At 42.8% G+C, this 383,592-nt stretch carries 341 protein-coding genes, 16 tRNA genes, 2 rRNA genes, 4 pseudogenes and 4 riboswitches; of the genes and pseudogenes, 102 read left to right on the top strand and 261 right to left on the bottom strand.

All coding sequences use genetic code 11. From position 1 onward, the window contains the following. From C6Y07_RS16550 to C6Y07_RS16540, 3 genes are all read right to left on the bottom strand, one after another. Positions 1 to 130: ribosomal RNA gene (locus C6Y07_RS16550) — 16S ribosomal RNA — on the bottom strand; the annotation flags it as partial. A gap of 134 nt (positions 131 to 264) precedes the next feature. Next, positions 265 to 338, bottom strand: a tRNA-Gly gene (locus C6Y07_RS16545). Positions 339 to 349: 11 nt separating this feature from the next. Beyond that, positions 350 to 426, bottom strand: a tRNA-Arg gene (locus tag C6Y07_RS16540). Positions 427 to 795: 369 nt separating this feature from the next. Here C6Y07_RS16540 and gltP point away from each other — a divergent pair. Continuing rightward, positions 796 to 2,046, top strand: a complete 1,251-nt coding sequence (gltP, locus tag C6Y07_RS16535; protein ID WP_034666069.1) for a glutamate-aspartate/proton symporter GltP — start codon at positions 796 to 798, stop codon at positions 2,044 to 2,046. A gap of 192 nt (positions 2,047 to 2,238) precedes the next feature. Here gltP and C6Y07_RS16525 read toward each other — a convergent pair whose 3' ends face one another. After that, positions 2,239 to 3,258, bottom strand: a complete 1,020-nt coding sequence (locus tag C6Y07_RS16525; protein ID WP_106157066.1) for a S66 family peptidase — start codon at positions 3,256 to 3,258, stop codon at positions 2,239 to 2,241. A 79-nt stretch (positions 3,259 to 3,337) separates the two neighbouring features. Continuing rightward, positions 3,338 to 4,213, bottom strand: coding sequence for a DMT family transporter (locus tag C6Y07_RS16520; RefSeq protein ID WP_106157064.1), 876 nt, complete (start codon positions 4,211 to 4,213; stop codon positions 3,338 to 3,340). A 296-nt stretch (positions 4,214 to 4,509) separates the two neighbouring features. Here C6Y07_RS16520 and C6Y07_RS16515 point away from each other — a divergent pair, with 296 nt between their 5' ends. Continuing rightward, positions 4,510 to 5,235 carry an AzlC family ABC transporter permease gene (locus tag C6Y07_RS16515; protein ID WP_066031263.1) on the top strand — a complete coding sequence of 242 codons (726 nt, stop codon included), beginning with the start codon at positions 4,510 to 4,512 and terminating at the stop codon, positions 5,233 to 5,235. Then, positions 5,232 to 5,552 carry an AzlD domain-containing protein gene (locus tag C6Y07_RS16510; protein ID WP_034665961.1) on the top strand — a complete coding sequence of 107 codons (321 nt, stop codon included), beginning with the start codon at positions 5,232 to 5,234 and terminating at the stop codon, positions 5,550 to 5,552. The genes C6Y07_RS16515 and C6Y07_RS16510 overlap by 4 nt, the downstream gene beginning before the upstream one ends. 36 nt (positions 5,553 to 5,588) lie before the next feature. Here the strand turns inward: C6Y07_RS16510 and C6Y07_RS16505 are convergent, their stop codons facing one another. From C6Y07_RS16505 to C6Y07_RS16495, 3 genes are all read right to left on the bottom strand, one after another. Beyond that, complete coding sequence (locus C6Y07_RS16505; protein WP_106048626.1) at positions 5,589 to 6,251, bottom strand: O-methyltransferase; 663 nt, start codon at positions 6,249 to 6,251, stop codon at positions 5,589 to 5,591. A gap of 148 nt (positions 6,252 to 6,399) precedes the next feature. Beyond that, complete coding sequence (locus C6Y07_RS16500) at positions 6,400 to 6,585, bottom strand: CsbD family protein (protein ID WP_106048625.1); 186 nt, start codon at positions 6,583 to 6,585, stop codon at positions 6,400 to 6,402. 152 nt (positions 6,586 to 6,737) lie between these two features. Further along, complete coding sequence (locus C6Y07_RS16495) at positions 6,738 to 7,727, bottom strand: aldo/keto reductase family protein (protein ID WP_060595627.1); 990 nt, start codon at positions 7,725 to 7,727, stop codon at positions 6,738 to 6,740. 202 nt (positions 7,728 to 7,929) lie between these two features. Here C6Y07_RS16495 and C6Y07_RS16490 point away from each other — a divergent pair, with 202 nt between their 5' ends. Beyond that, on the top strand, positions 7,930 to 8,823 hold the full coding sequence (locus C6Y07_RS16490) for a LysR substrate-binding domain-containing protein (RefSeq protein ID WP_106157063.1): 894 nt from the start codon (positions 7,930 to 7,932) through the stop codon (positions 8,821 to 8,823). A gap of 127 nt (positions 8,824 to 8,950) precedes the next feature. After that, complete coding sequence (locus C6Y07_RS16485) at positions 8,951 to 9,502, top strand: GNAT family N-acetyltransferase (RefSeq protein ID WP_066031267.1); 552 nt, start codon at positions 8,951 to 8,953, stop codon at positions 9,500 to 9,502. A 4-nt stretch (positions 9,503 to 9,506) separates the two neighbouring features. Here C6Y07_RS16485 and C6Y07_RS16480 read toward each other — a convergent pair whose 3' ends face one another. Continuing rightward, positions 9,507 to 10,094, bottom strand: coding sequence for a LysE family transporter (locus C6Y07_RS16480; RefSeq protein WP_060595624.1), 588 nt, complete (start codon positions 10,092 to 10,094; stop codon positions 9,507 to 9,509). Positions 10,095 to 10,203: 109 nt separating this feature from the next. Here C6Y07_RS16480 and C6Y07_RS16475 point away from each other — a divergent pair, with 109 nt between their 5' ends. Continuing rightward, entirely contained in the window at positions 10,204 to 10,767 is a 564-nt protein-coding gene (locus tag C6Y07_RS16475; RefSeq protein ID WP_034665985.1) for a helix-turn-helix domain-containing protein, read from the top strand. A 33-nt stretch (positions 10,768 to 10,800) separates the two neighbouring features. Here C6Y07_RS16475 and C6Y07_RS16470 read toward each other — a convergent pair whose 3' ends face one another. The 5 genes from C6Y07_RS16470 to C6Y07_RS16450 all read right to left on the bottom strand — a co-directional run bounded on the left by C6Y07_RS16470 (position 10,801) and on the right by C6Y07_RS16450 (position 14,246). Next, positions 10,801 to 11,094 (bottom strand): hypothetical protein, encoded by a 294-nt coding sequence (locus C6Y07_RS16470; RefSeq protein WP_034665989.1) that lies wholly within the window; start codon positions 11,092 to 11,094, stop codon positions 10,801 to 10,803. A gap of 349 nt (positions 11,095 to 11,443) precedes the next feature. Then, complete coding sequence (locus tag C6Y07_RS16465; protein WP_034665991.1) at positions 11,444 to 12,496, bottom strand: LLM class flavin-dependent oxidoreductase; 1,053 nt, start codon at positions 12,494 to 12,496, stop codon at positions 11,444 to 11,446. A 17-nt stretch (positions 12,497 to 12,513) separates the two neighbouring features. Further along, positions 12,514 to 13,137, bottom strand: a complete 624-nt coding sequence (locus C6Y07_RS16460; protein ID WP_060595622.1) for a nitroreductase family protein — start codon at positions 13,135 to 13,137, stop codon at positions 12,514 to 12,516. Further along, complete coding sequence (locus C6Y07_RS16455; RefSeq protein ID WP_060595621.1) at positions 13,121 to 13,594, bottom strand: MarR family winged helix-turn-helix transcriptional regulator; 474 nt, start codon at positions 13,592 to 13,594, stop codon at positions 13,121 to 13,123. The genes C6Y07_RS16460 and C6Y07_RS16455 overlap by 17 nt, the downstream gene beginning before the upstream one ends. A gap of 109 nt (positions 13,595 to 13,703) precedes the next feature. Then, positions 13,704 to 14,246, bottom strand: coding sequence for a dihydrofolate reductase family protein (locus tag C6Y07_RS16450; protein ID WP_060595620.1), 543 nt, complete (start codon positions 14,244 to 14,246; stop codon positions 13,704 to 13,706). Positions 14,247 to 14,438: 192 nt separating this feature from the next. Between C6Y07_RS16450 and C6Y07_RS16445 the strand changes: the two genes are divergently transcribed. After that, positions 14,439 to 14,834, top strand: a complete 396-nt coding sequence (locus C6Y07_RS16445) for a VOC family protein (RefSeq protein WP_034666005.1) — start codon at positions 14,439 to 14,441, stop codon at positions 14,832 to 14,834. After that, positions 14,831 to 15,370, top strand: a complete 540-nt coding sequence (locus C6Y07_RS16440; RefSeq protein WP_034666010.1) for a GNAT family N-acetyltransferase — start codon at positions 14,831 to 14,833, stop codon at positions 15,368 to 15,370. Before C6Y07_RS16445 ends, C6Y07_RS16440 begins: the two co-directional genes overlap by 4 nt. On the opposite strand, the gene C6Y07_RS16435 is transcribed toward C6Y07_RS16440, so the two are convergent. Continuing rightward, positions 15,367 to 15,636 carry a YesK-like family protein gene (locus C6Y07_RS16435; protein ID WP_060595619.1) on the bottom strand — a complete coding sequence of 90 codons (270 nt, stop codon included), beginning with the start codon at positions 15,634 to 15,636 and terminating at the stop codon, positions 15,367 to 15,369. The two genes, C6Y07_RS16440 and C6Y07_RS16435, sit on opposite strands and share 4 nt — an antisense overlap. A 53-nt stretch (positions 15,637 to 15,689) precedes the next feature. Here C6Y07_RS16435 and C6Y07_RS16430 point away from each other — a divergent pair, with 53 nt between their 5' ends. Beyond that, positions 15,690 to 16,163 (top strand): GNAT family N-acetyltransferase, encoded by a 474-nt coding sequence (locus C6Y07_RS16430; RefSeq protein WP_034666017.1) that lies wholly within the window; start codon positions 15,690 to 15,692, stop codon positions 16,161 to 16,163. Here C6Y07_RS16430 and C6Y07_RS16425 read toward each other — a convergent pair. Further along, positions 16,158 to 16,943, bottom strand: coding sequence for a GNAT family N-acetyltransferase (locus C6Y07_RS16425; RefSeq protein ID WP_106157061.1), 786 nt, complete (start codon positions 16,941 to 16,943; stop codon positions 16,158 to 16,160). The two genes, C6Y07_RS16430 and C6Y07_RS16425, sit on opposite strands and share 6 nt — an antisense overlap. A 1-nt stretch (position 16,944) precedes the next feature. Here C6Y07_RS16425 and C6Y07_RS16420 point away from each other — a divergent pair, with 1 nt between their 5' ends. Beyond that, positions 16,945 to 17,271 carry a hypothetical protein gene (locus tag C6Y07_RS16420; RefSeq protein ID WP_223251108.1) on the top strand — a complete coding sequence of 109 codons (327 nt, stop codon included), beginning with the start codon at positions 16,945 to 16,947 and terminating at the stop codon, positions 17,269 to 17,271. Between the two features lie 32 nt (positions 17,272 to 17,303). Here the strand turns inward: C6Y07_RS16420 and C6Y07_RS16415 are convergent, their stop codons facing one another. Beyond that, on the bottom strand, positions 17,304 to 18,503 hold the full coding sequence (locus C6Y07_RS16415) for an MFS transporter (protein ID WP_060595617.1): 1,200 nt from the start codon (positions 18,501 to 18,503) through the stop codon (positions 17,304 to 17,306). Between the two features lie 31 nt (positions 18,504 to 18,534). Continuing rightward, positions 18,535 to 19,140, bottom strand: a complete 606-nt coding sequence (locus tag C6Y07_RS16410) for a TetR/AcrR family transcriptional regulator (protein ID WP_060595616.1) — start codon at positions 19,138 to 19,140, stop codon at positions 18,535 to 18,537. Positions 19,141 to 19,379: 239 nt separating this feature from the next. On the opposite strand from C6Y07_RS16410, the gene C6Y07_RS16405 reads away from it, so the two are divergent. Further along, positions 19,380 to 19,832 carry a MarR family winged helix-turn-helix transcriptional regulator gene (locus C6Y07_RS16405; protein WP_060595615.1) on the top strand — a complete coding sequence of 151 codons (453 nt, stop codon included), beginning with the start codon at positions 19,380 to 19,382 and terminating at the stop codon, positions 19,830 to 19,832. 56 nt (positions 19,833 to 19,888) lie between these two features. Further along, entirely contained in the window at positions 19,889 to 20,788 is a 900-nt protein-coding gene (locus C6Y07_RS16400; protein WP_066031269.1) for an alpha/beta fold hydrolase, read from the top strand. A 33-nt stretch (positions 20,789 to 20,821) separates the two neighbouring features. On the opposite strand, the gene C6Y07_RS16395 is transcribed toward C6Y07_RS16400, so the two are convergent. Next, positions 20,822 to 21,970 (bottom strand): type II asparaginase, encoded by a 1,149-nt coding sequence (locus tag C6Y07_RS16395; RefSeq protein WP_066031270.1) that lies wholly within the window; start codon positions 21,968 to 21,970, stop codon positions 20,822 to 20,824. A gap of 461 nt (positions 21,971 to 22,431) precedes the next feature. Between C6Y07_RS16395 and C6Y07_RS19375 the strand changes: the two genes are divergently transcribed. Beyond that, a complete protein-coding gene (locus tag C6Y07_RS19375; RefSeq protein WP_248065149.1) occupies positions 22,432 to 22,617 on the top strand; it encodes a hypothetical protein in 186 nt (61 codons plus the stop codon). Here C6Y07_RS19375 and C6Y07_RS16385 read toward each other — a convergent pair. The 7 genes from C6Y07_RS16385 to C6Y07_RS16355 all read right to left on the bottom strand — a co-directional run bounded on the left by C6Y07_RS16385 (position 22,614) and on the right by C6Y07_RS16355 (position 29,044). Next, complete coding sequence (locus C6Y07_RS16385) at positions 22,614 to 23,624, bottom strand: alpha/beta hydrolase family protein (protein ID WP_106039288.1); 1,011 nt, start codon at positions 23,622 to 23,624, stop codon at positions 22,614 to 22,616. The two genes, C6Y07_RS19375 and C6Y07_RS16385, sit on opposite strands and share 4 nt — an antisense overlap. Beyond that, a complete protein-coding gene (locus C6Y07_RS16380) occupies positions 23,621 to 24,385 on the bottom strand; it encodes a MerR family transcriptional regulator (protein WP_164847192.1) in 765 nt (254 codons plus the stop codon). Before C6Y07_RS16380 ends, C6Y07_RS16385 begins: the two co-directional genes overlap by 4 nt. A 105-nt stretch (positions 24,386 to 24,490) precedes the next feature. After that, entirely contained in the window at positions 24,491 to 25,252 is a 762-nt protein-coding gene (locus C6Y07_RS16375) for an SDR family NAD(P)-dependent oxidoreductase (RefSeq protein WP_060595609.1), read from the bottom strand. A gap of 104 nt (positions 25,253 to 25,356) precedes the next feature. Continuing rightward, a complete protein-coding gene (locus C6Y07_RS16370; protein ID WP_060595608.1) occupies positions 25,357 to 25,722 on the bottom strand; it encodes an MmcQ/YjbR family DNA-binding protein in 366 nt (121 codons plus the stop codon). Positions 25,723 to 25,865: 143 nt separating this feature from the next. After that, positions 25,866 to 26,759 (bottom strand): alpha/beta hydrolase, encoded by an 894-nt coding sequence (locus C6Y07_RS16365; protein ID WP_106037135.1) that lies wholly within the window; start codon positions 26,757 to 26,759, stop codon positions 25,866 to 25,868. Positions 26,760 to 26,953: 194 nt separating this feature from the next. Next, positions 26,954 to 28,393: a DHA2 family efflux MFS transporter permease subunit gene (locus C6Y07_RS16360; protein WP_034666046.1), complete on the bottom strand. Its 1,440-nt coding sequence runs from the start codon at positions 28,391 to 28,393 to the stop codon at positions 26,954 to 26,956. A 72-nt stretch (positions 28,394 to 28,465) separates the two neighbouring features. Continuing rightward, positions 28,466 to 29,044 (bottom strand): TetR/AcrR family transcriptional regulator, encoded by a 579-nt coding sequence (locus tag C6Y07_RS16355; protein WP_034666049.1) that lies wholly within the window; start codon positions 29,042 to 29,044, stop codon positions 28,466 to 28,468. Positions 29,045 to 29,401: 357 nt separating this feature from the next. Between C6Y07_RS16355 and bglS the strand changes: the two genes are divergently transcribed. After that, complete coding sequence (bglS, locus tag C6Y07_RS16350; RefSeq protein WP_060595606.1) at positions 29,402 to 30,133, top strand: beta-glucanase; 732 nt, start codon at positions 29,402 to 29,404, stop codon at positions 30,131 to 30,133. Between the two features lie 42 nt (positions 30,134 to 30,175). Here the strand turns inward: bglS and C6Y07_RS16345 are convergent, their stop codons facing one another. Further along, positions 30,176 to 30,577: a MerR family transcriptional regulator gene (locus C6Y07_RS16345; protein ID WP_060595605.1), complete on the bottom strand. Its 402-nt coding sequence runs from the start codon at positions 30,575 to 30,577 to the stop codon at positions 30,176 to 30,178. Positions 30,578 to 30,782: 205 nt separating this feature from the next. Between C6Y07_RS16345 and C6Y07_RS16340 the strand changes: the two genes are divergently transcribed. Then, positions 30,783 to 31,832 (top strand): NAD(P)-dependent alcohol dehydrogenase, encoded by a 1,050-nt coding sequence (locus C6Y07_RS16340; RefSeq protein WP_060595604.1) that lies wholly within the window; start codon positions 30,783 to 30,785, stop codon positions 31,830 to 31,832. A gap of 272 nt (positions 31,833 to 32,104) precedes the next feature. Further along, complete coding sequence (locus tag C6Y07_RS16335) at positions 32,105 to 32,566, top strand: CarD family transcriptional regulator (protein ID WP_106037132.1); 462 nt, start codon at positions 32,105 to 32,107, stop codon at positions 32,564 to 32,566. A gap of 287 nt (positions 32,567 to 32,853) precedes the next feature. On the opposite strand, the gene C6Y07_RS16330 is transcribed toward C6Y07_RS16335, so the two are convergent. The 9 genes from C6Y07_RS16330 to C6Y07_RS16310 all read right to left on the bottom strand — a co-directional run bounded on the left by C6Y07_RS16330 (position 32,854) and on the right by C6Y07_RS16310 (position 40,500). Then, complete coding sequence (locus C6Y07_RS16330; RefSeq protein ID WP_003214229.1) at positions 32,854 to 33,057, bottom strand: cold-shock protein; 204 nt, start codon at positions 33,055 to 33,057, stop codon at positions 32,854 to 32,856. 506 nt (positions 33,058 to 33,563) lie between these two features. Beyond that, the gene (locus tag C6Y07_RS16325; RefSeq protein WP_060595603.1) at positions 33,564 to 33,941 is read right to left on the bottom strand and encodes a hypothetical protein; all 378 of its coding nucleotides are present in this window, start codon (positions 33,939 to 33,941) and stop codon (positions 33,564 to 33,566) included. A 205-nt stretch (positions 33,942 to 34,146) separates the two neighbouring features. Beyond that, positions 34,147 to 35,880, bottom strand: a complete 1,734-nt coding sequence (locus C6Y07_RS16320; RefSeq protein ID WP_106157060.1) for an ABC transporter ATP-binding protein — start codon at positions 35,878 to 35,880, stop codon at positions 34,147 to 34,149. 716 nt (positions 35,881 to 36,596) lie between these two features. Next, on the bottom strand, positions 36,597 to 36,725 hold the full coding sequence (locus C6Y07_RS19370) for a class III lanthipeptide (protein WP_189318388.1): 129 nt from the start codon (positions 36,723 to 36,725) through the stop codon (positions 36,597 to 36,599). A gap of 23 nt (positions 36,726 to 36,748) precedes the next feature. Beyond that, entirely contained in the window at positions 36,749 to 36,877 is a 129-nt protein-coding gene (locus tag C6Y07_RS19365) for a class III lanthipeptide (RefSeq protein ID WP_189318389.1), read from the bottom strand. A 23-nt stretch (positions 36,878 to 36,900) separates the two neighbouring features. Further along, positions 36,901 to 37,029: a class III lanthipeptide gene (locus tag C6Y07_RS19025; RefSeq protein WP_189318388.1), complete on the bottom strand. Its 129-nt coding sequence runs from the start codon at positions 37,027 to 37,029 to the stop codon at positions 36,901 to 36,903. A 24-nt stretch (positions 37,030 to 37,053) separates the two neighbouring features. Then, positions 37,054 to 37,182: a class III lanthipeptide gene (locus tag C6Y07_RS19360; RefSeq protein ID WP_189318387.1), complete on the bottom strand. Its 129-nt coding sequence runs from the start codon at positions 37,180 to 37,182 to the stop codon at positions 37,054 to 37,056. Beyond that, complete coding sequence (gene lanKC, locus C6Y07_RS16315; RefSeq protein ID WP_106157058.1) at positions 37,145 to 39,832, bottom strand: class III lanthionine synthetase LanKC; 2,688 nt, start codon at positions 39,830 to 39,832, stop codon at positions 37,145 to 37,147. The genes C6Y07_RS19360 and lanKC overlap by 38 nt, the downstream gene beginning before the upstream one ends. 14 nt (positions 39,833 to 39,846) lie before the next feature. Beyond that, positions 39,847 to 40,500, bottom strand: a complete 654-nt coding sequence (locus C6Y07_RS16310; RefSeq protein WP_106157056.1) for a trypsin-like serine peptidase — start codon at positions 40,498 to 40,500, stop codon at positions 39,847 to 39,849. 135 nt (positions 40,501 to 40,635) lie between these two features. Here C6Y07_RS16310 and C6Y07_RS19015 point away from each other — a divergent pair, with 135 nt between their 5' ends. Continuing rightward, complete coding sequence (locus C6Y07_RS19015) at positions 40,636 to 40,785, top strand: class III lanthipeptide (RefSeq protein WP_189318386.1); 150 nt, start codon at positions 40,636 to 40,638, stop codon at positions 40,783 to 40,785. A 61-nt stretch (positions 40,786 to 40,846) separates the two neighbouring features. Continuing rightward, entirely contained in the window at positions 40,847 to 40,969 is a 123-nt protein-coding gene (locus tag C6Y07_RS19355) for a class III lanthipeptide (RefSeq protein WP_189318385.1), read from the top strand. A gap of 346 nt (positions 40,970 to 41,315) precedes the next feature. Here C6Y07_RS19355 and C6Y07_RS16305 read toward each other — a convergent pair. The 13 genes from C6Y07_RS16305 to C6Y07_RS16245 form a co-directional block, all read right to left on the bottom strand. Further along, a tRNA-Leu gene (locus C6Y07_RS16305) sits at positions 41,316 to 41,399 on the bottom strand. Positions 41,400 to 41,447: 48 nt separating this feature from the next. Further along, positions 41,448 to 41,530 (bottom strand) — tRNA-Leu (locus C6Y07_RS16300). Between the two features lie 7 nt (positions 41,531 to 41,537). Further along, positions 41,538 to 41,613, bottom strand: a tRNA-Lys gene (locus tag C6Y07_RS16295). A gap of 31 nt (positions 41,614 to 41,644) precedes the next feature. Continuing rightward, a tRNA-Gln gene (locus tag C6Y07_RS16290) sits at positions 41,645 to 41,719 on the bottom strand. 20 nt (positions 41,720 to 41,739) lie between these two features. Next, positions 41,740 to 41,811, bottom strand: a tRNA-Glu gene (locus tag C6Y07_RS16285). Positions 41,812 to 41,820: 9 nt separating this feature from the next. After that, positions 41,821 to 41,911, bottom strand: a tRNA-Ser gene (locus C6Y07_RS16280). A gap of 4 nt (positions 41,912 to 41,915) precedes the next feature. Beyond that, a tRNA-Asn gene (locus C6Y07_RS16275) sits at positions 41,916 to 41,990 on the bottom strand. Positions 41,991 to 42,201: 211 nt separating this feature from the next. After that, positions 42,202 to 44,049: a sigma-54-dependent Fis family transcriptional regulator gene (locus C6Y07_RS16270; RefSeq protein WP_106157055.1), complete on the bottom strand. Its 1,848-nt coding sequence runs from the start codon at positions 44,047 to 44,049 to the stop codon at positions 42,202 to 42,204. Between the two features lie 108 nt (positions 44,050 to 44,157). Beyond that, complete coding sequence (gene lpdA / locus C6Y07_RS16265; RefSeq protein ID WP_106048616.1) at positions 44,158 to 45,537, bottom strand: dihydrolipoyl dehydrogenase; 1,380 nt, start codon at positions 45,535 to 45,537, stop codon at positions 44,158 to 44,160. Between the two features lie 18 nt (positions 45,538 to 45,555). After that, positions 45,556 to 46,686, bottom strand: coding sequence for a dihydrolipoamide acetyltransferase family protein (locus C6Y07_RS16260; RefSeq protein WP_106157053.1), 1,131 nt, complete (start codon positions 46,684 to 46,686; stop codon positions 45,556 to 45,558). Between the two features lie 17 nt (positions 46,687 to 46,703). Continuing rightward, positions 46,704 to 47,741, bottom strand: a complete 1,038-nt coding sequence (locus C6Y07_RS16255) for an alpha-ketoacid dehydrogenase subunit beta (RefSeq protein WP_066031289.1) — start codon at positions 47,739 to 47,741, stop codon at positions 46,704 to 46,706. A gap of 20 nt (positions 47,742 to 47,761) precedes the next feature. Further along, positions 47,762 to 48,739 carry a thiamine pyrophosphate-dependent dehydrogenase E1 component subunit alpha gene (locus C6Y07_RS16250; RefSeq protein ID WP_060595598.1) on the bottom strand — a complete coding sequence of 326 codons (978 nt, stop codon included), beginning with the start codon at positions 48,737 to 48,739 and terminating at the stop codon, positions 47,762 to 47,764. Between the two features lie 226 nt (positions 48,740 to 48,965). Then, on the bottom strand, positions 48,966 to 49,439 hold the full coding sequence (locus tag C6Y07_RS16245) for a SprT family protein (protein WP_106157051.1): 474 nt from the start codon (positions 49,437 to 49,439) through the stop codon (positions 48,966 to 48,968). A 99-nt stretch (positions 49,440 to 49,538) separates the two neighbouring features. Here C6Y07_RS16245 and cmpA point away from each other — a divergent pair, with 99 nt between their 5' ends. Continuing rightward, complete coding sequence (cmpA, locus tag C6Y07_RS16240; protein ID WP_095286213.1) at positions 49,539 to 49,673, top strand: cortex morphogenetic protein CmpA; 135 nt, start codon at positions 49,539 to 49,541, stop codon at positions 49,671 to 49,673. A gap of 19 nt (positions 49,674 to 49,692) precedes the next feature. Here cmpA and C6Y07_RS16235 read toward each other — a convergent pair whose 3' ends face one another. From C6Y07_RS16235 to acpS, 14 genes are all read right to left on the bottom strand, one after another. Continuing rightward, a complete protein-coding gene (locus tag C6Y07_RS16235; protein WP_106157049.1) occupies positions 49,693 to 51,852 on the bottom strand; it encodes a Tex family protein in 2,160 nt (719 codons plus the stop codon). A gap of 76 nt (positions 51,853 to 51,928) precedes the next feature. Continuing rightward, complete coding sequence (locus tag C6Y07_RS16230) at positions 51,929 to 52,528, bottom strand: PP2C family serine/threonine-protein phosphatase (protein WP_034663944.1); 600 nt, start codon at positions 52,526 to 52,528, stop codon at positions 51,929 to 51,931. Beyond that, the gene (gene sigB, locus C6Y07_RS16225) at positions 52,528 to 53,316 is read right to left on the bottom strand and encodes an RNA polymerase sigma factor SigB (RefSeq protein WP_106157047.1); all 789 of its coding nucleotides are present in this window, start codon (positions 53,314 to 53,316) and stop codon (positions 52,528 to 52,530) included. Before sigB ends, C6Y07_RS16230 begins: the two co-directional genes overlap by 1 nt. Further along, complete coding sequence (gene rsbW / locus C6Y07_RS16220) at positions 53,282 to 53,770, bottom strand: anti-sigma B factor RsbW (protein ID WP_060595595.1); 489 nt, start codon at positions 53,768 to 53,770, stop codon at positions 53,282 to 53,284. The genes sigB and rsbW overlap by 35 nt, the downstream gene beginning before the upstream one ends. After that, the gene (locus tag C6Y07_RS16215; protein WP_060595594.1) at positions 53,767 to 54,096 is read right to left on the bottom strand and encodes an anti-sigma factor antagonist; all 330 of its coding nucleotides are present in this window, start codon (positions 54,094 to 54,096) and stop codon (positions 53,767 to 53,769) included. Before C6Y07_RS16215 ends, rsbW begins: the two co-directional genes overlap by 4 nt. Before the next feature lie 59 nt (positions 54,097 to 54,155). After that, positions 54,156 to 55,163 (bottom strand): PP2C family protein-serine/threonine phosphatase, encoded by a 1,008-nt coding sequence (locus C6Y07_RS16210; protein ID WP_060595593.1) that lies wholly within the window; start codon positions 55,161 to 55,163, stop codon positions 54,156 to 54,158. Positions 55,164 to 55,173: 10 nt separating this feature from the next. Beyond that, on the bottom strand, positions 55,174 to 55,575 hold the full coding sequence (locus C6Y07_RS16205) for an anti-sigma regulatory factor (RefSeq protein ID WP_060595592.1): 402 nt from the start codon (positions 55,573 to 55,575) through the stop codon (positions 55,174 to 55,176). A gap of 2 nt (positions 55,576 to 55,577) precedes the next feature. Beyond that, the gene (gene rsbS / locus C6Y07_RS16200; protein ID WP_003214235.1) at positions 55,578 to 55,946 is read right to left on the bottom strand and encodes an RsbT antagonist protein RsbS; all 369 of its coding nucleotides are present in this window, start codon (positions 55,944 to 55,946) and stop codon (positions 55,578 to 55,580) included. Continuing rightward, on the bottom strand, positions 55,906 to 56,781 hold the full coding sequence (locus C6Y07_RS16195; RefSeq protein WP_045210228.1) for an RsbT co-antagonist protein RsbRA: 876 nt from the start codon (positions 56,779 to 56,781) through the stop codon (positions 55,906 to 55,908). The genes rsbS and C6Y07_RS16195 overlap by 41 nt, the downstream gene beginning before the upstream one ends. 117 nt (positions 56,782 to 56,898) lie before the next feature. Next, the gene (gene ndoA, locus C6Y07_RS16190) at positions 56,899 to 57,249 is read right to left on the bottom strand and encodes a type II toxin-antitoxin system endoribonuclease NdoA (RefSeq protein WP_003214169.1); all 351 of its coding nucleotides are present in this window, start codon (positions 57,247 to 57,249) and stop codon (positions 56,899 to 56,901) included. Between the two features lie 4 nt (positions 57,250 to 57,253). Continuing rightward, positions 57,254 to 57,535 carry a hypothetical protein gene (locus tag C6Y07_RS16185; protein WP_012008995.1) on the bottom strand — a complete coding sequence of 94 codons (282 nt, stop codon included), beginning with the start codon at positions 57,533 to 57,535 and terminating at the stop codon, positions 57,254 to 57,256. Positions 57,536 to 57,828: 293 nt separating this feature from the next. Continuing rightward, positions 57,829 to 59,010 (bottom strand): alanine racemase, encoded by a 1,182-nt coding sequence (alr, locus tag C6Y07_RS16180; RefSeq protein WP_106157045.1) that lies wholly within the window; start codon positions 59,008 to 59,010, stop codon positions 57,829 to 57,831. 140 nt (positions 59,011 to 59,150) lie between these two features. After that, positions 59,151 to 60,167 (bottom strand): LolA family protein, encoded by a 1,017-nt coding sequence (locus C6Y07_RS16175; protein WP_106037124.1) that lies wholly within the window; start codon positions 60,165 to 60,167, stop codon positions 59,151 to 59,153. Between the two features lie 160 nt (positions 60,168 to 60,327). Continuing rightward, on the bottom strand, positions 60,328 to 60,693 hold the full coding sequence (acpS, locus tag C6Y07_RS16170) for a holo-ACP synthase (protein WP_034663960.1): 366 nt from the start codon (positions 60,691 to 60,693) through the stop codon (positions 60,328 to 60,330). Positions 60,694 to 60,787: 94 nt separating this feature from the next. Here acpS and C6Y07_RS16165 point away from each other — a divergent pair, with 94 nt between their 5' ends. Next, complete coding sequence (locus tag C6Y07_RS16165) at positions 60,788 to 61,393, top strand: rhomboid family intramembrane serine protease (protein ID WP_060595589.1); 606 nt, start codon at positions 60,788 to 60,790, stop codon at positions 61,391 to 61,393. A 56-nt stretch (positions 61,394 to 61,449) separates the two neighbouring features. Here C6Y07_RS16165 and C6Y07_RS16160 read toward each other — a convergent pair whose 3' ends face one another. The 7 genes from C6Y07_RS16160 to C6Y07_RS16130 form a co-directional block, all read right to left on the bottom strand. Next, positions 61,450 to 62,949: a PH domain-containing protein gene (locus C6Y07_RS16160; protein ID WP_066031292.1), complete on the bottom strand. Its 1,500-nt coding sequence runs from the start codon at positions 62,947 to 62,949 to the stop codon at positions 61,450 to 61,452. Further along, positions 62,939 to 63,418 (bottom strand): PH domain-containing protein, encoded by a 480-nt coding sequence (locus C6Y07_RS16155; protein WP_003214135.1) that lies wholly within the window; start codon positions 63,416 to 63,418, stop codon positions 62,939 to 62,941. The genes C6Y07_RS16160 and C6Y07_RS16155 overlap by 11 nt, the downstream gene beginning before the upstream one ends. Before the next feature lie 110 nt (positions 63,419 to 63,528). After that, positions 63,529 to 65,019, bottom strand: a complete 1,491-nt coding sequence (gene cshA, locus C6Y07_RS16150) for a degradosome RNA helicase CshA (protein ID WP_060595587.1) — start codon at positions 65,017 to 65,019, stop codon at positions 63,529 to 63,531. Positions 65,020 to 65,184: 165 nt separating this feature from the next. Continuing rightward, a complete protein-coding gene (locus C6Y07_RS16145) occupies positions 65,185 to 65,523 on the bottom strand; it encodes an avidin-fold protein (RefSeq protein WP_034663966.1) in 339 nt (112 codons plus the stop codon). Positions 65,524 to 65,650: 127 nt separating this feature from the next. After that, positions 65,651 to 66,343 (bottom strand): alpha/beta hydrolase, encoded by a 693-nt coding sequence (locus C6Y07_RS16140; protein WP_034663968.1) that lies wholly within the window; start codon positions 66,341 to 66,343, stop codon positions 65,651 to 65,653. Between the two features lie 27 nt (positions 66,344 to 66,370). Next, positions 66,371 to 67,735: a UDP-N-acetylmuramoyl-tripeptide--D-alanyl-D-alanine ligase gene (locus tag C6Y07_RS16135; RefSeq protein ID WP_106037122.1), complete on the bottom strand. Its 1,365-nt coding sequence runs from the start codon at positions 67,733 to 67,735 to the stop codon at positions 66,371 to 66,373. A gap of 81 nt (positions 67,736 to 67,816) precedes the next feature. After that, positions 67,817 to 68,899 carry a D-alanine--D-alanine ligase gene (locus C6Y07_RS16130; RefSeq protein ID WP_060595585.1) on the bottom strand — a complete coding sequence of 361 codons (1,083 nt, stop codon included), beginning with the start codon at positions 68,897 to 68,899 and terminating at the stop codon, positions 67,817 to 67,819. Between the two features lie 184 nt (positions 68,900 to 69,083). Between C6Y07_RS16130 and C6Y07_RS16125 the strand changes: the two genes are divergently transcribed. Then, on the top strand, positions 69,084 to 69,404 hold the full coding sequence (locus C6Y07_RS16125; protein ID WP_034663973.1) for a thioredoxin family protein: 321 nt from the start codon (positions 69,084 to 69,086) through the stop codon (positions 69,402 to 69,404). 350 nt (positions 69,405 to 69,754) lie between these two features. Beyond that, positions 69,755 to 69,904, top strand: a complete 150-nt coding sequence (fbpB, locus tag C6Y07_RS16120; RefSeq protein WP_106037120.1) for a Fur-regulated basic protein FbpB — start codon at positions 69,755 to 69,757, stop codon at positions 69,902 to 69,904. Between the two features lie 103 nt (positions 69,905 to 70,007). On the opposite strand, the gene C6Y07_RS16115 is transcribed toward fbpB, so the two are convergent. From C6Y07_RS16115 to C6Y07_RS16080, 8 genes are all read right to left on the bottom strand, one after another. Further along, positions 70,008 to 70,343, bottom strand: a complete 336-nt coding sequence (locus C6Y07_RS16115) for a hypothetical protein (protein ID WP_003214381.1) — start codon at positions 70,341 to 70,343, stop codon at positions 70,008 to 70,010. Positions 70,344 to 70,460: 117 nt separating this feature from the next. Continuing rightward, on the bottom strand, positions 70,461 to 71,228 hold the full coding sequence (locus C6Y07_RS16110; protein WP_060595583.1) for an ABC transporter permease: 768 nt from the start codon (positions 71,226 to 71,228) through the stop codon (positions 70,461 to 70,463). After that, positions 71,206 to 72,132, bottom strand: a complete 927-nt coding sequence (locus C6Y07_RS16105) for an ABC transporter ATP-binding protein (RefSeq protein ID WP_066031295.1) — start codon at positions 72,130 to 72,132, stop codon at positions 71,206 to 71,208. The genes C6Y07_RS16110 and C6Y07_RS16105 overlap by 23 nt, the downstream gene beginning before the upstream one ends. Positions 72,133 to 72,258: 126 nt before the next feature. After that, positions 72,259 to 73,500, bottom strand: coding sequence for a dicarboxylate/amino acid:cation symporter (locus C6Y07_RS16100; RefSeq protein WP_060595581.1), 1,242 nt, complete (start codon positions 73,498 to 73,500; stop codon positions 72,259 to 72,261). 77 nt (positions 73,501 to 73,577) lie between these two features. Then, a riboswitch (cyclic di-AMP (ydaO/yuaA leader) is annotated at positions 73,578 to 73,711 on the bottom strand. Positions 73,712 to 73,775: 64 nt separating this feature from the next. Next, a complete protein-coding gene (locus C6Y07_RS16095; RefSeq protein ID WP_034663979.1) occupies positions 73,776 to 74,798 on the bottom strand; it encodes an AI-2E family transporter in 1,023 nt (340 codons plus the stop codon). 211 nt (positions 74,799 to 75,009) lie between these two features. Next, on the bottom strand, positions 75,010 to 76,278 hold the full coding sequence (gene dctP, locus C6Y07_RS16090; protein ID WP_034666695.1) for a C4-dicarboxylate transporter DctP: 1,269 nt from the start codon (positions 76,276 to 76,278) through the stop codon (positions 75,010 to 75,012). 124 nt (positions 76,279 to 76,402) lie between these two features. Beyond that, positions 76,403 to 77,086, bottom strand: coding sequence for a response regulator (locus tag C6Y07_RS16085; protein ID WP_060595580.1), 684 nt, complete (start codon positions 77,084 to 77,086; stop codon positions 76,403 to 76,405). Next, positions 77,083 to 78,702, bottom strand: coding sequence for an ATP-binding protein (locus C6Y07_RS16080; protein ID WP_060595634.1), 1,620 nt, complete (start codon positions 78,700 to 78,702; stop codon positions 77,083 to 77,085). Before C6Y07_RS16080 ends, C6Y07_RS16085 begins: the two co-directional genes overlap by 4 nt. A 67-nt stretch (positions 78,703 to 78,769) precedes the next feature. Here C6Y07_RS16080 and C6Y07_RS16075 point away from each other — a divergent pair, with 67 nt between their 5' ends. Next, entirely contained in the window at positions 78,770 to 79,867 is a 1,098-nt protein-coding gene (locus C6Y07_RS16075) for a DctP family TRAP transporter solute-binding subunit (RefSeq protein WP_034663982.1), read from the top strand. 24 nt (positions 79,868 to 79,891) lie between these two features. On the opposite strand, the gene C6Y07_RS16070 is transcribed toward C6Y07_RS16075, so the two are convergent. Further along, on the bottom strand, positions 79,892 to 80,722 hold the full coding sequence (locus tag C6Y07_RS16070; RefSeq protein WP_106037118.1) for an EcsC family protein: 831 nt from the start codon (positions 80,720 to 80,722) through the stop codon (positions 79,892 to 79,894). A gap of 157 nt (positions 80,723 to 80,879) precedes the next feature. On the opposite strand from C6Y07_RS16070, the gene C6Y07_RS16065 reads away from it, so the two are divergent. From C6Y07_RS16065 to C6Y07_RS16050, 4 genes are all read left to right on the top strand, one after another. Further along, positions 80,880 to 81,140, top strand: coding sequence for a GlsB/YeaQ/YmgE family stress response membrane protein (locus C6Y07_RS16065; RefSeq protein WP_034663984.1), 261 nt, complete (start codon positions 80,880 to 80,882; stop codon positions 81,138 to 81,140). 224 nt (positions 81,141 to 81,364) lie between these two features. After that, positions 81,365 to 82,642 (top strand): Nramp family divalent metal transporter, encoded by a 1,278-nt coding sequence (locus tag C6Y07_RS16060; RefSeq protein WP_106037117.1) that lies wholly within the window; start codon positions 81,365 to 81,367, stop codon positions 82,640 to 82,642. Between the two features lie 70 nt (positions 82,643 to 82,712). Beyond that, positions 82,713 to 83,282: a GNAT family N-acetyltransferase gene (locus C6Y07_RS16055; protein WP_034663987.1), complete on the top strand. Its 570-nt coding sequence runs from the start codon at positions 82,713 to 82,715 to the stop codon at positions 83,280 to 83,282. Positions 83,283 to 83,380: 98 nt separating this feature from the next. Beyond that, positions 83,381 to 83,644: a hypothetical protein gene (locus tag C6Y07_RS16050; protein ID WP_034663988.1), complete on the top strand. Its 264-nt coding sequence runs from the start codon at positions 83,381 to 83,383 to the stop codon at positions 83,642 to 83,644. 39 nt (positions 83,645 to 83,683) lie between these two features. Here C6Y07_RS16050 and C6Y07_RS16045 read toward each other — a convergent pair whose 3' ends face one another. The 15 genes from C6Y07_RS16045 to C6Y07_RS15975 all read right to left on the bottom strand — a co-directional run bounded on the left by C6Y07_RS16045 (position 83,684) and on the right by C6Y07_RS15975 (position 103,381). Beyond that, on the bottom strand, positions 83,684 to 83,908 hold the full coding sequence (locus C6Y07_RS16045; protein ID WP_003214145.1) for a hypothetical protein: 225 nt from the start codon (positions 83,906 to 83,908) through the stop codon (positions 83,684 to 83,686). An 89-nt stretch (positions 83,909 to 83,997) separates the two neighbouring features. Further along, complete coding sequence (locus C6Y07_RS16040) at positions 83,998 to 84,444, bottom strand: toxin-antitoxin system YwqK family antitoxin (RefSeq protein WP_034663991.1); 447 nt, start codon at positions 84,442 to 84,444, stop codon at positions 83,998 to 84,000. Between the two features lie 343 nt (positions 84,445 to 84,787). Continuing rightward, entirely contained in the window at positions 84,788 to 85,297 is a 510-nt protein-coding gene (locus C6Y07_RS16035) for a hypothetical protein (protein WP_060595579.1), read from the bottom strand. Between the two features lie 14 nt (positions 85,298 to 85,311). After that, complete coding sequence (locus tag C6Y07_RS16030; RefSeq protein ID WP_106157044.1) at positions 85,312 to 86,907, bottom strand: ribonuclease YeeF family protein; 1,596 nt, start codon at positions 86,905 to 86,907, stop codon at positions 85,312 to 85,314. 195 nt (positions 86,908 to 87,102) lie between these two features. Further along, positions 87,103 to 88,824, bottom strand: a complete 1,722-nt coding sequence (locus C6Y07_RS16025) for a pyruvate oxidase (protein ID WP_060595578.1) — start codon at positions 88,822 to 88,824, stop codon at positions 87,103 to 87,105. Between the two features lie 70 nt (positions 88,825 to 88,894). Further along, positions 88,895 to 90,721: an APC family permease gene (locus C6Y07_RS16020; RefSeq protein ID WP_106072294.1), complete on the bottom strand. Its 1,827-nt coding sequence runs from the start codon at positions 90,719 to 90,721 to the stop codon at positions 88,895 to 88,897. A gap of 112 nt (positions 90,722 to 90,833) precedes the next feature. After that, positions 90,834 to 90,978: riboswitch (cyclic di-AMP (ydaO/yuaA leader) on the bottom strand. A 66-nt stretch (positions 90,979 to 91,044) separates the two neighbouring features. Beyond that, the gene (locus C6Y07_RS16015) at positions 91,045 to 93,135 is read right to left on the bottom strand and encodes a cellulose biosynthesis cyclic di-GMP-binding regulatory protein BcsB (protein WP_106157042.1); all 2,091 of its coding nucleotides are present in this window, start codon (positions 93,133 to 93,135) and stop codon (positions 91,045 to 91,047) included. A gap of 4 nt (positions 93,136 to 93,139) precedes the next feature. After that, a complete protein-coding gene (locus tag C6Y07_RS16010) occupies positions 93,140 to 94,363 on the bottom strand; it encodes a glycosyltransferase family 2 protein (protein WP_374955738.1) in 1,224 nt (407 codons plus the stop codon). A gap of 37 nt (positions 94,364 to 94,400) precedes the next feature. Next, a complete protein-coding gene (locus C6Y07_RS16005; protein WP_060595575.1) occupies positions 94,401 to 96,116 on the bottom strand; it encodes a DUF2334 domain-containing protein in 1,716 nt (571 codons plus the stop codon). After that, positions 96,106 to 96,957, bottom strand: coding sequence for a GGDEF domain-containing protein (locus C6Y07_RS16000; protein WP_066031302.1), 852 nt, complete (start codon positions 96,955 to 96,957; stop codon positions 96,106 to 96,108). The genes C6Y07_RS16005 and C6Y07_RS16000 overlap by 11 nt, the downstream gene beginning before the upstream one ends. Continuing rightward, complete coding sequence (locus C6Y07_RS15995) at positions 96,938 to 98,020, bottom strand: glycosyl hydrolase family 8 (protein ID WP_106157040.1); 1,083 nt, start codon at positions 98,018 to 98,020, stop codon at positions 96,938 to 96,940. The genes C6Y07_RS16000 and C6Y07_RS15995 overlap by 20 nt, the downstream gene beginning before the upstream one ends. A 197-nt stretch (positions 98,021 to 98,217) precedes the next feature. Then, on the bottom strand, positions 98,218 to 100,404 hold the full coding sequence (locus C6Y07_RS15990) for a DNA topoisomerase III (protein WP_106157038.1): 2,187 nt from the start codon (positions 100,402 to 100,404) through the stop codon (positions 98,218 to 98,220). A 72-nt stretch (positions 100,405 to 100,476) separates the two neighbouring features. Next, complete coding sequence (locus tag C6Y07_RS15985; RefSeq protein ID WP_066031305.1) at positions 100,477 to 101,532, bottom strand: tartrate dehydrogenase; 1,056 nt, start codon at positions 101,530 to 101,532, stop codon at positions 100,477 to 100,479. Between the two features lie 99 nt (positions 101,533 to 101,631). Beyond that, on the bottom strand, positions 101,632 to 102,564 hold the full coding sequence (locus tag C6Y07_RS15980) for a DMT family transporter (protein WP_060595572.1): 933 nt from the start codon (positions 102,562 to 102,564) through the stop codon (positions 101,632 to 101,634). Continuing rightward, entirely contained in the window at positions 102,554 to 103,381 is an 828-nt protein-coding gene (locus C6Y07_RS15975; RefSeq protein WP_106072364.1) for a helix-turn-helix domain-containing protein, read from the bottom strand. Before C6Y07_RS15975 ends, C6Y07_RS15980 begins: the two co-directional genes overlap by 11 nt. A gap of 154 nt (positions 103,382 to 103,535) precedes the next feature. On the opposite strand from C6Y07_RS15975, the gene C6Y07_RS15970 reads away from it, so the two are divergent. Then, positions 103,536 to 104,210 carry a GntR family transcriptional regulator gene (locus C6Y07_RS15970; RefSeq protein WP_106072300.1) on the top strand — a complete coding sequence of 225 codons (675 nt, stop codon included), beginning with the start codon at positions 103,536 to 103,538 and terminating at the stop codon, positions 104,208 to 104,210. Between the two features lie 136 nt (positions 104,211 to 104,346). Further along, the gene (locus tag C6Y07_RS15965) at positions 104,347 to 104,643 is read left to right on the top strand and encodes a DUF3817 domain-containing protein (RefSeq protein ID WP_034664017.1); all 297 of its coding nucleotides are present in this window, start codon (positions 104,347 to 104,349) and stop codon (positions 104,641 to 104,643) included. A gap of 76 nt (positions 104,644 to 104,719) precedes the next feature. On the opposite strand, the gene C6Y07_RS15960 is transcribed toward C6Y07_RS15965, so the two are convergent. Continuing rightward, entirely contained in the window at positions 104,720 to 106,969 is a 2,250-nt protein-coding gene (locus C6Y07_RS15960) for a hypothetical protein (protein ID WP_223250463.1), read from the bottom strand. A gap of 390 nt (positions 106,970 to 107,359) precedes the next feature. On the opposite strand from C6Y07_RS15960, the gene C6Y07_RS15950 reads away from it, so the two are divergent. Next, positions 107,360 to 107,542, top strand: a complete 183-nt coding sequence (locus C6Y07_RS15950; protein ID WP_066031787.1) for a hypothetical protein — start codon at positions 107,360 to 107,362, stop codon at positions 107,540 to 107,542. Positions 107,543 to 108,021: 479 nt separating this feature from the next. Here the strand turns inward: C6Y07_RS15950 and C6Y07_RS15945 are convergent, their stop codons facing one another. Together C6Y07_RS15945 and C6Y07_RS15940 are read right to left on the bottom strand one after the other, a co-directional pair. After that, positions 108,022 to 108,444, bottom strand: a complete 423-nt coding sequence (locus C6Y07_RS15945) for a pyridoxamine 5'-phosphate oxidase family protein (protein ID WP_034664024.1) — start codon at positions 108,442 to 108,444, stop codon at positions 108,022 to 108,024. A 293-nt stretch (positions 108,445 to 108,737) separates the two neighbouring features. Next, positions 108,738 to 109,607 (bottom strand): SDR family oxidoreductase, encoded by an 870-nt coding sequence (locus tag C6Y07_RS15940; protein WP_034664026.1) that lies wholly within the window; start codon positions 109,605 to 109,607, stop codon positions 108,738 to 108,740. 155 nt (positions 109,608 to 109,762) lie between these two features. Here C6Y07_RS15940 and C6Y07_RS15935 point away from each other — a divergent pair, with 155 nt between their 5' ends. Next, complete coding sequence (locus C6Y07_RS15935) at positions 109,763 to 110,374, top strand: class I SAM-dependent methyltransferase (RefSeq protein WP_060595568.1); 612 nt, start codon at positions 109,763 to 109,765, stop codon at positions 110,372 to 110,374. A 17-nt stretch (positions 110,375 to 110,391) separates the two neighbouring features. Here C6Y07_RS15935 and C6Y07_RS15930 read toward each other — a convergent pair whose 3' ends face one another. The 3 genes from C6Y07_RS15930 to C6Y07_RS15920 all read right to left on the bottom strand — a co-directional run bounded on the left by C6Y07_RS15930 (position 110,392) and on the right by C6Y07_RS15920 (position 114,414). Beyond that, positions 110,392 to 112,479, bottom strand: coding sequence for a BglG family transcription antiterminator (locus C6Y07_RS15930; protein ID WP_106048602.1), 2,088 nt, complete (start codon positions 112,477 to 112,479; stop codon positions 110,392 to 110,394). A 130-nt stretch (positions 112,480 to 112,609) separates the two neighbouring features. Beyond that, positions 112,610 to 113,692, bottom strand: a complete 1,083-nt coding sequence (locus C6Y07_RS15925) for a C45 family autoproteolytic acyltransferase/hydrolase (RefSeq protein ID WP_060595567.1) — start codon at positions 113,690 to 113,692, stop codon at positions 112,610 to 112,612. Between the two features lie 89 nt (positions 113,693 to 113,781). Then, positions 113,782 to 114,414: a GDSL-type esterase/lipase family protein gene (locus C6Y07_RS15920; RefSeq protein ID WP_060595566.1), complete on the bottom strand. Its 633-nt coding sequence runs from the start codon at positions 114,412 to 114,414 to the stop codon at positions 113,782 to 113,784. A gap of 404 nt (positions 114,415 to 114,818) precedes the next feature. On the opposite strand from C6Y07_RS15920, the gene C6Y07_RS15915 reads away from it, so the two are divergent. Beyond that, complete coding sequence (locus tag C6Y07_RS15915; protein WP_060595565.1) at positions 114,819 to 115,454, top strand: FMN-dependent NADH-azoreductase; 636 nt, start codon at positions 114,819 to 114,821, stop codon at positions 115,452 to 115,454. 45 nt (positions 115,455 to 115,499) lie between these two features. Here C6Y07_RS15915 and C6Y07_RS15910 read toward each other — a convergent pair whose 3' ends face one another. From C6Y07_RS15910 to C6Y07_RS15875, 8 genes are all read right to left on the bottom strand, one after another. Continuing rightward, complete coding sequence (locus C6Y07_RS15910) at positions 115,500 to 116,261, bottom strand: IclR family transcriptional regulator (protein WP_060595564.1); 762 nt, start codon at positions 116,259 to 116,261, stop codon at positions 115,500 to 115,502. Between the two features lie 14 nt (positions 116,262 to 116,275). Beyond that, positions 116,276 to 117,289: a 5-oxoprolinase subunit C family protein gene (locus tag C6Y07_RS15905; RefSeq protein ID WP_060595563.1), complete on the bottom strand. Its 1,014-nt coding sequence runs from the start codon at positions 117,287 to 117,289 to the stop codon at positions 116,276 to 116,278. Next, on the bottom strand, positions 117,286 to 118,032 hold the full coding sequence (gene pxpB, locus C6Y07_RS15900) for a 5-oxoprolinase subunit PxpB (protein ID WP_106157036.1): 747 nt from the start codon (positions 118,030 to 118,032) through the stop codon (positions 117,286 to 117,288). Before pxpB ends, C6Y07_RS15905 begins: the two co-directional genes overlap by 4 nt. An 18-nt stretch (positions 118,033 to 118,050) precedes the next feature. Next, positions 118,051 to 118,842, bottom strand: coding sequence for a putative hydro-lyase (locus C6Y07_RS15895; protein ID WP_106157034.1), 792 nt, complete (start codon positions 118,840 to 118,842; stop codon positions 118,051 to 118,053). Between the two features lie 5 nt (positions 118,843 to 118,847). Next, a complete protein-coding gene (locus C6Y07_RS15890; protein WP_060595560.1) occupies positions 118,848 to 120,065 on the bottom strand; it encodes an NRAMP family divalent metal transporter in 1,218 nt (405 codons plus the stop codon). A gap of 26 nt (positions 120,066 to 120,091) precedes the next feature. Next, on the bottom strand, positions 120,092 to 120,850 hold the full coding sequence (locus C6Y07_RS15885; protein ID WP_034664046.1) for a LamB/YcsF family protein: 759 nt from the start codon (positions 120,848 to 120,850) through the stop codon (positions 120,092 to 120,094). 175 nt (positions 120,851 to 121,025) lie between these two features. Beyond that, entirely contained in the window at positions 121,026 to 121,805 is a 780-nt protein-coding gene (locus C6Y07_RS15880) for a Cof-type HAD-IIB family hydrolase (protein WP_370876201.1), read from the bottom strand. Positions 121,806 to 121,908: 103 nt separating this feature from the next. Continuing rightward, complete coding sequence (locus tag C6Y07_RS15875) at positions 121,909 to 122,178, bottom strand: excalibur calcium-binding domain-containing protein (protein ID WP_080769491.1); 270 nt, start codon at positions 122,176 to 122,178, stop codon at positions 121,909 to 121,911. A gap of 184 nt (positions 122,179 to 122,362) precedes the next feature. Between C6Y07_RS15875 and C6Y07_RS15870 the strand changes: the two genes are divergently transcribed. From C6Y07_RS15870 to C6Y07_RS15860, 3 genes are read left to right on the top strand one after another with little or no spacing between them, the layout of a single operon-like run. Beyond that, the gene (locus C6Y07_RS15870; RefSeq protein WP_060595558.1) at positions 122,363 to 122,740 is read left to right on the top strand and encodes a VOC family protein; all 378 of its coding nucleotides are present in this window, start codon (positions 122,363 to 122,365) and stop codon (positions 122,738 to 122,740) included. A 25-nt stretch (positions 122,741 to 122,765) separates the two neighbouring features. After that, positions 122,766 to 123,059, top strand: a complete 294-nt coding sequence (locus C6Y07_RS15865; protein WP_060595557.1) for a DUF5316 domain-containing protein — start codon at positions 122,766 to 122,768, stop codon at positions 123,057 to 123,059. A gap of 24 nt (positions 123,060 to 123,083) precedes the next feature. Continuing rightward, complete coding sequence (locus C6Y07_RS15860; protein ID WP_060595556.1) at positions 123,084 to 123,323, top strand: DUF2651 family protein; 240 nt, start codon at positions 123,084 to 123,086, stop codon at positions 123,321 to 123,323. A 32-nt stretch (positions 123,324 to 123,355) separates the two neighbouring features. Here C6Y07_RS15860 and C6Y07_RS15855 read toward each other — a convergent pair whose 3' ends face one another. The 5 genes from C6Y07_RS15855 to C6Y07_RS15835 all read right to left on the bottom strand — a co-directional run bounded on the left by C6Y07_RS15855 (position 123,356) and on the right by C6Y07_RS15835 (position 128,921). After that, the gene (locus C6Y07_RS15855; RefSeq protein ID WP_060595555.1) at positions 123,356 to 123,748 is read right to left on the bottom strand and encodes a RidA family protein; all 393 of its coding nucleotides are present in this window, start codon (positions 123,746 to 123,748) and stop codon (positions 123,356 to 123,358) included. Between the two features lie 228 nt (positions 123,749 to 123,976). Then, complete coding sequence (locus C6Y07_RS15850) at positions 123,977 to 125,725, bottom strand: methyl-accepting chemotaxis protein (RefSeq protein WP_060595554.1); 1,749 nt, start codon at positions 125,723 to 125,725, stop codon at positions 123,977 to 123,979. A gap of 98 nt (positions 125,726 to 125,823) precedes the next feature. Further along, a complete protein-coding gene (locus C6Y07_RS15845; RefSeq protein ID WP_106048599.1) occupies positions 125,824 to 126,945 on the bottom strand; it encodes a mannitol-1-phosphate 5-dehydrogenase in 1,122 nt (373 codons plus the stop codon). A gap of 1 nt (position 126,946) precedes the next feature. Next, the gene (locus C6Y07_RS15840) at positions 126,947 to 127,381 is read right to left on the bottom strand and encodes a PTS mannitol transporter subunit IIA (protein WP_034664060.1); all 435 of its coding nucleotides are present in this window, start codon (positions 127,379 to 127,381) and stop codon (positions 126,947 to 126,949) included. A 97-nt stretch (positions 127,382 to 127,478) separates the two neighbouring features. Further along, the gene (locus tag C6Y07_RS15835; RefSeq protein WP_034664061.1) at positions 127,479 to 128,921 is read right to left on the bottom strand and encodes a PTS mannitol transporter subunit IIBC; all 1,443 of its coding nucleotides are present in this window, start codon (positions 128,919 to 128,921) and stop codon (positions 127,479 to 127,481) included. A gap of 507 nt (positions 128,922 to 129,428) precedes the next feature. Between C6Y07_RS15835 and C6Y07_RS15830 the strand changes: the two genes are divergently transcribed. The 3 genes from C6Y07_RS15830 (at position 129,429) to C6Y07_RS15820 (ending at position 132,489) form a co-directional block, all read left to right on the top strand. Further along, positions 129,429 to 131,063, top strand: coding sequence for a copper resistance CopC/CopD family protein (locus C6Y07_RS15830; protein ID WP_106048598.1), 1,635 nt, complete (start codon positions 129,429 to 129,431; stop codon positions 131,061 to 131,063). A 16-nt stretch (positions 131,064 to 131,079) separates the two neighbouring features. Next, complete coding sequence (locus C6Y07_RS15825) at positions 131,080 to 131,694, top strand: YcnI family copper-binding membrane protein (protein WP_034664065.1); 615 nt, start codon at positions 131,080 to 131,082, stop codon at positions 131,692 to 131,694. A gap of 198 nt (positions 131,695 to 131,892) precedes the next feature. Continuing rightward, on the top strand, positions 131,893 to 132,489 hold the full coding sequence (locus tag C6Y07_RS15820) for an NAD(P)H-dependent oxidoreductase (protein ID WP_060595549.1): 597 nt from the start codon (positions 131,893 to 131,895) through the stop codon (positions 132,487 to 132,489). A gap of 44 nt (positions 132,490 to 132,533) precedes the next feature. Here the strand turns inward: C6Y07_RS15820 and C6Y07_RS15815 are convergent, their stop codons facing one another. From C6Y07_RS15815 to gabT, 3 genes are read right to left on the bottom strand one after another with little or no spacing between them, the layout of a single operon-like run. Beyond that, entirely contained in the window at positions 132,534 to 133,928 is a 1,395-nt protein-coding gene (locus C6Y07_RS15815) for an NAD-dependent succinate-semialdehyde dehydrogenase (RefSeq protein WP_106157032.1), read from the bottom strand. Then, a complete protein-coding gene (locus C6Y07_RS15810; RefSeq protein WP_060595547.1) occupies positions 133,903 to 135,291 on the bottom strand; it encodes an APC family permease in 1,389 nt (462 codons plus the stop codon). The genes C6Y07_RS15815 and C6Y07_RS15810 overlap by 26 nt, the downstream gene beginning before the upstream one ends. A 21-nt stretch (positions 135,292 to 135,312) precedes the next feature. Continuing rightward, positions 135,313 to 136,629: a 4-aminobutyrate--2-oxoglutarate transaminase gene (gabT, locus tag C6Y07_RS15805; RefSeq protein WP_066031324.1), complete on the bottom strand. Its 1,317-nt coding sequence runs from the start codon at positions 136,627 to 136,629 to the stop codon at positions 135,313 to 135,315. 108 nt (positions 136,630 to 136,737) lie between these two features. Here gabT and gabR point away from each other — a divergent pair, with 108 nt between their 5' ends. Beyond that, positions 136,738 to 138,162 (top strand): MocR-like transcriptional regulator GabR, encoded by a 1,425-nt coding sequence (gene gabR, locus C6Y07_RS15800; RefSeq protein ID WP_066031325.1) that lies wholly within the window; start codon positions 136,738 to 136,740, stop codon positions 138,160 to 138,162. A 29-nt stretch (positions 138,163 to 138,191) separates the two neighbouring features. Here the strand turns inward: gabR and C6Y07_RS15795 are convergent, their stop codons facing one another. After that, on the bottom strand, positions 138,192 to 138,503 hold the full coding sequence (locus tag C6Y07_RS15795; RefSeq protein WP_034664461.1) for an ArsR/SmtB family transcription factor: 312 nt from the start codon (positions 138,501 to 138,503) through the stop codon (positions 138,192 to 138,194). A 142-nt stretch (positions 138,504 to 138,645) separates the two neighbouring features. Here C6Y07_RS15795 and C6Y07_RS15790 point away from each other — a divergent pair, with 142 nt between their 5' ends. The 5 genes from C6Y07_RS15790 to C6Y07_RS15770 all read left to right on the top strand — a co-directional run bounded on the left by C6Y07_RS15790 (position 138,646) and on the right by C6Y07_RS15770 (position 143,858). Beyond that, positions 138,646 to 138,843, top strand: coding sequence for a hypothetical protein (locus C6Y07_RS15790; protein ID WP_223250464.1), 198 nt, complete (start codon positions 138,646 to 138,648; stop codon positions 138,841 to 138,843). 137 nt (positions 138,844 to 138,980) lie between these two features. After that, complete coding sequence (locus C6Y07_RS15785; RefSeq protein ID WP_106072305.1) at positions 138,981 to 139,847, top strand: TetR/AcrR family transcriptional regulator; 867 nt, start codon at positions 138,981 to 138,983, stop codon at positions 139,845 to 139,847. A gap of 16 nt (positions 139,848 to 139,863) precedes the next feature. After that, positions 139,864 to 141,297: an MDR family MFS transporter gene (locus C6Y07_RS15780; RefSeq protein ID WP_060595544.1), complete on the top strand. Its 1,434-nt coding sequence runs from the start codon at positions 139,864 to 139,866 to the stop codon at positions 141,295 to 141,297. A gap of 174 nt (positions 141,298 to 141,471) precedes the next feature. Beyond that, positions 141,472 to 142,848, top strand: a complete 1,377-nt coding sequence (locus tag C6Y07_RS15775) for an aspartate kinase (protein WP_106157030.1) — start codon at positions 141,472 to 141,474, stop codon at positions 142,846 to 142,848. A 164-nt stretch (positions 142,849 to 143,012) separates the two neighbouring features. After that, entirely contained in the window at positions 143,013 to 143,858 is an 846-nt protein-coding gene (locus C6Y07_RS15770) for a GAF domain-containing protein (protein WP_106157028.1), read from the top strand. Between the two features lie 54 nt (positions 143,859 to 143,912). On the opposite strand, the gene C6Y07_RS15765 is transcribed toward C6Y07_RS15770, so the two are convergent. The 8 genes from C6Y07_RS15765 to C6Y07_RS15730 form a co-directional block, all read right to left on the bottom strand. Further along, positions 143,913 to 145,247: an MmgE/PrpD family protein gene (locus tag C6Y07_RS15765; RefSeq protein WP_106157026.1), complete on the bottom strand. Its 1,335-nt coding sequence runs from the start codon at positions 145,245 to 145,247 to the stop codon at positions 143,913 to 143,915. Continuing rightward, positions 145,238 to 146,386 (bottom strand): amidohydrolase, encoded by a 1,149-nt coding sequence (locus tag C6Y07_RS15760; RefSeq protein WP_189313040.1) that lies wholly within the window; start codon positions 146,384 to 146,386, stop codon positions 145,238 to 145,240. Before C6Y07_RS15760 ends, C6Y07_RS15765 begins: the two co-directional genes overlap by 10 nt. 42 nt (positions 146,387 to 146,428) lie before the next feature. Continuing rightward, on the bottom strand, positions 146,429 to 147,175 hold the full coding sequence (locus C6Y07_RS15755) for an amino acid ABC transporter ATP-binding protein (RefSeq protein WP_060595533.1): 747 nt from the start codon (positions 147,173 to 147,175) through the stop codon (positions 146,429 to 146,431). A gap of 12 nt (positions 147,176 to 147,187) precedes the next feature. Continuing rightward, the gene (locus tag C6Y07_RS15750) at positions 147,188 to 147,862 is read right to left on the bottom strand and encodes an amino acid ABC transporter permease (protein WP_066031330.1); all 675 of its coding nucleotides are present in this window, start codon (positions 147,860 to 147,862) and stop codon (positions 147,188 to 147,190) included. 24 nt (positions 147,863 to 147,886) lie between these two features. After that, positions 147,887 to 148,681, bottom strand: coding sequence for an amino acid ABC transporter substrate-binding protein (locus C6Y07_RS15745; RefSeq protein ID WP_060595531.1), 795 nt, complete (start codon positions 148,679 to 148,681; stop codon positions 147,887 to 147,889). 22 nt (positions 148,682 to 148,703) lie between these two features. Next, on the bottom strand, positions 148,704 to 149,207 hold the full coding sequence (locus C6Y07_RS15740) for a GNAT family N-acetyltransferase (protein ID WP_095285964.1): 504 nt from the start codon (positions 149,205 to 149,207) through the stop codon (positions 148,704 to 148,706). A gap of 17 nt (positions 149,208 to 149,224) precedes the next feature. Next, complete coding sequence (locus C6Y07_RS15735; protein ID WP_060595529.1) at positions 149,225 to 150,550, bottom strand: LLM class flavin-dependent oxidoreductase; 1,326 nt, start codon at positions 150,548 to 150,550, stop codon at positions 149,225 to 149,227. Between the two features lie 200 nt (positions 150,551 to 150,750). Beyond that, positions 150,751 to 152,535: a right-handed parallel beta-helix repeat-containing protein gene (locus C6Y07_RS15730; protein ID WP_066031332.1), complete on the bottom strand. Its 1,785-nt coding sequence runs from the start codon at positions 152,533 to 152,535 to the stop codon at positions 150,751 to 150,753. 263 nt (positions 152,536 to 152,798) lie between these two features. Here C6Y07_RS15730 and C6Y07_RS15725 point away from each other — a divergent pair, with 263 nt between their 5' ends. Next, positions 152,799 to 154,292, top strand: coding sequence for a peptide MFS transporter (locus tag C6Y07_RS15725; RefSeq protein WP_060595527.1), 1,494 nt, complete (start codon positions 152,799 to 152,801; stop codon positions 154,290 to 154,292). Positions 154,293 to 154,336: 44 nt separating this feature from the next. Here C6Y07_RS15725 and C6Y07_RS15720 read toward each other — a convergent pair whose 3' ends face one another. Further along, positions 154,337 to 155,770: an amino acid permease gene (locus C6Y07_RS15720; protein WP_081311447.1), complete on the bottom strand. Its 1,434-nt coding sequence runs from the start codon at positions 155,768 to 155,770 to the stop codon at positions 154,337 to 154,339. Positions 155,771 to 156,095: 325 nt separating this feature from the next. Between C6Y07_RS15720 and tcyA the strand changes: the two genes are divergently transcribed. From tcyA to C6Y07_RS15695, 5 genes are all read left to right on the top strand, one after another. After that, the gene (gene tcyA / locus C6Y07_RS15715; RefSeq protein ID WP_003213831.1) at positions 156,096 to 156,911 is read left to right on the top strand and encodes a cystine ABC transporter substrate-binding lipoprotein TcyA; all 816 of its coding nucleotides are present in this window, start codon (positions 156,096 to 156,098) and stop codon (positions 156,909 to 156,911) included. Next, positions 156,898 to 157,590: an amino acid ABC transporter permease gene (locus C6Y07_RS15710; protein WP_034325166.1), complete on the top strand. Its 693-nt coding sequence runs from the start codon at positions 156,898 to 156,900 to the stop codon at positions 157,588 to 157,590. The genes tcyA and C6Y07_RS15710 overlap by 14 nt, the downstream gene beginning before the upstream one ends. A 12-nt stretch (positions 157,591 to 157,602) precedes the next feature. After that, positions 157,603 to 158,346, top strand: a complete 744-nt coding sequence (locus C6Y07_RS15705; protein WP_003214030.1) for an amino acid ABC transporter ATP-binding protein — start codon at positions 157,603 to 157,605, stop codon at positions 158,344 to 158,346. 144 nt (positions 158,347 to 158,490) lie between these two features. After that, on the top strand, positions 158,491 to 159,135 hold the full coding sequence (locus C6Y07_RS15700) for a YczE/YyaS/YitT family protein (RefSeq protein ID WP_034664112.1): 645 nt from the start codon (positions 158,491 to 158,493) through the stop codon (positions 159,133 to 159,135). A gap of 185 nt (positions 159,136 to 159,320) precedes the next feature. Continuing rightward, positions 159,321 to 160,013 (top strand): 4'-phosphopantetheinyl transferase family protein, encoded by a 693-nt coding sequence (locus tag C6Y07_RS15695; protein WP_060595526.1) that lies wholly within the window; start codon positions 159,321 to 159,323, stop codon positions 160,011 to 160,013. Here the strand turns inward: C6Y07_RS15695 and C6Y07_RS15690 are convergent. Continuing rightward, positions 160,010 to 161,347 (bottom strand): aminotransferase-like domain-containing protein, encoded by a 1,338-nt coding sequence (locus C6Y07_RS15690; RefSeq protein WP_066031334.1) that lies wholly within the window; start codon positions 161,345 to 161,347, stop codon positions 160,010 to 160,012. The two genes, C6Y07_RS15695 and C6Y07_RS15690, sit on opposite strands and share 4 nt — an antisense overlap. Positions 161,348 to 161,477: 130 nt before the next feature. Here C6Y07_RS15690 and C6Y07_RS15685 point away from each other — a divergent pair, with 130 nt between their 5' ends. Then, a complete protein-coding gene (locus C6Y07_RS15685) occupies positions 161,478 to 162,392 on the top strand; it encodes a DMT family transporter (RefSeq protein ID WP_106157024.1) in 915 nt (304 codons plus the stop codon). Positions 162,393 to 162,426: 34 nt separating this feature from the next. Here the strand turns inward: C6Y07_RS15685 and C6Y07_RS15680 are convergent, their stop codons facing one another. From C6Y07_RS15680 to C6Y07_RS15625, 12 genes are all read right to left on the bottom strand, one after another. Further along, positions 162,427 to 163,167 (bottom strand): thioesterase II family protein, encoded by a 741-nt coding sequence (locus C6Y07_RS15680; RefSeq protein WP_106031584.1) that lies wholly within the window; start codon positions 163,165 to 163,167, stop codon positions 162,427 to 162,429. A 6-nt stretch (positions 163,168 to 163,173) separates the two neighbouring features. After that, entirely contained in the window at positions 163,174 to 171,369 is an 8,196-nt protein-coding gene (locus C6Y07_RS15675; protein WP_106157022.1) for a non-ribosomal peptide synthetase, read from the bottom strand. A gap of 13 nt (positions 171,370 to 171,382) precedes the next feature. After that, the gene (locus C6Y07_RS15670) at positions 171,383 to 181,513 is read right to left on the bottom strand and encodes a non-ribosomal peptide synthetase (protein WP_106157020.1); all 10,131 of its coding nucleotides are present in this window, start codon (positions 181,511 to 181,513) and stop codon (positions 171,383 to 171,385) included. 63 nt (positions 181,514 to 181,576) lie between these two features. Continuing rightward, a complete protein-coding gene (locus tag C6Y07_RS15665) occupies positions 181,577 to 185,410 on the bottom strand; it encodes a non-ribosomal peptide synthetase (protein WP_106031581.1) in 3,834 nt (1,277 codons plus the stop codon). Between the two features lie 44 nt (positions 185,411 to 185,454). Beyond that, entirely contained in the window at positions 185,455 to 196,149 is a 10,695-nt protein-coding gene (locus tag C6Y07_RS15660; RefSeq protein ID WP_106157018.1) for a non-ribosomal peptide synthetase, read from the bottom strand. Positions 196,150 to 196,169: 20 nt separating this feature from the next. Further along, on the bottom strand, positions 196,170 to 206,876 hold the full coding sequence (locus C6Y07_RS15655) for a non-ribosomal peptide synthetase (protein ID WP_189318384.1): 10,707 nt from the start codon (positions 206,874 to 206,876) through the stop codon (positions 196,170 to 196,172). A 144-nt stretch (positions 206,877 to 207,020) separates the two neighbouring features. Continuing rightward, positions 207,021 to 207,113: riboswitch (cyclic di-GMP riboswitch) on the bottom strand. A 369-nt stretch (positions 207,114 to 207,482) separates the two neighbouring features. Beyond that, complete coding sequence (locus tag C6Y07_RS15650) at positions 207,483 to 208,286, bottom strand: ABC transporter permease (protein WP_060595514.1); 804 nt, start codon at positions 208,284 to 208,286, stop codon at positions 207,483 to 207,485. Beyond that, positions 208,279 to 209,148 (bottom strand): ABC transporter permease, encoded by an 870-nt coding sequence (locus C6Y07_RS15645; RefSeq protein ID WP_060595513.1) that lies wholly within the window; start codon positions 209,146 to 209,148, stop codon positions 208,279 to 208,281. The genes C6Y07_RS15650 and C6Y07_RS15645 overlap by 8 nt, the downstream gene beginning before the upstream one ends. Beyond that, positions 209,148 to 210,239, bottom strand: a complete 1,092-nt coding sequence (locus tag C6Y07_RS15640) for an ABC transporter ATP-binding protein (RefSeq protein WP_106061726.1) — start codon at positions 210,237 to 210,239, stop codon at positions 209,148 to 209,150. The genes C6Y07_RS15645 and C6Y07_RS15640 overlap by 1 nt, the downstream gene beginning before the upstream one ends. A gap of 8 nt (positions 210,240 to 210,247) precedes the next feature. Beyond that, a complete protein-coding gene (locus tag C6Y07_RS15635; RefSeq protein WP_034664150.1) occupies positions 210,248 to 211,333 on the bottom strand; it encodes an ABC transporter substrate-binding protein in 1,086 nt (361 codons plus the stop codon). Further along, on the bottom strand, positions 211,330 to 213,315 hold the full coding sequence (locus C6Y07_RS15630) for a hydantoinase B/oxoprolinase family protein (protein ID WP_106157014.1): 1,986 nt from the start codon (positions 213,313 to 213,315) through the stop codon (positions 211,330 to 211,332). The genes C6Y07_RS15635 and C6Y07_RS15630 overlap by 4 nt, the downstream gene beginning before the upstream one ends. After that, positions 213,305 to 215,374, bottom strand: a complete 2,070-nt coding sequence (locus tag C6Y07_RS15625) for a hydantoinase/oxoprolinase family protein (protein WP_106157012.1) — start codon at positions 215,372 to 215,374, stop codon at positions 213,305 to 213,307. Before C6Y07_RS15625 ends, C6Y07_RS15630 begins: the two co-directional genes overlap by 11 nt. Before the next feature lie 367 nt (positions 215,375 to 215,741). Here C6Y07_RS15625 and C6Y07_RS15615 point away from each other — a divergent pair, with 367 nt between their 5' ends. From C6Y07_RS15615 to C6Y07_RS15605, 3 genes are all read left to right on the top strand, one after another. Beyond that, positions 215,742 to 216,170, top strand: a complete 429-nt coding sequence (locus C6Y07_RS15615; RefSeq protein ID WP_106157010.1) for a NucA/NucB deoxyribonuclease domain-containing protein — start codon at positions 215,742 to 215,744, stop codon at positions 216,168 to 216,170. Positions 216,171 to 216,296: 126 nt separating this feature from the next. Next, positions 216,297 to 217,994 carry a methyl-accepting chemotaxis protein gene (locus tag C6Y07_RS15610; RefSeq protein ID WP_106157009.1) on the top strand — a complete coding sequence of 566 codons (1,698 nt, stop codon included), beginning with the start codon at positions 216,297 to 216,299 and terminating at the stop codon, positions 217,992 to 217,994. A 120-nt stretch (positions 217,995 to 218,114) separates the two neighbouring features. After that, a complete protein-coding gene (locus C6Y07_RS15605; protein ID WP_066031345.1) occupies positions 218,115 to 218,501 on the top strand; it encodes a competence protein ComJ in 387 nt (128 codons plus the stop codon). 1 nt (position 218,502) lies between these two features. Here the strand turns inward: C6Y07_RS15605 and C6Y07_RS15600 are convergent, their stop codons facing one another. Together C6Y07_RS15600 and C6Y07_RS15595 are read right to left on the bottom strand one after the other, a co-directional pair. Then, on the bottom strand, positions 218,503 to 219,309 hold the full coding sequence (locus C6Y07_RS15600; protein ID WP_095285948.1) for an AAC(3) family N-acetyltransferase: 807 nt from the start codon (positions 219,307 to 219,309) through the stop codon (positions 218,503 to 218,505). A gap of 28 nt (positions 219,310 to 219,337) precedes the next feature. Further along, positions 219,338 to 219,754, bottom strand: a complete 417-nt coding sequence (locus tag C6Y07_RS15595) for an Lrp/AsnC family transcriptional regulator (RefSeq protein WP_034664465.1) — start codon at positions 219,752 to 219,754, stop codon at positions 219,338 to 219,340. A gap of 115 nt (positions 219,755 to 219,869) precedes the next feature. On the opposite strand from C6Y07_RS15595, the gene C6Y07_RS15590 reads away from it, so the two are divergent. Then, positions 219,870 to 220,634: an MBL fold metallo-hydrolase gene (locus C6Y07_RS15590; protein WP_060595506.1), complete on the top strand. Its 765-nt coding sequence runs from the start codon at positions 219,870 to 219,872 to the stop codon at positions 220,632 to 220,634. Between the two features lie 49 nt (positions 220,635 to 220,683). Here the strand turns inward: C6Y07_RS15590 and C6Y07_RS15585 are convergent, their stop codons facing one another. Continuing rightward, the gene (locus C6Y07_RS15585; protein WP_060595541.1) at positions 220,684 to 221,013 is read right to left on the bottom strand and encodes a YckD family protein; all 330 of its coding nucleotides are present in this window, start codon (positions 221,011 to 221,013) and stop codon (positions 220,684 to 220,686) included. A 181-nt stretch (positions 221,014 to 221,194) separates the two neighbouring features. Here C6Y07_RS15585 and C6Y07_RS15580 point away from each other — a divergent pair, with 181 nt between their 5' ends. Together C6Y07_RS15580 and C6Y07_RS15575 are read left to right on the top strand one after the other, a co-directional pair. Next, positions 221,195 to 222,067 carry a transporter substrate-binding domain-containing protein gene (locus tag C6Y07_RS15580; protein ID WP_106031572.1) on the top strand — a complete coding sequence of 291 codons (873 nt, stop codon included), beginning with the start codon at positions 221,195 to 221,197 and terminating at the stop codon, positions 222,065 to 222,067. A gap of 12 nt (positions 222,068 to 222,079) precedes the next feature. After that, positions 222,080 to 222,757 carry an amino acid ABC transporter permease gene (locus tag C6Y07_RS15575; protein WP_034664171.1) on the top strand — a complete coding sequence of 226 codons (678 nt, stop codon included), beginning with the start codon at positions 222,080 to 222,082 and terminating at the stop codon, positions 222,755 to 222,757. A gap of 46 nt (positions 222,758 to 222,803) precedes the next feature. Here the strand turns inward: C6Y07_RS15575 and C6Y07_RS15570 are convergent, their stop codons facing one another. The 5 genes from C6Y07_RS15570 to C6Y07_RS15550 all read right to left on the bottom strand — a co-directional run bounded on the left by C6Y07_RS15570 (position 222,804) and on the right by C6Y07_RS15550 (position 228,993). Next, positions 222,804 to 224,102 (bottom strand): arsenic transporter, encoded by a 1,299-nt coding sequence (locus C6Y07_RS15570; RefSeq protein ID WP_106157008.1) that lies wholly within the window; start codon positions 224,100 to 224,102, stop codon positions 222,804 to 222,806. Positions 224,103 to 224,215: 113 nt separating this feature from the next. Beyond that, positions 224,216 to 225,448: a PucR family transcriptional regulator gene (locus tag C6Y07_RS15565; RefSeq protein WP_106043387.1), complete on the bottom strand. Its 1,233-nt coding sequence runs from the start codon at positions 225,446 to 225,448 to the stop codon at positions 224,216 to 224,218. A 125-nt stretch (positions 225,449 to 225,573) separates the two neighbouring features. Beyond that, on the bottom strand, positions 225,574 to 227,121 hold the full coding sequence (gene pruA / locus C6Y07_RS15560) for an L-glutamate gamma-semialdehyde dehydrogenase (RefSeq protein ID WP_060595502.1): 1,548 nt from the start codon (positions 227,119 to 227,121) through the stop codon (positions 225,574 to 225,576). Between the two features lie 23 nt (positions 227,122 to 227,144). Further along, positions 227,145 to 228,062: a proline dehydrogenase family protein gene (locus C6Y07_RS15555; protein WP_034664177.1), complete on the bottom strand. Its 918-nt coding sequence runs from the start codon at positions 228,060 to 228,062 to the stop codon at positions 227,145 to 227,147. 160 nt (positions 228,063 to 228,222) lie between these two features. Next, positions 228,223 to 228,993, bottom strand: a complete 771-nt coding sequence (locus C6Y07_RS15550) for a nucleotidyltransferase domain-containing protein (protein ID WP_095285952.1) — start codon at positions 228,991 to 228,993, stop codon at positions 228,223 to 228,225. Between the two features lie 90 nt (positions 228,994 to 229,083). Between C6Y07_RS15550 and C6Y07_RS15545 the strand changes: the two genes are divergently transcribed. Next, positions 229,084 to 229,398: a hypothetical protein gene (locus C6Y07_RS15545; RefSeq protein ID WP_012008865.1), complete on the top strand. Its 315-nt coding sequence runs from the start codon at positions 229,084 to 229,086 to the stop codon at positions 229,396 to 229,398. Positions 229,399 to 229,431: 33 nt separating this feature from the next. Here the strand turns inward: C6Y07_RS15545 and C6Y07_RS15540 are convergent, their stop codons facing one another. After that, entirely contained in the window at positions 229,432 to 230,388 is a 957-nt protein-coding gene (locus tag C6Y07_RS15540) for an acetylxylan esterase (RefSeq protein ID WP_060595501.1), read from the bottom strand. Between the two features lie 234 nt (positions 230,389 to 230,622). Here C6Y07_RS15540 and C6Y07_RS15535 point away from each other — a divergent pair, with 234 nt between their 5' ends. Beyond that, positions 230,623 to 231,408: a carbon-nitrogen family hydrolase gene (locus tag C6Y07_RS15535; protein ID WP_060595500.1), complete on the top strand. Its 786-nt coding sequence runs from the start codon at positions 230,623 to 230,625 to the stop codon at positions 231,406 to 231,408. A 45-nt stretch (positions 231,409 to 231,453) separates the two neighbouring features. Here C6Y07_RS15535 and C6Y07_RS15530 read toward each other — a convergent pair whose 3' ends face one another. Next, entirely contained in the window at positions 231,454 to 232,353 is a 900-nt protein-coding gene (locus C6Y07_RS15530; RefSeq protein WP_106061720.1) for a LysR family transcriptional regulator, read from the bottom strand. 116 nt (positions 232,354 to 232,469) lie between these two features. Here C6Y07_RS15530 and C6Y07_RS15525 point away from each other — a divergent pair, with 116 nt between their 5' ends. Continuing rightward, a complete protein-coding gene (locus C6Y07_RS15525) occupies positions 232,470 to 233,243 on the top strand; it encodes a class I SAM-dependent methyltransferase (RefSeq protein ID WP_106061719.1) in 774 nt (257 codons plus the stop codon). 37 nt (positions 233,244 to 233,280) lie between these two features. Here C6Y07_RS15525 and C6Y07_RS15520 read toward each other — a convergent pair whose 3' ends face one another. From C6Y07_RS15520 to C6Y07_RS15495, 6 genes are all read right to left on the bottom strand, one after another. Then, on the bottom strand, positions 233,281 to 233,838 hold the full coding sequence (locus tag C6Y07_RS15520) for a shikimate kinase (RefSeq protein WP_106061718.1): 558 nt from the start codon (positions 233,836 to 233,838) through the stop codon (positions 233,281 to 233,283). A gap of 164 nt (positions 233,839 to 234,002) precedes the next feature. Beyond that, positions 234,003 to 235,379, bottom strand: a complete 1,377-nt coding sequence (locus tag C6Y07_RS15515; protein ID WP_066031353.1) for an MFS transporter — start codon at positions 235,377 to 235,379, stop codon at positions 234,003 to 234,005. A gap of 120 nt (positions 235,380 to 235,499) precedes the next feature. After that, positions 235,500 to 236,507: a LacI family DNA-binding transcriptional regulator gene (locus C6Y07_RS15510; protein WP_060595496.1), complete on the bottom strand. Its 1,008-nt coding sequence runs from the start codon at positions 236,505 to 236,507 to the stop codon at positions 235,500 to 235,502. A 77-nt stretch (positions 236,508 to 236,584) separates the two neighbouring features. Next, a complete protein-coding gene (locus C6Y07_RS15505) occupies positions 236,585 to 237,532 on the bottom strand; it encodes a dihydrodipicolinate synthase family protein (RefSeq protein WP_060595495.1) in 948 nt (315 codons plus the stop codon). A 329-nt stretch (positions 237,533 to 237,861) separates the two neighbouring features. Beyond that, positions 237,862 to 238,683, bottom strand: a complete 822-nt coding sequence (gene nadE, locus C6Y07_RS15500) for an ammonia-dependent NAD(+) synthetase (protein WP_034664190.1) — start codon at positions 238,681 to 238,683, stop codon at positions 237,862 to 237,864. Positions 238,684 to 238,881: 198 nt separating this feature from the next. After that, a complete protein-coding gene (locus C6Y07_RS15495) occupies positions 238,882 to 239,478 on the bottom strand; it encodes a DUF1989 domain-containing protein (RefSeq protein ID WP_060595493.1) in 597 nt (198 codons plus the stop codon). 79 nt (positions 239,479 to 239,557) lie between these two features. Between C6Y07_RS15495 and C6Y07_RS15490 the strand changes: the two genes are divergently transcribed. Then, positions 239,558 to 240,910, top strand: coding sequence for an amino acid permease (locus C6Y07_RS15490; protein ID WP_060595492.1), 1,353 nt, complete (start codon positions 239,558 to 239,560; stop codon positions 240,908 to 240,910). Here the strand turns inward: C6Y07_RS15490 and C6Y07_RS15485 are convergent. The 6 genes from C6Y07_RS15485 to C6Y07_RS15455 form a co-directional block, all read right to left on the bottom strand. Further along, positions 240,905 to 241,663, bottom strand: coding sequence for a YqcI/YcgG family protein (locus C6Y07_RS15485; protein WP_106037070.1), 759 nt, complete (start codon positions 241,661 to 241,663; stop codon positions 240,905 to 240,907). The two genes, C6Y07_RS15490 and C6Y07_RS15485, sit on opposite strands and share 6 nt — an antisense overlap. A gap of 442 nt (positions 241,664 to 242,105) precedes the next feature. Next, positions 242,106 to 242,735 (bottom strand): LysE family translocator, encoded by a 630-nt coding sequence (locus C6Y07_RS15475; RefSeq protein WP_034664197.1) that lies wholly within the window; start codon positions 242,733 to 242,735, stop codon positions 242,106 to 242,108. 111 nt (positions 242,736 to 242,846) lie between these two features. Beyond that, positions 242,847 to 244,040: an MFS transporter gene (locus C6Y07_RS15470; protein ID WP_106039350.1), complete on the bottom strand. Its 1,194-nt coding sequence runs from the start codon at positions 244,038 to 244,040 to the stop codon at positions 242,847 to 242,849. A gap of 54 nt (positions 244,041 to 244,094) precedes the next feature. Beyond that, complete coding sequence (locus tag C6Y07_RS15465) at positions 244,095 to 245,141, bottom strand: Gfo/Idh/MocA family protein (RefSeq protein ID WP_106072320.1); 1,047 nt, start codon at positions 245,139 to 245,141, stop codon at positions 244,095 to 244,097. Next, positions 245,138 to 246,004, bottom strand: coding sequence for an HAD-IIB family hydrolase (locus C6Y07_RS15460; RefSeq protein ID WP_106072321.1), 867 nt, complete (start codon positions 246,002 to 246,004; stop codon positions 245,138 to 245,140). The genes C6Y07_RS15465 and C6Y07_RS15460 overlap by 4 nt, the downstream gene beginning before the upstream one ends. Beyond that, positions 245,979 to 247,304 (bottom strand): DegT/DnrJ/EryC1/StrS family aminotransferase, encoded by a 1,326-nt coding sequence (locus C6Y07_RS15455; protein ID WP_106157007.1) that lies wholly within the window; start codon positions 247,302 to 247,304, stop codon positions 245,979 to 245,981. The genes C6Y07_RS15460 and C6Y07_RS15455 overlap by 26 nt, the downstream gene beginning before the upstream one ends. 109 nt (positions 247,305 to 247,413) lie before the next feature. Here C6Y07_RS15455 and C6Y07_RS15450 point away from each other — a divergent pair, with 109 nt between their 5' ends. Further along, entirely contained in the window at positions 247,414 to 248,403 is a 990-nt protein-coding gene (locus tag C6Y07_RS15450) for a LacI family DNA-binding transcriptional regulator (RefSeq protein ID WP_060595486.1), read from the top strand. Positions 248,404 to 248,641: 238 nt separating this feature from the next. Here C6Y07_RS15450 and C6Y07_RS15445 read toward each other — a convergent pair whose 3' ends face one another. The 3 genes from C6Y07_RS15445 to C6Y07_RS15435 form a co-directional block, all read right to left on the bottom strand. Beyond that, entirely contained in the window at positions 248,642 to 250,264 is a 1,623-nt protein-coding gene (locus C6Y07_RS15445) for an L-lactate permease (protein ID WP_106157006.1), read from the bottom strand. A gap of 39 nt (positions 250,265 to 250,303) precedes the next feature. Next, positions 250,304 to 251,251 (bottom strand): L-lactate dehydrogenase, encoded by a 948-nt coding sequence (locus C6Y07_RS15440; protein WP_060595484.1) that lies wholly within the window; start codon positions 251,249 to 251,251, stop codon positions 250,304 to 250,306. Positions 251,252 to 251,468: 217 nt separating this feature from the next. Next, positions 251,469 to 252,899: a YfcC family protein gene (locus tag C6Y07_RS15435; protein ID WP_060595483.1), complete on the bottom strand. Its 1,431-nt coding sequence runs from the start codon at positions 252,897 to 252,899 to the stop codon at positions 251,469 to 251,471. Positions 252,900 to 253,052: 153 nt separating this feature from the next. Here C6Y07_RS15435 and C6Y07_RS15430 point away from each other — a divergent pair, with 153 nt between their 5' ends. Continuing rightward, the gene (locus C6Y07_RS15430; protein ID WP_066031361.1) at positions 253,053 to 254,180 is read left to right on the top strand and encodes a M20 peptidase aminoacylase family protein; all 1,128 of its coding nucleotides are present in this window, start codon (positions 253,053 to 253,055) and stop codon (positions 254,178 to 254,180) included. A gap of 48 nt (positions 254,181 to 254,228) precedes the next feature. On the opposite strand, the gene C6Y07_RS15425 is transcribed toward C6Y07_RS15430, so the two are convergent. From C6Y07_RS15425 to C6Y07_RS15355, 15 genes are all read right to left on the bottom strand, one after another. Then, entirely contained in the window at positions 254,229 to 254,951 is a 723-nt protein-coding gene (locus tag C6Y07_RS15425) for an SDR family oxidoreductase (protein WP_106039352.1), read from the bottom strand. 123 nt (positions 254,952 to 255,074) lie between these two features. Further along, positions 255,075 to 255,830 carry an alpha/beta fold hydrolase gene (locus tag C6Y07_RS15420; RefSeq protein ID WP_223250466.1) on the bottom strand — a complete coding sequence of 252 codons (756 nt, stop codon included), beginning with the start codon at positions 255,828 to 255,830 and terminating at the stop codon, positions 255,075 to 255,077. Between the two features lie 106 nt (positions 255,831 to 255,936). Beyond that, complete coding sequence (locus C6Y07_RS15415) at positions 255,937 to 256,818, bottom strand: glycine betaine ABC transporter substrate-binding protein (protein WP_034664219.1); 882 nt, start codon at positions 256,816 to 256,818, stop codon at positions 255,937 to 255,939. Next, positions 256,818 to 257,663, bottom strand: coding sequence for a glycine/proline betaine ABC transporter permease subunit OpuAB (gene opuAB, locus C6Y07_RS15410; RefSeq protein WP_034664471.1), 846 nt, complete (start codon positions 257,661 to 257,663; stop codon positions 256,818 to 256,820). The genes C6Y07_RS15415 and opuAB overlap by 1 nt, the downstream gene beginning before the upstream one ends. A gap of 10 nt (positions 257,664 to 257,673) precedes the next feature. Continuing rightward, the gene (gene opuAA / locus C6Y07_RS15405) at positions 257,674 to 258,942 is read right to left on the bottom strand and encodes a glycine/proline betaine ABC transporter ATP-binding protein OpuAA (protein WP_034664221.1); all 1,269 of its coding nucleotides are present in this window, start codon (positions 258,940 to 258,942) and stop codon (positions 257,674 to 257,676) included. Between the two features lie 399 nt (positions 258,943 to 259,341). Then, on the bottom strand, positions 259,342 to 260,436 hold the full coding sequence (locus tag C6Y07_RS15400) for a toxic anion resistance protein (RefSeq protein WP_003217200.1): 1,095 nt from the start codon (positions 260,434 to 260,436) through the stop codon (positions 259,342 to 259,344). A gap of 14 nt (positions 260,437 to 260,450) precedes the next feature. Next, the gene (locus tag C6Y07_RS15395; RefSeq protein ID WP_106037067.1) at positions 260,451 to 262,067 is read right to left on the bottom strand and encodes a YceG family protein; all 1,617 of its coding nucleotides are present in this window, start codon (positions 262,065 to 262,067) and stop codon (positions 260,451 to 260,453) included. 70 nt (positions 262,068 to 262,137) lie between these two features. Then, a complete protein-coding gene (locus C6Y07_RS15390; RefSeq protein WP_106157004.1) occupies positions 262,138 to 262,953 on the bottom strand; it encodes an HAD family hydrolase in 816 nt (271 codons plus the stop codon). Continuing rightward, positions 262,950 to 264,059, bottom strand: coding sequence for a cysteine protease StiP family protein (locus tag C6Y07_RS15385; RefSeq protein ID WP_106157002.1), 1,110 nt, complete (start codon positions 264,057 to 264,059; stop codon positions 262,950 to 262,952). The genes C6Y07_RS15390 and C6Y07_RS15385 overlap by 4 nt, the downstream gene beginning before the upstream one ends. Continuing rightward, on the bottom strand, positions 264,052 to 265,383 hold the full coding sequence (locus C6Y07_RS15380) for a phosphoribosyltransferase family protein (RefSeq protein WP_106157000.1): 1,332 nt from the start codon (positions 265,381 to 265,383) through the stop codon (positions 264,052 to 264,054). The genes C6Y07_RS15385 and C6Y07_RS15380 overlap by 8 nt, the downstream gene beginning before the upstream one ends. Further along, positions 265,373 to 266,563: an HpcH/HpaI aldolase/citrate lyase family protein gene (locus C6Y07_RS15375; protein ID WP_106037066.1), complete on the bottom strand. Its 1,191-nt coding sequence runs from the start codon at positions 266,561 to 266,563 to the stop codon at positions 265,373 to 265,375. The genes C6Y07_RS15380 and C6Y07_RS15375 overlap by 11 nt, the downstream gene beginning before the upstream one ends. Positions 266,564 to 266,657: 94 nt before the next feature. Further along, a complete protein-coding gene (locus tag C6Y07_RS15370; protein WP_034664243.1) occupies positions 266,658 to 267,437 on the bottom strand; it encodes a TerC family protein in 780 nt (259 codons plus the stop codon). Positions 267,438 to 267,577: 140 nt separating this feature from the next. Then, positions 267,578 to 268,156: a TerD family protein gene (locus C6Y07_RS15365; RefSeq protein WP_034664245.1), complete on the bottom strand. Its 579-nt coding sequence runs from the start codon at positions 268,154 to 268,156 to the stop codon at positions 267,578 to 267,580. Between the two features lie 40 nt (positions 268,157 to 268,196). Next, entirely contained in the window at positions 268,197 to 268,778 is a 582-nt protein-coding gene (locus tag C6Y07_RS15360; protein WP_034664247.1) for a TerD family protein, read from the bottom strand. Between the two features lie 20 nt (positions 268,779 to 268,798). Next, entirely contained in the window at positions 268,799 to 269,401 is a 603-nt protein-coding gene (locus C6Y07_RS15355; protein WP_034664249.1) for a TerD family protein, read from the bottom strand. A 436-nt stretch (positions 269,402 to 269,837) separates the two neighbouring features. Here C6Y07_RS15355 and C6Y07_RS15350 point away from each other — a divergent pair, with 436 nt between their 5' ends. Together C6Y07_RS15350 and C6Y07_RS15345 are read left to right on the top strand one after the other, a co-directional pair. After that, complete coding sequence (locus C6Y07_RS15350; RefSeq protein WP_106037064.1) at positions 269,838 to 270,830, top strand: LLM class flavin-dependent oxidoreductase; 993 nt, start codon at positions 269,838 to 269,840, stop codon at positions 270,828 to 270,830. A 210-nt stretch (positions 270,831 to 271,040) separates the two neighbouring features. Next, entirely contained in the window at positions 271,041 to 272,081 is a 1,041-nt protein-coding gene (locus C6Y07_RS15345) for an acyltransferase family protein (RefSeq protein WP_106037063.1), read from the top strand. A 20-nt stretch (positions 272,082 to 272,101) separates the two neighbouring features. Here the strand turns inward: C6Y07_RS15345 and C6Y07_RS15340 are convergent, their stop codons facing one another. Next, positions 272,102 to 272,881 (bottom strand): glucose 1-dehydrogenase, encoded by a 780-nt coding sequence (locus C6Y07_RS15340; RefSeq protein ID WP_106037062.1) that lies wholly within the window; start codon positions 272,879 to 272,881, stop codon positions 272,102 to 272,104. Between the two features lie 119 nt (positions 272,882 to 273,000). Next, positions 273,001 to 273,429, bottom strand: coding sequence for a cell wall hydrolase (locus C6Y07_RS15335; protein ID WP_034664257.1), 429 nt, complete (start codon positions 273,427 to 273,429; stop codon positions 273,001 to 273,003). A 538-nt stretch (positions 273,430 to 273,967) separates the two neighbouring features. Here C6Y07_RS15335 and C6Y07_RS15330 point away from each other — a divergent pair. Then, the gene (locus tag C6Y07_RS15330; protein ID WP_060595473.1) at positions 273,968 to 275,026 is read left to right on the top strand and encodes a DUF4352 domain-containing protein; all 1,059 of its coding nucleotides are present in this window, start codon (positions 273,968 to 273,970) and stop codon (positions 275,024 to 275,026) included. A gap of 84 nt (positions 275,027 to 275,110) precedes the next feature. Here C6Y07_RS15330 and C6Y07_RS15325 read toward each other — a convergent pair whose 3' ends face one another. After that, positions 275,111 to 275,446, bottom strand: coding sequence for a hypothetical protein (locus tag C6Y07_RS15325; protein ID WP_060595472.1), 336 nt, complete (start codon positions 275,444 to 275,446; stop codon positions 275,111 to 275,113). A gap of 375 nt (positions 275,447 to 275,821) precedes the next feature. Between C6Y07_RS15325 and C6Y07_RS15320 the strand changes: the two genes are divergently transcribed. Continuing rightward, entirely contained in the window at positions 275,822 to 276,373 is a 552-nt protein-coding gene (locus tag C6Y07_RS15320) for a hypothetical protein (RefSeq protein ID WP_106037061.1), read from the top strand. Between the two features lie 56 nt (positions 276,374 to 276,429). Here C6Y07_RS15320 and C6Y07_RS15315 read toward each other — a convergent pair whose 3' ends face one another. After that, positions 276,430 to 277,605 carry an ABC transporter permease gene (locus tag C6Y07_RS15315; protein ID WP_060595471.1) on the bottom strand — a complete coding sequence of 392 codons (1,176 nt, stop codon included), beginning with the start codon at positions 277,603 to 277,605 and terminating at the stop codon, positions 276,430 to 276,432. Beyond that, positions 277,605 to 278,345 (bottom strand): ATP-binding cassette domain-containing protein, encoded by a 741-nt coding sequence (locus C6Y07_RS15310; protein ID WP_024427223.1) that lies wholly within the window; start codon positions 278,343 to 278,345, stop codon positions 277,605 to 277,607. The genes C6Y07_RS15315 and C6Y07_RS15310 overlap by 1 nt, the downstream gene beginning before the upstream one ends. Positions 278,346 to 278,506: 161 nt before the next feature. Here C6Y07_RS15310 and C6Y07_RS15305 point away from each other — a divergent pair, with 161 nt between their 5' ends. Continuing rightward, complete coding sequence (locus C6Y07_RS15305) at positions 278,507 to 279,208, top strand: LytR/AlgR family response regulator transcription factor (protein WP_060595470.1); 702 nt, start codon at positions 278,507 to 278,509, stop codon at positions 279,206 to 279,208. 11 nt (positions 279,209 to 279,219) lie between these two features. Continuing rightward, entirely contained in the window at positions 279,220 to 280,185 is a 966-nt protein-coding gene (locus tag C6Y07_RS15300) for a sensor histidine kinase (protein WP_066031373.1), read from the top strand. Between the two features lie 31 nt (positions 280,186 to 280,216). On the opposite strand, the gene C6Y07_RS15295 is transcribed toward C6Y07_RS15300, so the two are convergent. After that, the gene (locus C6Y07_RS15295; protein ID WP_060595468.1) at positions 280,217 to 281,146 is read right to left on the bottom strand and encodes an aldo/keto reductase; all 930 of its coding nucleotides are present in this window, start codon (positions 281,144 to 281,146) and stop codon (positions 280,217 to 280,219) included. Between the two features lie 455 nt (positions 281,147 to 281,601). Here C6Y07_RS15295 and C6Y07_RS15290 point away from each other — a divergent pair, with 455 nt between their 5' ends. After that, positions 281,602 to 282,642 carry a DUF4352 domain-containing protein gene (locus tag C6Y07_RS15290; RefSeq protein ID WP_066031374.1) on the top strand — a complete coding sequence of 347 codons (1,041 nt, stop codon included), beginning with the start codon at positions 281,602 to 281,604 and terminating at the stop codon, positions 282,640 to 282,642. 53 nt (positions 282,643 to 282,695) lie between these two features. Here the strand turns inward: C6Y07_RS15290 and C6Y07_RS15285 are convergent, their stop codons facing one another. From C6Y07_RS15285 to C6Y07_RS15275, 3 genes are all read right to left on the bottom strand, one after another. Continuing rightward, the gene (locus tag C6Y07_RS15285) at positions 282,696 to 283,781 is read right to left on the bottom strand and encodes an SEC-C metal-binding domain-containing protein (protein ID WP_106156998.1); all 1,086 of its coding nucleotides are present in this window, start codon (positions 283,779 to 283,781) and stop codon (positions 282,696 to 282,698) included. A 191-nt stretch (positions 283,782 to 283,972) separates the two neighbouring features. Beyond that, on the bottom strand, positions 283,973 to 284,914 hold the full coding sequence (locus C6Y07_RS15280) for a response regulator (RefSeq protein ID WP_060595465.1): 942 nt from the start codon (positions 284,912 to 284,914) through the stop codon (positions 283,973 to 283,975). A 4-nt stretch (positions 284,915 to 284,918) separates the two neighbouring features. Beyond that, on the bottom strand, positions 284,919 to 286,205 hold the full coding sequence (locus C6Y07_RS15275; protein ID WP_060595464.1) for an ATP-binding protein: 1,287 nt from the start codon (positions 286,203 to 286,205) through the stop codon (positions 284,919 to 284,921). A 517-nt stretch (positions 286,206 to 286,722) separates the two neighbouring features. Between C6Y07_RS15275 and C6Y07_RS15270 the strand changes: the two genes are divergently transcribed. Continuing rightward, a complete protein-coding gene (locus C6Y07_RS15270; RefSeq protein ID WP_106156997.1) occupies positions 286,723 to 287,703 on the top strand; it encodes a glutaminase in 981 nt (326 codons plus the stop codon). A 31-nt stretch (positions 287,704 to 287,734) separates the two neighbouring features. Further along, positions 287,735 to 289,150: an alanine/glycine:cation symporter family protein gene (locus tag C6Y07_RS15265; protein WP_060595463.1), complete on the top strand. Its 1,416-nt coding sequence runs from the start codon at positions 287,735 to 287,737 to the stop codon at positions 289,148 to 289,150. A 39-nt stretch (positions 289,151 to 289,189) separates the two neighbouring features. Here the strand turns inward: C6Y07_RS15265 and C6Y07_RS15260 are convergent, their stop codons facing one another. The 5 genes from C6Y07_RS15260 to C6Y07_RS15240 all read right to left on the bottom strand — a co-directional run bounded on the left by C6Y07_RS15260 (position 289,190) and on the right by C6Y07_RS15240 (position 294,187). Then, positions 289,190 to 290,050 carry an alpha/beta fold hydrolase gene (locus C6Y07_RS15260; RefSeq protein WP_060595462.1) on the bottom strand — a complete coding sequence of 287 codons (861 nt, stop codon included), beginning with the start codon at positions 290,048 to 290,050 and terminating at the stop codon, positions 289,190 to 289,192. 243 nt (positions 290,051 to 290,293) lie between these two features. Then, positions 290,294 to 290,632 (bottom strand): DUF4288 domain-containing protein, encoded by a 339-nt coding sequence (locus C6Y07_RS15255; protein WP_034664284.1) that lies wholly within the window; start codon positions 290,630 to 290,632, stop codon positions 290,294 to 290,296. A gap of 130 nt (positions 290,633 to 290,762) precedes the next feature. Next, complete coding sequence (locus C6Y07_RS15250; protein WP_058015219.1) at positions 290,763 to 291,128, bottom strand: VOC family protein; 366 nt, start codon at positions 291,126 to 291,128, stop codon at positions 290,763 to 290,765. Positions 291,129 to 291,229: 101 nt separating this feature from the next. Next, positions 291,230 to 292,612: an amino acid permease gene (locus C6Y07_RS15245; protein ID WP_060595461.1), complete on the bottom strand. Its 1,383-nt coding sequence runs from the start codon at positions 292,610 to 292,612 to the stop codon at positions 291,230 to 291,232. 66 nt (positions 292,613 to 292,678) lie between these two features. Continuing rightward, complete coding sequence (locus C6Y07_RS15240) at positions 292,679 to 294,187, bottom strand: class I adenylate-forming enzyme family protein (RefSeq protein ID WP_060595460.1); 1,509 nt, start codon at positions 294,185 to 294,187, stop codon at positions 292,679 to 292,681. Positions 294,188 to 294,449: 262 nt separating this feature from the next. Between C6Y07_RS15240 and C6Y07_RS15235 the strand changes: the two genes are divergently transcribed. Beyond that, positions 294,450 to 294,887: a MarR family winged helix-turn-helix transcriptional regulator gene (locus tag C6Y07_RS15235; RefSeq protein ID WP_060595459.1), complete on the top strand. Its 438-nt coding sequence runs from the start codon at positions 294,450 to 294,452 to the stop codon at positions 294,885 to 294,887. 192 nt (positions 294,888 to 295,079) lie between these two features. Here C6Y07_RS15235 and C6Y07_RS15230 read toward each other — a convergent pair whose 3' ends face one another. The 4 genes from C6Y07_RS15230 to C6Y07_RS15215 all read right to left on the bottom strand — a co-directional run bounded on the left by C6Y07_RS15230 (position 295,080) and on the right by C6Y07_RS15215 (position 299,549). After that, on the bottom strand, positions 295,080 to 296,213 hold the full coding sequence (locus tag C6Y07_RS15230) for a zinc-dependent alcohol dehydrogenase (protein WP_106037056.1): 1,134 nt from the start codon (positions 296,211 to 296,213) through the stop codon (positions 295,080 to 295,082). 150 nt (positions 296,214 to 296,363) lie between these two features. Continuing rightward, positions 296,364 to 297,386 (bottom strand): quercetin 2,3-dioxygenase, encoded by a 1,023-nt coding sequence (locus tag C6Y07_RS15225; RefSeq protein ID WP_106156995.1) that lies wholly within the window; start codon positions 297,384 to 297,386, stop codon positions 296,364 to 296,366. An 80-nt stretch (positions 297,387 to 297,466) separates the two neighbouring features. Beyond that, the gene (locus tag C6Y07_RS15220) at positions 297,467 to 298,030 is read right to left on the bottom strand and encodes a TetR/AcrR family transcriptional regulator (protein WP_034664477.1); all 564 of its coding nucleotides are present in this window, start codon (positions 298,028 to 298,030) and stop codon (positions 297,467 to 297,469) included. A 37-nt stretch (positions 298,031 to 298,067) separates the two neighbouring features. Next, positions 298,068 to 299,549, bottom strand: a complete 1,482-nt coding sequence (locus C6Y07_RS15215; RefSeq protein WP_060595539.1) for an amidase — start codon at positions 299,547 to 299,549, stop codon at positions 298,068 to 298,070. Positions 299,550 to 299,717: 168 nt separating this feature from the next. Here C6Y07_RS15215 and C6Y07_RS15210 point away from each other — a divergent pair, with 168 nt between their 5' ends. Next, the gene (locus tag C6Y07_RS15210; protein ID WP_060595456.1) at positions 299,718 to 301,349 is read left to right on the top strand and encodes a S8 family peptidase; all 1,632 of its coding nucleotides are present in this window, start codon (positions 299,718 to 299,720) and stop codon (positions 301,347 to 301,349) included. Between the two features lie 40 nt (positions 301,350 to 301,389). On the opposite strand, the gene C6Y07_RS15205 is transcribed toward C6Y07_RS15210, so the two are convergent. Then, positions 301,390 to 301,929, bottom strand: a complete 540-nt coding sequence (locus C6Y07_RS15205; protein ID WP_106156993.1) for a ribonuclease FAU-1 family protein — start codon at positions 301,927 to 301,929, stop codon at positions 301,390 to 301,392. A gap of 113 nt (positions 301,930 to 302,042) precedes the next feature. On the opposite strand from C6Y07_RS15205, the gene C6Y07_RS15200 reads away from it, so the two are divergent. Next, positions 302,043 to 302,246 carry a hypothetical protein gene (locus C6Y07_RS15200; protein WP_060595455.1) on the top strand — a complete coding sequence of 68 codons (204 nt, stop codon included), beginning with the start codon at positions 302,043 to 302,045 and terminating at the stop codon, positions 302,244 to 302,246. Positions 302,247 to 302,293: 47 nt separating this feature from the next. Here C6Y07_RS15200 and C6Y07_RS15195 read toward each other — a convergent pair whose 3' ends face one another. Further along, positions 302,294 to 302,842 (bottom strand): GNAT family N-acetyltransferase, encoded by a 549-nt coding sequence (locus C6Y07_RS15195; protein ID WP_066031383.1) that lies wholly within the window; start codon positions 302,840 to 302,842, stop codon positions 302,294 to 302,296. A 214-nt stretch (positions 302,843 to 303,056) separates the two neighbouring features. Between C6Y07_RS15195 and C6Y07_RS15190 the strand changes: the two genes are divergently transcribed. Next, on the top strand, positions 303,057 to 304,274 hold the full coding sequence (locus C6Y07_RS15190) for a multidrug effflux MFS transporter (protein ID WP_066031384.1): 1,218 nt from the start codon (positions 303,057 to 303,059) through the stop codon (positions 304,272 to 304,274). A 13-nt stretch (positions 304,275 to 304,287) separates the two neighbouring features. Here C6Y07_RS15190 and C6Y07_RS19000 read toward each other — a convergent pair whose 3' ends face one another. The 4 genes from C6Y07_RS19000 to C6Y07_RS15175 form a co-directional block, all read right to left on the bottom strand. Next, positions 304,288 to 304,458 (bottom strand): hypothetical protein, encoded by a 171-nt coding sequence (locus tag C6Y07_RS19000; protein WP_181185465.1) that lies wholly within the window; start codon positions 304,456 to 304,458, stop codon positions 304,288 to 304,290. Continuing rightward, complete coding sequence (locus tag C6Y07_RS15185; protein WP_106037051.1) at positions 304,455 to 305,042, bottom strand: DUF1700 domain-containing protein; 588 nt, start codon at positions 305,040 to 305,042, stop codon at positions 304,455 to 304,457. The genes C6Y07_RS19000 and C6Y07_RS15185 overlap by 4 nt, the downstream gene beginning before the upstream one ends. Continuing rightward, positions 305,035 to 305,352, bottom strand: coding sequence for a PadR family transcriptional regulator (locus tag C6Y07_RS15180; RefSeq protein ID WP_034664309.1), 318 nt, complete (start codon positions 305,350 to 305,352; stop codon positions 305,035 to 305,037). Before C6Y07_RS15180 ends, C6Y07_RS15185 begins: the two co-directional genes overlap by 8 nt. Positions 305,353 to 305,449: 97 nt before the next feature. Beyond that, entirely contained in the window at positions 305,450 to 306,280 is an 831-nt protein-coding gene (locus C6Y07_RS15175) for a YitT family protein (protein ID WP_034664484.1), read from the bottom strand. A gap of 335 nt (positions 306,281 to 306,615) precedes the next feature. On the opposite strand from C6Y07_RS15175, the gene mmuM reads away from it, so the two are divergent. From mmuM to C6Y07_RS15160, 3 genes are all read left to right on the top strand, one after another. After that, entirely contained in the window at positions 306,616 to 307,554 is a 939-nt protein-coding gene (mmuM, locus tag C6Y07_RS15170; protein ID WP_060595451.1) for a homocysteine S-methyltransferase, read from the top strand. A 46-nt stretch (positions 307,555 to 307,600) separates the two neighbouring features. Next, on the top strand, positions 307,601 to 309,004 hold the full coding sequence (mmuP, locus tag C6Y07_RS15165; protein ID WP_060595450.1) for an S-methylmethionine permease: 1,404 nt from the start codon (positions 307,601 to 307,603) through the stop codon (positions 309,002 to 309,004). 122 nt (positions 309,005 to 309,126) lie between these two features. After that, the gene (locus C6Y07_RS15160) at positions 309,127 to 309,747 is read left to right on the top strand and encodes a hypothetical protein (protein ID WP_034664315.1); all 621 of its coding nucleotides are present in this window, start codon (positions 309,127 to 309,129) and stop codon (positions 309,745 to 309,747) included. A gap of 345 nt (positions 309,748 to 310,092) precedes the next feature. Here the strand turns inward: C6Y07_RS15160 and C6Y07_RS15155 are convergent, their stop codons facing one another. After that, a complete protein-coding gene (locus C6Y07_RS15155; RefSeq protein ID WP_060595449.1) occupies positions 310,093 to 310,575 on the bottom strand; it encodes an Ig-like domain-containing protein in 483 nt (160 codons plus the stop codon). 106 nt (positions 310,576 to 310,681) lie between these two features. After that, positions 310,682 to 313,350: pseudogene (locus tag C6Y07_RS15150) on the bottom strand (S8 family peptidase). 179 nt (positions 313,351 to 313,529) lie between these two features. On the opposite strand from C6Y07_RS15150, the gene C6Y07_RS15145 reads away from it, so the two are divergent. Genes C6Y07_RS15145 through C6Y07_RS15120 form a run of 6 tightly spaced genes read left to right on the top strand, consistent with a single transcriptional unit; the run spans position 313,530 to position 321,082 of the window. After that, on the top strand, positions 313,530 to 314,051 hold the full coding sequence (locus tag C6Y07_RS15145; protein WP_223250468.1) for a PTS sugar transporter subunit IIA: 522 nt from the start codon (positions 313,530 to 313,532) through the stop codon (positions 314,049 to 314,051). Further along, complete coding sequence (locus C6Y07_RS15140) at positions 314,048 to 314,377, top strand: PTS fructose transporter subunit IIB (protein WP_007498438.1); 330 nt, start codon at positions 314,048 to 314,050, stop codon at positions 314,375 to 314,377. Before C6Y07_RS15145 ends, C6Y07_RS15140 begins: the two co-directional genes overlap by 4 nt. 36 nt (positions 314,378 to 314,413) lie before the next feature. Next, the gene (locus tag C6Y07_RS15135; RefSeq protein WP_034664325.1) at positions 314,414 to 315,532 is read left to right on the top strand and encodes a PTS fructose transporter subunit IIC; all 1,119 of its coding nucleotides are present in this window, start codon (positions 314,414 to 314,416) and stop codon (positions 315,530 to 315,532) included. A gap of 28 nt (positions 315,533 to 315,560) precedes the next feature. After that, complete coding sequence (mngB, locus tag C6Y07_RS15130; protein ID WP_066031387.1) at positions 315,561 to 318,224, top strand: mannosylglycerate hydrolase; 2,664 nt, start codon at positions 315,561 to 315,563, stop codon at positions 318,222 to 318,224. A 57-nt stretch (positions 318,225 to 318,281) separates the two neighbouring features. Next, entirely contained in the window at positions 318,282 to 319,166 is an 885-nt protein-coding gene (locus C6Y07_RS15125; RefSeq protein ID WP_060595445.1) for an ROK family protein, read from the top strand. Continuing rightward, positions 319,163 to 321,082, top strand: coding sequence for a BglG family transcription antiterminator (locus C6Y07_RS15120; protein WP_060595444.1), 1,920 nt, complete (start codon positions 319,163 to 319,165; stop codon positions 321,080 to 321,082). The genes C6Y07_RS15125 and C6Y07_RS15120 overlap by 4 nt, the downstream gene beginning before the upstream one ends. A gap of 63 nt (positions 321,083 to 321,145) precedes the next feature. Here the strand turns inward: C6Y07_RS15120 and arr are convergent, their stop codons facing one another. The 4 genes from arr to licT form a co-directional block, all read right to left on the bottom strand. Then, a complete protein-coding gene (gene arr / locus C6Y07_RS15115; RefSeq protein ID WP_034664337.1) occupies positions 321,146 to 321,562 on the bottom strand; it encodes an NAD(+)--rifampin ADP-ribosyltransferase in 417 nt (138 codons plus the stop codon). A gap of 471 nt (positions 321,563 to 322,033) precedes the next feature. Then, a complete protein-coding gene (locus tag C6Y07_RS15105; RefSeq protein WP_106031956.1) occupies positions 322,034 to 323,455 on the bottom strand; it encodes a glycoside hydrolase family 1 protein in 1,422 nt (473 codons plus the stop codon). Positions 323,456 to 323,474: 19 nt separating this feature from the next. Then, positions 323,475 to 325,334: a beta-glucoside-specific PTS transporter subunit IIABC gene (locus C6Y07_RS15100; protein ID WP_106031955.1), complete on the bottom strand. Its 1,860-nt coding sequence runs from the start codon at positions 325,332 to 325,334 to the stop codon at positions 323,475 to 323,477. Positions 325,335 to 325,569: 235 nt separating this feature from the next. Next, the gene (gene licT / locus C6Y07_RS15095; RefSeq protein WP_106156989.1) at positions 325,570 to 326,406 is read right to left on the bottom strand and encodes a BglG family transcription antiterminator LicT; all 837 of its coding nucleotides are present in this window, start codon (positions 326,404 to 326,406) and stop codon (positions 325,570 to 325,572) included. Between the two features lie 185 nt (positions 326,407 to 326,591). Between licT and C6Y07_RS15090 the strand changes: the two genes are divergently transcribed. Then, a complete protein-coding gene (locus C6Y07_RS15090) occupies positions 326,592 to 326,792 on the top strand; it encodes a hypothetical protein (RefSeq protein WP_060595439.1) in 201 nt (66 codons plus the stop codon). Between the two features lie 34 nt (positions 326,793 to 326,826). Here the strand turns inward: C6Y07_RS15090 and aimA are convergent, their stop codons facing one another. Both aimA and trhO read right to left on the bottom strand, forming a co-directional pair. Beyond that, a complete protein-coding gene (gene aimA / locus C6Y07_RS15085; protein ID WP_060595438.1) occupies positions 326,827 to 328,446 on the bottom strand; it encodes a glutamate/serine transporter AimA in 1,620 nt (539 codons plus the stop codon). Positions 328,447 to 328,788: 342 nt separating this feature from the next. Continuing rightward, positions 328,789 to 329,757, bottom strand: coding sequence for an oxygen-dependent tRNA uridine(34) hydroxylase TrhO (gene trhO, locus C6Y07_RS15080; protein WP_060595437.1), 969 nt, complete (start codon positions 329,755 to 329,757; stop codon positions 328,789 to 328,791). Between the two features lie 189 nt (positions 329,758 to 329,946). On the opposite strand from trhO, the gene C6Y07_RS15075 reads away from it, so the two are divergent. After that, positions 329,947 to 331,029, top strand: coding sequence for an iron-containing alcohol dehydrogenase family protein (locus tag C6Y07_RS15075; RefSeq protein WP_060595537.1), 1,083 nt, complete (start codon positions 329,947 to 329,949; stop codon positions 331,027 to 331,029). Positions 331,030 to 331,070: 41 nt separating this feature from the next. On the opposite strand, the gene C6Y07_RS15070 is transcribed toward C6Y07_RS15075, so the two are convergent. From C6Y07_RS15070 to C6Y07_RS15050, 5 genes are all read right to left on the bottom strand, one after another. Continuing rightward, on the bottom strand, positions 331,071 to 331,898 hold the full coding sequence (locus C6Y07_RS15070; protein WP_066031391.1) for an aldo/keto reductase: 828 nt from the start codon (positions 331,896 to 331,898) through the stop codon (positions 331,071 to 331,073). 81 nt (positions 331,899 to 331,979) lie between these two features. Continuing rightward, complete coding sequence (locus C6Y07_RS15065) at positions 331,980 to 332,396, bottom strand: hypothetical protein (RefSeq protein WP_060595435.1); 417 nt, start codon at positions 332,394 to 332,396, stop codon at positions 331,980 to 331,982. A 29-nt stretch (positions 332,397 to 332,425) separates the two neighbouring features. Further along, positions 332,426 to 332,887 carry a 2-thiouracil desulfurase family protein gene (locus C6Y07_RS15060; protein WP_060595434.1) on the bottom strand — a complete coding sequence of 154 codons (462 nt, stop codon included), beginning with the start codon at positions 332,885 to 332,887 and terminating at the stop codon, positions 332,426 to 332,428. Beyond that, positions 332,884 to 333,129, bottom strand: coding sequence for a hypothetical protein (locus C6Y07_RS15055; RefSeq protein WP_106156987.1), 246 nt, complete (start codon positions 333,127 to 333,129; stop codon positions 332,884 to 332,886). The genes C6Y07_RS15060 and C6Y07_RS15055 overlap by 4 nt, the downstream gene beginning before the upstream one ends. 109 nt (positions 333,130 to 333,238) lie before the next feature. Next, entirely contained in the window at positions 333,239 to 333,697 is a 459-nt protein-coding gene (locus C6Y07_RS15050; protein WP_034664352.1) for a MarR family transcriptional regulator, read from the bottom strand. A gap of 215 nt (positions 333,698 to 333,912) precedes the next feature. Here C6Y07_RS15050 and C6Y07_RS15045 point away from each other — a divergent pair, with 215 nt between their 5' ends. After that, entirely contained in the window at positions 333,913 to 334,680 is a 768-nt protein-coding gene (locus C6Y07_RS15045) for a GNAT family N-acetyltransferase (RefSeq protein WP_060595433.1), read from the top strand. Between the two features lie 31 nt (positions 334,681 to 334,711). On the opposite strand, the gene C6Y07_RS15040 is transcribed toward C6Y07_RS15045, so the two are convergent. After that, complete coding sequence (locus tag C6Y07_RS15040; protein WP_060595432.1) at positions 334,712 to 335,884, bottom strand: MFS transporter; 1,173 nt, start codon at positions 335,882 to 335,884, stop codon at positions 334,712 to 334,714. 77 nt (positions 335,885 to 335,961) lie between these two features. Then, a riboswitch (purine riboswitch) is annotated at positions 335,962 to 336,061 on the bottom strand. Positions 336,062 to 336,457: 396 nt separating this feature from the next. Here C6Y07_RS15040 and proS point away from each other — a divergent pair. Both proS and C6Y07_RS18995 read left to right on the top strand, forming a co-directional pair. Next, complete coding sequence (gene proS, locus C6Y07_RS15035; RefSeq protein ID WP_106156985.1) at positions 336,458 to 337,891, top strand: proline--tRNA ligase; 1,434 nt, start codon at positions 336,458 to 336,460, stop codon at positions 337,889 to 337,891. Between the two features lie 142 nt (positions 337,892 to 338,033). Continuing rightward, the gene (locus C6Y07_RS18995) at positions 338,034 to 338,210 is read left to right on the top strand and encodes a hypothetical protein (protein ID WP_003216908.1); all 177 of its coding nucleotides are present in this window, start codon (positions 338,034 to 338,036) and stop codon (positions 338,208 to 338,210) included. 35 nt (positions 338,211 to 338,245) lie between these two features. Here the strand turns inward: C6Y07_RS18995 and C6Y07_RS15030 are convergent, their stop codons facing one another. The 7 genes from C6Y07_RS15030 to C6Y07_RS15000 all read right to left on the bottom strand — a co-directional run bounded on the left by C6Y07_RS15030 (position 338,246) and on the right by C6Y07_RS15000 (position 342,329). Then, positions 338,246 to 339,022: a sulfite exporter TauE/SafE family protein gene (locus tag C6Y07_RS15030; RefSeq protein ID WP_066031393.1), complete on the bottom strand. Its 777-nt coding sequence runs from the start codon at positions 339,020 to 339,022 to the stop codon at positions 338,246 to 338,248. A 58-nt stretch (positions 339,023 to 339,080) separates the two neighbouring features. Beyond that, positions 339,081 to 339,311, bottom strand: a complete 231-nt coding sequence (locus C6Y07_RS15025; protein ID WP_034664361.1) for a sulfurtransferase TusA family protein — start codon at positions 339,309 to 339,311, stop codon at positions 339,081 to 339,083. Positions 339,312 to 339,344: 33 nt separating this feature from the next. Then, a complete protein-coding gene (locus tag C6Y07_RS15020; protein ID WP_106156983.1) occupies positions 339,345 to 340,472 on the bottom strand; it encodes an MBL fold metallo-hydrolase in 1,128 nt (375 codons plus the stop codon). 14 nt (positions 340,473 to 340,486) lie between these two features. Beyond that, positions 340,487 to 341,047 (bottom strand): sulfurtransferase TusA family protein, encoded by a 561-nt coding sequence (locus tag C6Y07_RS15015; RefSeq protein ID WP_106072336.1) that lies wholly within the window; start codon positions 341,045 to 341,047, stop codon positions 340,487 to 340,489. Positions 341,048 to 341,094: 47 nt separating this feature from the next. After that, complete coding sequence (locus C6Y07_RS15010; RefSeq protein WP_012008767.1) at positions 341,095 to 341,448, bottom strand: rhodanese-like domain-containing protein; 354 nt, start codon at positions 341,446 to 341,448, stop codon at positions 341,095 to 341,097. A gap of 14 nt (positions 341,449 to 341,462) precedes the next feature. Then, positions 341,463 to 341,945: a DsrE/DsrF/DrsH-like family protein gene (locus tag C6Y07_RS15005; RefSeq protein WP_106156982.1), complete on the bottom strand. Its 483-nt coding sequence runs from the start codon at positions 341,943 to 341,945 to the stop codon at positions 341,463 to 341,465. A gap of 123 nt (positions 341,946 to 342,068) precedes the next feature. After that, positions 342,069 to 342,329, bottom strand: a complete 261-nt coding sequence (locus C6Y07_RS15000; RefSeq protein ID WP_003217059.1) for a metal-sensitive transcriptional regulator — start codon at positions 342,327 to 342,329, stop codon at positions 342,069 to 342,071. A 193-nt stretch (positions 342,330 to 342,522) separates the two neighbouring features. Here C6Y07_RS15000 and C6Y07_RS14995 point away from each other — a divergent pair, with 193 nt between their 5' ends. Further along, a complete protein-coding gene (locus tag C6Y07_RS14995) occupies positions 342,523 to 343,029 on the top strand; it encodes a hypothetical protein (protein ID WP_106031882.1) in 507 nt (168 codons plus the stop codon). A gap of 47 nt (positions 343,030 to 343,076) precedes the next feature. Here the strand turns inward: C6Y07_RS14995 and C6Y07_RS19130 are convergent, their stop codons facing one another. Beyond that, entirely contained in the window at positions 343,077 to 343,286 is a 210-nt protein-coding gene (locus C6Y07_RS19130) for a hypothetical protein (RefSeq protein WP_106031881.1), read from the bottom strand. Positions 343,287 to 343,739: 453 nt separating this feature from the next. On the opposite strand from C6Y07_RS19130, the pseudogene C6Y07_RS19125 reads away from it, so the two are divergent. From C6Y07_RS19125 to C6Y07_RS14965, 5 genes and pseudogenes are all read left to right on the top strand, one after another. Beyond that, positions 343,740 to 344,231, top strand: a pseudogene (locus C6Y07_RS19125) (thioredoxin domain-containing protein); the annotation flags it as partial. A gap of 84 nt (positions 344,232 to 344,315) precedes the next feature. Beyond that, positions 344,316 to 345,803: a thioredoxin domain-containing protein gene (locus tag C6Y07_RS19255; protein WP_317615061.1), complete on the top strand. Its 1,488-nt coding sequence runs from the start codon at positions 344,316 to 344,318 to the stop codon at positions 345,801 to 345,803. A 152-nt stretch (positions 345,804 to 345,955) separates the two neighbouring features. Further along, on the top strand, positions 345,956 to 346,726 hold the full coding sequence (locus C6Y07_RS14975; RefSeq protein ID WP_106037030.1) for a SurA N-terminal domain-containing protein: 771 nt from the start codon (positions 345,956 to 345,958) through the stop codon (positions 346,724 to 346,726). A gap of 224 nt (positions 346,727 to 346,950) precedes the next feature. After that, on the top strand, positions 346,951 to 348,285 hold the full coding sequence (glpT, locus tag C6Y07_RS14970; protein ID WP_050943401.1) for a glycerol-3-phosphate transporter: 1,335 nt from the start codon (positions 346,951 to 346,953) through the stop codon (positions 348,283 to 348,285). Positions 348,286 to 348,377: 92 nt separating this feature from the next. Further along, positions 348,378 to 349,259: a glycerophosphodiester phosphodiesterase gene (locus tag C6Y07_RS14965; protein WP_106156978.1), complete on the top strand. Its 882-nt coding sequence runs from the start codon at positions 348,378 to 348,380 to the stop codon at positions 349,257 to 349,259. Between the two features lie 39 nt (positions 349,260 to 349,298). On the opposite strand, the gene C6Y07_RS14960 is transcribed toward C6Y07_RS14965, so the two are convergent. The 31 genes and pseudogenes from C6Y07_RS14960 to C6Y07_RS14810 all read right to left on the bottom strand — a co-directional run bounded on the left by C6Y07_RS14960 (position 349,299) and on the right by C6Y07_RS14810 (position 372,333). After that, positions 349,299 to 350,687 carry an amino acid permease gene (locus C6Y07_RS14960; protein WP_066031404.1) on the bottom strand — a complete coding sequence of 463 codons (1,389 nt, stop codon included), beginning with the start codon at positions 350,685 to 350,687 and terminating at the stop codon, positions 349,299 to 349,301. A gap of 219 nt (positions 350,688 to 350,906) precedes the next feature. Next, on the bottom strand, positions 350,907 to 351,665 hold the full coding sequence (locus tag C6Y07_RS14955; RefSeq protein ID WP_106156976.1) for a DUF4097 family beta strand repeat-containing protein: 759 nt from the start codon (positions 351,663 to 351,665) through the stop codon (positions 350,907 to 350,909). Positions 351,666 to 351,693: 28 nt separating this feature from the next. After that, positions 351,694 to 352,377: a bacitracin ABC transporter permease gene (locus C6Y07_RS14950; protein ID WP_106156974.1), complete on the bottom strand. Its 684-nt coding sequence runs from the start codon at positions 352,375 to 352,377 to the stop codon at positions 351,694 to 351,696. A 51-nt stretch (positions 352,378 to 352,428) separates the two neighbouring features. Continuing rightward, the gene (locus tag C6Y07_RS14945; RefSeq protein WP_106037150.1) at positions 352,429 to 353,061 is read right to left on the bottom strand and encodes a TetR/AcrR family transcriptional regulator; all 633 of its coding nucleotides are present in this window, start codon (positions 353,059 to 353,061) and stop codon (positions 352,429 to 352,431) included. 135 nt (positions 353,062 to 353,196) lie between these two features. Continuing rightward, positions 353,197 to 353,400 (bottom strand): annotated as a pseudogene (locus C6Y07_RS14940) (AraC family transcriptional regulator); the annotation flags it as partial. Between the two features lie 177 nt (positions 353,401 to 353,577). Continuing rightward, entirely contained in the window at positions 353,578 to 354,183 is a 606-nt protein-coding gene (locus tag C6Y07_RS14935; protein ID WP_106037024.1) for an ABC-2 transporter permease, read from the bottom strand. Next, positions 354,161 to 355,042 (bottom strand): ABC transporter ATP-binding protein, encoded by an 882-nt coding sequence (locus C6Y07_RS14930; protein WP_106156972.1) that lies wholly within the window; start codon positions 355,040 to 355,042, stop codon positions 354,161 to 354,163. The genes C6Y07_RS14935 and C6Y07_RS14930 overlap by 23 nt, the downstream gene beginning before the upstream one ends. 5 nt (positions 355,043 to 355,047) lie before the next feature. Continuing rightward, entirely contained in the window at positions 355,048 to 355,419 is a 372-nt protein-coding gene (locus C6Y07_RS14925) for a GntR family transcriptional regulator (RefSeq protein ID WP_106037022.1), read from the bottom strand. A gap of 162 nt (positions 355,420 to 355,581) precedes the next feature. Continuing rightward, on the bottom strand, positions 355,582 to 356,709 hold the full coding sequence (locus C6Y07_RS14920) for a DUF418 domain-containing protein (RefSeq protein WP_106156971.1): 1,128 nt from the start codon (positions 356,707 to 356,709) through the stop codon (positions 355,582 to 355,584). Between the two features lie 148 nt (positions 356,710 to 356,857). Then, positions 356,858 to 357,055, bottom strand: coding sequence for a hypothetical protein (locus tag C6Y07_RS14915; protein ID WP_223254153.1), 198 nt, complete (start codon positions 357,053 to 357,055; stop codon positions 356,858 to 356,860). A 111-nt stretch (positions 357,056 to 357,166) separates the two neighbouring features. Then, positions 357,167 to 357,682 (bottom strand): HEAT repeat domain-containing protein, encoded by a 516-nt coding sequence (locus tag C6Y07_RS14910; RefSeq protein ID WP_034664409.1) that lies wholly within the window; start codon positions 357,680 to 357,682, stop codon positions 357,167 to 357,169. Positions 357,683 to 357,701: 19 nt separating this feature from the next. Continuing rightward, a complete protein-coding gene (gene skfF, locus C6Y07_RS14905; RefSeq protein WP_106048555.1) occupies positions 357,702 to 359,123 on the bottom strand; it encodes a sporulation killing factor system integral membrane protein in 1,422 nt (473 codons plus the stop codon). After that, positions 359,116 to 359,838, bottom strand: a complete 723-nt coding sequence (locus tag C6Y07_RS14900) for an ABC transporter ATP-binding protein (protein WP_106072357.1) — start codon at positions 359,836 to 359,838, stop codon at positions 359,116 to 359,118. The genes skfF and C6Y07_RS14900 overlap by 8 nt, the downstream gene beginning before the upstream one ends. Positions 359,839 to 360,078: 240 nt before the next feature. Next, positions 360,079 to 360,348, bottom strand: a pseudogene (locus C6Y07_RS14895) (RidA family protein); the annotation flags it as partial. Positions 360,349 to 360,358: 10 nt separating this feature from the next. Next, complete coding sequence (locus tag C6Y07_RS14890; RefSeq protein WP_106156965.1) at positions 360,359 to 361,123, bottom strand: ABC transporter permease; 765 nt, start codon at positions 361,121 to 361,123, stop codon at positions 360,359 to 360,361. Further along, positions 361,120 to 362,037 (bottom strand): ABC transporter ATP-binding protein, encoded by a 918-nt coding sequence (locus C6Y07_RS14885; RefSeq protein ID WP_106061682.1) that lies wholly within the window; start codon positions 362,035 to 362,037, stop codon positions 361,120 to 361,122. The genes C6Y07_RS14890 and C6Y07_RS14885 overlap by 4 nt, the downstream gene beginning before the upstream one ends. Positions 362,038 to 362,051: 14 nt before the next feature. Beyond that, entirely contained in the window at positions 362,052 to 362,243 is a 192-nt protein-coding gene (locus C6Y07_RS14880; protein ID WP_106037019.1) for a PLD nuclease N-terminal domain-containing protein, read from the bottom strand. Positions 362,244 to 362,409: 166 nt separating this feature from the next. Continuing rightward, entirely contained in the window at positions 362,410 to 362,766 is a 357-nt protein-coding gene (locus C6Y07_RS14875; RefSeq protein WP_106048552.1) for a DUF2200 domain-containing protein, read from the bottom strand. Positions 362,767 to 362,929: 163 nt separating this feature from the next. Further along, entirely contained in the window at positions 362,930 to 363,229 is a 300-nt protein-coding gene (locus tag C6Y07_RS14870) for a hypothetical protein (RefSeq protein ID WP_106048551.1), read from the bottom strand. A 62-nt stretch (positions 363,230 to 363,291) separates the two neighbouring features. Further along, positions 363,292 to 365,094: a glutamine--fructose-6-phosphate transaminase (isomerizing) gene (gene glmS / locus C6Y07_RS14865; protein ID WP_003216893.1), complete on the bottom strand. Its 1,803-nt coding sequence runs from the start codon at positions 365,092 to 365,094 to the stop codon at positions 363,292 to 363,294. A gap of 568 nt (positions 365,095 to 365,662) precedes the next feature. After that, complete coding sequence (glmM, locus tag C6Y07_RS14860) at positions 365,663 to 367,009, bottom strand: phosphoglucosamine mutase (protein ID WP_034664420.1); 1,347 nt, start codon at positions 367,007 to 367,009, stop codon at positions 365,663 to 365,665. Positions 367,010 to 367,034: 25 nt separating this feature from the next. Then, on the bottom strand, positions 367,035 to 368,444 hold the full coding sequence (locus tag C6Y07_RS14855; RefSeq protein ID WP_060595398.1) for a CdaR family protein: 1,410 nt from the start codon (positions 368,442 to 368,444) through the stop codon (positions 367,035 to 367,037). Then, positions 368,437 to 369,258, bottom strand: coding sequence for a diadenylate cyclase CdaA (gene cdaA, locus C6Y07_RS14850; RefSeq protein WP_060595397.1), 822 nt, complete (start codon positions 369,256 to 369,258; stop codon positions 368,437 to 368,439). Before cdaA ends, C6Y07_RS14855 begins: the two co-directional genes overlap by 8 nt. Positions 369,259 to 369,475: 217 nt before the next feature. After that, a complete protein-coding gene (gene rsiW / locus C6Y07_RS14845; protein ID WP_060595396.1) occupies positions 369,476 to 370,102 on the bottom strand; it encodes an anti-sigma-W factor RsiW in 627 nt (208 codons plus the stop codon). Positions 370,103 to 370,116: 14 nt separating this feature from the next. Next, positions 370,117 to 370,680, bottom strand: a complete 564-nt coding sequence (gene sigW / locus C6Y07_RS14840; protein WP_003217112.1) for an RNA polymerase sigma factor SigW — start codon at positions 370,678 to 370,680, stop codon at positions 370,117 to 370,119. Between the two features lie 183 nt (positions 370,681 to 370,863). Next, a complete protein-coding gene (gene rocF / locus C6Y07_RS14835; RefSeq protein WP_060595395.1) occupies positions 370,864 to 371,775 on the bottom strand; it encodes an arginase in 912 nt (303 codons plus the stop codon). Between the two features lie 136 nt (positions 371,776 to 371,911). Then, positions 371,912 to 371,983, bottom strand: a tRNA-Gln gene (locus C6Y07_RS14830). Positions 371,984 to 371,987: 4 nt separating this feature from the next. After that, positions 371,988 to 372,072: transfer RNA gene (locus C6Y07_RS14825), tRNA-Tyr, on the bottom strand. A gap of 28 nt (positions 372,073 to 372,100) precedes the next feature. Then, positions 372,101 to 372,173: transfer RNA gene (locus C6Y07_RS14820), tRNA-Thr, on the bottom strand. A 3-nt stretch (positions 372,174 to 372,176) separates the two neighbouring features. Then, positions 372,177 to 372,252, bottom strand: a tRNA-Val gene (locus C6Y07_RS14815). A gap of 6 nt (positions 372,253 to 372,258) precedes the next feature. Then, positions 372,259 to 372,333 (bottom strand) — tRNA-Glu (locus C6Y07_RS14810). A 220-nt stretch (positions 372,334 to 372,553) separates the two neighbouring features. Between C6Y07_RS14810 and murQ the strand changes: the two genes are divergently transcribed. The 6 genes from murQ to C6Y07_RS14780 are packed head-to-tail and all read left to right on the top strand — an operon-like array spanning position 372,554 to position 380,286. Next, complete coding sequence (gene murQ / locus C6Y07_RS14805; RefSeq protein ID WP_106039406.1) at positions 372,554 to 373,465, top strand: N-acetylmuramic acid 6-phosphate etherase; 912 nt, start codon at positions 372,554 to 372,556, stop codon at positions 373,463 to 373,465. 14 nt (positions 373,466 to 373,479) lie between these two features. After that, positions 373,480 to 374,349: a MurR/RpiR family transcriptional regulator gene (locus C6Y07_RS14800; RefSeq protein ID WP_106048549.1), complete on the top strand. Its 870-nt coding sequence runs from the start codon at positions 373,480 to 373,482 to the stop codon at positions 374,347 to 374,349. Next, on the top strand, positions 374,346 to 375,719 hold the full coding sequence (locus tag C6Y07_RS14795) for a PTS transporter subunit EIIC (RefSeq protein WP_060595392.1): 1,374 nt from the start codon (positions 374,346 to 374,348) through the stop codon (positions 375,717 to 375,719). Before C6Y07_RS14800 ends, C6Y07_RS14795 begins: the two co-directional genes overlap by 4 nt. A 19-nt stretch (positions 375,720 to 375,738) precedes the next feature. Then, positions 375,739 to 377,094, top strand: a complete 1,356-nt coding sequence (gene pbp4b, locus C6Y07_RS14790; RefSeq protein ID WP_106071691.1) for a penicillin binding protein PBP4B — start codon at positions 375,739 to 375,741, stop codon at positions 377,092 to 377,094. A 13-nt stretch (positions 377,095 to 377,107) separates the two neighbouring features. After that, positions 377,108 to 379,027 carry a glycoside hydrolase family 3 protein gene (locus C6Y07_RS14785; protein WP_106071690.1) on the top strand — a complete coding sequence of 640 codons (1,920 nt, stop codon included), beginning with the start codon at positions 377,108 to 377,110 and terminating at the stop codon, positions 379,025 to 379,027. 11 nt (positions 379,028 to 379,038) lie between these two features. Beyond that, positions 379,039 to 380,286, top strand: coding sequence for an exo-beta-N-acetylmuramidase NamZ family protein (locus C6Y07_RS14780; RefSeq protein ID WP_106039410.1), 1,248 nt, complete (start codon positions 379,039 to 379,041; stop codon positions 380,284 to 380,286). Between the two features lie 39 nt (positions 380,287 to 380,325). Here the strand turns inward: C6Y07_RS14780 and C6Y07_RS14775 are convergent, their stop codons facing one another. From C6Y07_RS14775 to rrf, 5 genes are all read right to left on the bottom strand, one after another. Continuing rightward, on the bottom strand, positions 380,326 to 381,306 hold the full coding sequence (locus tag C6Y07_RS14775; protein WP_081311457.1) for a bile acid:sodium symporter family protein: 981 nt from the start codon (positions 381,304 to 381,306) through the stop codon (positions 380,326 to 380,328). A 46-nt stretch (positions 381,307 to 381,352) separates the two neighbouring features. Continuing rightward, a complete protein-coding gene (locus C6Y07_RS14770; RefSeq protein WP_106156963.1) occupies positions 381,353 to 382,792 on the bottom strand; it encodes a SulP family inorganic anion transporter in 1,440 nt (479 codons plus the stop codon). A 354-nt stretch (positions 382,793 to 383,146) separates the two neighbouring features. Continuing rightward, positions 383,147 to 383,219, bottom strand: a tRNA-Thr gene (locus C6Y07_RS14765). 1 nt (position 383,220) lies between these two features. Next, positions 383,221 to 383,295: transfer RNA gene (locus C6Y07_RS14760), tRNA-Asn, on the bottom strand. A 42-nt stretch (positions 383,296 to 383,337) separates the two neighbouring features. Next, positions 383,338 to 383,453, bottom strand: a 5S ribosomal RNA gene (rrf, locus tag C6Y07_RS14755). Positions 383,454 to 383,592: the final 139 nt, after the last annotated feature.

Genomic DNA, 383,592 nt, shown 5'->3' with positions numbered 1-383,592 from the left:
AGGTTACCCACGTGTTACTCACCCGTCCGCCGCTAACATCCGGGAGCAAGCTCCCTTCTGTCCGCTCGACTTGCATGTATTAGGCACGCCGCCAGCGTTCGTCCTGAGCCAGGATCAAACTCTCCGAAAAAGTACAAAACCGAAGTTTTGTTTTTCGTCAGCGTTTGACTGACTACCTATGATGTTTCATAGGATTTTTTTATAAAAACTCGAATTAACAGGTACGTTTTGTCTTGTTTAGTTTTCAAAGATCACGTTTCAAAATGGAGCGGGTGATGAGAATCGAACTCACGACATCAGCTTGGAAGGCTGAGGTTTTACCACTAAACTACACCCGCGTGATTTGTATTGGCGCGCCCGAGAGGAGTCGAACCCCTAACCTTTTGATCCGTAGTCAAACGCTCTATCCAATTGAGCTACGGGCGCTTAATCAGGCGACTTAATTATCTTAACATATCGTTTTTATCAAGTCAACATCTTTTTAAAATTTGTTTGTCGCATGTGTTTGAATGTCTTTGTTTCAAATACGTCATCAGCGACGAATAAAAATATACCATGGATCACATAAATGGGTCAATACATTTTTCTAAAAAAGTTTCATATTTTTTAAGAAGTGGTTTTTTCTTAGATAAATAGAGATGCAATAGCCCTATTTTCTTCTCTTTCTTCATAATTCTAATGATTCTTAAATAAAATCTTTCTAAATCCAAAGGAGGACAAAACATGGTCACATAGAATTTTTATTTATTGGAAAATTCTTAATATTTTCCAAGCATTTAAAGGAGGTAGGAGATGATGAAAAAGTTCGTCGCTTTTCAAATCATGATCGCTTTGGTGATAGGAGCTCTTATCGGCCATTTCTTTCCTGACTTCGGGATGGCACTGCGGCCAATTGGAGATGGATTCATCAGATTGATTAAAATGATCGTTGTTCCTATCGTTTTCTCTACCATTGTTATTGGTGCAGCTGGCAGTGGCGGTATGAAGAAAATGGGCAGCCTAGGATTAAAGACGATCATTTGGTTTGAGGTCATCACAACCATCGTTCTAGGAATTGGTCTATTGCTGGCTAATGTTCTAAAGCCTGGCGTTGGCCTTGATTTCTCTAAATTAGCTAAGAAAGATATTGGTGAATTAGATGGCTATACGCAGAAAGTCGTCGACTTTAAACAAATGGTACTCGATATCATTCCAACGAATATCGTCGATGTCATGGCTCAGAATGATTTACTTGCTGTCATTTTCTTCGCCATATTATTTGGTGTAGCCGCAAGCGGCATCGGTAAAGCATCCGCTCCTGTTCTCACCTTCTTTGAATCAGTGGCACAAATTATGTTTAAGCTAACGCAGATGGTCATGGTGACAGCACCTATTGGAGTTCTTGCATTAATGGCTGCTTCCGTTGGCCAATATGGCATTGTTTTATTAATCCCAATGATGAAGCTTGTCGGGACTGTATTTTTAGGATTATTCATTATTCTCTTTGCTTTGTTCCCTCTGGTCGCACTGATCTTCCGTTTTAACTACTTCGAAGTTTTAAAAATGATTTGGGATTTGTTCTTGGTTGCCTTCTCTACTACAAGTACAGAAACTGTCCTTCCTCAGCTTATGTCACGAATGGAGAAATACGGGTGTCCAAAAAGAATCGTCTCCTTTGTCATTCCATCTGGTCTCTCTCTCAATTGTGATGGATCAAGTTTATATTTATCGGTTTCCTGTGTGTTTCTTGCACAAGCGTTTGGTGTCGACATGAGTTTGTCACAGCAGCTTTTGATGATGCTTGTTCTTGTGTTAACGAGTAAAGGGATTGCAGCAGTGCCATCCGGTTCACTCGTCGTTCTTTTAGCAACCGCCCATGCAGTAGGTCTTCCAGCAGAAGGCGTCGCCATTATCGCCGGTGTTGATCGAATTATGGATATGGCACGAACAGGTGTGAATGTTCCAGGGCATGCCGTTGCATGTATTGTCGTATCGAAATGGGAAAAAGTATTCCGTGAGTCCGCATGGGAAGTTCCAAAAGCAGGTGAGGAAACAAAAGGGATGTAGTGTTATATGAAGGAAAGGGCTTCCCCTTTCCTTCAGCGTGTAGACAAACCCTCGCATTCGTTGTCAGTCCTGCGCTCCGGTGCTCACGAATGTCAAATTCGCTCCGCTCCGGTACTCGTCCTTCCTAGACTTCAAAGGTTTTCTATCACGCTGAAAAGAAGACAAAAGGAAAGGGCTTCCCCTTTCCTTTTCTTATGATAAAAATGCTTGCTTTAGGACCGCTTTGCCTTGAGGTTGCAGCTGCACTTCTGCATATGCGCCATTAATCAGCGTCATTTGTGGCGGGACATGCCCACAATCTATATCGTAGAAAATGGGGATTTGTAATTCCTTTTGTAATTCTTCATATACGTCCCGATATTGATACCCTTCCACTGGCACATCAACTGCACTTCGCCCAAACATGATACCTGAACAGTGGTCAAACCACCCGGCTAGTTTTAATTGAACAAGTGATCTCTTCATGCTGGTAGCATTTAATGCGCAGTTTTCGAAGTACCAGAGAATCGGTTCACCTTTTATGAATGTTTCCTGAAAAGCTTTAACGTCTCCAAAAGGTGTCCCCGCTAAGTGACGTATGATATCAATGCAGCCTCCCATCATTCTCCCCTTCACCGCCATCTCCTGTGGATGAACCGTGCGCCATCTTGTAGGCTCTGTTAAATGAAAGACATGTTGACTCGGGGTGTCATGCTGCCATTCCTTTTGATACTTATATGAAGAAAACTGAGTAATGTCCATCTCCTCTTCTGTGGAAAGCACTTTTTCCCACATAGCAGTCGTTTGATCAGACTCTTCCCCTCGTAAATCCACTAAGTTTGGGCCATGTGCTGTAGCAATGCCTGTTTTTAATGTAAATGCCAGCAAGAGTGCACTCGTATCTGAGTAACCAAGAATCCACTTTTTGTGCATCGTTGAGAAATCAAGGTGCTCTAGCACTTCCATCAAAAGCTGTCCTCCCCATGGCGGGATGATGTGGTCAATCTCATCGCACGTCATCATATACTGAAGCTCGTTTGCTCGTTCTATGGCAGGCGCTGATTTTGCCTTTTCCTGGTGCCATACCGTCTCTCCACATATGACATCATAGCCTCTGTTTTTCATTCGTTCACATGAGAGCTGAAACATGTCATGCAAAGATGGCTGTACACCTGAGGAAGGTGCTGTGACACCAATCGTTTGTCCTTTTTGTAAATGCGGAAATTGTATCATCCTGTTTCCCCCATTCTCTCCAATCTCTCAAACCTACCCATTTTAAAGAAGATGCCCCTTTTACAAGGGACATCTCCTCTTATTCCTTTTGACGCAGCACAGTATAGACACCTGCAAATATACATAGAATGCCAATGAATGAGCGTAATCCCATTTCTTCTCCCAAAAGCAGCCAGCCAAGAATGGCACCTACGATCGGTTGAAAGAAAAAGAATAGACCTCCGCTTGAGGCATCCATCAATTGAAGCCCTCTATTCCACAAAAAGAATGCTAAAGCTGTTGAAATGATGCCTAGATAAAGAATACCGCCCCAAATCTCTGGCCTTGCCATCTGCTCCACATCTAGGTGAGGTAAACGAAATAATACTGGCGGTGTTAAAACAATGAATGCAATGATGATCGCATATGTGGTTGTCACCACCTGAGGGTATTTTCCTGGAACTCGTTTTAGCAAAACAGACATAAGCGCCCATGTTAAAGCAGCGATGATCAATGAAAGACCGCCAACAAATTCATCTGTTTGCACTGCGACTGGTCCAATCATGAGCAATACACCTGCTGTAGCAAGCAGGATGGATGCGCACTTTCGAACAGTCATGGCTTCTTTTAATAGAAAGAACGCAAACAGCACCATAAACGCAGGTGTTGCAGATGTGATAACGGCCCCCATTTGTGCAGTCGTATACATCGTCCCGATTTCTTGGGTCACGATGGAAAGAAAATTTCCGATCAGCCCAATCACCACTATAAGTGGGATATCTTTTTTATCTAATCGAAAGGAATAGCCCAAGCGCCAAATGGTGAACACCAAAACGACTCCTGCTACAGCATATCTCATCCAAACGAGCTCAAGTGGCGGAACAACCGCTACTGTTACTTTGACAACAACGTACATGCCGCCCCAAATACTTGCAGCGATTGCTAGGTAAAGGGCGCCTATATATTTTTCATTCATCTTTTTCCCTCCGTTACTGGATATTTTGATGACCATATCCACAAACGGAGATCACTCTCCGTTATGGACGGAGGGCATTTGGAACATCATGTTCAAACAAAGGCTTCCATAGCATTGCCGTCACTCCAATTATTTTTATTTTCTGATACTTTATAACAAATTCTGGTTGACTTCAATCCTTTTTTGTCACCTTTTTTCTTCATATAATAGAAGATAAGCGGCTATTGACATGCTGAATTCGTTTTCATATAGTAAGTAAAACTATAGGTGGTCACGCAGAAAAGGAGTAGAGGTCGTTGGATATTGAAGCTAGAAAACACATTCCCAGCACGGAGCATGAACCATTTCTCGAGGGAATAAAAGATTGTGTGCCAACCCTGCTTGGTTATATGAGTATTGGGTTTGCCTTCGGAATTGTTGGAATTAGCGCACAGTTGAGCTTATGGGACATTGCGCTTCTATCAATCTTTATTTATGCAGGTGCTTCACAGTTTATTATCTGTGCACTGCTTGTCACTGGAAGTCCCCTTTCCGCTATTATTCTCACTACATTTATTGTGAATCTGCGTCATTTATTGCTCAGCCTGACGCTGGCTCCTCATTTTACACGCTACTCTGTGAAACAAAACATTGGATTCGGTCTATTGCTGACTGATGAATCCTTTGGCGTAGCCATGAATAAATTAGCCCAGCATGGCAAGCTGAATAATCGGTGGATGCATGGGCTGAACATAACGGCTTATTTGTGCTGGATTGCTGCCTGTATACTTGGCGGCATTTTTGGACACTGGATTTCAAATCCTGAAGCCCTTGGTCTTGATTTTGCCCTTTCCGCTATGTTTGCTGCGCTGTTGGTTCTTTCTTTGCAAACTGTGCCTAAAAGTAAGTTAACCCATCGCCTGTCACTTGTTTTGTATATGGTCGTTGCAATGTTTGTTCTGCTTCATTTTGTTCCCTCACACGTGGCTGTTCTGTTAGCCACCATGATTGTCGCAACCATTGGGGTGGTGACAGATAAATGATCAGCAGTTTTATGATATGGCTGATTCTCGGCTGTATGATTGTAACCGTCATTCCAAGGGTCGTTCCCTTTTTATTTGTACGAAGTATCGAGCTGCCTGAAGTGGTGCTTAAGTGGTTATCGTTTATTCCCATTTGTATCTTTACAGCTTTGATTGCAGAGCATCTGTTCATTCATACCACAACAGGCGTCACCATTCACTGGATGTACCTTGCTGTCTTAGTTCCGACCGTACTGATCGCTATTTGGACAAAAAGCTTGTCACTTACTGTTCTTGTAGGCGTCATGCTGATGGGAACTGCTAGATGGTTTTTCTAAAAGAAAAAGCTTAACCGCATGTGGTTAAGCTTTGTTTCATTTTACGATTCCGTATACAAATCCATCGTAACCCTTTTCACCAACAGTTTGAATGGCTGTAGCCTCTATTCTTGACTCTTGTTTGAGTAAATTGAAAAATTCACGAGTTCCCTGCACTCGTTCATCCCCATCAGATTCATGAAGGACTGCTCCATTTCTGACGACATTGTCTGCAATAATGACTGTTCCCTTTTTCGAGAAATGTAACGCCCACTTTAGATATTTCGGGTTGTTCGGTTTATCTGCATCAATGAAAATCAAATCGAATGGAAGCACATCCCTCTCTTTTAACTGAGATAGCGTATCCAATGCTTCTCCTTGCAAAATGCTCACCCGTTCCGATAAGCCCGCTCTGCTGATGTTTTGCTGCGCAATCTGTACATGGTGGCTGACAGCCTCTAATGTGATGAGTTCTCCATCCTTTTCAAGAGCACGCGCCAACCAAATGGTACTGTATCCACCGAGTGTCCCGATCTCTAAAATGCGCTTTGCATTCTTGGTTTTTGCTAATAAATAAAGCATTTTCCCTTGAGCTGGTGACACATCAATTTCTGGCAGGCCTGCTTGCTTATTATTAGTAAGAGCTTGCTCCAAAACATCATCTTTAGGAATCAACTTGTCTATGAGATACTCGTCAACTTTCTCCCACACTTGCTTCATCTCAACCATCTCCCTTAATCATGTCTTCTGTTTCAAGTCTACATGATGATAGCGAGCGCGTATAATCAATTCTTTTCACACATCTATTCATTTTATTGATGAAAGACATGTCATGATGGAGACATGAAGCAGTGCCATGTTTTCGGGTTTACTGGTTGAGGTGATTTTTCAAATCCCCTTTTTTATCTTGAAGCTTTCCTTTTGCCTGATCCTTTTTCCCTTCTGATTTCAGATTTTGATGATCTGTTGCTTCGCCAAGCTTTTCTTTCACTTGACCTTTGACTTGATTTGTTTTTCCTTTCGCTTTATCCATATGTCCTTTTTCTTCACGCATTTGTTCCACCTCCACGTTTGATACTATTCATTTAGCCTTTTTGAGAGATACAAAACATCTGAGTGTGCGATCCAAGAAACTACAGCAACATGAAAATCCAGCCAAGGTCGGCTGGATTAAAAATAATGATCTATAAGATAGACTTAAAAGCTTTAACCTGTTTTACTCTGATCGTATTCAACCAGATCACCTAGAATTTCGTCAATCTGATTCATCATCTCAGTTTCAATTTTCACCTCAGATGCTAAAGCATTCTCCCTCACCTGTTCTGGACTAGAAGCACCAATAATTGCTGCAGAAACGTTCTGGTTTTGCAGTACCCATGCTATCGCAAGCTGAGCGAGAGTAAGATCAACCTCTTGTGCGACGGGCTTAAGCTTTTGGATCGCCTCTAAGGTGTTATTATTCATCCAGCGTTGAGCAAGGTTTTTAAAAAAAGGTTTTCCAGCAGATGAGTTAGCACGCGAATTAGTCGGAAGTGATTTTCCTGGGAGATACTTTCCAGTAAGGATCCCCTGCGCCAAAGGCGACCATACTACCTGGCCAAGTCCTTCACGCTGGCAGGTCGGTATTACATCACTTTCAATGATTCTCCATAACATGGAGTATTGAGGTTGGCTGGCGATAAGGGGGACATTTAGCTCTCGTGCAAGCGCTGCCCCTCGAGTAATTTGTTCTGCTGTCCACTCACTTACACCAATATAGTTCACTTTACCCTGTCTTACTAGATCTGCGAAAGCTAACATCGTTTCTTCCAGAGGTGTAGTTGGATCAAACCTGTGTGCATAGTAAATATCAATATAATCCGTTTGTAAACGTCGCAAAGAGGCATTACAGTTTTCCAAAATATGCTTGCGTGATAATCCTCTATCGTTTTTCCCAGTACCAGTTGGATGACATACTTTTGTACAAAGTTCAATACTCTCCCGCCGGATCCCTTTTAAAGACCTGCCTAGTATCTCTTCAGCCTTGGTGTCTGAATAAACATCAGCAGTATCAAACGTCGTAATACCAACATCAAGAGCAGCTTTCACACAATCATGGGCAGTTTCTTCATTTATCTTACCACCATGATTAATCCAGTTTCCGTAAGCAAGTTTACTAATTGTTAATCCACTAGATCCAAGTTTACTATACTCCATAACAATGCCCTCCTTTTGAAAGAATACTTTCATTATAAAAAGAGGTCGTTAATATGTATAATATATATATTCAGATAAATATATATATATTTTATATAATTAAAAATATTTCCATTAAAAAAGCGCAAAACTGTTTAATAACAATCCTTTGTAATCATTTTACACAATAAGCAAGTATGAAATTTATAGGGGGGCATAAAAAATGGATCTGAGACAAATACGTTATTTTATAATGGTTGCTGAAGAACTAAATTTTAGCCGGGCAGCTGAACGTCTTAAAATGGCACAGCCTCCATTAAGTCAAGAAATTCGTAAATTAGAAGAAGAGTTAGGTGTTACGCTTTTTCATAGAACGAAAAGACAGGTTAAACTTTCAGATTCGGGGAGAGTATTTTTAGAAGAAGCCCGCCGTACGCTTCTTCAAGTAGATAGAACGATTAAAGCAACACAACTTGCAGATGACGGAAGGATAGGTCAGTTAACGATCGGTTTCGTAGATTCTACTGATATTGTGATCGATATTATTAAAAGGTTTCGAGAAAATTTTCCTAACATCCATCTTGTCTTATGTGAAATGGCTACAGAACAGCAGTTAAAAGCACTATATAAGAAAGAAATTCAAATAGGATTTATTCGTTCTAACCAAAATAATAAGATACTTACCTCAGAAATTTGTTGTGAGGAATCATTAAGCTTGGTTTTGCCAGAAAATCATCCTTTAGCTTCATTTCCCAAAGTTCCAATTCATTTATTAGCCAATGAACCATTTATCATGTTTCCACGTCATCTAGGTGCAGCATTTTATGATTTAATTATCAGCTACTTTTGGGAAAATAGCATAAGTTTAAACGTAGTTCAGGAAGCTATTCAAATGCATACGATTGTTAATTTAGTTGCTGCAGGAATGGGAATCTCTGTGGTTTCATCCTCAGTAGAAAGCGTAAAACGCGCAGGGGTTGTTTATAGAAAAATCCAAGAAACTACACCAAAAGTAAATTTATATGTTTCATGGAGACAAGATGATACATCAACCGTCGCTGACCACTTTTTAACAGTTGTGAGAGAAGCTTATTTAAGTTCTCAGTCTAAATCATGAAGATCCAGACAGGGTCAGCTGGATTAAAAAATACTTATCTATAAGACAGGCTTAAAAGCTTTAACCTGCAATGTACACGTTTCAGGTATGATAGACATAATGGAAAGAAAGGTTGGTGCTCTGTTCAATGATCATCTCTGAAAACATATTCACCGTTCGTGGTTTGACCTATCGTATTCGGTCTGCTGCAATTGGCGATGCCAAGCAGTTATCAGCTCTCAGACTGAAAATTGATGGTGAAACAGAATATTTAGACCGTGAGCCAGGCGAAGCCTTTCTTCATGAAAAAGATTTTGAGGTTTTGATTCAAGAGGATGCCAAACAAAGCAGGCATTTATTTTTGGTCGCTGATATTGAAGGAGAGATTGTCGGTTTCTCTAGATGTGAGGGACATTCACTCAAGCGCTCTGCTCACAAAGTGACATTTGGCATCGCCATACAAAAGGATGCCTGGGGCTATCACATTGGCAAAGAGCTTTTAGCCGCTTCTATTGACTGGGCTGATCAGCAAGGCATCCAGAAGATGTCACTTCACGTGCTGGAAACCAACCAAAAAGCCATTCGGTTATATGAGTGCCATGGCTTTCTGATTGAAGGGGTATTAAAAAATGATAAACGGCTGGCAGATGGACTTTATTACAATACTGTTGTGATGGGCAGGCAGAGGCCAAGCTTCTGACTACTTACATCACATAGCCCCATACCATTGAAATCGCACTGTATATCAGAAGCAGCCCCATGACAAACTGGAACGGTTTTTCGTAAGCAGTCAAAAAGCGCTTATATAAAGAGCCAAATAGGCTCCAGCTGAATGTACCGAGAAAGCCAATAAGTGCGAGAATCAATGTCCATATCACATACTGCATATTAGATTGTCCATATGGCAAAACAAAGGTTGAAATCACGGTCAACCCATACAAGATCGCTTTTGGGTTGATAAATTGCAGCATCATACCAGGAACAAAATGATTGTAGCGGTCAAGGGTTTCGTCATCCCCGCCTTTACTTTTCATGATTTTGACAGCTAAATAAATCATGTATGCGGCTCCGATGAACGCCATGACCCAGCCTATTTTCGGCATCACTTGATAAAGAATGATATTAAAGAAGCAACTCAAACACAAAATGACGAGAAATCCGATACCCACACCTAAACAAAATCGAAATGTTTGCTTGACCCCATACTTATTCGTAAAGACCATGGCCATGATGTTGTTTGGCCCCGGGGTAAAGCTGCTCACAAAAGCATAGATCAACATAGAAAGAATCAAGTTGCCGCCTCCCTCGTACGTTATTAAGACTTTAATTACTTCATTACGTATGTTACGTTTTATTGTAACGTTTGGTCTTTATAAAGTAAATAGAGAAAGGAGTTTTTTCATGGAAGATGTACAATCGATTATTTCTAAAAATGTGAGGCTTCTTAGAGATCAAAAAAAATTAAGCCTAGAAAAGATGGCAGAATTAACTGGTGTCAGTAAAACCATGATTGGACAAATTGAAAGAGGAGAATCAACCCCTACCATCACGACTTTGTGGAAAATCGCCAACGGATTAAAGGTGTCTTTTAGTGAGCTCATTTACGCACCACAGCCTGAAATCAAGGTGGTACGCAAGGAAGATGCACAGATTTTAACGGAAGATGACGGGAGATATCGCGTGTATACGACTTTTCCCTTTGATGACCGGGGAAAATTTGAAGTGTACCGAGTAGAAATTGATCCTGGCGGGTCGCTGCATGCGAATGAACATATTGGCGGAACAGAGGAATTGATCACTGTTTTTGAGGGAGCGCTTGATATATCCATTGGTGATGAGCAATACAGCTTAAAGGCCGGCGACTCCATTCGTTTTAAAGCGGACCGTTCGCATGCATATAAACAAACCGGAGAACAAATGGTACGGCTGCAAATGATTCTTTATTATCCTCATGAAAAAAGCTGACAGGCTTGTCCACCTGTCAGCTTTGCGTTTTATTTAATTAAATCCCGGATCACGTACAACCGTTCCAGTAAATGTGACTCTGTATTTTCCTAATCCTAATTCTTCAATAGAGGTTTGTTTTAAAATACCGACCCAGCCATCCTTTGCATAGACAATACTTTCTGGGATGTTCGAGGTCGTATACGTTCTTGTTTCTGAGACAGTTCGACTCGCCTGAACGGTTATTTCACTTTTTGTTTGCTCCTTTGCTTCCACTGGAGCAGCTGTGACCCCGGCACCTGTTAAGACAATTGCTCCAACCAAAACTGAAGACATGACCTTTTTCATAAAAAAAATCCCTCCCTTTTTTTGTTGAACATATTAACCATACCATAATTTAGTCCTTTTATAAGTTATTTTTTCATTTTTTTGAAAATTATGATATGATTGTCTTATGTTGGATAGAGAGTGTTCTATACTTCTATGCTTTTATCCTCATCTCATTCCGTCAAACAATTGTGAACGGAGGTGATTTCATGAAAAAATGGCTCATCTGTTTTCAACTTGTTTTCCTCTTCACCTTGACGACCACACCACTTGCTTCTGCTGCTTCATGTCCTACAGTGAAACCTTGTGTTATTGATCCTTAAGCATCAAAAAGGTCGATCAAGTGCATAGGCTTGATCGACCTTTTTCGTTATGCTTGCTCTGCTTCCCAGCGGGCAATCTCTTCTCTTACTTTAGGAGCGACTTCTTTTCCAAATAACTCAATGGCTTTTAATACTTGATCATGCGGCATGGAACCAACCGGTACATGAAGCATAAAACGCGTGATTCCTACATTTTTTCTAAGGTGAATCACTTTCTCTGCCACTGCATCTGGATCTCCTACATACAGGGCGCCTTCTAACGTTCTCGCTGCATCAAATGTAGAACGAGTATATGGACCCCAGCCTCGCTCTCTTGCTAATGTGTTCATCACATGCTGTGTGGAAGGGAAGAATTGGTCTGCTGCAAGATCTGTTTCTTCCGCAACAAATCCATGCGAATGTGACGCTACGGTTAATTTCTCTGGGTCATGTCCAGCGTGCACTGCCGCTTGCTTGTACAGCTGTACAAGCGGTGCGAACTGTCTAGGACTCCCGCCAATGATAGCAAGTACTAGCGGCAGCCCCAATAATCCAGCACGTACAACAGATTCACGGTTTCCCCCACTGCCGATCCAAATTGGAAGCGGATCTTGAACGGGTCTTGGATATACCCCAACATCTTGAATAGATGGGCGATGCTTTCCGCTCCATGTGACACGCTCGGACTGCTGTAATTTGAGCAGCAAATCAAGCTTTTCTTCAAATAATTCTTCATAATCATTCAGGTCATAGCCAAAGAGCGGGAATGATTCAATAAATGAACCACGGCCTGCCATGATCTCTGCACGCCCGTTGGATAGTCCATCTAATGTTGCAAAGTCCTGAAAGACACGAACAGGATCTGCTGATGAAAGGACTGTCACTGCACTTGTCAGACGGATATTCTTTGTCTGTGTTGCCGCAGCCGCTAAGACGACAGCAGGATTCGATGCAGCGAAATCTTGTCGATGATGCTCACCTACTCCAAATACATCAAGGCCGACTTGATCTGCTAAAATAATTTCTTCGACTACTTCTCGAATACGCTGTGCGTGACTGACTGTTTTTCCTGTTTGAAAATCAGGTGTTGTTTCTACAAATGTACTAATTCCTAGTTCCATGAATGGAACCCCCTATCTTATAAGTATGTTACGAATTCAGAGACTGGTTTTCTGTAGCCTCTCGCTTGTCTGCTCTCTACTTTTTCTTTTCCGAGTGTGATCATTAATACAGGAACCAAATCCGACTCGATGTTCAACACATTTTTCATTGCTTCAGGGTCAAAACCGATCATTGGGCACGTGTCCCATCCCTTGTTTTTGGCGGCGAGCATAAACAGCATCGCAGATAATGAAGCATTGCGGATCGCCTCTTCTTTCTGAAAATCCGCTCCTCTCTGTTCATAAAAGGTCATCGTCTCTCTGACCATTTCTTCGTATTGCTGCGTGTTTAAAATGCCAAGCATTTTCAGACCTTCATAGATGTTCCCCGCTTGCTGATAAGCTTTTGGGTCTCCCAGTACAATGATCGCTGCTGAGGCGGAATGCACCTTATATTGTCCAAATGCAGCTTCTCTTACTTGTTCTTTGAGACCTTCTGTTTGGACGACGACATATTGTGTGTGCTGTAAGTTAAAAGCAGATGGTGCCATTTTGACTTCTTCAAATATGCTGTTAAGCTCTTCTCTCGAAATCGAGATATTTGGCAAAAAATTTGATGCGGATCGTCTTTCACGTACCAATGTATCAAAGCTGAGTGTCATCGTGTTTCCCCTTTTCGTGAAGTTGTTTTGCACCTAAACCGATTTTTTTTAGTAATTCAATGAGCCGTTCTTTTTCTTCTTTTTCAATAAAGGATAGGTTTTGCGAAATGACATCTGTGTGTTTAGGAAAAATGTCATCAAACAATTGCTTTCCTTTTTCCGTCAGCAATACATGAAATACACGTTTATCAGAGGGTGCACATTGCCTTTTCACCAGCTCTTGTTTTTCTAGTTTGTTCACGACATATGTCATGCTTCCACTTGGGATTGACAGGATGTCGCTGATCTTTTGGACAGGATGCGGCCCCTTACTATAGAGCAATTCAAGGATCTGAAAGTTCTCAAATCCGATATCATAACGTTCAATGTCTGTTTGGATATTTGTAAAAAGAGCTTGATAGGCTTTCATCCACACGCGGAATAGCCTTAAGTCTAATTCATATTCATGCTGCACCATGGCAACTACTCCTTTTTTCAAGAAATCCTAAAACTAGGATAAATTTATCCTAACACTAGGATATTTTATTGTCAACGAGTTTGTTTCATAAAAAAAAGACCACCTCAGGTCAGTGATCCTCTTCTTTTAAGACAAAATGCATTTCAGCTATCTGCTTGTATTGTCGTACTTCTTTTAATGAAAACCTGGATTCCATATCCGCTGGGGAAAACAGAGGAATGCCTCTCCCAATCATGACAGGTGCGATTTGAAGGTAAAGCTCATCAACCAATCCTGCTTTTATGAAAGACTGAAGCAGTTCCCCGCCGCCGACAATCCAGATATGCTGACCTGGTACATCTTTTAATTTTTTCACAAATGATAAGATATCTTCTCGAATGATATGAGTTCCTTTCAGACTGTCTTGTAAAGTACGTGACATGATATAACAAGTCTTTCTTTCATAAGGAAACTCATCTGGTGACAGCTGAAGAACCTGTTCATATGTATTGCGCCCCATGATCAGCGTATCAACTGACGCATAAAAGTCATCATAGTTCGTATCTTCTTCACCCTCTGTCCCTATTAGCCAATCGAGCCGGTGATCCTCTCTCGCTAAATAGCCATCGATACTCATCGCCCCATAAAAAAGCAGCTTCCTTTTCTGACTCAATCCCATCACTCCTTACCCTAAATAAGAACATATATTCTATCCCCATTGTATCAGAAAGGAAAGACAAAGGATACAAGGGTTTGCCATCTTCCATTTTCATGTCTTCAACACCGTGATTCAATAAGGTATCCTCTTCAGGTAATGATATAATAAAGTCAGTTCAATCAATGATCATACTTGGAGGAGAGACTGATGATACGACGACTTGATCATATCGTGTTGACTGTACAACATATGGAGGACACCATTCGCTTTTATACAAACGTATTAGGAATGAAGGAAGAAACCTTTGGAGAAGGCCGTAAAGCGCTTCGTTTTGGTTTACAGAAGATCAACCTTCATGAAGCTGGTCATGAATTTGAGCGGGCAGCGGCTCACCCACTTCCTGGCTCTAGTGATTTGTGCTTTATCACCGATTTAGATATGGATAGTCTGCTGCTGCACCTTCGCAAGCAAGTGGTTCCTATTGAAGAAGGGCCAGTCAGGCGCACAGGTACATTAGGTCCGATTGAATCTGTTTATATCCGTGATCCTGATCTGAATTTAATTGAAATTTCTCGATATATAGAGGAGGGTGATCCGTCATGACCCGCTTATTTTTGAGACCGATCGAAGAGCAGGATTATCCTGGTATTCAAAGAGGATGCCAGCATGCAGAAACTCTTTATATGACTGGCACACGCAAAACGTTCACACTAGAAGAGATTCGTTCAGCCTATACCCGATTTTTACAAGATGACAGCAGACGAGATTTCGCCATTTGTCTGCTAGACACGAAAGAAATGATTGGGGATGCGGCGATTGTGGACATTGATCCAATTAATCATACGGCAAGCTTCCGCATTGCGCTTCATGGACCAGAACATTTCCAAAAGGGCTATGGTACAGAAGCTGTCCGGATGGTTCAAGCATTCGCCTTTGATACATTAGAACTCAATCGTCTTGAGCTCGAAGTCTTTTCCCATAATCCAAGAGCCTTCAGAAGCTATGAGAAAGCCGGATTTCAATATGAAGGGAAAAGACGCCAAGCACTCTATTTCAATGGAACCTACTCAGATGTGATCATCATGGGCATCCTTCGTGAAGAATACAATCAGATGAACAGTGGAGATGCCCCCGCTTAAGAAGGGTCATCTTTTTTAAAAAATTGAATCGCTGTGACGATGATCAAACAAATCATGGAAGAGAGAACGATAGAGATGCTTGATATACTAAGCGCCATGCCTTCCCATCTGCCAATGAAGAAACTGGATATCAATAAAACCAATCCAAATAGGATGAAGCATATAGGGAGGATTAGCCCCGCATGACGGTGTCTGCGTCTTTTCCCTGCCCACCATGAGAGACACAATACAACGATTGTAAAAATAGCGGTTTGCAGCCAAAACATGTTGTTTCAACTCCCATTCTCTTTTTTATCTTATAACAATGGAGGTACTTCCAATGAACATTAGACCCATTGAGCAAAAAGACAATCCGTATATCGCAGCGATTATCCGCCAGTCACTAGAATCGGCGAATTTGGCGATTGAAGGAACCGCCTACACTGATCCCCACCTTGACCAGCTTTTCGAATACTATCAATCATTGACTCATGCAGCCTATTGGATTGCTGAAGAGAATGGTGACATTGTAGGCGGCGTAGGCATTGCTCCATTTACAAACGACATCTGTGAATTACAAAAGCTTTATTTAAGTCCAAAGGCACAAGGAAAAGGTGCGGGCAAAAAACTGATGGATACGGCGCTGCAATATGCCTCTACATACTACGAAGCATGTTATTTAGAAACCCGCCAAGAATTAACTGCAGCCACCGGCCTTTATCAGCGATATGGCTTTTCTCTTCTCTCAGAACCGATTGATGGCTCTGAGCATTCTGCGATGGATGCTTGGTATCTCAAAACCTTCTCATCATGAGCCATAAAACACTCGATAGGTTTTTGTCTGCTGAAAGCCTAGCTTCTCTGCCAGTTTGATCGAAGCTAGGTGATGGACATCGCAATCCCAATGCGGTGTCCTCTTATTTTCAAGACAGCTCCTGATCATCTGCTGACCTGCCAGCTGCGCCAAACCTTTCCCCCGGCAGGCTTCTTCTGTCCAAATATCGATCTCCACACGATCTTCACTTGAAAAAATGGAGACACATTCACTCACCACGTTCTCTCCATCTAAGATGGCAACTCCGATTCCTTTTGATAGAAAACGCGCCGCTCTCCCCCAATAGGCTTCGTAATAGCTAGGAGGAAAAGCCCTGCTTGCATTGATCACCTGTTCATTTGTCCGCTCTACTCTATAGCCCGGATGAGGCACATGGACATAAGAATGTGCCTGCGGAAAAACGTACGCATGTCTTTCCATCTCATTTAGATGTGAACCAAGACATTTTTTCATCATCACATCTGTTGATTGATTCGCTGAAAATACGGTAAACCGGCCGTTTTGTCTTCTCTGTCTTTCGTAAACATCCACAATGAAGGCCAAGCAGCGTGACAGCTCCGCTTCTCTCTTGCCTGCAACATAATAAATGCCGCATGCAGCTTCAAGAAAAAAAACAAGAGGGTGCTCTACATCATCTACATAAAGATGCCCTTGTATGAAACCATCCATGACCGCATCTACAAACACTGGATATGCCGGGTCGATCTGGCGAATTCCTTCTTTCATCGATGGTGACCTTTGCTTCTCCAAGAGATGCACAGTGCTCCCTCCTTTCACGAACATGTTCTTTCCTTCCATTATAAATAAAAAGCTGCGCGCATGCAGTGACTCTTTTTACCCTTTACCGTGGAACTACTTTACCATCCCTGCACCTGTCAACATTCTCATCTCCACCGCCATCAATTTAGCCTTTCAATTAGGGGCGGCCGCGTTATATTCGACTGCTTTACTGCAATTGATTATGCCTTATTTCAACGGCATTGCCTTTCTGACACTGACTGGTCATATCATCGCCTTTCTGTTTTACAAAAAGCATCAAAATCAAAAAATGGCACAGGCATTGAATCGTCTGAAGCCACAGTCATAAAAAAAGAGACCTCAATAAAGGTCTCTTGTCTGTTATTCTGCCGCAGGCTCTTCTGCCTTCCCTTTCCAAATAAGGGTTAAGCCTAACCCAAGAAATAAGACAACACCTGCGAATAGAAATGGGAAATGTATATTTTGATCGAATAAAATGCCGCCAAGTGCTGGGCCGAAAATCGTACCTAGGCTTGTGTAGGTGGAGTTCATCCCTGCGACAAATCCTTGCTGGTTTCCAGCGATTTTGGATAAGAAGGTCGTTAATGCTGGTCGCAATAAATCAAACGCAAGGAAAATGACACATGTGACAATCAGTACAACCAAAAAGCCTGAAACGACTGTCGAAACGAAAGCAAGGACCGCACCGACAATCAGGCATAGCTGAATGACTCTTTTCTCCCCTAGGGCATTAACCAGTTTACCAAACACAAGTACTTGGATGATGACCGCCACAATCGAGCTGACGGTAATGATGACGGCAATATCTTTTGGTCCAAATCCAAACTTATGATTTGTAAACAAGCTAAAGACTGTTTCATACGCAGATAGTCCAAAAGCGAGGACAAACACAATGATAAAGGCGATGAGATAGCTTGGATGAATCGATTTTTTCAAATCTTTAAAGAAAGTAGATTCCTTCACTTGACCCATTTGTTTCGCTCGCTCTTCTTTTGTTAATGGCTCCTTCAGCATAAACATAGACGAAATGACGGCAATAAACGCAATCCCTGCTGCAAAGAAGAATGGCAGGCGTACGCCATATTCTGCGATAAATCCGCCAATGCCCGGGCCAATAATAAAACCGGTACTAATGGCCGCTGACACATAGCCCATTGCCTTTGATCTTTCTTGAACGGTCGTGATATCTGCGACATAAGCAGTGACAGCCGGCATGATAAATGCCGCACTAATGCCGCCTAGCAGCCTTGCAAAATACAGCACATACACGTGTGTCCCAAGACCGAAGACGAGTTCTGATAACGCAAATAGAAACAGTCCTGACACAATCATAATCTTTCTTCCGTAGCGGTCTACCCATCTCCCTGCAATAGGTGAAGCAATGAGCTGAGCCACGGCAAACGCCGCCACAAGGTATCCCATCGTACTCCCTGTTAGATGCATTACATTCATGAATAGCGGCATGACAGGAATGATGAGACCGATGCCTAAAAACGCAATAAATATATTACTTAATAAAATAACGAGTACAGCTTTTTGCTCACGAATCGGTTTTTGCATGATGTTTGTTTCTCCTTTACTGACTCACTTGTTACTCATGATGGTTGATTCCGTGAATAAACAATGAGATCGCCTCTTTTTGTAACTCTTTCTTCTGTTGGATGGTGTCACTTTTATATAACACGTCTAATCCGTAAAAAACGGAAAGTAATATTTTCACTTTTGACTCCACATGCTGAATTGACCAGCTGCCATCTTCGTTTCCTTCAAGTAAGATGTCTCTCATCACATCATCAAAATCGGCATCAATCTTGTTCAGCCGTTCCATGACCTCGTCTGATGTAAAGGCACTTGCACAGAATTCCTCACTCGCTCTCATTAATGGGTAGTTAATCCCCATTTGACTGAGCAGCTCTGCAAATCCGGCGAGCTTATCAATGGCCCGGTGCATCGTTTGTTTCTCCTGATGCCACGTCTCCATCATCAAACGGTGATCCTCTTCCATGATATGAAGGAACAAGAACTCTTTTCCTTTAAAATGGTGATAGAGATTGCCTTTACTAACCTCAGCAGCCTCTAGAATATCCCGCACGGATGTTTCTGAATATCCTTTTTTCGCAAATAAATCACGAGAAGCGGTGACGATTTTTTGCTTCGTCTTCTCGCTCTTTCCAGCCCCGCTTTGTGTACTTGTCATCTTTCACAATCCCTTCTACCTTGCTTTTCTTTGCAAGGACAAATCAAAACCGACCAGTTGGTTTATTTTTTTATTATAAATGGATCTTTTTCAAAATACAATGAAAAAGTCATCGAATTCATAAGGAGTGAATCATGTGAAAACAAACAATACGGTCATTTATGCCCTCTCATCATTTAATAATTCTTAATATTTAACTTCACTTAACAATAAGGATTGCCTATAATAGAATAGAGGTGATGTCATTGGATGAGGAAATCATTCATTACGGTAAAAAAATCATTGAATACTCAAATGCACTAGGCTCTATCTATGTAGAAGAGTATCAACGATTTTTAAAACATGAGTATGCAGATTTATCAGCCAAACAAGAGCTGACACTTGAATTATTACGGACAAAAACGAGAACAATCAACGAACTAGCTGATTACTTTTCAATTTCGGCAAGTGCCGCTAGCCAGCTTGTATCAAAGCTTGAGCAGCTTGGCTATGTCAAACGAGAAATTAATCCACATAACCGAAGAGAAATCATTGTTGATTTTGCTCAAAAGGGTCATGACTATCACAAGAATACGGAAGAAATTCAATTGCACCTTATTCAAAAATACTATGCAAGGCTTCCAAAAGAAGATTTAAAAACATTATTATCTCTATACGAAAAAATCTATCAGATTGCAAAAGAAGCGCCTTAATTCGGTGTTTCTCTCATCAACATTTAAGCTAGATAAACTATTAAGGGGATGAAAATATGGGTAGGATTCATTTACAAGATGGACGTCATATTGGTTTGTGTGAATACGGTGATCTTGAAGGGTTTCCAGTATTCTTTTTTCACGGAACACCTGGATCAAGAGTCATGTTTTTAGATGATGACCCAATCTCTAAAGAGCTCGGTGTTCGCCTCATCTGTTTAGACAGACCTGGATTTGGTTTATCTACCCCTCATCCTGACCGTACGATTTTAGACTGGGCAAAAGACGTGCTGGAAGTGGCAGATCATCTAGGCATTCACCATTTTTCAGTGATGGGTGTATCTGGAGGCGGCGCATTCGCTGCTGGCTGTGCTTATCAATTGCCGAATCGAGTCCTTTCAGCCGCTCTGATCTCAAGTACAACGCCATTTCAGGACGGAAAACCGCCTAAGAGTATGCTCAAAGAGAACAAATTGGCTTTTTTCCTCAGTAAGAAGTTCCCTTGGCTATTGAAAGCAAGCTATCGTTCCCAGAAAAAAATGATTGAGAAAAAACCAGAGAAATTTAAGAAGCTGGCCAAAAATGGGAACAAACATTTACATCCATGGGACCGTCAATTCCTTCAAACCGATGAGCAGTTAGAGATGATGATGATGCATTTACACGAAGCCACTCGTCAATCGGTGGATGAATGTATTCATGAACCATATTTGCTCTCGCAGCCATGGGCATTCGATATGAAAGATATACAAATCCCTGTTGATGTATGGCATGGAAAAGAGGATACGATGGCTCCATTTGTAGAAATAGAAAAAGTGGCTCCAACGATTCCAAACGTCAAAACCTATTATATAGATCAAGCGGGACATTTTCTTACAGATGTAGACGATATATGGCGAGATATTTTACTCTCTTTAAAAACACGTGCTGAAAAGTATCATCAGGAACATGCATAAAAAAAGACCCGAAACTTCGGGTCCCTTTCTTCATTAATATTTTTCATAATATGTCTGTACTTTATCTGTATCTTTTGTCTTCGTTAGAGCGAGCATAAGCAGAATGCGTGCTTTTTGTGGATTTAATGAATCCGATGACACAAAGTGATGTTCATCATCCATTTTTTCGTGGGTCACAATTCCATTTCCCGCACGGCTTGATCTCACGAGGACCACATCTTTCTTCACTGCATCTGTTGCCCCTTTGATGGCTTCTGTTGACATCGTTCCATTTCCTGCTGCGGCAACGACAATGCCTTTCGCTCCTGCTTTTACTGCTGCATCATACATGTATTTATGATCATTTTGATAGCCGTATAAAATATCAACTTGCGGTAATTCTTTTATTTTTGATACATCAAATTCACTTTCAGTCGTATGTTTTCTTGTTGATTCGTTATAGAAGGAAACCACTTCACCAGCAATTTCTCCAATGTAGCCATGCTCAAGAGACTTGAAGGAATCGGTTGTGGTCGTGTTTGTCTTTGAAATAAATCGAGCTGATGCAATTCGGTCATTTAACGTGACCATGACACCTTTGCCCTTTGCTTCTTTTATAGAGGCAATTTTGACAGCATGATACAAGTTCAGCGGACCATCCGCACTGATAGCAGACGCTGGTCTCATTGAGCCAACGACCACAACTGGCTTATCACTTTTGACAACCAGATGTAGAAAGTAAGCTGTTTCTTCAAGTGTGTCTGTTCCATGCGTGATGACTATGCCATCCACCTGATCATCATTTAAGAGTTGATTCACTCGTTTGGCTAATTTTAAAAGAAGGGCATTATCAACATTTTCACTGCCAACATTCGCTACCTGCTCACCGGTAACGTTTGCAATATCCTTTAGCTGAGGAACTGAAGCAATGACTTTATCGATGCCAAGTGAACCGGATTTATATCCTGTCGTATCTGTATCACTGTCCGAACTGCCAGCAATCGTCCCGCCTGTCGCTAATACCTTAATATTAGATAAGGACTTATTCCCTGTTTCTACGGCTGTCGTTTTGTCCTTTGATTGATTAGTTGCGCTTTCTTTTTCGCTTTGATTTTTCTCTTGGGTACTTGTATTGGCACAAGCTGCTGTCGACAGTAATAAAACAGAAAGAAGGACAGCACCTAACCATTTTGTTACGTTCATTCGATCATCTCTCTTCTTAAATGTGATGGATTCAAAGCTAGATCTCTTTCTATAGGGTTTACTTTATACCATTCCTTCATTCATCGGCATGAGGCGAAAGATACAGAACCAAATAAAGGAAAAATGGTCATTATCACAATCATTTATTTACATCTAAATACCTAACTTTACTTTTAAAAGAGGAGATATTGAGGTTGTTCAATCAATAAAAGTAAACAATACTAGATCATCAATTTATGATAAAATATAGTAAATTTTACAAAAAAGGAGTATACGTATTGCAAATGCTTCAATCATTTCACAAAATCCTAATAACACTATTCCTTAGTTCGATTTTACTCAGTCTGTTCGTATGCTTCTATCCACCGATTCAGGGAGAGCCTGCGTTCCTGGTATTTTACATTCCCATCTTTTTTGTTTATTATTTCGTTTTTGCGGTTCCTTTGCAGTTGTTTTTTTCTTTGCAGCCAAAGGCTTTCCATCCTCTTTATTTAGCCGCTTATTTACTGATTGCAATGGTTGTCATGCTTTTTGTCATTGATGGTATTGGGAGCTCGGCATCTGTGCCTATCGTCATCATGAGCAGTCTCATCTACTGGATCTTTGATTCTTTGTTTTATCAAAGAACGCATGAAAAAAACACCTAATGCAAAGGTGTTTTTAGCTGCTCTAGTATGTTTTCACAGTGATCCAAGTACGCTTGGCTAAGCAGGAAGTCTTTCGGTGCGGCGATCGCTGCTAATGTGACCAGGGTATTTGAATGATGAATGAGCGGATTCAGCATTGAATGCTCTACGCCTCTAATTGTTTGAACATGCAACCATTTAGGTGCTACTTCTTTTTCGTAGATCCTTTTTGTTTCAGCAGAATCTACATTTCGGTCATTCTGCGCCAAAACCAAATAGGTCGGTGATTGGATGCACTTGATATCTGAAGTGGCATCGGCTTTCATGTTCTTTTGAATGAATTCAAATCGATCTTTTGTCATCTCTTGATCGTCCGTTTTCTTTTGATATGTGCGAAATGCTGCGCCTTCTACTAATAATTTGTTTTGCTCATCTTCTTTTTTGAGTGTTTTTTGAATTTGTTCTTTAGATGCATCCGCTTCTTTTAATGTTTGAAGTGTATAGTACCTTCCCTGTCTCATCCAATTGACAGCAGGCCCGACAAGAATGGAGGCTGTGATATCTGTTCGATCAGCCATTACTTTTGGGATCACCCAGCCTGCTTGGCTTGCTCCCCATAAGATGATTTGTTTTGATTGAAGATCAGGCTCTTTTTTCGCCCATTTGATCACATTGTCTACTTCTTTTGCACGATCCTCCATGGATTGATGGAGCCAGTTTCCTTCTGATTGACCCACCCCGGGCTTATCCCATGATATAGATGCATAGCCTTGCTTTGCAAAGCGTTCCATTAAGGGTCTGTATCCTCCGTCATATGTGGCATTTTGAGGACCATCTCCGTGTATAAAAAGCACAACTCCTTTGATTGGCGCTTTCTTAGGCGTGGTCACGATACCTGATAATGTCCCATTTTCAGTCTCCATGACGACTTCCTTTTCATTCATAGCAAAGCTGTTTTCATAAACTACAAATGCTGCGATGAAAATGAGTACTGCTGCTGCGATGATCAGCCAAATCCTTTTTTTCATCTTCTATTCCCCGCTCCTTGTTCAACTGTGTACACCATTGAATTTTGGTACGTGACAGAGACTGGTACATTCTCATATAAGATGATAGAAGAAGGTTGTGCACTCTCTTGTGTAAAAGGTACTTCATGTAGAAAAGCCTCAATTTCTTCAATGACCTTCTCTTCATCTCCAGCTAAAAAGCTTTTGACCGCGTAAGAACCTGCATCCAGTCTCACATCATAATCACGTTCATTTGATACATAATAAGAAATTGTTGTGTCATCTTGCAGATTGATCACATAATATCTCTCCTCAAAAAGAGACAGATCCAGCTCCTTTTGATGAACGATTTGTTTAAAGTCCAGCTCTGTTTCACCCTTTAGAAGATGATGCGGGATCTGTTTTAAATACCGAATTGGCCGATCTTGGATGGTTGTTTTATTAAGCTGAAGGCTGTTTTGAATCGACAGCATATGCTCCAGACGCTGTTTCACTTCGCTTAGTTCCTGTATTTGCTTCTCGACCTGATCCAGCATTTCTTGGTAGGACAGAGTGATACTTTGTTCATTCGAAAAGGTCTCGCTTATATCTTTTAAAGAGAAGCCCGCCTTTTTTAAGAAGAGGATTTGATAAAGGGTGTAAATCTCTTTTTCATCAAATAATTGGTATCCATTTTGAGCAACCTTCGCAGGGCGTACGAGATCCTGTTCTATATAATGACGAAGCGTATACTTTGTGATGTTTAGTAGCTTACATACTTCTCCACTTGTTACATACGTCACTAGATTCCCTCCTTTTGTACACATTCTAAACCATGTGGTTACCACACAGTCAATCATGCCATAAAAAAATCACCGAGGAAATCTGCCCTCAGTGATGTGTCATTTCTATTTCATACTTGGACCAGCATGTGTAAAAATCGGGTCTTTCAATTCAAAGTCGAATGTCTTGCCGTCAACAATACCGACTGTTTTTTCATGATCATAAAGCTCGAGCAGACAAGCTGCCATTTCTTTTGATGTATGATATTTCTTGATATTGCCTTCATATTCAAATTGGTCTACATCTAATGAACGCTTTGCAAATTCTGATTCTGTCGCGGAAGGCGCTAATACTTTTGCCTGTAAGTTAGCTCCTTTTTCTTTCAACTCTAGTGCCAGTCCTTCTGTAAAGGCACTCACGTAAAACTTCGTGGCTGAATAGGTGACGGCATTGCCGACGACTGTATAGCCCGCTCTTGAAGAAATGTTGATCAGCTGAGCCCCTTCTACTTGCTCATAATCACGAACAAATAAAGTGGATAAAATCGTTAAGGCTTCGATATTCAGATGAAGCATATCCCCAATTTTACTTACATCCTGTTCTCCTATTGAACCGAAATGGCCAAACCCTGCATTATTAATGAAGGTGTCAAGCTCATATTCAGCCAACGATTCATAAAATGAATACACTTGCTCCATGTCGGTTAAATCGACAGACTGTATGTTTACTTTGATCTCGGGATATTGATCAAGAATCTCTTTCTTCAGTTCTTGGAGTTTCTCGAGCCGGCGTGCAGCTAAAATAAGGTTTTTGCCTCGTGCTGCAAAGGCTAGCGCCGCCTCATACCCAATACCTGAACTTGCTCCTGTAATGACTGTATAGCTCAATTATATCCCCCTATTAACGTCTTCTAACTGGTTAAATTATAACGACAGCACTTCGCTCTAGTCAATTTTGAAGAGAATCACACGGTTTATTAACTTGTCTCACTTCATTCATCATGTTGGAGGATGTCATGTTGAGATTTTTTTGTTAATTTGTGAAAAACCAATTGGTAGGAATGTTCGATTAACTCCTCTACAAATGAAGATGGAATGTCCGCATCAAGGTAAATCGAATTCCAATGAGTCTTATTCATATAATAGCCCGGAATAATCCCCTCATGCGCCTCTCTTAGTTCTTCAGCTCGTTGAGGGTCACATTTTAAAGTGATGACAGGTTTTCGATTCGCATCTCCGCCCATCATAGCAAACATCTTTCCACCAATATGATAACGATCTGCATGCCATTCTGGCTGATAATCATGGGTTACTCCTTTTAAAGAAAGACAAAATGCCTGTAGTTTCTCTTTTTCCATTAGATTCGCTCCTTTTTTAAGTCGTCTTCTATTCTTTCTATTATATCGACAATGAAGGCAGATATCTGATCTTTTTCATTCACTTAACAACAATAAAAGCACAGACCCGCTGTGTTCTGTGCTTTTACATCACTGTTCTTATCTTATTCAAATGCCTTCTTCAATTGATCACTCATCAGATGCCAAGCCTCTTCAGCTATTGCTAAATCTCCGGCATGCGTGAAGGCGTGAGGGACTCCTTTAAACTGTCTGTACGTGACATCTACCCCTGCTTCTTTTAACTTCTCCGCATATTGTTCGGCTTCTTGAGCTAGCGAATCTCTTTCAGCTGTGATAACGAGAGCTGGTGGCATTTGTGCCAAGGATGAACGATCGGCAAAGATCGGAGAAACGAGCGGATTGTGCGGATCTTGGCCTTGCAGATAGAAGGCATTAAAGAGTCTCGCCATTTCAACTGGGATCGCTTCTTCAAACGCTGGTTTTTGTGCTGGATCAGTGGCTAAATCAAGCGGCGGATAATCAAGCACTTGATAGACAATCGGGAGTTTGTTCCCTTTTTGAATATTTAAGAGACAAGCAGCCGTTGCCAAGTTTCCTCCTGCGCTATGTCCGCCAATGGCTATTGCTTTGGGATCTATTTGAAGCTCATCAGGGTGTTCATACAGCCACTTCAGCACATCGTAGCATTCATGAAGAGCGGCCGGGAAAGGGTGCTCTGGGGCAAGCTGATACTCCACATTGACGACGATACATTGCGCTCGGTCTGCAATGACCGGACACCAGTGGTTATCCATTTCAGCACTGCCTAGGATAAATCCTCCGCCATGTAAATTCACAAAAACAGGAAGCGGCTGCTTTGATGTGTTGACCGGCTTAAATACCCATACCTTTGTTTCGCCAGCACTTGTTGGAATGTCATATTCCATTTTGTTTACTTCAGGAGGATGGACTGGTTTTAGTTCCGATTGACTCGGTAATGAACCTTCAGCTGGTTGACGTAATGACGCAGCGATTTTGATTTGTTCTTCTAAGTTCATGATCTCAGTCTCCTATCTTATTCATTTCTTCTAACTCATTCGTTCCTTTTTCCTCTTTTCCTTCTACTGAATCAGCAGCACATTCTCATTGGTTCACTTTTTATCTATCTCCCCATTTTCGCTCTCTTTGAAACAAGCATTGGGCAAATCAAAAAAGCACTGCGGCGCTAGGTCCTCAGTGCTTTTCATCTATTTTATGAAACTTGCTGTTCTACTTTCACTCGTTTAATGAAGAAAGCGATGATCAAACCAATGACGGTCATGATCACAGCAAAGATAAATGCATGCTGGACGCCATTTGTAAAGGCGAGCAGCTGGTTCATCGGATTTGCGGGATCAGCCACATTTTCCATAAAGCTGCGGGTCCCTGATGAAAGGATCGAAATACCGACCGCAGTACCAATAGCTCCTGACACCTGCTGCAATGTATTCATAATCGCTGTACCATGCGGATATAGCTCTGGCGGCAGCTGATTTAATCCATTTGTTTGTGCAGGCATCATGATCATCGCGATTCCGACCATTAACGTAATATGAAGGGTCACAATGTATCCAATCGATGTATTCACACTTAAATTCGTGAAGCCAAACATCGTCGCTGCGACAATGACAAGCCCTGGAATCACAAGCCATTTTGGTCCAAACTTATCAAATAGCCCACCCATGATTGGAGATAGCAGACCGTTGATAATTCCACCAGGCAATAGCATTAAACCTGCTGTAAATGTCGTTAGTGCCAAGGATGTTTGCAGATACAATGGCAAAATCATCATAGCAGACAGCATCACCATCATACACACTAAGATCAGCAGTAACCCAATGACAAACATCGGATATTTAAACGGACTTAAGTTCAACATCGGTTCCTTCATATTCAACTGTCTGAGAGAGAATACAAGAATCCCAATGACACCTACTACAATTGCAACGATCACATGCATACTGCTCCAGCCACCGCCTTCACCGGCACTGCTAAAGCCATACACAATTCCTCCGAAACCAATGGTTGAAAGCACAATCGATAAAATGTCGATTTTTGGTCTTGTTGGCTCCGTAATATTTTGCATAAAGATAAAACCAAAGACGAGTGCAGCTATTAATAACGGAAGTGAAATCCAGAAAATCCAATGCCAAGTCAGCGATTTCAAAATAAGACCAGAGACTGTTGGACCAACAGCTGGTGCAAACATGATCACAAGACCTATAATCCCCATTGATCTGCCTCGTTTATGAGGCGGGATGATCACCAAAATCGTATTGAACATCAATGGAAGAAGCAATGCTGTACCGACTGCCTGTACGACACGTGCCACCATTAAAATACTAAAGACTGGCGCAACCGCCGCAATAAATGTTCCAATGATCGAAAAGATGAGCGACGTAATGAAAAGCTGTCTTGTTGTAAACCACTGAAGAATGAGTCCTGAAATTGGTACGAGAATACCAAGTGTTAATAAATATCCTGTTGTCAGCCACTGAGCTGTCGTTGCTTCAATACCAAAGTCTAACGTTAAGCTTCTCAGCGCCATATTTAGTGCTGTTTCACTGAACAAGCCAATAAAACCAGCTGTAATAAATGAGATAATAATGGGCAGCGTTCGAATATGAGAAGCTGCTGCTTGCTGTTTGTTCATAGTAGGTTGGCTCCTTTTCTTTTTCAATTTAGATCAATCATAGGAAGTCAGGCTGGTCAGAAATGAGCCACTTCAATGTCTATTGAAAACAGATAAAATCTGTTTCTCTGCAGCGAATTGAGCGATTTTTTCGATTGAATAACCAGATTCACAAATATAAAACATCAGTTCAGGCGTCATCGGAGAGGACATACATAATGTCGTCAGCTCAATATCCTGTATGTTCGCTTCCCCTTTTTCTTCTGCTTCCTCCAGCAAATCACGAATGATTTGTTTAAGCGATTGACTGTAATGACAATCATACACTTTACTTGTCTGCTCTAAATTTCCAGATATTGTAAGCATCCGAATCCAGTCTAAATGATGACCGACGATGAGATGAATTTCTTCGAGCACATAACGCAAACGTTCACGAACCGGCTGGTCACTGATTTTGCTCAAGTAAAGATGCAAAGCAGGGATCAGCTGTTCAAATCTTTCTCCAAGGATAGAAAGGCACAAATCACTTTTATTGGCATAGCGGCGGTAAAGAGTGCCCTGCCCAACACCAGCCGTTTTGGCAATTTTATGCATGCTGACATTTTCCACGCCAAATTCCTGAAACAAAGAAAAAGCGACCTCTTCAATTTCCTTTCCAATATCCTTTTCCATGATGCCTCACCTTCTTTACCTTCATCCATATTGCACTTATCTCTATGTGTTAAATCTCATCTCTTTTGATTCTCATTAGGACAATTGTCCCGATATTATCTTACGGACAACTGTCCGCTTTGTCAATCATTCTTTATTAAATGGCATGAAAAGATCAAAAACTCAATTTTAACGAATGAGTTTTTGATGATCTTTTGCTGTTTATACCATTTTCTTTAGTAACTTCCTATGAAATAAGAGAAGAATCTAGCAAAAAATCCTCTTTAATATCATATATTAGACCGATTTTCCATTTTGAGAGAATCATGTATGATCAATTAAGAAAACGCTTTCAAAAAAGGAGAGGGGAATGCCTACATGTCTTACCGTTTGAAACGAATGTTGATGCTGCTTGTCACTGGATTAGTCTTGAGTTTGTCCACATTTACTGCGGGTGCCTCGGCACAAACAGGCGGGTCGTTTTACGAGCCTTTTAACAACTATAATACGGGGTTATGGCAAAAAGCCGATGGGTACTCGAATGGAAACATGTTTAACTGTACGTGGCGTGCAAATAATGTCTCCATGACGTCATTAGGTGAAATGCGATTATCGCTCACAAGTCCCTCCTATAATAAGTTTGACTGCGGAGAAAACCGTTCCACTCAAACATATGGCTACGGGCTTTATGAAGTCAGCATGAAACCAGCCAAAAATGTTGGGATCGTGTCTTCGTTCTTTACTTATACGGGACCGACTGATGGTACGCCTTGGGATGAAATTGATATCGAATTTCTAGGAAAAGATACGACAAAGGTTCAGTTTAACTACTATACCAATGGTGTAGGAAATCATGAAAAGATCGTCAACCTTGGTTTTGATGCAGCAAACTCTTACCACACGTATGCATTTGACTGGCAGCCTAACTCGATTAAATGGTATGTAGATGGACAATTAAAACATACTGCCACTACTCAAATCCCTCAAACTCCAGGAAAGATTATGATGAACCTCTGGAATGGTGCAGGTGTCGATGAATGGCTCGGCTCCTATAACGGTGTTACACCGCTCCACGCACATTATAACTGGGTGCGTTACACAAAAAGATAACCACATCACAAAACCTGTGAAAAGTCACAGGTTTTTCTTCATTTAAATTGAACTGGTTTTTAGTTGATGAACCAGCTTTTGTTCATAGCTGTGGATAATATCTTCATAACTTTCTATCTTGTAATCTAACCGCTTAATCGTCTCTTCGATTTCCTTTTGTTTTTCTACAAGTCTTTCTCTCTCATTGACCAAAATACTTTTCCGCGAGGACAGGGTACGATCCTCGCCCTCGATAAATAAAGCCGTATATTCTCGAAGTGCATCAATTGAGAGACCGGCATTTCTCATACATTTGATAAATTCAATCCATTGAATATCCTCTTCAGCATAATCACGAACTCCGTTTTCATCACGCCGGATCGGTCGAATTAAACCAATATTCTCGTAGTATCTGAGCGTAGCAGTAGATAAATCGAGCTGCTTTGCAGCTTGTGCTATTTTCATTGTTTTCACCCTTCTCTTCTTCTCTCACCTTATGAAATTCCTTCTTCTCATCATCTCCAATTTGATAGAGAACGCAAGATGCTTTTGGCTCAATTCTTTATTTAAGGATGTTGAAAAGCTTGAAGAGGGTTCTCTATTGACTTAGAGTTCACTTTAAGACGTACAGTATAGAAGTAAAGAATCTTACTTGAAAGGATGATCAAGAATGTGTCAGACGCACCATTCAAACGTTTTAAGTGTTTCACATGCAAAAGCGAGCTTTGAACGGACAACCATTGAACGAAGAGCGCTTCGTCCACATGATATTTTAATCGATATTCAATTTAGCGGGATCTGTCATTCAGATATCCACAGTGCCTTTGATGAATGGGGCGGCGGTATTTTCCCAATGGTTCCGGGTCATGAGATTACTGGAGTCGTTGCCGCTGTTGGTGATGATGTGACGAAATTTCAGATCGGAGACCGTGTAGGTGTTGGCTGCTTTGTTGATTCCTGCGGCACCTGTGAATATTGCCAAAATGGAGACGAGCAATATTGCACGAAAGGGGTCGTCCAAACTTATAATAACCTCGATTATGACGGGGAACCGACTTACGGCGGCTATAGTCAGAAGATTGTCGTGACAGAGCGCTTTGTCGTCAGCATTCCAGATCAACTATCCCTTGATGCCGCAAGTCCTCTTCTCTGCGCTGGAATCACAACTTATTCACCGTTAAAGCACTGGAAGGCAGGGCCAGGTAAAAAAGTTGCCATCGTCGGAATGGGCGGACTCGGTCACGTGGCCATTCAATTCGCCCGTGCACTTGGCGCTGAAGTCACGGTATTGAGCCGCTCTTTGAATAAAAAAGAAGAGGCGCTGTCATTTGGTGCAAAAGATTATTTTGCTACAAGTGATCCTCATACCTTTCAGACACTAGCCGGTCAGTATGACCTCATTCTCAACACAGTCTCTGCCAATATCAATATAGACGCCTATTTGTCCCTACTTCGTGTGGATGGAACCTTGGTGAACGTCGGTGCACCACCTGAGCCAGATCAATTCCACGTCTTTTCATTGATTACTGGCCGTCGCAGCATTGCCGGTTCACTCGTTGGAGGCATACAAGAAACACAAGAAATGCTCGATTTTGCAGCTGCTCACAATATCGCACCACAAATTGAAGTGATCAACGCAAGTCAAGTTGATGAAGCGTATGAACGTGTGCTGAAAAGTGATGTGCGTTATCGGTTTGTCATTGATATTTCGACATTATGATCGGATTCTATTTTGAAAGACTAGCTCAATGGCTGGTCTTTTTTAATGGTGGATATCCTGTTTTTCTTATAGCGAGGATTCTAGAGGATATGTTCAAAAATCATGGATAATAAAAAAACAATCACACCCAAAATTTCTTCAAAATAATCTCTCTTTTTTAGAACTAAATTTATTGACAAAAAATAAATAAACATGTTATTATTAAAAATTTGATTATTTCGGATCGATTTGTGGTACCCTTATAGTAGGTACTTAATATGGAGGTGGATGATATGTTTCAAATTGGTGATAACATTGTGTATCCAATGCATGGAGCAGGTATAATTGAAGCCATAGAAGAAAAAGAATTTTCTGATGAAAAACAACAGTATTATGTGATTAATATGTCAATCAGTCATATGAAAGTGATGATACCAACACGGAAAATGTCGGGTTCACGTATTAGACCTGTTACAGATATACTGGCATTAAACAGTGTGATACACATTTTCCAGCATGGCAAATCAGATCAAATACTGACATGGAAAGAACGTCATACAATTAATACAAACAAAATAAAAACGGGTAACATCCAAGACGGTGCTGAAGTTGTACGTGACCTGATGCGTATGAAGAAAGAGAAAGCACTAAATGCAAGTGAAAAGAAAATGCTAGATGATGCCCATGAATTTTTGCTAAGTGAATTAGAAGTCATCAAAGGGATTACAGAAAAGCAAATAAAAAGTTTCTGTTAAGAACTCTGCCGCTCTTTTGGGCATCCCTCACCATTTTTGAATACATGTTCTCTAAGAACCTATCCACCCTTCAACTTATGAAAGAAAAAAGAATTTATTTAGGCAAATTCCGCATATTGTAAATCCAATATGCTATACTGTTGATAAACCTTTGAAGCATGAATTTTTTTACGATTACCTTGTAACATCTCCCTACTTGTACGCTGAGTAGGGTTTTTTATTGAAGAAATAATTGGAAACACAAAAAAACAGGCTCTCTACAGAGAACCTGTTTTTAAAAATGAAGATTAAGCAGTTTTTTGAACGTTAGCAGCTTGAGCTCCACGAGAACCTTGCTCTACGTCAAATGTTACTTTTTGACCTTCGTCTAAAGATTTGAATCCGTCACCTTGGATAGCTGAGAAATGTACGAATACATCGTCGCCTTCTTCACGTTCGATAAATCCAAAACCTTTTTCTGCGTTAAACCATTTTACTGTACCTTGTTCCATGTTTGTTGCCTCCTAGTGCGTTTACCACACAATGTATTATACTATCCTTGCCCAAAGTATCCTCAAGACGAAAAGTCTTTCTTCATGCTATCCTTTACGCCGAACAAAAATAATTATTCTTATTGTAACATGAATCGGAAATAATTGCAATTTTTAAATGTGTAAGGTCAAAAAATTGAGAATAGCTATTATAAAAAGTATTATAAAAAATTTGAGTTTAACATATCTTCTTTTTTAGATAACTATCCAACTTGTGCTAATGAAGATGTCCTTGATACTTGGAGCATTGATAGGAGGATGACTAACACATAGTTATTATATTAAGCGCTTCTTTACTACTTTGCAGCGTATTAATGGCTACGTTCTAAAACTTTGCTTTTCGAAAAACTACCCCTACAAGCACAATACGTTATCAAAGATTTAGTCATCCACAACAGAAAACTTAAAAAAGAAAGCCCTTTTCCTCGAATAAGGATAGAGCTTTCTAAAGTTTTTTATTTATTCAGTTAAGATTTAACTTCTTTATTTTTATCAATAGATAAGGTTACTATAACGCTAAATATGCTAATTAAAGTTCCTGCAATAGAAACAACAATAGTCAAAAAGCCGTTCGGAATAAAAAACCCTATTGGAATGAGCCCCAGAAAGGAAAGAACAATAAAACATTGGTATACACCAGATATAACCCTTACAACAAAATTACTAAAAAAAGACATAATTAACGGCGGAATGAATAAAAATGCAACTATTCCCATTGATATCATTAAGATACGAGGTTCATCAAATGAAATGACATTATCCCCAGGAGAATTTTTGGCAGCTACTAGCACTAATACTATGGACATAATTAATGTGAGCAAAATCAAAAAAAACCTTTTTAACATTATCATAACTCCTTTTTCGATAAATACTTGAAAAACCATAACCATTTTATGTTATTTAATTGAAGTATATGCAGTCAATTAGCAGAAATAATCTTATTACTTTATATCTTAAGGTTACACTAAACTTTTTATCTTCCTTAATACATTTAACATAAATGATCCAAATGTTAATTAAAATCAATCATAAAGAGATACAAAAATTTATTTAGTCAACCAATTTTTGGGCTGACACAAATCGCCTGTATTTATCATGGTTACGCATTAATTGGTCATGAGTTCCTTTACCAGTAATTACTCCTTGGTCTAAGAATATGATCTGATCTGCTTTTTTAATAGTTGCTAATCTGTGAGCTATTATTACTGTGGTTCTTTTTTTCATTAATTCTTCTAGTGAATCTTGTATTTTCCTCTCACTCTCACTATCCAAACTTGCTGTTGCTTCATCCAATAATAGGATATCAGGGTCTTTAATAAAGTTTCTTGCAATGTCAATTCGTTGACGTTGACCTCCTGACAACTTTAATCCTTTTTCTCCAATTATTGTATCATACCCTTTGTCTAACAAAGTAACAAATTCGTGGCAATTAGACAATTGAGAATATTTTATGATTTCTTCTTCACTAATTTCTTTTTTAATGCCGTACACTATATTATCTTTTATCGTGCCATTTATCATCGCGTTATTTTGCATTACGTAGCCAATTTTATTTCGCCAATCTGATAGATTAAATTCATTAATGGGTATTCCTCCAAGTGATATGCTCCCATTGCTCAAAGGCAATTCATATAATCGTGCAATTAAATTGAAAATAGTACTTTTACCAGAACCAGACGGACCTACAAAAGCAGTAACCTTTCTACTTGGGATATCAAAAGTTATTTTATTCAAAATCTGTTTATCATCAAACTTGAAACTAACGCTTGAAAATTTCAAATTTCTATTACTGAAATCAATATTTGAAACATGTCTATTAGAATCTAGTTCTTCTTTATGTTCGAGTAATATTTCGCTCAATCTCTGGCTAGCTCCTATCGCTCGTTGGTAATCCGTAAGTAGGGTTGAAAAATTAGTAAGAGGGCCAGATAATTGTATTACATAGAAAATCATAGCTACTAGAGTACCTGCAGATATTGCCCCCGTTGAAACCCTTATACCACCAAATCCCAGAATAATTCCTATAGTCAGTAAAAGAATAAAGCTAGTTAATGGTTGTATAATTGAAATGATTTTGGCTTCTTTTAACCCTAATTTATATATTTCAAAAAGATTACTATGAGCATTTTTTAATTCTAAACTTTCAGTATTCGATATCTTTACTAAACGTATTTCGGTTAAGACACGACCTAATAATCCGCTAAAGCTAGCTGCTTCTGATTGTGCTGCTTTTGAGATTTTTCTCACCATTCCCCCTAAAGGTATAATTATGGCTAAAAATATAGGCACTATAATAAGTGTTATTAGAGTCATTTGCCAATCCATTCTCAATAAGATAATAATAGAGCCTAAAACAGTTATTATAGAAGGGATTATATTCGGTAATTTTTGAGATACAAAAGCGTTGATAACATTAGTATCTTCTGTGATACGACTCATTATTGAACCACTCTCATTATTATCAAAGAAAGGGATTTTTAATTTTATTATATGCTCCCACAGCATATAACGAATTGCCATAATCATTTTTTCTCCAATTTTACTGAGCAAATATAAACCAATACCACTCAAGACCGCATTTATTAGAAACATACATAAAAAAAGCGCTATAAATCCCAAATTAAAAGTGTTCTCAGAAAATTTATCAACAACTTTACCAGTAAATAGAGGTATAAACAAACCACTAATACTCCCTACAGATGAAATAGTTATAGCAAATAAAATTAATAATAATGGCAGTTTTATTTTACGTAATAAAAAGAATAAGGGATTTTTAGGTTTCATAATAATATCCTTTCTGCTATAGACTATCCACATTCACCACAAAGTATCTATCTTACATTTCAATCAAAAGTCATAAATAAAAAATTAAGAGTTAGACTCATATATATTAATGTTCATCACAGGTAGCTCCATATAATTAGTATTTTTTATATTACGATTAACTATCCTAATGAACCAGAACCAGAAAATATATCATTTGATAAATGATACCTCAAACCCAGATGTGTATATTTCTTTTCAATAGAATATGTATATATTTCTAACGTCTTTATGTAATGGCCATTTGTACTATGACTATAATCTTGATCAATATATTATCACGTAGTTCCTCTAAACAAACCACAATTATAAAAATATATTGTCTAATGTTGCCTGGAAGAACTCATAAAATTGTTTGACGAGATACAATATTTAAAGTATCTTAAATCCATATTTACAATCGGTCAACAGGTTAATTATTGCGTAAATCTGCACTGATGATGCTTACAGGAAGGTTGATTAAACAGAAGTTATACTAGCTGAAGATATAAGAGATTGACCTTCAATAGTTACTGTTGTTCCTACAGTATATAACGAACGAATATCTGAATTTTGAAACTTTACGATATTTCCAATTTTCTCTTTTTTGATATTTATGCCAACTTCTTTTTTGAATAGTATAAAGAAAGAGAGGAGACTTACCTCTCTTTTGTTAAGATAATTTTTCCGAAAATTTATTAGTTACCACAGAAATACAAACTTATTGTGCTGATCTTATCGCAACCTAAACTTACCGATGACCTACCTTTTAATAGCGTAACCTCTTTATCAAGTGCTTTGTGCTGAAGTAATAGTAGCTTTTTCATTGTTTCATCCCCTTTAAGTGTAATTAGTTACCACAGAAATACAAACTTATTGTGCTGATCTTATCGCAACCTAAACTTACCGATGACTTACCTTTTAATAGCGTAACCTCTTTATCAAGTGCTTTGTGCTGAAGTAATAGTAGCTTTTTCATTGTTTCATCCCCTTTAAGTGTAATTAGTTACCACAGAAATACAAACTTATTGTGCTGATCTTATCGCAACCTAAACTTACCGATGACCTACCTTTTAATAGCGTAACCTCTTTATCAAGTGCTTTGTGCTGAAGTAATAGTAGCTTTTTCATTGTTTCACCTCCTTTAAGGGTAACTTAATTAGCGCAGAGAAATAGACTCACTGTACTGATTTTGCCGCAGCCTAAACTTATTGATGACCTACCTTTTAATAGCGTAACCTCTTTATCAAGTGCTTTGTGCTGAAGTGATAATAATTTTTTCATTTATTTCACCTCCTTTATTGGACTTCTCTACTTCAAAGAGATTTAATTTATTATCTTTAGGCAACGGCAACCAACTATTCCATTTGTCATTATCTATATCAGAAAGTGCGAGAAGTAAACCACTATTCCCAGTTTGTAAGTCTAAAGATAAACGATAACCATACTCTCCTGGGCTCAAAATCCCCTCGTCTCGCTTATAAAGGAGATAATTACCAAGTGCTCTTATACTGTATTCTAACGAGCCTGAATCTAGCTCCTCACATTTCATTGCGTTAGCAAGAATAATCATTCCTCCCACACCCCGAAAGATGCCGCTAGCAAATGTGCTGTATAAGTCTGTAACATTTGCTAGCTTTTTGAACAATTCCGCATTAGTTTCTGTCATAAAATTAGGAAGATTCTTGTTGAACTCTAGCATAATTAATGCTATACCAGCTGCACCTTCTCCAAGATACGGTATTAACCTTTTATAGCCCAATGAGTGTTCTTTTATTTGTGCTAATTCTAATTTAGAATCAATTTCAATGTTTTGGCTTATTTCTTTACTAAAAATTTCACCAGCCAGTTTTATTATTCTTCTATTATCTGTCACCTTTCCTAGCATTAGAAGATATAAGCTGACTCCAGACCACCCATTTAACAAACCATATGGCATTGCATAAGGATCACTTACTGTAATGGGAGAGCCTTTTTTATAGGCATCTATTATTCTGTTTCCTATTTTTATTGAGCGATCTAGAAAATCTTTTTTCTGTGTAATGTTATAAAAAGCTAGGTAGTTCAATCCAATTCCAGCCAATCCAGAAAACAGTGTTAAATCTGAATCTTCTTTATCTGGTAAGGGTATTGTATTTAATATTTTAATTGCTTCTTCTTTATAACCAATATCGTATAATACAGTTGTAATACCAGAGACACCGTTAAATAAACCTAATGGGAAATTCTTATATTCTTCCGTGTCTACTTTTAACATTGCCTCTAATACATGATCAACCCATTGATAAACTGAATCGGAAAGAGACCCTGTCCTATCTAAAGCCATTATTCCACCAAATCCTCCATTAGCAATTGATATACTTCCTATTTTTTCAATAAATTGCCTAATATCTCCGGATATTAAACTTTTAGATTCAGGTTTTAAATTACTTATAATTCCATTCCTTAAGCCTTCTGTTATCTCTTTAATATTCTTATAGTTTATTTCCATTGGTGGTATTAATAAATTAGAAGCTTCCCTTAATTTTTTAATGGTTGGCAAGGTATTTTCTTGGATCTCTTTAATTTTGTGTAAAACTGCATCACCAAAATTCTCTCCAATCCATTTATCCTGACTTTTTTCAATATCAATTGACATATCAGATAAATTTTCTATTGGTAAAAATAAAAACCGGCAAATTCTAAGTAATGCAAACCAATCTGCTTGTTCAAAGGTTTCTGCTTGATCCGTAACATAACCCGGAGTCATTAAAGCGGGGGTGTATTTACTGTCGGGAGTTACGGCAGTTTCTAAATCTATTAGTTTTATTGAGAAATCTTCTAATATCAATACATTATTTGGCTGTAAATCTCCGAGTGCAATATTACTCTTATGAAGATCTTTTAAAGCATCCATCAACTGATCTATCACATTCAACATGCGTTCCATATAGATATCTTTATCTTCTTTATATGAAAATGGAAAGTTTTGCGATACATATTCCATAAGAGAAATCCCTGAGACATGTTCCTCAATTAAATAGTTATTTTCCCAAATTTCAAAGTAATCATGAAAATCAACTATGTAAGGCTTCTCACTTAATTGCTTTATTGTTTCAGCCTCTTTATAAATTCGTTTAAAACCATCTAGTTTCAATCGATCCAAACCCGAACCAAGCCTTCCTTCCTTCATTACAAACGTTTCCCCATTTTTTTCAACCTTATATACTCCTCCACCGTTACTGAAATGCAGTGCAGAAATAACATTATATGAATCAAACTTTGAAGTATCTTCTTTATCAAGTTCTGCGTCAACTTTTTTAGTCATCATTTGTATTTCTATGGGTTCTTCAATAAAGTCCGGAACTTCATAATATGGAGCACGAACATCTGGAATAAATGTGCCATCAGGTCGTTGAATTGCTGGAACATTTTGTCCATCTTTATTTACAGTCATAGATACAAACGCTCCAAATCGGAAAAAGACATTTGAATATTTCCAGCGCTTATCATTTAATATATAAGGGCCTTTTTTTAAGGCTTTTGTCAAATTATCTAAATCTGAGAGTAACGTTAGAAAAATTTTTTTGTTATAAGGATAAATTGTAATGAATTTACCAGAAGATGCTCTATCTCCATTTTTGGAATTTTTAAATAATAATTGCCTCTCATTAGGAACAAATTTAAAGGACACTTTATTTCTTATGAGATATGGAATGACGATATCTAAAGTCTTTTGTGCCTCATCAATATCTGTTGTAATATGTATTTTCCAACCTTGTTTTGGCATTTTTTCCTTTGTATAAATACAATACCTCCAATTAATATCCATGTTTTGTTTCCACTCTTCTTTATTTAAGGTAGGTATACTATATTTGTTTACTAATTTATTCGGTGTTACCAGTTCATAAAATAAATTACCTGGACTCATAAACTCAATGTATCTTAAATCCATTAAAATCCCTCACTTTAGGCTAGAATAATTTTCTGCTCGCTTGTCAATAACGTATTAAGTATTCTTTCTGTATCTTTAGTCCAAACAGAAGCCCAAACCATATTTTTAAAACTATTAATTTTTGCAGATGTAACACCAAACTGAAATTTTTCATTATTACTTTCAAAAAACCAAGGACCTCCAGATATTCCATGTTTAAGTTTAGAACGTATTCCAACAAGCTGTTCATCTGTAAAAAGTGTTAAATCTAAATCACCTTTGGAATATTTCTTCTGAGATTTAAAAAGTGAGATGGGGTAACCAGCTAATGTAACCACCCTATTATGCACTTCGATATCCTCACTAAAATCAAACTTAGGGATAAAAGCAACCTTCTTCATTTCTTGAGTCAAATTAACTCTTCCAAAGGCATAATCATAAGTTAACCTATGAGTACTAATCCATTTTTCAGGTATTACTAAATTTTGCACTTCATAAGACTGTTTTTCCCCTTGTTTCTCTACTTCTATTGATATGTTATTAGCTAATTCATTACTCCCCAGGTCGTATAGACAGTGAGCTGCAGTAGCAATAAAGTATTCACCTTTGTATATGATAATAGATGCGCTAGCTAATGATTTCGCTTGTGATTCACCTAATTTATAACTAAGTTTACATATATTATCCATGACTTATTACCTTTCTATGACTTTTTATACAATTTAAGTTATTTATATTGTAATACTCTATGGTAAATATTACAATAGTTAAAAGTGAATTTTCACTTTTTTTATAAAATCATAATCTAAAAGGAGGTGTTATAAATGTCCGATAAGATTTTATCATTACAAAAATTATCTACAAAAAAAAGTGACAACCCTGACAGAAAATCGGTTCTTAGCATTTTTATTTGTGAAGGTGGTAAAGGTAGCTCAGTAAGTCTATACGCTTGTACTTCTATAGTTGGTTCTTAATATAGGTTTACATTTTGTTCACTTCTTCACAATTTTTCAAAGAAATAGGAGGTGAAACATTATGAGAAAAATTCTTTCACTACAGAAGCTTTATGAAACAGATATATCTAAGAGTAATAAAAACCAATCCAATGTAAGTATTGGATGTTTAGGCAGAAGTAACATAAGTTTGTTTATTTGTTAATTAATAGTTGAGGTTATTTCATCTTGCTGTCCTTAAAATTTTTTAAGGGCAGCTTCTTTATAACCCTTTCCATTTAGGATACAAATTAATTAGTTTGTTAGTTGAGTTTTAAAACATAATATTGATCTATCCAATGAATAGATGAAATTTCTATTTGCTCCTTTCATATTCTCTCATCAACAAACAAGTTGTCCTAGTTTTACACAAGGTTTTATAGTAGCAGTTCTTAAATAGAAAATAGAGTTTAAATCAATATGTTTTCACATTTTAGGAGTTATTTGTGATAGCTTTCTTAATAAAAAAGAGCACAAAAAAACCAAAGGTCTACAACCTTTGGTTTCTTAGATGCGGCCGAGAGGACTTGAACCTCCACGGGTTATTCACCCACTAGGCCCTCAACCTAGCGCGTCTGCCATTCCGCCACGACCGCGTGTATGATGTGCTCTTATATTCATAAGTGCACTGTTTGAAAAAACAATGCGGGTGAAGGGACTTGAACCCCCACGTCATAAAGACACTAGATCCTAAGTCTAGCGCGTCTGCCAATTCCGCCACACCCGCGTGACAATGGTGAGCCATGAAGGACTCGAACCTTCGACCCTCTGATTAAAAGTCAGATGCTCTACCAACTGAGCTAATGGCTCATCTGCTATGCAGAAAAACATATATAAAAAATGGCTGGGCTAGCTGGATTCGAACCAACGCATGACGGAGTCAAAGTCCGTTGCCTTACCGCTTGGCTATAGCCCAACGAATCAAAAAACAAAACATGACCCGTACGGGATTCGAACCCGTGTTACCGCCGTGAAAGGGCGGTGTCTTAACCGCTTGACCAACGGGCCATAAAATAATGGCGGAGAAGGAGGGATTTGAACCCTCGCGCCGCTTACGCGACCTACACCCTTAGCAGGGGCGCCTCTTCAGCCACTTGAGTACTTCTCCATTATGGCTCCGCAGGTAGGACTCGAACCTACGACCGATCGGTTAACAGCCGATAGCTCTACCACTGAGCTACTGCGGAATAATAAGACATGTTTCATTATATATATGCCAGAAAAATGTGTCAAGAATTTTTAAGCGTTTCATTCCTGGCCCATTTGCGACGGCTTTTATAATTTAACATATACTAATATAACAGTCAAGCCTTTTTCCATGCCATTTGTTTAACTTGGCAGAAAGCCCCCGACCTCTTCACGTAGACCAAGGGCCTTGATGCAGCCTTCCTCAGGAGACTAAGACAGCTTAAACTTTCGCATCCACTTATAAAAAGTACTTCTTGGCACCCCTGCTAACTTCGCTGCTTCTGACACATGACCTTTTGTTTTATGCAGTGCTTCTATCACTGTTTGCTTTTGAATGCGCTCCCTAAACGTGAGTTCTTTTGGAATCTCGGTACACTCTGCTGGATGCAGCTTCTGCTTTTTCTGATCAATCGTCTCTAATACTGAAGCATATTGCGATTCACCAATCCATCCGCCTTTCGGAAAGAGGACCCTTAGATGTTCAAACAGATTAAAAAGCTCTCGTATGTTTCCCGGCCAGTGGTATTCCTGCAATGTCTGAAAAAATGATTCAGGAAATACCGCATTCCAGTGGTACTTCTTTTGGTAATAACGATATAAATCACGAATGTCTTCTTTTCTTTCTCTAAGCGGCGGGATGTTGATCGGATAGACATGAAGACGGTAATACAAGTCTTCTCGTATTTTTCCTTCCTTCAGTAGTTCATTCATATTACGGTGAGTCGCTGTAATGATTCGAATATCCAAAGGGATTTCGTGTGTCCCGCCGAGCGGTACGACTTTTCTTTCTTCTATCACCCGAAGAAGTGCTACTTGCATCGCATATGGGATTTCGCCAATTTCGTCTAAAAAGAGTGTTCCTTTATGAGCTTGTTCAAACTTCCCTTTAGCTCCGTGACGTTTTGCTCCTGTAAAAGCCCCTTCAGCATAGCCAAATAATTCGCTTTCTAACAGGCTTTCAGGAATGGCTCCGCAATTAACAGCAATAAACGGTCCTCTATGCCTTTCACTGGCTGAGTGAATGGCCCTAGCGGCCAGTTCCTTCCCTGTACCTGTTTCGCCCCAAATATATACATTGGCATCTGTTTGTGCCGCTCTCTTCATCTCACTGAGCGTCTGTTGAAACACCTTACTTGTTCCAGATTCCCCGGGAAATTGAGCAAAAGAAACGGTGATGCTATTTTTCGCTGCTTCTTCAAGGGAAAGGGACATGCCCAGCATCTTTCCATCTTGCTCTGATTGAATGATCTGCGTTCCCCGGATAACAAATGGATGACCCTTAAGCCGCTCGACATCCATTCCGTACCAGTCAGAAAATCGTTCTCTAATTGACCTGCTTGCAGAAACAATTTGCTTTTTTTCATTACAGACCACATACGGTTCGTCTGCTTCCACCTGCTGGAGACAATGAGTGATCAGCTCCATCTCTCTCCTTTTTTGCTGGACTTGAATTTCTCTCTCTATGGCATAAGCAACTGTTGAAGCCATTCCAAGCATAAAAGGGTGCTTGTTATCCGCCATACAGGAGATATCAATCACCCCTATGATCGTACCGTCTGCATCACGAATAGGAGCGGCTGAACAACTCCAATGATGAGAGGCGACAGAAAAATGCTCAGTTCCGTTGATCGTCACAGCTTCCCCGATGACGAGTGCCGTTCCAATAGCGTTCGTGCCTACATCTGTTTCGGTCCAGCGCGACCCCTCCATAAAATTAATTTTTCTTGCTTCTACCATCGTTCTTTGGCTTCCTGTCAGACTTAGCACATAACCGTCTGCATCGATAAGTAAGGCCAGCATGTCAGATTCTTTTAATTGCTGACTGATTTTATTTAAGTAAGGAAGAGCAGCATTGAGGAATAATGAGTATTTCTTTTTTTGGGCACTGAATAATTCCTTTTCTAACAACGACTGTCCTTTATCTAAATACGGATTAACATTTGCCTGTTTACACCTGTGCCATGATTCCATCACTCTCTTATTCAGACGAGACTGATCAAGCAAACCTTCACGAACAAAACGTTTCCACGTATTTAAATAACAAGGCGTCGGATTCATTCCATCCTCTCCTCTGGGGGCTTTTTATTCATTATAGATAATTATAAAAGCGCTTTCAATTAACATTGGCTAACCCAAGAAGTCAATCGGATAGAAATAGAGTCTTTTTCAGCAGTGCACCGCTCGTCCCATTGTTTGCAGCAAGGCTTCGTGTATCGCCTCTGAAAGTGTCGGATGTGCCGCAATAAACTGCTCTAATGTATCAGCGGTCAGCTCTGTATGCATCATCACCGCCGCTTGTCCAATCAGTTCTGTTGCATTCGGTCCAATGATTGATACACCTAAAATTTCTTGATATTGCGGTTCTACAATGACCTTTACTTGACCGGCTGGTTGATTTAATATTAACGCTTTTCCATTTGCAGAAAATGCACATGTCCCTATCCGAATCTCCTCATATTGTTTTCTAGCACTCTCTTCATTTAAACCAACACTGGCGATTTCTGGAGAGGTGTAGAGGCATCTTGGAATCACTTGTTCATTGACTTTTACATGTTCACCTGATGCATGGGATGCCGCAACCGTTCCTTCATGAAAAGCAGTATGAGCAAGCTGGACCCCACCTGTCACATCACCGCACGCATAGATATGCGGGAGATTGGTTTGCATATGTTCATTGACGTAGATTCCGTTTCTGTCAAATTCAATGCCGACCTGATCAAGATTCAACTCTCCAAGCTGCGGAGTTCTGCCAATTGCCACTAAGCAACGATCAGACTGGATTTCACACTGCTCTCCTTGATTTTTCTCTACCACTACTTTTCTTGAAGAAGAATCAAGCTGTTTGACTGCGGCGGACGTCAAAATGTCTACCCCCGTTTCTTCAAGTTGCTCGTGAAGACATTGTGCTATATCACGATCTTCTTCAGGTAAGATGTGCACTGCTCGCTCAACCATGACAACTTTTGTCCCCATTCTGCTAAATATGCTTGCAAACTCACAGCCGATCACCCCTCCCCCAATAATACAAAGCGAATCTGGTATCGAAGAAAGTGACATGGCATCCTTGCTGTGAATGATCCATTCCCCATCAAAAGGTGCAAAAGGTAAAGCAGCAGGCGCTGCCCCTGATGCAATAATGATTTGTTTTGCTTGAATGATTTCAGACTTCCCTTCACTTTCTACCAATAGCTCGTGTGCCGATAGAAATGACGCCTTCCCATTCAACACGCTGATTTTGTTTTTATTCATCAAGTAGCGAACGCCATCAGTTAGTTGCTTGACGACAGACTGTTTCCGTTTTTGAACGGCATCCCATTGGATGACAGGCTCATGTTCTGGAAGCTCAATTCCAAAATGTACAGCCGATTTCACATGCTCAAACATATCGGCGCTTTGCAAAAGCGCTTTCGTCGGAATACAGCCTTCATTGAGGCAGGTACCCCCCAGCTGACCTTGATCAATTAACACAACCTCCCTGCCAAAACGGGCGGCTGTTATGGCCGCCACATAACCTGCTGGTCCGCCTCCTATAATGACCAGTGTCATGATACGTTCACCTTCTTCCTATAAAAGAATGGATATTGGTTCTTCTAAATATGCTTTGACCGTTGATAAAAATGCGGATGCCGGCGCTCCGTCCAGCACGCGGTGATCAAACGTAAGACTGAGTGGCAGGATGGTCCCTTTGCACAATTCATCCTCTCGATAAACAGGGGTTTCATACATTGTTCCGACGCCAAGGATACCGGCTTCCGGCGGATTCAAAATCGGAGTGAAATGCTCTACACCATATGCACCTAGGTTGGTGATCGTAAAGGTAGAGCCTTCGATTTCATCGTGAAGAAGTTTGCCTTCACGTGCTTTTTTGCCATACAATTTGATGGTCTTCGCTAGCTCAATGAGCGCTAGTCTCTCCGCATGTCGAATAACTGGCACAGCTAAGCCGTTTTCTAAAGCAGCAGCTATCCCAAGATGAACATACTCAAAAGTTTCCACTCTTTCATTTTGATATTGACTGTTCATCGCAGGGTGTTTGAGTAATGAAAGGATCGTTGCTTTGGCTACAAAATCGGTCATGGTCAATTTTGTCTCGTGACGGGCTATGGCTGTTTCATTCAGCTGTTGTTGTAAGTTTGTAAGTTTTGTCACGTCCGCTTTCATCGTAATGGTTAATTGTGCACTTGTTTGCAGGCTTTCCATCATTCTTGAGGCAATTGTTTTCCGCATCGTGTTAACAGGTTGATGCTCTGTCTCATTTTGTTTTTTCTCTGCCCGTTCTGGAAGCGCATGAAGCACATCCGCTTTCGTAATTCTTCCCCCCGGTCCTGTCCCCACCAGCGTATCAATGTCTAGGTTTACGCTATTCGCAATTTTACGAGCAACAGGGGAGATTTTCTTTCTCTCTTTCTTTGGTTTTGACTGGACATCTCTTTCTTTCTTTTCCTCCACCTGTTCATTTCCTTCACCGATATAGCAAATGACCGTGCCAGGCGGTACACCTTCTCCCTCAGACACTTTTATATCCAATATGGTTCCTTCAGCAGGTGATTCGATCTCCATTTCAATTTTTTCGGAGTTGATGCTTGCAATGCTTTCCCCTTTATTTACGGTCTCACCGACCTCCTTATTCCAGACAGATACCGTTCCTTCTTTCATCGACATACCCAATTTAGGCATCACAACTTCGACAGCCATCTCCCTCTCTCCTTTCTTTAGTTCAAGATCTTGTCATGACTCTTGCCAATCATCTCTAATACGGTGTTCACAATCTTATCAGGTGTCGGCAGATATATATCTTCAAGAGGTGGTGAAAATGGTACTGGTGTATGAGGAGCCGTCACTTTTTTGATTGGAGCGTCAAGTAAATCGAATCCTTTATCTGCAATCAAAGAAGAGATATCTGCGGCAATTCCGCACCTTGGATTTGCTTCATCCACAATGACAAGCCGATTTGTTTTTTCTACCGAAGTCAGAATGGCCTCTTCATCGAGCGGCGACAAGCTTCTTGGATCAATCACTTCCGCTTCAATACCTTGAGCAGCTAACTCTTCTGCCGCTTCGAGTGCTGTATGCACTTGTTTGCCTACTGCAAAGATGGTTACATCAGAACCCTCTCTCTTCACATCTGCTTTACCAAGCGGCAATGTGTAATACCTCTCCGGCACATCTCCTGTGATATTGTAAAGCGTCTTGTCTTCAAAAAAGATGACAGGGTCCTGATCCTCGATGGCTGCCAGCAGCAGCCCTTTGGCATCATAAGGTGAAGAAGGCACAACTACTTTCAATCCAGGGATGCTTGTAAATAGCGCATACAAACTTTGCGAATGCTGGGCAGCTGCTCTAAAACCCGCCCCATGTGTCGTTCTAATCGTGATCGGCACCTCTGCTTTTCCGCCAAACATGTATCGAAATTTTGCTCCTTGATTCAGCACTTGGTCCAGACAAGTACCGATAAAATCATTAAACATAAGTTCCGCAATTGGTCTTAGCCCTGTTGAAGCAGCTGCCATGGCCGCGCCTACATAGCCAGCTTCACTAATCGGTGTGTCTAGGACACGCTCACGTCCAAACTCCTGGACGATTCCTTTGGTTACTCCAAGAACTCCGCCCCATGCTTCATCATCCTGTAAGTGATCTACATGAGCGCCTCCCGCAACATCTTCCCCCATTAAAATGACATCTTCGTCTCTTCTCATTGCCAGTTTAATCGCTTCATTCAAAGCACTAGACATGCTGATTTCTCTTGTCATTTTCCTCTCCCCTTTCTGATTTATTGATACGAAACATACACATCGGTCAGTAATTCGGTATGATCTGGATATTCACTTTCTTCACTGAATCTAACGGCTTCATCTATCGCTTCTGCTACAGCCGCTTCAATACTTGATATCTCCTGATTCGTCAGCAGCTGCTTCTTTAATAATTCATTTTTAAAAAGAGCGATGGCATCTTTCTCTTCTTGGTGTTCTGCTTTTTCTTGATTTGTTTTGTAGCGCTGGGCATCTCCTTCAAAATGTCCATAATTCCGATATGTCATGCATTCAATCAATGTCGGACCTTCTCCATTTTTTGCTCGTTCTATCGCTTGTTCTGCTGCTTGATAAACGGCTGTCACATCTTTTCCATCTACTTGAATACCCGGAATGCCATAACTGGCGGCTCGATCCACGATCGATTTGCAGCTTGAAGCATAGGAAAATGGCGTCGCTTCCCCGTAACCATTGTTTTCTGCGATGAAAATGACAGGCAGTTTCCAGATGGCGGCGAGATTGATTCCTTCGTGAAAAGTCCCTTGATTGTTTGCACCATCCCCAAAAAAGCAAACGCTTACATTGTTTGTCTTTTTATATTTAGCCGTGAGGGCTGCCCCGCACGCAAGTGGAAAGCCGCCTCCAACAATTCCGTTGGCACCGAGCATTCCTTTATCAAAATCTGCAATGTGCATGGATCCACCTTTTCCTTTACAAAGACCTGTGGCTTTTCCATAGATTTCTGCCATCATTCCTTTTAGATCACAGCCCTTAGCGATACAATGGCCGTGGCCGCGGTGTGTACTTGTAATACTGTCTTGTTCATTCAGATGAGCGCAGACTCCTACAGCAACAGCTTCTTCGCCAGCATAAAGATGGACAAAACCTGGTAAGATCCCTTTTGTAAAAAGCGTGTGTACTTGATCTTCAAATTGGCGGATTTCCTGCATTTTTTGATACATCCAAACGGCTTTTTCTTTTGTGAGTGCCATTTCCATATGGTAAAACCTCCTATCTTTTTTTGCTTGCACTTATATACAAGCAAAAAACGTGCCAACATCATGGCACTTGAAAACTTAGGTTTTGAACGATTCACACCGATCAAAAAAGAGACAAAATGAGACTTGCGTCTCTTTTTGTCTCAATATGTCTACTTCATCTCCTACATATCACGATGATCAGTTCCATTGGCCACAAAAAAAGCATCCCATAAAGGAATGCTTTTCATTCTGTATCGATTGTACGCTGCCATTTTAATTTTCCTTTGCAGACGCCGCATACATAGCGAGAGGTATCAAATCGTCTTTTCCTGATAAAATACTGACCGCATCCTGTGCAGACATATTCATGACGTTTCTGTACACGCCGTTTATTTTGTACCGTCTTTAGCGGTGTACAAAAACGCGGGGCTCCTACTTGTTCTAATAACTCTTTAAAGGAACGGTCACGATGCTGATAGCCCTTCCCCTCAAGGTGCAGATGATAATGACACAGTTCATGCTTAATGATACCGATCAATTCGTCTCTTCCATGCTCCTCTAAATATCGGCGATTTAACTCAATATTGTGTGTACCAAGCAAATATCTTCCGCCTGACGTTTTGAGACGGTCATTAAAAACAGCTTGATGGCGGAATGCCTTACCAAAGAACTGCTCAGAAATATGCTCTGTTAACTGCTGTAACTCCCTCTCCTTCAATCAAGATCGTTCCTTTCTATAAAAACCTCGAACGGGACAATTTCCCCTTTGCATACATTGAAGGTACACCCACTGTTTCGATCAAAGGAGGAATGGGCGATGCCCAACTGGCTGAAAAATCAGATGCAGAAGGCATTTTTTGAAAAAAATCATTACCAAATCAAATTGCTGAATCAATGCTGGTACTTCTACAGAAAAAAACATTCAGTCACATCAAGGCACACCCCATCCTAAGGTGCGCCTCGTTTTTTGTTTACTCTGGTTTCAGCATGGAGAGGGCAACGCGGCCTTTTGCCTGATCAACGGAGTCCACCCATACAGTTACAATGTCACCAACTGATACAACGTCAAGCGGATGCTTCACAAAACGGTTGCTTAGCTTTGAAATATGTACAAGCCCGTCCTGCTTTACACCAATATCAACGAATGCGCCGAAGTCTACGACGTTTCTCACCGTTCCTTGCAGCTCCATTCCTTGCTTCAAGTCCTCCAATTTCAACACATCTGTTTTCAAAAGAGGTTTTGGGACTTCATCGCGCGGATCACGCTCAGGTCTTGTCAGCTGATCGATGATATCCTGAAGTGTAATGATACCAATATCAAGCTGCTCTGCTGCTTCGTCCAGTTTGACCTCTGCAATTTTCTCCTTTAACTGCTCTGTGCCAAGATCGTCTGGCGTCATCTTGATCATGCGTAAGAACTGTTTTGTTTCTTTATAGCTCTCTGGGTGAATGCCTGTCCGATCAAGTGGATCTTGTCCGTCTGCGATGCGCAGGAAGCCGATACACTGCTCATAAGTCTTAGCACCAAGTCTTGGAATATCCTTGAGCTCTTTTCTGCTTGTGAATCTCCCAATCTCTTCGCGGCGCTTGATGATATTTCCTGCGACAGCTTTTGAAAGACCTGACACATATTGCAGCAGCGCCTGTGAGGCCGTATTGACGTTCACACCGACTTGGTTGACGACAGTCTCCACCACGAAGGTTAACGAGCTGTTTAATTGCTTTTGGCTCACGTCATGCTGGTATTGGCCCACCCCGACAGACTTGGGATCAATTTTCACAAGCTCTGCTAAAGGATCTTGTAATCTTCTAGCAATTGATATGGCACTTCGTTCTTCGACTTGCAGGTCTGGAAACTCTTCTCGCGCCAGTGCAGACGCAGAGTATACACTTGCCCCTGCTTCATTCACGATTAAATAGGACACCGGCTGATCCAGCTCTTGAATCAGGTCTGCGATGAATTGTTCGGTCTCTCTTGAGGCTGTTCCATTTCCAATCGCAATGACTTCAATGTTTGATGATTGAATGATCTCTTTGACTTTTTGTTTGGCATCCGCTTTTTTCTGCACAGGCGGGTGCGGGTAAATGACGCCAATATGATAGACTTTGCCCGTATCATCCACGACGGCTAACTTACAGCCTGTACGAAATGCAGGGTCGACTCCTAGTACACGCTTCCCTTTCATCGGCGGCTGAAGAAGCAGTTTTCTTAAGTTTTCAGCAAAAATATGAATCGCTTGCTCTTCTGCCTTTTCTGTCAGCTCTTTGCGTATTTCTCGTTCGATTGAAGGCTGAATGAGGCGCTTATAGGCATCATCAATTGCCGCTTCAATAAACGGTCTCGCCGTCGTCTGCTTGCCTTTTATGACTTGCTTATCGAGATAGAAACGAATATTTTCAGCAGGTGGTTCGATGGCTGCCTTTAAGATGCCTTCTTTCTCTCCACGATTGACCGCTAGTACACGGTGGGGCACTATCTTTTTGATGGGCTCTTCATAATCGTAATACATTTCATAGACGTTTTTCTCATCGCTCTCGATGTCTTTTCCTGATGTGACCAGACTGCCCTTTTGGTACGTTTCACTGCGAATCCATTTCCGCATATCAGGATCATCAGCCAGCTGTTCAGCAATGATGTGCTGCGCGCCTTCAAGTGCCTCGTCTACACTTCTTACTTCCTTTTCTTCGTTGATAAAAGAAGCAGCCTTCTTCTCGATCTCATCGCTTGGCAGCGCGAGTACATATTCCGCCAGCGGCTCGAGCCCTTTTGCTTTGGCTACATTCGCCTTTGTTTTACGTTTTTGTTTGAATGGCCGGTATAAATCTTCGACCTCTTGCAGTTTATGAGCTTGTTCAATTTTTTGTTTTAATTCATCCGTCAGTTTGTCTTGTTCAGCGATTAAGCGAATGACTTCTTCTTTTCGGTTCATGACATTTTGGATATATGTATAGCGCTCTGAAATGGTTTGAATTTGCACCTCATCCAGTGAGCCTGTCTGCTCTTTCCGGTAACGGGCAATAAACGGGACGGTGTTGCCATCCTCTAAGAGCTTGATGACACTTTCAATTTGTTTTGTTAAAAGCTTTAATTCTGTTGCAATTTGTTTCAATAAAAAGTCAGATGTCTTCATACTTTGCATCCTCTCACTGTGTCTTCTCTTTTAGTGTATCAAAAAAACCGGCAAAACAGAAAAAAGGTCAGCTATTTTACATGAGCTGACCAAGTACATAGGTGAGATCGTCTTTCTTGTCTTGTGTGTATGTTTCAAGCTGTTTGGCAATGTCTGCAACTGAATGACTATGCTTTAAACACATTCTCATGTTTGGCACATTCAGTCCGTCTGAATACATAATGAATGTCGATCCTTTTTCGTAGGAATAGGTGTAAGTTTTATATTTTCTAGGTTTCCCTGATAAGTATCCTGATGTCGGAAGTGGATAAATATAGTCGCCAGAAGGGGCATTCAAGATAAACCGAATATTACCAACCGAACAATAGGTAAATTGCTGCTGGGAAAAATTCACCTTTAAGATCGCAACTGTGGCCCCGCGTTTATTTTTCATAGCCTGATTGCATCTGTCGATGAGGGTCGTCATATCCTCATGTCCATATTCTTCGACAATTTCGCTGACTAAAGAAGATGATTCATTGGCGAACTGACCGCTGCCTAATCCGTCTGCCACAGCACAAATTAGTTCTTCATCATCTGCTTTAATAAAAAAACTGTCCCCGCAGCATGATTTCCCTTCTTTATTCGATTGATAGATAATGGCATTCACATGCTCATGCTGTTCAATCTGCTTCATTACCCTAGCTCCATAGACGCATCTTCTGATAATGCATCTCGTAGCTTTTTAACTGCCTTCCGTTGCAGTCTCGATACATGCATTTGGGATATCCCGAGTAAATCGCCTGTTTCTTTCTGACTCTTATTTTGTAAATAAGTCAGATCGATAATCTCTTTTTCTCGATCTGTCAGAACATGAAGCACACTCTCAAGCATCATTTTTTGGTTTACACGTTCGTAGCCCTCTTCTTGTGAGCCGACAACGTCTAAAATGGTGACTGTACTTCCTTCAGAATCAGCCTCTACGCCTTGGTCAACAGACAGTGCTTGATAGCTTTTGCCCATCTCCATTGTTTCAAGTACTTCTTCTTCTGTCACATCTAGGTATTCTGCAATTTCTTGAACTTTAGGTGACTTTTGCGTCTCCGTTGTCAGATGATCAACTGCCATCTTGATTCTTGGTCCAAGCTCTTTTATCCGCCTTGGTACATGGACACTCCATGTTTTATCTCGTAAAAAGCGTTTGATTTCTCCGATGATGGTTGGAATGGCAAAGGCTTCAAATGATTTACCGACGAGCGGGTCATATCGCTTAATAGCGCCGAGTAAACCAATCATTCCAACTTGTCTGAGATCTTCATGAAAGCTTTTTCCTTTGGAATATTTTTTTGCCAGCATATCGACCAAGTTTGTATAGCATTCGACCAGCGTGAGCTGCGCCTGCTCATCTTGATTGGATTGATAGCTTTGGATGAGGCGATCCACTTCATCTTTAGTTAGTTTCATAGTTTTGGATGGTTGTGTCATGGTCAACTCGCTCCCTGTTTAAAAACTTTGTCATCGCAACGGTAACTCCGGAGTTTGCTTGCACCTCGACTTCATCCATCAATGTTTGCATTAAGTATAAACCAAGACCTCCTTCTGCCAATTGATCGACCGTATGAGCAGATGTGTACGGTCCTAGGTCTTCCTGCTTTTGCTTAAAGTCAAAGCTACCGCCTTTGTCCGCGACAATGATTTCTAGACGATCCTCGTAGACAAGAAAGCGAACAGCTACCTCTCCATCTTCGCCATGTTCACCTTTGTAGGCATGCTGAACTGCATTTGTACAAGCCTCACTGACGGCAATTTTTAAGTCTTCAATCTCTTCGTAAACATAGCCCATTCGACTTGCTACGCCTGAAAGAGTCAGGCGAATGATGCCTACGTATTCTGGTTTCGCTGGGATTTTCATCTCGATTAGATCTACTGATTCGTTCATTGTACCCCACCCTCTGTCTTTGCAGAAATGTCAATGATGTCCTTTAGTCCAGTAATTTCAAACAACCTTACAAGCCGATCTGACAAGTTCTCAAGCTTTAATGTTCCACCTGCTTTTTGAGCCGCTTTAAACAGCCCAACAAATACACCTAATCCTGTACTATCCATATACGTAACATCCTTCAAACAGATTTCAAGATGCTCTCCCGCCTCGGCTTTAGGCATGAGCGTTTCTCTTAGCTCAGGTGCGGAGTACACATCGATTTCTCCGCTGACACTAATTTTCGTTTTTTGATCTATTTGATGCTCTTTCACTGTCATATTCATTATGCATTCACCTCGAAATTCTTGTTTCCTAGAATTTTATATACCCGCATCTTCACTTTCTAAACCTTTCTTTTGAGCACAAGTAAAGTGAAGTCATCGTGAAGCTGAAAATCTTGCAGCTTGAGTAAGCTGGCATAGATGGCATCGACCATTTCCTGAGCTGAGTAGGATAGGTGCTCTGCTATAAGCGCTTTGATATCCTCCCGCTCTAAGAAACCGTCCTCTGACTTAGATTCTGTGACACCATCAGAGAATAAGATCACCATATCTCCTGCGTCCAAGTGCTTCTCATACTGCTTGTAGTCAAAGTCTGGTGCGATTCCAAGGACAAGTCCTCTAGCATCTAAATCGTAAAATTGATTCTCTTTTTTGCAATAGAAAAAGCCCGGCTCATGACCAGCCGATGCGTATTTAAATTCATGTGTTTCTGTATTATAGCTGCCATAGAACATGGTGATAAACATGCTTGGGTCTACGTTTTGTTCGACAACACGATTAAGGGTTTTTAGGACCTTTGTTGGGCCGCTCCCTGACTCCGGCAAGGAATCCATCGCATACTTAATCATCGACATACAGAGCGCAGCCGGGATGCCTTTCCCAATCACATCTGCGATCGCGATATTGATTGTATCGTGATCGGTGACAAAGTGAAAATAATCTCCACTCATCTGTTTTGCCGGCACACTAATGGCACCAATATCAAAGGTGTCACCTTCTGGTATTTTCGTTTCCAGAAGGGTTTGCTGAACATTTGCAGCAATTTCAATCTCTGATTTAATTTCTTGCTGGATGCCTCTGAGTGTTAAATGTTCCTGGTAGGCAAGTCCGTACCCAATCATGACTTCAATTAAGAAGTCTAGTGAATGAAAGACATCTTCCGGCAAATCAGGGTATAGCTCCTGAATCACTTTTCGGTGAACACTCACTATTTCTTCAGGAGGTATTTGATGCTCAATGGTTTTTCGGCTAAATTTTTGAGCTTGATAAAGCGATGTTTCAGTTAGATCACTGATATAACGACTGAGCAGCTGATGATACCGCTGCTCCATTACCTCCTTAAAATCCATGGTTTCCCTCCTAGCGAAGCCACTTGACAGCTTGTATCTCCGTTCCTTGTTCTTGTGTAGAATCTAATTTAAAATCATCCATCAGTCTTCTGACTCCCGGAAGACCTGCTCCGAGTCCGCCTGATGTAGAAAAACCGTCTTCCATCACTTTACGTATATCCATGATGCCAGGTCCTTCATCGGCTGCAATGATTTTGAGTCCACGCTTTCCGCGCTCCATCACTTCTTCTATACAAATCTGACCTTTACCAGCGTATAAATAGATGTTTCGTGCTAATTCAGAAATAGCCGTCGTAATTCTTGCTTGGTCAACTGTTCCAAAGCCTAATTCTTTAGCAACATTTCGTCCCAGTTGTCTTGCCGCAACTATGTCCCATTCCGTCAAAATTTTCACACAGGATTGGTCTTTCATATCTATTCCCCCAATTCCCGCTTCAATGTCTCAAGCCCTTGTTCAAGATCTAATGCTGTCTGAATTTCTTCCAGTGATATACCAAGTTCAATGAGTGTTACAGCGACTGCCGGCTGTATTCCTGTTAATACAACTTTTGCCCCCATGAGCTTTGACATCGTGATGACATCGCCTAATACTTTTGCGATAAATGAATCGATCATATCAACAGATGTTAGGTCAATGACAACGCCGTTCGCTCCTGTTTCATGAATTTTATTCAGCAAATCTTCTTGAAAGTGAAGGGCTGTTTGGTCATCAAGCTCCCACTGTATCGAAATTAGAAGACAATTATATAATTTTAAGATTGGAATCTTCGGGTGATTTCTCACTGGGTTTCCCCTCCAATGAAACAATTTTTCGATTTGTCATTTCTAAAGCAGTTTGAATTCCTTTTTGAAGGGTATTCTTTGTTGTAACTTGAGATAAATCAATTCCAAGGGTGACGATGGTTTGGGCGATTTCTGGACGAATACCGACTAATAAGCATTTTGCACCTACTAATCTCACAGCCTCTGACGCTTGAATGATATGGTGTGCCACCATTGTATCGACGACAGGTACACCGGTGATGTCGATTAAGACCACCTGTGACCGATGCTTCACAACGCCATTTAACAGATTCTCCATGATCTTCTTCGCACGGTCTGTATCAATTGTTCCGACAAGAGGCATGACAGTGATGTGCTCAAACACCGGAATCAGCGGAGCAGAAAGTTCTTGTAACGCAATTTTTTGAAGGTTGACGGTTTTCTCCCATGAGATGGAGTAGTGATTCAATATTTCGTTATGAACTGGTGAGATGAACCGATCAATTTCCCATATGAGCTCATTACTTCCTTGTTCAGTATTTTTGTCACTGTTCATTTTGTGATATAAGTGTGAACGGATTTCCGTTAGCCCTTTTGCCAGTAACTTAAGTGATATACCCATTTGTACAATTTTTAAAGCAAAAGATTGCACTTTTTCTTCAAAATCCTCAGCATTCGCCTCTGAAAGGGATGCTAGAATAAGCTGGACATATTCGGAACAAATCGTTTCATACATTTTATCGTTTAGCATCATGTCCGTTTCTTCTTCTCCGAGTCGTTTGAAGATGTCAGTCCATTCTTTTTCTAATTCCTTTTGGTGCGCTCTCGCAAAAGCTAACACGATATGATTCGACATATTTTACCCCCTACATACATAAAAAACAATAACTTTCATTCTCTCTCCATTATAGCCTTAATAAAAAATGAACACAAAAAAAAGTTGCTCACAGGAGAGCAACCAAATATCACCATATTAAAAATCAATAAGAGCCAAACTAACTTGTAAGGCTTCATCAACCTTCTCCATCATCTCATCATCAAGATGTGTGATTTTATCTGTCAATCTTTGTTTATCGATTGTACGAATCTGTTCCAAAAGAATGACAGAATCTCGTTCAAAGCCGTAGCGCTTTGCATTGATTTCGACGTGAGTCGGTAATTTCGCTTTTTGTATTTGGGCTGTTATGGCTGCAACGATAGCAGTCGGGCTGAAGCGATTTCCAATGTCATTTTGAATCACCAATACTGGGCGAACCCCGCCCTGCTCGGAGCCAACAACAGGAGATAAATCAGCAAAGTAAACATCACCGCGTTTAACAATCAAATGTTTAACCCCCGCTGACTAATCGCTCAACTGTATTCTCAGCCTCAAACTCTGCGTATTGTGCCTCTGAAGAGATATTCAGATTAATTTTCGCCATCTCCATGTAGCCGCGTCTCATCGATTCACGATTTTGTCGAATATTACGTTCACGAATATACGTTTTTGTCGCTCGGTAGATCAATTCATTTCTTGTTACCTTATCCTGCTCTGCTACTCGTTCGATCTCAGACATTAAAGTCTCCGGCAGTCGAATCTTCATTTCGTTTGTTGCGCTGGATTCAGACAAAAAACATACACCTCCACAAAACTTACGGATACCGTATCGATCCATTCCAAGACTAATCATACCATTATTCAATGCACAAGCAAAGCTGTTTTTTCATGATTTCTTATTAGAACATGAAGCGGCTCGCCACCCGTAAATCAAGATGATAATGGAGTTCCTCTTTCCCATTATACGCTTTTTTCCGAAAATCATACGGTATTTCCAAAATCTCTAAAAAAGGGAGAATGTTTACCCTACTTTTGTCGAATAAAAAAGAACGAAGTCAGTTTGACCATCGTTCTTTTGAACACTGTTTATAAAAAGCTTGGCCCGCTTTGAAGCAGCGGATTCCGTACATGCACTCTTTTGCCGTCCTCCATATATACTCTTGGGATGCGGTGGCCAATCGAGCAAGTGACTTCATAGTTAATGGTTTCAAGCCTTTTTGCGATTTCATCGACTGATACCATGTCTCCCCCTTGCTTACCAATTAAAACGACCGGCTCCCCTACTGGAAGATTGTCTTTCAGTTCAATCATGAATTGATCCATGCAAACCCTTCCTGCGATCTTCCGGCGCTTTCCGCCAACGAGCACTTCCGTTCCTGCCAGCTTCCTGATCCACCCATCTGCATAGCCGACTGGAACCGTGCCGATCCACGTATCTTGATTGGCTGTATACGTCGCCCCGTAGCTGACACTCTCACCCTTTTGAATGTGCTTCACATGGGCAAGCTTTGTATGAAGAGACATGGCTTCTTCCAGCTTGAAAGGCAATTCATCCTTGATTTCTTCTGACGGTGACAGCCCGTACATACTGATGCCGAAGCGAACCATATTAAACAAAACGTCTTTAAACCTTTGACCTGCTGCACTGTTGGCGCAATGAACGAGCAGCTTGTCCGTATGAAGCGGCTCGAGCAATGTTTGAAAGGTATCGACCTGCCGATCAAAGTAGGCCTCATCCTTTTCATCTGCTGTCGCAAAGTGAGTAAATACGCCTTCCAGCTGTAAATAAGAGTGTTCACTGACAAGCTTTTTCACTTCGTTCACTTGCTCTATCGTTTTCACACCTAATCGGTTCATTCCGCTGTCTATTTTCAAATGAAAACGTATAGGTTGTCCCATCTGCCCTTTCATCATTGTGGTGACTTCTCTCAGCCAATCGATGGAGTAAGCGGTCATGATGACATTGTATCGAACGGCGGCTTTGACATATTCCGGCGGTACGGCGCCGAGTACAAGAATCGGTGCTTTGATGCCTTTATTTCTTAAAGAAACGGCCTCATCTAAAAAGGCTACGGCTAATAAGTCTGCTCCTGCTTTGAGGGCAGCTCTTGCCACTTCTATATCTCCATGTCCATATGCATTGGCTTTCACCACAGCCATCAGTTGAACACTTTGACCAATATGATCTTTCATATGTGAAACATTATGCTTAATTGCTGTTAAATTAATTTCTGCCCATGTGTCTCTATAAAAGGCATTTGTGTCCATCCGTCACACTTCCCTATTGAATGATTCAATACCTTCATTATGATACTAAAAATCAAGAATAATGTGAAACAAATCAAAAAACATCAGCCCTTGCATAGGGCTGATGTTTCATTTCCAAGGCTCTCGCCTGAGATATTTATTTATTTAGCTGACTGGCCTTCTACACTCTTTGCAACCATCAAGAGCTCTTCCTTCGATAGATCACTTGAAGAAATCAAGTAGTCCACTCCGTCAGATGTCCATGAAAGGGATTGATCTGTGAGAACCCCAACTGTCATGCCAAGGTCGACTGGCTCGCCGTTCATCGTCACAGGCGTAGATGCTTCAGCTACTCTCGCTTTTTCCTGAATGAGTGTGAAGGATTTCTTACCGCCATACGTCATCACATAACGTTTCCCAGCATCTGTCATCATTTCTTTCTCTTCCATCTTCTTCACGCCCTCTGGCATATCAACTGGCGTTTTCACCGCAAAGCTGTCAGATGAGTCTGCACTTGTGGCTACATCCATTTGAGAGAGTGTCATGTTTTTCTTCTCATCAAATGCATCTTTGTCAAAGGATTTATTGAATTCAAAGTGAGAGAATTCCACTTTCACCATTGGCTTTTTGTCGCTATCCAGTACTTTCACACTGGCAGGCGCCATTGTTTTTTTATGAAAGGTAATCTCTTGGGTAGGCAGCATTTGGTTGTGCTGATAATTGGTTTTGGTTTCGAACACATACTTTGAATCTTTCGCTTTGAACTGAGCTGCACTGTCATTTTTAATGTCCTTCACGAGTGACTCAAATAAGTAGACCTGACTGCTATTATTTGGCCAATCACTGTGGAAACGGAAGCTCTTGTTCAATGAAGGTGTCAGCACAAACACACCATTGCCATTTCTTAAAATGACTTGACTCTGATCCTTTTTCGGATTTTCTAAATAGACACGGTAAAGTTCCGGCTTCTTGTACCAAATTTCTACTCGATACTCCTGCGGGTCATTTCCTGTCTCAATGGTCATTTTTGCTTTGGCTTTGTATGATGTCATTTCCTCTGCCTTTTTGTTTAAATCTCCAACGATATCCTGCTGAGATTTTTGACCGCATGCGGAGAGAATCAGTACAAAAAGGATTCCCGTTACAAGCAAAACAAAGCTTTTTCTCACCCTTTTCAACCCCTTCGTTAATTGTGTTAAAAGGAAGAAACCGCTTGTTTGACTTTAACAGTACGCCTCAAGAGTTAACTGCGTACCGCGAACCATCAAAGCCTGTTAGCAACTCGCCCTTCCTTATCGCACTACCCAATATATGAAGGGGGGACAAACAATATGCAGACTAGCTTGACAACCTTTCAATTAAAACTTGTGCAGCAGCATATTCTTTCGTGTGAGTGATGGACACATGAACCTGGTCGCCCATCGTTTTCTTGCTTTTGATGAAAGGTTTTCCATGTTCGTCTTTCTGGATTTCCAAGTCATGAAAGCTTAAATGCCGGCCGATTCCCGTTCCGTAAGCTTTAGCGAAAGCTTCCTTTGCTACAAACCGTCCCGCCAAAAATTCCAGCTGCCTCTTTTCACTGAGTTCGTTAAAGATGTCTTGTTCACTTAACGTTAAAATTCGTTCTGGTAAACGAGGCTGTCTGTTAAGCACTCGCGCGAGCCGGTTGATTTCTACAATATCAATGCCTATTCCTTTAATCATGAGGTACCTCCTATGATACTCGTACTAATTTGGATGTTCTCTTCATAAACGTGTTACTATAAACTTACCATTATCTAGTCAAAAGGGGTTTGTTATGTTTATTCGAACGGAGAGCTTTCAACAATTTATTAGATCGTATCCAATCGTAACAACGATCCTTGCTTTGCAAATTGGTCTGTGGCTTATATTTGCGATTCCTATCCCTCTTATACAGCTTGGTCACGACCATCTCGTCGGTTTCAATTATGGGGTAGCTGCCGGAGAATGGTGGCGGCTCGTCACACCTATTTTCCTTCACGGAAGTCTGACCCATATTTTGTTCAATTCTATGTCCTTGTTCTTATTCGCTCCAGCGCTTGAGTATTTGCTTGGGAAAGTTCGATTTCTGATCATCTATCTTGGTGCAGGGTTCATTGGCAATCTCGGAACCTATTGGGTAGAGCCTTTAGAGTATGTACATGTCGGCGCTTCTGGTGCCATCTTCGGTTTGTTTGGCGTTTATTTATACCTTGTTCTATTTAAACCGCACATGATGGACCGCGGCAATTCTCAGGTGATCATAACGATTCTTGCAGTCTCTGTCATCATGACTTTCGTTAACTCAAACATCAATATTATGGCTCACTTATTTGGATTGATCGGCGGCATGCTTTTAGCACCTCTTACGCTATTTTTCCATTCAAAAAAAAGACGCTACTAACCTCATAAAAAATGTCGATCACTCCTATGAACGGGAAGCTGATCGACATTTTTTGTTTAAGAAGATTTATTTTTTTCATACGAATACCAATCCATTACACGAGCAGCATCTTCTTCCTCAAGGTGATGCACACCAAAGGAATCAAGCAGTGCAGAGGATTTCACAAAGGTGTGAATACTCGCCAATCGGCCTTTCTTTTGGAAGAAAGATTGCGTCATCGTATAGTTTTGCATTCGTTTTCTCAAGACAATGCCAGTGGTTTTGCCAATGCCTCTTGATGTCAGTTGAATCAATGGATCTTTGATCGTATAGCCTGATTGTTTATAAGCTAAATAGCCAAAAACCAAAGCAATAGGAAGCGGAATAAGTGCCAAATACCCCCATGGCGGAAAACGTACAGATAGGATCACGCCGACAAGTAATGGCACAAAACCGAAAGAGATCAGGTAGCGTTTGAGTGAACGCTTTGGCACCTTTTTCAGTTCAGCTTCTGGCGCCAAGTGATAATGATCTGTGAATTGAGACAGCAGTTCGTTGATTTTTTTCTTCCGAATAAGCGGAAATAAGACGGAAGAGGTTTCTTTTTCTGTAATAGAACCTCCTGCGCTCACAAGCATCACCGTCGCAAAGCCAAAAGGCTCACGGAGAATATTTTCTTTGATTTTCACTGCTTGAATTCTCGCAAGTGGAATGGTCATTTGATGCCTCTCGATGAGCCCTCTTGTGATGATGATGTCTTTCCCTTTTCGTTTTGCGGTAAAATTCGCATATTGAAGGGCTGTTACCCCAACACTAAGAATCCACGCAATCAATACGGCAAGAAATATGAGAATCGCATAAATCTCAACACTCGCATGACTTAAAAAAGAGAACCGCTTAAAGAATCCGTCCAAAGGAAGAATTTCATCTATTTGTGTGTAAATGGCAAGACACCCGGAAATAATGACTCCGATTCCGCTTGAAGTGGTCGCAGCCAAAAGCAGCTCTGGTACACCCATCCGATAGGAAACATTCATTTCTTCTTCTACAGGTTGTTGCGCTGTCAGAGGATCATGCGGAACATCCCTATTTTCATCCAACACCTCTTCTTGCTGCAAGCTTTTCTTCCGGTTGAAAATTGATTGCTTTAATTGTTCCGCTTCTGCTTTTGTAATCGCCGTCAGGCTCACTTCCGGACCGTCCGTTCCGCCTGCTGTTTCGATTTGGACCCGCACCAAGCCGAAAATCCGCTGGAAGATACCTTCACTTGTATTCACCGTTTGAATTCGTTCTAACGAAATATATTTTTTCTTTTTTGTGATGACGCCGGATTCCACGCGAAATTCATCATCTTCCATCCGGTAGGTGAATCGCCTCCATGCTAAAACGGTTGAAACAGCTTTCCATAAAAGAAGCACACCAAGAATGATAAATGCATAAAAACGAATGCTCGAATTCGAGTTCACAAAAATAAGCACGAAAAAAGGGATAATGAAGTTTTTGATCATGGATACGGCATCTGATATAAAATCAATGAACATCGAGATTGGATGTACACGTTTTGGTTCAGACATCATCTTCCGTCACCCTTGCTAAACGAGATATGTAATCACGAAGCTCATCTGCTTCTTCTAATTCTAGCGCCGGTATATCATGAACTGTAGCAGCAGTCGATATTTGAACAGATGCCAAACGGTAGCGCCTTAAAAGCGGTCCTTGCGATGTATCGACATGCTGGACTCGCACCATCGGCACAATCACACGTGTGACACGAATGAGTCCATGCTGAATTTCAATTTCATTTTCGAATACTTCGTAGCGCCAGATGCGATGACGGATTTTCGGTATAAGCCAAATGCCAAAAATGACCTGTAAGACCCATAAACCGGCGAGGATGGCGCCAATCCAATATGGCCATTGAAGATAATAACTAGCAACAAATACCCCAATGATGATGAGTAAGAAAATCAATGAGATAATTCCATTTTGAAGACGCCATACCTTTAAACCATTTAAACTAATTTGACGTTGCGGCTGTTTTCTCACATTCTTCCCCCATTCTCTTACTTTTCTATCAATATATTACGAAACAAAGCCTAAAAAGTTTCAACAAACCTGTTAAAAAAAGCGAATCCTGCAAAGGATTCGCTCTTGAATTAGTTGTTATAAGATTTCTTTTGACGACGATCGTTAGAAGAACGATTGCGGTCATTTGAAGAACGCTTTTTATCACCGTAAGATGAACGGCTTTTCCCGCGATAGCCGCCTCCGCCGCCACCGTCTCTACGTTTAGAAGAGCTGCGGTTGTTACGATTGCGTTTTGAAATCATTGGTGCTTCATCTGTCAAACGAACAGGCGTTGCATCTGGCTCTTTTGTCATCATTTTGATGGCAGCCGCAACCACTGTGACAGAATCATTATCTTCTAGCAATTCAGCAGCAGCTGTCATGTAGAAGTTTAAGTTGTTTTCACTGATGATTGTGCGCAGACGATCAATGGTTACTTGCTGTTGACCTTCAATTGCTTCATCTAGAGTTGGTTCTTTCATACGTTCCATTTTACGTTTAGTCGTTTGCTCAATCGCACGAAGCATATCTTTTTCACGCGGTGTGATAAATGTCACCGCCATACCTGTACGTCCAGCACGTCCTGTACGTCCAATACGGTGTACGTAGCTCTCTGGATCTTGTGGCACGTCAAAGTTATACACGTGTGTTACGCCTGAGATATCAAGTCCACGTGCTGCAACGTCTGTTGCTACAAGCACATCGATTGAACCTTCTTTGAATTTACGAAGCGCAACCATACGTTTTGCTTGTGTCAGGTCACCATGAATTCCTTCAGCTGTATAACCTCTAAGGTTAAGCGCTTCTGTCAATTCGTCAACACGGCGTTTCGTACGGCCGAAGACAATTGAAAGCTCAGGTGATTGAATGTCAAGAAGACGAGTCAATGTGTCAAACTTCTTACGCTCGTGGATATCCAAGTAGAACTGTTGGATGTTAGAGACAGTCATTTCTTTTGCTTTTACTTTTACATGTTCTGGGTTTGTCATGAAACGCTCTGCAATGCGCTTAATTGGTGCAGGCATTGTCGCAGAGAATAAAAGTGTTTGGTGTTCACTTGGTACATTTGAAAGGATCGATTCAATGTCTTCGATGAAACCCATGTTTAGCATTTCGTCTGCTTCATCAAGCACAACTGTTTCAACATTTTGAAGACGCATTGTACGACGGTTAATGTGATCGAGTAAACGTCCTGGAGTCCCTACGATGATATGAGGATTTTTCTTGAGCGAACGGATTTGGCGGCCGATATCTTGTCCACCGTAAATCGGAAGTACGCGCGCACGCTTGTCTTGGCCAATTTTGTATAGCTCTTCAGATACTTGAATCGCTAATTCTCTTGTTGGCGCAATGATAATCGCTTGGATATTTGGAGACGCTGGGTCGATTTTTTCTACAAGAGGAATACCAAATGCTGCAGTTTTTCCTGTTCCTGTTTGTGCTTGTCCAATGACATCTTTATTCTGAAGACCGAGAGGAATTGTTTCCGCTTGAATCGGTGTTGCTTCTTCAAATCCCATGCGGTTAATAGCTTTCATGAGACTTTCGCTTAATTGAAAATCTTGAAACGTTATAGTCAAATTATTCAAACTCCTTCTAATTGCTGTTTCAGTAATCTCGTGAATGATCATTAAAAACTGCCCTTTTCCGAAAGGACAGGTCCATTATATACAAAGCCCGAATTACCCTACCTTATATCTTACCATTACACTATTTGTTTTTCAACAAGACAGAAATGGATATATCTACTGTTCCACAATGACAGATTCACCATCACTTTGATCTCCATCCATCCATTTCCACTTTTCGAACAGTTGAATTTTTCCGTTATCCAACTGCTTAGGTGTAGAATTGCAAGACCCGCTTCTCATGCTGCCGTCTTTGCTGACATGGTGGTACCTAAAATGAAGTGTTCCATCCTCATTCACAGTTCCTACAAGTACACCAGATACAATACTGCCGCCTTGATATGTGCCCGTTAATATATTCCCGTCCTGACGATATTGAAATATGGTTCCTGCCGATACTTCTCCGTTACTCGAATTAGACTGCGGGACAAAGGTTTTTCCGTCATAATGAAACAACCGAATCAACCACCTTTTCTTTCCTATTGTACCATAGGCTTGTCACTCATTCGACAAAAATGATGCAATTTTTAACAAGTGGGATTCAATTTATATTAGTTTAGCCACATTTTCGCTTTTCTATAGATTAAATTGTTTTTTTTAGAAATTGCTCTACTTTTTCAAACAATTGCTGTGCACATGGCTCGTGACAAACATGGTGTTTACAATCAGGTAAATAAAACATTTCTTTCTGACGAGACGGGATTTTATGATCAATAAATTCTGCACTTGAAGCGGGCACAATCCCATCACTTTCACCTTGAACAATTAACACAGGGAGGTGAAGCTTCTCAAGGGAGCTCTTCGTTTGCTTCACCAGCTTCATAAATTCTACAGCAGCTGACAGCGGCGTGCTCGTTAGCTTATGGCGGTATCTATCATACAAAGGATTCGTATCAATCAGCCCAGACAGTGATTCCTTCAACATCTGCCTTGTGTCTTGAATCATTTGTTTTGGATTCACATATTTAGCCGCAGCACTTAAAAGAACGAGACGAGCAACCGGATACTTCGCTGCTAGATAAGAAGCAATCATTCCCCCCATGGAAAAGCCGATCAAAAAAATGGTGTCGCATGTTCGGTAAAGAGATAGCAGTTCTAATTCAGCTGTTGCAATCCATTCTTGATAGAAAATGCCTTTGAGCTGAAGCTCATCTCCATGCCCCGGAAGCGTGACTGACTGAACGTTCCAATCTGTCTTCTGCTTTAAATATTGCGCCAGCGGTTCCACTTCATAGGGCGCGCCAGTGAATCCATGTATACATAGACAGCCAATCATTCTGTCACCTTCTTTGCCGCTCACTCTTTATAGTGCAGTAATGACTTCTTCTAATCTCATGCCGCGTGAGGCTTTGACTAGAACAACATCGTCAGGACCTGCTACGTCAGCAAGTTTTTTCTTCAGTTCCTCTTTGTCCATAAATGAGGACACGCGCGCGTCACTGAATGATTTCTTTGCTCCTTCAGCGATGAATGCACCTAGGCGGCCATACGTCATCACATGATCAATAAATTCAGGCTTGATGTAGCGGCCTAGTTCATAATGATACCTTTCTTCTTCGCTGCCCATCTCGAGCATGTCTCCAAGGACAAGAATGCGATTAGCGAAGCCGTCCATATCTCCTACAAGATCAATTGCAGCTTTCATGGAAGTAGGACTTGCATTATACGCATCATTGATAACAGTGATTCCTTTCTCTGTTTTAAACAGCTCAAGACGCATCCCTGTCAACTTTGTTTGCATGAGTCCTTGGGCGATTTGTCTTTCATTCAGTTCAAAGTGCTGGCCTATGGCAATTGCAGCAAGGGCATTTTTTACATTATGTTTCCCTAATACAGGAATGAGAAACCCCTGGGCATACCCTTCGACTTGAAATTCAGTTCCTTCTGCAAGCTGGTTGATATGCGTTACCTTGATATCGCAGTCTTCTGCTTCTCCAAAGGTTTTCACACGCTGCGAAAGTGCAGTCGCTCTCTCGCGCAGCAAGGGTTCATCTCCTAAGTAATAAAAGATGCCATCCTCTTTTAATCCTTTTGTGATTTCACATTTTGCATCAGCAATGGCTTCTCTTGATCCCAAATCTTGCATATGAGATTCTCCAATATTGGTGATGACTGCTGCATCAGGCTCAGCGAGTTTTGACAAAAACTCGATCTCACCTTTTGCACTCATCCCCATCTCCAACACAGCAATATCTGTTCCTTCCGGCATTGCAAGAATGGTGAGCGGTAGACCGATATGATTATTAAAGTTACCATCTGTTTTATGAACTTGATAAGCCGTTTGTAAGACGGAATGAATCATGTCTTTCGTTGTGGTTTTCCCATTACTTCCTGTAATACCGACAACACGAGGTTTTTCTTCTTTCAAGTATGATTTTGCCAGCTGTTGTAGTGCTGCCAGTGTATCCTCTACAAGAATGACAGGTACACCGAACGGTGGATTGGCTTCTTTTTGATTCCAAAGAACAGCTGCGGCTCCAAGCTCCACTGCTTTAGAAGCAAATGTGTGACCGTTAAAATGTTCTCCAATTAGGGGGATAAACAATGCACCTTTTGATACTTTTCGTGTATCTGTTGTCACTCCGTGAATTTGCTCTTCGCCAAAAGCTTGATTAGATAGTGTCCCACCAGCCATTTGGGCGATTTGTTTCACTGTACGTTTGATCATGATTTTTTCGCCTCTCTTTCTCATTTCACGTTTGAAGGAAAAGAGACACTACCTAAGGATAGTGTCTGCTTGTTGCTCACATTAAAAAGTCGTTTTAATGGTTTGTTTTTCTTGATGGCGTTCAATTGCAAGTGACACTAGCTTTTCAATCAGCTCTGGATACTCTACACCAGTGTGTTTCCAAAGCAGCGGGAACATACTAAATGGTGTGAATCCAGGCATTGTATTCACTTCATTGATCAACACTTCGCCTTTTTCTGTGAGGAAGAAGTCTGCACGTACAAGACCAGATCCATCGAGGGCTTTAAATGCCTTAATCGCCATATCATGAATCGTCTTGTATTCATCCTCTGACACGCTTGCAGGAATGATCAAATCTGTATCGCCATCTTCATATTTTGCTTTGTAGTCATAAAAATCTGTTTTAGGTGCAATTTCACCAACGACAGAGCATTTCGGCTCGTCATTTCCTAATACACCAATTTCGATTTCTCTTCCAACGACGCCTTCTTCGACGACCACACGACGATCATATTGGAAAGCCAAGTCGAATGCGGTTTGCAGCTCTTCTTTGCTGCGGCATTTGCTAATTCCAACACTTGACCCCATGTTGGCAGGTTTCACAAAGCATGGATAGCCAAGTATTTGTTCCACCTGTTCTAAGCTGTCTGGTGTGGCCTTTTCATAGTCTTTTTTATTGAAGGAAAGGTGCTTTGCTTGTGCAAGTCCTGCTTGAGCAAAAACATCTTTCATCATGACTTTATCCATACCCGCGGCAGAAGCAAGAACGCCGTTGCCGACATACGGGATATTTAGCAGTTCAAGTAATCCTTGCATCGTTCCATCTTCACCATTTGGCCCATGCAGCAATGGGAAGACAACATCAATCTTCTCATCAGCAGATGCAGGCTGCGGGAACATGCTCTCATTTAAAGAAGTTGGTAAAAACGTCTTTGCGTTCTGTTCAAATTGAAGCATTTTGACGTTTGAAACTGGTTCAGTGAGTTTTTCTCCTCTTAGCCATTCGCCCTCTTCTGTAATATAAATTGGATGTATATCGAACTTCTCAGTGTTAAGTGCTTTTGTAACTGCAAGGGCTGTTTGCAGTGATACATTATGTTCGGCTGACTTTCCGCCGTAAATCAATCCTAAACTTATTTTCAATGGATACTCCCCCCACTAAAATTCATCTTTACTATCTTATCACTTTCAAGCAAAAATGCTCTAATTAATTTTTGTTGTTACGGAATTGAAATGATTTGTAAAGGTTGTAAGCGCCTCCCGAGCATTTGTATGTCATTCGCCATTATTTTATATTAAAATGACATTGAAAAGGAGTTGTGACAAATTGAAAAAAATCACAAGTACTGAACAATTCAATGAAATCATTCAATCTGACAAAGAAGTCATCGTTAAATTCTTTGCAACATGGTGTCCTGACTGTACAAGAATGGACATGTTCATTCCAGACATCTTAGAGGCTTATGCTCACCATGAATGGTTTGAAATAAACAAAGATGATTTCCCTGAATTAGCAGAAACGTATCAGGTCATGGGTATTCCAAGCCTGTTGATTTTCAAAAATGGCGAAAAAACAGGTCATTTACACAGCGCAAACGCAAAATCACCTGAAGAAGTGACAGAGTTTCTTCAAGGGCACGTTTCTTAATTGGTTAAACGAAGGACATCAGCAAACGCTTGCTGGTGTCTTTTTTCTTCCCCATCTCTTACATCAAATCTCTCCATAAGACGAGTTGCACATCCAAAACGTTTCAATGAGCAAAAGAATGTTTTATATAGATGTTTCACTTACGACAAGAAATGACAGGAATTATTTCCTGGGAAAGAATGAGCGTCGACTAGGCTTCGAATTTGTCGGTTACGTGAATTTTCTGAATAGATTCTTTACTTCTGACATTTTGCTTTGTATAATAGAGTTGCTAATTGATAATGATTATCAATTTCATCTATATGAAATCCTATAGACATCTATACTTATATAAAGGAGCGATGAGTCACATGTCTAAGAAGAAAATCAAAACATATCAGCAATTGATTGAAGAGAACAAGAAGGCCATCATGCGCGACCCTAAAATGATGGAAAGTATATACGAAACAATCGACAAGAAGCATCAGGAGCAGCTTGCAGCTGCTGGACGTGAATCATAAACATAAGACGAGCAGTCACAGCTGGCTGCTCGTCTCTTTTGTCTTTTTCAACAAAAAGAAAAAAGCCGATAAAATCTATGATGTGATTTTATCGGCTTTTGTTTTAATGTGATTTCGCTACACGGTCCTGCTTCATTCCTAAATAAATGAGCATATATGTGAGATAACCCATTGTCATTGTTAAACCACCGAAGAAGAACTGAGAAAAGACAGGTTCCTCAAAGGTTGTGACGGCAGCAAGAATGATCCAGCTCGCATATAAATAAACCATGAACCATTTCATGTTTCTTTTAAGTGTATACAGAAAGAAAAGACCCGCTAACGAAAAGATCCCCAGCGCTAGTCTGAAATAAATAAGATGATCAAACTGGAAGGCAAAAGACACAAACGAAAACGACAGCAACAACAAAATGGGTAAAGCCGTAATGAAATTTTTCACGATAGTGCCACCTCCAAGACTCCCTCTTATTATAAGACAAAATCAGCCGGTTATCGTGAAATACAGACTCGTTTTCACAAAGATGTCACGAATTTTTCTTGTTATTTGACACAATTTTTACACATTTACATCACGCTTCCAAAAAAGAACCCAAGCCGTGCCAACAAAGAAAACAAAATGCGCCCCTACCATAAATAGAGAAAACAAAGGACTCATGCCATGAAAAGGCGGCGGTCCTTGAAAGCTGTACTGAGTAAAGTCCGTATTAGCAAAAAGCAGGATTTTCCCCCACTGATTTTCTAAAAGAGACATAATAGGCACAAGTGATTTCGCCGCATATAAAACAAAAAACGAGGTCACAAGCGCAACGAGGCTGTTCCTAAACAAGCTGGAACACATAAAAGCGAAGCTTGCCATCATCATCACTTCCACCCACTGAGATCCGATAACAGCAAACGTATGCTGAAATAATCGTCCCGTACTTTCATCAAATTCAGTACCAAAGAAAATAAAGCCAAATAAAAAAGCTAATACATAATAAAAAACAAACAAATATATGACCGTCAGCACAAGTGTGATGTATTTTGACAGAAAAATTTGCAGCCTTGTTTTGGGCCGGATCAATAAAAACTTGATTGTTCTTTTTTGAAATTCTGTTGAGATCAAGGTCGCGCCAATGACAACTGCGAGCACCTGTAAAATAAATACGACATTCGTGGAATAAGCAAAATAGTTGGCGACAGTGTCTTGTCCACCAAAGCTGGAAATGACTCGTTTCAACGCTAGAGCCATCGCCAATTGAAACACAACGATCAATCCAAGAGCAATGAATGTGATCTTTTTCCTCATCATTTTCTTATGCTCATTCTTGATGAGTTGAAGCATCTGCCGTCCCGCCTTCCGTCCATTTCATAAATGCCTCTTCAATTGATGGCTTTTGAGGCGTCATTTCAAGTACATCAAACCCAGCCATAACAAGCTGTTTGTTCAGCTCAGGCACTTGTTCTTTGTTCAAATGAAGTAATACACGCGCTCCATTTCGTTCATATGTATAGGCCTGCGTGTCGAGCCACGAAACCGCCTTTTCCACTGGCTGAATATTCATGAGTATCTGTTCTTTCCCCTCCATGTCCCGGAGCTTCGCACTGGCTTTGATCTGTCCTTTTTGAATGATGATCATGCGGTCACATAGCTCTTCTACCTCATGCAATAAATGTGTGGCAAATAACACGGACGTTCCTTCTTCTCGTACGAGCATTTGCAAGTGCTCCCTGAATTCCTTCATACCTGCAGGATCAAGTCCATTTGTCGGTTCGTCTAAAATCAGCAGGTTCGGCTGATGTAATATGGCTTGTGCAATCCCAAGCCTTTGTTTCATCCCCAGTGAATACGTCTTCACCTTCTGATGAATGGCGTGCTCCAGACGAACTCTTTTCACCACTTCCTGCATGCGTTCTTCCGTCACTCCATCGTGCATCGCCGCATATAGTTCAAGGTTTTCAAAGCCTGTTAAATAAGAATAAAATTCGGGATTTTCTATGATCGCACCAACAGATGACATTGCGTGTAGAAAATCCTCATCCTGTGAATATCCATTGATCATGATTCGGCCATTGTTTTTTTTCATCAAACCAACGATCAAGCGAATTAAGGTTGTTTTTCCAGACCCATTTGGTCCTAGTAAGCCGACGATTTCTCCTTTCCCTATTTCTATAGATATATCTTGTAAGATCAATTTCCGACCAATTCGTTTATCGACTTTCTCTACTTTTAGAACAGCAGACTGCAACGTGTTTCCTCCTTCTGATGTAAAGCCTATGGCGGCAAATAAGACCGCTCATTCTTTTAAAAGTATATCACGCAAGACAAGAGGCCCATGAAAAAAAGGGCTGATCGAGTCAGCCCTTCTTTTACATTACATGGATAGGTTCGGTGATGCTGCGTCTTTCTCGTGTTTTTTCTCAGTTTCTGTCACAATCACCGCACATGCGGCGTCACCTGTAATATTGACAACGGTTCTTGCCATATCTAATAAGCGGTCTATGCCAAGGATGAGCGCAATACCTTCAACAGGAAGCCCAACCGAGTTCAAGACCATTGCGAGCATGATCAAGCCTACTCCCGGTACGCCGGCTGTCCCGATACTGGCTAATACGGCGGTTAATACAACTGTGAGCATTTGCATCAGCGTTAACTCCACACCAAACACTTGTGCAATAAAGATGGTTGCAACCCCTTGCATAATGGCTGTCCCATCCATATTGATCGTAGCGCCTAACGGCTGCACGAAACTAGAAATCGGCTCAGGTACTTTCAGTTTCTTTTGAGCGGTTTCCATTGATACAGGGAGAACCGCACTACTGCTAGACGTACTAAAGGCTACGACCATCGCAGGCGAAAAGTCTTTAAAGAATGTAAATGGATTTCGTTTTGCAAATAAAGCCAAGGTTGAGCCATATGTGAGAAAGAAATGCACCAATAGTGCTACTAACACCACTGTAAAATACAGTCCCATGGCTTTAATGGCATCAAGACCTTGACTCCCAATAGCCGTCACAATTAAGCCAAATGTCCCGTATGGAGCAAATTTCATGACCACTCCTACAAGGTACATCATGAGTTCATTGCCTTGTTCTAATATTTTGAGTAATCCTTCTGTTTTTTTGCCTAGCACTGCAATTCCTAGTCCTAAGAATACACAGAAAACAATGATTTGCAGCATATTTCCTTCAACTAAAGATTGAACTGGATTTGATGGAATGATGTTTAATAAAGTGTCTGTCGTAGATGGTGCTTCTTGAGGTTCGTATTCTGCCCCTTTTGTATCGAATGAACCAAAGGAACCCGGTTTAATTAATAATGCTAAAGACATCGCAATGATAATAGCGAAGGTTGTGGTCAGTAGAAAATATAAGATGCTTTTTGCTCCAATACGGCCTAGTTTTTTTGGATCTCCGAGGCCTGCCACACCAAGTGTAATGGAAAAGAAGACGATTGGCACAACCAGCATTTTGATTAGATTTAAGAAGATTTGACCTAGAGGTGTGAATAGATAAGGATCTAACACTTTGAATACATTTGGAGCGAAAATGTTAAGCAAAAGTCCCGTGATTGCACCTGCAATAAGGGCAATAATAATTTTTGTAGCCAGCTTCAATAAAATCTCCCCTTCCTCGTCAAAAAGACCCACGAGAGAGTTTTCTCGTGGGTCTGCGTGTCCTTACATATACCACCGTTTACTCTCTTCACGCCGATGAGGTTAGCTGACGGGTTAGGACGAAGAGATGTCCTTTTTTCTCAACAGAGAAAAATTCACCCCAAAATAGTGGGTCCCCCATTCCTTTAGAAGGATTAAGCGTGTGGTTATTATGATATTTTCATACTATTTATACCTTATTTTTAGAAAATTGTAAACAGGTTCAAATGAACTTTTTAACTACTTTCCTCCTTGTTGGTGACCTCCAAAATATCTAGGATAAACACAAAGATTGGTATACCAATAATGAGTCCCCAAATCCCGATGTAGTGTTCAGAGAAGATCAGCACAATAAATGTGAAGAAAATAGGGAGTTCTGTTTTTGCTGACATGAGTTTCGGGTTTAAGAAGTAGGCTTCAATGGCATGGATGATGACGATCACCAGCACAATATAAAGGACATACATGCCGCCTCCAAGGGTATACGCAATGATGCTGAGTGGAATAAGTGAGATGACCACACCCGCTACTGGGATTAAGCCTAGCAAAAAGACCATGACCGCTAATCCAAATAATTGCGGGAATCCCATAATGCCTAGCGCAATGGTTGTTAAGACACAGTTAACGGTTGCAATAATAAACTGTGCTTCGAGTACCTTTCCAAACGTTCTGGAAAATTTACGTCCAAAGAAGGCTATTTCATGATAGAACACTGAGATTTTACTCGTTTTGAACTTGTTCATGAATTGAATGAGGCGTTCCTTTTCGAACAGGAAGAACATGCTTAATATTAAGGACATAATGACCTGGATACTGAACGTGCTGAAATCTGTTAAGTATGTATAGAGGAAATTAAACCCTTTCTCAAAGTAAGCTGATATTTTAAAATCTCCGAATACGTTGGTGATGACATCAAAGAAGGGTAAATCTTGTGGATGATCTGCAATTTTCTTTCCTAAATGAAATAGCTGCTCCACCTGTTTGGCGATAATTGGCACAAACACGAATCCGCCAAACGTCAATCCACCAGCCAAAAGAATATACAAAATGGTGATAACCGATTTCTGTCCTATTTTCAGGAAGTGACTTAAAAAACCTCTAATGACCTCTTCTAACCGATTCATCAAAAAGGTGAATATGAAGGTCAAGAGAATTAAATTCATCATTCCTCTTAATAGATATAAGGCTGTGGCTAATACTACAAATACAGAAAACCGCTTAACACCGGGTTTTTCGAACAATTTAAAAAATGCCGCCATTACGTTACACACCTGCCAGGACTAAAGTCTATTTTTCATCGGATCTGATATACATTATATCGGATCTTTCTGTAAATTATATAATAAAAGGTCAATAAGGTCTTACGATTCGTTTTAATTTTATCAAGCTTTAATGTTTTTTCTTTTCAGCACAAGAAAAAACCGAACCCCATGTAGAACATAAGGTTTCGGTTTTTAGGTTGTTTTTATACTATACAGCTTGCTTCATATTGCGCATTTCTTGAAGGGCTGTTTTACTCTTCGCTTCGTCAAATTCACCTTCACTTTTCGCAACAACAATTGTTGCAATTCCATTTCCAATAAGATTTGTAATGGCTCTTCCTTCGCTCATGAATCGATCTACCCCAAGCAGCAGTGCAAGCCCCTCTAGCGGAATGACCTGTAGTGCAGCGAGTGTAGAAGCCAGCACGATAAATCCGCTTCCTGTCACCCCAGCCGCTCCCTTTGAGGTGAGCATCAGGACAAGGATGATGGTGATCTGCTGACCGATGGACAAGTCTACACCAAACACTTGTGCCAAGAAGACCACAGCCATCGATAAGTAGATCGAGGTTCCATCTAAGTTAAAGGAATACCCTGTTGGGATGACAAGACCAACCACAGACTTAGAGCACCCGTAGCGTTCCATTTTATCCATCATTCTTGGCAGCACGGATTCTGATGAGCTTGTGCCAAGAACAATTAAAATTTCATCCTTGATGAACCGCAGGTAACCGAACAGGCTGAAGCCATACATTTTACAAATGATGTTCAGCACAACGAAGATGAACAGGAACATGGTCATATATACGGAGAGCATCAGACTCGCTAGCGGTTTAATCGATGCCAAACCAAAGTGTCCGATCGTATAAGCCATTGCCCCAAATGCACCGAGCGGCGCAGCACGCATGATATATCCAATGATTTTAAAGAAAACAAGTGACAGCTTATCAAGCCACTCAATGATTCCTTTCCCCTTCTCGCCAAGTGCAGCAAGCGCAACACCGAATAAAATAGAGAAGAATAAGACCTGTAAAATATCACCCTTTGCAAAAGCATCTACCATATTAGATGGTACGATGTGTGTGACAAATTCCATCCAGTCGATACCCTGTCCCCCATTTTGGGTATACTGTGAAACATCCCCTTTTTCAAGCTTGCTATAGTCCAGACCTGCACCCGGCTTCATGATATTTACCACAAAAAGACCGATGACCAAAGCAAGCGTCGTGACGACTTCAAAATAAATAAATGCTTTTCCCCCAACTTTTCCAACCTTTTTCATATCCCCCATCTTGGCAATACCAAGAACAATGGTTAAGAAAATGATTGGCGCGATGACCATTTTAACGGCATTGATAAAGGTGTCACCAAGCGGCTTCATTTCTTTTCCGACGTTTGGCCAAACCATCCCGACAATGATCCCGATAATGACAGCTGCAATCACCTGAAATGTCAGGTTCTTCAAAAGCCTCTTCATAAAAAATCAACTCCCTCACCCTTTGATGTAAACGCTTAACTGTTATCTGTAGCTAAATGATAGCGATTTCACCAAAGGCTGTGAAGCTTATGGACATATCGTACATTTTGGTCTTTTTGGTCTCTTAGTCAGAATGTACGATATATTTATTGACAGGCCGGCCAACCCCGCCATATTGCATATCTAATTTCAGCTCGCCTTCTTTCACTAAGAAGTCTAAATACCGGCGTGCCGTGACACGGGCAATGCCGAGTGCATTGGCAACTTCCTCTGCAGACTGCGGGCCTTCCTGCAAGCCCATATAGGCTTTAATTTCATTCATCGTATGCACATTCAGCCCCTTAGGGAGCCAAGTATCCTCCTGCTTAACAGCAGGCTTTCGTATGATATCATCCAGCATCTCCTGAGAAAATTCTGCTGCTGTGCGAATTTTAGATTTAAACGCTTTATAGTTTTCAAGTGATTCTTTCATACGTTCGAACTTAAACGGCTTGATGATATAATCTCGTGCGCCATTTTGAAGCATGATGCCAATGGTCTCTTTGTCCTTTGCCGCAGAAATAACGATCACATCTACCTGTATCTTTTGCTTTCTAATGTCTTGAAGCGTCTTCACGCCATCTTTTTTTGGCATATATACATCGAGGACAACAAGGTCTGGACGAATTTCTTTGATCAGCTGGATGCCCTGCTCCCCATTACCTGCGACTGCCGCAACTTGAAAGCCAGGAACACTCTTAATGAACTCTTTATTCACTTCTTGCACCATCGGGTCATCTTCAATTAATAGCACCTTAATCTGAGTCATCTGTCTCTCTCCTCTATTGTCATTGGGAATTCGATTGAGAAGGTGGTACCAATGCCGATGCTTGATGTGACTTCTACATTTCCCATTCCTTTGTCGATAATCGTTTTTACAATATACAGGCCATAGCCTGTTCCGCCTTCTTTGCCGTGTGTGAAACCTTTATCGAAAATATAAGGAATCATTTCCTCTTCAATCCCGGAGCCATTGTCTTCAATTAACATCGCGAGGACATCCTCGGTTTGATCAATACTAATAGAAATGCGTTTTGTGTTTCTTTCTACAGTATCATACGAGGCAAAGGCGTTCTCGATCAGATTGCCAAGCAGCTTCGTCATATCATGCTGATCTAGACGCTCAGGGAAATCACGCAGACAGCTATGTTCGTCTACTTCGACCTTTATGCCTAGCTCCTTGCCCCTTCTGATTTTGCTCATCAATAATCCCGCAACGGCATCATGCTGAATGACGCGGTGAAGAAAGTCCATCACAAGTTCCTGTTCTTCCGTCGTTTGAAAGGCTAGATCGAGCGCCTGATCGGGTTTACCAAGCTGAATCAGCCCGGCAATCGTATGAAGCTTGTTCATATGCTCATGGTTTTGCACCCGCAGACCGTCAACAAAGTTCTTGACTCCGGTTAACTCCTCTGCCAATTTTGCCGCTTCTGTCCGGTCCTGAAAAATGGCGACCGCTCCGATAATTTTCTTTTTCATGACAATCGGAATCCGGCTGCTCATAATCCGCTTTCCGCTCATATGAATTTCTTCATTGTAAACGGGTTCAGCGCGATCAATGATCTCAGGGAGTCTTGTGTCAGACAGCACATCCCAAATATTCCGGCCTACGACATCCCCTGTCACACCAAAAATTTGCTTCGCCTTTTCATTAAAAATGGTGATCATGTGCTGATTATCAATGGCGATGACCCCTTCATTAATAGAGTGGAAGGTTGCGGTGCGCTCCTCTAGCATTCTGACAATCTCATGCGGCTCCAGCTTAAACATTTGCTGTTTAATATGACGGGCGAGCAAAAATGAGCCTACAAGCCCAAAGCTGAGCGTCAGCAGAAGGATCATGAGGATATCCCGCTTCATTTCTCCTAATATATCGATCATACTTGGCAGCGTTCTCCCTACAAGGACAACCCCTGTTTGATTAAATTGATCATCCTTCACTGGATAAAAGGCTCTGATGGCTGTCCCAAGCTCTCCCTCTGCTTCTGAGAAATAAATATGCTCTGCAAAAGCAGGTTCTTCATCTGTCCCCTCCGAGCGCTGACCAATCCTTGTTTTTACTGGATGCGTTAATCTCACATGATCCATATCCATGACGACAATGTAGTCAGCATCTTGAATAATCCGAATCTCTTCGATGGCATGCTGTAATCGGTTACGTTCCTTTGTTTGATCAGCTAACGCCTGCTTCACCTCATTCATCTCAGCCACTGTTCTCGCCGTGTTCATGAGCCTTTTTCGAAGCTCTCGTTCCTCTGTTTGCTGGATTCCCCCAACAAGGACAATTCCTCCGATTAAAAGGGCGAAAATGACAACGAAATATGTGAGAATGGTGAGCTTCCATCTAATAGATAATTGTTGTAATTTCAATCGATTTCTCATCATTTTTTCACCTGTATCTTTACGAATTCTTCCTCGGTCAAGTATGCTTGACATAAGGGGGATCGGACGCATGAAGAATTTACTCGCCTATACACTATTGCTCATAATCGGTTTTGTAACCGCTTTATACTTTGGTTTTTATCATATGATGCCAAAATCAGCGACGACCTTTGATGATGAACAGACAGGGCTGAAGGATCAGCTTGTGTTCAAATTTAGCCATGTCGTGGCAGATAATACACCAAAAGGACTTGCCGCAAAGAAATTTGCTGAGCTTGTGCACGAAAAATCCGATGGGAAGATCAGCATTCAGATTTTCTCCAACGGGAGTCTTTATTCTGATATAGAAGAAATTAATGCACTTAAAGAGAATCAAGTTCAATTTATCGCCCCGTCTACCTCGAAGCTCGGCATGCTGTCCCCTGAGTGGCTGGCTCTTGACCTTCCCTTTGCTTTTTCTAATTATGATGCGGTTCAAGAAGGCTTGCACGGTGCAATTGGCCAAAGATTGTTTGGCACCCTGCAAAAAGACGGGCTAAAGGGAATGGCCTATTGGACAAATGGCTTTAAGCAAATCACCTCTAATAAAGGTCCTATCAAACAGCCTGGTGATTTAAAAAACCAATCTCTCCGCATTATGCAAAGCGACATGATTGAAAAACAATTCAAACTTCTTGGCGCAAAGCCCTATCAGGAATCGTTTAATTCAACGTTCCAGCTATTAGAGACAAAAAAAGTAGACGGTGAAGAAAATACCATTTCAAATATTTATTCAAAAAAATTCTATCATATACAAGACTATATGACGATCAGTAATCACGGGTATTTGGGCTATGTGGTCTTAACAGATCAATCCTTCTTTGAACGCCAGACACCTGAAACGAAACGAATTTTACTTGAAGCCATGGAAGAAACAACAGCTTGGAATGAAAAACATGCAGAACAGATGAACAAAGATCAGCTAGAGGACATTAAACGGGAATCGCCGATTGCCATTCATGAATTGACGCCAGCAGAAAGACAAAAATGGGTGAAAGCCCTCGATCCTTTGTATGAGGAAGCCGAAAAAACCATTGGTTCCACCCTAATCAAGCAGATTCGCGAGCTGCGTGCGCGTTATGAACATTCTCCTATCCATGCTTTTCAAGATGAGGATGAGACCAAATAAAAAATCCCTTTGAGAAAGGGATTTTTATGCACCAGATTCACTCTGTTCTTGCTGCGTGAGCTCTTCTAATCTTGTGACAATTCTTCGCTTTCGGTATTGCATCATGCCTGTTTCGGCAATACCTTTTAGTTGTGAGCGGTTGGAGACTGCGCCAAACAAAATGCCTGCTATGGGAACAAGCTGAAACAGTTTCTTCCAGCCAAACGAATCCCGGTAATTATACACCACTTCACGCCACCCTTGGATTTGGGAAATCATGTTTTCGTGCTTTCCTTCTGAAGCTTGATAGCTCCTCAGCTCTTTTAATATAGATTTCTTCCCCACCACATCAGCAGAGTTCAGCTGTAAGCATTTTATGATGAAGACCCGCTCTTCCTTGTTTTTAGGATCATAGCCATAGGTGACGGCAATATCCTGTAATGTTTTAAGGGAAAGACCCAGTACCGCAGGAATATCTGCTGCCAGCGTAAACATACCGCCGACACCAGTTGTCGCACCTTGTACCGTGGCGAGGTTCGTCCTGTTTTTCCCCATATGTTCACTAATGGCATCCATGATTTCAATAGGAGCTTTTTCAATATCTTCTATGCGCTGAATGGAATCATCAGCACATTTCTTTTGAAATTGATGGATGATGCCTTTTTCTGATGTCAAATAGGCACCGCCTGATTGAATGTAATGCCCCATTTCATCTAGCAGTACACCAATTTTTTTCTGAATAAAGGCAGGCGTCAGCTTGTCCAGCATTTGAAATGGAAGGCGGCTGAGTTTCTCCCAAAACCATACCTTTTGCTGGTCTTTCTCCCACTGTTCAATCTCCTTTAATTGTGCTTTTAGCCACTCTCTTTCCTCCATGCCATTTGCCTCCTTAGATGCCGCTCAAGTATTTGTTTGTTATTATACACAATCCTTGTTCATCATACGTATAGAACATTGAAGCGGTTTCGAAAGGTTTGAAACTTTTTCAAAACGGTTATTGCTTAATACACAAACAAAAAGAGGAGTGATCAACATGTTAGGATTTCTGATTTCATTAGTTGTGGCGATTGTCATCGGCCTTATTGGCAGTGCACTCGCTGGAGGTAGTGTACCAGGAGGATGGATCGGTTCAATGATTGCCGGGCTTGCAGGTGCTTGGATTGGTCATGGATTACTTGGAACGTGGGGTCCTAGTCTGGCAGGCTTTGCGATCTTTCCAGCAATCTTAGGAGCAGCGATCTTTGTCATTATCTTAAGCCTGATCTTCCGTAGTGTGGGATCAAGGGTATCTTAAAAAAAACGAATAACAGAGGAAGCAGTAGGGACACCGTCTAAGAGGCGGTGTTTTTTATGTGATGGATTGACAAGGTATCTATTTTTTTCACTTACATATGATAAACAAACCTATTAGTTCAGATAGTTGACTTTTCATGAAGATGGGCATATGATGATTAAAAATTGCATCAAGGAAACTTTTTGTGCCAAAGCAAAACTTTTGTAGAATCTAGGTGATGACATATGACAAACAAATACATCGAGGCACAGGCACACATGTCAGCGGCAGCTGAGCGTGCACTTGAAGGAAAGGTCAAAGGATTTAGAAGGCTCCTTCCTTTTCTCGGCCCTGCTTTTATCGCAGCCATTGCATATATTGATCCAGGAAATTTCGCCACCAACATTGCGGCTGGCTCCAAATACGGATATCTCCTTTTATGGGTCATTCTCATATCAAATCTCATGGCTTTGCTCATCCAGTCCTTATCCGCAAAGCTTGGAATCGCGACAGGTAAAAACTTACCTGAAATCGCACGTGAAGAGTTTCCAAAACCCGTTTCAATCGGTTTATGGATTCAGGGAGAGCTCGTCATTATTGCCACGGATTTAGCTGAGTTTATCGGGGCGGCACTTGGTTTATACTTGCTTTTTCGAATCCCTCTGCTTGAAGCATCTATTATCGCCGCTATCGGTTCATTTGCGATATTAGAGCTGCAAAGACGAGGCTATCGAGCATTAGAAGCAGGTATTACAGGCATGCTGTTCGTTGTCGTGATCGCTTTCGCTGTGCAAACCTTTGTCGCCAAACCAGATATCGCAAGTGTCGCTGGCGGACTGTTCATTCCAAAATTTGATGGCGCAGACAGCGTGCTGCTTGCAGCTGGAATTTTAGGCGCCACTGTGATGCCTCACGCAATCTACTTACATTCAGCTTTAACCCAAAGAAGAGTCGTCGGCAGAACGGAAAAGGAGAAAAAGCAGATTTTCCGCTTTGAGTTTTTAGATATCCTCATTGCGATGATAGTCGCCGGGGCCATCAATGCCAGCATGTTGATTGTGGCAGCCGCTTTATTTTATAAAAATGGTCTCTTTGTTGAAGATCTGGATGTTGCGTTTCAGCATTTTGATACACTCGCAGGGCCTGTATCAGCCATCTTATTTGGTGTAGGTCTGCTTGTAGCCGGACTATCCAGCTCTTCTGTTGGTACACTGTCAGGCGATATCATTATGCAGGGCTTTATTCAATACCGAATCCCGCTATATGTCCGCCGGCTGATTACCATCATTCCCCCTATTGCGATCATTGCATCTGGGGTGAACCCGACCTCCGCGCTTGTGATGAGTCAGGTCGTCTTATCCTTTGGTATTGCCTTTGCTTTAATTCCGCTCATTTTATTTACAAGTAAAAAGCGAATTATGGGCGAATTAACGAATGCCCGCTGGGTGACAGGAATATCTTGGGTGATAGCAGCTCTTGTTGTAGCACTTAATCTTTTCTTAATTGTAGATACGTTTATGTAAAAGACAGTGTTGAGCTGTCTTTTTCTTTCCATTTGGTTATGGTAGAATTCCCCTGAGAGGATGTGGGTTCATGTTTGTTTATCAGGATCAAGAGATATCCATGCGGCTGCTTGAGCCAAGAGACGCAAGAAGTCTGTATTTGCTCATTCAGCGGTCGAGAGAGCATTTACGTGAATGGATGCTTTGGGTGGATTCAACGCAGACAGAGGAAGACAGTATGGCGTTTATCCAAGGCGCCATGCAGCAAGCGATGCAGAACAACGGTTTTCAAGCGGGCATCTGGTCACATGGAGAACTCGTCGGCATCATTGGCACCCATCAAATTCATTGGATCAATAGGACCGTTTCAATCGGCTATTGGCTCGGAGAAGGCTATCAAGGAAAAGGCATCATGACAAAAGCCTGCCAAGCGGTCATTCGCTATTTATTTGAAGAGTGCGGACTGCACCGTATTGAGATTAGGGCTGCTGTCGACAATCAGAAAAGCAGACGCATTGCAGAGAGATTATCCTTTTCGCTTGAGGGAATATTAAGGCAATGTGAATGGCTGGGCAATCGCTTTACCGATCATTGTGTGTACGCCCTTTTACAGCCTGAATATATGAAACAAAAAACGTATTCGATGAATCAGCCTACTTAATTGTGTCGATTGCATGAATTATTTTACAAAGTGAAGCTTTGTAGTATCCGTTGTGATCGGCATCTGATAAAATAGAAGGAAAAATCGAGGTATGATGTATGTCTCTTATTATTTTATTTTACTTATGGATTGTCCCTTTGGTATTTGGTATTTTCTTCTCATTCCTAACAAAGAAAGCCACCTACAAACGCCGCTTTGTCCCATCCTATAGCATGGTAGGACTCAGCATCGTTTTTCTCATTCTGGCACTCGTCTTTTCAGCCAGCCATTTTCTATTTATTTGCGGTATGTTCCTATTTGCCACAACCCTTGTCGGCACAGGCATCCCTTTATTCTTAGCCTTTGGAAAAACACCATCCTAAACAAAAACCACCTTTTCGCGATGAAAGGTGGTTTCTTTTTTATTGAAGTGGCATTCGGTATGTCATCGTGGCATTTGGATGTTCTTCAATCGTCTTCATCATGTCTTGAAGAATCTCGGCTGCGCGATCATTTGAGTCATACTTGCCGAGCATCTTTGCCCAAGAAGTACTTCCCAAGATCATCCCTTCAATTTTTTTGCCGCTTACTGAGACTTCTTGGACATGAATCAGAGTTTGCTGGTTTTGTGTGAGGATCCATAGCATGGTTTTTTCTCCTTTTCAATTTGTAATGATTTCTACTTGATTTCTTCTCATTTTAAGCTTTTTTAACTGATATTTCATGTGACCATTGATCAATCATTGAATTTTTCAGCATATATTAAATCTGATTCACTAGGTTCTGCCTTATGCTCTTTCACATTACCCTCTTTATCATATTTTATGTAAGTCATCTCTCGGCCAGCAATACATTCACATTCATACTTTTTATTTCCATTCTCAAAAAACTCAACTTGATATCCCTCTGTAGCGTTCTTCCTCATATACCCTATTTTTTTCACACTGCCATTTGAGTAAAACTCCACATACTTCCCCTGTTTAATACCTTTCTCTACATAGAAATAACTTTCAATATGTCCGTTTTCGTACATATCATAGGCTAGTCCAGTAAATAGTTTTTCTTTCCCTCCTTGAGTATATTCTACAATCGCTAGTTCGTAGGGTCCCCCATACTCTAGAGACTTTTCAAACTCAATACCACTTTCTATAACTAACTTCTTTGTCAATATATCATTCAATATTAAAAACCCTTTCAGTTTCTAATTTTGAACAAAACGAAAACCAGCTGTAAATAATTATAATATCCGTTTTCACTTGCTCATGAGGTGGCTTCTAGCACTTTCTTTTGAAATTATAAAATTCTTTTAGTTTTGTATGTGGCGTTTATTTCAAAGAGTCTTTTAATAAATCAAAGTTCAATTCTTAATCGATCAATATAATTGATAAATTCTTCGTAAGAACTTTCTTGATAATTAAAAATTCCTTCACCATATTCATCACTATCGAATAATTACCTAAACTCCGATAAACACAAAAAACCTTTAAAGACATTTAGCCATTAAGGTTTTTGTATTTCATAACACTCTAATTCAATGCATCTTCTAATGTTTTCTTTTCATGTTCTAACATACCACTTATGAGAATACCACAAACTACTTCTTCTTTATCCAAAACAAATCCTACTGTATCATTTTGTAAAATAGACACTGCATCATTTTCTGAGAATGAAATTAATACCCTATCCTTCCCTATATATACGTCTAATTTACCTTTTTCGTCTATATAGGTATTATCATTAGATTCTTCTATCTGAAAACTCGGTACACCTTTAACCATATTTATATCTTCCATATCTAATTTCAAACTTTCCATTTTGTGTACATTTTCACTTAACGTTAGTGTAATTGAACGAATATTACCTGTATATTTCCCTAAACCTATTTCAATTAAAGATTTCTTGAAATCTCCAGTTCTCCAATATATCGTTGGCTCTTTTGATATATTCCAACTACCAAATTCTATATTAATCGGTGTATAAAGATCATATTCAATGTTTATAGGTTGACTGTCTTTATAATCTATTACTTTTAACATCATCATTTCTCCTTTTAAGGCATATACACAGCATGCTTTATTACTGGTAGTAATCCGTCTCCCCGGGGTTTACTAAATATTAATTCCCAATTACCTACCTTCATAATTTCTTCATATTTAATTCCTTGCTTAGCAGCATTGTTAACAGAGCTTTGGAAACTCGACAATAAAGTTTGACTATTTATCGGCATACCATGTGTAGTTGCTTCTCTAGTTATATACTCAACCATATGTTTTGTTCCATTAGGGTGCACCCAGAACTGTCCATCAACTGTTGCTAATTCAAAAGATTTTGGGATTTTTGTACCTTCATAAAGTGGTTGAGTAACTTTTATATTCCTCCACACTGTACCATTATCTACATTTTTAGCAGTACTTTTAACCCCCATCTTCCCATGAAACCCTTTCGCCCCAAACGGCAAAAGCATTCCAAGCGCTGCGTTCATGCTCGCTTCCTGCTGTTCTTTCGAGATCTTATTCCCAAACATATCACGCCCCGTAATCGCTTCGCTGAAGCCGTTGGTGGCGGTGAGACCATATAAGCCTTTTTGAGATGTTTTTAAGGCGTCAAAGGATTTTTGCGAGGTCTTGTAAATGTCGACTGCTCGTACTGCGGGTGACGTCGCTTGAGTCGTTTTATAAACGGCTTTTCCGCCTTTGAAAATGCGCCCTGCCCAGCCGACTATTGGAATGTAGCCTGCCGCTGCCATGCCGCCTGCGGCGACCCGCTGTCCTGCGGTGAATTCTTCCCCTGTGATTGGATCAACGCCAGTTGCGGCACGTTTTGCATCGTTCACACCTGTCAGCTCATTCACGATGTTCCCGCCATAATCGAGCGCTTTTTCATACCAAGGACGGTTGGCGAGGGCTTCTTGTTCCTTTGCGATCTCGCGGGCTTCTTCTTGTTCTTTTTTGATTTTGAGATATTCAGAAGTTTGCTTCTCAATATCGCTTTTTGCCTTGTAGATTTCGCTATTATGATACGCTTTCTTGTCAAAATTCATAGGCGAAATCGCTTTTCCGTCATTTGTGGCATTCATCATTTCTGCGTACAATGCCAATGTAGCCTGCTGCTCCGTTTCTGACAAAGCATATTCATCTTTTAAATTTTGATCAAGCTCTCTTAGGTCTTTTACTGTCTTTTTTCGCTCGTCTTCCGCATCTGCAATCTTTTCATCAAAGCTTTGACTATCAAATACTTCTAGAGAGATGAGGTCGTCGATGTCTTGAAAAATCGTTTTAAGCGCCTTTTTTTGATCCTTCACAATGCTTTTGGCATTTTTGATGCCCATATGTACAGCGTTGTCTAAAAAGTGTTCTTCTACAAAGGTATCGCCGCCAAAGCTTGTATCATCTAGTGTCCCAGAAACACCTTCATGGAACGCTTTTTGCTTATCAATGAAGCAGAGAAACATGTCTACATTTCCAGCCAGCTCTTTATAAAAGCTTTTAATGTTGTCGGCGCCTTTTCCAGTGAAATCATCACCGAGGTTTGCCATGCCTTGAAGTGTCTTTTTTAAATCTACCATTTGTTCGCGGAGTTCCTGGTAGTGTTTTGCCCTTGTGTCCGTGGCACTTGTTAGTGCTTTTGCATCAAGTATCTTGCCCAGAAGAAGTCACTCCCTCCATTATTGATCATAAAGTCTATTTTACCTTTCTCATCGAATTGGAAAAATAGGCTTTAAGTTACAAAATTAATTTCCAAATATTTTAATAGAGATGAAGGCAAGTGACAATTGAAATGATTTCCCTAATCATCACAAAAAAAAGTCAGCCTTCTTTTCAGAAGACCGACTACCTTGTGTTTAGAAAAAGCGTTTGAGGCTTTTCTTGAGTGGAGGGATATCCAGCTCACCTTTTTCAAAGAATTTTTTCAATAAATATTTACTGAAGCCTGCTGCTTGGGTGTACGTGATTTTTCCAGGTAACGGGGGTTCATTGGCGACAGTGACATCAATAATGACTGGTTTATCCGATTGAAGGGCTGTATCAAAGGCTGGAGCTAGTTCTTCATGTGATGACACGGAGATTCCTTTGCCGCCACATGCTTCTGCAAACTTAGCAAAATCAATATCCTCTAGCTCTATACCATAATTGATGTTTCCTTTTACCTGTTGCTCATATTCAATCATTCCTAAATTGTTGTTGTTTAAAATCACGACAACGATCGGCAGCTTATATTTTACAGCTGTCACAAAGTCTTGCATGACCATTGTGAAGCCTCCATCACCACAGACAGCAATGGCTTGTCGGTTCGGTTCATTTAACTTAGCCGAAATCGCACCAGGTAAACCACAGCCCATTGTGGCAAGCCAGCTGGAGATAATGAAATCCTGCTGTTTCATTTCGAAATGACGTGCCATCCAGACCGTCACATTACCAACATCAACTGAAAGAATGGCGTCGTCCTCGACTGCTTCTTCTAGTCTAGCAATGACTTGCTGTGGTTTAATCGGTGAAGTAGCAACGGATTTTTCCTTATCCATTTCTTCTCGCCACTTCATCATATGCTCTGTACAAGCTTCAAGAAAACCACGCTGCTCTTTATATTCAATGTAGGAAGTCAGTTCATGCAAACCACTCTTGCTGTCGCTCACGATTCCCACATCTACCGGATATCTTTTACCGATTTGATCTGGTTTAATATCCAGTTGAATGGCTGGCGTGTCCTCTGGTAAGTAGTCTCTATATGGAAAGGAGGTTCCAAGCATAATTAAGAGATCACATTCTTCCATCGCTTCATATGCCGGCTTCGTTCCAATTTGACCTAGGTTACCTAAAAAGTATGGATGCCTGTCTGGCACAACCCCTTTTGCAGGGAGTGTGATGACGATAGGAGCAGCTGCCTTTTCTGCAAATGAAAGAAGCTCTTCTTTTGCATGTCTTAATCCTTTACCTGCTAAGATGACTGGCTTCTTCGCATTGTTAATCAGCTGAGCTGCCTTTAGCAGTTGATCTTTCTTTGGCCGTACTTCTCCCTCCACATAAAGAGGAGATGTATAAACGGGTTTACGCTTAATTTTTTGAGAAAATAAGTCATCCGATACGGTGAGAACTGCCACACCTTTATGGGTATAAGCTGCTTTGATGGCTTGATTCAATAAGTCAGGCAGCGCTTCTGCCGTCTGTACCTGCTGATTAAAGACAGCGACATCATCAAACATCCGCTCTAATTTGATTTCTTGGAATGCGCCTCTGCCTACTTCGGCCGAAGCAACCTGTCCTGCAATTGCTAAAACTGGTGCACCATCTGCTTTTGCATCATATAGTCCATTTAATAAGTGGACAGCACCCGGCCCAGCGATTGATAAGCAGACACCGAGTTTACCTGTTAGTTTGGCATCAGCCGCCGCTGAAAGTGCTGCCACTTCTTCATGTCTCGTTTGTATAAATTGTATTTGGCTTGATTCATGCCTAAGTTCTTCAATCAATTCGTTTATGCTGTCGCCGGGCATTCCATAAATATGTTTCACGCCCCACTCTTCCAGTAGCGCTGTTACTTCTTTTCCTGCGGTTCTTTGCGGCATGTGAGAAAACTCCTTTTTTCTTACTCCATACCACCGCATCCTTTTAATCAAACGTTTCAACTTGCTTTTGCTACTTTTTAAAATGATATGGGAGGGTCGCCACCACAATATCACGCTTCCATAATAGGCGGAATCTTAATAAAAAGGCAGATTGATTATGCAAAATGGTGTGCCATCTTTTTTTCGGGATAAATTGAGGCACGAGCACCATCACTTTATATTGATGCGCATTTGCTTTTGCCTCAATGGTTTCAAGAAATTTATCAAGCGGGTGAATGAGGCTTCGATAGGAAGAATGCAGCATCACAAGCCGTACACCGCTGTTTAGTTTTTCCCAATCCTCTTCAATTTTCTTATCCTTTTCTTTATCAAAGGATACATGAACCGCTATGACTTGATCTGACAAAGACCTTGCATATTGGACAGATTGTTCGACGACACGTGTTACACCTGCTATCGGTACGATGACCACATTCCCTTTAATCTCAACAGGCTCTGTTTCATTCAATAAACGCAGTTGTTCTCCAACAGACAGGTAATGCTTTTTAATGGAATGAAAGATAAATAGAACAATAGGCATGAAAACAAATACTGGCCATACGAGATGGAACTTGGTCAAAATGAGCATCATGAAAACTGTAAAAGAAATCAGTGCTCCGACGATATTGATTGGCATTTTCGTTTTCCAACCCTGCGGTTTTTCACGAATCCACTTCACACACATGCCGGTCTGCGACAGAGTAAATGGAATGAAAACACCGACAGCATATAGCGGGATAAGGTGTTCTGTTTTTCCATCAAACAACCAGATGAGCAGCATAGAGGCTACGCCTAGAAAGATAATGCCATTAGAGTAACCAAGCCGGTCTCCTCTTACAGTAAACATACGCGGCATATACTTATCCTTTGCTAAATTGACAGCCAATAACGGAAAGGCTGAAAAGCCGGTATTTGCCGCTAATATTAGGATTAGCGCTGTGACTGCCTGTATCACGTAATAGAAAAACGTACGCCCAAAAGTGTCTGATGCAATTTGTGATACAACCGTTTCTTCTGGCTTTGGCGAGATGCCGAAACCAAACGCAAGTAATGTGACTCCCACAAATAAAACAGCTAATAATCCACCCATCATCAATAATGTTCTTGCTGCATTTTGAGCAGCCGGTTTTTTAAAGGATGGAATGGTATTTGAAATGGCTTCTACTCCAGTCAGAGCAGAACAGCCAGATGAAAAAGCTTTTAATAACAGAAATAATGTAATGCCTTGTACGTGCGTGCCTACCGCTGTATGCTCAGGTGCTGGTGGTACGCCTCCTGTTAATAATTTGAAGCCACCTACTCCAATTAAGATAAGGAGTGAAAATACAAACAAGTATACAGGATAAGCCAGGATAGATGCCGATTCTGTCAATCCACGAAGGTTGAGCACCATAATCACGATGACCAATACAATTGAGATCAAAACATGATATGGATATAGTGCTGGAAAAGCCGATGTGATGGCATCAGTACCCGCTGATATGCTCACTGCTACAGTCAAAATATAGTCTACAAGCAATGACCCACCAGCGATCAATCCTGGTTTTTCACCTAGGTTTCTGCTAGAGACGACATATGCCCCGCCGCCTTCTGGATAAGCATAAATGATCTGGCGGTAAGATAGAATTAACGCCATTAAAAGAATTAATACACAACCTGCAATCGGGAGTGAGTACCAAAATGCTGCTGCACTAACGACAGAAAGAACAATTAAGATTTGTTCTGTACCGTATGCCACTGATGACAATGCGTCCGATGACAATAATGCCAACGCTTTGATTTTTGATAGTTTTTGTTCTCCTGCTGCTTGTGATTTTAATGGTTTACCAATTAAAATACGCTTCATCAAACTGTACATGTGATGCCCGCTCCTTTAGTGTCAAACGATTTAAGTTGCAAAAGATGGATCGCCAAAAAGACACAGAGGCAATAGAATGCCCCTGTGCCTATTCTTTAGATCACAGGTTGGTCTTTGCTCTCTTTAACGCTTACGAGGTTAGCTGACGGATTCGAGCGCATGAGACTTTGCCCTACCTAAAAAGGATTCACCCCACGTGGTGCCTTGCACCACAATTGGTTCCCCCGCTCATCGAAATGATTCAGCGATTGGTCTTTTATAAAAGAGATCATACTCCCGTTTGACACCAAAGTAAAGAGATTTTTTCGAGGTCTTTTGACCGTTTATTCATCAGTCTTTTTGCGGTTTTTTCGTACGAAATAAACAATCATCAAAGCGACAAAAATGATCAGTACAGCGATACAGGCAAAGTAAATCCAAGACTCACCGCCGCCTTGCTTTTCACCTTTTTTAAGATCATTTTTTGCATTGCTGACTGTTTGATTGTTAGAAAACATATCTTTGTTCTTGCTTTCTATTGCAACTGTTGCGGTCTCCGTATTTGTTTGAAGGAAACGTATCACTTCATTTGATACATCAGCGTCAGCTGCCATCATTCCTGCAAAAACGGTCATGGTTTGTTCTTTATTCCATACAGATGGCTGCGTCCATACAATACGAGCTGTTGTTTCGTTGATCATGCCAAATGAGGATACATCATATTGAGCCTTTTTCGCCGGAACGATGAGATCGTCTGCTTTTTCTTTTAAAAGAGAGAATGTCTGGATGCCCCCGATAAAAATGAGAGAGTTATTTTTCAATTGTTCATTTGTCACATTCGATGCTTCGATCAAATGATATTGAGCAGCTTCCGGCTGACTAAATGATTCTGTCAGCATCGCCATTTGATTGATCGTTGCTTGATTGATTTGATCTGGCATAATGATCAATGTGTTTCCTTGCTGCGTTTTTGAAGTGTAAGGAAGCGGCCATGCGGCTAAATCCGGTGTATCACTATTTGTTCCTTCTGGTATTTGAAGAGAGCTGTTCTTGTCAATGTAAATCCAGCCTTCTTCATCCGTATGTCTGCACGATTCCATGCTTTTAAAACCCGTTGTGACAAATTGCAAGTCCACATACTCGTTCTTTTGAAGTACTTGCGAGTCTACTGGAATGGACACATGATAGAATCCATTCTCATCTTTGTTTCCTAGTTTTGTTAACGGTATGTCGTGCGGTTCGTTATTGATCATCACTGTTAGACGTTCCGCTTTGTTCGCTGGATCCGATTTTTTAAATGATAGATTTAGTTTTGCACCTGATTTTTGTTGAGCGATTAATGCTTTCGGATAATAGTAGTGATCAGATGCCGTCTTTTTGGTTCCAACTGTGACATCATCTCCGCCAAAATCTATTAAACGAATATGATGCGATGGCTTAGAAGCATTAGCTGTCACCTTTTGCAGCAGCAAGTCGGTACCAGTGAGCTGACCCGTCAGTTCTGGTTGAGTCAGGACATTGATTTTTTCAGCAATTGTCCTTGGCTGTTCAGCAGAGACAAATAAAATGGGCTGTTCTTTTTTCTTTGCTGTCAGGGTTCTCACCGCTAACGTAAGTTGATTGCTTTCTGTTTTAATGCCCGCAGCTTGCTCGATCGATTTCATACGTCCTTTCCAGCTTCCTTTTGCTCCCACAGCAATGGTTGGATGCGCAATTTGCTTGAGGTCCTTTTCTTGAACGAGTTTGAGGTCTGCTAGACGGTCTTTGTTTTTCAACGTACGATAGATTTTCATAGCCGCTTCTAATTCAGCCGCTTCCGGTGTATTTGGAATCACAATATCTGTTTGTTCTTTCTGCTCACCTGATGGAATAAAAGGTGAAGGGAAGCTGTCTAACGTCACGTCTTTCGTTTGAGCTCCTTTGAACGCCAGCTCACTTTCAGGATATACTTTCAGCCAATTGGCAGGTGTCTCTTGGTTGATACACACACCTTCTTTTAACACACCATAAAATGCGAGCTGAATTTGATGAGATCCTTTTTTCAATTGCGCTTTGTTCAATTTGATTTGAATCGATTTTTTTTGGTTTTTCCCTGATACAGGGATTGTCTTTTCAATCTCTCCATCGATCATCACTGTGAAAGACGATGGCGAAATGAGTAATGGTGAAGCCTCTATATTTAATGTAAGAGTGCTAGACTCTACTTTTTCTTTCTCCATTTGATAGGAAAATTCAGTGCGGTCTTCTTGTCCATACAAGGTCACCACATCTTCTGATAGATGCTGCGTTTCTGTTTGACTTCCTTTTGATGAGCGAACCCAATCGTCTTTCACTTGTACTCGATTGGATTGCGCCATTGCTTGACTTGCCATGAAAAAAGGCTGAATGGCAAGGGATAGCGCTAATATAAAAATCATCCATTTGACCGATTTCAATTTGTCACCCGCTTTTCTTTTGTTGTTGATCGTAACGCTCCGTTTTGTACCATTTCACTTCTTGTTTCAATAATCGGCTCTTCACCTCTACACATAAGGAGTACACGACAAGCGCAATCCATACTTGAGAATAGGTGAAGTACATGAGGACCACAATGAGAATGTTTTGTTTGGTGAGCTCTGTTTTCTCAATACTTAATGTAATCATCACTTCTGTTAGAAAGAGGAAGAAGGCTAATCCCCACAGGATCAGTGCGACAGCCCCTACAGATAAGTGAAGGTCAACAAATAGGTTCACAATAAAGATGCCATTTGAGAGCAGAACACCGAAGAAAAATAAGAAATACGTAAAGAAGAAATAAAACAAATCGAAAATCATTCGTTTTCGTTTCAGCTTCATAAACTGTCTTAAAAATTTGAGTACAACATATTGATTACCTCTAGCCCAGCGCGTTCTTTGCCGCCACCAGACCTTCCATGTCTCAGGCTCTTGTTCCCATGTGATCGCAGCTGGGAAAAATCGAATCACATATCCAAGGTTATACACACGGATCGTTAATTCGGTGTCCTCGGCCAAAGCTTGGACATCCCAGCCGCCGAGTTCTTCTAAAATGTGCCTGCGGATAGCGAAGTTGGTGCCTGGTATTGTCGCAATCCCAAACCACTTCCATCTCCCGCCCTGCGCCATCCATTGGAAGCAGATGGTCTCAATATTAATAAATTTGGTCAGCAAATTTTGGGCTGCATTGATCACTCTGAATTTCCCGACAACGGCGCCTGCTTTTGGATCATTCAATAACCCAAGAACCAAATGATAGACAGCCTTTTGTTCCGGCATGTTATCTGCATCGTATACGCAAATCACTTCTCCTGTCGAAGCCTTCAATCCTTCATTCAGTGCAGTAGATTTTCCCTTCCCTGCAAATGGCGGCTTCGTTTCAATCATATGGACATGATCATATTGCTCACTGAATGATTGCACAATATCTCCTGTGCGATCAGAGGAATTGTCATTAATCACAATGATTTCAAGGAGGTGTTTAGGATAAGATAGCTGGACCATCGCTTTTAACGTCTGCCGAATGACAATTTCTTCATTATGAGCAGGAATCAGGATACTGACGGTTGGCAGCTCTTTCCCTTGTTTTGACCATTTAGGCAGCACTTTTTCATAGGTGAGGTAATGCTGAAAGCCGCCCTGCATGAGAAACATGTGGTATAGGAGCATAGTCCAAATCAGTAGTAATGAAAGATAAAATAAGACATCAGCCACCTAATTTTCTCTCCTTAAAAATTCGTTTTTTCATTGTCAGTCTTAAATACAATGTGTATAAAGCAAATGCCGCAATAAATAGCATCACCACGACTGTAAGAATTCGCAGCATATTTTCCATGCCACTTCGTTTGATTGTTTTTGTTTCGGCGATGTTGGATTCCTCTACTTGAATATGTCCATTCCGTGATGTTTGGATTTTTACATGTGCAGTTTGGACCGTCTGTTTTGTTTTTTTTACATCCAGCCATTCGCTAGAAGGGATTGCCTCCATCTGTGTGATCAAATCCTGTAATCCTGCTAGCCCCAACTCCATGTCATAGGACAGGCCCATTGCGGCTGATTGCAGATGCTGCACGGATTGAATCGTCTGTTCAGTTAAAACATTTGAACCTTCTTTATTAGACGCTTGCTCAACTTGCTGCTGAGGATATAAAGTCATGCCATGTAACATGGCAGGAGACGTCACAAGCGGCGATGCGCTGACTGATTTCCAAGTGCGGTCTGACAGCTGCACCTGTCCAAATAGACTGGACACATGCTTTGAAATTACTTCATACCCTTGTTGTGATATCGCATCATGCGGCACCTCAAACGCAAGAGGATATAAGCCTTGCCTAGCAAGAAGCTCAATGCCCTTTGTCAGTTTTTCTTCTGTATAGGCGATTTCTTGCTGCTGATACGATTTGGTATACGTATGAAAGTCTTTTTCATTTGGGAATTGGCTTTTACTTTGTTTCTTCTCAGCTTTTTTGGGGTCATTTGACGCGATGGGCTGATCATATTTTGCATCCCAGAACTCAAATCCCTGACCAGATTCCTCCGTTCGATACGTACGGCTAAAGCCATGAAGAATGATACTCGCTCCATTTTCTTGCATTTGTTTTAACACATTCACGAGCTTCGGGCGGTCACTCAGTGTGACTTCATCACCTGTTGCTCGATCTATCCAAACAGGGGTCACTGCAATTTGATAAGGAATATGCTGTGCGGATACGTATTGTCCAAGTTCAAGCAGCTTTTTCTCATCACTTGCTGGGCTGATGTTCCCGAGCATTAAGTATTTTGTCGCCATTTGCGCAGAAGATGGCATGTATTTTTCTAGCACTTCTGCAAGAAGCTTGTTGTGTTGCATGACATCTAAGATACCGATATATGCTGCACCTTCTTTTGTTTGAGTCACAAATGGCAGATCAGATTGACGTTTCTTCACTAGAAATTCATTTTCCAAGTCCGCCCCTCGAACCGTTAACACATTGATACTTCTCTCTAGCTGACGGTATGTCTGATCATGTGTATGTTTCAATTGACTGATATGATCTTGTTTGTGAAAAGTAAGCTTGGAGAATGGGCGAAGCTGTTCCGCATTGTATCCAATGGCGATGAATTGCTGTGATTCGTTCATCGCACGAATGGTTTGTTTTGACAAGGTTCTCTTTATTTCACCAAGATAAATGACTTGCTGAAATTCATTGATCCTCTTTTCAGCCAAATGTTCATCGGATACAATCGTCGTCTGTTTTGAAAAATGACCGGCGAGTAGATCCAGCATATGAACGGCTGGAGTCACTTCCCCAGATGGTGTGGAATAAACGATCAGTGTATTTGGCTGCGTGACAAGAGCATCGGCTGAAGTAATGTGTTTAAACGAAAGAATCGTAAAAAGCGTGATCATCAAACAACATTTCATCAAAGAATTACAGTTCATTCATCATCATCTCTTTTTCTAGTTCTTTTAAAAACTGCTGTGGCGTACGATAATCCGAGCTGCTTGTTAAATGACAGACATGAAATGTCAAGGTCACTTCACGACCGTTTAATAGGACATGCGTTTGCAATTTACCCTTTAGCTTATCAAGGACAACTGACACATTTTCTTCTGGTGTATGAGTTAACAGCAAGCCTATTCGCTCTTCGGATAATCGAAATTTCTTATCGGTTTCTCTTACGCTTTCACGAATCTTGAGACTTAATTGCTGAAATAGGTGCTGCATTTCTTTTTCTCCATATAACGATTTGAATTCCGCTGCGTAATTCATATGAAGAAGGATAAAGACAAATGGCTGTTTGTACCGTTCTGCCCGTTTCATTTCCTCAGACAATTCGAGCTTCATCCGCTCAGCATTGTCAAATCCTGTTGTCGAGTCAATCGCCACAAATTGTTTGATGGCCTGCTTTTGTTGTTCAATGGTGTGACGCAGCGTATTAATCCGTTCATGCAAGCTTCCCGCTGAAATAGCGAAAAAAAGAAGTGCTACGCCCCAAATCACTACATCTTGCAATGTTTGATTTGAAAAAAGGGAATTTTCATGGCCAAGCTCTGTAAAGAACATGGCGCTTCCTATAAAGAACAAAATCAGTAAGGTGAAAATTAATGCTGGTAGGATACCAAATAAAATACCGCAGCCTAACACGACAAATGTCAGTGCGATGATCATAAAGCTCTCTGCATCTTGTACGTTAAGGTAGCCCATAAACAAAATAAGGCCTGCAAACGTGAGGAGCAGAGAATAGTACAAGCGATACGTGTTACTGAACAACCGATTCATTTAGGAGCTCCCTTTCTGCAATTAGAGGCAATAAGTTATCAAATGAGTGTGTCTCTTTTTCGTTCATGTATCCTCCGTAATAAGGCTTGAGAGGATCTTGGGTTTGTAATTCTTTCATGCGTTGATAGACAGTCTTTGCGAATTTCAGCTCATTTTGTTTAAGGGCATACAAAATGACGAGTGCATATACCGAAGGCGATTCATATGTGACAGATGGCTGCAATGTGCTCAGTTTGTATCTTCCGTACAGTTTTCCTTCTTGTTTAAACGACGTTTTAAGCCATTTCATGATCTCGGACGTATTTACCTTTGCATGGTGTGCATGTAAAGCTGTATAAAGTTGATCGATCATATTAATTTCTTGGTCGAATGAATATGTTTTTTTCTTTATGTCATAGGACTTAGGAAAGAATCCTTTTTTTCTCGGTGCTTGTTTTAGAATGGCTAATTGGTTACTGGTCATTTGTTTCGTGAATATTTGGAGGGATTCCAATTCTTTGATTGCTTTTGGATCTATATAAGAGAGTGTGATTGTGTGTGAAGTTCGATTTGTTGATGCATCATAGTAATCGGACAATATGCCTTTGAACATGTTTTTTTCTTTTAACGCTTGAGCGATTTCTTTTGCTGTCGTTTGATACGCTGACTTCTTCCACAAACGATTTGCCTTTTGAAGTGCCGCCACTACACGTAAATCATCAACTAAAGCATTGGCCTTACTTTTTTGTTCAGATTCAATTTGCCAGCTGAGAAGATGATGGTCAAGTAAAAATTGATCTTGTAAAACACTCAACTGTTGGTCAAATAAATTTTGATCTTTTTTTCGAACAAGATAATCCATCCAAAGTCCAAGTGATTCAGATAAGTAGATATGTTCCTCTGCAAAAGAGGTACGAATCAAGCCTTCATCTGTCATTAAGTGGTGAGTGATAAAATATTCTCCAGGCAAAACAGGCTGTGTTGATACTGGATCAGCTGATTCTTCCTGCTGTTTCCAGGTACATCCGCCTAGTAGAATGACAATGAGTAAAACAATTGCTGTACGATATATGCGTGTATGCATTCGTGTCCCCTTTCAACTCCCCGTTCTCTAAGCATCTAACGATTTATTATAGAGCGTTTTTGTATAAATTTAAATAAATATTTTATACCAAATTACGAGTCTTTTCGCACATTTATTCCCATTTTCAGAAAAACAATATATCGATATGCTCGGTAAAACTAAAAAACCCATGCGTTTCCGCACGGGCTTTTATAAAACTATTGATCTAATTTTAATTTCTTTAATTGTTCAGCTAGTGCATTATTAATTGGTTCTTCCACTTTCTTTTGTTTCTTCAAATATTTAGACACATCGTGCTTACTGGCTTTCTTTTGATTGGATTGAGATTTGCGTTTTTCGAAGACAGACAGTTTTTCTCTATGGCCGCACACACAAGCAAAGATTTTGCCATCGCCTTCTCCGCGCAGCTCGAGCTTTTTATGACAGTTCGGGCAGCGTGCGTTTGTTTTCTTCGCCACATTTTTACGATGGCCGCATTCCCGGTCCTGGCAAACAAGCATCGTTCCATGTTTTCCATTCACTTTCAGCATCAGTTTTCCGCAGTCTGGACAATGGGTGCCAGTGACATTGTCATGCTTAAAGGTCTGGTTCGTCTGTTTGATTTCAGATACGGCTTGTTTCGCATATAATTTCATTTCACTCATGAATTGAGAAGCTTTCAATTGCCCTTTTGCGATTTTAGAAAGCTTTTGTTCCCATTCCGCTGTTAACGCAGGAGACTTTAAGTCTTCAGGCACTAAAGAGAGCAGCTGCTTTCCTTTCGATGTGATGAAGATGTCTTTGCCCTTTTTCTCGATTAGGAAGCTATTGAACAGCTTTTCAATAATATCTGCTCTTGTTGCTACTGTCCCTAGACCACCTGTTTCACCAAGGGTTTTCACTAAGTCTTTTTCCTCTTTCTGCATAAATGCCGCTGGGTTTTCCATGGCAGATAATAGGGTCGCTTCATTAAAACGTGCAGGAGGTTTCGTTTCTCCTCTTGTTTCTTTCAGCTGTCGTACGTCTAGTGACTGTCCTTCTGAAAGCAGCGGCAAATGTTGATCCACCTCGGCTGATTCCTCTTCTTCATAGGAATCATCGTACACGGCTTTCCAGCCAGCTGATTGCACGATTTTCCCTTTTGCTGTGAACGTTTCACTGCCTATTTTGGCGATAACCGTTGTTTCTTCGTACTCAAAAGGATTCATGAGTACCGCAAGGAATCGTTTGGCAATAAGGTCATATAATTTACGCTCTTTATCACTTAATGCACCTGGATACAGCTCTTCCTCGGTTGGAATGATCGCATGGTGATCTGACACTTTTGCATCATTGACGAAGCCTTTGTGCGCTTTTACACCTGATTGTAAAATCCGGTTCACATGCTGCGCATATGGTCTGACGTTCATTCCTTTTAAACGATCTTTTAATGTAGGAACGATATCCGCTGAAATAAACCGTGAATCTGTACGTGGATATGTCACGAGCTTATGCTGCTCATACAATCGCTGAAGCGTAGATAATGTTTCTTTTGCTGAGAAGCCATAGCGTTTATGCGCATCACGCTGTAATTCAGTCAGATCGTACAGGCCCGGTGCAAAAGCTTTTTTCGCTGTTTTTTTCAACGCATCAACCACTGCTGGTTTTCCTTCGCATGCTGCCAAGCGCTCTTTGATCACATTCTCTTGGAATGTCCGGTTTTGCTTTGTTTTGGCATCCTGCCAGGTCAAAGTCAGTCCATCTACTTGTGCAATCAATCCATAGAACGGCTTCGGCTGAAATTGCTGAATGTCTTCTTCTCGTTTGGCGATCATGGCAATCGTTGGTGTTTGTACCCGTCCGCAGGAAAGCTGTGCATTGAACTTGGTTGTCAGCGCTCTTGTTGCGTTGATGCCGAAAATCCAGTCTGCTTCTGCACGTGCAACTGCTGAGCGATACAGGTTATCGTATTCTCTGCCGTCTTTTAATCGTTTGAAGCCTTCTTGAATGGCTTTGTCCGTGACAGATGAGATCCATAGTCGTTTCAAGGGCTTTTTCACATGTGCTTTTTCAAGAATCCACCTTGCGACAAGCTCCCCTTCACGTCCAGCATCTGTTGCAATGACAATGTCTTTGACATCTTTTCTCGCAAGCTGCGCTTTCACTGCTTGGAATTGTTTTCCTGTCTTTTTCATCACAACAAGCTTAAGCGGCTCTGGAATGATTGGTAAATCCTCTAAACGCCAGGATTGAAATTCTTTTCCGTAGCCTTCTGGATCAGCCAGTGTGACCAAATGGCCAAGCGCCCATGTCACAATGTATTGATCTCCTTCTAAAAAACCATTTCCTTTTTTATGACACTTCAGCACACGCGCAAGGTCACGTCCTACTGAAGGTTTCTCTGCTAATACAACTGTTTTTGACACTAGATTTCACATCTCTTTCTTCTATCCATCCTTTTATTATAGCAGACGTGGAGATGCGGTTCTAATGACGGATTATTTCTTCAATCGTTTGATGATTTCGTTTGTGACTTCTTGTGTTTGATAGGATCCGCCGATGTCCGCTGTTAAAAAGCCGTCTGCTGTGACTGATTCGATGGTGCTGAGAAGGTGCGTACCCAGCTCTTCTTCTCCGAAATGATCAAGCATCAGTTTAGCGGTCCAAATTTGACCGATTGGGTTGGCGATTCCTTTTCCCGCAATGTCTGGAGCTGATCCGTGTACAGGCTCAAACATGGATGGGTATTTGCCATTTACATTGATGTTGGCGGCAGGCGCCACGCCAATACTCCCCATAATGGCTGCCCCAAGATCCGTCAAAATATCACCAAACAAATTACTGGCCACAATCACATCGAATTTTTCTGGTCTTGTTACAAAGAAGGCTGAGAGCGCATCAATGTGCTGAGAGTCTGCTGCCACCTCTGGATAATCCTTTGCTACGTCTTGAAACACTTCATCCCAAAAAGGCATGGTATGGACGATCCCATTCGATTTGGTTGCACTCGTCACATGCTTTCGTCTTTTTTCTGCTAATTGAAAGGCAAAACGCATCGCACGCTCTGTCCCTTTTCTTGAGAACACTGCATTTTGAACAGCAAGCTGATCTTCTCCTTGATAAATACGGCCTCCAATTTCACTATATTCACCTTCACCGTTTTCTCTGACAACTAGAAGATCGAAATCCTTTGGCTGCGTAAGCGGTGAGCGAATGCCGCTCAGCTGTTTTGCAGGTCTGACGTTTATCACCTGTTCAAATTCCCGCCTAATCTTAATAAGCAGTCCCCAAAGCGATACGTGATCCGGCACTAAATTGGCATCTCCGACAGCCCCTAAGAAAATGCTGTCAAAGGTTTTCAGTTGATGTAATCCATCCTTTGGCATCATCTCGCCATGCTCTAAATAATATTCACAGCTCCACGGAAAATCCTGAAAGGTAAAAGACAAACCGCCATGTAATTCTGACACCGCTTTCAATACTCGTATGGCTTCAGGTACAACTTCCTTCCCAACCCCGTCACCTGGTATCGCCGCAATTGAAACATGCTTCATTCATTTCTCCCCCTTTATCGTCGGTCGACCGTCGACCGTTTAAATTTGAGTTTACTAGAGAGTTCATGTTCTTTCAATGGACAAAAGACGCTTTTTTGATCAAAGCGCCTGTTTATCCTGGAAAAGCATCGAGGGTTTCTGTTTCTTCCTCCCCGCATCTTTTTTATCTGAAAGCAGCAGTCCTCCTAAGGTCAGTGCCGTTCCGAGTACAGACATGAGGGTCAATCTCTCATGAAGAACGATCATTGAAATGACCATCGTAATAATAGGAACGCCATAAATATACACACTCGATTTCACCACACCGAGCGTTTTCACCGAAAAGCTCCATGTTAGAAAACAAATGGCAGATGCGAACAGGCCTAAAAACAGCAAGTGAAAGGCAAACGACGGGTTCGTCAATCGCTCCCAGTCTAAACGAATCTTAAAATGCCAGATCAGGGGAAGCATCCAAAGCAAGCCGTAAAAAAAGACACGCCTCGTCACTTGAATGATATGGTATCCATATTGGTTGATCATTTTCGATAAAATAGAATAGAAGGCCCAGACAATGGTCGCCGTTAATGCTAGCACATCACCGAGTGGATTCAATTGGAACGTCGTCATTCCATTAAAGCTAATCAGCACAATGCCTGTCATCGCGATAAAAAAGCCTATGAAAAATCGGCGATGCAGCGGCTCATCTTTCAATAAAAAATAAGCCAATAAAAATGAGAAGAATGGCACAACTGAACTGATGACACCTGCATTCGAAGCGAACGTATAGGTGAGTGCGACATTTTCTAAAAAATAGTATAAGACCACACCGCATAATCCTGCGAGCGCAAACATCGCTTCATGCTTTTTACGCTGCACCTTCATGGTGACCGGATAGATCATCATCAGAGCCAGATACCCAATAAAAAAGCGAAAAAATAATATCTCTGTGGGAGAAAAAGCAGTTAATAATATTTTGGTTGAGATAAAGGTCGAGCCCCATAGAAAAATAGTGAACATGGCCGCTAGATGACCAAGCAGCTGTTTATTTTTCATCTGCTGTTACCTGCTTTGCAAAAATTTGCTGATATTGCCCTGGGGTGAGCCCAATAAATTCTGAAAAGAAATGACTCAAGTGACTTTGATCAGAAAAACCAGCGGAGACTGCCGCATCTACAGGCTTCACTCCTTGGGCGAGAAGCTCCTTCGCATAGTTCACTCTCACTGTCTGTAAATAACGATACGGCGTGATCCCTCTGTACTTTGTAAAAGCACGAAGAAGGGAGTATTTGTTCATAGACACAAGCTCTCCTAAGTCGTCTAACGAAATATTTTCCGTGCGGTATGTTTCAATATATTGCTGTACATCTTGGACTTTCTGTTCGGCGGCATGCGCTGCTGACGCTTTTTCCTCTGATGTATCAGCATAGGCTTCAATCAGCTGCTTCATAAAGAAATAAAACGTTTCCTGTTTATTCAAAGCTGGAGCTTCTTCTGTGATCATTTGATGAAGATCATATAATAGCTTTGTCAGTTCACTTTGTGAAAACACAGGGGCTTTAAAATGTGGCTTGTGCTGAAACATTTTCTCTATGACATCTGCTTCTATATTTAAACAACGATAATCTAGTGTCCTGTGATCCATCTGCTCGCATGCGTGATTGTCATATGGATTGAAAAGAAGGATGTCTCCCTTTTCAATGATGTATTCTTCATTTTGGCAGATCAAACGTCTTTGACCGTCCTCAATAAATCCAATCACATAGTATGTATGAAAATGATTCGGGAACTTTTGCATGATGCCATGAAAGCGATACGCCTCTATTTGCAAGTCCTGATCAAAATGTACCGTTCGTTCTTCTTGTGTTTTCATGTCGATCCCCTCTTTCACTGAACTGATCATTAGTGTAGCACACCCTTTTTCTCTTGAATTGTACGATATTGACTTTTCCGATGCAGGCTTGCCTAGAGGGAAAAACTTGGATAACATGAGACAAAAGATGATGTGTAAATGAGGGAATGACGGGATGAATTCATTCGAGATGAAAAGACCAGCACCATACCATATGCAATTTTATGAACAGCTGAAGCAAATGATATTTGATGGGCAGTTTCAGCCAGGGGAACGCATCAATGAGACACAGCTTGCCAAACAATTTGGTGCAAGCCGATCACCGGTTAGAGAGGCGATGAGGCTTTTAGAAAAAGATGAACTCTTGATCGCTGATCATCGGTCAGGCTACTCTGTCTATACGTTAACGGAAAAAGATGTCGAGGAGCTTTATCAAGTTCGAATCGCCCTAGAAACGCTAGCTGTTGAGCTTGCATGCAAGGAAGCCGCGCAAAGAGAGCTGGATGATATTGAGCAGGTCCTCAAGCAGGCAGACGGAGCAATCAAGCAGCAGCTGCCATCTAAAGAGATCGTCCAGTTACATGAAGCCTTTCATCAAAAAATTATTCTAGCGAGTCACAATCACCGCTTATGTAAACAATTGAATCATGTGAATGCACTCATTCATTTTTGCCGTATCTTTCATTTTAGCGGCGGAGCGCGTGCTGAGACGATTCAAAAAGAGCATGCTGCCATTTATTCTGAAATGAAAGAGCGCCGCTCCACAGAAGCCGTTCAAGCGATGACGGATCATTTATTACATGATGTGATGCACTTAAAGCAAGTACTCTCTGAAACAAACAAGGATTAAGTGATTTTTCCTTTTTCCCATTTTTTAAGCATTACATGAACATATTTTGAATTTTTCGTAGATTTTAGCATGTCCAGACGATCTTTCGTTTATATTAGAAGATGAGAAACTAGCTTTTATACAGGAGGATTTGTATATGCATACAAGTATTAGCCGTCTTCGACAGGCGGGTTTTATTGAGGGTATGTCTCTTTTAACCCTTCTTTTAATTGCCATGCCTCTGAAATATTTTGCGGATATTCCGATGGCAGTCACCATTGTAGGCTCTCTTCATGGCGCATTGTTTGTCATCTATATGCTTGTTTTGGCATATGTGACTTTTAAAGTTCGCTGGCATTTGAAATGGTCCATCGCTGGTTTTTTTGCAGCGTTCATTCCTTTCGGCAACTTCGCCTATGATAAGGTGCTCCGCCAGTATGATACAAAGGCTTAATCAAAAAAGGGCTAAATCGAATGTCGTTTTAGCCCTTTGTCTACACGCTGAAGCGTTCTGTTAAAGGAACGCTTTTTTAAATTGATGCATATTTCACAATGGCTGCTTGACGCGTCATTTCGTCATACGCCACCCATAATTCATCACCTGGCAGTACACTAGTCATTGGATCGATTGGCTGTTTCACTTCATACAGCATGCCATCTCTCTCAATCTGAATGATTGCTAGCGGCTGGTTGCCGATGACGCCAGCAAATGCGACATGGGTCACTTTTGCACTTCCTTGTTTCTCTTGCATGAGACCGATTTCTCTATCCAGCTCTTCTTTCTTTGTCTGGATCGTGATTGGAGTTCCTGGTGCGACCTGCATATGATCAGGGATGAATTGGCTGACCGTTTTTGTAATAGACTGATCTCCGCTTGAAACCGTCACATCCAGCATGACAGGCTTTTGTCCATGAATCGTGACTGGATATTGCTTCACTCGCTGAATGGTTCCTGTTAACGTCACATCTTTCCCCGATCGATTCCGCACTTCATGGCCATAGGCTGCCATTTTCAACTGACCGCTGATGGCGACGAGATCGGCTTTTTCTCCTTTTCTAAATTCAAAACCAGCGGCTTGAATCATCGGAATGGTATACCTTTTCTGATCTGCTTCAAATGTAAGCGATAAGACAGTGCCTCGTCCTACGGTTTCATATGATTCTATATTTCTTAAAACAGCGCCTTTGATGAACTTTGGCTCACTTGTCTGTGAGAAGTCCCCCTCTTTTAAGAGCATCGCTTTTTTCTTCTTCGGATTGTAGAGAATGGCGATACGCTGACCCGGCTGCGGTATCTGGGTAAAGGATACAACTGTTTTAACCGTCTTCTCGATGTTTTCCCCATCATATTGAAATTGCAGCTGCATTTTGACAAGCGGCTGTTCGTTGATGTAGGTGCCCGTTTCTTTGACAGATACAATATTGGCTTCTAATGTGACACTGTCTTTAATCTTGTTGTTTCTCACCAGTCTCAAAATCGGCGGCAGGAAGATGGCTAGTACAAATAACAGTAGTGGAATAAACAGCCATATCGCCCAGTTGAGAATGAGTGGCCCGCCTTTCATGACATATTGCATAAAGGTGTCAACAGACGTTTGGTGAGCAGGACTCGCGTTTTCGATTGAGATGACTTTTTTCAAAGGAAATTCCTTTAGCTGGCTGCTCGTCGTCTCATATGCACCCGTTAATTGATTGTCGAATGAATAATAGATCCAATCGCTCTTCACATTTTTATTGAAAGTGAGCTCTTCTCTTTGTAAGGATTCATATGACAACGATTGAAAAAGCTTGCTGGCAGACGTCGCCTTATTCGTGCGATGGTTATAAATATATCCAGTCAGTTTGCCTTTTGCTTCGTCCTTTGCAGTAGAGCCTGCAATAAGAACTTCTTCTTCATTAAGCTGGTAGATATAGGTTTGATAAATTGGTTTTGGTGTTGGGACGACTTCCCCAAGCCTTCCCTCTGCATTCACTTTCCTTGCCCTTTTTGGATAATTCGATTCTACGGCGACAGCAAAGTTTTGTGATGATCCAATCTTTTTTTGCAGCCTCTGCTCAACTGTATCTTCAATGAGGCTAAACGGATCAGCGTTTTTGGAGACATAGACACCAAGCTGATGCTTCTCGTTTGAGATACCGCTAACATATGCCTTCTGGTCATTTTTCAAAGTCAATTCAAATATAGGAATAGGCGTCTGCCCTCTAAAGGAATTCATGACGACATCCATGGAGACTGGCCTTGCTGGCAGCTTTAGCTCGTTGAGATTGTGCACATGAAACTGACCATTCTTTAGCTCACCGAGGACTGCAGCGGCGCCTTCCATTTCTCCTGTAAACACGAGCTGTCCATTCCATTGATATGTATTCGTTTTTAAAAATGAGGGGATCAGTAGATTTTGCTTAACGAGCTCTTTCTTTTCTCCGCTTGGCGTTATTTTCTCGATCAACAGCTGCCCCTCTTTATTTTTTAAAGCAAGTAAGAGATTGTTACCTTGAATGGATGGAAACATTTCATTAAACGTATCGCTTTCCGTGGTCCATTCACTGATTCTTTTTCCTGATTGAGGATCATACATTCCAAAATGGAGCTGCTGGTCTTTTGATACAGCACTCACCACTCGTTTTCCTTCATCAAATGTAAAAATTCGTTTGACGTCATACTCTGTTACTTTCCCATCCGACAAATCATCTTGGTAATGGTTCCACACCATGAAACTGATAATGATCGCTGGAATAAAGAAGACAATATATCGTAGAAAAATCACTGGTATTCTTTTCACTTGATCGCTTCCTTTCATGAGGTTCCTTTACCTTATACGTTAGTGCAGCGAGAATGTTTCGTGCTAGAAGAATACCATTCCAGCCTTCGAATTCCATATTTTACAAACTTCGTTGTTTGCGATAAAATCCAATCAGATTCAAAAAAGGAGTTTTTCTCATTGGATAAGCTATCTTCTATCTTTCTAGCGGCTTGGCTACGTGTTCCTCGTTGGTTCAAGCAATGGGTGCTCGTATCCATTCCATTTTCTTTTTTTATATGTGTTTTGTAAAGGGGCTGACTAGCTGGCATACCTTGCCGCCCATCACTTTGCTTACGTGTGTCATTGCTTCCTTCTTCATTTGGATGTTGTGGCTAAAAGGTCAAAAAAATAAGTGAAATGGGGAAAATCATGAAAGCATTCATCAGTTATTTTGCTATCTCTTTTGTTCTGCAATGGGTTTGGTTTGGCATTGTGCACCCAAATAGTGGCGTGACACTCTTGGACATGTTCGTCTTTTCTATTTTGTTTGCAGTGATGTTCTTTTTTATCGGGCGGATTTGGCATTATCAGAAGAAAGGAAGAAGTGAGTGATCATGAAATGAACCCAATGAAAAAGGCTGCCAAATAGATGGCAGCCTTTTCCTTGCTCTTTTCATGCAAATAAATAATCAATGTGTGATCTCCGTTACGGAGTGTATGAATTAAGATTCGATCATATCAGTGTGTCATATGTGTTCCGAGTGAACCTACGTTTGAAAGTAAACGCCATGGAAGTTCTGGATAACAAGACAACGAAAGCCCTACCTCTCATTCGTCCTTACGGCTCCGAAGCCGTGCCAGTGTGAATTGTAAATCAAAACGTCTTTTTTCCACTCTTCCGCTTTTATAGGGGGCGGGTGCAGAAGGAAAAGAATAAGTTGTTCGCTTTGACAGCGTCTCGTTCTTATCAAGTAGAAGCTCTATTGCTTCTCATTATGTCATAGAAAAAAGAAAGTTTACTTTCTTTATTTATTTGCTTATTTCAACACTTAATATAAAACTATAACACATACCCCCAGCTTACGCAAGTGTTAAAGTGATAATTCTGCTGGCGTACGGCTTCCTTCATTCATGTAACGAATGGAGGTTGGATCAATCTTCAGAATCACTAGATTCGGATCATCTTTTCCTTTAAACCATTTCTCCATCTCCTCAGACCAAAGGCGGTCGATCAGTTCTGGATCATCGGTTAATGTTGCGGTACCTGCGATTTCTGCATACGTGTCACCGAATCCTTCACCTGAATAACCAATGAGAATATGGACATTCGGGTTTTTTTCAATTTCGTCTGCTTTATGTGTTTCTTTGCTCGTTGGTGTATATAATGTCAGCCCTTCATGGAAAAAAGTCATGTAGCGGGTATGCGGCTTATCCTGTTCAACGGTCGCCAGTGTTCCGACCTTTTGTTCATCTAATAGGTTGAGTACCTTTTGTTTTAATTCTTCTTGTGACATATCGTTTCACTCCTTCAAATTTCATCCGTACTCTTAGGTTTCCACGACAATCCATTCATTAAACAAAGAAATGTGTTTTTCATAAAAAGAGATCTTCTGGCTGATGCTATAGAAAACAGGCTCAATGAAGGGAGAAGTTGAACATGCATCATGAAACGATGTTCCATTTGAGTTCACTTGTCATTGCGGCAGTTGTTGTGGGCATTATCGTATGGTCTGTCTCATCTGTGCAGAAGAATCGCAAGAAATACTAAACACACCGCCCAATCAAAGCTGGGCGGTGGCGCTATTGATCATGTATTCATAAAGGAACCGCCGTTGACGTGAAGTGTTTGTCCTGTCATATAAGACGATTCGTCAGAAGCAAGCAGCACATAGCAGCCGACATGCTCTACAGGCTGTCCTGGTCTTCCCATTGGGGTTTCTGCCCCGAAGCTTTCCACACTATCCTCATCAAATGTAGATGGAATGAGCGGCGTCCAAATTGGACCTGGCGCTACACCATTCACCCGAATCCCATCTTTCACAAGCGACTGTGCCATAGAACGCGTAAAGCCGTTGATGGCCCCTTTTGTCGCCGTATAATCAATCAGCACTTTGTTGCCTCGATATGGGTTAATGGATGTTGTATTAATAATTGTACTTCCCGGTTTTAAGTAATCCAGTGCTTTCTTCGTAAAATAAAAATAAGAATAGAAGTTGGTTCTAAAGGTTTGGTGAAGCTGTTCACTAGAAATATCTTGAATCCGTTCTTTCGGATGCTGTTCAGCCGCATTATTCACTAAAATATCTAATTGCCCAAAGGCTTCAACTGTTTTTTCTACCGCTTTCTCGCAAAAGGCTTCGTCACCGACATCTCCTGCAATCGTTAAACATTTAACGCCTTCCTGTTCTACGCGCTTTTGCGTATCCTTTGCATCCTCATGTTCATTTAAGTACACAATGGCGACGTGTGCACCTTCTTTTGCATAGGCAACAGATACAGCACGTCCAATTCCACTATCTCCGCCTGTAATCAGTGCGACTTTCCCTTTGAGCTTGCCAGATCCTTGATATGATTCATCCTCAAAGATCGGCGCAGGATTCATTTCTCTTTCACTGCCTGGCTGCTGATCCTGTGTTTGGCGCGGAATGCCATTTGTTAAGTATTCACGTAAATCCATGTGTAAGCTCCTCCTTGATTTGTTGATGTATCCTTTCATTACCACCTCTTTTTTTTACTCAAACATCCCTAAACTGCACAGATGCGTTTTGTAAATTGGCATGTTTCAAGATGGGAAAAATCGGTTACATGATCATTAAAAAGGAGCGTTCTCAAATGCTGTCAACCATTTCGAAAACCTTTAGCAGACCAAAAGGCTGGCTCGGAAGCATCGCAGGCTTCATTATGGCAAATGAAAATAAAGCATTGAATCAGTGGGCCATCCAGCACTTAGATCTGACAGATAGTGAAAACATTTTGGAAATCGGCTATGGGCCCGGCTACAGCATCAAACATATGCTTAAGCATTATGAAGATCTTCACATTGATGGTCTAGATGCCTCCGCCACCATGCAGGAGCAAGCACAGTCCCGCGTCAGCAAACGGTCAAAAGACAAACAGGTCCGGCTGTATGTAGGGAAAATCGAGAAAACACGCTTGCCCGGAGAGCAGTATGACAAAGTACTGTCTGTCAACAACTTTACGATTTGGGATGATCCAAAGACTGGCCTACTCAACCTTTATCACACGTTGAAACCAGGCGGAAAACTCGTCATTGTGATGCAGCCAAGAGAAAAAGGTGCTGATGCGAGCCGGACAAAAGAGATGGGTGAAAACATATTGAATGACTTACAGTTTGCGGGGTTTGACCATTTTTCTGTTGAGTATGAGGAAATTCGTCCAACACTTGCTGTCTGTGTCACAGCCAAAAAGCCGAGAAGCGAATAAGCTCTCGGCTTTTTTTCTTACCATTTTGCTTCTTTTACAAATTGATAGAACAGCTGATGCAATTTCTGTTCAATCTCTTCCTTTGATCCCTGTCCATAAAGCACCATGCTTTCCTCACTTTCAATGATGGATGAACTGATCAGACTAAACATTTCAGACCCTTCCTTGCCAAGCTTTTGCGGCGCCAGCATCATAAGCATTCGTGACATCATTTGCTGCCCGCCGTCCATGCTTTTCACCTCGTATGCCTGATCAAGATCGTAAATATGAAAGATTGGTTCCTTGATGAATTCATGCTTTAAATGAAAAAGAGCAAACTCGGTACCAGGTATGCCTAAACCGCCTTGCTGTTCACGTTCCAGTAAGCCGCTCGCTACATCATCCGCATGTGTGATAGATCCTTCTTCTTCAAGCTGACGAAGCAGCTGTCTGATTGTTGCCTCATGCTGCGGCAGCGTCTCTCTATTTTCGATGGTAAAATGGGACAAGATGCTGCGAATCACAGACATATAATTCGTCACCTGCTCTGCAACCGCCATCATATCAACCGTTTCTTGCACAGATTCTTTAACAGCTTCTTTTGTTCTTTTTTTCTCGATCATATAAGGGATCTTCCGTTTAATATGAGCTTTCACACGCATGGCGTCATCCTCGTTTAGGAGCGGACTGACCATGATGTAATCGATATGGTCATATGGGATCGGAACAGTCGATACAATCATGTCATAGCTCGATGCATCAATTTCCTTTAGCTCCATTAAGGAGGATAAATCGAATTTGGCGATCTCCGGTAATTCTTTTTTTAGCCGCGAGGCGAGCATTTTGGAGGAACCAATCCCGCTTGAACAAACGACTAGTGCATGAATGTTTGTTTCTTCTTTTTTGATTTCAAGCACTGAGCCAAAGTGAAGCACTATAAAGGCAATTTCATCCTCTGGAAATTCAATCTCTGGAAAGAAACGCTCGACTCCTTCTTCAATCGCCATGAAAAGCAAAAAGTAGTCCTTTTTAATTTGTTGTGTAAGTGGATTATAGATTCTCATTTTTTCCTTTAAACGGTTCATGGCAGGTTCGAGATGAGACACGAGTCCCTCATACAATGAATCATTCTCATTTAAATGGTAGCCGGTTTTATTTGAAATAAAATCAATGAGCTTCTTCGTTCTGATCGCTATATCCAGCTCGATCTCATCAATACGGTATTCTGCCCCAAAGCTGCGATTTGCACTGCGCAGGTGGATGGTCATATAACCGACCTCTGCTTCAGGGATCTCCACATTAAACATGCGTTCAAGTGCTCTTGCGATTCGCTGAGATGATTCAAATTCTTTCGTCCGCTTTAGTTCAAGCAGCTCTTCCTCTTCCATTCGAATGGTTTCACCAAGCTGAATCCGTTCAATGGCATAGGTTAAGTGAACGACAAGGGCAATATAGGCACTATCAGATAAGGAGAGTGACAGTCTATTTTTCAAATGAAAGAGCAGTCTTTCTACCTTAAGCAGCTGCCCTCTGCTGACAACGCCAAACACCTTTTCCGTCGCTTTCGTTCGATGTTTGATATTCATTTCAATTGTTTCTAAAAATAATTGAATATCGAGCCGGTCAACAATAAGGTTCCCGACAATCTTTCGTTTTGCTTCTTCCGGTCCTTTTAATTCAATGCCATACCCGCGTTTTCGGATCAGCTGCAAACTGTAAGGAGCGATCCACTCCGTCAGTTCATCTAAGTCATAGCTGATGGTCGCATTTGTAACCTGCAAATCGGCGGCGAGTGTATATAATTTCACCGGTTCCTTTGCTTCAAGCAATGCACAAAGGATTAAGAGCTTCCGTTCGTCAGAGCTATATTCAATTTGATCCTCATTTGATATATGAGCAAGAAGCCGCTGTTTATCCTCCTGTTCACCGACTGCCTTCAAGCCTTTCCCCGGCTGTTTATCTAGTGAAAGATCATAATTCTTTAATATGGGCTTAATCGATTTTAGTTCTCTATGAATGGTTCTTGTGCTCACCTGAACAGAATCGGCTATCTCACGAATGGTGACATAACGATTTTGCTGAATGATGTATTTGATGATCTTCTGTTCTCGTGCCGTTATGTACATGAAATGCCTCCTTCTGCAAAAATAGGTCTATTGTCACACCTTAATATAAAACGCTTTCAACAAACGATGCAATCTTAAGTTGATCTGACTTTGGCAAATGGGCTGTGACAAAATTAAATACAACGTCCGATCATACGTTTCTCCAAAATGACGGTCCATGATCCTTTTGATGAAATTGAACCTTTTGTTCATGAAAAGGCAGTGAACCCCCAGCTTTTAAAGAATACGTCGGGTTGTATACTGGAGAGCCAAAGCAATAATCCATCGTTCCTTCCTCCGGGCGGAAGATGACGGTTCGCATTGTTCCGAACAGCTCCTCATAATTGTGCACAGCCAGACCATCAGGATATTCTGTCTTGAACAGCTTAGCAAGAGAATCACTTGGTCGTCGTTGTTCTAAAGCCTTCATTAACATGTCGTATCTGACAATAGAATGATGTTTTGTCATCCCTTTTGCTGTTTGATCAGCAATCGGATGATTTGTGGCTGCAATATAACCTGCCTCCGGTCTTCTGACCATTTTGCGACCATCAATGATTTCAATCACAGCCGCTTCTCCTTTTCGATCGGCAAGCATGAGGTGAACATTTGAGGCAACGGGCATTTCCTGAATAGAGTGAATGGCTTCCTCAACCGTTCTACAGTTTTCCAGAACAGATCGAATCACATGATACACTTGCAAACCGGCAACTGCTGGAACCTTTAAACCGGCTTCATTTCCAACCGGCGGACCACAAGCAGAGAATGTGACAGAAAGACCATGCTCATTCATCCCATCAGATCTGCCAAACAAGAGCAGCGACGAGCCTGTATGACATGCCAAGCCCTTCACATGTGTCGTCACAAGACGCATATCATCAAATATCGGGGAGAAATCATAGTTACGCAGCATGACCGTTTGTTGACCGGCCGCCATATTCCCCTGCCTCACGCAGTGGGAACAGCCTGGCTGAAGATGAGATGAATAGAAAAAGGTCAAATAACGCTCATCTAATTGCAGTTCATCACAAAATCCAGCTATCTCTTCTTCTAACTGAGGAAGATAAGGGCGCATCAGCTGCTTCGTTTCCTTCACAGCCTCTTTTTCTAGCGGTTCTGTTCGAATATATTGTGTCTGTAGCAACGGGTTCTCCTTAAGCCAGACAGCCTGCTGCTTTCCTACTTCATAAGCGGTTCCTGTCATTTCATGAAAATATGCACTGATCTCCTCCATGCCTGCACACCTCTTTCGCCTTCGTTTCTTTTATCATATCGAAACCGTCATTTATTGAAAAGGATGAAAAAAACTGCAACCCCAACGGATTACAGTTTTTTACAGGATTGTTGAAACAATGCTTTTGCCATCGCTTCATATCCTTTATGGTTTGGATGAAATTGATCAATCGATAAGTACTCTCTTTCATGTCCTTCAAACGCCCGGTACACATCCACAACTTCTACATGCGGATTTGTCGCAAGCGAGCAAAGCTGATGATTGTATTGCTGAAGCCACCGCCCGGCTATTGGTATTTGCGGAAAAGGATTATATAAATTCATGAGATACACGCAATAGGGCTGCTTCTGCCCTCTTTTGATCTGAGCGATTTCTTGAATCATTTTGCTGAAATTTGCTTGGCAATGCAGCGTCGCTTGCAGCAGTTTCTTTTCATCTTCACCCTTTTCATACTGCTGAATCGCTTGAACAAGGTCATTCCCGCAGCCTGTGATGGTGATGATGTCAGCTGGTGCAATAGCACGCCTCACATCAGATCGTTTGAACAGCTGTAAAATCTGATCCGTCGTTAACCCTGACTTTGCAAATACGGACAGCTCGACTGACGCCTGTGTCTTTTTTTCAAGCATCCATTGATACCGCTCAACGAAGCCTCCGCCAAATAAACGTGCCCCCACTCCCACTGTTAAGGAATCTCCAGTCGCAACATAGGATCGTCCCACTCTTATCCCTCACTCTCTCCTGCCTTCTCTTATATATACGAAATCGGAGAACAGATGCTTGTAGCAGATGGCTTAGGGGCATTCATCTTTTTTTTCGTGAGACGTCTTTACAAACTCTTTACTTGCGAGATCGACTGTTTTTTTGTTCAATAGGAGTAGGTTTTTATGATGAAATCCGTATCTCCAAGCGTTTCAAAAAAATTTACAAACTTTTTATCTTGATTTCGAGACTTTATACCTTGACTTCAAACTACATTGTGATTACAATGAAAATATCAGTTTTTATGTAACTGTTCTTGTTACATCTTTTTCATAGCATTCCAATATGATTAAAGATGCCACATATTCAGTGTATCTTTGGGATACACTAAAAAAAACACTGAAACAGAAAGGATTGAATGAACATGGCAAAAGTTTTATACATCACTGCACATCCGCATGATGAAACAGTTTCTTACAGTATGGCTACTGCTAAAGCATTTATCGAATCTTATAAGGAAGCAAACCCAAATGACGAGGTTGTACATATCGATTTGTACAAAGAAAACATCCCTCACATTGATGCAGATGTATTCGCTGGCTGGGGCAAGCTGCAATCAGGTGCTGGCTTCGATACACTTTCAGCTGAAGAGCAAGCGAAAGTTGCTCGCCTAAACGAATTAAGCGATCAATTCGTTTCTGCTGACAAATATGTATTTGTTTCACCACTTTGGAACTTCTCATTCCCACCAGTTCTTAAAGCATACATCGACTCTGTTGCTGTAGCTGGTAAAACATTCAAATACACTGAGCAAGGTCCTGTTGGATTATTAACAGACAAAAAAGCTCTACACATCCAAGCACGTGGCGGATACTATTCTGAAGGTCCTGCTGCTGAACTTGAAGCAGGCCACCGTTACCTTGGTACAATTGCGAGCTTCTTCGGAATTCCTTCCTTCGAAGGTCTTATCGTTGAAGGTCACAATGCTGAACCTGCGAAAGCAGAGCAAATTAAAGCAGATGCGATCGAACGTGCAAAAGCTTTAGGAAAAACTTTCTAATAAACTGAACGCGAAAAGCCAATGATCTTAACGGTCATTGGCTTTTTATTTGTTTAGATGAAAGCCTAACTCTCTAGAGATACCACTCGCGGCTTTTTTGACCTGCTCAATTAAATATGGAAGGCGTTCCTTTTGATAGCCTGCTTCAAACCCTGCAATGCTAATACCTGCTGCGACTTCTCCAAGGTGATTGAAAATAGGGGCTCCAACCGCAGCGGTATAGTTTTCAAGCTCCGAATAGCTTAACGTATAGCCCCTTTCATTTGATTCATCCAGTATGTTTCGAAGAACCTCTTTATCTGTAATGGTCCCGATTCCGATTTTCCCTAGCTCAATCGAATCAATATAAGCGAGTCTCTCGTGCTCTGGCAAAAAGGAGAGAATACTTCTTGCACAAGCACCCGCATATAGGGGAGAGCGCCTGCCGACGGCGGTGTAGAGACGAACAGGCTGCGTCCCTTCGATTTTATCCACGTAAATGGCTTCGTCTCCTTCACGAACGATGAGCTGTACAGCTTCTCCCACTTCATCCCGCAAGCCTTCCATAAATGGTCTTGCAATTCTCCGAATATCAAGGCGGTCCGCCACAAGCTGACCGTATTCAAGAAACATCAGGCCTAAACGATAAACACCTGAATCATGTTTTTCTAATAATCCCATATCGGATAACGAGCTCGCCATGCGGTGCACAGACGTTTTCGGCATGCCGGAGAGCTCGATCATTTCATTTAACGTTAATTGGTCACGAGCGATAAACAGCCGCAAAATCTCCATTGATTTCACCACGGTTTTATTTGTATTTTGCATGTCCATCCCCTTTTCTAAACGAATGCTTCCAGCTTGATTCTGGCAGCCAGCTCCTTCAATTCTGCTTCTTGCTTAAATAGCGCCTGCTCTGCGTCCTGATGATCGATTCGCTTAAAATACAGATTCGCCCCAGGCATCGCTTGTGCAATGAGCGGCAGATCGACCGTCGCTACTTCTCCAATACGCGGGTATCCTCCTGTTGTTTGCCGATCTGCCAGCAGAATAATCGGCTGGCCGTCAGGAGGAATTTGAATAGAACCAAAGGCAACCGCCTCTGAAATCAATTCAAGCTTTTCTTTTAAATGAACCGGCTCCCCCTTCAAGCGGCAGCCCATGCGATCTGATTGAGGCGTGACTTGGTAAGGCTGTTCGAAAAAGGTGTGTTGAGATATTTCTTGAAAAAAAGAAAGGTGTCTCCCTGGCAGCACCCGAATCACGGGCGATTTCCGCAGCGGCAAAAAATGCGTATGACTTACAGTCCAATCGGGTGCGCTGTACGCCGCCTGTTTCACTTCGCTTTTGAGCCTATCAGACAATCGATCCGCTACGATTGAAGGCTTTCCAATGGACAGGACGTCTCCTTTTTCAAGCGGACGTCCGTTCAGTCCACCTATTCCTGCTCTCACATAGGTGCTTTTGCTCTGCATGACCGGCTCCACATCGAAACCACCTGCCACAGCAAGGTAAGCGCGGCAGCCTCTCTTACAAGGACCAAAGGTGATCGTGCTTCCTGATCGAACAAAGAGCGGCTTCCATAAAGGGGCTGGCTCTCCATCGATGTCGATTTCCACATCAGCGCCAGTCACTGCAATAAGCTCATCCTTTTGACACGTCAACACAGGACCCGGCCCCATTAATGTCATTTCCAGCACGGCTTCGTTTACCTCGTTGCCTGTGAGAATGTTGGCAATTCTAAGTGAGAGCGGGTCCATGCCGCCGCTCGTTAAGACGCCATACTTTTGATAGCCTTTCCGCCCTTTATCTTGAATGGTTGTGAACATTCCTGACTTGATGACATGAATACTCAACGTTCTGCCTCCTTCATGCTGAAAAATTCCTTTTCAGACATTTGGACAAATCTGACCTCGTCCCCTGCTCTCAATAGACTTGGGACTTTCTCGTCTGGGCAAAAGAGTGGCAGCGGGGTTTGTCCAATGAGCTGCCAGCCGCCAGGTGTGGAAATGGGGTAAACGCCGGTCTGCTTTCCCGCAATGCCGACAGATCCTTTTGGAATGGACATTCTCGGTGTTTCCCTGCGCGGGGCTGCGATCTCTTCAGACAGCCCGCCTAAAAATGGAAACCCCGGGGCAAATCCAATCATATAAACAAGATACGTCCCTGCAGTGTGAATACGCACGACTTCCTCAGTCGTTAAACGATTGATCCGGGCGACTTCTTCTAAATCAGGTCCCAGCTCTCCCCCGTAGCAGACTGGAATATCGACGATGCGGCGCTTCGACTGAACCCCCTCCTGCCACTTCTCTTCAAGAAGTGTTTCAATATAGTTTTTCACCCATTCATACGGAGACAAGTCCATTTTTTGAAGGTGGGCAGATTGATAAACGGTATATGGCTCGTAAAAAACAGTCACGTTTGTAAAGGCTTGAACAGCTTCCACATATCCGGCAAATGGATGCTGTTCAATACACGAAAACAGCTGCACAACACGCTCATGAATTTCTTCACATATGTCTGCTCCTGCTTGGATAACGATCGCTGCATCTCCTAGCGGGTGGAAGGTGATAGACTCTTTTATCGTTGAAAATGCCACTTGAGGATCCCTCTCTTTCTAAAGCACACCGAGCTGTTGATCTCTTTGATCTGTGATGAACATATGCCCAGGTGCATGGGTAATCGCAATGTCTGGTTTTGTATGCATGACAATGGCTTGCGGCGTCACACCACATGCCCAAAACACCGGGACTTCTCCTTCTTTGATCAAAGATGGTTCTCCAAAGTCCGGCTGATCCACATTGGCAATTCCAATCATCGCTGGGTCGCCTATATGGATGGGGCCGCCATGAACTGACGGGAATCTAGACGTCACTTGTACACTTCTTGTAATCTGATGCGCCAGAATGGGCCTCATGCTGACAACCATCGGGCCATGAAACACCCCTGCTCTTTCACAAGAGATATTCGTTTGATACATCGGAACGTTATGACCGTTTTCAATATGGCGAACAGGGATATCATTCAGCATGAGCGCATGCTCAAACGTAAAACTGCAACCGATGAGAAAGGCAACCATATCATCCTTCCAATAAGCAGAGATATCTGAAACCTCTTCTTGAAGAATCCCTTTTCGGTAAATACGGTATTTAGGAAAGTCCGTACGAATATCCGCTTGGGGTGCCGACCGTCTCGGCACTGGATCACCCGGCTCCAGTACATCAAGCAAGGGGCATGCAGCCGGATTGCGCTGACAAAACAAAAGAAAGTCAAAGGCAAGTTCCTTTTTAACGATCATTAAATTGGCTTGAGCATATCCCTCTGCTAAACCCGCCGTTGGTCCTGTGATTTCTTTTTTACGAATCAACTCTCTGATCTGTGAAGGCTCATATGTTTGATCAATACTCATTCAAATCAACTCCATAGTTTCGGGATTTCATTCATAATGGTATATCCGCCCATCAAAGCCATGATGACGACAACCAATGCACCTGACGCTGTCAAAAAGAATGGATGACGGTAATCGCCGACAATTTCTTTCTTATAGGCCGCAACCAGCAAGGTGCCAAGTGCGAGAGGTAAAATCAATGCATTGATCGCCCCAACTAAAACTAATATGTTCACAGGTCGTCCGATCGTAATAAAACAAATAGTCGAGAGGGCAATAAAGCCGATGATAATGCCACGTTGATTTTGCTCAATTTTTGGCGAGAAGGTTTTAAAGAAAGAAACAGATGTGTAAGCCGCTCCAATAACCGATGTAATCGCCGCAGCCCACATAATAATCCCGAACATTTTATATCCAACATTTCCAGACGCTAACTGGAATACAGAAGCAGGCGGATTCGCTGGATCAATCTGTAAACCCTTTGAGACCACTCCTAGCACGGCTAAAAATAAAGCGACACGCATCACAGATGTAATCAGGATGCCGAAAACAGAGCTTTTTGTCACTTGAGGAAGTGCATCCTTCCCTTTAATTCCAGCATCCAATAGACGATGTCCGCCAGCAAAAACGATATAGCCGCCAACTGTCCCCCCGACAAGTGTCACAATCGATAGAATATCAATTTCTTCTGGGACAAATGTTCTGAGTGCTGCTTCCCCAACGGGCGGCGCTGTTGAAATCGCCACATACAGCATCAGGCCGATCATGACAAAGCCTGCTACCTGTGTGAAACGGTCCATCGCTTTTCCAGCCTCTTTGATCACAAAGATCAGAATGGCAATGACAGCACTGACCCCTGCTCCGATTCGCGGATCGACTCCGAAGATGACCTGAAAACCGAGACCAGCACCAGCGATATTTCCGATGTTAAAGGCAAGTCCCCCAATGACAATCAAAAAGGCCAGCACATAACCGAGCCCCGGCAGAACCATATTCGCAATATCCTGACCTCGCTTTTCTGACACGGCGATGATGCGCCATACATTCGTTTGTGCAAAAATATCCAACAAAATAGAGATGAGAATGACAAACCCAAAGCTAGCCGCAAGCTGCTGTGTGAAGACAGTCGTTTGTGTTAAAAATCCTGGTCCTATTGCGGACGTCGCCATTAAAAAGGCTGCGCCCATCAGCATAGAACGATTCCCCTTTGGTGCCTTCGTGTGCTTGACTTCCTCTTTTTTCATGCTGTTTCCCCCTTTGATGACGATTTTTATTGAAAGGCTTTGAGATGAATGCTCGCTTCTTTTAGTTTTGATGTAATGGTTTTGGCAAATTGAAGCGCATGACTGCCGTCTCCGTGAATACAGACCGTATCTGCTTTAAGCAAAATATCTTCCCCTTGAACGGTACGAACCTTCCCTTCTCGCACCATACGAACGACCTGCTGAACTGCCCGTTCATCATCTTCAATGAGTGCATGTGGTTCGCGGCGGGATGTCAGCGTCCCGTCTGCTTGATAGGTCCGATCAGAAAATACTTCATGAGCCACTTGAAGGCCAATTCTCTCACCTGCTAACGCAAGTTCACTGCCTGAGAGACCGAATAACACAAGACTTGGATCGACATGATACACAGCCTTTGCAATTGATTCAGATAATTCAGTATTTTTAGCCGCCATGTTGTAAAGGGCGCCGTGCGGCTTGACATGCTGCATCGTGCCGCCTTCTGCCTTGAGAAAGGCTGATAGAGCGCCAATTTGATAGACGACGAGATCATAGGCTTCCTCTGCCGAGATCGCCATTGGACGTCTGCCAAAGCCGACCAAATCTTGCAAACCTGGATGCGCACCAATTTGGACCCCTTTATCCAGCGCCATTCTGACCGTTTTTCTCATGACCGTTGGATCTCCTGCATGAAAACCGCAAGCAATGTTGGCTGACGTGACATATTCAAGAATTTGTTCGTCCGCACCGATTGTGTATTGACCAAAGCTTTCTCCCAAATCACAGTTGATATCCACTTGATACATAGGATCCCTCCTTGTTGTTCCGAATAACGGAATATAAAGTCCGAATATTCGAATTTATATTGATTATATCAATTTTGGATAGATTGCACATGACATTGTCAGAAAACATAACAATAGAACTAGGAGAAATTAAAAAAGCGAGAGGATATCGCCTCTCGCTTTTTCATCATGTTCTTTATTTAGATAGCACCCAATGTTGGATGGCTTTTGCTACACCATGTTCTGTGTTAGGAGCTGTAATCCAATCAGCGGCTTCTTTCACCACTTCTTGCGCATTTCCCATCGCAATTCCTAATCCGGCTTCTTGAATCATGGCCATATCATTTAGGCTGTCGCCAAGTGACATGACATTGTCCATCGTACAGCCAATGCGTTCTGCTACCTTTGCAAGAGCCGCAGCTTTGTTAATCCCTGCCGCATTGACTTCGATATTGGTCGGACTTGAATTTGTGATCTCTAGATGCTCATTTGCTTTCAATGTATTAAGTACTTCCTCACGAACGTCATCATCATGAATATCAAAGCCAAATTTCAACCATTCATGGTCATGAATTCGTTCTGGGAATTCACCTCTCCACACTTTCTCCACAGTGGAAGCCCAGTAATCGGTTTCGAACCTATTTTTTAGATCCCACATCATTTGGACGTGATCAGGATGCAGCAGATCTCGTTCGATCAGTTGGAAGTTTGAATCCCAGATTTCACTTCCATTTGCTGTCACAAGGTAAGAAGACAGCTTAAGCGGCTCAACCAGCTCTCGGCATGTCATCAGCGTCCGTCCTGTGCTAATCACCACATGGACCCCTTTTGCTTCAGCATCTTTAATGGCTTGTTTATTTTCCTCTGGAATGACGTGTTCACTGTTTAACAGCGTGCCATCCATATCAATGGCAATCAATCGGATGTCTTTCTTATCAGCTTGTATGGACAAATTGAGTACCCCACTTTGTATCATTTTTTGTAACTATCTTTATTTTAATATAAAGAGGAAGCTGGCACAAAGGGACGAGTTTGATCCCATAGAAAAAAGACCTTGTTACAGGTCTCTTTGCATTGGCTTAGCGTTCACACGCAATGCCGTCTTTATCACGGTCAAGTCGCATATTTTTTTGGTAAAGTGCTTTTGACACATACGGCTTGTACTTTGTTTTGCCGCCTTTGTTTTTCGTGTTTTTGCTTTTTGCCACGCCGCCTTTATAGACTTTGTTCAGTGCTTTGCAGTTTTTGTAGGACTTGACCGTTTTTGCATCTGCAGTGTGGGTGTCGACTTGTGTAAAGCTTAGTAAAAGACCTAATGACAAGACAGCCACCATGATTTTTTTCAACATGTATGATCCCCCTATTTTTTCTATTTTTACATTTTTATCATATGTCACCACTTTTTGTTTTTCAAGACTATCGCGCTAAAAAAATTCATTTTTTTGGCATAAAACATGCTTTATATCCTATATGGTACAATGAGTGGGAAACCTTTCCGTTTTTTACACGTATATGAAGAGAGGAGTTTTTCACATGAAAATGAAATATACCATTCTATATGTAAACGATGTTGAGGCAAGTATTCATTTCTATCAACATGTACTTGGCTTTCCTATGAAACTCAGGGTTGAATCCTATGTTGAGTTTGATACTGGAGATGTGACATTGTCAATTAACTCACGTCAGGATGTCAAAGATGCACTTGGATTGCCTGTCCCTGAAGCAAATCAATCCTCTCAAACGTTTGAGATAGGGTTTGTTGTGGATGACGTGGATCAAACCATTGCATCAATGAAGGAAAAAGGGGTTCCGATCATCAAAGAACCCGCAAAGAAACCATGGGGTCAAACCGTCGCTTATGTCGCTGATCCTGATGGGCATTTCATTGAAATATGTGATGCCACCTCCTAATCTTCTTTAAAGGAAGTGAATCAGTATGAGAAAAAAACATGCCTTTATCGCCGGAGTTTGCTCAATGATTGTGATTTGCAGTGCCGCTATTATTTTGCAGCACCATGAGTGGATAGGGTGGATCAGTGGTGGAATCTCTATTATTGGCGTCATGATGTCTGGACTTCTAATGGGGGCTTGGACAAGCGGGGAAGAAACGCGGGCAGCCTATCATTCTGAATCAAAAGAACACCGCATGTGGCGTCTTGATACGGCTTTTCTTTTGATGATCTTTGCAGTTCCGCACATGGCTGCATCGGTCTTATATGTTTTGATGTAATCACTTGTTAAAGGAGTTAGCAATATGGCTGTTTTTGTCTTATTCATTGTGTTCGGCTTTCCCATTATTTCCGTGCTGATTGGCATTTTTGGCACAATGCTTTTGAAGAATGTTTGGATGCCAACTTTGATTGTCCTGTTAGCCAGCGTCATTCTTATGTACACATACATTGGCGGGGATGAATCCTTTCTCATTTGGGTCGTCATCTACACCGTCTTTACGTTGATCGCTGCATGGATGACAAAGCGGTTTCGATTCAAGTAAAAAAGAACAGTTTGCACTGTTCTTTTTTTTGATCATATATCGGCGCACCATAGCTCAATTTCAATTTTCAGCTCGGGCCATCCTAAAGCTGATACATAAGCAACCGTCATTGATGGGTAAGCTGTTTTAAAGATCGTATCCCACTGAGGATATAGATGGTCCCAGTCGATTTCTTCCGTTGCCCATATATTGACCTTGATGACATGCTCTTCGTTCAATCCTTCTGATTCAAGGATTTTTTTGATATTTTCAAACGTATTGGTTACCTGGTCGTTTAAACTTGATGGTACCTGTCCATCCATATCTGTTCCGACTTGACCCGATGTAACAAATAATCCCGCGCCCTTTGGTACTCTTGTGATATGACTATAGCTGCCAACGGGCTTCGGCATACTTTCTGGGTTTTTTCTCGTGATTTTTTCCATGTTATATCCCTCACTCACTTTGATTTTTCTGCTAGATTCTTCCTCATGTAGACAGACTTCACCAATTTCTATCTATTCTAAAAGAAAACAGCAGTGGAGTATCCATAGCCACAAGGTAAGAACATCAATATTTTCTTTTTCATGACCGGTACACTCCTTTTGATTGCGTGAGCAAGGTTTTTAGATTAACTACATAGTACCTGACAAGTGACACACAGTCAAAATGATTTATAGACGATAACGTGCAATGTCCTGATTCAATCGTATGCTTAGTTCATTGAGTCTTTCTGCTGCTTTTGCCACATTGGAGATGGCTGTCACTTGTTCGTCTGTGGATGCGGTGATCTCTTCGGTCGCAGCGGCATTTTCTTGAGAAATATGGGCTGCGCCTTGCATGGCTTTTGTGATGAGGTCGTTTTGCTCCAGCAATGCATTCAGCTCTTTTGCCATTGCGTCTGTTTCAACGATGGTTTGTGAAATCGACGTAGAGATGGCATTGAATTCATGTTCTGTGGCATGTACCGCTTTATCTAACTCAGCAAAACGATCCATTGTCTTGGACATCATACCGGCTGTTGCCGTCGTTTCTTCTTTAATGCCTTGTACCATTTGCTGAATTTGAACGGCTGATTGCTTTGTCTGCTCAGCTAAATTCCGCACTTCACTCGCCACAACCGAGAAGCCTTTGCCGTGCTCTCCTGCACGTGCTGCTTCAATGCTTGCATTCAGCGCTAGTAAATTTGTCTCATTTGAAATGCTTTCAATCGTATCTGTAATTTTAGAGATATCCTGTACTTTTGTACTTAGCTGCTCAATGCCTGCTCTAATGCCTTGAGACGCTTGTATGGATTGTTCATTTGATTGTTTTAATTGCTGAACAATTTGCTGGCCCTGCTGCGATGATTGACTCGATTGGTCAGAGATTCGTTTAATTTGATCGCTTTGTTCTTTGACATTTTCGATGGATTGATTGAACTGGGTCATTTGTTGATTGGCTGCATCAAGGTCAGATGCCTGATGAAGCGTTCCGGTCGATATGTCGCCAATGGCTCGGCCAATTTCTTCACTGCTGGCTGAGGTTTCTTCAGATATCGCCGATAAATCTGTCGCTGATTCAACAAGCTGGCTGCTCGTTTCCTGTAGACCGCTCACAAGTGTCCTGAGTTCTCCTGACATATGATTAAAGCCTTTTGCCAGCTGTCCAATTTCATCTGTTGTTTCTTTTAAACTCGTGCGTTCAAGATTCCCCGCCGCAATTTCTTTTGAAGCAGCAGTGACTTGCTTGAGCAGCCTGACTTTTCCTCGAGCAGCTAAATAAAAGACGCCAAGACTGAGAAGAGCAACACCTGCTGTAATGAGCATGATATAGAGCTTCATCTGCTCTAATTCTTTATAAAATTCATCCTGAAAGACGGCGATACCGATACTCCAATTCCAGGGCGTGAACTGACTCATATAGGCAAGCTTTTGTTTTTCTTCCCCGGTGGCATCGTCCTTATCTAAATAGGTCACATAGTGTGCATCCTCGCCTTCTGATTTGGCTCCAGCGACCATTTTTTCACGATTGGTCGTATTATCTGGAATGACGCCAATGTCATTGACAGGATGGACTTGAGAGGAATAATCTGCTCCATATGCGACGAGATAGCCTTTATTTTTATAAATAAAATCTGATTTTTGAAATTGGTACCCTTTCCTGTTGTCATTTTTAGGCCCGCTCAAGTAAATACGGGCTTGTTCCTGTGCCTGTTCAAGCGTCAGTTCTTTTTTCTCTACACGATCATTCAACTGTGCAAGTGTAGCCATTGCTCCGCTGACGATGTGCTTTAAATCTGCTTTCCCGGCATCAATTAAGACATGTTTCGCTAACAAATACCCCGTTGTGCCTACAAGTCCGCCGGTTAAGATCGTGATCACGATAATGGCAGACATTAATTGAAAAAAGACACTTCTTGACGCAAACGTTTTCTTTTTCATATACAAATTCCCCCTTACATCATATATCGTCAAGCGGGGAAAACTATTAAAAAAGTCATAAAAAAATCCCTTTCACTCGTTGGAAAGGGATTTTCTGATTATCGAGCTGTTTCTTTCAGAATGGCTTGATAGAGATCGTCTGTTGGTGTGAGGCCACATACTTCTTCCAGCACACCTTCAATGCCTTTTTCTTTTCTTAATGCCTGCAAACGAACCGCTTCTTCGTCTTCGGCAAAGTCATAAGCGAGAGCTGCAGCGATGCCTTTGATTAAGTACACTGGCTGTTTGATCTTTTTCGCTGGACCGATTAAACGGTCGTCTGCTCCCAGCTTTCTAAGAGGAGATCGTGCGACACGAGTGACTTCGTCGGAGATAAAAGCATTTTCGAATCGTTTGATGATTTTTTGAATATACGCATCATGTTCTTCTTTTTGAAAGCCATATGTGTCGATTAAATAACTGCCTGTTTCATGAAGTGCTCCTTCAATAACTCGGCGAATCTCTGGTGTATCGACGGCTTCTTTAATCGTTTGAACGCCTTGCTGATACCCGACATAAGCAGCTAGTGCATGCCCTGTGTTGACAGTAAAGAGTTTGCGCTCAATATACGGCGTCAAATCTTTTACAAAGGTTGCTCCTTCAATCTGAGGAACGTCACCAATAAAGCCAGTCTCATCAATGACCCACTCGAAAAAAGGCTCGACTGATACTTTCAGAATGTCCTCATGGTGCTGAATCGGAACAATGCGGTCCACAGCAGCGTTTGGAAAACCAACTGTTTGTGACAACGCTTCTTGTTCCTCTTCTGTTAAATGAGAGAAAACGGCTTCTTTTAAATGAGAGCTGCCTCCAATCATATTTTCACATGCCACGATGTTGATGATATGGTCAGGCTTTTTCTGTTTTAATCCTTCAGCAATCGATGAAGCTATGATCTTCAAAACGGCTGGTCCAACAGCTGTTGTAATTAAATCGGCTGATGCGACGGCCTCTGTTAATGCCGCTGTGTCTTGTGCAGAATTGATCGCTGTCACAGGGCCGACCACTTCTTGTTTTTGACCTGGCGCTGCGAGTTCAACCGTGTATTCTCCTCTTTCATTCAGCTCGTTGATGACCGCTTCATTTACATCGGTAAAGACAAGCTCAAAGCCTGATGTTTTTAACAAAGATCCGATAAACCCTCTGCCGATATTTCCTGCTCCAAAATGAAGTGCCTTCATATTAGTTCACCTCGTTAAAAATGGCGATCAGTTCATCCTGATCCTTTGCATGGATGATGCGTTCTACATTTTCTTCTTCTGAACAGACAATCGCAATTTGAGAAAGAATATCAAGGTGTTCGTTGTTTTTACCAGCGATGCCAAAGACAACTTTGGCGATATTTCCTTCTCCGTATTCAACACCTTCTGGAATTTGAATGATGGAAATCCCAGAATGAAGGACAGCCGCTTTTGCATCCTCTGTTCCATGAGGAATCGCAATCCCGTTGCCCATAAATGTAGATGAGATATTTTCTCTTTCAAACATTTTGTCAACATAATCACTTGTGACATAGCCGTTTGCCACTAGGACCTCGCCCGCTTTTTTAATGGCTTCTTCTTTTGAGCCTGCTTGTTCGTTTAGAAAAATATTGTCTTTTGAAAGTACTTGTTTCATGAATGATCACACACCTTTTTTTAGAATGGAAAATCAGAAAAACAACCAAAACGGGGAGTTCAATAAAGAAAAATTGAACTCAACCCGTTTCGTCATGTTATTTTTTCAATTTCTCAATCAGCTCATCGTATTTCGGGCTGTTTAAGAAATTATCAACTGAGATATGCACAGCGCCCGGCAGTTTCGCCTTGGCTCTGTCTGTTAAATCTTTATGAGTAAAGACCACATCGGCGTCATCTGGGATGTTGCTGATGGATGTGTTTGTCACATCAATATCAAGCTCTGCCTTTTTGACTTTATTCTTTAAGATGGATGCGCCCATCGCACTTGAGCCCATTCCTGCATCGCAGGCAAAGATGATTTTGTTCACGTCATCTGGATTGACATCACTTGGAGATGCTGCTTGCTCATTTGCTTCAGCATCTTCTTTTTGAGCTGTAAGAGCGGCGGCTGCAGCGCTTTTCTTCCCTTTCATGTCCTGCATCTTTTCTGTTGCTGCTGTTAGATCCTCATCAACAGCTTTTGAAGCCTTCAAAATCACAGAAGCGACAAGGAATGATACGACGGCTGCCACGACAACACCTGCAAGAACGGCAAGGTGTCCGCCTTTTGGTGACATCAGCATGAGGGCGATAATACTTCCTGGTGACGGCACAGCCTTTAAGCCTGCATTTAACAGGGTAAAGGTCAGAACGCCGCTTGCTCCCCCTGCAATAACCGCCAAAATGAGCTTTGGTTTCATTAAGATGTACGGGAAGTAAATCTCATGAATTCCTCCTAAGAATTGAATGACAATCGCACCCGGTGCAGACTGTTTCGCATTTCCTCTACCAAAGAACATGTACGCAAGTAGAACACCTAACCCTGGTCCTGGGTTTGTTTCAAGCAAGAACAGAACGGACTGCCCTGTCTTTGCCGCTTGCTCCACCCCTAAAGGACCTAAAATTCCTTGGTTAATCGCATTGTTTAAGAACAAGACTTTCGCTGGTTCAATGAAAATACTTGCCAGCGGAAGCAAATGTGCATTCACAATGATATCTACACCTGCTGCAAGGGCTTTATTTAGACCAAGTACCACTGGGCCGATGGCGTAGAAGGCAATCGCGACAAGAATGGCACCTAGAATCCCTGCCGTAAAGTTATTCACAAGCATCTCAAAGCCCGATTTGATTCGATCTTTGAACAGCTGATCAATTTTCTTAATCAAGTAACCGCCAAGTGGTCCCATGATCATGGCACCTAAAAACATTGGAATGTCCGAACCGACAATGACCCCAATCGTCGCGGTTGCACCGAGTACCCCGCCTCGATGGTCGTATACGAGCTTACCGCCTGTGTAACCGATTAAGAGCGGCAGTAAGTAGTTGATCATTGGACCAACAAGTGAAGCTAATTGTTCATTTGGCAAATAGCCACTCGGAATGAACAATGCCGTAATGAGTCCCCAAGCGATAAATGCTCCAATATTCGGCATAATCATGCCGCTTAAATAGCTTCCAAAGCGCTGTACTTTTACGCGGAATCCGCTTTTTTCCTGCATCTATGAAATCTCCTTTCTTCTCTCCCTTTATTCAGGGCTTTATAGGTCAAAAGATATAAGAACAAGTGTCAGTGAAGCCCTTAACCTTATCGTAAAACGCTTTCACTTTCCCTTCAATTGAAACTAAATGTCACTTTGTCACTTAGTGTGTGACAAAATTGAAATATGATGTGAATTCTCTGTCAGAGCATAGGACAAATGGAGTAAAAAGGTTGATGTGCCGTGGTTTTGATGCAAAATTCATTGGAATTTCACAACTTTCAAATAGTCACTTCTTGTTTCCTCTTCTTAAATCGACTAGGCTTATACATGATCAAACCTATTCAATCAAGAAATGTCTGCGCAGACATGACACAGAAAAAGTGAACCATCTTGCTGTTTGTTTCGTTTACCTTTTAGAGTGAGCGGCACAATAGGAGGAGCGGTTTTTTCTGTGACTCACAGTTTCCTGCCGCTTTCTTTCTGATACATGAGACATTTTCATAGGTAGAAAGGCGGTTATTTATCTTGTTGAAACATAGTAAGTGGATTCTGCTCCTTATCGTCACGTTCGCTTTTTTCATTCCAAAGGAAGCAGTTGCTCATGCATACGTCGTCAGCTCAAATCCAGCGGCAAATGAAGAGCTGGAGAAGCAGCCTCCTTCAGTCTCTATCACATTTAGTGAAGGAATCGAAAGTGGATTTCATGCTATTAAGGTGCTAAATGCAAAAGGTGATCGTGTGGATAAAGGAGATACGGTCATTAAAGATCAAAAAATCATGGAAGCTGCTTTAAAAAAGGATTTACCAAAGGGGATTTATACCATTCAGTGGAATGCGGTATCAGCAGACGGACACTCTGTCTCTGGCATGATCCCGTTTAGTATTGGCAAAGCGGGTGGCGGTTTTGACCAATTAGATCAAGGTCAAACGAATGAATCCATCGATGTAGCCTCGACCATTGATAAAGCCTTACTTTATACGTCATTTAGCTTATTTCTCGGGACCATTTTGTTTGGACTGTTTTGGTTTAAAACAGCCATTTCTCCTGTATTAGTGAAACGAATGAAACGGCTTTTGACTTTGTCACTGATCATGATGGGCGGAGCACTCGTGTTCCAGCTGCCAATTCAAACAAAATCAGCGGCAGACGTGTCCTTTTTGGGGGCATTTCAACCATCGCTCTTACAAGAAACCATTGCGTCGACTTCTGGCGGTAGTTTGTGGATGATGCTCATGGTGTCATTTGTTCTTCTGACCATTTGGAGCATAGTCGCGATGAATAAAGGGGATTTCACATCTTTTCGGGTCTGGTTGTTTCCACTGCTCTTATTCGCAGTGCTTCTCTGGCTGAAGGCACAAATCGGACATCCAGCAGCAACCGATAATAAAATACTGACAACGTCACTTGATTTCATCCATCTCGTTTCTGCATCGATCTGGGTCGGTGGTTTAACAGCCATTGTGCTTTTATTGTTGAAGAAGCTGCCAAATGAAGATCAGCCGCTCATACGGAGTACGTTAACAGCGTTTCACCCTTGGGCGCTGCTCTCTGTTGGACTCATTGTGTTTTCAGGATTTGTGAATGCCATCTTCATTTTGCAATCGTTTGATGCTCTTTTCGAATCAGCGTATGGACGAACCTTTTTAATCAAGCTTGGTTTATTTATCTTGATGGGCCTTCTAGGACTTGTCCATTACTTGATGCTGAGATGGGAAAAGAAACAGAAACAAAACGTTTCGTTACGAGCTGAGTGGATTATCGGAATCGCCATTTTGTTATTAACGGCTGTGTTTACCAATATTCCGAGCCCTCCTCCGCCTGCACCTGAGCCGTTCTTCGGCGCAAACCAAGTGGAGCATCGTGACATTGTGTCCATGAGCATTACCCCGAATGCTCCGGGGAAAAACACATTCGAGGTCGCATTTACGAAGAAGGATGGACAAACGATTACAGATATTCAATCTGTGTCAGCCAAGATCCATAAAGTCGCCTTATTCGGGGAAGAGAAACCGAGTGAATTTCAGCTGAAACGATTAAAAAATGGTCATTTCTCTGCTGAAAACCTCTTGTTAAATGAAAAAGGTACTTGGAAAATTGAAATCCATGCATTAACTGGTTCTTTTGAAAATATCGATACCACATTTATTAGAAGAAACTAAAAGGAGTTCATACCATATGAAAAAATACGTTAAAGCTTTATTACCAATGCTTCTCGCTTCATTTTTATTGGCGATTCCTGTGAGTGCTCATGTCACAGTCAAGCCTGATACGTCTGCGACAAATGCGTGGGAAACCTATACGTTAAAAGTTCCTTCTGAGAGTGACAGTCCAACCACTAAGGTTGTCGTGACAATACCTAAAGGTGTAGAATTCCAGCAATATGAGCCAGTCCCTGGATGGAAAACGTCAACTGAAGAAAAAGATGGCAAGGTGACAAGAGTGACTTGGGAAGCAACGGGTAAAGGCGTGCTTGCCGGACAGTTCCAGCAATTCGTTTTTGTAGCGAAAAACCCTGAAAAAGCAGGTGAAGCTGCATGGGATGCATATCAATATTATAAAGATGGAACGGTCGTTGAATGGACAGGCGATAAAGATGCTGATAAGCCGCATTCCATCACAAACATTGTGGCATCTAATACGGTAACGGATTCACATGGACAAGAAAAACCAAAAGAAGAAAAGGCATCTGAAACAGCCTCCAACTCTTCCTCACCACTTGTGCTAGGGTTGTCCATTGCTGCTCTAGTCGTAGCACTGATTGCACTGGGACTTGCTTTTAGAAAGAAATAATTGATTCGTAAGCGATCGTTTTCACGGAAACGATCGCTTTCATTTCTATCCACCTTATTTGAACACGAGATGCAAGGCTTTGCCTGCAAACTAGGACGATCAACTTCCATTTTCCCAACCTATTATTACCAACATAGGATTGAATAGGGTAATGGTGCATGCCATAATGAGACACATGACCACCTAGGAGGCTATAAGATGAACCATCTAATTATATTTGCTCATCCCCAGCAAAGCTTAAATCAAACCTTATTAGATCTTGTTGTCAGCACTCTTTTGAACAATGGTCATGAAGTGACTGTTCGTGATGTCTATGCTCTTGGTTTTTCGCCAGAGCTAAGCATGTTGGAAAAGGCTGCGATCAAACGGGGTAATGTCCCAATTGCCATTCAAACAGAGCAGAAGCTGATTCAGCAAGCAGATGTCCTAACGTTTATTTTTCCCATTTGGTGGACAGGCTTACCCGCTATGCTAAAGGGCTATGTAGAACGCGTTTTTTCTGAGGGCTTCGCTTATCAAATCAATGAGCAGGGGGCTATTGAAAACCTGCTTCGGCACAAAAAAGGTGTCATTATCAACACGCACGATGCTCCAAGGACCTTTCTTGACTCTAAGCGGATCATTTCCGCCTCCCATCGCATGACAACAGATACAGAAGTCTTCAATTTTATTGGTGTTGAGCCTGTTGAACGACTTTTGTTCAGCAGCATGGAGCAGGCACCAGCAGATTACATCCACGAAATTCTGAAAGAAACGAAAGAAACGGTGGAGCAGCTTTTTCCGCCGGCTGTTTAACATAAAAAAGACTGCCAAGATTCCTCAGGCAGTCTTTTTCACGTTTATTCGTCTAAACCAATGGATACATATTTGGTTTCTAAATACGGTTCGATCCCTTCGATGCCGCCTTCACGGCCAATTCCGCTTTCTTTCATTCCTCCGAATGGTGCTTGAACAGCCGATGGGCCGCCATCATTCCAGCCAATGATCCCGTAATCAAGATTCTCTGAGATGTAGAGGCCGTTTCGATAATTTTCTGTAAAGAAATAAGCTGCAAGACCAAAAGGTGTATCGTTGGCTAATTCAATCGCTTCATCTAGCGTTTTGAACGTCGTAATCGGCGCCACTGGTCCAAAGGTTTCTTCATGCATGATGTTCATGGAAGGGTCTACATGTGTGAGAACCGTTGGCTGGACAAAATAATACGACTTTTCATCATCGAAATGCGTATCTCCGCCGACAAGGATTTTCGCCCCTTTATCGACTGCATCTTGAATTTGGCTGACAATTTTATCAAAGCCGCGCTTGTTGATAATTGGGCCGATGGATGTGCCTTCTTCAAAGCCATTTCCCACTTTTAGCTTTTCTACTTCTTTGCTGAAGCCTTGAGCAAATGCTTCATGAATGTCTTCATGCACAATTAAGCGGTTGGCACAGACACAGGTTTGTCCTGCATTACGGAACTTAGACGCCACTGCTTGTTTGACAGCTAGTTCAAGATTGGCATCTTTGTCTACGATGAGCGGAGCATGACCGCCAAGCTCCATTGATACGTGCTTGACTGTACTCGCACTGTTTTTGATCAGATGCTTTCCGACTGGCGTTGAGCCTGTGAACGTGATTTTGCGAATCAATGGACTATCTGTGAATATTTCACCGACTTCTTTTCCATCTCCAACCACCCATTGCAGGGCATCCTCTGGAATTCCAGCTTCGTGACCTAATTTCACAAGTTCAATAGCCGTCAGCGGCGTGTCTTCAGCAGGCTTCACAATAAACGTACAGCCCGCTGCAAGTGCTGGTGCAGCCTTTCTCGTGATCATGGCTGCAGGGAAATTCCAAGGAGTAATGGCTGCAACAGGACCAACTGGCTGCTTTGTGACGAAAAGGCGTTTGTTCGTCGTATGAGACGGAATGGTTCTGCCGTAGATCCGTTTGGCTTCCTCTGCGTACCATTCAATGTATCCAGCCGCATAGACGATTTCGCCTAATGCTTCTTGATACGGCTTCCCGTTTTCTTCCGTGATGATTTTCGCGAGCCTTTCTTTATGTTCAATCATGAGATCAAACCACTTGCGAATGATATTGGCACGTTCATGCGCAGACGTTTTTGCCCATGCTTTGAATGCTTTATGTGAGCGGGTAATGGCGTCTTCGATCTGTTCTTTTGTATGCTGAGCAACTGAAGCAATTTCTTCTCCTGTTGCAGGATTATACACTTTGAGTTCGTTTGTCATGCTCTACCGTCTCCTTCGTTCTTGGATTCATTACATATAGTATATACCCAATGAGTGCCCAACCTAAAAGCAATATCCATTCAGCTGGCCATGATAAGGAGGCCGGCATTCCTGGAAAATAAAATGAAAGAAAAAGGAGACTCAGCCCGATAGCTAAAACGCCTGTCGTCCGCCAATACTTAATGCGGTATGGACGCTCAAGCTCTGGTTCTGCTTTGCGAAGTCTCATAAAGGCAATGGACACTATTAAGTACCCTACGATAATTCCGACACCGCCCGCATTGACAATCCACACGAGGGCAGGACGCCCTAATAATGGAGCGAAAAAGGCCAATGCACCAAGAAATAAAATCGCATGTGTCGGTGTTTTATACTTTGGATGAATATACGCAAACCATTTGGAAATCATGCCTCTTTCCGCCATAGCGTATAAGATGCGGCTTGCACCGATGATAAAAGCATTCCAGCTCGTCACAATTCCTGCTACACCGCCAATGACAAGCACTGTTCCAAACGCCTGATGACCGAGCAGCTGCACCATCGCATCTGCTGTCGCCAATGAAGAGGCTTCAAGCTGTCCTTTTGACAGCCCAGCAGCTACCCCAAAGACAATGAGCAGATAAAACACAACGGCACTCACGATGGAGATAATCAAAATTCTCCCGATAATTCTCTTCGGCGCATTGATCTCCGCCGCCACTTGCGGGATGACATCAAAACCAACGAATAAAAAGGGAATCATCACTAAAACCGCCATGAGACCGCCAACTCCGCCTTGAAACATCGGCTCAAGGTTTGCTACATTTCCGTTAAATGTTGCGCCGCCTAAAAGAAGAAAACCTGTCAGGATAATGGCCACTGTAAAAACAGATTGAAAAATAGCAGCTGGCTTGGCGCCAATGTAGTTCAGCGCTGTTAAAAATAAAGCACCACCAGATCCAATCAACACCCATGTGAAATAAACGTCCCATCCCCCTATATTCCATAGGAAGCCAACATGCTGTGTTGGAATGACATAATCAATGACAGTTGGCAAGGCAACAGCTTCAAACGTAATGACGGACACATAACCAAACAATACGCCCCATGCTGAGACGAACGCTGATTTCATCCCAAATGCCCGCTGGACAAAGACGAGCCCTCCTCCCGTCTCTGGAATGGCAGACGAAAGCTCAGCATACGTGAGTCCAATAAAGATGACGAGAATACCGCCGATGACAAAGGCGATGACACTGCCTAAAAATCCTGCTGTTAAAATCCAATCTCCCGAAAGTACAACCCAGCCCCATCCAAGCATTGCACCAATGGATAAAAACAGTACGTCAGACTGCGACATGGTTTTTGCCATTTGTTGTTTTTGCATACAACCATCCCCCTTTGTTGTTTAGCGTGCTTTGAAGGCGTCCTCGATGATCCCCAGTCCTTCATTCAGCAGCTCATCTGTGATGACAAGTGGTGTTAAGAAGCGAATAATATTCCCATTAATCCCTGCCGTTAATAAGAGCAGCCCGTGCTCATTTGCATATGCTGCAATCGCTGCGGCTGTTTTCTTATCTGGTGTACGCGTTTTTTGATCTTCCACAATTTCAATCGCCGCCATTGCCCCTAATCGGCGGACTTCCCCAATGAATGGATACGTTGTTCTCCAATCATTTGCTTTGTCCTCAATGACTTGTCCAATGTGTTCAGATCGTTGATTCAATTGTTCCGTTTCAATAATATCAAGAACTGCTAGTGCTGCCACACAGCCTAATGGACTTCCTGCATATGTCCCCCCGAGCTCACCTGGATCTGCCGCATCAAGCAGTTCTTTTCTGCCAATAACACCGCTCAGTGGTAATCCAGCAGCAAGAGATTTTGACACCGTGATTAAGTCCGGCACCACATCAAAGTGCTCAATCGCAAAGTATTTCCCCGTTCTCGCAAAGCCTGTTTGGATCTCATCTGCAACAAAGACAATCCCGTGCTGCTGACAGAATGAAGCAACATGCTGAACAAAACGCTTCGATGGTACAATGAATCCGCCCTCCCCTTGGACTGGTTCCATGACCACACATGCAACGGTTTCTGGTGCAACGGCTGCGACAAAGAATTGATTGAATTGATCAATGATGTACTCATCGTAGGCTGCATCGCTTAATCCTTCTGGCTTTTGATAGTAATAAGGGTATGGTGCTTGATACACCTCTGACGCAAATGGTCCGAACCCAAATTTATATGGCTTGACCTTGCTCGTCATGCTCATCGTCATATTCGTTCTGCCGTGGAAGCCTCTTGTAAACGACACAACGGCCTGTCTTTTCGTATATTTACGTGCAATTTTCACCGCATTTTCAACAGCTTCTGCACCTGAATTGAGAAAAATGGCTTTCTTGTCATGGTCGCCTGGTGTGAGGCGGCATAGCTTTTCTGCCAATTCGATATACGATTCGTACATCATGACGTTGAATCCTGGGTGAATCAGACTGTCTGCCTGTGCTTTGACGGCCTCCACAACCTTTGGATGTGAATGACCTACATTTAAAGTACCGATAGCGCCAGCAAAATCGATAAAACGTTTCCCATCGATATCGAACAGCTCGGCACCCTTCCCCTTCGCTGCAAGATGACGGTTGCCATTACTCACGCCTCTTGCGACGTATTGATCTCTTTTCCCCTGCCATTCTTCTGTTGAAAAACGGTTTGTTGTCGTTTGACTCATTGTCATCCATCCCCTTTATGTCTTTTTTATTATTCTGAATATTTTTTGGTATGATAGAAAGTACCAATATCATTTTTTTCATGGTACCAGAGAGGATGGAATGACGAGATGCTGACAATTCAACTAGATCAAACAGGGGCAAACGGATTTATTTATCATCAAATTTATACGAAAATTAAAGGTGAAATTTTAAATCGAAACCTTCAGCCGCACGATCAATTACCCTCTAAACGAGAGTTAGCAGATACATTAAACGTCAGCGTGAATTCAGTGAATGGCGCGTATCAGCAGCTGCTTGCTGAGGGATATTTATATTCGGTCGAACGCAAAGGTTTTTTTGTGGAGTCATTAGAAACGTTTCATGAGTCAGGTCAGCTGAAACCCTCGTCCCTTCCAGCCGATTTAAAAGAGGAGTCGATTGCACGGGACGACTGGTATTCCTTTTCACATATCTCTGTTGATACAGCCAATTTTCCATTTAAAAGCTGGCTGAAAAGTGAACAAAAGGCGATCAGCCTCCATCAAGAAGCGTTTGGTGAGCTTCCGCATCCACAAGGTGTGTACGAGCTTCGGGAAACGATTGCCCGGTTGATCGGGCTTGCGCGAGGGGTCAAATGCTACCCAGAACAGCTCATTTTAAGCGCAGGCACGCAATCACTTATCCATTCTTTATCAAGCATTCTTCCAGCCGATCAAGTATACGGATTAGAAAACCCTGGCTATCGCCGGCTCTATCAAATGCTGAAAAACAATCATCACCGAATTGAAACGATTGGCATTGATCAAAAAGGGGTGCGGATGAGTGACATTCACAAAAAACAGCCGAATGTCTTAATCATTACCCCTTCACATCAATTCCCAACAGGGGTGATTATGCCGATTTCCCGGCGGATTCAACTCTTAAACTGGGCAGCCGATCAGCCCGGCCGTTATATTATCGAGGATGATTATGACAGTGAATTCAAGTATGGTACAGACAGCATTCCAGCGCTGCAAAGTTTGGATCGATATGACAAAGTCATTTATATGGGGACCTTTTCAAAGTCATTGTTGCCAGGCTTAAGACTAAGCTACATGGTGCTCCCGCAGCATTTATTGAGACGCTATAAGGAAGAACAGCACTTCTTCATTCAAACAGCCAGCCTTTTTACACAATACACCCTTCTTCATTTTATAAAAGATGGGGCGTATCAGCGGCATATTAAAAGAATGAATGGTTTATATGAGGAAAAGCGGAAGCAGCTCATTGAAGAGCTCGACACGGTTTTTACTGACAATGTACGGATTATTGGGGAAAATGCTGGACTTCATTTTATCGCAGAGTTCCGCTCAAACCGCACGCAGCATGAGATTTTACAGCGAGCCAAAGAAAGAAAGCTTAAAATGTACGGGATGGACCGTTTTACCCTTGATGAGCAATTGCCGGGGCATCAGGAAGGCTTTGTTCCACTCGTCCTCGGCTTCTCTCATATGCGGCCAGAGGATATTGAGCCGGCGGTGAAAAGACTGTATGAGTCGATTTATGGGAAATAAAACAGCCAGCTGCTTTACAGACAGCTGGCTTACCACCGCTCTTTATCTACGGCTAAAATGGATGACACGAGTCCAGGAAAAGCGGTCTCGATGTCTTCTTTTCTTAAAGAATAGTAGCGGTGTTTACCGTCAATTCTCACTTTCACGACGCCTGCCTCCCTCAGCACTTTGAAGTGATGAGAAAGCGTAGATTTGGCAATATTCATCTCATACGTACCGCATGTCCTCTCGCCCGCTTCTGCTAAGCAGCGGACAATTTCTAACCGGATTGGATCAGCCAATGCGTGCAGCACAGAAATCAGTCTTATGTCTTCTTGAGTTGGATGGATTGGATTATTCATACGATAAATGTATCGTATTTTGTGCAAACATACAATCTCATGACTCGCCTCATACAAAGTAACGATACATCCTTTGGAAACGACTATGACTATATAAAAGCTGTCTTGAAGGGAAGGAACTGTCTATCAAACAAATGTAGATTTGACCCATCAACTAACCGTCACAAAACATCAGCAAGTAGGTATCATTCAGAAAACAGCTGCCGAACATTTTGATCACGGCACAGCTTCCCAGTTGAAAAAAGGGACAGCGATTTACTCTGTAAAGGAGCGAAAAGACCTTTTGATCGTCGAACTTAACGGACAGATCATCATATATGCCGCACATGCGGAAGGATAAAATACCTGTCATAAGATAGGTGTTTTTTAAGTTTCTTTTCTTGTCATAGGTCATTGGTTTTGTTATCATTGCAAAAGTGACCACTCGGTTTCCATTGTGACCATATGGTTTTGCCGATTCGGAAAGGACTTATGTAGATGAACGAAAAGCAAGAAGAGATTTTGCGGGTTTCAAAGAAATTGTTTTCTCAAAAAGGCTATATGAGTGTCTCCATGCAGTCAATTGCCGATGCCTGTAAAATATCAAAAGCGTCCATTTATAAACTGTTTGATTCAAAGGAAGCTCTTCTATTAGAACTGATTAAATACAATCAGTGCAAAATGAGAGAGATTTCTCAGATCATTCATTCAGAAACGACGCTGTCCAAAAAGGAAAAATTCACAAAGAAGATCAAACTTGAGCTTGAAGAGTTTAAAGAGAATCATAAATTTTTGAATATGCTGTCCTTTGAAGCTTTTTCGCAGCATTCGCCCATTGTCATTAAACATTTACGCGAGACACGCTCCATTATCATGCAGCGGCACAGAGACATTATTTTAAGCACATATGGTGAATCTGTCGCTCCTTATGTCTGGGATCTTGTGATCGTCCTCAACGGATTAATGAGAGAATTCATCTTAATGCTGGCGATTGAGCATAAGAACATCCAATTAGAAAATGCCGCCGAAATGATTATTGGCGTGATGGACCGTGTGTCGAAAAAGCCTTGCTCTATTGAGCCTGTGCTAACAGATCAGCTGATGGACTCTTATTTACTTTCCACACAGGACGAATATGATGAAGAAAAGCTTGTCATCTCGTCCTTAACGAAGATCAAACAAGAGCTTCACGCACTGCCAAACGGAGAAGAAAAGGACGATCTCCTCTCTGCGTTTGAGCTGCTGAGCCAAGAATTATCAAAGGACCAACCGAGAACCTTTTTAATCAGCTCATTGCTCGATTATTTAGGTAAAAACAGCGTTTTATCACAAAACGTGTCACAGCTGAAAAGCATCATTCTATAGACAAAGAAGGGATAACATGAACCAATCAACAACATCGTATAATCGATCTGTGATTGTTGGGATTTTCCTCGTTGGGGCATTCGTCGCGATTTTAAACCAAACGCTGCTCATTCCAGCGATCCCACATATCATGGAGGAATTCAATATTGATGTCAGCAAAGGACAGTGGCTCACCACAGCCTTTATGCTGACAAACGGGATTCTCATCCCGATCACGGCTTTCTTAATCGAGAAATTTTCAAGCCGTTCTTTAGTTTTAACGGCGCTTAGCATCTTTACAGCCGGTACAATTCTTGCCGCGTTTGCAACGAATTTCCCTGTATTACTTGCAGCGCGTATTGTGCAGGCAGCCGGCGCAGGAATTTTAATGCCGCTGATGCAAACGATCTTTTTAACCATTTTCCCGAAAGAAAAACGCGGGCAGGCAATGGGTATGGTCGGACTTGTCATTTCGTTTGCACCAGCTCTTGGACCGACACTTGGCGGCTGGATTGTCGATTCCTTCAGCTGGAAGTTCTTGTTCTATATTGTACTGCCAATCGGTATCATTGATCTCATTCTTGCTTTCTTCTTAATGAAAAATGTAACGCAACAAAGAGAGACACGAATTGATGTTTTATCTGTCATCTTGTCGTCCTTCGGTTTCGGCGGACTGCTTTACGGATTTTCTAGTGTTGGCACATATGGCTGGACGAGTGCGACTGTCCTCATTTCGCTCATTGTCGGCGCCGTGAGCTTGTTCTTCTTTATTCTGCGCCAGTCGAATTTGACAAGACCGATGCTTGAATTTGGTGTCTTTAAGTTTGCGATCTTTAGCTTGACGACCTTCCTTGGGATGCTTGTCTTTGCCTTATTGATTGGGACAGAGACGATTCTGCCACTCTATACGCAAAATGTCAGAGGATTGTCTGCTCTTGATACAGGACTGATCTTATTGCCTGGTGCTCTCTTTATGGGGCTCCTCTCACCAATTATTGGACGAATTTTTGATAAAGTCGGCGGAAAAGGGCTGGCATTAGGCGGGTTTACGATACTTACCGTTACGACCTTGCCATTTATGCTGCTCACCCTTGATTCATCCATCGCCCTCATTACGGTCGCCTACACGCTTCGCTTAATCGGGGTTGGGATGATCATGATGCCGCTGACAACCGCAGGTATTAACTCTTTACCGCCTCATTTGATCCCGCATGGGACAGCGATGAATAACACGATGAGACAAATGGGCGGCTCCATTGGGACGGCTGTGCTTGTCTCCATCATGAGCAGCTCTGCTGCAAATGCAGAATTAGCCAGCCCATTAAAATCAGCCGTTCACGGCATGAACACGTCGTTTATCGTGTCTGGTTTGATTGCGGTCCTTGGACTCGTCCTCTCCTTTTTCTTAAAGGAAAAACGCGATAATAAAGTGATGAAGCAGGAGCTATCTTCCTCCTCATCTTCTTCATAAGAAAAAGAGCTCGGCATATGGCCGGCTCTTTTTTCATATATTCACATTATATCGTCCTCTCCAAAAGGACATTTGTATTTACAGCGAAGAAAAACCTTGATAATTTGAAGAAAAGAGTTGATAATAGGAACTATTCAATTTGTGAGAAAATTTTTACTATAGGAGATGTATGCATTGAAGGTCGTTAAATTTGGTGGCAGTTCACTTGCATCTGGCAAGCAGCTGCAAAAGGTATTTGACATTGTAACAGCAGATCCAGCTCGAAAAGCAGTCGTTGTTTCCGCACCAGGAAAACGGCATTCAACGGATACGAAGGTCACCGATCTATTAATTAGCTGTGGTGAGCAATATTTACGTTTAGGGGAAGCAGAGGATTTACAGAAAGCCGTCATCGAACGGTATGCCTCGATTGCGGATGAACTCGGGTTAAGTCATGACGTGATTGACACCATTCGGCAAGATCTAGATGCCCTCTTACAGGCAGATACGTCTCACCCTGAGCGATATCTTGATGCCATCAAAGCAAGCGGTGAAGACAATAACGCAAAACTCATTGCCGCCTATTTCCGCTATCAAGGTGTCGAAGCTCACTATGTGAACCCAAAGGAAGCTGGTTTATTTGTGAGCGATGAGCCTGGTCAAGCGCAAGTCCTTCCAGAGTCATATGATCATTTGTACAAATTAAGAGAGCGCTCTGGCATCATCATCTTCCCTGGCTTTTTTGGCTTTAGTCTATCGGGGGACATCGTCACCTTTTCTCGCAGCGGCTCCGATATTACCGGTTCCATTTTGGCAAACGGTTTGAAAGCAGATGTGTATGAAAACTTTACAGATGTGGATGCTGTCTACGCTGTCAATCCGACGATCGTTCATGAGCCGAAGGAAATTACAGAGCTGACTTATCGGGAAATGCGCGAGCTATCCTATGCTGGTTTTTCTGTGTTCCACGATGAAGCACTCATTCCAGCCTTCCGTGCAGGCATTCCTGTGCAAATTAAAAACACCAATAATCCCTCAGCAAAAGGCACAAAAATTGTGAACCAGCGAGATCATACAAATGGACCAGTTGTCGGAATCGCCTCAGACAGCGGTTTTTGCAGCATTTATATTAGCAAGTATTTGATGAACAGAGAAGTCGGTTTTGGACGTAAGGTGCTGCAAACGTTAGAGGAATATGGGCTTACGTATGAGCACGTTCCTTCTGGCATTGACGATATGAACATTATTTTAAGACAGGATCAGCTGGAGGAGCAGCATATTGAACAAGAGCTGCTCGACCGCTTGAAGCTTGTGCTTGATGCAGATGAGGTCGTTTTAGAGCCGAATCTCTCACTCATTATGGTTGTAGGAGAAGCGATGCGTCACAATGTTGGCACCACAGCAAGAGCAGCAGAGGCGCTGTCAAAAGCGAAGGTCAATATTGAAATGATCAATCAAGGCTCTTCAGAGGTCAGCATGATGTTTGGCGTCAAAGCGGCTCAAGAAAAAGAAGCCGTTCAAGCGTTGTATGAAGAATTTTTCTCTATGTCTACCGTCCCTGTCTCCCTTTAACCAGCAGACTGCCAGATCTCAGGATCGGCAGTCCTTTTTGTTCTCGCCAGATTCACATGGATTTGCGCATTAAAATATATCTATTTCTCGTTTGATTTTGTATGATAGAGACAAACCAACTATTGTTCCGGCCTATGATCGGAGCTACAAGGAGTCCTAAAACAATGCCTCGTCAACAACTATTAAAACAGTTTCGCAATTTTCATGATGCTTCTACGAGTATTTTAAATATGATGAGTCAATTCACTGATGTAAATACACTGTTTATTGCTAAAAACGATCAAACCACCAATCAGATTGTAAAGGTGCTGAATCATGATGAGCAGCTTCTTGAAGAAGGAGAAGAAATTCCTTACGAGAAGACATTTTGCAAACTGGCGGTCGATCATCAGGATACGCTTGTGATTCCTGATATATCATTGGATGATCGTTCTAAATACTTAGAAGTCACGAAACGTCTTCAAGGCGGATCATTCATCGGAGTGCCGATTAATTTTACAGATGGCACAAACTACGGAACGATTTGCGGGCTTGATCTAAGACCACAGCAATTCACAGAAGAGCATGTGCATATGTTTGAAACGATGGCTTCTCTATTAAGCTACGTCCTGGAACTAGACCGTGCCAACCGGCAGATTCAGCAATTATCTGTACCGATCGTCCCAGTTGTTGACGGTGTCGCCGTGCTTCCTCTCCTAGGTGATATCGAAGAGACACGTGCTCAGCATATTTTAGAAACCATTTTACAGGAAAGTTACAGACTGTCGCTCTCTCATTTGGTCATTGATGTATCGGGAACAAAACGCCTGAATGAACAGAGCATTCAATATTTGGTCAGCTATGCACAAACGCTGAAACTTTTAGGAATTTCGGCTGTTTTAACAGGGATTAAACAAGATCTTGCTCTAAGTGCGATTCAGTCGAATATTTCATTTAAAGACATCACCATCCGGAAAGACTTGCCGCAGGCACTTGCTCATATTGGCTTGACGTTTACTAAAATGGAATAAGAAATGAGACACAAAAAGGGCTAAATAAATTTTAGCCCTTTTCTTCTTTTTAAATCATGCAAGCAGCTGCAAATAAGAAGAATCGTTTCCGTCTTCAATAACTTGTAAAATCTGCTGTGCATGCGATGTGTCTGTGATACTGTTTAATTTTTGCATGATGTCTTCTTTCGATAGTGCATGGCCTGGTGCGCCCCGCGGAAGATCGACTCGTTTGCTAATGGTGGTGCCATCAGATAAGGTAAGCTTCACAATCGTAAAGCGACCTTTTGGGACAGCGTCTGGATGGGGTTCTGTCGTTTGATCATATTCTCTGCTCATCCGCTTCATCCATGTGCGCATGTCTGATGGAATCGTTTTTTTCGTAAAGGCATCCAGCGTAAGCGTCTGTCCAAATACGGCAAGTGCGATGACGTATTCGACACTGAATCGTCCTTCTTCGCCCGTCAAAGGTGTCCGCTCAATAAGCGCTGCATCTCCGCCAGGCGGGAATATGACCTCTACTTGTTTCACCTGATCCGAAAAGAAAGTATGCTCTTCCATTAAGGACAGAATCGCATCTGCTGCATGATGCGCTGCTGAGCAGAACGGGTATACTTTGAACCACAGCCCCGGCGAGACAATACGCCACGTTGTACCATATCCCTCTAGTAAACGACTTTCCGCGCGCTCCTGATCTCCATAGAGAGAAAAGAAACCAAGCGTACCATCAAGAACCGATTCATTCCCGCCAAAACCTGAACAAGCTAAGTCCATAGACCAGACGGCTGTTTTAGCCGCTAAGCCGGCTTGTAATGGTTTCATATCAGAGCCAAACTGCTTTCTCATTCCGGCTGATTGCGCTCCGGCAAAGCCGATTGCCTTCGCCAGCTCTTCCTGCGAGACTTGTTTTAAATACCCAATGGCACATACTGCTGCAATGGCTCCGAGGGTTCCGGTATTATGCCAGCCCCGCTCATAATGCGCCTTGCCGATGGATTTGCCAAGCCTTGCCATCACTTCAACACCTGTGATGTAGGCAGCTAAAAATCGATCGCCAAACCCTTTGCCGTCTGATAGCTGTGATAGCAATGCTGGAATGATAACCGCACTTGGGTGTCCTCTCACGTCTGAATGCACATCATCATAATCAAGGGCATGGATCAGGTAGCCGTTCAGCATCGCTGCTGATTGACGGCTGACCTTCTTCCCTTGTCCAATGACAGGAATTTGAGCGGCTCCGCCTTCTTGTTCCACAAGCGCCATGAGCTTTTGAATTCCTTCATCCTCTTTCGCAGCAAGCGCCGCCGCCGCAGCATCTAACAGACCATTTCGAGCCATTTCTACCGCCCGCTGATCTTGAAGTGGATTAGCAGACAGTACAGCCTCTGCCAATTGTTTTGTTAGTTCCATGATCGTGACTCCAATGCCCGAACGGCAAGCTCGGAAAAGAAGGCAGCGGCAACAGGGAGTGCTTTTTCATTTAATGTAAAGGCAGGGTGATGCCATTCCTCGGTACCGCTTGTCCCCATCCATACGAAAAAGCCTGGAATGCGTTCTTGATAAAGGGCAAAATCTTCTCCGCCCGGTGACTGCTCTGCCTGAACTACTGTGAGATCCAGCGCATCTGCCGTTTCTTCGACCACCTTTGTCAAACGCTCGTCATTCAACACAGAAGGCAAATACGGATGCCATTTCACTTCGCCTTTTGCCCCAAATCCTTCGGCAATCCCACTCACGATTTGTTTCATAAGCTCTGGAATCATCGCTCTCACTTCAGGCTCAAACGTCCGAACGGTTCCTTCCATCTCAACACGATCAGGAATCACATTCCATGATGTACCGCCTTGAATGCGTGTGATACTGACTACTGCATGATGTAAGGAGCTGATGCGGCGGCTGACGATTTGCTGAAGAGCACTTGTGATCTGCCCGCTGATGGCAATCGGGTCCACCGTGTGATTCGGAATACCTGCATGGCCACCCGTCCCTTTAATATCGATTTCAAACCGGTCAACACTTGCCATTAATGCTTTTTCTCTAATACCAATGGTGCCTACTGGCAGATCAGGTTTGTTGTGCATACCAAAAATCGCATCCACTCCATCTAATACGCCTGCCTCTATGACATGTTTCGCTCCTTGGGCGACTTCCTCAGCCGGCTGGAACAAAATGCGGACCGTTCCTTTCATCTCGTGTTTCCGCTCTTTTAATAAAAGAGCCGCTCCAAAGATAGAAGCTGTATGGAAATCATGACCGCAAGCATGCATTTTCCCCGGTATCTTTGAGGAAAATGGTTCGCCTGATGCTTCTTCAATTGGAAGTGCATCAATATCAGCCCTCAGGGCAATCGTTGGTCCCTCTTGTTCTCCTTTGATTTCACAGACAACACCTGTTTGAAGAGCTGGAAAATCGAGTACGGTGATCCCTTCTTCTTCTAACCAGCCGCGCAGTTTCTTTGTCGTTTCATATTCTTCAAACGCCAGCTCTGGATGCTCATGAAGCGCTCGGCGAATGTTAATTAAACGTTTGTTTAAAGCTTCTTTTCCTATTGTTTTCACTAATACTCACCCCTCTAAAGAGTAAAAAGCAGCTTATGCTTCTTCAGCCGCTGCTTCTTTTTGGATAAATCGTTTTGTCCGTTCATTCTTCGTTTCATCAAATAGCTCAGTTGGTGTGCCCTGTTCAATAATATGACCATCCGCCATGAAAATCACATGGTCTGCCACTTCTCTTGCAAACGCCATTTCATGTGTGACGATGATCATCGTTGTTTCTTGGATTGCAATGGATTTAATCACTTGAAGCACACCTGAGACAAGCTCTGGATCAAGAGCTGACGTTGGTTCATCCAGCAGAATCGCATGTGGATCAACCGCTAACGCGCGGGCAATTCCAATTCGCTGCTGCTGTCCGCCAGATAACGTGACTGGATAACTGTCAGCCTTTTGCTCTAATCCTACCTGCTTCAGCAGCTTCATCCCAATCTCATTTGCTTGCTGCTTCGTCATTTTTTTCGTCACAAGCAGTGATTCTGTGATGTTTTGCAGTGCTGTCTTGTTTTTAAATAGATTATAGTTTTGAAACACCATGGCCGTTTGTTGACGCAGATGATGGGCTTCTTTACGTGTATACTTGGACGCATCGAGCTTCGCATCGCCAATTTCAATCATGCCTTCATCTGGTATTTCTAATAAATTTAAGCAGCGCAGCAAGGTGGATTTACCGGAGCCAGAAGGTCCGATAATGGCCACAACCTGCCCTTTTTGCACATCGAGATTGATTCCGTCTAAGACGACAAGATCGCCGAATGATTTCTTCAAATTGGTGAGCTTGATCATGTCCACACCTCCTTAATTCCGGTAAGGTTTGCTGATTTTTCTTTCAAATAGGTCTTGAAGGAAGCTATAAATGATGGTCATAATCCAATACACAATCCCTACGGCTAAATAGGTTTCAAAGTATTTATAGTTCGCGGACGCAATCATCTTCCCTTGTGCAAACATTTCTGCCACCCCAATGGTAAAGGCAAGAGATGTTTCTTTTAAAAGACCGATAAAGGTATTCCCCGTCGCTGGAATCGCATTTCTGACTGCCTGCGGGAAAATAATTCTGACGTAAGACTGCCATCTTGTCATGCCGACAGATAGACATGCCTCTAGCTGCCCTTCATCTACAGAATTGAGGGCCGCTCTGAAAATTTCTGCTAAGTATGCTGAGTTTTTAATACTTAATCCGATAATGACCGCTGTTAGGGCATCCATTGAGGTCATCGCAGGGAATAGCTGCGGAAGACCAAAATAAATGAGAAAGAGCTGAACCAAGGTTGGAACCGCTCTGAAAAAAGAAATATACAGCTTGGCAAATTGGTATAAAACAGGTATCCGGTTTTTCGTAATGAGAGCGAATACCACACCAATGATAATGGCAAATACCATGGAGACAATCGCCATGAAGATCGTTATCGGCAAGTATTGAATCAATGTCGGAAAAACCGTCACCATATACTGCCAATCAATTTTGTTCATGTCTGCTCTTCACCGCCGCTGTCGTTATTTTTTAATTGGCACCGTGACATCGTCTTTGAAATACTTCTCAGACAATTTCTTCAGTGTCCCGTCTTCTCTTAATTCTTTAATCGCTTTGTTAAATTCTTCTCTTAGCTTGTCATGCTTTTTATCTTTGGCAAATGGGTAGCCTACTTCTTCATACACAATTGGGTTGCCAACGATTTTGAGAGGCAGACCTGTTTTTTCAATTTGAGCAAGTAATACACTGCGTCCGTTGACATAAGCATCTACTCGGCCATTTGCCACTTCATTTAATACACCGTCTTGCGTTTCATATGTTTTAATATTGATTTTTTTGTCCGGGTCTTTGCTCTCTAGGTTTTTGGCGTGGTTAGAGCCAAGAACCGCCGCCACTGTTTTTCCTTTTAAATCATCAAGACCTTTGATGTCGTTGTTGTCCTTTTTCACGATGATTTGTGTTCCTGCGTAAGCGTACGTATCTGTAAAGTTAAACGTTTGTTTACGCTCATTTGTGACTGCGACTTGGTTTGACACTGTATCCAGCTTACCAGATGTCAGCTGTCCCATCAGTCCGCTGAATTCACTCAGCTGCCAGTCTAGTTTGTAGCCGAGTTTTTTTGCGATGGCTTCAGTTACTTCGACATCGAAGCCAACAAGCTTGCCATTGTCTTTATAAGCAAACGGATAGCTTTGCCCTGTGGCGCCTACTTTTAACACTTTTTCGTCTTTGCCTTCACTCTGATTGTTGCCGCCGCAAGCTGCTAAAACTGCCAGCATTGCTGCAAATAGAACGACTAGCCACTTTTTGTTTTTCATGTTCGTAAACCCTTCTTTCTTCTTATAATTGTGTCATATCTGACCTTAGTTGTTTTTTAAAATAAACCGTGATGTGACCCTTGCCTAAATCCTTTTCTCCTGCTCTGACGTAGCCTTTGCGCTCATACATGTCCATGAGCCACGGATGCTTATCAGCTGTACCAAGAGATACGTATGGCACCTTCAGGGTATCCCTTAGCACTTCAGTTTCCACCCATTCTAGCAAGACAGAGCCTGTCCCTTTTTTGGCGGAAGGCTCTGAAGCAAACCACCAAATGTGAGGGACGCCGAACGGTCCTGGCTGCTCTCCCCAAGGCATACGGAGCGACAAGGTAGATAAAAGTTCTCCGTTTTCTTCCATCACATAGCAAAGATTCTTTTGTACATTTTTCTGAACGAGAGCGAAATCAGCATGTGCTGCTTGAAACTGGATGCCGAGCTCACGAATTGGCTCATAGGCTCTTGTTGTCAGTTCAAGCAGCGCCTCTATATCTGCTTCTGTTGCCAGACGAAACGTGTATCCCAACGTTAGTCACCTCACCCTTATGTCGTGTAGCGATTTTTTGGCTGCTTTAACCCAAGATTTTCTCGTAAGGTTTGTCCTGTGTAATCTGTTTTGAATAAGCCACGTTCCTGAAGAATCGGGACGACGCGGTCTACGAACACATCCAGCCCTTCTGGCAAGAGCGGCGGCATGACGTTAAAGCCGTCTGCTGCTTCTTCATTGATCCATGTTTCCATCACATCTGCTAGCTGCTCTGGTGTTCCAATGAAAATATTATGACCACGAGAGCCGGCAACCGATTGATAGAGCTGGCGAATGGTCAGGTTATCCTTTCTCGCCATATTCATCACAAGATCAAAGCGGCTTTTCACCGCATTTGACGTGCTTGGATCAATCTCTGGAAGCGGTCCGTCTAAAGGATACTGAGACAGATCAATCCCACCTAAGTAGTTTTGCAGAATGCTCAGCCCAATCTCAGGAACAATCAGCTCCTGTAATTCTTCATATTTTGCTTTGGCTTCTTCCTCTGTATCAGCAATGATCGGGAAGATACCCGGCATGATGCTGACGTCCTCTCTAGCACGACCAGCAGCCTCAACTTTCTCCTTCAAGCTTTGATAAAATTCCTTCGCTTTTTCGAGATCGTTTTGTGCAGTGAAAATGAGCTCAGCTGTTTTCGCTGCAAGCTTTTGACCATCTTCGGATGATCCTGCTTGAATGATCACTGGCTGCCCTTGAGGCGTGCGTGATACGTTGAGAGGACCCCGTACTGAGAAGAACTCACCTTTATGCTGGAGCTCATGAAGCTTACTAGATTCAAAGAATTCTCCCGTTGCCTTGTTTCTGACAAGGGCGTCTTCCTCCCAAGAATCCCAAAGACCTTTCACGACCTCGACAAATTCTTCTGCTCGCTCATACCGTTTATGGTGTGCTAAATGCTCTTCTCCGCTAAAATTTTTCGCTGTTTCTTCAATAGAAGATGTGACCACATTCCATGCCGCTCTTCCGCCTGATAAATGGTCAAGGGAGGCAAACTGTCTTGCAATATGGAAAGGCTCACTGTATGTAGTAGATGCTGTTGCTGCTAAACCAATTGATGAAGTAGACTCAGCAATGGACGAAAGCAGGGTGAGCGGTTCAAATCTCGTGAGTACATTCGGATGAGAGGTTTGGTTAATGGATAAGCTGTCGGCTAAAAAGAGCAAATCCAACTTTCCTTCCTCTGCTTTTTTCGCTAATTGTTTAAAATAATCCAGGTTCATGGCTGCATCTGATACGGCGTTCGGATGTCTCCAAGAGGCAACATGATGTCCAGTTCCTGCGATGAATACGCCTAGCTTGAGCTTCCTTTTCGGCTGTGACACTTGTTCTTCATCCTTTCTATATCCTGCTGTATCAAACTGAAGTCCTCAGAAGATACATTTTTCTGATTGAATTAATCGGTTTTATCAATAAAAAAAGGGCAAATGTTGCGAAAAATGAAAAATAATTATTACTATATGCCCTTTTTACAGGATTGTCAACCGCCTTCTGAACCTCCAAAATTAGGGATTTCACCCGTTCATCATGGTGTGTCGATTTCAATATTTCCGATGAGCCGGTCTGTGGTATGTGTCACCAATTGGCTGCGTTCCAGCATGTTATGGGCGATCACGGAATGAGTGGAAGATATAGTGCGGACGGCAATCGCTTTTTGAGGAGATAAATTAATGATGTTATTCCGCAGCACACGGGCTGAGGCGGCTTGATCGATAAAGATCGCCGTCGGCTGTCCGAACGAACGATTTAAATAAAAGCGGTTATCTCCAATTTGCGGTGAACCATTTTTAATATACATCACCACATATAAAGATGTTTCTTCAAAGGAATTATCTTTAATTTCTAATGGACCCGTCGTGCTGCTGTATAAGGCGTAATTTTGGTAGTGCTTAAAGCGATTCTGCCAGATGAAAGCCTTTGCACTCCCAGTGATACTGATCGTATACGAAGACGCAAGCTCTGGGTGTCCTTCTTGAATAAAGTGGTTGCCGTTGATTCCAGTTTCCCCTTCCTGCACCCATATCCCTCTGCTGAAATCTTTGAATTGATTGTGCTGGATCAGGATATTCGTTCCTCTCACCATCGCCCCATCGATCACCGAGTAGATTGTATTGTTTGAAAAGACGACGCTATCCGATTGATAGATACGCAGCGCTGCGCTTCTTTGCCCTGTATTCGTCCCCGATTCAATATGATTTCCTTCTATTAGAATACGATTCGCCATATAAACGGACACAGCCGCATCTTCAAATAGACTGATCTTATTTCCTGTAATGTGAACGCTGTCGCCCCTCACATCAATCCCTTTTTCAAATCCCTCAATCATATTGCCAATAATGATCACATTGTTTTCCGTTTGACCAAGAGAGACACCTAAGCTCGTAATTCCTGCTTTTGTAACGCCTCCTCCCACTGCACGGATCAAATTGTTGGCAATGATTGTTTCGGTGGCAAAGCCATAGGAGATACTGCTGTCTGTATGATTGCCTTCAATGATGACACCATAGCCGTTGAAATTATAAATGGAACTTGCAGCACCACCTCTTACAATGTTGTTTCGAATTTGAATATTCAGCGGTTCTTCCATATTAACTGCTTTTTCTCCGTAGCCTTCAATATCAATACCCATTCTCGGCTCGACTCCGTTTACTCCTGCTCTCTCCAGCAGACAGTCCTCCACAATGACCCCATCACAGCCTGTAATCGAGATATTGTTTCGTCTTGAATCTGTGATGTGGCAGCCAGAAATATGAATAGATGAAGCAGGCGAGTACGATTCAGCTTGTGATAATAAACCGTGGGGACTGACAATGATGCCGTCTCCCGTACAATTCTTGATTTGCACACGATTCACTTCCACATGGGAGGCCCCTTCAATACATATCCCAAAGCCCCACTCATGGGTTTTTCGTTCAGGGGGAAGCGACTTGTACACATGCTCATGACGATCCCCTTCGATTCGCCCGCCCCTGATGGTCACATGCTGAACCTTTCCTATATAAAAGGCCGCATACCCCCACGAATCATTTGGTTTTACCTTAATCACGGCATCCGGCGCCATCTCAATGTACATATGACTTGGCACCCGTATGCCTGCACCTCGGAAAGGAAAAAATCGATCACCTCTGTACACTGCATCGATTACATACGTGCCGCTCGGCAGCCAGACGTGGGAATACCCCTGTGCTTTCGTCCATTCTAAGCATTCATTGAGCCTCGCTGTACAGTCCGTTTCCCCATCCGCAATCACACCAAAATCTTGTACATTGACAACAGGTTTTTTTAGATCAGATTCATTCAATTCCCCCAACCTAAATCCCTCCTTTTCACACAAGTCCTCTTGTCATCCTATGCATGTGTAAAAGGTTTGCTTGTACAATTCTTCAAATTTTAAGTAAATTCTTCCGATATAACTTTCTGACCATTCTCACTTGAAAGAATGTTTCATTTTTTTGAGTCTTTACGCCTATTGAACTAACATTTTCCTGTTTTAGAATAGTTTTATATTGACACAAGAACTATACAAGAATATCATTTTTCTCATATCTCTTTTTTTAAGAAAGGATCTATGCCATGTCTACAATTGACCACGATAAAATTGTTAAAAGTGTTCCTCAAAAAGGGTTTTTTGGACATCCTAAAGGACTTTACACACTGTTTTTCACTGAATTTTGGGAGCGTTTCTCTTATTACGGCATGCGTGCACTGCTTATTTATTATATGTACACAGAGGTGACAAAAGGCGGTCTTGGTTTTGATCAGACGACAGCCAATTCGATCATGTCTGTCTACGGTGCGCTTGTCTATATGTCAGGCATTATTGGAGGATGGCTCGCCGATCGAGTATTCGGTTCGTCCAGTACGGTCTTTTATGGCGGGGTTTTCATTATGCTTGGACATGTCATTTTAGCTTTGCCAAGCGGAGCAACAGCGCTCTTTATTAGTATGGGACTGATTATTATTGGGACGGGCCTTTTGAAGCCGAACGTTTCAAACATTGTTGGCGACCTGTATACCAAAACGGACCCTCGCAGGGATTCTGGCTTTAGTATTTTCTACATGGGCATCAACATGGGTGGTTTTATTTCCCCATTAATTGTCGGAACACTCGGTCAAAAAGTGAACTTCCACCTCGGATTCTCACTTGCTGCCGTTGGGATGCTTGTTGGACTGATTACATTTGTGATCACGAAAAAACCGAACCTTGGTCTTGCCGGCACTTATGTGACAAATCCGTTATCAGCTGCTGAACGCAAGAACTTCAAAATTTTCGGAACATTGATCATCATTGTGCTCGCTGTTTTTGTTGTCATTGGCATTCAAACAGGCGCACTCACGATTAATCTATTCACTTGGTTTGTCAGTGTGCTTGGTGTGCTCATTCCGATTGTGTATTTCATCGTCATGTATTTCAGTAAAAAGACGAGCTCAGTGGAGCAATCCAGGGTTCTCGCTTATATTCCATTGTTCCTTGCTGCGGTGATGTTCTGGGCAATTCAAGAACAAGGCTCAAACATTTTAGCCACATATGCAGATCAACGAACAAACTTGAATTTCCTAGGGATGACCCTTGCCTCTTCGTGGTTCCAATCATTGAACCCAATCTTTATTGTGCTGCTGTCTCCTGTGTTTGCTTGGTTGTGGATTAGACTTGGAAAGAAACAGCCGTCTACCCCGATTAAGTTCTCACTTGGCCTTCTGTTTGCAGGATTATCCTTCATCATCATGATCATTCCTGCCTACATGTCTGGTCCGAATACACTTGTGAGCCCATTATGGCTCGTTCTGAGCTTCTTCCTTGTCGTGATCGGAGAGCTCTGCTTATCACCAGTTGGGCTGTCAGCAACAACAAAGCTTGCACCTGCTGCCTTCTCAGCGCAAACGATGAGCCTTTGGTTCCTTTCAAATGCGATGGCACAGGCGATCAATGCGCAAGTGGTCAAACTGTTTGATAAAGTGCCAGAAACCGTCTATTTCGGTATCATCGGAATGCTTGCCATCGTTTTATGCGGTGTGATGCTGCTCTTAACACCAGTGATCAAGAAAGCAATGAAAGGCATTCATTAAATGAAAAAAGAAGCCTCCCGATTGGGTTGGCTTCTTTTTCTGGTTTAAAACCGGATCTCATCATCTCCATGGATTTGCAGCTTAAGCGGTTCACTTTTCGCCTGATGCTTTTTCACATAGCGGTGATAGACGACATACCCAATGATCATGAGAGGGACGCCGACATATAACCCAATGCGCTGTTCCTTATCAAAGGCAAGGCTGATTAAAACGATTGTGTTGAGTGTAATCGCAATAATTGGCAGAACCGGATAGAGAGGGGTTTTAAATTTTAAGTTTTCCAGCTTTCCGCCTGCTTTAAGATATCTTCTGCGGAAAAGCATCTGTGATAATGTAATGGTGATCCAGCCAGTCTGGGCACTCATGCCGGCAATGGACACGATCCAGGCAAATACTGTTTTCTCTGCAAAGAACCCGGATAATAGCGAAATCCCTGTAAACAGGAACGTGAGCAGTAAGGCATTCATTGGAATACCGCGCTGATTCACGCGTCTAAATGCTTTTCCTGCCATTCCTTCCTTCGATAAGGAATACAGCATTCTCGTCGATGCATACAAGCCAGAGTTGGCAACAGATAATAAAGCGATGATAATGACAAAGTTCATGATGTCTGCCGCAAAAGGAATTCCCGTTCTCTCAAATACAGTAACAAATGGACTTTGCAGCACACTCGCTTCCTTCCAAGGCACCATACCCGCTAAGACAAAGATGGATAAGACGAAAAAGACGAGTGTACGCCAAACCGTCTGATGAATCGAACGAGGAACGGTTTTTTCAGGGTTTTCACTTTCCCCTGCCGCAATCCCGATCAGCTCTGTTCCTTGGAATGAAAAGTTCACGGTGATCATCGTGACCACAACGGCGAGCAATCCATTTGGAAACAAACCATCACTCACAAAATGACTGAAGTAAGGGGCAGGTTCACCGCTCGTTGTTTCAATAAAACCAAACATCGCCGCTCCGCCTACACCTATAAAGAGTAAAATCGCAATAATCTTAATGGTTGAAAAGAAAAACTCCGACTCCCCGAACGCTTTCGCCGACCGGGCATTTAATAAGAAAAGACACATTCCAAATATGAGACACCAAATCCACACATCCACTTGCGGGAGCCAGCGCCTCATCAGCTGTCCTGCTGATAAGAATTCTAGGGCGACCGTTGCCGCCCAGCCAAGCCAATAAATCCAGCCGACAGCAAAACCCGCTGCAGGGCTGACAAATTTCGTCGCATACGTATGAAACGACCCCGACACAGGAAGTGCGACCGACAACTCTCCAAGACACAGCATGGTTAAATACATAATCAATCCGCCCACAATATAAGAAAGAACGGCTCCAACTGGCCCTGCTTGTCCAATCGTATAGCCCGTTCCTAAGAAAAAGCCTGTCCCAATGACACCGCCAAGTGAAATCATAAATAAATGGCGGGAGGTCATCGCCCTTTTCAGTTGTTCGGGCTGATTTTGTCCAACATCCACAATGATGCCCTCCTTCTTCTAAGATGCTCAGTTATCAAAACATGTCTCCATGTGATTCATTCCATTTTCAAAACAACCTACTAATTATACATCTTTTATAATAAATATTCTTCCTTCTATGGTCACTGTCTCAAAGTCTTTATTTTAGTAATGTTCGCACAAATAAAAGATGATAGGCTTTATAGACGTTAGAGGTTTGAAAGAAATGGGTTGCGGGCATAAAGTTGGTGAGATTCGCTCAAGCTAGTTTCAAATGCTTTACTTTTAGGTTGCTTCTCTGTAAGATCATATGTTGTAAATACCAACAAGAAAAGTGGGGAATAAAATGAAAAAAATGTTCTTTGCCATTATGTTAGGCGCTTGTGTTGCATTGATCACGGCATGTGGATCTGGTGCAAGCGACAACGCGAATAAACAATCCGGGTCTAAGGAATCAGGTGACCTTTGGAAATCCATTCAGGATAAAGGTGTTCTGACGATCGGAACAGAGGGTACTTATGCTCCTTTCACATTCCATGACAAAAAGACAGATAAATTAACTGGCTACGATGTAGAAGTCATCACAGAAGTAGCAAAACGTCTTGACTTAAAACCTGAATTCAAAGAAACACAATGGGACAGCATGTTTGCTGGACTGAATTCAAAACGTTTTGACGTGGTAGCGAACCAAGTTGGTAAAACTGGACGTGAAAATCAATATGAGTTCTCTGATAAATACACAACGTCTCAAGCCATTGTTGTGACAAAATCAGATAACAACGACATCAAGAAACTATCTGATGTAAAAGGCAAAAAAGCAGCACAATCTTTAACAAGTAATTACAATAAACTAGCTACAGATGCTGGTGCTAAAATTGAAGGCGTTGAAGGCCTTGCACAATCGATTCAATTGATTCAGCAAGGACGTGCTGATCTGACGTTCAATGACAAGCTGGCTGTATTGAATTACTTGAAAACAAGCGGGAACAAAAACCTAAAAGTTGCATTTGAAACAGGAGATCCTCAAGAAACTTACTTTGCATTCAGAAAAGGCAGCGGCGAAGTCGTTGACAAAGTGAATGGCGCATTAAAAGAAATGAAAAAAGACGGTACACTTGCTAAGATTTCTAAGAAATGGTTTGGTGAAGATGTTACAAAGTAATACCCTGGGAGTCGTCATTCCTTGGGATCTTCTTCAGCAATCTTTTTGGCCAATGGTGATGCAGGGGATTTATTATACAATTCCCCTCGCCATCATTGCCTTTATCATTGGTATTTTTATCGCGCTTGTGACAGCTCTTGCTAGAATGTCTAAAATCAAAGCCCTCAGATGGATTTTCTCCATCTATGTGTCGGCCGTTCGCGGAACGCCGCTTTTTGTGCAATTGTTTATTATTTTCTATTTCTTTCCGACATTTAATATCACACTGGATCCATATCCAAGTGCCATTATTGCTTTTTCATTAAACGTAGGTGCGTATGCATCGGAAATTATTCGTGCATCCGTCCTGTCTGTTCCAAAAGGACAATGGGAAGCTGGTTATTCGATCGGGATGACGCATCGTAAAACACTCGTCCGCGTCATTTTACCGCAGGCTGTGCGTGTATCGATTCCGCCGCTATCTAATTCATTCATTAGTTTGGTGAAGGATACATCTCTTGCCTCTCAAATCCTCGTGGCAGAGCTTTTCCGTAAGTCTCAGGAAATTGCTGCAGCGAACTTGGATCAGATATTGTTCATTTATATGGAAGCAGCCCTGATCTATTGGGTATTCTGCTTCATTCTATCGCTCGTTCAGCATCAAATTGAAAAACGACTTGATCGATATGTCGCAAGGTAAGGAGGGAACGACATGCTAACAGTCAAAGGTCTTAAGAAATCCTTTGGTGAAAATGAGATTTTAAAGTCAATAGATTTTACGATCAACAAAGGGCAGGTTGTAGCCATTCTTGGCCCATCAGGTTCAGGAAAAACAACGATGCTTCGCTGTTTAAATGCACTTGAAACACCAAATGGCGGCTCCTTTACCTTCGATGATTTCTCGATAGATTTTTCGAAAAAAAATAAATCAGCTGACCTGCTGAAGCTTCGCCGAAAATCAGGAATGGTGTTTCAGGATTATCACCTGTTTCCACACCGCACAGTGCTTGAAAATGTGATGGAAGGTCCTGTTCAAGTACAGCGCCGTCCAAAGGAAACGGTTCGAAAAGAAGCCATCCAGCTCTTGCAAAAGGTCGGTCTTGAAGATAAAAAGGATCTGTATCCATTCCAGCTCTCAGGCGGTCAAAAGCAGCGTGTCGGGATCGCCCGTGCACTTGCCATTCAGCCAGAGCTCATGCTTTTTGATGAACCAACCTCTGCACTTGACCCTGAGCTTGTCGGGGAAGTCTTAAAGGTCATGAAGGATCTAGCGAAAGAAGGCTGGACCATGGCAGTTGTCACACATGAAATCAAGTTTGCCCAAGAAGTGGCAGACGAAGTGATTTTTATTGATGGCGGCGTCATCGTCGAACAAGGCCCTCCGGAAGAAATCTTCAAACGACCGAAGGAAGAACGAACAAAACAATTCTTAAACCGGATTTTGAATCCAGTATGATGAAAAAAGGCTGTTCTCACGTGATGAGAGCAGCCTTTTTTCATATTTTTAAAAGTAAGCGATTACAATTGAGCAAAGCCATTTAAAGGGGCGTGGGAGTATGTTACGATTGAATTCGAGTGTTTAAGAAAGAAGGGAATGCTTTTGAAGCGGGAACATCTTTTACGTTGGTTTTTTTATTTTGTTGGATTGATCGTACTAGCTTTTGGATTATCGCTGACAGTGAAAGGAAAGATTCTTGGGATTGGTCCTTGGGACGCTTTCCACTACGGACTGTTTCAGCACTTTGGACTCACGATTGGACAGTGGTCCATCATTATTGGTGCACTGATCGTGACACTGACTTCTGTTTTTACGAAATCATTTCCAAAGATCGGCGCATTATTGAACATGGTGCTGATTGGCGTGTTTATAGATTTCTTTAATGCGGTATTGCCTGCACCACATGGGTATTTACCCGCTTTATATGTGTTTATTACAGGCGTTGTGGTATCAGGGTATGGTGTTGGCATTTATGTCTCAGCCAATCTTGGCGCCGGGCCAAGAGATTCATTAATGCTGCTCATCTCAGCGAAAACAGGATTGAACGTGCAGTGGGTTCGAAATGGCATTGAGTTAACAGTGCTTTTATTTGCATGGATGCTCGGCGGACCGATTGGCATTGGCACGATTCTGACTGCTATTTTTACAGGTATCGTCCTTCGTTTCTCCTTGCCGCAGTCTACACGGCTCCTGCAGCTGCTTATTACTAAAACAGCAGAGAAACCTGTTCAAACGCTTATCAGATAAGAACAAGCCATTCTACAAAAAGAATGGCTTTTCTTGTGCTGAAATAAATAAACAGATTTTTCTTATATTCATAAAATGAAATAAGCCTACATCTGTCATTTTAGGCTTTCAGTGAAAAGGAGGCTGTTTCCCTTTTGTACGGCGCTCACCAATGTTACAATCAATGTAAAAAATTGAGGTTCGTTATGAAGATATTTGCTATCCAATTACTACACTTAGATGAAATAGGTGCACGACAACAAATCGATTGCCTGAAACCCTTTGTATCACCTGCAAAGCGTGCTGCGGCTGAGCGCTTTCGTTTTTTGGTCGATGCAAGAAGGACCCTGTTAGGTGAGGTGCTGGTTCGTCAAATGATCCATGATATGTACGATCTGCCTATTGATCAAATCGTTTTTGCAACAGAGGGCAATGGCAAGCCTGTCGTCCGGCACATTCCTTCTTTTCACTTTAATCTTTCTCACTCTGGTGATTGGGTCGTATGCGCAATAGATGATGCACCTGTAGGTATTGATATTGAGGAGATCAAACCGATTGATCTAGCGATTGCTAAACGATTTTTTTCAGCAGATGAGTATGAGGATTTACTTTCACAACCGGCAGAACGGCAGGAAGCCTACTTCTTTCATCTATGGTCAATGAAGGAGGCCTTTATCAAGCTGACTGGAAAGGGATTATCTTATGGTCTTTCGTCCTTTACAGCCCGTCTGTCAGAGGATGGACAGGCGACGTTGACATTACCTGATCATGAAGCGCCCTGCTTTGTTCAAACATACTCACTCGATCCTGCCTACCAAATGGCGGTGTGCACACGAAAACCTTCTGCGGCTGAACGTGTTGAGATACTCTCTTGCAAAGATGTACTGTCCCGTCTTTAATATCGCCCAATTTGCTGAAGTGCTGTCTTTAGCAATTCGACTCCACGTGTGATTTGGTCTTCTTTCACATGCCAGATGTTCAGCTGAAGAATGGGGTCTTTTTGATGGGTCGACAGGTAGTGGCGGCCGATTGACTGAATGGAAACAGATGCCTTTTTCAGCTGCTGAATGAGCTGATTCATCGGAATTGATCGATCGACACGAAGATGTGTATGGGTAGCTGGCTCCTCTTCTCCCAGTTGATAAGCGATTTGATCATTTTTCAGACAAGTCACCAGCTGTTTGGATCGGTTGCGATAGGTTGTCTGCATTCTGTCTCGATGCCGTTCAAACATCCCGCTTTTTAAATATATTTCTAAGGCTGCCTGTGACAGCATGGAGCTGTCGATGTCAATGAGCCGTTTGTGTTCACTAAAAGGTCCAATCAGTTCCTCAGGTAAAACGACTGCTCCTGTTCGAAGTCCTGGAAAGATGATTTTGGAGAAGCTTTTTAAATAAATGACCTTACCCGCCTGATCATACGAATAGATCGGGTCTCTTTTTGCGTCGAATTCTAAATCGGCTATATAATCATCTTCAACGATATAGACATCATATTTCTCAGCAAGGGCTGCAATCGCTCTTTTCTCCTGTTTTGACAAGCTCGTTCCAAGCGGGTTTTGAAACCTTGGCATCGTATAGAAAAAACGAATCTCCTCTTCTCGAAAGATACGCTCCAATTCCTGAAGATCAATTCCCTTTTCCGTCCGCTGAATCCCCCGCACAGGCAGTTGATTTTTCTCTAAATATTGGAGATATAGGTGATACCCAGGCTGTTCGACTAGTATGGTCTGTTTTCCATTCGGAAAAGGGATGGTGCTTAAAATGGATAACGCCAGCTGAATACCAGAGGTCATGACGATCTGTTCTGGATTTGCAAATACTTGATAATCCATTAATCGCTTAGAAATGACTGGCAGCAGCGATGGTAAGCCGTTGGCTGTGCCATAAATAAACAAGTCATTTTGATACAAATCAATCGCTTGGTTGATGCAGTGCTGAAAATCGACATATGGAAACACAACGGGATCAGGTGCAGATGAAGCAAAATCAATCCATGTGCTATCCTGTTTACCCGCTGACTGCTTCGTTTTCACGACATAATAGCCGCTTCTTTCTACAGAATACAGCAGATGTTCACGTTCTAATGTGTCCAGTGCTTTGATGACAGTGCTTTTACTCACTCCATATTGAGCCACTAAATGACGAATGGAAGGGATCTTCATGCCAGCACTGTATTCACCAGACGCCATTTTCTCTTTTAAGCTGAGAATAAGCTGATCATATTTCCTCACACCGCTTCCTCCTTGTACCGGTACAGATATCATGTTCTCTTATTGTACACCTTAGATGATCCGATTACGATAGAAGAACAGAACCGGTCAATTCAACTGAAGCATGCATGCTCGTGTAAGGAGTCAAGTTGTGAACATTTCAAAACAGAAAGCGTATGCTGCCGCGATAGGCTACGCCACGATTATTGGTTTTTCATTTTTGTTTGTCAAAATTGCATTAGAATCAGCAAACCCGATCGATTTATTGGCACACCGCTTTACGATTTCTTTTGCAGCCGCACTATTGCTGTATCCATTTTTACGAAAGAAGAACCGCTTCTCCATTCAATGGCGTGACCTTCTCTACATCGTACCGTTTTCCTTGCTTTACCCTGTGTTGTTTTTTGCTTTTCAAGTATGGGGGCTGATGTATACTTCTTCGTCAGAGGCTGGTATTATTCAGGCAACGATTCCCATTCTGACGATGGTGCTGGCCGCGTGGTTTTTAAAGGAACGCGCGACATGGATACAAGTACTGTTTACCCTTCTTTCTGTGTGCGGGGTGATGCTTCTCTTTGTCATGAAGGGAATTGATGTAAAGCATTCACACATGATCGGCTATGTGCTGATATTGCTTTCAGCCTTATCCTCCAGTGCATATAGTGTATTTGCCCGGGTGATTACACGGCGCTTCCATGTGATTGAACTCACCTTCGTGATGACATTCTTTGGGTTTGTCTTCTTCAATGCCGCTGCGCTCATTCGGCATTCGGTTAACGGGACAATGCCGCAATTTTTCAGCCCATTTACACAAGCATCCTTTGTATGGTCGATGCTCTTTTTAGGCATTCTTTCTTCACTTCTCACGGCATATTTATCAAACTATGCCCTCTCTCAGCTTGAAGCGGCAAAGGTCAGCATCTTTAACAATTTATCTGCGTTTATTACGATCGCCGCTGGGGTTCTCATTTTACATGAAACAATCGATTGGTATCATCTCATCGGAGGTGTGCTGGTTATTGGCGGAGTGATTGGCGGGAATGTAGTGAAGAAGCGGAATTCATAAGAAAAGCGGTCTCTCAAACGAGGACCGCTTTCTTTTAATGTCTGATGAAGTGTTGTTTGGCTGCAAGGTCAATCACATGTCTCATCTGTTCTGCGAAGTGCTCGAGGTGTGTGTTGATGTACATGTGGCCTCCATCGAAATTGGTGCGTTTGATGGTCTTTGCCCATGGCAGCCAGCCATTTGCATCTTGCATGCATTTTTCATCTTGTGTTCCATTGAATAAATAAACCGGTGTTTCGATGACGGATTGATCTTTGTGCTGGAAGGTTTCCAGCGCCTGATAGTCTGCACGTAAGGACGGCGTAAAGTAATCCATCATTGGTTTGTTCTCTAATAATTCCTTTGGAATCCCGCCCATTTCGGCAATATGCTGAACAAATGCTTCATTGGATAAATGGGTCAGGATCTGCCGTTTTGTTTGCGGCGGCTGAATGGCCGAGATCACAACTGCTGCCGGATAGACCCCTTCCTTTTCTAGCAGCTGCGTCAGTCTATACACGACAAGTCCTCCCATGGAATGTCCGAACAGGATAAATGGGCGGTTCAGGTTGCCTGTAAGCCCTTCTTTGTACAGCTCAGCCAATTGGTCAATGCTCGTTTCGAGCGGCATGAGATTGGTTCCATGTCCTGGGGGCTCTGCTGCTGTTACTTCGGCAGAGCCTTTTAGCTGTTCAAAAAGTGGACGGTACGAGGCGGAATAACCGCCTGCAAAAGGAAAACAAATAAGCTGAATAAGGTCTGATTTTTTTTCAAAGGTTTTAAATAACTGATTCATACGTCCTTACCCCTTTATAATCGTTTGAAGAATCCGTGCCAGTTCATCTGCCTGCGGCCTTTTCATCATGGTGACATGGTCTCCTTTGATGTGATAATACGAGCACGTTCCTTTCGTATAAGCCTCCCAGTCTGAGAACTTCTTCTGGAAATCGATGGCGTGATCACTGCTTTGTACAATATAAAACGGCACAGGGAATGGTTCTTTTTCTAATTCAATGGCTTGTGACATGATCGTATTATGCGTTTGCATTTGCAAATATTTATCTAAATATTGATCATTCATAAATTGATGAACCACTTCATCCTTTTCTGCCTCTTTGAGTATTGTCTGTTTCACTTCTTGGAAGCTCAGCCCTTGTAATGCTTCTGGCTGGATGCCGACGAGATTTCCCATTCCAAGGACAAGCGCAAGCATTTTCACTTCTTCTTCGTTCATATCGGCATGGAGCGCCTGATCTGCCTCATCTCTTAGCACGGGCACCGTATCTAAAATGATCAATCCTTTCGGCGCTTTTCCTGCATGGCAGAGCCGCTGATTCATTCCGTAGGCAAGATGCCCGCCCATTGAATGCCCTGCTAGATAGTCAATGCCTGGTCGATAGAAGGTCTCAATGGCTTCAATAAAAATGGTGACAAGCTCTGTGTAATGAAGGAATTGCGGTTCTTCATCCTCATATAAGCCAGGAGACTGCATGGCATAAACAGCGCCTTGATGTGTCATCAGCTTAGCAACATCGATATAGCCCATGACCGTTCCACCGGCAGGCGGTGCAAAGAATATTCTCGGTTCAGCTGGATCGCCTTTTTTCAGCTCAATCACATAGTCCTTCGGAGACCTTTCGACATGCTCCCCGGCCTCTGGCATTGCGTCTACATGTGCGGCTAGCTGAGCCGGTGCTGGATGCATGAAAATCCATTTTGGATCAACACGAATCCCCTTTTCTTTTAATTTGGCAACAGCCTGGATACTCATAATCGAATCGCCGCCTAAATCAAAGAAGGAGTCATGCATGCCTACTTGTTTGACACCAAGCACTTCCTTGAAAGCTGTGACAATCCGCTGCTGCGTTTCGGTGATTGGTTTGTCATCACCCTGGGAAAGAGAGATCGTTTCTGTCGGCTCTGGCAGTGCTTTTTGATCAACCTTTCCGTTCGTTGTGACTGGCATTTCGTCCATTACAATAAAGTAACTTGGAATCATGTAGCCTGGCAGGCTTTCCTGCAAAAATGCTTTCCAGCCCGGAACAGGATTCTCCCCGTCTGTGACAAGGTAGGCTGCCAGCCGTTTAGAGCTGCCATACGTTTTGGCGATGACTGTACATTCCTTTACTTGCGGATGCTTGAGGAGAGCTGTTTCAATTTCCCCACATTCAATCCGGTAGCCTCTAATTTTTACGAGGTTGTCTTTTCGGCCGAGATATTCAATGGTGCCATCTGAACGCCATGTACCAAGATCACCTGAACGATACAGCTTGTCTCCCTCTAGTTCAGGAAATGGATTGTCAATAAAACGCTCCTGCGTCCGCTCTGGATCATGAAGGTATCCTTTTGCCAGCCCTGTGCCGCCGATATAGATTTCTCCTTTGACGCCTGCTGGCACTGGGTTGAGCGCTTCATCTAGTATGACGACAGTTGAGTTCGATACCGGAACACCAATTGGAACTGATCTTGCACCCTCTGGCATGTGCGTGACTTGATGTGTTGTTGCTAAGGTCGTATTTTCTGTTGGACCGTAAGCATTGATGAGCACACCCTCCATATGTGGGAGTACCTTTCGTGCATGCTCACTAGACATCGCTTCTCCGCCAACAAGTAATGTGCGGTAGCCTGCTACACTTTTTGGATCGTGCTCCACCAGCCGATTGAATAATGCGGTTGGCAGACAGTTGGCTGTCACTTGATGCGTTTTGATCAACCGTGATAATTCATCCATATTCAGTGCGGCATATTTTGGGATCAGAATCAGCTGACCGCCATTCAGCAGCATTCCCCATAATTCAAATGTAAAGGCATCAAAAGCATAGTTTGAGAGCTGAAGCATCTTGTCATCTGGACCTAGTTCAATATAGTTTGTTTCTCTAACAAGGCGGACAACTCCTGCATGGGGGAGCATCACGCCTTTTGGTGTACCTGTAGAGCCTGATGTGTAGTTGACATAGGCCAGCTGGTCTTCCCCTATGATCGATTGTTCTCTTTGATACACTGCATCTGTTTCTGGTAACGGCTTGTCCATGTTAATCTTTGTACCTGTAAAGTCTACTAGACGATTCGCAAAATGAGACTGAGTGATGATCACATCACTTTGCGTATCGCGAACGATGAGGCGGATGCGTGCATCTGGATATTCAGGTGACATCGGAACATACGCAGCACCAGACTTGACGATACCTAGCACCGAGACAATCATGTCAAAGGAACGATCAAAAAGCATCGGTACCAGTGAACCTGGTCCAACTCCTTTAGACTGCAAGTAAGCAGCAAGCTGTGTCGCCTTCTCATCCAACTCTTGATACGTCATGTGCTCTTCCAAATAGGACAAGGCAATACGGTGCGGATCACGCTGCACCTGTTCTTCAAACAGCTCTTGAAGGGTCCGTTTTGGATATGATGTAGCCGTTTGGTTTTTTCCTATGATCATGGCGGCCTGTTCCGCTTTGTCCATTAAGCAATAGTCAGAAAATGTACGTTCAGGCTGAGCCGTCATACCATCTAGCAGATGAAGATAATAATTCATATAACGATGGATGGTCTCTTGATCAAATAAATCTGTATTGTATTCCACATGGATCGACAGCTGATCTCCCTGTTCAAATACATGCAGGGTGAGATCAAATTTCGACACTGTATGATGGACCATCACATGTTCACTTGTCAGCCCTTTGAGGTTGACATCGAGCGAATCTGTTACATACCCCATGGCCACTTGGAAAATAGGCGATCGACTTAAATCTCTATCCAACGAAAGATCATCGACAAGCTTGTCAAATGGATAACGCTGATGCTCAAATGCTTTTAACGTCAGCTCTTTCACGTTTTCCATGACATCAGCAAACGTATCTGCTGTGGAGATATCCTGCCTCAGCGCAAGTGTATTCACAAACATCCCAACGAGCTTCTCTGATTGTTTGGCATCTCGCCCTGCGATCGGCGAGCCAATGATGATATCTGTCTGTCCGGACAGCTTGTGAAGCAAGACGTAATAAGCTGACAGCATCGTCATGAACAGCGTTGTGCCCTGCTGCTTGGACAAAGCCTGCAAACGGCGGATAAGCGGTTCTTCCAAGACGATTTGCTCTGTAGCGCCGTTAAATGTTTGAACCGGCGGACGAGGGCGGTCAAACGGCAGCTCTAGCACTGGAAGTTCACCTTGTAAGGTATCGAGCCAATAGGTTTGGTCTGCTTGATGATGCGTTAGTTGCTCATTTTCCCAATGAACATAATCTGTCCATTCGATTTCCAACGCCGGGAGCTGCGGCGATTCATCTGAAAGAAGCCCGTCATATGCCACTTCTAACTCCTGAATGAGCAGGCTGAGCGACCATGCATCTGAAATGATGTGGTGCTGCGCGCAAAGAAGATAAAATTCCTCATTGCCCATATCCACAATCGTCCACTGTGCAAGAGGTCCTCTTTCTAAATCATAGACGCGGTTTGCCTCTTGCTGAATAAGCTGCTTGAGTCTTCTCGTTCTCGTTTTTTCATTAAATAATGAGAAATTCGCAACTGTGACGGATGGCGGAAGGTCTTCACGTATCAGTTGAACTGGCTTGCCGCCAAGCGATTTAAATGTTGCACGCAGTGCTTCATGACGTTTCGTTAAGAGACCAATCGCTTTTGTTAACGCTTGAATGTGCAGTTGTCCTGTCAGCTTCCAAGCACCTAATATATTGTAATGATGGCTCTTTTCTAATGTGGATAAGAACCAAATGCGCTTCTGAGCATGTGACAGCTCATAGCTTGTTCGCTTTTCAAGCTTTGGAATCTTGGCTTCCTGAACAGCCGGTGCCCCTTTGATGTCATCAACCATTTGCGCCAGATGGGCCAGATGCTTACTTTCAAATAATATTTTTAAAGGCGCCTTGATTGAACATTCATGATTGATCCGAGAAATAGTTTGAGTCGCCTTTAATGAATGCCCGCCAAGGTCAAAGAATTGATCCTCTTTGTACACACGATCTACGTCTAAAATGTCCTCCCATATGGCAGCAAGAATTTGCTCTGTTTTCGTTTCTGGCAATTGTTTTTCAAGGGGTTGTCCATTTTTGTGATGATTCAGCTTGAGGGCTTCATGATCAATAGAGCCATCTTGTTTTTTCGGTATTTCCTGTACTTGCTGAATATCCCAGTCACCTTTTGTTACGCCTGCGATATCTTCAAGATGCACTTCTTTGCCAGACTGAACCGTGTAAAAAAGCTTTTTCTCAAAAGTCGGTATTGGTGCTGGCTGAAGATACTCAGCGATTTCTGGATTGGCTCCGTCTAGGCCGATAAATAGATGCGCTTCATTCAGCCGGGCACCTAGACATAATGAATGGAGACCTTGCTTCTTTCCAATCAATTGAAATCCCTTGCGAACGGTTAGCGCTGCGCCGGTATGTCCCTTAGACAAACCAAGATTATCCCACATGCTGAAGTTCAAAGAGATCGCCCGTCTTCCTTCTTGAAAGGTGAGAGCGTGCGCAAGTCCATCTAAAAAGCTGTTGGCTGCAGAGTATGCCCCGAATGTTGTGCCGCCAAAAAAGCCATTCACCGATCCAAAAAAGACGAGTGGTACTGCCGGGTCATGCTTGAAGGCTTCCTGCAGGACAAACGCTCCGTCTGCTTTCCCTGACAGCTCCTTTGTGAAATCCTCTTCTGACGTATGAGCCAATGCATACTTATCCGCATGCTGAAAATGCTCTGACACATTGCCAGCCCCAGCTAAATGCAGCACGCCTCGGATCGATTGACCAAAATGTTTTTCTGCTTTGTAAATCGCCCGCTCGACATCAGCTAAATCGGTCACATCCGCTTGTACATAGATGACGTCACCGAAGTCTTTTAGCTGTGAGAGCGCCTCTTTCTTTTCCAAGCTGCCTTCCAGAGATGTCCTTCCAATCAATACGAGCTTTAGTCCAAATTGGAGCATCTGCTTAGACAGCTCAAATCCAATACCGCCAAGACCTCCAGTCAGCAAATAAAGACCTTCATATTCTAAAAACCCTTCTGTTTGAGGTGCTTTCATCATATTGACTTTTTCCAGCTTTGGTACGAACCTGTGCCCGTTTCGGTATGACACCTCTGCTTTTATATGAATCGCTGACAGCTCTTCAGCAATGTGCTTTGCATCCTGTTCCACATGCTCCGCTTCAATATCAATATGGGACACCTCTGCTCCTTCCCATTCTTGCGGGATGGTTTTTAATAAACCAACGAGCGACGTTTTCTCCACATGAAGATCGTCTTCAGGGCTTACAAATTGACCACCCTTTGTCACTACGACAAGCCGGATCGGCTCTTTGTTTTCTTGTCTCCATGCTTGATACAAGTACAAAATAGATTGATTGGAACTCGCATGCATTTCTTTGAACTGCGCAGGCTCAACGATGGCTTCTTTGTCTGTCACATTCCACAGGTGGAGCACCTGCCCGGTCTTTAATTCATCTGCTTCAAGTGCTGCAGCGAGCCTGACATAATCCCCCTTGATTCTCGGGTTCATTTGATACATTCCTTTGGACAGACGCAAAAATTCATGCCCTTTTTTCACAGAAACATAGGACTGATTTCTTTGTTCTAATTGTGCGTAAAGCGATTGGTACAGCCCTTTTTCATCCTCGAAAACGAGTACATGATCAGCAGAAGGCTGAGACGGACCAATATGCTCCTTTGCCCAAGTGCGTTTGAAAAACCAATCTGGGAGTGTTTGTTCATTTTCAGAAGCAAGATCCAGTGCCCTTTCAATGTCACGGAATACTCCCTCTTTTAGCGCTGCACCTAACTGGGCACGTTGGATTTTCCCACTCTCTGTTTTCGGAAATTGGTCTTTTTTCACCGGAATGATATGATCAGGCTCTATCCCGATTTTTCGGATGATGGCCTCTCTAATCTGCTGAATCATCGTGATTTGTTCCTCTATCGAATCTTTTTGCGAGACAAAAAAGACGGCAAGCGTGTCGTTGCTTGATTCGGGATTGTAAATGCCGTACGCAGCGGCAAAGGTGACTTCAACCCCGTCCACCTCTTCCACAACCGCTTCAATTTCGTAATTCAAATAGTTGGCTCCGTTGATGACGATGATGTCCTTTTCCCGGCCTGTCAGAACAAGACGCCCTTCATGAATAAACCCTAAATCCCCTGTGTGAAACCAGCCATTTTCCGCAAATACCTCTTGATTGGCTTCCTCATTTTGATCATAGCCCATCATAATCGTTGGACTCTTCACCTGTAAGCGTCCGACCTGATCTTCTGGCAGCACATGATGATGTTCATCTACAATCCGAATCCATACAGACGGAATAGGTACGCCGACTTCTGTAAACGTCATCTTGTGCGGATGATCTTGCGTCACGTATTGAATTTCACCTGTTAACGAGGTCTGATCAATCGTAAGCTGTCCATCCTGATCATCATGCCGCATGAATTTCTTTGATTGAACAATGGCTGAGGATGTTTCAGACATGCCGTACGCCGGCACCATCGCATGGCGGCTTAATCCGTGCTGACCCATGATATGCATGAAGCGCTGCGTCACTTTTGGCACAACCGCTTCGGCTGCATTCATAATATAAGTCAGTGTGGAGAGATCCCAGCTCCCCTTGCGAATGTCGTCCTCATATTCATTCATCATGGCAAAAGCAAAATTCGGTGCCCATGTCCTTGTGACGCCGTATGTTTCTACCCAATCCAGCCACACCATCGGCCGCTCGATAAATTGATCGATGGATGGACTAATCTGCTGGCAGCCAAGGTAGACGTCATGCACATGAAACATGACAATGCCTCCTACATGATCAAGCGGCATCCAGTTAAGCGACACATCCTCATGCGTAAAGCCATTTGTCTGCTCAAAGGAGATGATCCGAGATAAAATACTTTGATGGTTGTGACGGATACACTTAGGCACACCCGTACTTCCTGAAGAGAGCAGCTGAAGCACAGGCTCATCCGGCTCTGGCTCATAATGCTGTTCATCCGGTTCACACGTAAGCAATGTTTCTACTGTTAAAATAGGTATTTCTTTTGTCTCAAATGTCTCACGCAGCCCAGCAATGTCTTCAGCACTTGCTTCGTTTGTAATAATAAACGGTTCATTTTGCAGCTGAAACACGCCCTTGAGCTTGTTCACTCCTTGATTCATCTCATCATAAACAGGCGGCACAGAGACTGGAGTCGGAATGATGCCACCGAGAATACAGCCCCAAAACACAGTGATGAAATCGTGATGATCTTTTAATTGAAGTAACACTTGATCGCCGTTTGTCAGGCCTGCTTTCCTTAAACCAGACAGAACCCGTTCTGCGTTTGTGAGTAACTCAGGATAGGTTTGGGTCAACGTGCGCCCGCCTTCTTTGATATAGATCACCCCGCGGTCAGGTGACATAAAGGCTGATCGAATCAGCACCTCTGTCAGTGTGACAGGTGTGCCTGGTTTTTTGATGACATCCCCGCCATACACAAGTGCTGGCGGCTTTTCATGAGCGGATGCTTGCTTTGTTTCGCCCTCTTCATTCTTCGAGATCGATATGTTCCCTTGCGCACGCTGCCGATTAGGAAACAGATCATCTAGGTGATAAGGCATTTGTTTTTCTGTCTGACTTTCAATGAGAGCGGCCGCTTCCTCCACTCCATCTATGGCTTTCGTACGCTCTTCTATCTTTCTTAAACCCTCTTCATCAATGATGTCGATCGAAAGCAGTGCTTCTGTATCGATGGCTCCACTTTCTGCCCTTGGCAAGGAAGGCAATAAGACGAGAGCGGCTGGTACTTCATGAGGATGAAGCGGGCCTTTCATCAAGTCCTCTCTTGTCAGCGAAGGGTCCTTCGCCTGTGCAAATAGCACAAGCGAGAGGCTGCCTTCTTGATTTTTCTTAGGGATTAACACACATTCCTTTAGCGGAAAATGAAGCATCATGACTTGCTCTAATGCTTTCAGATCGATTCGTTTTCCGTTGATTCTGACGATATGATTTGCTGCATGTCCTTTTCGTCTACTAACTAACATCGTTCTTCTCCTCCTACATCCAATCCAAAATCTGAATCTTGTTTTTTTCAGTCCAAACGCCGACATCCCCTGTCGGATAAAGGTATTCGCCTGTTTGATGTTTGAATGGATGCGGAATTTTATGCGTCTCCATCCAATCGGCAAGCTCCCCGCAAAGTGCTTTGATATCCTTCGCGCCGATAAAAATATCTCCAGAAAATCCTACCGGTATGAGCTGATGCTCTTCGCTTAGCACAAATATTTCCGTCTCACAGGAAGGATCGTGCACACCTGAGTAGACCTCTTCTTGGTCTGGGTACAGCACGCTGACTTGTGCGTTTTTCGACCAATCGGTGATCATCCGCTCTTTTTCTTCATTTGTCACCATCGTGAAATCAGAGAGTGGTGTCTCCACTTGTTCTGTCATGGCTTCAAGTGTGTGGATCAGCTGCTGCATCAGCGATTGTATTTGTTTTTCTGTATATTGATTGAAGCGGTATGTGACTCGAAGCTCCAGCGTATCTCCTGGGACAGCCACAAGGGTCAGGTCATAGTTTGTTTCTTCATGACTTGCAATGTCTAATATCCGTACACCATACGGCTCTACAGATTCAATCGGATAGTTTTCAAACACGACAATGCTGTTAAACAATGATTCTCCATTCGGGATTTGGGTCATCTGCTGAATATCTGGCAGTACGGTATACTCAAATTCTCGCATGTGAAAAACCGTTTCCTGCGTCTGTGCCAGCAGCTCGGCAATGGTCCTGTCTGGTGTGATCGGCAAACGGAGCGGCAAGGTGTTAATAAAGAGCCCTGTCATGCTTTCAACCTCTGGTAAGTCCGCCGGCCGCCCAGATACTGTGACACCGAACACGACATCCTCTGAGCCTGAATGAAGGTGCAAGAGCAGCCCCCATGCCGCCTGAATCAGTGTGCTCATCGTGACCTTCTGTGTGCCTGTCATCCTCTCCAGCTTCTGCTGCATTTCAGGCGTCAGTTTGATACTAAATTGATCAATACCTGCTCCTTCATTCGAAGTCTGCTCTCCGTCCCCAGGAAGTGGTGTGGCTTCCTCCACTCCTGACATATAATGTTTCCAGAACTCTTGCGCCCTCTCTTGATCCTGCTTTTGCAGCCATTCGATAAAATCTTTATACGGACGTACAACAGGAAGGTTTATCTCTCGTTCATCCACAAGAGAGCGATACATTGAAAAGGATTCCTCAATCAAGCCGAACAGGCTCCAGCCATCGATTAAAATATGATGAAAGCTAAAAACAAACGTGCATGTTTTCTCGTCACGATGGAATAAAGCGATACGAATGAGCGGTTCAGCCGCATCCTCTAATTCGAAATCCTTTGAACGATCGGATTGTAAATAACGCTCAATGGTTTTCTTCTGATCCGTTTCACTCAGGTGGCGCACATCGTGCTGAGTGAGGTGAATGCTTCCTTCTGATTGAATCAATTGGACAGGCTCCTTTAGCCCCTCCCAAGCAAATCTTGTCCGCAAAATCGAATGACGTTCTACAAGCAGATTCCATGCTTTTTCATAGGCTTCGCCGTCCGTTAAGCCTTCGAGCGTCATATGCACCTGACCAAAATAAGCCTGTGACGCTTGATCTAACAGTGCATGAAACAGCATCCCTTGCTGCATCGGAGATAGTGGATATACATCCACTACATGATCTGGAAGCTCATCTATTTGCTTTTGCGTCAGCTGAACCATTGGAAAATCAGATGGCGTAAAGCCGCCTTTTGTCTCTATACAATGCGTCAGAATGTCCTCCATTTTTTCTTTGAACCGTTCAGGTAACTGGCGCACCTCTTCCTCCTGAAGCAGTTCACGATTGATCATAAAATTCATCTGAAGCTGACCACTGACAACGTATCCGTACACATCGATTAAATGCTGTCTTTCTGCTTTTGGATCATGTACATGTCCATTTCGTTCATCTGCTAAATACAGATTTGCTTCACCATCTATTTGATCTAACTGTCCAAGGTAATTAAAGCTCATCTGCGGCGCTGCCGTTTTGAGTAAGCGAGATGCTGTCATGTATTGAAGCAAGCCATAGCCGATCCCCTTTTGCGGCACAGCTCTTAAGGTTTCTTTGACATCTTTGATTTGTCTCTCCACATCGGTTTGAATAAAAGGAATAAAAATAGGATAAAAGCTTGTAAACCAGCCGACTGTCCGTGACAAATCCATCTGTTCAAATAAATCCTCGCGTCCGTGTCCTTCTAACGTGATCAATATTGGCTTTCCAACAGCTTGCGCAAGTCCTGATAAAAGTAAATCGTTAACCTCAGTTCGGTACGCTTGTGATGCGTGCCTTAGTAAAATGTCTGTTTGATCCTTCGTCAATTGAACAGTCAGGATCTCTGCATGTTCTTCTATATTGAAAAGCGCAGGTGTTTGAAAAGGAGAACCTTCTTCCTCTTGATCCATGATCTTTTGCCAAAAAGGAACCTGCTCTTGTAATTGATCGGTTTGTGCATATTCATAGAGTGCATCTGCCCACTGCTGATAGGAAGCGGTTTTCTTTGCAAGCGCGATCTCCTGCCGTGCCGCAAGCTGCTTCAATCCATTTAATAAATCTTCCTGTATGATGCGCCACGATATTCCATCCATTACAAGATGGTGGGCTGCGATAAAGAGTTCAGACGTACGATCACTTGTCTGAAAAAGAATGGCTTTGATCACTTCTCCCCGCTCTAATGACAATGTTCCTTGACAAGCGCTTGTCTCCAAACGAATTTGCTCTAGCGCTTCCTCGTGAGAAACATCCGTCAAATCAAAGAATGTGACACAAGGGGTAATGCCAGGCGCACGAATGGTTTGAATCCATGTGCCGTCTGCTGCTTTTGTATAAATGGCTCTCAGCATATCGTGATGATCGACAAGCTTCGAAAGAACCTGTGTCAACTGTTCGGGTTGTACAAATTGTTTAAATTCCATATGCGCTGATAGATTCCAATAATCTTGGTTTGTCATCGATTGCTCAAGGAACCAAGATTGGATTGGAAGCAGACGAACATCTCCTGTAACAGGCGATTGATCATAGGACACAGACACATCCGCTCTTTTCATAGCGCGTGCCAGCTGCGAAATGGTCTGTTTTTCAAATACATCTCTTGGCTGAATGATGTAGCCTTCCTGTGCTAGACGTGCCACCATTTGTATGACAATAATGGAATCTCCGCCTAGTTCAAAGTAGTTATCATGTACATCAATTGAAGGAGTGCCAAGAAGCTGAGTCCACACTTTTTCCAGCACTCGTTCTTCCTCACTGAGTGCCTTATCTGCTGGTTTGTCTGCTTCTTCCTGTCTCCACTCTGGCGGCGGGAGACGCTTTTGGTCTACCTTGCCGTTTGGTGTGAGCGGCAGTTCCTCTAGCTCTATGAATAGACTTGGTACCATATAATCTGGCAGCTTGTCTTTCAAGGCGCTGCGAAGGTCTTGCTGGGTCCATGCACCTTTTTGGACAAAGTAACCGATGAGGCGCTTATGACCACTCTCGTGCTGATGCGGAATGACCGAACATTCTATGATGTCTTCAACACTCAGCATAGCGGCTTCAATTTCGCCGCATTCGACGCGATGTCCGCGTATTTTCACTTGATGATCCATTCTTCCAATGCAGTCGATGATGCCATTTGGGAGCCAGCGGCCCATATCGCCTGTTTTATATAAACGCGCTCCTTTTTGGAAAGGATGCGGGATAAATGATTGCGATGTTTTTTCTTCATCTCCAAGGTAACCGAGTGCCAGCCCTGTTCCGCCAACGTAGATCTCTCCAATAACACCCTGCGGAACCGGCTGCAGCTGGTCGTCTAATACATAGGCTTGTGAATAAGCAATTGGCTGACCGATAGGAACTGTCGCCTGCCCTTCGTCTAATGAGCGAATGTGATGCACACAGGAGAACGTCGTATTCTCAGTTGGTCCATAGCCGTTTAAAAGCCCTTCAGGTAAATACGGCAGTGCCTTGCGGATATGAGCAGCTGAGAGCGCATCACCACCAACCAATAATGCATCGAATCCAGATAAGGCTTCAGGATGTTCCTCTGTTAACCGGTTGAACAGCGGCACCGTCAGAAATCCTGTTGTGATCTTGTATGATGTCAGCGTGTCAGCCAGCGTATCCATTGATAAAATCGTATCTCGATCGGTCAGGATCAGCCTTCCCCCATTTAGCAGGGCTCCCCATATTTCATACGTAAAGGCATCAAAGGAGAAGCTGGCGATTTGTAAAATACGCGTATGTTCATCAAGGGTGACATAATCTGTTTCACAAACAAGCCGGATGACTGCTTGATGCGGGATCAAAACCCCTTTCGGCTGTCCAGTTGATCCTGACGTGTAATTGATATAAGCGAGTCCATCAGGTTTTAGGGCAACAGGTATGAGTTCTGCTTCTGATAAAAACTCTTCATATCCCTCATCAAGACAAATGAGTTCGGTTTGACTGATTGACACCTTTTTGAGCCATTCATTTTTTGTTAGTAACAGCTTAATACCTGTATCCCTCAGCATATAATCAATCCGTGTATCTGGATATTCAGGATCAATTGGCACGTAGGCGCCTCCTGCTTTCACAATCGCCAGCACCCCAAGAATCATTTGAGGCGACCTGTCGATGAGCAGCCCTACTGGTTCATGCGGCGTCACACCTCGCTGCTGCAGAGAAGCAGCAAGCCGGTCGACTTTCTCTTGTAACACACGATACGTCCACTGCTCTTCCCCGAATTCGAGAGCAATCGCATCGGGTGACTTTCTCACCTGCGCTTCAAACCGTTCCGTGATGAGAAGCGGGCCTGCAGGCTGATTGGTTTTACCGCTCCATTCATAGAGCAGCTGATGCTTTTCTTTCTCTGGCAGGTAATTCATTTGTCTGATCGGCTGTGCTGGATTTTCACAAATACACGCAAGCAGATGCTCGTAGTACCGAAGGAACCGATCCATCGTGTCGTCAGAAAATAAGTCCACATCATACTCCAGTTTTAATTGAAGACCCTCCGCCCCTTCAAAAACAAACAGGGATAGATCAAATTTGGCGGTATCGTTATCTTCAATGGCTAAAACGGATGTCGCCTCCCCCATCGGAGAAGCTTCAAGCGGTAGGTTTTGCAGAACGAACATGACCTGAAACAGCGGCTGCTTGCCAGCCTCACGTACAATATTCAGCTCATCTACGACCATCTCAAACGGCACATTCTGATGCGCATAGGCGCCCATTGTTGTTTCTTTCACCCGCTCTAATAGTTCAGTGAAAGCAGGATTCCCGCTATGATCGATCCGAAGTGCCAGCGTATTTACGAAAAATCCGATGAGATGCTCCATCTCCGTCCGATTTCTCCCAGCAATGACTGATCCAATCACAAACTCATTCTGTGAAGACAATCGATGCAGCAAGGTAGAAAAGGCAGTCAGTAACGTCATATAAAGGGTGCTGTCTGTCTTTTTAGAAAGGGCAGCCAGCTGCTCAGATAGCGACTTCGACAAGTGGTATTTTTTCGTTTTTCCCTTGTAGGATTGAACGGCTGGCCGCGGGTAGTCATACGGCAAAACCAAATCTTCTACAGGAACCGCAAATTGCTCCTTCCAATAGGAAAGCTGCTTATGCAGCGTCTCTCCAGTCAAATACTCCTTCTGCCATAGTGCGTAATCCGCATATTGAATCGGCAGCGGCGAAAGATCAGGCGCTCTCTTGTCAATCATCGCTGTATACCACTCAGACAGCTCTCTTGCGGCAATCCCAACCGACCAGCCATCTGACACAATGTGATGAATGGACATCAGCAGCAAATGATCTGTTTCCGACAGCCGAATCAGTTTCACTCGAAAGAGCGGATCATGTTCTAAGCGGAAAGGTGTGCCCGCCTCTCTTTTTGCCCATTCAGCCGCTTTTTGTTCTTTTTCTTTCTGTGCTGTCAGATCTGATAGATCCACCACTTCAAGCTCTGGAAGAGTCATATGCTCATGTATGATCTGCACTGGTTCATCGCCGCTCATGGTAAAGGAAGTTCTGAGCGATTCATGCCTTTGCACCATTTGCTGCAGACTCCTCTGAAGCACCTTCACATCTAAAGGTCCATTCATCCGAAAGGAAATTGTATTATTATAAAATGGCAGATCGGGCTGTAATTGATAGAGAAACCACTGCCTTTGCTGGGCATAAGACATCGGAATCTCCTGACCCTTTTCCATTTTCCGCATCGGAACCGCTTCATCCACTTTTGCATGCGAATCGATCCATTCCGCTAATTCCCCAAGTCTCGTATGCTCAAAAAGAACAGCGAGCGGCACGTCAAATCCCATTCTTTGTCTCACCGCAGACAGCATTTGCGTTGCCTTGAGCGAATGACCCCCGAGTAGAAAGAAATGATCACCGCAGCTGACATTTGAGACATCAAGCAGCTCGGACCAAATGTTTGCCAAAAGTTTCTCCGTCTCCGTTTGAGGCGCTCTGTCCTCTGCCTCCTGTCCACTTTCCTCAATGAATGCTTTGAAATACGCTTCATCCGGCATGCCATCCTCTGATTCTTTCCAGTATTCCTCAGGAAATAGATGTACGGAATATTCACCAGATAGATGAGACTGCAAACACGTATAAATGGACTGATACAGCCGTTCTTCAATAGCCTTTGTTTTGTCGGTTTTAAAAAAGACATACATGGCTTGCTCTGTTTGCCTCTCCGCTTGGCTCATTTCTTGAATGTCCTGCTTTGACCGATCTAATCCCATATAAATGAGAGGTGCATCTGTCATCAAACATGCCAGCATTGTCTGGAAGCCCGCCCGCTTTGGAATCGGAAGATAGCCTCTTTCTTTTAACATGCCTTTGATCATCGAACCCTCGCTCATGCCGACCTCATCCCACATGCTAAAGCTAAAGCAATACGGCTTCACTGTAGATGTCAGCCTTTGATAATGAGCAAATTGTTCAACGAACTCATTGGCAGCGCAATAAGCGCCGACGGTCATCCCGCCCTTTAACGTTCGTGCTGACGAGCTAGATAGAAATAAGACGTTCTGCCGTTTAGAAGCCGCTTCATGAAGCGCAATCGTGCCATATACCTTCGCTTCGTACATCGCATGTAAGGACGCAGACGTCATGTCAGCAAGCAGCTCCTCTTGAATGATGCCAGCGAAATGAATCACGCCATGCAGCCTTTTTCCTTGAGCCGCCTCTTGTCTTGAGATGAGCGCTTCAATGTCTTTTGCGTCCGTCATGTCCACTTCTTCATAAAAAACTGTGCCGCCATGGTCTTTCGCTTGTTTCTCAAGTGAGGTCAAAACGTCTTGCTGCTCCGCAGATAAAGCCTTTCGTGCTTTTCTTCCAAGCAGCACAAGATGCGCTTGATAGGACGTCAGAAGGTGTTCACTCAGCATCCGCCCAATGCCGCCAAGCCCTCCTGTCATCACGTAAAGCCCAGATGATTCAAATGGCGGTTTCTTCCTCTTTTGATCTTTTTCCAGATGCAGCGGTGATAAAAGAGGAATATAACGAACACCTTCACGGTAAGCAGCGATATGATGGCTTGTGTCATGTGTAAGCTCTGTCATGATCGCTGATGCATGAGAACGGTCAGCCGGTTCTGTTAGAGAAAAATCAAGACATCGCACCTTGATAAACGGCCATTCATGCTGTACAGCTGTCATCAATCCTGTTGTCGTTGCTTTTTCCACATGATGCGTTTGATCTTCTGGCAAATTCATCGCATGAGCTGAGACAAAGGTGATCTCTACAGGTTCCTCATAGGTGGCAATCGCTTTTGTTACATATAATGCACTCATGCTGCCAGTTTTCTGCGCTTCCTTCGCCATTGCCGCTTGAAGTGTGTCTTCCTTGTTTGTGTAGTTCCAAAGGTGAATGATTTGTTTCACCGAAACGCCATACGAACGGAGCGTCTCAAAGAGTTGTTCGTAGTCTGACGGCCGATTCGGGTGGATGATGAAGTGAGTATGTGTGAGTTGTGTGAATGCTTGACCCGGTTCAACCGTAATATAGGTTTGTTCATTGTTTGAGAGGGATCTCAATTGATCTGCCAGCCCTAATGCATCTGCAAAGATCACCATGTCCCCTGCTGTTTGCTTTTCAGTTTCATGAAGCGGAGCAGGTGTCCACTTCTTTTGATAACTCCAATCAGGCAAGGTGTGTTCATTTTCAAGTCTGATGTCCAGTTCCTTGATGATTTCGTCGAATTCACCTTCCTGCCACCTTGTCTTGAGCTGTGCCCTTTCTATTTTTCCAGAGCTTGTTTTCGGAAAGGCATGCTTCTGGACAGGGATAACCTTTGATGCAGACAGACCCATTTTTGTCGCAATATGGGTTTTAATATGCTGGCTAGCCCTCATGATATAAGCAGGCTCATACAGCTTCGGTGTAAAAAAGAGAATCAGTTCATCGGATGCAGATGCCTCCATCCGAACGGAGCAAGCAGCCACAAAGCTCGTTTCTACGCCTGGTACTTCCTCTGCCATGGCTTCAATCTCATAGTTGTGATAATTTTTCCCGTTGATGATGATCATGTCTTTTTCTCTACCGGTTAATGTCAGCCTTCCTTCGTGCAGAAAACCTAAATCACCCGTGTGAAACCAGCCCTCTGTTTGAAAAACCTCTTGATTCGCTTCGTCATTCTTGTAATAGCCCTTCATTGTCGTCGGCCCTTTGATTTGCACGCTGCCAATATGATCTTCGGGAAGAAGCTCATGCTGATGGTTGACGATACGAATCGTGATACCCGGAATCGGTTTCCCCAGCTCTGTAAAGCTGACGGTTCCTGTCTCACGTGCCTCCGCTGGTCTTAGCTGCTCTGTCAGCGACGTTTCCTCAAAGGTCAGAACCCCGCTGTTTTCATCTCCCCGCTCAATCGCAAAAGAGAAGACAACGGCTGATGAGATTTCAGACATGCCGAAAGCCGGTCTGATGACGTCTCCCTTTAAGCCGTGCGGAGCGAGCAGGTGTAAAAACCGGTGAATTGTCTTCGGTACGACCGCTTCTGCCCCATTGATCATACACGTCATGGCAGAAAGATCCCAAGATCCTGAAGAAATGTCTTTCTCATAATCATTGATCATCGCAAATGCGAAGTTAGGTGCCCACGTCTTCGTTGCACGATAGCGTTCCATCCAGTCAAGCCAGCGCAGCGGCTGAGCGATGAAGTCATCTGTCCTTGCCCGAATCTGTTCACAGCCTGTGTACACATTGACAAGGTGGAACATCACAATGCCGCCAATATGATCTAATGGCATCCAGTCTAACGAGACATCCTCTTGTGTAAACTGATTGGCTGCCACTGTCCCTTTGACATTCGCCAGCACACTTCTATGAGAATGCTCTACGCATTTAGGCATCCCCGTACTTCCAGACGTTAAGATAAAAAAGACTGAATCATCAGGCGTGACTGGATGTGCTTCTAGATCTCTTTCTAAAGTGAGCATCGGTTCAACGGCTGCCACACGTAATTGATCTGTATGCCACAGTAAAGCTAAGCCTTGCACCTCATCAATCAGCGAGTCATCCGTGAGAATGAGCGGGTGTTCCAGCAGGTTCCAAGCGTGATGAAGCTTCTTCACTGAGGCATTCATTTCCCGATAGGTCGGGGCTGCCGATACAAGTGTTGGGACAAATCCGCCTAACACACATGCCCAAAAGGCCGTGACCATCGCATGATTCGATGAAAATTGAAAGAAGACAGGATCACCTGGCTCAAGCCCTAGTGCCCTTAAACCCGTCAGAACCCGTTCGGCATCCTCCTTTAACTGTGCGTAGGATTGCGTGAGTTCATTTTCACTATTGATGATATAAGTCAGCCCGTTTGTCGTTTTGGCTGCCTCAGTTAGAGCGTCCTGCAAGGTTTGAGCTCCTGCACTAACATCTATATCCCCCCCATAGGAAATGGCTGGGGGCATGTCCGCTAAAATAGGCGAAGCCATTTGCGTCTGTATCCATTCAACTGCGGCCTCCTGCTCCATGTGATGGTCGAGAAATAAATGAGAGAGGTGATATGGCCGAGGTCGAATGGTTTTTTCACGAGAAAAAACAGCGAAGCGTTCGATTTCGTTGGTTTGTAAAATGGTTTTCTGTACATCTTGTAAAATCGTATCCATTGATTCATGTACATTCGATTGATTGATGGTTGATGGTTTCATATGAGTTCCTTTCCTTTTTTGTCAGGCAGGGCTGCCAGTGTGCACCCCTGCCTAATCTAAAGTTTACAAGACTGCTTCTCTATTTTTATGATGGACTATCTTTTGGATCAGCTGTGCATTTTGAGCGGCACATTCTTTGTTTTTGAACATGTCAGCGTGCTGACCATAGCCTTGATATTGTCGATAAGCGCCGGTCGTCGCAGCTTCCCAATTTTCCATCCAGTCTGGTATCGCAATTTGCTCTTCGGATTGGATGAAGTCAATGTCTGCTTGTATCTCTCCTTGGTTCACCCCCTTAACAAAAGTTTCATAGTAGGCTCTCGTTTTTTGAGCCAGCGCGTCTTGGATGAGCTCCGCTTGGGCAAGTTCACTTTGCTGCGACTGATGGACGATCGCTGCTATATCGTCATCAATGGATCGTCCTTCTAAATCACTTTCTCCTATTTTCTTATAGGAATCGATCATGATGACCTTTTCGACGGTCCGCCCTGCTTGTTCGAGCGATTGAACAAGCTCAAAGGCTAGGTAGCACCCGCCAGAGTATCCCATCAAAGTCAGCGGTCCTTCAGGCTGAAGGTGCTGGATATGCTGAACATATTGCGAAATTCGATGATCGGCTTCAATAAAGTCAAAGGCGATCAAACGAACACCATCAAGCGTTTTTGCGGCTTCCTGATAAATAAAGCCATAGCCTGGTAATGGCGGGAGAGCAAAGACTGTTGGCGTTTGAGATTCATTGAATACAAGATAGCCTGCGGCTTCCTGATCCTGCTGTTGAATATAACGGCTGATTGCTTCAATGGTAGGCGTCTCAAACAGCAAATGAATGGGCACCTGAACATCGAATTCCTTCGACACCTTGGATAAAAGCGACATCGCTTTTAATGAATGCCCGCCAAGCTCAAAGAAATGGTCATCTGTGCTGATATCATCTCTTTCAAGCACTTCCCTCCACATCACAAGCAACTTTTGTTCTACCTCATTTACTGGAAGCTTCACATGGCGGTTTCCTTGAGGCGCCTCTGGCTTTGGCAGCTGACGTTTATCAACCTTTCCATTTGGCGTAAGCGGCATTTTCTCAAGTCTGATCAGCTCATGAGGCTGCATGTAAGCCGGAAGTTTTTCCTTCAGCCCTGACTTGATCACATCGAGTTTGTCCTTCCACTCCTCCTCACACGTCATATAGGCGAGCAGCCTTGTATGCTGCGTGTTATGCTGATCAGCTATAAGGGCAGCTTGCTTTACGCCTGGATGCATGAGAAGGTGGGCTTCAATTTCTGTCAGCTCAATTCGATGACCGCGAATTTTCACCTGGTCATCCACTCTGCCTGCATACTCAATCAAACCGTCTGCTCGAAAATAGGCCAAGTCTCCCGTACGATACAGCCTTTCTCCCGCAGCAAATGGATGGGCGATAAAGGCTTGTTTTGTCAGATCAGGACGATTCAAATACCCCTTCGCAAGCCCTTTTCCGCTCAGGCATAGTTCTCCGACCATTCCAATCGGCTGAAGCTGTCCGTGCGGGCTCAATATATAAGCACCCGTCTGGTTGAGCGGCTTTCCGATTGGAATCGAACGCGTCTCTACCGGCAGAGCCTCATCTACTGGATAATAGGTGGCGAAGACCGTTGATTCGGTTGGACCGTAGACATTGATCAGTCTGTCTTTCCCCATGACATCAAAGGCTTTCCTCACATGCTGTACCGATGCCCGCTCTCCTCCGAACAGCACCTTGCGCACACTGCGCATCCAGTCGGTTTCTTCATCAACGAGGAGATTAAATAATGCCGTCGGAACAAACATGACAGAAATGTTTTCCCTTTTAATCAACCCCGTCAGCTCGCCCATGTTTAAAATGGTCTCTTTTTTCGGCAAGACAAGCTTTGCTCCGTTTAAAAGTGCGCCATATACATCAAATGTAAAGCCATCAAATACGCTGTTGGATAGTGACAGCAGTGTATCTGTTTCTGAAATGGTTAAGTAGTTCGTATTTTTGACCACCCGGGCAATATTGGAATGGGTCGTCATGATGCCTTTTGGCTGACCTGTTGTACCAGATGTATACATGATGTAAGCCGTATCGTGTAAGCCTGCTTCTAGCAGAAGATTCTCTGAGCTCATCAGTGAAATTTCCTGATCATCCGCAAACAGATACGTACCATCAAACGCAAGTGCCTTCGCCTGACCGATAAAGGATGAGTGAGTCAGAAGATGCGTTGCCCCGCTGTCTTTAAGCATGTATTGAATGCGGCTTTCTGGATAATCGGGATCAATTGGCACATAGATTGCGCCTGCTTTTAAGACAGCCAGCAGGCTGACAATAAGTTTAGGCGTGCGGTCGGCTAAAATGGCGATGACCGTTTGATGCGTGACCCCATTTTTTTGCAAATGCCTTGCCAATCGATTGGCTTGTTCATTCAGCTCCGCATATGTCATCGTGTGCTCACCTGCTGATAATGCCACTGCATTCGGCTGTTTGCGGACATTATGCTCAAACCATTTCGACAAATACAGCTGGTCATGCTCAAGCTCAGGCGCATTCCATTCCTCAAGAATCAGCTGCTTTTCCTGTTTCGTGACGAGTGTAAGTGTATGAACCGATTGATCAGGATGCTTGATCGCCTCGCTCATCAATAGACTCAGCTGCTCCTTTAACCGGTGGACAAATTGAGGATCAAATGCTTTTTGGTTAAAGGCCAGCTTCAATTGCAATTGTTCTCCTGGTGATGCCAGCAAATTGAGATCATAGTTCGATTTTTCATACACATTCATGTTTTCCACAGTAAACCCTAATCGCGCCTCTTGCTCGTCCTTCTTTGCGGCTGGGACGTTTTCAAACACGACAATATGATCAATGAGTGGCTGCTGACCTGTCTTTGCCTGAATATCATAAATCGGAATATATTGGTGCGGCTCGGCTGCAAGAGACTGCTGCTGAGTCTCTGATAGAAGAGAACGGAATGTCATGTCATCTGTCAGCTGAATTCTTCTTGGGATGACATTGATGAACAAGCCAACCATTCTGTCAACACCAGCCAAATCTGCCGGACGTCCCGACACAACCGTGCCAAACAACACATCATTTGAACGCTGATATCTGCTCAACAGAATTGACCACACCGATTGAAGCACGCTGCTTAACGTGGCATTTTGCTGCAACGCTAACTCTGATAAAGCAGCCGTTTCTTCTTTGCTCATCGACCATTCCATTTCGCCTAATTCATGTTCATTCGTTTGTTTTCTCTGTTCTTTAAAGGTTGATTGTCCATCAAACCCGGCTAATGATTGCTGCCAATATTGAAGTGATGCTTGTTTATCTTGTTTTTCCAGCCATTGAATATATTCTTTGTATGGTTTAACCGGTTCCAGCTTGTAAGGGACGTCATGCAAAAGTGCATGATAAATTGCAAATAACTCCTGCACCACAAGCCCAAAGCACCAGCCATCAAGGAGGATATGGTGATAGCTCCATATCCAGCGATAGCTGGCAGGACCCGTTTGGAAAACGGATGCCCGCATGAGAGAATCCTTCGAGAGATCAAATCCTCTCAGCTGATCCTGTTGTTTAAATGTCTCAATACGTACAAGCTGTTCGTCTTCAGAAAGATCCTGCATGTCCACCACATCAAGCGTAAAAGGGCGTTTCTTCAGCACAACTTGGACAGGGCGCTTCACTTTTTCGTGGAGAAATACGGTACGAAAAATATCGTACCGTTCCACGATGACATTCATGCTTTTCTCAAGTAAGTCATGACGCAGTGTGCCCTTTACGTTCATATCCATTTGCTCTACATAAAAGCCCTTTTCTTGATGATGGAGGGTATGAAACAGCATTCCTTCTTGCATCGGTGACAGATAATACATGTCTTGAACTTGATCCCTTTTAAATGAACTCATCTATTTCATCCTCCCTTCCCGTTTGTATGACTGATCTCGTGTTGTTAGGTCAATTTTTCCTCAAGCATGTCAAAAATGTCGTCCATTTCATCCATTTCAAGATCAGCCGCAGAGAAGTCACTTGGCGTAAATTCTCTTTCGTGCTGCGCTAAACAATGGGTAATGATGGATTGGATTTTTTCTTTCAACAATGCCATGAACTGCTGTATCGTTTGTTCTTCATATTCATCTGTACAATAGGAACACGACAACATGAATCGATTGTGTTGAACAAGACCACTGAGGTTCAGCTTATAGACAGCTTCTGAATCAGGGCTTGCTTGTCGTCCCATATCATAGGTGGACGGTCCAAAGAGTTCTGTCGTCACTTCCTGATCGATCTGCCCAAGATAGTTCAAGCTGATTTCAGGATGTACGTGCTGTCCTGACGGCTCAGTGGCTGTCATGTATTTCAAAATCCCGTAGCCAATTCCTTTATTTGGCACACGCCGCAGCATCTCTTTCGTTCCTTTAATAGCATCAGCTATGGTCTGATCCGGCTTTGCTTCAAGAACAACTGGATACATACTCGTAAACCAGCCAACCGTGCGGGAGACATCCAGCCCTGATAAAATATCCTCTCTTCCATGACCTTCAAGTTGCACATGTACATGGGACTTCCCTGTCCACTCCTGAACGGCAAGCCCGAGAGCACATAGAAGAATATCATTCATTTCCGTTGTGTACGGTAGATGAATATCGGTTAAGAGATGCTCGGTTTCGGACTCTGAAAGCTGCATCTGTACTGCTTTTGTTTGAGCAACTTTTCTTTTCGTTACTTCATGATCAACAGGTAAAGTGGTCAATGGCAGAGTGTCAATCTCTGTCCAGTACTCACTTTGGCTTTTTAACGGCTTGGACTGTGCGTATCGTTCGATTGCCTCTGCCCATTCTTTAAAGGAATGGGTTTTTGGCGGAAGGACGAGCGTTTGTCCTTGAGCTGCCTGCTGATAAAGAGACATAAAATCCTCTAGTAAAATTCGGCATGAGACACCGTCAATGACAAGATGGTGTGTCACGATGAGTAAGTGATCGCCATCTTTTGCACGGAAACAAATCACTTTCATGAGTGGACCTGTTTCGAGGTTCAGCTGACGCTGATACTCGTTGGCATATGTGGAAATGGCCTTTTTCACGTCGTGCTCTTTAGAGACATCATGAGAAATAATCGCAATCGATTCCCTGAGCTCCCGCTGATTGTATTGCAGAATGTCATCATGCTCCTGCCTGTATACCATACGCAGTGCATCATGATGTGAAAGTAATTTCTGCATCACTTGTTCTGTAATCGAAAGGTCAAATCCGTTTGGCGCATGAAGCATCATCGAGAGATTCCAATGGTGCTGGTCACTGAATGCTCGCTCAAAGAACCAGCGTTGAATTGGAGTCAAAATGACTTCCCCTTCAACTGGTGATTGGTCGGCTGTCATTTGATCGGCTTCTTCGATATATGGGCGCAGCTCCGCAATCGTTGGATATTGGAATAGTAGCTTCATATCGAGCTTCCAGCCCGCTTGTGTGAGTCTGCTTGCCATTTGGATGCCTTTAATTGAGTCTCCACCAAGGAAGAAGAAGTGGTCGTGAATGCCGACTTGGCTCACGCCAAGGACATCTGCCCAAATATCGCAAAGCAGTGTTTCAACTTCGTCTCTTGGCGCTTCGTATGCCGTTTGGTTTGCTTCCATATCAGGCGCTGGCAATGCTTTTAGATCGACTTTGCCATTTGCCGTCATCGGCAGTTGGTTAAGCTTGATGATGGATGATGGCACCATATAGTCTGGCAACGTTCGTTTTAGACTTTCTTTCAGGTCGGTCGTTTCTTCATCGGTGATGACATATGCCACAAGCGAATCTTGTTCGCTGGCATCTTTGACCGTTGTCACGACTGCTTCTTTGACTTCCGCCAGCGCAAGGAGCTGCGCCTCAACTTCTGACAGTTCAATACGGAAGCCTCGGATGTTGACCTGATGGTCTTTTCTGCCGAGGTAAATCAGCTCACCATCCTCTGTCCATTTCACCAAGTCGCCTGTACGGTACATGCGCTCGCCTGGATAAAATGGATCTGGGACAAATCGTTTCTCTGTTTCCTCTGGAAGATTCCAGTACCCTCTTGCCAGTCCTTTTCCTGCGATCACGAGCTCACCCGGTACGCCTGGCGGCGAGAGGTCGTATAACGAACCCATGATGTAGAAACGAGTATTGGCAATCGCTGTTCCGATCGGAAGTGTGCCTTGATCTGGGTTGATGATCCCGCTGGTCGCTACGACTGTGTTTTCTGTTGGGCCATAGTTATTGACGAGTTTATATGGAACAGGCTTTACCTGTTTCAGCTTGTCTCCGCCAGTCAGTAGGTAGCGCAGTGAATGATTGTCCATTGACATAAACTGCTCGCATAACTGGGTCGGCAGGAACGCAATGGTGATCCCTTTTTCATTGAAATACGTATTGAGCTTGATCATATCGAGACGAATCGCTTCATCGATGATGTGCAGCTCTGCGCCGGCGATCCATGACGGGAACATTTCCCAAATGGAGGCGTCAAAGCCAAAGCCGGCATATTTGGCGGTTCGATCCGCATTTGTCACTTGGAAGGCATCATTGTGCCAGAAAGCAAGATTGACAAGGGACTGGTGCTCGACCATGACACCCTTCGGCTGTCCAGTCGTTCCCGATGTGTAAATCATATAGGCGAGATCTGTTGGTTTCACATGTACCTGAATTTCTTGTGCTTCTCCTTCTACGGCATCTTCTATTTGCAGAACATGACCTGTGAAAGAAGTTGGTGCAGTCAGTCCTTTTTGCATCAGAAGCACCTCTGCCTCGCAGTCCTCTAGCATGTACGCAATACGCTGAGCCGGATAATCCGCATCAATTGGAACGAATGCCGCACCTGCCTTCAGGACGCCAAGGACGGCTGCCGTCATGTCAAGCGATGGACGGGTGAGAATGCCGACGCGATCTCCGGGTTTTGTGCCAAGAGAGATCAATTTCTGAGCAACTACATTCGCCCGATTGTTCAGTTCCTCATATGTCCAGCTCGTTCCGCAGAAGGTCGCCGCCTTTTGGTGAGGCGCTTTGTGCGCATTAGCTCCAATTAGTTCATGGATCGTTTGATCTGACGGAACGTCTAGGACAGGACCTGACCATTCATTGATCAGTTCTCGTTTTTCCTCTTCAGTTAAGATCGATAGCGCTGAAATTGGCTGATTGAGCTTAGCCAGCATTTCGTCTATGATTTGTTCAAAATATTGACTCCAACGCTGAATGGTCTTCTTTTTAAACAGTGCCGCTGCATACTCAAAACGCAGGCCCACTTGGTCTTTTTCTTCAAATACACCGAGCGTTACATCAAATTTTGCTTGAACTGTCTCTTGCTGTTTTTGCGAAAGCTTGAGTCCATCCAGATCCGGTAACGTCAGATCTCGGTCATCCGTTGTCAGCATGACACTAAACAATGGATTGCGGCTCGTGTCTGTCGGAAGATCTAACTGTGCCACCAATTCCTCAAACGGGAAATCTTGATGTTCATAGGCTGATAGGCTGCGATCTTTCATTTTTTCAAGCAATTGTGCTGTCGTTTCCTCCAGCTGCACTTCATGTCGAAGAGCCAGTGTATTCACAAACATGCCCGGAACCCGTTCCATTGAAGCATGCGTACGTCCTGCTGTCACAGCGCCTATAACGATATCTGTCTGCCCAGTTAAATTGGAAAGGAAAATGGCAAATGCCGTTTGCATGACCATGTTCAAGCTTACACCTTTTTCAGCCATGAGCGTTTTAATGGACTGCACCTTTTCAGCAGATAACCATCTGTCGACTCGGTCTCCTTCAAATGACTGAACATGAGGGCGCGGAAAATCAAGTGGCAGCGCCAAATCTTCAGGCGGCTGAGCGTATTGCTCTAGCCAATATTGACGCTGTTTCTCGAGCAGCGCTTGCTGCTTTTCTTCCTGCTGCCATACCGCATAATCCTTGTAGTGCAGCTGAACTGGCGGTAATGTCTTTTTCTCATACAACTCTGCCAATTCTTGAATGAGCAAACTGCGTGTGACACCATCTGCGATGATATGGTGCATATCCATCATGAACACATATTCTTCATTAGAAAGCTTCGCCACCTTTGCCCTCATTAATGGTGCTTGATGTAATGAGAATGGGGTGATGAATGCGTCTATGACAGGTTGTTCATGACCTCTCTCTACTTCAACAACCTCTAACGTAAACGGCATTCGGCGATAGACTTTTTGAACTGGTACGCCGTCAATTTCTACAAAGGCTGTCCGCAATGATTCATGTCGTTCGATCAAGGCTTGCAGCGCTTCTTCTAGCAGCTTCACATCAAGGCTGCCTTCCATCATCAAAACAGCTGGCATATGGTAAGTAACTGCTTCTGGATGCAGCTGCTGTAACACATACATCCGCTTTTGAGCGGAAGAGACAGGATAGAAATCTTGCTTCTCCGCCGGATGAATGGATGTGATGTCCGAAGAATCCACTTCTTCCAAATAGGCTGCCATCGCCCGTATCGTTGGCTTTTCAAAAAGGACTTTGAGCGGCACATGCTTGTTCAGCTTGGCTTGTACCTTCGAAATGAGCACCATGCCTTTGAGAGAATGACCTCCCAATTCAAAGAAGTGATCATGAACACCTATTTGTTCAACCCCAAGTACTTCTGACCAAATGTCACACAGCGACTGCTCAAGTGCCGTTTCTGGTGCTGCATGCACCGCGCGGTTCATATGCACCTCGTGCGGAAGCGGCATAGACTTCGCATCTACCTTTCCGTTTTGTGTGAGCGGAATGTGGTCGACTTTGACAAAGTACGTTGGAATCATATAATCCGGCAGTGTCTCCGCAAGCTTTTCTCTAAACGTCAGTGTTCCAATTGGCTCAGGCGCTGTGTAATAGAGTGCAAGCTCCGGTAAACGGGACATGTGAATTACTTTGACATACACCTCTTGAATGGATAATCGTGCACGCGCGGCATGCTCAATTTCCTGTTTCTCAATACGATAACCGCGGATTTTCACTTGATCATCTATTCTTCCGAGAAACTCAATGTCTCCATTTGCATGCTGTCTGACCAAATCCCCTGTGCGATACATTCGCTCCTGAGGATAATATGGATTTTCAAGAAAACGCTCTGCTGTTAATTCAGGCTGATTCAAATACCCTCTCGATACACCTTCCCCCGATATATAAAGCTCTCCAGGTGCGCCATAAGGGACAAGGCGCTGCTGACGATTGAGTGCGAGCGCTCTTGTGTGAGCAATTGGCTGCCCGATCACAGAGCGATCCATCAAAGCGCCTAGCTCTTGCGGTGTGATCAGCTTGGTCACAGTCCCAATAGTTGTCTCTGTCGGGCCATAGTGGTTCATCACTGCCACACATGGGTGCTGCTTCATAAACGTTTCAACATCCTCAGAGACAATCGGTTCCCCTCCAAGTATCACAAGGCGTAAAGCATTAAATGCATGATCCTTCGAATCTGCCATCATATGAAATAAGGATGGTGTCATTTTGATATACGTCAGCTCTTGTTCATCAATCAAACGCATGAGACGCACCGGGTCTGTATACACATCTTCACGAGGCACATAGAGTGTCCCCCCTGCTTTTAAAACAGGGAAAATGCTTGTGTAACCGAGATCGTATGCATAAGAAGAAAGCAGTGCCGTCCGATCGCATTCTTGCAATGTCACCTCATTTGTCAGCCAGTTGACATAGTGTGATAGATTACGATGTGTGAGCTGTACACCCTTCGGCTTCCCTGTTGTACCAGATGTGTATATTACATAAGCGAGCTGATCGGCTGAGCCTTCCGGCAGATCTAGCGAGCGGCTTTGCTGCACTGCTTTTTCAACCTGCACCACTTGAATCGACTTGTGATCTTGATAGGAACCTGCAAGAGACTCATTTGTCACGATCACTTGTGCACCTGAATCTTCTAATGTGTAACGGATACGTTCCGCAGGGAAGGCCGGATCAATTGGTACAAATGCACCACCTGCTTTCATCACACCAAGCATTGAGACGATGACATAGACAGAGCGGTCAAGAATCAGTGCTACAGTCTTTTCTTTCTCGACGCCTCGTACCTTCAGTTCACTGCCAAGCGCATTTGCCATGTCTTCCAGCTCGCGGTAAGTGAGCTTCCGTTGATCATCCATCACCGCAATGGCATCTGGTGTTTCCTTTACCTGACGCGAAAATTGGACATGGAAGGGCTCATGACGATTCGATTGCACTTCGTCTTTTTTCTCCAATCGCTCTATTTGCTCATGCTGATCAAGGATACGGAGCAAGCCGATCTGTTCATCCGGGTGTTGGACCGCTTCACGAATAATCGCTAGAAGATGAGTTCCGAACCTGCGGACCGTCTCTTCTTTAAATAATGCCGCTGCATAGTCAAAGCTCAGCTTTAATGCTCCCTCTCGTTCAAATGCTTCTAGAGACAAGTCAAATTTGACAGAGTGATGCTGAATGGCATAAGGCGAAATGTGCAGATCGCCGAGCATTAGCGCCGGAACCTCCATGTTCTGCATGTTAAATGACACGCTAAAGAGCGGGCTTCGGGTTGTATCACGATCTAGCGGAAGACGTGCAATTAACTCTTCGAGTGGATAGCTTTGATGAGCAAAAGCGTCAATACTCGTTTCTTTTATTTCTTCAAGCAGCTGTAAAAATGTCTTCGTTTGTTCTGGTTTTCCGCGAATCGCAACAGTGTTGATAAACATCCCCGGCATGTCCTGTAAATCAGGGTGTGTCCGTCCTGCAACAGGGGAACCAACGATGATATCTTCCTGGCCGCTATAAGTGGCAAGCAGCACTTGAAAGGCAGATAACAAGAACATGTACATGGTCGTATCTGTTTTCTGAAGCAATTCATGAATCCGCTGAGTCGTCGCTTGATCACAGCCAAACATGAATCGTTCTCCGTAAAAATCACGTTCCGCTGGACGCGGATAATCAGTTGGCAGCTCTAATACCGGTAAGTCTCCTTCGAATTGCTTCAACCAATATGCTCCATGCTCCTTCTGTTTCTCCGTCTCTTCTTCACTTAACTGCCAGACAGCGTAATCTTTATAATGAATGGCTCTTTCTGCAAGAGCTTCTCCATCATAGGCCTTCGCCAAATCTTGAATGAACGTCTTCATGGAGCTGCCATCTGTAATGAGATGATGTGCTTCCAAGACGAGAAGATGACGGTTCTCACTGACCTTCAACAACTGAGCTCGCAATAGAGGCGCAGCTGTTAAATCAAATGGTGTTTGACGTTCAGAAAGGAATGCCTCTGCCTCATCTTCTTTGATGTCATGAACGGGAAGGTCAAATGCAGTCCATTCATTCACCCTTTGGACGATGTCTTCTCCATTTATATGAAAACTCGTTCTTAAGATTTCATGCGTTTGGATCAACTGATCAAACGCTGATCTGAGCCGCTGATATTCGAGTGCCCCTTCAAGCGTTAAGACGATCGGAATATGATAATTCGTGCTGTCAGGTTCGAGTGTCTGCAAAATGTATAAACGGCGCTGAGCTGGTGATACCGGATATTCGTCCGCATGCTCTGCTGGTAAAATAGGATGCCCCGTTTCTTCTTGACCGTCCTGATCGATGTACGCCGCTAATGAACGAATTGTCGGCTTCTCAAAAATCACTTGAATCGGTACTTCCTTTTGAAGCACCTCTTGAATCTTCGCGGACATCATCATCGCTTTGAGAGAGTGCCCGCCAGCCATGAAGAAATGTTCATCTACTCCTACCGTTTTCCCAAGGAGCTCCTCCCAAATTTGAGCGAGTGCCTTTTCTGTCTCCGTCTCAGGCGAAATGATTTCCTTTTTCTCCTGATGCGCTTCGTCCGGCTTTGGTAAAGCTTTTCGATCTACCTTCCCGTTCGATGTGAGCGTAAAAGCATCCAGCTTCATCACATGGTGCGGCACCATATAAGCTGGCAGCTCTTGATTGAATAAATCCCGCACCTCTTCTTCTGTCATTGTCCCTGTGAAGTAAGCCGTGATTTCCTTTTCATCTGAGGAAAACGAATGGACAAGCACAACCGCATCCTCTATGCCCGCTTTTTGCTGAAGCACTGTTTCAATTTCACCAAGCTCAATACGGAAGCCTCGAATTTTCACCTGATCATCTGTCCGGCCGAGGAATTCGATCTGGCCATCCGCGCCATATCTAGCCAAATCCCCTGTTCGATACAAACGGCCTGACGGCTTAAAAGGATCTGCCATGAACACTTGATTGGTCAAATCCGGACGATGGAGATACCCTCTTGCGACACCATCTCCGCCAACATACAGCTCTCCTGGCGCTCCAATTGGCTGCAATCTTTGATCATCATCTAAAATATAAGCCGACGAATGGTTGATCGGCTGACCAATTGGGATCGGACCCGTTTCATCTCCTCTTACTTCGTAAATGGTCGAGATGGTTGTATTTTCAGTTGGACCATAGGCATTCAGTAAAACAAGTGCTGGATGATGCTGTTTCACAAGCTCCGCACTCTTCACATTGATGACGTCACCGCCTGTAATTAATGTGGTTAATCCTTCGAACATTTGCGGCCGCTGCTGAGCGAGCTGATTAAATAATCCAGTTGTTAAAAAGAGCGCCGTCAACTGATGTGTTTGGATAAATTGTTCGAATCGATGAATATCCAATAAAGTATCACGGTCAACAGGATAAAGCGTCGCCCCATTTAGCAGCGTGGTAAATATCTCAAAGGTAATAGCATCAAAGCTGACGGCCCCTGTATGCGCCATACGATCCGACTTGGTCAAGCCTAATTTCTCCTGAGAGCAAGCCAATCTCACAATATGCTGATGCTCAATTTGAACCCCTTTGGGCTGTCCAGTTGATCCTGATGTATACATGATATACGCCAATTGAGATGGAGACGTCCGGACTGAGAAATCCACGTGTGAGCGATGAGGCATGCTGGTCACATGTACAGCCTTGATATGTTCATCAACTGGCGGCTGATTGTCAGCATGCAGCAAAATGGATGCGCTGCTGTCTTCAAGCATCCATCGGATTCTCTCCTCAGGCTGGGAAGGATCAATCGGCACATAAGCTGCCCCTGCGTGCAGAACTGCTAAAATGGCGATCACCGCATCTGCTGATCGGTTCATATACACCGCGACAGCATCTCCGGGCTGTACGCCGTTTTCAACAAGACTGCCGGCTAAACGACGGATTTCTTGTCCAAGCTCCTCGTACGTGAATGTTCGATCGCCTTCAACTAATGCCAGATGGTCAGGCTGCGCCTTCATACGTTCATTAAGCAGCTCAGGAATAGACAGATGCTTCGGATAATCTCGCTCTGTCTGATTCCAAGCTTCAATCTGCTGCTTCTCCTCTTCTGTGATACATGTCACTTCATGAAGGCGTACATCAGGGTTCTGGATGATTTGCTTCATGAGATTGGTCAGATGTTTTGATATGTTTTCAATGATCTTTTCTTCAAAAGCTATGGCGTTGTATTTGATTTTCAATGTCCACGTTTCACCTGGATAAACAAGGACATTTAGGTCGAAATTCGTTTGTTCAAATCCGTCCTTTACATCAATGGAAAAACCAAGCCGTGCAGACATGGTATCACCAGACAGCTCCTGATCTAAAGGATAGTTCTCAAACCCAACCAAATGATCAAAGAGCTGCCCTCCAGCAGCTGTCTTTTGCTGAATGTCATAAAGCGGCATAAAATCATAGTTTTCCGCTTCCAGTGCATGCTGCTGAACCTTTTGAAACAACTGTTTGAACGTCTGCCCCTGATCCAATGTCACTCGAACGGGTATCGTATTGATAAACAGCCCTGCCATGCGCTCAATTCCAGATACACTTGGAGGTCTGCCCGATACAACGGTGCCGAATGTGACATCATCAGCTGCATGATAGGTGCCTAATAGAACAGACCAGACAGCCTGAAACAGGTTCGGGGCTGTCACTTGGCATTTTCTTGCTACATTTTGAATGGCTTGTACCGTTTGAGCATCCCATGTAAACGTCCATTCCTGATGGTCGTATTGTCCGTTCGCTTCATTTTGCTGCAGCAGCCCTTGATGCTGAACCGCTCCATCTAGACGCTCCTGCCAATAACTTTCCGCTTCTTGTTTATTTTGCTTTCCAAGCCACTGGATATAATCTGCATAAGGCTTTCCCTGTGAGCGATCCGGCGTTCGATCGTTCCGAAAAGATTCATAGTAATGAAACAGTTTTTTCATTAAAACACCCATGGACCAACCATCCATGATGATGTGATGGTTGCTCCAAATTAGATGCCAGTTTGTTTCATTTAGTTGAAAAACAGCGACCTTCAATAACAGATCATTTGTTAAGTGAAATCCTTGCTTTCTCACTTGCTTTTTATATTGACCCAATACCTTTTGCTGCTCTTGATGATTCAGATGAGATAGATTCTCTCGATACACATCTAGATGACGTTCAGCCAGTACAACCTGACGAGGCTTTTGCAATTGTTGATAGACAAAGGCTGTACGGAGAATGTCATATGTCCGTATGAGCTCATTGAGACTTTTTTCAAAAAGAGCGAGATCAAACTCTCCGCTTATTCCAAGCTCAAGCTGTGTGAAATAAGAGGAGGAATTAGGGTCTAGCATGGCATGATACAGCATGCCCTCCTGCATGGGTGTTAAAGGATATACCTTCTGAATCTTCTGCTTGCTCATATGTCCACCTCTTCGTTTGCTTAAAATATATCCATTAGCTTTTCAAGTTCATCCATCGTGAGATCTTCATCCCCTACATCACTAGGTGTCATCTGGGTTTCCTCCTGTGATACGCAATGTGAAATCAGCGCCCTCACATTCTTTTCAAGAAGATCCTTGAATTGTTCCATCGTACGTTCTTCAAATTCAAGTTGATGATAAGAAATCGTCACATGGAACATGGCTTGTTCGACGAATCCCACAATATCAAGTGCATGAGGTTTCTCTGATTCAGGACTCAGCGATTGTCCTGGATGCCACGTTGAGCGGCTTAACTCACCGCTGATCTGTTCATCAAACTGACCAAGATAGTTAAAGCTGATATCTGGCGCGAGATCAAATGAGATATCGTCCTTCATCTTGTCAGGGGTTAAATATTTTAATATGCCATAGCCGATTCCCTTGTTCGGAATGTGCCTGAGTTCCTCTTTTAAATGCTTGATCTGATAAGAAAGATCGTCTGCATGCGACATATCCAGTAACACAGGATACATACTTGTAAACCAGCCAATCGTCCGTGATACATTGATTGCAGGGAGGATGTTCTCTCTCCCGTGTCCTTCAAGATGAATAAAGTGTCTGTCTTCACCTGTCCACTCTTTCATGGACAATCCAAGTGCTGTCAGCAAAATATCATTGATGTCTGTTTGATATGCTTCATGTACATCTGTCAGCAGACTGCGTGTTTCCTCCTCAGACAATGTAAAACGAATGGTCTGTGTATGAAGCATCCGCTGATCTTCTGTCACATAATCCTTTTGAATCGGTGTAACGGAATGCGCAAGTACCTTTTTCCAATAGGCTCTTTCCGACAGCAACTCATCTGACATCGCGTATTCCGTCAGCTTCTGGGCATATTCTTGGAAAGAGTGTGTTTTTTCAGGAAGTGTCAGGATTTCCCCGCGCTTCGACTGTTCATAAAGAGCCATAAAATCTTCAAGGAAAATACGCCATGACACACCATCGATGACAAGATGATGTACAGCGAGCAGTAAATGATCCCCTTGATCCGTTCGGAAAATAGCTGGCTTTACTAAAGGTCCTTCTGCTAGCGATATACTCGCCTGCACTTCATTTGCCAGCTTTTCTACCTGCAGGATTTGCTCCGACAGTTCCCCTCGTACTTCCATTACATCAACAGCCACCAAGTTTTCTTCGATTTTTCGATGACGCTGGATCACGCGTCCTTCTTCAAGCGGATACACCATTCGCAAGGCATCGTGATGGATCATAAGCTGCTCCAACACTTGCTGAGCGATGGTTTCATCCAAACCATTTGGCGCTTGGAGCATAACCGATTGGTTCCAATGGTGCTGACTCGTAAAGTTTCGCTCAAAGAACCAGCGCTGAATCGGTGTGAAAATGACTTCCCCTTCGACAGGTGACTGGTCGGCTGTCAGTTGATCAGCTTCTTCGATATATGGGCGCAGCTCTGCAATCGTTGGGTACTGGAATAGTAGTTTCATATCGAGCTTCCAGCCCGCTTGTGTGAGTCTGCTTGCCATTTGAATGCCTTTAATCGAATCTCCGCCAAGGAAGAAGAAGTGATCGTGAATGCCGACTTGGCTCACGCCAAGTACGTCTTCCCAAATGCCGCATAGAAGCGTTTCGACTTCGTCTCTTGGCGCTTCGTAAGCCGTTTGGTTGGCTTCCATATCTGGTGTTGGCAATGCTTTCAGATCGACTTTGCCATTTGCCGTCATCGGCAGTTGGTTAAGCTTGATGATGGATGATGGCACCATATAGTCTGGCAACGTTCGTTTTAGACTTTCTTTCAGGTCGGTCGTTTCTTCATCGGTGATGACATATGCCACAAGCGAATCTTGTTCGCTGGCATCTTTGACCGTTGTCACGACTGCTTCTTTGACTTCCGCCAGCGCAAGGAGCTGCGCCTCAACTTCTGACAGTTCAATACGGAAGCCTCGGATATTGACCTGATGGTCTTTTCTGCCGAGATAGATCAGCTCGCCATCCTCTGTCCATTTCACTAAGTCGCCTGTGCGATACATGCGCTCACCTGGATAAAATGGATCTGGGACAAATCGTTTATCTGTTTCCTCCGGAAGATTCCAGTACCCCCTAGCCAGTCCTTTTCCTGCGATCACAAGCTCACCCGGTACGCCTGGCGGCGAGAGGTCATATAACGAACCCATAATGTAAAAACGTGTATTGGCAATCGCTGTTCCGATTGGAAGCGTTCCTTGATCTGGATTGATAATCCCGCTTGTCGCCACGACTGTATTTTCCGTCGGACCGTAGTTATTCACGAGTTTATATGGAACAGGCTTTATCTGTTTCAGCTTATCTCCGCCTGTTAGTAAGTAACGCAGAGAATGATTGTCCATTGACATAAACTGCTCGCATAACTGGGTCGGCAGGAACGCAATGGTGATACCTTCTTGATTGAAATACGCATTGAGCTTGATCATATCGAGACGAATCGCTTCATCGATGATGTGCAGCTCTGCGCCGGCGATCCATGACGGGAACATTTCCCAAATGGAGGCATCAAAGCCAAAGCCGGCATATTTGGCGGTTCGATCTGCATTGGTCACTTGGAAGGCATCATTGTGCCAAAACGCTAGGTTTACAAGGGACTGGTGCTCGACCATGACACCCTTCGGCTGTCCTGTTGTTCCAGACGTGTAAATCATATAGGCGAGATCAGTCGGTTTCATATGAATCTGAATTTCTTGCGCTTCACCTTTTACGGCATCCTCTATCAATAGGACATGACCTGTGAATGAAGATGGTGCAGTCAATCCTTTTTGCATCAAAAGAACCTCTGCCCCGCAGTCTTCCAGCATGTAGGTAATGCGCTGATCCGGATAATCCGCATCGATTGGAACGAATGCCGCACCTGCCTTCAAGACGCCAAGGACAGCTGCCGTCATATCAAGGGACGGACGGGTGAGAATGCCGATGCGGTCTTCTCGTTTTATGCCGTTTGAGATGAGCCTTGAAGCGACTGTATTCGCCCGACTGTTCAGTTCTTCATACGTCCAGCTTGTTCCGCAGAAGGTTGCCGCTTTTTGGTGCGGTGCTTCAAATGCTTTAGCCTCGATCAGTTTATGAATGGTTTGATCTGACGGAACGTCTAGGACAGGACCTGACCATTCACTGAGCAGTTTTTGCTGCTGCTTCGGTGATAATAGCTGCATTTGATCTAGCGATTGATCTGGCGCTGATACCATTTGTTCCAATAAATGAAGGAAAAACTCCTTCCACTTTTCAATCGAAGACTGTTGAAAGATAGAAGTATTAAAATCGAACACAAGCTCAATGTGATCAGCCGATTCGTTTCCAGTTAAGGTCAAATCAAATTTGGCGATATTTTCTTCAAATGGCTCTGGAACGATGTGAAGTCCATCCATCGTTAAATCACGGATATCCGCATTTTCCATCGAGAACACTACATCAAAGATTGGGTGACGGCTAGTGTCTCGAACCGTTTGTACTTGGTCTACCAATTCTTCAAATGGGTACAACTGATGCTCATTTGCCTCTAACACAAGTTGATGAACATTTGACGCAAATTCTGCAGCTGTCAGATGTCCTGCTGGCTTTGTTCTAAGTGCCAGCGTGTTCACAAACATACCAATGACAGATTGAATATCAGGGTGAGTTCTGCCCACAATCGGTGAACCGATGATGATATCTTCTTGTCTTGATAGCTTGCTTAAAAGGGTACTGTAGCAAGTGAGTAGGACTGTATACGTCGTACTGTTGAGCGCTCTGACCAGCTCATCCAATTTCGCTTTAAGCGGCCCATTGATTGTAAATGAGACGCGCTCTCCTGCGAATGTTTGCACTTTTGGTCTTGGCAGGTCTTCCGGCAGTGCCAGTACAGGCAGTTCTCCTTGTAATTGCTCCAGCCAAAACGCCTCTTCAGCTTCTATTTGTGCAGCAAACGTCTCGCTTTTTGACCAAACCGCATAATCCTTATATTGAACAGGTAATTCCTCTAGTTTGTCCCCTCGATACAAGGCTGAAAGCTCCTCAATTAAAATGCCCACAGATGCACCATCTGAAATGATATGGTGCATATCAATCAGCAAATAATGAACATTTACGGAAGCAGAAACTAGACCTACTCTGAGTAGAGGCGCCTTTTCTATATCAAATGGACGGATAAAGTCATTCATCAATTCCTGTATGTCTCTTCCGTTCCCTTCGATTTCCTCAATGTCTAAGGAAATATTTGATTCAATCCGTTGAACAGGTTCATTCTGAACAAAGTCAAAGCTCGTTCTAAATGCTTCATGACGATGGACAAGCTGCTCAATCGCTTTTTTAAATCGTTTTTCATCAAAAACACCTTCTAGCTTTAAAGCAGCCGGCATATGATAGCTTTGCTCCGCATCGGTCATTTTCTCCAATACAAACAGCCTTTTCTGAGCAGATGTCACTGGATAATAGGCCGCTTCTTCTGCAACCTCCACCCGCTTGATCTCCGTTTGATCCGCTTGATCAACCGCAAATGCAAACGCCTCTAATGTTGGAGATTCAAATAAAGACTTCAAAGTGAGCTCCACGTGCATCTCTTCATACAGCCTGTTCAGCATTTTCATGCCGCGCAGCGAATGGCCACCGCATTCAAAGAAATGATCGTCCCTGCCGATTCTCGGCACTTCAAGAACTTCCTCCCAAATGCGCGCTACGTGATGCTCTGTTTCGGTTTGAGGAGGGATGTACTCATTTACCCCCTGCTCACTTAGGTCAGGCACCGGTAAGGCGCGCCTATCTACCTTGCCGTTATTCGTCAGCGGAAGCTCGTCTAATTGCATGAAGAACGACGGCATCATATACACAGGCAGTTCACGCCCTGCTTGCTCGCGCAAATCAGTTAATGAGACAGACCCTTCTGCTGTGAAATACGCACATAATGTATCATTTGGAGCTGCAATGACGATGGCTTCCTTCAATTGCGGATGTCGCAGCAGCTGATGCTCAATTTCTCCAAGTTCAATACGCTGACCTCGAATCTTCACTTGATGATCAATCCGTCCAATGAATTCAATCTCTCCATTTGACAGCCATCGTGCAAGATCACCCGTTTTATACATGACCTCACCAGGGCGGAAAGGATTTTCCACAAATTTTTCGCTTGTGAGTTCTGGCTGCCCATAATATCCTTTCACCAGTCCATCACCAGCGACACATAGCTCTCCCGCAACACCCGGCGGCTGCACATGTCCAAATTCATCTACAATGTAAACAGCCGTTTGACTCACTGGCTTTCCAATTGGAATGGATAACGCCTGCTTCTCAATGTGATTCACTGGATAATACGTAGTGAAAATCGTGCTTTCAGAAGGACCGTACATATGAACAAGCTTGCCTTCCCCCACCGTTTCAAGTGCAGTCATGACATGAGGCACGGAAGCTCGCTCTCCGCCAAACAGAACTTTTCTGACGTTCTTCAGGCTGTCTTTTTTCATATCGATGAGTAAGTGAAAAAGAGCTGTCGTGATCATTAAAATACTGACTTCTTCCTTCTCAATCGCTCCAGAAAGCTCATTCATGTTTAAGATATGATCCTTTGGCAGAACAATCAGTTTCGCACCGTTTAATAAAGCACCAAACACATCGAACATAAAAGCATCAAATACATAGTTTGATAGACTCATCACCGTGTCTTCATGATGAATGGTAAGATAATTTGATTGCTTCACCGTTCTCAAAATATTCCGGTGTGTCACCATATTTCCTTTAGGTTTTCCTGTTGTACCAGATGTATAGGTCAAATTCGCCAAGTCCTCTGGTAAAATACCAACATCTATAGGGCTGTCTGATTGCTGGTCAATTGCCTGATCTTCTGTTTCGATGATGGTTCCCTCGAAAGAAGCGAGTACCGAGCGATGGCGCAGCACTTGATGTGTCAATAAGAATCGCGCACCGCTGTCTGTCAAAAAGTGCTTCACGCGCTCATCAGGGAAATCAGGATCAATTGGTACATAGACGCCGCCCGCCTTAAGTACAGCTAGAACAGAGAGTACCATTTCATTAGATCGCTCAAAGAATAAGGCCGCTTTCATCCCTCTTTCAAACCCATGTTCACGCAAATAATGAGCCAGCTGGTTCACTCGGTCATTCAGTTCTTGGTAAGAAAGAATCACACCTTCACATTGGAGTGCAGACTTATGACCATGCTCCTGCACCTGTGCTTCAAACTGCGTCACAATGGTTTCTTCTGCCGGATAAGGCGTCGGTAACGGATTCCACAGATTCAGTTGAGCTTCCGCTTCCTGTTCAGACAGTAATCGATAGGATCGAATCGCTTCCTCCGGCGATTGGACCATCTGCTCCAGCAAATACATATAATGATGTAGCATTTGCTCGGCTGTACTTCGTTTAAATAGCGCCGTACTGTAATCGAGGACAAAGGATAAACCTTGATCTGACTCCATCGCTTGCAGCGTTAAATCAAACTTTGCAATATGGAAATTGGTTTCTTCAATTTCAACTTGCATCTCTCCAATATGCTGGGCTGCTCCATGATCTGGCATGAGTGTAAAAACGGTATCGAATAAAGGATGACGGCTAAAATCTCTTGGTACATTCAGCTTTTCAAGCAGCCGTTCAAATGGATATTGCTGATGCTCAAATGCATGCATCGTTTTTTCCTTAACTTGCTCGATCAACTGCGACACGGTTCCATTCGGATCAACCTCTGACCGCAAAGCAAGTGTCTGGACAAACATGCCGATCATGTCATCCAGGTCTGCATGCACACGCCCTGCCGCCGGTGTTCCAACCACGAATTCCTGTTGACCCGTGTACTTCGCAAGCAATGTATAGTAAGCAGAAAGCAGAACCGTATACAGTGTCGTGTGGTGTTTTGCCGCAAGCTCCTGCAATTGTTCCTTTAACGTTTCATCTATTTCTTTGATCACACGATCCCCTGTGAAAGACTGGACCGCTGGGCGTTGATAATCGGTCATCAGCTGTAAAGCAGGAAGATCACCCGAAAATTCCTGCAGCCAGAATGCCTCTTCTTTTTGAAAATCTTGCTGTTCTTGCCAAACAGCATAATCTTGATATTGAAGCTTCAATGGTGCTTTGACCGATCCCTCGTAAGCATCTGACAGCTCACCCAGCATTAAATCAATCGAAAGACCATCTGAGATGAGATGATGCATATCGAAAAAGAGCAGGTGCTCCTGATCATGTAATGACTTCAAGCCAATACGAAGAAGTGGTGCACACTCAAGGTCAAAAGGTCTGACAAATTGCTGCATATTTTCTTCCATCGTGCCGCCTGTCAGCTGCTCTATTTGAAATGGCACTGATGGAGCTACCTGCTGACATGGAACACCTTTCAACGTATGAAAAGAAGTACGCAGCATATCATGACGTGTGATGAGTCTTTCAAAGGCTTCAGTCAGCTTCTCTCGCTGCAATGTTCCTTTTAACCTCACAACAGCCGGCATATGGTATGCGGTGCTTTGCTCCAATTGACTCACCATATAAACGCGCTGCTGTGGAGGTGACAATGGATAGTGGTCTGCTGCCGGCGCTTTTGGTATCACCGTTTCAGAAGATGTTTCCGCTTGCTCAATGTAGGCAGCCAAAGCAGCAATGGTCTGCTGTTCAAATAAAATGGAGAGCGGCACTTCCACCTGAAAGTCTCGCTGAACATGTGTGAGTACTGTCATCGCTTTAAGTGAATGACCACCTCGCTCGAAGAAAGAATCATATACACCCATCTTCTCTTGACCAAGGATTTCTTCCCACAAACGCACAAGCTTCGTTTCGAGATCGTTTCTAGGTGCAACATATACAGCATGAACTGCTTTGTCGCCTTTTAAAGCAGCAAGTGCACGACGATCGACTTTACCGCTGACTGTGAGTGGAAATGCATCGAGCTCTTTGAAATAGAGCGGCATCATGTAAGCTGGAAGCTGATGTTTGATAGCGGCTTGCAGCATGTCAACTGACACACCTTCTTGACGAGCTTGATAGTAAGCACTTAACGCCTTTTCCCCATCCGCTTCATCAACCACAAGTACGACAGCTTGATCGACTCCATCTACCTGCTCCATCACTGCTTCAATTTCGCCTGTTTCTATGCGGTAACCCCTTATTTTTACTTGATCATCCATTCTGCCAAGATAATCAATGGTGCCATCCGGAAGCCATCTGACTAGATCCCCCGTTCGATACATCCGCTCGTGTGGAGAAAACGGATCTGTCGTGAATACCTTCTCCGTTAATTCAGGCTGATTCACATAGCCTCGTCCAACACCTATCCCTGCAATGCATAGCTCTCCAATAGCCCCCTGCACCTGTAATTGATCATGGTCATTTAAAATATAAAGACGGTGATGACCGAGTGGTTTTCCGATCGACACATAACGCTGCTGTTCAGATGATTCGCGCAGCTCACTTAGTTCCAGACGATGAACCGCCGCATCGACACACGTCTCAGTGGGACCATACACATTCCACAAAGTAAAATCAGGCTCACTCATACGAAGCGCTTCGATAAGAGAGTGTGCTGCTTTCGCAGGCAATGCTTCTCCCCCAATCAACATGTGTGTCAATGACAGCCCGTCCAAATCCGCTGCAAGTAAAAGCTGCACATGCGCCGGTGTTCCGTCTGCTGCTTCAATTTGATGTTTTTTATAATAAGCCGCTAATTGAACACCATTTCTCGTCGTTTCTCGCGGGATGATATGAAGCGTATGCCCAAATAAAAGAGCAGCAAAGATTTGTTTCACCGATGCATCAAAATGGAATGGTGCAAGAAGCGCCATTTGAAGCTCACTCGCCCCTTGATAAATCTCATGATGCAAGGCATGGACCAAATGATGCAGCTGAAGATGCTCAATCATGACGCCTTTCGGCTTTCCAGTCGTACCTGATGTATAAATCATGTAAGCCAAATCCTCAGGTGCCGACTGATTTACAAGCGCAGGCAGCAGACCATCATCTAATTCGATTTGCTGCTGAACGACCATTTTTTCCGAGAGGGCACGGTATGTTGAAACGAACGATTCCTCTGTTAACACAATGGAAGCACCAGAATCCTCCACAATATATTGAATGCGCTCCTCAGGTAATGCCGGATCAATCGGTACATACGCCCCGCCAGCCTTTAATATGCCGAAGATCGCCACCATAGCATCTGCCTTCCGATCCATTAGGACAGCAACAGGCACATCACGCGAGACACCTTTCATTTGTAAAAACCGCGCCAGCTTTTCTGCCTTTTGATACAGCTCTCCATAAGTAAATGCTCCATTTTCCGCTACAATGGCTGTCCGCTCTGCATACTTATTTGCTGTCTCATCAAACATGTGGTGAACCGGTTTTTCAGCTGGTTTTTCAAACGGGATTCTCTCAGATAGTTGCAGCAGTTCCTTTTGTTCATCTGATGGAAGTAAAGGAAGTGTCCCGATCAGCTGATCAGGCTGAGAGACCGCCGCCTCTAGTATGATCAAAAATCGATCAAACATATTACTGATTTCTTCTTCGGTGAATACATCTGTACGGTAGTCCAAATCAATGGTCAATGTATCTGTATCCCAGCGGTCCTTTACATGGATTGAAATATCATTCATTCCGCTCCCGCTAAAAATCGGTTCAGTAATAAAAGACAGATTCTCTTTTTTCTGCCACTGCATGACCTGGTATTCTAAAGAAATATCAAAAAGGCGCCCTGTAAACCCTTCTCTTTCTCGCAAATCATTCATGAGGAGATTGTAAGGGTACTTTTGGTGACGCAAGATCTTCATTTGATCCGCCATGACCTGTTTTACGAAATCAAGAAATGTTTGCGACCCATGAACAGATGCACGCATTGGAATCGTGGAAACAAACATACCAATCATCTTTTTTTCTTTGGCATTCGTTCGGTTGCCCATAAAGGTTCCAAGAACAACATCCTCCATGCCGCTAAAACGATGTAAATATACATAAACAGTGGACATAAACATCGAGAGCATACTGACTTTCTGCTCTTCACAAAAAGCACGAAGTTTCTCCTTCAAAGAATCTGGAATATCCCCCGAAAATCGCTGCGCATGTAAACTCATCTCGTATCCCTTATGCGGTTTTAAAGAAGCGAAATCTGGAATATTGGCAAATTGCTCATTCCAAAAGGCTTGGTCTTTTTGAAATCGTTTAGAAGTTTCATAGCTTTGCTCACTCATGATGTGATCAACGAAGGAAATCTCCTCAACCGGTGAGATGTCTACCCCGTGCAGCATGTTCTGGTATAAGTCGATAATGCGATTTCCCATCAAGATAATCGAGATACCATCCGCCACAATATGATGTGCTTTACAGAACAGCCAGCACTCTTGATCACTGATTTGAAAGACCGTAAATTCAATCAAGGGGCTGTCAATTAACGGCATTGGCTCACGGATTTGCTCATTCGCCCAAGCCCTCACTTCTTCTTCACTCCAGCCCTTCTCCATGCGAATCGGCTGTTCTTCATAAGGCTTCATATATTGAACAGGCTCCTCCTGCTCATGTCGATACACCAGCCTCAAACGAAGGGAGTCAGTTTGGCGAATGTACGCTTGAAGCACGTCAACGACTAAAGATGGATCTAAACCTGATACCGATCTCAATCTGGCGAATCCACCCAAATTAGAAATACTTGTACCTGGATAAAATCTTTCCGTGTAGAATACTCGCTTTTGCGCATGTGTTAAGGGGTAATAAACTGTATTCATTCTTATCCTCCGCCTCTTCTATGTTTTCTCCACCAATGTGACACCCTGCACCCTCTATATCAAAAGAACCAAGTCTATTTGATTAAATAGACGAAATACGGAAAGAAGCCCACCCCGAATAAAACGGAGGGACTCCCATTTTGATTCGGTAACCTGCCGACCATAGTAAAAAAGCAACTTTCACCTTAGGACATGGCTTTGCGTCTCTACGTTTCCATAGATTTGCCTTTTTCTTCTTTTCTTTTTAAATATTTTCTATTTACGTCCACTTTATATGAAATTATTGTTTTTTTCACCGAAAAATGGGTGTAAAGATTCATGCGTTATACCGAATGAATCACATGATAATTTACGATATTTACCGAAAATAACTAATAATAGTTGCGTTCAACCGAAAATAATCGACTAAATACCGCAAAAATTTCATGTTTCCCCTTAAAATTTGCAAATATGACCGAAAATGCAGGATAGAGGTCTCCTTTCATTCTCCAAAATTTCTTAAATCTTAAGAACTATATTCCCTGAAAAATTGAAAATATTTACCGTAAAAACAACACAAAAAGAGCTGCCATTTCAAATGACAGCTCCCTTGTTTCTTCATTATATTTACATCACCTTAGACAGGCCAATCGTTTTCTCAATGATGAGCAACGCAATGATAGAAATGATAATAAATATGACAGATATCGCATTGACACTCGGATCAAAGGTTTGCTCAATGTAATTAAACGTCCTGATGGGAATCGTAATGGTTTGGGGAGAGGAAACGAACAAACTGATCGATATTTCCCCAAATGACGTCACAGCTGAAAACACTCCGCCTGCAATAATTCCTGGCTTAATCAAAGGCAGCGTCACTCGAAAGAATGTGCGAATGGGTCCTGCGCCAAGATTCATTGAAGCTAGCTCAAGCTGCGGGTCCAAATTCGAGACACTGACGCCTACTGTTCGAACCACATAGGGAAAGCCAATAATGACGTGACCTATGACAAGCGCCCACAAAGATCCCGTAAACCCCATAGCCGTAAACAAATAAAGCATGGCAATCCCCAACACTACCTGAGGAATCATAAGTGGTGACAAAATGAAGGCTTGGATGGCCTCCTTTCCCTTAAAGGTAAGCCTTGCTAAAGCATACGAAGCCATCGTGCCTAAAAGAACCGTGAGCGGCGTTACGATGAATAGCAAAATCACACTGATACGCAGAGACTCCATCCATTCTGGATTCGACACGACCTCTTGAAACCAACGAACGGAGAACGAAGTCGGCGGAAATTCAGGAAAGGCATTTGGACTAAAAGCAGATAAGACGATGACAAGAACAGGTATGGTTAAAAAGAGATAAACCAATGACCCAGCAGTCCAAATCAGGATTGAAAGCAAGCGGTCACCTAATGATTTTTTACGCATGCATCCTCGCCTCCCAACGCTTCAATAGATAGCTTAATAAACTGACCACCACAAGCACACAAACCAATAACGTAAAGGACATCGCTGCAGCAAGAGGCAAGTTATACACCTGCATGACCTGCTGATAAATAGACAGCGGCAGCAGAGGCTGCATCCTTCCGCCGACTAACAGCGGGGTGATATAGCTCCCAGCCGCCAGTGAAAAGACAATAATAGCTCCAGTCACCATACCTGGAATGGTCAGTGGAAAGGTCACATGAAAGAAGGTTCGAATACGTCCAGCTCCTAGACTCATAGAAGCCGGTCGTAAATGACGATCCATATCGGTTAAGCTCGTCGCGATAGGCAGCACTGCAAAAGGCAGCATGACCTGAACATAAGCAATAATCACCGCATTCATATTCCACAGCATAGAGAGCGGCTTCTCAATCACATGTAAATCTAATAACATGCCATTGATCAGACCATTTTGCGAAAGAAGGACAATCCATGCAAACGTCCGAATCACAACACTTGTCAAAAGCGGCGAGACAAGTAAGATATAGAAAAATGCCCGCAGACGCGGATGAGGTGCCTTGACGAGCACGTATGCTGCGGGGTATGCCATCAATAAACAAATTACCGTTGTCTGCAAGGCTACCCACACTGTACTTCCAATCGCCTTCACATACGCATCTGTCGTGAACACATGAATATATTGAGAAAAGCTGTACGTTTGTAATGTATTCATCATTGAATCCACATCGCGAAAACTGAGGACGAACATCATCACAAGCGGCGCTAGAAGAAATACAACAAGAAACAAACACGCAGGCAGCAGCATGAACCAATGAAATCGCTGATTTTTTTTCTTGATACGCATCACGTGTGCACCTTCGAATCTAGGAAAACAATATCTTCAGGCTGCCAATTGATATGAATAGCTTCTCCAGCTTTCGGCAGTTCAGGAAATGCTGCATCAGAAGCATGGACAATCATTTCACCGCTATCGAGCCCCACCACCAAACGTAATGAGTGACCAATATAACTGACATCTGCCAGCACGCCTGATACATGGTTGGGCTGAACGTTTTCCCACTCAGAAGATATGCTGATTCTTTCTGGACGGAGCATGAGTAAATGATTCCCCTTCTTCTCTTGGTGTGCCGCAGCCTTTAACTCAACATGCTGCCCGTTTGACTGGGTTAAATGAGGAACGATAAATGCAGCTTTAGCTTCATCATATACTGCTTCAAATAGGTTCACCTGTCCGATAAATTCAGCAACAAATCGATTGTTTGGCTGGCGATACACCTCTAAAGGCGTCCCAATCTGCTGGATTCTTCCCTCACCTAAAATCCCAATCCGATCAGAAAGGCTTAATGCTTCCTCTTGGTCATGGGTCACGAGGATGGTTGTAATTCCGACATTCCTTTGAATATTTCGAAGCTCTGTCTGCATATTTTTTCTAAGTTTTGCATCTAGGTTACTGAGCGGTTCATCAAGAAGAAGAACAGACGGCTGAATCGCAAGCGCCCTTGCAATCGCTACCCGCTGCTGCTGTCCACCACTTAATTGATGCGGCATACGTTTCGCAAACGCCTCTAATTGCACAAGAGACAAACATTCCATTACTTTCTCTTTGATTTCTGCCTTCTTTTTCTTTTGAACCTTTAACCCGTACGCCACATTATCAAATACGGTCAGATGCGGAAAGAGTGCATAGCTTTGAAAGACCATACCCGTTTTTCTTTGATAAGGCGGTAAAGTCGTCACATCCTGATCACCAATATAGACGACACCTTTTGTTGGCTCTAAAAAACCGCCAATGATGTTTAATAACGTTGATTTTCCGCAGCCGCTAGGGCCAAGAAGGGAGAAAAACTCTCCCTCATTCACCGTAAGACTGACATCGTTAAGAGCAATCTGCTCGCCGAAATGCTGGCTGATATGTTCTAAATGGATTCCACTCATGCGATCACCTATTTTCCTCCGCCTAATACTTCGTTCCATCGATTTGTCCAATTGCCAAGCTCTGAAGTTGCTGTTTCGTAATCTACCCAAGTCAGCTTGCTATAATAATTCTCTCCAACCTTGACCTTCCCCTTAATCTTGTCACCGTATTTCACATCAGAATTCGACATGCCATAATAAGATTTTTCCGAGAAAGCCTCCTGAGCTTCTTTTCCACTTAAATAGTTTAATAGTTTGTAAGCCGCTTCTTCATGCTGACTTCCCTTCGTTAAAGCCCAGCTCGCAACAGCTGCAACAGCGCCTTCTTTCGGATATGAGAAACCAATATCCATTCCTTCTTCTTCAAGTGCAAATACTCGTCCATCCCAATATGGAACTGCTGCCACGTCACCACGTTCTAACAAGGTTTGAATAGACCCTGGATTATCTGGAAAAGCAGCTACATGTCCTTTTAATTGTGAAAGGCTTTTAAAGGCTTTATCAATATCCTTAGGATTTGATTCTGTCCCCCCTTGAGCATGGACAAGCGCAGAGAAAAATTGCAAACCGGCTGAATAAGTCGGAGATGATATCGCCACCTTCCCTTTTAGCTGACTGCTCCATAGGTCTGTCCAGCTGTTTGGTTCCTGCTTCACAAGATCTTTTCGATAAGCAATTCCTAGCTGCCCCATGCTAAAGCCTGCTGCATATTGTTTCCCATCAATAGTGAGCTTCTTTTGGACAGAACGGTAAAGTTTTTTGACATTCGGTGCTTGCTCTTCGTCAATCGGCGCAAGGACATTTGCTGCAATGCCTCTTTGAATCGTATCAGGCTGTAAAATAAGCAGGTCATACGGTGGATTTTTTCCATTGGACGCTTTTAATTTCGTAAACCATTCAGAATCCGCTCCAGAGACGGTTTGGACTTTAATTCCCGTATCTTTTTCAAACTTTTCGAGGATTGGTTTGATATTCTTTTCCCAATCGCCTCCGTATACGCCAACGATCACAGTCTGCTGCTGTTTACCTTGATCCTGTCCATTTCCACCGCAAGCTGTCAGCAGTAGAATCATTGATAGTACACCTGCAAAAATAGTGATTAATCTTCTTTTCATGATTCATTTCCCCCTTTTTGTCCATCCATATGACGAAGTGCTTGAATAATATCTTTCTTTGTTAACGGCTCATTTCTATGACTGAAATGTTGATGAACTGCATGTTTATAATGCGTACGTTCATTAGCTGGGTAAGAACGCAGCTGCACGGCAAGCTCGCTGCTGGCTTCATCCGTCCATACTTTCTCATAAGCTTCTCTGTGTTCTCCGAAATCCCACATGATATCAGCAGGATGATCAACCTTTTCACGAAGCTTATTCGTTTGCTTTTCATCAATCTTCCATTCATTTTGGTCTAGATACACTTTAACGCCATATTGCTGCAGCGCTCTTTCTTCACTTAATAGACCTGCTTCCACTTCCTGAAGGACTTTTTCTTTATTTCTAGCAAATGGATTTCCCCAGCCGCCTCCACTTGGTGATATTAATTGCACAATATCGCCTTTTTCAAGACGCAGAACATCTATTTTTGGCTGGTCTTGTTTTTCACCTTTTGCTGTGATCAGCTTGACCTCACCAACAGCTCCTGCTCGGCCGCCCATTAACCCCCAAGGCTGAAACTTCATTCGTTCCATTCCTCGTGCGGTCACCATAGATTCAGGCTTGATCATTTCAAATTCCAAACCAATCGCATGTCCACCTCTGTTTTCTCCTGCCCCGCCTGTGTTCGGCAAAAGCTCATATCGGTGAACATGAATATCAATATGCTGTTCTAAACTCTCAATGGGTGTATTTTTCAAAAAGCCAGATGAATGATCAATGCCATCTACTCCATCCGTTCCATTTTGAGCACCGCCGCCTCCGCCTAATGGTTCGACAACAGACATTTTCCTGCCACCTGTTTGATCATCAGGAACAGAGAGAACAACAATAGCAGATTGACCTGCACCTGCTGCCGGCACTGCTTCAGGTAACAGCTTACCAATGGCGCCTAGCACGACATTATACAGCCTCATCGTAATCGAATGCCGAATACCAACAGAGGCCGGGTATTCTGGATGCACCAGCGTCCCTTTAGGTGAAATCACTTCAATCGGATATGTTATTCCGCCATTAATCGGTATAAAGGGATCTTTACTAATAATGTAATTAATCAACCCTTGATATAGGAAGGAATGCTTCTGACCATTAGTGACAAGGTTAAAAGCTGTTTTCACTTGCGGGTCACACTCAGAGAAATCCAGCGTCAGCCGCTTTCCTTTCACCGTTAACTTGATTTTCAATCGGATCGGCACATCCGAGATCATATCATCATCTAAATAATCAGCGAATTCACTCGTTCCATCCGGAATGGCTTCAATGACCTTTCCTGCACGAATCTCAGCTTGCTTCAGCAGGTCCATCATTCCTTGTTTCACTTCATTTTTTCCAAATTTGCCGATCATTTCTTTTAACCGAATTTCTGCTGTATTTACTGCAGCAATCATCGCATTGATATCCCCATCATTTAAATGACTGGCTCGGCTGTTGGCTCTTAAAAAGGTACGAACGACCTGATTCTCTTTCCCGCCTTCATAAATTTTCACTGGCGGGATTCTTAATCCTTCTTGATGGACATCTGTTGCTGTCGGTGAAATACTCGAGGGCACAAGTCCGCCCACATCACTCACATGAACAAAAGACCAAGCATAGCTGACAATTTCACCATCTACGAAAATTGGCTTAATGATATGGACATCCGGCAGGTGAGTCGCTAAACCATCTGTCGTATAAGGGTCATTTGTGATGATAATATCTCCCGGCTGCATCGCCCCGCTCTCTTCAATCGCTTTTTTAAGACTCAGCCCTAAAAAGATCGTTACACCCACTGTCTTCGGATAAACAAAGAAATCTCCAGAAGGCGTGGCTAACGCTGTCGCAAAGTCATCTGATTCTTTGACGAAAGTCGTAAAAGACGTCCGCTCAATGACATGTCCCATGCCAGACGCAATTGCATTAAAATAACTGCGCATCATCTCAAGCTTTGCTGGATCAGTTCTCATGTAAAGCCGCCTCCCTTGAAATCACCAAGTTCCCTGATTGATCAATGCTGCCTGTCCAATTTGGCAGAATCAATGTTGTCGTATCATCCTGCTCAATAATGGCAGGTCCATTGATGACAGAACCTACTGACAAAGTATCTCTATAATAAATAGCTGCTTCATGTTCTTTTTCTTCTATAAAGATTCGCCTGTATTCATATGGCTTCAAAGATTGTCCGCTGCTTTCATGAACAGGTGTGAAAGGCAGCGGCGGCGTCTCGCCTATGACTCGAACTCGTAAATGAGTAAACTCGATGTCCGCCTGATCATCTCTATGACCATATTGACGCTGATGCAGTTTGTGAAAGGCTTCAATGAGTTGATGGATATCTTGTTCTTGCTTCAGCCATTCAGCTGATAGTGGTAATTCAATCTCAAAGGCTTGTCCTTGATAACGTGCGTCTGCCAATAATAGAATGGATGTCTGTTTAATATGCTGAATGTTCTGCTGACTGAACCAATCAGCCGCTTTTCGCGAAAGCATCTCATAATCTTGTTTTAGTTGATCTATCGAGTAGTCTTGTAAGCATATTTTCTTCGACAGCACCGCATCATGAATAAAATCAGCGGTCAGAGCACCTAATGCACATAATGTTCCTGGACCTGGAGGAACGACCACGTTTTTCGCATGGATTTCTCGCGCAAGGAAATTCGCCACAACCGGTCCTGCTCCGCCAAACGCTAGTAAACTAAAATCTCTTGGGTCAAACCCCTGCTGCTCCATGACATTGCTTAATTCTGTGTACATATTGGCGACAGCTACTTGAATCAGCTGGTCAGCCGCTTCTTCTACCGTTTTGTTGAGCTGGTCAGCAATTGGCTGAAAGGCCTTTTCCGCCGCGGACAGCTGTAGTTGTAAATGTCCTCCGGCAAAACGCTCTTGATTGAGATAACCGCATATGAGGAACGCATCAGTTAAGGCGGCTTTCTTTCCCTTACCATACGAAGCTGGTCCCGGCTGTGAGCCAACTGATTCTGGTCCTGCTTTGAGAAGCCCGCCCTGATCAATCCACGCGACAGAACCTCCGCCTGCCCCTATTGAATACATCGCAACAGATGGAAGAATGATAGGAAAACCTGAAAGCTGATTAGACTGAGCCATTGTAGGCTGCCCCTTTTGAATAATGGAGATATCTGCACTCGTCCCCCCTACATCAAAAGTGATCAGGTTGGATTCGTTTGCAGAGGCAGCGATTCTTGCCGCACCAATGACACCAGCTGCTGGACCAGAAAAAAGTGTTTTAACAGGTGAGGTTGCTGCACTTTCTGCATCCATTAAACCACCATTTGATTGTGTAATGTATGGAGAAATTGGTACACCTTCTTCCTTCAAACGGCTTTTCAATGTTTGTAAATACTGTTTTACCTTTGGTTGAATGTACAAATTGACAACAGACATCACAGTACGCTCGTATTCTCTTATTTGAGGCCATAATTCAGATGAAGTAAGAACTTCTAATTGCGGATAATGGTGTTTGATATAGGCTTTTGCCTGTAATTCATGAACTGGATTTTGATAACTATGTAAAAAAGAAATGACAATACCTGCTAGCCTTTTAGACATGACCTGCTGGACAGCATGATCTAATTGCTGCAGATGGAGAGGTTTTTTGATCGTACCATCGTGTATCAACCTTTCAGAGATTGGGTATACATGCTTTCGTGGTATCAATGGTTCCGGCAAACGAGAATTGAAGTCATAAGGAATGGGTAACCGTAAACGTTGTAGTGACAATATGTCTTGAAAGCCTTCCGTCACAAAAAGGGCTAAGTCTGCTCCTTTTCGCTGCAATAATGTATTAAGACCGATTGTCATTCCGTGTACGAGATATTGGATTTTAGATAAATCAACACCCCTGTCTTTTAGAAGTTTTAGCCCATTGATAATTCCCTGGGCTGGGTCGTCAGTCACTGTGGGTGTTTTGAGTTCAGTCAGCGCCCCTGTTGCTTCATTCATCAGCGATAAATCAGTAAATGTTCCTCCTATGTCTATACCAAGCCGATAAGAGACATCCGCCATTTGTACTCCCCTCCTGCAATGTAAATAGAATCATATTTTGATAAATTACGACATTTTTTGATATTTGACTCCATATTATTAAAGCATATCGGTCTAGTCAATTTTATTTTTTTAAAATTTCTGTGTGTTAAATTCTTGAAATTAGCCCAAAAAGCAATGATAAAGCCATTTTGATAAAGCATAATCTTTTTTTGACCAGCAAAATTAAAATTTTTATGAATTTTTACAAATATAAAAAGCAAGAAAACGGATAAAAACCGTTTTTCGAACTTTAAAAGGCGTTTTTTCAAAACCAGGAGAAATTGGTAAGTAATTCTGCTATACTTCTGTTTACAAAATACGCAAACAAGAAAGAGAGCTAGCATCTATGAAACTTCTTAAAATCATTCTCTTGCTTTTACTAATCGTCGTTGGTGTAACAACAGGCTATATTCAGCTGGAGCAAAGTAAACAAGAGACGACGAATTCATCTTATAACAAAACCATTCACTTCCCATCAGATCGTTACCCAGAAACCGCGAAGCACATAGAAGAGGCAATTGATGAAGGCCATTCATCCGTATGTACGATTGACCGTAAACATAGCGATGAACAGAGAGACCAATCACTTCATGGCATCCCAACAAAGCGCGGGTATGATCGGGACGAATGGCCGATGGCGATGTGTAAGGAAGGAGGAACAGGAGCTTCTGTCAAATATATCAGTCCTTCAGATAATAGGGGAGCAGGCTCATGGGTCGGTCATCAATTATCGGATGATCCTGACGGCACAAGAATACAATTTATCATCGATTAACGCCATTTCCTTTTTCTATCTAAAAAAATTTTCTCGTAACTGCATACAGGTATTTCAAACATTTTTTTCATGCCGATAATCCTTAAGGAGGTTTAACCTACCTTATACCTAAAGGAGTCAAAAAGCATGAAGAAAAAGGGAAAACTGAGGCTTGGTGCAAAAATTTTGCTGATCTTTTTAAGTGTCCTCATCATCTTTTCAGCAGTTGTTGGTTATGTGGTGAATCGTGAAATGACAGAAAACATCAAGCACATGGCCACTGAAAAAGCAAAAAGTGATTTAAAGCTAGGCTATGCCTACCTAGATGAAAAAGTGGCAGGCTCGTGGCAGATAAAAGATGGCAAGCTTTATAAAGGGGATACCCAAATCAATGATCATGATACATTGGTTGACCAATTAGCTGAATATACCGATGATACCATCACAATTTTCCAAGGGAATACCCGTGTCGCGACGAATGTCATGTTAAACGGAAAACGAGCTGTCGGTACAGAAGTCTCACCTGAAGTGAAGGCCACTGTATTAGATAAAGGAGAAAACTATTACGGCACAGCAAATGTTGCCGGGAAAGACTATCAAACGGCTTATATGCCGATCAAAAATGAAGCAGGCAAAACGATTGGTATTTTTTATACGGGCGCCAATCAAAGCATGATTTCACAAATGCTTCAGTCATTCTATATTCAATTTGTCATTGTTCTGTTGTTAAGTTTAATTGTTGCAGTTATCATTATTTCTATTTTCACAAAGCGATTTCAGTCACGCCTCAAGTGCATAGCTTTTGCCATTAAAAGTGCAGGCGAAGGAAATTTAACCATCAATGTGTCGGATACGGCAGGCGATGAACTGTCTGACCTGGCTGGTCATTTCAATAAGATGCGAGAAAAATTAAATCAAACCATTCTTAATGTCATGAACACATCTGAATTAGTGGCCACCTCATCTGAGCAGCTTTCAGCTAGCGCAGAAGAAACAAGTGCAGCATCAGAAAAAATCACCCACAGTATTCAAGAAGTAGCTCAATCATCAGAAGAACAATCAGCTCAAATGACAACAAGTGAGCACACGATGATTCAAGTATCTAACGAGCTGGCAAACATCACGGAAAATGCGGAACAAATGGCTTCAAGAAGTCAATTTGCACAAGAAATGGCCCTAAAAGGTGTACAGAATATTGGGGAAGTAAACTCACAAATGAAATCTATTGCAAAATCAATCGAGGAAAATGGGACAGCCGTTCAAGCATTAGAAACACGTTCAGCTGAAATTGATCATATTTCCAATGTTATTACAGACATCGCTAATCAGACAAACCTGCTTGCTCTTAACGCAGCAATTGAAGCAGCACGAGCAGGCGAGCATGGAAAAGGTTTTGCGGTTGTCGCAGACGAAGTGAGAAAGCTCGCTGAAGAATCTCAAGCATCATCAAATATGATTTCCCATCTCATTTCTGAAATCCAAAAAGAGATGACTCATTCGACGAATGCCATCAAACGAGTAAAAGAGGAAGCGGCTCAAGGGACTGTACTTATTTCTCATACAGAAGAATCATTTATTGATATTCAACAGTCAATGAGAGAAATGGCAGATGGCATCAAACATTTATCTAGTGCATCACAAAAAATCGCAGCTTATACAAACGATGCGAAACAATCCTTTGCCACTATCACAGAAGGCGTTAAACTAACGAGTGAACATTCACAGCAAGTAGCCGGTTTAACAGAAGAACAATTTGCCTCAATGGAAGAAGTAACAGCATCATCAGAAGCTCTTGCCCATTTAGCAGGAGATTTAAAAGCAATGGTTTCGCAATTTCACATCTAGATTCCTCAAATAGAAGCGCAAGACGGCGACAATCGTCTTGCTGCCTAACATTCTCTTCAAGAATCATTCTTTCAACCATTCACATTCCAACGAAAATCTATGTATAAAGGAGTTTTTTAAATGAATAAGTTAAACCAAGCCTATTCCCTATCTATCTCTTATCACCAAATCACCGTATACACCGGAAGCAAAACACCACCTGTGATTGATTGGTCAGATGATGACATTCTTCAAGGATTCGCCATGGGAGATCAGGGTGTGTCCTTTGAAGGGATCAACAACGGAAAAGCATCTGTTACCGTAACTTTAAATAGCGATATGCCCCCAGCCTCGGCTGACAGAATAGTTACAGTGCCTTTTACGCATGCAAGCGATCAAGTTTATATCACAAGCGTCATGGCTCAGGTGCTATCTTTCCCTATTCCAAAGGGAGACTATCAGCTCACCTGCTATACCTCACAGCAGCCTGATCAAGACCTTTATCATATAAATTTCCAAACTGTGTAGATCACGACTGATCGTACAAATCAAGCCACTTTTCCGCAAAGTCTACTGATTCTCTCACCGGCAATAAATATGAACTGGCAAGTCCGATTTGACCGTGATCATGAGTGCCTCCTGATTGTAGAAAATCACGACCGATCTGCTCAAATAGTTCTTCTCTTGTGATAATATCTTGGTACTCTTTCCATACCCTCCATCCATTTTCTAAGATGGGAGCTCCTCTTGTCATGAGGTCTTGCTGAGGGATGCGATATTCAGCAAGATGGAAAGCTGTCAGGCTCTCAAATGACGTACCAATCAGCAGCACCTGAGCCTGAAGATCATACATGCGGGCTAGAGGCGAATGTTCTCCTAATCCAAAAGAAAGTGCGTGGTGTTTCAGAAGCTCATGTTTCCTTTTGCCCCAGGCTGTGAATGAAAAATGAGGATGATTGCTTCTCGCCACGCCTGGGTATTTCCAAAACGTTTCCGCTACCTTTCCCATTGCTGTTGGCGTCGTGTATGCTGGATCAAATGCAGGCATCGTCTCTTTGATCGATTTCCACCACGAAAAAGGAACAGGCGGATTGATCCAATCAGCGGGATCAGAAAGCTCTAACGTTTGTGCCGGCATGATCAGTGTCCCCTCTTCTGATAAGGTTTCCATCAATGCTTGTATGAGGGCAACAGCGCCTCCGTTTACCCAGCCGATAGATGATAAAGATGAGTGAACACATAAAATCATGCCTTTTTTCACACCAAGTTGAACCAAGTCTGCTTTGATTCTTTCCTTTGTCATCGGTTCAGCTTGATTTTTGATTAATTTTTTCATCGTTCCTTTTCCTCCTGCGTCTCTTCTATTACTGATGAATGAGACGTTTAACCGCAATAGACAGTTTATAATTTGCGTAATTTGTCAGCTCCGTTAAAAACAGATCCAGTTCATCATGACTGGAAAAATGGCCTTCAGCCATATAACAGCCCTCACCACTTATTTTAAACAAGTTCTTGATCTCTTCCTGTTGGTCGAGAAACGACAGAAGTGGTTCGTGATGATGACTGCGGGTATAGAGCTGCATAAATGTTTGGATGGTCTTTTGAGTCCGCCAGTCAATCGAAATGGTATATGCTTCAATCACACCCTCTTCTTCAAGCTTTAACACACGATTTGCAACAGCTTGACCGGTTAAATGAACTTTTTCACCTAGCGCTTTCATGGTCAATCGACTGTTTTTAGAGAGCTCTTTTAATATATCCATATCGGTTTGGTCTAACATTGACTCACCTCTTTCAAAAATCAAGTCCTTCTGCTGAAAGACTTTCATTACCCTCTGTCATATGGAACTCTTTTAATATACTGTAAACTTAATCAGAAAAAAAGGAGGCCTTTTCATGAAAATCACGCTCATTCGGAATGCTACTTTATACCTTCAATATGGTCAGGCAACTTTCTTCATTGATCCCTTTTTAGCAGCAAAAGGAACATATCCACCGTTTCCTCATACAGCCAATCAACATTTGAACAATCCTATTGTTGATCTGCCTGTAAACATTGACTTAGACAACATGTTACACCCAGATGCTGTCTTACTCACTCATTTGCACGTGGATCACTTTGATGACGAGGCAAAACAAAAATTAGCTCAAGACCAGCCCATTTATACGCAATCGGAGAATGACAAAAAAGAAGTTGAAGAAGCCGGTTTCCAGCATGTCACATGCATTGAAGATGAAATAGACATTTGCGGTGTTCATATTAAGCGGACAGGTGGACAGCATGGGACAGGAGAAACTGCGAAGCGGATGGGACAGGTCAGCGGTTTTGTTTTCTCTCACCCTGATGAACCTACCCTTTACATTGCAGGTGATACCATTTGGTGTGATGAGCCGAAGGAGGTTGTCAATACATGCAAGCCAGATGTCATTGTGGTTAATAGCGGAGCTGCTCAATTTTTAGAAGGCGATCCGATTACCATGACGAAGGAAGATATTTTAGACGTTCACCGTTCTCAGCCAAAAGCACAAATTGTCGCTTGTCACCTTGAGGCAGTGAACCATTGCTTGCTAACAAGAGCTTCTTTACAAGCTTACATTCAGGAGCATCATGCAGATCAAGCCATTTTTGTCCCTAAAGATGGTGAAAGTCTCACCTTCTGAAAAGATTCATAAATAATAAAAAACCGGCACCTCGCTGCCGGTTTCATCATTATGGTCGATGGTGCTGTGGTTTTTTCAGCAATGGAACAAATCCGTTATTTTCCAAATGATTGTAATGCTCATCCATTCGTTTGGTAATATGTGTACCTTGTTCCTTTGTTAACACACCATATTGAACGTATTTCTCAATCACTTCTTTTCGTTTAGAAAGAATTTGCTGCTCAAGCATTTCAATTTGTTTTTGTTGTTCTGTCGTTAATTTTACTTGATGCGTTACTGGACGCTTTTCCATTTGGGGTGTTTCACCATGAGCTGTTTCCATATAAAAACCAGACAACAGCATCATCGATAATATGATTAAGCCACTTACTTTTTTCATCATTGTTATTCCCTCCTTTATTCGCAATTATTTTGTACGCGCTTTCCTTTTTTATACATTATTTCACCACGCAAATTGCACATAATATTCTTACTTTTTCGCTTTTCTTCTGAAAACGTTGTCCTAACAGAAAAAGCGTGCTATGTTTTGTTTTGTATAAAAAATAGAGGAGGATTCTTAAATGAGTCGTTTTTATCATAGAAAATCGATATGGTTGATGCTTGTTGTGTCTGCTTTCATACTTGTCATGTCTGCTTGCAGTCAATCAAGCTCTTCTCAGTCTGGAGATTCAAAGTGGGATGAGATTCAAAAGAAAGGGAAAATCGTGGTTGCTACTTCAGGCACCCTTTATCCAACGTCATATCATGATACATCTAATGGCAAGGATCAATTGACTGGTTATGAAGTGGAAGTGGTCAAAGAAGCGTTTAAACGCCTTGATGTGAAAGTAGAATTTAAAGAAATGGGCTATGATGGCATGCTGAGCGCCATTAATTCTGGTCAAGTGGATGCCGCTGCAAACGACATTGACATCACAGATGACAGAAAAGATAAGTTTGCCTTTTCAACTCCTTATAAATATTCCTATGGCACGGCGATCGTACGAAAAGATGATTTGTCTGGCATTAAAACGTTAAAAGATTTAAAAGGAAAGAAAGCAGCTGGTGCTGCCACAACGATTTACATGGATGTCGCTCGCAAGTACGGTGCGAAGGAAGTCATTTATGATAATGCGACAAACGAGCAATACTTAAAGGATGTCGCTAATGGTCGTACAGATGTCATTCTAAATGATTATTACTTGCAGACACTAGCTCTTGCTGCATTCCCGAAATTAAATATTACGATTCACCCTGACTTAAAATACATGCCAAACGAACAAGGTTTTGTGATGAAGAAAGACAACACAGAGCTTCAAAAAGAATTAAATCGTGTCTTAAAAGACATGAAAAAAGACGGAACCATGAAAAAGATTTCCGAAAAATTCTTTAATCATGCAGACGTCTCAAAGAAAATAGATGCTGATGTCGAAGATGTCGACATTTCTAAATAAGGAGCCGCAATCGTGGGAGATATTCATTTAGAATATATATTTAATCCTGCACTGGCAAAGGCGTCATTTCCATTTGTCATGAAAGGCATCTGGCTGACGCTGCTCATTTCCTTTGTGAGCATGTTTTTTGGTACAATTCTTGGCTTTTTTATTGCGCTTGCCAGAATGGCGAACACGTGGATGCTTCGCCTGCCTGCACGGTTGTATATCTCATTCATGCGAGGCGTGCCCATTCTGGTGATTTTGTTTATTCTTTATTTTGGATTCCCTTATATCGGGATTGAGTTTACAGCGGTCACCGCTGCCATTATTGGGTTCAGCTTCAATAGCGCTGCCTATATTGCAGAAATCAATCGGGCGGCCCTCTCCTCTGTTCCGAGTGGACAGGTGGAAGCTGCCAAGTCACTAGGTCTCAGCTATTGGCAAACGATGCGCGGTGTCATTTTACCTCAATCTGTCCGCATCGCACTGCCGCCTTTAACCAATGTCATGCTCGATTTAATCAAAGCCTCCTCACTGGCTGCGATGATTACTGTACCCGAGCTCTTCCAGCAAGCAAAAATTGTAGGTGGACGCGAATTCGATTATATGACCATGTATATTTTGGTCGCACTCATATACTGGGGCATTTGCAGCGTAGTCTCATTGCTTCAAGACTTTTTAGAAAAGCGCTATGCGAAATATCTGTAATAAAGGAGAGCAGATCTCATGGATCTGCTCTCTTTTGTATTTAGCTTTAATGTATCAGCCATAACCACACATATAACCCTAGTAAAGTAAGGATCAAGGTTGGGATGGTCAGGATGATTCCGGCTTTCATGTATGCACCCCAAGAAATATGGACGCCCTTTTTCTTGAGAACATGAAGCCACAGCAATGTCGCCAATGAGCCGATAGGGGTCATTTTCGGACCAAGGTTGGAGCCGATGACATTGGCATAAATCAGTCCGTCTCTCATGACGCCTGCTGTATCTGTATGACCGATCGCAATCGCATCGATTAACACAGTGGGCAGATTGTTCATGACAGAGGACAGCACTGCGGCAAGCACGCCCATAAACATCGTTCCCGCAAGCAAGCCATGCGATGCGCCTTGTTCGATCCATGCCGCCAATATTTCTGTGAGACCGACATTCTTCAGTCCATATACGACGACATACATGCCAATTGAGAAAAAGACTATGGACCACGGTGCTTCTTTTATGACGCGTTTTGTCGCCACTTGCGGACTTCTTCTCGCCAGCCACAAAAAGACAAGGGCAATACCGCCCACAATGATGGAGACCGGAATCCCAATGAGTTCTCCTGCAAAATAACCGACAAGCAGACAGCCAAGCACATACCAAGACAAGCGGAACATGCGGATATCTCGAATAGCTGATGCCGGCTCTTTCGCTTGTGACAGATCGTATGTTTTTGGGATGAGCTTCCGGTAAAACACATAAAGCACTAGCATGCTCGCTCCAAGCGACACAAGGTTTGGCACAAACATGTTTGCTGTATATTCTAGAAATCCAATATGAAAATAGTCGGCTGATACGATATTAACCAAGTTACTAATCACAAATGGCAAGGAGGTTGTATCTGCAATAAAGCCGCTCGCCATCACAAAAGGCAGGATCATCCGCTCATCCAGCTTTAACGCTCTCACCACAGACAAGACGATCGGGGTCAGAATCAGTGCCGCTCCATCGTTCGCAAAAAAAGCAGCCACGACAGCGCCGAGCAATGTTAAATAAATAAACATGCGGACACCGTTCCCTTTTGCGGCTTTTGCCATATGCAGTGCAGCCCATTCGAAAAACCCAATTTCATCTAAAATTAACGAAATAATAATGATGCCAATAAACGCAAATGTCGCGTTCCATACTATATGCGTCACTTCCCACACATCGCCCAGATGAACGACACCAAAGACAAGTGCAAGAATGGCGCCTCCACATGCTGACCATCCAATGGTTAAACGTCCTGGCTGCCAAATGACAAGGACGAGGGTCAGGATAAAAATCAAAATGGCCAAGGTGACTGCTCCCAAAGGTGGCCCCCCTTTCATAAAATCCTTATCTATCATACAACGTAACGCAGCAGTTGTATGCCATTTTCACATGAAAACCCGCAGGTGATCCCGGGCACCTGCGGATTCGATGACTATTGATCTTTTTTCATCAGCATCAATTCAATAAATAACTCACATCGCTGACTGAAGTGACTTAAATCAATTGAGGTCATATCAAAGATTTGTTTCATTCGATAGTTTAATGTATTTTGATGAATAAACAACTGCTCTGCAGCAGGCTTTAGCTTGCAGTTATTCAATAAGTAGACTTCAAGCGTTTTTAAAAAAGAAGTTTGGCTGTCACGGTCTTTTTCCTTCAAACGTAACAAATCTGGATTGAAATCATTTTTCTTTTTTTGATGGCTGTAAATCGAGTCTAAGAACCGGAAAACCCCCAGATTCTCGTAATCATATGGAATCAGCTCTTGTCCCCCAACAATTTTCACAGCCTTCACGACCTCTATCGCTTCAAATCGACTTGTACTCATTTTCATGACATCTCGATACTCTCTTCCCATCCCGATATACAGCAGCGAAGGATGGGCATGCGTTTTCGATTGCAGATGAGCGATGACGTCGGCAGCAGTTGCTTTCGGTGAGTGCCGGTCTGACAAGCTGCCCAATATCACGACAATGTCGGCTTGAACGGAGTATACGTGATTCACCTTATCTTCTAGCTGCAAATACGTTCGAATGACATCCTTCACGTCTTCTGCCGTCTCACTTTTGTTATCGGCAGCATGTACGACCATGACAGTAAATACTGCCGGCAGTGGGATGCTTAAATTCTCAGCCTCCCACTTCAGTTCTTCTTCTGTATAAAAATGATCATCCATGACCTTTTTGAAAAATTCTTCAATCTTGCCTTCCTTTTTCTCCAGCTGTTTCTTATTCTTATAAATCACTTTTCCCACTTGAAAGGAAGCTTCGTGCAAAAATTGCAGCTCCTCCTGAGAGAGGGAATCCTCAATGTCCTGCACCCAAATAAAGCCTACAACCTCTTGTTTATGCTTGGCGCTCACAGCCACCCGCCGATTAAACCCGAGCTCGTCATGACCGCTCACATAAAAAGGCTTTGACTCCTTGTGAAGCCGCTCGATGACCCCTGTTTTCTTTAACCAATCGACTACAGACCCCGGGCATTCCTTTGAGAAAATCGTTTGCTGATTGACTGGGTCAAACTGCTGTATGCTGTAAGAATTATAAGCAAGGAGCTGGCACTCTGTGCTTTCTAAAATGACTGGTTTTTTTAAATACCCGCTAATAAATGCAATTAACTTATCGACATCAAAAAATGTATGAAGCTTTTCTAATATCTCTTCCATCCCGATTGCTCCCTGATTAAGTAATACATTTATCATACTTCTTTCCGGACAGATTTGTATAGAAACAAGTCGTAGACAAGCAAAAAAAGCATGAACCCGTGTGCACAGGTTCATGCTTTTCCATCTTAAAACATTTCACTAATCGTTTTCGCCTGCATGTGTAGAGCTAGGTAATCTGGACCGCCTGCTTTTGAATCGGTTCCTGACATTTTGAATCCGCCAAATGGGTGGTATCCCACGATGGCTCCTGTGCAGTTACGGTTAAAGTAGAGATTCCCTACATGGAACTCCTGCTTCGCACGGTTGATGTGATCACGATTATTGGTAATGACAGCACCTGTCAAACCATATTCCGTGTTGTTGGCTACTTCAAGTGCCTCATCAAAGCTAGACACTTTCGAGAAGGCCAAGACTGGTCCGAAGATTTCTTCTTGCATCAAGCGAGATGTTGGCTCAAGATCTGCAAAAATGGTTGGGTGAATGAAGTATCCTTCCGAATCATCACTCGTTCCACCAGTCACTAAACGGCCTTCCTCCTTGCCCACCTCGATATAATCCGTGATCTTGTCAAAGGACGCTTGATCAATGACAGGTCCCATGTAGACATCCGCAGAAAGAGGATTCGCTGTTGTTTTTGTTTCTGTGATTTCCTTCACTCGCTCGACCACTTGGTCATACAGCTTCTCGTGGACGACAGCCCGAGATCCAGCCGAACATTTCTGACCTGAAAAACCGAAGGCTGATGTGAAAATGGCATTAGCCGCTAATTCGACGTCTGCATCCTCATCTACAACCACTGTATCTTTACCGCCCATTTCAGCAATGACGCGCTTTAAATGCTGCTGACCTGGCTGTACTTTTGCCGCGCGTTCAAAGATACGTGTCCCTACTTCTCTTGAGCCAGTGAATGTAATCAGGCTTGTTTTCGGATGATCGACTAAGTAATCTCCGACCTCTGCTCCGCTTCCTGGTACAAAGTTCACCACACCCTTTGGAAGACCTGCTTGCTCAAGCTCTTCCACAAAACGTGCCGCAATCACAGGAGTTGCACTCGCTGGTTTTAAGACAACTGTGTTCCCTGTAACGATTGGTGCTACTGTTGTTCCTGCCATAATGGCAAACAAGAAGTTCCACGGCGGAATGACGAGCGTCACGCCAGTTGGTGTGTAAACATATTGATTGCGTTCCCCTTCGCGGCTGTTCACTGGTTTGCCTTTCGCCAGCTCCAGCATTTGACGGGCATAGTATTCAAGGAAGTCGATTGCTTCTGCTGTATCTGCATCCGCTTCGTTCCAAGGCTTACCTGCTTCTTTTACAAGAAGGGCTGAATACTCATGCTTTTTACGGCGAATGCTTGCCGCAGCACGGAATATGACGCTGGCTCTTTCTTCTGGAGACGTATAGCGCCAAGTTTCAAATGCTTTCGCCGCAGCTTGAACCGCTTGCTCTGCCTCTTCTTTCCCGGCCTTTGATACGGTTCCAACGACTTCATCCTTTTTCGCTGGATTGATCGAGATAATCTGGTCTTTCGTTTCGATTCTTTCTCCATTAATCACGAGCGGATAGGTTTGACCAAGTGATTCTGTTACCTTTGCTAATGCTTGTTCAAACGCTTTGCGGTTTTCTTCCTGGCTAAAATCCGTGAATGGTTCATGTTTGTAAGGTGTTGTCATCTTTGTCACGCTCCCGTTTCAAATTATTTTCTCGTCATCCCTTTTAAAGCAAAGGCAATGTTTGCCGGCCGTTCTGCAAGACGTCTCATGTAGTAGCCATACCACTCTCGTCCATACGGGGTATAGACCCTCATTTGATAGCCCTCTTTCACAAGTGCCTGCTGCGTTTCTGACCTCATGCCATACAGCATTTGAAATTCGAACTGACTTGTCGGTATATTGTGTTTTTTCACAATATTTTTCGTAAACTCGATCATTTGATCGTCATGTGTCGCAATGGCTGTATAGTTCCCTGTGAGTAATTGCTTTTCGATCAGCTTTTGATAATTCTGATCGACGTCTTTTTTGTTTGGATACGCCACTTCAGCGGATTCCTTATAGGCACCCTTTACAAGTCTTAAAAATGGCTGAAGCTCATTTAGGTCATCAAGATCCTTTTCTGTTCTGTACAAATACGCCTGCAGGACCGTACTGACATACTCATATTGAGATTTCATCTCTTTAAAAATGTCCAGCGTTTTTTGACAGCGCTGTTCATCCTCCATATCGATTGTCACCATGATACGGTGTTTCTCTGCCGTATCTAAAATGCTTTTCATATTGCGATACACAAGGTCATCGTCAATATCCAGGCCGAGTGATGTCATTTTGAGTGACACGTGGGAATTGAGTCCCGCCTCAGCAATCCGCTGAATGGTTTGAATACACTCATTCGTCCGCTCATTTGCAATCTCTGCCTTTGTGACAAACTCACCAAGGTGATCAACTGTTACAGCCATCCCTTGATCATTTAATCGTTTGATGACAGAGATAGCGCTCTCAAAATCCTTCCCACCGATGATTTTCTTAGATGCAACAGCACTTCCCCAATTACGAGCAATATGGTTCAAGAGACTGCTCTTTGACAAAAACAAGAAGAAATTTCTTGTGACCGACTCCATAAAGGGCACCTCCCACTCTTTGTAAGCTATGTCTTTATTGTAAGGCTCATAAGCTGTCCGCTACAATATTTGAAGATGACAAAAATTCTGACTTTTTTTGTGGTTTTATCACAATAAGAGTTAAAAAAGAGCCTGCCGCTATCCGGCTGGCTCTTCCCTCCTACGCCCACACCTCATCAAGGGTAGACTGCAGCAGCTCATTTAATTCTTGCGTGAGATTGTCTTTCGGCTGATTGTAGCTTTTCACCAATTCATCAAAACGCGCCAGCTCTTTGTCGATGAATGGATGGACATAGGCGAGACGGTTCTCTACATCCATTTCCTCTCCGTCCATTTTACGTTTGAGCAGCTCGTGAATTTCTGTTAAAAGCGGGCCTTCCTCCACTAGCTCCTCGAGCAGTTCATGAAAGTCCATCGGCGGAACCGTCCGGTAGCGTTCAATCCACTGACAGGCAAATAGCGGACGAAGCACATAGAAATACTTCTTGATTCGCACCTGCTCCCCTCGTAAATGCCGGCTTTCATTCCGCTTCGCCATATTGAGGTAATGATACATCAATGCTGCAGGATAAAACGCTCGATCCTTTAATTCTCTTAGCTGCTTTGCTAAAGAGAAAGATTCAGCATAGATGATGTCAGAAGATAGCCATTCCATGATGGATGGATTTGATTTATTGAATAAGCGAAGTGCCTTTCTAAGCTCCCAGCCGCTGATATCAAGCACGTCATCAATCGGCCGTTCAATGACATCACGATGCTCTTCCATCGCCCAATACCATTCTTTCCGGGGAACATATAAAAAACGAACATCATAATCACTATCAGTCGAGGGAAATCCCCATGCCCTGCTGCCTGATTCAACGGCGAGGCAAATCTTTACGTCATACGTTTCTTCGATGATTTTCAGCTCTTCCTTGATTCTCTCTCTCAACATCCATCAACTCTTTCTATAGAATTCTGCATGACTTCTTCACGTTTTGGGAAAATACGAATAAGACATATAAAAAAGGAGTTGGATCTGATGTCTATATCTCGCATTATGAAATGGATCACCGGGATTTTTGAAGCCTGCCTTGCCATCCCTGTGATCGGAGGTCTATTCGTTATCAGCAATGGCTATTCACCGCTCATGGTCATGCTTATTCTGCATATTATCACACTCGTCTTATCGAAGCGAGACCAGGGACCAATGATTGGAAGCATCATCGGAATTGTCACATCCTGCCTTGCTTGGATTCCAATTCTCGGATTCATTCTTCATATCATCACTGCCCTTGCCCTGATTATCACTGCGTTAGTGCCTGATGAAAAAACGAGACAGAATACGAGCTATTAAAAAAGAGGCCCTCCTAGAGCGGCCTCTTTTCTTTTAGATCCTTAAATGCTTTTGTAAGAAGGCAAGCTTCTCTGTTTGAAAAGCCGGGATGTACTCGTGTCCAAAGTAGCGATACACCTTTAAATCTTTATCTGTTTCTAAATGGTTGTATACCGCAAACACAGTAGATGGCGGGGTGATTTGGTCGATCAGACCGATGGCCATCAATGTGGGCTGTTTCACCCATTCGGCTAAATTGATCAAATCAAAGTAGCTCAATGTCTCAAATACCTTTTCTTCCGCTTCTGGATCACTGTTTCTTCGAAAGTATGAATTGATTTCTAAATAAGGCTGCTCCAATGCCACATCCACTGCACGCTCGAAATTTGATAAGTAAGGATAATCTGCCACGACGACCTTTGGAATGTCTGAAAGTGCCGCAGCTGCAACCGCCAGTGCACCTCCCTGGCTTCCACCCACCACGCCGATACGGTGTTCATCCACTTCCGGAAATGACTGAATAACGTCGAGTGCACGAACCGCATCTAAATAAACACCTCGATAATAGTAGGTCTCCTTCGATAAAATGCCTTTTGTCATCCATCCCAAAGCCTGCCCGCCTGGTGTCACTGTCTTATCTTCACTGCCGCCTTGACCGCGGACGAGCATACCAAATGTCGCATAGCCATGCAGTGCCCAGTTGACGATGTCGTGAATGCCGCCGTCATAGCTGGCATTATAGCCATGAAAACGAACGAGCGCTGGATGCGGACCTGTTTGATCTGGTACCGCATACCAGCCTTCAATTCGAGAATGACCAAAGCTTTGATACGTCAGGCGGTACACCTTAACGCCTTTCACTGGATAGCCATAAGGTTCAAGTGCTGGCTCTGCCTCCACTTGGCGCAGTTCTTCGAGCGACGCCTTCCAAAAGTCTGAGAAATCAGGTCGTGCTGTTTTCTTCGGTTTATATACTTTTAGCTCTTCTAGTGGTAAATCGAACAATTGCATACCATACTATTCCCCTTTGTTTTATTAGTTATGAGTATCATATCACTGTTTTCTTGACTTAGAAAGTCATTTTCACTACAAAAGACAAAACCTTCTGACATTTCTATTGGCAAAGAGGATTGAAACCTTTATGATAAAGAAACTGGCTTGAAGAATAGATGTTCTCAGGCAAAACAAATTGATAGACATTCATGGATTTTCACATTTACACCATCGCATAAAGGAGGAACCTGTATGAAAATCGCCCTTGTCCAAATGGACGTACAAATTGGAGAACCTAATGTGAACTTTCAAAAAGCAGAAGCGTTTTTAGAAGAAGCCATCCATCAGCAGCCTGATCTGATCATTTTACCCGAAATGTGGAATACCGGTTACGATCTTGAACAAGCCGAGCAGCTTGCAGATGTAAACGGTGAACGCACAAAACAGCTCTTCTCTTCCTTTGCCCGCAAACACCAAGTGGTTCTCATCGCAGGAAGTGTATTGAACAAGCGCACAGAAGATGACAACATCACCAACACGATGTATGTCTTTAACCGCCAAGGTGAGCTCTTAGTGGATTATGATAAAATTCACTTATTCCGCTTAATGGATGAGCACAACTATTTAACAGCTGGTGATCAGCTTGGTTTATTTGACTATGATGAGGATGTGAAGATCGGTGCGATGATCTGCTACGACCTTCGCTTTCCGCAGCTTTCCAGAACACTTGTAAACAAAGGGGCGAAAGTGCTCATCAATACGGCGCAATGGCCGTCAGCAAGAGTGGATCATTGGCGTTGCCTGCTCATCGCAAGAGCGATTGAGAACCAGTCATTTATGATTGCTGTTAACAGAACAGGCACAAGCAGAGACACTGAATTCCCTGGCCACTCCATGGTGATTGATCCACTTGGCCGTATTCTGCTTGAAACAAGCCATGAGGAAGACATTTATTATGCGGAAATTGATCTTCAGCTAGTGGATGAAGTGAGACAGCAAATTCCTGTGATGACGGATCAGCGTCTGGATATCTATTAGAAAGCAGGGTGCTCCCCTGCTTTTTGCATTTAATTAAACGTTTGTTTAAGCTTGATTCTGGTAAAGGTCCATTAGGGCTTGAGCGGCTTTCGTTAAATACCTTTCTTCCACATATGCAAACACAAGAGTGCGGGTTGGGCATGAATCAATTTTCAAATAAGTGACTTCGTTCCATTCCTCTTGTGCCACCATTTTCGGCACAACTGTCACACCTAGTCCATTTTTGACCAATGCCTGCGCTGTTTGAATATGACTTGTTTCAAAGGTAATCTTCGGCTGAAAACCATGATGAAGACATAGTTCCATGACCACTTGCCGAAAGCCATATCCCTCTTTCAACATAATAAATGCGGCGTCTTCCAGAAGGCGAAACGGAACAGACCCTTTCTGATCTGCTTGATTGATGATTTCGTTCAATTCATCTGTTGACCAGGGCTGGGCAGTTTGCGGAACTGCGAGAAGAAGCGGCTCTGTCAGCATGTGTTTCGTTTTCAATGATTCATGCTCGACAGGCATAGATAAAATAGCCAAATCCAGCTTTCCAGCCAATAGAAGTTTTTCTAGCTCACGAGGTGATTCTTCTATTAGTTGAACGTGAACATGAGGATACGTTCGACAAAAGGTTTTTAATAAACCGGGCAAGACATAGCCCCCTGTGACTGCTGGCGCTCCAATGTTCAGCTCTTTCCCCACCTCATAAGCTGCTTCTCCCATTTCACGCAGCAAATCATCTCTTTCCTTCAAAATGTTCTCAGCCCTTTTAATGAATCGACTCCCTTGAGGTGTGGGCGTGACTTGTCCATACTTTCGAATAAAGAGGGGTGTGTCTAATTCCTCTTCCAGCTTCTTCATTTGTTGGCTTAAAGAAGGCTGTGCAATGTGAAGTTGATCCGCTGCTTTTGTAAAACTTTTCTGCCGGTACACTTCCATGACATATTCCATCATTCGTATATCCACTTTCATCACCTCATAGGTTTTAACTATTCATGTCATATCTTTTATGTCTTAGACAAATAACAAAATGAATTTTACGATAAAGAGACAACAAAGGGGGAGAAGAAATGAATCCATATGCTAAAGCCGAAAACCAATTCTCACAAAATGCCGAGAACTATCGAGATTCACCTATATTTGCAGCCGGAGAAGAGCTGGAATGGATGAAAGCAACAGCCAATACGAAGAGTCACGAGCATTTACTTGATATCGGCTGCGGGGCAGGACATACCGTTTTTTCCTTTTCAGATATCATTTCTAAAGGAATCGGCATTGATGTCACGCAAAAAATGATCGAGGTTGCAGCAGCACTTGCGGAAGAACGCCAACTGAAACATATTACTTTTGAGCGGGCAGCCGCAGAAGCACTGCCCTTCGCTGATGAATCATTTGACATCGTGACGTGCCGCTTTGCCGCTCACCACTTTCCAAACCTTCCGGCAGCCATGTCTGAAATCAGCCGTGTCTTAAAAAAAGGCGGCACATTCCTGCTCGTCGATCATTACGCACCCGAAAACACTGCACAGGATTCATTCATTAATCACTTAAATAGACTCAGAGATCCTTCTCATGTGCGAGAAAACTCGTTATCAGAATGGAAAGAGCTCTTCGCTGCCAACCAACTGACTCAAAAAGAAAAGCGTTACTGGGATCTGCAAATTGATTATCAGGACTGGATGATGCGTGGACGCACACCAGAGAATGTTCAAAAAGAGATCGTTACCCATCTTCAATCCGCAGACCCTGATACAAAGCAGCTGTTTCAACTTCAATTCGATGCACAGCAGCAGCCTATTTCCTTCTGTTTAAAAGCTGCACTCATTCAAGGAATGAAGAATTGAACTTATAGAAAAAGTCTACCCTCGTTGGTAGACTTTTTTATTTCGAGTATAAATCCCAGCCAAGCTTGAGTGTGTCCACAATATAATTGGCGACTTCCTCAGCTTCTAGATGATCTGTTTCGACTCTTGAGTTATGAAGGGCATATATTTCCCGGCGCTCTTCAAACAGCTCTTTCATCTCATCGAGCGTCCGGTTGTGAAGAACAGGGCGGTTTTCAATTAAAATATCAAGCCGCTGTTTCCAATTCTCCCAAGATAAATCAAGGAAAAGAACCGTACAATGCCTCAAGCAGGCGCGTTTGATTTCTTCCTGTTTGAATGCGCCGCCTCCAAGAGAAACGATCTTTAGCTGCGTATGTTCACATAAATCGACGATATAATCTTTTTCAGCCTGCCTGAAGAATGCTTCTCCTTTTTGCTGAAAGATATCTGGAATCGTCATGTTATACTTTTTCTCAATCTCCTGATCCACATCAATAAAATCTCTATATAGCTTTTTGGCAACCAGCTGCCCAATGGTTGTTTTCCCAACACCCATAAAGCCAATGAGGACAATATTTCGCTGTCTCACAGGGATTTCTCTATTGTTTTTCATATTCGTGACACGTCCTCCTTACGACAAGGAATGCTACATAATGTATCTATTATATGATAAATGGCGCGCGAAAAGATAGGCAATTTGAAAAATTGTACGTAGATCATCTGCATAGAAAAAAGAACCTACCCTCTTTGGAATAAGTTCTTCACTGCGTGCGTAACTCACGGTGCAATATCCTCTAATACTTTCTCGCGCGTTTCGATCATTTTAAAAGCAAGAATTGCTCCCACTACAGTCACACTTGCGAAAAGAATAAAAATAGTTGAAACACCGCTTACCTCTAAAATAAAGCCTATCATAATAGGAGCGATCGCTGAGGCCAGCCTAAGCCACGCTGTAGCAAATGCCGTTCCAATCACCCTCATACGTGTTGGATAAATTTCGGGTGTATATAGATAGAGAAGAACTGTAATTGTCCCCATCATTCCGTAAGCAGCGGACCCTAAATATATAACACTTTCTGGAGAATTAGCTCCGCTGATCCATAAAGCAGTTAATAAAGCACCTGTTACAATAAATGCAATGGTTGCCCAGCGCTTTCGTCCTACTTTATCAATTAAAAATGCACAAGCGAATACCCCTATGGTCTGTAAAATATTTGTTAGAGATGCTGCCCTTAATGAATCTCCAACTGGCAAATTGTAAACAGTATTATAAAGACTCGGTAACCAGTTATTTAAACCATTCGAAACAAAGTAGGCAGAAAACCATAGTCCCCATACGATCAATGTTCTTTTACGATAAAAAGTTGAAAAAAGCTCTTTCCAGTCGCCTTTTTCAGTACTGCTAGATACTTGCTTTGCTACAGGCATTCGTTTGTCAGTACTAGCTTCAATTTCTTCAATAATTCTTTCGGCTTCATCTAACCTGCCTTTCGAAATAAGCCACCTTGGAGATTCGCGCAACATGAAAAAGAATACAAAGACGATTAAACCTCCAATGCCCCCAATCAAAAACATCCACTTCCACCCAAAGCTAGGTACAACAAATGCGCCTATTTGAGCTGAGATCATTAATCCTAAAGGAAAAATCATCTCATAAAGCATAAAAAATCTGCCTCTCCCTTGAGCCCGGGACAGCTCATTGATATATGAGGCTGCTACCGGCACCTCTCCTCCTACCCCAATCCCTTGTATAAAACGAAAAATAAACAGGGCCATAAAATTACCTGAAAACACGCATGCAATACTCATGACGGACATGAGGAGTACAGTCCACTTTGCACTAAATACACGGCCGCGCCTTTCTGCTAACCAGCCAAAGAAAATAGCACCAATCGCTTGTCCTATATAACCAGACCCAATAAGAAGACCAATTTGAGCAGGTGATAAACTCCACATTCCGATGAGAACTGGGAGAACAAACGCTAAAGATAGAGCATCAAAAGCATCAAAAAAAGTAGCAGATCCCATAATGATACGAGGTTTTAAATGCCATCTAGAAAAAGGTACACTTTCCATTCTAGTCAATAGTTGTGAAGCTCTATCAACAACTTGCCCATCATGAGAATTTGGATTTCCGCTGAGTTCTAACGTCATGGTATCTCCTCCTTATTAGAGGAAATGATGCAAAAGTACATGCCGAAGAGCGCTAAAGAAATCGCTTACATTTTAAACCAATAGACATTCTAAAGCGTTCATACGAGTTTTCAGCATCTATCATTTCTTTTTTGGCGTTCCCGTGGTGCCCCGGTCTATATAGTACATAGGGAAGATATGTTCCATCGCATCTAACTGTTCTCCTTCCAATAACTGTGTTAGTAAAGAAACAGCTTTTCTTCCCATTCCAACTAAATCAACATGAACTGAAGATAAAGAAGGGGTTAGAAAACTTGCAATGGGCACATCATCGGCACCAACGACAGACAAATCATGAGGTATTGACACATTTGCGTTATTTGCCGCTTTCATGACCCCCATCGCCAAAAAATCTGAAGAGCAAACAACTCCAGTCATGTGCTGGTTTCCTTGGAGAAATTGAGAAACCACTTCTACTACTTTTCCCCCATCAAATTCATCTAACTCAAACACAAGTTCTTTGTTTATTGTTAACCCTAAATTTTTAAGTGTGCGCTCATATCCCTTGTAATACCTCACACTATGCATCGAACTCATTGGACCATTGACCAGCCCAATGGTTCGATGACCTTTATCAAATAAGGCCGTTATTGATTGACACACACCTTCTTCATCATCTGGCCTGACACATGGAAATGGAGAATCCTCTAGATAACTTCCGACAACTATAATGGGAATGGCTAAACTTTTTAACCAATCCATGCTTAGTTCTTCATTTCTTGGTGAAAATAGAATGGCTCCATCTACTGCCTGCGTTTCAAGTAATCGCTGCTGTTGTACAGATGTAAACGACATCAACATATTGAATTCCGTCTCATCTAATTCCTTCGCTATTCCATCTAGAATCGTTGAAAAAAATGGATTATTCAAAATATATGAACCACGCGGAACCACTACAGCTATATTCCCAGTCTTCCTTTTGACGAGCCCTCTAGCTCCTAAATTAGGACGATAGCCTAATTCATCAATTACTTGTTTGATTCTTTCAGCCGTTTGAGCACCTACTCCTGGTTTACCACTTAATACTCGGGAAACAGATGCTATAGACACTCCAGCTTTCAATGCTACATCTTTAATACTTACTGACACATTTCATACCTCCGGGAGTCTGTTGTTTTGTCCTCTATTATAACCTGACTCACCTTCATCATGAAATTAATGGTCTGTTATCTACTGACGTTTTCCTTAAGCAAACCAACACTTTGAAGGCCCTGGCGAATCTCTTCTTTCTCCTTATGAGTTAAAGGTAAGACCGGCTTCCTAGCAAGCGAACTACTGATTAGACCTCGCTGGTACATCGCTTCCTTCATTCGCAGATGAGAGGTAGATGAAGGTTCATCCATTTTATACACAGCATGCTTTAATTCGAAGATTCTATCGTAAACTTTATTGGCCGCTACAAGATCTTTTTCTTCCACACATTTCACAAGTTCAGCGATCAAATCTGGCACAAAACAGCCGAAACCTACAAGTGCTCCATCAATCCCTTGAATTAATGTTGGCAATAAATATTCATCGTGACATGTGAGTAACGATACATCTGGTGCATGTTTTTTCAATGCCCGCACATCGACCTCGTATTGTGCCATGTCTCTTTGACCAATTTTAAACGAGACAACATTCTCAATTTCCGACATTTCTAGTAATTGATTGGTTGTATATGAGGTTTTTGTCCAAGTTGGATATTGATGTACGATGATTGAAATGTCAATCGCTTCTGCAACTTCTTTAAAGAATTGGACAGGTGACTCAGGCTGCATACCGAATCTTAGCCATGAATGTGGCGGCATGAGAAGTATACCTTCTCCGCCAGCTTCTTCAACGGCTTTTGCATGTTGGATCGCTTCAATTGTCCCTTCAGCAGAAACCCCAGAAATGACAGGTACTTCCCCTTTTAATTCGTCGGCTGCAATGCGCACAGCCTCAGCTCGTTCATGTGGCAGTAAAGTCATAATCTCGCCAGTATGTCCATTGACAACGATACCGTTAATCCCTTTGTGCTCCGCCACCCAACGGACAAGCTTACGAAAAGCAGGTTCATCAATTGAATAGTCATCTTTAAAAGGAATTAAGACAGCCGGGAATACACCGCTCCATTTTTCTTTATTTTTCATCAACAAATTCCTCCCCTTTCGATTATAGTAAACGTTTACGGTAAGCGTTTACGTAAACAATCATAAAATGACATAACGGAGATTGTCAACTAAATTTTTAGAAAATTTTTATTATTCAAATAAAAATACAATCAATTTCATTTTTCTAGTAAATAATATAGGTTTGTTTTATTTCTTAAATGATTAAGCAATATCTGCTGGTTAAAGTTGCTGATTATCATCCTAAATACATATTCAATAAGAGACCATTATAAATAATTTTATATTTTCCAAACAGTATTTTTACTATAAAAAACCTCTCCATCACAGGAGAGGTCTCTTGCATTTTCTTATTTCCACCAGTCATCAAACATGGAAGCTGGTACTTGGCGTTTATGCTCTGATTGAACATAGCGCTTTTCAATCGCTTCTGCTGCTTGATCTGACACTGGCTTACCTTCTAAGTAATCATCAATTTCATTGTACGTAATGCCAAGTTCTGTTTCATCCGTTTGCTGAGGTTTGTCATCAAGCAGATCCGCTGTCGGTTTCTTTAAGTATAGGCGCTCAGGTGCTTGCAGCGCTTCTAGCAGCATCCGGCCTTGGCGTTTCGTCAGACCTGTGAGCGGAAGAACATCTGCACCGCCATCGCCATACTTCGTGAAGAAGCCGGTTACTGCTTCAGCTGCATGATCTGTACCGATGACAAGCAATCCTTCTTCTCCTCCGACAGCATACTGCGCGATCATTCTCATACGTGCTTTGACATTTCCTTTATTAAAGTCAGACAACGGGCCGCCTGTGTCCTTTTGATATTGTTCACTAAATGCCGTCACGGCAGGCGCAATATCATATTTCCACGACTTGTCCGGCTGAATAAATGATAAAGCGAGCTGTGCATCATCTTCATCCTGCTGCACACCGTGCGGGAGGCGCACCGCAATAAAGACTGCCTCTTCTTTTCCTTCTTGACGCAGCTCAGATGCAGCCAGCTGTGCAAGACGGCCAGCGAGCGTTGAATCCTGTCCGCCGCTAATGCCGAGGACGAATCCTTTTGCGCCAGTTTTTTTCAAGTATTCCTTTAGAAATCCAACCCGCTTTTCGATCTCCTGCTTTGGGTCAATTGAGGGCTGCACATGCAACTCTTGGCTGATCTTTTTCTGCAAACTCATACACTTTTCCTCCTAAGCATCCTCTACATGAAGAGAACAGGTTTTACTCTGAATTCATTGGTTTGACAACGTTTTTTAAGTCTTCATTATACCATGTTTTCAGGAAGAACATTTTGTTAGACGTTCCCCTATTTCATTAATGATCAAACATTCACAAAAGAAAAAGACCATGTCTATATGGACTGGCCCTTTTCTTTTTCAATCAATTTCTACCCGTATAGATGTACAGCTTGCGCCATTACAATTCCCAATATCAGAAGGACATGCGGATACGGCCACAATGAGATCCATTTCGGCTCGCAGACGAATGTAATCACCGGGAAGAGATTTTGGGAGCTCCACAGACAGTTTTCCTTTTTCATCAATGACTGTATTCATAAAGGCATTAAAAGGATAGTACATATCCTCCTTAGGAATCCCAAATGGCTCAAAGGCAGTCCGCAAATTATCGTAGCATGTATGCATGACCTCTAAATGCGTCCGTCCGTATAAAAGCTGATACATTTCTTGCCGGCAGGCGGGCATGTATAAATCATGGCATTCGACTGTGTCTTCAATGACCGTAAACATCGGTTTATATAAATTAGAATAGAGCTTATCCCCTTTTTTCACTTTTGACGAAAATAGGCTGTCCATTGTCGCGCCTTGGTCAAATTTTTCATAAAAATCCTTTTCATGATAGGCCATGACATCTGCTACTTGCTGACCTTCAATATCAACGACCCGCATACATTGGCCTTTTCCTAAGCGAAAGCCGTGTCCATCCTTTGGTAAAATGACATATTCTCCGTTCATCACATGCACTCCTTTCCATGTCAGTATGCCCAAAACGTCCCCTTGATCATGTATAAAAAAAGACGGCGGTCACAAGCTAATGTCATTGAAATCGAAAGGTGTTGCACATGCATTGAAAGAAGAACAAACTTTATCTTGGTGGCAGCTTTCTCTCATCGGAGTCGGCTGTACAATTGGCACTGGTTTCTTCCTTGGTTCCAGCATTGCCATTACAAAGTCCGGTTTTTCCGTCTGCATTTCTTTTTTGCTTGCTGCGGTCGGAACCTATCTCGTCTTTAAGCATTTGGCTGCGATGACAGCCGATAACCCTGATAAAGGGTCATTTTGTTCCTATGCTCGTAAAGCATATGGACGCTGGGCAGGGTTTAGCAATGGCTGGGTGTATTGGTTTGCAGAAATGTTGATTACGGGAAGTCAGTTAACAGCGATTTCTCTTTTTACCCGCCACTGGTTTCCATCTGTTCCGCTCTGGGTGTTTTCTGCGATTTATTCCGCTCTTGCCCTGCTCGTGATTATCATAGGGCTTTCTTCTTTTCAAAAGACAGAAAATGTCCTTGCAGTACTGAAGACAGCGGCGATTTTTCTATTTATGATCCTTGCTGTGCTTGTGTTATTCGGCATTCTGACAGATCATAAACCGACCCTGCATCTGCCAAACAAAGATCACGAATGGATGCCCCTCGGTCCGCTTGGTCTTTGGAATGGATTGATTTACGCGTTTTATGCATTTGGGGGAATTGAAGTCATGGGGCTGATGGCGGTTCATTTAAAGGACCCGAAGGATGCGGCAAAGTCTGGACGCGTCATGCTGATCATTCTAGCGGTCATCTATATCGTCTCAATTGGACTTGCTCTCTTGCTTGTCCCAGTAACCGCCTTTGACAAGAACAGCAGTCCATTTATTACATCATTGGAGCCGTTTCATTTATCGATCTTTCTTCATATCTTTAATGGCATCTTCATTATTGCCGGCTTTTCGACATTGGTTGCCTCTCTTTATGCGGTCACGACACTGCTTGGCTCAATGTCGGAGCATCAAGATGCACCTGCTTGTTTTAAACAAAAAGACCCAACTCATGTCGGATGGCCTTCGATTATCTTAACTGCTGCTGGCTTAATTGTCTCGATTTTGCTTGCGCTCTTTTTGTCTAAACACATCTACGAGCATCTCACAACAGCAGCCGGCCTTACCCTTCTGTACACATGGGTATTCATTCTGTTCTCAAGTAAAAAGCTATCAAAGCCATCCACTCGCCAAACGTGCGAAATGATTCTTGCGCTTCTCTTGATTGGAGCCGCCATTTCAGGCACTTTAACAGAGGCAAGCGGACGACCTGGCTTTTTTATCAGCCTTGGGATCATTGCAGTGATTGCCATCATGGTGCTATTTATGAGAAAAAAGTGGAAGCAGCAGGATCAGACCGCATCATAATTTCATCATGTTTTTTAATGCAGTAAAAGGACATTTGGCGGAGGCTGGTTTCTCCGCCTCTTCATCTGGGAGAAAGTATTGCTTCCATTCATGATTGGTCGGATCACCGTACCATTTTAATGATGGGTGAACGCTGACCTCATCATACGCTTTGAGCCGCTTGCGAACGAGCTGGCTCATTTTTTGACCAAATTTGGTCGATCCATTCAATTTCTCAAACACCCATCTAGGCTGAAATGCCATCAAGACATAAGGGAAGTGGCGGCTTTTTCTGAGCTTATGAGCCGGTGTGGAGCACAAAATAAAATACGCTTCCCCGTGAAAGCAATACTCCCACTCATGATGATGAGTATCTAGTGGAATATCCTCAGGCCATGGCACTTCATCTTTCTGGTGCAGTCGTTGAAGCAGTGACCAAAACTGCTGCTCAAACTGTTCAAGTGAACTTTCTTTTAAATCCTGCGGTGTTTCAAAAAAACAAATAAATGAAGCATATTGACCCGTTTCTTTCGCACAGCTTTGATATTCTCTCAGCAGCTGGGCTAATTCATCAACCGCTTCCTCTTTCCTCGGATCACCAACAAACCCATAGCGTAAATGATCGAGAAAAAACCCCTGTCTTCCCGGTACACAAGGGAATGTATCTGCCTCATCTCCTACCATCTCTCCAAATTGAGTAAAAGCATCCTGCTTCCATTCTTCTAGTGATCGTAGATTTTGATCAAGGCAACTTTTTGCATACAATTGGGCCATTTCTTCCACCTCGTTTTAGCGTCTTCTCCATAGCCTATGAGAAAAAAAGGCTGTGGTGACTGTCCTTCAACGACTTTCCTTGCGCATTCAAGAGGTGGACGTTCTTGTTCAAATTGAGCATGTATGTGTGTCTTTCACTCCATGATGCATGAACAGACAAGTGTATGCGGCCGTCAAACTGCTTCTTTTAATAGAGCGCTTTTGTATCATTCCTATGATCTGTTCTTCATCAAAAAGACAGAATCAAGTACCCAATAAATGAGGGCTGAGCAAAAGCTAAATAGATAGACAATGTTGCTGTGATAACTGATAAGATCAGCATGCACACATAGTTGAATACTGGAAGAAAAATACAGATGGCAATATCCCACCATTATTCAAGAATGTGTTATGTCTGTCAATCCTTACAAAAAAAACAGACTGAATGTATCAGTCTGCTTTTCTACCCAATCAACGCCATGATCCCTTGATACCCAAAATAGGCGCCGAAACCAAGTAAAGATAAGCCTGCAAGAACGGATAAGCCATGTAAGACACGTTCACTTAAATAGCGCCTAAACGAACTAGCAAGAAGCGCCATACTGAAATCCCAGATCAGCATGCCGATAAAAATAGCCATGCTGTACATCAGCATTTGAGATGCCCCATACTTTTCAATCGTATTAGCCAAAATACTGCCGTAGATGCCAAGCCAAAATAAAATACTGAGCGGATTGGAAAGAGAAATGAAAAACCCCGTCATGAACGACTGACCAACCGAAGTGTTTCCACCATCCTTTTTCGGGCTCTCCTGCAAATTGATTTTACGCAGACTTTCAATGCCCGTATAGGTCAGAACAAAAAAGCCGAACAGCCACAAAAAGGTTTTCACTAGAGGTGCAGTCAAAAGCTGGGCGACACCAAAATAGATGAGGAGCATATAGACAATATCCGCGGCCATCGCCCCCACACCAAAAATCCACGCGTGCCAAAATCCACTTTTAATCCCTCTGTCGATTTGGGCTGCATTGACTGGCCCAACAGGCGCTGAAAGTGACAACCCTAAAAAGATATAACCAAAAAACACCGCCACATAGACGTCCTCCTTTTGATGCTGACTTGTACATATTATTCAAACGTTCTGTGTTTTAGTACAAGTCCTTTGTATCTTTTCAGGTGGACTCAAGGAGACATTGGATATTGCTTACCGATCGGCTTTCAGCGCCGATTGCTGCGACAGAACCGTATCCTTTTTCTTAGCACGATTCATTTGAATCGCAGCTGCAAACAGAAGAACAGCTAAGAAGGCGAAAACAAAGACGGCACTTGCTGCTCCTGCCCATTCAAGACTAAAGCCAATCAAGAAGGACAAGCAGGCTCCGCCTAAACTTGCGGCTGCAATAAAGTAACTCGTTGCCTCGTCGATGGCATTTTCAATCATTAATGCAGATGCAGTCAGTGCGATTGGGAACATGCCAGCTGCGCACAGGCCGATGAAAAAGATGAGAAGCAGCTGCGCGGCGATGTGGGTTGTCAGGGCAAATACAACGAGCAGCAGAATCATGAGTGCTGCGCTTAGCTTTAAAAAACGCAGCGGATGCAGCTGATCAGCTTTTCTCGCAATGACAGTTCTGCCAATGACGATCGCTGTCCAAAAGGTAGAAACCGCAAAAAGACTCCAGTTGTCTCCCCCTTTTTCCAGCATGATCGACGGCAAAAAGTTCGCAAAGTTCGTTTCAATCCCTGCGTAGAAAAAAGCAAAACAGATCATGAGCACCACAATCATTCGATTGTTTCGATCAACAAGTAAGGACGGTTTTCTCATCCCATTGGAATTGGAAGAAGAATCCATCTGTCCACGAGGCAATTTGTTCATAAAGGCAAGCCAGAGCATAAGAAAGAAAGTCAGTGCACCGACTTGAAATAAAAACACATAGTGCCACGTCTGTTCAGTGACAGTTAGCAGAATCACAAGTGGAAATAACAGCGCTCCTAACCCAAAAAAGACCTCCATGATGCTGATTCGCTTCGCACTGTTTGCCATCGAAATCACATAAGCTCCGGCTGTGGTCTCAAGACTGCCTGCACCGCTCCCAAGAAAAAAACCTGCCAGCACAAGTGTTGTCCAGCCCGGCACCAAAAGCCCAAGGAGAAGTGACCCGATCATCAGCAAAAGACCCATGGTCAGAACAGCGCCATAGCCTTTTTTCCTCACAAGAATGGGGGATAACAGAACACCTGTCAAAAAACCAATAAACTGAAAAAAGATTAAAGAAGATAATTCCCCGGGACCCTTATCGTAACTTGACAGTAAATAAGGAGTTAAGCTGCCAAAAAACACATGAATGGTCCCAATAAAAAAATAAAAGACACAGCCAAAATAAAATACTTTTTTCATCTTTTCACTTCCTCTAAAAAGGAGCGGAGTCATGACATCCTCCGCTCCACCTCTTTAATATGCCCGGGCAGACTTGACAGCCTCTTCCCTCTCGAAGCATGTATTGAGCGCAGCCTGTGCGCGATACCCATCTACAAAATCAGCCACTTTCATATGACATGGATATGGATCAGTATTCACCCAGTGCATCAGCTGATCACGGAACGTATCAGACCATCCGTAAAATTCATTTGGCGGATCTGTCAGCAGGGTTTGCGGCATTTGATGACGCTCCACACACAATCCATCACTGATCTCATATTCGTTTTTCATGTTCGAATGGTATTTGAATACCTTGTCATGACCAACGACTTCTACACTAAATCCGCATTCCTCAGGCTGCGTGCTTTTGGATGTGACCAAGTGAAAGAACACTTGATTCTCCATCTGTCCGAAAATTTCGGTATGATCATCCACCTGCACCTTTTTCTCTTCTTTTTCCTTTACATGTGTCAGCATCTTGGTATTAAGTGATTCTTTCTTCATGTCACTGCCAAATAAGTACCACAGCATATCAATTAAATGAATACCAAGATCCCCTAATGCACCGCTCGTGCGCAGACTCTCACCGCCGTCTCTCCATGAAAATGTCTTTCTTCTGAGGGCACTGTTTTTCTTAAAATGAGTCCTGACGGTCAAAATGCGGCCTAATTCACCATTGGCAATCAAGTTCTTCAAAATATTCACAAAGGATAAGTAACGATAGTTAAAGCCCATACTGGCTTGAACCTGGAACTGTTTGGCTGTCTCCACCATTTCCTTCGCTTCCTTCAGCGACACAGCCATCGGCTTTTCACATAAAATGGGCTGTCCTGCTCTTAGTGCCTGAAGGGCATGGTCTTTGTGACAAAAATTAGGGGAGGCAATGATCAACCCATCAGATGCATCTGCTAGTGTTTCAATACTTGAATACACACGTCCGCCGTACTGTTTAATGAATCCCTGTGCAACTGACTCGTGCAAATCATAGACACCGGATAACTCTGCACCTTTGATTGTTGATAATGCTCTTGCATGAGCTTTTGCAATATTCCCTGCTCCAACAATTCCAATTTTCTTCATGAATGTGCCTCCTCATGTTTATACATCACTGTTTTCAGTGTTTCATAGATTCCTTTTGCATACCCATGATGACAAATCTGATGATGGTGCCGCTTGGCTTCGGCCGTCGCATTTTGGACGAGGAAACCATGCGTGACGGATTGAAGCATCCGCAAATCGTTCCCACTATCTCCAAAGGCAAAGCCTTGATCTTTTGATAGATCATATTGGTTCAGCATAAAGCGGACAATTTCATCCTTCCCTGTTCCGACTGGTAAAAAATCGACATCATAGCAATCCGCAGGGTCTCCTGCGAGCGGATTGCATTTGTTAATGTTGACCGCCACCCCGCGCTCTTTGGCAAGTGTTTGGATGAATGATAGATGATGAAGATCTGTCCGTTCATCCTGCTCCTGATAATAGAAATTCTTCTTATACCCTGAGCTGCCCAGCTGCGTTTGCGGTCTGAGATGAATTCCCTTTTCACGTACGGTTTCCAGGATGTCTTCAATTTTTTCATCTGAAAAGCCCTGCGCATCCAGCCGCTTCATCCATTCCGCATCTGGCTGTCCAAAACGGGCTTCCGATGTATACACAATTTCAGTTCCTAAGTTCGACGCAATGAAATGCGGGAATTGATGAAAACCTCCTTTTTCCATTTTACTTGTGACAGAATCGAGGCTGCTTCCCGTGACCCAGCCAAGCATGAGCTGTCCTGCTTCGCTCTTTTCTGCCACAAAGGCTTCCAGCCGCTTTACATCCTCTCTCTGCTCATCGGTCATTCCGTGAGAATAATAGGTTTCATCAAAGTCACAGAAGACGATCCACTTCGGATTTTCCGGCTTATTCAGCAGCTTTTTATTGAATGGAAGACTTGATAACATGATGAACCCCCTCGATGACCTTCTCCTGATCTTGCAGCGGCATGCCTGGATACAGCGGCAAGTGAAGTAATTGCTGTGCTGCTTTTTCCGTGTGTGGAAGTGTCGTACGTTTATACTTTTGAGAAACAAGATTTGTTTGATGCTGATGCGATAGAATCGGGTAATAAACATCTGTTTCTATGCCCATTTCCAGCAATTTCGCTGCAAGCTCATCTCGTTCGCCCTTTAGCACTCTGATCGGGAACAGATGCCAGACATGATCATCCGTCAGCTTCGGAAGCTTCAAGTATCCTTCTTCCTCAAGCGTTTGCAGCTGGTCAATGTATCGCTTTGCTAAGTAAAAGCGTTTAAAGTTTTGTAATCCTAAATACTTCATGCGTTCGAGTCCGATCGCTGCCTGCAAATTATCAATTTTAGAATTAAATCCATAGTCACTGCGTTTGACATTTTTCTTTCCTACTTCAAAGCCGTGATAGCTGATCTCCATGCATTTTTCCGCTAAGGCTTCATCATTTGTGGCGATAGCCCCTGCCTTACCGCAGACGCCAAGGTTTTTGTATGGATTAAAGCTGAGAACAAGTCCATCTCCATATGCACCAAGGCCGCTGCTGCCGATCGCCTGACAGCCATCTTCAATGATTTTCAACCCATGCCGTTTCGCAATCGCCGAAATGGCCTTCATATCCGCTTGCTTTCCATATAAATGAACCGGAAGAATGCATGCCGTTTGATCTGTGATATGCTTCTCAATTTCACTCGGTGCCAAGCAGTAAGTATCTGGATCAATATCGGCATAGACCGGAACAGCCCCAATCGCAAGCACTGCATTTTCTGTTGCAGCAAAGCTATTCGCTGGCAAAATGACCTCGTCTCCCGGATGGACGCCTGCTGATATGAGGCTGATCATTAGGGCATCTGTTCCACTTGACGTGGCAATGACATATTTCTTCCCTAAGTACTCAGCGAGCTGCTTTTCAAACGCCGGAATATATGGACCTGAAGTAAAACGGCCAGAACTCAATACTTCTTTCAACACCTGCATGATATCATCGATCTCATCCTCTGAAATCAGTTTATCAACTGGCAGAAACGGTATCTTTTTTTCCTTATTTTGTTTATAATGGAAGAGAATTTTTTCCAAGCCTGTGCGCCCTATATCTTGCTCAAGGAACGTCACCAGCTTTTCATTTGCTAGGTGCTTCTCAACTGAATCAGACTTTACTTGAACACCTTGATTGATCATATCCAGCAAAGGAAGATAATCCTTGCTTTTACCTGATATCTTCGTCAATATTTGCATTCCATTCCCTCCAATTAATCAATTCCATTTGTTAATATTTAACTTGTTTCACATTGTAAATGATGTTATCGATTTCAGAACAATAACTTTGTGTAAAGGATTTGTTAATATGTGTACAATTTATGAAATTGCCAAACGCTGCGGGGTTTCAACCACCACCGTTTCCAGAGTGCTGAATCATCATCCATATGTGTCAGAGGAAAAGCGTCAGCTTATTTTACAGGTGATGAAAGAAATGGAATATACACCAAGTTCAGCGGCTCGCACTCTTCGTTCACATCAGACAAAAACCATTGCTGTGTCTGTCCCGGCTGTGGACCATCCTTTTTTTGCACAATTGATTAAAGGCATATCAAAGGAAGTACTGGATCAAGGTTATAAAGCCATCGTGCTTCAGACGTTTTATCAGGAATCGTTAGAGCTTGAAGGGCTTCAATTATTAAAAAAAAGAGAAGTAGATGGGGTCATATTAGGGGCATTAGAAAATCCGTGGGAAAAGATCGAGCCATTTTTAACGAACGGCCCTATTGTCATGGCGAACGAATATCATCAAACAGCAGACATCCCGATTATTGGATACGATGAGCGGGAAGCCGCCTATAAAGCGGTTGACTACTTGATTCAGTCAGGGCGAAGATCGATTGGGTTTTGCTTTGATACTGAAAGCAGTGAAGCACAAAAACAAAGGAAACAGGGCTATCTTGATGCACTTTCTGCACACGGCTTGCCGCTGCATGACGATTGGCTTTTTGGGGAGGCCTTCACCATTGAAGACGGTTTTCGCTTAATGGATGTCATCCATGACATGAAGAATGCACCTGATGCCATTTTCACGGGTAATGATCAAGTCGCAGCAGGGCTCATTAAACAGGCCATTTCATACGGTTATCAAATCCCTAAGGATCTAGCGGTGATCGGCTATGACAATCAAGACATTTGCGAGGTGACAGCTCCAACAATCACCACAATTGACATCCCGATCGTAGAGCTTGGCCAGCGGTCTGTGCAGCAAATAATCGAGATCCTGCAAGACCAAAAACCATTACAGCGTGAACATATCCATCTGCCTACCCGGCTTGTGACAAGGGAATCGACATAAACAAAAAAGACTGAGAGCTGTCTCAGTCTTTTTTGTTGACAAAGGGCTAAAATGATCTTTGTTTTAGCCCTTTGTCTTCCTTCTTTCAGCGTGATAGAAAACCTTTGCAGTCTAGGAAAGGCGAGCACCGGAGCGGAGCGAATTTTACATTCGTGAGCACCGGAGCACAGACCTGACAAAGAATGCGAGGGTTTATCTACACGCTGTGACTGAGAGCTGTCTCAGTCTTTTTTTAAACCTATACAAATTGAGCAAGAATGAATGTCCATATACACACAATGCCGAGCAGGATGAAGCTGTACTTCACGGTCTTTTGGAAGAGCTCAGATTCTTTACCTGTTTCTCCAACAGCTGCTGTAGCTATGGCGATGGATTGTGGAGAAATTAATTTTGCCATGACCCCGCCAGTTGTATTTGCCCCGATTAACAAACCTGCCTGTGAGCCGATTTGAGAAGCAGTGACCGCTTGAAGGTTGCCGAATAAAGCGTTGTTACTCACGACAGATCCTGTAATAAACACCCCGATCCAGCCAAGCACCGGGCTGACAAGCGGGAACAAATCGCCTGTTTTAGCAAGTGCAAGCCCAATGGCTGAACTTAGTCCAGCGAAGTTCGCCAAGTTGGCAAAGCCCATGACAAAACAAATGGTAAGAACAGGTACCCAAAGCTCTTTCACTGATGCTTTTAAACAGGCAGCGCCTTCTGTTAATGTAATATGTCTGCTAAACAACCCTGTCAGCATCACCGCAATCAGAATGGCAGTACCCGTTGCACTGATGACATCAATTTTAAAGATTGCATCAATGGGTGTTTCTGTTTGTGCAATTGGTGGTAATTTCACAATTTGCTGATGCAAAAACGGCATCTTCACTAAAATCGTCGTCCAGTTGAGCGGGCCTCCTGCAGCAAACAATGCTTTAAATGCTGGCAGACTCCATACCGTAATAACGGCGGTTAAAATATAGAACGGAGACCATGCTTTCAGTACTTCAATGCCGCGATACGTTTGTTTCTGTTCAATGGCTGGTGCTCCTTCTTCACGATAAATGTGTTTCGGCTGCCATTTTCGAAGAAATAAAGCCAAAATGCCCATACTTGCTAAGGCTGAAATAATATTGGCAAGCTCAGGACCCATTGTCACCATTGTGACAGCTTGTAAAATGGCATAACTTCCACTTACAACAAGCAAGGCAGGGAGCGTTTCTTTAATCCCTTTGAATCCGTCCACAATGAGAATGAGCAGGAACGGAATACAGAATGAAATAAACGGAATCGTATACACAAGGGTTTGAGATAACGCAAGCGGCGTCATATTGCCCATTTGCGCCCCTGTAATGACTGGGATACCCACAGCACCAAATGCGCCAGACGCAGCATTGGCAATTAAGCAGAGCATCGCAGCTTTCAGCGGTTTAAACCCAAGCTCTGTTAAGAGAGCGGCACTGATCGCAATCGGTACACCAAACCCAGCGGCTCCCTCTAAAAATGCGTTAAAACTAAAACCAATTAATAAGAGCTGAAGACGTTGATCTCGAGAGATTCCTGCAATACTAGAACGAATGACATCGAATTTACCAGATTTCACAGCAATTTTATAGAGCCATACCGCCATGATGACGATATATCCAATCGGCCACAGCCCATTAGATATACCGAGCAGCACAGCAGATAATGCCTTTTCAATTGGCATATGAAAGAAGAAAACAGCTGTTACAAAGCTGACGATTAAGGTAAAACAAGCGGCTAAAACACCTTTTAACTTAAATACAGTTAATGCAAGTAGGAAAAACAAAATTGGGAGCATTGCTACCAATGCACTCACGAACTCATTACCAAACGGATTATATATTTGCTGCCACATAGTGATTCATCCTTTTCTGCTCAGATAGGTTGCTTTTGATTAAAAATGAGGAGCCAAAATCTCTTTTAACACATTCACACTGTGTGCGAATTGTTCTTTTTCTGTATCATTAAGTGCAAGCTCCATCACTTCTGTTGCGCCATTTCGATTCACAAGGGCAGGTACACCAATGTAGACATCTTCTGCTCCATACTCTCCATCTAAGTAAGTGCTGACGGTCAAAATACTGTTTTCATTGTGCAGGATCGCTCTTGTAATGCGGGCCAAACTCATCGCTACGCCGTAGTAAGTGGCGCCTTTTTTCTCAATGATTTGGTAAGCGGCATGGCGGACATTTTCCATCATCTCATCTAAATCTTCTTGTTTGTATTGATCATTTCTCTTCATTAATTCTGTAATGGGTACACTTCCGATATTCGCATGACTCCACACAGCAAGCTCTGTATCCCCATGCTCTCCAATGATGTACGCATGCACATTGTGTGCCGCTGCTTCAAAGTACTCACTGAGCATGTATCTAAATCTTGCAGTATCAAGTGTGGTTCCACTGCCAATCACTCGCTCTTTTGGCAGGCCACTGAATTTCCAAGTGGCATATGTCAAAATATCAACAGGGTTCGTGGCGACTAAGAAAATACCATCGAATCCACTTTTCATCACATTGTCTACAATGCCTTTAAATATATTTAAATTTTTCTCAACAAGGTCAAGTCTCGTTTCACCTGGCTTTTGGTTCGCACCAGCACAGATACATACAATGTCTGCATCCTTACAATCCTCATAATCTCCATACCATGTATTCACAGGATGCGGAGCAAATGCTTTCCCGTGGTTCAAATCCATGACGTCACCCATTGCTTTATCTTGATTTAAATCGATGACAACCAATTCATCTGTGATCGCTTGATTTATTAATGTAAAGGCATAACTGCTGCCTACAAAACCTGCTCCAATAAGTGCTACTTTGTTTACTTTTTCGTTTGTCATTTATCTCATCCTCCTGAGTAAAACTAGGTTGTTTTTCGTATGTGAAGTATTTCACATTCTTATTGTGCAACACTTCACAAACTTTTGCAAGGGGGTTGCTCAAAAAAAATATGTAGCGAATTTGTGAACACACTTATTGTGCTTTCAAAGCGCTGTCTCCATGCATATTTCCACAAGAAAAAAGCTGCCAAACAATTGTCAGCAGCTTTATACATGTTTAATAAGGTCCCCAGTTGATCATAACGCCGATACAAATAAAGACAAGACCAATGACAAACCAAATGAGCGCAAGCGGTACCATAAAACGCAGCCACTTCACATAAGGAATACCACTTGCAGCAAGCACAGCCATCAACACACCTGACGTCGGATTGATACAGTTGACCACCCCTTCGCCAAGCATAACCGCTTCAACAGCTACCTGTCTTGTGATGCCCATTAAATCAGCCAGTGGCGCAAGAATTGGAATAAAGACAACCGCTTCTCCTGATCCTGATGAAATCAAAAAGTGAAGAAGTGCACTCGCAATATACATCCCAATCGCACCAGCAATTGGACTAAATCCTGTCAGCATACTCGCCAAGCCATTGACCACTGTATCAAGCAGCTTACCGTTTTCTAAAATGACAGAAATGCAGCGTGCCATTCCGACAATGAGTGCGCCGTACACAAGGCTTTGACAGCCGACAATAAATGTTTTCGCAATATCATTGGCTGCTAATCCGCCAAGCAATCCAGCAGCAATGGCCATAAAAATGAACACACCTGCCATTTCCTTATCGGTCCAGCCAAGCTGAAGCGCGCCATATAAGAAGCCCCCAAGAGACAATCCGCACACCGCTAAAATCAGCTTATGTCTGCCGGTAAATGCAGGCTTGTCGACAGATTCTGCATCAGATCCGCCAAGCCCCTTCGCAGGAAACCATTGATCACCAAGAAGACTTCCCTTTTCTTTATTCTTCAGGCGTCTTGTATATAAATAGATGTACACAATACTAGATATAAGAAAGCAAAGATAAATAATGACACGCAGGCCAATGCCAGAAAAGATCGGCAGCTCTGCAATCGTTTGAGATAAACCTAGTGGAGATGGAGACAAAATGGTTGCGTTAAATCCAGCATAACAGCCGATGTAAATGACCGCTGCTCCTGCCACAGCGTCCCATTTCAAGGACCTTGCCACAATAATCCCGATTGGAATAAATCCTATAACAGAATTCACGACAATGCCGGTCGTTCCAAGCACCGAAAATAATCCTCCAACAATACAAATAAACAATAATTGCTTCGTTTGAAACCTGCTGATGACATGGTGAATCATTCCGTTAATGGCACCTGTTTTCTCCAAAATGGCAATGGTTCCGCCAGTAAATAGAATGAGAAAAATAATAGAAGAGGACCCTACCATCCCTTCCTGAATGGCTGTAAAAAAGCCAACGGGACTTACGGGTGATTGATCAATGCGGTGATAGCTGCCAGGAACAGCTGTTGTGATTTCCCCTGATGTCTTTCGGTCAAACTCACCCGCTGGTACAAAATACGTTGCAATGGTACAAATGAGCGCAATGATAAATAAGAGAACATACGCATCCGGCATTTGAAGTTTTCGTTTTTGTTTCTCTGGTGCTGATACTGCCGCTGTTTTCATGTGTCAAAACCCCTTTGTCCCGATCGGAATTTCACTTAATTTTCAGAATAATCAAATGATGTGTTATATTATAAACACTGATGATATTTAAGATCAATATTATTTCACTAAAAGAATGTTTTGGCAGATTTTCTGTCAGCAAGGAGGCTACTCATGACAACTTTGACAAACGAAATGCAACAGACCGTGACAGACATCTTTGAACACCTGCACGCCCACCCAGAAATAAGCTGGGAAGAAACGAATACGACGGCTTATCTTGAAGGCATATTAAAAAAAATGGGCTGCAAGACTCGAACATTTGACGACTGTACAGGAGTGATTGGTGAAATTGGAGAAGGCGCACCAGTGGTCGCTGTGAGAGCCGATATTGATGCACTTTGGCAGGAAGTAGATGGTGAGTTTCAACCCAATCATTCATGTGGTCACGATGCACACATGACAATGGCTCTCGGCGCCTTCATGGCATTAAAGGAAAAGGAGCTCCCGAACGGCACCATCCGCTTCATTTTTCAGCCTGCTGAGGAAAAAGGCGGCGGCGCGCTGAAAATGATTGAAAAAGGTATGTTAGCAGACGTTGATTACTTATACGGAGTGCATGTGCGCCCAATTCAAGAAACATTAAACGGACGCTGTGCACCTGCAATTTTACATGGATCGAGTAATCATTACATCGGCACAATTATTGGAGAGGAAGCCCACGGTGCACGCCCGCATCTTGGGGTCAACGTCATTGAAGTGGCTTCTACCCTCGTGCAGAGACTCGCGCATATCCATGTCGACCCAAGAGTTGCACATTCTGTAAAAATGACCAACCTACATGCTGGCGGGGGCAGTTCAAACATCATCCCTGGCAAAGCTTCTTTTACATTAGATGTCAGGGCACAAACAAATGATGTGATGGATGAACTAGAAAAAGAAATTGAAAGAGCCGTACATGCTGTAGCGGATGCCTTTGGCGCTTCCATTACACTTTCAACCGATCACCGTCTGCCTGCCGCAACCTTAAATGAGGAAGCTGTCCAGATCATGTCTAATGCAATTGAACAGATTTTAGGCAAAGAGCAGCTCGATCCCCCGATCGTCACGACAGGCGGAGAGGATTTTCACTTTTATGCAGCAAAGGTTCCGCATATCAAATCCACGATGCTTGGTTTAGGCTGTGATCTAGAGCCCGGTCTACATCATCCATATATGACATTCGACCGCTCTGCTATCTTTACCGGCATTGAGATCTTGACGGAAGCTGTCTATCAAACCCTTCAGCAGCATTCATCATAAAATCAAAAAACCACCCGTTTTTTCTTTAAACGGGTGGTATGCTTTATATTATGCATTCAAATCTGTCATGGCTGGGACGTTGATTTCTTTTACACAGGATACCCTTGATAAATGAATCACACATCTCGCAAGCTCTACAATATCCTGTACAGGGATTCTCGTTTCACCATATAGAGTGATGGCTTTTTCGGCTCCATCTTCATATGGAACCTCTGCCGCCAGCTCTCCTGGATTGATACAGGTGACGGATATTTTATCTTTTCTCACATGTTCTCTCAGTGCATTCACAATTCCGCGCAGGCCAAATTTAGAAGCGACAAAAGAAACCTGCGGCAGGTTTGTATGATCTAGTCCCGCCGTTGAGCCAATCACGATGATTTTTCCATTCTCCGATTTCCTTACGTGCGGAAGCAGTGCTTGGATGTAAGTAATCGTAGAGGTGACATTCACATTGATTAAATGAGCGATATCCTCTGGCTGATCGTGATCGAATGAATAATCATCTTCAAAGCCTCGTTTTTCCCATAAACCAATGTTATAGATGAGAACATCAATGGTTTTATTCTCCAATGCTTCGAGCATAAAAGGGATGTGGGTTTGGCTTGATAAATCAATTTTCAGCCAAATTCTATGTACACCGTCATCTATGTTCAAACTGCTCGGTTCACTTCGAGACACAATCCAAACTGTATCTCCACTTGAAGGAAGACCTTTTACAAAAGCATCCCCTAAGCCTTGACTCGCACCGAATATGATATAGTTTTTACTCATAGCTCCTCCTTCTACAGCTCATGAGCTTTCAGTCAGACTGCAGCTCATCTGTAAGCGTTTTATGCCTATATCATATAGGTTCTAAGATCTAACTGCCTCTTTTATGCCTGTCTTCACTTTCGGCTACTTGATTTCCTTTAATTCCACTGGTAACGCACGCTCTTCTATAAAGGATTGAATCATATCAATAAACAGTTCTTTCTTTTCAAACGTAAATGTATGTCCAATATCAGGAACGACGACACCTGCTGCCTTCGGATGTGATGTCATTATTTTCTTTGCTGACCGTTTCATGATACCTTTTTCCTTTTCTCCCACTGTGACAAGAATCCGTGCCTTCGCTTGTTGAAACGTGTCTGGGAGCTTGTAATGGAGATTTTCTTGAAACATCGTCAGAAGGGTTTTCTTCTGCAAACTCTTCGAATCCGCCGCATAGTCATTCAGTACATCGTTTGGAAGCCCCATCTTTTCAGCTTGGAGCTGGATAAACCAATCTTTCTTTAATAATGGATACGTAAGAGGGAGAAGAGGTCTCACCATCAAGTAAAGCCATGGCAGCGGCATCACAAGAGCGCTGTTGATGACGGCTATGTCTACGATATCAGGCTCATTCGATAACACTTCAACGGCAACCTGTGCACCTAGAGAGAATCCAATGAGTATCACTTTACGGCCGTGCGCATGCTGCTTGAACCACGAGATGACTTCAAGAGCGCTTTCTCGCATGGAAAATGACTGTTCATTTGCTCTTGTCCCGTGACCAATCAGTTCAGGCGTATAGCATTCATACGCTTCCTTGAATGTTTCCATCTGCTCCTGCCACATCCAGCTGCTGACTCCTCCGCCATGCAGGAAAATCATGATTGGCTTATCCATCATCGACAACTCGTCCACCATCCTTATATAAGAAAAAAGCAGCCGCTTTTTGAGCAGACTGCTTTTTCATATGCTCCCTTCTATTATAAGGGAACCTCATCACTATAGGCTATTTTTTCAAATCCTCAATCGAGTTGACGTTCTTCATATATGTCGGAACAACTAGCCCCATGCGAAGACCTTTCATACTTGTGCCTAGATCATCATATTTCCCTTTAAACTTCGCTGCATACGTTTTATGCGTATTTGGCAGCCAAGCAGATAATGAGGCATCCGCACTTCCAGTTGCAATTGCTGTCCACATTGGACCTGCTTCCACTTGAGTCAAGGTCACTTCAAATCCGAGCTCACGCAGTACTTCTGCAGCGACATTGGTACTTGCAATCTCACTATCCCACGCAACGTAGGCAAGATTGACTTTGTCACCATTCGACTTTTTCACGCCTTTTGTCCATTTCGCTACTTGGTCTTTATGTTTTTTCACATATTTAACGGCGGCATCCTTTGGATTGATACCATCTTGGATATCCATCATGACTTCGCCCATGTCATCTTGAGACCATTTAAATTGACTAAGCATTTTGGCTGCTTCCGGCTGATCTTTTGCAAAACCTTTACGTGAAATCGTATGAATCTCTTCCGCTTCACCGTAAGATTTCTTTGGATCCTCTAAATATTTTAAATCATAGCGAGTAAACATCCAGTGTGGATTCCAGCCAGTGATAATAATTGGCTTTTTACGGTCGTAAGATTTCTTGAGCGTTGCGGTCATAGCTGCACTTGATGCAGACACAACCGTCCAATCCTCTAAGCCGTAATCCTTTTTCGCTTGATCCGTTAGCGCCATAATCCCTGAACCCGGATCAATGCCGATAATGGTTTTATTCACCTGCTGTGCTGCACTCGCATTTGAATCTGACTTCACGCCACAAGCGGCTAGTAAAAAGACAAGCAGGGCGGTCATCCCAATGTAGAGAGACTTTTTCCACATTAAGCATTCCCCCTGGTTTTTTTCGTTTTAATGTTTTGTGTAATACGGTCGAGTGTAATCGCCACAATCACAATGGCAATACCTGCTTCAAAACCAATTCCTGTTTTCAGCTGCGTTACCGCACTATATACTTCCGAACCAAGTCCTGGAGCACCTACCATTGCCGCAATGACGACCATTGATAGAGCAAGCATGATACTTTGGTTAATACCAGCTAGGATGGTTTTTGTTGCAAGTGGAAGCTGAACTTTGAATAAACGCTGGAATGTCGTTGAACCAAATGCTTCTGTTGCTTCAATTAAATCAGCTGGTACTTGTTTAATACCGAGAATCGTCATACGAATCGTTGGCGGCATGGAGAAAATAACTGATGCCACAACCCCAGGCACAACGCCAATGTTAAAGAAGAAGATTGCTGGTAATAGATAAACGAATGCAGGCATTGTCTGCATTAAATCTAAAATAGGTGTTACAATCTTACGCACAGTTTCCTTCTGTGATGCCCAAATACCGATCGGAACCCCGATCACGATGGAAATGACCACAGCTGTCAAAACGAGCGCAAGTGTTTGTAGCATTGGATGCCAGTAGCCTAAATAGTCAATCAGCAAAAATCCAATAAGTGTGAAAAGAGCAACTCCTCTTGTACTGATCCACCAGGCAATGCCGGCAAAAATAAGGGTTAAAATAATAGATGGAATCACACCAAGTGCTGCCACAATTCCATTTACTGTGCCTGCTAATCCATTTGTGATGCCATCAAAGAAACCACCAAACGTTAATGTTAACCAGTCAACAAATCGATCAATGTAATCCGCGAACTGAATTCTAGGTAAATCACTCATACTAAACATCTTATTCTACCTCCTGTGCAGAAGGCTCTTGTGTTTTAATTTCCTCAAGTTTGTTAGAAGACATGTTGATATACTCATCATTACCTGATAACGCACCAATTAATGCACCTCTGACCACAATACCCTTCATTCTGTTTTTCTCATCGACAACGGCAATCGGAATGTTTGCTGCATCAGACACTGCGTCAAAGATTTCTGTCAAATACGTAGATTCCAATACTGTCGTGAATTCTTTATCGAGAACTGTTTCAAGCGACGCTCCCATTTCTGCCGCCTTTTTCGCTGCTTGTGCAGAAATAACACCTAATAAATGCTTTTTCTTATCTACTGCATAGATAGACGAAATCCCAAGGTTTTTCATGAGCGTGAGCGCAACACGTGCCCCTTTGTCGATCTGAATTGTTTCTGCACGTTTCATAATATGACCAGCGGTTAATACTTTAGAAAGGTCGACATCTTCAACGAAACGTTCAACATATTCATTCGATGGGTTCATCAGAATTTCTTCTGGTGTTCCGATTTGAACGATATTTCCGTCCTTCATGAGCACAATGCGGTCGCCAATCCGAAGCGCCTCATCTAAATCATGGGTAATGAAAATGATCGTTTTTCCTACAGATGTATGAAGCTCAAGCAATTCATCCTGCATATCTTTACGAATTAATGGATCGAGTGCGCTGAATGCTTCATCCATTAATAAAATATCAGGGTCATTTGCTAATGCACGTGCCAATCCAACACGCTGCTGCATCCCGCCACTTAATTGGTTTGGGTACTGTTCTTCAAAGCCTTCAAGTCCAACAAGCTTTAAGGATTCAAGCGCTTTTGAGCGGCGCTCTTCTTTGTCTACACCTTGTAATTCAAGACCGTACTCGGTGTTCTCAAGAATCGTACGGTGGGGGAACAATGCGAAGTTTTGGAAGACCATGCTGATCTTTTTCCGTCTGACTTCACGCAATTGATCCTTTGACATATTTGTTATCATATCCCCATCAATAAATATTTCTCCGGAGGTTGGTTCGATTAACCTATTTAGCAGCCGCACAAGTGTGGACTTTCCGCTCCCTGATAGCCCCATGATGACAAATATCTCGCCGTCATACACATCAAAATTTGCTCGATTGACACCAACTGTTGCGCCGGTCTCTTTTAGAATCTCTCTTTTTGTTTTCCCTTTTCCAAGCATTTGAGATGCTTTTTTAGCATTTTTACCGAAAATTTTAGATACATTATTTATCTTGATTTTGATAGTTCTCTCTTCAGAATTCATATTTTCCCTCCAAATTAGCATCTTTATAACCGTAACATAAGCGTTATGATGCGAACAATCTTTAGAATTCGCTTATTTCCGCACAATATGTATGAATTCCATATAGAGGTCTGGTGATTAGAGTTTATACGCCGTATTACTCGTAAATCCTATAGAATGCTTCATAAACTACATATTTTACGGGGTATTTCCTCTCATCAGACAATATTTTACTGGAAATTCCTAATTGTGCTAAAAAATAACTCGAATCCTCACCGTAGCGGACTTTTTCAAACATGGGCGAACCATTCCCCTGAACAGGATTTACCCGAAAATGGTCACATAAAAACCTTTTTTCTTCAAATTTTAATAAAATTCATGAGTAACTGCCTGCAACTTTAGTTACAGACAGCTTATTTTTTAGGACTCTAGGGCAGCCCGCTTAATATTATCTTGCAATTCAAGCATACGTTTTGTTCCATCTTCGCGTAATCGTTTGTTTTCTTCTTCGATCTGTTTCGTCTCTTTCATCCCTTGTACAATCGTATTAAAGGAAGATTCGATCGTTTCAATGTCAATACTTGGACGTCCAGACAATTTGGCAATCTCCACACTTTGACTTGAGATGTTTTCAGCATTTCGTTTCAGCATTTCATTTGTTCTTCTATCCAGCTCACTCATTGAATCAGCCACAAGCTTTTGTCTTTTCGCTGTAACAGCTTGAATGATCCCATTTTTAAAAATTGGAATGGTGATGATGAACGCTGAGTTGATTTTACCGATTAATTTCGTATTCCCACGCTGCAGCAAACGAATTTGCGGTGCCGTTTGAAGAGCCACCATCCGTGCCATATCAAGGTCATATACACGCTCTTCCAATGCTTGAATGCCGTTACGAAGTGTATCAAGCTCCATTTGTGCCAGCTGGTTTCCACTAGCCGCTTTTTCTTCATAAGAAGGAACCAATTGCTTTAATTCTTCGATTTTCATTTGACCTGCAACAACATACTTTTCAAGCTCCATATAGTATTGAATGTTATGCTCATACATTTCTTCAAGCGTCACAGTCGATTTAGTCATTTCGTCTTTATATTTACTGATTTCTACATTAATTTTTTCAATCTCTGCACCGAGCGTTTGATATTTACTGAAAATCTTTTCAATCATGCTGCCGCCGCGCTTAAAGATTTTTGACAACAAACCACCCTTTGGCTCGTCAAAATCATTTTTATCAAAACGATCCATAATTTTTCCAAGCTGCGTCAGCATCGTTCCTGAGTCAGTGACACTTGTTGAACGCATCATCGAAAGAATACGATCAGAGAACTTAGAGATTTCAACGGCCGGCTGCTTTCCGTATTCAAGCAGCTCCAGCTGATTTTTCGCATCGATCTGTCTCGCAATATTTTGCACTTCTGGTTCATTTCGAAGCTGAACGCGGATATCGTCTGCCTTCTCAATGGAGATTTCCTCTTTATCAATTGAAATGATGTCATTTCCGTTTGTATTTGTCATAAGCTTTGATCTCCTTATCGATTTTTAATGGATTGAAATAACTTTCTGACGATGGATGGCTCTTTAAACTCCTGATTCATGACCATCTCATCAAGCCAATGGGTATCAAATAATTGGTCATCTATATACCGCTCGATACACTGGTATCCCGCCGGATGATACACGAAGAGATCCACCCCCATTTCGTTTAGGAAAATGAGGGCAGCCGCATCAGAACGAGTCAGCTCACCATTATATTCCGTATGGTATAAAATCACTTTCGGTACGGTTTGTGCATAATCAAAGGTTTGAATGAGTTCAATGAGCTCCTGGCCGATATGCAGTATCTGTTTGAATAAATAAATACGGACATCTAATTCGGTCTCATTGCCTTCTTTTAATAGCTTTGGATGCTGACAGATTCGAGATATCGCCTCTGCTATCGCACGCTGCGCGCCCTCATATAGATGAGAAAACTGCCATACATTGCTTTTCATTAATAATTCAGGATCAATCTCTCCAGCAGAAGAAAGGGCATGCTGATAATGAAATTGATAATTCGAAGACACTTCTTTCGTAAAAGGAAAATGGCGAATGGTCTTCGTCTCTTTCCCTTCCATTAACGTATGGATACGATCCCAGTATTCACGCTTGTCTCGTGTGATCCCCATCATTTTCGCAAAGAGATTCGGAATCTGTATCGTGTCCCGTTCTGCTTGAAAATTAGGGCGAATAAAGGAACGTTCCTTTGCAATTAAAAACAGCTCATCATACGTTGTCTTCAGCGTAATGGAATGAGGGGTATGATCTCTGAATTGCCACGGCTTATACAGCATTGAATCTTCCGTGTGGAGCACCTCTTCAAGCTCTCTTGTCGAGCGGTACGCCACCGTTGATTTCCTCTCAGGCTTTTCAGTAGGGAACGGTTCAAGCTTTGAATTTCCCGGATACTGATCAATAAAAGTCAGCTTTTCTTCTGGATCTAATTCGCGGAACGAATCCTCGCCCTCTGGATGAAATAGCACAACATCACAGCCAATCAGCATGACATAGTAAAGAAAATAAAGCTGACTTTTATTCGCCTCTCCATACCAAATGACAACCGGCATTTTTTCTTCTATATTGACTTCCTTCAGCCATGGACCTAGATGATTATTTGAAAACTTCACTACATCCAGGAGAACCCGGCGGAAATCGGGATGCTGAAATCCACCCTCATGCATCTGTTTGAAATGCTCAAACACCTTGATCAATGAAAGGCGGATATGCCGGTTCATCACAGGGTTTGGATGGCGTACAATCAGCTGTTCACCATCTAAAAAAGCCACAAAGCGATTCACGGACAATCCCTTTTCTTCTTGGTTAATCAAATGAATGCGTTGAAGCGCTTGAAAATGCTCCGGCTCAATATGACGATTGAGCGTTTCACTTAAAATATGAACACCATCTGTTTCATATAATTCATGTAAATAAATAAAATAATCGGTTGCATCATGCGGAGTTCCAAGGACCCGGGCGGCGAGACGCGGCAAGGACAATGTATGCTCGTCCTTTACATAACCGTCTCTTTCAGGGAGCGGCTTTTTCAGCACGTTTTTCCAGGCTTCCTGCTCCGCCCGTGTATGGTTGACATCGATTTCTTTATAACTCACGCCGCTCCTTCCTTTCTCCTATATTTTCTCGAAAGCTACTACTATCATATCATTCACCCTTCTACTTCTGCTATCGAATCGAAGGCTTTTTTACGGTCGTCATCTGCTTCATGACACAAGCGGTGATTTCATCTGCTGCTGCCATGCCAGATGCTGCTGTCGGCTCAAGTAATGGGTCAAAGTCAAGCACTTCCCCATGCCTCGGGGCAAAGCCCATATCCGCCTGACGAATAAGACCTGCATCTAAAAGGGAATCGCCTGCACCATATACATATTCAAGCTCCAGCCGTTCCTTTAAAAAAGCAACAGCATCCCACTTATTGAGCGGCTCCGGAATAAAATAAAGCTTCCGTCCTTGAAGAGAAACCTGCCAGCCTCTCTCCTCGCCCCACAGCTTCAATTCAGCAAGTGGAATGTGAGACAAATACTCATCTTCCATAATCAAATAAAGAAATTTCCCCTCTGCTGTCCGGGTACGCTTCACCCATGCCGCAACTGGAAGGTCGGAGATGGCTTTCAGCATCTCTCTGACTGACATACACGCTTTGAGCCTCTCATCAACGATAGCCTGCCAATCCTCAAGCGGCTTGCCGTGATGAATGATACAGCCTCCATTTGTCGTGACGGCATACTCCGGTTGGAGCTCTTGCTGAAAGAAGGTGATCCGTTCATACTGAGCAGTCGTTCTTGTCGTCACTGGAATGAACCAGCCCAGTTGATGGATTGTCTGCAAGGATTTTTTCGTTTCAACCGACATATAGGAAAGCGGTCGTTCGTCCAGCACCTCAACTAAATCATAATCTCCTTCATACTCATACTGGTCCAGCACTCGATGTGAGTAAATCAGCGTCCGGTCTAAATCACTAGCAAACGCACATGTCTTCATGACGTCTGTTCCATCGGACGAATAAGTCCACAGCACGTATAGGACATATTGGCATATTCAATGACAGGAACGCCTCTGTCCTCTGCCAGAAGCAAAATATGCTTCAGCTTCTCCTGAGACCCCGGCTGAATCAGGATTTTCCAAGGGATTCTTCTAAGCAGCACACGGGTCGTCTCACCAACACCCGGCTTAATCAAATGGGTATTTTTAATGTGAAACTCCTGACCGATCGCTTCAATGGACGCCATCCCCCGCCAGTCCGCAGGCATTCCTTGTGTGAGGATAGTCTCTGCTTTCTCTTCTACATTTGGTTTGAGGCTAGAAAATGCTTCTTCAATTGTATCCACATACAGGTTGGACACATCCTCATCAAGCAGCTCTTCATAATACTTCGCCCCATGGAAATCATCGGCATTGATCCAGCGGTTGTTTAGTACCGTTCGACTGACAAGTCCTGATACCGTCGAATTCAGGCAGGCACTTGGAATGAGAAAGTCCTCTCTCGTTCCGTAGACATTTGTACAATAGCCTGGATCAGCTAGTACAGCCAGTTCACTAGAAAGACGAATATCATACTTTCTTTCAAAATCAATCACAGCTTTTTGGAGCTCTCTCGAAATCGCACCTTTTCCGGTCCATCCATCAATAAAGGCAATCTCAAAGCCCGGATGTTCTTTGAGCATATAATGCAGCGCATTCTCATCTATTCCTCGGTCACGAATAATAGAGATGCTGTAATGAGGCAGTTCAAGACCATATGTCTTTCGAATATATCGTTTGATGAGCACCCCGATCGGCGTTCCCGCCCTAGCCAAACTGCAAAGAACCGTTTGGAAGCCTCGCTTTTTCACAATCTGTTCTGCTACCACAGCTACTGCTTCTGCTACCTTTTCCTTACTTTCTTTCAGAGATTGATAGAATAAATCCATATAAGATTCCGTTGGTTTATACTCAATCGGCAGCATTTCTGAATAATGCGCACCGCTCTGAATCGAACGCTCCCGCTCTTCTGTACTTTTCTCCATCTCAATGGATGATAAATCTTTGAGTAAGAAGGTTACATCCTGCTCTGGATAGCTTCCCATCTTTGTATACACATTAGTCATTCACCTTCACCTCGTCTGATAAAGTCACAATATGCACATGCTTCACATGCCGCTCGGCAAATAAGTGAACAAGCGGACGCAATGCCTCCTGAGAGACCTTTTTCTCAAAAAAGAGAAATACATCATCGTATTGATCTTTTGGTATGTTGTACACGTAGTGCTGAATTCGGGCATCCTCTGGACTCACAAAGGTAAACCCATTTTGAACAGCGTATCCATCCTTTTCAACAGGGTGAATTGGGCTTCTCGTCGTTGAATGAAAGAGAACGCCTTCTCCCATATGTGCAGCCAGTCTCATCGGCACATACATCAGCTCACCTGTTCCTAAACAAAGTGTCTGCTTTCCTTTGCGTTCCTTCTTCAGTTTCAGCCCAGCCTGTGCAGCTGCTTGGTCGATGGCTGCCGTATCTGCTGCGTTTAAACCAAAACGGCCCGTTTCATGTATATATGGCGAATGACCTGCCGAATTTGCTGCATGAGAAAGTGCATACGGCTCGTGCTTAAAGAAAGATTGAAGAGAGTGAACAGAGAGACTTGGCAGATCCTTTTGCTCAGCAATCTCATACGAATAAGCTGGCTCATCCAGCGTTTTGCCCCGAAAGACCATTTGCCCTTTTAATAAAGACAATGATGTGATGTGAATACCAAGCTCCTCTTCAAGCTCACACATGGCTTTCTCGTGCTCCTCAGTCCGCCAGTCCAAAATAGAAAGAATCGTGTAAGAATGCCGCGGATGCTTTGCATGAAGGTCCCGAATGATATTGATATTCGTACGGCCTGTCGTGACTTCATCATCTACTAGCACGATGGGACGGTCTGTGCGAAGTAATGCTTCGTCTGCATAACAAAGCTGATCCGTTGCATGCGAATGCTCTTCTTCAAATACCAATGAAGGATCAAGGTCCAGCAGCTGTTCACGTGTCGTATGGATGTAAGATGCTCCTTCTATTACGTCATACACACCATGACCCAGTGCTGTTGCTGTTTCTGCAAAGCCGATCACGATCGGCTGTTTTCCTGATGAAAGCTTCTCTTTTTTGAGTGCTTCGTAGGCTTTAGTTAATGCCGTGTGGTCATCCGTCTTGAGTGCTTCTACTAAAAGGTCTTGATGCGGAGACGTCTTGCCTGTTTGCTCTTGTGCATACGCCATGGCTAAAAGACCCGAGACAAGAAGCGGTTTTACTGGATGAACAGGAATATGCTTACCGAGCACCTTACTAACGAATAAAAAGGCTCTTTTTTTGTTCACTCTTGCTGCCATGTCAAAAAGATGCTCTTTTTCCAGCTGAAGCGCACCTTTTTTGAGATCAAGCTCAACTTCCATATGTTCCAAGATGCTCAGCGTATGCGGCTTGTGCTTCTGTGAGTATGTCGATATAGCTTCTATTTTCATGAAACACCCCGTAAATATCTGACTTAATTAAAATGTGCTCTGCCCACCGGTAATGCGGCTTCGTTTCATTCATTTTATTAGAGAAGGTACTCTTCATTACGCCAACTGTGCCGTCTGCATGTTCAAGAATGCTTAATGCATCCATATACTCTTCCTTCGTCACAACATACATACTTTGCACCGGCTTAAGATGTGTTGGATGAATGACCGTCTTTCCATGAATGCCGTTAGCCACATCGAGTTTTGTCTCCTTGAGTAAACCTTGTACGTCATCAAATTCAGATAAAGACGGTTCACCGCTCCTATGAGAAAGCGCACGGATGAATGGCTTTTGTTCCTTTCGAGCAGGGCCAAAATGCTCCCACACAGCCCCAGAAATTACAAAGGAACGCCCAAAATAATTGATGATATCTGTGATTAAATCTGCAATCAATTTGATCTCATAGATGGTCGTGTCACGATCACGGCGAATACCGTACAAACCGCAAAGATCCGTTGCCCCAATGCGAATATTCAAAATATATTCTTCATCATTCAGCAAGATCTGCTTTAACTCAGACAACACCGTATATCTTGTTTCTTTTTCTAATAAATCGGGTGTTTCCAAAATGGGCATCCCATAAAGTGTTGTCCGCGTTTGGGACGATGCCTGTTTCAGACTGTCCAAATAATCCTTCGCATTATGAACTGAACACTTCGGGAACACAAAACCGGTAAGTAATTGAAGAGAGGAACCGAGCAAGTCTGCCATTTTAAGCAGCTGTTTCGGCGAACGAACTCGAATAAATAAAAGAGGCAATTGTTCAGCCGTTTCAGGAGCATGCGTTACTTTCTCTTTGAGACTGGCCAATTGTGTCACTAGATTCTGTTCGGCCATGTCCACTTCTTGATCACCGATGGCATCCTCCAAGCAAAATACAACAGAGCAAAGCGCTTCATATTTCTGCGACAGCAGCATATCTGCTATATCTTGTCTTGTCGCAGGCATATACAAAGTAGCACCTAATGCATGCGCAAGTACATGCCTCGGTGTCAGTGAATGCATCGCCCCTGGCCGCTTGAAAAAAAGATCGTGCTGCCTCGCCTCTGATAAAAATCGAAAATACCGCATGCTGTGCCACCTCCTGTTGTTTAGAGAAAATAAATGACCTGATGATTCAAAAAAGGATGGAGCCGCTAGTCAACTCCATTCCTTTTTGATCGTCCTATTCTTCTTTTGAAGCCGCAGCTTCGTTTGTCACATCTTGATGTTTCTTCTTATTGATTTTATGAACAATAAACGTCCCGATAAATGCTAGGATAATAATTGCAAAGAATGCGACATGCGGAATTTCAATATGAGCAGCACTTAAGCCCATTTTGATGGCAATAATTCCAATGAGAATAAACGCTGTATTCTCAAGCTCTGGAATACGGTCAATGAGGACAAGGAATAACTGTGCCACTGTACGCATCATGAGAATTCCAAGCATTCCGCCTAATAGCAGAATCCATACTTCCTCAGATACAGCGAATGCCGCAAGAATACTGTCCACCGAGAAGGCAAGGTCCATAATTTCCACAGAAATAACAGTTGCCCAAAACACGCCAAATACACGAACCATCCAGCCTTCTTTTTTCAATTCCTTCGCTTCGTCATCGCCGTCACCTAACCAGAAGTGCTTAATGACAAGCCATGCTAAATATGCAGCTCCGAGGACCTTAATCCACCAGAACTTAATAAGCAGCATCCCTACGCCAATGAATAGAAAACGGAAGAAATAAGCGCCAATTAATCCGTAGGTTAATGCCTTTTTACGCTGCTTTTCTGGTAAATGTTTCACCATGACAGCTAATACAAGCGCGTTATCTGCTGATAACAATCCTTCAAGCACAACAAGGGTCCCAATAAGCCCCCAAGAGACAGGGTTTGTTAATACCTCTGCCCACATATGCCAATCAAAAAACGAGGCATACGTGTCCAACATATGTTTCAAAATATCCAACTGGTTTTCCTCCTATAAGTGTAGAAGCATCAGCAGGCTTTCGCCTGCTGTTATTCTTGACCGCTGTTTCTTTCTCACTTTGGAAAAGGCCCTCATATGAGTCATTGGCAGCGCCACTTGAATCGATTTGTTTCTATCGTTTACACTTCTAACCCATAATTTTGACAAAGAGCTGCAAGTCCGCCAGAGAATCCGCTTCCGATGGCGTTAAACTTCCAATCGCTTCCGTGGCGGTACAACTCACATACCACAACAGCTGTTTCAATTGAGAAGTCTTCCCCTAAATCAAAGCGAATCAATTCTTCCCCGCCCTCTTCATTTACAACACGAACAAACGCATTAGAGACTTGTCCAAAATTCTGGCTGCGCGTCTCTGCATCATGAATCGTAACTGTAATTCCGATACGATCAATGTTAGCAGGAATTTTTGAGAAATCAACGAGAATTTGCTCATCATCTCCATCTCCTTCGCCCGTCCGGTTATCACCTGTATGAGTGACACTGCCGCTTGGGTGCTGAAGGTTATTATAGAAGACAAAATCTGTGTCTTGCTGACAACGATTGTTTGCATCGACTAAGAAAGCCGAAGCGTCCAAATCAAATTCGGCTCCACCAGAATATTTATTCGTATCCCAGCCAAGACCGATCATCACTTTCGTCAGCCCTGGGTTGGTTTTTGTTAAATCGACACGTTGTCCTTTTGAAAGCTGAATCGCCATATTCGTACCTCTCCTGTCTTTGAAAATATGAAACTAGCCGTTACCCGATATCTAAACCGAAGTCCGTTGCAATGCGGGCAAGTCCGCCTTGATAGCCCGATCCGACAGCTGAGAATTTCCATTCCCCGCCATGACGGTATAATTCACCTACAATAATCGCTGTCTCGATGGAGAAGTCCTCTGCCAAATCGTAGCGAATGAGTTCTTCATTTGATGCCGCATTTAAAATACGCACATATGCGTTCGTTACTTGTCCGAAATTTTGACTGCGCGCTTCCGCATCATGAATCGTAATGACAAATGAAATCTTCTCAATACTCGCTGGTACAGCTGATAAGTCGATATTGACTTGCTCGTCATCTCCGTCTCCTTCACCAGTGCGGTTATCGCCTGTATGTACGACACTGCCGCCACCGCCAGTTGTTTGATTGTAAAAGACAAAATCCGATGGAGAGCTTGCCTTACCTGCTGCATCTAAAAGAAATACACTTGCGTCTAGATCAAAGTCATGTCCGCCGTCATACTTATTGACGTCCCAGCCAAGACCGACGACCACTTTTGTTAAACCTGGATTCGTTTTTGTTAAATCAATTTTTTGACCTTTCGCTAAAGAAATTCCCACTAGGAATCTCTCCCTTCTGATTAAATATAGTTTCTCGTAATATCGGCAAGCTTCGCATCATTTGTACCGTTTCCAACAGCCGCAAACTTCCAATCATTCTCATGACGATAAAGCTCTCCAACGATTAACGATGTTTTCCCTGCATACTCATCTTTTAAATTATATTTCACTAATTCTTGATTGTTTGAACGATCCACGATGCGAATGTACGCATTTTGAATCATACCAAAATGTTGATTTCTTCTTAGTGCATCATAGATGTTCACAACAAACACCAATTTATTCACATTGCCTGGCACCTTGCTCAAGTTGACGAGGACTTGTTCATCATCTCCGTCTCCTTCACCAGTTAGGTTGTCACCTGTATGCTCGACACTGCCGCATTTGCTTTTCAAGTTGCCAAAATAAATCAAATCTTTATTTTCCGTAAACTTATCATTTTTCAGCATGAGAACTGAAGCATCACAATCAACATCAGCGCCGCCTCCGCCGCCAAACAGCTTTCCTAAAAATCCGCCGCCTTGTGATACAGGGTCCCAGCCAAGTCCAACAAGAATATTCGTTAGCCCTGCTTTGCCTTTTGTTAAATCAATACGTTGACCTTTTTCTAATGTAATCGCCAAATCAATCACTCCTCCAGCATAATAAAAATCTATTTATTAAGCGATGGACCCTATTAAAATTATCATACATGAAAATTCGACAAAATTCATGATATGACATTGGAGCCTCTTACTCTTTTTTCTATTTACTAGTATATACGATCTATGTTCAAGATAGGTTTCAAACAGATGATATTTTTTTAACGAAAGATCCATGTTGAAAATGGTTCATGTCGTAAATGAAGTGTTTCATGTGAAACATTGTCGAATGTTCCCGGTAAGCAGCTCTAGCTGAATGAACGAAGTGTAGGCATCATTTCACGTTGGTTTTATATGTTGATATAGAAAATATAAAAGCTTGCGATCGAGAGATAAACCCTTTCGTTTCCTTCTATTCATGGATTTCTTTATACTTGAGATGAAGAACATTGACCGTGTCGATGAAAGGATGTTGATGATGCCATCACTTCACATATTAGATCAAGTCGCTATTCCTAAAGGTCAGACAGCCCAAGAGACATTGATTCACACAACGCAGCTGGCTCAGCTTGCGGAAACTCTTGGGTATGAGCGTTATTGGTTTGCTGAACACCACAGCACAAGAGGGCTCGCTAGTACAGCACCTGAAATATTAATGGCTCATATTGCCGCTCATACATCAACCTTACGTACCGGGTCTGGCGGCATTTTACTTCCGCAGTACAGCCCTTTTAAAGTAGCAGAGGTCACGCGGCAGCTTGAGGCCCTTTATCCTGGACGAATTGAAATCGGTGTCGGCAAATCTCCGGGCGGGATTGAAAGGACGAGACTGGCTTTGACGGACGGCGTGCATAAAGACCTGTCTCAGTTTGACCGCCAGCTGAAGGATCTTCTATTTTACTTATCAGACAGCCTGCCTTCTGGGCACCCGCATGCAGGAGTCAAAGCTTCTCCGCTTGTTGATGCTCATCCGCCGGTTTGGCTGCTTGGGCTAGGAGAAAATAGTGCCATGCAGGCGGCGGAGCTTGGGATCAACTATATTTTTGGTCATTTTATCCACCCTGCACGCGGCAAGCAAGCATTTGAGACGTACCGGTCTCACTTTTCTCCATCTGTCTTTTCCGGGCAGCCGCACGCTATGTTTGCTGTTTTTGTCATCTGTGGTGAAACAGATGAAGAGGCCGACCAGATCGCCAGCAGTACAGATTTATGGCTGCTGCGTGTTGAAAAAGGACTGGACAGCCGCGTACCTTCTATAGAAGAAGCCAGTTCCTATCACTACACCACGCAGGAAAAGAAAAAAGTGTTACAAAACCGCCAGCGGATGATTGTTGGCTCAAAGGCAACGGTGAAAGACCAATTACTTAGCTTGATGGACCGCTATCAAACGGATGACATCATGATTCTAAACAATTCCTTTGATCCGATCGAAAAACAGCGCTCCTTCAAACGAATCGCAGAATTATTTTGAAGCCAATCCCCTTGGCTTCTTTTTATCATTGTCATAGAAAATGGGAAATGTAACATCAAGATGTCAAAATCCTTCCGTCTGTCATCTGATCGCAAATGTGTCTTCTAATCGTTAGCGAACTGTAAACGCATAAGGGGTGTACCTTTTATATAGTAGAGGTACATATTCAAAGAATCGTTTACGACGCTAGAAGGAAGGAGATGACAGGCCATGAAAAAGAGACTCGATTGGGTCGATGCGGCTAAAGGAATCGGCATTCTGCTCGTGGTCATGGCGCATGTGCCCATTCCAGATTCTTTAAAGCAATTCATTTACTCTTTTCATATGCCGCTTTTCTTTTTACTATCAGGCATGATGTTTCGATCATCCTCACACCCTGCTCTGTCATTTATTCAGAAGAAAACCAAGAGCTTACTCTTACCCTATCTCTATTTCTCCATCATTACGTATGTTTTCTGGTTCTCCGTTACTCGTTTTTTTGCCTTTAAGGGACAAACGGATATTGACCCTTTCGTTCCGTTTACAGGTATTTTTATATCCAATGCAGATGAAGCTAGACTCACGCATAACCCAGCCATCTGGTTTTTAACGACGCTCTTTTTAGTGGAAATTATATTTTTCTTTATGCACCGTCTGACAAAAGGGAAACCTGCTGTCCTGATCTTACTGACCGTTTTTTGCGGAGGTGCTGGATATGTCTCTACATTGCTTTTAGACCAAAGTCTGCCTTGGAATGCCAATGTCGCCTTGACGGCTGTTGTGTTTTATTCAATTGGATTTTTGGCAAAGCAATGGTTTGTGGAATTAAAAACAGATCCAACCCTTCTTCTATGTACAGGTCTGCTTGTACTGACGGCTTACATGCAAAGCTTGAATTCACGGATCGATATGCGCGTTAACGACTATGGCGATCTCTTTCTTTTCTATGCATGTGCACTGCTCGGTTCAGCTGCCGTGATTTATTTAAGCTTTAAATTCAAAACGTCCCCAATTTTGACGTATCTCGGACGAAATTCTATTGTTATTCTTGTCTTGCAGTTTGCCGGCATCGATATCATGAAAGCATTTGTTTATTATGGACTTGGTATCAATATTGCGGATACAGCGCAGCTCTCTTGGACACTCTTTTATACAATCGGGACTTTGCTGCTTATGGTGCCGTGTATCTCCTTCCTGAGCAAGTATCCGATGCTGCTCGGCAAACCAGCCAAAACAGCACACCGCTACGAACAAAAAACATCCGCCGGCTGATCGGGCGGATGCTTTTTGTATTAATCATTGATTTGAGAAGGATAAAGCGTCATTCCTCCATCCACAAATAAGGTGGTGCCTGTGATATACGAAGCTTCCTTAGATACGAGGAATGCAGCGGCGGACCCAATCTCCTTCGGTTCGCCAAAGGCTCTCATCGGAATCTTTTCAAGCTGCTTTTGTTTTTTCTGTTCATCCTGCAAATCATCATTCGATTCGGTTCCCATTGTACCTGGTGCAATCGCATTGATCCGAATCCCTGCTTCCGCATAATCAAGAGCCAGCGTCTTCGTCATCATATTCATTCCACCTTTGGAAGTGGAATAGTGAACATTGAACGGGCGCGGTATTTCCTGATGGACACTGGATATATTTAAAATGGACCCTTTGATGTCATGCTCCATCATATAGGCGATCGCAGCCTTTGCTCCTAAAAAGGCGCCTGTGATATTGACATCAATGACTTTTTGCCATTGTTCAAGCGTCATCTCATGCGGCATCGCTTCTTCGCCATTAAAGCCTGAATTATTAACGAACACATCTACTGTACCGAAATGCTCCAGTGCTGTATCCATGATGGCTTGAATTCCTTCCTCTTTGGAGACATCTGCGTGTACTTTCACCGCTTGACCTCCGCGCTGCTGAATAGCTTGTACCGTTTCTTCAGCACCCTCTTCATCGCCTTTATAGTTCACAACCACATTCATTTGCTCTAGTCCAAATCGTAATGCGATGGCTTGTCCGATTCCTTTTGAAGAACCTGTGACAATGGCTGTTTTTCCTTTTAAATCTTGATACATCTTCATTTCCCCCAATCACGTGCTTCATCTTGTTGATACACAATGGTTACCCATTTTGAAAAAAAGAAAAACACAACCCTCTGCAATCGTTGACTAAGAGGATTGTGCTGTTCATCAAGCTAAAAGGTGTTATAGACATTTTCACATGTTTCACCGGTTGGCTGATAAAAGCAATGCGACTTATACCTTGCCACAAACGGCTGATTGTACCAAGTCGGTGGACAATTTCCAGGCGGTTTAAAATACCAAAGGCTGAATTTTGCCGGCCAAAATCGTTCTCCGTTAATATTCCTCCGCGCTAGTGCTTTTTCCGTTTCTCGTGCTCGCTGATAAAAATAACCATGCGTGACCGCTTCAAATGCATGCTCCTGATAAATCATTTGTGGAATCGTACGCAGCCCTTTAAAGTCAGAGCAGTTGGCACGCAACCGGTTGATGCCTACATTTCCTACGAGCAGCATCCCTTGCTTCCCTTCACCTTCTGCCTCCGCTCTCAGCAGTCTGGCCATTAGATCAATATCAGAGCTTGTCGCTCTTACCACTGCCATACATCCACCTCCATTTCGTTTCTCTTTTATTTTATGTGGTCTTTCTGTCTAGATGACTGCCATTTTGACGGGAAAAGACACATTCAGTGTCGAGAGCCTGTCTAAACACCTCAACATTTTGCTGGACATGTGTCTCTCTGCCAACAACACACAAACCAAGTGATCATACACATAACAGGAAAAAATATTCATTACTATAGACTCATTTACAAGTCATAAAAATCCTTCTAATTGCTACACCTTCGTCAAAAACAGTCATTTGAACCTATTCAATAATCCGACTCAAAACCTTAAAATATAAAATGTTGAGTTTTTACAGGAGATATCAAATAATAAATTACAAGTTTCTCCTCTCAACTTAGTGTCATTTTTACTACTTGAAGCTGTGCGACCTTTGAAACGCACTGAAGTATTGACAGTACTTTCGCTTCATTCTACAGTAAAAAACATACAGTATTTTTCTTTTTGTGCAAAAAGAACGATATGAACTAAAGCTTTCCAATGAAATTCATCATAAACCCGAGGAGGAAAACACGTCATGTTTAAAAAGAAATTATCCCTGTTTCTTCTGATCTTGTGTGTCACTGTTGTCGCTGCTGCTTGTAGTGGTGGAAAAGAAAAGTCAGCTGCAAAGGAAAAAGATACAAAATCCCTTGATGCAGCAGAGGTAAAGGTAGAAAGTGCTGAATACACATTACCACCTCAATACGATACATCTGTACAGGATGATCAGTATGTATTAAAAGTGAACGTATCTGTAAAAAATATCAGCAAAGAGCCTCTCAATGTTGATAAAAGCAACTTTACGCTTTACCAAGATGACGCACAGGTGTCTACGATTTCTCCAGATGACTACAACGAAGTATTATCTTCAAGCTCTCTAAATGCAGACAAAGTATCAAAAGGCGGTCTTTTCTTTGTTGTTGATAAAGACAAAGACTATCAGCTTGTATACACAGAGCCAGGCACTGGTTCTAAAAAAGATGACAAAACACTAGAGTTTGATATTAAAGGGAAAGACTTAATGAAAAAAGCAGATACACTTCAAGCATCTGCAAAAGCCCTTTCTTCTTATATTGATGTGATGATTTTTGGTAAGAATAACGACGAGTTCGAAAAACTAACAGGTGATAACAAATCAACCGTTGTCAACGAATTTAATAAATCATTCAAACAAGGCTACATCACGTCATCAGGTATTTCTTCTAGTTCAGCGAAAGATGAAAACCTTGATAAGCTGCTAAAAGCTGTGAAAGAAACATTAGCTGAAAAATCAAAAGTTTCAACAAAAACAAAATCAATCAGCGGTGATAAAGCCGTCGTGACTGTGACTCTCACACCAATTGACGCAAGCCCGCTTGTTGATCGTTTAAAAGAAAAAGCGACTGAGTTCTACAGCAAAAACCGCACAGCCTCTTATGATGAAGCACAAAAATATTTACTCTCAATCTACCCAGAAGAGTTCAAAAAATTAGGACCTTCATCTTCTGAAGAAACAGTAGAAGTCAACATGAAGAAAAATGACATCGACCAATGGAAACTTGATTTGAACGATTACAAAACAAGCTCATTAGTTGAAAAGTTCATCAAGAACTAATGAAAAACCCCCGATGCCGGGGGTTTTTTGTTTGATCCCTATATTTAGTTCCGAATTGCAGCCAAGAAAGTAAGATACGGTCTATTATGAAGGATTTTCTTTTACAGCTTCATACTCTTTTATCACCTCAACCGGATCAACCGCATCCTCCTCTTGTGCGTATTCCTCTACATAAGGGTCCATTAATTTCTCAAACTTTTGCTCATCATCTACTAAAGCAACATACGTTTCATATCCTTCAAAATCAGATGGATATAAATGTGCAACGGAACTACCCGTTTCTAATGCCTCATCTATCGCTTTTCTTAATTCCAATAACCCTTTCCTGTTTCCCAAAATAAACGCTTCAAAATGGTGTGTTTGTTGAGCATATATATTACATAACTCTAGCACATCATCATCATCTGTTTGATAAGACATACACCAATCACCTCTTTAATTAAATTAGGATCATAATGTCATTTCGCCTTCTATTATGCCATTTCTTTTGTCCGATCGTGAACCTCTTTTATATGAATCTCTGGATATAAAAAAACTTGCAGAAAAAATCTACAAGTTTTTAGCTTTTTTATTTCGCAAGCATTCACTTTTCTTTCATAAACAAACTTCTCACGCTGCCAAACATCAATTACTTACATAGTACGTGAATATTAAGAATGGGATAGCAAAGTAATACGTATCTAGCTGCGTAGCTCCTGCTCTCATGGTATTATTATCACTGGCATCCCTATAAAAGAACTCCAAAAGCTCATTCATTCTACGGAGGTCCTGTTAAATAATTAATAGAGGTGAATCATGTATAATTACGAAAAGCTATATAAACAGTATTTATATAAAAAAGATCAATTGATTTTTACTAAAGAACGAGTTGCTGAGATGATAACGTCTAAATTTAAAGCTAGAGAATTTTCAAAAACAAAAATTTTAGATTTAGTAAATGATGATCACTTTGAGTATAATAAGATATATAAATGTTTTGTCATAGATGATCCAAGTATATTGATTCAATTGTTTTCAAATGAGGAAAAAAAGAATCATCGTGAAGAAATACTTGATAATCGTGAACATCCCTTAAACCCCAAGAGAGTCAAAGAATGGGAGTATAATCACTTATTGCTTGATGAACAAGAAGGTAGAAGAATTGATATCATTTTAGAAAGTAAAGATGGATTATATATTTCAGAATCTCAAGTAAGAGCTAGCTGCGAAAAGCTTGATAGGTATTTAAATGCTTTAATTGTAGGTGCAATTATTGAAAATGAGTTAGAAGAATATCCAGTTGATATTCATAACGAGTATTTTCAATTTTATTTAGAGAACTTGGATCAATTCGGTTTCTTAAACTAAAACATACGGTGATCGGCATTCACTTGAAAACGCCCTCTATCATAGAGGGCGTTTCTTTATTTTGCAAGCATCCACTTTTCTTTCATAAACAAGCTTCTCACGATGACAAACAAGATGACGACTGCGAGGGCTGAGGAGCCGAGTGTCAGAGTGATGGACATCGGATCGATGATGCCAAACATCAATTGCTTACACAATGCATGAATATTAAGGAATGGGACAGCAAAGTAGTACGTATCTAGCTGCGTAGCACCTGCTCTCATGGTAAAGAACATTGGGATCACACCTAATGTAATGATCATGGACATGTACGATTGCGCTTCTTTCACTGAGCTTGAAACGACACTGAGCAGCAGTTCAATCATCGATACCATGAATGAGAAGATGATAAGCGCCGCAAACATGACGGCGATAATGCTCCACATTTGATCACCAAAGTTCAGTGCTTGTTTTAGCTTTTCTGTAAAGAGCAGCGTGGATAAAAGCAGCATGCCGATCGCCACAATTCCACTTAAAATCCCGAACATGGAGACAGCAAGCCATTTTCCTATGAGAATATGAAGTCTGCTGGCAGGTGTCAGGAACAACGCTTCAATGGATTTCCGGTCTTTTTCACCCGCTACAATATCAAGCGCAGCTGGCAAAGCTCCTGAGATAACGGAGGTCACCAAAATCATCGGAAGGAGAATCGACAAAAGCATAGCGGTCATTCCATTTTCCCCTTCATCGCCTTCTTCTACATCAACGGCCTGCACCTGAAATGGATGAATAACAGATGTATTGATTTGATCAGCGGCTAAACGCTTTTCTACGATTTGGTTTTGATACTGCTCCAGTAAGGATTGCAGCATTTGAACCGCGATGACCGAATCATCATCTGTTGTGTACCCATGAATTTTAATCGCAAATGATTTTTGATGCTGAAGCATGTCGTCAGCCTCTTTCGGCATTTCCAGGTAAGCATTCGCCTTCCCTTCTTTGACAGCTTGCTGCGGGTCATCAAATGTTTCAAGCGTGAGGTTTTTGACCTCTTTGATCATTTGATTCATTTCAGTTGGAAGCTTTTCATTGATTGCGACCGTATAGGTTTCATCCCCTGGATCTGCAATCATGCTTTCATAAAAGAACACCAGTCCAAGCATCGTCAAAAGAGGAATCAGCACTGTTAAGAGTAAGGTTTTTCGGTCCCTTAGCGCATCTGTCATTTCTTTTAAAAATACGGTTTTCCACATTATGAAATCCCCCTAGCGAGCTTCGACATAAAGATATAGTTCAAGTCATCACTTTGTTCCTGTGTATATAATTCTGGAAGTGTTCCTTTGTACACAAGCTCTCCTTGATGAATCATCATGACACTGTCACAAAGCTGGCTGACTTCTTCCATGATGTGGCTTGAAAAAAGGATGGTTTTATTTTGCTGCTTGAGCTGATGAATAAAGTCTCTGAAAATATTACTTGATGTGATATCCAAGCCTGTTGTCGGCTCATCAAATAAGATAATGTCAGGATCATGAATCAAGGTTCTGGCAATTGCCACCTTTTGTTTCATTCCTCTTGAGAATCCTTTCACCTTGCGATCCATATATTGTCTCATCCCAAAACGCTTTGCCAGATCCTCTATTCTTGCTTTGATTTCATGCTGGTCTAAGCCATATAATTTGCCAAAGTATTCAAGATTTTCTCGTGCCGTCAAACGATCGTAAAGCCCCGTCTCACCGCCAAACAAAACACCAATTCGCTTTTTCACTTCAGTTGCTTCTTTCACCGTATCAAAGCCTGCGACAGTGACTGTTCCGTGCGTAGGCTCTAATAATGTGGCTACGGCGCGCAATAATGTGGTTTTTCCTGCACCATTTTCTCCTAAGATGCCAACGACTTCCCCTTCCTTCACAGAGAACGTCATGTGTTTCATTGCTTTCACGACTTTTTTCTTATCTTTAAACCAGCAGCTGCAATCGCTGAGAGTAATCATTTGGTTCGCCCCTTTCAACTTTCTAAGTCTATGATAGAAAAAATAACGCTTCCCTGACATAAAAATGTCGCGAAACGTCCTTTTTCTGTCTTGAAATGATCTATTTTAAAAAAACAAATGGTAAAATAGACAAATAATAAGAAGAGTCACAGGTGATTTTTATGATAAAAGTAGGTCTCGTTGATGATTACCGAGTAGATTTAGAAAAACTGCATGCCATTGTGGGCAGAATGGAGGCTGTGGACATTGTCTTTGTCACGCAGTCAGCAGAGGATGCATACGAGAAGGTCAAACAGGGAGACATTGACCTGTTGTTCGCAGACATTGAAATGCCCGGAATGTCCGGTTATGAATTAGCGGATCTCATTCACTCTCACGCACTGAATGTCGATGTTGTATTTGTGACAGGAAACAGCGGATATGCGGTCCATGCGTTTGATTTAAATGTTCATGATTATATTATGAAGCCCTATCAAGCCGATCGAATTGCCAAATCCTTAGATCGCTATCTGTCCACCAAGCAGGAGAAAAGCATTCATGGACGGCTTCTCATTAAGCAGCAGTCAGATATTCATGTGCTGCAAAAGAAGGATGTCATTTTTGTTGAGCGAACAGGACGGTCAACCACCATTGTCACAACAACAGGAGATATCCAGACATATCAGACATTAAACGAGTTAAAAGGCGATCTGGCTGAAAGAGATTTTATCCGCTCCCACCGATCGTTTATCATCAATATTCATTACATTAAGAACTTCTCGGCGTATGCCAAAAATTCGTTTATCGTGTCTTTTGAAGGTACGGATAAAAAAGCCATGATGACCAAGCAGCAATTAGAATACTTTAAGAAATACTATTTTTAAGGAGAACGAACGTGAACGCTTTCTATCTTGGATTCCGCATGTATGCTCTCATATGGCTAGGTCTTGCATTTCATGCAGCTGTTGAAGCTTTTCTGCCGCTATCATCTGGGGTGCTGTGGCTCCTCACCTTTTGTGTGATTTGTCTTTATACATTCTTCATGTACAAAAGGTTTTTGCCTCATGTGAGTGGTTATGTGATGCTGGGCGCTTTTGTGCTCTTCACCTGTGCAGGTCTTTCCCTTTTTCTGACGCAAGGAAATGGGCTGAGCTCTCTTTTGGCTTTTATAATCATCATGACAGCAGATATCCTTTCATTGAAGATGATGCAGACGGAGAGACGGTTAAATGGACGGCTTCAAGAGCTGATCAACGCAGAATCAAGAACCAATGAATTGCTGCTTGAGCTGCGCAGTAAACATCATGAAACAGCTAGACATTTAAATGCCTTTTCCGCGTCGAACGACGAACATGAGATCAAGGATTTGATTCAGCAATACGTGAAACATTTCCCATGGATTAAAGGAGAAAATGCTTATTTGGCCTCAACCCTGCACTCCTTTTTTGAGCGGGCTGAAAAAGAGGACATTGCCCTTTCACTAGACCTTCAAGCACCTTTTTCATCGCTTCCGTTTTCTAAGGCGGATCAGGTTAGTTTTACTGGCAACCTGCTTGATAATGCCCTAGATGCGGCGATTGAAGCGAAGCAAGCCGGGAACGAGGGAAGCATCTCAATCACGACCTCTATTCGGAGCGGGCTCTTTTTAATCCATTGTGAGAACAGCACAAAAGGAATGGAAAAACACGTGTTAGACCATTTGTTCAAAACCTATGGGCGCTCGACAAAAGGCGGCGATCATCAAGGAATGGGGACGTATATCATTCATCAGCTTGTTGAAAAGGCAGACGGTAAACTTGATTTCACTTACCGTTCTCCAAATTTGCGGCTCGTCATCAAAATTCCCCTTACGATGTCATAAAAAAAAGGTGCAGCTGAGCACCTTTTTTATGTTAAGAGAAAATGTGGTCAATTTGATTGATTTCCTCTTTTGTTAATTGAACATCGTTTGTTTTTAGGTTTTGCAGAACTTGCTCAGCTCGTTTTGCACCTGGAATGATGGCGTCGATGCCGTCCTGCGCTAAAAGCCAAGCCAGTGCGACGTGTGCCGTTTCAGCGTTCTTTGATTGTGCAATTGCCTTCAGCTTGTCTACTTTTTCGAGGTTTTGCAGGAACGCCTCGCCTTGGAAAAGCGGGTCTTTTGCTCGAATATCATCAAATGTCGCATCCTTCGTAAATTTCCCAGTCAACAGGCCTGACGCCAACGGGAAATAAGGAATAAAGGAAATACGATGCTCGACACAGTATGGGAGAAGATCCTGCTCTGCCTCACGTTTCAGCAGAGAATACTCCGACTGAAGCACGTCTAAGTAGCCATCTCGATTAAAGGCTTGAAGCTGTTCAAAATCAAGGTTTGATGCACCAATTGCCCTGATTTTTCCTTCATCCTTCAATTCCTTTAATGTGCCTGCTACTTCTTCCAGCGGCGTCCGGCCGTCCGGGAAATGCATATAGTATAAATCAATATAATCTGTTTGCAGTCGTTTCAGGCTATTTTCGACCTGCTCTCTTAAAAAGTCCCGGCTGTTATCCAGTTCAATTTGTCCGTTTACTTCTTTATGAGCCCCCTTTGTCGCAAGGACAAGGTTTTCTCTGCCGCCTCTTTTGGCAATGATCTCACCGATCAATTCCTCTGAACGGCCCAGCCCATAAATAAAAGCAGAATCTAAGAAATTGACACCTTGATCAAGAGCCGTCTCCACAAGCTCTCGTCCGGCATCTTCACTCAGGTTCGGGAACAAATTATGTCCACCTACCGCATTCGTACCAAGCCCTATCGGATTCACCTGTAAATCAGTTCGTCCAAGCGTTACCTTTTTCAAAAGCTCATCTCCCTTATCTGCTTAATCATCCTTATTTTCCCATGAATCCTTTTCAACATTCAAGTATCCTGCTCTCTGAAAATTAACATAGCAGGTAGATGCTGAAAAAATGAAGGGACGTATAGTCATCTCTCTAAAAGCATTAACACCTTCACTTCAAGATTTTTACCTAAAAAACATTTAAAACCCATGATAAATCTATAAATTAATTCTTATTAACTAGTATATTAGACTTACAAAATTCCTTTTATTAAAGATGTTTGTGTAAATTTCTTTCAAAGATAGGGATTAAAACCTATTCCTCATCATGATTGAATTTCGATAGAATGAATAGTGCAAATCGTCATAAGGAGATTTTCCCCTTTAACACCCGAATATACCATTCTATCTGTTTCTTTTTTCATAGTCAGATAGCGGGAATGAAATGACGAAAGAAAAGCAAAGGAGCATCAACTGTGAATCTAAAAAAAATAAGTGCACTCCTCATGATTTCATTCGTGATGATCATCTCTGCAGCCTGCCAGAGCTCAGCCAAATCAAGCAACGCTGATCAAAAATCAACAAAAACAGCAGAGGTAAAAGTCAATAGCTACGAATATACGTTACCAGAAGACTCAACAACTACGCTAAGAGACAATGAATTGGTTTTAAAAGTCAACTTGACGATCACAAACAAAGGTGACAAAGCCCTTTCATTATATAACTCTGACTTCTCCCTTTATCAGGACGATGCCAAAGTATCTGATTTAAAATTTTACGGCAGTAAAGACCGCCTTGACCTCGGTTCATTGAACAAAGGCAAATCACAATCAGGTGCTCTTTATTTCCTAGTAGACAAAGGGAAAAAATATCAGTTCGTGTACCAAGACAGCATCAAGAAAAACAGTGATTCGATCGAAATCAACCTAGATGGAAACAAAATACTGGATACAGCGAAAAAGCTGGATAACCCTGCAAAGGCGCTATCCGCTTATACCGATATGATTGTCTTTGACAAAAAGAACGATCAATTTGCCGATTTAACAGGTGACAACCAATCGGATGTCGTCAATAAATACCACGAAATGTTTGTCAAAGACTTCAAAAGAAGTGCCGGAATGTACGGAAATGAAGTAAGTGATCGTGATATTCTGTCTATGTATAAACGCATTCAAAACACCATGAAGGATAAAGCCAAAGTAGAAACAAGTGTGAAAACCATCTCTGATGACGAGGCGAAGGTTGTCGCTCAAGTAACAGGCATTGATGCTTCTAACTTAAAAGACAAGCTAGACAAGCAAAGAGACGAGTTTTACAACGGCAAGATCCGCTCTAAAGAAGAATTGTATAAGAAAAGCTTAGACATGTACGCGTCTGAATTCGAGAAGCTTCCCCCAGTCTCCAGCCCAGCTGAATACGAAGTGAAAATGAAACGTAATGGGGATGGTCAGTGGAAAATTGACCTCAACGATTATAATACATCGCAGTACATGAGCGGTTTTATTAAAACAAGATAAGCATCAACAAAAAAGACGCTGGCCCATGAAGGTGCCGCGTCTTTTCTATTATGCTATACAGTCGCCTCTTGCTCTTCTTTCACCGCTTTTTCAATATCTTTAAAACGGCTCGATACAGTAGACGCACTAATGCCATACTTTTTCGCTATTTGCGATTGAGAAAGCGGGGCATCGCTTGCAAGTGAATGAATGTAATATTCGATTCCCGCAGCAAATGATGCTGCTTTACGGATCACAGGTGATTTCTGATCACAATAGGCTTTCCACACAGTTAAAGCGCCATCTGTCAGGCTTTGATCACCGTGTTCCTTCATTCCGTCTTCAATCAGCTTAGCTGTTTCCAGCTGAACGTCACTTGCCCAGTCCATACGATCTGCTGATAGACCAGTATCACCTTCTGTTTGAGCAGATGTTTCTGATTCTTCTACTTCTTGCTTCGCAAACATGCACTTCAGCACGTCAGGGAATGATTCTCTCATAAATGTACTGCGTGCCCCTCCATTTGCCTCATATGCTTCAACAAGCTGACGAACCTGAAGAAGAAGCGTATCTGTAAACTCTTTCGCAAACATCGTATATTGAATGAAAAACTCTGCTTTTTCTTCAAATTGAACAGGGAATCCAAGCACGAGACTTCCTTTTTCAGGCAAGACTGTTTGATCCGGTTTTACATCTACTTCAACCTTCTCAGCTGTCACCATATTCTCAAAGTAAAGAGACTCGTCCGTTTTTTCATTTAATAAAAGCAAAGATGGTTCCATGTTTGTCCATGATTGAACCACTTGTTTTGTTTTCGGACGGGTAATATCCTCTGCTTTCTTTGTCAGAAATTCTTGGAAGATGGTTTCTTTCTGATCCGTTAATGGACGGAAGAAAATGCCCCATACACTCAAATGGAAAACTGAAATTTGTTGCGTTTCTTTATCCATATCTGCAAGGAAAGAAAACTCATTAATGAATTGATTGATGGCTCTCTGATGCTTAGAGAAAGCATAATTCATTAAATCCTTTTGAACTTGTACAGCTTCCTTAAACACAAGCTCAGACGTTTGTTCACCGCCTGACTTTTGACCACAGCAATGTTTATATTTTTTTCCGCTTCCGCATGGGCAGAGCGCATTTCGTTTAATTTTTCCCAAAATAAAACCTCCGACATTCTAGTCTAACCTCACTATTTTAACAAACGATTGCACAGGAGAGTTTTATTTTCAAGAAAAAAGAAAAATCAGAATGATCAGTTAAATAACAAAGATACATAAAGATCACGACAGATCATAGGAATAGCGGTCTTTTTCTGTTTATTTTTTCCAATCATTCCAACAGATTTTCTTCAGCTCATTCCCTCAAATAACTGCTTTGCTTCAAAATAAAAGATTTGAACAAACTTCTTCGTATTGACTCTGCCCGTCGATCCTGCGGATGAAGAGGTCTTCTGCATCTCTTTCATTCTTTGGCTGACATCGGTAAAGTCAAAAAACTTCGACGCATAGTGCTCAAATTTAGGATTCGAAAAATCTGTTAATCCTAGTGAAGCAAAATGATTCAAGGAATGGTGAATAGCTCGTCTAATCCGCTGCTCTGCCGCTTTCACTTCCCTCATCACTTCTACATCGGTTGCTCCATGATCCAGCTTCCTCTCCGCTGTTTTGATAAAGAGCTGCTTTAGCGGCGGGAAATTGACCTCATGAGAATTGGCTGACTGTGTTTCATGTAAGTAGATCAGGATCTCTAGTAAATCCTTAGAACCGCTCTCTCCGACAATTCCTAGTTCGGATAAGAGAAATTCCCCTGCCTCTTTCATCGTCCTTTTTTTCGCCCCAGCACCCGTCGTATCATGAGAAATTACAGGCTCTAACGGCAGCACATGGCGAAGGGAAGCTTGAATATCATATATCGATTTCTCCAGCTTAATACGCTCCATGACTTTTCGAATCACACTGACGATCTCAATTCGATTGACAGGTTTATGAATATAATATTCGATCCCTAATTCATAGGCTTCTGCCATCATCTCTTTCGCCTCTACTTGGGAAATCATCATGATTTTACCTTTGAATTCAGGGTGAATATGACGAATCGTTTGAATGCCGTCTCTAGCAGGCATTAAAAGGTCAATCAGAAGGATGTCTATTTTTTTTAGGTTTAATGAATGTGCTTCTAATCCAACTCCGTCATCGGCTTCATCCACGACCTCTCCCAAATCTTCATCCTCAATGATTTGTCCTAAAATCGAGCGTATTGCACGATCATCATCTGCAATGAAAAATCGCATACACTCACCCTCTCTGTATTAAATTTTGTATAGGAAGGAGTAGCTGAAAAGCTGTTCCCTTTGTTTCTCTTTGTTCGATTTTAATTGTACCGCCAAGCTCTTTAACCAGCTCTTTCACATAGGATAAGCCAATCCCAGTTGATGGTGTTCCATATGCATCAAATTTAGAAGTATAGCCTGGATCAAATACAATTTCTCTCATTTTTTCAGGAATCCCCGGGCCATCATCTTCAATCCGAATCTCTATTTTATCATGACTTCCTTTTAATACGAGTGAGATCATTCCAGTATCCTTTATGGCTTCAACCGCATTTGCCATTAAATTATTAATCAGCGATAAGAAAATGAACACATGGTAATCATGCAAATGAATGCCCCTTATATCAGATGTAAAAGAGATGTTTTTTCCTAGAGATAACGCATATTTCTCTTGAATGCGGATGACAATCTGAACCAGCTCTTCAGCCTTCATATAGTCTTGCATATTTTCCTTAGAAATTAGCTTCGAAAGACCAGCATAAATACGCTGATTGTCCTTTTTCACTTCATGGATTTCTCCTGCGAGCTTCAACAGCTCCTGACTCACTTTCTTGCCTGCTTCGTGTTCATGCAGCAGACGATAAAGTCTGTATGATTCTTGCGTAATATGCTCTGTATGTTTTAACGTTTTCTTTAAATGAACCGTTTCTTCATATAAATTTGAAATGACCATCATCATATGCTCATTTTGTTTCATGATCTGCTTCTCTCTTGATTGTGCCTCGTACAGCTTCATCATATTAAAAAAGCTGATTACCACAAAGCTGTGAGCAAACGCAATGAGAAACATATCACTCAGCTTTGATAATGTCATCGTCGTATCAAACACTAAAAATTGTACAAACAGCTCAACAAAATCAGCTACTAATTCGATCATGAGACCAATGATCCCAATAAAAATAGAGCGCTGTTTAAAACGTCCCGTACGGACGGCAAAAAACAGGAAAGCATATGTAAAATAGAAGAAGAAACTTGGGAATTGCTGATAAAATGATGCAGCGAGATCAGCATGATGCTGAATCAGATCTAAGCCTACTCGAAAAAGCACAATGGCTGCGCCTGTTAAAAACCCAGGCAAAAACGGTCTAGATTTCCTTAAGAGTAATAAACAAAAGAAAAACGCAGGTGCGCCAAAGCTGATCCGGAACGTCTCATTCACAGGATAAAACTTCAGTTCTCCTGCAAGCGGCACAATAACCACCATAAAAATTAAAATGAATGCGTCTTTTTTGACAAGCTGGTTTAAACTCAAATGACTGACATCCCTTCCCCTTTTTGCATAGCCACAGTATACAAGGAGACTCTTTTCTTCACAATGTGCAAAAAAATAATTTTCACAGCTCCTTCTTTCCCCAAAATCCTTTTTTATGACTATTCTCCGAGGCGGCATGGTGACCTTTCAGCTATTCAGTGTTTTGGTGATTGTCTACAATAATGGGAATTGTTTAGACAATCATCGACAAACCGATTTTTATTTGTAAGTTTTTCTGTAGATTTTCGTCAGATTGTGTAGTTTCCAAGATAAATTGAATGAACAATTTTAGTGAAACTATATGTAAGCGTTTTCTGAATTTTCACTAAAAACCCTTTTTGTTTTTTCGCCGCCAAAGCCTTCAATTGAACATATATTTAGGTGTAAAGGAGTGGTACAAGCAGCGCATGACAAGTTCTTTGAAGATGTGTAACATGTTTTCGTGCCTATTTGATCGCATTTTTTGTCATCCGCCAATTCAATAGGGTACTTTTTGATTTTTGATTGGAGGAATCGTATGAAAACAGCAATTTCTAATAATACACAACACGCATGCCAGTCTTCTGTTGATCAATGGGCAGAAAAAATACGTCCGTATTACAAAAACGGGCAGAATGCTGGCTACATTCCAGCACTCGGAAAAGTGAATTCCTCTCAACTTGGTATCAGCGTGATAGGCCCAGATGGATCATCTGTACGATATGGTGATTGGGACGTTCCCTTTACCCTGCAAAGTATCTCAAAAGTCATCAGCTTTATAGCTGCCTGTTTAGGAAGAGGCGTTCCTTACGTCTTGGATCGGGTAGATGTAGAGCCAACTGGTGATGCATTTAATTCCATCTACCGCCTTGAGATGCATAAACCGGGGAAGCCCTTTAATCCAATGATTAATGCTGGAGCTATTACCGTATCCTCCATCCTTCCCGGAAAGACTTCTACAGAAAAGCTAGCATATATTTTCGATTTAATCGAAAACTTAATAGGAAAGCGTCCATCTGTTAATGAAGAGGTTTATCAATCAGAATGGGCAACTGCGCACCGCAACCGTGCTCTTGCTTATTACTTAAAAGAAACCAATTACTTAGAATCAGATGTCGAGGACACATTAGAAGTGTATTTAAAGCAATGTTCCATCGAGGTCACAACTGAGGACATCGCCTTGATTGGACTAATTATTTCAAGTGATGGCTACCATCCCTTTAAACAAGTCCAAGTCATCCCAAAAGATATCGCAAGACTAACAAAGGCATTGATGCTGACATGCGGCATGTATAATGCATCAGGTAATTTTGCTGCTTTCGTAGGCGTACCAGCCAAAAGTGGTGTGTCTGGAGGAATTATGGCTTGCGTTCCGCCAAGCGCAAGAAGAGAATTCCCGTTTCAGACAGGCTGTGGAATCGGTATTTATGGTCCCGCCATTGACGATTGTGGAAATAGTATTACCGGTGTCATGATGCTGAAAAAGCTCGCCAAAGAGTGGGATCTCAGTATTTTTTAAAGAAATAGGATGAATTAGAAGAGGTGATGTTATGAATGGTTTATTAACAACAACAAATGGTTTTCTATGGTCATATATTATTGTTGCACTATTAATTCTTGTCGGCCTTTATTTCACATTCAGGTCTCGTTTCCTTCAAGTGCGTATGCTTAAGGAAATGGTGATCGTTCTGAAAGAAGGAACAAATAAACAAAAATCTGGCGTATCACCATTCCAAGCCTTTGCTATTAGTATGGCGGCTCGGGTTGGAACTGGGAACATTACTGGGATTGCGATCGCAATTGCCATGGGTGGTCCTGGCGCTATTTTTTGGATGTGGATCCTAGCCATTATCGGTTCCGCGTCAAGCTTTGTTGAAAGTACGCTTGCCCAAGTGTATAAAGTAAAAGATGCATCAGGCTTTCGCGGTGGTCCCGCTTACTATATTGAAAGAGGCTTAAAGAAACGCTGGATGGGGATTTTGTTTGCTGTATTAATCACCATTTCTTTCGGTATTGTCTTTAATGCTGTACAGTCGAACACCATTACCATTGCTTTTGAAAATTCATTTGGCACAAATCGTTTGGTCGTAGGCGTCATTATGGCTATTGGATTTAGTATCATCATTTTCGGCGGGGTCAAAACGATTGCCAAGATGGCAGAATACATTGTGGTCTTCTTAGCTGTCGCATATATTGGTATTGCTCTTTTTGTCATGATTACAAACATTACTGAACTGCCTGGTGTTGTCCATACTATTATTTCACATGCATTCGGTATTGAGCAGTTTGCAGGTGGTACGATGGGTGCCGTCATTATGGAAGGAATCAAACGGGGTCTATTCTCAAACGAAGCAGGGATGGGTAGCGCACCAAACGCTGCTGCAGCTGCCGTGACGAGCCACCCTGTGAAGCAAGGACTGATTCAAGCATTTGGTGTCTTAATTGATACCCTGATTATTTGTACAAGTACTGCCTTTATCGTCCTTTTCTCAAGTGCATATAAAACGACAAAATTAACAGGTATTGAGCTCACTCAAGCATCTTTGAGTGAACACATCGGTCCTTGGGCTTCTGGTGTTCTTGCCATTATGGTTTTCTTATTTGCGTTTAGTACGCTGATCGGGAATTATTACTATGGGGAAACGAACATTGAGTTCCTTAAATCAAGCAAAGCATGGTTGATTGGATACCGTATTGCGGTAATTGTCATGGTTTTATTCGGTGCTGTAGCAAGTGTTCCTTTTGTTTGGAATCTTGCCGACCTGTTTATGGGGTTAATGGTCATCGTCAACCTCATTGCCATTACCATGCTGTCTAAAGTCGCCTTTGCAGCATTAAAGGATTATTCACGGCAGAAAAAAGAGGGGAAAGATCCAGTCTTTTATAAAAATGCCGTTCCAAACAATGAGAACATTGAATGCTGGGACGACGAACCTGCTTCGTTGAAAAAGAATCATATCGGATAAATCACAAAAGCTCTGGTCGTCTGACCAGAGCTTTTTTCTTTAGTTCAAAAATTCGAGTATGAGTTTGTTCACCACTTCTGGCTTTTCATGATTGATCCAATGAGATGCATCATCGACAAAAATCAGCTGACCATTTGGGCAAATCTTCATCGATTCCTTCGCCAGCTTTCTGCTTAAAAACTTGTCCTCCATCCCCCAGATCATGCGAACAGGTACTAAAATGCGTTTAGATATCGGCTTTTCAAAGCCGCCTTTTTTGATGGCGCGGTACCAATTCAGCATTGAGGTCATGGCACCTGGCTGCGTCCAAGCCAGCTTATATCTTGATACATCTTCTTTTGTAAATAGGTGTGGTCGTGCAGACAGCCCAATGGCTTCATCCAGCCGTTGGTAGTGATTTTCTTGAAGTGCTGCCTCTGGCACATTCGGAAGCTGAAAGAAAGCGATATAGGAGCTTTTCTTCCACTGCGGGGGATAAAACGGAAGAACCTTCATCATGACCCGCGGATGCGGCATGTTGACAATGATTAATTTCTCTACATATTGAGAACGTGTGGATGCCAAATGCCAAGCAACTGCTCCGCCCCAATCATGACCACCCACAATCGCCTTTTGATTCGGACTAAGCGTCTTAATCAGCCCTACGATATCATCTCTCAGTTGATCTAATACGTAGGATTCGATTCCTTCTGGCTTATCACTTAGATGGTAGCCCCTTTGATCAGGAACGACGACACGATAGCCTGCCTCAGCGAGGGGCATGATTTGGTTCTTCCAGCCGTACCAGAACTCAGGAAACCCGTGCAGCAGTACAAGCAGCGGGCCATTCTCAGGTCCAGCCATTGCTGTGTGAAGTGTTACACCATTTGTTTGGATCGATTGAAATTCAATTTGCTCCATCCCTTTGCCACCCTTCTCCTTGTTCTTTTATTCTTCCAACATAGCATATTTTCCATTTTTCAGAAAATAAAAACACTCCCAAAAAAACCTTCACAATAGTGAAGGTCTTAGAATTTTGACCAAGGATCCTTGAACAGCGAATTGGTGCCTTATTGCGAAAGAAACAGAGAAGATATGTATTTGTGCTAAATGACTAAATAACTAAAAAAGCAGACTCTAATCAGTCTGCTTTTTTTACGATTTTTATTTATCTAGAGAATATTTTTCTATTGCTTCTTTTGGAGATATTTCTTCATCAAATGAAAGATAACGACAATACACTTCACTTAAGTGAAGTGGTTCTTCTTCTAAATTGTCTACAAGTTCAAATATATCTAGGATTGCTACTAATTTTTTTGTTGTTTGTCCGTAATCCCCATTTCCAAATGTTTCTTCTGGAAAACTTTTTTCTATAATTTTTTTAACTTCATCTTGATCTTTTGCTTTGATTAATACGATTCTTTCTTCAAATATCTTATCAGGTCTAACTTTGGGAGACGGTATGGATTCAAACAATAATTTTGCTGAAAAGAGATCATACATAGATTTATCACCTGGATATTCAATAGATTTAAGGTAAATATAAGGGAATAGTTTTTTGAGGTTGCTGTGTCCACAATCATTTTTTATTTTTATATCATTGCATGATCTTTATTTAGCTCTTTGTCTTCATCTATTTCATATAATTCAGCACCCAGATCAACCCATTTTTGCGGTCCTGTACTTGTCCGTGAAGTGCGCCAAAGAACGTATCCTGTAATTCGACCAGTACATCTCCATCAGCTTCTAGCGCTTCATATACAGCCTTTAGTTCTTCTTCATTGTCAAACTGCATAATCAATCTGAGATGTTCGGGCTTTGGTGTGCGGCCAAACGTATCTGAAAAGTGAAGCAATGATTCTCCAAGGTGAAGTTCCGCATGCAGCACACGGTCTTGATGTTCATTTAAAATATGAATATCTCCGCCAAAAATTCCTTGATAATATTGAAGAGATTCCTTCACATCGTCTACCACAATATAAGGACTAACGCTAATCATACCCTTCATCCTCCTCTTGTTTCCGTCCATCTTCTCTTTTATAGCTTATCCCAAATCGTATGAAAAAAGGCACAAATCGTCAACGGATTTGCACCTTTTTCTCATGAAGCTTTCGCTAATTCACTATGTTTGTTTGAATACGCTGCGTACATGACGACACCGATTAACAGCCAAACACCAAAGTAAAGCCACGTCCGGCCTGGTAAGTTGAGCATAAGGAACAAGCAGCAGCCCATTGAGATAATCGGCAAGACCGGCACAAATGGAACCCGGAATCCCCTCTCAAGCTGCTGATGTGTCTTTCTCAAAATGAGCACAGATAAACTCACCATTGCAAACGTCAATAAAGCACCGATATTCGCTAAATTCGACAAGTCCTTTAAATCAATAAACCCTGAAATAACAGCTGTCATGCCGCCAATCATCCATATGCTTGCAACAGGCGTATCGCTTTTGTTTGTTTTCGAAAACACTTTAGGCAAAAGACCGTCTCGGCCCATCGCATAGGCAATTCGAGTTGCTGCATAATTATTGGCGAAAATCACAGCCATCAATCCAATGACCGCACCGACAGAAATAATACCGGCTACGCTATTTTGATGTACACTTTGCAGCACATAGGACATAGCCTCTGTGACATTCAGTTTTGTATAGTGCACCATACCTGTCATGATCAAACAAACGACAATGTAAATGATCGTGCAAATGAGTAATGAGCCAATAATGCCAATTGGCAGATTCCGCTGCGGATTTTTCACCTCTTCCGCAGAAGCAGAAATCGCATCAAATCCTAAAAAGGCAAAAAATACAGCAGCAGCACCGGCAATGACGCCTTCTGCACCAAATGGCATGAACGGCTGCCAATTGGATGGCTGTACATAAAACCCGCCTACTACAATGAAAAGAACAATAATACCGAGTTTCACAAACACCATGATATTATTGAATTTTTTACTTTCCTTCGTTCCTCTAGATAAGATCCACGCAATCAGTAAGGCAATGATAATGGCTGGCAGATTCATATATCCGCCTTGTTCTGGCCCCGCTAAAAATTGATGGGGAATCGAAATGCCAAACCCCTCAAGCAAGCTGTTGAAATAACTCGACCAGCCACTGGCGACAGCTGAAGCAGTCAGCATATAAACGGACAATAAAGTCCATCCCATTAGATGCCCGACAAGCTCACCCATCGTTGTATATGAATAAATGTATGCACTGCCGAATACAGGCAGCGCTGAAGCCATTTCTGCATAGCAAAGTGCTGCCAAACTGCACACAATCGCTGCAATGGCAAAGGAGAAAATGACAGCCGGTCCTGCATCCTTAGCCGCTGTAATTCCGGTTAACACCATGACCCCCGTGCCGATCACTGCCCCTATACCAAGGAGCGTGAGATCGAGCCCGCCCAGCGTTCTCTTTACCTTTTGCTGCCTGCTCTGTTCTAACAAATCGTGAATGTGTTTCTTACGAAGAATATGTCGCAAACCCTTTCCCTCCAAAACGTTAGAAAAACAAAAAATCATTCAAATTTCATTATAGCAGAATAGGTACTACGCATTCACAACCAATTCACGTAAATCTTTCTTCATGATTTTACCAAGCTTGTTTTTTGGCAGCTCCTGTGTGAAATGAATGGAGGGCACTTTGTAATCTGCCAAACGTTCCTGGCAATAGTTCACCACATCTTCTTCGGAGAAATCGGAGGATTCGTCTTTTACGATATACGCACTTGGCACTTCCCCATATAATTCGTCCGGTACCCCGATGACAGCTGACTCAATCACACCTGGAATTTGTTCAATAATCTCTTCTACTTGGTCAGGATAGATATTATCCCCGCCGTACAGAATCACATCTTTGTATCTGCCTGTGATGAAAAGAAAACCGTCTTTATCTAGATAGCCTGCATCCCCCATATGGAACCAGCCATCTTTCAGCACCTTCTCAGTAGCGTCAGGCTGATGATAGTAGCCTAGGAAATAAAATGGACTTCTCATGACGACTTCGCCAATTTCTCCTGCTGGCAATGTCTCCTCTGTCTCAGGATGCACGATTTTCACATCTACATCCGCATCCACTTTACCGGCAGAGCCCATTTTATCCTCACCCATCGCTGGATGCCACGCACTGACAATCCATGCTTCCGTACTTCCATAGCCATGCATCATCTGAATGCCTGCTTCTTTGTAATCTTTAATTAAGCGTACCGGCACCTTCGTACCGCCAGAAATCGCAATTTCAAAAGATGAGAGATCGTACGAACCGCGTTTCATTTCTTCTAGCATGTACGTGTAAGCTGATGGGAAAGCCATCATGAACGTAATTCTTTCTTTCTCAATCGTTTCTAAAATGCGTTTCGGTGTTGCATCATGTAAGAAGACAAGCGTATACCCTTCAATCGCAGCTGCGATCAGATGATTAATTGAACTCATATGATACAGCGGATGACTCGCCAAGTACCGTTTTCCTTTCAGATCAAATCCTCGATTCCCATGTCTTGTTAAAAATTGATAAATTCGTCCATGCCCGACCATACAGCCCTTTGGATTGCCCGTTGTTCCAGAAGTGAATAAAATCATCGCTAAATCCTCTTCTGATACCTCATCAGCAAGATGACTTCCATCATTTGAAGCCAAAATGTCTTCAAACAGCTGGGTTGTTTTCGCATTGGCACCGGATTCCACCATCAGACAATCTTCTAAAGACACATTCACTGCCGCAATGATGTCACGGAATTCACGGTCAAAAAATAAAGCCTTTGGCTCTGCTTTTTTCAAAATACCTTCCAGCTCAAAAGAAGTAAGCTGCCAGCTAAGCGGAACTGCGACTGCACCTGCTTTGATGGCTGCCAGCATAATCGTTGAAAAGTGATGATGGTTTTGACAAATAAAGCAAACGCGGTCTCCTTTTCGAATCCCCTTTTGATATAAGTAATGAGCGAGCTGGTCAATGCGTTTTGCATATTCTTCAAATGTATAAGACACACCCCCGCCAGTTACCGCTTCAATTTGTGAAGAGCGTTCCATTCTGTCGTTAAGTAATGCCTGTAAAGTATTCAATATCTTCATCTCCAAACGTTTGATTTACAATAGCCAATTTCCAGTGAATGGGGTTGGCAGATTTTATCTCATTCACATTCTAAAATAAAACCAGCTGAAAGTAAAATCATTTCATTTTGGAATTGTTCTTTATATTAATTGATAATATAGGTAATTTTATAGCCGTCTTCCATTTTGGTTTAAATGATGATAACTATTATGATAAGATAGACCTAGTAATTGATCGGAAAATGCGAACGCAATAGGAAAAGAGGTATGGAGAATGCAACATTTCGAGCTAGAGGCAAGTTTATTAGACCATGCGCTGACAAAGTATTTAAAGGCGACGAAGCAAATAGATGAAGAGAACATCCCGAAAAACGTCACGAATGTGAAAGGGTTTATTTTACGCATCATTTATCGCCATCAATCATGTACTGTGAAAAATATTCTGCAGGAAGTTTCATTATCTCCCTCTGCAACAACAACCGCTCTCAATCACTTAGAAGATGAAGGGCTGATTATCCGCTCTCGAAATAATAATGACCGCCGTACTGTATGGATTACACTCTCTGAATCAGGTGAACAAATCGCAAAACAAATGATTGATAACCGCCAGCTGCTTGTCAATCAGCTGTTCAACCATCTTTCAGAAGAAGATAAAAAAACATTTTTTGAATTAATCGAAAAAATGATGGACGAGCACACATTAAAGGCTTAGGAATACTCCTAAGCCTTTAGATTTTTTGACAAAGGGCTAAAATGCCCTTTGTCTTCTTTTCAGCGTGATAGAAAACCTTTGCAGCCCTAGGAAGGACGAGTACCGGAGCGGAGCGAATTTACATTCGTAAGCACCGGCACGCAGGACTGACACCCAATGCGAGGGTTTGTCTACATGCTGAGGGCCTTCTTTTTATGGCTTTAAGATGACCTTTATACAATCATCCTGTTTTTCGTTAAATATGTGATACGCATGAGCGGCATCATCTAATGGCAATTGATGTGTGATGATCGCTCTAGGATCAATTTCACCGGTTGTCACTTTTTGATAGAGCTTTGACATGTAGCCTCTCGCCGGAGCCTGTCCCATTTTCAGGGTGACGTTTCTTGCGAAAAAGGCACCTAATGGGAACATATTGTATAGGCCGCCGTACACACCCGTCATCTGCACCGTTCCACATTTACGGACGGCTTTTGTAGCAATTTGAATCGGTCCGATCGTTCCGCCTTGCAGCTTGAGTTTCTGCTCAATTTTTTCAAGCGGTGACTTCTTCCCGTCCATTCCCACACAATCGATCACAACATCGGCTCCACCCTTGGTGAGCTCCTTTAACGTTTCTCCCATGTCGGGATCTTCTGTAAAATCAAATACTTCTACGCCGCTCATCCGTTTTGCATGTCGCAGACGGTAATCAATGTAATCGACCGCAATCACACGTTCTGCCCCTTTTTGCCATGCAAATTGCTGCGCCATTAACCCAACAGGTCCACAGCCTAACACAATGACCGTATCACCTTTTTTCACACCTGCGTGCTCCACGCTCCAATAGGCAGTTGGAAGAACATCCGATAAGAACAGTAATTGTTCATCCTCCAGCTCACAATCATCTGGGATCTTAAACGGGGTGTAATTTCCAAAAGGCACGCGTAAATACTCTGCCTGTCCTCCAGGATAATTCCCATATTTCTCACTATATCCAAAAAGCCCACCCGAATCGTAGTGCGGGTTTGAGTTGTCGCATTGACTTTCTAAATGATGATGACAATATTGGCATTGACCACATGCAACGGTAAATGGAATAACGACACGATCTCCCTTTTTTACTACCGTGACATCCGGTCCAACTTCCTCCACAATCCCCATTGGCTCATGCCCAATCACATAGCCGATTGGAAGCGGGAAGTTCCCCTGATACAAATGTAAATCAGATCCACAAATTGCTGTTGATGTAATTCGTATGATCACATCTTCCCGATCTTGAATAGATGGCGCATCTACTTTCTTCACTGCAATACTATTTTTTCCTTGATAAGTAACAGCTCTCACATGCATTTCCTCCTTTAGCGAAAATCATCTGTACATAGCTTCACCTGGAATGGATGGTTCATGCATCAGATCAGGAATATTTGAAAAACAAAAAAGCCCGTCGATGGGTTCGACAGGCGCTTATTCAATCATGTGTAACGCGTTACATATTTATCCTTTTTCGACAAAAACCAAATCATATTGAGAGGAAGTCTCTCGATCGATCATAAAGTTCCCTTCTTGAATAAAATAAGGACATATACTCGGGCTTTGTGATTCTTCAAACTGCTCATACAACTGCTCAATCTTTCCAGGGAGCAGTAAAAGCAAAAATTTATTAGAATGGGAAACGAATTCATAAGAATGAATCGTATCCGGCGGTATATAGGCAAAATCACCCGGCATCAGGCAAATATCCTCTCCGTTCAATTGAAGGTTCATTTTTCCTTCAACGCAATAGAGTGCTTCTGTATGTACTTGATGATAATGCGGAGGAAAATACTTTCCCTTCGCGCCTTCAATCACAAAATGGCTGAACCCGCCTCCAGTTGTTTCTGTTGTTGCGATCAGCTCATGAAGCTGACCATCCACGATATATTGCTTCCCTTCACCAGCCTCTAATACATAGGGCTGCACCGCCTGAGGGAGCTGACTATGAAATAAAACGGAGGGCTTGGTTGTATTTGATAGCTGCCGGATACCATGCATCAATATGAGATCGCTTTCTTTTTCAGCTTGTTCAAAGCTGGCTGCATCGAAAGCATGATCAGTCATCAGCCATTCGTTCTGCTGAAGCCTCTTCCCAATTTGCTGATAGACATCTGTCATTTGTCCGCCCAACGTATATGAAATAAACCTTGTTTTGTGACTATGCATTCTGTAGCCATGAATCGTTTTAGGCGGGATATGAATATAATCGAAGGCTGTGACCATATATTTTTTACCGTCCAGTATCACTTCAAGCTTTCCTTCCAGCATGAAAATGGTTTCAAATAAGTGCTCATGACAATGAAGTGGAAAATAAGCTCCTTTCCCACCTGTGATTAAGACAAGCTCAAACAGCTGATTCGTTTGATTTGCTTCTGCCAGTACATGAACAAGCTGATTTTCCAGCCCATACAGCTTCCCTGAACCAGACACGGTATAAAAATAGGTATCTTCGGATTGCTTGATTGATTGCGGTTGCTCCGACATCCCATCACTCCTCATGACTAATTGACTATCTTTATTATATAGACCAATTGATATAATAGATAGACAATATGCGAGAGATTTTACTCTTCTCGCATAAATAAGTGTCTAAGGTAACACTTTACGTGTTCTAACGGGGTCGTTTGTTTGAGTGCTGTGGTCATCGATAGACCCCCAATCACCATTGAATGAAGGAGAGAAGCCAGCTCATCCGCTTTGTTTTCTTCATATCCGCTGTTCATTAGCTTTTCTTTCACAAGCTCTTGCCAGCGGATCATTTCTTGTTTGCATGCAGCATGAAGCTGCGTATGTTCTGGCTTGGATTCTGCCGCCAGCAAGACAATCGGAATCCCTCTTTCACTTTCTTGCTCCATAAATCCCCGAATGATGTTTGTCATAAAACGGTCGATGGCGATATAAGGGTCATCCGAATAGGCAAAACTTTCTTCAATTCGATCGATGACCTTTTGACTAATATATTCAACGGCTGCTATGGCTAGCTCTTCTTTTCCGTTTGGAAAGTAATAATAAAGAGATCCTTTAGGGGTGCCGCTCTCTCTAATAATTTGATTCAATCCTGTCGCATGATACCCCTGTTTTCGTAAAAGAAGTGCAGCCGTTTGAATGATTCTGTCCTTCGTACTCACGTGTGACACTCCTTTCCCTCCATAGACAAATGTCGTTTCAACGTATGATTTGATTTGTTCCTTTCCAAATCGAGGATGTCTCCATTTCTGCTGCAAGCCGAAGCAGCCAGTCCTCTTTTCCCTTTGGTGCTGTCACCTGTACCCCTAAAGGCATGCCCGCTTCAGTGAGATGAACAGGAACACTCATAGAAGGCTGACCCGTTAAGTTGGCAAGCTGTGTAAATGGTGTGTAGGTCAGACTCTTTAAGAACATGTCATAAATGAGATCCTGCTGCGCTTGCATTGAGAGGGATGACACACGTAAAAGTTCAGTGATTTCCTCTTTCGAATGCATCAGCTCACCAACCTTTGGAGCTGAATAGGCAGTAGCTGGTGTCACAAAAAGATCGTACGTTTGATGAAATGATGCCATTTGTGCAGCCGCCATATCCCACGCATCAAGACTTTCTGTATAAGCAGCAGCGGTCACATTCTTGCCAGCCTCCGCCAGCACCCATGCGACGATGTCCGTTTCCTCCGGATTGACTGGACGTCCTAATGAACGAGCCAAGGACGTGAATAATGCAGACATTTCTCCGCTATTCATGACGTAGTATTGCTGCATCAGATGGATCCCGTCAATTGCCGGCTTCGCTTCTTCTACTTGGTGCCCTTGGTCACTCAGCCATTTCACTGTTTGCTGAACCGCCTGCTTCGCTTCCTCACTAACCTTCGTACCTACTGGAGATTCTATACTGTAAGCAATTCGCATAGAAGATGTACGTTTCACTAGATCTTCTTGATAGCTGCCGTCGTATAACGGCGTTTGGAAAGCCGCTTCAGGCTGAATGACTTGAAGCAGATCAAGAAGGGCTGCACTGTCCCGCACTGTTTTTGTGAGTGTAAAATCAATGGAAGCCCCTTGCCACTGCCTTCCTGCGCCTGGTCCTACCGGCGTTCTTCCTCTCGTTGGCTTGAGACCGAACAAACCTGTAAAGGATGCTGGAATCCGAATGGACCCACCGCCATCACTTGCTCCACCAGCCGGTACGATGCCGCTTGCAACAGCTGCTGCCGTCCCGCCGCTTGAACCGCCAGGGGAATAGTCAGGATGCCAAGGGTTCCTCGTTGGACCATGTAAAGAAGGTTCTGTTACATTCCTTAAACCGAATTCTGGTGTGTTTGTATGCCCCATCATGAGAAATCCAGCCTGCTTCAATCGATGGACAAAGTGGGAGTCCGTTTTTGCCTTTACATCCTTTAACAATGCAGCACCTGCTGTCAGCGGTTCATTTTCCATCCCTTGCGATATATTTTTCAGTACAAATGGAACGCCCGCAAACGGCTGATTCGTATGTAATGTCTTGATTTCTTTTAATACTTGATCTTGTCTTGTCTGAATCACCGCATTTAGTTCAGGATTGACCTCATTCAATCTAGCAAATGCAGCCTGTACAAGCTCGTCTGGCGTTACCTGCTTATTCCGTACAAGTGCTGCCAAGCCAGTCGCATCATACGTCATATACTCTTTTACGTTCATCAGCATGTCCTACTTTCTCTTATTATGATCTCTCTATTGTCTACTAGATTTGTATGAATTTCAATTTCAGGTTACTTATAAAAAAACTTTCTGACAAACAATATGATTCTTCTAACCATCCTTCTCATTTCTCCGATATAATAGAGAAAAAAAGACGGAGGTCATCGTATGCAAGGGGCTATCGCCTTGAAAAAGAAAATCGTCGTAGTCATCGCGTTTCTTCTTGCGTTGACAACTGCCTTGCCTTACCATTCGCAGGCAGCTGCACCGCCAAAAGAAACAGATATCATCATCGTCTATAAAAACCAAAAAGGAAAGCAAACGGCTATTGAAGAAAGTGAAAAAGTGAACGCTCAGTACATACATCTTCCCGCTGTCGCTGTGACAGCAGATGAACAAGCGGTCACCTCACTCAAAAAAGATCCAAACATCGCTTATGTCTCAAAAAACATAAAGGTTAAACTCGCTTCTTCTACTATGAAAAAAACCGCTGCCGCTACGGGTCAGAATTTTTTGGTTCAACAATCTTACAACTTGCAAAAGCTGAATGTAAAGCAAGCGATAAAAGAAGGCGTCACGGGGAAAAATGTGAAGGTAGCTGTTTTAGATACTGGTATTTCTCCACATGAGGATTTAAAGATATCCGGCGGGAAATCATTTGTGAAGTACACAACTTCCTATAAAGATGATCAAGGGCATGGCACACATGTCGCAGGCACGATTGGTGCGCTCAATAACGATTATGGCACAGTCGGCGTCGCTTCTGGTGCGAAGCTGTATGCTGTAAAAGTGTTAGATAAAAAGGGAGAAGGCGACTTGTACAGCCTGCTTCGAGGAATCGATTGGGCCATTAACAACAAGATGGATATTATGAATTTAAGCCTAAGTTTTGAAGACAATATCCCCATCTTGCATTCAGCAGTGGATGCGGCATACAAAAAAGGACTGCTTGTGGTCGCTGCAAGCGGGAATGATGGGAAGAAGAATTATATTAGCTACCCTGCCGCGTACAATAGCGTCATTGCCGTTTCTGCAACGACGGACAAAGACAAACTCGCGTCTCTCTCAAATACAGGGAAAGGCATTGAATTTTCTGCCCCTGGCCAGAACGTCATTAGCACTTATTTAAAGAATGAATATTGGTATGCAACAGGTACATCACAAGCTGCACCGCATGTCACAGGCATGCTGGCACTGTTGAAACAGCTTCATCCGAAGAAAACAAATGTACAGCTTCGCACCTTATTGCGCAGCTATACAGTGGATCTTGGCGCAAAAGGAAGGGATCCACAATTCGGCTATGGCCGCATGCAATATATACCACAATCAAGCTTTTTGAAGGCTGCGACCAGCGCTGTCAAAACAGCCGAAACATCTAAAAAGCAGGCAGATGTCAATCAAGCCAAAACGAGAATTGGCAGACTCACTGCAAGTAAACAAAAAACAGCACTCACCGAACGGGTGAAAAAGGTACAAGGAACCATTGATATCCGTTCCGCACGTGCAAAGGTTCAAACAGCCGAAAAAAGCAAAACACAAGGGGCCATTAAAAGCGCCCAAACGGCTATCAAAAAGCTAAACAAAGGCAAAGAAAAAACAAGTCTGCAAAACCGGCTCGACAAAGTCAAAAAACAGGTCGCCTATCAAAAGAAAGTGACAGACGCCAAACAAAAGGTCAAAAAAGCGGAAGCCAAACGAACAAAGAAAACAAAAGCAGCGGCTCAAACCGCTGTCAAACAGCTAAAAGCTTCCAAAACGAAAACCAACTTACAGAAACGATTAAACCGTATCAAGGTTTGACAGAAAAAAACGATTCCTCGCCTGAAAGGAATCGTTTTTTCTATTTCAACATCGGCGCAAACAAGCTGTGATGATATTTTCCTTCGGCATCTGCCTTCACTTGATCAAGTATGCTTTCTAACGAAGCCATCACACCCTCTAATGCCTGGCGCACTAAACCTTGTTCAAAAACCGCTAAACTCTCCGGCAATTCATCTTCATCCAACACAAAGAAATGACCATTCGGCAGAACGAGAAGATCAATAATGAGGTCTTCAAATATGACCAGCTGGCCGTTGAACCATGTATTCCCCACAATATTAAAATAAGACCCAAGTTCCTTCCCTTGATCATCCCTCCAGAAGTAAATATTGTAAGGTCGATCCTTCCAATAATAAGCGGTCGTATAGCTCCCTTTTGGAATGGTCAGAGCACCATCACCTGCCCTCATCGTAAACGTGTCTTCGATCTTGTGAAACAGCACAGCCTGCTGCTCCTGTGCGTCTAACAGCTGACAAGTATATTCCACGACCTTCTGATCGTATTTGATTTTCCTCTCGATTACTTCATCCCAACGATCCGCACGTAGCGAAAACAACATGTCACAACTCCCTCTGCATCTAGTTTCTCTCTTTCCAGTATACACCGATTTTTTTTGAAGAAATAAAGGGTTGCTGCATTTACTTATGGAAGACCTATGATGAAGTGAAATAAATGAACGGAATCACGATTCTTGAAAACCTTACACAGCTTGGACAAATCATCCTCATTTTTTGCGGCTATGCCCTTTATTGGCGGCTGGTGAAAACGAAGAGAGAACGAAAGCTTTCTCCTTATGAGCGCATGTTAAAATTCTTTGTTATGTTCGGTTTAATCTCGTGGTTGGTATCATATTGGGCGCTTGTACTGTGGGCATAAATTGAAAAAAGGAAGAGCTGTCCCTGAAGGACGTGCTCTTCCTTTTATTACGAGTGATGTGATGAACCTGCCGGCTGTTCTTTCTGGATAACATATTGATAGCTCTTGACATGCGTCCCATTTTGATTCACAAATTCTTTATCTAGTGCACGCTCAAAGCCCATTCTTTCATATAGACGAATGGCAGCCTGCATTTTATCAGATGTATGAAGATACAGGACATTTTCGCCCCATGATTGCGTAAGTTCAATACTTTTACGTAACAATGACTCTGCAATTCCTTTTCCCCTAACATCGGGATCTACTCCTAAAAACCGGACGATGGCTGATGTAATGCCCATTTCGGGTTTGTCATACGCTTGCTCTGATGACCGAAACATTTGAAGCGTCCCCACGACCTTGCCTTCAAGCTCCGCCACAAGCATCAGCTCCATGTTCGGATTATCTACAGCTGCTGCAAGCGCAGCAGAATAATTTTGCCAGCCTTCCTCTGTAAATTGAGGCTCATACTGTGAATAGGATTTGATTAGTACATGCCTGATCGCTTCATGATCTTCTTTGACTGCTTGACGAATGATCAGCTCTTGCTGCTTCATGTCAGCACCTCCTGTTGTTTATTGCTAGATATACGTATCATGCAAATACTGCATGTCGATGACCTTGTTCTTTTCTCTACTCATTCAATGTAAAGAGTCTCATTCGAAAGATCAATCATTTTGCACGGAATCCATCTTTGAAAATTTCTATTGAAAAGGAACGCTTGATTCATTATGCTGTTTTGAGGAAGTATACGAGGAGTGTAGTGATCATATGAGTTCTTTATCTTATCCCCAAGAATCGAAAAAAAATCGATTTCTCCTTGCTGCATTGCTTGGGTCTTTAACAGCCCTTGCACCGCTTGCAATGGATATGTATTTACCTGCTTTGCCTAATATTGCGCGTGATTTTGAAGCAAGCACGGCTTTGTCCCAATTAAGTCTTATGGCTTGTCTTATTGGACTGGCGCTTGGACAGCTGATTGCAGGTCCTATTAGTGATACGATCGGCAGAAGAAAACCGCTGATGATCGGCTTAATCATTTTTATAGCCTCATCACTTTTATGTACGGTAGTCACATCGATTTGGATGTTCATCCTCTTAAGATTGATTCAAGGGCTCGCTGGTTCAGCTGGCATTGTCATTGCACGAGCCATTGTGCGAGATCATTATGAAGGATCAGAAATGACGAAATTCTTTGCACTGCTGATGTTGGTCAACGGGGTTGCTCCGGCAGCGGCACCTATTGTGGGCGGACAGATTTTACGCTTTACAACATGGCAGGGTGTATTTGTTCTACTAGGAATTCTCGGGGCCTTGATGCTGCTGAGATCCATTTTTTCACTACAAGAAAGTTTACCTGTGGAGCGCAGACAGACTGGGGGCTTTCAACAGATTGTTGGTGCCATGAAAATTTTAGCGAGTGATCGTCTCTTTGTTGGGTATGCCCTCTCGCAGGGTCTTGTATTCGCAGCGATGTTTGCCTATATTTCTGGCTCACCGTTTGTGCTCCAGGATCTTTTCCACCTTTCTCCACAAGGATTTAGTGCTGCCTTTGCAGTGAACAGTCTTGGCATCATCATGGCTGGACAAGTATTTGCCCGTGTCGCTGTAAAAATCGGCGAAGAGAAAGTTCTTCGCATTGGATTGCTGACAGCTGCCTTAGGCGGCGTCACCTTATTTTTGATGATCTCCATTGATGCAGGATTGTATGGCATTCTCATTCCATTGTTTTTTGTTGTCTCAAGCGTCGGAATTGTCGGTACGTCCGCGCCGTCTCTTGCGATGCAGCATCACGGAGCGCATGCAGGAAGTGCAGCTGCCCTTATCGGGGTGGCACAAATGCTGCTAGGCGCATGCATGACACCTCTTGTCGGACTAGCGGGAAGCCAAACAGCCTTTCCAATGGGCCTGATCATTATGCTTTGTGAACTAGGTGCACTTTGCTGTTATTTCTTCTTTGTGGTTCGAGCGAAAAAAAGACCCGCATAAGCGGGTCTTTCATTTATGGCTTGTTCCAATTGATAGTGCGGAACACATTGTTCTGGTCATTGTTGTGATATGCATCTAGGTCAAAGCCTGATAGTCCAAAACCAATTGCCATGATCATTCCTCCGACAACGGTGAAGATGATCCCCCATTTGATGCATTGCTTTTTTAAATCATTCACATTCATATTCTCACGACCTTCTTTTTAAACATTCCCATGAATGCCTTAGTGGTTTGAACAGTCATTTGAACAAATAGCTTTGTCAAATACACCGTGGCTATGCCGCATAATAATCCGACACCTAATAGAAGAATACCCACTCCAACCTGCGTCACCACCACATGCAAACCGTCCTGAAAAATAAATGGAGAACCAATGATGCTCCAAAAACCTCCGAGCAGACCAGTGAGCGTCAATGCACCTGTGACGAGCGGAACGCACCAAACCACCATATAGACAGAAAGAATCAGCAGAAAGACCGTTGCTAAAATACTTCCCCATAACGGAAAGCCCAAAATGAGAATGGAAAGCCTTGTAGCTTTTTCTCCGAACGTCGGCACCTGAGCAGTTTTGATTCCTTGTTCCTTCATAATCCCCTCAGCGATGATTGAAGGCTGACCCACTTGATGAACAGCTTCCTGTTCGCTGTAGCCATCTTCCTGATAATCCTCGATCATTTCATCGTAATATTCGATGAACCGATCACTTTCTTTTTCGCCTAGACGATGCAGGTGCTTCTCTAAGCTGGCTAAAAATTCTTTTTTATTCATTGCCCTGTCCTCCAGAAATAAAGTCGTAAATCGCCATTACTTGATCCCATTCCGCTAAAAACTGCGCCATATGCTCACGGCCGCTATTTGTCATTCGGTAGTACTTTCTTAATCGACTGTTATGTTCCTGGGAATAGGTCTCCACATAGTTGTTTTGCTCTAACCGCTTTAATATCGGATATAATGTCGATTCTGAAATCTCAATACAATGGGACATATCTTTAATAATTTGATAACCATAGGAATCGCCTTTCTTTAATACCGCCAGTACACAGAATTCCAGCAAACCTTTTTTTAATTGTGCATTCATGATTACAACTCCTAACCATTTATACTATACAATACATAGTATGATGTGACAAGAGGTATAGAGCATAAAAAAAGACCCGGTTAAGGTCTTTTCAGGTTTATATATTCACAAATCCTTCTCCGAACACATCACGCACGTCATGGACAACAACGAATGCGTCTCGATCAATTTTCTTGATGATTTTCTTTAGGCGCATGAGCTCTTGCTTTTGAATGACTGCGTAGAGAATCTCCTTCGATTCCTTTGAATAATGACCGCGTCCGTTTAAAATCGTCACGCCTCGATCCAAAGTGTGATTGATTTCTTCAGCAATATCATCTTTGCATGAAGAAATAATCGTTACTGCCTTTTTCGTGTTAAGCCCTTCTATCACGAAGTCCATCACCTTTGTTGCCACGTACAGCATCACAATGGTGAACATTAATTTTTCCGCACCAATAATAAAGTAGGAAGCAAATACGACGATCAGATCAAAGAACAAGATGGCATAGCTCACGTTCCAGTCTAAATACTTGTTGGCAATTCTTCCGAGTATGGCAGAACCCGCCGTTGTACCGCCTGCTCTTAGCACAAGACCAATTCCAATACCGATGATAATTCCTGCGAAAATCGCTCCAATGATCAATTCATGTACATTCACGACCCATGTTGTGGTCAGGTGTAAAAATAGGGAGTTACTTGCGACGGCAACCACAGTATAAATCGTCGTCTTCTTGTCCAAATATTTATAACCCACAAGCAGCAGGATGGCATTAAACACCAGGTTCGTCAGCCATGGTGCAATTTCAAACAAATAATAGAAAATGATGGACAGCCCCGTTACACCGCCTTCACCAAATTCAAGTGGAATGACAAACATGTTCACTGCTGCAGCAAATAAAAAAGAACCAATCAGAATCATAGCCAAATCTTTTACACATTTTTTCAATTTCTTCTTTCCTCCTTTTCTAAGCATATAAAAAACCCTCTTTCTGCACGAAAGAAGACAGTCGTTGGACAAAATAAAAATCAAAAGACAGCGCCTTTTGATGAAGCTTTCTGAAATGAACCTTTCCATAATATATATCTCTTTTTAGAGGCTGTCAATGACTTGGTTTTCTATTATTTTGACTGCATGTTTATGCACCGAAACCCGCATGTTTTCAAGGTTTTTCCGCGATATCATGCTTTTTCCTCTCCTTGACAAAAACACTTTAGTCATTTAAACTACTGCCTCATATCATATCCATCATTTCCAACTAAAAAGGAGGGTGTTCGTTTCCGATGAATCCTATTCAAAGCCGTTTACAGCCTCACGCACCTTTGGTTTTAGACGGTGCACTTGCAACGGAGCTTGAACGAAAGGGCTGCGATTTAAACGATCGTTTATGGTCAGCCAAAATACTCATTGAACAGCCAGAATTGATTCAGCAAGTACACTTGGATTACTTCCAAGCCGGAGCTGACTGTGCCACAACAGCGAGCTACCAAACAACGATTGATGGCTTCGCTGAAAAAGGCTATACAAAAGAAGAAGCCATTGAACTAATGAAACGATCTGTCACTTTAGCAAAAGAGGCACGCGATCTTTTTTGGCAGGATGAAGCGCGTCGTAAAGGGCGGACAAAACCATTTGTCGCAGGATCTGTGGGGCCATTCGGCGCTTATTTGTCTGATGGTTCAGAATATAAGGGAAATTACGGACTCACGGAGCAGGCACTTATTGATTTTCACAGACCAAGAATTCAGGCATTAGTAGAAGCTGGTGCAGACATTCTTGCATGTGAAACGATCCCTTGTCTGATTGAAGCAACGGCTATCGCAAAGCTGCTGCAAGATGAATTCAGTGGTGTATGTGCTTGGATTACTTTCAGCGCGAAGGATGACCTTCATATTAGTGAAGGTGATTTGCTCAGAGAATGTGTACAAGCATTGGAACCTTATGAACAGATCGCTGCTGTTGGTGTAAACTGTACGCCGCCGCAATTTATCTCTTCTCTCATTCAAGAGATGAAAAAGGGGACGAGCAAGCCGATTGTCGTGTATCCAAACTCAGGAGAATTATATGATCCTGAAGAAAAGGTATGGAGCGGGGATACATCTCAGCATACATTTGGTGAATGTGCGCATCAATGGTACAAAGACGGCGCGCATATCATCGGCGGCTGCTGCCGGACGACCCCAGAAGATATCACGGACATCTTAAAACAAACCACATCATAGCACCACGAATCATCACACATACTTCTAAGCAAAAGGGCGGGAAGACATGGAACAAGCAAAAGATCAGTCACAACAATATCAACGAAAAATGACGAGCCGCCACCTGTTCATGCTTTCTCTAGGCGGCGTTATTGGAACAGGGCTCTTTTTAAGCTCTGGGTATACCATCAATCAGGCAGGACCCGCAGGAACGATTCTTGCCTATCTTGTCGGGGCATTAATTGTGTACCTCGTGATGCTCTGTTTAGGCGAGCTATCTGTCGCAATGCCGGTTACAGGGGCCTTTCATACGTATGCAACAAAATACATTGGACCCGGCACAGGCTATACAGTCGCTTGGCTCTACTGGCTGACATGGACAGTGGCACTCGGTTCGGAATTTACAGCGGCAGGCCTTTTAATGCAGCGCTGGTTCCCAGACACATCGGTTTGGATGTGGAGCGGCGTTTTTGCTCTTCTCATCTTTTTACTCAATGCTTTTACAGTTAAGTTCTTTGCAGAATCGGAATTTTGGTTTTCCAGCATTAAAGTAATGGCTATTATTCTCTTTATTATCCTTGGCGGAGCTGCGATGTTTGGCTTGATTCCATTAAAGGGCGGTGAGGCCGCTCCGTTCTTTTCTAACTTCACTGGAGAAGGCGGACTTTTCCCAAACGGCTTTTTACCAATTTTAATGACGATGCTAGCCGTCAATTTTGCTTTTTCAGGTACGGAGTTAATTGGAATTGCTGCGGGTGAAAGCGTCAATCCTGACGAGACCATTCCAAGAGCGATTCGCACAACCGTACTGCGTCTTGTCCTGTTTTTCGTTGGAACGATCGTGGTCTTAGCCGGCTTGATCCCAGTGGAAGAAGCCGGGGTGATCAAAAGTCCATTTGTTGTGGTGTTTGATCGAATCGGGATTCCATATGCCGCAGATTTCATGAATTTTGTCATTTTGACAGCGATCTTATCTGCTGCAAACTCTGGACTATACGCGTCATCCCGTATGCTCTGGTCACTTTCTGAGGAACGGACACTGCCTAAGAAACTTGCAAAGCTGACATCAAAAGGAATTCCTTTGAATGCACTGATTTTAAGTATGATCGGCGGTATTCTTTCTTTGTTATCAAGTGTCATCGCACCCGAAACGGTATACCTTGTCCTTGTTTCGATCTCTGGACTGGCCGTTGTAATCGTGTGGATGGGGATTGCTGCGTCACAGTTGATGTTTCGGAAACGTTTTTTACAGGAAGGCGGACAGCTCCATGATCTTTCCTTTCGAACCCCGCTCTATCCAGTGGTTCCAATTGCTGCCTTCCTCCTGTGTTTTGCATCTGTCATCGGTATTGCCTTTGATCCAAATCAGCGGATTGCCCTCATCTGCGGCATTCCTTTCATCGCGCTCTGCTATGCTGCCTATTATGTGACAGCTTGGATTCAGAAAAAACGAGAAGAACCTGGTGTATAGCACCAGGTTTTTTAAAGTATAAACAACTTGACAAAAAAGGATATCGCTAGCAAAAGAAACACACATTGGTATATGATAGGAATCTATGATTTTCAGGATGAACCAAGGGAGTTGTCACTAATATGGAAATGACCATTACAAGAGCATTAAGTGAACTGAAAATGTTAGATAAGAGAATCAACCGAACCGTTGATGAAGCCGTACTTGGTGGATTGATGATCGGGAAACATATACAGCACGGGTTTCAAAATCAAGAAGAAATCGAAAAAAAGGCGAAGGCTGATGACCAATCGATTCAAGCATTAATCAAACGCCGGAATGCCATCAAATCAGCCATTGTTGTGTCGAATGCGACCACAACAATTGATGTAGCGGGTGTCAGCATGACGGTGGCAGAAGCGATTGAACGGAAGACGTCCATTGAATACGATATTCGTTATTTACGGAAATTAAAAAAGGTGTACACAGAACTAGTAGACAAAGCAGAACAAACCAATGAAGATGTGAAAAAGAGACTCGACCAGCATTTAGAAACCTTGTTTGGAAAAGACGGAAAAACACAAGCGGCTGCCAACCAAGAGATCGTCAAGTCGTTCCTAGCTGAAAATGAGGCAACGATCATCGATCCGCTTCGTCTTCGAGTGAAGATTGAAAAGCTTTCGAACGAAATTGAGGATTTTCAAATGGAAGTTGATTTTTCCTTGTCAGAAAGCAATACACTAACGAAAATACAGATCGATTAATAGATTTTGTTAGTGAGCCGAAAATCGATAGAACTAAACACCTCCGAGGGAAAGGTCATTCCCTCCTCATCTGATCATCTCTGGATGATCCTTGATAAAAGCTCAAAGCTGAAGGTTCAAGGATCAACGTTCAAGTGTGAAAGTTCTTATCCATCAAAGCTCAGAATTAAAAGGTAAACACTCGATCAAATCTGGGAGTCACGGCTCATGAGTGTTTGTTTATCGACTCTTTCGGTTGCCGCCCAGCAGGTTTGCTAACAAAAAGAAAAGGATGTCAAATGATGACATCCTTTTTTCTATGAAAAAAAACGACAGGGCTTTCGCCAAGTCGCCTCTTCCAGCAGATTAGTAACGTGATGTATATGCCAAATGGTATACACTTGTGACATTTGAAGATAGCTTGATGTCGTTTGAAGTGAACGTCACTGGAACGATATCGTAGTAATGTGTAGACCAGCCTGCATTATTGTATGTTTGGTAGCCTGCACCTGCAGGAACTTGAAACGTCAGTGAAAATTGTCCATTTACGTCTGTTGTGCCTGTCGCTGTTTGAGCATATGATTTGATTGCTGCTTCAAAATAAAGCTGGATCGGCTGATTGGGCATGAGATTTCCACTTGCATCTTTTAGTGTTCCTTTAAACGTAGCTGGATAATAAGAACCCACGCGATATTTACTGCCATAGCCGTAATTCACCAATCCACTATCGGCTGCTGTAACACTTGTTACTTGTACAGATGCTGGTACTGCTCCTGTTTCCTCTGCATGTGCAAAGGTTGGGAATACGAGAAGCAATGATAGAAAGAAAGCAAACATCATTTTTTTCATCGATAAATCCTCCTTTTTTTCCTACTATATTACTATCGACATTAATTGGTATTTTTCCAGTAACAAACAAAAGAACTTCCCTTTTTTAGAAAGGGAAGTTCTTCTCTTACTTTTTCACAACAACAACCTTCACCGCTTTGCTTTCTCTTTTTCTCACATCAGAAGCGGTCACATACAAGACTGTTTTGGCTTTTTGCGGTTTTATTTGGGCAGTAAATGCGCCCTTGTTATTCGTTTTCACCGTTTTGATGACTTTCTTTGATTTGTTTTTCACTTTAATGGTCAATCCTGCACCCGCAGTACCTTTGACCGTTTTACTTTTGACCGTTACTTTTCCCACTTTCGGCTTAGCTGGTGCTTTGCCTTTTTTGACGACTGTTTTGAGCGTTGTAGCGGCCTTTCCTTTTGAAATCTTAATGTGAAGGACTTTGTTTTTGTTCTGATGCTTGATCTTCACACTAAAAGTTCCATTTTTGCCTGCTGTGCCTTTTCCAAGCAGGGTTTTGCCTCTATACACAGAAATAGCAGCGCCGGCCTTTGCTTTACCTGTCACCTTTTGATGCTGATCCTCCACTTTGCTCACAGATGCATTCAGTTCGACAGCACTTAAAGCAGCAAATGCATTCAGTCTGCCATGACCTGTCATCCAATCAATACCTGGAATTTTCGGATCGACAATTGGCTCATCGTTTTCATCATAGAAAACGTCATCTTTTCCATCAACAGATGTAAAGGAGATCTTATCTGCTGTGCTTTGCAAGATATTCCTTACTTGATTTGGCTTCAAGGATGGATTTTTAGAAAGCAGTAATCCTGCTGCCGCTGCCACATATGGTGTCGCCATTGATGTCCCGCTCAGATATGAGACATTCCCATCTGGCATTAAGCTTGGAATATCAGATCCTGGTGCAGACATGCTCAGTCCTTTACCGTAGCTTGAGAATTCAGCGGCAATATCCATACGGTTGCTTGCGCCAATGGCCATTGCATACTTTGATGTCGCAGGATAGCCCATTTCTGGAACGCCATCATTTCCACTCGCCACGACCACTAGTACATTTCTTTGAGCCGCGTAGTTCATTGCGTATTCAATCACCCTGCTGTAGTAGCCGCCAAGGCTCATGTTGATGACCTTTGCACCTTTATCCACTGCATGCTTGATTCCAAGTGCAATATGCTCTGTATCTCCAAAGCCATAGGCATCCAGCACCTTCACCGGAATGATGCCCGTATGTTGATTGAGACCTGCCATGGAGTAATGATTATCGGCTTTTGCGGCAATGATGCCGGCAACATGCGTACCGTGTCCATTGTCATCAATCGCATCTTTGTTTCGTCCAATGAGATTCGCACCTAAGTCCGTACGAACAGTCCCGCTTAAATCAGTCAAACGACTGTCTACACCTGTATCCACAACTGCAATCAATGTTTGCTTCATCTTGCTTGTGCCAATCAGTGTATTCATTTGTTCAAACTTCACATCAGCGCCTTTTTTCCCGCTGTTTTGCGCACTGTTTTTCAGTGGCCACTGGTAACCATACTGCACGTCATTGCTAAGTGCACGATACGTTTGAACAGGCTCCGCAAATTCAACATTCGGCATACTGGACAGCTTTCTTGCAGTGCTTTTGATCACAGCTTTGCCTGCTTTTAGTGTCTTCCCAGCTGATTCTTGCCCTGCTGGTACATCATAGACATACATTCCTTTAAACAAAGGACTTACTGACTGCGATGTCACGCGGTTTTCTTGGATTCCATAGCTTTTCATCTTCTTTTTCGCAGATTGAAGCGTTTGGCCATCCTTTAATTTAAAAATGATCTTATTCGTCTTCACTTTCTCTTCTTTTACAAGCTTTTGCTTCTCTAATACATAACCGATCGATTTTCCTTCAAGCTGATCGATTCCAATATTTTGACTCACTGCTTCTAATTCCTTCTTTAAATAGGCAGGACTTGCTCCTTTGAGCATATCAAAAAGGGAACGGATCGCCTGTTGTTCTTTCTCTGTCACGATATGACCGCTAAATGCACCATTTTTCTCTACGTCATTTAGCAGTGACTTTAATGTCAGCAGATGATTGTATACCTTTTGCTGCTCATTTTTTTGTTTGATGAGCTTCAATTTGAGAAATGGCTTTGTCTTTTGGAGCAGGCGACTCAGCTTCTGACCATTTGGTGTTTCATTAAAACGTTTATCTTCAATTGTACGCATCGATTGGAGAATTTCGCGCCCGTACTTTTCTCAATAATAATGATGTCAGGCTCATCGTCTTCAGGGAAAACGGGTTCAGAAGGCGGAAGGTTAGCTCCTTTATACCCAATTGTATAGGCCGCATCCTCTTCCTCATCACGGCTGTCTTCCTCCGACCCTAAATAGAGCACTTTGACAAAATAAGGACCTGACCATGCATGCGGGAAGTCGATCTCTGTCTCTCCACTTGCAGTGTCCACACGATATCTGGAATAAGTGTCATCCTTCATCGCTCTGTCCTTGCTTGGATAGACCGATACGGACAACACTTGTTTACTTTTTACAGAAATTTTCATATGCGTATGTTTTGCCACCTCTTGTGCAGATGGCGTGATTTGGTACCATGACTCTTCCTTTTCATTCTGTAATGTACCTGAAATCACTTCACCATTTTTTAACCCAATGGCTTCATTGACAGTTGTTCCTTTACTGGCAGCTGCTGCCTCATATCCAGGTAATGCCGCCATACAGAGAATGATGGCCATGAGTACGATCACACAGGATTTGACCTGCTTTTTGAACATGAAAAGACCCCCTTATCTTTTGTAATACCTTGGAAGAATATCACAGAAATGCATTTAGTAGAATCTGTTTTTTACATAATTAAACTCGTTTTAAGCTAGGATTTGAGATATCCAGAAAGTATGACAGATAGCTTCATAAACTTTTTGCCATTTCAAACGGAAAATGATGCTATTTAACCATGCCGAAAAGTACATTACAATCAACTTGTAAGCGCTTAACAAACAAGAGAGAAGGGATCAGCTTGTTCCAAAAAGATCATGTTTTCACACAAGTAAACGGACGATCAAAGAATGAGATTTTACAATACATTGCCGAGAAAGCTGAAGACCTTCAGATTACAAACGATCAGGCGGGGTTATTATCCGATTTGTTGACACGCGAAGACGAAGTCTCAACAGGACTTCAGCAAGGCTTCGCCATTCCTCATACAAAAAGCTCCGCTGTACAAACGGCTTCACTTCTATTTTTAGAGTTAGAACAACCGATTGAATGGGGAAGCTTCGACGATTTGCCCACAAGCTATTTATTTACACTGCTCGTTCCATTAGAAGAAGCAAATGTCACACACTTGAAATTACTGTCAGGGATTGCGACAAGCCTCATGGAACCGGCTTTCATCGAAAAGATACAACCAGGTCAAACCGCTGACTATTATTACGAAGTCATTGAACAACAATTGAAAGAGGGGATTACACAATGAAAATTGTCGGTGTCACTTCATGTCCAGCAGGGTTAGCTCATACACCAATGGCAGCAAAGGCGTTAGAAAATGCGGGTAAACAGCTCGGTCACGAGATCAAAATCGAGCAGCAAGGGATTATGGGACAGGTAAATGGCATTACAGCAGAGGAAGCAAAACAGGCAGACCTTTGTATCATTGCCTCAAATCAGCATATCAACGATGCGGAACGTTTCTCAGGCATTCCCACAGTACGTGTCGAGATTGGACGCGCCTTAAAAAATGCCGAGCAAATCATCACAAAAGCCGTAGCACTTGTTGAAAAGAAAAAATCTGAATCTCAATAAACGTGAGCAATGCCATATAGAAAGGAGCAAAGCAAAATGAAAGCAAAATTAAAAGTCATTGAAGGCCATCTCATGACCGGTATTTCTTATATTCTTCCTGTGATCATCGGCGCCTCCCTTATCGTTGGTTTAGCAAAACTAGTCGGATTAGGATTTGGTGTTTCAGATTTAAACGCCTATAAGGATGCCGGCGGCATTTTACACGGCGCCTATTTAATGGAGCAGGTTGGCTGGACAGGCATTGGCTTAATGAACGTCCTGCTCGCTGGATTTATCGCCTATTCGATTGCGGATAAATCAGGTCTTGCGGCCGGCTTCATCGGCGGTGCCCTTGCCAGCTCAACGAATGCTGGATTTATCGGTGCCGTCATTGCAGGCTTCTTCGCAGGATATGTTGCTCTCTTTGTGAAACGAAAAATTCAAATTCAAGGCTCCGCAGCCGGACTCGTTCCTCTGCTCATCTTACCGCTTATAACCGTTGGCTTAACCGGGCTTCTCATGTCCGTTCTGCTGGGCGGACCATTAGGCGCTTTGAACACGGCATTAATTGAATGGATCAAAGGTATGGTCGCTGACGGCACAAGCACACTTGCACTCGCTCTGATTCTAGGTGCGATGATTGGCTTCGACCTTGGCGGACCGGTGAATAAATCCGCTTGGATGGCAGGTAATGCACTCTTCCTATCAGGCGTCTACCTCCCTGCCATCCTCGTCAATATTGCGATTGTCATTCCGCCGCTTGGATACGGGCTTGCGACATTGATTCGAAAACGCAACTTCTCTCCAACCTTTAGAGAAGCCGGACGAGGCGGGCTTGTGATGGGCATTATCGGTATTACGGAAGGGGCGATTCCTTTTACCCTTGTCAATCCTTTGAAATTAATTCCGCTCAATGTTGTCGCGTGTGCTGCTGGAAGCGGGGTCGCTGCATTATTAGGTGTTCATGACATCATGCCGCCAATTGGCGGGCTATACGGCTTCTTCTCAGTCGGAAACTGGTGGGCTTATTTAATCGGAGCCCTCACTGGCGCACTCGTCATCGGTATTGGCGCCAACCTGCTTGTGAATTTCTCTGAGAAAAAAGAGCCAAAAACGCCAGAACATGACCAGAAGCAGAAAGAAGAAGACGATTTTGACCTTGTGCTAGAAGGATAATTTGAACATAGAAAGGTGTCGTTGATCAATGACTGTCAATGTACATGTGATTCCACATACTCACTGGGACCGGGAATGGTATTTCACCACCTCCCGATCCCGTATCTACTTAATGAAAAGCGTAATGGACATTTTAGACACCCTTGAAACAGATGAAAGGTTCCATTACTTCATGCTCGATGCACAGGCATCCTTATTGGATGATTACCTGAAATGGCGCCCTGAGGATGAGAATAGAATCAAAAAACTCGTCACAGCCAAACGTCTCATCATCGGCCCATGGTATACCCAAACCGACCAGCTCGTCATTTCAGGTGAATCGATTGTACGGAACCTGCAATATGGGATTGAACGCTGTCAGCAGTTCGGTCATGTGATGAAAGTCGGCTATGTCCCTGATTCCTTCGGTCAATCCGCGCAAATGCCTCAAATTTACCGTGGATTCGGCATTGTGGATACAGCTTTTTGGCGCGGTGTTTCAGACCATATGACGAATCACACTGAATTCAATTGGCAAGGTGCTGACGGCAGTGAAGTCTTTGCTGTGAACCTGCCATTTGGCTACTACTACGGTGGAAATATTCCTGAAAAGGATGAGGACTTACAAGCCTTTTTATCTGAAAAAATTGGTGCGCTGCAAGCAAAAGCAACCACAAAGAATGTCTATTTCCCAAATGGCTTTGACCAGGCACCGATCCGCAAAAACCTGCCTGACTTATTGGAAAAAGCCAATGAACTTAACGAGCACCACTATCAAATCAGCAGTTTAGAAGATTACATTGCAGCAGTAAAAAAAGAGCGGACGTCTTTTGAAACATTAGAAGGAGAGCTCATTCATGCGAAGCATATGCGGATTCACAAATCTATTTTTTCAACACGAGCTGATTTAAAAATCTTAAACAATCAAATTGAAAACTATCTCGTCAATGTGATGGAACCCATCCTAACGATTAGCTATTCACTCGGACACGACTATCCGCATGATACGGTTCGTGATATTTGGTACCTCATGTTTGAAAATGCAGCGCATGACAGCATTGGCGGCTGCAATAGCGACACGACGAATCAAGATGTCTTCTTCCGCTACAAGCAGGCAAAGGAAATCGCCGAGAATCTTGTGGACTTACACATGCGTCTCATTGCTATTCGACTGCAAACTGAGCAAGAAATCACATTCACGTTATTTAATACACTGCCTTCAAAGCGTTCTGAAGTCATTGAGGTCGAAACCTTTATCACGGAACGTCCATTTACACTAAAGGATGCAAACGGAAGAACGCTTCACTACACAGTGAAAAGCAAAACCGATGTCACAGATTATGTGCTGGCACAGCAAATTTCTCTTAACCCAAGTAAAGATGTGTACATGCCAAAACAAGTATGGAAAGCCATTCTGCTGATTGAAGCCGCCAGCTTACCGTCCGTTGGTTATACACAAGTCAGCATGGTTTTCGATGAATCAAGCGAATCTGCATGGGAACAAACAGAAGGACGCGCGATTGAAAATACGTATTACCGCATAGCGGCAAATGACAACGGATCGCTGGATATCACAGATAAACAAACAGGCCGGACATTCTCTGAGCAAATGACCTTTGAAGACAATGGAGACGATGGAGATTCTTACAACTATTCCCCGCCGCGCGAAGATCTGTATGTGTCATCCAAGGATCTTTCTTCAGCAGACCTCACAGTGTCTAAAAGCGGACTGCAGGAAGAGCTCACCATCCAGCTTACTCTCACTGTCCCATATGACTTAGAAGAGCGCTCTCAGCAATCGGTCACGACTTCACTCCCGATCACAGCGAAGGTGGCATTAAACAAAGATGAGCCTGTCATCCGTTTTCATGTCGATATCGACAATCATGCGTTAGACCATCGTCTGCGTGTCCTCTTTGATACAGGCATCGCATCAAAGGTATCACTGAGCGATCAGCAGTTTGGAACCATCGAACGCCCAACAGAGCTCACGCAAGAGCTTGAATGGTGGAGCAATGAGCATTGGGAAGAAAAACCGATCACCATTGAACCGATGCAATCCTTTACTGCACTTCGTGATGAAGCATATGGTGTCGCTCTATTGACCGACTGTGTGAGAGAATACCAGATCACAGGAGAAGGCTACACAACGATTGCGTATACGCTCTTCCGCTGTTTCGGAAAAATGGGGAAAGAAAATCTTCTTTACCGTCCAGGCCGCGCATCTGGGGAAAAAATTGTTGAGACACCTGACGCTCAGCTGCAAGGTGCACTGTCGTTCTCATTTGGCATGCACTATAGCAAGGACGCTGTCAGCGAGGGGCACTTAGCGCAGCTTGCTAAGCGGTATACCACCCCAGTTCAATGCTACGAACGGGCAGACTTTTTAAACGGTCGTTTAATTTTCTCTTTCCGAGATGAAAAAGAAGACTTACAATCTACTTATAGCCTGCTTGACATTGAGACAGACGGAGCCATTCTAAGCGCTCTAAAAAAAGAAGAGCATGGAACAGGCATTGTCATCCGTCTCTTCAATCCATATTTAACGCGTCAAACAGCCGCTTCAATCAATAGTTCATCTCTACAACACGGAGAAACAGCGAATTTAGGCGAAACACCTGAAGGACATATACTCAAAGCACAACATGGATCATTACACATTGAACCGCTCACACCTTGTCAGGTACAAACCTACATTGTAAAGAAAAAATGAACATGTAGGGGCGGGGTCCATTTGGATTCCGCCCCTCTTTAATGGAGGGCATTGATCATGCGAATTGGAGGCATTGAAGCAGGCGGAACAAAATTTGTCTGCGGCTACGGAACAACAGACGGAACGATTGAACACATGACTTCCTTTGCAACAGGAAACCCAATTGAAACATGCCGGCAAGTGATCGATTACTTTACAAAGCATCCTGTCGATGCCATTGGCATTGGGGCATTCGGGCCTGTCGATGTAAAAGAACAAAGCCCAAGCTATGGGACGATTTTAGATACACCAAAAACAGCCTGGCGCCAATTCCCTTTCCTCTTAACCTTAAAACAAGCCCTTGGGCTCCCGATGAAGCTTGATACCGATGTGAACTGTGCAGCACTCGGAGAAGCCCGCTTTTCGGTCGAAGCACAAAAGCCTGCTTCTTTGGTTTACATCACAGTTGGAACAGGAATAGGCGGCGGTGCCTATATTGAACACCGCCTCATTCACGGATTGTTGCATCCAGAAATGGGTCATATCACCGTTCAGCGGCATCCTCATGATTCCTACGGAGGCTGCTGCCCAATACATCACGACTGTTTAGAGGGACTGGCATCTGGACCTGCCATAGAAGGACGCTATCATACACTGGCGCAAATGCTGCCAGAGGAGCATCCTGCCTGGTCACTTCATGCCTACTATCTCGGGCAGATGACCGCCAATTTATTACTCACTCTTTCACCAGAGCGCATCATTCTCGGCGGAGGTGTGATGAAACAGCCCGCTATGCTGCCGCTCATTCTTGATGAAACAGAAAAGCGGCTTCACGGGTATTTGCAGCTGCCAAAGCCTTTAAATGAAATTATCACCAAGCCATCCTTTGATGGATTATCGGGTTTAATGGGCGCAATCGCTCTTGGTACTGATGCCTTACAGGCGCAAGGAGCCGCGCAATGATGATGACGGCAGATCCTCGAACCTATCAGCTGATTCAGCGGCTATTTGAAACGAAGGGGTTCGTGAAGCTGGAGGAGCTCACTGCCTCTTTTCGCTTATCTGACCGCTCCATCCGCAATTTAATCAAAGAAGCAAATGAGCAATTAAAGGAAGCTGGAGCCAAGATTAAAACGATCCGCGGAAAGGGATACACCCTATTAACAAGTGACCAAGACGCCTTCCTGCTTTGGCTTCATCAACAGAAGCTTCCTGCCCGCTCTCTCGTCCCCGTCATGCCAGAAGAGCGTGTACGATTTATGATGAGAAAGCTATTGCTTCAACCGGATTACTTAAAAATTGACCAGCTGGCTGAAGAACTGTTTATCAGCCGCATGACGGTCAGCAGTGATTTAAAAAAAGGACGAGAGCTGTTAGCCCGTTACGGCATGACCCTTGTGTCAAAGCCTGGTTTTGGCTTAAAGATTGAGGGAGACGAGTTGCAAAAAAGAACATGCTATGCAGACTTACTCCTTGAGGAAGAGCCTGCACTTTCTCATATCACCGAGCGGGAGCAGCTCCATTTTCCTGATATTTCTCTTGAAACCATTCGATCTATTGTCTTGACGAACCTGCATCAAGAGTCATTGCTCATTAAAGACATTGCCTTAAAAAACTTAGTCATTCACTTAGCGATTGCGATTCAGCAGACACGAAAAAACCAGCGGATATCCGCCAGCACCACTCGTACACAAAGATCGCAAGTCTTAATGAGAATTGCCCAAAAGATCATACAGCAGGTAAGTGACACCTTTCACGTCATCTTATCAGAGGATGAAACAGATTACTTAGTGATGCATCTTTTGGCGAATCAAACGTGGAAAGAAGCCGCCCAGCATCAGACGACAGTGGAAGTTCAGCAGGCGGTTGCGGTCTTTCTACAGCACATTGAGAAAACAAGCGGCCACCGCTTTGCAGATGACAACATCCTGCAGCAAGACTTGATGCTTCATATGAAGCCATTATTAAATCGAATCCAATATGGCGTATCCTTACAAAATCCGCTTTTGCATGAGATCAAAGCGTCCTATCCTTACCCGTTTGATTTGGCTGTCAGCGGACTGAATGCCTTACAGCTGGTACGGACGCCAAATGAAGACGAGGCGGCATATGTTGCTCTGCATATCGCTGCTTCATTTGAAAGAAGTCAGCTCGATACCTCGCAAAAAAAGAAAGCCATTATCGTGTGCGGGTCTGGACTAGGGACGGCAAGACTGCTTGAAATTAAATTGAAGGCAGCCTTTCAGCACGAACTGGAAATCGTCGAGCTGTATTCCTATCAGGATTATCTAATGAGCACCACCCTGCCCTGTGATGTCATCATTACAACCGTCCCACTCGCATCAAAGGGAAAACCCGTGATTCAGGTCAGCGCTTTTTTTGAACATCATGATGTACAGCGGGTAAATGAGATCATTCATTTATTAAATGGACATGGGACTCCCTCTAAAGAGCTGATGGCATTTTTTCAAGAACGATTGACCTTATTGAATGCTGACCTATCCAGCAAGGAGGAGGTATTAGACACACTATGCAGCCGTTTAGAGAAGCATCAGCTAGTATCGCCTTCTTTTCGGTCCTCGGTGCTTGAGCGGGAGCAAATGTCGTCTACCTATCTTGGCAGAGGAATGGCTATGCCTCACCCGCTCATCACAAATGAAGGCACATCCTGCGTAGCCATCGCACACTTAAAACAGCCAATTGACTGGCAGGGAGACCAAGTATCACTTGTCTTTTTATTAGCCATTCATAAGGATGACGCAGTCTGTATGAATCAATTCTTTGAACAGGCCGTCGATTTACTGGACAATCCAGACCGCATTCACTTCCTGAAGCAAGCAAAAACATTTGATGAGTTGATGGATGCATTGTTTCAATAAAATAGAACAAAGGCCGCCCAGTTGTTGATGAGGCGGCCTTCGTGTTATTTAGAATATGGATCATCAATCGTATATGACATTTTTCCCTTCTTCGCTTAATTTCTTCAAAGAGCTCAGCATATGTTCAATTTCTTCATCAGAATGTCTTTCCCATGAACCTAATTCTGCGACAATTTTCAAAGGGGATTTCGATCGATAAGAACGTGTTGGATTGCCGGGAAATTTTTTGTCAGTCAAATTCGGATCATTTTCAAATTCGCCTAACGGTTCTACAAGATATATTCTCTCTTTCGCATCAGACCTTGCTAACTCAGCACCCCATTTGGCCGCATTTAATGTTCCAGTGAAATAGATATGGTTTGATTTTTTATCCTGAAAATTGGATAAATACAGCGGTTCAAGCAGATCTCCAATCTTCAATTCTGCTTTCGTCCCATGAAAAAATGGGCCAGGATCTAAAACCTGCTCATTGTCATTCATACAGCCGCACCCCTTATCGTTTTTGACTTGCGTATAACAGTATACGACCTGATTTGGGCGGAAAACAGTCTGTAAATGAGATTGTATTCGCGGTATAATAATAGTAGAGAGCAAGATGTGATTGGATCTAAAAAAATGGAAACTTCTCATTAACACCAACAAGTACAAAAACAAGAATACCTTCCACAGCTGATATAGTCACAATCACACCATGGTTCATTGGGTATTCCTTCGCAATTAATTTCTGACCTATATAATTCAAAGCATAAAAAATGAAAAACAATAAGAAAAACAGAAAAAGAATCGTCATCATATAAACAGAACCTCTCTTATAATGGATATTAAACCAAATTTTACAATATATAATTAGACTATCATTTTAGAACAACTCGAACAATATGATCTTGCTAATTAGAGTGAATGAAGAAAAAAAGCCAGCCACCCGCATAAGGTGATTGGCTTTTTTATTTGTTACCCCCCGATGTTCTCTCCATTTTGCTGAATCAAGGTTTCGTACCAATAAGAGCTCTTTTTACGAATTCGTTTGAGGTCTTTTAGGTCAAATTCGTCGCGGTTGACGTAGATGAATCCGTAGCGCTTGGAGCATCCTTGGTGTGTGCTGATTAGATCGATTGCAGACCATGGGCAGTATCCGAAAACCTCGACGCCGTCTGTGATTGCCCATTTGATTTGTTCGATATGCTTTTCTAAATAGTCAATTCGATAATCATCTTGAATCGATCCATCTTCTTCTAATTTGTCGAAAGCACCCAATCCGTTTTCCGTGATAATAAGGGGCAGCTGATAACGGTCATAAATCTCGCGCATCGTTGAACGGAAGCCGACAGGGTCAATCTCCCAGCCAAACGCATTTTTACTTAAGAACGGGTTGTTGCCGCCTTTGTATACGCCATCTTCACCAGATTTTAAATGCTGATCTCCGCCGCGTGCAAATTCATCGTTGCCATCTCCTTTACTCGCTTCAACCGTTTGAGATGTGTAGTAGTTAAAGGCAATGAAGTCTGGCTTCGCACTTTTCAAAATATCCATATCTCCCTCTTCAATAACAGGAAGAATGTCTTTTTCTTTCATGTATGCCCAAGCAAGGTTGTTATAACGGCCGAAGACTGCCATATCAAGATACAGCCAGTTGCGGATCGCATTGTAATTCGCCGCAGCAAGCACATCCTCAGGCTTTGGAGATGCCGGATAAATGAGCGCAATATTTGGTGCTGGTCCAATTTTCGCTTCAGGCAGCAAACGATGACAAAGCGTCATGGCTTTCGCCTGAGCTACGAGCATATGGTGGTTCTGCTGATACAGTTCTTTTTTTGGATTTTCTAAATTTGGATCAAGTGTACCGAGCGCCGATCCATGTAAGATCATCATGTTTTGTTCATTAATGGTCAGCCAATAGTTTACCTTCTGGCCATATTCCTTAAAGAGAACCTCTGCATAACGTTCAAACGCATCTACTGTCGCACGATTTGACCAACCGCCTTTTACTTGAAGCGCATGAGGCAGATCAAAATGATACATTGTCACGATTGGTTCAATGTCATAGCGGCGCAATTCATCGATGAGAGAATGATAGAATTCAATCCCCTTTTGATTGATCTCCCCATCTCCATCTGGAATGATCCGTGTCCATGCAATAGAGAAGCGATAAGCCTTTAAACCCATTTCTGCAAACATCTTCACATCCTCTTTATAGCGGTGATAGTGATCGCTTGCGACTTTAAAATCCGTTGTCCCTTCAGGGTAACTTGCTCTCATATCAATGACAGAAGGCCCCTTGCCATCCTCGTTCCACGCACCTTCTACTTGATAGGCGGAAGTAGATCCGCCCCAGAAAAAGTCCTTTGGAAATGGTGCTAGTGTTGAATATCTCATAATTTCTTCCTCCTCTTGATTAAACGAGATGTAAAAATGATTGTCCTGGTGTGATTTGTTTTACTTCTGTTTCTATGATATCGCTAAACTCACCGGAATTGGTAATAATCACTGGTGTTGTGACGGACAGGCCGGAAGCTTGGATGGCTTCAATATCAAATTCTGCAAGCAGTTCACCTTCTGTGATGGTTTGCCCCTGTACGACCTTCGGGGCAAAATGCTGACCGCCTAATTGGACGGTATCCAGTCCAATGTGAATGAGCACTTCTGCTCCGCTTTCAGAGGTGAGGCCGTACGCATGGCCTGTTGGGAACACCGTTGTCACGACTCCTGATACTGGTGCAAACAGCTTGCCTTCTGATGGAATGATGGCTGCACCCTTTCCTAGTGCACCAGATGAGAATGCCTTATCCTGCACTTCCTCCAGCTTGATCACCTCGCCTTTTAAAGGACTCTTCACATGAGCTGCTTTGACCCCATGTTCGTTTTCCATTGTTGGTGCGGAAATCGGTGCTGGCGTGTCATCTTCATCTACTGGATCCTTAAATCCAATCAAATAAGTCAAGACGATGGATAGAACAAACGAGACCGAGATTCCGATGATGAACCCTGTAAAGCCTTGTCCGTAGAAAATCGGAAGTGTCAGTAAACTTGGAAGCCCTGACGCAATCGCAATACTTTGTGAATAACCGATGATCGCACCGCCGACACCGGCAGAGAGAACGGCTGCAATAAATGGTTTTTTCAAACGAAGCGTGACCCCGTATACAGCTGGCTCTGTAATCCCAAACACGGCAGAAACCGCTGTCGATCCAGCCAATGATTTCAGTTTTTTATTCTTTGTTTTCAGCATAACACCGATTGAGGCACCGGCTTGTGAGAATACAGCTGGCGCAGTAGCCGGCTTGATATGATCTTTTCCATGGACGGCGATATTATTTAAAATCACTGGCACTAGACCCCAGTGGATACCGAAGATCACGAGAACCTGCCATGCCATCGCAATTAAAGCACCTGCAAGTGTAGGACTAAAGGAGAATATTTTCAGCAAGACAGCTGCAATGCCGTTCCCTGCATACACACCAAATGGGCCGAATACAATGAGTGTCAGCGGAACAACCGTGACAAGTAAAATCAGTGGTGTAATAAAGTTTTTGACACTTTCATGAATGACTTTGTTAAAGAAACGTTCGATATATCCCATGACAAACACTGCCAAAATGATTGGAATAACCGTTGATGTATACGACATTAAGACGACCGGAATACCGAAGAAAGTCACATCTCCGCCGCCTTTTGACAACTCTTGAATGGTTGGGTAAATGAGTGCACCAGCAATCGTCACAGCGACAAATGGATTCGCTCTAAACTTCCTCGCCGAAGTGAATGCGAGCAGTAATGGCAGGAAGTAGAACAAGCTGTCAGACGCAGCAAATAAAATTTGGTACGACGTATCTTCAGGTGATAACCATTTCGCATTGATACAGATGCCTAATAGACCTTTTAAAATACCAGCACCCGCCATGACACCGAGAAGTGGTGTGAAAATACCAGAGACAATGTCGACGAATTTTCCGAAAAGGCTTGTGCTCTCTCCACCTGATTTTGCAGATGAAGAAGTGGAATCCTCTAATAGATTCGTAAACTCCCCAATTTCTCGATAAACCTCTGGTACGGTATTGCCAATGACTACTTGAAATTGGCCGCCGCTTTCCATGACGGTTACAACACCATTTAATTTTTCAATGGCTGCTTTGTCTGCTTTTGATCGGTCATGTAATGTGAAGCGAAGTCTTGTGGCACAATGGACCAGTGAATGAACGTTTTTCTCTGTGCCAATGTGTTTGATAATGTCTTCTGCTAATTGACGATAACTCATACAAAAACCCCCTTTTTTTCAAAAAAATACGTTTTTGGGCAAAATAAAAACCTAAACGGGCACCAAAAATAGTCGCAACTTGCCATTGCGCTTTTTCAGTGAACGTTTAGGTTTTGCCTGCCGAACAGTCACAATCCTCTAAGACGATCATTGTGAAACCGTATTCTTTTATGTTTATGAGCAAATAGTACCACTCAGCTTTTCTCATGTCAACGCTTTCTTTTAAAATCTACCTTTATTTTTCTCGTTTGATCAATCGATTCAAATGAATGGATAGATACAGCATCTCCTCTGATGTGAGATCTCGGTGATAGGTTTGATAGACATATTCTGCGATTTTCTTTGCACATTCGTAAGCCTTCGGATATTTCACCTTGATCAGCTGATACAAGTCCTGATCTTCGCTGACAAGCAGTGTTTCGTTGATCAGACGCTGGACGAAAAAGCGCAAATGCGTGAGAAAACGGTAATAGTTGAGTGAGTCTTCATCAAAATCCATGTTGAGATGATATTTCACAATGGTGAGAATGGCGTTTACTTCTTTTGTGATATTGACCGTTGTATTCATGTCCTCATTGAGCTCTGCATTAATGATATGCATCGCAATAAAGCCTGCTTCATCCTCAGGCAGTTCAATATGAAGACGCTCTTCAATCATATCAAGACAGTCCTTTGCCACAAGAAATTCATCTTTGTATAAGCGTTTAATCTCCCAAATAAGCGAATTCTCAATGAGGTGATTTTTCTTCAATCGTTCGATGGCGTAATGAATATGGTCTGCGAGTGATACATGCAGACTTTCATTTAATCTTCGGTTCAGCTTTGTATGTGCATATTGAATCATTTCTTCGGTTACCTTGACCACATCATACGGAACTTCCAGAAGCAGCATTTTCATCCGCTCATGAACGGAGTGATCCTCCAGGCGGAAGACTTTATCGATTAACGATTCGTCTACCGGGTCTCCAGGCCGTCGTTGAAACGCGATACCTCTGCCCATGACGACGATTTCTTTTCCTTGTTCATCTATCACACTAATGACATTATTGTTTAGAACTTTTTGTATCTGCATCCCCAAACACCTCCGTCTATGACCCACAATCTTCACTCAAAATATGCTCTCATCTTAACACAACTGTCAAATCACTTGGTGATTTTATCTGACTTTTGAAATAGATTTCATCATGATTCTACCCCTTCATAGCTGGTCTGATCATTCAATTGCCTGCATACAATACTCCGAGGAGGTGACCTTCAGTGAAGGCTTTTTTCTGGTCTGCATCATTTTTATTCATGCTTCTATTCACACTCGTTTTTCTAGGAATCGTGTTTTGGCTTAGTGGACAAGGCATGGATCAGCTTTGGAGATATGTGCTCATCTCATTTGTCACAGCAGCCGTTTTGCGTGGCGTCACCACTTGGCTGAGGCAGCACGTGATGCATCATTTATCAAAATAAAACGGCTGCCCGCGATATTCAGGCAGCCGTTCCTTTATTCTTTGGATGATGCGGCTTCTTGCTGAGAAGTACGCAGCTCATCATTAATTTTTTTCGCATCCTTTAGAAATTCTGTTTCAAATCCACTTTTGAGTGCCCACATATAAAATAGCAAGGCAACCACTGTAATAAGTGCCATGTCCCAGCCATAATGAATGACGTTATAGCCGCCGAATTTGTCACTGCCAAGGCAGGAAATCGTCATCATCACAAGCAAGTACACGACCATCCAAGCACCCGCCTTCAAGTTGCGGCCGAAGCCTTTCCACTTCGCTTTTGCTTGATAGTAAAAATAGATCGGAAGACCGATGAGGATAATGAACAGCACCTGACCTGTTAACGGCCACCTCGCCCAATACAGCGTCAATGAGGCAAAGACAAAGCCGAGAGGAGCAATGATGCTGAGTCCTTTTATTCGAAGCGGACGATATAAATCTGTCCCTGTCTTTCTCAGTGTCATAACGGTCACTGGACCTGTCAAATAAGAAATGAGCGTCGCAACTGAAATGATTTCTGCAAGTACACCCCAGCCTCTAAATAAAAACAGAAAGATAAACGATACGGCTAAGTTAAAAAACATCGCTGGACGAGGCACACCGTAAATAGGGTGCAGACGGCCAAGCACGCTTGGCATGTATTTGTTTTTTTCCATTCCATAAATCATACGAGATGTCGTCGCCGTATACGTAATCCCTGTACCAGAAGGTGATACAAAAGCATCTGCATATAAAATCAGAACCAGCCAGTTAATCCCAAGCGCAATGGCAAGGTCAGCAAATGGCGAGTTAAAATTCAAATGGCCCCATCCATTCACAATCATGGACGGATTGACAGCACCGATAAAGGCGATTTGTAAAAGCACATAAATTACAGTCGCAATCAAAATGGATCCAACAATGGCGATCGGAATCGATCGGCCTGGATTTTTCGCCTCACCTGCCATATTAATCGGGCTTTGGAAGCCATTGAAGGCAAACACAATCCCTGATGTCGCAACAGCTGTCAGCACACTCGCCCAGCCGTTAGGGGCAATACTTGTTCCAGAAGTAAAATTCTCACTATGAAAACCTACGAATAAGAGCGCACCAATTGTTAATCCTGGAATGACAATTTTAAACACAGTAATGAATGTATTCGCTTTTGAAAATAACCCAACTGTCCAATAATTGAGCAGAAAGTAAATCACAAGAAGTACACTGGCGACCATGAGCCCTTCTGTCGTCAAAACCCCTTTTGTGACCAAATGGCTTGTCCACTTTGCCCACTCCCAAGGCCATGAGCTCATATACTGGACAGAAGCCACCGCCTCAACAGGAATGACGGAGACAATAGCGATCCAGTTTGCCCAAGCAGCAATAAACCCGATAAAAGAGCCGTGTGAATATTGCGTATATTTCACCATTCCGCCTGCCTCTGGAAACATCGATCCGAGTTCACTATAAGACAAAGCGATAAATAAAATCACGACCATCCCAATCAACCAGGACAAAATAGCAGCAGGGCCGGCAATTTGAGCGGCACGCCAAGCACCGAAAAGCCATCCTGAACCAATGATTGAGCCAAGACCTACCATCATTAAAGCGAAAGTTCCCATTCTACGATGCAAATGATTCATGTTCATAACACCTTTCGATTAAATTACAAAGCATGTGCCCAAGTAAGCGTCTTTCTTACTTGCAGCTCACTTTTCAATCAATTGACAAATATTTCTTCAACTAAATCTTTACCCTTGTTCATTTTTTCGCCTGTTTTATTATCTCTCAATTCTCTATTTTCTGAAATAGTCGAACATGCTTATTTCTAAAGAAAGCGCTTTTTCAACGATTCAATCTATTAGACTGAATAACTACCTTTACCCTTATTTTGAAAAAAACAAAACAAAAAAAGAAAGAGGAAATGAATCCCTCTTTCTTCTGAACCCTCTCGTGTATAGAAAAAAAGGATAAAGGGGGTCCCTCTATCCTTGTGAGATTGCTTGTTCTTTTTCAATCACAGCTAGTCTTTCTTGCACTTCTTCTTCAGACAGATTGTGCTGTTTCACATAAAGGTTACGTTCACTTGTACGGCATTCATGGCTGCAGCTGCGCATATACTTATGCTCGCTCTCTTCTGTTGCAATCATTTTGCGGTTGCATGCAGGGTTTGCACAGTTCACATAACGCTCGCAAGGCTCACCAGTGAAGAAATCTTTTCCGACAACTACATGCTCTGTTTGATTCACTGGCACTGTTAAGCGGGTATCAAACACATAGCATTGACCATCCCATAGCTTTCCTTGAACTTCTGGGTCTTTTCCGTACGTGACAATTCCGCCGTCAAGCTGAGAGACATCTTCAAAGCCTTCACGCTTTAACCAGCCTGAGAATTTCTCACAGCGTACGCCGCCTGTGCAATACGTCAGGATTTTTTTCCCTTCAAGAATCTCTTTATTGTCACGAATCCACTCAGGTAATTCGCGGAATGTCTCGATATCAGGACGTACTGCCCCTCTAAAGTGGCCGACATCAAACTCGTAATCATTACGTGCATCAATCACAACGGTATCAGGTGATTGCATTTGCTCGTAAAATTCAACCGGGCTGAGATGTTTACCTGTTAATTCTAACGGGTTCACGTCATCTTCAAGGCTCAGATTCACTAGTTCATTTCGATGGCGGACGTGCATTTTTTTAAACGCATGACCGTCTGCTTCGTCAATTTTGATCGGCATAGACGCAAAGCGCGGATCTTCTTTTAACGCTTGCATGTACTTGTCCGTTTGCTCAATGGTACCAGAAACAGTTCCGTTCAAGCCTTCTGCTGACACAAGGATACGGCCTAACAAACCAAGCTCCTTACAGAATGCTAGATGCTCTGCTGTAAACGTCTCTGGGTCCTCAATGGGGACATATTGATAGTAAAGTAAGACACGATATTGTTTTTCCATATATATAAACACCTCTTAAATTTAATCAAAACATACCGTTCTTTATCATACAGGAAATACATACCTAAAGGCAATGACAGCGGCTCAATTCCATAAAACGGAAGGGTCTTTTTCCTCATATTTGACAGAACTTTCTGTAAAATGAGATGATTTATGAAATATGATGTTGTAAAGGAGCAGAACTCAATGATCCAGCCAGAAGATATCGTCAGAAGCGGCCCAAACCAATTTATTTCTCAAAAAGGGATTTATCATGAACTCGATTCACTTGTTTCTCCATCCTTCCAGTCGCCCGCTGTACTGACGGGACACGATTCATTTCATGCTTTTTCAGCGTACACAAAGCTTCCACCTCATTGGCCTGTTGTTCAGCACAAAGGATACAGTTCACCAAATGCGATCACACGAATTGCTGAAGAACTGAAAGGGGCAGATGTGATGATTGGGATTGGAGGCGGCACGATTTTAGACACCGCCAAGTCAGTAGCAGAAGCTCTTCAAATTGAAGTGATCATGGTTCCAACCATCCCAGGGACATGTGCTGCATCTACACCGCTTAGCGTCATTTATGATGACAAGGGGAATTTCATGAGAGTCGATTATCATAAACGGTCCAGCTACCTCACGCTCATTGATCATACATTTTTGCTTTCTTCTCCTCTTTCCTACCTTCAAAGTGGGATTGGAGATACGCTGGCCAAATGGTATGAAGCAGAAGCCATTATTCGAAATGCAAAAGACTCCTTACCGCTCATGGTGCATGCTGCACTAAAGCAGGCGGTATACGTCAGAGACATTCTTCTTTCCCATAGCGAAGAAGCCGTCCACAGCTTGACAACAGGGCAGCACTCGCAAGCATTTGCGGATGTAACGGATACCATTATTACATTAGCCGGCACGGTCGGCGGGTACGGGGGACGCTACGGCAGAATGGCAGGAGCTCACGCCATCCATAACGGATTGACATTTATTGAAGAAACGCATCACGTATTACATGGTCAAAAAGTGGCCTATGGCATTCTTGTTCAGCTTGCCGCAGAAAATCGAATGAGCGAAGTAGAAGAATTACTTGAGCTTTATGAAACACTCGGATTACCTAGAAATATGCGTGAGCTTGGCATCACAGCTCAGCTGGAAGAAGCCGCAAAAACAGTGGCAAGCCATGCTGCACGTGCAGACGAAACCTTTTGCTTGATTGGAGACTATTCCAAAGAGCAAATTGCCGACGCCATTCAAGTCATTGAAAACGTATCAGCCTCGAAAAACCGTTAAATAAAAAAAAGCACAGGCATCCACCTGTACTTTTCTTTCGATTAAAAATCAAAGTTATCTGGATCTGGACCTGTGCGCTCATCTTCATTGAGCTGATCGATGACACCCATCTCATGTGCGGACAGCTCGAAATCGAAGACTTGTGTGTTTTCGATGATTCGGCTCTTCGTCACAGATTTTGGAATGGTGATAATGCCATGCTGCAAGTCCCAGCGAAGAATGACTTGAGCCACGGATTTGTCATGTTTTTTCGCAATATCCTGAAGAACAGGATGGTTCAGAAGCTTCCCGCTGCCTAATGGTGACCACGCTTCTACATGAATCCCTTTCTCCTTGCAGTAGTCTCGTAAAGGCTCCTGCGTTAGCTTAGGATGTAGCTCGATTTGGTTGACCATTGGCACAACTTCTGCCTCTTCTAATAAATCATCTAGGTGGTGCTGATGGAAGTTACACACACCGATGGCTCGAACGCGTCCATCCTTATACAGCTTCTCTAGTGCTTTCCAAGTATCTTTATATTTACCTTCAACTGGCCAATGAATTAAATAAAGGTCTAATACATCTAGCCCAAGCTTGTTCATACTTGTTTCAAAGGCTTCAAGTGTTGCTTCATAGCCTTGATCACGATTCCAGACCTTTGTCGTAATAAACAGATCATCGCGAGAGATGCCTGATTGCTGAATGGCTTTGCCTACCCCTTCTTCATTTTGATAGGCTGCTGCTGTATCGATGCTGCGGTAGCCCGCTTCAAGAGCGTCTGTGACTGCATTTACAGCCTCTTCCCCGTCTTTTACCTGCCATACACCAAAGCCTAGCTTCGGCATTTTTACTCCGTTTGCTAATGTGACTGTATCTGTTAATCCACTCATCAAACAAACCTCCGCTTCATTTTTACTTACCAAGCACTATACCCGAATTTTCTATTGATCATGCAAGAAATTTCGCTGGTGTTATTTGATATATTGTCCTATATCGACTTGATTGGCGTCAACGATTTGGTATTCGCTGATCTTATTTTTCGTTTTAGAACCATCATATGTCTCTAAATAAGCTTGATCATAAAAGACGAATCCGTATGTAACATTGCCTTCCTCTAACACCCTAATCCAATAAGACTCTTTTGTTTCTTTTTTAGCGCCATTCGCCTTCTTTAATTTCATACCTGAAAATTCATTCAGCAGCTTTTGAATATCTTCTTTCTTATCTACCACAACTTGCTCATTATCATGCTCAATTTGAATCGAAGTCACCTTATTCTTATCCAGTGAGGTCACATCATCAAAAGAGTATGTTTTGGTATTGATCATAAAATAAATACCTATTCCTATTAAAACCACTACACCTACACCAATGATCCACTTTTTCAACCTAGCTCCTCCTTCTATCCACGCCACACCTATTGAAACAACGAAATCCAATCATCCTCTTCAGAGAACACTTGAATCCCGTGCTGTTTCAGCAAGGCGGACGTCACACCATCACCCGCTTTTGTCTTACCGTTAAACTCTCCCTGGTAAATCAGCCGGCTCCCGCAAGAAGGGCTGTACTCTTTTAACACAACCGCTGTTGCTTTCAGAGACTGAACCTGTTCCAGCGTGGCTTTTGCACCTTTTACATACATCTCTGTGACGTCAGTTCCATGAACATCGACAACAGCAGCCTGCCCCCGTAAAACATCATATCCATCTCCGCCAATGATTTCTGCCGGTGGTCTAGGCGTAGAGAAGCCGCCAAGCAGTTCAGGACAAACTGTCACAGCCTTTCCTTCCTGCACAAGCTCTTCAATTCGCTGATCTAATCGATGGCTGCCATTATACCGGACCTTCAACCCAGCAAGGCAAGCGCTGACCACAATCACGTCTGTTCCTCATTTTTATGGATTGAGCGTTTTTTACTGACTTTAAAATAAATACATACAGGCAGATAGAAGATCGTGTACCCTAAAAAGGGCAGGGCACAATACAAAGCGGCCGCCCAAACAGGTTCTTCAACTCCTGTAATGCCAAAATAGTAAACAAATAATAGCAAGCTGACAAACAGTCCTACGAACGGCATGATGGCTGCTGACTTTTTAAAATTTCCCATCATTTCTTTCTCCAAAAAAGCTCCCTCCTTTTGAGCACGATTACGAATAACGTCAATATATGTTAATTTTACCATATAAAAAACCGAAATCATCTCATTTTCTACGATGGTTTCGGTTTTTAATCTATATCTTTTCTTTCCAAGCCTTCAAAAAGCGCTCAATCACCTGTAATTCATCTTCATGAAACTGCTGGAGAAATTCTAAGTAGGACGCGACGGCTTTTTCATGTAGTTCATCATGCAGCGCTGCCAATTGCGTGCCTTTCTCTGTCAATGAATAGTAGACAGATTTCTTATCCCCTTGCCGGTGGCAATAGTCCACCATGCCTTTATCAATTAGTTTTTTCACAGCCTTTGTAATGGCAGGCTTTGATAGTTTTAGTTGTTGAGAAAGAAATGTATTATTTGATTCGTTTGGATTGGCTTGAATCATCGATAAAATGTGAAGCTGTGTGAGTGTCCAATCTTGTTTGAGTGTATCAGTCGTGGTAATCAGTGGATCTGTTGGATCATTCCGTCTCTTTTCCCTATGCATAATCAGATCTTGAATCGCTTTTAATACAATCTGCTCTTTAGTTTCCATCTGAACCTCCACTCTTAACTGGTTAATAAAATGGTACTAATAATTAAAAGAGGAGTCAAAAGAAATGTCAGTGTGAGAAAAAGAACAGGCCATCAGACCTGAAAATGGTGTATGCACTTTTCTACTAGATGACCTATGTGTCACATCTCCTCTTTCTTTTATTTGCTATAATTCATGGGGGATGACATCCAATTTTTGATGAAAAAGGTGAGCTAATGAAAACCGAACAACAAATCGCCATTCGTCAGTTAGAAGAAAAGATACGCCTGTTTTCTTCAGCTGTGAACGGAACCTTCCTCACAACGGACGATTTCGTTCTATCTAATACTCACATATCGACAGACACATTCAATTTGCTATTACCGACATCAGCGAAAATCAAAGATCCGCAAAAAGTGAAAACAACCATCGAACACTTGCAGACACAGAAACAATCATTCAGTACATGGGTAGATCACCACTTGCTTCATCCTGATTGGATTGTTTTATTAAAGAACTATCAGCTTGAAGAGGTTGAACGCAATACGATCATGATGCTTGAGCAGACAGAAGACATGGACCCAGTTACATCTTCACCGCTTACAATCAAAGAAGTACTTGATGACCAGACACTGCTTGATTACAAAAATATCTTTATCGAGCTATTTAAAGAGTCGCCGGAGGCCATCGCCTTAGAGGACTATTTCCAGCATTTTTCGTTTGAAGCTATACACTCACGCGCTCGCATGTTCGTCGGATATGCAGACCACAAACCGGTCACAACAGGCTTATTACTCGAAGCAACCGATAGCTACGGTATTTATGATGTCATCACAAGGGCAGAGCACCGCGGAAAGGGACTTGGCAGTGACATGTTTCATTATCTTCTGACACAGACAGAGAACAAACAAAAATGCGTCCTGTTACAAGCATCATCTGACGGCAAAAATATTTACCAACGTGCCGGTTTTCAACCAATCGGCGAAATGGTTGTTTTTGAATAGAACAGAAAAAAAGCTGCCTATCATGAGGCAGCTATTCAGCACGATGCTGACGATCCATATAAAGTGGTGGTCTCTTCAACGAAATCACCGCACAGCTAAAGGCAATCAGCACAAACACTGCACCGAACTTCGCCAGATCAACAGATGAACCGGTCATCGTAAACAGGACACCGCCAACCGCTGATCCAATTGAGATACCAATTTGCAAGGCCGATGTATTTAAGCTTTGCTGAATATCAGACGTCACAGGATCTGTTTGAATCAAATAACTCTGCAAGGCAGGCGTTAATGCCCAGCTAAGCGCTCCCCATAGGACAACCATGATCATAAAGAGGACAAACACACCCGCTGTATAAGGAATGATAAACATCACAACTGCAAACGCGATTGTCACCAGCAAAATGGCTTTCCCTGAACCCAGCTTGTCACTAAGCCAGCCGCCAAACCCATTCCCGCCAATAGATGCAAGCCCAAAGACCAAATAACAAATACTAATCCAGAACGGGGTCATATGCAGAACTTCCATTAAAAACGGAGTGAAATAAGAATAAAGCATATAATGACCTGCCAGCATAAACAAACTAATCAAGTGTGCACTAAAAATTTTCGGATGCCCTAAAGAACGTATTTGCTCTCTAAGAGGTGTCACTTTTTCAACAGGCATTTTCTCCAATAGGAAATAGATCAGCACCATCGATATCGCTGATAAAATACTGATTCCTAAAAACATCACTCTCCAGCCAAAGCTCTCTGTAATAAAAATACCGATCGGTACACCGAGAACAAGTGAAGAACTAATCCCAATAAAAATCAACCCTAATGCCTTCGCACGATGCGCTGGTTCCACCAATTTAGCAGTGATCGTCAGTGACAACACCACGACAAGCGCTGTACTCATTGCGATCAATACCCTAGAGATCATGACAAGGGCAAAAGTCGAACTAAAATATGTGAATACATTCCCTATTGTAAACACCAATAACGCGATTAGATAAAGACGCTTTCGTTCAATTTTAGCTGTGGCAGTCAGCAGCACAGGTGCTGAAATGGCATACACAATGGCAAATACGGTGATAAGCTGCCCAGCTGTTGCAAGAGATACATTCAAATCCTCTGCAAGGCTTGGCAAAATGCCCCCGACCACAAGCTCAACTAATCCAACCGCAAAAGTAGAAACGGCTAATAAATATACTCTCCAGTTCATGTCTAACATCCCTTCTATATATCATCGCTTTCACTTTTGATACAGGGCGCAGACAAACAAAAAAACCCTGATTACAAAAAAGGAAAGCACGCTTTTGTAATCAGGATTTATCGGATCCTGGTAGAAACCCTCAAACCATATTATTGAGGTTATACAAGTCTATTTTTTTCTTCAAATATATTAGCATAGCCTTACATAACTGGCAAGCTGTAAAAATAGGAAATGACTGCAAATTCACGATCAAACAAAGCACTCAGAACAGCATGAAAAGAAACCCCAGTACAACTTGCTTTCTCCTGCATTTACAGGTAAACTGATGAAAAATCAACGAACATTGATCAACGTAGATCTGGAATAGTAGCTTGAATTGACCTTTAACAGAGAGGGAACCGTGCTGAGAAGTTCCTACTGACATCTTCAAGTGAACCTGCCGATTTAGTTCTGTTTCATACAGCGGTTCATACCGTTATCATGATCGAGTGTAAAGCTGTGCTTTAAATTAGGGTGGTACCACCAGGAATGGTCCCTAACTTAAAGCACAGCTTTTTTGTTTTTACAAAGGAGGAACATGCAATGTCAAAGAAACAATTTGTTGAAAAAATCACAAGCATGGAAGACGACTTTGCCCAGTGGTATACAGATGTTGTCACAAAGGCACGCCTCGTCGATTATTCAAGCGTCAGAGGCAGTATGATCATTCAGCCATATGGCTTTAAAATTTGGGAGAATATTCGCGACGAACTTGACCGCCAAATCAAAGAAACAGGGCATGAGAATGTGTATATGCCGCTCTTTATCCCAGAGAGTCTGCTCCAGCAAGAAAAGGATCATATCGAAGGCTTTGCTCCTGAAGTGGCGTGGGTGACACATGGCGGTGATTCGGAATTACAAGAAAGACTCTGCGTCAGACCAACCTCTGAAGTGCTGTTCGCCGAGCATTATAAAAACATCATTCACTCCTATCGTGATTTACCGAAGCTATATAACCAATGGGCCAATGTCGTCCGCTGGGAAAAGACAACACGTCCATTCCTTAGAACCCTTGAATTCCTCTGGCAGGAAGGGCACACTTGTCACGAGACTGAGCAAGAAGCGATTGAAGAGACAGAAAGAATGCTCCATATCTATGCGTCTATTTGTGAAGAGCTTCTAGCGATCCCTGTCATTAAAGGCAGGAAAACAGAGAAAGAAAAATTCGCTGGCGCCCGCTTCACCTATACAGTCGAAAGTCTGATGCATGACGGAAAAGCCCTGCAAACGGCCACTTCTCACTTCTTCGGAAACGGATTTGCCAAAGCATTTGGCATCGAATTCTTAAACCGCGAAGGAAAACTAGAGCATGTCCAGCAAACCTCTTGGGGCTTTACGACAAGAATCATCGGTGCCATGATCATGGTGCACGGTGATGACAGAGGACTCGTCCTTCCGCCAAACATTGCGCCAGCCCAAGTGCGAATCGTGCCAATCGCCTCTCATAAAGAAGGCGTACTCGATCATGCCTACGAGTTGAAAGATCGACTCACCCGCATCGCACGTACTGACATCGATGCAAGTGATAAACAGCCAGGCTGGAAGTTCAACGAATGTGAAATGCAGGGCATCCCTCTACGTGTCGAAGTAGGACCAAAGGACATCGAAAAAGGACAGGTGATGCTCGCAAGACGAGACACTGGTGAAAAGCAAGCTGTCACCTTAGATACACTTGAACAAACTATTACATCCACGCTTGAAGACATTCAACGGACGATGTACGAAAAGGCGAAAGTACGATTACATGAAAAAACATCAAAAGCTCACACCATCGAAGACATTGAGCACATTCTCTCAGAAGAAAACAGATTGATCAAAGCAATGTGGTGCGGTGATGAAGATTGCGAAAACGACATCAAAGAGAGAACAGGGGCGACCTCACGCTGTATCCCATTTGAACAGGAATCCGTTTCAGACACATGTGTCTGCTGCGGAAAGCCTGCATCTGATATGGTCTTCTGGGCAAAAGCTTATTGAGAATCGAAACGAAAGAGAAGCATCCTTTACGATGCTTTTTTTTGTTAAAAAGACCCAAACACCCATTGACCTCACCTGCACGATCCCCTATAATTCATATTAATATAATCGGTTTTTAAGACTTTAACTGGAGTGGTGATATATGAAGCGCTGGCCCTCACTGTTTGCCGAACGCTGCCCTAAATGTAAAACAGCATTAGAAGTCTCTAAGTCCAATGCCCTGCAAGGCAAAGTCGTGAAAACATGCCCCAACCTTCATTATCAAAAAGAGTTTCATCCAGCCCTTGAAACATATATCGAGCACGATGACGTCAAATAAAAAAGACCAACACGTTTGCTTTGTTGGTCTTTTCTTTATAATAAATCAAGCCAAATTTTGACCGCTGTCGCCGTAATCATCACAGCTAGTGCCCATTGTAAGTAGACGGCATTGATTTTCTGACCGACCTTAGCACCAATCGGAGCGGCTATTAAACTTGCCAGCATCAGCACAACCGCAGGAAGAAGCATGACTTGACCCGTCAATACCTTTCCAGTCGATGCACCGATCGCAGATAGAAACGTAATCGCAAGTGAGGACGCAATCGTCATCCGGACAGGAATTTTTAAAATAGACAGCATCACCGGTACCAATATAAATGCTCCACCCGCGCCTAGCACCCCGGAAACACTGCCAATCACAAAGGCAATACCTGCCGCAAGCCCTTTATGAAAAGTGACTTCTCCCTCTGAGTCTGCACGCTGTCCCTTTTTTGGAATCAGCATGAGGATCACAGCCACTACCGCGAGCAATCCATAGACGAGATTCATCCCACTCTCTGGCATAAAGTGAGATACATAACTGCCTAATAAGCTGCCCGCCAATATACTGCTCCCCATATATAAAATCAACGACCGATGTAAATACCCGCTTTTTCGGTAGGCCAATACCCCACCCAGCGTCGAAAAAAGCACTTGAATGGCGCCAATCCCTGATACCTCGTGTGCTGATAGTGCCATCACACCGACCAGTGGCGGGATATAAAGCAGCATGGGGTAGTTGATCACAGATCCCCCGATTCCCACCATTCCTGATAAGAAGGAACCAATACATCCGATGATAAAAAGTGTAATCAAAAACGCAAAATCCACGCTGGTCTCCTCCTTTGCAAAAGGAAAAGGGGATCTTCAGCAGATACCCCTACATCCTTTAGGACCCTTTTCTCACCCAGAATTTCAGCACATGTCCTTCATCCGTCTGCGTGATCAATTCATGTCCGCTTGACTTCGCCCATGCTGCCAAGTCAGCTTTAGCCCCTTTATCTGTTGCATGTATTTCTAAAACTTGACCTTCCGTCAAGTCATTCATTTTTTTCTTCGTCCGAATAATCGGCATTGGGCATGCAAGCCCTGTTACGTCTAAAATTTGATCTGATGTCATTTGATTGTTCCTCTCTTCTTATTTTATTGGACATTACCGAATCGCACAACGGTTTGGACCAATTTCCATTTCACGCTGCGCTTCATCGTCTGGGCTCAGCTTCCCCATATTGGCTTGACGAATGTCTTGATAGGCGTTTGGCTGTGCAGGCAGATTCTTCGTGACCATTTGTCTAAATACGTCTTCATCTTCAATATTCAGTCCATGATTTTCTTCAAATAGAACGCCTAGCTCCTTCCAAACGCTTCCGTCTTCATTGACTTCATCCATGATCATGAAATGCGCTGGCAATACAATGAATTCTTTCGAAAGTGCTCTATATCGGTCATAAAGTGTTTCTCTCAAATCACCTACCCAGTCCTCCGCCATTCCAGCGAGATCAGGTCTTCCAATCGAATCAACGAACAAAATATCACCTGAAAGAAGATATTGATCATCCACGATAAAAGATGTTGACCCAATCGTATGCCCCGGTGAGTAAAGGGGATGAATATCAATGGTAGCCGCTCCTATCGCGATGCGCTCTCCTTCTTCAAGACGGTTATATTCAAAGATCACTTCTTCTGCATCTTTTGGCGGCAGCCAGTAGCTAGCACCCGTCTGTTCAGCCAGTTTCTTCCCGCCAGAAATATGATCTGCATGAAGATGAGTGTCCAACACTTGCGTTATAGAGACATGATGCTTTTTAGCAAAACGCATATAGACATCCGTCATTCTAGCTGCATCTACAATTGCGGCTTCTTCATTCGACATGATCATATAAGACAGGCATCCCTTGCCCATCCGTACAAATTGATAGAGCTCTCCACCGCCGCTTAAATCACCAATCTTCACTGGCTCTAGATGCTCACTCCACGCCTTCATGCCGCCTTCTAAATAATGGGCCGTTCTGCCCGCCTCTGACAGCATCTCCGCGACCATGATAGAGGAGCCTTCCTTGGCACAAACCACCAATACTTCACGATCAAGAGGAATGTCATGCAGAATGCCCTCTACTCCTTCAAGGAGATCAAAATAAGGCACATTCATATGAACGATTGCTTCCCCTTCGATCTTCCAGTCCTGTACATCCGCTTGATTTCGCACATCTAGTAAAAAGAGCGGTTCCTTGTTCACAATCTTTTTTGTTAACTGCTCTGCGTTCATCACTTTTACCGTCATGTTTCATTCAGCTCCTATTTTTCAATCGGTCCTGTCCAGCTGTTCATGCCTGGCACGATATTCATCAATTGATGAAATCCTTTTTCTTTTAACTTTTGCGCAGCTAATTCACTTCTTCTGCCTGAGTGACAGATCAGGTAAATGTCCGTCTCCCGGCTCAATTCCTCCGCACGTTGTTCAACCTCACCAAGAGGAATATGAACAGCTCCTGGAATATGCCCCGCCTCGTATTCATCCAGCTCTCGCACATCTAAAATAAACAAAGATGGATCTTCTTTTACTTTCTGTTGAAAAGTCTCCAAAGACATTTCCGAAATCATGGACTTCCCTTCTTTCTCTTGTTCTCCGCCCTTACGAATCAAATGATGAAGCACCTGGCCTTCTACTTTTGTTCCTAAAAATTCGTGGCCTGCACTTTTTGACCATGCCGCTAGATCCGCTGCTGATCCTTTATCAGTGGCTTGCACTTCCAGTACGTCTCCTGGTAAAAGCTCATTCATTTGTTTTTTTGTTTTCACAATCGGCATCGGGCATGCCAGTCCTTTTGCATCTAAAATGACAGTTGGTTGCTGCATGTCTTATCCTCCTTTATATAGGGGTGGGGGTATATTTTATTGCGCATTTAATGCCAAGCATTCATGCCACCCTTGATGTTTGTAATCTGAGTAAATCCCTGCTTCTTCAATATTTTCGCCGCCTGCATACTTCTCATTCCGCTTTGACATATCACATAGACCTCTTCATTTTTCTCAAGCTGAGAAGCTCGTTTCTTCAAATGAGACAACGGGATGTTTTGAAAGCCTTTGATATGGTTTGTTTGAAATTCAGTAGGAGAGCGCACATCAATGAGCTGTTGACCTTTGCTTTTCAGCTTCTTTTTCATATGGGCTGCATCCATTTGCTTTACACCTCGTACCGGCAAAAAGCGGCTCACGAGTAATCCAATTACGATGATGAGTAAAATCGTCTGCACCATCCTGCTTCACCTCACTAGATAAATAAATTCACACGTCCGATTTCAGCCTCTGCTAAATATGCCGCTACACCAGCATATTGAATGTCATCTAATAATTCTTTCTCCTGTAATCCTAATAGATCCATCGTCATTGTACATGCCACAAGATTGATATCCTGTTCCTTCGCCATATCAATGAGCTGCGGCAAGGTCATAGCATTGTGCTTTTTGATCACATGCTTGATCATTTTCGGCCCCATCCCTGCAAAATTCATCTTTGACAGCCCCATTCGATCAGCCCCTCGCGGCATCATCTTGCCAAACATTTTTTCTAAAAATCCCTTTTTCATTGGCACCATCTCATCCTTACGCAAGGCATTCAGCCCCCAAAACGTATGAAAAATGGTCACCTCATGATCATAGGCTGCTGCACCATTGGCAATAATGTAAGCCGCCATCGCTTTATCATAATCTCCACTGAATAACACAATCGTCGTGCGTTTTTTCTGTTCTTCCATTCTGCTCCTCCTTCAATAATTACCTATGGGGGTATATAGATAATAAAAATATATACATATACCGGTAAGGGTATATTACATCAAGTAAAAAAATCCGTCAACCACCAAAGGCTGAGGAATTTCTTACCGGCTTTTCACCAATAGCTCAACTGCCTCTTTCACAAGACCTTCCGTATCCTTGCCTTGTTCAAGACTTTCACGAACACATTGCTCAAGATTTGTACTCACAATCACACCCATTGCCCGATCAATGGCATTACGTGATGCAGACAGCTGCGTCACCACCTCGCGGCAATCCTTGCCTTGCTCCATCATCGCAAGAACCCCTTTAATCTGCCCTTCAATCCGGCGAAGACGGTTCTTCATCTGCTGATTATATTCCATGTACCAGCACTCCTTTCTATTCTTTCTATGAACAGATAGTATACCCTAAGAGGTATTTAGTCAAACGACTTGCCCTCCTTTTTATAGAGAAAGGATAGATCGTATGTGAAAAGAATTGCACATTCCACCATTTATTGATAAAAAGAAGTTAATCAATGCACGAGAAATTAGTTGGCGAAAAGAGGACACACATATGACTTTACATCACTATATTGGTGCTAATAAAGAGCTGCCGCTTGGTACCTTTGGTCAAAAGCCTACCTATAAACCACTCTCTGAACTCAATATCAAAACGGTTGATAGAAAACGAAAAAAGCCCAAAACCTATCAAAAAGAAGAGCCCTTGATAGAAGTATACGAAACAGAAGAGGACTTTGCTGGCATTCACATTGCTTATGTAGATCCGGTCTATGAAGCCGTAAGAGACAAATTCACGCATCCTTTTGTTTATGATTTAGGCATCATTCATTCTCTCCGTCCTCTTTTCCTTTTCATTGAAACAGAGCTGTCCAAAGGAGAAACCATTGAAATCTACTCTTGTGTAGACGGCCTGGAAACGAAAGAAAAAGACGATCAATTAGATGTAGAAATTGACCTAAGCAAAAAACGATTTGGGAAACATATCGATTTTAAAGAGATCGATGAACTGATTGATATGTTTGAATTAGAACACTTACAATATGTGCTGGTGAAGAAGTAGAGGAGAATTGAAATGGAACATCAATGAGGCGTTGAAAAGTTTAGGCCTCAATTATCTCTGTGTAGATCATCGTAAACTTTTTCAAAAATCTCTATTGGCATTGAATACTTCGTTGTTTTATCATTACGGTAATTAACCACTATATCAATGTGATGTAGCTTTTTTTCAAATTCAATAATTGAATTCTCCCATCTATCTCGAACGGATATGACACAATTACCGTTTTTCTTTTCCTTTTTCTGATAAACATAGTCCATTTTATCTCTCCATTCTTATTATTTAGTATTAGATAGGTGAATTGACGTCACGTTGTAAATCAGTGATACCCAAGAAACATGAAGATAAAGAAACTAAATGTGGTGAGTAAGTTTAAAAACGTATAAAGATAATTTCTACTATAAATACTTAATATAATACCAACTGGACCTAATAGATAATTCAATAACCATAATCCGCTTCCATATCCAAATATCAAATTAGGGCTCCATAGTAGAACACCTATTACAAAGCATAGTAGTGATAACCGTCTCATTATTTTTTTAGACATTAGAACTCCTTCGAATTTTAAAATTGTAGGGTGTTTATTCAGTTTCCAAATATAAAGAAAAACCTACATTTTAACAAAATGATACACTCAAATAATGACTTAGTCTCTACTCCTTAAGAAATTTAAGATGAAATTAAACTAATGATGTAAAAGCAGGTGACCCATGCCAAACAACCAAACACCCAACCCACTCATCAACGAAAAATCACCGTACCTCCTTCAGCACGCCCACAACCCAGTTCACTGGTACCCGTGGGGGCAAGAAGCCTTCGACAAAGCCAAGCGTGAAAATAAACCGGTGCTTGTCAGCATCGGCTACGCCACTTGTCACTGGTGCCACGTCATGGCACACGAAAGCTTCGAAGATCAGCAAGTCGCTGACATCTTAAATGAGCATTTCATTTCAATCAAAGTCGATCGTGAGGAGCGTCCAGACATCGATTCTATGTATATGTCTGTTTGTCAGATGATGACGGGGCAAGGCGGCTGGCCGTTGAACGTATTTGTCACGCCTGATCAAAAACCTTTTTATGCGGGGACTTATTTTCCAAAGAGAAGTGCTTACGGACGTCCTGGCTTCATTGAAGCACTGACGCAACTGCTGGATGCGTACCACAACGACCGCGATCATATCGATTCATTAGCAGAGAAGGCGACAAATAATTTGCGGATCAAAGCAGCAGGACAGACAGAAAATACCTTGTCTCAAGAGGCGATCCACAAAGCCTATTATCAGCTCATGAGCAGCTTTGATACGCTGTATGGCGGATTCGGCTCCGCACCAAAATTTCCTGCACCTCATATGCTCTCATTCCTAATGCGCTATTACGAATGGACAGGGCAAGAAAATGCGTTATATGCGGTCACGAAAACGTTAGACGGCATGGCAAATGGCGGTATTTATGACCAAATTGGTTCAGGCTTTTCTCGTTATTCGACGGATGAAAAATGGCTTGTGCCTCATTTTGAAAAAATGCTGTATGATAACGCCTTGCTGATGGAAGCTTACACAGAAGCATATCAGCTTACTCAACAGCCTGAGTATGAAAAGCTTGTCCAACACCTGATCCACTTTATTAAACGAGATATGATGAATCCGGGCGGCTCCTTTTATTCAGCGATAGATGCAGATTCTGAGGGGAAAGAAGGGCAATATTACGTTTGGTCAAAAGACGAAATCATGGCTCATTTAGGCGAGGACCTTGGCGCTTTATTCTGCGCTGTCTATCACATCACAGAAGAGGGGAACTTTGAAGGGGCGAACATCCCTCATACTATTTCCACCTCTTTTGATGACATCAAAGCCTCTTTTTCGATTGATGACCATACGCTTCAGTCTAAGCTGCAAGAAGCCCGGCACATTTTACAATCTGTCAGACAGCAGCGACCCGCACCGCTTGTCGATGACAAGGTGCTCACATCTTGGAATGCGCTGATGATCTCTGCGCTCGCCAAAGCAGGAAGGGTATTCGGTGCAGAGGAAGCCATCCGCATGGCGAAGCAGGCGATGTCTTTTCTAGAAACACACCTCGTCCAACATGAGCGGCTCATGGTCCGCTATAGAGAAGGTGACGTGAAGCATCTTGGCTTTATCGAGGATTATGCGCATATGCTTTCTGCCTATATGTCCTTATACGAAGCAACCTTTGAACAAGAATGGCTGGAAAAAGCCACAACAGTAGCTGAGAACATGTTTGAGCTGTTTTGGGACAAGGACAAAGGGGGCTTTTTCTTCTCAGGATCAGATGCGGAAGCGCTCCTCGTTCGAGAAAAAGAAGTGTACGACGGCGCCATGCCTTCTGGTAACAGCACCGCACTCAAGCAGCTTCTCACGCTAAGCAGACTGACCGGACGTCAGGACTGGCTAGACACATTAGAGCAGATGTTCAAAGCCTTTTATGTCGATGTCTCTTCCTATCCAAGTGGGCACACAGCGTTTCTGCAAGGGCTCCTTGATCAATATGCAACAAAAAGAGAGATCATCATTCTTGGGAAAAATGGCGACCCTCAAAAAGAACGGCTTTTACAGGCGCTTCGGAAACGATTCATGCCTTTTGATATCATATTGACCGCCGAAACTGGACATGATCTAGCACAAATCGCACCTTTTGCAAAAGATTACAAAACAATCGACGACAGGACCACTGTTTATATTTGTGAAAACTACAGCTGCCGCCAGCCCATTACCAATATTGACGAGGTGATGGGGCAATTATTCCACGATTGAGCTTGTCATAAGATGACTGTGAGAAGACAAAATGAGGACAAACAGATAAAAAACATGTCAATCCGCTAACAAATCGGCTGTAAGGTTTTATTTTTCCTAAAAAACGGTTAGAATGCGCACTAGACGTTCTCATACCGAAGGGAGAGAAAATGATGAAAAAGATATCATATACACTCATCGCTTGTCTGTTATCTGTTGGGCTTGCAGCTTGCTCGTCAAACGATGCGAAACAAGATAAGCAAAACGATTCAGCCAAAAGCAAAGAAACAACACAGGCTGACCAAAAAGAGCAGCAAAAGCAAATGGAAGAGATGCAAAAGAAATTAGACGCACAAAAAATCGATGATCAAAAGGTCGTTGCGACCGTCAACCAAGACAAAATCACAGGCAGTGAATATAATAGCGCTCTATCAACCATTCAAGGGCAGCTTCAGCAATCAGGGCAAGACCCAACATCTAAAGAAGGCGCAAAAGCAGTCAAGAAACAAACCATTGATGCGCTCGTAGGTCAAGAGCTCATCCTGCAAGATGCTGAGAAAAAGGGCATCAAAGCCTCTGACAAGCAGGTAGATAAACAGCTAAAAGAAGAAAAGAAACAATTCAAAGACAACGCTCAATTTGAAGAAGCTCTTAAGAAAAGCGGACTCACAATGGATCAGCTGAAAAGTGACATTGCCGACAGCATCAAATACAGCCAGTATGTCGACAAAGAAATCAAATCAGCCTCCGTCTCTGAAAAGGACGTCAAAGCGTACTATGATCAATACGCTGATGAAATGAAAAAACAAAAGCAAAAAGCACCTGAATACAAAGAGGTTAAATCACAAATTAAAAAACAGCTAGAATCTCAAGAAAAGCAGAAAGAAGTACAAAAAGAAATTGAAAAACTAAAGAAATCTGCGAAAATTAATGTATCTCTGTAACAGCTAAGAAAAATCCGCCATTGTGCGGATTTTTTTCGTTACTTGACGAACTGTTTTTCCAAAATAATGACAAAAGCCTCATCATAAACGTCTCTTCCATCCGATATGATGGGAGTACAAAAGAAAGCGCTATCAATTCTTTTGTCTCTTAAAAAGTACAAGATCAAACGCCGATCTCGTACTTTTGCTTCAGTCAATCGGACAACTACAGGAGGAGGATCTTTATGTTCAAATGGTTTAAACCCGCTCCGCATATCGACAGGCTCGATGATGCCAAAACAGATGAGACGTATAAGCGGCTGCGGCTGCAAGTCTTTTTAGGCATTTTTATCGGGTATGCGGGCTACTATTTGCTGCGGAAAAATTTCGCTTTTGCTATTCCTTATCTACAGGAAGAAGGGTTCACGAAAAGTGAATTAGGCTTTGTACTCGCAGCTGTCTCTATCGCCTATGGCTTTAGTAAATTCATCATGGGGATGATCTCAGACCGCTGTAACCCAAGATACTTTTTAGCCACCGGACTCTTTCTTTCAGCCCTTATCAATATCCTATTTGTCTCATTTCCATGGGTGACGTCAAGTGTATGGATCATGTTCTTATTCATGTTTTTAAACGGCTGGTTCCAAGGCATGGGGTGGCCGCCATGCGGACGGACGATGGCACATTGGTTTTCGGTTAGTGAACGTGGAACGAAAATGTCCATTTGGAACGTCGCTCACAATATCGGCGGGGGAATTCTTGCACCGCTCATCACCTTAGGGATCGTGCTGTTTGCGACGTGGAAAAGTATCTTTTTCTTCCCTGCCATCATTGCCATTATCGTCTCCTTCGTGATCATTCTACTCGTCCGGGATACTCCGCAATCCGCTGGCCTTCCGCCAATCGAGGAATATCGCAATGACTATCCGGCACAGCAGTATGAAGATCAAGAAAAAGAATTAACAGTGAAAGAGATTTTATTTAAGTATGTACTCAACAATAAATTCCTTTGGTATATCGCCATTGCCAACGTCTTTGTATACTTCGTCCGTTACGGTGTCGTTGACTGGGCGCCGACTTACTTAACAGAAGCAAAAGGCTTTTCACCAGAACATTCACGCTGGTCATATTTTCTTTATGAATATGCAGGCATTCCCGGCACATTATTGTGCGGCTGGATTAGTGACCGATTCTTTAGAAGCCGCCGTGCACCAGCGGGTGTCCTCTTTATGGCTGGGGTGTTAATTGCGGTGCTCGTTTACTGGTTAAACCCTGCTGGCAATCCAATGGTCGATAACATCGCCCTTATCAGCATCGGCTTTTTGATTTACGGACCTGTCATGCTCATTGGACTTCAAGCCATTGACCTTGCTCCTAAAAAAGCAGCTGGCACTGCGGCCGGACTTACAGGCTTCTTCGGCTATATTGGCGGCTCTGCCTTTGCCAATGCGATGATGGGCGTTGTCGTAGATCACTATGACTGGACAGGAGGCTTTATTTTACTAGTTGGTTCTTGTGTGCTTGCGATTGTCTTCCTTGCAATGACTTGGAATACAGGGAAGCGAGTAGAGCAGGCTTAATGAAAACCACATAAAAGATTCATATCCGCCCAACATGCCCTTTACATCTATTTCTTATGATGGAGGCAGTTACCGTAAAAGGAGGATAAAATATGAAGAAAAGTAGATTACTTGCTTTCGTGTTGCTCTCTTTTGCTTTACTGTCTATTGCTTGGGTGCCGACCACCGTATCAGCACATGAACATCTTTTATCTCCAGATCGTATTCTAACCGTTGCACATCGCGGAGCATCAGGGTATGCACCAGAGCATACCCTGGCTTCTTACAAACTCGCCACAAAGATGAATGCGGATTACCTCGAACTCGACCTTCAAATGACAAAGGATGGACATCTCATCGTCATGCACGATGAAACCGTTGACCGCACCACAAACGGAACAGGCTGGGTCAAAGACCTCACACTTGCCGAAATCAAACAGCTTGATGCCGGTACTTGGTTTAACGAAGCCAATCCCGACAGACAAAATGCCAACTATATCGGACAGCGAGTCCTCACATTAGATGAAGTGCTGCGCTATTTTGGCAAACGAGAGAATTATTATATTGAAACAAAAAAGCCAGACATCTATCCGCAAATGGAAGAAAAGCTATTGGCTACCCTTAAAAAACATCATCTTCTAGGGAAACACACAAGAAAAGGGCAGGTCATTATCCAATCCTTTAGCCAAGACAGCCTGCTAAAACTACAGAAATTAGATCCACGCCTTCCCAAAGTACAGCTTTTAGACAGAACCCAAATGACGTCCATCACAGATGATCAACTCGACTTCATCAAATCTTATGCAGTGGGTGTCGGACCGAATTTTAGAGCATTGACACTTGAAAACGTACAACAGGTCAGAAGCCACGGACTCCTCCTCCACCCCTATACGGTCAACAACGAAGCAGACATGACCCGTCTACTTCAATACGGCGTCACCGGTCTTTTCACCAACTTTCCAGATGTCTTTCAACGTGTGAAAGCTTCACTCTAAATAAAAAAAGCCTTGCGGTCCATCCCGCAAGGCCTTTGATTATTTTACCGTTTGATCAGAAGAAGCTGTTTCGATCGGCTTCCGTTTCCCGATCCCAAAAACATAGAAGCTAAGCGCTACTACAATTAAGAACCCAATTGCCACAATCAGAGAAATACGCGTATCCTGATTAATGAGCATAAATACAAGCACCATCAATAAGAAACCGATTGTAAGATAATTAGAAAACGGCGCTAGCGGCATCTTGAATGGATGTTGATCAAGCGCAGATCCCTTCGCCTTTCTAAAGCCGATATGACTAATCAAAATCACAAACCAAGGCACCATACCAGGAAGTACACTCGCACTGTACACATAGACGAAAATGTTTGGTGGAGCAACATAATTGAGGACAACTCCTATCGCTAAGCCAATCAGCACAGCGAATGTCCCAAAATACGGTACACCATTCTTCGAAATCTTGGTGAAGAAAGCAGGCGCCTGCCCATTCACACCTAATGTATAAAGCATACGACCCGCACTGAAAATACCACTGTTACAACCAGACATAGCTGCTGTAATCACGACGAAGTTAATAATACCAGCTGCTGCTGTAATCCCAATTTTCGCAAACGTCGCCACAAATGGACTGCCAAGGGTATTCAGCTGATCCCAAGGATACACTGTCACAATGACAAAGATCGCACCGATATAGAAAATCAAAATACGCCAGATGATACTTTTGATGGCATTGGTCAGCGTCTTTTCTGGATTTTGTGCTTCACCTGCTGTAATCCCAATCAATTCTACACCTTGATAAGCAGCAATGACGAGCGACAACGCAAACAAGAATCCGGTAAATCCACCTGTAAAGAACCCGCCGTGCGCCCACAGATTAGACAAGCCAATAGGCGTCCCGCCATTTCCAAATCCAAAGAAAATAATGCCTAGACCCGCAATGATCATCAAAATAATCGTCACAATCTTGATCATCGCAAACCAAAATTCGAACTCACCGAACGATTTAACCGAAATCAAATTGGCCGCTCCCAAAATAATCATCGCAATTAATCCTGGAATCCAAGCTGGCAGCTCTGGGAACCAATATTTCATATAAGCGCCTACTGCAATAATTTCCGACATCCCGACAATGACCCACTGGAACCAGTTACTCCAAGCTGTCATATAACCCGCAAGCGGATGAATATATTGGTGACCAAATGTAGCAAATGAACCTGTACTCGGTTCAACGTATAACATTTCTCCCATCGCACGCATAATAAAAAAGATAAAGATACCACATACTGCGTACGCGAGAAGAACCGATGGACCTGTCCATTGAATGGCCTTGGCTGACCCCATAAATAAGCCAACACCAATCGTGCCGCCGAGTGCGATCATTTGAATATGGCGGGCACTTAACCCTCTCTTTAATTCCTTTTGAGCCACTTTTCTTCCCCCTCATCAACAAACAACATAAAAAATAAAAATCAGAATGTTCATTCTGATTGAGAAACATCAATCTTTCGATGTATATTATCATAATAAATCTACCCTTAAAAAACAATTGTTTTTTTGAGGAAAACACTATTATCAAAATATTCCGACGATAAAAGAGATTCAAATTGTTTTATATTGATATATTGAATCAACGAGTGAAAGTCACCTTCAATGCTTATGACTTATTAGAAACTGACCGCCTCTTATATCAATCTCAAAGGATCGTAGTCCATTTTTATGCACCATTTTGCCCTTCTCTAGATGACAAGAAAAGTCATTCCGAAACGCACCGGATCTTTTCTTTACATAACAAGTAAACCCATCATTTTCCGGTATCTCCACTTTGACATATGCTCCTGTTGAAGTAGATTTAAGTGAATCTAGCATCTTAGTAGAATGAATCTGCATCCTTCTACCTGTTACATGCAGATCAACGTCCGAAAAAGCACCCGTCAACTCAACTTTTGACGATGTGGCGTGCAGTAATAATCTCTGCGCGACCAGCTGCCGACTAGAAATAAGTCCACCTACTGTCTCTAAATGGAGATGCTTGATTTCACCTGATAGCATCGTCTTTCCAGAAGTTAAATGACAAGAGACATTTTCCACCTTCAGCCTCTCTGCCTGAAGATTTGTTCCTTTACAACGAAGAGATATGGACTGTAATTGTTGTTTAGGAAGATAAATAGCTACATCGGTTTTATAAAGGTGAAGCCCTAAGCTGAGTATTTTTTTTCGTCGATCTTGAATGACCAGCCGTCCATCTCTTACCTGATGATGCAGCAAATAACGTTGGGGAAAAGCTTGATTGGTCGTTTGACGAATGAATAGATAAGGATGATCATGATGATGAATACGCACCTCTCCCAATAGCCAATCCAGCGATAATTCTACGACCGATTCTTCAATTTGAACCGTATGCTCCACAATGTCTCCCTCCTTTTTTCAACGCGGCTCATCTCTCTTGAAGCCGGATGATACTGCCCCATAATTCCAAGATCACAATGAGAACGGCTGCGATCATGACTCCTGACAGAATGAAATTCATTTGATCATTTCCATAAAAAGCAATTAATAGGTTTCCTAAAACAGCACATAGAACAATCGCAGTCAGAATGGTCATGGAGGTAGATTTCTTCATTAACCCCACTCTCATCGCAATCATGCCAATACCGTTGATACAACAAGTAAACACTAGGTACGTTTTGATCACAGTGAACATCACATCAGCTGTCAGCGCATCCTGAACAAAGGGGAAGAACGTTTCAGTGACACTAAACACAACAAATGAGGGAATGATGCTACACAGCATTGCAATCGTAGAAAAGCACAGCATCCAGACCATTCTCGAAAGGAGTGATGCTTTCAGACTTGATGAATGAGGTTCATGCTCTTTCAATACAGTCACCATCACTCGACAATACATCAAGGCTGTGACGATCGAAAAAAAGATCATCCATACTATACTGGTCAACAAATAGATATTCGGAAATTGCTGAAAACCTATTTCCTGTTCAACCTGTGCAACAAACGCGACAAAATAAATAAACACCAGCAGTACAATGCTTGCAATCATACTAGATTGAATATAATGTTTCATATGGCTTTTTCTTAGCTCAAGTTTTATGAAGTGAAGCATAAGGCATCCTCCTATGAAATGAATTTTTCTTTTTGTCTTTTATCTGACCATTTAGGTTCCAGGCTGATCATATCCACCAATTCCAGCATAATGCGCTGTGACCTTTTGAATAAATAGATCACTCACTACATCCACTCCAAGCCCTTTCATCATCTGTTGTAAAAACAGCAAACGCTGACTAGTTTCCTGCTCATCACGAGCAAATAGTGTTGGATTCAGCCATATATTCACGAGAAGCATAAACACTTCTGCCACTTCACCAGGAAAAGCAGTCTTCATCGAACCATCATCAATTCCTTCTAGAATGAGCCTTTTAATTTTAAGCGCATCCTGATTTACTCCTGCCTTCATCCCTTCCACCACAAACTGCGGGTTTTTGATCTGATCAACTAAGATTCCATCAATTGAGTGAGACTGTGGATCTGCCACAAGCTTCTCTAAAATAAGCTGCAGCTTCTCTTTTGCATGAACTGCCTCTGTATGCTCAATCAGATCTTCAAGCTTCTCTGTCGCATGACGAAATTGCCGATCCATCACGGCACGTAATATTTCTTCCTTCGATTTGAAATGATGATAAATAGCACCCTTAGACATGTTCAATTCATGGATGATATCCTGCAAACTCGTCTTTTCAAATCCTTTTTCCTGAAACAGCTTCGTCGACACATCTAAAATTTGCTTGATTGTCTTTTCTGGATACTTATTTCTGGCCAAATGAAACGCCTCCTCTTACATACCGACCGTTGGTATGTATTTTAATCTACTTCATGATAAACTGTCAATATAGGTTCTTTATATAAAATAAATAAAAAAGACCGCTCACACGGTCTCCTCAAGCTCAAACTGTAAATTCACTGGAACATCTGGCAATGCAGAATCCTCCACCATATTGGTTGTAGGTGTCTTCTCATTCACTTCCTCAAATCGAAACCCATCTGCCCATACCGTTCCCTTGCCGCTGAGCAAGACACCAAAATGAATGGATTCACTGTGAGAAGGGATATCTAAAACAATCGCATATTGAAATGAAAATGAGAATATCCCACTATTTCAGGCACCTGCCTTAATACAGCTCATCCATCAAATGCGACTCAAAATAGAAAATCGCCTCTTGCGTGACAGACTATACATCATCTCGCTCACCTCTACTTGGTCATAATTGCGGTCATGATCTACTTTGAATAGATTCAGCTATTTTTCCTAGAACGCTTTCCTTTGATAAATAGCAGTAGAAAGCCCCCAAGACAGCAGGTAGATAAGCATAATCAGCACAGCTGACCCAGTATATAAAATAGGTATCGATAATTTCATGATAAAATCTGTGATCCCACTGAATTGCTCCGCTAAATAGGCAACAAATGGCGGTCCTATACCAGATAAAAGGATAAAGCCAATAATCACTGCCGTTGTGATATAGCCAGGCTTCAAGATATAAAACAATGGAAACGTACACGCCGCAAACAATAAAAACAGCCCGCTGCCAATCGCAATATCCGTCAGCGAAAACAGCTTCCCAAAAACAAATAAAGCAGCACTTGTCAGCCCGATTGCGATAATCATATAGAAAACGGCACCAAGATAACGTGATGCGATAATTTCTTTACGTGTATAAGGCAAAGAGTTTAATAGAATATTCGTTTCTGCCTTCTCATCGTACGCATATGTGTTAAAAGGTATGAAGAAACTAGCGACTAGAAAAATCAATGCCGGATGCGCATCCATGAGAATAAAAAATAAGATAAACGGAAGAAAAATAATCAGCTGCTTTTTCTGCAAAATCACATCACGCTTCATTAAATGAAACATGCGCCACCCCGCCTTTCAAATAAAACATGATATCCTCAAGCGACGCCGGTTCGATCACAACAGCGTCTCCAAAAATATGATTCACTTCACCGATCCGATCTGTTAATGCTTCAAACCCTGCTGCTGTACGCTGAATATGGACAAAAGCCTTTTCTGTGTCTCGATCCAACAAATCCAGGCTTCCCTTCACAAGCGCATAATTCTCCGCTACCTCATGAACCGACTGTTGAAAGACCAATTGTCCATTTTGTATAAACGCAATATAATCCGCAATCCGGTCTAAATCTGTTGTCATATGTGTTGAGAAAAATATGGTCCGGTTCTCATCAATCATTAACTCTTGTAACGTTCCTAACAGCTCTCTTCTAAAAACTGGGTCTAAACCGGCTGTTGGCTCATCCATGATAATCAGCTCTGCATGATGTGATAGCGCAATCGCAAGTGACGCCTTCATCTGCATCCCTTTTGAGAATGTTTTGATTGCTTTATGCAGGGGCAGGCCAAACTGTTCAATATATTGATGGAAAAGACGGTCATCCCAGCGTTTATAAGCAGGTGCCACAATCCGTTTAATGTCTTTTAAATTCAAACCTGGGAAAAAAACGTTGGCATCGTAAACAAAGCCGATTCGTTCCTTAATCTCTTTTTCATGGGTGTGATAATCTAATCCGAAAATCTTGACCTCACCTGAATCTGGTTTTAACAAATTCATGATCATTTTAATGGTGGTCGACTTACCAGCTCCATTTTCTCCAATAAACCCTGTAACAAAGCCTTTCTTGACCTGCAAATCGAGACTCTTAACTGAAAAGTCCTTGAATCGTTTTGATACTCCTTTGAATTCAATCACATGCTCCACTCTTCTCACTCCTCATACAAGAACTTTAATAACTGCTGCAATTCATCAAAAGATAAGCCTAATTCCTTGCCGTTTGTGACAACCGCTCCAAGCTGATCCTCAATCACCTTCAATTTTTTCTCTCTCATGACCTCTAGGTTTTGTTCCGCAACAAATGATCCCTTGCCTACAATCGAATAAATAAATCCTGCCTTCTCTAACTCTTCATATGCTCGCTTTGTTGTGATGACGCTAATTTGCAAATCCTTCGCCAGCTTTCGAATAGACGGCAGTGCCGAGCCTTCCGCCAGCTCCCCCGTTAAAATCATCGATTTGATTTGATTCGTAATTTGCTCATAAATGGGCTCCTTAGAGTGGTTTGAAATCGTAATCTGCATATAAAAACCTCTTTTTTCTGTACTGGTGTTTGGAACGAAATATTGTATATACACTATATATACATTATATACACACTGAAAGAATAATCAACCATTTTTTGATTGCAACTCAACTAAAAAAACCGCACAGCTCTTCAGCTATGCGGCCTTCCCCAACAAAATTCATCTCCAATACACCCATTTTCCCATCATCCACTCCACCGGACCTCTTCTCCATTTTTTCAAATAGAGATAGCTGATGAACAGCTGTGCTGTGTACAGTCCGACAGCGAGCAGCAGTCCAAACATTGACCCCATCTGTCCAAATAGACCAAGTCCATAAGAATAGAAAATCGTTGTACAAATGATCGACTGCGCCAAATAATTTGATAGGGACAAACGGCCAAGCCCTGCAAGCAGACGTTTGAGACCTTGGGCTGGCTTCGAATAGTAGAAAATAATAAAGGCTTGAATATACCCGATCGCCAGCACATAAGCACCAAGCGTCATCACGAATTCACTCCAAGGCGCATCAATGAACGTCGCACATTTTAGCGCAAGCCCGACGACAATCATCCATACCCAGCCTTTACGATAGGCCATTCCTCGATCTTCTTCTGTCAGATGTCCTCGTTTACCAATCACCATGCCAAGCAATGCGAACGGACCCACCATCATCGTACCGAAAAGAAACCCTAGTATCGGCATAAGCGTAATGGTCACGATCGCCAGAATCATGGTCACAATCAACATATCGTCTTCAACCGTAATCCGGCTGAGCAAAATATCTCCATATGCACCCTTCGCATACACATCGGTTAAAAAATCATCATTCCCATAAACAAAGTTCATCATATATGGAACAACGACTAAAGACAACGCCCCTAACACACCCGACCAAATAAGCATTGTTTTGATTCGGCTGCTCAAAAACATCATCAAGAAAAACGTACAAGCTCCATAATAAAGAAGAATGTCACCATTCCAAATAAAGATGTAATGCAGCATCCCAAGCACAATCAGACCAAAGCCTCGGCGAACGACAATGGCATTCGTATTTAGTCCCTTAGCTTTTGTAGATTCAATAAGCTTGATAAAAGAATACCCAAACAAAAAGGAGAAAATCGGATAAAACGACCCCTGGAACAAAATTTCCGTTACATAAACGCCAAATTCCTGCCCCCAAAAACTCGAATCAAACATCTTCTCAAAATCATAATCATATTGAAAATTAAGCATATTCACGATCAAAATACCTAATAAACTAAAACCACGCAAACTATCAATGAACTCAACCCTAGATCCCTTCAACACGACAGCTCCTTCGGAAAATATAAAAGCATATTTATCCTACCACACTTTCAAAAAATTGGTCTCTACACCCATGTAAAAACATGCGTTTTAAGGTAAATTTAATAAAAAAACCCAGAATATACATTCTAGGTTTTTTACTGATGAATTATGAATGATGATTTTCTTCTTTCCGCATCACACGTTTCAAATAAAACAAAATCGCCAATCCGAAAAAAATCAACGTCAGCTCCCAGTCTGCAGGAATCGGAAACCATTTCAATATCATTAAAATCAACAAAACCGCTCCAATCCCTGCGAAAAAAACCGCGTTTCTTTTTAATTCTTTGTTTGATAGAAACAACACTCTCTCCTCCCTTACACTTACTAACCAATTGAATGTTTTTCTAACTTTTCCTTTGATCTGAAGGATGAATCCACGGAAGGTGCTCAGGCCAATTGAGTTTTTGCTTTTCCACTATTCATCCTCCTTTTCCTTTAGCTGAAAAGCGATAATTTTCCCTAATGCTTCCTCTGCAGCAAAAGGAGTGACGCTGCCTGTTGGATTTTCTTGTTCTTGTTTTAAGCACTCGTACATGTTTTTTTCAATTTTTGATGGATCAATCCAAGAGATACACCATGATGCCCAGAAACAAGTAGGTCCCTCATAACGTTTAGCCAGTGCCAGAAGGAATGGCAAGCTGGGCTGTCCAATCCTCATGAGTGACATGGCAGCGGCCATTCTTGTATCCTCTTCGTCACTTTCTAATAGCTGGGCTAGCGGCTCAGCTGCGTCCCCCGCATCTGCTCCAAATTCACCAAGTACAGCTGCTGCAATGTTCCGTAGAGATCCTTTTTCTTTTAAAGCCTCAACAAGGACGGGCACTGCATCTTTTCCGAACTTTCTCAATTCCCCTATTGCTTGAACGATCGTTACTTCATTTGTATTTGCCAATTGTTGAACTGATTGAGACAGCTTATTTTCTGGTTTCATTGACAATCAACTCCTCTTTTTAATGAACCGCACGGCATCGATAACAAAGCACATAAAATCCAGCTCCAGCCACTAGGGATACAATTGTTGTCAACAAGCCATCAGTGATTAGATGAATGCTAATAATGACCATAGCACTGATCACAGACGCAAATAGCAATGATTGATAATAGGCGGCCAAAGCAAAACTCTTTTCTCGTCTCAGAGGCTGCATAAAGGCAAAGAGCCGTATGGCCAAAAACCATATATAAACTCCTCCACCAAATAAGGTCCAATACAATACATCCTGAATCTCAACCAAATAAAGTGAAATCAAGTAGAACGCATACAGCCAAAAGGTTTGAAACACTTCTAACAGAATGATTTTTTGATATAAAGCGCCTGGAAAAAGATAGAGCACTCCTGTTTGTGCGTGTCTTACAATCCCCGCATAATATGAACTAAAAAGAACGGATGCAGCGATGACGATTAAGAATAGATTCAGCCAATCTGAAAAATAAGTAAGGACGACATAGTAAGTACCAATTAACAGCATGGTAGATAACAAATGGAAGGTCGCATACTTTTTTAGCAGCAATAATTCAATCCAAAGAAAAGCCCAGCTGCCCGTTAATGACGGAAGCCTCCACCACGTCTTGCCCTTTTTTTGAACGATTGGACTTGATTGAATATGTTTCCCCTCAAATTCTTCCCAAAATACTGCCTCCTTGACTAAAGACTCCTTCATCTCTAAACGATGACTAGCCTTGTACATCATCATGAAAGATAGGAACATTACTCCAATAAAGATGAAGAAAGAAAGAATGGAGAACTCTTCGATCATACGTCCAGCTTGAAACATCAAAGAATCAGCAATGTTCATCAAGAAGGGCTGTTTCATCATGAATTGATTCAAAACAAGCAGTGCAAAGAAGCCAAACATCAATACAAAACCGATTATGAGCAGGCGCTTATATACCCGAATGGTTCTAGCACAAGACATCGCAATCATCCAAGTTTCAACCAAACATAACAGCCCTGTCAGGATGAGTGATTTTCCAAGCAGAAACGGGTACTGCTGCGTCATAAAAAACAGAAGAAGATCCGCAGCCACAGCAGACACAATGAGAAGAGCCCCTCGCCAAAAAATGTGATACAACCATACACTGATGACAACTGTCCATAGAGAAGCGCCATTTCCATATAACCAAATGATATCGTTCATTTGACTAGGGAGCCGATTTGTAAACAAGCCAAACCCCGTATAGAGAACAAACAAGCAGACAATGATCCATCCAGCTGCAACCGTATTCCAATCACCCATACTTGAAACTGCGCTTAGCTGAAAACCAATTGCCGCAATGAAAAGAAGTAAGATCACAAAAGGCATTTTCTTTTCTTGATTTTTACTGATCAAGCGCCTTTGAGATTTCATCCATAAAAGGGAGAGTGTGTTATTCACTTGACCACTCCCCCAGAAGTTGAATGACTTCTGCCCTCCACTCACTCTGTTCTTCCTTTAATTGAGGGACATCCATATTCTTCATGATGGCACCGTCTCGAATCAATACCACCCTGCTGGCCGTATCGAGAACGAACTCCAGACTATGAGTCGACACAAAGACCGACCCACCTTGACTGCTTTTTTGTCTCAGCCAATCCGACAGCCACTGTTTTGACGCAATATCTAACCCAACAGTCGGTTCATCTAATATAAAAAGGGAGGCATCTTGAACAATGGCCCCTGCTAAGACGACACGCTGCTTTTGACCTCTTGACAGCCTTCCGCACAGTTCGTTCATCTTTTTTTCCATATGTACTTCTTTCAACGCTCCATATACCTTTTCCTTGATCTGTTTTAAGCCTTTATGATATCCACGAGCACGGAACTGAACATGTTCAGCAGCCGTTAAGTCTGGATACAAATACGGCTGATCAGGAATAAGAGCTACTTGTTTTTGGACATGGGAATGACCAGGCGGGAAACCCTCAATGAGAATTTCCCCTCCATCTGGTTTATATAGACCCGTTAAACACCGAATCGTTGTCGTCTTCCCGGCGCCATTCGGCCCAAGCAGCGCCACAACTTCTCCTGCTTCTATGGAAAATGACAGGCCCTCTATCCCATCACCATTACTGTATCGTTTGCTTATATTCTGAACCTCCATGAATGGCATCGAATCTCTCCCTTGTATTAGAGTGATGTATGCTTATCTATGGTGTGTTATAAGATGAAAAGCGAATGTCATTAGACCCACTAACCACTTACCCTAATATTACCATATAGAGAATAACAAGGTAATAGGAATGAGGTAATCTATTCTATGTACAACGGATTAAGAAAATATATCATGTACAAAATAAAAAAAGATTAGGCGACAGTATCCTAATCCTTTATCTATTAAACAGTTATTCCCTCAAACCGCCCCATCACCCAAACCCATCTCCTGACACGCACAAGCATCCACCTCTACCTTCAAAGCAGGAGAAGCCAAGGCAACTACATAAATCATCGTCATACAAGGGAGATGATCGCCTAAGAACTGCCCCATGATTCGTTTTCTACACTCAGCATCGAACTCTCCCACGAGATAAAATACTAGTTTCGTTATATCTTCCACGGCCATATCTGCCGCTTCTACATTCCGTTTCACATTCTCTAACGCTAATTCGAGCTGCTCCAAAGGGTACATCAACCTACAATTCTTGTTTTCTAAAAAGAAACCATCCGATGAGAAAAAAGAAACCAATCAATACCGATACACCTAGAAAGCTTGTAAGCGCCTGATCCGAATAAGTCCCTCTATGAATCATCTCCTCGGCCGCACTTGTCACGCCTTTAGGCGCAAACTTCCCTAATGTATCCTCATAAAATGAAGGAACGGTAAATAGAATAAGGTTGATCACAAGCGATACACCGCCGGCTGTGACGGAACGCGTAAAGAACGCCGAAGCACAAATGGTCGACACGACAATCAGCAATAAATTGGGGTAATAAAGAAGTGTTCCTTTTACCACATTGACCCAATCCACATGCCCAAATTGGATGTCCACATAATAAACGGAGGCAAGCACTGCCACTACCAAACTAAACAAAGTCAAACCAGCATAGGCGCATATTTTCGAGACATAATAACTCATTCGACTGATCGGTTTCACCATAATCATCGCCGTCACCCCAGAGGCACGCTCTCCCGCAATCGTCCCCATCACGATCATAATGAGAATAAAAACGCCAAGTGAATCAAATTTACTTATTGCACTCGCTAAAGCCTCACCAGCGCTAGGCTCTGGTATATAAAATGTGGACCCTTCAGGTAAATTAGCTGATTTTGATAAAAGATCCGGCAGCATTTTGAGCGTAATAGGCTGCGTGATCATTAAAATCGTAAAAATGATTGGCACAAACAACATTTTATAACTAGTGAATAACTCCCTAAATTCCTTTTTCAACATCATCATGCAGTCACAACCTTCATGAAAATATCTTCAAGCGTCAGCTTAGATAGTCGATAATGGAGGATAACACCACCTGATTCAGTGATCAGACAAGGCAGCTCCTTCAATGCCGTTTGCTGATCTTTGACTCGAACCTGATAAGCGTCTCCTGTCTCAATACATTCCTCCACCCAATCCCGTTCTTTTAACATAGCCACTAGTTTCGTATTCTGTTGTTCTAATTGAAATTCAATCACTGGCTGGATATAGTCTTCTTTGATCTGTTTCATCGAAGAGGACATCTCAATTTTTCCGCTGTTGATCATGATAATATGATCCGCCACTCGTTCAATGTCATCTAAAATATGGGTCGACATAAAGATCAGCATCTCATGCTTTAGACGCTCAATCAAAGTCAGGACGTCTTTTCTTCCCATTGGATCAAGTGCAGACACAGGTTCATCCAAGATCAGAACCTTCGGGCTGTTGATGAGCGCCTGTGCAATGGCGAGCCTCTGCTTCATCCCTCCGCTATAGCTGCCAATGGCACGATCCTTCGCCTCATACACACGGCAAAGCTTCAACAGCTCCTCAGTTTTGGAACGAATGATTTTTTTCTCTAATTGAAATAACCCGCCAACCCAATGCATCCACTCCTGCCCCGTCATGTCCTGATAAAATGCAGGCTGCTGCGGACAATATCCAATCACATGACTGATGTCATCCATGTCCTTTGTCACATCCATACCCGCCACCTTCACGACGCCAGACGTAGGACGAGCAAGCCCCGTCAAAATCCGAATCGTCGTTGTCTTCCCCGCTCCATTGGCTCCTAAAAAACCGACACAACCAACTTCCCCAACAGAAAACGAAACGTTTTTTAAAATTTCATGCCGACCATACGATTTCGTCAGCCCATGACACTCCAGCATATTCAAGCAAATCCCCCCTACTAAGATTGTTTACGACCAAAAATGAAATACGCAATAGGACCGGCACTCGCCACGAACACAATCACCAAAGCCCAAACCCACTTCACCTCTCCTCTGATCCTAGATGGATCTCTTTTCAGCAAATCAAACAAACCAATCACCATTAAAATGGCTTGCAGCAAAACGAGAGGTAAAATCATCTTCAAATCCATCCACGCCACTCCTTTTTCATACGTCAATTTGTTTTGGTATTACTTCTTTTGACGACATGAAGAGGGAATTCGTTCAAATGGATTTTATTTTTATCTATCGATTGGTCTATAAATATAAAAAAAGCCCAGTGAAGGTGCGCTCACTGGGCTTACATGTTTATATTGCTTATAATGAACCTCGCAAAATCTTTTCCATCGTCTTTCCTTTCGCTAACTCATCAATCAGCTTATCTAGATACCGAATGTTTTTCATTGTTTCTTCCTCAATGTCTTCTACTCGAACACCACAGATGACTCCTTTGATTAAACTGCGGGAAGGATGAAGCTCAGGGGCCTCGGCAAAGAAGTTTTCAATATCTGTCTGTTGATCCACCTGTTCCTGCAGCTCTTCCGGACTGTACCCTGTTAACCAACAAATAATCGTATCGACTTCAGCCTTTGTTCGTCCTTTTCTCTCTGCTTTTGCGATATAGAGAGGATAGACTTTTGCGAAGCTCATTGTATAGATTTTAGGTTTGGTCATGTGATTTTCTCTCTTTCTTTGTTAAATATTTAACCTGTATTGCCTGCGAAAGATGCGGCTCTCTCATTATGCCTAATTCCTTTATTTTCAAACCAACTTGACATTCTATTTTTAATGTCCTTAGCACATTATATCCCATGTGAAATTATGGCTATCATACAACTTATAAACGATGATATAAACCTTTATTATTTCTCTTTTTATTCTCTTCATCTTTTTTGAAAGTCCTATATTTAAGAAATTGAACGAAACAAAATCCAAGGAATACACAAATCGGTCCTTCGACCGTGGCAGGACCACTAATCAACAAATAAGAGCTAATAAACAATGCGATATAAACGATTAAGAAAAAAATATTTCCCCATTTTTCCTTTTTTAAATATTCACTAATAATCATTCCGCTCCCTTGAAAATGTACGACCTTATCGAATCTATCTTTCATTTTATTAAGCTCTTTAGACACAAAAATACCCCTTTAGATAATTATATCTAAAGGGGTATCAAAAGTCTGATTTAATTTAAACCCTACTCCACCGTCACACTCTTCGCAAGGTTACGTGGTTTATCCACATCACACCCGCGGTGAAGGGCTGCGTAGTAAGCGATGAGCTGTAATGGGACAACAGATGCAAGTGGTGCAAGTGCTGGGTGTACAGCTGGAAGGACGAAACGGTCGCCTTCGTCTTCTAGGCCTTTTAGTGAGATGACACATGGGTTTGCGCCGCGTGCAACGACTTCTTTGACGTTACCGCGAATGCTGAGGTTCACGTGCTCTTGCGTTGCAAGGGCAATGACCGGTGTGCCTTCTTCAATTAAAGCAATGGTGCCGTGTTTGAGTTCTCCGCCAGCAAATCCTTCTGCTTGGATGTAAGAGATCTCCTTTAGTTTTAGTGAACCTTCAAGGCACACATAGTAGTCAAGTCCTCTTCCGATAAAGAATGCGTTACGTGTCACTGTGAAGAAGTCACGAGCGATTTGTTCCATTTCATCCTTTTGATCGACAAGTGCTTCCATTGCGTTTGCAACAATCCCAAGTTCTTTCACAAGATCAAAGTCAAGAGATTGACCATTTAATTCGGCTGCAACAGATGCAAGGATCGCAAGAACAGCGATTTGTGCTGTGTAGGCTTTTGTTGAAGCCACTGCGATTTCTGGTCCTGCATGAAGAAGCAATGTGAAGTCCGCTTCACGTGAAAGCGTTGAACCTGGTACGTTTGTGATCGTTAATGCTTTATGACCAAGCTCTTTGACTTGAACAAGTACAGCACGGCTGTCCGCAGTCTCCCCAGATTGAGAAAGGAAGATGAACAACGGCTTTTTCGATAGAAGCGGCATGTTGTAAGAGAATTCACTTGCTACATGGACTTCTACAGGTACTTTCGCCCAGTCTTCAATATATTGTTTACCAACAAGCCCTGCATGGTAGCTCGTTCCGCAAGCCACGATGTAAATGCGGTCTGCTTCTGCTACTGCGCTTGCGATATCGCCAGCGACTGACAGCTTGCCGTTTTCGTCTTGATATTCTTGGATGATTTTGCGCATGACAAGCGGCTGCTCATCCGTTTCTTTTAACATGTAGTGAGGATATGTGCCTTTCTCGATGTCGCTTGCATCTAGCTCAGCGATATAAGAAGGACGTGTCATGATATCACCGTCAAGGTTTTTGATGATCACCTCGTCTTTTGTGACAATGACCATTTCTTTATCCATTAATTCCGCATATTCGTTTGTTACTTGAAGCATCGCCATTGCGTCAGAAGCTACAACGTTGAAATCTTCTCCGAAACCAACCAATAATGGGCTTTTGTTTTTCGCCACATAGATTGTTTCTTTGTTTTCGTTATCGAAAAGGGCAATTGCGTAAGAGCCTTTTAGTTGAAGAAGCGTTTGACGGAAAGCTTCCTCTGTATCAAGACCTCTGCTTACAAATTGTTCGATAACTTGAACAACAACCTCTGTATCTGTGTCGCTTTTTAGTGTGACGTCTTGTAAATATTCACGTGTCAATTGTACATAGTTCTCGATGACACCGTTATGAACAAGCGTAAAACGGCCAGAAGCACTTTGATGCGGATGCGCATTTAGATGGCTTGGTACACCGTGTGTTGCCCAGCGTGTATGTCCGATTCCAGCTGAAGATGCTACATTTGCATCAACAACTTCACGAAGCTCAGCGATACGTCCTTTTTCTTTGAACACATGCACGCCTTCTTCGTTTGCCACAGCGATACCTGCTGAGTCATACCCGCGGTACTCTAGCTTCTCTAAACCCTTTAATAAGATTTCCTTCGCATCATTCTGACCAATATAACCTACGATTCCACACATAAATATTCTTCCTCCCGATCATGTGAAAGGGACAAAGAAAGCCTACTAAAATAGAAGGGACATTTCTTCGTCCCTCTCTACATGTTTAATTTGGGAGATCATGTGTATTCCCTTTGTACAAAGAGTCACCTCTTTGCTTTAAAGAAACACTTACGGCTGTGATCTCTTTTTTGATCAGCCGGGAGGCATCCGCCGAAAATTCGATAACCTCCATCCTCGTCAACTAAGCATCTTTCGTCCGATCGCTTAGTTCGGGCGCTATAATTATAAGAGAGTTGCTGAACATCTACCCTGCCTTTCCTGATAGAATAAAAATCCAGTAACACAAGGATGATTGTACTATAAGGTCTGACCTCCGTCAATCACAATTTAGCGGGTGATCCCGCTCAAGAAAGTGAGACCTCCATACACTATATGCGATGAGGCTTGTCATGTTCTACCTTTGATGTGCTCTCCTATGTATGAAGGCAGCAAATTGCCCTCGCTTATAAGATTCGTACAAATCCATCCATTTATGACGTTTATTCGAAAAAAAAGCAAACCGCCGCTGGCGATTTGCTTTCATCTATTACTCGATACCCATTTCCTCTTTCACAACAGCGGTAATTCGAGTCACATATTCATCACACAGCTCTTTTGTTTTCGCCTCTGCCATCACGCGTACAAGCGGTTCTGTTCCAGATGGACGAACAAGAATACGGCCATCACCGTTCATCTCTTTTTCGACCTCTTGAATCACTGCTTTTACTTTTTCATTTTCTTCCACTTTATATTTATCAGACACTTTCACATTTACTAGAAGCTGCGGGAATTTTTCCATTTCAGCTGCAAGCTCTGACAATGTTTTTCCTGTTGCTTTGAGTGTATTGACAAGCATGATTGCAGAAAGCATGCCATCGCCTGTCGTATTGTAATCAAGGAAAATCAAGTGGCCTGATTGCTCACCACCGACATTATAGCCATCCTTTTTCATCGCTTCGACCACATACCGGTCACCAACAGCGGTTTGGATGCTCTTAATGCCTTGTTTCTCCAGCGCTTTATAGAAACCTAAGTTACTCATGACCGTGGACACGACGGTGTCATCCTTTAATCGGCCTTCGCCCTTCAAATAACGTGCACATATGTACATAATTTGATCGCCGTCTACAATATCACCTTTTTCATCGACAGCAATTAAACGGTCTCCGTCACCATCAAACGCAAGACCAATATCTGCACCCTTCTCCTTCACAAAAGCAGAAAGTGCCTCTGGATGAGTTGAGCCGACACCATCATTGATATTCAATCCGTTTGGTGATGTTCCCATTGTGGACACATCAGCATCTAAATCCGCAAATAAATGTGTCGCTAGAGAAGAGGTTGCACCGTGAGCACAGTCAAGCGCCACGTGAATACCTGTGAAATCCTCGTCCGCTGTCTGCTTCAAGAATTGCAAGTATTTCTGACCACCTTCAAAGTAGTCATTCATCGTTCCAAGATCCGCTCCAACTGGGCGTGGCAATTGATCGACCGGCTGATCCATCAGCTGCTCAATTTCATTCTCCTGTTCATCAGACAGCTTAAAGCCGTCACCGCCGAAGAATTTAATTCCGTTGTCTTGAACTGGGTTGTGAGAAGCAGAAATCATGACACCCGCTTCTGCGTCCATTGCCTTCGTTAAATAAGACACACCAGGTGTTGAGATTACACCTAGACGCATCACTTCAGCGCCAATTGAAAGTAAGCCTGCAACGAGCGCTCCTTCTAGCATATGACCGGATACACGTGTGTCTCGTCCAACGAGTACCTTTGGACGTTCTTTATCCTTCGTGAGCACATAGCCGCCAAATCTCCCAATTTTAAATGCGAGCTCTGGCGTTAATTCGCTATTCGCCACACCCCTTACACCATCAGTTCCAAAGTACTTGCCCATGTTTCAATCGCTCCTTTTTTACCATTCAAGAGGACGCTTCGTCCTCTTTTTTATCTTCTTTGATCCGCTGTCTTTGACTTGATTCTTTCTTTGCTTTATCTTGCGTGGATTCTTCTTTACTTTTCTCATCCTGATCATCGTCATCAGAAGATGGATCCTTGCGATCATTCGTAGACGCTGGCTGATCTTCTGTCTCAGTAGAAGTCAGTTTCACTTTGACCTTTGATCTCGATAATGTCCACGTCACATTTTGAGGACCGTTCACTTGAATTGTGACCTCATGTGTTCCTTCGTTCAAGTCCCCAACATTGATATAGGCTTCAACATCTGAAGCCTTTAGTTTATCAATCGCACTCTTTGATCCTTTTGCTGTTAACGTGAGCCGTCCAGAAGATGGGCTCACAAAATCAGAGGTGAGATCCTTGCTCAGACCTACGACAGAAATTGGTACATTATCGATCTTTTTTTCTTGCGCTGTTGCAACCTTCACTTTGATCTTGACGGTTTCGGGCGATACCTTTTTCACACCATCTGGCAGGGGAATGTCGGCATCAATCTCGGTATCATCTTTGATCTTGCTTAGGTCCAGCTTGACGCCATCAATAAAATCAAGCGAATCCAGCACTTTTTGAGAGCCGTACACTGTGACCTCACTCGGGCTTGTCTCAATACTTGAGATACTGATCCCATCCGGCAAACTGCCAGTCCGCTCTATTTTAAACGGAACCTTTTTGCTTGGACTTGAGATGGGAACTGTAATATTCACCACAGACGGACTCAATTCGACTGGCAGCTCATTCCCGCTGCTATCATACACAGTGAGCTTCGCTTCCTTTTCAATTTGCTGATCGACATCCTCTAGGTTCACAAATGCTTTAATGACAGAAATTTTGTCGATTACGTCCTTTGAACCAGTGACTGTGACTTTTTTCGGATTCACAATAGGCTGTTCAGGTGAATAGCCATCTTTGATTTTATTTTGATTATAAAATTCAGTTTCAACAGGAAATTCTGCTGTTGTTTTTTCTTGTATCGTCACCGTCGTCACAGATGGGTTGATCGATAGTGTGAGCCCTTTTGATACATCTCTTGCCTTCAGCTCCACTTTATGGGTACCTGTGGATAAATTCTGCATATCTGCATATATTTCGAAGTTCTTTGTTTGTCTTGCTGTTTTCACAGCACTCGTTGACCCTTTAATCGTCACATTGACTGTTTGCGGCACGCCAGTAACGACGTACTTCTCGTCATCATAATACGCCTTAACAGGAATGTCGGTTAAAGTTGCTTCATCTGTCGTCGATGTTGGGAAAAAGGATTCACCGATTTTTTTCGGCGTGGGCGCTTGCGCTGAATTGACTGCACCATACAGCAATAAAGCGAAGACCAATGCAAGAAGCTTTACGGCCCAGCGATTATTCAAAATCTTATCCATTTTTCTTGCCCCTCCAATACCATTTGGTCGAGGAAGCATCTTTGCTGTTCTTACTAAATTCAGCAATCAGCATTTCTTCAAGCGCTTCTTCTGTCAATTCTCGGTGGAGATCACCATTTCTTGCGACAGAAATGCCGCCTGTCTCTTCAGAAACGATGACGGTTAAGCTGTCTGTCACTTCACTAATTCCGACTGCCGCCCGGTGACGCGTCCCCAGTTCCTTAGAGATAAAAGGACTTTCTGACAGCGGTAAATAACAAGCCGCAGCTGCAATCTCATCACGCTTCATAATGACAGCACCGTCATGAAGCGGTGTATTTGGAATGAAAATATTAATGAGCAGCTCTGAACTCACCTTTGCATTCAAAGGAATTCCAGTCTCTATGTAATCATTCATCCCAGTATCACGCTCAATTGTCAGCAGCGCGCCGATTCTGCGTTTTGCCATATATTTAATTGCTTTTGTAATTGCCTCGATCGTTTTCTGCTGCTGTTCCTCTATAGGTGTCCCGCTTCTTGAGAAGAAACGGCCGCGCCCAAGCTGCTCAAGCGCTCTCCTTAGCTCTGGCTGAAAAATAATAATGATCGCAAGGAATCCCCACGTAATCGCTTGATCCATCAGCCATTGAAGTGTGTTAAGACCGAGATACGCACTTCCCATCCTGACAAGAACAATGACCACAATTCCCTTTAAAAGCTGAACCGCTTTTGTTCCGCGGATGACCATCATTAATTTATATATCACATACCAAACAACGAGAACATCAACAGCATTACCGAGGTACTGCAAAAAAGGAATATCCCCTAAAGCCATTTCCTCGTCCTCCAGAATTTTCAGTTATTCTTCGTTTGATGCATTTTTAATAAAAAAAGAGACTATGTGTAAATACATAGCGTGGCTATTATACCACATTTTGTTTCAGCAAGGAAAACAGTTGCCATATATGGCTGGCGTGCTAGTTCGCATACATTCTGACCTATAATATAGAAAAAGAGCAGCCCCATAAAGAGACTGCTCTCGACCCGTATGATTACTTTTGCTCCTCTGGTCCAATGACCCGCATCACATTTTGTGCTGTGGATTTCATTTTGTACCAAATCCAATCAAACACTTCATTAATTTCATTAATTTGACCAGTGACTTGTCCGGCAGAAGCAGTCAGCTGTTCCCCATTGACGACGGTGACATTTCCATCAACCTTGCCTTCTACAATCAGCTTGCCATTTTTGACAGTGACATCACCTTTTACGGTTTCCCCTTTAGGTACGGTCACTGTATCATTTACAACGACGAGATTCGACTGTTTTGACACACTGAAATTATGATCGGTATTCCAGCTTGTAAACAGACTGCCTCCCATCAAAATGAGAAAGAGGGCAGCGGCCACCATCAGCGGATGAGCTTTGATCCATCTTTGAACCGACACACGCTTTTTTTCCTTTGGAAGACCTGCCATCACCTTTGCAGTGAAATCAGATGGTGCTTCTATATGAGATGTACTCTGCACAAGCGCGATGGATTTCTCAATTTGTTGAAAATGAGTACGGCACTCCTCACACGATTGCAGATGGCTTTTTAATTCTTTTTCGTCTTGGGGCTCAATGTCCCCGTCTAAATACTGATGCATAAGCAGGACGATTTTTTCCTGACAGCTCATCAAAATCACCTCACTCAAAGGTCTCTCAACTGTTTCCGGAGAGCCTCTCTACCCCTGTGTATTCTCGTTTTCACCGTACCAACGGGTATATTCAGAATCTCGCTAATTTCTTTTAACGAGAGTTCATCAATATACTTTAATACGATGACCGAACGATATTTATCGGGTAATCTTAGAATTTTTTGCTGAATGGTACTCGATAATTCAAGAGACACCACCTCTTCCTCTGGCAAAATGCCATCAGCAGCAATTTGAGAATACATATTCAATCCTTCTGTTCCTGCCACCTCTGCATCTAAATAATAATCCGGCTTTTTTTTGCGAATACGATCGATGGTCAGGTTGGTTGCAATGCGGTACAGCCACGTAGAAAACTTACGATTCACATCAAAGCTTTCAATATTCACATAGGCACGAATAAACGCCTCCTGTGCAATATCCTCTGCTTCGTGTGCATTCCCAAGCATACGATAGCACAGCTGATAAATTTTGTCTTTATACAGGTCTACGATGTCTGCAAATGCGTTCTGGTCGCCTTTTTTCAATTGCTTAATTCTCTTTTTAATCATTGTGTCCATAGTATATTCAACCTCTGCCTTCACCGGTCTTTATGTATACGAATCTCTTTCCAAAAGGTTTCATTCTCCTCTAAAAAATAGTGTAACAAATTTTTGACAGCGTGTTACGCATATCCACCGGTAAAAACCTTAATATATCCTTAAATTTCTCCAAAACAAAAAAGAACGGGAACAAGTCCCGCTCTACAATAGCTTTTCGCCCATTAACGAACCAATCAACGCAACAGCTGCCTCGGCTGTTTTATTTTTTTCATCCAAAACCGGATTCACCTCAACAAATTCAGCTGAAGTCAAAATACCCGCTTCCTCTAAAAGTTCCATGGCAAGATGACTCTCCCGGTAACTAATGCCACCCGCCACAGGAGTTCCTACACCAGGGCACTCCGCTGGATCTAGTCCATCTAAATCAAGCGACAGGTGGACACCATCTGTTCTTTCCTTTAAATATGAAATGGCTTCCTCCATCACCCTTGTCATCCCTAAACGATCTATTTCATGCATCGTATACACTTTAATGCCTTTCTCTCTAATCAATGCCCGCTCTCCTTCATCTAAGGATCGAGCACCAATTATAACAACATTCTCAGGCTTCAATTTAGGGGAATAACCACCAATGTTCGTTAAATCAGCATGCCCAAGACCGAGACTGACTGCAAGCGGCATACCATGTATATTTCCAGAAGGAGAGGTTTCCTCTGTATTTAAATCACCGTGTGCATCATACCAAATGGCACCTAAGTTTTCATAATGCTTGGCTACCCCCGCAAGTGTTCCTATCGCAATGCTGTGATCACCGCCTAAAATGAGCGGGAATGAGCCTGATTGCACAATACTGTCAACCTTCTCAGCTAGCAGCTGATTCGCACTAGCATTCTCCGTTAAATTTTTTAGCTTTTCACTTGTATATAAACCTTTCTCATCATCTCTTTGTTCAACCAAAATATCGCCGAGATCCTCCACATCAAATGAAAGCGATTCCAATTTTTCTTTTACGCCTGCACACCGAATCGCACTCGGTCCCATATCGACGCCTCTTCTCATTTGACCCAAATCCATCGGAACTCCGACAATCGTGACCTTCTTTTGATCTCCCATATGTACATCCCCTTTCCGTTCATGCTTATATTTTACTTTCTCGATGCCTTCTGACTCAACTCAACAATATTTTGAATAGTTATACATTCCGTCTGCCAACATAAAAAAAGACACCTTTTTGAAAAAGGTGTCTTAACTGGGCTAGCTGGATTCGAACCAACGCATGACGGAGTCAAAGTCCGTTGCCTTACCGCTTGGCTATAGCCCAAAAATGGTGGAGGGGGGCGGATTCGAACCGCCGAACCCGGAGGGAGCGGATTTACAGTCCGCCGCGTTTAGCCACTTCGCTACCCCTCCACATATGGAATTGATAAAGAAAAAACAGTGCCGGCAAGAGGACTTGAACCCCCAACCTACTGATTACAAGTCAGTTGCTCTACCAGTTGAGCTACACCGGCATATGGTGGAGGATGACGGGCTCGAACCGCCGACCCTCTGCTTGTAAGGCAGATGCTCTCCCAGCTGAGCTAATCCTCCACATCATGGTGACCCGTACGGGATTCGAACCCGTGTTACCGCCGTGAAAGGGCGGTGTCTTAACCGCTTGACCAACGGGCCAGTTTGTCAAGTTTGCTGTTTCCGTGAAGCTGACAAAAGTTATTATATACAGGTTGTCCCCCTTTTGTAAAGGGGATTTTTATTTTTTTTATTTTCTAATTATTTACCTTCAGTTAGCACAACGTTTCGAGTGAAATATAATTTCAATATTTAAATATAATGTTGAAATTTCATATCACACTGAATATACTGAAAATGAAGAAATAAGGAGGAATGTCGCATGCAGCCATCTCAATTGCGTTCTTTGACAACAGAATCAAGAAACCCTAACACAATGGGAATATCACAAGCAGATCCGCTCGAAATACTCCAGCTGATCAATGAAGAAGATATGAAGGTCGCTCAAGCAGTGAACCGTGTCCTACCACATGTCAAAACAGCAAGTGACTTCGCCTATGAATCCATTTCAAATGGGGGTAGACTCGTTTATTTAGGAGCCGGGACAAGCGGCAGACTTGGCGTGATGGATGCTGTTGAATGTCCCCCTACCTATAGCGTCTCACCTGATGTGATTGTCGGTATCATGGCAGGCGGCGACTCTGCTTTTTCACATGCTGCCGAAGATGTGGAAGACAGTGAAGAAGCCGGCAAACAGGATTTAGTACACATTCACCTGACATCAAAAGATACGGTCGTCGGTATCGCCGCCAGCGGCAGGACACCCTACATCATCGGCGCTTTAAACTACGCTAAATCCATCGGCGCAAAAACAGTAGCCCTCAGCTGCAATGAACAAGCAGAAATTAGCGAGCTGGCAGACTGCGCCATTGAAGTCATTGTAGGACCAGAAGCCATCACTGGGTCAACACGAATGAAAGCCGCATCCGCTCATAAAATGATTTTAAATATGCTTTCCACCTCTGTCATGATCAGACAAGGTAAAGTATATGAAAACCTGATGGTTGATGTAAAAGTCAGCAATCATAAATTAAAAGAACGCGCCATCACCATCATTCAACATGTGACAAACGCTTCCTATGAACAAGCCGTGAAGACTCTTGAAGCAGCAGACTTAGAAGTCAAAACCGCCATCGTCATGCTCCAAACAAACACAGACAAAAAAACAGCCAAGGATTTACTCAACAAAGCGAATGGCCATATCGACAAAGCCATCTCTCATCATCAATCCTAAAGGAGGCAGAGCTCATGTCAGCAGGTGGACTCACCCTACTACACACAATGAAAGCAAAGCTCCCCCAATCTGAAAAAATCATTGCAGACTATATTCTTGCCCATCCTGACAAAGTCATTAAAAGCACAGTACACGAGATCAGTCAGGCAGCCGGAGCAAGCAGCTCTGCTGTCATCCGCCTTTGTAAATCTCTCGGGCTAGATGGCTATCACGATTTAAAAATGCGAATCGCTGGAGACTTGATGCACGACGATAAACAAGGCTATCGTGATATCGAACAAGATGAACCGCTTCAATCCATTATTCAAAAAACAGCAGGAAACTCGATTCAATCGATTAAGGACACCGCTTCTATTTTAAATGCAGAAGCATTAGAAAAAGCTGTTCAATTACTGCTGCATGCAAACCAAATCCATTTTATCGGCGTCGGTGCATCTGGCATCGTCGCAGCGGATGCCCAGCAGAAATTTCTCAGAATCAATTATGCAGCGACTGCCTTCACTGACATGCACATCGCATCAACGGTCATCGCAAATGCAGGAAAGAATGACATCGTGTTCGGTATATCCTTTTCAGGAGAAACGTTAGACATCATTCAAGCCCTTCAGCTCGCAAAAGACAATCAAGTGAAAATCATTGCCTTAACGCATCCTGGTCAAACAAGCGTTTCTGCCTTAAGTGATGTTCACCTATCGACGTCCGGTTCCAATGAAGCACCTTTTCGCAGTGCAGCCACTTCCTCTAGAATGGCACAGCTCTACTTAATTGATGTCTTGTTCCTCAGCTTAGCTTCCCGTCAATATGAAGAGACAGCGCAATATATTGACAAGACAAGACATGCCATCCGCTCCATGAAACGAAAATCAAAGGGGGATTCAACATGAGTCATCAAAAGAAATATCAGCAGTTGGCGAAAGACATTCTTTCTCTCTGTGGTGGTTCTGAAAACATCTCTTCCCATACACATTGTATGACGCGTCTCCGAATTACACCGATTGACAATGAACAAGTTCACATCACAGCAATTAAAGAACTCGATGGCGTCATTGGTGTCGTTGAGGCAGAAACGCTTCAAATCATTTTAGGTACAGGTGTTGTCAACCAAGTATCAAGTGCGTTTGAACAGCTGCTAAATGCCTCTGGCTCTTATGATTTAAACAATGAAGCACAAAAAAACAAGCAAGCCATTTCACAAAAGAACCGCACACCGTTCAAGCTGTTCTTACGACGGATTGCCAGCATCTTTATTCCTATCATTCCGGCACTCGTTGCATCAGGTCTTATTACAGGGATTACGAAAGCAATCGTGCAAGCAGGCTGGCTCGATGAAAAGTCTCAAGCAGCGATCATTTTAACCGTTATTGGTTCAGGCTTGTTCGCATATCTCGGTATTTTAGTCGGATCAAATGCCGCAAAGGAGTTTGGAGGCTCTCCTGCATTAGGCGCATTAGCTGGTATCCTCATTATTAACCCAGCCTCCGCAGACATTATGTTATTTGGCACAAATATTCTACCAGGCAGAGGCGGGCTCATCGGTGTTCTTCTAGCCGCCATCTTTATGGCACTTGTGGAAACCCGAATTAGACGCTTCGTCCCGCAATCACTTGATATCATCGTCACACCAACCATCACACTACTCATTACAGGCATTTTTACGTACGTTGTCTTCATGCCAGTCGGCGGATTTATATCGGATGCCATCACCTCAGGATTAACTTATCTATTAAATATGGGCGGAATCTTCGCTGGATTTGTTCTTGGTGCGACCTTCCTTCCACTTGTTGTGACAGGACTTCACCAAGGACTGACACCAATTCATATGGAACTCATTAATTCCATTGGAGATGACCCGCTTTTGCCAATTCTCGCTATGGGCGGTGCAGGACAGGTAGGTGCGGCATTCGCCATTTATATGAAAACAAAAAAGAAAAAACTCAAAAGAGCCATCGCAGGTGGACTTCCTTCAGGGATGCTCGGCATTGGTGAACCACTCATTTTCGGTGTTACACTCCCGCTGGGACGACCATTTCTCACTGCTTGTCTTGGCGCTGGAATCGGCGGCGCATTTCAAGCCTACTTCCAAATTGCAACGAAGGCGATTGGTGTATCAGGTCTCCCATTAACCTTTATTGTTCACACACATCAAATGCTTCTTTACTTAATCGGACTCTTTATTGCATATGTCGCTGGATTTATTTTCACATACTTATTTGGTTTTCATGATGATATGGCTGTTGAATTTGAGGAAAAATAAGCAATAGGAGGTCTAACTCTTGAAGAAATACTTTCTCTTAATAACAAGTCTGCTCATGCTCCTTGGATTACCCGTACAAACATTTGCAACTAGCTCCCATCCTGTATCGTCTTTGTCTAAAACAGCACCTGAAGAATATCCCGTCTTAAAAAAGGCAAAACGACCGGAACAAGCAGGTTTTTCTTCCAGGCAGCTTAGGAAGGTTGATCACATGATTCAAAACGACATCAAAGCAGGATTTCCAGGAGGCGCACTCATCATTATCAAAGACGGAAAAATCGTCCATCAAAAAGCCTATGGCTACAGGCAAAAATACGAAGGCACAACTGAACTCAAATCATATAAGAAAATGAAAAAGAATACACTGTTCGACTTAGCATCCAACACCAAAATGTATGCGACGAACTATGCCCTGCAAAAGCTCGTCTACGAGAAAAAACTGGATGTGAACGAAAAAATACAAGCCATCCTGCCAGATTTTAAAGATGAACCAGATGCAAAGGTAACCGGCAAAGATCAGCTCCGTGTAAAAGATCTTCTGACCCATTCTGCCGGGCTCCCTTCCAGTGTCTTATTTTATAGCAAAGAAGCCGCCGGCTCTTTTTTCTCTCAAGATAGAAAGACAACGATGAAATGGCTGCCGAAGGTGCCGCTGCAATACAAACCAGGCACCCAGCACATTTATAGTGACATTGATTACATGCTGTTAGGCATGATCATTGAGAAAAAAACAGGTATGCCTCTTGATCAATATGTAGAGTCGACGATCTATCGGCCGCTAGGTCTCAAACATACAATGTTCAATCCACTGCAAAAAGGATTTAAACCGAAGCATTTTGCAGCAACCGAACGTTTAGGTAATTCGCGAGATGGTGTCATTGATTTTGAAAACATTCGCAGGTACACCCTGCTAGGCGAAGTCCACGATGAGAAAGCATATTACTCAATGGCAGGTATCTCTGGTCATGCCGGACTTTTCTCTAACATGTCAGATATGGGCGTGCTGCTCCAGCTCATGCTGAACAAAGGAGGCTATGGAAAAAAAACCATCTTTGATCAAGCTTCTATCGATCTCTTTACAGCCTCTTCTGATACAAACCCAACTTACGGGCTAGGCTGGCGTAAAAACGGTCATACTGACATGGAATGGATGTTTGGAAAATATGCAAGTAACGAAGCCTATGGACATACTGGCTGGACCGGAACCATGACATTGATTGATCCAAAACATAATCTAGGTATCGTCTTGCTGACAAATAAGAAACATTCGCCTGTCGTTTCACCTGAAACCAACCCAAATCAATTTGAAGGTGACCTTTTCCCAACTGGTACTTATGGAAGCATCATGACCGCAATCTACGAATCTTTTAAGTAAAAGGAGGAATTCGATGTTAAAAGCTCTTTTCCCCGCTACTCTGGTTTTGGCCCTGCTAACCTCTTCCATTCCAACGGAAAAGGTTAGCTCTGCCCCTCTTCCAACCGCAAAACAAATGGTGCAAGACATGTCCCTGGATGAAAAGATAGGTCAAATGCTCATGCCAGACTTTCGCAATTGGCAAACAAAAGATGAATCTGCACCTACAGGCTTAACAAAGATGAATAAAGAAGTGTCCCATCTTGTTGAAAAATATCATCTAGGCGGTGTCATCTTATTTGCGGAGAATGTCGTTGATACGAAACAAACCGTCAAACTCACCCATGAATTTCAAAAAGCATCACCAAAGATTCCATTACTCATTTCAATTGATCAAGAAGGTGGAATCGTCACAAGATTACAAAAGGGAACACATTTCCCAGGAAATATGTCGATTGGTGCCTCTAGAAGTAAGAAAAATGCATACGACACAGGTAAAATCATCGGCAAAGAACTAAACGCACTAGGGATCAATACAAACTTCTCTCCTGTGCTTGATGTGAATAATAATCCAAACAACCCCGTCATTGGTGTCCGTTCCTTTAGCTCTGATCCTGCTCTTGTCACTAGGCTTGGCCTTCAAACCATGAAAGGACTTCAAAAGGAAAAGACCATTTCCACACTAAAGCATTTCCCGGGACATGGTGATACAGCCGTCGATAGTCACTATGGCTTGCCGCTCGTAGAACATGACCTAGATCGTCTTAAAAAAGTGGAGCTGTATCCGTTTCAACAAGCCATCAACGCTGGTGCGGATATGGTCATGACCGCTCATGTTCAATTCCCTGCCATTGACCACACAACGTACAAAAGCAAAAAAGATGGCGAGGACATTATGGTTCCAGCAACCTTATCGAAAAAAGTCATCACACACTTATTAAAAGAAGAGATGGGCTTTCAAGGTGTTGTGGTAACAGACGCCCTAAATATGAAAGCGATTGCAGATAACTTTGGGCAGGAAGAAGCCGTGGTGATGGCTATTAAGGCAGGTGTCGACATCGCCCTTATGCCAGCACCAGTCACCTCTCTAAAAACAGAAAAAAACCTAGAGAATGTGTTCAATGCTGTAAAACAGGCGGTTGTAAAGAAAGAAATTCCGATGTCTCAAATCAACCAATCTGTCGAAAAAATTCTTCAATTGAAAATCAAACGCGGCATCATTTCTTCCAAGAAACCCATCACCCTTGAGAAAAAAATCAAAAAAGCCACTCAAGTCGTTGGGAAAAAGTCGCACCGGAAAGCAGAACAAAAAATGGCACGTGAAGGGATCACCCTGCTTAAAAACAACGAAAAGACCTTACCATTCAAGCCTAAAAAGAATAACAAGATCTTGGTCATGGCACCTTACGAAGATCAGACAAAAGCCATGTCTGTCACAATTGACTCTCTGATCAAACAAAAAAAGATCAAGCCTGTACGTATCCAATCATATGCGTTTGCGGATAAGACCTTCACTAAAGAAACAGCCAAACTAATACAAGATGCTGACTATGTGATTACCGGCTCTTACGTTGTCCAAAATGACCCAGCTGTGAATGATGGTGTGATTGATGACAATGTACAGGACCCGAAAAAATGGGCTACTGCCTTCCCTCGTGCTGTTATGAAAGAAGCAGCAGCACAAAACAAAAAAATGGTCATCATGAGTCTAAGAAATCCTTACGATGCGGCAAATTTTGAGGAGGCTGATGCCTTACTAGCCGTTTACGGTTTTAAAGGCTACTCAAACGGGCAATTCAATCAGCCAAATATTCCTGCTGGATTAGAAGTGATATTTGGCGCTGCATCACCTAAGGGCAAATTGCCTGTGGATATCCCATCTGTCACTCATCCAAATCAAACCCTGTATCCATTCGGCTATGGACTCAACTTGAAAGGGAAACAGATCAAATAGGAGGGATTCTCTTGAAAAAAACAGCAAGCTTGATACTCGCAAGCATTCTCATTATGAGCACATTGACCGCCGCCTCCCCCGCAAACCAAGAACGAACAGATACAAAAGGAAAAAAAGCAGCGGTCAAAACAGGGATCGAAACACTACTCTCAGGCAACCTTGCATGGTTAAAAGGGAAAAGGGTCGGCCTCATTACGAACCCAACTGGTATTGATGCAAATATGAAAAGCAGTGTCGATCTCCTATTTGAGCATCCAAGTATCAAGCTTACTGCTCTATATGGACCAGAACATGGTGTGCGCGGCGATGCACAAGCAGGAGAAGGCGTCGAATCCTATACTGATGAAAAAACAGGTCTCCCTGTTTACTCTCTCTATGGAAAAACAAGAAAACCCACGCCTGACATGCTCAAAAATGTAGATGTCTTGCTGTTTGATATCCAAGATGTTGGTGCTCGTTATTACACCTATATTTACACGATGGCTTATGCGATGGAGGCCGCTAAAGAAAACAACATTCCCTTTGTTGTCCTAGACCGTCCAAACCCCATTGGCGGACTAAAAGTAGAAGGCCCTGTCTTAGAACCTGAGCACGCTTCATTTGTAGGGCTCTATCCAATACCATTAAGACATGGAATGACCACTGGTGAACTAGCAAAATTCTTTAACAAAGAGTTTCATATCAATGCTGATGTCACAGTCATCAAAATGAAAAATTGGAAGCGTTCCATGACGTTTGATGACACGAAGCTGCCGTTCGTCCTTCCTTCACCTAACATGCCGACAGTGGATAGTACCTTTGTATATCCCGCCACAGGATTAATTGAAGGAACAAATGTCTCTGAAGGCAGAGGAACAACAAAACCGTTCGAGCTCATTGGCGCTCCATATATCAATAGCAGCGAACTAGCAGATCATTTAAATCAGTTAAAACTAAAGGGTGTACAATTTAGACCAGTATCATTCACCCCCACTTTTTCTAAACATGCAGGTAAGCTATCACACGGTGTGCAGCTATACGTCACAGACAGCTCTTCATTCGAAGCGGTAAAAACAGGGTTATCCATCATCAAAGCCATACATGATTTATATCCAAAAGACTTTCAGTTCCTTCAAACAGGCAGCTTTGATAAACTCATCGGAAATGGTTGGATCAAAGAAGAAATCAATCAAGGTACTTCCGTCAAACACATCATGAAGCGCTATCATCATGACCTCAAATCGTTCGAAAAGAAACGGAAGAAATATCTCATCTATTAATTCGCAAAAAGACCTCCATCTCATAAGATGGAGGTCTTTTCATGATAAAGATTTAGTCACAGCAGGCGCCTTCAGCTCAAAACGATTGAGTAAGAAACCAAACAAGGCAGCAAGCACTTGCTGAAATAGCATGCCAATCACAACAGGGACAGCAACAGCAGGCGGGAAAAAGCTAATAGCAAGCACAGCTCCGGCACTAATATTTCTCATGCCGCCCGTATACACAATGGCCACAATCTCCCCTTGAGTACATTTCATCACCTTTCCAATCAACCATGCAAAAGCATATCCACTCATCGCAATGAAAAAGACAGTCGCTGCTTTGCTAAAAAATGCAACATCCAGTTCACGCAAATATGGGGCGACAACAGAACTGTTAATCGATACGACAACAAACAAGCCTAATTTTGAAAAAGGAGACAGGGTCTGACTAATTGTTTTCGTCACCGATGGCTTTGCATACTGGCGAACGAGCATCCCTAAAATAGAGGGCAGTACCACCATACCAAACAGCCCTTTCATGATCGCAACCATGTCCATATGGACCTGTGTACCGACGAAGAGTGACAAGCTTACTGGCACAATCAATGGCGAAAGCAATGTATCAATTAAAATGATAGATAACGTTAACCCGACATTCCCTTTATACATCGCCGCCCATATTAAACTAGAAACACCTGTTGGAATCACCATCGCAAGCGTCAAACCGGTGATCGTCATGGAATCACCCGCAAATATCAAATGCCCCGCTGACCAGGCATAAAGGGGCATCAGCACATGTAAAATCATAAACGATAAAATCAAAGGCAATGGGTGCATCACCGTATGCTTTAAAGCTGAAAAAGTAGATGACAAGCTCCCTGAAAATGTCATCATGGCAAATACCCAGGGCACCATAAACGTAAAATCCTTTAAATAGGCCGACAATAATACACCGAGTAACACACTAATGGGCGTAATAAGCGGCATCATCCGGCCGAGCACTTGGTTCAAACGCACAAGCATGCCGGCCACCTCCATCCTTCACTTTCTTACCTTTTCTATTGTAACAAACAGAAAGATCTTTTTAAGAACCATTCACCTGTTTCACAAGCTTTCGACTCGAGGTATCCATTCCAACTACGTCTACCTGTACACCAGCTGCTTGATACTTTTCCTTTACACGTTCTATCGCTGCCACGCCTGATTCATCCCATATACACGCTTCAGACAAATCAATCACAACGGCTTGGAGATCTTCCTCCTGATGGAACGCTTGGATGAAATCAGTGACAGAAGCAAAGAAAATTTGCCCTTTAATTCGATACACCCAAATACCCGCTTGGCTTTCTGTAGAGGTAATATGAAGCTTTGATATTTTTGCTACAAAGAATATCGCACTAAGCAGCACACCTGCAAACACACCTTTTGATAAATCATGAGTCAACACCACAGTCACGACCGTGACAATCATGACAATAGAATCTGTTTTCGGATTCTTTTTTAGCTGCTGAAAGGAACTCCAATCAAATGTCCCAACGGAGACCATAATCATCACAGCCACAAGAGCAGCCATCGGAATTTGAACCACCACATCTCCGAGTACAAAAATCAGCACCATTAGAAATGCGCCCGCTACAAAGGTAGAAAGACGGCCACGCCCGCCTGCCTTCGTATTAATCACTGATTGACCAATCATCGCACAGCCAGCCATACCACCAAAGAATCCTGCAACCACATTAGCAATCCCTTGACCTCTCGCTTCCTTGTTCTTACGACTAGACGTCTCCGTCATATCATCGACAATCTGTGCAGTTAAAAGAGACTCAAGTAAACCAACCATCGCAAGTGCTAAAGAATAAGGAAAAATGATAGTAAGTGTCTCCCAGCTAAACGGTACTTGAGGAATCAGAAAAGCAGGCAAAGAACTAGGAAGCTCTCCCATATCTCCAACCGTTCTAACATCAATATGTCCAAATACAGCAATGATCGTCATGACAATAATCGCAATGAGTGGGGAAGGTATCACCTTTATCACCATCGGCAATAAATAAATAATCAACAAGGCGCCACCTGTCATGATATACATGGCCATTGATTCTCCGACGAAATGTGGAAGCTGAGCCATGAAGATCATAATAGCCAACGCATTCACAAAACCAACCATCACGGACCTCGGAATAAATTTCATCAGACGAGACACTCGGCAGAGTCCAAACACTATTTGAATCAGACCTGTTAAAATCGTAGCTGCAAACAAATATTGCAATCCATGATCGGCAACCAAATTAACCATGACCAGAGCCATAGCCCCTGTAGCGGCCGAAATCATACCTGGCCGTCCACCAACAAACGAAATCACAATTGCAATACAAAACGAAGCATACAACCCGATCTTCGGATCAACGCCCGCAATAATCGAAAACGCAATCGCCTCTGGAATTAAGGCCAGAGCCACTAAAATACCCGCAAGCACATCCTGACGCACATGCCCAAACCATTCTTGCTTTACAAATAAATCTTTCAAACCATCTACTCCTTTTTATATACATACCGAACAAGAAAAGAAGATCAACCAAACCTGGAGATGAAGAAAGGAAAAATAAACAATGCTTCACTTTCGGGGGAAAGAGGAACGTACAGAGTCTTTTGTTAGAGAGGATTTCATCACTTTAGTAAGCATAAAAAGGCACTGAAGTATCAAGAACGAAAAAAGGCATATGTAGAAACCTAATGCAAAGCTTCCAAGCAAATTGCTCCATTCGTATAGCAATCTTGTTTGTAGTTAAACATGAACGAATTTAATATATATGAAAACAAACAAAAAAAGCCTTCTCATCATCGAGAAACCTTAAACATTAATCATTATAATTTAGAGGAAAGCTTCCAAGCGGGCTCGAACCGCTGACCTCTTCCTTACCATGGAAGTGCTCTACCTACTGAGCTATGGAAGCATGGCTCCGCAGGTAGGACTCGAACCTACGACCGATCGGTTAACAGCCGATAGCTCTACCACTGAGCTACTGCGGAATGATAAAGTAACTTCTTCCATTGGAAGGATATAAACAAAAAGCTTGGCGGCGTCCTACTCTCACAGGGGGAAACCCCCAACTACCATCGGCGCTGAAGAGCTTAACTTCCGTGTTCGGTATGGGAACGGGTGTGACCTCTTCGCTATCGCCACCAAACCTGATGGAGAGAATGTTCTCTCAAAACTAGATAACAATGTTCAAGCTTCACATTAGAATATAGGTTAAGTCCTCGATCTATTAGTATCTGTCAGCTCCACGTGTCACCACGCTTCCACCTCAGACCTATCAACCTGAT

The organism is Bacillus sp. LNXM12-1 (genome assembly GCF_003004375.1).
Lineage (GTDB): Bacteria > Bacillota > Bacilli > Bacillales > Bacillaceae > Bacillus.
The sequence above is the reverse complement of the archived record's forward strand: the minus strand, read 5'-3'. Positions and strand labels throughout refer to the sequence as shown.

Bases quoted from the DNA above. Each gene is read 5' to 3' on its own strand.
- C6Y07_RS15610 (WP_106157009.1), top strand. From the start codon at position 216,297: ATGAAGAAAAAGGGAAAACTGAGGCTTGGTGCAAAAATTTTGCTGATC.
- trhO (WP_060595437.1), bottom strand. From the start codon at position 329,757: ATGGAAAAACAATATCGTGTCTTACTTTACTATCAATATGTCCCCATT.
- proS (WP_106156985.1), top strand. From the start codon at position 336,458: ATGTCAAAGAAACAATTTGTTGAAAAAATCACAAGCATGGAAGACGAC.
- arr (WP_034664337.1), bottom strand. From the start codon at position 321,562: ATGAATGACAATGAGCAGGTTTTAGATCCTGGCCCATTTTTTCATGGG.
- C6Y07_RS19015 (WP_189318386.1), top strand. From the start codon at position 40,636: ATGTCCGATAAGATTTTATCATTACAAAAATTATCTACAAAAAAAAGT.
- C6Y07_RS15025 (WP_034664361.1), bottom strand. From the start codon at position 339,311: ATGACATCAGATCAAATTTTAGACGTAACAGGGCTTGCATGCCCAATG.
- C6Y07_RS19370 (WP_189318388.1), bottom strand. From the start codon at position 36,725: ATGAAAAAGCTACTATTACTTCAGCACAAAGCACTTGATAAAGAGGTT.
- C6Y07_RS16000 (WP_066031302.1), bottom strand. From the start codon at position 96,957: ATGAATCGGTTGTTCAGTAACACGTATCGCTTGTACTATTCTCTGCTC.
- C6Y07_RS16520 (WP_106157064.1), bottom strand. From the start codon at position 4,213: ATGAATGAAAAATATATAGGCGCCCTTTACCTAGCAATCGCTGCAAGT.
- C6Y07_RS15045 (WP_060595433.1), top strand. From the start codon at position 333,913: ATGAAAACCGAACAACAAATCGCCATTCGTCAGTTAGAAGAAAAGATA.
- C6Y07_RS15365 (WP_034664245.1), bottom strand. From the start codon at position 268,156: ATGGCGATTCAGCTTTCAAAAGGACAACGTGTCGATTTAACAAAAACC.
- C6Y07_RS15875 (WP_080769491.1), bottom strand. From the start codon at position 122,178: ATGTTGAAAAAAATCATGGTGGCTGTCTTGTCATTAGGTCTTTTACTA.
- C6Y07_RS15995 (WP_106157040.1), bottom strand. From the start codon at position 98,020: ATGCATACACGCATATATCGTACAGCAATTGTTTTACTCATTGTCATT.
- C6Y07_RS16525 (WP_106157066.1), bottom strand. From the start codon at position 3,258: ATGATACAATTTCCGCATTTACAAAAAGGACAAACGATTGGTGTCACA.
- C6Y07_RS16340 (WP_060595604.1), top strand. From the start codon at position 30,783: ATGTGTCAGACGCACCATTCAAACGTTTTAAGTGTTTCACATGCAAAA.
- C6Y07_RS15630 (WP_106157014.1), bottom strand. From the start codon at position 213,315: ATGAGAACTGATCCAGCAAAGCTTGAGATGATGCGCAGTTATTTTAAT.
- C6Y07_RS16370 (WP_060595608.1), bottom strand. From the start codon at position 25,722: ATGGAAAAAGAGAAACTACAGGCATTTTGTCTTTCTTTAAAAGGAGTA.
- C6Y07_RS19025 (WP_189318388.1), bottom strand. From the start codon at position 37,029: ATGAAAAAGCTACTATTACTTCAGCACAAAGCACTTGATAAAGAGGTT.
- C6Y07_RS15210 (WP_060595456.1), top strand. From the start codon at position 299,718: ATGCAAGGGGCTATCGCCTTGAAAAAGAAAATCGTCGTAGTCATCGCG.
- C6Y07_RS15860 (WP_060595556.1), top strand. From the start codon at position 123,084: ATGGCTGTTTTTGTCTTATTCATTGTGTTCGGCTTTCCCATTATTTCC.
- C6Y07_RS16330 (WP_003214229.1), bottom strand. From the start codon at position 33,057: ATGGAACAAGGTACAGTAAAATGGTTTAACGCAGAAAAAGGTTTTGGA.
- C6Y07_RS16210 (WP_060595593.1), bottom strand. From the start codon at position 55,163: ATGGATTTTAAGGAGGTAATGGAGCAGCGGTATCATCAGCTGCTCAGT.
- C6Y07_RS15470 (WP_106039350.1), bottom strand. From the start codon at position 244,040: ATGAAAAAAGTATTTTATTTTGGCTGTGTCTTTTATTTTTTTATTGGG.
- C6Y07_RS14925 (WP_106037022.1), bottom strand. From the start codon at position 355,419: ATGCAGATTACGATTTCAAACCACTCTAAGGAGCCCATTTATGAGCAA.
- C6Y07_RS16320 (WP_106157060.1), bottom strand. From the start codon at position 35,880: ATGAAACCTAAAAATCCCTTATTCTTTTTATTACGTAAAATAAAACTG.
- C6Y07_RS15525 (WP_106061719.1), top strand. From the start codon at position 232,470: ATGAATCCATATGCTAAAGCCGAAAACCAATTCTCACAAAATGCCGAG.
- C6Y07_RS16510 (WP_034665961.1), top strand. From the start codon at position 5,232: ATGATCAGCAGTTTTATGATATGGCTGATTCTCGGCTGTATGATTGTA.
- C6Y07_RS15160 (WP_034664315.1), top strand. From the start codon at position 309,127: ATGGAAATGACCATTACAAGAGCATTAAGTGAACTGAAAATGTTAGAT.
- sigW (WP_003217112.1), bottom strand. From the start codon at position 370,680: ATGGACACAATGATTAAAAAGAGAATTAAGCAATTGAAAAAAGGCGAC.
- C6Y07_RS15935 (WP_060595568.1), top strand. From the start codon at position 109,763: ATGCTGTCAACCATTTCGAAAACCTTTAGCAGACCAAAAGGCTGGCTC.
- C6Y07_RS15815 (WP_106157032.1), bottom strand. From the start codon at position 133,928: ATGACAAACGAACTCAAAGTGTATAATCCTGCAACAGGAGAAGAAATT.
- C6Y07_RS16335 (WP_106037132.1), top strand. From the start codon at position 32,105: ATGTTTCAAATTGGTGATAACATTGTGTATCCAATGCATGGAGCAGGT.
- alr (WP_106157045.1), bottom strand. From the start codon at position 59,010: ATGGACACAAATGCCTTTTATAGAGACACATGGGCAGAAATTAATTTA.
- cmpA (WP_095286213.1), top strand. From the start codon at position 49,539: ATGCCCAACTGGCTGAAAAATCAGATGCAGAAGGCATTTTTTGAAAAA.
- C6Y07_RS15125 (WP_060595445.1), top strand. From the start codon at position 318,282: ATGCGAATTGGAGGCATTGAAGCAGGCGGAACAAAATTTGTCTGCGGC.
- C6Y07_RS16355 (WP_034666049.1), bottom strand. From the start codon at position 29,044: ATGGAAAAGGATATTGGAAAGGAAATTGAAGAGGTCGCTTTTTCTTTG.
- C6Y07_RS15705 (WP_003214030.1), top strand. From the start codon at position 157,603: ATGCTAACAGTCAAAGGTCTTAAGAAATCCTTTGGTGAAAATGAGATT.
- C6Y07_RS16005 (WP_060595575.1), bottom strand. From the start codon at position 96,116: ATGAACTGTAATTCTTTGATGAAATGTTGTTTGATGATCACGCTTTTT.
- C6Y07_RS15925 (WP_060595567.1), bottom strand. From the start codon at position 113,692: ATGGAGGAGATCAGTGCATATTTTCATGAAATGACAGGAACCGCTTAT.
- C6Y07_RS19365 (WP_189318389.1), bottom strand. From the start codon at position 36,877: ATGAAAAAGCTACTATTACTTCAGCACAAAGCACTTGATAAAGAGGTT.
- C6Y07_RS15540 (WP_060595501.1), bottom strand. From the start codon at position 230,388: ATGCAATTGTTCGATTTACCACTAGAAGAGCTAAAAGTATATAAACCG.
- sigB (WP_106157047.1), bottom strand. From the start codon at position 53,316: ATGACACAACCATCCAAAACTATGAAACTAACTAAAGATGAAGTGGAT.
- C6Y07_RS15950 (WP_066031787.1), top strand. From the start codon at position 107,360: ATGAAAGCATTCATCAGTTATTTTGCTATCTCTTTTGTTCTGCAATGG.
- C6Y07_RS16410 (WP_060595616.1), bottom strand. From the start codon at position 19,140: ATGACAAGTACACAAAGCGGGGCTGGAAAGAGCGAGAAGACGAAGCAA.
- C6Y07_RS16505 (WP_106048626.1), bottom strand. From the start codon at position 6,251: ATGAAGCAAGTGTGGGAGAAAGTTGACGAGTATCTCATAGACAAGTTG.
- C6Y07_RS16430 (WP_034666017.1), top strand. From the start codon at position 15,690: ATGAACATTAGACCCATTGAGCAAAAAGACAATCCGTATATCGCAGCG.
- C6Y07_RS15390 (WP_106157004.1), bottom strand. From the start codon at position 262,953: ATGAAGACATGTGCGTTTGCTAGTGATTTAGACCGGACGCTGATTTAC.
- C6Y07_RS14800 (WP_106048549.1), top strand. From the start codon at position 373,480: ATGTCAGCAGGTGGACTCACCCTACTACACACAATGAAAGCAAAGCTC.
- C6Y07_RS15250 (WP_058015219.1), bottom strand. From the start codon at position 291,128: ATGATTAGCGTTAGTCCTTATATTGTGGTAGACGATGTGAAGGAATCT.
- C6Y07_RS16495 (WP_060595627.1), bottom strand. From the start codon at position 7,727: ATGGAGTATAGTAAACTTGGATCTAGTGGATTAACAATTAGTAAACTT.
- C6Y07_RS14935 (WP_106037024.1), bottom strand. From the start codon at position 354,183: ATGTTTCATTTAATGAAGCGTGATGTGATTTTGCAGAAAAAGCAGCTG.
- C6Y07_RS16070 (WP_106037118.1), bottom strand. From the start codon at position 80,722: ATGGAGGAAAGAGAGTGGCTAAAAGCACAATTAAAGGAGATTGAACAG.
- C6Y07_RS16405 (WP_060595615.1), top strand. From the start codon at position 19,380: ATGTCATTGGATGAGGAAATCATTCATTACGGTAAAAAAATCATTGAA.
- C6Y07_RS14975 (WP_106037030.1), top strand. From the start codon at position 345,956: ATGAAAAAGATATCATATACACTCATCGCTTGTCTGTTATCTGTTGGG.
- C6Y07_RS15890 (WP_060595560.1), bottom strand. From the start codon at position 120,065: ATGAAAAAAGAGGAAGTCAAGCACACGAAGGCACCAAAGGGGAATCGT.
- C6Y07_RS15015 (WP_106072336.1), bottom strand. From the start codon at position 341,047: ATGCAGCAACCAACTGTCATTTTAGATGCAAAAGGACTGGCATGCCCG.
- lanKC (WP_106157058.1), bottom strand. From the start codon at position 39,832: ATGGATTTAAGATACATTGAGTTTATGAGTCCAGGTAATTTATTTTAT.
- C6Y07_RS16065 (WP_034663984.1), top strand. From the start codon at position 80,880: ATGTTAGGATTTCTGATTTCATTAGTTGTGGCGATTGTCATCGGCCTT.
- C6Y07_RS15695 (WP_060595526.1), top strand. From the start codon at position 159,321: ATGAAGATATTTGCTATCCAATTACTACACTTAGATGAAATAGGTGCA.
- C6Y07_RS15710 (WP_034325166.1), top strand. From the start codon at position 156,898: ATGTTACAAAGTAATACCCTGGGAGTCGTCATTCCTTGGGATCTTCTT.
- C6Y07_RS15585 (WP_060595541.1), bottom strand. From the start codon at position 221,013: ATGAAAAAAGTAAGTGGCTTAATCATATTATCGATGATGCTGTTGTCT.
- rocF (WP_060595395.1), bottom strand. From the start codon at position 371,775: ATGGGAGATCAAAAGAAGGTCACGATTGTCGGAGTTCCGATGGATTTG.
- C6Y07_RS15940 (WP_034664026.1), bottom strand. From the start codon at position 109,607: ATGGATTTACGTGAATACTTAACAAATGGCATTCCGCGCCAAACACAG.
- C6Y07_RS15850 (WP_060595554.1), bottom strand. From the start codon at position 125,725: ATGAAAAAGAAAACGTTTGCGTCAAGAAGTGTCTTTTTTCAATTAATG.
- C6Y07_RS15640 (WP_106061726.1), bottom strand. From the start codon at position 210,239: ATGAGTGGAATCCATTTAGAACATATCAGCCAGCATTTCGGCGAGCAG.
- C6Y07_RS15335 (WP_034664257.1), bottom strand. From the start codon at position 273,429: ATGGCAGTGGTAAGAGCGACAAGCTCTGATATTGATCTAATGGCCAGA.
- C6Y07_RS15340 (WP_106037062.1), bottom strand. From the start codon at position 272,881: ATGTATCAAGATTTAAAAGGAAAAACAGCCATTGTCACAGGTTCTTCA.
- C6Y07_RS15980 (WP_060595572.1), bottom strand. From the start codon at position 102,564: ATGAAAAATAAACAGCTGCTTGGTCATCTAGCGGCCATGTTCACTATT.
- C6Y07_RS15205 (WP_106156993.1), bottom strand. From the start codon at position 301,929: ATGTTGTTTTCGCTACGTGCGGATCGTTGGGATGAAGTAATCGAGAGG.
- aimA (WP_060595438.1), bottom strand. From the start codon at position 328,446: ATGAATCATTTGCATCGTAGAATGGGAACTTTCGCTTTAATGATGGTA.
- C6Y07_RS15930 (WP_106048602.1), bottom strand. From the start codon at position 112,479: ATGTACATAACGGCACGAGAACAGAAGATCATCAAATACATCATTCAG.
- C6Y07_RS15330 (WP_060595473.1), top strand. From the start codon at position 273,968: ATGTTTAAAAAGAAATTATCCCTGTTTCTTCTGATCTTGTGTGTCACT.
- C6Y07_RS15490 (WP_060595492.1), top strand. From the start codon at position 239,558: ATGTCATTGAAATCGAAAGGTGTTGCACATGCATTGAAAGAAGAACAA.
- C6Y07_RS16050 (WP_034663988.1), top strand. From the start codon at position 83,381: ATGTCTCTTATTATTTTATTTTACTTATGGATTGTCCCTTTGGTATTT.
- C6Y07_RS15665 (WP_106031581.1), bottom strand. From the start codon at position 185,410: ATGAGTTCATTTAAAAGGGATCAAGTTCAAGACATGTATTATCTGTCA.
- C6Y07_RS15305 (WP_060595470.1), top strand. From the start codon at position 278,507: ATGATAAAAGTAGGTCTCGTTGATGATTACCGAGTAGATTTAGAAAAA.
- C6Y07_RS16095 (WP_034663979.1), bottom strand. From the start codon at position 74,798: ATGGCGGCATTTTTTAAATTGTTCGAAAAACCCGGTGTTAAGCGGTTT.
- C6Y07_RS15880 (WP_370876201.1), bottom strand. From the start codon at position 121,805: ATGATACAAAGTGGGGTACTCAATTTGTCCATACAAGCTGATAAGAAA.
- C6Y07_RS15120 (WP_060595444.1), top strand. From the start codon at position 319,163: ATGATGATGACGGCAGATCCTCGAACCTATCAGCTGATTCAGCGGCTA.
- glpT (WP_050943401.1), top strand. From the start codon at position 346,951: ATGTTCAAATGGTTTAAACCCGCTCCGCATATCGACAGGCTCGATGAT.
- C6Y07_RS15625 (WP_106157012.1), bottom strand. From the start codon at position 215,374: ATGGCGGATGTCTCTTATCGGCTTGGTATAGACATAGGAGGAACATTT.
- lpdA (WP_106048616.1), bottom strand. From the start codon at position 45,537: ATGACACTGGTCATTATAGGAGGCGGACCAGCAGGTTATGTGGCGGCC.
- C6Y07_RS15675 (WP_106157022.1), bottom strand. From the start codon at position 171,369: ATGTTAGTTAGTAGACGAAAAGGACATGCAGCAAATCATATCGTCAGA.
- C6Y07_RS15635 (WP_034664150.1), bottom strand. From the start codon at position 211,333: ATGAAAAGAAGATTAATCACTATTTTTGCAGGTGTACTATCAATGATT.
- C6Y07_RS15315 (WP_060595471.1), bottom strand. From the start codon at position 277,605: ATGTGGAAAACCGTATTTTTAAAAGAAATGACAGATGCGCTAAGGGAC.
- C6Y07_RS16395 (WP_066031270.1), bottom strand. From the start codon at position 21,970: ATGAACGTAACAAAATGGTTAGGTGCTGTCCTTCTTTCTGTTTTATTA.
- C6Y07_RS15785 (WP_106072305.1), top strand. From the start codon at position 138,981: ATGAACGAAAAGCAAGAAGAGATTTTGCGGGTTTCAAAGAAATTGTTT.
- C6Y07_RS15415 (WP_034664219.1), bottom strand. From the start codon at position 256,818: ATGTGGAAAAAGTCTCTCTACATTGGGATGACCGCCCTGCTTGTCTTT.
- C6Y07_RS16455 (WP_060595621.1), bottom strand. From the start codon at position 13,594: ATGGTGCAGCATGAATATGAATTAGACTTAAGGCTATTCCGCGTGTGG.
- C6Y07_RS15200 (WP_060595455.1), top strand. From the start codon at position 302,043: ATGAACGGAATCACGATTCTTGAAAACCTTACACAGCTTGGACAAATC.
- C6Y07_RS15195 (WP_066031383.1), bottom strand. From the start codon at position 302,842: ATGAAGCAGCAAGAGCTGATCATTCGTCAAGCAGTCAAAGAAGATCAT.
- C6Y07_RS15595 (WP_034664465.1), bottom strand. From the start codon at position 219,754: ATGTTAGACCAAACCGATATGGATATATTAAAAGAGCTCTCTAAAAAC.
- C6Y07_RS15400 (WP_003217200.1), bottom strand. From the start codon at position 260,436: ATGACAAATACAAACGGAAATGACATCATTTCAATTGATAAAGAGGAA.
- C6Y07_RS16310 (WP_106157056.1), bottom strand. From the start codon at position 40,500: ATGGATAATATATGTAAACTTAGTTATAAATTAGGTGAATCACAAGCG.
- C6Y07_RS16250 (WP_060595598.1), bottom strand. From the start codon at position 48,739: ATGGAAATGGCACTCACAAAAGAAAAAGCCGTTTGGATGTATCAAAAA.
- C6Y07_RS15155 (WP_060595449.1), bottom strand. From the start codon at position 310,575: ATGAAAAAAATGATGTTTGCTTTCTTTCTATCATTGCTTCTCGTATTC.
- C6Y07_RS15825 (WP_034664065.1), top strand. From the start codon at position 131,080: ATGAAAAAATACGTTAAAGCTTTATTACCAATGCTTCTCGCTTCATTT.
- C6Y07_RS15460 (WP_106072321.1), bottom strand. From the start codon at position 246,004: ATGTTATCAAGTCTTCCATTCAATAAAAAGCTGCTGAATAAGCCGGAA.
- C6Y07_RS15185 (WP_106037051.1), bottom strand. From the start codon at position 305,042: ATGAATAAAAAAGAATTTTTAGCCAGCTTAGAGAAGCACCTGCATCGT.
- C6Y07_RS14890 (WP_106156965.1), bottom strand. From the start codon at position 361,123: ATGATGATGTTGAAAAAGGAATTTAGGGAGTTATTCACTAGTTATAAA.
- opuAB (WP_034664471.1), bottom strand. From the start codon at position 257,663: ATGAGTGATTTACCTAGAATTCAGTTCGCGGATTACATTGATCGATTT.
- C6Y07_RS15975 (WP_106072364.1), bottom strand. From the start codon at position 103,381: ATGAAAACACAAGAAGAACGAACGGTACATTTTGATCAGGACTTGCAA.
- C6Y07_RS15325 (WP_060595472.1), bottom strand. From the start codon at position 275,446: ATGTCTTATCAAACAGATGATGATGATGTGCTAGAGTTATGTAATATA.
- C6Y07_RS14875 (WP_106048552.1), bottom strand. From the start codon at position 362,766: ATGACCAAACCTAAAATCTATACAATGAGCTTCGCAAAAGTCTATCCT.
- C6Y07_RS15225 (WP_106156995.1), bottom strand. From the start codon at position 297,386: ATGTCGGAGCAACCGCAATCAATCAAGCAATCCGAAGATACCTATTTT.
- C6Y07_RS15465 (WP_106072320.1), bottom strand. From the start codon at position 245,141: ATGAAGAAAATTGGAATTGTTGGAGCAGGGAATATTGCAAAAGCTCAT.
- C6Y07_RS15945 (WP_034664024.1), bottom strand. From the start codon at position 108,444: ATGTCACAAGAAGAATTAAAACAAAAGGTACTCAACCTATTAGATGAA.
- C6Y07_RS14900 (WP_106072357.1), bottom strand. From the start codon at position 359,838: ATGCCATTCATGGAGGTTCAGAATATAAGCAAACGATACAGTAATGGT.
- murQ (WP_106039406.1), top strand. From the start codon at position 372,554: ATGCAGCCATCTCAATTGCGTTCTTTGACAACAGAATCAAGAAACCCT.
- C6Y07_RS15265 (WP_060595463.1), top strand. From the start codon at position 287,735: ATGAATGGTTTATTAACAACAACAAATGGTTTTCTATGGTCATATATT.
- C6Y07_RS15590 (WP_060595506.1), top strand. From the start codon at position 219,870: ATGAAAATCACGCTCATTCGGAATGCTACTTTATACCTTCAATATGGT.
- C6Y07_RS15450 (WP_060595486.1), top strand. From the start codon at position 247,414: ATGTGTACAATTTATGAAATTGCCAAACGCTGCGGGGTTTCAACCACC.
- tcyA (WP_003213831.1), top strand. From the start codon at position 156,096: ATGAAAAAAATGTTCTTTGCCATTATGTTAGGCGCTTGTGTTGCATTG.
- C6Y07_RS16215 (WP_060595594.1), bottom strand. From the start codon at position 54,096: ATGAATATGACAGTGAAAGAGCATCAAATAGATCAAAAAACGAAAATT.
- C6Y07_RS16205 (WP_060595592.1), bottom strand. From the start codon at position 55,575: ATGAAAGACCAATCCTGTGTGAAAATTTTGACGGAATGGGACATAGTT.
- cdaA (WP_060595397.1), bottom strand. From the start codon at position 369,258: ATGGCTTTAGGGGATATTCCTTTTTTGCAGTACCTCGGTAATGCTGTT.
- C6Y07_RS19130 (WP_106031881.1), bottom strand. From the start codon at position 343,286: ATGGACTATGTTTATCAGAAAAAGGAAAAGAAAAACGGTAATTGTGTC.
- C6Y07_RS16260 (WP_106157053.1), bottom strand. From the start codon at position 46,686: ATGGCTGTCGAAGTTGTGATGCCTAAATTGGGTATGTCGATGAAAGAA.
- C6Y07_RS14910 (WP_034664409.1), bottom strand. From the start codon at position 357,682: ATGAAACCAGAAAATAAGCTGTCTCAATCAGTTCAACAATTGGCAAAT.
- bglS (WP_060595606.1), top strand. From the start codon at position 29,402: ATGTCTTACCGTTTGAAACGAATGTTGATGCTGCTTGTCACTGGATTA.
- C6Y07_RS16020 (WP_106072294.1), bottom strand. From the start codon at position 90,721: ATGTACAGTTTGATGAAGCGTATTTTAATTGGTAAACCATTAAAATCA.
- C6Y07_RS15745 (WP_060595531.1), bottom strand. From the start codon at position 148,681: ATGAAAAACAAAAAGTGGCTAGTCGTTCTATTTGCAGCAATGCTGGCA.
- C6Y07_RS15985 (WP_066031305.1), bottom strand. From the start codon at position 101,532: ATGAAGCATGTTTCAATTGCGGCGATACCAGGTGACGGGGTTGGGAAG.
- C6Y07_RS15530 (WP_106061720.1), bottom strand. From the start codon at position 232,353: ATGATGGAATATGTCATGGAAGTGTACCGGCAGAAAAGTTTTACAAAA.
- C6Y07_RS16010 (WP_374955738.1), bottom strand. From the start codon at position 94,363: ATGCTCCTATACCACATGTTTCTCATGCAGGGCGGCTTTCAGCATTAC.
- C6Y07_RS14950 (WP_106156974.1), bottom strand. From the start codon at position 352,377: ATGCTTCACTTCATAAAACTTGAGCTAAGAAAAAGCCATATGAAACAT.
- C6Y07_RS15505 (WP_060595495.1), bottom strand. From the start codon at position 237,532: ATGAAAAATAAAGAAAAATGGAGCGGTGTATTCCCGGCTGTCTTAATT.
- C6Y07_RS15670 (WP_106157020.1), bottom strand. From the start codon at position 181,513: ATGAAACCATCAACCATCAATCAATCGAATGTACATGAATCAATGGAT.
- C6Y07_RS15970 (WP_106072300.1), top strand. From the start codon at position 103,536: ATGAATTCATTCGAGATGAAAAGACCAGCACCATACCATATGCAATTT.
- acpS (WP_034663960.1), bottom strand. From the start codon at position 60,693: ATGATTAAAGGAATAGGCATTGATATTGTAGAAATCAACCGGCTCGCG.
- C6Y07_RS15750 (WP_066031330.1), bottom strand. From the start codon at position 147,862: ATGAACAAAATTGATTGGCAGTATATGGTGACGGTTTTTCCGACATTG.
- C6Y07_RS14775 (WP_081311457.1), bottom strand. From the start codon at position 381,306: ATGGAGGTGGCCGGCATGCTTGTGCGTTTGAACCAAGTGCTCGGCCGG.
- C6Y07_RS15280 (WP_060595465.1), bottom strand. From the start codon at position 284,914: ATGCGATTTTTCATTGCAGATGATGATCGTGCAATACGCTCGATTTTA.
- C6Y07_RS15765 (WP_106157026.1), bottom strand. From the start codon at position 145,247: ATGGAACTAACAAAACAATTGGCAGAGGCTGTACTGTCTGCTAATCCA.
- C6Y07_RS16435 (WP_060595619.1), bottom strand. From the start codon at position 15,636: ATGTTTTGGCTGCAAACCGCTATTTTTACAATCGTTGTATTGTGTCTC.
- C6Y07_RS15770 (WP_106157028.1), top strand. From the start codon at position 143,013: ATGCCTCGTCAACAACTATTAAAACAGTTTCGCAATTTTCATGATGCT.
- nadE (WP_034664190.1), bottom strand. From the start codon at position 238,683: ATGAGTTTGCAGAAAAAGATCAGCCAAGAGTTGCATGTGCAGCCCTCA.
- C6Y07_RS16110 (WP_060595583.1), bottom strand. From the start codon at position 71,228: ATGCTTCAACTCATCAAGAATGAGCATAAGAAAATGATGAGGAAAAAG.
- C6Y07_RS15865 (WP_060595557.1), top strand. From the start codon at position 122,766: ATGAGAAAAAAACATGCCTTTATCGCCGGAGTTTGCTCAATGATTGTG.
- C6Y07_RS15885 (WP_034664046.1), bottom strand. From the start codon at position 120,850: ATGTATCAAGTGGATATCAACTGTGATTTGGGAGAAAGCTTTGGTCAA.
- C6Y07_RS16465 (WP_034665991.1), bottom strand. From the start codon at position 12,496: ATGGAACTAGGAATTAGTACATTTGTAGAAACAACACCTGATTTTCAA.
- C6Y07_RS14880 (WP_106037019.1), bottom strand. From the start codon at position 362,243: ATGGATTTGAAGATGATTTTACCTCTCGTTTTGCTGCAAGCCATTTTA.
- C6Y07_RS15680 (WP_106031584.1), bottom strand. From the start codon at position 163,167: ATGAATCAGTTATTTAAAACCTTTGAAAAAAAATCAGACCTTATTCAG.
- C6Y07_RS14965 (WP_106156978.1), top strand. From the start codon at position 348,378: ATGAAGAAAAGTAGATTACTTGCTTTCGTGTTGCTCTCTTTTGCTTTA.
- C6Y07_RS14795 (WP_060595392.1), top strand. From the start codon at position 374,346: ATGAGTCATCAAAAGAAATATCAGCAGTTGGCGAAAGACATTCTTTCT.
- C6Y07_RS16460 (WP_060595622.1), bottom strand. From the start codon at position 13,137: ATGACACTCAGCTTTGATACATTGGTACGTGAAAGACGATCCGCATCA.
- C6Y07_RS15485 (WP_106037070.1), bottom strand. From the start codon at position 241,663: ATGGCCCAATTGTATGCAAAAAGTTGCCTTGATCAAAATCTACGATCA.
- C6Y07_RS15870 (WP_060595558.1), top strand. From the start codon at position 122,363: ATGAAAATGAAATATACCATTCTATATGTAAACGATGTTGAGGCAAGT.
- C6Y07_RS16075 (WP_034663982.1), top strand. From the start codon at position 78,770: ATGAAGAATTTACTCGCCTATACACTATTGCTCATAATCGGTTTTGTA.
- C6Y07_RS16440 (WP_034666010.1), top strand. From the start codon at position 14,831: ATGACCCGCTTATTTTTGAGACCGATCGAAGAGCAGGATTATCCTGGT.
- C6Y07_RS16445 (WP_034666005.1), top strand. From the start codon at position 14,439: ATGATACGACGACTTGATCATATCGTGTTGACTGTACAACATATGGAG.
- C6Y07_RS15965 (WP_034664017.1), top strand. From the start codon at position 104,347: ATGCATACAAGTATTAGCCGTCTTCGACAGGCGGGTTTTATTGAGGGT.
- C6Y07_RS16140 (WP_034663968.1), bottom strand. From the start codon at position 66,343: ATGATTGGCTGTCTATGTATACATGGATTCACTGGCGCGCCCTATGAA.
- C6Y07_RS15350 (WP_106037064.1), top strand. From the start codon at position 269,838: ATGCCATCACTTCACATATTAGATCAAGTCGCTATTCCTAAAGGTCAG.
- C6Y07_RS16490 (WP_106157063.1), top strand. From the start codon at position 7,930: ATGGATCTGAGACAAATACGTTATTTTATAATGGTTGCTGAAGAACTA.
- C6Y07_RS18995 (WP_003216908.1), top strand. From the start codon at position 338,034: ATGAAGCGCTGGCCCTCACTGTTTGCCGAACGCTGCCCTAAATGTAAA.
- C6Y07_RS15810 (WP_060595547.1), bottom strand. From the start codon at position 135,291: ATGCAAAAACAACAAATGGCAAAAACCATGTCGCAGTCTGACGTACTG.
- C6Y07_RS16045 (WP_003214145.1), bottom strand. From the start codon at position 83,908: ATGCTATGGATCCTCACACAAAACCAGCAAACTCTGATTCATGTCCAA.
- C6Y07_RS15515 (WP_066031353.1), bottom strand. From the start codon at position 235,379: ATGACGTTAGAACTCAGCGGAAATCCAAATTCTCATGATGGGCAAGTT.
- C6Y07_RS15260 (WP_060595462.1), bottom strand. From the start codon at position 290,050: ATGGAGCAAATTGAATTTCAATCGATCCAAACAAATGGTGTAACACTT.
- rsiW (WP_060595396.1), bottom strand. From the start codon at position 370,102: ATGAGCTGTCAGGAAAAAATCGTCCTGCTTATGCATCAGTATTTAGAC.
- C6Y07_RS15070 (WP_066031391.1), bottom strand. From the start codon at position 331,898: ATGAGTGGATTAACAGATACAGTCACATTAGCAAACGGAGTAAAAATG.
- C6Y07_RS15385 (WP_106157002.1), bottom strand. From the start codon at position 264,059: ATGACTAATGTGTATACAAAGATGGGAAGCTATCCAGAGCAGGATGTA.
- C6Y07_RS15010 (WP_012008767.1), bottom strand. From the start codon at position 341,448: ATGGTGCAGACGATTTTACTCATCATCGTAATTGGATTACTCGTGAGC.
- C6Y07_RS15780 (WP_060595544.1), top strand. From the start codon at position 139,864: ATGAACCAATCAACAACATCGTATAATCGATCTGTGATTGTTGGGATT.
- C6Y07_RS15040 (WP_060595432.1), bottom strand. From the start codon at position 335,884: ATGAACTGGAGAGTATATTTATTAGCCGTTTCTACTTTTGCGGTTGGA.
- C6Y07_RS16415 (WP_060595617.1), bottom strand. From the start codon at position 18,503: ATGCAAAAACCGATTCGTGAGCAAAAAGCTGTACTCGTTATTTTATTA.
- C6Y07_RS16270 (WP_106157055.1), bottom strand. From the start codon at position 44,049: ATGAATCCGACGCCTTGTTATTTAAATACGTGGAAACGTTTTGTTCGT.
- C6Y07_RS16160 (WP_066031292.1), bottom strand. From the start codon at position 62,949: ATGATGTCTGAACCAAAACGTGTACATCCAATCTCGATGTTCATTGAT.
- C6Y07_RS15795 (WP_034664461.1), bottom strand. From the start codon at position 138,503: ATGAATAATCCAATCCATCCAACTCAAGAAGACATAAGACTGATTTCT.
- C6Y07_RS15580 (WP_106031572.1), top strand. From the start codon at position 221,195: ATGAGTCGTTTTTATCATAGAAAATCGATATGGTTGATGCTTGTTGTG.
- C6Y07_RS15565 (WP_106043387.1), bottom strand. From the start codon at position 225,448: ATGGAAGAGATATTAGAAAAGCTTCATACATTTTTTGATGTCGATAAG.
- C6Y07_RS15190 (WP_066031384.1), top strand. From the start codon at position 303,057: ATGAGTTCTTTATCTTATCCCCAAGAATCGAAAAAAAATCGATTTCTC.
- C6Y07_RS16475 (WP_034665985.1), top strand. From the start codon at position 10,204: ATGGAAGATGTACAATCGATTATTTCTAAAAATGTGAGGCTTCTTAGA.
- rsbW (WP_060595595.1), bottom strand. From the start codon at position 53,770: ATGAACGAATCAGTAGATCTAATCGAGATGAAAATCCCAGCGAAACCA.
- C6Y07_RS15535 (WP_060595500.1), top strand. From the start codon at position 230,623: ATGAAAATCGCCCTTGTCCAAATGGACGTACAAATTGGAGAACCTAAT.
- C6Y07_RS15655 (WP_189318384.1), bottom strand. From the start codon at position 206,876: ATGAATACAGTTTATTACCCCTTAACACATGCGCAAAAGCGAGTATTC.
- C6Y07_RS16035 (WP_060595579.1), bottom strand. From the start codon at position 85,297: ATGTTAAAAGTAATAGATTATAAAGACAGTCAACCTATAAACATTGAA.
- C6Y07_RS15755 (WP_060595533.1), bottom strand. From the start codon at position 147,175: ATGATCAAGCTCACCAATTTGAAGAAATCATTCGGCGATCTTGTCGTC.
- C6Y07_RS15845 (WP_106048599.1), bottom strand. From the start codon at position 126,945: ATGAAGGCACTTCATTTTGGAGCAGGAAATATCGGCAGAGGGTTTATC.
- C6Y07_RS15145 (WP_223250468.1), top strand. From the start codon at position 313,530: ATGCCGAAAAGTACATTACAATCAACTTGTAAGCGCTTAACAAACAAG.
- C6Y07_RS16470 (WP_034665989.1), bottom strand. From the start codon at position 11,094: ATGAAAAAGGTCATGTCTTCAGTTTTGGTTGGAGCAATTGTCTTAACA.
- C6Y07_RS16235 (WP_106157049.1), bottom strand. From the start codon at position 51,852: ATGAAGACATCTGACTTTTTATTGAAACAAATTGCAACAGAATTAAAG.
- glmS (WP_003216893.1), bottom strand. From the start codon at position 365,094: ATGTGTGGAATCGTAGGTTATATTGGTCAGAATGATGCGAAGGAAATC.
- C6Y07_RS19360 (WP_189318387.1), bottom strand. From the start codon at position 37,182: ATGAAAAAATTATTATCACTTCAGCACAAAGCACTTGATAAAGAGGTT.
- C6Y07_RS15380 (WP_106157000.1), bottom strand. From the start codon at position 265,383: ATGGAAGTTGAGCTTGATCTCAAAAAAGGTGCGCTTCAGCTGGAAAAA.
- C6Y07_RS15495 (WP_060595493.1), bottom strand. From the start codon at position 239,478: ATGAACGGAGAATATGTCATTTTACCAAAGGATGGACACGGCTTTCGC.
- C6Y07_RS16325 (WP_060595603.1), bottom strand. From the start codon at position 33,941: ATGTTAAAAAGGTTTTTTTTGATTTTGCTCACATTAATTATGTCCATA.
- C6Y07_RS15255 (WP_034664284.1), bottom strand. From the start codon at position 290,632: ATGTATGATCTCTTTTCAGCAAAATTATTGTTTGAATCCATACCGTCT.
- C6Y07_RS15345 (WP_106037063.1), top strand. From the start codon at position 271,041: ATGAAAAAGAGACTCGATTGGGTCGATGCGGCTAAAGGAATCGGCATT.
- C6Y07_RS15235 (WP_060595459.1), top strand. From the start codon at position 294,450: ATGCAACATTTCGAGCTAGAGGCAAGTTTATTAGACCATGCGCTGACA.
- C6Y07_RS16385 (WP_106039288.1), bottom strand. From the start codon at position 23,624: ATGAAAAAAAGGATTTGGCTGATCATCGCAGCAGCAGTACTCATTTTC.
- C6Y07_RS15375 (WP_106037066.1), bottom strand. From the start codon at position 266,563: ATGCGGTATTTTCGATTTTTATCAGAGGCGAGGCAGCACGATCTTTTT.
- mmuM (WP_060595451.1), top strand. From the start codon at position 306,616: ATGAATCCTATTCAAAGCCGTTTACAGCCTCACGCACCTTTGGTTTTA.
- C6Y07_RS15140 (WP_007498438.1), top strand. From the start codon at position 314,048: ATGAAAATTGTCGGTGTCACTTCATGTCCAGCAGGGTTAGCTCATACA.
- C6Y07_RS15545 (WP_012008865.1), top strand. From the start codon at position 229,084: ATGTCTATATCTCGCATTATGAAATGGATCACCGGGATTTTTGAAGCC.
- C6Y07_RS15425 (WP_106039352.1), bottom strand. From the start codon at position 254,951: ATGAGTAAAAACTATATCATATTCGGTGCGAGTCAAGGCTTAGGGGAT.
- C6Y07_RS16485 (WP_066031267.1), top strand. From the start codon at position 8,951: ATGATCATCTCTGAAAACATATTCACCGTTCGTGGTTTGACCTATCGT.
- gabR (WP_066031325.1), top strand. From the start codon at position 136,738: ATGCTGACAATTCAACTAGATCAAACAGGGGCAAACGGATTTATTTAT.
- C6Y07_RS19355 (WP_189318385.1), top strand. From the start codon at position 40,847: ATGAGAAAAATTCTTTCACTACAGAAGCTTTATGAAACAGATATATCT.
- C6Y07_RS15105 (WP_106031956.1), bottom strand. From the start codon at position 323,455: ATGAGATATTCAACACTAGCACCATTTCCAAAGGACTTTTTCTGGGGC.
- C6Y07_RS15005 (WP_106156982.1), bottom strand. From the start codon at position 341,945: ATGGAAGAACAGAAAAAACGCACGACGATTGTGTTATTCAGTGGAGAT.
- C6Y07_RS15650 (WP_060595514.1), bottom strand. From the start codon at position 208,286: ATGCGTAAAAAATCATTAGGTGACCGCTTGCTTTCAATCCTGATTTGG.
- mmuP (WP_060595450.1), top strand. From the start codon at position 307,601: ATGGAACAAGCAAAAGATCAGTCACAACAATATCAACGAAAAATGACG.
- C6Y07_RS15725 (WP_060595527.1), top strand. From the start codon at position 152,799: ATGTCTACAATTGACCACGATAAAATTGTTAAAAGTGTTCCTCAAAAA.
- C6Y07_RS14995 (WP_106031882.1), top strand. From the start codon at position 342,523: ATGACTTTACATCACTATATTGGTGCTAATAAAGAGCTGCCGCTTGGT.
- C6Y07_RS16165 (WP_060595589.1), top strand. From the start codon at position 60,788: ATGTTTATTCGAACGGAGAGCTTTCAACAATTTATTAGATCGTATCCA.
- C6Y07_RS15600 (WP_095285948.1), bottom strand. From the start codon at position 219,309: ATGAAAAAATTAATCAAAAATCAAGCTGAACCGATGACAAAGGAAAGA.
- glmM (WP_034664420.1), bottom strand. From the start codon at position 367,009: ATGGGCAAGTACTTTGGAACTGATGGTGTAAGGGGTGTGGCGAATAGC.
- C6Y07_RS16195 (WP_045210228.1), bottom strand. From the start codon at position 56,781: ATGTCGAATCATATCGTGTTAGCTTTTGCGAGAGCGCACCAAAAGGAA.
- C6Y07_RS15915 (WP_060595565.1), top strand. From the start codon at position 114,819: ATGGCAAAAGTTTTATACATCACTGCACATCCGCATGATGAAACAGTT.
- C6Y07_RS15520 (WP_106061718.1), bottom strand. From the start codon at position 233,838: ATGAAAAACAATAGAGAAATCCCTGTGAGACAGCGAAATATTGTCCTC.
- C6Y07_RS16060 (WP_106037117.1), top strand. From the start codon at position 81,365: ATGACAAACAAATACATCGAGGCACAGGCACACATGTCAGCGGCAGCT.
- C6Y07_RS15020 (WP_106156983.1), bottom strand. From the start codon at position 340,472: ATGACGGTAAAAGTGATGAACGCAGAGCAGTTAACAAAAAAGATTGTG.
- C6Y07_RS14855 (WP_060595398.1), bottom strand. From the start codon at position 368,444: ATGGATAAGATTTTGAATAATCGCTGGGCCGTAAAGCTTCTTGCATTG.
- C6Y07_RS15910 (WP_060595564.1), bottom strand. From the start codon at position 116,261: ATGCAAAATACAAATAAAACCGTGGTGAAATCAATGGAGATTTTGCGG.
- C6Y07_RS15840 (WP_034664060.1), bottom strand. From the start codon at position 127,381: ATGAAACAAGTACTTTCAAAAGACAATATTTTTCTAAACGAACAAGCA.
- C6Y07_RS15320 (WP_106037061.1), top strand. From the start codon at position 275,822: ATGTATAATTACGAAAAGCTATATAAACAGTATTTATATAAAAAAGAT.
- licT (WP_106156989.1), bottom strand. From the start codon at position 326,406: ATGCAGATACAAAAAGTTCTAAACAATAATGTCATTAGTGTGATAGAT.
- gltP (WP_034666069.1), top strand. From the start codon at position 796: ATGAAAAAGTTCGTCGCTTTTCAAATCATGATCGCTTTGGTGATAGGA.
- C6Y07_RS15855 (WP_060595555.1), bottom strand. From the start codon at position 123,748: ATGGAAAAAATCACGAGAAAAAACCCAGAAAGTATGCCGAAGCCCGTT.
- C6Y07_RS15430 (WP_066031361.1), top strand. From the start codon at position 253,053: ATGACAACTTTGACAAACGAAATGCAACAGACCGTGACAGACATCTTT.
- C6Y07_RS19000 (WP_181185465.1), bottom strand. From the start codon at position 304,458: ATGAATGTGAATGATTTAAAAAAGCAATGCATCAAATGGGGGATCATC.
- C6Y07_RS15420 (WP_223250466.1), bottom strand. From the start codon at position 255,830: ATGATGGATAAGCCAATCATGATTTTCCTGCATGGCGGAGGAGTCAGC.
- C6Y07_RS19255 (WP_317615061.1), top strand. From the start codon at position 344,316: ATGAGCAGCTTTGATACGCTGTATGGCGGATTCGGCTCCGCACCAAAA.
- gabT (WP_066031324.1), bottom strand. From the start codon at position 136,629: ATGAGTCAAACGACAACAAACCGTTTTTCAACAGAAGAATGGCAGGGG.
- dctP (WP_034666695.1), bottom strand. From the start codon at position 76,278: ATGAAGAGGCTTTTGAAGAACCTGACATTTCAGGTGATTGCAGCTGTC.
- fbpB (WP_106037120.1), top strand. From the start codon at position 69,755: ATGTCTAAGAAGAAAATCAAAACATATCAGCAATTGATTGAAGAGAAC.
- C6Y07_RS16360 (WP_034666046.1), bottom strand. From the start codon at position 28,393: ATGAACAAACAGCAAGCAGCAGCTTCTCATATTCGAACGCTGCCCATT.
- C6Y07_RS15605 (WP_066031345.1), top strand. From the start codon at position 218,115: ATGAATAAGTTAAACCAAGCCTATTCCCTATCTATCTCTTATCACCAA.
- C6Y07_RS15455 (WP_106157007.1), bottom strand. From the start codon at position 247,304: ATGCAAATATTGACGAAGATATCAGGTAAAAGCAAGGATTATCTTCCT.
- C6Y07_RS16345 (WP_060595605.1), bottom strand. From the start codon at position 30,577: ATGAAAATAGCACAAGCTGCAAAGCAGCTCGATTTATCTACTGCTACG.
- C6Y07_RS16365 (WP_106037135.1), bottom strand. From the start codon at position 26,759: ATGAACTTAGAAGAACAAATCAAAATCGCTGCGTCATTACGTCAACCA.
- C6Y07_RS15445 (WP_106157006.1), bottom strand. From the start codon at position 250,264: ATGTGGCAGCAAATATATAATCCGTTTGGTAATGAGTTCGTGAGTGCA.
- C6Y07_RS15440 (WP_060595484.1), bottom strand. From the start codon at position 251,251: ATGACAAACGAAAAAGTAAACAAAGTAGCACTTATTGGAGCAGGTTTT.
- C6Y07_RS15180 (WP_034664309.1), bottom strand. From the start codon at position 305,352: ATGAATGCACAATTAAAAAAAGGTTTGCTGGAATTCTGTGTACTGGCG.
- C6Y07_RS15135 (WP_034664325.1), top strand. From the start codon at position 314,414: ATGAAAGCAAAATTAAAAGTCATTGAAGGCCATCTCATGACCGGTATT.
- pruA (WP_060595502.1), bottom strand. From the start codon at position 227,121: ATGACAACACCTTACAAACATGAACCATTCACGGATTTTAGCCAGGAA.
- C6Y07_RS16500 (WP_106048625.1), bottom strand. From the start codon at position 6,585: ATGCGTGAAGAAAAAGGACATATGGATAAAGCGAAAGGAAAAACAAAT.
- C6Y07_RS15000 (WP_003217059.1), bottom strand. From the start codon at position 342,329: ATGGAATATAATCAGCAGATGAAGAACCGTCTTCGCCGGATTGAAGGG.
- C6Y07_RS15820 (WP_060595549.1), top strand. From the start codon at position 131,893: ATGAACCATCTAATTATATTTGCTCATCCCCAGCAAAGCTTAAATCAA.
- C6Y07_RS14785 (WP_106071690.1), top strand. From the start codon at position 377,108: ATGTTAAAAGCTCTTTTCCCCGCTACTCTGGTTTTGGCCCTGCTAACC.
- mngB (WP_066031387.1), top strand. From the start codon at position 315,561: ATGACTGTCAATGTACATGTGATTCCACATACTCACTGGGACCGGGAA.
- C6Y07_RS16230 (WP_034663944.1), bottom strand. From the start codon at position 52,528: ATGAAGCAGATTGAACAGCATGAGCATGTGAATGCCATTATCTATCAA.
- C6Y07_RS15435 (WP_060595483.1), bottom strand. From the start codon at position 252,899: ATGAAAACAGCGGCAGTATCAGCACCAGAGAAACAAAAACGAAAACTT.
- C6Y07_RS15050 (WP_034664352.1), bottom strand. From the start codon at position 333,697: ATGGAAACTAAAGAGCAGATTGTATTAAAAGCGATTCAAGATCTGATT.
- C6Y07_RS16135 (WP_106037122.1), bottom strand. From the start codon at position 67,735: ATGATCAAACGTACAGTGAAACAAATCGCCCAAATGGCTGGTGGGACA.
- opuAA (WP_034664221.1), bottom strand. From the start codon at position 258,942: ATGAATTCTGAAGAGAGAACTATCAAAATCAAGATAAATAATGTATCT.
- C6Y07_RS15100 (WP_106031955.1), bottom strand. From the start codon at position 325,334: ATGAGTTATCGTCAATTAGCAGAAGACATTATCAAACACATTGGCACA.
- C6Y07_RS16085 (WP_060595580.1), bottom strand. From the start codon at position 77,086: ATGACTCAGATTAAGGTGCTATTAATTGAAGATGACCCGATGGTGCAA.
- C6Y07_RS15895 (WP_106157034.1), bottom strand. From the start codon at position 118,842: ATGAGTATTGATCAAACATATGAGCCTTCACAGATCAGAGAGTTGATT.
- C6Y07_RS15835 (WP_034664061.1), bottom strand. From the start codon at position 128,921: ATGCAGGAAAAAAGCGGATTCCGCGTAAAAGTACAGCGCTTTGGAAGC.
- C6Y07_RS16080 (WP_060595634.1), bottom strand. From the start codon at position 78,702: ATGATGAGAAATCGATTGAAATTACAACAATTATCTATTAGATGGAAG.
- C6Y07_RS15555 (WP_034664177.1), bottom strand. From the start codon at position 228,062: ATGGAGTCGGTCACAAGAAATTTCTTCTTGTTTTTGTCAAAGAGCAGT.
- C6Y07_RS16055 (WP_034663987.1), top strand. From the start codon at position 82,713: ATGTTTGTTTATCAGGATCAAGAGATATCCATGCGGCTGCTTGAGCCA.
- C6Y07_RS15310 (WP_024427223.1), bottom strand. From the start codon at position 278,345: ATGATTACTCTCAGCGATTGCAGCTGCTGGTTTAAAGATAAGAAAAAA.
- C6Y07_RS16400 (WP_066031269.1), top strand. From the start codon at position 19,889: ATGGGTAGGATTCATTTACAAGATGGACGTCATATTGGTTTGTGTGAA.
- C6Y07_RS15645 (WP_060595513.1), bottom strand. From the start codon at position 209,148: ATGCGTATCAAGAAAAAAAATCAGCGATTTCATTGGTTCATGCTGCTG.
- C6Y07_RS16255 (WP_066031289.1), bottom strand. From the start codon at position 47,741: ATGACAAGAGAAATCAGCATGTCTAGTGCTTTGAATGAAGCGATTAAA.
- C6Y07_RS15660 (WP_106157018.1), bottom strand. From the start codon at position 196,149: ATGAGCAAGCAGAAGATTCAGAAGGTATATCCTTTAACACCCATGCAG.
- C6Y07_RS15615 (WP_106157010.1), top strand. From the start codon at position 215,742: ATGAAACTTCTTAAAATCATTCTCTTGCTTTTACTAATCGTCGTTGGT.
- C6Y07_RS16025 (WP_060595578.1), bottom strand. From the start codon at position 88,824: ATGCCGCAAAGAACCGCAGGAAAAGAAGTAACAGCGCTACTGGAAGAG.
- C6Y07_RS15270 (WP_106156997.1), top strand. From the start codon at position 286,723: ATGAAAACAGCAATTTCTAATAATACACAACACGCATGCCAGTCTTCT.
- C6Y07_RS15215 (WP_060595539.1), bottom strand. From the start codon at position 299,549: ATGAACGTAAAAGAGTATATGACGTATGATGCGACTGGCTTGGCAGCA.